Source organism: Sphingomonas sp. UNC305MFCol5.2 (assembly GCF_000712135.1).
Classification (GTDB): Bacteria; Pseudomonadota; Alphaproteobacteria; order Sphingomonadales; family Sphingomonadaceae; genus Sphingomonas.
This window is the reverse complement of sequence record NZ_JOOE01000002.1, coordinates 173,015-634,387: the sequence shown is the minus strand read 5'-3', so window position 1 is coordinate 634,387 and position 461,373 is coordinate 173,015. Positions and strand designations below refer to the sequence as shown.

397 protein-coding genes, 3 tRNA genes, 1 other RNA gene and 2 pseudogenes (2 of these 403 only partly in view) are annotated in these 461,373 nt (G+C 65.8%); 225 read left to right on the top strand and 178 right to left on the bottom strand.

Features of this window, described 5'->3' with window-relative positions; all coding sequences use genetic code 11:
* Together BR78_RS0110090 and BR78_RS0110085 are read right to left on the bottom strand one after the other, a co-directional pair.
* Positions 1-566, bottom strand: the 5' portion of a protein-coding gene (locus BR78_RS0110090; protein WP_029936388.1) for an SDR family NAD(P)-dependent oxidoreductase. 223 nt of this gene lie to the left of the window's left edge; the window shows 566 of its 789 coding nt (coding positions 1-566); it begins with the start codon at positions 564-566; the stop codon falls past the left edge of the window.
* A 29-nt stretch (positions 567-595) separates the two neighbouring features.
* Entirely contained in the window at positions 596-1,282 is a 687-nt protein-coding gene (locus tag BR78_RS0110085; protein WP_029936387.1) for an HAD-IA family hydrolase, read from the bottom strand.
* Between the two features lie 73 nt (positions 1,283-1,355).
* On the opposite strand from BR78_RS0110085, the gene glmU reads away from it, so the two are divergent.
* The 3 genes from glmU to glmS are packed head-to-tail and all read left to right on the top strand — an operon-like array spanning position 1,356 to position 4,864.
* Entirely contained in the window at positions 1,356-2,711 is a 1,356-nt protein-coding gene (gene glmU, locus BR78_RS0110080) for a bifunctional UDP-N-acetylglucosamine diphosphorylase/glucosamine-1-phosphate N-acetyltransferase GlmU (protein WP_029936386.1), read from the top strand.
* Complete coding sequence (locus BR78_RS0110075; protein WP_029936385.1) at positions 2,708-3,019, top strand: hypothetical protein; 312 nt, start codon at positions 2,708-2,710, stop codon at positions 3,017-3,019. The genes glmU and BR78_RS0110075 overlap by 4 nt, the downstream gene beginning before the upstream one ends.
* 21 nt (positions 3,020-3,040) lie before the next feature.
* Entirely contained in the window at positions 3,041-4,864 is a 1,824-nt protein-coding gene (gene glmS, locus BR78_RS0110070; protein WP_029936384.1) for a glutamine--fructose-6-phosphate transaminase (isomerizing), read from the top strand.
* Here glmS and BR78_RS0110065 read toward each other — a convergent pair whose 3' ends face one another.
* From BR78_RS0110065 to BR78_RS0110055, 3 genes are all read right to left on the bottom strand, one after another.
* Entirely contained in the window at positions 4,865-5,218 is a 354-nt protein-coding gene (locus BR78_RS0110065; RefSeq protein ID WP_029936383.1) for a response regulator, read from the bottom strand. It abuts the gene before it with no gap.
* Positions 5,215-7,359 carry a PAS domain-containing sensor histidine kinase gene (locus BR78_RS0110060; protein ID WP_029936382.1) on the bottom strand — a complete coding sequence of 715 codons (2,145 nt, stop codon included), beginning with the start codon at positions 7,357-7,359 and terminating at the stop codon, positions 5,215-5,217. The genes BR78_RS0110065 and BR78_RS0110060 overlap by 4 nt, the downstream gene beginning before the upstream one ends.
* A 72-nt stretch (positions 7,360-7,431) precedes the next feature.
* A complete protein-coding gene (locus BR78_RS0110055) occupies positions 7,432-8,304 on the bottom strand; it encodes an HpcH/HpaI aldolase/citrate lyase family protein (RefSeq protein WP_029936381.1) in 873 nt (290 codons plus the stop codon).
* 361 nt (positions 8,305-8,665) lie between these two features.
* Between BR78_RS0110055 and BR78_RS0110050 the strand changes: the two genes are divergently transcribed.
* Together BR78_RS0110050 and BR78_RS0110045 are read left to right on the top strand one after the other, a co-directional pair.
* Complete coding sequence (locus tag BR78_RS0110050; protein WP_029936380.1) at positions 8,666-10,537, top strand: putative bifunctional diguanylate cyclase/phosphodiesterase; 1,872 nt, start codon at positions 8,666-8,668, stop codon at positions 10,535-10,537.
* The gene (locus BR78_RS0110045) at positions 10,537-12,381 is read left to right on the top strand and encodes an ATP-binding protein (protein WP_029936379.1); all 1,845 of its coding nucleotides are present in this window, start codon (positions 10,537-10,539) and stop codon (positions 12,379-12,381) included. The genes BR78_RS0110050 and BR78_RS0110045 overlap by 1 nt, the downstream gene beginning before the upstream one ends.
* Positions 12,382-12,417: 36 nt before the next feature.
* Here BR78_RS0110045 and BR78_RS0110040 read toward each other — a convergent pair whose 3' ends face one another.
* From BR78_RS0110040 to cysD, 4 genes are all read right to left on the bottom strand, one after another.
* Complete coding sequence (locus BR78_RS0110040; RefSeq protein ID WP_037566444.1) at positions 12,418-13,551, bottom strand: SET domain-containing protein; 1,134 nt, start codon at positions 13,549-13,551, stop codon at positions 12,418-12,420.
* Between the two features lie 241 nt (positions 13,552-13,792).
* Complete coding sequence (locus BR78_RS0110035) at positions 13,793-14,512, bottom strand: 3'(2'),5'-bisphosphate nucleotidase CysQ (RefSeq protein WP_029936377.1); 720 nt, start codon at positions 14,510-14,512, stop codon at positions 13,793-13,795.
* Positions 14,509-16,422, bottom strand: a complete 1,914-nt coding sequence (gene cysN, locus BR78_RS0110030) for a sulfate adenylyltransferase subunit CysN (RefSeq protein WP_029936376.1) — start codon at positions 16,420-16,422, stop codon at positions 14,509-14,511. The genes BR78_RS0110035 and cysN overlap by 4 nt, the downstream gene beginning before the upstream one ends.
* Complete coding sequence (gene cysD / locus BR78_RS0110025; protein WP_029936375.1) at positions 16,419-17,324, bottom strand: sulfate adenylyltransferase subunit CysD; 906 nt, start codon at positions 17,322-17,324, stop codon at positions 16,419-16,421. Before cysD ends, cysN begins: the two co-directional genes overlap by 4 nt.
* 182 nt (positions 17,325-17,506) lie before the next feature.
* Here cysD and rfbA point away from each other — a divergent pair, with 182 nt between their 5' ends.
* Together rfbA and rfbB are read left to right on the top strand one after the other, a co-directional pair.
* Positions 17,507-18,388 carry a glucose-1-phosphate thymidylyltransferase RfbA gene (gene rfbA, locus BR78_RS0110020; protein ID WP_029936374.1) on the top strand — a complete coding sequence of 294 codons (882 nt, stop codon included), beginning with the start codon at positions 17,507-17,509 and terminating at the stop codon, positions 18,386-18,388.
* Positions 18,385-19,443: a dTDP-glucose 4,6-dehydratase gene (gene rfbB, locus BR78_RS0110015; protein ID WP_025560891.1), complete on the top strand. Its 1,059-nt coding sequence runs from the start codon at positions 18,385-18,387 to the stop codon at positions 19,441-19,443. Before rfbA ends, rfbB begins: the two co-directional genes overlap by 4 nt.
* Here the strand turns inward: rfbB and BR78_RS0110010 are convergent, their stop codons facing one another.
* Positions 19,444-20,760, bottom strand: a complete 1,317-nt coding sequence (locus BR78_RS0110010; RefSeq protein WP_025560890.1) for a UDP-glucose dehydrogenase family protein — start codon at positions 20,758-20,760, stop codon at positions 19,444-19,446.
* A gap of 499 nt (positions 20,761-21,259) precedes the next feature.
* Between BR78_RS0110010 and BR78_RS0110005 the strand changes: the two genes are divergently transcribed.
* From BR78_RS0110005 to BR78_RS0109995, 3 genes are all read left to right on the top strand, one after another.
* Entirely contained in the window at positions 21,260-22,642 is a 1,383-nt protein-coding gene (locus BR78_RS0110005; RefSeq protein ID WP_025560889.1) for a putative bifunctional diguanylate cyclase/phosphodiesterase, read from the top strand.
* Positions 22,642-25,089 carry a tetratricopeptide repeat-containing sensor histidine kinase gene (locus tag BR78_RS0110000; RefSeq protein WP_025560888.1) on the top strand — a complete coding sequence of 816 codons (2,448 nt, stop codon included), beginning with the start codon at positions 22,642-22,644 and terminating at the stop codon, positions 25,087-25,089. Before BR78_RS0110005 ends, BR78_RS0110000 begins: the two co-directional genes overlap by 1 nt.
* A gap of 68 nt (positions 25,090-25,157) precedes the next feature.
* Positions 25,158-25,544, top strand: a complete 387-nt coding sequence (locus BR78_RS0109995; protein WP_025560887.1) for a response regulator — start codon at positions 25,158-25,160, stop codon at positions 25,542-25,544.
* Here BR78_RS0109995 and BR78_RS0109990 read toward each other — a convergent pair.
* Complete coding sequence (locus tag BR78_RS0109990; RefSeq protein WP_025560886.1) at positions 25,541-26,815, bottom strand: MFS transporter; 1,275 nt, start codon at positions 26,813-26,815, stop codon at positions 25,541-25,543. The genes BR78_RS0109995 and BR78_RS0109990 overlap by 4 nt on opposite strands.
* A gap of 168 nt (positions 26,816-26,983) precedes the next feature.
* On the opposite strand from BR78_RS0109990, the gene BR78_RS0109985 reads away from it, so the two are divergent.
* Complete coding sequence (locus BR78_RS0109985; protein ID WP_025560885.1) at positions 26,984-29,233, top strand: glycosyl hydrolase family 28-related protein; 2,250 nt, start codon at positions 26,984-26,986, stop codon at positions 29,231-29,233.
* 310 nt (positions 29,234-29,543) lie between these two features.
* On the opposite strand, the gene BR78_RS0109980 is transcribed toward BR78_RS0109985, so the two are convergent.
* The 12 genes from BR78_RS0109980 to BR78_RS0109925 all read right to left on the bottom strand — a co-directional run bounded on the left by BR78_RS0109980 (position 29,544) and on the right by BR78_RS0109925 (position 46,154).
* Entirely contained in the window at positions 29,544-30,830 is a 1,287-nt protein-coding gene (locus tag BR78_RS0109980) for a hypothetical protein (RefSeq protein WP_025560884.1), read from the bottom strand.
* Positions 30,827-33,058, bottom strand: a complete 2,232-nt coding sequence (locus tag BR78_RS0109975; protein ID WP_231478230.1) for a GumC family protein — start codon at positions 33,056-33,058, stop codon at positions 30,827-30,829. The genes BR78_RS0109980 and BR78_RS0109975 overlap by 4 nt, the downstream gene beginning before the upstream one ends.
* 10 nt (positions 33,059-33,068) lie before the next feature.
* Positions 33,069-33,854, bottom strand: a complete 786-nt coding sequence (locus BR78_RS0109970) for a polysaccharide biosynthesis/export family protein (protein ID WP_231478229.1) — start codon at positions 33,852-33,854, stop codon at positions 33,069-33,071.
* Complete coding sequence (locus tag BR78_RS0109965) at positions 33,832-35,142, bottom strand: O-antigen ligase family protein (RefSeq protein WP_231478246.1); 1,311 nt, start codon at positions 35,140-35,142, stop codon at positions 33,832-33,834. The genes BR78_RS0109970 and BR78_RS0109965 overlap by 23 nt, the downstream gene beginning before the upstream one ends.
* 158 nt (positions 35,143-35,300) lie before the next feature.
* Positions 35,301-37,280, bottom strand: a complete 1,980-nt coding sequence (locus tag BR78_RS0109960; RefSeq protein ID WP_037566442.1) for a nucleoside-diphosphate sugar epimerase/dehydratase — start codon at positions 37,278-37,280, stop codon at positions 35,301-35,303.
* Positions 37,281-37,441: 161 nt separating this feature from the next.
* A complete protein-coding gene (locus tag BR78_RS0109955; RefSeq protein WP_025561099.1) occupies positions 37,442-38,650 on the bottom strand; it encodes a nucleotide sugar dehydrogenase in 1,209 nt (402 codons plus the stop codon).
* Positions 38,651-38,655: 5 nt separating this feature from the next.
* On the bottom strand, positions 38,656-39,570 hold the full coding sequence (locus BR78_RS0109950; protein WP_025561098.1) for an NAD-dependent epimerase/dehydratase family protein: 915 nt from the start codon (positions 39,568-39,570) through the stop codon (positions 38,656-38,658).
* An 83-nt stretch (positions 39,571-39,653) separates the two neighbouring features.
* The gene (wecB, locus tag BR78_RS0109945; protein ID WP_025561097.1) at positions 39,654-40,796 is read right to left on the bottom strand and encodes a non-hydrolyzing UDP-N-acetylglucosamine 2-epimerase; all 1,143 of its coding nucleotides are present in this window, start codon (positions 40,794-40,796) and stop codon (positions 39,654-39,656) included.
* Positions 40,797-40,960: 164 nt separating this feature from the next.
* Positions 40,961-41,974 (bottom strand): glycosyltransferase family 1 protein, encoded by a 1,014-nt coding sequence (locus BR78_RS0109940; protein ID WP_029936372.1) that lies wholly within the window; start codon positions 41,972-41,974, stop codon positions 40,961-40,963.
* A 1-nt stretch (position 41,975) separates the two neighbouring features.
* Positions 41,976-43,385, bottom strand: a complete 1,410-nt coding sequence (locus tag BR78_RS0109935) for a hypothetical protein (protein ID WP_029936371.1) — start codon at positions 43,383-43,385, stop codon at positions 41,976-41,978.
* Positions 43,382-44,833 carry a lipopolysaccharide biosynthesis protein gene (locus BR78_RS0109930; protein WP_029724404.1) on the bottom strand — a complete coding sequence of 484 codons (1,452 nt, stop codon included), beginning with the start codon at positions 44,831-44,833 and terminating at the stop codon, positions 43,382-43,384. Before BR78_RS0109930 ends, BR78_RS0109935 begins: the two co-directional genes overlap by 4 nt.
* Positions 44,834-44,987: 154 nt before the next feature.
* A complete protein-coding gene (locus tag BR78_RS0109925) occupies positions 44,988-46,154 on the bottom strand; it encodes a glycosyltransferase family 4 protein (protein ID WP_197021344.1) in 1,167 nt (388 codons plus the stop codon).
* A 255-nt stretch (positions 46,155-46,409) separates the two neighbouring features.
* On the opposite strand from BR78_RS0109925, the gene BR78_RS0109920 reads away from it, so the two are divergent.
* Genes BR78_RS0109920 through BR78_RS0109895 form a run of 6 tightly spaced genes read left to right on the top strand, consistent with a single transcriptional unit; the run spans position 46,410 to position 51,302 of the window.
* Positions 46,410-47,519 (top strand): DegT/DnrJ/EryC1/StrS family aminotransferase, encoded by a 1,110-nt coding sequence (locus BR78_RS0109920; RefSeq protein ID WP_029936369.1) that lies wholly within the window; start codon positions 46,410-46,412, stop codon positions 47,517-47,519.
* Positions 47,520-47,531: 12 nt separating this feature from the next.
* Positions 47,532-48,290, top strand: coding sequence for a class I SAM-dependent methyltransferase (locus tag BR78_RS0109915; protein WP_029724401.1), 759 nt, complete (start codon positions 47,532-47,534; stop codon positions 48,288-48,290).
* Positions 48,290-49,141 (top strand): transketolase, encoded by an 852-nt coding sequence (locus BR78_RS0109910; protein ID WP_029936368.1) that lies wholly within the window; start codon positions 48,290-48,292, stop codon positions 49,139-49,141. Before BR78_RS0109915 ends, BR78_RS0109910 begins: the two co-directional genes overlap by 1 nt.
* Positions 49,134-50,060 (top strand): transketolase family protein, encoded by a 927-nt coding sequence (locus BR78_RS0109905; protein ID WP_029936367.1) that lies wholly within the window; start codon positions 49,134-49,136, stop codon positions 50,058-50,060. Before BR78_RS0109910 ends, BR78_RS0109905 begins: the two co-directional genes overlap by 8 nt.
* Entirely contained in the window at positions 50,053-50,781 is a 729-nt protein-coding gene (locus BR78_RS0109900) for a sugar transferase (protein WP_029724398.1), read from the top strand. Before BR78_RS0109905 ends, BR78_RS0109900 begins: the two co-directional genes overlap by 8 nt.
* Positions 50,778-51,302, top strand: a complete 525-nt coding sequence (locus BR78_RS0109895) for a GNAT family N-acetyltransferase (RefSeq protein ID WP_029724397.1) — start codon at positions 50,778-50,780, stop codon at positions 51,300-51,302. Before BR78_RS0109900 ends, BR78_RS0109895 begins: the two co-directional genes overlap by 4 nt.
* A 66-nt stretch (positions 51,303-51,368) precedes the next feature.
* On the opposite strand, the gene BR78_RS0109890 is transcribed toward BR78_RS0109895, so the two are convergent.
* Entirely contained in the window at positions 51,369-51,770 is a 402-nt protein-coding gene (locus tag BR78_RS0109890; RefSeq protein ID WP_029724396.1) for a hypothetical protein, read from the bottom strand.
* A 580-nt stretch (positions 51,771-52,350) separates the two neighbouring features.
* Between BR78_RS0109890 and rpsU the strand changes: the two genes are divergently transcribed.
* Entirely contained in the window at positions 52,351-52,557 is a 207-nt protein-coding gene (rpsU, locus tag BR78_RS0109880; RefSeq protein WP_019368605.1) for a 30S ribosomal protein S21, read from the top strand.
* A gap of 88 nt (positions 52,558-52,645) precedes the next feature.
* Positions 52,646-53,269 carry an FKBP-type peptidyl-prolyl cis-trans isomerase gene (locus BR78_RS0109875; RefSeq protein ID WP_025561170.1) on the top strand — a complete coding sequence of 208 codons (624 nt, stop codon included), beginning with the start codon at positions 52,646-52,648 and terminating at the stop codon, positions 53,267-53,269.
* A 36-nt stretch (positions 53,270-53,305) separates the two neighbouring features.
* On the opposite strand, the gene BR78_RS0109870 is transcribed toward BR78_RS0109875, so the two are convergent.
* Both BR78_RS0109870 and BR78_RS21355 read right to left on the bottom strand, forming a co-directional pair.
* Positions 53,306-54,070: a metallophosphoesterase family protein gene (locus BR78_RS0109870; RefSeq protein ID WP_025561169.1), complete on the bottom strand. Its 765-nt coding sequence runs from the start codon at positions 54,068-54,070 to the stop codon at positions 53,306-53,308.
* Positions 54,071-54,294: 224 nt separating this feature from the next.
* Positions 54,295-54,516, bottom strand: coding sequence for a hypothetical protein (locus BR78_RS21355; RefSeq protein WP_081855748.1), 222 nt, complete (start codon positions 54,514-54,516; stop codon positions 54,295-54,297).
* A gap of 360 nt (positions 54,517-54,876) precedes the next feature.
* Between BR78_RS21355 and BR78_RS0109860 the strand changes: the two genes are divergently transcribed.
* Both BR78_RS0109860 and galU (BR78_RS0109855) read left to right on the top strand, forming a co-directional pair.
* Positions 54,877-55,938, top strand: a complete 1,062-nt coding sequence (locus BR78_RS0109860; RefSeq protein WP_025561167.1) for a M48 family metallopeptidase — start codon at positions 54,877-54,879, stop codon at positions 55,936-55,938.
* A gap of 78 nt (positions 55,939-56,016) precedes the next feature.
* Positions 56,017-56,892 (top strand): UTP--glucose-1-phosphate uridylyltransferase GalU, encoded by an 876-nt coding sequence (gene galU, locus BR78_RS0109855; RefSeq protein WP_025561166.1) that lies wholly within the window; start codon positions 56,017-56,019, stop codon positions 56,890-56,892.
* Between the two features lie 148 nt (positions 56,893-57,040).
* Here galU (BR78_RS0109855) and msrB read toward each other — a convergent pair whose 3' ends face one another.
* The gene (gene msrB / locus BR78_RS0109850) at positions 57,041-57,490 is read right to left on the bottom strand and encodes a peptide-methionine (R)-S-oxide reductase MsrB (RefSeq protein WP_025561093.1); all 450 of its coding nucleotides are present in this window, start codon (positions 57,488-57,490) and stop codon (positions 57,041-57,043) included.
* 82 nt (positions 57,491-57,572) lie between these two features.
* Between msrB and BR78_RS0109845 the strand changes: the two genes are divergently transcribed.
* The 3 genes from BR78_RS0109845 (at position 57,573) to BR78_RS0109835 (ending at position 62,959) form a co-directional block, all read left to right on the top strand.
* Positions 57,573-57,842: a hypothetical protein gene (locus tag BR78_RS0109845; protein WP_025561095.1), complete on the top strand. Its 270-nt coding sequence runs from the start codon at positions 57,573-57,575 to the stop codon at positions 57,840-57,842.
* 233 nt (positions 57,843-58,075) lie between these two features.
* Positions 58,076-61,666, top strand: coding sequence for a beta strand repeat-containing protein (locus BR78_RS0109840; protein ID WP_081855722.1), 3,591 nt, complete (start codon positions 58,076-58,078; stop codon positions 61,664-61,666).
* Positions 61,667-61,939: 273 nt separating this feature from the next.
* The gene (locus BR78_RS0109835; protein WP_051683283.1) at positions 61,940-62,959 is read left to right on the top strand and encodes a right-handed parallel beta-helix repeat-containing protein; all 1,020 of its coding nucleotides are present in this window, start codon (positions 61,940-61,942) and stop codon (positions 62,957-62,959) included.
* 344 nt (positions 62,960-63,303) lie between these two features.
* Here BR78_RS0109835 and BR78_RS0109830 read toward each other — a convergent pair whose 3' ends face one another.
* Together BR78_RS0109830 and BR78_RS0109825 are read right to left on the bottom strand one after the other, a co-directional pair.
* Complete coding sequence (locus BR78_RS0109830) at positions 63,304-64,650, bottom strand: nucleotide sugar dehydrogenase (protein WP_029936364.1); 1,347 nt, start codon at positions 64,648-64,650, stop codon at positions 63,304-63,306.
* A 56-nt stretch (positions 64,651-64,706) separates the two neighbouring features.
* The gene (locus BR78_RS0109825) at positions 64,707-65,717 is read right to left on the bottom strand and encodes an NAD-dependent epimerase/dehydratase family protein (protein ID WP_029936363.1); all 1,011 of its coding nucleotides are present in this window, start codon (positions 65,715-65,717) and stop codon (positions 64,707-64,709) included.
* A gap of 158 nt (positions 65,718-65,875) precedes the next feature.
* On the opposite strand from BR78_RS0109825, the gene BR78_RS21700 reads away from it, so the two are divergent.
* Complete coding sequence (locus BR78_RS21700) at positions 65,876-66,025, top strand: hypothetical protein (RefSeq protein ID WP_156022285.1); 150 nt, start codon at positions 65,876-65,878, stop codon at positions 66,023-66,025.
* Here BR78_RS21700 and BR78_RS0109815 read toward each other — a convergent pair.
* The 8 genes from BR78_RS0109815 to BR78_RS0109780 all read right to left on the bottom strand — a co-directional run bounded on the left by BR78_RS0109815 (position 65,974) and on the right by BR78_RS0109780 (position 73,031).
* A complete protein-coding gene (locus tag BR78_RS0109815) occupies positions 65,974-66,783 on the bottom strand; it encodes a HesA/MoeB/ThiF family protein (protein ID WP_051683310.1) in 810 nt (269 codons plus the stop codon). The two genes, BR78_RS21700 and BR78_RS0109815, sit on opposite strands and share 52 nt — an antisense overlap.
* The gene (locus tag BR78_RS0109810) at positions 66,780-67,145 is read right to left on the bottom strand and encodes a hypothetical protein (protein ID WP_029936361.1); all 366 of its coding nucleotides are present in this window, start codon (positions 67,143-67,145) and stop codon (positions 66,780-66,782) included. The genes BR78_RS0109815 and BR78_RS0109810 overlap by 4 nt, the downstream gene beginning before the upstream one ends.
* Complete coding sequence (gene dut, locus BR78_RS0109805; protein WP_029936360.1) at positions 67,142-67,588, bottom strand: dUTP diphosphatase; 447 nt, start codon at positions 67,586-67,588, stop codon at positions 67,142-67,144. Before dut ends, BR78_RS0109810 begins: the two co-directional genes overlap by 4 nt.
* A 1-nt stretch (position 67,589) precedes the next feature.
* Positions 67,590-68,384, bottom strand: coding sequence for an alpha/beta hydrolase (locus BR78_RS0109800; protein ID WP_029936359.1), 795 nt, complete (start codon positions 68,382-68,384; stop codon positions 67,590-67,592).
* A complete protein-coding gene (gene coaBC, locus BR78_RS0109795; protein WP_029936358.1) occupies positions 68,374-69,543 on the bottom strand; it encodes a bifunctional phosphopantothenoylcysteine decarboxylase/phosphopantothenate--cysteine ligase CoaBC in 1,170 nt (389 codons plus the stop codon). Before coaBC ends, BR78_RS0109800 begins: the two co-directional genes overlap by 11 nt.
* Positions 69,540-70,655, bottom strand: a complete 1,116-nt coding sequence (locus BR78_RS0109790; protein ID WP_029724759.1) for a hypothetical protein — start codon at positions 70,653-70,655, stop codon at positions 69,540-69,542. The genes coaBC and BR78_RS0109790 overlap by 4 nt, the downstream gene beginning before the upstream one ends.
* 101 nt (positions 70,656-70,756) lie before the next feature.
* On the bottom strand, positions 70,757-72,292 hold the full coding sequence (gene ubiB, locus BR78_RS0109785; RefSeq protein ID WP_029936357.1) for a 2-polyprenylphenol 6-hydroxylase: 1,536 nt from the start codon (positions 72,290-72,292) through the stop codon (positions 70,757-70,759).
* A 7-nt stretch (positions 72,293-72,299) separates the two neighbouring features.
* Complete coding sequence (locus BR78_RS0109780; RefSeq protein ID WP_029724757.1) at positions 72,300-73,031, bottom strand: class I SAM-dependent methyltransferase; 732 nt, start codon at positions 73,029-73,031, stop codon at positions 72,300-72,302.
* 45 nt (positions 73,032-73,076) lie between these two features.
* Between BR78_RS0109780 and mutM the strand changes: the two genes are divergently transcribed.
* From mutM to dnaA, 3 genes are all read left to right on the top strand, one after another.
* The gene (mutM, locus tag BR78_RS0109775; protein ID WP_029936356.1) at positions 73,077-73,886 is read left to right on the top strand and encodes a bifunctional DNA-formamidopyrimidine glycosylase/DNA-(apurinic or apyrimidinic site) lyase; all 810 of its coding nucleotides are present in this window, start codon (positions 73,077-73,079) and stop codon (positions 73,884-73,886) included.
* A 102-nt stretch (positions 73,887-73,988) separates the two neighbouring features.
* Positions 73,989-74,252 (top strand): 30S ribosomal protein S20, encoded by a 264-nt coding sequence (rpsT, locus tag BR78_RS0109770; RefSeq protein WP_029724298.1) that lies wholly within the window; start codon positions 73,989-73,991, stop codon positions 74,250-74,252.
* Between the two features lie 459 nt (positions 74,253-74,711).
* Positions 74,712-76,046, top strand: coding sequence for a chromosomal replication initiator protein DnaA (gene dnaA / locus BR78_RS0109765; RefSeq protein WP_029724297.1), 1,335 nt, complete (start codon positions 74,712-74,714; stop codon positions 76,044-76,046).
* A 143-nt stretch (positions 76,047-76,189) separates the two neighbouring features.
* Here the strand turns inward: dnaA and BR78_RS0109760 are convergent, their stop codons facing one another.
* From BR78_RS0109760 to secB, 5 genes are all read right to left on the bottom strand, one after another.
* Positions 76,190-77,221 carry a CAP domain-containing protein gene (locus BR78_RS0109760; protein WP_051683282.1) on the bottom strand — a complete coding sequence of 344 codons (1,032 nt, stop codon included), beginning with the start codon at positions 77,219-77,221 and terminating at the stop codon, positions 76,190-76,192.
* 86 nt (positions 77,222-77,307) lie between these two features.
* Entirely contained in the window at positions 77,308-78,120 is an 813-nt protein-coding gene (locus tag BR78_RS0109755) for a ThuA domain-containing protein (RefSeq protein WP_029936354.1), read from the bottom strand.
* 52 nt (positions 78,121-78,172) lie between these two features.
* On the bottom strand, positions 78,173-79,162 hold the full coding sequence (gene trpS, locus BR78_RS0109750) for a tryptophan--tRNA ligase (RefSeq protein WP_029936353.1): 990 nt from the start codon (positions 79,160-79,162) through the stop codon (positions 78,173-78,175).
* Positions 79,163-79,164: 2 nt separating this feature from the next.
* The gene (murJ, locus tag BR78_RS0109745) at positions 79,165-80,748 is read right to left on the bottom strand and encodes a murein biosynthesis integral membrane protein MurJ (RefSeq protein WP_029936352.1); all 1,584 of its coding nucleotides are present in this window, start codon (positions 80,746-80,748) and stop codon (positions 79,165-79,167) included.
* 55 nt (positions 80,749-80,803) lie between these two features.
* Positions 80,804-81,313 (bottom strand): protein-export chaperone SecB, encoded by a 510-nt coding sequence (gene secB / locus BR78_RS0109740; RefSeq protein ID WP_029724292.1) that lies wholly within the window; start codon positions 81,311-81,313, stop codon positions 80,804-80,806.
* Positions 81,314-81,506: 193 nt separating this feature from the next.
* On the opposite strand from secB, the gene BR78_RS0109735 reads away from it, so the two are divergent.
* From BR78_RS0109735 to BR78_RS0109720, 4 genes are read left to right on the top strand one after another with little or no spacing between them, the layout of a single operon-like run.
* The gene (locus BR78_RS0109735; RefSeq protein WP_029724291.1) at positions 81,507-82,127 is read left to right on the top strand and encodes a Tim44/TimA family putative adaptor protein; all 621 of its coding nucleotides are present in this window, start codon (positions 81,507-81,509) and stop codon (positions 82,125-82,127) included.
* Positions 82,128-82,140: 13 nt separating this feature from the next.
* Positions 82,141-83,439, top strand: coding sequence for a murein transglycosylase A (gene mltA, locus BR78_RS0109730; protein ID WP_049811659.1), 1,299 nt, complete (start codon positions 82,141-82,143; stop codon positions 83,437-83,439).
* A 44-nt stretch (positions 83,440-83,483) separates the two neighbouring features.
* Positions 83,484-84,071, top strand: coding sequence for a Smr/MutS family protein (locus tag BR78_RS0109725; protein WP_029936351.1), 588 nt, complete (start codon positions 83,484-83,486; stop codon positions 84,069-84,071).
* A 54-nt stretch (positions 84,072-84,125) separates the two neighbouring features.
* Positions 84,126-85,799, top strand: a complete 1,674-nt coding sequence (locus BR78_RS0109720) for a putative bifunctional diguanylate cyclase/phosphodiesterase (RefSeq protein WP_029724288.1) — start codon at positions 84,126-84,128, stop codon at positions 85,797-85,799.
* Here BR78_RS0109720 and dapE read toward each other — a convergent pair.
* Positions 85,796-86,947: a succinyl-diaminopimelate desuccinylase gene (gene dapE / locus BR78_RS0109715; RefSeq protein WP_051683281.1), complete on the bottom strand. Its 1,152-nt coding sequence runs from the start codon at positions 86,945-86,947 to the stop codon at positions 85,796-85,798. The two genes, BR78_RS0109720 and dapE, sit on opposite strands and share 4 nt — an antisense overlap.
* Between dapE and BR78_RS0109710 the strand changes: the two genes are divergently transcribed.
* Both BR78_RS0109710 and BR78_RS0109705 read left to right on the top strand, forming a co-directional pair.
* A complete protein-coding gene (locus BR78_RS0109710) occupies positions 86,947-87,393 on the top strand; it encodes a cupin domain-containing protein (protein ID WP_029724286.1) in 447 nt (148 codons plus the stop codon). The genes dapE and BR78_RS0109710 overlap by 1 nt on opposite strands.
* A gap of 55 nt (positions 87,394-87,448) precedes the next feature.
* Complete coding sequence (locus BR78_RS0109705) at positions 87,449-87,604, top strand: hypothetical protein (RefSeq protein ID WP_231478228.1); 156 nt, start codon at positions 87,449-87,451, stop codon at positions 87,602-87,604.
* A gap of 5 nt (positions 87,605-87,609) precedes the next feature.
* Here the strand turns inward: BR78_RS0109705 and BR78_RS0109700 are convergent, their stop codons facing one another.
* Positions 87,610-88,275, bottom strand: coding sequence for a glutathione S-transferase family protein (locus tag BR78_RS0109700; RefSeq protein WP_029724284.1), 666 nt, complete (start codon positions 88,273-88,275; stop codon positions 87,610-87,612).
* A gap of 81 nt (positions 88,276-88,356) precedes the next feature.
* Between BR78_RS0109700 and BR78_RS20460 the strand changes: the two genes are divergently transcribed.
* From BR78_RS20460 to BR78_RS0109685, 3 genes are all read left to right on the top strand, one after another.
* Entirely contained in the window at positions 88,357-88,809 is a 453-nt protein-coding gene (locus BR78_RS20460) for a MarR family winged helix-turn-helix transcriptional regulator (RefSeq protein ID WP_197021341.1), read from the top strand.
* Positions 88,806-90,086, top strand: coding sequence for an MFS transporter (locus BR78_RS0109690; protein ID WP_051683280.1), 1,281 nt, complete (start codon positions 88,806-88,808; stop codon positions 90,084-90,086). The genes BR78_RS20460 and BR78_RS0109690 overlap by 4 nt, the downstream gene beginning before the upstream one ends.
* Before the next feature lie 73 nt (positions 90,087-90,159).
* A complete protein-coding gene (locus tag BR78_RS0109685) occupies positions 90,160-92,124 on the top strand; it encodes an alpha/beta hydrolase family protein (RefSeq protein WP_029724281.1) in 1,965 nt (654 codons plus the stop codon).
* Between the two features lie 14 nt (positions 92,125-92,138).
* Here BR78_RS0109685 and BR78_RS0109680 read toward each other — a convergent pair whose 3' ends face one another.
* The 9 genes and pseudogenes from BR78_RS0109680 to BR78_RS0109640 all read right to left on the bottom strand — a co-directional run bounded on the left by BR78_RS0109680 (position 92,139) and on the right by BR78_RS0109640 (position 98,679).
* Positions 92,139-93,737 carry a methyl-accepting chemotaxis protein gene (locus BR78_RS0109680; protein ID WP_029936347.1) on the bottom strand — a complete coding sequence of 533 codons (1,599 nt, stop codon included), beginning with the start codon at positions 93,735-93,737 and terminating at the stop codon, positions 92,139-92,141.
* 71 nt (positions 93,738-93,808) lie between these two features.
* Positions 93,809-94,141 carry a gamma-glutamylcyclotransferase family protein gene (locus BR78_RS0109675; RefSeq protein WP_029936346.1) on the bottom strand — a complete coding sequence of 111 codons (333 nt, stop codon included), beginning with the start codon at positions 94,139-94,141 and terminating at the stop codon, positions 93,809-93,811.
* Entirely contained in the window at positions 94,138-95,271 is a 1,134-nt protein-coding gene (locus BR78_RS0109670; protein ID WP_029724278.1) for an acyltransferase family protein, read from the bottom strand. The genes BR78_RS0109675 and BR78_RS0109670 overlap by 4 nt, the downstream gene beginning before the upstream one ends.
* Positions 95,268-95,906, bottom strand: a complete 639-nt coding sequence (yihA, locus tag BR78_RS0109665; protein WP_029724277.1) for a ribosome biogenesis GTP-binding protein YihA/YsxC — start codon at positions 95,904-95,906, stop codon at positions 95,268-95,270. The genes BR78_RS0109670 and yihA overlap by 4 nt, the downstream gene beginning before the upstream one ends.
* A complete protein-coding gene (gene yidC, locus BR78_RS0109660) occupies positions 95,903-97,624 on the bottom strand; it encodes a membrane protein insertase YidC (RefSeq protein ID WP_029724276.1) in 1,722 nt (573 codons plus the stop codon). The genes yihA and yidC overlap by 4 nt, the downstream gene beginning before the upstream one ends.
* A gap of 22 nt (positions 97,625-97,646) precedes the next feature.
* Positions 97,647-97,859, bottom strand: coding sequence for a membrane protein insertion efficiency factor YidD (gene yidD, locus BR78_RS0109655; protein WP_029724275.1), 213 nt, complete (start codon positions 97,857-97,859; stop codon positions 97,647-97,649).
* Positions 97,856-98,167: pseudogene (rnpA, locus tag BR78_RS0109650) on the bottom strand (ribonuclease P protein component); the annotation flags it as partial. The pseudogene rnpA and the gene yidD, both read right to left, overlap by 4 nt.
* Before the next feature lie 26 nt (positions 98,168-98,193).
* A complete protein-coding gene (gene rpmH / locus BR78_RS0109645) occupies positions 98,194-98,328 on the bottom strand; it encodes a 50S ribosomal protein L34 (RefSeq protein ID WP_029724273.1) in 135 nt (44 codons plus the stop codon).
* A gap of 87 nt (positions 98,329-98,415) precedes the next feature.
* Positions 98,416-98,679 carry a hypothetical protein gene (locus tag BR78_RS0109640; protein WP_156022283.1) on the bottom strand — a complete coding sequence of 88 codons (264 nt, stop codon included), beginning with the start codon at positions 98,677-98,679 and terminating at the stop codon, positions 98,416-98,418.
* 228 nt (positions 98,680-98,907) lie between these two features.
* Here BR78_RS0109640 and BR78_RS0109635 point away from each other — a divergent pair, with 228 nt between their 5' ends.
* Both BR78_RS0109635 and BR78_RS0109630 read left to right on the top strand, forming a co-directional pair.
* Positions 98,908-100,416, top strand: a complete 1,509-nt coding sequence (locus BR78_RS0109635; RefSeq protein WP_029936345.1) for a YifB family Mg chelatase-like AAA ATPase — start codon at positions 98,908-98,910, stop codon at positions 100,414-100,416.
* A gap of 56 nt (positions 100,417-100,472) precedes the next feature.
* Positions 100,473-100,557: transfer RNA gene (locus BR78_RS0109630), tRNA-Leu, on the top strand.
* Positions 100,558-100,759: 202 nt separating this feature from the next.
* On the opposite strand, the gene BR78_RS0109625 is transcribed toward BR78_RS0109630, so the two are convergent.
* The 6 genes from BR78_RS0109625 to BR78_RS0109600 form a co-directional block, all read right to left on the bottom strand.
* Positions 100,760-101,605 carry an alpha/beta fold hydrolase gene (locus BR78_RS0109625; protein ID WP_029936344.1) on the bottom strand — a complete coding sequence of 282 codons (846 nt, stop codon included), beginning with the start codon at positions 101,603-101,605 and terminating at the stop codon, positions 100,760-100,762.
* An 86-nt stretch (positions 101,606-101,691) separates the two neighbouring features.
* A complete protein-coding gene (locus tag BR78_RS21695) occupies positions 101,692-101,847 on the bottom strand; it encodes a hypothetical protein (protein WP_156022282.1) in 156 nt (51 codons plus the stop codon).
* Entirely contained in the window at positions 101,844-102,278 is a 435-nt protein-coding gene (locus BR78_RS0109615; RefSeq protein ID WP_049811654.1) for a winged helix-turn-helix transcriptional regulator, read from the bottom strand. Before BR78_RS0109615 ends, BR78_RS21695 begins: the two co-directional genes overlap by 4 nt.
* Positions 102,275-105,382 carry an efflux RND transporter permease subunit gene (locus BR78_RS0109610; RefSeq protein ID WP_029936343.1) on the bottom strand — a complete coding sequence of 1,036 codons (3,108 nt, stop codon included), beginning with the start codon at positions 105,380-105,382 and terminating at the stop codon, positions 102,275-102,277. The genes BR78_RS0109615 and BR78_RS0109610 overlap by 4 nt, the downstream gene beginning before the upstream one ends.
* On the bottom strand, positions 105,379-106,461 hold the full coding sequence (locus BR78_RS0109605) for an efflux RND transporter periplasmic adaptor subunit (RefSeq protein ID WP_029724267.1): 1,083 nt from the start codon (positions 106,459-106,461) through the stop codon (positions 105,379-105,381). The genes BR78_RS0109610 and BR78_RS0109605 overlap by 4 nt, the downstream gene beginning before the upstream one ends.
* A 79-nt stretch (positions 106,462-106,540) precedes the next feature.
* The gene (locus BR78_RS0109600; RefSeq protein ID WP_029936342.1) at positions 106,541-107,158 is read right to left on the bottom strand and encodes a TetR/AcrR family transcriptional regulator; all 618 of its coding nucleotides are present in this window, start codon (positions 107,156-107,158) and stop codon (positions 106,541-106,543) included.
* A gap of 68 nt (positions 107,159-107,226) precedes the next feature.
* On the opposite strand from BR78_RS0109600, the gene BR78_RS0109595 reads away from it, so the two are divergent.
* Positions 107,227-108,831, top strand: a complete 1,605-nt coding sequence (locus BR78_RS0109595; protein WP_231478227.1) for an efflux transporter outer membrane subunit — start codon at positions 107,227-107,229, stop codon at positions 108,829-108,831.
* 128 nt (positions 108,832-108,959) lie between these two features.
* Complete coding sequence (locus tag BR78_RS0109590) at positions 108,960-109,472, top strand: hemerythrin domain-containing protein (RefSeq protein ID WP_029936340.1); 513 nt, start codon at positions 108,960-108,962, stop codon at positions 109,470-109,472.
* 80 nt (positions 109,473-109,552) lie between these two features.
* Here BR78_RS0109590 and BR78_RS0109585 read toward each other — a convergent pair whose 3' ends face one another.
* Positions 109,553-110,884 carry an MFS transporter gene (locus BR78_RS0109585; protein ID WP_029724263.1) on the bottom strand — a complete coding sequence of 444 codons (1,332 nt, stop codon included), beginning with the start codon at positions 110,882-110,884 and terminating at the stop codon, positions 109,553-109,555.
* Between the two features lie 133 nt (positions 110,885-111,017).
* Between BR78_RS0109585 and cyoA the strand changes: the two genes are divergently transcribed.
* From cyoA to BR78_RS0109465, 24 genes are all read left to right on the top strand, one after another.
* Complete coding sequence (gene cyoA, locus BR78_RS0109580; RefSeq protein ID WP_029936339.1) at positions 111,018-112,067, top strand: ubiquinol oxidase subunit II; 1,050 nt, start codon at positions 111,018-111,020, stop codon at positions 112,065-112,067.
* Positions 112,068-114,068 carry a cytochrome o ubiquinol oxidase subunit I gene (gene cyoB, locus BR78_RS0109575; protein WP_029936338.1) on the top strand — a complete coding sequence of 667 codons (2,001 nt, stop codon included), beginning with the start codon at positions 112,068-112,070 and terminating at the stop codon, positions 114,066-114,068.
* A gap of 1 nt (position 114,069) precedes the next feature.
* Positions 114,070-114,708 carry a cytochrome o ubiquinol oxidase subunit III gene (gene cyoC / locus BR78_RS0109570; protein WP_081855718.1) on the top strand — a complete coding sequence of 213 codons (639 nt, stop codon included), beginning with the start codon at positions 114,070-114,072 and terminating at the stop codon, positions 114,706-114,708.
* The gene (gene cyoD / locus BR78_RS0109565; protein ID WP_029936337.1) at positions 114,705-115,082 is read left to right on the top strand and encodes a cytochrome o ubiquinol oxidase subunit IV; all 378 of its coding nucleotides are present in this window, start codon (positions 114,705-114,707) and stop codon (positions 115,080-115,082) included. The genes cyoC and cyoD overlap by 4 nt, the downstream gene beginning before the upstream one ends.
* Positions 115,079-115,783, top strand: a complete 705-nt coding sequence (locus tag BR78_RS0109560) for an SURF1 family protein (protein ID WP_029936336.1) — start codon at positions 115,079-115,081, stop codon at positions 115,781-115,783. The genes cyoD and BR78_RS0109560 overlap by 4 nt, the downstream gene beginning before the upstream one ends.
* Positions 115,783-117,096 carry an ATP-binding protein gene (locus BR78_RS0109555; protein WP_156022281.1) on the top strand — a complete coding sequence of 438 codons (1,314 nt, stop codon included), beginning with the start codon at positions 115,783-115,785 and terminating at the stop codon, positions 117,094-117,096. Before BR78_RS0109560 ends, BR78_RS0109555 begins: the two co-directional genes overlap by 1 nt.
* Entirely contained in the window at positions 117,093-117,632 is a 540-nt protein-coding gene (locus BR78_RS0109550) for a response regulator transcription factor (RefSeq protein WP_443027673.1), read from the top strand. Before BR78_RS0109555 ends, BR78_RS0109550 begins: the two co-directional genes overlap by 4 nt.
* Positions 117,633-117,831: 199 nt before the next feature.
* On the top strand, positions 117,832-118,014 hold the full coding sequence (locus BR78_RS0109545; protein ID WP_029936331.1) for a hypothetical protein: 183 nt from the start codon (positions 117,832-117,834) through the stop codon (positions 118,012-118,014).
* Positions 118,015-118,282: 268 nt separating this feature from the next.
* Positions 118,283-119,674 (top strand): exopolysaccharide biosynthesis polyprenyl glycosylphosphotransferase, encoded by a 1,392-nt coding sequence (locus BR78_RS0109540; protein ID WP_029724434.1) that lies wholly within the window; start codon positions 118,283-118,285, stop codon positions 119,672-119,674.
* 181 nt (positions 119,675-119,855) lie between these two features.
* Entirely contained in the window at positions 119,856-119,984 is a 129-nt protein-coding gene (locus BR78_RS22315) for a hypothetical protein (RefSeq protein WP_269320208.1), read from the top strand.
* A 238-nt stretch (positions 119,985-120,222) separates the two neighbouring features.
* Positions 120,223-121,467, top strand: coding sequence for a hypothetical protein (locus BR78_RS0109530; RefSeq protein ID WP_231478226.1), 1,245 nt, complete (start codon positions 120,223-120,225; stop codon positions 121,465-121,467).
* A gap of 4 nt (positions 121,468-121,471) precedes the next feature.
* Positions 121,472-122,359, top strand: a complete 888-nt coding sequence (locus BR78_RS0109525; protein WP_081855717.1) for a polysaccharide biosynthesis/export family protein — start codon at positions 121,472-121,474, stop codon at positions 122,357-122,359.
* 26 nt (positions 122,360-122,385) lie between these two features.
* On the top strand, positions 122,386-123,729 hold the full coding sequence (locus tag BR78_RS0109520; protein WP_051683279.1) for an ATP-binding protein: 1,344 nt from the start codon (positions 122,386-122,388) through the stop codon (positions 123,727-123,729).
* Positions 123,726-125,087 carry a GNVR domain-containing protein gene (locus BR78_RS0109515; protein WP_029936325.1) on the top strand — a complete coding sequence of 454 codons (1,362 nt, stop codon included), beginning with the start codon at positions 123,726-123,728 and terminating at the stop codon, positions 125,085-125,087. Before BR78_RS0109520 ends, BR78_RS0109515 begins: the two co-directional genes overlap by 4 nt.
* Positions 125,084-125,836: a hypothetical protein gene (locus BR78_RS0109510; RefSeq protein WP_049811690.1), complete on the top strand. Its 753-nt coding sequence runs from the start codon at positions 125,084-125,086 to the stop codon at positions 125,834-125,836. The genes BR78_RS0109515 and BR78_RS0109510 overlap by 4 nt, the downstream gene beginning before the upstream one ends.
* A 10-nt stretch (positions 125,837-125,846) precedes the next feature.
* Positions 125,847-126,659, top strand: coding sequence for a WecB/TagA/CpsF family glycosyltransferase (locus BR78_RS0109505; RefSeq protein WP_081855716.1), 813 nt, complete (start codon positions 125,847-125,849; stop codon positions 126,657-126,659).
* Positions 126,652-127,932: a polysaccharide biosynthesis protein gene (locus BR78_RS0109500; RefSeq protein WP_029936321.1), complete on the top strand. Its 1,281-nt coding sequence runs from the start codon at positions 126,652-126,654 to the stop codon at positions 127,930-127,932. Before BR78_RS0109505 ends, BR78_RS0109500 begins: the two co-directional genes overlap by 8 nt.
* Entirely contained in the window at positions 127,929-129,302 is a 1,374-nt protein-coding gene (locus tag BR78_RS0109495; RefSeq protein ID WP_051683278.1) for an O-antigen ligase family protein, read from the top strand. The genes BR78_RS0109500 and BR78_RS0109495 overlap by 4 nt, the downstream gene beginning before the upstream one ends.
* Complete coding sequence (locus BR78_RS0109490) at positions 129,299-130,225, top strand: glycosyltransferase family 2 protein (protein WP_029724424.1); 927 nt, start codon at positions 129,299-129,301, stop codon at positions 130,223-130,225. Before BR78_RS0109495 ends, BR78_RS0109490 begins: the two co-directional genes overlap by 4 nt.
* On the top strand, positions 130,222-131,169 hold the full coding sequence (locus tag BR78_RS0109485; RefSeq protein WP_029724423.1) for a glycosyltransferase family 2 protein: 948 nt from the start codon (positions 130,222-130,224) through the stop codon (positions 131,167-131,169). Before BR78_RS0109490 ends, BR78_RS0109485 begins: the two co-directional genes overlap by 4 nt.
* Complete coding sequence (locus BR78_RS0109480) at positions 131,170-132,135, top strand: glycosyltransferase family 2 protein (RefSeq protein ID WP_049811688.1); 966 nt, start codon at positions 131,170-131,172, stop codon at positions 132,133-132,135.
* A complete protein-coding gene (locus tag BR78_RS0109475; RefSeq protein ID WP_029724421.1) occupies positions 132,132-133,292 on the top strand; it encodes an endo-1,4-beta-xylanase in 1,161 nt (386 codons plus the stop codon). The genes BR78_RS0109480 and BR78_RS0109475 overlap by 4 nt, the downstream gene beginning before the upstream one ends.
* Positions 133,289-134,377: an acyltransferase family protein gene (locus BR78_RS0109470; protein ID WP_029936315.1), complete on the top strand. Its 1,089-nt coding sequence runs from the start codon at positions 133,289-133,291 to the stop codon at positions 134,375-134,377. The genes BR78_RS0109475 and BR78_RS0109470 overlap by 4 nt, the downstream gene beginning before the upstream one ends.
* Before the next feature lie 2 nt (positions 134,378-134,379).
* Complete coding sequence (locus tag BR78_RS0109465) at positions 134,380-135,330, top strand: glycosyltransferase family 2 protein (protein WP_051683277.1); 951 nt, start codon at positions 134,380-134,382, stop codon at positions 135,328-135,330.
* On the opposite strand, the gene BR78_RS0109460 is transcribed toward BR78_RS0109465, so the two are convergent.
* The 4 genes from BR78_RS0109460 to BR78_RS0109445 form a co-directional block, all read right to left on the bottom strand.
* Complete coding sequence (locus tag BR78_RS0109460; protein WP_231478225.1) at positions 135,302-136,513, bottom strand: glycoside hydrolase family 16 protein; 1,212 nt, start codon at positions 136,511-136,513, stop codon at positions 135,302-135,304. The two genes, BR78_RS0109465 and BR78_RS0109460, sit on opposite strands and share 29 nt — an antisense overlap.
* A 289-nt stretch (positions 136,514-136,802) precedes the next feature.
* Positions 136,803-138,146, bottom strand: a complete 1,344-nt coding sequence (locus BR78_RS0109455; protein WP_029936312.1) for a UDP-glucose dehydrogenase family protein — start codon at positions 138,144-138,146, stop codon at positions 136,803-136,805.
* A gap of 20 nt (positions 138,147-138,166) precedes the next feature.
* Positions 138,167-139,060 carry a UTP--glucose-1-phosphate uridylyltransferase GalU gene (gene galU, locus BR78_RS0109450; RefSeq protein WP_029936310.1) on the bottom strand — a complete coding sequence of 298 codons (894 nt, stop codon included), beginning with the start codon at positions 139,058-139,060 and terminating at the stop codon, positions 138,167-138,169.
* A 118-nt stretch (positions 139,061-139,178) separates the two neighbouring features.
* Positions 139,179-140,210, bottom strand: coding sequence for a LacI family DNA-binding transcriptional regulator (locus BR78_RS0109445; protein ID WP_029724415.1), 1,032 nt, complete (start codon positions 140,208-140,210; stop codon positions 139,179-139,181).
* Between the two features lie 145 nt (positions 140,211-140,355).
* Between BR78_RS0109445 and BR78_RS0109440 the strand changes: the two genes are divergently transcribed.
* From BR78_RS0109440 to BR78_RS0109430, 3 genes are all read left to right on the top strand, one after another.
* Positions 140,356-141,792, top strand: coding sequence for a glycoside hydrolase family 28 protein (locus BR78_RS0109440; protein WP_029936308.1), 1,437 nt, complete (start codon positions 140,356-140,358; stop codon positions 141,790-141,792).
* A 6-nt stretch (positions 141,793-141,798) separates the two neighbouring features.
* Positions 141,799-143,109 (top strand): pectate lyase family protein, encoded by a 1,311-nt coding sequence (locus BR78_RS0109435; RefSeq protein WP_029936306.1) that lies wholly within the window; start codon positions 141,799-141,801, stop codon positions 143,107-143,109.
* Between the two features lie 395 nt (positions 143,110-143,504).
* On the top strand, positions 143,505-146,366 hold the full coding sequence (locus BR78_RS0109430) for a TonB-dependent receptor (RefSeq protein WP_029936303.1): 2,862 nt from the start codon (positions 143,505-143,507) through the stop codon (positions 146,364-146,366).
* Positions 146,367-146,562: 196 nt separating this feature from the next.
* On the opposite strand, the gene BR78_RS0109425 is transcribed toward BR78_RS0109430, so the two are convergent.
* Together BR78_RS0109425 and BR78_RS0109420 are read right to left on the bottom strand one after the other, a co-directional pair.
* Complete coding sequence (locus tag BR78_RS0109425) at positions 146,563-147,552, bottom strand: alpha/beta hydrolase (RefSeq protein WP_029936301.1); 990 nt, start codon at positions 147,550-147,552, stop codon at positions 146,563-146,565.
* 26 nt (positions 147,553-147,578) lie between these two features.
* Positions 147,579-149,123: a carboxylesterase/lipase family protein gene (locus BR78_RS0109420; protein WP_029936299.1), complete on the bottom strand. Its 1,545-nt coding sequence runs from the start codon at positions 149,121-149,123 to the stop codon at positions 147,579-147,581.
* 125 nt (positions 149,124-149,248) lie between these two features.
* On the opposite strand from BR78_RS0109420, the gene BR78_RS0109415 reads away from it, so the two are divergent.
* The 13 genes from BR78_RS0109415 to BR78_RS21350 all read left to right on the top strand — a co-directional run bounded on the left by BR78_RS0109415 (position 149,249) and on the right by BR78_RS21350 (position 168,335).
* Complete coding sequence (locus BR78_RS0109415) at positions 149,249-150,730, top strand: UxaA family hydrolase (RefSeq protein WP_029936297.1); 1,482 nt, start codon at positions 149,249-149,251, stop codon at positions 150,728-150,730.
* 169 nt (positions 150,731-150,899) lie between these two features.
* Positions 150,900-151,691 (top strand): 2-keto-4-pentenoate hydratase, encoded by a 792-nt coding sequence (locus tag BR78_RS0109410; RefSeq protein ID WP_051683276.1) that lies wholly within the window; start codon positions 150,900-150,902, stop codon positions 151,689-151,691.
* 96 nt (positions 151,692-151,787) lie between these two features.
* On the top strand, positions 151,788-155,552 hold the full coding sequence (locus tag BR78_RS0109405) for a LamG-like jellyroll fold domain-containing protein (RefSeq protein ID WP_331280239.1): 3,765 nt from the start codon (positions 151,788-151,790) through the stop codon (positions 155,550-155,552).
* The gene (locus BR78_RS0109400) at positions 155,549-156,943 is read left to right on the top strand and encodes a DUF885 family protein (RefSeq protein ID WP_051683275.1); all 1,395 of its coding nucleotides are present in this window, start codon (positions 155,549-155,551) and stop codon (positions 156,941-156,943) included. Before BR78_RS0109405 ends, BR78_RS0109400 begins: the two co-directional genes overlap by 4 nt.
* A complete protein-coding gene (locus BR78_RS0109395; protein ID WP_029936290.1) occupies positions 156,940-158,235 on the top strand; it encodes an MFS transporter in 1,296 nt (431 codons plus the stop codon). Before BR78_RS0109400 ends, BR78_RS0109395 begins: the two co-directional genes overlap by 4 nt.
* Positions 158,236-158,258: 23 nt before the next feature.
* Entirely contained in the window at positions 158,259-159,707 is a 1,449-nt protein-coding gene (gene uxaC / locus BR78_RS0109390; RefSeq protein WP_029936287.1) for a glucuronate isomerase, read from the top strand.
* A 17-nt stretch (positions 159,708-159,724) separates the two neighbouring features.
* Complete coding sequence (gene kduI / locus BR78_RS0109385) at positions 159,725-160,564, top strand: 5-dehydro-4-deoxy-D-glucuronate isomerase (RefSeq protein WP_029936285.1); 840 nt, start codon at positions 159,725-159,727, stop codon at positions 160,562-160,564.
* Between the two features lie 112 nt (positions 160,565-160,676).
* Positions 160,677-161,432 (top strand): 2-dehydro-3-deoxy-D-gluconate 5-dehydrogenase KduD, encoded by a 756-nt coding sequence (gene kduD, locus BR78_RS0109380; protein ID WP_029936284.1) that lies wholly within the window; start codon positions 160,677-160,679, stop codon positions 161,430-161,432.
* Entirely contained in the window at positions 161,429-162,436 is a 1,008-nt protein-coding gene (locus tag BR78_RS0109375) for a sugar kinase (protein ID WP_029936281.1), read from the top strand. Before kduD ends, BR78_RS0109375 begins: the two co-directional genes overlap by 4 nt.
* 33 nt (positions 162,437-162,469) lie before the next feature.
* Positions 162,470-163,801, top strand: coding sequence for a methyl-accepting chemotaxis protein (locus tag BR78_RS20910; protein WP_051683274.1), 1,332 nt, complete (start codon positions 162,470-162,472; stop codon positions 163,799-163,801).
* Positions 163,802-163,803: 2 nt separating this feature from the next.
* On the top strand, positions 163,804-164,754 hold the full coding sequence (locus tag BR78_RS0109365) for an alpha/beta hydrolase (RefSeq protein WP_029936277.1): 951 nt from the start codon (positions 163,804-163,806) through the stop codon (positions 164,752-164,754).
* Positions 164,755-164,827: 73 nt separating this feature from the next.
* Positions 164,828-167,893 (top strand): DUF4982 domain-containing protein, encoded by a 3,066-nt coding sequence (locus BR78_RS0109360; protein ID WP_029936275.1) that lies wholly within the window; start codon positions 164,828-164,830, stop codon positions 167,891-167,893.
* 37 nt (positions 167,894-167,930) lie between these two features.
* Positions 167,931-168,335 carry a YbaN family protein gene (locus tag BR78_RS21350; protein WP_081855745.1) on the top strand — a complete coding sequence of 135 codons (405 nt, stop codon included), beginning with the start codon at positions 167,931-167,933 and terminating at the stop codon, positions 168,333-168,335.
* Here the strand turns inward: BR78_RS21350 and BR78_RS0109355 are convergent.
* Entirely contained in the window at positions 168,224-169,978 is a 1,755-nt protein-coding gene (locus BR78_RS0109355) for an ArnT family glycosyltransferase (RefSeq protein ID WP_197021340.1), read from the bottom strand. The two genes, BR78_RS21350 and BR78_RS0109355, sit on opposite strands and share 112 nt — an antisense overlap.
* A gap of 28 nt (positions 169,979-170,006) precedes the next feature.
* Here BR78_RS0109355 and rfbF point away from each other — a divergent pair, with 28 nt between their 5' ends.
* Positions 170,007-170,780: a glucose-1-phosphate cytidylyltransferase gene (rfbF, locus tag BR78_RS0109350; RefSeq protein WP_029936272.1), complete on the top strand. Its 774-nt coding sequence runs from the start codon at positions 170,007-170,009 to the stop codon at positions 170,778-170,780.
* Positions 170,777-171,850: a CDP-glucose 4,6-dehydratase gene (gene rfbG, locus BR78_RS0109345; RefSeq protein WP_231478224.1), complete on the top strand. Its 1,074-nt coding sequence runs from the start codon at positions 170,777-170,779 to the stop codon at positions 171,848-171,850. Before rfbF ends, rfbG begins: the two co-directional genes overlap by 4 nt.
* Positions 171,851-171,891: 41 nt before the next feature.
* Here rfbG and BR78_RS0109340 read toward each other — a convergent pair whose 3' ends face one another.
* From BR78_RS0109340 to BR78_RS0109300, 9 genes are all read right to left on the bottom strand, one after another.
* Positions 171,892-172,293 (bottom strand): GtrA family protein, encoded by a 402-nt coding sequence (locus BR78_RS0109340; protein WP_029936267.1) that lies wholly within the window; start codon positions 172,291-172,293, stop codon positions 171,892-171,894.
* A complete protein-coding gene (locus BR78_RS0109335) occupies positions 172,293-174,113 on the bottom strand; it encodes a thiamine pyrophosphate-binding protein (RefSeq protein ID WP_231478223.1) in 1,821 nt (606 codons plus the stop codon). The genes BR78_RS0109340 and BR78_RS0109335 overlap by 1 nt, the downstream gene beginning before the upstream one ends.
* On the bottom strand, positions 174,110-175,120 hold the full coding sequence (locus BR78_RS0109330) for an NAD-dependent epimerase/dehydratase family protein (RefSeq protein ID WP_025560575.1): 1,011 nt from the start codon (positions 175,118-175,120) through the stop codon (positions 174,110-174,112). Before BR78_RS0109330 ends, BR78_RS0109335 begins: the two co-directional genes overlap by 4 nt.
* Entirely contained in the window at positions 175,117-176,349 is a 1,233-nt protein-coding gene (locus tag BR78_RS0109325) for a hypothetical protein (protein ID WP_231478222.1), read from the bottom strand. Before BR78_RS0109325 ends, BR78_RS0109330 begins: the two co-directional genes overlap by 4 nt.
* A gap of 236 nt (positions 176,350-176,585) precedes the next feature.
* Positions 176,586-177,554 (bottom strand): glycosyltransferase family 2 protein, encoded by a 969-nt coding sequence (locus tag BR78_RS0109320; protein WP_025560577.1) that lies wholly within the window; start codon positions 177,552-177,554, stop codon positions 176,586-176,588.
* Entirely contained in the window at positions 177,551-178,648 is a 1,098-nt protein-coding gene (locus BR78_RS0109315) for a hypothetical protein (RefSeq protein ID WP_025560578.1), read from the bottom strand. Before BR78_RS0109315 ends, BR78_RS0109320 begins: the two co-directional genes overlap by 4 nt.
* A complete protein-coding gene (locus tag BR78_RS0109310) occupies positions 178,645-180,510 on the bottom strand; it encodes an SLBB domain-containing protein (RefSeq protein WP_025560579.1) in 1,866 nt (621 codons plus the stop codon). Before BR78_RS0109310 ends, BR78_RS0109315 begins: the two co-directional genes overlap by 4 nt.
* On the bottom strand, positions 180,507-181,337 hold the full coding sequence (locus BR78_RS0109305) for an inositol monophosphatase family protein (RefSeq protein WP_025560580.1): 831 nt from the start codon (positions 181,335-181,337) through the stop codon (positions 180,507-180,509). Before BR78_RS0109305 ends, BR78_RS0109310 begins: the two co-directional genes overlap by 4 nt.
* A gap of 6 nt (positions 181,338-181,343) precedes the next feature.
* A complete protein-coding gene (locus BR78_RS0109300; RefSeq protein ID WP_025560582.1) occupies positions 181,344-182,156 on the bottom strand; it encodes an aldolase/citrate lyase family protein in 813 nt (270 codons plus the stop codon).
* A 150-nt stretch (positions 182,157-182,306) separates the two neighbouring features.
* Here BR78_RS0109300 and BR78_RS0109295 point away from each other — a divergent pair, with 150 nt between their 5' ends.
* The 14 genes from BR78_RS0109295 (at position 182,307) to BR78_RS0109230 (ending at position 198,427) form a co-directional block, all read left to right on the top strand.
* Positions 182,307-182,960 (top strand): M23 family metallopeptidase, encoded by a 654-nt coding sequence (locus BR78_RS0109295; protein ID WP_231478221.1) that lies wholly within the window; start codon positions 182,307-182,309, stop codon positions 182,958-182,960.
* A gap of 86 nt (positions 182,961-183,046) precedes the next feature.
* On the top strand, positions 183,047-183,562 hold the full coding sequence (locus BR78_RS0109290; RefSeq protein WP_025560584.1) for an RNA polymerase sigma factor: 516 nt from the start codon (positions 183,047-183,049) through the stop codon (positions 183,560-183,562).
* A 33-nt stretch (positions 183,563-183,595) separates the two neighbouring features.
* On the top strand, positions 183,596-184,537 hold the full coding sequence (locus BR78_RS0109285; RefSeq protein ID WP_029725331.1) for a FecR family protein: 942 nt from the start codon (positions 183,596-183,598) through the stop codon (positions 184,535-184,537).
* A complete protein-coding gene (locus BR78_RS0109280; protein WP_025560586.1) occupies positions 184,521-186,941 on the top strand; it encodes a TonB-dependent receptor domain-containing protein in 2,421 nt (806 codons plus the stop codon). The genes BR78_RS0109285 and BR78_RS0109280 overlap by 17 nt, the downstream gene beginning before the upstream one ends.
* Before the next feature lie 263 nt (positions 186,942-187,204).
* On the top strand, positions 187,205-189,652 hold the full coding sequence (locus BR78_RS0109275) for a TonB-dependent receptor domain-containing protein (RefSeq protein WP_231478220.1): 2,448 nt from the start codon (positions 187,205-187,207) through the stop codon (positions 189,650-189,652).
* Positions 189,653-189,853: 201 nt separating this feature from the next.
* Entirely contained in the window at positions 189,854-190,420 is a 567-nt protein-coding gene (locus BR78_RS0109270) for an RNA polymerase sigma factor (RefSeq protein ID WP_049811542.1), read from the top strand.
* Positions 190,410-191,375 (top strand): FecR family protein, encoded by a 966-nt coding sequence (locus tag BR78_RS0109265; RefSeq protein ID WP_029725337.1) that lies wholly within the window; start codon positions 190,410-190,412, stop codon positions 191,373-191,375. The genes BR78_RS0109270 and BR78_RS0109265 overlap by 11 nt, the downstream gene beginning before the upstream one ends.
* Entirely contained in the window at positions 191,362-193,722 is a 2,361-nt protein-coding gene (locus BR78_RS0109260) for a TonB-dependent receptor domain-containing protein (protein ID WP_025560590.1), read from the top strand. Before BR78_RS0109265 ends, BR78_RS0109260 begins: the two co-directional genes overlap by 14 nt.
* Positions 193,723-193,832: 110 nt before the next feature.
* Entirely contained in the window at positions 193,833-194,201 is a 369-nt protein-coding gene (locus tag BR78_RS0109255) for a hypothetical protein (RefSeq protein WP_025560591.1), read from the top strand.
* 33 nt (positions 194,202-194,234) lie between these two features.
* On the top strand, positions 194,235-195,065 hold the full coding sequence (locus BR78_RS0109250; protein WP_025560592.1) for a MipA/OmpV family protein: 831 nt from the start codon (positions 194,235-194,237) through the stop codon (positions 195,063-195,065).
* A gap of 106 nt (positions 195,066-195,171) precedes the next feature.
* Positions 195,172-195,363 (top strand): hypothetical protein, encoded by a 192-nt coding sequence (locus BR78_RS0109245; protein ID WP_025560593.1) that lies wholly within the window; start codon positions 195,172-195,174, stop codon positions 195,361-195,363.
* 75 nt (positions 195,364-195,438) lie between these two features.
* Positions 195,439-196,560 (top strand): 8-amino-7-oxononanoate synthase, encoded by a 1,122-nt coding sequence (locus BR78_RS0109240; protein ID WP_025560594.1) that lies wholly within the window; start codon positions 195,439-195,441, stop codon positions 196,558-196,560.
* Positions 196,557-197,180, top strand: a complete 624-nt coding sequence (gene bioD / locus BR78_RS0109235) for a dethiobiotin synthase (RefSeq protein WP_025560595.1) — start codon at positions 196,557-196,559, stop codon at positions 197,178-197,180. The genes BR78_RS0109240 and bioD overlap by 4 nt, the downstream gene beginning before the upstream one ends.
* Positions 197,177-198,427 carry an adenosylmethionine--8-amino-7-oxononanoate transaminase gene (locus BR78_RS0109230; RefSeq protein ID WP_025560596.1) on the top strand — a complete coding sequence of 417 codons (1,251 nt, stop codon included), beginning with the start codon at positions 197,177-197,179 and terminating at the stop codon, positions 198,425-198,427. The genes bioD and BR78_RS0109230 overlap by 4 nt, the downstream gene beginning before the upstream one ends.
* Positions 198,428-198,439: 12 nt before the next feature.
* Here BR78_RS0109230 and BR78_RS0109225 read toward each other — a convergent pair.
* The 5 genes from BR78_RS0109225 to BR78_RS0109205 all read right to left on the bottom strand — a co-directional run bounded on the left by BR78_RS0109225 (position 198,440) and on the right by BR78_RS0109205 (position 201,530).
* A tRNA-Thr gene (locus tag BR78_RS0109225) sits at positions 198,440-198,515 on the bottom strand.
* 17 nt (positions 198,516-198,532) lie between these two features.
* The gene (locus BR78_RS0109220) at positions 198,533-199,450 is read right to left on the bottom strand and encodes a hypothetical protein (RefSeq protein WP_231478219.1); all 918 of its coding nucleotides are present in this window, start codon (positions 199,448-199,450) and stop codon (positions 198,533-198,535) included.
* Positions 199,390-199,743 carry a hypothetical protein gene (locus tag BR78_RS0109215; protein WP_025560598.1) on the bottom strand — a complete coding sequence of 118 codons (354 nt, stop codon included), beginning with the start codon at positions 199,741-199,743 and terminating at the stop codon, positions 199,390-199,392. The genes BR78_RS0109220 and BR78_RS0109215 overlap by 61 nt, the downstream gene beginning before the upstream one ends.
* On the bottom strand, positions 199,740-200,087 hold the full coding sequence (locus tag BR78_RS0109210; RefSeq protein WP_025560600.1) for an MmcQ/YjbR family DNA-binding protein: 348 nt from the start codon (positions 200,085-200,087) through the stop codon (positions 199,740-199,742). Before BR78_RS0109210 ends, BR78_RS0109215 begins: the two co-directional genes overlap by 4 nt.
* 123 nt (positions 200,088-200,210) lie before the next feature.
* Positions 200,211-201,530: a replication-associated recombination protein A gene (locus BR78_RS0109205; RefSeq protein ID WP_025560601.1), complete on the bottom strand. Its 1,320-nt coding sequence runs from the start codon at positions 201,528-201,530 to the stop codon at positions 200,211-200,213.
* 117 nt (positions 201,531-201,647) lie between these two features.
* Between BR78_RS0109205 and BR78_RS0109200 the strand changes: the two genes are divergently transcribed.
* The 3 genes from BR78_RS0109200 (at position 201,648) to BR78_RS0109190 (ending at position 204,544) form a co-directional block, all read left to right on the top strand.
* Positions 201,648-202,238 carry a PadR family transcriptional regulator gene (locus tag BR78_RS0109200; protein ID WP_025560603.1) on the top strand — a complete coding sequence of 197 codons (591 nt, stop codon included), beginning with the start codon at positions 201,648-201,650 and terminating at the stop codon, positions 202,236-202,238.
* A 65-nt stretch (positions 202,239-202,303) separates the two neighbouring features.
* Complete coding sequence (locus BR78_RS0109195; protein ID WP_025560604.1) at positions 202,304-202,651, top strand: DUF2218 domain-containing protein; 348 nt, start codon at positions 202,304-202,306, stop codon at positions 202,649-202,651.
* Between the two features lie 360 nt (positions 202,652-203,011).
* On the top strand, positions 203,012-204,544 hold the full coding sequence (locus BR78_RS0109190; protein ID WP_029936254.1) for a tryptophan halogenase family protein: 1,533 nt from the start codon (positions 203,012-203,014) through the stop codon (positions 204,542-204,544).
* Between the two features lie 9 nt (positions 204,545-204,553).
* Here the strand turns inward: BR78_RS0109190 and BR78_RS0109185 are convergent, their stop codons facing one another.
* On the bottom strand, positions 204,554-205,450 hold the full coding sequence (locus BR78_RS0109185; RefSeq protein WP_025560606.1) for a LysR family transcriptional regulator: 897 nt from the start codon (positions 205,448-205,450) through the stop codon (positions 204,554-204,556).
* A gap of 104 nt (positions 205,451-205,554) precedes the next feature.
* Between BR78_RS0109185 and BR78_RS0109180 the strand changes: the two genes are divergently transcribed.
* Both BR78_RS0109180 and BR78_RS0109175 read left to right on the top strand, forming a co-directional pair.
* Positions 205,555-206,418, top strand: a complete 864-nt coding sequence (locus BR78_RS0109180) for an NmrA/HSCARG family protein (protein ID WP_025560607.1) — start codon at positions 205,555-205,557, stop codon at positions 206,416-206,418.
* A gap of 26 nt (positions 206,419-206,444) precedes the next feature.
* Complete coding sequence (locus BR78_RS0109175; RefSeq protein ID WP_025560608.1) at positions 206,445-206,918, top strand: AtaL-like protein; 474 nt, start codon at positions 206,445-206,447, stop codon at positions 206,916-206,918.
* A gap of 68 nt (positions 206,919-206,986) precedes the next feature.
* On the opposite strand, the gene BR78_RS0109170 is transcribed toward BR78_RS0109175, so the two are convergent.
* Positions 206,987-208,351: a cation:proton antiporter gene (locus BR78_RS0109170; RefSeq protein ID WP_025560609.1), complete on the bottom strand. Its 1,365-nt coding sequence runs from the start codon at positions 208,349-208,351 to the stop codon at positions 206,987-206,989.
* Positions 208,352-208,556: 205 nt separating this feature from the next.
* Here BR78_RS0109170 and BR78_RS0109165 point away from each other — a divergent pair, with 205 nt between their 5' ends.
* Genes BR78_RS0109165 through BR78_RS0109155 form a run of 3 tightly spaced genes read left to right on the top strand, consistent with a single transcriptional unit; the run spans position 208,557 to position 209,695 of the window.
* Complete coding sequence (locus tag BR78_RS0109165) at positions 208,557-208,796, top strand: type II toxin-antitoxin system Phd/YefM family antitoxin (RefSeq protein WP_025560610.1); 240 nt, start codon at positions 208,557-208,559, stop codon at positions 208,794-208,796.
* Positions 208,796-209,293: a PIN domain-containing protein gene (locus BR78_RS0109160; RefSeq protein WP_025560611.1), complete on the top strand. Its 498-nt coding sequence runs from the start codon at positions 208,796-208,798 to the stop codon at positions 209,291-209,293. The genes BR78_RS0109165 and BR78_RS0109160 overlap by 1 nt, the downstream gene beginning before the upstream one ends.
* Positions 209,294-209,347: 54 nt before the next feature.
* The gene (locus BR78_RS0109155; RefSeq protein WP_029936252.1) at positions 209,348-209,695 is read left to right on the top strand and encodes a PilZ domain-containing protein; all 348 of its coding nucleotides are present in this window, start codon (positions 209,348-209,350) and stop codon (positions 209,693-209,695) included.
* Positions 209,696-209,698: 3 nt separating this feature from the next.
* Here BR78_RS0109155 and BR78_RS0109150 read toward each other — a convergent pair whose 3' ends face one another.
* Both BR78_RS0109150 and BR78_RS0109145 read right to left on the bottom strand, forming a co-directional pair.
* Positions 209,699-210,853 carry a glycosyltransferase family 4 protein gene (locus tag BR78_RS0109150; RefSeq protein WP_025560613.1) on the bottom strand — a complete coding sequence of 385 codons (1,155 nt, stop codon included), beginning with the start codon at positions 210,851-210,853 and terminating at the stop codon, positions 209,699-209,701.
* Between the two features lie 230 nt (positions 210,854-211,083).
* Positions 211,084-212,382 carry an acetamidase/formamidase family protein gene (locus tag BR78_RS0109145; RefSeq protein ID WP_197021337.1) on the bottom strand — a complete coding sequence of 433 codons (1,299 nt, stop codon included), beginning with the start codon at positions 212,380-212,382 and terminating at the stop codon, positions 211,084-211,086.
* A gap of 112 nt (positions 212,383-212,494) precedes the next feature.
* Here BR78_RS0109145 and radA point away from each other — a divergent pair, with 112 nt between their 5' ends.
* Entirely contained in the window at positions 212,495-213,862 is a 1,368-nt protein-coding gene (gene radA, locus BR78_RS0109140; protein WP_025560430.1) for a DNA repair protein RadA, read from the top strand.
* Between the two features lie 231 nt (positions 213,863-214,093).
* Here the strand turns inward: radA and BR78_RS0109135 are convergent, their stop codons facing one another.
* Positions 214,094-214,525 carry an NIPSNAP family protein gene (locus BR78_RS0109135; protein WP_037566419.1) on the bottom strand — a complete coding sequence of 144 codons (432 nt, stop codon included), beginning with the start codon at positions 214,523-214,525 and terminating at the stop codon, positions 214,094-214,096.
* A 132-nt stretch (positions 214,526-214,657) separates the two neighbouring features.
* On the opposite strand from BR78_RS0109135, the gene BR78_RS0109130 reads away from it, so the two are divergent.
* The gene (locus BR78_RS0109130) at positions 214,658-215,278 is read left to right on the top strand and encodes a DJ-1/PfpI family protein (protein ID WP_025560428.1); all 621 of its coding nucleotides are present in this window, start codon (positions 214,658-214,660) and stop codon (positions 215,276-215,278) included.
* A 152-nt stretch (positions 215,279-215,430) separates the two neighbouring features.
* Here the strand turns inward: BR78_RS0109130 and BR78_RS0109125 are convergent, their stop codons facing one another.
* Entirely contained in the window at positions 215,431-219,189 is a 3,759-nt protein-coding gene (locus BR78_RS0109125; protein ID WP_231478218.1) for an autotransporter family protein, read from the bottom strand.
* A 239-nt stretch (positions 219,190-219,428) separates the two neighbouring features.
* On the opposite strand from BR78_RS0109125, the gene BR78_RS0109120 reads away from it, so the two are divergent.
* The 7 genes from BR78_RS0109120 to BR78_RS0109090 all read left to right on the top strand — a co-directional run bounded on the left by BR78_RS0109120 (position 219,429) and on the right by BR78_RS0109090 (position 224,740).
* Complete coding sequence (locus BR78_RS0109120; RefSeq protein ID WP_029725232.1) at positions 219,429-219,992, top strand: lipocalin family protein; 564 nt, start codon at positions 219,429-219,431, stop codon at positions 219,990-219,992.
* A 278-nt stretch (positions 219,993-220,270) separates the two neighbouring features.
* Positions 220,271-220,837, top strand: coding sequence for a CvpA family protein (locus BR78_RS0109115; RefSeq protein WP_025560425.1), 567 nt, complete (start codon positions 220,271-220,273; stop codon positions 220,835-220,837).
* A gap of 178 nt (positions 220,838-221,015) precedes the next feature.
* On the top strand, positions 221,016-221,441 hold the full coding sequence (locus BR78_RS0109110; RefSeq protein ID WP_025560424.1) for an iron-sulfur cluster assembly scaffold protein: 426 nt from the start codon (positions 221,016-221,018) through the stop codon (positions 221,439-221,441).
* Positions 221,441-223,222 (top strand): cation:proton antiporter domain-containing protein, encoded by a 1,782-nt coding sequence (locus BR78_RS0109105; RefSeq protein ID WP_025560423.1) that lies wholly within the window; start codon positions 221,441-221,443, stop codon positions 223,220-223,222. Before BR78_RS0109110 ends, BR78_RS0109105 begins: the two co-directional genes overlap by 1 nt.
* Positions 223,219-223,596 (top strand): diacylglycerol kinase, encoded by a 378-nt coding sequence (locus BR78_RS0109100; protein ID WP_025560422.1) that lies wholly within the window; start codon positions 223,219-223,221, stop codon positions 223,594-223,596. Before BR78_RS0109105 ends, BR78_RS0109100 begins: the two co-directional genes overlap by 4 nt.
* Positions 223,593-223,931 (top strand): DUF423 domain-containing protein, encoded by a 339-nt coding sequence (locus tag BR78_RS0109095; protein ID WP_025560421.1) that lies wholly within the window; start codon positions 223,593-223,595, stop codon positions 223,929-223,931. Before BR78_RS0109100 ends, BR78_RS0109095 begins: the two co-directional genes overlap by 4 nt.
* 65 nt (positions 223,932-223,996) lie before the next feature.
* Positions 223,997-224,740, top strand: a complete 744-nt coding sequence (locus BR78_RS0109090; protein ID WP_025560420.1) for a polysaccharide lyase — start codon at positions 223,997-223,999, stop codon at positions 224,738-224,740.
* A gap of 7 nt (positions 224,741-224,747) precedes the next feature.
* On the opposite strand, the gene BR78_RS0109085 is transcribed toward BR78_RS0109090, so the two are convergent.
* Together BR78_RS0109085 and BR78_RS0109080 are read right to left on the bottom strand one after the other, a co-directional pair.
* Positions 224,748-226,340: a serine hydrolase gene (locus BR78_RS0109085; RefSeq protein WP_029725230.1), complete on the bottom strand. Its 1,593-nt coding sequence runs from the start codon at positions 226,338-226,340 to the stop codon at positions 224,748-224,750.
* A 216-nt stretch (positions 226,341-226,556) separates the two neighbouring features.
* Positions 226,557-228,431 (bottom strand): M1 family metallopeptidase, encoded by a 1,875-nt coding sequence (locus BR78_RS0109080; protein ID WP_029936242.1) that lies wholly within the window; start codon positions 228,429-228,431, stop codon positions 226,557-226,559.
* Positions 228,432-228,598: 167 nt separating this feature from the next.
* Here BR78_RS0109080 and BR78_RS0109075 point away from each other — a divergent pair, with 167 nt between their 5' ends.
* Complete coding sequence (locus BR78_RS0109075) at positions 228,599-229,231, top strand: energy transducer TonB (protein ID WP_197021336.1); 633 nt, start codon at positions 228,599-228,601, stop codon at positions 229,229-229,231.
* 203 nt (positions 229,232-229,434) lie between these two features.
* On the opposite strand, the gene aroB is transcribed toward BR78_RS0109075, so the two are convergent.
* Positions 229,435-230,526: a 3-dehydroquinate synthase gene (aroB, locus tag BR78_RS0109070; protein WP_029936238.1), complete on the bottom strand. Its 1,092-nt coding sequence runs from the start codon at positions 230,524-230,526 to the stop codon at positions 229,435-229,437.
* Positions 230,523-231,062, bottom strand: coding sequence for a shikimate kinase (locus BR78_RS0109065; protein ID WP_029936236.1), 540 nt, complete (start codon positions 231,060-231,062; stop codon positions 230,523-230,525). The genes aroB and BR78_RS0109065 overlap by 4 nt, the downstream gene beginning before the upstream one ends.
* A gap of 191 nt (positions 231,063-231,253) precedes the next feature.
* Between BR78_RS0109065 and BR78_RS0109055 the strand changes: the two genes are divergently transcribed.
* Genes BR78_RS0109055 through BR78_RS0109045 form a run of 3 tightly spaced genes read left to right on the top strand, consistent with a single transcriptional unit; the run spans position 231,254 to position 234,935 of the window.
* Entirely contained in the window at positions 231,254-233,038 is a 1,785-nt protein-coding gene (locus tag BR78_RS0109055) for a hypothetical protein (RefSeq protein ID WP_231478217.1), read from the top strand.
* Positions 233,035-233,976 carry a tyrosine-type recombinase/integrase gene (locus BR78_RS0109050; protein ID WP_037566416.1) on the top strand — a complete coding sequence of 314 codons (942 nt, stop codon included), beginning with the start codon at positions 233,035-233,037 and terminating at the stop codon, positions 233,974-233,976. Before BR78_RS0109055 ends, BR78_RS0109050 begins: the two co-directional genes overlap by 4 nt.
* Positions 233,977-233,987: 11 nt before the next feature.
* A complete protein-coding gene (locus tag BR78_RS0109045) occupies positions 233,988-234,935 on the top strand; it encodes an acetyl-CoA carboxylase carboxyltransferase subunit alpha (RefSeq protein WP_029936231.1) in 948 nt (315 codons plus the stop codon).
* A gap of 83 nt (positions 234,936-235,018) precedes the next feature.
* Here the strand turns inward: BR78_RS0109045 and BR78_RS0109040 are convergent, their stop codons facing one another.
* The 3 genes from BR78_RS0109040 to BR78_RS0109030 all read right to left on the bottom strand — a co-directional run bounded on the left by BR78_RS0109040 (position 235,019) and on the right by BR78_RS0109030 (position 235,747).
* Positions 235,019-235,186, bottom strand: coding sequence for a Flp family type IVb pilin (locus tag BR78_RS0109040; RefSeq protein WP_029936229.1), 168 nt, complete (start codon positions 235,184-235,186; stop codon positions 235,019-235,021).
* A 78-nt stretch (positions 235,187-235,264) separates the two neighbouring features.
* Positions 235,265-235,432: a Flp family type IVb pilin gene (locus BR78_RS0109035; protein WP_029936228.1), complete on the bottom strand. Its 168-nt coding sequence runs from the start codon at positions 235,430-235,432 to the stop codon at positions 235,265-235,267.
* A 132-nt stretch (positions 235,433-235,564) separates the two neighbouring features.
* Positions 235,565-235,747 carry a Flp family type IVb pilin gene (locus BR78_RS0109030; RefSeq protein WP_029936226.1) on the bottom strand — a complete coding sequence of 61 codons (183 nt, stop codon included), beginning with the start codon at positions 235,745-235,747 and terminating at the stop codon, positions 235,565-235,567.
* A gap of 56 nt (positions 235,748-235,803) precedes the next feature.
* Between BR78_RS0109030 and BR78_RS0109025 the strand changes: the two genes are divergently transcribed.
* On the top strand, positions 235,804-236,217 hold the full coding sequence (locus tag BR78_RS0109025) for a (deoxy)nucleoside triphosphate pyrophosphohydrolase (protein WP_037566413.1): 414 nt from the start codon (positions 235,804-235,806) through the stop codon (positions 236,215-236,217).
* On the opposite strand, the gene BR78_RS0109020 is transcribed toward BR78_RS0109025, so the two are convergent.
* Positions 236,214-237,110 carry a class I SAM-dependent methyltransferase gene (locus BR78_RS0109020; protein ID WP_051683271.1) on the bottom strand — a complete coding sequence of 299 codons (897 nt, stop codon included), beginning with the start codon at positions 237,108-237,110 and terminating at the stop codon, positions 236,214-236,216. The two genes, BR78_RS0109025 and BR78_RS0109020, sit on opposite strands and share 4 nt — an antisense overlap.
* Between BR78_RS0109020 and BR78_RS0109015 the strand changes: the two genes are divergently transcribed.
* The 12 genes from BR78_RS0109015 to BR78_RS0108960 all read left to right on the top strand — a co-directional run bounded on the left by BR78_RS0109015 (position 237,109) and on the right by BR78_RS0108960 (position 254,801).
* Positions 237,109-237,840, top strand: coding sequence for a ComF family protein (locus BR78_RS0109015; RefSeq protein ID WP_025561270.1), 732 nt, complete (start codon positions 237,109-237,111; stop codon positions 237,838-237,840). The two genes, BR78_RS0109020 and BR78_RS0109015, sit on opposite strands and share 2 nt — an antisense overlap.
* Positions 237,841-237,874: 34 nt before the next feature.
* The gene (gene grxC / locus BR78_RS0109010; RefSeq protein ID WP_025561271.1) at positions 237,875-238,132 is read left to right on the top strand and encodes a glutaredoxin 3; all 258 of its coding nucleotides are present in this window, start codon (positions 237,875-237,877) and stop codon (positions 238,130-238,132) included.
* The gene (locus BR78_RS0109005; protein WP_029936220.1) at positions 238,129-238,974 is read left to right on the top strand and encodes a carbon-nitrogen hydrolase family protein; all 846 of its coding nucleotides are present in this window, start codon (positions 238,129-238,131) and stop codon (positions 238,972-238,974) included. Before grxC ends, BR78_RS0109005 begins: the two co-directional genes overlap by 4 nt.
* Positions 238,971-239,426, top strand: a complete 456-nt coding sequence (locus BR78_RS0109000) for a DUF1178 family protein (RefSeq protein ID WP_029936218.1) — start codon at positions 238,971-238,973, stop codon at positions 239,424-239,426. The genes BR78_RS0109005 and BR78_RS0109000 overlap by 4 nt, the downstream gene beginning before the upstream one ends.
* Positions 239,427-239,460: 34 nt before the next feature.
* Positions 239,461-239,537, top strand: a tRNA-Arg gene (locus tag BR78_RS0108995).
* A 440-nt stretch (positions 239,538-239,977) separates the two neighbouring features.
* Complete coding sequence (locus BR78_RS0108990; RefSeq protein WP_231478244.1) at positions 239,978-242,284, top strand: GH92 family glycosyl hydrolase; 2,307 nt, start codon at positions 239,978-239,980, stop codon at positions 242,282-242,284.
* A gap of 10 nt (positions 242,285-242,294) precedes the next feature.
* Positions 242,295-244,241, top strand: coding sequence for a glycoside hydrolase family 2 protein (locus BR78_RS0108985; RefSeq protein ID WP_025561118.1), 1,947 nt, complete (start codon positions 242,295-242,297; stop codon positions 244,239-244,241).
* A gap of 195 nt (positions 244,242-244,436) precedes the next feature.
* A complete protein-coding gene (locus BR78_RS0108980; protein ID WP_029936216.1) occupies positions 244,437-247,463 on the top strand; it encodes a TonB-dependent receptor in 3,027 nt (1,008 codons plus the stop codon).
* Positions 247,464-247,605: 142 nt separating this feature from the next.
* Positions 247,606-248,661 (top strand): glycoside hydrolase family 43 protein, encoded by a 1,056-nt coding sequence (locus BR78_RS0108975; RefSeq protein ID WP_231478215.1) that lies wholly within the window; start codon positions 247,606-247,608, stop codon positions 248,659-248,661.
* A 109-nt stretch (positions 248,662-248,770) separates the two neighbouring features.
* Positions 248,771-251,044, top strand: coding sequence for a GH92 family glycosyl hydrolase (locus BR78_RS0108970; protein WP_156022300.1), 2,274 nt, complete (start codon positions 248,771-248,773; stop codon positions 251,042-251,044).
* Positions 251,041-252,474 (top strand): glycoside hydrolase family 125 protein, encoded by a 1,434-nt coding sequence (locus tag BR78_RS0108965; RefSeq protein ID WP_029936210.1) that lies wholly within the window; start codon positions 251,041-251,043, stop codon positions 252,472-252,474. Before BR78_RS0108970 ends, BR78_RS0108965 begins: the two co-directional genes overlap by 4 nt.
* Before the next feature lie 5 nt (positions 252,475-252,479).
* Entirely contained in the window at positions 252,480-254,801 is a 2,322-nt protein-coding gene (locus tag BR78_RS0108960) for a GH92 family glycosyl hydrolase (protein ID WP_029936208.1), read from the top strand.
* Positions 254,802-254,813: 12 nt separating this feature from the next.
* Here BR78_RS0108960 and BR78_RS21690 read toward each other — a convergent pair whose 3' ends face one another.
* Positions 254,814-255,425, bottom strand: a complete 612-nt coding sequence (locus BR78_RS21690) for a hypothetical protein (RefSeq protein ID WP_156022277.1) — start codon at positions 255,423-255,425, stop codon at positions 254,814-254,816.
* Between the two features lie 213 nt (positions 255,426-255,638).
* On the opposite strand from BR78_RS21690, the gene BR78_RS0108955 reads away from it, so the two are divergent.
* The 3 genes from BR78_RS0108955 (at position 255,639) to BR78_RS21685 (ending at position 258,048) form a co-directional block, all read left to right on the top strand.
* The gene (locus BR78_RS0108955) at positions 255,639-256,595 is read left to right on the top strand and encodes a homocysteine S-methyltransferase family protein (RefSeq protein WP_029936206.1); all 957 of its coding nucleotides are present in this window, start codon (positions 255,639-255,641) and stop codon (positions 256,593-256,595) included.
* A 147-nt stretch (positions 256,596-256,742) separates the two neighbouring features.
* Complete coding sequence (locus BR78_RS0108950; protein ID WP_029936205.1) at positions 256,743-257,612, top strand: DUF7946 domain-containing protein; 870 nt, start codon at positions 256,743-256,745, stop codon at positions 257,610-257,612.
* Positions 257,613-257,706: 94 nt separating this feature from the next.
* On the top strand, positions 257,707-258,048 hold the full coding sequence (locus tag BR78_RS21685) for a hypothetical protein (RefSeq protein ID WP_156022276.1): 342 nt from the start codon (positions 257,707-257,709) through the stop codon (positions 258,046-258,048).
* A 555-nt stretch (positions 258,049-258,603) separates the two neighbouring features.
* Here the strand turns inward: BR78_RS21685 and BR78_RS0108940 are convergent.
* The 4 genes and pseudogenes from BR78_RS0108940 to BR78_RS0108930 all read right to left on the bottom strand — a co-directional run.
* Positions 258,604-259,422: pseudogene (locus BR78_RS0108940) on the bottom strand (IS1595 family transposase); the annotation flags it as partial.
* Positions 259,370-259,672 carry a hypothetical protein gene (locus BR78_RS22155; protein WP_231478214.1) on the bottom strand — a complete coding sequence of 101 codons (303 nt, stop codon included), beginning with the start codon at positions 259,670-259,672 and terminating at the stop codon, positions 259,370-259,372. The gene BR78_RS22155 and the pseudogene BR78_RS0108940, both read right to left, overlap by 53 nt.
* A 19-nt stretch (positions 259,673-259,691) precedes the next feature.
* Positions 259,692-260,879 carry an ROK family transcriptional regulator gene (locus BR78_RS0108935; protein ID WP_029936199.1) on the bottom strand — a complete coding sequence of 396 codons (1,188 nt, stop codon included), beginning with the start codon at positions 260,877-260,879 and terminating at the stop codon, positions 259,692-259,694.
* Between the two features lie 43 nt (positions 260,880-260,922).
* Positions 260,923-262,251, bottom strand: a complete 1,329-nt coding sequence (locus tag BR78_RS0108930) for a sugar porter family MFS transporter (protein ID WP_029936196.1) — start codon at positions 262,249-262,251, stop codon at positions 260,923-260,925.
* A 120-nt stretch (positions 262,252-262,371) separates the two neighbouring features.
* Between BR78_RS0108930 and BR78_RS0108925 the strand changes: the two genes are divergently transcribed.
* The 6 genes from BR78_RS0108925 (at position 262,372) to BR78_RS0108900 (ending at position 266,195) form a co-directional block, all read left to right on the top strand.
* Positions 262,372-263,316, top strand: coding sequence for an ROK family protein (locus BR78_RS0108925; protein ID WP_025561291.1), 945 nt, complete (start codon positions 262,372-262,374; stop codon positions 263,314-263,316).
* 88 nt (positions 263,317-263,404) lie between these two features.
* The gene (locus BR78_RS0108920) at positions 263,405-264,736 is read left to right on the top strand and encodes an MFS transporter (protein WP_051683269.1); all 1,332 of its coding nucleotides are present in this window, start codon (positions 263,405-263,407) and stop codon (positions 264,734-264,736) included.
* 68 nt (positions 264,737-264,804) lie between these two features.
* Complete coding sequence (locus BR78_RS0108915; protein ID WP_025560328.1) at positions 264,805-265,128, top strand: ArsR/SmtB family transcription factor; 324 nt, start codon at positions 264,805-264,807, stop codon at positions 265,126-265,128.
* Entirely contained in the window at positions 265,125-265,535 is a 411-nt protein-coding gene (locus BR78_RS0108910; protein WP_025560329.1) for an SRPBCC family protein, read from the top strand. Before BR78_RS0108915 ends, BR78_RS0108910 begins: the two co-directional genes overlap by 4 nt.
* Positions 265,536-265,558: 23 nt before the next feature.
* Positions 265,559-265,945 carry a DUF1801 domain-containing protein gene (locus BR78_RS0108905; protein ID WP_025560331.1) on the top strand — a complete coding sequence of 129 codons (387 nt, stop codon included), beginning with the start codon at positions 265,559-265,561 and terminating at the stop codon, positions 265,943-265,945.
* A gap of 28 nt (positions 265,946-265,973) precedes the next feature.
* The gene (locus BR78_RS0108900) at positions 265,974-266,195 is read left to right on the top strand and encodes a hypothetical protein (RefSeq protein WP_029725200.1); all 222 of its coding nucleotides are present in this window, start codon (positions 265,974-265,976) and stop codon (positions 266,193-266,195) included.
* A gap of 90 nt (positions 266,196-266,285) precedes the next feature.
* Here the strand turns inward: BR78_RS0108900 and BR78_RS0108895 are convergent, their stop codons facing one another.
* Genes BR78_RS0108895 through BR78_RS0108885 form a run of 3 tightly spaced genes read right to left on the bottom strand, consistent with a single transcriptional unit; the run spans position 266,286 to position 267,194 of the window.
* Positions 266,286-266,546 carry a DUF5985 family protein gene (locus BR78_RS0108895; protein ID WP_025560333.1) on the bottom strand — a complete coding sequence of 87 codons (261 nt, stop codon included), beginning with the start codon at positions 266,544-266,546 and terminating at the stop codon, positions 266,286-266,288.
* Positions 266,543-266,821: a DUF5985 family protein gene (locus BR78_RS0108890; protein WP_025560334.1), complete on the bottom strand. Its 279-nt coding sequence runs from the start codon at positions 266,819-266,821 to the stop codon at positions 266,543-266,545. The genes BR78_RS0108895 and BR78_RS0108890 overlap by 4 nt, the downstream gene beginning before the upstream one ends.
* Before the next feature lies 1 nt (position 266,822).
* Entirely contained in the window at positions 266,823-267,194 is a 372-nt protein-coding gene (locus tag BR78_RS0108885; RefSeq protein ID WP_025560335.1) for a hypothetical protein, read from the bottom strand.
* 194 nt (positions 267,195-267,388) lie between these two features.
* Between BR78_RS0108885 and BR78_RS0108880 the strand changes: the two genes are divergently transcribed.
* Complete coding sequence (locus BR78_RS0108880) at positions 267,389-272,773, top strand: HAMP domain-containing protein (RefSeq protein ID WP_025560336.1); 5,385 nt, start codon at positions 267,389-267,391, stop codon at positions 272,771-272,773.
* Positions 272,774-272,780: 7 nt separating this feature from the next.
* Positions 272,781-274,844 carry a response regulator gene (locus tag BR78_RS0108875; protein WP_025560337.1) on the top strand — a complete coding sequence of 688 codons (2,064 nt, stop codon included), beginning with the start codon at positions 272,781-272,783 and terminating at the stop codon, positions 274,842-274,844.
* Positions 274,845-274,871: 27 nt separating this feature from the next.
* Here the strand turns inward: BR78_RS0108875 and nagA are convergent, their stop codons facing one another.
* From nagA to BR78_RS0108860, 3 genes are read right to left on the bottom strand one after another with little or no spacing between them, the layout of a single operon-like run.
* Positions 274,872-276,044 (bottom strand): N-acetylglucosamine-6-phosphate deacetylase, encoded by a 1,173-nt coding sequence (gene nagA, locus BR78_RS0108870; RefSeq protein ID WP_025560338.1) that lies wholly within the window; start codon positions 276,042-276,044, stop codon positions 274,872-274,874.
* A complete protein-coding gene (locus BR78_RS0108865) occupies positions 276,044-277,114 on the bottom strand; it encodes an SIS domain-containing protein (RefSeq protein ID WP_197021335.1) in 1,071 nt (356 codons plus the stop codon). The genes nagA and BR78_RS0108865 overlap by 1 nt, the downstream gene beginning before the upstream one ends.
* Positions 277,080-277,823, bottom strand: a complete 744-nt coding sequence (locus BR78_RS0108860; protein ID WP_025560340.1) for a GntR family transcriptional regulator — start codon at positions 277,821-277,823, stop codon at positions 277,080-277,082. Before BR78_RS0108860 ends, BR78_RS0108865 begins: the two co-directional genes overlap by 35 nt.
* Positions 277,824-278,043: 220 nt before the next feature.
* On the opposite strand from BR78_RS0108860, the gene BR78_RS0108855 reads away from it, so the two are divergent.
* The 4 genes from BR78_RS0108855 (at position 278,044) to nagE (ending at position 287,301) form a co-directional block, all read left to right on the top strand.
* Positions 278,044-280,725: a TonB-dependent receptor gene (locus tag BR78_RS0108855; protein WP_025560341.1), complete on the top strand. Its 2,682-nt coding sequence runs from the start codon at positions 278,044-278,046 to the stop codon at positions 280,723-280,725.
* Positions 280,726-280,874: 149 nt separating this feature from the next.
* Positions 280,875-283,142 (top strand): beta-N-acetylhexosaminidase, encoded by a 2,268-nt coding sequence (locus BR78_RS0108850; RefSeq protein ID WP_051683268.1) that lies wholly within the window; start codon positions 280,875-280,877, stop codon positions 283,140-283,142.
* A 5-nt stretch (positions 283,143-283,147) separates the two neighbouring features.
* A complete protein-coding gene (gene ptsP / locus BR78_RS0108845) occupies positions 283,148-285,607 on the top strand; it encodes a phosphoenolpyruvate--protein phosphotransferase (protein WP_025560343.1) in 2,460 nt (819 codons plus the stop codon).
* Positions 285,604-287,301, top strand: a complete 1,698-nt coding sequence (nagE, locus tag BR78_RS0108840) for an N-acetylglucosamine-specific PTS transporter subunit IIBC (RefSeq protein ID WP_025560344.1) — start codon at positions 285,604-285,606, stop codon at positions 287,299-287,301. Before ptsP ends, nagE begins: the two co-directional genes overlap by 4 nt.
* 1 nt (position 287,302) lies before the next feature.
* Here nagE and BR78_RS0108835 read toward each other — a convergent pair whose 3' ends face one another.
* A complete protein-coding gene (locus tag BR78_RS0108835) occupies positions 287,303-287,560 on the bottom strand; it encodes a hypothetical protein (RefSeq protein WP_025560345.1) in 258 nt (85 codons plus the stop codon).
* Positions 287,561-287,782: 222 nt separating this feature from the next.
* Between BR78_RS0108835 and BR78_RS0108830 the strand changes: the two genes are divergently transcribed.
* Complete coding sequence (locus tag BR78_RS0108830) at positions 287,783-288,481, top strand: FadR/GntR family transcriptional regulator (protein ID WP_025560346.1); 699 nt, start codon at positions 287,783-287,785, stop codon at positions 288,479-288,481.
* A 2-nt stretch (positions 288,482-288,483) separates the two neighbouring features.
* On the opposite strand, the gene BR78_RS0108825 is transcribed toward BR78_RS0108830, so the two are convergent.
* From BR78_RS0108825 to BR78_RS0108800, 6 genes are all read right to left on the bottom strand, one after another.
* Entirely contained in the window at positions 288,484-289,881 is a 1,398-nt protein-coding gene (locus tag BR78_RS0108825; protein ID WP_029725207.1) for an efflux transporter outer membrane subunit, read from the bottom strand.
* A 5-nt stretch (positions 289,882-289,886) separates the two neighbouring features.
* Positions 289,887-290,990 carry an ABC transporter permease gene (locus tag BR78_RS0108820; RefSeq protein ID WP_025560348.1) on the bottom strand — a complete coding sequence of 368 codons (1,104 nt, stop codon included), beginning with the start codon at positions 290,988-290,990 and terminating at the stop codon, positions 289,887-289,889.
* Entirely contained in the window at positions 290,990-292,120 is a 1,131-nt protein-coding gene (locus tag BR78_RS0108815) for an ABC transporter permease (RefSeq protein ID WP_025560349.1), read from the bottom strand. Before BR78_RS0108815 ends, BR78_RS0108820 begins: the two co-directional genes overlap by 1 nt.
* Before the next feature lie 133 nt (positions 292,121-292,253).
* Positions 292,254-293,975: an ATP-binding cassette domain-containing protein gene (locus BR78_RS0108810; protein ID WP_025560350.1), complete on the bottom strand. Its 1,722-nt coding sequence runs from the start codon at positions 293,973-293,975 to the stop codon at positions 292,254-292,256.
* Positions 293,976-294,119: 144 nt separating this feature from the next.
* Positions 294,120-295,127 (bottom strand): secretion protein HlyD, encoded by a 1,008-nt coding sequence (gene hlyD / locus BR78_RS0108805; RefSeq protein ID WP_025560351.1) that lies wholly within the window; start codon positions 295,125-295,127, stop codon positions 294,120-294,122.
* Entirely contained in the window at positions 295,124-295,744 is a 621-nt protein-coding gene (locus tag BR78_RS0108800; RefSeq protein WP_025560352.1) for a CerR family C-terminal domain-containing protein, read from the bottom strand. The genes hlyD and BR78_RS0108800 overlap by 4 nt, the downstream gene beginning before the upstream one ends.
* 149 nt (positions 295,745-295,893) lie before the next feature.
* On the opposite strand from BR78_RS0108800, the gene BR78_RS0108795 reads away from it, so the two are divergent.
* Positions 295,894-296,505, top strand: coding sequence for a TetR/AcrR family transcriptional regulator (locus BR78_RS0108795; protein WP_025560353.1), 612 nt, complete (start codon positions 295,894-295,896; stop codon positions 296,503-296,505).
* A 126-nt stretch (positions 296,506-296,631) separates the two neighbouring features.
* Here BR78_RS0108795 and BR78_RS20905 read toward each other — a convergent pair whose 3' ends face one another.
* From BR78_RS20905 to BR78_RS0108770, 5 genes are all read right to left on the bottom strand, one after another.
* On the bottom strand, positions 296,632-299,514 hold the full coding sequence (locus BR78_RS20905) for a putative bifunctional diguanylate cyclase/phosphodiesterase (RefSeq protein ID WP_025560354.1): 2,883 nt from the start codon (positions 299,512-299,514) through the stop codon (positions 296,632-296,634).
* A 233-nt stretch (positions 299,515-299,747) separates the two neighbouring features.
* Positions 299,748-302,828: an alpha-L-rhamnosidase gene (locus BR78_RS0108785; protein ID WP_025560355.1), complete on the bottom strand. Its 3,081-nt coding sequence runs from the start codon at positions 302,826-302,828 to the stop codon at positions 299,748-299,750.
* 7 nt (positions 302,829-302,835) lie between these two features.
* A complete protein-coding gene (locus tag BR78_RS0108780; protein WP_025560356.1) occupies positions 302,836-304,941 on the bottom strand; it encodes a beta-galactosidase in 2,106 nt (701 codons plus the stop codon).
* 180 nt (positions 304,942-305,121) lie between these two features.
* A complete protein-coding gene (locus BR78_RS0108775; RefSeq protein WP_025560357.1) occupies positions 305,122-305,886 on the bottom strand; it encodes a FadR/GntR family transcriptional regulator in 765 nt (254 codons plus the stop codon).
* 284 nt (positions 305,887-306,170) lie between these two features.
* Entirely contained in the window at positions 306,171-309,023 is a 2,853-nt protein-coding gene (locus BR78_RS0108770) for a TonB-dependent receptor (RefSeq protein ID WP_025560358.1), read from the bottom strand.
* A gap of 906 nt (positions 309,024-309,929) precedes the next feature.
* Between BR78_RS0108770 and BR78_RS0108760 the strand changes: the two genes are divergently transcribed.
* The 4 genes from BR78_RS0108760 to BR78_RS0108745 all read left to right on the top strand — a co-directional run bounded on the left by BR78_RS0108760 (position 309,930) and on the right by BR78_RS0108745 (position 316,384).
* On the top strand, positions 309,930-310,304 hold the full coding sequence (locus BR78_RS0108760) for a hypothetical protein (RefSeq protein WP_231478213.1): 375 nt from the start codon (positions 309,930-309,932) through the stop codon (positions 310,302-310,304).
* A complete protein-coding gene (locus tag BR78_RS0108755; RefSeq protein ID WP_025560359.1) occupies positions 310,301-311,572 on the top strand; it encodes an efflux RND transporter periplasmic adaptor subunit in 1,272 nt (423 codons plus the stop codon). The genes BR78_RS0108760 and BR78_RS0108755 overlap by 4 nt, the downstream gene beginning before the upstream one ends.
* Before the next feature lie 177 nt (positions 311,573-311,749).
* Positions 311,750-314,932: an efflux RND transporter permease subunit gene (locus tag BR78_RS0108750; RefSeq protein WP_025560360.1), complete on the top strand. Its 3,183-nt coding sequence runs from the start codon at positions 311,750-311,752 to the stop codon at positions 314,930-314,932.
* Positions 314,933-314,983: 51 nt separating this feature from the next.
* Positions 314,984-316,384: an efflux transporter outer membrane subunit gene (locus tag BR78_RS0108745; protein ID WP_025560361.1), complete on the top strand. Its 1,401-nt coding sequence runs from the start codon at positions 314,984-314,986 to the stop codon at positions 316,382-316,384.
* A gap of 171 nt (positions 316,385-316,555) precedes the next feature.
* Here BR78_RS0108745 and BR78_RS0108740 read toward each other — a convergent pair whose 3' ends face one another.
* Positions 316,556-317,746: a dipeptidase gene (locus tag BR78_RS0108740; RefSeq protein ID WP_025561160.1), complete on the bottom strand. Its 1,191-nt coding sequence runs from the start codon at positions 317,744-317,746 to the stop codon at positions 316,556-316,558.
* A 294-nt stretch (positions 317,747-318,040) separates the two neighbouring features.
* Positions 318,041-319,357: an L-fuconate dehydratase gene (locus tag BR78_RS0108735; protein ID WP_025561159.1), complete on the bottom strand. Its 1,317-nt coding sequence runs from the start codon at positions 319,355-319,357 to the stop codon at positions 318,041-318,043.
* A gap of 232 nt (positions 319,358-319,589) precedes the next feature.
* Here BR78_RS0108735 and BR78_RS0108730 point away from each other — a divergent pair, with 232 nt between their 5' ends.
* Positions 319,590-319,919, top strand: a complete 330-nt coding sequence (locus BR78_RS0108730; protein WP_197021334.1) for an L-rhamnose mutarotase — start codon at positions 319,590-319,592, stop codon at positions 319,917-319,919.
* Positions 319,916-320,947: an aldo/keto reductase gene (locus BR78_RS0108725; RefSeq protein WP_025561157.1), complete on the top strand. Its 1,032-nt coding sequence runs from the start codon at positions 319,916-319,918 to the stop codon at positions 320,945-320,947. The genes BR78_RS0108730 and BR78_RS0108725 overlap by 4 nt, the downstream gene beginning before the upstream one ends.
* Positions 320,948-320,950: 3 nt before the next feature.
* On the opposite strand, the gene BR78_RS0108720 is transcribed toward BR78_RS0108725, so the two are convergent.
* Positions 320,951-321,742 (bottom strand): IclR family transcriptional regulator, encoded by a 792-nt coding sequence (locus BR78_RS0108720; protein ID WP_025561156.1) that lies wholly within the window; start codon positions 321,740-321,742, stop codon positions 320,951-320,953.
* A 161-nt stretch (positions 321,743-321,903) separates the two neighbouring features.
* Here BR78_RS0108720 and fucP point away from each other — a divergent pair, with 161 nt between their 5' ends.
* Positions 321,904-323,205 carry an L-fucose:H+ symporter permease gene (fucP, locus tag BR78_RS0108715; RefSeq protein ID WP_025587670.1) on the top strand — a complete coding sequence of 434 codons (1,302 nt, stop codon included), beginning with the start codon at positions 321,904-321,906 and terminating at the stop codon, positions 323,203-323,205.
* 610 nt (positions 323,206-323,815) lie between these two features.
* On the opposite strand, the gene BR78_RS0108710 is transcribed toward fucP, so the two are convergent.
* Together BR78_RS0108710 and lldD are read right to left on the bottom strand one after the other, a co-directional pair.
* On the bottom strand, positions 323,816-325,279 hold the full coding sequence (locus tag BR78_RS0108710; RefSeq protein ID WP_025587669.1) for a Gfo/Idh/MocA family oxidoreductase: 1,464 nt from the start codon (positions 325,277-325,279) through the stop codon (positions 323,816-323,818).
* 47 nt (positions 325,280-325,326) lie between these two features.
* Positions 325,327-326,484 (bottom strand): FMN-dependent L-lactate dehydrogenase LldD, encoded by a 1,158-nt coding sequence (lldD, locus tag BR78_RS0108705; protein ID WP_025587667.1) that lies wholly within the window; start codon positions 326,482-326,484, stop codon positions 325,327-325,329.
* 393 nt (positions 326,485-326,877) lie between these two features.
* On the opposite strand from lldD, the gene BR78_RS0108700 reads away from it, so the two are divergent.
* The 4 genes from BR78_RS0108700 (at position 326,878) to BR78_RS0108685 (ending at position 333,598) form a co-directional block, all read left to right on the top strand.
* On the top strand, positions 326,878-330,024 hold the full coding sequence (locus BR78_RS0108700) for a TonB-dependent receptor (protein ID WP_029936185.1): 3,147 nt from the start codon (positions 326,878-326,880) through the stop codon (positions 330,022-330,024).
* 324 nt (positions 330,025-330,348) lie between these two features.
* Positions 330,349-331,071 carry a SapC family protein gene (locus tag BR78_RS0108695; RefSeq protein ID WP_029724873.1) on the top strand — a complete coding sequence of 241 codons (723 nt, stop codon included), beginning with the start codon at positions 330,349-330,351 and terminating at the stop codon, positions 331,069-331,071.
* A gap of 5 nt (positions 331,072-331,076) precedes the next feature.
* Positions 331,077-332,108, top strand: a complete 1,032-nt coding sequence (locus BR78_RS0108690) for a cupin-like domain-containing protein (RefSeq protein WP_029936183.1) — start codon at positions 331,077-331,079, stop codon at positions 332,106-332,108.
* Positions 332,105-333,598 (top strand): tryptophan halogenase family protein, encoded by a 1,494-nt coding sequence (locus BR78_RS0108685; protein WP_029936181.1) that lies wholly within the window; start codon positions 332,105-332,107, stop codon positions 333,596-333,598. The genes BR78_RS0108690 and BR78_RS0108685 overlap by 4 nt, the downstream gene beginning before the upstream one ends.
* A gap of 19 nt (positions 333,599-333,617) precedes the next feature.
* Here BR78_RS0108685 and BR78_RS0108680 read toward each other — a convergent pair whose 3' ends face one another.
* Both BR78_RS0108680 and BR78_RS0108675 read right to left on the bottom strand, forming a co-directional pair.
* Positions 333,618-333,938, bottom strand: coding sequence for a hypothetical protein (locus BR78_RS0108680; RefSeq protein ID WP_051683267.1), 321 nt, complete (start codon positions 333,936-333,938; stop codon positions 333,618-333,620).
* Between the two features lie 17 nt (positions 333,939-333,955).
* On the bottom strand, positions 333,956-335,395 hold the full coding sequence (locus BR78_RS0108675) for a L,D-transpeptidase family protein (protein ID WP_029936177.1): 1,440 nt from the start codon (positions 335,393-335,395) through the stop codon (positions 333,956-333,958).
* Positions 335,396-335,738: 343 nt separating this feature from the next.
* Here BR78_RS0108675 and BR78_RS0108670 point away from each other — a divergent pair, with 343 nt between their 5' ends.
* The 5 genes from BR78_RS0108670 (at position 335,739) to BR78_RS21675 (ending at position 341,460) form a co-directional block, all read left to right on the top strand.
* A complete protein-coding gene (locus BR78_RS0108670) occupies positions 335,739-336,458 on the top strand; it encodes a GDSL-type esterase/lipase family protein (RefSeq protein WP_029936175.1) in 720 nt (239 codons plus the stop codon).
* Positions 336,455-338,404 (top strand): glycoside hydrolase family 97 protein, encoded by a 1,950-nt coding sequence (locus BR78_RS0108665; protein ID WP_029936173.1) that lies wholly within the window; start codon positions 336,455-336,457, stop codon positions 338,402-338,404. The genes BR78_RS0108670 and BR78_RS0108665 overlap by 4 nt, the downstream gene beginning before the upstream one ends.
* A 70-nt stretch (positions 338,405-338,474) precedes the next feature.
* Positions 338,475-338,921, top strand: a complete 447-nt coding sequence (locus BR78_RS0108660) for a cupin domain-containing protein (protein WP_029936170.1) — start codon at positions 338,475-338,477, stop codon at positions 338,919-338,921.
* Between the two features lie 10 nt (positions 338,922-338,931).
* Entirely contained in the window at positions 338,932-340,089 is a 1,158-nt protein-coding gene (locus BR78_RS21680; RefSeq protein ID WP_029936168.1) for a Gfo/Idh/MocA family protein, read from the top strand.
* Between the two features lie 12 nt (positions 340,090-340,101).
* Complete coding sequence (locus BR78_RS21675) at positions 340,102-341,460, top strand: Gfo/Idh/MocA family protein (RefSeq protein ID WP_029936166.1); 1,359 nt, start codon at positions 340,102-340,104, stop codon at positions 341,458-341,460.
* Between the two features lie 262 nt (positions 341,461-341,722).
* On the opposite strand, the gene BR78_RS0108645 is transcribed toward BR78_RS21675, so the two are convergent.
* On the bottom strand, positions 341,723-342,484 hold the full coding sequence (locus BR78_RS0108645; protein ID WP_051683266.1) for a winged helix-turn-helix domain-containing protein: 762 nt from the start codon (positions 342,482-342,484) through the stop codon (positions 341,723-341,725).
* 194 nt (positions 342,485-342,678) lie between these two features.
* Here BR78_RS0108645 and BR78_RS20900 point away from each other — a divergent pair, with 194 nt between their 5' ends.
* From BR78_RS20900 to BR78_RS0108630, 3 genes are all read left to right on the top strand, one after another.
* Entirely contained in the window at positions 342,679-343,497 is an 819-nt protein-coding gene (locus BR78_RS20900) for a hypothetical protein (RefSeq protein ID WP_051683265.1), read from the top strand.
* Between the two features lie 278 nt (positions 343,498-343,775).
* Complete coding sequence (locus BR78_RS0108635; protein ID WP_029936160.1) at positions 343,776-344,801, top strand: oxidoreductase; 1,026 nt, start codon at positions 343,776-343,778, stop codon at positions 344,799-344,801.
* A gap of 98 nt (positions 344,802-344,899) precedes the next feature.
* Complete coding sequence (locus BR78_RS0108630; protein WP_029936158.1) at positions 344,900-346,501, top strand: ATP-binding protein; 1,602 nt, start codon at positions 344,900-344,902, stop codon at positions 346,499-346,501.
* Here BR78_RS0108630 and BR78_RS0108625 read toward each other — a convergent pair.
* Complete coding sequence (locus tag BR78_RS0108625; RefSeq protein WP_029936157.1) at positions 346,498-348,549, bottom strand: NAD(+) synthase; 2,052 nt, start codon at positions 348,547-348,549, stop codon at positions 346,498-346,500. The two genes, BR78_RS0108630 and BR78_RS0108625, sit on opposite strands and share 4 nt — an antisense overlap.
* Complete coding sequence (locus BR78_RS0108620) at positions 348,549-349,052, bottom strand: CinA family protein (protein WP_029936155.1); 504 nt, start codon at positions 349,050-349,052, stop codon at positions 348,549-348,551. The genes BR78_RS0108625 and BR78_RS0108620 overlap by 1 nt, the downstream gene beginning before the upstream one ends.
* Before the next feature lie 306 nt (positions 349,053-349,358).
* Between BR78_RS0108620 and BR78_RS0108615 the strand changes: the two genes are divergently transcribed.
* Entirely contained in the window at positions 349,359-349,565 is a 207-nt protein-coding gene (locus BR78_RS0108615; RefSeq protein WP_029936153.1) for a cold-shock protein, read from the top strand.
* Positions 349,566-349,659: 94 nt separating this feature from the next.
* On the opposite strand, the gene BR78_RS0108610 is transcribed toward BR78_RS0108615, so the two are convergent.
* Both BR78_RS0108610 and BR78_RS0108605 read right to left on the bottom strand, forming a co-directional pair.
* Positions 349,660-351,390, bottom strand: coding sequence for a GH39 family glycosyl hydrolase (locus tag BR78_RS0108610; protein WP_029936151.1), 1,731 nt, complete (start codon positions 351,388-351,390; stop codon positions 349,660-349,662).
* A gap of 241 nt (positions 351,391-351,631) precedes the next feature.
* Positions 351,632-352,303, bottom strand: a complete 672-nt coding sequence (locus tag BR78_RS0108605; protein WP_049811462.1) for a murein L,D-transpeptidase catalytic domain family protein — start codon at positions 352,301-352,303, stop codon at positions 351,632-351,634.
* A 290-nt stretch (positions 352,304-352,593) separates the two neighbouring features.
* On the opposite strand from BR78_RS0108605, the gene BR78_RS0108600 reads away from it, so the two are divergent.
* Positions 352,594-353,361 (top strand): L,D-transpeptidase family protein, encoded by a 768-nt coding sequence (locus BR78_RS0108600; RefSeq protein WP_049811458.1) that lies wholly within the window; start codon positions 352,594-352,596, stop codon positions 353,359-353,361.
* Positions 353,362-353,414: 53 nt separating this feature from the next.
* Here BR78_RS0108600 and BR78_RS0108595 read toward each other — a convergent pair whose 3' ends face one another.
* Together BR78_RS0108595 and BR78_RS0108590 are read right to left on the bottom strand one after the other, a co-directional pair.
* Entirely contained in the window at positions 353,415-354,083 is a 669-nt protein-coding gene (locus tag BR78_RS0108595) for a hypothetical protein (RefSeq protein WP_025560051.1), read from the bottom strand.
* A 78-nt stretch (positions 354,084-354,161) separates the two neighbouring features.
* Positions 354,162-355,322, bottom strand: coding sequence for an aminotransferase (locus BR78_RS0108590; protein WP_025560052.1), 1,161 nt, complete (start codon positions 355,320-355,322; stop codon positions 354,162-354,164).
* A gap of 83 nt (positions 355,323-355,405) precedes the next feature.
* Here BR78_RS0108590 and BR78_RS0108585 point away from each other — a divergent pair, with 83 nt between their 5' ends.
* A complete protein-coding gene (locus BR78_RS0108585; protein ID WP_025560053.1) occupies positions 355,406-355,645 on the top strand; it encodes a hypothetical protein in 240 nt (79 codons plus the stop codon).
* A 24-nt stretch (positions 355,646-355,669) separates the two neighbouring features.
* Here the strand turns inward: BR78_RS0108585 and BR78_RS0108580 are convergent, their stop codons facing one another.
* Positions 355,670-355,840 carry a hypothetical protein gene (locus tag BR78_RS0108580; protein WP_156022275.1) on the bottom strand — a complete coding sequence of 57 codons (171 nt, stop codon included), beginning with the start codon at positions 355,838-355,840 and terminating at the stop codon, positions 355,670-355,672.
* Between the two features lie 262 nt (positions 355,841-356,102).
* Between BR78_RS0108580 and BR78_RS0108575 the strand changes: the two genes are divergently transcribed.
* On the top strand, positions 356,103-358,055 hold the full coding sequence (locus BR78_RS0108575) for a potassium transporter Kup (protein ID WP_081855742.1): 1,953 nt from the start codon (positions 356,103-356,105) through the stop codon (positions 358,053-358,055).
* Here the strand turns inward: BR78_RS0108575 and BR78_RS0108570 are convergent.
* The 6 genes from BR78_RS0108570 to kdpF are packed head-to-tail and all read right to left on the bottom strand — an operon-like array spanning position 358,052 to position 365,851.
* Positions 358,052-358,747: a response regulator gene (locus BR78_RS0108570; RefSeq protein WP_025560056.1), complete on the bottom strand. Its 696-nt coding sequence runs from the start codon at positions 358,745-358,747 to the stop codon at positions 358,052-358,054. The two genes, BR78_RS0108575 and BR78_RS0108570, sit on opposite strands and share 4 nt — an antisense overlap.
* Positions 358,744-361,404 carry a sensor histidine kinase gene (locus tag BR78_RS0108565; protein ID WP_025560057.1) on the bottom strand — a complete coding sequence of 887 codons (2,661 nt, stop codon included), beginning with the start codon at positions 361,402-361,404 and terminating at the stop codon, positions 358,744-358,746. Before BR78_RS0108565 ends, BR78_RS0108570 begins: the two co-directional genes overlap by 4 nt.
* The gene (gene kdpC, locus BR78_RS0108560; RefSeq protein ID WP_025560058.1) at positions 361,401-361,991 is read right to left on the bottom strand and encodes a potassium-transporting ATPase subunit KdpC; all 591 of its coding nucleotides are present in this window, start codon (positions 361,989-361,991) and stop codon (positions 361,401-361,403) included. Before kdpC ends, BR78_RS0108565 begins: the two co-directional genes overlap by 4 nt.
* Before the next feature lie 12 nt (positions 361,992-362,003).
* The gene (gene kdpB / locus BR78_RS0108555) at positions 362,004-364,034 is read right to left on the bottom strand and encodes a potassium-transporting ATPase subunit KdpB (RefSeq protein WP_029728546.1); all 2,031 of its coding nucleotides are present in this window, start codon (positions 364,032-364,034) and stop codon (positions 362,004-362,006) included.
* A gap of 13 nt (positions 364,035-364,047) precedes the next feature.
* Complete coding sequence (gene kdpA, locus BR78_RS0108550; RefSeq protein ID WP_025560060.1) at positions 364,048-365,751, bottom strand: potassium-transporting ATPase subunit KdpA; 1,704 nt, start codon at positions 365,749-365,751, stop codon at positions 364,048-364,050.
* A 10-nt stretch (positions 365,752-365,761) separates the two neighbouring features.
* Positions 365,762-365,851 (bottom strand): K(+)-transporting ATPase subunit F, encoded by a 90-nt coding sequence (gene kdpF, locus BR78_RS20450; protein WP_037566402.1) that lies wholly within the window; start codon positions 365,849-365,851, stop codon positions 365,762-365,764.
* A gap of 304 nt (positions 365,852-366,155) precedes the next feature.
* On the opposite strand from kdpF, the gene BR78_RS0108535 reads away from it, so the two are divergent.
* The 10 genes from BR78_RS0108535 (at position 366,156) to BR78_RS0108495 (ending at position 373,825) form a co-directional block, all read left to right on the top strand.
* Complete coding sequence (locus BR78_RS0108535; protein WP_025560061.1) at positions 366,156-368,474, top strand: chemotaxis protein CheA; 2,319 nt, start codon at positions 366,156-366,158, stop codon at positions 368,472-368,474.
* Positions 368,474-368,902, top strand: coding sequence for a chemotaxis protein CheW (locus BR78_RS0108530; protein ID WP_025560062.1), 429 nt, complete (start codon positions 368,474-368,476; stop codon positions 368,900-368,902). Before BR78_RS0108535 ends, BR78_RS0108530 begins: the two co-directional genes overlap by 1 nt.
* 82 nt (positions 368,903-368,984) lie before the next feature.
* Positions 368,985-369,350, top strand: coding sequence for a response regulator (locus tag BR78_RS0108525; protein WP_025560063.1), 366 nt, complete (start codon positions 368,985-368,987; stop codon positions 369,348-369,350).
* A gap of 126 nt (positions 369,351-369,476) precedes the next feature.
* Positions 369,477-370,445: a chemotaxis protein CheB gene (locus BR78_RS0108520; RefSeq protein WP_231478243.1), complete on the top strand. Its 969-nt coding sequence runs from the start codon at positions 369,477-369,479 to the stop codon at positions 370,443-370,445.
* Positions 370,445-371,308, top strand: a complete 864-nt coding sequence (locus BR78_RS0108515) for a CheR family methyltransferase (RefSeq protein ID WP_231478212.1) — start codon at positions 370,445-370,447, stop codon at positions 371,306-371,308. The genes BR78_RS0108520 and BR78_RS0108515 overlap by 1 nt, the downstream gene beginning before the upstream one ends.
* A gap of 42 nt (positions 371,309-371,350) precedes the next feature.
* Positions 371,351-372,052, top strand: a complete 702-nt coding sequence (locus tag BR78_RS0108510; protein ID WP_025560066.1) for an N-acetylmuramoyl-L-alanine amidase — start codon at positions 371,351-371,353, stop codon at positions 372,050-372,052.
* A gap of 97 nt (positions 372,053-372,149) precedes the next feature.
* Positions 372,150-372,476 carry a hypothetical protein gene (locus BR78_RS0108505; protein WP_025560067.1) on the top strand — a complete coding sequence of 109 codons (327 nt, stop codon included), beginning with the start codon at positions 372,150-372,152 and terminating at the stop codon, positions 372,474-372,476.
* A 40-nt stretch (positions 372,477-372,516) separates the two neighbouring features.
* Positions 372,517-372,896: RNase P RNA component class A (gene rnpB, locus BR78_RS20965), an RNA gene on the top strand.
* A 90-nt stretch (positions 372,897-372,986) separates the two neighbouring features.
* Positions 372,987-373,523 carry a J domain-containing protein gene (locus BR78_RS0108500; RefSeq protein WP_025560068.1) on the top strand — a complete coding sequence of 179 codons (537 nt, stop codon included), beginning with the start codon at positions 372,987-372,989 and terminating at the stop codon, positions 373,521-373,523.
* Positions 373,520-373,825: a hypothetical protein gene (locus tag BR78_RS0108495; RefSeq protein ID WP_025560069.1), complete on the top strand. Its 306-nt coding sequence runs from the start codon at positions 373,520-373,522 to the stop codon at positions 373,823-373,825. Before BR78_RS0108500 ends, BR78_RS0108495 begins: the two co-directional genes overlap by 4 nt.
* Here the strand turns inward: BR78_RS0108495 and BR78_RS0108490 are convergent.
* From BR78_RS0108490 to pspA, 10 genes are all read right to left on the bottom strand, one after another.
* The gene (locus BR78_RS0108490; RefSeq protein WP_025560070.1) at positions 373,816-374,220 is read right to left on the bottom strand and encodes a SufE family protein; all 405 of its coding nucleotides are present in this window, start codon (positions 374,218-374,220) and stop codon (positions 373,816-373,818) included. The two genes, BR78_RS0108495 and BR78_RS0108490, sit on opposite strands and share 10 nt — an antisense overlap.
* 133 nt (positions 374,221-374,353) lie before the next feature.
* Positions 374,354-374,605, bottom strand: a complete 252-nt coding sequence (locus tag BR78_RS0108485) for a hypothetical protein (protein ID WP_025560071.1) — start codon at positions 374,603-374,605, stop codon at positions 374,354-374,356.
* 15 nt (positions 374,606-374,620) lie between these two features.
* Positions 374,621-374,893, bottom strand: coding sequence for a hypothetical protein (locus BR78_RS0108480; RefSeq protein WP_025560072.1), 273 nt, complete (start codon positions 374,891-374,893; stop codon positions 374,621-374,623).
* A gap of 192 nt (positions 374,894-375,085) precedes the next feature.
* On the bottom strand, positions 375,086-375,358 hold the full coding sequence (locus BR78_RS0108475) for a hypothetical protein (protein ID WP_025560073.1): 273 nt from the start codon (positions 375,356-375,358) through the stop codon (positions 375,086-375,088).
* Positions 375,359-375,369: 11 nt separating this feature from the next.
* Positions 375,370-375,693, bottom strand: a complete 324-nt coding sequence (locus tag BR78_RS0108470) for a hypothetical protein (RefSeq protein WP_443027676.1) — start codon at positions 375,691-375,693, stop codon at positions 375,370-375,372.
* A 23-nt stretch (positions 375,694-375,716) separates the two neighbouring features.
* Entirely contained in the window at positions 375,717-376,013 is a 297-nt protein-coding gene (locus tag BR78_RS0108465) for a hypothetical protein (protein WP_029725073.1), read from the bottom strand.
* A gap of 27 nt (positions 376,014-376,040) precedes the next feature.
* On the bottom strand, positions 376,041-376,295 hold the full coding sequence (locus BR78_RS0108460; protein ID WP_025560076.1) for a hypothetical protein: 255 nt from the start codon (positions 376,293-376,295) through the stop codon (positions 376,041-376,043).
* Between the two features lie 29 nt (positions 376,296-376,324).
* Complete coding sequence (gene pspC / locus BR78_RS0108455) at positions 376,325-376,702, bottom strand: envelope stress response membrane protein PspC (protein ID WP_025560077.1); 378 nt, start codon at positions 376,700-376,702, stop codon at positions 376,325-376,327.
* Between the two features lies 1 nt (position 376,703).
* On the bottom strand, positions 376,704-376,976 hold the full coding sequence (pspB, locus tag BR78_RS0108450; RefSeq protein ID WP_025560079.1) for an envelope stress response membrane protein PspB: 273 nt from the start codon (positions 376,974-376,976) through the stop codon (positions 376,704-376,706).
* A 3-nt stretch (positions 376,977-376,979) separates the two neighbouring features.
* Positions 376,980-377,648: a phage shock protein PspA gene (pspA, locus tag BR78_RS0108445; RefSeq protein ID WP_025560080.1), complete on the bottom strand. Its 669-nt coding sequence runs from the start codon at positions 377,646-377,648 to the stop codon at positions 376,980-376,982.
* Between the two features lie 390 nt (positions 377,649-378,038).
* Here pspA and pspF point away from each other — a divergent pair, with 390 nt between their 5' ends.
* Positions 378,039-379,073, top strand: coding sequence for a phage shock protein operon transcriptional activator (gene pspF / locus BR78_RS0108435; protein ID WP_025560081.1), 1,035 nt, complete (start codon positions 378,039-378,041; stop codon positions 379,071-379,073).
* Between the two features lie 228 nt (positions 379,074-379,301).
* Here pspF and BR78_RS0108430 read toward each other — a convergent pair whose 3' ends face one another.
* Positions 379,302-379,865 (bottom strand): urate hydroxylase PuuD, encoded by a 564-nt coding sequence (locus BR78_RS0108430; protein WP_025560082.1) that lies wholly within the window; start codon positions 379,863-379,865, stop codon positions 379,302-379,304.
* 180 nt (positions 379,866-380,045) lie between these two features.
* Between BR78_RS0108430 and BR78_RS0108425 the strand changes: the two genes are divergently transcribed.
* Positions 380,046-380,666: a superoxide dismutase gene (locus BR78_RS0108425; RefSeq protein ID WP_025560083.1), complete on the top strand. Its 621-nt coding sequence runs from the start codon at positions 380,046-380,048 to the stop codon at positions 380,664-380,666.
* A 143-nt stretch (positions 380,667-380,809) separates the two neighbouring features.
* On the opposite strand, the gene ispZ is transcribed toward BR78_RS0108425, so the two are convergent.
* Genes ispZ through mtaB form a run of 3 tightly spaced genes read right to left on the bottom strand, consistent with a single transcriptional unit; the run spans position 380,810 to position 383,713 of the window.
* Entirely contained in the window at positions 380,810-381,427 is a 618-nt protein-coding gene (gene ispZ / locus BR78_RS0108420) for a septation protein IspZ (RefSeq protein ID WP_025560084.1), read from the bottom strand.
* Entirely contained in the window at positions 381,420-382,358 is a 939-nt protein-coding gene (gene ftsY, locus BR78_RS0108415) for a signal recognition particle-docking protein FtsY (RefSeq protein WP_025560085.1), read from the bottom strand. Before ftsY ends, ispZ begins: the two co-directional genes overlap by 8 nt.
* Positions 382,355-383,713: a tRNA (N(6)-L-threonylcarbamoyladenosine(37)-C(2))-methylthiotransferase MtaB gene (gene mtaB, locus BR78_RS0108410; RefSeq protein ID WP_025560086.1), complete on the bottom strand. Its 1,359-nt coding sequence runs from the start codon at positions 383,711-383,713 to the stop codon at positions 382,355-382,357. The genes ftsY and mtaB overlap by 4 nt, the downstream gene beginning before the upstream one ends.
* On the opposite strand from mtaB, the gene BR78_RS0108405 reads away from it, so the two are divergent.
* Positions 383,713-384,291 (top strand): DUF924 family protein, encoded by a 579-nt coding sequence (locus BR78_RS0108405; protein WP_025560088.1) that lies wholly within the window; start codon positions 383,713-383,715, stop codon positions 384,289-384,291. The two genes, mtaB and BR78_RS0108405, sit on opposite strands and share 1 nt — an antisense overlap.
* Here BR78_RS0108405 and BR78_RS0108400 read toward each other — a convergent pair.
* On the bottom strand, positions 384,266-385,867 hold the full coding sequence (locus BR78_RS0108400) for a putative bifunctional diguanylate cyclase/phosphodiesterase (protein ID WP_197021333.1): 1,602 nt from the start codon (positions 385,865-385,867) through the stop codon (positions 384,266-384,268). The two genes, BR78_RS0108405 and BR78_RS0108400, sit on opposite strands and share 26 nt — an antisense overlap.
* A 292-nt stretch (positions 385,868-386,159) precedes the next feature.
* Here BR78_RS0108400 and ffh point away from each other — a divergent pair, with 292 nt between their 5' ends.
* From ffh to BR78_RS21965, 7 genes are read left to right on the top strand one after another with little or no spacing between them, the layout of a single operon-like run.
* Positions 386,160-387,647, top strand: a complete 1,488-nt coding sequence (gene ffh / locus BR78_RS0108395) for a signal recognition particle protein (protein WP_025560090.1) — start codon at positions 386,160-386,162, stop codon at positions 387,645-387,647.
* 30 nt (positions 387,648-387,677) lie between these two features.
* Positions 387,678-388,274, top strand: a complete 597-nt coding sequence (gene rpsP, locus BR78_RS0108390; RefSeq protein WP_025560091.1) for a 30S ribosomal protein S16 — start codon at positions 387,678-387,680, stop codon at positions 388,272-388,274.
* 57 nt (positions 388,275-388,331) lie between these two features.
* Positions 388,332-388,481: a hypothetical protein gene (locus BR78_RS21670; protein ID WP_156022274.1), complete on the top strand. Its 150-nt coding sequence runs from the start codon at positions 388,332-388,334 to the stop codon at positions 388,479-388,481.
* A 30-nt stretch (positions 388,482-388,511) separates the two neighbouring features.
* On the top strand, positions 388,512-388,988 hold the full coding sequence (rimM, locus tag BR78_RS0108385; protein ID WP_025560092.1) for a ribosome maturation factor RimM: 477 nt from the start codon (positions 388,512-388,514) through the stop codon (positions 388,986-388,988).
* Positions 388,985-389,707, top strand: a complete 723-nt coding sequence (locus BR78_RS0108380; RefSeq protein WP_025560093.1) for a metallophosphoesterase family protein — start codon at positions 388,985-388,987, stop codon at positions 389,705-389,707. Before rimM ends, BR78_RS0108380 begins: the two co-directional genes overlap by 4 nt.
* 41 nt (positions 389,708-389,748) lie before the next feature.
* A complete protein-coding gene (locus BR78_RS0108375) occupies positions 389,749-390,324 on the top strand; it encodes a glycine-rich domain-containing protein (protein ID WP_025560094.1) in 576 nt (191 codons plus the stop codon).
* Between the two features lie 5 nt (positions 390,325-390,329).
* Positions 390,330-391,157: a TIGR04222 domain-containing membrane protein gene (locus BR78_RS21965; RefSeq protein ID WP_025560095.1), complete on the top strand. Its 828-nt coding sequence runs from the start codon at positions 390,330-390,332 to the stop codon at positions 391,155-391,157.
* On the opposite strand, the gene BR78_RS0108365 is transcribed toward BR78_RS21965, so the two are convergent.
* On the bottom strand, positions 391,158-392,063 hold the full coding sequence (locus tag BR78_RS0108365; protein WP_025560096.1) for an NAD(P)/FAD-dependent oxidoreductase: 906 nt from the start codon (positions 392,061-392,063) through the stop codon (positions 391,158-391,160).
* 93 nt (positions 392,064-392,156) lie between these two features.
* Between BR78_RS0108365 and BR78_RS0108360 the strand changes: the two genes are divergently transcribed.
* From BR78_RS0108360 to rplS, 4 genes are all read left to right on the top strand, one after another.
* A complete protein-coding gene (locus BR78_RS0108360; protein WP_025560097.1) occupies positions 392,157-392,474 on the top strand; it encodes a hypothetical protein in 318 nt (105 codons plus the stop codon).
* A 73-nt stretch (positions 392,475-392,547) separates the two neighbouring features.
* Entirely contained in the window at positions 392,548-392,949 is a 402-nt protein-coding gene (locus tag BR78_RS0108355; RefSeq protein WP_025560098.1) for an SRPBCC family protein, read from the top strand.
* A gap of 39 nt (positions 392,950-392,988) precedes the next feature.
* The gene (gene trmD, locus BR78_RS0108350) at positions 392,989-393,711 is read left to right on the top strand and encodes a tRNA (guanosine(37)-N1)-methyltransferase TrmD (protein WP_025560099.1); all 723 of its coding nucleotides are present in this window, start codon (positions 392,989-392,991) and stop codon (positions 393,709-393,711) included.
* A 10-nt stretch (positions 393,712-393,721) separates the two neighbouring features.
* Positions 393,722-394,114, top strand: coding sequence for a 50S ribosomal protein L19 (gene rplS / locus BR78_RS0108345; RefSeq protein WP_025560100.1), 393 nt, complete (start codon positions 393,722-393,724; stop codon positions 394,112-394,114).
* Between the two features lie 99 nt (positions 394,115-394,213).
* Here rplS and BR78_RS0108340 read toward each other — a convergent pair whose 3' ends face one another.
* Positions 394,214-394,591, bottom strand: coding sequence for a VOC family protein (locus BR78_RS0108340; protein ID WP_025560101.1), 378 nt, complete (start codon positions 394,589-394,591; stop codon positions 394,214-394,216).
* Positions 394,592-394,697: 106 nt separating this feature from the next.
* Here BR78_RS0108340 and soxR point away from each other — a divergent pair, with 106 nt between their 5' ends.
* From soxR to BR78_RS0108325, 3 genes are all read left to right on the top strand, one after another.
* Positions 394,698-395,150: a redox-sensitive transcriptional activator SoxR gene (soxR, locus tag BR78_RS0108335; RefSeq protein ID WP_231478211.1), complete on the top strand. Its 453-nt coding sequence runs from the start codon at positions 394,698-394,700 to the stop codon at positions 395,148-395,150.
* 132 nt (positions 395,151-395,282) lie between these two features.
* Positions 395,283-397,463: a S9 family peptidase gene (locus BR78_RS0108330; protein WP_231478210.1), complete on the top strand. Its 2,181-nt coding sequence runs from the start codon at positions 395,283-395,285 to the stop codon at positions 397,461-397,463.
* A gap of 250 nt (positions 397,464-397,713) precedes the next feature.
* On the top strand, positions 397,714-398,742 hold the full coding sequence (locus BR78_RS0108325) for an aspartate-semialdehyde dehydrogenase (protein WP_025560105.1): 1,029 nt from the start codon (positions 397,714-397,716) through the stop codon (positions 398,740-398,742).
* A 122-nt stretch (positions 398,743-398,864) separates the two neighbouring features.
* Here the strand turns inward: BR78_RS0108325 and BR78_RS0108320 are convergent, their stop codons facing one another.
* From BR78_RS0108320 to BR78_RS0108310, 3 genes are read right to left on the bottom strand one after another with little or no spacing between them, the layout of a single operon-like run.
* On the bottom strand, positions 398,865-400,448 hold the full coding sequence (locus tag BR78_RS0108320; protein ID WP_025560106.1) for a DHA2 family efflux MFS transporter permease subunit: 1,584 nt from the start codon (positions 400,446-400,448) through the stop codon (positions 398,865-398,867).
* A gap of 52 nt (positions 400,449-400,500) precedes the next feature.
* A complete protein-coding gene (locus BR78_RS0108315; RefSeq protein ID WP_025560107.1) occupies positions 400,501-401,610 on the bottom strand; it encodes an HlyD family secretion protein in 1,110 nt (369 codons plus the stop codon).
* The gene (locus tag BR78_RS0108310) at positions 401,603-402,061 is read right to left on the bottom strand and encodes a MarR family winged helix-turn-helix transcriptional regulator (protein WP_025560108.1); all 459 of its coding nucleotides are present in this window, start codon (positions 402,059-402,061) and stop codon (positions 401,603-401,605) included. Before BR78_RS0108310 ends, BR78_RS0108315 begins: the two co-directional genes overlap by 8 nt.
* Before the next feature lie 86 nt (positions 402,062-402,147).
* Between BR78_RS0108310 and BR78_RS0108305 the strand changes: the two genes are divergently transcribed.
* The 4 genes from BR78_RS0108305 to BR78_RS0108290 are packed head-to-tail and all read left to right on the top strand — an operon-like array spanning position 402,148 to position 405,976.
* Positions 402,148-402,591, top strand: coding sequence for a GFA family protein (locus BR78_RS0108305; protein WP_025560109.1), 444 nt, complete (start codon positions 402,148-402,150; stop codon positions 402,589-402,591).
* Positions 402,572-403,333 carry an alpha/beta fold hydrolase gene (locus BR78_RS0108300; RefSeq protein WP_025560110.1) on the top strand — a complete coding sequence of 254 codons (762 nt, stop codon included), beginning with the start codon at positions 402,572-402,574 and terminating at the stop codon, positions 403,331-403,333. Before BR78_RS0108305 ends, BR78_RS0108300 begins: the two co-directional genes overlap by 20 nt.
* 58 nt (positions 403,334-403,391) lie before the next feature.
* Complete coding sequence (locus BR78_RS0108295; RefSeq protein ID WP_029725086.1) at positions 403,392-405,215, top strand: M2 family metallopeptidase; 1,824 nt, start codon at positions 403,392-403,394, stop codon at positions 405,213-405,215.
* A gap of 23 nt (positions 405,216-405,238) precedes the next feature.
* Complete coding sequence (locus BR78_RS0108290) at positions 405,239-405,976, top strand: SIMPL domain-containing protein (RefSeq protein WP_025560112.1); 738 nt, start codon at positions 405,239-405,241, stop codon at positions 405,974-405,976.
* Positions 405,977-405,982: 6 nt separating this feature from the next.
* Here the strand turns inward: BR78_RS0108290 and BR78_RS21660 are convergent, their stop codons facing one another.
* The 4 genes from BR78_RS21660 to BR78_RS0108270 form a co-directional block, all read right to left on the bottom strand.
* On the bottom strand, positions 405,983-406,123 hold the full coding sequence (locus BR78_RS21660; RefSeq protein ID WP_156022273.1) for a hypothetical protein: 141 nt from the start codon (positions 406,121-406,123) through the stop codon (positions 405,983-405,985).
* A 535-nt stretch (positions 406,124-406,658) separates the two neighbouring features.
* Entirely contained in the window at positions 406,659-408,095 is a 1,437-nt protein-coding gene (locus BR78_RS0108280; RefSeq protein ID WP_025560113.1) for an AMP nucleosidase, read from the bottom strand.
* Between the two features lie 84 nt (positions 408,096-408,179).
* Positions 408,180-408,437, bottom strand: a complete 258-nt coding sequence (locus BR78_RS0108275; protein WP_025560114.1) for a hypothetical protein — start codon at positions 408,435-408,437, stop codon at positions 408,180-408,182.
* 73 nt (positions 408,438-408,510) lie between these two features.
* Positions 408,511-408,993 (bottom strand): peroxiredoxin, encoded by a 483-nt coding sequence (locus BR78_RS0108270; RefSeq protein WP_025560115.1) that lies wholly within the window; start codon positions 408,991-408,993, stop codon positions 408,511-408,513.
* Between the two features lie 96 nt (positions 408,994-409,089).
* Between BR78_RS0108270 and BR78_RS0108265 the strand changes: the two genes are divergently transcribed.
* Positions 409,090-409,650, top strand: a complete 561-nt coding sequence (locus BR78_RS0108265; RefSeq protein WP_025560116.1) for a YqgE/AlgH family protein — start codon at positions 409,090-409,092, stop codon at positions 409,648-409,650.
* A 221-nt stretch (positions 409,651-409,871) separates the two neighbouring features.
* On the opposite strand, the gene BR78_RS0108260 is transcribed toward BR78_RS0108265, so the two are convergent.
* Positions 409,872-410,549 carry a DNA alkylation repair protein gene (locus BR78_RS0108260; protein ID WP_025560117.1) on the bottom strand — a complete coding sequence of 226 codons (678 nt, stop codon included), beginning with the start codon at positions 410,547-410,549 and terminating at the stop codon, positions 409,872-409,874.
* 182 nt (positions 410,550-410,731) lie between these two features.
* Between BR78_RS0108260 and BR78_RS0108255 the strand changes: the two genes are divergently transcribed.
* The 12 genes from BR78_RS0108255 (at position 410,732) to trxA (ending at position 430,049) form a co-directional block, all read left to right on the top strand.
* Positions 410,732-412,252: a TolB family protein gene (locus BR78_RS0108255; RefSeq protein WP_025560118.1), complete on the top strand. Its 1,521-nt coding sequence runs from the start codon at positions 410,732-410,734 to the stop codon at positions 412,250-412,252.
* Positions 412,253-412,368: 116 nt separating this feature from the next.
* Entirely contained in the window at positions 412,369-413,097 is a 729-nt protein-coding gene (locus tag BR78_RS0108250) for a DUF6683 family protein (protein ID WP_025560119.1), read from the top strand.
* 123 nt (positions 413,098-413,220) lie between these two features.
* A complete protein-coding gene (gene ahcY, locus BR78_RS0108245; RefSeq protein WP_025560120.1) occupies positions 413,221-414,636 on the top strand; it encodes an adenosylhomocysteinase in 1,416 nt (471 codons plus the stop codon).
* 198 nt (positions 414,637-414,834) lie between these two features.
* On the top strand, positions 414,835-417,852 hold the full coding sequence (locus BR78_RS0108240) for a TonB-dependent receptor plug domain-containing protein (RefSeq protein WP_051683264.1): 3,018 nt from the start codon (positions 414,835-414,837) through the stop codon (positions 417,850-417,852).
* Positions 417,853-418,178: 326 nt separating this feature from the next.
* Positions 418,179-418,430 (top strand): hypothetical protein, encoded by a 252-nt coding sequence (locus BR78_RS0108235; protein WP_029936138.1) that lies wholly within the window; start codon positions 418,179-418,181, stop codon positions 418,428-418,430.
* Between the two features lie 85 nt (positions 418,431-418,515).
* Positions 418,516-420,852 (top strand): PAS domain-containing sensor histidine kinase, encoded by a 2,337-nt coding sequence (locus tag BR78_RS0108230; RefSeq protein WP_029936136.1) that lies wholly within the window; start codon positions 418,516-418,518, stop codon positions 420,850-420,852.
* Positions 420,853-420,868: 16 nt separating this feature from the next.
* Positions 420,869-421,312 (top strand): tRNA (adenosine(37)-N6)-threonylcarbamoyltransferase complex ATPase subunit type 1 TsaE, encoded by a 444-nt coding sequence (tsaE, locus tag BR78_RS0108225; protein ID WP_029936133.1) that lies wholly within the window; start codon positions 420,869-420,871, stop codon positions 421,310-421,312.
* Entirely contained in the window at positions 421,309-422,283 is a 975-nt protein-coding gene (locus BR78_RS0108220) for an aminoglycoside phosphotransferase family protein (protein ID WP_029936132.1), read from the top strand. The genes tsaE and BR78_RS0108220 overlap by 4 nt, the downstream gene beginning before the upstream one ends.
* Positions 422,280-423,035 (top strand): nucleotidyltransferase family protein, encoded by a 756-nt coding sequence (locus BR78_RS0108215; RefSeq protein ID WP_029936130.1) that lies wholly within the window; start codon positions 422,280-422,282, stop codon positions 423,033-423,035. The genes BR78_RS0108220 and BR78_RS0108215 overlap by 4 nt, the downstream gene beginning before the upstream one ends.
* Before the next feature lie 143 nt (positions 423,036-423,178).
* Positions 423,179-426,109 carry a double-strand break repair protein AddB gene (addB, locus tag BR78_RS0108210; RefSeq protein ID WP_029936128.1) on the top strand — a complete coding sequence of 977 codons (2,931 nt, stop codon included), beginning with the start codon at positions 423,179-423,181 and terminating at the stop codon, positions 426,107-426,109.
* 144 nt (positions 426,110-426,253) lie between these two features.
* Positions 426,254-429,673 (top strand): double-strand break repair helicase AddA, encoded by a 3,420-nt coding sequence (gene addA, locus BR78_RS0108205; protein ID WP_029936126.1) that lies wholly within the window; start codon positions 426,254-426,256, stop codon positions 429,671-429,673.
* Between the two features lie 55 nt (positions 429,674-429,728).
* Positions 429,729-430,049 carry a thioredoxin gene (gene trxA / locus BR78_RS0108200; protein ID WP_029936124.1) on the top strand — a complete coding sequence of 107 codons (321 nt, stop codon included), beginning with the start codon at positions 429,729-429,731 and terminating at the stop codon, positions 430,047-430,049.
* Between the two features lie 230 nt (positions 430,050-430,279).
* Here the strand turns inward: trxA and BR78_RS0108195 are convergent, their stop codons facing one another.
* The gene (locus tag BR78_RS0108195; RefSeq protein WP_029936122.1) at positions 430,280-432,655 is read right to left on the bottom strand and encodes a penicillin acylase family protein; all 2,376 of its coding nucleotides are present in this window, start codon (positions 432,653-432,655) and stop codon (positions 430,280-430,282) included.
* A gap of 308 nt (positions 432,656-432,963) precedes the next feature.
* Between BR78_RS0108195 and BR78_RS0108190 the strand changes: the two genes are divergently transcribed.
* From BR78_RS0108190 to BR78_RS0108165, 6 genes are all read left to right on the top strand, one after another.
* Positions 432,964-436,005, top strand: coding sequence for a TonB-dependent receptor plug domain-containing protein (locus tag BR78_RS0108190; RefSeq protein ID WP_037566392.1), 3,042 nt, complete (start codon positions 432,964-432,966; stop codon positions 436,003-436,005).
* Between the two features lie 182 nt (positions 436,006-436,187).
* Positions 436,188-436,862, top strand: coding sequence for a protein-L-isoaspartate(D-aspartate) O-methyltransferase (locus BR78_RS0108185; RefSeq protein WP_029936117.1), 675 nt, complete (start codon positions 436,188-436,190; stop codon positions 436,860-436,862).
* Positions 436,863-436,922: 60 nt separating this feature from the next.
* Positions 436,923-437,327, top strand: a complete 405-nt coding sequence (locus BR78_RS0108180) for a hypothetical protein (protein WP_029936115.1) — start codon at positions 436,923-436,925, stop codon at positions 437,325-437,327.
* 178 nt (positions 437,328-437,505) lie between these two features.
* Positions 437,506-438,213, top strand: a complete 708-nt coding sequence (otsB, locus tag BR78_RS0108175) for a trehalose-phosphatase (protein WP_231478209.1) — start codon at positions 437,506-437,508, stop codon at positions 438,211-438,213.
* Positions 438,210-440,006, top strand: coding sequence for a glycoside hydrolase family 15 protein (locus BR78_RS0108170; RefSeq protein ID WP_029936111.1), 1,797 nt, complete (start codon positions 438,210-438,212; stop codon positions 440,004-440,006). Before otsB ends, BR78_RS0108170 begins: the two co-directional genes overlap by 4 nt.
* Positions 440,003-441,409, top strand: coding sequence for an alpha,alpha-trehalose-phosphate synthase (UDP-forming) (locus BR78_RS0108165; RefSeq protein ID WP_037566512.1), 1,407 nt, complete (start codon positions 440,003-440,005; stop codon positions 441,407-441,409). Before BR78_RS0108170 ends, BR78_RS0108165 begins: the two co-directional genes overlap by 4 nt.
* An 18-nt stretch (positions 441,410-441,427) precedes the next feature.
* On the opposite strand, the gene BR78_RS0108160 is transcribed toward BR78_RS0108165, so the two are convergent.
* The 8 genes from BR78_RS0108160 to BR78_RS0108125 are packed head-to-tail and all read right to left on the bottom strand — an operon-like array spanning position 441,428 to position 449,072.
* Positions 441,428-443,104, bottom strand: a complete 1,677-nt coding sequence (locus BR78_RS0108160; RefSeq protein ID WP_029936107.1) for a GMC family oxidoreductase — start codon at positions 443,102-443,104, stop codon at positions 441,428-441,430.
* Positions 443,105-443,128: 24 nt separating this feature from the next.
* Entirely contained in the window at positions 443,129-443,968 is an 840-nt protein-coding gene (locus tag BR78_RS0108155; protein ID WP_029936105.1) for a sugar phosphate isomerase/epimerase family protein, read from the bottom strand.
* Entirely contained in the window at positions 443,965-444,522 is a 558-nt protein-coding gene (locus BR78_RS0108150) for a gluconate 2-dehydrogenase subunit 3 family protein (protein ID WP_037566511.1), read from the bottom strand. Before BR78_RS0108150 ends, BR78_RS0108155 begins: the two co-directional genes overlap by 4 nt.
* Positions 444,522-445,349, bottom strand: coding sequence for a 3-keto-disaccharide hydrolase (locus BR78_RS0108145; protein WP_231478208.1), 828 nt, complete (start codon positions 445,347-445,349; stop codon positions 444,522-444,524). The genes BR78_RS0108150 and BR78_RS0108145 overlap by 1 nt, the downstream gene beginning before the upstream one ends.
* Positions 445,350-445,360: 11 nt before the next feature.
* Positions 445,361-446,269 (bottom strand): hydroxypyruvate isomerase family protein, encoded by a 909-nt coding sequence (locus tag BR78_RS0108140; protein ID WP_029936099.1) that lies wholly within the window; start codon positions 446,267-446,269, stop codon positions 445,361-445,363.
* Complete coding sequence (locus BR78_RS0108135; RefSeq protein WP_037566389.1) at positions 446,266-447,567, bottom strand: MFS transporter; 1,302 nt, start codon at positions 447,565-447,567, stop codon at positions 446,266-446,268. Before BR78_RS0108135 ends, BR78_RS0108140 begins: the two co-directional genes overlap by 4 nt.
* A gap of 43 nt (positions 447,568-447,610) precedes the next feature.
* Positions 447,611-448,654, bottom strand: coding sequence for a sugar phosphate isomerase/epimerase family protein (locus BR78_RS0108130; protein WP_025560000.1), 1,044 nt, complete (start codon positions 448,652-448,654; stop codon positions 447,611-447,613).
* Positions 448,655-448,679: 25 nt separating this feature from the next.
* Entirely contained in the window at positions 448,680-449,072 is a 393-nt protein-coding gene (locus tag BR78_RS0108125) for a c-type cytochrome (RefSeq protein WP_025559999.1), read from the bottom strand.
* A 126-nt stretch (positions 449,073-449,198) separates the two neighbouring features.
* Here BR78_RS0108125 and BR78_RS0108120 point away from each other — a divergent pair, with 126 nt between their 5' ends.
* Together BR78_RS0108120 and BR78_RS0108115 are read left to right on the top strand one after the other, a co-directional pair.
* Entirely contained in the window at positions 449,199-450,398 is a 1,200-nt protein-coding gene (locus BR78_RS0108120) for a Gfo/Idh/MocA family protein (RefSeq protein ID WP_025559998.1), read from the top strand.
* 56 nt (positions 450,399-450,454) lie between these two features.
* Positions 450,455-451,231, top strand: coding sequence for a 3-keto-disaccharide hydrolase (locus tag BR78_RS0108115; RefSeq protein ID WP_025559997.1), 777 nt, complete (start codon positions 450,455-450,457; stop codon positions 451,229-451,231).
* Between the two features lie 9 nt (positions 451,232-451,240).
* Here the strand turns inward: BR78_RS0108115 and BR78_RS0108110 are convergent, their stop codons facing one another.
* The 4 genes from BR78_RS0108110 to BR78_RS0108095 form a co-directional block, all read right to left on the bottom strand.
* Positions 451,241-452,302, bottom strand: a complete 1,062-nt coding sequence (locus BR78_RS0108110) for a PepSY-associated TM helix domain-containing protein (RefSeq protein WP_025559996.1) — start codon at positions 452,300-452,302, stop codon at positions 451,241-451,243.
* Between the two features lie 13 nt (positions 452,303-452,315).
* Positions 452,316-454,535, bottom strand: a complete 2,220-nt coding sequence (locus BR78_RS0108105; RefSeq protein WP_025559995.1) for a TonB-dependent receptor — start codon at positions 454,533-454,535, stop codon at positions 452,316-452,318.
* 306 nt (positions 454,536-454,841) lie between these two features.
* Positions 454,842-455,795 carry an amidohydrolase family protein gene (locus BR78_RS0108100; RefSeq protein ID WP_025559994.1) on the bottom strand — a complete coding sequence of 318 codons (954 nt, stop codon included), beginning with the start codon at positions 455,793-455,795 and terminating at the stop codon, positions 454,842-454,844.
* A gap of 102 nt (positions 455,796-455,897) precedes the next feature.
* Positions 455,898-456,722, bottom strand: a complete 825-nt coding sequence (locus tag BR78_RS0108095; protein WP_025559993.1) for a helix-turn-helix domain-containing protein — start codon at positions 456,720-456,722, stop codon at positions 455,898-455,900.
* Positions 456,723-456,891: 169 nt separating this feature from the next.
* Between BR78_RS0108095 and BR78_RS22310 the strand changes: the two genes are divergently transcribed.
* On the top strand, positions 456,892-457,236 hold the full coding sequence (locus BR78_RS22310) for a hypothetical protein (RefSeq protein ID WP_029725033.1): 345 nt from the start codon (positions 456,892-456,894) through the stop codon (positions 457,234-457,236).
* Positions 457,237-457,516: 280 nt separating this feature from the next.
* Here the strand turns inward: BR78_RS22310 and BR78_RS0108080 are convergent, their stop codons facing one another.
* Positions 457,517-457,990 (bottom strand): Lrp/AsnC family transcriptional regulator, encoded by a 474-nt coding sequence (locus BR78_RS0108080; RefSeq protein WP_025559989.1) that lies wholly within the window; start codon positions 457,988-457,990, stop codon positions 457,517-457,519.
* A gap of 98 nt (positions 457,991-458,088) precedes the next feature.
* Here BR78_RS0108080 and putA point away from each other — a divergent pair, with 98 nt between their 5' ends.
* Positions 458,089-461,373: the 5' portion of a trifunctional transcriptional regulator/proline dehydrogenase/L-glutamate gamma-semialdehyde dehydrogenase gene (gene putA, locus BR78_RS0108075; protein WP_025559988.1), read on the top strand. The gene runs 333 nt beyond the window's last position; the window shows 3,285 of its 3,618 coding nt (coding positions 1-3,285); its start codon is at positions 458,089-458,091; its stop codon lies beyond the right edge, outside the window.

The window sequence follows — 461,373 nt, the reverse complement described above, 5'->3', positions numbered from 1 at the left end:
AAATCGGTGGCGATCACGCCGGGGACGAGCAGCTGGACGCGAACGCCGGTCCCCGCCGCTTCGATCTGCATGTGGCGCGTGAACGCCATCACATAATTCTTGGACGATCCGTAGCCGGCATTGCCCGGCACCTGCATGAACACGGTGCCCGAGGCGATGTTGATGATCGTGCCGCGCCCGGCGGCGGTCATCGCCTTCATCGCGGCGGCCGAAAGCCGGCTGAGCGCCAGCACATTGACGCGGAGCATGGCATCGAGCGCGTCGGGGTCGAGTTCGGCCACGCGCCCGCGCGCGGCGTACCCCGCATTGTTGACGAGCATGTCGATGCCGCCCGCCGCGATCCGATCGGCCACCGCCGCCGTGCCCACGTCGTCGCCGAGATCGGCTACCAGCACTTCGACATCGGCCTGCGTTGCAGCCCCCAGTTCCTCCGCCAGTGCGCGCAACCTGTCCTCGCGGCGGGCGACGATCACGAGGTCGTGGCCGGTGCGTGCCAGATGCTCGGCGAAGTTGCGGCCGATGCCGGCGGAGGCACCGGTGACCAAAGCGCGGGGTCGAGTCGTCATGTCTCAGTCTCCCGAAAAAGAGTGCAGGATCATAGTGTGCGTGCCACCCGCAGGTTCTCGAGCGCCGGCACCAGTTCGTCGAAATGGTCGATCACGGCGTCCGCCGCCAGTTCCTCGACCGGCTGCATCAGGAAGCCGAAGCTGACTGCGATCGAGGGGATACCGGCATTCTTCGCCGCCTGAATGTCGAAGATCGTATCGCCGACGAATGCCGCCGGCCCGCCGCCGCAGCGCCGGATCATCTCGCGGATTCCTTCGGGCGATGGTTTGCGGCCGTCGGGCCCCATCGTGTCGCCGCCGATCACGCAGGCGAAGCGGTGATCGAGCGCCAGCTCGGCGACGAGCTTGACTGCGAGGCTCTCCGATTTGTTGGTGACGATCGCGAGTTTCACGCGGCGCGCATCCAGTTGGTCCATCGCCTCGATGAGCCCCGGAAAGGCGTATGTGCCCCGGGTGAGGTTGTCCCCATAAAAAGCGAGCAGTTCGGGATAGATGCGCTCCAACACCTCGGGATCGCACCCGCCCGAAGCCTCGAGCCCTTGCTGGAGCATGTATTTCCCGCCGCGCCCGATCATCGGCTTCACCGTCTCTACGCTGAGCGCCGGCCGGCCGAGCAGGCCGAGCCCATGGTTGACCGCATCGGTCAGGTCCGCGCTGGTATCGAACAGCGTGCCGTCGAGATCGAATCCGACAATGTCGAAGGGGAAGTCGGCCATTGCCGCGCCTGCTGCCAGCAACGCTATGGAATTGGCAAGCTTCTCATGGCAGGGGGCTTCTCCGGAGGGTATCATGACAGCGCCGATAGCCGCGATCATTCTTGCTGCGGGCAAGGGCACGCGGATGAAATCCGATACGCACAAAGTGCTTCACCCGCTCGCCGGACGGCCGATGCTGCTGCATCTGATCGACAGCGTCGATGCGCTCGATCCGGCGCGCACCATCGTCGTGGTCGGCGCTGGACGCGAGCAGGTCGAGGCCGCGGTCCACCCGCTTGGCGCCGAGACGGTGCAGCAGACCGAGCAGCTCGGCACCGGCCATGCGGTGCGGATGGCGGAGGACGCGCTCGCCGGGTTCGAAGGCGACGTGCTGATCCTCTACGGCGACGTTCCGCTCGTCTCGACTGCGACGATGCGGCGGATGCTCGAGCGGCTGCACGGCGCCGATGCGCCAGCGGCCGTGGTGCTCGGCTTCCGTCCCTTCGATCCCGGCGCCTATGGCCGGGTGATCGCGGACGGGCAGGGGCACATCGTCAAGATGGTCGAGTTCAAGGACGCAAGCGCCGAGGAACGCGCCGAGACCCTGTGCAATTCGGGGCTGATGGCGGTCGGCGCGAAGGATCTGTTCGCGCTGCTCGCGCAGGTCACCAACGCCAATGCCGCGGGCGAATATTACCTCCCCGACATCGTCATGCTCGCCGCCGGCGCCGGCCGCCACTCGGCAGTGATCGAGACCGATGCGCACGAAGTCACCGGCGTGAACAGCCGCGGCGAACTCGCCGCGCTCGAGGCCGAATGGCAGCACGCGCGGCGCGCCCGCGCGATGGCCGACGGCGCGACTCTGGTCGCCCCCGAGACGGTGTGGTTCGCGCACGACACCAAGCTCGGCCGCGATGTGCTGGTCGAGCCGAACGTATTCTTCGGACCCGGAGTCGAGATCGCCGATCGCGTCACCATCCACGGCTTCAGCCACATCGAGGGCGCGTGCATCGCCAGCGGGGCGAGCGTAGGACCCTATGCACGGCTGCGGCCGGGCACGGTGCTCGGCGAGGGCGCCAAGGTCGGCAATTTCGTCGAGATCAAGAAGGTGGTGCTCGGCAAGGGCGCCAAGGCCAACCATCTGACCTATCTCGGCGATGCCGAAGTGGGGGCGGGCGCGAATATCGGCGCTGGCACGATCACCTGCAATTACGACGGCTTCTTCAAATATCGAACGAGCATCGGCGAAGGCGCGTTCATCGGCTCGAACAGCGCCTTGGTCGCGCCGGTCGCGATCGGCAAGGATGCCACGGTGGGCGCGGGATCGGTGGTGACGCAGGACGTCGAGGCCGGCGCGCTCGCCCTCGCCCGCGCCCGGCAGGAGGCGCGACCCGGCTGGGGCACGCGCTTCCGGGAGATGATGAAGGCCAGGAAGGCGGCGAAACCATGAGCGATCGCTACGCCGGAAAGCCGTTTCTCAGACTGCTCGAAAGCTATATCCTCGATGCGATCGGCCATCTTGATCCGGCAGCCGATGCGTCGTTACGTGCGATGGAGCCGCAATATCGCGAGATGTTCGGCGCCACGGGCAGCTGGCGTGAGATCGTCGTCGGGAGGATGCAGTTTCCGCAAGGGATGCAGGGCGCCGTCCGCGAGGTCTGGCAAGCGGGCCGCGTCCGGTTCCAGGCGGCGAACGGGCGCGAGCCCGATCCGATGGAATTCACTCGGGTTTTCGTGGACACCAAATTTCCGCACTGATCGCGGCAGGGGATAAGTTCGATGTGCGGAATTGTTGGAATCGTCGGCAAACAGGATGTGGCCCAGCGCCTGTTCGATGGGCTCAAGCGGCTCGAATATCGCGGCTATGATTCCGCCGGCATCGCCACCCTCCACGACAATGAGATCGAACGGCGCCGTGCCGAGGGCAAATTGGTCAACCTCGCCGCGCGGCTGGCCGAAAGCCCATTGCCCGGCACGATCGGCATCGCCCATACCCGCTGGGCCACCCATGGCGCGCCGACCGAGGACAACGCCCATCCGCATATCGTCGGCGACGTCTCGATCGTCCACAACGGCATCATCGAGAATTTCAAACCCCTGCGCGACGAACTCATCGCCGAGGGCCGCGAGTTCAAGAGCCAGACCGACACCGAAGTCGTCGCGCACCTCGTCAGCCGCGAGCTCGAACGCGGCAGCGGCCCGCGCGATGCGGTCGCCGCCGTCCTGCCGAGGCTCCACGGCGCGTTCGCGGTGGCCTTCCTGTTCCGCAACCAGCCCGATCTGCTGATCTGCGCCCGGCTCGGCGCGCCGCTCACCGTCGGCTATGGCGAGGGCGAGAATTATCTCGGCTCCGACGCGCACGCGCTCGCTTCGCTCACCCAGCGCATCGCCTATCTCGACGAAGGCGACTGGGCGGTGCTCACGCGCGACACGATCGAAGTCTTCGATCGCGACAACAATCCCGTCGAGCGTCCGATCGTCGCCTCGGGCGTGTCGGCGGCTTTGATCGACAAGGGCAATCACCGCCACTTCATGCTCAAGGAGATCTACGAGCAGCCGGTGGTCGTGGCGCAGACCTTGGCGTCGTACATCCGCCCGGTCGAGCAGAAGGTCGCATTGCCCGATATGAGCTTCGATCTGAGCAAGATCGAGCGCGTCGCGATCGTCGCCTGCGGCACCGCGTCTTATGTCGGGATGATCGGCAAATACTGGATCGAGCAGTTCGCGCGGCTGCCGGTCGAAGTCGATGTCGCTTCCGAGTTCCGTTACCGCGATCCGGTTCTCCTTCCGAATACGCTCGGCGTGGTGGTCAGCCAGTCGGGCGAGACCGCAGACACGCTCGCGGCGCTCCGCCACATGAAGGCGAACGGCGTGACCACCGCGGGCATCATCAACGTGCCGACCAGCTCGATGGCGCGCGAAGTCGATCTGCTGCTCTCGACCCACGCCGGGCCCGAGATCGGGGTCGCCTCGACCAAGGCGTTCACTTGCCAGCTTTCGGTAATGGCCGCGCTCGCGGTCAATCTCGCCCGCGCCAAGGGCAAGCTCGCCGAGGATACCGAGCGCGAGATCGTCCGCCACCTGATCGAGGCGCCCGCGGCGATCAACGCCGCGCTGGCGCATGATTCCGAGATCGAGGGCATGGCGCACACCATCGCCGCCGCGCGTGACGTGCTCTATCTCGGCCGCGGCCCCGATTATCCGCTGGCGCTCGAAGGTGCGCTCAAGCTCAAGGAAATCAGCTATATCCACGCCGAGGGCTATGCCTCGGGCGAGATGAAGCACGGGCCGATCGCATTGATCGACGACAGCGTGCCGCTGATCGTCCTCGCGCCCTCGGGACCGCTGTTCGACAAGACCGTCTCCAACATGCAGGAGGCCAAGGCGCGCGGCGCCAGAGTCGTGCTGATCTCGGATGCCGAAGGCTTGGCGCTGGCCGGCGACGACGCGCTGGCGACGATCGAGATGCCCAGTGTCCATCCGCTGATCGCGCCGCTCGTCTATGCGGTGCCGGTGCAGTTGCTGGCCTATCATGTCGCCGTGGCCAAGGGCACCGACGTCGATCAGCCGCGCAACCTCGCAAAGTCGGTCACGGTCGAATAGTTACCGGAGCAGGGCCTTCAGCGCGGCGTCGATATCCCTTTCGCGATAAGGCTTCTCGATCAGCGGGAGTGTCTCGAAACCTTCGGGCAGGGTGCCGTAGCCGCTCGCGAAGACGAAGGGCACGCCGCGCAGACGCAGCGCCTCGGCGATCGGGGTGCTGCGCTCGCCGCCCAGATTGATGTCGAGGATCGCCGCGCCGAGCGTTTCGCTCTCGGCCAAGGCAAGCCCGTCGGCCAATCTCCCCACCGGCCCCACCGTCTCACAGCCGAGGCCCGCCAATATGTCCTCGAGGCACATCGCCACCACCGGCTCGTCTTCGACGACGAGGACGCGCAGCGCGCCGTAACCGCTCATTCGGCACCTTCGGGCAATGGCGCGTCGACAGTGCAGACCAGGCCTTCCGGCCGGAAATCGATCTTGACCGCCCCGCCGAATTCGGCCGCGAGCCCGCGTTCGATCATCCGCGTGCCGAAACCGCGCCGGGCGGGGACTGCGACTTTCGGGCCGCCACGCTCCTCCCACAGCAGCGACAACCGTGCGGGATGGTCGCCCGTTCGCGCCCAGCGGATCGCCACGCGACCCTCCGGCCGCGACAGGGCGCCGTGCTTGACGGCGTTGGTGGCAAGCTCGTGGATCGCCAGCGCGAGGGTGATCGCGGTCTTGGGCAGGATCGGCAGATCGGGCCCTTCGAGCTCGAAGCACCCGGCATCGCCGCCATGCGGTGCGACCGCATCGCCGATGATCTGTGCCATCGACACCGCCCCCCAATGCTCGCGCGTGAGCAGATTGTGCGCCTCGGAGAGCGCGGCGAGCCGGCCCTCGAACGCGGCGCGCGCGGCCGTCGGGTCGGTACCGGCCTTGAAGGTCTGCTGGGCGATGCCCTGGACGATCGCCAGCGTGTTCTTCACGCGGTGGTTGAGTTCATCGACGAGCAGCCGGAGATGCGTCTCGGCACGCTTGGCCTCGGTCATGTCGCGGCCGATCGCATGGAGCGCGGTCGGCTTGCCCTCGGCATCGGTGGTCAGCTGCGAGTTGATCTCCCAGATCAGCGGCCGGCCGTCGCGTGCGCGCACGGTGACGGTCAATCGCGTGCTGCCGCCCTCACGCATTTTCTGGTTGAACGCTTCCATGCTCAACGCGAGCTGATCGGGGTCCATGAAGTCGCCGATCGAGGCCCCGATCACTTCGTCTTCGGCATAGCCCAGGGCCGCGAGCACGGCAGGATTCACCGAAGTGATCTTCTGATCCAGCGTGGTGGTGATCAGGAAGTCGTTCGCCTGCTCGAAGATCGTCCGAAAGCGCGCCTCGCTTTCGCGGAGTTCGGCTTCGGCGCGCTTGCGATAGGTGATGTCGAACGAAATGCCGACGAAGCGGCTCGGCCGCCTGTCCTCGTAGTCGATGCGGCTGCCGTGACTCTGGAGCCAGCGCTCTTGTCCATCGTCGGCGCGGCTGACGCGATACTCTATCGTATAGGGGGTGCCGGTGTCGAAGCAGTTCTGTGCTGCGGCGCGGACCATTTCCCGATCCTCGAAATGCACGCGTTCGAGCCATTCGTCGAAGCTGCCGCGGCTGCCCGTCCGCCGTTCCATCCCCAGCAGGTCGAAGCGATTGGGCGACCATTCGCCTTGCATCGTCTCGAGATCGAGCTCCCAGGCCGCCATCCCCGCGCTTTCGATGGCGAGGCGCAGGCTTTCCTCGCTCTTGCGCAACTGCGCCTCGGCCGCTCGGCGGCGGGTGACGTCGAGCGTCACCGCCAGCACGCCGAATGGCTGGCCATCGGCGCGACGGATCACCGAAACCGAATTGTTGACCCAGACGATTCCGCCGTCCTTGCGGATATAGCGTTTCTCGTGCGCATAGGGCGTGCCCTCGCGCACCGCCCGTTCGAACAGCGGTGCATTGGCGCCACGATCGTCGGGATGGGTGATGTCGAGCATCCCCATCTCCATCAGCTCGTCGCGGCTCCAGCCGGCGATCTCGCAGAAGCGATCATTCACGAGCGTGAACCGGCCTGCCATGTCGACCTGGCTGAAGCCGGCGGTCGACTGGTTGATGAAGGCGGAGAGCTGCGCCTCGCGTTCGCGTAGGGATAGCTCGGCTTCCTTCGCTTCGGTAATGTCATGCGCGACTCCGATGAAGCCGATATGCCGCCCCTGCGCGTCGCGGCGCGGCGAGGAGGTGGAGTGGAGCCAGCGCCATTCGCCTTTGACGTTGCGATAACGGCCTTCGAGATCGAAGGTCTCGAGGCTGGCCTCGCCGGCGATCGACTGCTGCACGATTTGCGCCGCGTCCTCGGGATGGATGATTGTGCGCCAGTCGAAGCGGAGCGCCTCGTCATAGGAGACGCCGAGGAACTCGACATAAGCGCGGTTGACGAAGCTGCGGGTGCGGTCGAGCCGGGTGACCCACACCGCCACCGGCGCGCTGTCCGCGATCAGGCGAAACTCGTCTTCCCCCACAGGAAGCGGCTCGAGCCCGAGTTCGGCTTCGGTCATTACCTGGTACGCACCCCCGAAAGCTGCGCTCGCAACCCTAATCGTAACGTCCGGGGAATCAACTGAAACACGTCAACCGCGCGGCATCGCCAGCACGGCCTGGGCGCGCTTCAGATGCGGCATGTCGAGCATCGCGCCGTCGAGTCCGATCGTGCCGGCGTCCGGGTTCGCGGCGAACGCCGCGACGATCCGCCCGGCGCGTTCCAGCTCCGCCTCGGATGGTGAGAAGGCGCGGTTGATCACCGGCACCTGATCGGGATGGATCGCCATCATGCCCCGGAAGCCGGCGCGCCGGGCCTTGGCGGCGATCTTGGCGAGGCCGTCGAGATCGCGGAAATCGCCATGGATCGTCTCGATCGGTGTCACGCCCGCTGCCGCGGCGCCTGCCAGCGCCAGCGCGCGGAAGAGTTGGTAGGGGAAGTCGTATTCGCCATTTTCGTCGCGATTGTCCGTCGCGCCGAGTGCGGTCGCGCTGTCCTCGGCGCCCCAGGTGAGCGCGGTGAGGCGGGGGCAGCCGGCATAGTCGCCGAGGCCGAACAGGGCAGGCGCGGTCTCGGCCGCGACGACGATCGTGCGGATTGCGCCGGGCGCGATGCCCGACGCGGCTTCGAGCGCGGTGAGGTAATGATGGAGGCGATCGGCTTCGGCGCGCGTCGCTTTGGGGAGCATGATCCCGTCGGGGGAAGCGGGGACGATCGCGGCGAGGTCGGCGAGCGCATGTTCGCTGTCGAGCGGGTTGATCCGCACCCATTGCGGCTGCGCTCGCGCGGCGGCGCGCAGATGCCCGGCGACCAGCCTGCGCGCTTCCGCCTTGTTTGCCGGCGCCACCGCGTCTTCGAGATCGAGCAGCACCAGGTCGGCGCCGCTTGCGCCGGCCTTGGTCAACTTCCGTTCGGAATCGCCTGGCGCGAAGAGCAGGGAGCGTGCGATCAGCGGTTCGGCCATGGATCCTCCAAATTCGGTCGACAGACCTAGAGCGCGGAGGAGCGCGGGTAAACCGTGCGGGGCCCAGCCGAAGCCGTGAGGGATTGGTGACGGCTTCGGCTTGCTCCCTGGGCAATGCCCCTCCGGTAAGGAGAGGCGGCACTCGGTACGGGCGAAGGCCTCAGGGAGGCAGAGGCATCCGCGAACAGACTTCTAGACCGCATATCGCGCGGAGTCCGCTCGGGAGTAATCCGTTATGGGTTTGTACCAGGGTCTTAACGACGTGCGGTCGCCGCCACCGCTGGGCCCGGACCGAATTTTACCCCGCGTTAACGCTGTTCGCTTACCTTGTTTCGGTGCGGAAAAAGGGGATTGGGGCATCGTGCGCATTCTGATCGTGGACGACGAACCGGGAATGCACGAATCCTATCGGCAGTGCTTCGCGGCGTCGCGCCAGAGCGATGGCGAAGCCGTGCTGGATGCGATGGCCGCCGAACTGTTCGGCGACGCCGTGCCCGCCGAACCCGAAGATCCGACGCCCCAATTCGTCTGCGATCACAAGATGCAGGGGCTCGACGCGGTCGCCGCTGTCGAGGAATCGCTCCGGTCGGGCGAGCGCTATGCCGTCGCATTCATCGACATCCGCATGCCCCCCGGGATCGACGGCAAGGAAACCGCGCGCCGCATCCGCCTGGTCGATCCCGACATCAATCTCGTCATCGTCACCGGCTTTTCCGATTTTTCGCCGATCGACATCAGCCGCGCCGCGGGACCGGCAGATAAGATCTTCTACATCGCCAAGCCCTTCCAGGCCGAGGAAGTCCTCCAGACCGCGACTGCGCTCGCCCATCGCTGGCAGGTCGATCTCGACCTCAAGGCGGCGATGGCGTTGCTCGAGGAACAGAAGCTCGAACTCGCCGCGAACGAATCGCGCGCCATCCATATGGCCAACCATGATTCGCTGACCGACGCGCCCAACCGGCTCGCCTTCCTTCATGCGCTGGGGCAGGCAGTGAGAGGCGAGCATTGCTTCGCGATGGCGATGATGGACCTCGATCGCTTCAAGCTGGTCAACGACACGCTGGGCCATCTCGCCGGCGACGAGCTGATCCGCATGATCTGCGAGGTCCTGCAGCAGAATGTGCCCGCGGGCGGCTTCGTCGCACGGCTGGGCGGCGACGAGTTCGCGATGCTGATGCAGGTGACCGGCGAAGACGAGGCGGTGATGCTGTGCGAGCGGCTGCTCAAGGCATGCAGCGCGAGCTTCAAGGTGTTCGGCCATTCGGTGCAGGGCGGCGCTTCGGTCGGGCTGATCGTCGTCGAGCCGGGCAGCATCGGCGATCCGGTCGACGTCATGCGCCGCGCCGATCTCGCGCTCAACGAGGCCAAGCGCCAGGGCCGCGGCTGCGTGCGGCTGTTCGCCGAGAGCATGGACGAATCGATCCGCTTCCGCCGCCAGATCGAGACCGGGCTTTCCGAAGCGATCGCCAAGGGCGAATTGAAGCTCGTCTTCCAGCCGATCGTCGGCCGCGGGCTGGAGATCACCGGCTTCGAGGCGCTGATCCGTTGGTGCAGCCCCGAATATGGCATGGTCCCGCCGGCGATGTTCATTCCGATCGCCGAGGAATCGAACCTGATCCACGAACTGGGCGATTGGGTGATCGATCGCGCGATCGAGGCGCTCGAGACCTGGCCGGGCCAATATGTCTCGGTCAATTTCAGCCCGCGCCAGTTCCGCAGGCACAATTTCGTGGCGCATGTCGTGGAGCGCGTCGCCAGCGCGGGCGTCGTGCCCGGACGCTTCCAGATCGAGATCACCGAGACCGCGATCTTCGACAATGTCGAGCGCGCCGCCGAAATCCTGTTCAAGCTCCGCCAGATGGGCTTTCGCATCGCGCTCGATGATTTCGGCACCGGCTATTCGTCGCTCTACAATATCCGCCGCTTCGCGCTCGATTGCCTCAAGATCGACCGCAGCTTTGTCGACGGCATGGGCCGCGAGCGCGAGAGCGCCGCGATCGTCCATTCGGTGATCCATCTCGGTCGCGCGCTGGGCCTGGAAGTCGTGGCCGAAGGCGTCGAGACCGAAACCCAGCTCCAGGCACTGCGCGTCGCCGGCTGCAGCCATATGCAGGGCTATCATCTCTCGCGCCCGGTCGATGCCGAGGATGCGCTGGCGCTCGCGCAGCGGGGCAGCCTTTCTGCCGAAGCGGGCCCGGAGATCGAGGCTGCGGGCGACGGGACGAACGGCTGATGCCGGATACGGAGCGCCTGCGCCCGCCGCGGTCGCTCGGCGCCCAGCTCGTCCTGATACTGACCGGTGTCGGGCTGCTCGGTGCGACGACGCTCACGCTCTTGCTCGCGACGGTCATCACGCCGAGCTTCAACCATCTCGAGCACACGGCCGAGGCGGCGCATGTCGCGCGCACGCAGGCGGTGATCGAAGATCTCGCGGTCAAGGTCGAGAATGCGGTTCGCGACTATGGCGACTGGAATTCCTCGTGGAACTATATGGCCGCGCCCAGCCGTGCGTTCGAAGAGGAGAGCTTCTCGACGCTGGCGATGGTCAATCTCGACGTCAACGGCATGGCCTATGTCCGCTCCGATCGCTCGATCGTGATCGCGCGCTGGATCGATGTCGCACACGAGGCCGATGTGCCGCCGATGCGCACCGCGCTCATCGGCGCGATCCGACGGCTTGATTTCGAGGGCGCGCTCCGGGGTCGAAATTCGGCCGGCTTCTATCTCCGCCTTGGCGACACGCTCGCCGCGGTCGGTATCGCGCGGGTGCGCCGCAGCGACGGCAGCGGGAGTCCGCGCGGCTATGTGCTGATGGCGCGGACAGTGACTTCGGCGCAGTTGAGCACCTTGCTCCAGCTCAAGGCGAGCTTCATTGCGCCGGTCGAAGAGGTGACCGTGACCCCGACATCCTCGCGCACTCGCATCGCCGTGCCGGTGCCGGGGCCCGACCGCCGCGCGATCGCCACTGCCGCCTACAGCGTGCCGCGCGATCTCTCGATGCTCGGCAAGCGGATGTTGGTCCTCGCGGTGCTCGCGTCGACGTTGCTGCTGGCGGTGCTGCTGCTGGTGTTGCGGCGGGTGATTACGCGGCTGGTGCTGCAGCCGCTCCATCGCGTCGAGCGCCATATGGGATTGGTCCGAAGCTCGGGCACGCTGAGCCTGCTCACCGGGCGCTCGCGCGACGACGAGATCGGCAGCCTCGTCACCAGCTTCAACTCGATGCTCCGGCAGCTCAAGGATCTGCGCGAGCAGCTCGAGGTGCAGAGCTTCACGCTCGGCCGGAGCGAAAGCGCGGTCGCGGTGATGCACAATGTCCGCAACGCGCTGAACCCGGTGACGACGGTGCTGAGCCAGGGGCTCGATCGCTCCGCCGCGATCAATCGCGCGACGATCGACAAGGCGCTGGCCGAGCTCGCCGACCACAGCGTGGCGCCGGATCGCCGCGCGAAACTGGTCGCTCTGCTCGCCGCCGCATTCGATGCGATCGAGCGTGAGCGTGAGGATCGTCGCGCGCAGCTCGGCGTCGGGCGCGATGCGTTGCGCCACGTGCTCCAGATCATCGGCGAGCAGCAGGAGGCGGCGCATGAGCGTCCGCCCCTCGCCACCTGCGACATCAGCGACATCGTCGCCCAGAACGCCACCATCGCGCGCTATTCGGGCGAGAACTCGGTTGCCTTCAGCTTCCCGGCCAAGCCGCACTGGGTGCTGGCGAACCGCGTGATCCTCAGCCAGGTGGTCGGAAACCTGTTCTCCAATGCGGCTGAGGCAATCGCGGCGACGGGCAAAGGCGGGGGAAGCATCGCCGTGTCGATCAAGGAAAAAGGCGACAAGGTCGAAATCGTCATCCGCGACGATGGCGAGGGCTTCGATCCCGCGCTGGCGCCGACGCTGTTCCAGCGCGGCTTCTCGACACGCCCGCACAAGTCCGGCGGGTTCGGGCTTCACTGGTGTGCCAATTCGATGCTTGCGATGGACGGCACGCTCGAGGTGTTGAGCGACGGCAAGGGGATGGGAGCGAGGGCGATCTTGAGACTGGGTGCCGCGCCCGTGGCCGATGCGGAGGAACTGGCGGCCTGACATTCGTGCTCTTGCTTTCGCAGGAGCACTGCAGAATCAGCCCGCCGCCCGTTTCTCCGTCACTTCGTCCCGCTGCAGATACGGCGCCACCAGATTGCGCGTGCGGAACCACTCCTGGCGTTCCGCATCCAGCGAATCGAAATTGCCGATCACGCGCCGGCAGCCGGGAGTCTTGCACTGACAGAGCATGTGCCAGTTCGATTCGCGCAACGTCGTCGAATAGTCCCAGCTGATCTCCTCGCCCGGCGCGATCGCGCAGATCGCCACCAGGAACACGCCGTCATCGCCGAAGCGCAGCCCCGCATTGGGCGCGCAGCTATGGTTGACCAGATCGTCGAGCCGGCCGGACGGCCCCATATAATGATCCGGCGTCACCTGGACGAAGCGATCGCCGCGCCCGCGCATCCGGCTCGGCACCTGGTCCGCGCGCAGCCGCTGGCCGGTGAATTCAAGCAGCACGTCTCCCTCGACGAAACCCGTCGCCGCGAACACGGCCTTGCCCAGATGGTTCTCGCCGACTCTGAAAAGATTGTTAGAGGGGCGATAGCGGTCGAAGAGGAAGAGCCCGCCGCGACGCACGCCGAACGATCGCAGCGGGTTGATTGTCGCCAGCCCGATCAGGAACCACACGCTGGCATGGCAGAGCAATTCGACCAGGATGTAGCCGAGCTCGGCCACCCCGAGCTCGGCGCCGCGCACCGCGATCAACAGGGTCGCGAGATCGCCGAACGTCCATAGCCCCCAGGCGGGCGATCGCTCGCGCGAACGATCGGTCCAGATGCTCGCCCAGGTCGGCCAGAAGCTCACCGGCACCGCGGCAACCACCAGCATGTGCGCCCAGAAGGCCTCTCGAAAAACCAGCCACAGCACCAAAGCGGTCAGGCAGGCGGCGATGCAGAAAGTGTCGGTGGGCGAGGGCGGCGACCAGGCGGAACGGTGCCAGATGCCGATCGTCACCAGAATACAAGCAGCGGCGGACAGCGCGAACACCCAGCTTTGCGGCGCGCCGGGGTTCACCGCGGCATAGGTCAGCGCCTCGAGCGTGGTCGCTGTCGCCCAGATCAGCCATGATGCGCGATTGGGGCGGATGGTCTGGCGGCGCAGCCCCAGCAGGTATGCGGCATAGCCCGCGAAGCTGAAGCCGATCGCCAGCAGGAACCAGATGCCCAAGAAACGCCCCTCCCCGAGACGGCGTTTACCATGTCCGTTGACTCTCGTCCACGCGCGACTCCGCGGAAATCCGCGAGTCGTGCTCCAATTCTCCCTCGCTTTATAGTCTGATGGCCACCTCACCCCGTTCGTTTCGAGCGAAGTCGAGAAACGGGTCCCGTGAACGCGTGAGGTTTCTCGACTTCGCTCGAAACGAACGGAAGGAGGATTTCAGCTTATGTCGTCTCTAGCGAGGGAGGATTCAGGCGGCGCAATCCTTCACCGCCGCCAGCACTGTCTCCGCCCATTCCTTCCGGCAGATCAGCAGATCCGGGATGCTCGTGTCGCGTTGGTTGTAGACGATCGGCGAGCCGTCGATCCGCGACGCGTGCAGCCCCGCTGCCAGCGCCACCGCGACGGGCGCGCAATTGTCCCATTGATGCTGCCCGCCGGTGTGGAGGTAGATCTCGGCCTCGCCGCGCACTACCGCCATCGCCTTGGCGCCGGCCGAGCCCATGCCGACCGGCTCGGCACCGATCCGGTCCGCCACGTCGATGCACAAGGCGCTCGGCCGTGTCCGGCTCACCAGCAACCGCGGCGGCGCCTGCGGCGCGGGGAGGGGGGGAGGGGCGTCGCTCGATAGCGTCAGGCCCAGTTTCGGCAGCGCCACCGCACCGCTCTCCGCGCGGCCGTCGACCGCCAGCGCGACATGCACCGCCCAGTCATCGCGCCGCTCGGCGAATTCGCGGGTGCCGTCCAGCGGATCGACGATCCACACGCGGCTTCGATCCAGCCGGGCGAGATCGTCGGCGGACTCCTCGGAAAGGATCGCATCGTCGGGCCGGGCCTCCCGCAGCCGCGCGAGGATCAGCGTATTGGCCTCGCGGTCGCCCCGATCGCCGCCCGCGCAGTCGCCCTGGATCCGCAGCAACAGCGCCCCCGCCTCGGCGGCGATGTCGCGTGCGAGTTCGGCGTCGGTCAAATCACCGGACTCCACGTTCCCATGATCGTCTCGACGATGCGCTCGGCGGCGGCCTCGGGGGTCTCCTTCGTCGTGTCGATCCGGATCTGCGGATTCTCCGGCGCTTCATAGGGGCTCGATATGCCCGTGAAGTTCGCGATCTCGCCTGCGCGTGCCTTGCGATACAGGCCTTTGGGATCGCGCTTCTCGGCTTCCGCGATCGGCGTGTCGATGAAGATCTCGAAGAAGTCGCCTTCGGGCAGCATCGCGCGCACCATCTCACGCTCGGCGCGGAAGGGCGAGATGAAAGCCGTCAGCACGATCAGCCCGGCATCGGTCATCAGCCTGGCCACTTCGCCGACGCGGCGGATATTCTCGACCCGGTCGGCGTCGGAGAAGCCGAGATCGCGGTTGAGCCCGTGGCGGATATTGTCGCCGTCCAGCAGGAAGCTGTGCTTGCCCATCGCGTGCAGCTTCTTCTCGACCAGATTGGCGATGGTCGACTTGCCCGAGCCCGAAAGCCCGGTGAACCAGAGCAGGCGCGCGCGCTGACCCTTTTGCGCGGCATGCGCCTCGCGCGTGATCTCCACTGCCTGCCAATGCACGTTCTGCGCGCGCCGCAGCGCATGGTGCAGCATGCCCGCCGCGACGGTCGCGTTCGACACCTTGTCGATCAGGATGAACCCGCCGAGATCGTGGCTGTCGGCATAGGGCTCGAAGACGATCCCGCGATCCGCGGCGATTTCCGCGACGCCGATGTCGTTGAGCTTGAGCGTGCGCGCCGAAACATGCGCGAGCGTGTTGACGTCGATCGCATGCTCGGGCTCGCGAACGGTCACGCTCACCGTCTGCGTGCCGAGCTTGAGCCAATAAGCGCGGCCGGGCAGCAGATCGGCCTGGTCCATCCAGACGATCGTCGCCTTGAACTGATCGGCCACCTGCGGCGGTGCATCGGCTGCCGCGATCACGTCGCCGCGCGAGCAATCGATTTCGTCGGCCAGCGTCAGCGTGACGGATTCGCCCGCACCGGCCTCGCTACGGTCGCCGCCCATCGCGACGATCCGCGAGACCGTGGTGGTCCGGCCTGACGGGAGTATCCGGACCGTGTCGCCCGGCTTCACGGAACCGCTCGCGATCAATCCGGCAAAGCCGCGAAAGTCGAGGTTCGGGCGGTTCACCCACTGCACCGGAAGTCGGAACGGCCGGGCGCGGTCGGTGTCAACTTCGACGTCCACTTGTTCCAGTTGTTCCAGCAACGCCGGCCCACCGAACCACGGCGTATTGGCCGACAATCCGGTAATATTGTCGCCCTTGAACCCCGAGATGGGAATCGGCGTGAAATCCTTGATTCCGATCGATTCCGCGAAGCTGCGATAGTCTTCGACGATCGCGTCATAGGCCGCCTGATCATAGCCGATCAGGTCCATCTTGTTCACCGCGAGCACGATGTGCCGGATGCCGAGCAAGTGCGCGAGGTAGCTGTGCCGCCGCGTCTGGGTAAGCACGCCTTTCCGGGCATCGATCAGGATGACGGCGAGGTCGGCGGTCGAGGCGCCGGTGACCATGTTGCGGGTGTATTGTTCGTGCCCAGGCGTATCCGCGACGATGAACTTGCGTTTCTCGGTCGCGAAGAAACGATAGGCGACATCGATCGTGATGCCCTGCTCGCGCTCGGCGGCGAGCCCGTCGACCAGCAATGCGAAGTCGATCTCCTGCCCTTGCGTGCCCAGCCGTTTGCTGTCGGCTTCGAGGCTTGCGAGCTGATCCTCGAAGATCATTTTCGAATCGTAGAGCAAGCGCCCGATGAGCGTGGATTTTCCGTCGTCGACCGAGCCGCAGGTGATGAAGCGAAGCAGCGACTTGTTCTGGTGCAGTGTCAGATATGCCGAGATGTCGGACGCGATCAGCGCGTCGGGGCGATAGGAGGTCAAAAGTAGCCCTCCTGCTTCTTCTTCTCCATGCTCGCCGCCTGATCGTGGTCGATCGCGCGGCCCTGGCGTTCGGAGGTCGTTGTGAGCAGCATCTCCTGGATCACGTCCTCCAGCGTCGCGGCCTCGCTCTCGACTGCGCCGGTCAGCGGATAGCAGCCAAGCGTGCGGAACCGCACCGATCGTTCCACCGGCGTCTCGCCGGGCTCGAGCCGGAAGCGTTCGTCGTCCACCATCAGGATCAGTCCGTCGCGCTCGACCGTCGGGCGCGGTGCGGCGAAATAGAGCGGCACGATCTCGATCCCCTCCGCGAGGATATATTGCCAGATGTCGAGCTCGGTCCAGTTCGAGATCGGGAACACCCGCATGCTCTCGCTCTTGTTTTTCCGGGCGTTGTAGAGGTGCCAGAGCTCGGGGCGCTGGTTCTTGGGGTCCCAGCGGTGGCTGGCCGTGCGGAACGAGAAGACGCGTTCCTTGGCGCGGCTCTTCTCCTCGTCGCGCCGTGCGCCGCCAAAGGCCGCGTCGAAACCATATTTGTCGAGCGCCTGCTTCAGACCCTCGGTCTTCCACAGGTCGGTGTGCAGGCTGCCGTGGTCGAACGGGTTGATCCCCTGCGCCAGCGCGTCGGGATTCTGGTGCACGATCAGCTGCATCCCGGCGGCTTCCGCCGCCTTGTCGCGCAAGTCGTACATCGCCCGGAATTTCCACGTCGTGTCGACATGGAGCAGCGGGAAGGGCGGCGGCGCCGGATAGAATGCCTTCTTCGCCAGATGCAGCATCACGGCGCTGTCCTTGCCGATCGAATAGAGCATCACCGGCCGCTCCGCCTCGGCGACCACTTCGCGCAGGATGTGGATGCTCTCGGCCTCGAGGCGCTGAAGATGAGTGAGGGGTGGAAGAGACAAGTCGAATCCCGATTGCACTATATTGCCCGGCTAAAGCTTCGTGAACCTTCTGCCGCTATTTGACAGCGTGGATCTAGGGGGGAGGGGGCCTCGATTGCGAGGCGTTCCTAATTCGGAGCGGAGAAGAAAAATTGTCAGGTCATTTCCGCCGCAGCGGTGATCGCAGGCCGGAGCCACACGGCGTGAAGGGCATCATCCTCGCCGGTGGATCGGGCACGCGGCTCTATCCGGCGACGCTGTCGATCTCGAAACAGCTCCTGCCCGTGTTCGACAAGCCGATGATCTATTACCCGCTCTCGGTACTGATGCTGGCGGGCATCCGCGACATCTTGATCATCTCCTCCCCGCGCGACCTGCCGATGTTCCAGGCGCTGCTGGGGACCGGTGTCGCGTTCGGGATCAACCTGAGCTATGCGGTGCAACCGGAGCCCGAGGGGCTCGCCCAGGCCTTCCTGATCGGCGAGGAATTCCTCGCCGGCGGCCCCGCGGCGCTGATCCTCGGCGACAATATCTTCCATGGCGACGCGATGGGCGCGAAAGGCCACATGGCCGCGACAGCGGCGGCGGCCGGCGGCGCGACGGTTTTCGCCTATCAGGTCGAGGATCCCGAGCGTTACGGGGTGGTCAGCTTCGATCCCGAGACCGGCCGCGCCACGAATATCGTCGAGAAGCCCGCCAACCCCGCATCGCGCTGGGCAGTCACCGGTCTCTATTTCTTCGACCGCGACGTGGCCGCGATCGCCCGCGCCCTGAAGCCCTCGCAACGCGGCGAGCTCGAGATCACCGATGTGATCCGCGCCTATCTCGATCGCGGCGATCTGACCGTGAATCGCCTCGGCCGCGGCTATGCCTGGCTCGATACCGGCACGCATGACAGTTTGCACGAGGCGGGCGCGTTCGTCCGCACGATCGAGCACCGTCAGGGCATCAAGATCGCCTGCCCCGAAGAGATCGCTTTCGACCTCGGCTATCTGGGCGCCGACGCGATGCTCGATCGCGCCGCGATGATGGGCAAGACCGGCTATGCCGACTATCTCCGCCGGTGCGTGCAGGACGCCGCATGATCCGGCGTGTGCTCGTCACCGGCGGGGCCGGGTTCATCGGCTCGGCAGTATGTCGCCTGCTGGTCGCGCGCGGCTATCATGTCGTCTGCTTGGACAAGCTGACATATGCCGGCAACCGCGCATCGCTCCGCGACGTGGAGGCGACGCCCAATTTCCGATTCGTCGAGGCTGATATCGCCGACACCGTGACCGTACTCCGCCTGCTGCGTGACGAGCAGCTGCAGGGCATCATGCACCTGGCGGCAGAGACGCACGTCGATCGCTCGATCGATTCCCCGGCAGCGTTCGTCGAAACCAATGTCGTCGGCACGGTGCGACTGCTCGATGCCGCGCTCGAATATTGGCGCACGCTGCCGGCGCGCGAGCGGGAAGGTTTCCGTTTCCACCATGTCTCCACCGACGAAGTGTTCGGCGACTTGCCCTTCGACAGCGGCGTCTTCACCGAAACGACGCCCTATGCGCCATCCTCGCCTTATTCGGCGTCCAAGGCGGCATCGGATCATTTCGTCCGCGCATGGCACGAGACCTATGGCCTGCCGGTGGTGCTGTCGAACTGCTCGAACAATTACGGGCCCTGGCACTTCCCCGAAAAACTGATCCCGCTGACCATCCTCAATGCGCTCGAGGGCAAGCCGCTGCCGGTATATGGCCGCGGCGAGAATGTCCGCGACTGGCTGCATGTCGAGGATCACGCCGAAGCGCTCGAACGCGTGCTGACGCGCGGCAGGCCGGGCGAGACCTATCTGATCGGCGGCCGCGCGGAGGCTTCCAATCTGAGCGTCGTGGAATCGATCTGCGACATTCTCGACGAGCGTCAGCCGCTGGCCGGAATGAGTCGCCGGTCGCTGATCAGCTTCGTGGCGGATCGTCCCGGCCACGATCGCCGCTATGCGATCGATCCTGCGAAGGTCGAGCGCGAACTGGGCTGGACGCGGCGGGAAAACTTCGCATCGGGGCTTGCCCGAACAGTCGATTGGTATCTTGGCAATCGCTGGTGGTGGGAGCCGATCCGCGCATCGAAATACGCCGGCGAACGGCTCGGAAAAGTCGCCTGATCAGCCCGCTTTGGGCTTGCCGACGCCCACCAGCCTCAACCCGGCGCGCGCCGCTTCGGCCGGCGGATAGATGTTGCGCAGGTCCACCAGAAGCGGCGTCTTCAGCGTCTTGGCCATCCGGCCGAGATCCAGCGCGCGGAATTCGTCCCATTCAGTGACGATCACCAGCGCGTCCGCACCTTCTGCCGCGACATAGGGGCTCGCGGAGAACTCTACTCCGGGAAGCATCGGCCGTGCCTGCTCGACACCTTCGGGATCGTAAGCGCGCACCGTGGCGCCGGCGTCCTGCAACGCCGCGATCACCGACAGGCTCGGGGCATCGCGCATGTCGTCGGTGTTCGGCTTGAAGGTGAGGCCGAGCACCGCGACGGTCTTGTCGTGCGCGTCGCCACCCATCGCCTTGATCACCTTGCGGCCCATCGCGCGCTTGCGGGCGTCGTTTACCTGTACTGTCGCCTCGACGATGCGTTGCGGCGTTTCGTTGTCGGCCGCGGTCTTGAGCAGCGCCAATGTGTCCTTGGGGAAGCACGAGCCGCCATAGCCGGGGCCGGCGTGGAGGAATTTGGCGCCGATGCGATTGTCCATGCCGATCCCGCGCGAAACTTCCTGCACGTCGGCGCCGACGGCTTCGCAGAGATCCGCGATCTCGTTGATGAAGGTGATCTTGACCGCGAGGAACGCGTTGGCGGCGTATTTGATCAGTTCGGAAGTGCGGCGGCCGGTGAAGACGATCGGTGCGTTCTGGTTGAGCGACAGCGGCCGATAGATTTCGCGCATCACCTGACGTGCGTCTTCGTCGTCGGTGCCGACGACGACGCGGTCGGGCCGCTTGAAGTCCTCGATCGCCGCACCCTCGCGCAGAAATTCGGGGTTCGAAACGACTTTGGCGCCGCTGTGGGGCGCCACTTCGGCGAGAATCCGCTCGACTTCGTCGCCGGTGCCCACCGGAACGGTCGATTTGGTCACGATCACGCTCGGCCCGGTCAGGTTCTCCGCGATTTCGCGCGCCGCGGCATAGACATAGGAAAGGTCGGCATGGCCGTCGCCGCGTCGGCTGGGGGTGCCTACCGCAATGAACACTGCGTCGGCGTCCTTGACGCCCGCGCCCAGGTCCGTGGTGAAGGTGAGGCGGCCGGCCTTGACGTTCGACGCGACGAGTTCAGCGAGGCCGGGCTCGTAGATCGGCATCACATTCTGATGGAGCAACTCGATCTTGCGCGCGTCCTTGTCGACGCAGACGACCTCATGGCCGAAGTCCGAGAAGCAGGCGCCAGAAACCAGCCCCACATATCCCGTGCCGATCATCGCGATGCGCAATGCCAATCCTCCAATATCGGAACGGTAGCGCCTTAACCAAGAGCGCGCGGAGGGCAAGGGGAGGGATAGGCGCTGGCCCCGCCAGCGCAGCTTCTGCGGGCAACAAAAAAGCGGCTGAGTCCCAGCCGCTTCCTAAAAGTCGTCCGGGCCGGTCAGCACGCCTTCACAGCTGAAGGCGCCTCACTGCCGGCCCGGAAGTGACGAGTAAGGTCAGAACGGACGAATGTCTTCGCCGGTGCCCTTTTCGCGGAAAAGAAGGTCAAACGCTAACATCATTGATCTCCCATCGGCGCGCAACAACGCGCAATTCGACTGGTTAAGGAGAGATTAACAACGAATCAATCAGGATTTCTGCGGAATAGCGAAGGTTGGAAAACGTCAATCGGCTTCGATTTAACCCTTCCTTCAAGGGTCTGATCGTAGTCCTGCAACCATGTCAGGCGGGTCTGAGCCCTCGGTGCCCATAGGGGATGTAGCGTCGCGCGCGACCGCTTCATCGATGGAAGCCAATGGAATCGCAGCGAAAAGCGATGCACGAAGTGCGTCCAGAGCATATGCGCGCGAAGCGCTTGACGCGCCGACGACCCTGCGCGCACCCACGTCCGCGAGCCTGGCCGAGGGTAAAAAGCCCGTCCGCCCCCAATCGGGTTATTGGCGGATTCTGTCCCAATGTGAGATTCTGAATTTCGCGGCTCTGCGTCGCCATCTCGGTCGGCCGCGCGCCGACGCGCTGGTTCTAGACGTTGCGGCGCGAGTCGCGGAGGTACTTCCCGACGTCCGGATCCTTACTGCCGGCCGCGCGCTGATCGAGATCGGCTTCGAACGCGAGGCGCCCGAAGAGGGCGCCGCTGACATCGATCGGCTGCGTAAGGCGCTGGCCCGATCGTTCGATCTCGACGGCGAAGCATATCAGCTTCAGATGCAGTTCGGCGTGGCGGCGGCACCGTGCGAGGATTGCGACGATGTCCGCCTTACCGAGGCCGCCGAATCGGCGCTCGATCAGGCGCGCAGCGAAAAGAAGGTCGTCATGCTCGATCTGTCGCGCACCGACCTCGCCTTCGATCGTCTGACGCTGATGCGCGAACTTCCTCGCGCGATCGCCAATGGCGAGATGTTTCTGCAATATCAGCCAAAGGTCCATATCCGGCGTCAGGAGATCGCCAGCGCCGAGGCGTTGGTCCGCTGGCAGCATCCGCAGCGCGGCCTGATCCTGCCAGGGGACTTCATCTCGGTCGCCGAAGAGGCTGGCGAGATCGGCTCACTGACGATGTGGACCTTGCATCAGGTGATCGCGGATCAGAAGCGCTTCGCCGCCGAAGGCCATGACATCACGCTGTTCCTCAACATCTCTGGCATGCTGCTCGCCGATGCGGACTTCGTGAAGGAAGCCTGCGCGATCGTCTCGATCAGCGGCGCCAAGCTCGGCTTCGAGATCACCGAGACGGCGGTGATCCGCGATCCCGACAGCGCGATCCAGCATCTCCAGTCGTTCGCCGATATCGGCGTCCAACTCGCGATCGACGACTATGGCGCGGGGCTTTCCTCGCTCGCGTATCTCAAGCGCCTGCCGGCGAACGAGCTCAAGATCGACAAGATGTTCGTGATGCAGCTGACCAGCAGCAATCGCGATCCGCTGATCGTCCGCTCGACCATCGATCTCGCCCACGCGCTCGAGATGGAAGTCACCGCCGAAGGCGTGGAGACGCCGTCGGCGCTTGCGCTGCTCAGCGTGATGGGCTGCGATATGGTCCAAGGGTACCTTCTCTCGCGCCCGCTCGGCTTCGACGCCTTCCGCAAATATCTTGCCGACGAGGCCCATCTCACCAGCGCGGCCAATGTGCAGTCCTTCATCCGGCCCGAAAGCTTCTGGAAGCGCGCGTGATGCGGGCGCTGTTTCGTTCGCTCGCGCTAACTCTGTTTCTGGTCTGGAGCCTGCCGGCCCTTGCTGACGAGGTGCCCTTTCCCAAGCCGCTCCAGGCGCAGATCCAGGCGGCCAAGGAAAGCATGATGACCGATCAGGCACAGGCGCTGCGCCATGTCGGTCTCATTGACGGAATGGCGCAGCGCCTTCCTGATCAACGCCAGCGCGCCCTTGCGCTCGCCACCGCGCGCTGGTTGGGCGCGGAAGCCCATTTGCGCAGCGATGCTGCCGAGCGCGCCGCGCCGCTGCTGATCGATGGGCTGAAGCTGATCAGCGGGATCAGCGAGCCGCTGAAGCTGCGTGGCGACCTGCTCATGTCGCAGGGCGCGTTGAATATGCAGCGCAACGATGCAGTCAAGGCACTGGCCAATTATCAGGAAGCTTTCCGCATCTTCTCTGCCACCAGAGAGCTCCGTAGCCAGGCAATGGCGCTTCAGAACATCGGGGCGCTCTACAGCGTCGCAACCGACAATAACCGCGCCGAACAATATTATCGTCAGGCCGCAGAGCTATATGACGGGGACCCGACACTTTCACTTTCACTTCGCAACCGTCGCGGGAATATTCTTGCCACATTGGGCCGAAGTGCCGAGGCTGAAAAGGAATATGAAGCGGCGCTCCTGATCGCGCGCCAGCTCGACAAGCCTCTGCTGGAGGCGCGCATTTTGGTGAATCTCGCGCGCAACCAGGTTGATCTCAAGCGCTTTGAAGCAGCCGATCGCACGCTGGCGCGGGGCTTCAAACTGGTCAGTGCCTCCGATGCCGACCTCTTGCGACGACACTTGCTTGCCACAAGTGCCAGATTGGCGGCGGACCGGGGTGACAAGGCCGCTGCCGTGCGACTCATCCGCGAATGCTTCAGTGGCGTGGATTTGACCACGACTACCGGCGATTTCCGTATTTCGCATTTCTACGCATATGAAATCTTGCGCGATGCAGGCGATATCCGATCCGCCTTGGCGCATCTCGAGGCTATGAAACGCCTCGACGAGGAAACCACCAAGGTCGCCACTTCGACCGGTGCCGCGCTGATGGCAGCACGGTTCAATTCGGCCCGCCAGGAGGCGGCCATCGAGAAGCTCAAGACCGACGAGGCTCGCCGCACCGCCGCGTTCCAGCGCACCCTGTTCCTCAGCATCGGCGGCGCCACGCTCGTCATCATCGCGCTGCTGAGCTTCGGCTTGATCACGCTTCGCCGCAGCCGCAACCAGATCCGCGCGACCAACGTCGTGCTGGGCGACACCAATGTCGCGCTCGAAAAGGCGCTCAGGGCCAAGACCGAGTTCCTCGCCACCACGAGCCACGAGATCCGCACGCCGCTCAACGGCATCCTCGGCATGACGCAGGTCATGCTCGCCGATCCGAAGCTCGAGGCCGAGACACGCGATCGCATCGGCATCGTCCACGGCGCCGGGATGACGATGCGCAGCCTCGTCGACGACATTCTCGACGTCGCCAAGATGGAGACCGGCAACCTCACCGTCGAGGCCGTACCGCTCGACCTCTGTGCGACGTTGCGCGAAGTGACGCGGCTTTGGGAGGAGCAGGCGCGCGGCAAGGGTCTCACCTTCCGGCTCGAACTCACCCACGCGCCGGGCTGGATCGTCAGCGACGCGGGGCGCCTCCGCCAGATCGTCTTCAATCTCCTGTCGAACGCCATCAAGTTCACCGAACGCGGTGGCGTCACCCTGCGCGCCGTCGCCGAGGGGGAAGGTGACGCACGCCGGCTGCGGCTCGTCGTTACCGACACCGGCATCGGCATCCCGACCGACAAGTTCGAGGAAGTCTTCGAATCCTTCCGCCAGGTCGATGCCGGCACCACGCGCCAGTTCGGCGGCACCGGCCTCGGCCTCACCATCTGCCGCAACCTCGCCCGTGCGCTGGGCGGCGAGATCGCAGTGGAGAGCGTCGAAGGGCAGGGGGCCACTTTTACCGTCGATCTGCCGCTGGTGGCCGCCGAGGCGCCTGCCGAGGCCGCATCCGATACGCGCGCCGGGGGCACGATGGTGATCCTCGATCGCAACCCGATCGCTCGCAGCATACTGCGCACCCTGCTAGAGCCGAAAACGGCCTCGCTGCGTTTCGCCGCCACCACCGAAGAGGCGCTGTCGATGATCCAGGAGGGAGGCGTGACCCATCTGCTGCTCGATGAAGCGACGCTCAAGGCAGGCGACGCCGCAGTGCTGGAGGCCGTGACCACGCTCGCTGCGGCGAGCGCGCCCGCAATATGCGCGGTCCTGTGGATGAAGCCCGACATCGAGCTGCGGTCGCAACTTCTCGCTACAGGTATCGGTCAGGTCATCGAAAAGCCGATCGCCGGCGCCGCCTTGGTCGCTGCGATCATTCCGGACACGGAAGAAAATTCTGGACCGGGCGCCCCTGACCCGCTTGTGTCGCAGGCGGCTTAGCGCGATAGCACACTTTATATGATAAAAATGGTCGCCCCCTTTCCCTCGCTCCGCTCCGGCGGCAGCCAATGAACATCCTCTTCATCGAGGACGATCCGATGAACCGTCGGGTCGTGAAGGACATGCTCGACGTCGCCGGGGCGACCATGGCTGAGGCGAGCTGGGCCGAAGAGGGGCTGGAGAGGATCGATGCCGAAAGCTTCGACGTCGTGCTGGTCGATCTGCGCATGCCGGGCACTGACGGCTTCGAGACGATCCGCCGTATCCGCGCGCGTGACGACGAGAAAGGCGAACTGCCGATCATCGTGGTCACCGCGGACACCGCAGTCGATCTGCGCGAGCGCTGCATGGGGCTCGGCGCCGACGACGTGCTGTTCAAGCCGGTGGCGATGGATGCGCTGTTCGATTCGATCGGCCGCGTGCTCGCCAGCCGCGACGGCGGGATCCTCGCTTAGTCCTCGACGATGCGGCTATGCTTCGCCGTATCGCGCATCCTGAGATAGGTTATCAGCGAAATCCCGATCATGGCGGTGACATACCAGTAGAAGCCGCGCTCCCAGCCCGCGTCCTTGAACCACAAGGCCACATAGGGCGCGGTGCCGCCGAAGATCGCGTTGGCGAGCGCATAGGGCAACGCGACGCCGAGCGTCCGGATATGCGCGGGAAAGAGCTCCGCCTTCACGACGGCGTTGATGGAGGTGTAGCCGGTGACGATCACCAGCGCTCCCGTCATCAGCCAGAATGCCTGCCACGCGGTCTCGACATTCTCGAGCGCCGTGAAGATCGGCCAGGTGAGCAGCACGCCCAACAAGCCGAATCCCACCATCAGCGGCTTGCGCCCGATCCGGTCCGACAATGCCCCCGCGAGCGGCTGGATCGCCATGAATACGAACAGCGCCGCCGCATTGACCTGCGTCGCCATCGCATCCGAGAAGCCGGCGGTCTTCTTGAGGAAGGCGATCGGGTAGATCGTATAGGCATAGAAAGCGAGCGTGCCGCCGGCGGTCATCAGCATCACCACCACGGCCTCGCGCGGATGCTCGAGGAACAATGCGCCGAAGCCGGATTTGCGCGCGGTATCCCGCTTTTCGAAGCTCTCCGTTTCGGCAAGCCGTCGGCGCAGCCAGAATACGATCACTGCCAATACGCCGCCGACGGCGAAGGGAATGCGCCAGCCCCATTGCTTGAGATCGCTCTCCGGCATCGAAGCTTGCAGCACGAGCAATACGAGCAGCGCGGTGAGTTGGCCCGAGATCAGCGTGACATATTGGAAGCTGGAGAAGAATCCGCGGTGCCGCTTGCCCGCCATTTCGGAGAGGTAGGTCGCGCTTGCGCCATATTCGCCGCCGAGCGACAAGCCCTGGATCAGCCGTGCGACGACCAGCGAGACCGTGGCCAGCGAGCCGATCGTCGCATAGTCGGGAGTAAGCGCGATCATCAGCGAGCCGATACACATCAGCGTAACTGAAAGCGTCAGTCCCGCCTTTCGGCCGTGGCGATCGCCATAGACTCCCATCAGCCAGCCGCCGATCGGCCGCATGAAGAAGCCCACGGCGAACACTGCCCAGGCGTTCAGGTCCTTCGACGCGTCGTCGGGGAAGAAATGCGGCGCCAGATAGGTGGCGAGCACCGCATAGGCATACCAGTCATACCATTCGACGAGATTGCCGGCCGAGCCGCCGAGGATCGATCGCAGGCGGTGCCGCGCAGGGGAAGGGGATGCCATCGCCGCGCACTATAACGGCGCTCCGCGCGCCGGGAAGTAGCGCAGAGGTCACACACCACGGCCCCGTTTCCGCGTCACCCCTTGCTTCCAACTCGTTACGCAGCTTTTTGGTGCCTTCGTGGTGGCGGCGCGGCTATCACACTCACGCGAACCACGGAGCGGCTCACGATGAAGATCCATCAACCCTCGCGCCGGCATCTGCTCGCGGCCCTCGCCGTGGGCGTACCGTCGGGAAACGCCATAGCCGCTGAGCTTCTCGCGGATCTGTCCCCCGCAACTTATCCCAACTCGTCCCCCTTAGCAGGTGCGAGATGGTATTTCTATGCGACCGCCACCACCAGTCCGCAACCGGTCTACACAACGGCGGCGCTGACGACGCTGCACGGCAATCCTGTCGTTGCGGACGCGAGCGGGCGGTTCCCGGAGATCTATTTCGATAGGTCGCTTCAATACCGCGGCGTTCTGCAAACCGCGGCGGGCGCGCTCCTGCGCGACATAGATCCGATCGATCCCGCGCTGCTCGCGCAACCGGGCGCGGGTGACGGTTCCGGCGAAGCGGTTTTCCATCAGGCGGGAGACACGGCGGTTCCGCGTACTTTACAGGACAAGAGCCGCGAGACGATTTCCGTCAAAGACTTCGGGGCCAAAGGCAACGGGTCCGCTGACGACACCGCAGCGATTCAGGCAGCGATAGATCATGCGAGTACCCTGAGTGACGAGGACACGGTTCAAATAATGCTGCCGGCGGGCACCTATACCGTCACGCCTGCCACGCTCGCCTCAAGCTATATCGGATCGTCCATTTTTGGACAGACCCTGAAATATGCACTCAGGATGAAGTCGAATGTCTGCCTCATCGGCAGCGGAGCTACGCTAAAAGTTGCCGACAATGTCTCGTCACGGTCGCGTCCCCAGAATTTTGCGGTATTTTATAGTGAAGAAGCGCTATCCAATGTAAAATTCGAAGGGGTAACCTTCGATATGAATGCCAGGAATAACTATTTTTCGCCCGATCCTTCCAATACACGTCTCACTCAAGAACAGCGATACAAGCGTTATCATCAGGCAGCGATTTTCTGGGAAGGAAACGCCGGACGTGCCGACGACGTCACTATCTCGGAATGTACCTTCAAGAATCAGGGAGGTGTCTCGGTCATCATCTGTGGGCGTGTCGGGTCCGCGGGGGTAGGTCGGCGCTGGCGCATCCTCGATTGCAACTTCCTGGAGCTTGGGCTCGACACCTACGACCATTCCAGTATCTTCCTGTGGTGCGACGATGCGCTGGTCGAGGGCTGTTTCTGGCGAAACGCGCTGATCTATGCGCCGACCCCGGCAAATCTCGGCGGCGTCAACTCGGCGATCGAGACGCATGGCTCCAACACGATCTTGCGCGGGAATCTGGTTGACGGGGCCAATCGCGGCTTCTTCGTTACCGAGAACGGCTACAGTCGGGTCGAGGCAGTGAAGGTCACCGGTAATATTCTTCGCCGCATCAAATATTGTGGCGTCGACATCGCGTTCGACGGTTCCGGCGGGAAGGGGCCGCCGCGGCTCGTCGAGATTGCCGACAACCTGATCGACATGTCCGCCGACGACACCAACGTAGCAAATCTGACTTTGCCGACCGGCATCCAGTATTTTGGCACCGACAGCACAGTCGCTCCGATCGAGAGCCTGATCGTCGCGCGCAACGAGATGAAGCGCGCCCCGTCGCGGAGCGGGCGGGCCAGTCAGGCCATCGGCATCAGCTTGCAAGCTGCCAATTTCGGCATGATCGACGTGATGGGCAACGGCGCAAGCGGCTTCACGCGCGGCGCCTATATCATCACGGACCGCACGACCACGTGTGAGGCGGTCACTTTCTCGCGCAACCGCTGGCGCAATCCCGACGGCGGTACGGTGCCGGCAGTCACGAAGGTCGGTTGGCTCATGCTAGCGCAAGGCGGACGCATCGGACGCCTGACAATCGACGACGAGATCAGCGATACGCGCAACACCAATAGCTGGGCGTTCGGCATCGTCGCGACCGAGAGCGCTCCGACGACCGTCCGTGAATTCCATGTCGCGCGCTCGATGGTATTCGATGACCGTTTTGCCATCGCCGCCCGGTGCAGCGGCATTACGGACCTGACACTTTCCCGCCTGACCGGCGTCCCGGTCACGGGCGTCTTCCCGGACACCAGCTATGCTTCACTGACCGGTGCCGTGCTCGCCGCCAGACCCTTGCCGGGCGTAAAGCCGACCGATGAGCTTGTTGTGGGCTACGAGAGCGAGGTCACCAATGCGGGTGGCTTCCTGCTGATGCCATTTTACAGCGGCACGGACGAAGTGAGTCTGGCGCTTCGGAACGTCACCAACGCCACCTTATTCACGACCCCCGGCTTCACGTTCCGCATTACCGCATATCCGGGTCGGTGATCTTTTGCCGCGCCTAATTGAGGACGCGCGGACTAGGGGCAAGCGCTAGGTGCGAGGGGGATGGGAAGGCGGCCCGGCGTCAGCGGGGATGAGACGCTCAAGCTGGTCAGGGAAGCTAAAAAGATCGAAACCGCAAACCTCGGCAGCAGTCCCGATCGGCACTGCGCATTTCAGGCAAGCCAGCAGGGTTTCCGAGGCGACGTCTTCACGGACCAGCACATGCGAAGGCCCGCAGTAACTGCACAATGCCGGAGCGCGCCCAAACTCGATCATATCCGCTCTCTCTGCGCGGTCCCCCGAGATGAAGGCCTCACTGAGTTGCGTCTATTGCGGGGCGCAATTGGACATATTCGAGCTGGCCGGTCAGGCCGCCCACGGCGTCCGAGCCGGGAGCGATAAACACCAGCATCTGCGCGGTACAGCCCGGCGGAACGGTGACATGTCCAACAAACCGGCCGGCATTCTCGGCTGAATTGGGCATGACGACCCGGCCGAGTTCGCGCCCATCGGCACGGCACGTCACAACCCAATAGGGGCGAGAACGTTCGGGCTGGTCGATGCCGACGCTTTGGCCTTCGAGGACGTAACGGCCTGCCGGCAGCATCTGCAGTTGCCAGACCAATGTTCCTCCCGCGCCTGCCGGCGCAGAAAAATCAAGCAACCCGCCGTCGCCACTCCGCTGAATCGAGGCAAACAGGCCTGCACCGTCCCCTGCCGTCACCCAGTCGAAATGGCTGGCGCGCGCGATCGAAGCGGTAAAGTTCGGATCGCGCGAGCGCGTGCGATCCGCACGGGGACGAATCCGGGAGAAATACGCCCATGCCTCCTCGACCTGGCCCTTCGTGATCAGGGCGTCGATGAGCGCGCCCGATGCAGCATCGGAAATCGGCACGCCGGCACGCCGCAATGCCAGAAACAGTCGCGCCGTGGCATTCGGCGCCGGCGTCTTGGAAGCCGCAAAAGCTATGAACTGCTCGCCCCAAAGCGGCTTTGCCGAAAGCGTCCGTACCAGCTCGGAGGCGATTTCCGGGTCGGTACTCGCCTGGGCCAGAACGGGGAAGAGCAGATCGGATGCACCGCGCTTTACGCGCAGCGCGATGTCATAATGGTGAAGTGCGTCGGCAACGTCTTCGCGCCCCACCGCGTCTTCGATCAACCACAGCTGCGTAGCGAGATCGCGCCGCGACAGCTGTTCGGAATATTTCATCCAACGCCGCGCTTTCGGCAAGTCGCCACGCAGCTGGGCCAGGGTGCCGAGCGTCGTCACTGCGGGAATCGCCATCGAATCCCGCTTCAGCGCCTGGTGGGCGAGGGCTTCGGCCTCGTTGAGCCGGGCTTGCGCCTCACCGTTCAATTTCGCTCCGGCGGAGATTTTTGCGAGCTCGTCGAGCGTCCGTGCGCGTGCTTCCTCCGCCAGCAGCCGGGCGTCATAGGGTGCAAGCCGCAATGCCAAGTGCGACTTGCGATCGGACAGCGAATTGGCGAGTGACTGCGTCACCGCTCCATAGCCGATCACGCCGACGATTGCCGTCAGCAGGATCCTCGCTCCCCACTCGGCGAGCGAACGCCGCCTGAGCTGGGCGACGAGCGGCCTCATCCCTGCTGCCGCGCGCTTTTGCTCTTGGCCAGCCCGTCACGGCCGTAGTTGTAGCCATATTCATAGCCATAGCCGTAGCCGTAATTGGATCGTTTGGTTTCGAATTTGGTGAGCACTGCGCCAAAGACACGGGCATTGGCGCTGAACAGCCGCGAGAGCGCGATCTTGACCTGGCTCACACGGATGCCGTGCGATTCGACGGCGTAGACGACCCCTTCAACATGGTTGGCGATGAGCGGAGCGTCGGCAAGTCCCATTACCGGCGGCGAGTCGATCACGACGTGGTCATAGGTTTCCAGAAGGCGCTCGATAAGCACCGACAGCCGGTTGCCGGTTAGAAGTTCGGCCGCATTCGGCGGCAACGGGCCCGAAGTCATCGCCGCAATGCCGAATTCCGTCATCGGGAAGGTGAGGGAGGTAATGTCCTCCTGCCCCGATAGGAAGTTGCTGAGACCGACATCGTGGCTGACATTGCCCAACAGATGTACCGAAGGCGAACGCATGTCGCCGTCGATCAGGATCACCTTGCGATGCGCGCGCGCCAACATGGTCGCGAGCGCAAGCGACGTGGTGGATTTGCCCTCGGCCGGCCGTGTCGAGGTGACGGCGAGTGAACGCGGCGCGCCGTGCTCCGTCACGAAGGCAAGGTTGGTCTGCACGCCGAGATAGGATTCGACCAGATCCGACTTGCGATCGAGCAGCACGGCCGCTGGATCGGCATCCTCGACCTTGGGTACGGCGCCAAGCAAGGGCAGGCCAAGCCGGCGCTCGAGTTCGGCCGGATCATCGATCGTTTCGGCCATCTGCTCAAGTGCGAGAGCCAGCAGGGCACCGAGGCCGAGACCTGCCACCAGCGCCAGCAACAGATTGAACATCAGCCTGGGGCTGGATGGGCGCTGCGGCACGTCCGCCGGATCTACGATTGAGATATTGTTGATGCCGACACCGCCGGCAACGCCTATTTCCTTATAACGCTGCAGCAGCGCGTCATAGAGGGCGCTGTTGGTGTCGACTTCCTGCTGGTACAAATTATACTGAATGCTGCGGTTGCGCAGGCCGAGATAGTCGGATTTCAGTTGCTCGACACGGGCGTTGAGCGCCTGCTCGCGGGCCTGCGCCTGGCGGTAGTCGGCGAGCAACGATCCCGAGACACGCGATTCTTCGCGCGCGATGCTGCGATCGAGCTGCTCGATTTGCGACTGGATGGCGCGGGCGGGCGGATAGCCGCTCTCGAATTGAGTCATCAGCCGCTGATACTCGGCCGCCAGTTCGGCCCGGCGCTGACGCAGCGTATTGATAGCCTGGTTACGCAGTGCTTCGGTCGATGCGCCCGCCCCCCCGAGCTGGCGATAGCGCGCCTCGGCCTGGATGCGGTCCGCGACAGCCTGCGACAGAGAGCTGTTCAGCGCTGCGAGATTGTCGGCGACGATCGAACGCTCCGCGGTCACTCCGGTGCCGGTAGACTGGGCCGGAAGATTGATGATGCGTTGCTGTGACGCATAGTTGACCAATTGGCGCTGCGACGCGTCGAGCCGTTCCTTTGCCTGGGCCAGCTGGCGTTCGAGCAGGTTGCGTCCATAGGAAGTCGCCTGGATTTTGCGATCCAGGTTGGTCTGGATGATATTCTCCGCCCAGGCATTGGTGACACGGGCCGCAAAAGCGGGGTCGGGAGCTGTGAACCGGATATTGACGAGGCGCGACAGGCGGACCGGCGAAATGGAGAAATTCTTGCGGAGAATTTCGCCTGCGATCCGCAAGCGCGTCGGGCGGCCCTGCGCGCGATACTGACCGCTGGTTTGTTCGAAAGCTGGATTGTCGGTCGATGCCCCGAACATGGCAAAGAAACTGGGGTCGTCGATCAGCTTCAGCTGGGTTGCCACGCGCTCGGACAGCGAGCGCGACTGCAACAGGCCGTATTGAGTCTGGTAGAATTCCTGGTCCGCGATGCTGGTTTCGCGCTCGACGCCTTGAAAATTCGTCACGCGCTCCGATTCACGTGCGATCTCAATCGTCGACTCCGCCGTATAACGCGGCGTCATCAGCAAGGTGACGATCAAGCTCAGCAGCACGCAGGCAGCAGTCACGCCGACGATAACGTATCGCCAGCGCAACACGATACGCAAATATTGCTGGATCAGGGGGACATGCCCCGGATCTGCGGTGCGTCCTTCGAAATCCACGGGTGCGCCAGGCGCCACATCTGGACGCAGGCTCGAAGCAAGATTCACCAGAAAATCCTTACTGCAGAACCGCGATCAATGGCGCGGCAATCACTGGCGAGAGCGCCACCAAATCGCGGAATAGGCGCCGCTGCGGAGAATCGCCAACGATAATCACATCGTTCGCGTAAATAGGCGGATCTTCGTACGCGCTCCGGCGAATGGCGGTGATGTTGTACAGGCCCGCCATTCGGCGGCCGTTTACCGTGCGCAAGATCACCACATCATCCTGGCGCGCGAATTCCGTGAGCCCCTTGGCCGAAGCGATCACGCGCATCAGCGTCATCTGGTTGGTGACGGGATACAGACCCGGTTCGACCACTTGACCATCGATGGTGGCAACCTGACTCACCGAGTTCTTGATATTGACCACCACCTCGGGGTCGCGGACATAATGCGCGCGCAACGCCGCTTCGATCGTCCGGGCGAGTTCTTCGGCAGTTTTGTCGCGCGCGTCGATAGTCCCCGCCAATGGCATGGCGATGCGGCCGCTGGCATCGACCTGGAGCTCGCGACTGAAGTCCGGAATGCTCACTACCTCGACGGCAATCGTGTCGAGTGGACCAATCAGTGCCGGACGGTCGGCTGCGATCAGGTCGCTGCGTACGGGCGCGGGCAGGTTGGTGGCGCCCGGCACCACCGTGAGATCAGCCGTCGACTGAAGCGGCGGGAGATTTCGGGCACATCCAGCCGTCGCGATCACGAGGCACAGGGCGAGGGGGATCTGACGCATGTGTGGAATAATCTTCTGGATGGACGAAGGGCCGTCTCTATAGATGCAGTCATAGCCGCGGTAAAGAAGCATCCCCCCGCCTCTCGTCACCCCAGCCGAGCCAGATTGCCGCAAGTACAATAACGGCCATTATCAATGGGGTGCGGGCGGGATAGTCGAATGCGCTGGCGATCATGACCAGCAGCAAAATCACCGAACCCGTCCGCGCGACCAGGACTCCCGAATTGGGCGGCGCCCGCCAAGCGCGCAGGCTGGCCCAGGCCCACCAGCCTATCCCCGCGATAAGCAGCGCGAGCCCGAACAGGCCGCCGTCCAGCACGATCTCGACGAAGTCATTATGCGCGTGATTGAAGTAGGTCGGCTTGAGCAGGTCGAAGGGCTCGTGCATCCGGAATATCGGATCAAAGCTGCCCATGCCGGTGCCGAACGGCAAATAGTCCTTCGTCATGGACAGCACCGTGGGCAATGTGCGCTGGCGCAGCTCGCCCGTGGCGTCGAGATCCAGTACGCGCCGAATGCTGACGGCGCGATCCGCCTCGATGCTGGCTGAGACAAGCACTCCGATCAGGAGCACGGTGGTGGGAAGCAGCATCCAGGTGATCCAACGCGGATATTTGCGCAATGCCACCAGGATCGGGCGTCGGACCAGGATCAAGGCCACAGCCAAGGCAATCCCCCCCGTCACCAGACCCGAGCGTGAACCGCTGGCGATGAGAATGAGCAGGAAAAGGGCCACCAGGGCGAACGCCACTACTCCGCGGATGCGCAAGCGCCTCTCGTCGAGCACCGCCCATACGGGCGCGATGAGGACGCCCATCGCAATGAACAAGGCAAAGTGATTGCGATTGGCGAAAAGCCCGCTCACTTCCCACTTCACGTTCTTGAGCAGCGGATGGTCGAAGCCGTTGCCGGAGAGCTGAATCAGGCCGACCAGCGCCGATAAGGCGATAAGGCCGAGCAGCCACTCCAGCAGGCGCCCGCGGTCGCTCGCCGCCAGTTGGCTCGCGATCAGCAGCATGGCCAGGGGGACGAGCAACGATGCCGCCGCATTGAGCGTCGCATCGGGAGCGATGGACCATGGCCGCCAAGGCTGCGGCTGGCCACTCAGGTCGGCCGCAGCCGCGAATATCTCGCGGCCTGAAAGGGATTGCCACCCAGCCGGTGGCAGCGGAATGAGCTGGATCAGCGGCAGCATGATCGTGACCAGCAAAAGAAAGAAGATCGGACGAAGCGGCGCGGGAAACGCAATGGGACGCACGCCGAACAGGAGCGCCACTGCGAGCGCCGCCATTGCCGCGCCACGCGCAATCGCCTGGCCCGCGGCGTCCGCCCGGGAAGCGCCGCCCGCCACCAGGAGCACGATCAACAATATCACTAGGAGGTACAGGATCGGCCGCGGACTTTGGTTTTGCCCCGATCGCCGCTGTGAAGTGCCGCCCACTCGGCGCGAGGAAGCAGGCATCCTCTCATTCTCCCCTTAAAAGACGGTGTTCTTCATCGCAGACAGTTGCGTCCGGCTCAGGATGACGCCGTCGAACTTTGATATGCGCCGGAACCGGGCTGGGCTTCAAGCGGAAGCGGAGCGGAGGTTCCCAGAGCGGCGATCCAGTCGACGATGTCGCTGCTCGGCATGTACTCCGCGACCAGAGTGCAGAGCAGGGCGCGTGCCCGGGTTACGTTCCCCGCCTCGATCAGCGCGTCGAGCTCCTCCAGGTTGGGCTTCAGATCCGACCAGGGGAGAAAGTGCTCGTTCGCCATCATGATGCGGGGCTGGGAAGTCTGGCAGGAGTTGTTGCCGATCAGCAGTTCCTCATACAGCTTCTCGCCCGGCCGCATGCCGACGATGGCGATTTCGATGTCACCATGTGGATTGTCTTCGGACCGCACCGACCGGCCCGAAAGCTCGATCATGTTGCGCGCGAGATCGATGATCCGCACGGGCTGGCCCATATCCAGCACGAACACTTCTCCGCCCGATGCCATCGCGCTTGCCTGAACCACGAGTTGCGCCGCCTCGGGGATCGTCATGAAGTAGCGCGTGATCTCCGGGTGCGTGATCGTTATCGGACCGCCTTGCCTGATCTGCTCGCGAAAGAGCGGGACAACCGAACCGCTGGATCCCAGGACGTTGCCGAATCGCACCATCGAGAAGCATGTCGCCGCCTGCTCGGCCGCGAGTGCCTGAAGCACGAGTTCGGCCAGGCGTTTGGTGGCGCCCATGATGTTCGTGGGACGTACCGCCTTGTCGGTGCTGATCAGCACGAAATTCTTCACGCCTTCCTGGACCGCGAGTTCGGCCATGCGCAGCGTGCCGATCGCATTGTTCCGCATGCCTTCCAGCGGATTATGCTCGACCAGGGGAACATGTTTATAGGCGGCGGCGTGAAAAATGGTGTCCGGACGCCAGGCCTGCAGGATCCGCTGCATCCGATCTTGATCGATCACCGAACCGAGCAGCGGCACAAGGTCGTGTTCCCTGCCGTCCTCGCGCGGGAAGCGGCTAAGGTCGCGATGTACCGAATAGAGGGCGAATTCACTGGAATCGACCAGGAGTAGCTTGGCCGGGCCGACTGCGAGGATCTGGCGGCACAATTCGCTGCCGATTGACCCGCCTGCTCCCGTGACCAGCACCGTTTTCCCGAGAATGTTCTTCTGGAGCAGCTGCTGGTCCAGGACCACCGGTTCGCGCCCGAGCAGATCCTCGATTTCAAGCGAGCGAACGTCGTTCACCGACACGCGTCCGTTTGCGATATCGAGCAATCCCGGCAGCGTACGTACCGCCACACCCAGCGAGCGAAGGTCCTGAAGGATCTGGTTGCGGCGGTGCTGGCTTGCTGAAGGAATGGCGAGATAGATCTCGGCGACCTCCAGCTGCTCGACGACGCTCATCATCGATCGCGGGCCCCACACGCGAATACCGGCGACCAGGCTGCCGATCAGGCCTGACGCGTCGTCGATAAAGCCGACGATCTTCGTGTCCGGACTCTCGGCGAAGGCCGCGGCAAGTTGACGCCCTGAGGCGCCCGCGCCGTAGATCAGCACATTCTTGCGGATCGACGGGTGGCGCGAACGGCGATTTCCGCTGAGCAGCCAATATCGGCCGAAGACACGCGTCGAGGCAACGGCGATCAGCAGCAGGGCAGGCTGCATGATGCCGATCGTGCGCGGAACGCCATTTATGCCCCAGGCGGTGAAGATCGACGCGTAGATCAGGCCGTAGAAGAACACTGCCTGCGCAATGAGCGTCAGCGCTTCCCAGGTGAGGTAGCGGAACACCGCGCGATAGAGGCCGAACGCCACGAAGATCGGAATTGCGATCAGCACGGCCCACAAGGCCGGCCAACCCAGGTCGGAGAGGGGGACCCATTCGTTGAGGCGGAGATAGAATGCCAGCCAGACCGCAAGGAGGCATAGTGACGCATCGATGCAGACCGCGATGACTTTCTTCACCGCGCGCGGCAATGCCACTACTGGCTCGATAATCCGCTCGATGATCATCTGATTGGCTCCGCCGGCTCCTGGCAACTTGGCCGTTCCATCGGCGCCTTTCCTCCCGTCGCTCTCGTTCCCGCCATGGAATTGATCTGAAGGCCCATCAGGGGAATTCTGCGGGAACGAGGTGCCTAGCTTGAGACTAAGCCACTCGCTTCGCAAGGCTTTTAGAAGCGGAGTACCGGCTTATCGCCGATGCCCTGCGCGAAGGCGCGCGTGAACTGTGTATGCTCCACGAGCACTACGAGAATATCCACTTTCGCAACGAAGTCCGTCAGATCCGCATAGTCACCGACATTCACGACCGGATCATAGACCTGAACATTGTACCCGTCAGCCTGCAGCAGATGGACGATTTCCCAGGCCGGGCTCTCGCGCTCGTCGTTCACGTCGGGCTTGTAGGTCACACCGTAGCAGCCGATGACAGCGTCGCGTTTCGCGGCGACCGCGCGACGCACCTCGGCCGCGATACGCTTCGGCTGTTCGTCGTTGATCCGCCGGGCCTCGGGGATCAGGCGCGTTTCCTCCGGTGCCATCTCGACGATGAACCAGGGATCGATCGGCAGGCAGTGACCGCCGACGCCGATGCCCGGCTTCAGCAGATTGACGCGCGGATGGCGGTTCGCGATGTCGATCGCGTTGTCGATGTCGGTGCCGAAGCGATGCGCCACTGTCCGCAGCTCGTTCGCCAGCGCGATGTTGACATCGCGATAGGTGTTCTCGATCAGCTTGCAGAACTCGGCGGTGACGTCGTCGGTGAGGACCAGTTCGCCCTTCACGAAGCCCTTGTAGAGCGCCGCTGCGCGCGTCGTGGCTTCCGCATTGTGGCCGCCGATGATGTGCTCGTTGTTGACGATCTCATAGGCGATGTTGCCCGGATAGAGACGCTCGGGGCAATAAGCGAGGTGGAAGTCCTCATCGACCTTTAGGCCGCTCTTCTCGAGGATCGGGATCGCAGTTTCGCGGCAGGTCATCACCGGACAGGTCGAGTTGATGACGACCAGATTGCCCTTGCGCAAATGCGGGACGATGCTCTCGAGCGCCGCGGTGAGCGCGGTGAGATCGGCCGTCTTGCGCTGCTCGCGAAGCGGCGTCGGCACCGCGATCAGGAAGGCGTCCGAAGGCGCCACCGCGTCGAGGAAGCGCATATCCTTGTTCTGGATGACGTCGTCGAAGATCGCGAGGAACTCCGGCTCGTCGATATGGCACTTCCCGTTGCCGAGCATGTCCATCTTGCGGCGGTCGACATCGAAGCCGGCCGCTCGCAGGCCCGAGCTCGCGAGCATGATCGCGATCGGCAGCCCGACATAGCCGAGGCCGAGCACCAGCACGTCGAACGGCTTGGCCGCGGTCTCCGCCGCGGGCGCTGCGACCATGGTGCTCACAGCGCGTACACCTTGCGCATCCAGTCGACCGTCCGCTCGATGCCTTCCTCGAACGGAACCTCGTCGAGATCGCCGAGTGCGTCGACCATCTTCTTGCGGTCGACGACCTTGTCGAGCGTCGTCATCGGCTCGGGATCCTTGTAGGTGACCAGGCTCTCGTCCTTGTTGGTCGCGCGCAGGATGATGTTCGAAATCGTCTCGATGTCCGTCCGCTCGGAACCCGCGATGTTGTAGACTTCGCCGGGAACGAAATTGTCGGCGATACGGCCAATCCAGGTCGCAGCGTCCTCGATATAGGTGTGGGTGCGAGTGTGGCCGCGATGCACGGTGTAGGGGATGTCGTTCAACGCCGAATAGACGAAGCGGCAGACGACCGAGCGATAGGTGCTGTAATATTCGCCCGGACCATAAGTGTTGAAGATACGGAAGCGGACGGACTCGGTGTTGTTCATCTTCTCCGAGTTCTGGATCTGCATCTCGTTGACCCACTTGGTCATCGCATAGTCGTTCATCTGCGGAATCGCAGTCTTGGAAGGCACGTCCTCGTACATGACGCCGTCATAGTCGCCATAGACTTCCGAGCTGCTCGCATGGATCAGGCGGAAGCCGAAGCGCTCCTGCAGCCGAATGATGTTCTTGGTGCCGACGGCGTTCGACATCCACAGCGTCTCGTAAAAGTCTTCGCCGTTCCAGCGGCCGAATTCCGCAGCGAGATTGAACACGTAATCGAACTTCTGCTGTTCGAAGATTGCCTCGAGCTGCCGGTAATGCGCGATATCGGCGCGAAAATACTCGATCGTGTGATGGTGCGCACGATCCAGCATCCAGACCTGATGGCCCTGGCCCCGCAGATAGTTGGTAAGATGGGTTCCAACGACGCCCAGCCCGCCCGTAACAAGAATTCGTGCCATCCCTTTAAATCTCCAACAACGCGCTTTCGTACGCGCGATAAGCAGTCAGCCTCTCCAGAAGCTATCCTCTGCGCTCTCCGAATCTAGAAGCGGGCCTCGCCCCCTCGGTAGGGCTTGGCGTCGCGGACTAGGACTTCGGCGATGCGGGCGCAACTATGGCCGTCCCCGAATGGGTTGGCGGCGGTAGCCATCCGCCGCCACACCACGTCATCGTCCAGCAGTTCGCTCACGGAAGCGACGATCCTTGCGGGATCGCTGCCGACCAGCACGGCAGTGCCCGCATCGATCGCTTCGGTGCGCTCCGTGTGATCCCGCATGACTACCGCCGGCGTGCCGAGGCCAGGCGCTTCTTCCTGTACGCCACCAGAATCCGTCAGTACCAGATGTGCCCGGTCCATCAGCCAAATGAAGTTCAGATAATCCTGCGGCTCGATCAGATGCACATTGGCAAGGCCGTCCAGCAGCGCCTTTACCGGCCCCTGGACATTGGGATTGAGGTGCACGGGATATACGATGTGCGTATCGGGATAGGCGCGGCCCAGTTCAGCTATCGCCTTGCAGATGTTCTCAAGTCCGCCTCCGAAATTCTCGCGGCGATGGCAGGTGACGAGCACCATGCGCGCCTCCTTTGGCAGGAAGGCAAAGCGCTCCTCAAATTCGGCCGCGTGGTCGCGCACTTCCTGCGCCTTGATCCGCAGTGCGTCGACGACGGTATTGCCGACGACATGGATCGCCGATTCCGGCACATTCTCCGCGCGCAGCGCCATCGCGCTGCGCTCCGTAGGAGCGAAATGCCAGTCGGACAGAACCGTGGCGACCCGCCGGTTGATTTCCTCGGGGAAGGGTGAATGCCGATGGCCGGTCCGCAGGCCCGCTTCGACATGCGCAACCTTGATCCGCCGATAAAAAGCCGTGAGGGCACAAGCGAGAGTTGTCGTCGTATCGCCCTGAACCACCACCACATCGGGTTGGGATCGGACAAGCACGTCGTCGAAATTGATCAGGATGCGACCTGCTATCTCTGCCAGCGTCTGATTCTGCCCCATCAGATTCAAGTCATAATCGGGAACGATACCAAAAAGGCCAAGCGCCTGATCAAGCATCGACCGATGCTGCGCGGTTACGCACACTTCAACATCGAACTCGGGATGGTTGACAAGCTCGTGTACCAAAGGTGCGAGCTTAATCGCCTCCGGGCGGGTGCCAATAGCTATGAGGATTTTCACTAGTCGACCAAGTCCCAATCGGCGGTTTAAGCCGCTTCGTCTGCCCCAGTTAGCGCTTACGCTTCTTTCTTCTTAGAAAGATTGGGCAATTGTGCCCGTCGCTGCGGAGCGCCTATGCGCGAAGTCTACTATTGCGTCAACCCGTCGTTCCGGCGAGCCATGCCTTAGCCGGACGCGCTTGGCATGTCGAGACGGCGGCACGGTGCGTCATCGTCCACGGGCGTCGGACAGTACAGGTCCATCGGATCAAACCGGTCGGTGCTCGACAATGAGGGCCGCGGCTCAGCGATGACTCGGCGAAGCGCGGCGGCGAGCCGCATATGGTCACCAAACGGATAAAGCTCCACCCCATGAGGGCGGGAGACCACATTGGTTGCGATCACCCTTGCACCGCAATACAGCCCTTCCTGGACGAACAGGGAATCTCCATCCGTCCGCGAGTTGCGCAATAGCCCGTTACTCAGGTGCCCGACTTCGATGACGGTCACATCGCCTTCGAAGATCATGACGTTCGGCAGACGGGCGCGCGCGCTTAGGACTCCGGCGTTGCAGCCGCACAGCACGATCAGCGCCCATCGCGGATTCTCTCCGAAAAAGTCGAGCAGGTCGTCGATCCCGTAGATGTCGCTATGCTGATAATTCGCATCGTACACATATGTGATGAAGACGGCGTCGAAGTCGGCTGAAACGCGGCGCAGCATTGCCTGAAGCCGCGTGGTATCCGCGCGCTTCGCCTCCCGCTCCGCGTTGCTCGGGGGCAGGAAGGCGGTCACCCTGGAGAAGGGCACGTCGTGATGGACCAGGAAATCGGCACTGCTCTGGTTCAAGACAAGAAGCTCAGCTCCTCCGCGTGCCGCTGCTAGAAATCCCTGTTGATCCCGCGTCGAAAGATCGACGAGGTTGGCGTGCACCGTCGCTATCACGCGTGCTCGCAGCGCCCGCGCCATAAGCGTCATCGCGCGTACCAACTGGCCGTTGCTGCTATGCAGATGGACCACGTCCGACGTCGCGGCCCAGACGGGAAAGAGCAGCGCTCCCCACTTCTTGGGATCAATGGTGCGTACCTGGATGCCGAGCGCTACCGCTTGCGCTCTCAGCCGTTCGACATGCGTCTTTACTCCGCCGACGCGCCTGCGCCGGAACGGCCCGACCAACAACAAACGAAGAGGATGCGCCATATCAGCCGCGACGCACAATCGTGACGACCGAGCGCTGTATTAGAAGCCACGCGAACACGAACGGAAATACCAGCACCAGACTCTTCAGCAGCGTCGCGAAATCGTATCGAAGCCAAAACAGCCACGCGAGAACGATGGCAGCTCGCCAGACAAGCGCCGAATTCGGCCGCATGCCCAGGCGAGACGCAAACAATGCAATCGCCGCCGGGATGACCACCGGTCCGAAGAAGCCGAGGTTGATCACCGTCTCCATCGGCAGGTTGTAGGCAAGGCCTCCGCCGATCCGGTACAGCTCCGGATAATAGGTCGCGACGAACCACTCGCCTGCAGGCATTGGGCGATTCGGCCAGATGCTCTGCGGGATCAACGTGCCGAAGGCGTCGAGCATAGTCGGTGCGTTGGATGTAGTCGGCGCCGAGTAATAGGTGTCCGCCACGATGGCGAAAGCGTAGTGCTCGGTGTTGCTGACGTCGAGATTCCCGAAATAGGTCGAGAAGTTGACGATGATGTCCATCCACTCGGAAAGTGGCGCTTGGCGAAGCCACGGCAAAACGGTGGTGAACCAGATCAGCACGCCGCCCACCGGAAGCATCCACAGCGGCAGACGCCGCATCCCCGCTGCGACTGCGGCCGCCACGAGAAACGACATGATCTCGCGGCGATTGCCGAGGACAATGAATTGCGTCACGGCGAGGATCAGGACGAGCACGGCCACCAGAACCACGGCAAGGTAGCGCGGGGGCAGGGCGGGTCGCTGCACGTTGCGAAAGCCGAGGACCTGGAAAATATCCTGCCGCAGTTCGGAGATGATGACGAGCAGGCCCGTGAATACGGCGAACAATACTGCCGCATAGCCGACCGAACTGCCCGCGAGCACTTCGACGCGCGAGTTCGCAGTCTGGTAGATCGACAATACATAGAAGAGGTAGGGCACCATCGTCGCGGTGACCAGGACGAGGATCGGCGCGATGGGCGCGCGTTCGCCCTGGCGAATGCTCTCGGCCTCCGCCTCGGGGCTGCCGCCGAGTGAAACGAGGCCGAAGACCATGAGAAAGGTGGTGGCTACCAATGTGTTCAATGCCCCGATATCTCTGCTGAACAATAGGACGTTGTTCCCGAACAGGATGTCGGTGGTTCCAACGAAGGCATAGAAACTGCCCGAAAAAACCAGCAGCGATCGATAGTCCAGCAGGCCCAGGCGTCGGGACATCTCGACGAGCAGCAGGACGATGCTCGTCAGGCACAGCATATAGGTCGGCACTGCCAGGCCCGATGCCTTCGCGGCTACCGCCACCGCCCATATCAGGACACATGCGAGCAACAGGAATGGCGTCGCCCCGTCGTCGCCGGTACCTGCGTCCCTGGTCGCGGACACGGCGGCCCTCGTCAATCTCGTCGCCACGCGATTCATTTAAGCTCACCGTCGTACTTCGAAGCCTCGCATTCCGCGTTGGCTGGCCTCAGCGAAGAAAGCAACCGCGCGAGCAGGACGCTCAGCAACAGCACGACTCCCGCGGCCTCGAGCGGCCGGCCCGCAAGAGCCAGGAACAGCGCGAGAAGATACACCGCAAGCGCTGCGCCGCACTGCCAATAGGCGACTTTGAGCCCGAGCCGGTTGAGCAGCAAGGCGATCAGCGCAGGATCCACAAACCGTGCCAGGACGACGGCCAGCGCAGCCCCTTCCAACCCGAAGCGCAGCACGAGTGGCACCAGCACGATGATGAAGCCCAGCGCACCCCATACGAAGACCTGTCGCTGAAGCCGGAACTCTCCGGTCGCCTGACACAGCACCGCACCGAAATAGCTTAGCGCGAAGAAAGGCAGCGTACCCACCAGCAGCCCGAAACTGGTCGCGCTGGCCCGGAAGGTCTCTCCGAGCGCGAACACGACCACCGTTTCGCTGAACGCAGCGGTCGTGATCGATACGAAACTCGTGAGCCAGAAGGTGACGAGCAGGAGCACCCACCACTGCCGTGTAAATGCGCGCGCTCCCCGATGTACGAGCTCCGGCAACGAAACCGTGGCCAGGACCCGGAAGATCGCGTTCGGGCGTACGGCCAGATCGTAAGGTCCCGCGTACAAGCCATAGGCCTTGACGCCGACCAGGGCGTTGACTGCGAGGCGATCCGCGACCCCGAGCACGACAGCGGCGAGATTGAACCCGAGTACATCGACGGTGGCGCGCGCGATTCTGACGATTTGGCCGATATCGCGCTCGGCCAAGCTCATGCTCACGTCGCTGCGTCTGCTGAGGCGATGCGAGTACAGGGTAATCAGCACCAGCTGAAACAGCACCAGCGCGCTCAGATAGGCCCATAGTCCGGTACCGCTCAGGGCAAGCCCCATGAAGATCGTATAAACAAGGCACCATCCCAGCGACCGTGTCGTGCCGGTGTACAGCGTATCCTTGAGCGCATCGAGGAAGCTTGCGATCCCGGAGGCCGGAAAATGCAGCATGCAGGCGCAGCCCAGAATGGCGGCCGTGCCGAAGCCGAAGCCCGAGTTCCACGCGATCAGCAGAGCGCCGACGCCGACCACGCCACCCATCGCCATCGAATAAAGGAGGACCGAGCCGAACAGATTGTGCTTCGGTTCGTCGGCGTCCGCCCAGCGCAGAATGATCACGGGCCGTATCCCGTCGAATGCTGCGATGCCGTTCATCAGAAGGACCGACAGCCCGATGGCGCCGAAAAGGACAAGGTCGACATGGTGGGCGAGCACGATCACGTTCGCGAGCCCGCTCACGGCGACTGCCGCGGTGGCGAGCACATTGGTATAAGCGCTGACCGCCCAGCGGCTCCTCAGGAACGCCAGTCGGTTAAGCTGCAGCAAGCGACCGAAGTCTGAGCCGTCCGTCATGGGACCCGTCGCGGCGTGAGTCTGGCCGCCCGGTCACTCGCCGCCGCGCGCGCCGACGCAAGCGGGCCGTCGGCGCGCTCGCCCGCACTGCGCACCACGGTCGAAGCCGCGCGAAGGCCGGGGCGTCGCCTGGCGATGTGCGGCCTGCTCGTCGTCATTGAAGTGCCGGGATGACGCGCGCGCGCTCGATGACGTCGAGCGTGGCGCGCATTCCGTGCTCGAACTCAAGTTCGCGAAGATAATAAGCGCGCCCGGCCTCGCCCGCTCGCCGGAGTTCGTCCGCCGACCAGCGCGCCATTCGCTCCATCGCCTCGGCGAGTTTCTGGACATCGGCCGGCGGCGTGACCAATGCAGCTCCGGATTCGATCAGGATCTCCGCCGCTTCGCCGCTGATCCCAGCGAGGATCGGCTGGCCGCTCGCAAGATAGAATTGGGTCTTGGACGGAATGGTGAAGGCGAGGTGCGGTTCGTCGGCCAGATGGATGACGAGCGCATCGGCCGCTGCCATGATGCGCCGGATCTCAGATTTCGGTACGCGCGGCAGGAAGCGGACATTGTCGGCGCCGATCTCGGCGGCCAGCGCGCGCAGTGCATCGGCATCAATGCCGTCGCCGATCAGCGCCAGATCGAGCTCCGCGCCGCGGTCGGCGGCCAGCTTGGCTGCCCTGATCACTGCGTCGAGCTCCTGCGCGCGCCCCAAATTGCCCGCGTAGAGGAAAGTGAAGCGATCGGAGAAGCCCACGGCCTTTCGGTCGGGAAGGGGAGGTGTCTCCAATGCCGCAGCGTCCGACCAATTGCGAACGGTGGCAAGCTTTTCCGCCGGGACGCCGCGTTCGATCAGCAGCCGTTTCATACCGTGCGACTGGAGGATGATCATCGCCGCGCGCCGATAGGTGAAATTGCAAAGTGCTGTGAGCAACGCTCCCATCCGGCCGGTCCCGTTCATCCCGCTCGACACCACAGTGTCGGGCCACAGATCCTGAATCTCAAGGATGAAACGACGTCGACGCGCCCAACCGAACAACGCCGCAGCGAGGCCGACGGTGATCGGCGGATGATATACGTAGACGAGGTCGTAGCGACCGACTCGAAACAGGCCGTACAGCAGGGCCGACAGGAAGAAGGACAGGAAGTTGAGCGCGCGGCCCGCCGACGAACGACTATGGCTGGGATAGAGTGCCAGCCGGCGTACGTCGCAACCAAGCAGCTGCTCGCGCTGGTACAGCCGGAAGCGGTAGCCGGGGAAGATCTTGCCCGTGGGGTAATTGGGAATGCCCGTTACGACGGTTACCTCATGGCCCTCCGCCTCTAGCCTGTGCACAAAGTCAGCGCCTTTAATAACGCCCGGCTCAGGGTCGAACCACTGCGTCAGATACATAATTCTCATGTGAACGTAGCGGCTCCAGCCTGCGTGCAAGCGGGGGCGCCATAGACGCCCGTATGCGGCCCGGCAAGCGGTACTCCCGGCCATTGCCTTGCCAAATCCCGTATGTTAGCGCCCGCCGCGCATCGGGGGGCCGTCCATGTTCGTGGCGCAACATCCCCTGCACGCCATTCTCTGTCGTGAGGCTTTACCGTGACCAGGAGCGTCCCCTTCTTCAATTATCCGGCGCTATTCGCTGAGCACCGTGAAGAATATCTGAGTACTTTCGAAGATGTCTTGAGCCGCGGCGCATATATCATGCAGCGCGATCTCGCCGAGTTCGAGCAGGCGCTCGGCGACTATCTCGGCGTCAAGCATGCGATCGGCGTGGCGGACGGGACGGTCGCGCTCAAGATGGCGCTGACGCTCGCCGGCATCGGCCACGGCGACGAAGTCATCGTCCCCAGCCACACCTTCATTGCTACCGCCTCGGCGGTGCATCAGGTCGGCGGCACCCCGGTGCTATGCGACTGCGGTCCCGACAGCATGATCGACGTCGAGAGCGCACGGCGCGTGGTGACGAGCAAGACCAAGGCGATCATGCCCGTCCAGCTCAACGGCCGTACCTGCGACATGGATGCCGTCGAGGCCTTCGCCGCCGAGCACAACCTCAAGATCGTCGAGGACAGCTGTCAGGCGATGGGTGCGAAATATCGCGGCCGCCAGGCGGGCACCTTCGGCGTCGCGGGCTCGTTCAGCTTCTTCCCCGCCAAGACGCTGGGTTGCTTCGGCGACGGCGGCGCGCTGATCGTCGACAGCGACGACCTTGCGGAGCAGGCGAAGGAATTGCGCGACCACGGTCGCGGCAGCGACGGCAAGGTCCATCGCTTCGGCATCAATGGCCGGCTCGACAATATCCAGGCGGCGATCCTGCACCTGAAGCTCAAGCGCTACGACGAATCGATCGCCAAGCGCCGCCACGCCGCCGCGTTGTACCAGGCGCGGCTCGCCGGGATCGAAGGGCTGCTGCTCCCGCCGGCGCCCGACAGTGACAACATCCGCTTCGACATCTTCCAGAATTACGAGATCCAGTCGGATCGCCGCGATGCGCTGCGCCAGCACCTCGCCGACAGGGGCGTCGGTACGATCATGCAATGGGGCGGCCACATGATCCACCAGTTCGAGGATCTAGGCCTGTGCGCCGACGCGCCCTATGCCGAGGAAATGTCAAAGCGGTACATGATGCTGCCGATGCATCACCTGCTGTCGGACGACGACGTCAACTATATCTGCGACCAGGTTGTCGCTTTCTACAAGAACTGAGCGGAGAGCATCTTGGACAAGCCGATCAACGTCTCGGGCGGGTTGCGCACCGAGGCCGAAGCCAATGAAGGCTCGCGCAATCGCGCCCTGTTCGACGCGAACCCCTCCACTTGGGAAACCAAGATGGAGAATTTCCCGAAATATGTCCGTCGCCAGAATCTCACGCGATTCATGGCGCTGTACGAGATCTTCAAGCGTCAGCTGCCCGTGAAGGGCTCCATCGTCGAGTGCGGCGTCAATCACGGCTTCGGGCTGATGAGCTGGGCCAAGTTCTCGGCTATCCTCGAGCCGGTGAATCTTACCCGCCGCATCTACGGCTTCGACACGTTCGAGGGCTTTCCCAGCGTCGCCGCGCAGGACCGTTCGGCGACCTCGCAACACGTCAAGGAAGGCGATCTCGCCGCCGACGTCCATGACGAGCTCTCGCAGCTGATCGACATCTACGACAGCACGCGCTTCATCGGCCATGTCGGCAAGGTGAAGATGGTCCGCGGCGACGCGATCCAGACCATCCCGCAGTTCGTCAAGGACAACCCGCACCTCGTGATCAGCCTGCTGTTCATGGATTTCGACCTCTACGAACCGACCAAGGTGGCGCTGGAGCATTTCCTGCCGCGTATGCCCAAGGGCGCGGTGCTGGCGTTCGACGAGCTCGACAACCCGCTCTGGCCGGGCGAGACGCTGGCGATGCTCGAGAAGCATGCGCAGCGCCCGCTTCGGCTCGAGCGGCTCGACTTCGATCCGTACATCTCGTTCGCGGTTCTCGACTGATGAGCGATGCCTCGCTGCCCAATATCGTAGATACCGAGGCATTCGCGCTGCGGCTGCGCAAGCACGCGCTGCGCATGGCGCAGTCGGGCGGCGGCTCGCACATCGGATCGGCACTTTCGATGGCCGACATCATGGGCGTGCTCTACGGACGCGTGCTCCGAGTCGATCCCAAGGACCCGAAATGGCCCGGCCGGGACCGGTTCATCCTGTCGAAGGGCCATGCCGGGGCGGGGGTCTATGCGTCGCTCGCCGAGCGCGGCTTCTTCCCCGCCGAGTTGCTGAGCCAGCATTACAAGAACGGCTCGATCTTCTCCGGGCACGTCTCGCACAAGGGCGTGCCCGGCGTGGAGTTCTCGACCGGTTCCTTGGGCCATGGCCTTGGCATCGGCGCCGGCATGGCGACTCAGCTCAAGCGCCTCGGCGGCGGCCAGCGCGTATTCGTGGTGATGAGCGACGGCGAATGCGACGAGGGATCGAACTGGGAAGCGATCATGTTCGCGGCGCACTACAAGCTCGATAACCTGATCGCCGTGGTCGACTACAACAAGCTCCAGAGCCTTGCGCCGGTCTCCGAGACGATGAATCTCGAGCCGTTCGCGGATAAGTGGCGGGCATTCGGCTGGTCGGTGCATCAGGTCGACGGCCATGATCACGGCGTGCTGCACGATCTGTTCGACCGGATCCCCTTCGAGACGGGCAAGCCGAGCGTGATCCTCGCGGACACCGTCAAGGGCAAAGGCATTTCGTTCATGGAGAACCAGGTGCTCTGGCACTATCGCTCACCGCAGGGCGCGGAATTCGACGCGGCCATGGCCGAGCTCGACGCGCTGGAGGCTGCCGCCAATGCGTGACGCGTTTATCCGCGCCTTGAGCGAGCTCGCAGATCAGGATCCCAGCATCGTCCTCGTCAACGGCGATCTCGGCTTCGGGGTCCTGAACGATTTCATCGCGAACCGGCCGACCCAGTATCTCAACGCCGGCGTCGCCGAGCAGAACATGACCGCGGTCGCCTGCGGCATGGCGCTGGAAGGCGCGCGCGCCTACACTTATTCGATCGCCAATTTCACGACGCTGCGCTGTCTCGAACAGCTTCGCAACGACGTGTGCTATCACGACGCGAACGTCACCGCGGTGTCGGTCGGCGGTGGCTTCTCCTACGGCCAGCTCGGCATGTCGCACTTCGCGACCGAGGATCTCGCGATCCTGCGCGCGCTGCCCAACATGACCGTGGTGGCGCCGTCCGACCCGTGGCAGGCGGCCGAGCTGACCAAGCAGCTACACAAGCGTGGCGGCCCGACCTATCTGCGCATCGACAAGGACAAGGCCGGGCTTCCCCCGGCACCCGAGGACGTGGTGCTCGGCAAGGTCCGAGTGGTCCGCGAAGGCGGCGACGTGGCGATCTTCGCGACCGGCGGCATCCTGGGCGAGGCGCTGAAGGCGGCCGACATGCTCGCGGAAGAGGGCATCGCGGCGCAGATCGTCGACGTCCATACGATCAAGCCTTTCGACGCCGAGGGCGTGACCGCGGCGGCGGGCCGCACAGGCGTGGTGATCACCGTCGAAGAGCATAATATCGTCGGCGGACTCGGCGCCGCCGTGGCCGAGGCGGTGCTGGAGGCGGGCGTTCCGGTGCGCTTCTTCCACCGGATCGGACTGAACGACGAATTCCCGTCGGTGGTCGGCGACCAGCGCTATCTGCGCAAGCGCTACGCGATGGATTCTGACGCGATCGTCGCGGCGGCGCGCAAGGGGCTCAACCGCAATGGCTAAGCGACTGTTCGACATCGTCTTCTCGGTGCTGGTGCTGCTCGCGAGCGCGCCGGTGATGCTGACCGCCTTGTTCCTGGTCTGGTGGCAGGACCGGCACTCGCCGCTCTACAAGGCGACGCGGGTCGCGCGGGGCAACGGCGATTTCGTGATGATCAAGATCCGCTCGATGCGGATCAACGCCGACAAGACCGGCGTCACCTCGACCTCGGCGACCGACAACCGCATCACGCGCGTCGGCCACTTCATCCGCCGCTTCAAGCTCGACGAGCTCTCGCAGTTCTGGAACGTGCTGATGGGCGACATGAGCGTAGTCGGCCCGCGCCCCAACACCCGCGCGCACGGCGTCGACCTCTACACGCCCGCTGAAATGCACCTGCTCTCGGTGCGTCCCGGCATCACCGATCTCGCGTCGATCGTCTTCTCCGACGAGGGGCAGATCCTCGCGGGCAGCGACGACGCCGACGGCCTGTACAATCGCATCATCCGGCCGTGGAAGAGCCGGCTTGGGCTAGTCTATATCGCCAATAGCTCGGTGCTGCTCGACATGCGGATCGTCTGGCTGACGGGGGTGGCGATTGTCTCGAAGCAGCGCGCGCTCGACGGGGTGATCGACATCCTCACGCGCCTGAACGTCGATCCGGAGCTGATCGAAGTGTGCCGCCGGCGGGCGCCCTTGCCCGAAGGTCAGCCTCCCGGAGCCGCGATCGCGGGCGCGGCTTGAGCCTCGAGCGCTTCTACCGGATCGACGCCGGCGCCCCGCTGCGCTGCGCGGCGTCACTGCCCGAGGGATATACGGTGCACACCTGGCGGCCCGCGCGCGACGGACGACCGGGCGCGCCGCTGACGGGCAGGGTCTTCAGCATCTGGTGGCTGTTCGATCGGTTGCGCCTGTTCGCCAATCGTAATGCCGGCGTGCTGATGATCCGCGAAGGGGAGCGCCTGGCGCATCGTTCGCTGGTGACGCCGCGCTGGTATCGGTTTCCGTTCATGCGGCGCACCGATCTGCAGATCGGCGACACCTGGACTGAAGAGGCGGATCGAGGGCGCGGTCTCGCCCGAGCGGCGATAGCCGCGATCCACGCCGAGTGGGCGGGGCAGTTCGAGCGGATGTGGTACGTCGTCGACGACGACAATACGGCGTCGATCAAAGTGATCGAGGCCTGCGGTTATGAATTGATCGGTCGAGGGGAGCGGACCCGGCCGTTGGGGCTTGGTTTGCTTGGCCGCTTCGTCCTCACCTGAGGCGCGGCGCTGTCGCTCCGCCGCGAACCTTCGAGGCTCCACTTGTTGTCACTGCTAGATTGGCCTTCAGGGCCTGCCCTGCGCATTTGACCGGCGCGCCGCGGATTGTGCCGCGGCGGAAGCGGCCGTGGCAGTGCCGATGCCACGAAAGTCGCGATCGATCCGGTTCTGGATGCGGTTCGGGATACGATTGGGAATGCGGTTGTTGATCCGCGCCATCGGTTCGATGCCCTCCACTGCGTCGCGCGCTTGCCGCTCGCCCGTCTTCTTGTCGTTCTTGTCGCTGATTTTCGGTGAGGTTACCGAAGCGGCGGGCTGCTCGGCATAGGGTGCCGCAATCTCATCGTCCTGGCCGCTGAGGTCCTGCGCCAGCGCGGGAGCTGCCACGCAGAGCGCCAGCGCGACAGCGCCGAAGCGCAACGTCGCGGCGACGGACGATCGGCAACGGAAGGCGGGGAGATTGCGCATGCCGACGCCTCTAGCGCGTTTGACAGTGCGGCAAAAGGGCCGCGACTGCACGGATGCCAGCCGCGGTTTTTTCAGCAAGCCCGCCGCCGTCCCAATCCTAGGCAGAACACCTTAGGGCAAAGCTCCGGATTGGCGCGCAACCGCAGATCGGGACAGGATGGCCTTCCTTCAAGGAGACCTCTCGTGTCGCTCAACTGGCTCCGCCTCCTTCGCCGCCAGCCGTCGCCTCGGCAGATACGTTCGCGCAAATATGCTTCGCACGCTCCGCTCCTCGAATATGATCCCGTCCGTGCAGCGTTCGAGGCTGAGTGCGGCTGACGCGGAGTTCCCGCGAAGCCGCGATTCGGCAAGAAATCCGCGGCCAGCTCGTGGATTCCAGGATCGTCGTCGCGATGTAAATGCGACGCGCTGTTGCCTAGGGGCCACACTTGCGAGGCGGTATCGGGCCCGGATTCACGCCGGGACGCCGCTTCGGACCTTGAAAAATTGGATTCGCGCTGTTAGGTGGCCCCGATAACGCCGCAGCCTGCGCTCCGGCGAACCCTATTCTATTGTATCGAGATCGGAGCTGTACGGCCTTATGCAAATCATCGTTCGCGACAATAACGTCGACCAGGCGCTGCGCGCGCTCAAGAAGAAGCTGCAGCGTGAGGGCGTCTATCGCGAGATGAAGCTCCGCCGTCACTATGAGAAGCCCAGCGAGAAGCGCGCTCGTGAGCGTGCCGCCGCTGTCCGCCGCGCGCGGAAGCTCGAGCGGAAGCGCGTGGAGCGCGACAGCGCACGGTAAGAATCCTGCGCTTCGGCGCAATTTTCTTTCACGATTCGCGGGAAAAATGCGAAGTTAAGCGGCGGAACGCCGATTTGGGGATGACTCGATGTCCGTGACCGCCGTTCCGCTCCAGCCCGTCAAGCGGGCTTATAAGGTCTGGCTGTGGATCGGCGTGTTGCTGGCGATTGCGCTGGCCGCCGGCCTCGCCTGGCTGGGCACGCGCGAGCAGGTCGCGGCCAAGCTGCCCAACGATCAGTTCCTCGCGTGGCACAAGGGCCAGACGGGCATCCAGACCACGGCGTCGGGGCTGCAATATCAGGTGCTCAAGGCGGGCGAGGGCCCGATCGCGAAGGAGCAGGACGGCGTCTCGCTGCAGATTCACGGCACGCTGCGCGACGGCAGCGAGTTCCAGCCTGCCGCGCCGATGCGCTTCCAGGTCGGCCAGCCGATGATCCCGGGCTTCACCGAAGGCGTGAAGCTGATGAACAAGGGGTCGAAGTTCCGCTTCTGGCTGCCGCCCAACCTTGGCTACGGCGCCGAGCCCGGCGCGCAGGGCCCCGGGGCCGAGTTGGCGGACAAGGTGCTGATCTTCGATGTAGAGATGAGCGAAGTCGTTCCTGCCGCGGTCATCCAGCAGATGATGATGCAGCAGATGATGCAGCAACAGCAGCAACAACAGCAGGGCGGCGCTCCCGGTGGTCCGCCCCCGCAGGGCGCTCCCGGCCAGTAAGTGCGCCTACCCCGGCTTCGGCCGGGGTTTTTCGTTTCAGCCGGCGGTGTCCAATACCCACCGCTCTGCACCCTCGAAGCCCATCGCGGTCAGCTTCCCGCTCGAATAGGCGCCTGTATCCAGGCCAATTCGATGCGATCGAACCTCGACTTGCTCGGTGATCGTGTGGCCGTGGACGATGATCTTTTCGAATCCGTCATTATGGTCGAGGAACTCGCGGCGGATCCAGCGGAGGTCGCTCGTGCGCTGATCCGCCAGCGCCTGTCCCGGCTTCACGCCGGCATGGACGAATGCGAAGTCGCCGACGACGATCAGGTCCTCGAAGCTGTTCAGAAAGGCGATGTGCGATTCGGGCACTCGTTCGACCAACAGCGCATGAAGTGCAGGATAGTCGGAGTCGCGATACTCAGTTTCCGAGATGCCGTAGCTCAGGATGGTTTCGCGTCCGCCGATGCGGACGAAGAAAGCGAGCGCCTTCAAATCGCCGGCCATCGCCTGGAGGAACACTTCCTCATGATTCCCGAGCAGGAACTGGCAGTTTCCCGGCCCGGCCGTGATTTCCATCGCGCGGTCGACGACTTGCGCGGAACTCGGGCCTCGATCGATTAGGTCGCCCAGGAAGATGATGCGCGACTGCGCAGGGCCGCGCCTCGCATCGTCGGCATGGATGCTGCCCAGCAGGGTGTCGAGAAGGTCGAGGCGGCCGTGCACGTCGCCGATGGCGTAGATGCGTTGGCCGGCGGGTATGCTCCCCTCGATTCTCGGCGGAGCGGAGCGACGGCGGAAGAGCTGTCCAATCATGATATCGCGTTTGCTAAAGCCACTCGCCGCGTCCTATTGCACTGCGCGAATGTATCCAAGCTTTATGGTCGCGCGGAGATCGTCGCGCGACGGAGGCAGGCGCTCCGCGGCAGGGAGAGGCTGCTCAGGTGGGCGCGCGAGAAGCGCTCCTCCGTTATAGCATGCACAAACAAAAGTGGCGGCCTTTTGGGCCGCCACTCGTAATTCCGGAAGATCCGAACGGCTTAGTTGCTGTCGGGATCGTCGTCGTTGTTGGCGAGCGCAATCGCGCCACCGATGATCGCGGCAGTGGCAAGCACGCCGATGATCACTGCAGGAGCCAGTTCGCTATCCTTTTCGCTCGCCGTCGAGGCGCGCGAAAGCGACAGCTTGGAGGCCGGAGCCGCCACAACCGGGGTGGCAGCCATGGTAACGACCGCAGCCGCCGTAAGAAGCTTTGACAACATCATTCTACTCCCTCTTCGAGCTCCGGTGCTCTCGTCGGGCAGTCCTATGGCATAGGAGCACACCGACGGCAACACCTCAAAATCCAAGCTCACGACAAACTTAGCTCTGCCGTTGCCTGAACGCAACACTGGTCCGGTTGACCCGAACTCTTTGCTCACAACCAGGACCCGTGCTGCGAGCGCGTGCATTTCTATAACGCGGCACAGCAATAGTGCCAAGGGGGTTAACGAAAAGTGAGCCAATTGCGGTGGCGATTTCTAGGGGAATACCACGAGTTACGGGCGATTCCTCGGCAGCGGCATCGCCGGCATGCAGGGATAACGCATTGTGATTGCAGAGCGGGCGCGGCTAAAGGAGTCATGGTTCACTTGCCTGGCCGCATTTTCCGGCGCCTCGTCCGAAGCCTTTTTTGGGCTGCCTCGGGCTTCCTTCTGCTCCCCGGGGCCCTCCCTGCATGGGCCGGTGCCAGCGAGAATCGCGAGACTTTCGAGGCCGTCAGGGCCGCGGACCTCAAGCTCGCGACGATCGGCTGGCGCCTGTCCGTGGCCAACGCTCCTCTCTGCGACCGGCTCGAGCCCGGGCTGGGGCTGCAGCTGCACACGCTCGATCAGTTCGATTCGGCCTCCCGCACTGCGGCGCAGGTGCATTTCGGATTCGCTACCCCGGTCGCGGTCGAAGGCGTCGTAGCCGGCAGTCCCGCCGACCGCGCAGGCATCCGCCAGGACGACTCGCTCGTGCGGGTGGGGCCGGTGGACCTTGCGGCGCTGCCCGGGAAACCGGAGACGACGCAGCGACTCGTCGCGGCGCAGCTCGCGATCGCGGACCTGCCTCCCGCCGCGGCGGTCGAGGTCGAGGCGATTCGGGCGGGGGCGCCGATCAAGCTTACGGTCCAGCCGGTGCCGGCCTGCCGCTCGCGTTTCGAGCTGCTGCTGAGCAGCGGTTACAATGCCCGGGCCGACGGTACGATGGTGCAGATCAGCTCGCAGTTCATCGAAGAATATACGCCCGACCAGGCCGCTGCGGCGGTCGCACACGAATTCTCGCACAATATATTGCACCACCGCGATCGGCTCGAGGCGCGAGGCGTGGATTTCGGCATGCTCTCGGGCTTCGGCGCCAATGTGAAGTATTTCCGCCAGACCGAACTTCAGGCCGATCTGCTGTCGGTCTATCTGCTCGCCAATGCGGGTTATCCGCCGCGCGCGGCGATCGACTTCTGGAATCGTTTCGGGCCGAGCAAGGCGGGCGGCATCTTCCGCAGCCGATCGCACCCCCATTGGCGCGATCGCGTCGCGACGCTGGAGGCGGAGATCGCAAAGCTCGAGACGGTTTCGGCACGGCCGATGGTCCCGGGTGTGATCGCCGAGCGGAGCCAGCCGCTCAGCGGCGACTGGCAGTCCTTGCTGATCCGGCACCGCTGAGGGCGTCGGCTTGATCGAGGCTTTCGGAACGGGCAAGGCGGCGCCGACGGCGGGGCGAGCCTTGCCAAGGAGAGCCGAATGATCAAGCCCCTGCGCAAGGCCGTATTCCCCGTCGGGGGCCTTGGCACCCGTTTCCTGCCCGCCACCAAGGCCATGCCCAAGGAGATGCTGCCGATCGTGGACCGGCCGCTGATCCAATATGCCGTGGACGAGGCGATGGAAGCGGGCATCGAGCAGATGATCTTCGTCACCGGGCGCGGCAAGAGCGCGATCGAGGATCATTTCGACATCGCCTTCGAGCTCGAAACGACGATGAGCGAGCGCGGCAAGTCGCTCGAAATCCTCGAGGCGACGCGGTTGAAGCCCGGCGCGGTCGCCTATGTCCGCCAGCAGGAGCCGATGGGACTCGGCCACGCCGTCTGGTGCGCGCGCGACATCGTCGGCGACGAGCCCTTCGCGGTGCTGCTCGCCGACGACTTCATGGTCGGCAAGCCCGGCTGCCTCAAGCAGATGGTCGAGGCGTACAACCGGATCGGCGGCAATCTGATTTGTGCCGAAGAGGTCCCTGACGACCAGACGCATCGCTACGGCATCATCACGCCTGGCGGCCGCGACGGATCGCTCACCGAGGTCAGGGGCCTGGTCGAAAAACCGGCGCCTGGCACCGCACCGTCGAACCTGTCGGTGATCGGCCGCTATATCCTTCAGCCCGAAGTGATGCGTGTGCTCGAAGGGCAGGGGAAGGGCGCGGGCGGCGAAATCCAGCTCACCGACGCGATGGCGCAAATGATCGGCGACCAGCCGTTCCACGGACTGACCTTCGCCGGCACGCGCTACGACTGCGGCGACAAGGCCGGGTTCATCCAGGCGAATATCGCGGTCGCGCTGGAGCGCGAGGACATCGCGCCGGCGGTGCGTGCGTTCATCGCGCGACGCTGCAGCGCGGAAGGTTAGTAAAGGTTAGGCGAAAACGCGTTTCGTTCGCGTGATCGCGCTCAGGTATTTCGTTCTGGTTGCTACGGCGATGTCAAAGAGCGGCCGGCAACGCCGACCGCCCGAGGCAAGCAGACGAAATCCTACATTGCAAGCGGCCCCTGACGGTTCAGACGGGCTGCTCGACCTGATCGAGATAGGCGCCATAGCCTTCCGCCTCCATCCGATCGCGGGGCACGAAGCGGAGCGATGCCGAATTGATGCAATAGCGCAGGCCGCCCCGGTCCGGCGGGCCGTCGTCGAAGACATGGCCGAGATGGCTGTCGCCGTTCGCCGAGCGGACTTCGGTGCGGACCATGCCGTGGCTGGCGTCGCGCAGCTCGGCGACATTGGCGGGCTCGATCGGCTTGGTGAAGCTCGGCCAGCCGCAGCCGGATTCATACTTGTCGGACGATGCGAACAGCGGCTCGCCCGAGACTATGTCGACATAGATGCCCGGTTCCTTGTTGTTGAGATATTTGCCGGTGCCGGGCCGCTCGGTGCCGCTCTGCTGGGTCACGCGATACTCTTCGGGGGAAAGGGCGGCGACGGCTTCTTCGGTCTTGCGATACTGGGTCATGCGGATCTCCATTTCGCGCCCCATGTGGGGATGCGGAACTGCGGCTTCCACGGGTGCCGCGCGATCGGCTATCGATTCGAACATGGCTAGGAAGAAGCGCATCCTCACGGCCACACTGTCCGACGGCTACGTCAAGACGATCGGGCCGACCGCGGCGCCGTTCACGCATTACTGGCGGATCGTCGCCCATCTGGGCGGTGGCAAGACGGAAGTGTTCTGGGGCCACGCCAAATCGCTGCGCGAAGCGAGCGGCAAGAAGGCCGCTACTGCCGAGGCGGCGAAACAGCGCGGCTGGGAACGGTATGATTTCGAGATCGTCGCGCTCGTCGAAACGCCTCCTGACGGAGTATAGCGCGAAAGATCATCAAAGGTCCGCGAACAAGCACCGACCTACCGCCCTATCGCAGCATCGGAGCCGGACGGTCTATTAAGCTCGACCATGCGCTCTCCAAATGCAGGCTGCACGTTTAGAAGCGTCCACAGATGGATAGCCACCATTCTTAATGCTAGTGGGCGATCTTGGTAGTCGACTTCGTGCCGGTCGCTTGATAGATTGAACCTTCAATTAGAATTCGGGGTGGGGCAGTGCCGATTATTACTGGAACCGAGCAGTCCGACACGCTTGTCGGCACAGCGAACGACGACGTGATCGAAGGTCTGGGCGGCACCGACAACCTGAAGGGCAGCGCCGGCAACGACGTGCTGCGTGGCGGCGCCGGCGACGACTGGCTCGACGGCGGCTCCGGGGACGACAAAGTCGAGGGCGGCGACGGCACCGACTATATTACCGAGAACGAGGGCGGCGACGACTGGATCGACGGCGGCGCTGGCGCCGACAACATCACCATCCAGCGCGACTACCGGGCAACGCCCGACCATATCCGGATTGACGGAGGCAGCGGAAACGACCGGATCGTCTATTCGAACTACGGTATCAACAGTGCATCCACCACAAAGATCGATGCCGGCGAGGGCGACGATTCCATCGTGCTCGGGATCGTGCCTTTTGGTGTGGAACTGACGCTCGGTCTCGGCCGGGACACCATCGTTCTGAACCAACTGAGCTTTCCCGCGCCGGTCGTCATCACCGACTTCGCCGTCGGCGCCGGCGGCGATCGCATCGATTGGCTCACAGCGCTCGGTCATGGGCTGACCGGCTGGAACCAGTCGCTCAATCCGTTCCAGACCGGTCATCTGAGCGTTCGCCAGGACAATGCCGATACAGTGCTGGCGCGCGACATCGACGGCGTCGGCGGATTGGCACCCGTTGACATCCTCGTCCTCAAGAACGTGCTGGCTTCGACGCTCACGCTCGAAAATCTAGATGGTTATGCGGCCAACGGTTCCTTGCCGGCCGGGCTGGTCCTGACCGGAACGAATGGGCGCGACGAGTTCACGGGCAATGGCGGCCATGATTTGCTCCAGGGCGGGGGCGGCGACGATGTGCTGAACGGCGGGGGTGGTGACGACACGCTCGAGGGCGGCGACGGCTCGGACAGCCTTCAAGGCGCCACGGGGAGCGACACGCTGGCCGGCGGCGACGGCAACGACACTCTCTACGACGGTGGCGGCGGCAGCGATACGCTAGATGGCGGCGCCGGCGACGATTCGCTGTATATCTATCGGCTGAACCAGAGCCTGAACGAGAGCGTGACGCTGCGCGGCGGCGACGGCAACGACAACGTCATCGACTGGAGCTATGCCGCCGGATCGGTGACGATCGATGGCGGCGCGGGCGATGACACCATCAACCTGCTCAGTTCGACGCACTCGAACGTCATCACACTCGGCACCGGGCGCGACACGCTAAATCTCCAATCGTTCCAGGCGTGGAATATTGGCGCGACTACGCGCACGGTGACCGATTTCGCAACCGGCGCCACGGGGGATGTCGTGCTACTGCACAATTTCCTCACCGGCAGCGCATCGTGGGATCCCTCCACCAATCCATTCACCGTGGGCAAGCTGCGGCTGGTGCAGCAGGGCGCCGATGCGGTCCTTCAGGTGAACGGGCTTCCCGGCTATGGCTGGATGAACCTTCTGGTGTTCCAGAACCGCGGCGTCGGCAGCTTCACCGGGGAGAATTTTGGCGGTCTGTCGCCGGACGGCACGCCGCCGCCGGGCGTGACGCTCACCGGAACCGCGAACAACGACACGCTCACCGGCGGATTCGGGAACGACACGATCGAGGGATTGGGCGGTGAGGATATCCTGAGCGGTGGCGCAGGCAACGACACGATACGCGGCGGAGACGGCCGGGATACCCTCTACGGCGGATTCGGCAACGACCTGATCGAAGGCGGCAACGGCAATGATTTCATCTGGCTGGCGGATGAGGGCGGGTCGGACACGATCAGCGGCGACGCGGGCGACGATATCATCAGCGTGTCCGGCAACTATCACGGGGTGGTCGAGAACGTCACGATCTCGGCGGGAGCGGATAACGACGTCGTCCACTATGGGAACTTCAATCCCGGCTCGGTGACGATCGATCTCGGGGATGGAGCGGACACGGTCGACCTGATGGGCAACCGGGGTTCGACGGTGGTGACTCTTGGCGCCGGCGGCGACCTGGTGGAGTTCGATAGCTTCTACGCGACCTTGATCGGTGAGTTCACGATCACGCTGACCGATTTCAACCCGGGGCAGGACCGTCTCCACTGGGGCAGCTATTTTGCGCGCGAACTGTTCAACTGGGACCAGCAGAGCAATCCTTTCGCCACGGGCCATCTCTCGCTCGTCCAGAGCGGGGACAGCACGTCGCTGTACATCGACCGGGACGGCGCGGCGTCTTATTACGGGCCGACCTTGTTCCTGACCTTCACGAACGTACCGAAGGCTGCCCTGACACGCGCCCATTTCGACGGTCTCCCGCCCGATGGCTCGGACCTCGACAGACGGCTTGGCGGTAGTGCCGATGCCGACACCATGATCGGCGGCGGCGGCCACGACACATTGCTGGGCAGTGCCGGCGCCGACATTCTCGACGGGCGCGGCGGCCTCGACACCGCCGATTACTCGGACGCATTCGGCGCGGTGATCGTCAATCTCGCGGCGGGGGGCGGCCTGTGGAACGATGCCGAAGGCGACGTCCTCATCAGTATCGAGGATGTCACCGGCTCCGCCTGGGGTGACTGGCTCTATGGTAATGCCCAGTTCAATGTCCTGAAAGGCAATGCCGGCGACGATGTGCTGGTCGGCGGCGGCGGTGCGGACAGCCTCCAGGGAGGCGCCGGGACGGACACCGCCGATTACAGCGCGACTTATGGCGCAGTGATCGTCGACCTCGCGGCTGGCGGTGGTCTGTGGAACGACGCCCAGGGCGACATGCTCGACAGCATCGAGAACGTCGCCGGAACGGCGTGGAGCGACTGGCTCTACGGCGATGGCCGGGCCAACGTCCTTAGAGGCAATGGCGGAGCCGACACGCTCGACGGCCGGGCCGGCACGGACACGGCGGATTACAGCGCCAGCGCCGGCGCGGTGATCGTCGATCTTGCGGCCGGGGGCGGCCTCTGGAACGACGCCCAGGGCGACGTGCTCGCCGGCATCGAGAATCTCAGCGGCTCCGCGTCCAACGACTGGCTCTATGGCGATGCCCAGAACAACATTCTGAAAGGCAATGCCGGGTCCGACGCGCTCGATGGCAGGGCCGGCACGGATACCGCCGACTATGGCGGCAATTTCGGCGCGGTGTGGGTCAGCCTGGCGGCGGGGCGCGGCTATTGGAACTACGCCGAGGGCGACAGCTATAGCGGGATCGAGAACGTCGCCGGAACCGGCTTCGGCGATCTGATCGAGGGGAACGGTCTGGCCAACTCACTGGATGGCGGTAGCGGCGCCGACTTGCTGACCGGCCTGGCCGGCAACGACACCTTCGCTTTCTCCACCGCGCTCGGCGGCGGGAATATCGACACCATCTCCGACATGACCGCCGGATCGGACAAGATCGCGCTCGACAACGCGATCTTCGCGGGCTTTGCCGAGGGTGCGCTGTACAGCGGCGCCTTCCGGATCGGCGCCGCGGCGCAGGATGCAGACGACAACATCATCTACAATTCGGCGACGGGCGCGCTCTATTTCGATGCCGACGGCAACGGTGCCGGAGCCGCGATCCAGTTCGCGACGCTGCAAACCGGCCTTGCCTTGTCGGCGGGGGATTTCTGGGTGTTCTGATCGTGGCCGCCTCGCCCAGGCGAGGCGGCCGTTGAAAGCAGAGCTGTGCCACCGCGTTCGTGTCGGCGGCTCCGACGGCGCTGTGCCGGGTCGAACGTCCGGAGGCGCTAAGATTCAGTTGACGACATCGGTTTGAACCTTCCAAATGATGAAGATTCTCGCCCGCTCGACTCGGTCGCGCCGGCGAGATGCTCGCCCGAGTCTGTTGCAGTCCGCGGGTAGGACGTGTGCGTATCCCAGAAGCGTTTACTCAGTTCATGCAGGGAGACTGCAATGAAGCTCATCAGATATGCCGCGCTGTCGGCCGTGTCGGCGTCGTCATTCGTCGCCGCACTGGCGCTCACCACTACGGCCGCCCATGCTCAGGCCACGCGCACATGGGTTTCGGGCGTCGGCGACGACGTCAATCCCTGCAGCCGCACGGCGCCGTGCAAGACCTTCGCCGGCGCGATCTCGAAGACCGCTGCCGGCGGCGAGATCAACTGCATCGACCAGGGCGCCTATGGCGCGGTGACGATCACCAAGTCGATTGCGCTGGTCTGCGTGGGCGTGACCGCGGGGGTGCTCCATTCGGCGACCAACGGAATCATCATCAATGCGGCCGCGACCGACATCGTGTTCCTGAAGGGGCTCGATATCAACGGCTCGCCGCCCGCCGCGCCGGGACTGAACGGCGTTCGCTTCCTCTCGGGCGCCTCGCTGACGATCGAGGACACGATCATCCGCGGCTCGACCGGTGCCGCGCCCAATGGTTTTGGTGTCGCGTTCACGCCGAGCGTCGGTGCCGAGCTGTTGATGAACAACGTCATCATCTCCAACAACGGCAGCACGGGCAGCGCCACCGGCGGCGGCATCCTGGTCCAGCCCACGGGCGTGGGCGGGAACGCCAAGGTCACGCTGAACAATGTCCGGGTCCAGAACAATGGCGGAACCGGACTGAAGGTCGATTCGACGGGCAACACCAATGCGAGCGGCATCACCGTCGCGGCGCTGGACAGTCATTTCGACGGCAATGGCGACGGCATCACCGCGATCAACGCCGGCGGAACCAACCCGGTCGCGATATTGATCGACGGATCGACGCTCAACAATAATTCGGGCGCCGGGCTCATCGCCAACGGCAGTTCGATGCTGGTCCGAGTGAACAATACCACCATCACCGGCAACGTCCTGGGGCTGATCGCATTCGGCGGATCGACGATCAGCACCTATGGAAACAATCGCGTAATCGGCAATCCGACGAATGGCGTGCCTAACAACGGGTCGTTCTCGAACGCGATTCCGTCTCAGTAGCGGGTATCGGAGACAATTGCCGGGTGGCCTGCGAGGCCATCCGGCAGCCACCGCGCAATCTCGCCACAGCAAGGCGCACCAACTCCGCAGTTCGACGAAAGCGCGGTTCGGCGATTTTAGCGCCAGAACTCAATTAGATTCACGGTCAACGCTTTAATCGCAGCCTAATCCCTCTCCCTTGATGGGAGAGGGAATGATTGGGCCGGTCATTCCCCCGGTATGGCCGACCCGGCGATCCCATCAAGGGGGAGGGCTTCGCAGGCCTGCTCGGCTAATTGAGTCGTGACCCTAGCATCGGCCGCCTCGCACATCGTGCGCCGAGCAGCGGCGGCACGTTGGCACGCTCAGGCCCGGACCACCTTGTCGCTGACGATCCCCGCTTTCCCGCACGCATTGCGCGTATCGATCACCAGTGCCGCGGCCTCAACCAGCGCGGCATAGTCGACCGCGTCGTGATCGGTGGCGATCAGCACCGCGTCGTACTTCGCGACCTCGGTCGGATCCCATGCCACGCCGTGGCGATAGTTGAGCGTCGGGTGCTCGCGCGTGCCGTTGATCTGGGCGACGTGGGGATCGTGGAAGTCGGCGGTGGCGCCGCGGGCCTCGATCATCTCCATCAGGCGAAGCGAGGGACTTTCGCGGATGTCGTCGACATTCTTCTTGTAGGCGACGCCGAGCACGAGGATGCGCGCGCCGCGCAGGCCCCGGCCGAGGCGCGCATCGAGCGTATCCGCCATCACCCGCACGACATGCTGCGGCATGTCCGCGTTGATCTGGCCCGCGAGCTCGATGAATTTGGTGTGCTGGTTATACTCGCGCGCCTTCCAGGTGAGATAGAAGGGGTCGATCGGGATGCAGTGTCCGCCGAGGCCGGGTCCCGGATAGAAGGGCATGAAGCCGAACGGCTTCGACTTGGCCGCGTCGATCACTTCCCAGACGTCGATGTCCATCGCAGTGAAGATCAGCTTGAGCTCGTTGACCAATGCGATGTTGACCGCGCGAAAGACGTTCTCGGTGATCTTGACGGCCTCGGCAGTCGCAGCGGAGGAGACGGCGATCGTCTTCGGGACGACGTGCTTGTAGAGCGCGAGCGCGAGATCGGCCGAGACCTGATCGTCGGCGCCGACCACCTTGGGGATCTGCGTGGTCGAATAGGTCGGGTTGCCGGGATCCTCGCGCTCGGGCGAGTAAGCGAGGAAGAAGTCCTTGCCCGCCACGAGCCCGCCGGCCTCGAGGATCGGCTGCATCACTTCGCGGGTGGTGCCGGGATAGGTGGTCGATTCGAGGATGACGAGCTGGCCCTTGCGCAGCGTCTTCGCGATCGCCTCTGTGGTCGCCTCGACATATTTGAGGTCGGGCTCGAGATGGCGCGACAGCGGCGTGGGGACGCAGATCAGCAGCACATCGGCCTCGCCGAGCCGATCGAGATCGGCGGTGGCATCCAGCCGCTTCGCCTCGACCTGCGGCGCGATGCGCGCGCCTTCGATGTGCTTGATGTAGCTCTCGCCGGCCTTGAGTGCGTCGATCTTGGCGTCATCGAGGTCGAAGGCGAGGACGGGACAATTCGCTTCGCAAAAGGCCACGGCGAGCGGCAGGCCGACATAGCCCATGCCGATGACGCCGATCTTCGCAGTGCCGCCTTCGATACGCGCCTGGAGCTTCAGTCCGTGCGCCGGCCATTCGATACTCATGCAATCCCCGTCAGCGAAGTGGAGCCTTCAGGACCCGCTATCGCTCAACGGAGGTTTCAAGATCGATAATGCTCCAGATACCAATCGACGAAGCGCGCGACGCCGACCGAGGGCGGAGTCGACGGCGCATAGCCGGTGAGGCGGCGGAGCAAGGCCGACGAGGCTTCGGTGGCGGGAACGTCGCCCTGTTGCATCGGCAGGAAGTTCTTGATCGCTTCGCGACCCAGTGCAGTCTCGAGCGCGCCGATATAGTCCATCAGCGGGGTCGGCTGGCCGTTGCCGATATTGACCGAGCGGAACGGCGCGACGGGGGAGAGGCTGTCGCCCTCGACCGGCTGGCGGCCGGGCACTGCGTCGGTGAGCTTCACGATCGATTCGGCGAGGTCGTCGATGTACGTGAAATCGCGCACCATGTTGCCGTTGTTGTAGACGTCGATCGGTTCGCCCGCGAGAATCGCCTTGGTGAACTTGAACAGCGCCATGTCGGGCCGGCCCCATGGGCCGTACACCGTGAAGAAGCGGAAGAAAGTCATCGGCGTGCCGAAGAGATGGCTGTAGCTATGGCCCATCAGCTCGGTCGCGCCCTTGGTGGCGGCATAGAGGCTGAGCGGTGTTTGGGTGCGCTGCGTCTCTTCGAACGGCATTTCGGTGTTGGCGCCGTAGACCGAGCTGGTCGAGGCGGCGAGCAGGTGCCGGACGGGATTATGTCGGGCGAGCTCGAGCACATTGTGCGTGCCGACGATGTTCGCGCCGATGTAGCTGCGCGGCTCGTCGATCGAATAGCGCACGCCTGCCTGGGCGGCGAGGTGGATCACGGTGTCTGGCTCGAACGCAGTCCAGGCGGCGGCGAACGCGTCATTGTCCTCGATCGATACGCGGGCGAGCGAGAATTCGGCATGGTTGCCGAGAATGTCGGTGCGCGCTTCCTTGAGGGCGACGTCGTAATATGCCGAGAAATTGTCGACGCCGAGCACGGTGGCGCCCTGCTGGAGCAATTTGCTGCAGGTGTGGAAGCCGATGAATCCCGCCGAGCCCGTGACCAGGACTCGCTTGCCGTTGCTCGTCATATGTTCCTGCCTGCTGAACCGGACCGTTTCGGCTTCGGCTAACCTCCAAAGGTTACCAGCGGGTCAGCGCGGGCGTGTCAAGGACCGCGCGGCGGCCCGGACTCCCAATATGGTGAAGCCTGGAGTAAATAGGCCCCGCGACTCAGGGAGTTAAGGTCGTGAAAGAATCGAAAAGGGACGAGGATGTCGTCGCCGAACAGCGTGCGGCGGAGCAGGAAGTCAGTCATTCGCAGGAAATGACGGTCGAGCCGAAGGCCTATGCGTTCGACGGCTGGGCGATGGTGCCGCTGGAATTCGATCCGGTCTGACCGCCCGAGCAGGCCGGGCAACCGGGATCCTTGGGCAGTGCGAGGCTGCGGAAGCGCAGCGACAGCGCGTCGACCAGCAGCAGCTTGCCGGCGCTGTCTTCGCCGAAGGGCGCGCAGGCGCGGATCGCTTCCAGCGCGGCGAGGCTGCCCATCACCCCGGTGAGCGCGCCGAGCACGCCCTGTTCGGCGCAGGTCGCCTCGGGTCGCTCGGGATCGGCGCCGACGAAGCAGCGGTAACAGGGCTTGTCGGCCTCCCAGCCGCGGAAGGTGCCGAGCTGACCTTCGAACTCGGCGACTGCGGCGGAGACCAGGGGAATGCGCAAGGCAAGCGCGGCGTCGGCGACCGCGAGCCGGGTGGCGAAATTGTCGGAGCCGTCGAGGATCGCGTCGGGCGCGTGCTCGTGGAGCAATGCCGTTGCATTGGCGGCGGTGATCCGGGTCTCGATCGCGTCGAAGCGGACATCGGGATTGAGCCGGGCGACGGCCTCTCGCGCGGCGGTCACCTTGGGCGTGCCGATCTGATCGGTGCCGTAGAGCGTCTGGCGCTGGAGATTGGAGAGTGCGACCGCGTCGTCGTCGATCAGGCTGATCCGGCCGACCCCGGCCGCCGCGAGATACTGGATCGCCGGCGAGCCGATGCCGCCGGCGCCGACCAGCAGGACATGGCTGGCGAGCAGCCGCATCTGCCCCGCGCCGCCCACTTCGCGCAGCACGATGTGGCGAGCGTAGCGATCGAGCTGGGTGTCGCTGAGACTCATGGCTTCCATGTAAAGGTCAGGCTGACGCGATACCATTGTTCGGCGGCATTGGTACGCGGCAGCAAATTGTTGCGCGCGAAGCCGGCGACCAAAGCGGCGGCATATTGCTCGACCGTGGGGCAGCGGATGGCGCGCGGCACGGCTGTGCGGATGCCGTTCGCTTCATCGACCAGCACCGCGACCTCGACCGTGATCGTGCCGGGTTTGGGCAGCGGGCATTTGCGCGAAACGGCCTGGCGCTGGACGAAGGCCTGCATCTCGGCAGTGAGGATCGGCGGGGCCCGATACGGAAGCGGGGCGAGCCCGTTCCAGTCGATCGCGGCGCTCTGCAGCGTCGCCGCCAAAGCGAGGAGCGCGATCACATGCCGGTGGAGCCGAAGCCGCCGGCTCCTCGCAGGGTTTCGTCAAGTGACGCGACTTCGTCGAGCGCTGCCCGCTGCACGACGGCGGGGACGAGCTGGGCGATCCGCTCGCCGCGCGCGATCGGAAAGGGCGCGCTGCCGAGATTGGCGAGGATCACCTTCACTTCGCCGCGATAATCGCTGTCGATCGTGCCGGGGGTGTTGAGACACGTGACGCCGTGCTTGAGCGCTAGCCCCGAGCGCGGACGGACCTGCACCTCATATCCGTCGGGAATAGCCATCGCGAAGCCGGTGGCGATCGCGTGGCGGGCGCCGGGCGCGAGGATGAGATCCTCCGCCGCGACCACGTCCATCCCCGCGGCGCCATGCGTCGCATAGGCCGGAAGCGGCAAGCCCTCGCCGTGGGGCAGGCGCTGGACGGCAATGCGGATCGGGAGGGGCATGTCAGCCTTTCCTGGGGAGCGCGGCGGCGAGGCGTTCGGCCGCGCTCAGCACTTCGGGGTCGTCGAGGATCTCGTGGCCCTTGCCGGGCAGCACGCGATAGTCGGTGGCGATCCCGCGCAGCGCCAGCGCCTCGGCATAAGCGCGCGAGAATTTGGGCGGAGTGATCGGGTCGTCGGCACCGACGACCAATGCGGCACGCAGCTCGAGCTGGGCACCGCCGACCGTCTGGAGCGGATCGAGGCTCTGGACGGGCTGATCGAACGGCGCGTTGGGGATGCGCGCCTTCATGTGGCGGCGCCATTCGGGAAGGCTGCACGGGCAGGCGGCGAGCAGCAGCCCGTCGAGTAGCTCGGGGCGGGTGCCGGCAAGATCGGCCGCCATCGCCGCACCGCCCGAATGGCCGATCAGGATGAGCCGGGCCTGGGGGTAACGCGCGCGGAGCTTGCGCAGCGAGGCGCTCACCGCCTCGAGCCGGTCGAGCGTGTAATTGTCGCCGGTGGTCAGGCCGCGCTCGCCGGGAGAGCGATTGCCTTGCGGATCCTCATAGCCGGGGCGCAGCAGCGCGACGACGCGCGAATTGGGGATATGCGCAGCGAGGTCCTCGGAGAAGGCGTACTGGTAGCCGGGTTTCTCGGTCGGGGCGTCGCCGTGGAGAACGACGAGGAGGGTCGCCGGGTGCGCCGCGCCGAAGCTGCGTGCATAAAGGGCGTCGCCCGCGTCGGCGGTTTGCAGCGCGGTCGAGGTTGCGGTGCAGGCGGCAAGGAGCAGGGGGAGGAGCGCGAGGCTAGAGCGCATCGGCGATCCGCTCCGCGAGCCGGCGCGCGACTTCGGCCTTGGGCAGGCGATCCCAATGTTCGACGCCGGCGGCGGTGACGAGATGCACGGTGTTGGCTTCACCCCCCATGACGTCGCCCGAAACGTCGTTGGCGACAATCCAGTCGGCGGCCTTGCGGGTCCTTTTTGCGGTGGCGTGTTCGATCACCCGCTCGGTTTCGGCGGCGAAGCCCACGACCAGCTTCGGGCGGCGCGGATCCTGCGCCAGCGACGCGAGGATGTCGGGGTTTTCGGAGAGCGCCAGCGACGGCGGCGCGTCGCCTTTCTTGAGCTTCTGCGCGGCCGCTTCGGCGCGCCAGTCGCCGACCGCGGCGACCATCACCGCGGCATCGGCGGGGAGGGCTGTCGCGACGGCCTCGGCCATTTCCCGGGCGGTCTCGACATCGATGCGGGTGACATCGGCGGGGGTGGGGAGCGTAACCGGACCGGACACCAGCGTGACGCGGGCGCCGAGGCGGGCGAGCGCCTCGGCGATCGCATAGCCCTGGCGGCCCGAGGAGCGGTTGGCGATGTAACGAACCGGATCGATCGGTTCGTGGGTGGGGCCGGCGGTGACGAGGATGTGCTTGCCGGTCAGCCGCTGGTCCATGCCCAGATGCGCCTGGATTGCGGCGAGGATCGCCTCAGGCTCGGGAAGGCGGCCGGGGCCATATTCGCCGCACGCCATCGGGCCCTCGTCAGGCTCGAGAATCGTGACGCCGTCGGCGCGCAGCCGGGCGACGTTGCGGACCGTCGCGGCGTGCTGCCACATCCGGACGTTCATCGCGGGGGCGGCGAGGACGGGCTTGTCGGTGGCGAGGAGCAGGGTCGTGGCGAGATCGTCGGCGAGGCCGGCGGCCATCTTCGCGAGCAGATCGGCGGTGGCGGGGGCAACGACGACCAGATCGGCCTCGCGGCTCAACTGGATATGCCCCATCTCGGCCTCGTCCTTGAGGTCCCAGAGCGTCGTATAGACCTGGTTCTCGGAGAGCGCGGCGAGCGTCATCGGCGTGACGAAGTGGCTGCCTCCCTCGGTCAGCACGACTTTCACGCCGATTCCGGCCTTGCGGCACAGCCGGACCAGCTCGCAAGCCTTGTATGCCGCGATGCCGCCGCCCACGATCAGCAAGATGCGCTTCATCGCGCCACCCTTGTCACCGTTATGCGTCGCCTGTCGAGGCTCGGGCGAAACAAGTCGCGCAATCCATCGGGCACGAAGACCAGCCCGACGAGGAATAGCGGCGCCACCATCAGCGCCCAATAAAAGGTGTCGAGGCGCGCAAAGACCCCGATCAGCGCCGCATAGCATGCGAAAACGACCAGCATGCGAAGCCCCAGCGGGTCGTTCCACGATGCCCAGCCGAACAGGCAGAGTCCGACGATCAATGCCGCTGCGGCGATCGGAACGAGCTGGAGCGCAGTGGCCAGCGCGATGGCCTTCACGAAAAAGCCGAAGCCGAGCAGTCCGCTCCAGCCGGGGGAGGCGGGATCGAGCGGGCCGGTGACGCCGGTGACGGCCCAGGCGTGCGCGGCAAGCGCGGCGGCAAACAGGGTCAGCGCGGCAATCCAGCCCAGCGCCTCGCGCCGCTCGCCTTCGAGCCATGCTATCGCCAGCATCACGACCGCATAGAGCGCTGCGGTCTCGCGGATCAGCATCGCGACGAGTCCGAACGCGACTGCTTCGACCCACCGGCCGGGCCGGCGCAGTCCGAGCGAGAGCGCGATCAGCAGCCCTGCCCAGATCTCGTGAAAGGCGGCGAGATCGGGCTGCAGGAAAGCGAGCATCGACCCGATCAGCAGCACGCCCGCGAAGATGCGCGGCACTGCGCGCGGCAGCGCCTCGCGGAGGCGAAGTACCCAGACCAGCCCGACATAAGCGGCGAGCAGATAGAGCAACGCTGCCGGCCCCCAGGCGGGCAGGGCCGCCTGCAGCACGGCGAGCGATGGCATGCGGACGGTGAAGAACGGACGCAGCGGATAGCCGCCGGCGCGCAGCGTGTCGGTCGCGACGGTGTAATAGTCGCCGCCGCCCTTCACTCCCGCGACGATCTTTTCATAGACCATCAGATCGGTCTGGTCTGACTGGCTGGCCCCGGACCCGCCCGAGACCGCTGCGGGATCGGGCACGGTGAGCGCGGTCAGGCAGGCGAGGAGCAGCAGCACCAGCAGCCCGATCGCGATCCGCGCGCGCGATTTGCGCAAGCCGGCGAAACGACTGGGGGCGGCGAGCCAAAGAGTGGCGGAACGGGCCATGCTGGCGCGGGACTACACGGACGGTGGAGCCGGTGTCGAGAGGCTCGCTTCGCTCGTCTCCGCCTCTCCTCTGCGGGGCGGAATTCTGCGGGGAGGGATTTCTACAGGAACGCTATCCACATCGCCGCGGCGCTCGCGGCCGCGGCGAGCACCGCCACCGCCGCATAGCGCCAGCCGCCGCCGACGCGGACCACTTCGATCTCGCGCAAGGGCGGGGCGGGAGGCGCGCCGCCGGGTGTCGGGTAGCGCAATTCGATGTTGCGGATGAGCTGGGGCAGGCGGGCGAGGGTGCGCAGATCGGTGATGATCCGGTCGGCCACCGCGGCCTCGGGGCCGAGTTCGGTGCGGATCCATTCGCGGACGAACGGGGCCGAGGTTTCCCACAGGTTGATCTCGGGATCGAGCCCGCGCGCGACGCCTTCGACCATCACCATCGTCTTCTGGAGGAGGAGGAGATGCGGCTGGGTCTGCATGTCGAAATCGCGCGTGATGTTGAACAGCCCGTCGAGCATCGCGCCGACCGACATGTCCTTGACCGGGAGACCGCGCATCGGCTCGCCGACGGCGCGCAAGGCAGTGGCGAACTCGGCGACATTGTGGTGCGGGGGAACGTATCCGGCCTCGAAATGGATTTCGGCGACGCGTTTATAATTGCCGGTGATCAGGCCGTAGAGAATCTCGGCGAGCCAGACGCGGGCGCGGCGATCGATCCGGCCCATGATGCCGAAGTCGATCGCGGCGATGCGGCCGTCGGGGAGCGCGAAGAGATTCCCCTGGTGCATGTCGGCGTGGAAGAAGCCTTCGGCGATCGCCTGGCGCAGGAACGCGCGGATCAGCTTGCCGGCGAGCGCGGTCGTGTCGTGCCCGGCGGCGACCAGAGCGGCGCGGTCCGACAGCTTGATGCCGTCGAGCCATTCGAGGACGAGCACCTTGCCGGTGGTGCGCTGCCAATCGATCGCGGGGACGTAGAAATCGGGCTCGGCGGTCATGCCCTCGGCGAGCTCGGAGGCCGAGGCGGCTTCGCGGCGCAAGTCGAGCTCGCGCGCGGTCCAGCGCTTGAAGGTCTCGATGATCAGACGGGGACGCAGCCGCGCGGCCTCGCCGCCCATGCCCTCGACCTGGGCGGCGGCCCATTCATAGGTTTCGATCGCCCTTGCGAATTCGGCCTCGACGCCGGGGCGCAGCACCTTGACCGCGACCTGCGCGCCCTCGGTGGTGACAGCGCGGTGGACCTGCGCGATCGAGGCGGCGCCGACCGGGGTTTCGTCGATCGAGGCGAAGAAGGTCTCGAGCGGGCGACCATAGGAGGATTCGATACGCTCGCGGATCACCGCGAAGGAGAGCGGCGGAAGCGCGTCCTGGAGGCGGAGCAGATCGTGCGCGGCTTCCTCGCCGACCAGATCCGGACGGGTGGCGAGCGTCTGGCCGAGCTTGATCGCGGCGGGACCGATCGCCTGGAAGGCGTCGGCGTAGCGCGGCGTCGTGGGGATGCGCGCGCCGAAGCGGGCGATGCGGGCGATGCGGCGAACCGGCTTCGGCGTGTTGGGATCGCGCTCAATGCCGCGCAGCGCGCCGTGACGCGCAAGGATGCGGCCCCATTTGAGCAGGCGGTAAAGGTGGACGGGCGGGGCGGTCACAGGCGGTTCAAATCTTCCAGCCGCTGTGGATCGCGACGAGGCCACCGAGCAGCGGCTCGACCTTGGTCTGGGTGAAGCCGGCGTCGCGGATCATCGCCTCGAACTCGGGCATCGGCGGGAAGCGGCGGATCGATTCGATTAGGTAGCGGTAGGAATCGGCATCGTTGGCGAGCAGCCTGCCGAGCCTAGGCACCAGATGGTGCGAATAGGCGTCATAGACCTGCGCGAAGCCCGGCCACTGCGTCGTCGAGAATTCGAGCACGTAGAAGCGGCCGCCGCGCTTCAGCACGCGGTGCGCCTCGCGGAGCGCCGCGGGGATGTCGGTCACGTTCCTTATGCCAAAGGCGATCGTGTAGGCATCGAAGAACTTGTCGGGGAATTGCAGCGTCTCGGCATTGGCCTCGGTCCAGACGAGGCCGTCGATCCCGCGCTGTGCGGCGCGCTCGACGCCTACGCCAAGCATCTCCGGATTGATGTCGGCGACGGTAATCGCTGCACCCGAGGGGACCATGCGGAAGGCGATGTCGCCGGTGCCGCCGGCCATGTCGAGGATGTGCTCGCCGGCGCGGGGCTTCACCCGCCGGACGAACAGATCCTTCCACAGACGGTGAAGGCCGCCCGACATGGCATCGTTCATCAGATCGTATTTCGACGCGACGCTGGAGAAGACTTCGCCGACGCGGGCGGTTTTGTCCTCGGGGGCGATGTCTTCGTAGCCGAAGGAGACGGTGTCGGGCATGGCTGCGCTCTAGCGGGGGGAGGGGAGCGCGGCTAGGGGGTTGGCATGCCAGAGCTCCCCGAAGTCGAGACGACCGTGCGTGGACTCGAGCCGGTGCTGCAAGGCGCGCGGATCGAACGGGTGACCTTGCGGCGCAGCGATTTGCGCCGGCCGTTCCCGCCCGATCTGGGGCAGAGGCTGACCGGCGCGACCGTAACCGGGCTGGGACGGCGCGCCAAATATGGGCTGATCGATACCGATCGCGGCGATACGCTCGTCTTCCATCTCGGCATGTCGGGGCGGTGGCGGATCGATCCCGAGGAATTGGGCAAGCACGACCATTTCGTGATCGAGACCGTCAGGCACCGGCTCGCGCTCAACGATGCGCGACGATTCGGATCGATCGACCTGGTGTCGACCGGGGAGCTGGCGGAATGGCCGGCATTCAAGGCGCTGGGCCCTGAGCCGCTGGGGCCGGACTTCGACGCGGCGCATCTGGCCAAGGCCTTCGAGGACCGGACCGCTCCGGTGAAGGCGCTGCTGCTCGATCAGCGGATCGTCGCGGGCCTGGGCAATATCTATGTGTGCGAGGCGCTGTATCTCGCGCGAATCGCCCCGACCCGGCCGGCCGGGACGATCAGCAGGGCGCGGCTGACGAAACTGGTCGAAGCGGTGCGCGAGGTACTGACCGCGGCGATTCGCGCGGGCGGTTCGACGCTCCGGGACTATGCGCGGCCCGACGGCGAGCTCGGCTATTTCGCCAAGGAATGGCGCGTCTATGGCCGCGAAGGCGAGCCTTGCGAATGCGGAGGGCTGGTGGAGCGGCGAGTCGATTCGGGACGATCGACCTTCTGGTGTCCGCGATGCCAGAAATGATGGGCCAGAAATGATTGACCCGAATCGCCTCAGACGTTAAGGGGCTCGCCTTTCCCGGCGTGGGCCTCCCGCGCCTCTCCAATTGAGCAGGAACGAGACGGCATGGCGAATACGCCGCAAGCGAAGAAGCGCATCCGGCGGAACGACCGCCGTGCGGAAATCAACGGCAACCGCGTGAGCCGTATCCGGACCTTCATCAAGAAGGTCGAGTCGGCGCTCGAATCGGGCGACAAGGCCGCGGCCACCGTCGCGCTCGCCGCCGCGCAGCCCGAGCTGCAGCGGGGCGTCGCCAAGGGCGTGCTGCACAAGAATACCGCCAGCCGGAAGTTCTCGCGCCTCAACAAGCGCGTCCAAGCGCTGGCATAAGCGTCACATTTCCGTAACGTTACCCCGTCGGAGCTGCTCCGGCGGGGTTTTTCGCGTGTGCAGCAAAGCACTTGGCGGCTGTTGCCGATTGGGACAGCATAAGTGGCGGAAAACCAACGATTCGCATCCTTCAATTTTATGAAGGTTGTCGTAAGTTGCTGATTTCTTAGGTAGAAAATTGTGACATGACGGAAAACCGTGGGTTCTTCCGAGTCAACAAAACTATTTCACTTTCTTTGCACATCGCCCCCTTGCTCGACTCGAATTTCGGTTCCTAAAACAGTCCTCCCGGTCGTGTTTCGTGCCGGGGTTGTGAAGCTCGACGCGCCAGCCTGGGGGCAAGATTCCGGCTGCAGTAGAGCCTTAGGTCGTAGCGGGTTTACGCGCGGAAAGGGTCTGCTTTCCGCGAAGGAGGGGTGCGTCGTTGTGACTCAAGTCCAGACACTGGAGCGGAATGACATGGAGGCAGTCAGCAAGGCGTGGAGCCATGTGCGCGGCAACCTGCGCCGTTCCGCGGGCCAGCGCCTGTTCGACCAGTGGCTGAAGCCGGTGGTGCTGATTCAGGGCTCGACCGACGAAGCCGTGCGTCTGGGCCTGCCTTCGGCGTTCATGACCCAGTGGGTGAAGAATCACTATTCCGAGCGGCTGCTGCTCGAATTCCGCGCGGTGCTGCCCGACGTGACCAGCGTCACGATCGAGACGATGGCCGACGAGCCCAAGCAGGTGCTCACGGCCGAGCCCGCGATCGCGCCGGTGGCGGCGCCCGGTGAGCGTCCGGCGTTCGATCCGCGTTTCAGCTTCGAGCGATTCGTCGTCGATTCGACCAATCGGGTGGCGTTCAACGCGGCAAAAGCCGTGGCGCAACCGGGCATGCCGCAATTCAGCCCGCTCTATCTCCATTCGGGCACCGGCCAGGGCAAGACGCACCTGATGCATGCGCTCGGCCATGCGTTCCTCGACGCCAATCCGGAAGCGACCGCGATCTACGTGACCGCCGAGCGCTTCATGTTCGAATTCGTCCAGGCGCTGCGCAACAAGGACACGCACGCATTCAAGACGCGGCTGCGTTCGGTCGACCTGCTGATGATCGACGATCTCCAGTTCATCGGCGGCAAGGATGCGACGCAGGAAGAGTTCTTCCACACCGTCAACGAGTTCATGTCGTCGGGGAAGCGGCTGGTGATCGCCGCCGATCGCGCGCCGCAGGCGCTCGAGGGCTTCGAGCCGCGGCTCGCGGGACGGCTCGGCTCGGGGCTGGTGGCGGACATCAAGCCTGCCGAGCTGGAGCTGCGCCGCGCGATCGTGGCGCGCAAGCTCGAGGATATGCCTGCGGTCGACATGCCCGACGAGGTGATCGACCTGCTGGCGGCGCGAATCACGTCGAACGTCCGCGAGCTCGAAGGCGCGCTCAATCGATTGCTGGCTTACGCCAACCTCTCGAATGAGACGATCACGATCGACTTCGCAGTGACCACGCTGGGCGAAGTGCTGCGCAGCGCGCAAAGACGCATCACGATCGACGAGATCCAGCGCGCGGTATCGAGCCATTTCGAGGTCAAGCAGATCGACTTGATTTCGGAGCGCCGCGCCGTGGCGATCGCGCGCCCGCGCCAGATCGCGATGTATCTCGCGAAGCGTCTCACCACGCGTTCGCTTCCCGAGATCGGACGGAAATTCGGCAATCGCGACCACTCGACCGTGATCCACGCGGTCAGGCGGATCGAGGAGTTGCGCGGCAAGGATGTCGAGATCGACGGCGCGGTCCGCGCGCTGATGCGCTCGCTGGAAGGCTGAGCGGCTTTGCCGCATGAAGGCTGAGCGCAAACCCGTTTCCGTCTCTCACGGGAGGCGGCTTCCCACCCTCGGGTGGGGGCGGGGTGGAGGAGACGAGAGCGGGGCAAACGCTATGGTCACGCCTCCACCCCGATTGTCCCGCCTCACGGGATGATCCGGAAGAAATAACTGTAGCTGCGCTGGGCGCCGCCGACCGCCACTCGATCGATCGTCACGTCGTAATAGATGTTGGGCTGGAGCCCGCTCACCGCGAACTGGATGTTGTTGGGCAGGCCATAGCCCAAGGTGTCGTACGACACGCGCGAGACCGTCAGCGTGGCCCCGCCACGCTGACGGACGGTGATCGCGGCGTTCGAGAAATCGACATTGTTGTTGGCCCATTTGTTGGTCTTGTTCGAGATCACGCCGAAGGACAGCAAGGCGCGCGCGTCGAACAGGCGCGCGGGATAGTCCTCGAAGGGCCAGGCGACGAAATCGGGTAGCGTGCCACTCGGCCCCGCGGCGCCGGCGGTGTTGAATACCTTCATCGCCGCAGCGTCGGCGCGGGTGCTGGTGGCATGGGCGCCGGCGACGCGGCCATAAGCGATCGAGCCGAGGAACGGATCGAGCAGCCAGCGGCGATGCCCGACATTCTCGGCGATGATGTTGTTCACTTCGGTCAGCCAGCCGGCGATGACTTGCTCATCGCTGATCAGGCTGAGCCCGGCGCCCATGCCGCCATAGAGATTGCTCGATCCCGAGGCGTCGGCGCCGGCGGCGGTGTAGCAGCGCCAGCTCGTCGGCGGCGTGTGGCTGAGCTGGCCGTTGGCGGCCTGCATCAGCGCGGATTGCTGGGTGCCCGGCTCGTCGGTGGGCGAATAGGTGGCGGGCGGCAGGCGGTGGAGCGCGCGCACGGCGTTGAGGGTCTGCAGGACCTGTTGAGTGACTGCAGGCTTGAGCAGCCCGGGCTGGCACCCGGCGATGTCGGGCGCGGTGGTGTAGAGCGCGGCGGCCGCGGTGAAGAAGTCCCCCGGGGCGGGTGTCGGCGTGGGGAAAGGGACTGGAGTCGGCGTGGGCGTCGGGCCCGGCGTGTCGATCGGGGGCGGGACGATCGTGCCGCCCCCATCGCTTCCCCCGCCGCCGCACCCGGCGAGGGCAAGAAGGGGAATCAACAGGATAGTCAGTTGTTTACGCATGACACGCCCTCGCGCAGTAGCGCTTCAGCGCGCTCCCCGGCGCAGAGGTAACGCCGGATCGGGCGTTACGTTTCCCTCAAGGCCGGTCAGCAGCCCTTGCCGGCCTTACGCGCGGCCCAGGCAATGGCGCCGTCGACCAGCGCGAGGTGCGTGGGATCGGACCAGCTTTCGGGTTTGTGGCCGAGCGCCGAATAGAAGATCCGCGCTTTGCCTTCGCAACGCCACCAGACCATGGCGTGATGATCGCCCATGGTATGTTTGGGCTCGAGCCGCATGCCGTGCTCGTCGAGCCGGGCGAGGATGTGGGCGTCGGCGCGGGGCGGGGCATCCCAGCCATAATATTCCTCGGTCCAGCTCCAGCGGGCGGGCAGATGGCGCGTGGCGGGATGGTTGCGGTCCTCGACGATCAAATTGCCCGTCTGGAACTGGTCCGCGCCGCCGGGATGGCCGGTATATTTGCCGCCGATGCCGATCATCGCCTGATACCAGTCGGGATGACTGCCGTCGCCGGCGGCGTGCAGGCCGACAAAGCCGTGGCCGGCGGCGATCCATGCCTGGAACGCGGCGCGCTGATCGGGCGTGAAGAGATCGCCGGTGGCGCTGGCAAAGACCACCGCATCGAACTTCGCGAGCTGGGCCGGGTTGAAGACCGCGGCATTTTCGGTCGCATAGGCGCTCCAGCCGCGCGCGCGGACGCGCTTCTCGACAGCGGCGACCGCGGCGGGAATCGAATCGTGGCGGTAGCTGTTGGTCTTGCTGAAGATCAGGATCGCCGGGCGTTTGAGCGCCGGGAGCCGCGGCGCGACCTTGTCCAATGTCGGATTGGGAAGATTGGGGTTTGGCGCGGTCTGGGGGACGGCCGCGAGCAGCGCCGTGAGCGCGACGATCGACTTGAGCATCTGTCTCTCCCTTTTTCGTCTCCCCACGGGCGCGGGGGTGACGGCTTTATGGTTAAACCTGCAATCCCACTGCTTCCTGCGCCGTTTTCAGCGTCGGGGCGGCGAGGGCATTGGCGCGGGCGGCACCCTTGGCGAGCTGCGCACCCACGGCGGCGCGATCATCGAGCAGGCGCGTGAGGCGATCGCGCACCGGCGCGAGCACCGACACTGCGAGATCCGCGAGCGCGGGCTTGAACGCGCCGAAGCCCTGGCCGGCGAATTCCTGGACCACCGATTGCGGCTCACGTCCGGCGAGCGCGGCATAGATCGTCACGAGGTTCTTCGCCTCGGGGCGCTCGGCCAGGCCGTCGAAGCTGTCGGGAAGGGGTTCCGGATCGGTCTTCGCCTTGCGGATCTTCGACGCGATCGTGTCGTCATCGTCGATCAGGTTGATCCGGCTCATGTCCGAGGGATCGGACTTGGACATCTTGGCGCTGCCGTCGCGCAGGCTCATGATCCGCGGCGCGGCCTTGCTGATCAGCGGCTCGGGCAGCGGGAAGAGATCAACATTGAAATCGGTGTTGAACTTGGTGGCGATGTCGCGGGCAAGCTCGAGATGCTGCTTCTGGTCCTCGCCGACGGGCACGTGCGTCGCCTTGTAGACGAGCACGTCGGCGGCCTGGAGCACGGGATAAGTGAACAGCCCGACGCTGGCGCCTTCGCGATTCTTGCCGGCCTTGTCCTTCCACTGGGTCATGCGGTTGAGCCAGCCCATCCGTGCTGTACCCTGCAGGATCCAGCAGAGCTCGGCATGCGCGGGGACACGGGCCTGGTTGAACAGGATCGCGCGATCGTCGATGCCCGAGGCCATCAGGGTAGCAGCCATCTCGATCGTCGAATTGGCGAGCTCCTGCGGGCTCACATTGCCGGTGAGCGCGTGGAGGTCCGCCAGGAAGAACAGGCACTCTCCCTGATCCTGCATCGCCACCCATTGCCGGATCGCCCCGAGATAGTTTCCGAGGTGGAGATTGCCGGTGGTCTGGATGCCGGAAACGACGCGCATGTTCACTCCTTGGGTGCCGCCTGGGCTTTGCGGCGGATCAGGGCCTTGATGTCGCTCAGGCGATACGCCCGCGTGACGAAGCAGGCGACGACATAGATCGCCCCGCCCGCGCCGACCAGCACGCTCAGCGCCGCGAAGCGCATCCAGATGCTGCCGGTGAGATACGGGTCGAGCACCCGCTCGCCCGCGAACAACACCGCTCCCATCAGGATCGCGGCGAGCGCGAGGCGGGGGATGCGGCGCCTCAATTGCGCGTCGGCGGCGAAATGGCCGCGCTTGCCGAGCGTGCGATAGAGCATCCAGACATTGACGGTCGACGCGATCGCAGTGGCGAGCGGCGGGCCGACATGCTTGATGAGCGGAATCAGCGCGAGGTTGAGCGCGAGGTTCACGCCGACCGAGATGGTGGCGAAGCGCATCGGGGTGCGCGTGTCCTCGCGGGCGAAGAAGCCTGGAGTGAGAACCTTGACCAGCACATAAGAGGGCAGGCCGATGGAGAAGGCCGAAAGCGCCCAGGCCGAGCGCATCGTATCCTCGGCAGTGAACTGGCCATGCTGGAAGAGGCCGCGTACGATCGGCTCGGCCGCGACGACGAAGGCGATGGTCGCGGGGAGCGTGAGGAACAGCGCCAGCTCGATGCCGCGATTCTGCGTTTCCATCGCTTCCGCCTCGCGCCCGGCGCCGAGCAGGCGCGAGATGGTGGGGAGCAGGATCGTGCCGAGCCCGATGCCGATCATCCCGAGCGGCAGCTGGTTCAGCCGATCGGCATAATAGATGTACGAGATCGAGCCCTCGGCGAGCAGGGCGCCGGCGAGCGCGGTCGAGACGATCAAATTGATCTGCACCGCCCCCGCGCCGGCGGCCGCGGGGAGGATGAGCTTCATCAGGCGGCGAATCTCGGGATCGAGCTGCGGCCGGCGGGGACGGAGCGAGACGCCGGCGGCGCGGCAGGCGATCCACAGCCAGAGCAATTGGAGCAGTCCGCCGACCGGCACTGCGATCGCCTGTGCCCTCGCAGTCTGCTCCGGGGTGCCGTGGAAGAACAGCAAAGCCGAGACCATTGCGATGTTGAGCAGGATCGGCGCGGCGGCGTTGACCCAGAATTTCTCGAGCGAATTGAGGATTCCGCCGAGCAGCGAGGCGAGGCTGATCAGCATCAGATAGGGGATGGTGATCCGCGACAATTCGACTGCGAAGGCGAATTGCTCGTGCGTCGGATGCTGCTTCGAGAAGCCCCCGGCCAGGCCCCAGGTGAGCGGCCAGGCGGCGGCGAGCATCACCGCGGTCATCACGGCGAGGAAGACGAACAGCACCGCGAGCGCCTGCTCGGCAAAAGCCAGCGCGGGGGCCAGCTCGCCATTGTTCTCGCCGACCTTGCGGTTGAACATCGGGATGAAGGCGGAAGCGAACGCTCCTTCGGCGAAGAAGGCGCGGAACATGTTGGGCAGGCGGAAGGCGACGAGGAACGCGTCCGACGCGAAGCTCGCGCCGACGAAAGTCGCCTGGAGCGAATCGCGGACGAGCGCCAGCACGCGGCTGGCCAAGGTGAGCCCGCCGATCGAGCCGAGGCTGCGGGCGAGCTTCATGGGCGGCCGCGGTGGCGGGGAGCAGGCATGGTGCGCGTTACCCCCCGCCCAGGCGTCAGGCGTTGCCTGCGATCTCGCCCTGCGCGACGTCGCCGGCCTGGGCGCGCTGCTGCAGGTAGATGCCGGTGAAGTCGATCGGCTCGAGCATCAGCGGCGGGAAGCCGCCGTCGCGCACGGCATCGGCGATCACGCGGCGTGCGAAGGGGAACAGGATGCGCGGCGCTTCGCCGAGCAGGAACGGTTCCATCTGCTCCTGCGGCACGTTTCGGATCGCGAACAGGCCGGCATAGGAAAGGTCGACCACGAATGCGGTCTGGTCCTCGGACTGCGCCTTGACGTCGATCTTGAGCACCACTTCATAGACGTCCTCGCCGACCTGGCCCGAACCGATGTTGAATTGGACGTCGATGGAGGGCGCGGTCTGCGACTGATAGACTTGCGGCGCGTTCGGATTCTCGAACGAGAAGTCCTTTACGTACTGCGACAGCACACCCGCGACGGGCGCCGTATCGGCCCCATTGGCTGCGGGCTCGCCGAACTCGGCGATCGTGTCGTTCTCTGCCATCGAAGATTCCTCTGTTTGCCGGAAAGTTTCACGCGCGTGGCGCGTTGTACAGCCAGCGCGCCTAGCAGGGGCGCGAAGGCAGTTCAATCGGGCCGCGTTCGGTCGAGATTTGTAACCCGCGACGCGAAGGCCTATGTACTGTCACAATGAGGTCGGAGGCCCAGTGTCACTTTTCTACGTAATCCTGTTCGCGATGATCGCCGGCTTTCTGGCGCTCCGGCTCTATTCTGTGCTCGGCAAACGCACCGGGCATGAGCAGGCGCTGACCAAGCCGGCCGAGGAGCGCGTCGGCGCGCCGCAGATGCCGCGCACCATCGACGTTACGCCCGAAGTTCGCGAAACTGCCGGCCGCCCGATTGAGGCCGGTGCCGAGACCGGGCTGCGCGCAGTCGTCTCCGCCGATTCGAGCTTCGACGTCGCCCAATTTGTCGAGGGCGCGAAATCGGCCTATCGGATGATCCTCGAGGCTTTCTGGAAGGGCGACGAAGAGACGCTCGGCTGGCTGGTCGAGGACGAGATTCGCGGCGGATTCGCCGAGGCGATCGCCGAGCGCAAGGCCGCGGGCCATGTGCTCGACAACCGGTTGGTCGTGATCGAACGCGCAGTGATTTCCGACGCGGCGGTCGAAGGCAAGACCGCGCGAATCACGGTACGCTTCGATGCGGACATCGCTGCGGTTACACGCGATCAGGAAGGCAATGTCGTCGCCGGCTCGCTCACCGACGCCGTCGAGACGCACGACGTCTGGACCTTCGCGCGGAACCTCCGCAGCGACGATCCCAACTGGAAGCTCGTCGAAACCGACGAAGCATAAGAGGGCCGAAAATATGCGTCTGTGGGGGGCAGTCGCGCTTGCGGCTCTGTTGAGCGCCTGTTCGGGCGGAATCGTGCCGCCCGAGGCGGGCCCGGGCCGGGCACCGGCTCCGGCTCCGGCGCGTGAGCCTTCGCGGCCGAGCAGCCTTCCCGAAACGCCTGTCCATCTGCCCGCGCGGCAGCCGACTCCGGCTACTCCGCTCGCTGCGATGCCAGCGCTCGCGGCACCGGCGAGCGCCGCCACGGCTGCGGCCTCCGGCGTTGTCGCGGGGCCGGCGCTGAGCACGCTGCCGATGACGCAAGAGAGCGCCGAACGCGCGCTCACCGCCTATCGGCTCAGCTGTTCGGCGCTCCAGCGGCGCACCGACGCCACCGGGCTGACTCAAGGGGCCGACTGGGCCGAATCCTGCCGCGCCGCCGCGACCTGGCCGGCCCGCGACGCGCGCGCCTTCTTCGTCCGCTATTTCGAGACGGTGCAGATAGGCGACGGCAAGGCCTTCGCCACCGGCTATTACGAGCCCGAGATCCATGGCTGCCGCGAGCGGCGGCCGGGCTGCGAAGTGCCTATCTACGGAATCCCGAGCGACCTGATCGATGTCGATCTCGGGCTCTTCTCGGACGATCTGAAGGGCAAGAAGATCCGCGGGCGCGTCGAGGGCAAGAATTTCGTGCCTTATTACGACCGGACCGCGATCGAGGAAGGCAGGCTGCAGGGCCGCGCGCCGGTGATCGCTTATGCCAATGATCCGGTCGAGATCTTCTTCCTCCAGGTCCAGGGCTCGGGACGGCTGCGGCTGCCCGACGGCGGCGTGATGCGGATCGGCTATGCCGGGCAGAATGGCCGCGATTACACGGGCATCGGCAAGTTGATGCGCGATCGGGGACTGCTCGGCCCGGGTCAGGCTTCGATGCAGGGCATCATGGGTTATCTGCGTGAACATCCTGAAGAAGGCCGCGCGATCATGCGCGAGAACAAGAGCTTCGTCTTCTTCAAGGAACTGACCGGCGCGGGGCCGCTGGGTGCGATGGGGCTACCGGTGACCGGTTGGACCAGCGCGGCGGTCGATCCGAAATTCGTGCCGCTCGGCGCGCCGGCCTTCCTGTCGATGGACCGCACCGACGCCACCGGATTGTGGGTGGCGCAGGACACCGGCGGCGCGATCAAGGGCGCCAATCGCTTCGACACTTTCTGGGGCGCGGGCGACGATGCGCGCGCGATCGCCGGGGGCATGTCGGCGCGCGGGACGGCGTGGCTGCTGCTGCCCAAGGGTGTGCTCGCGCGGCTGACCGCGGCAACGCCGATCGCGCCGTGAAACGGACGCTGGCGCCCGAGGAAGCGGCGCTGTGGAAACGCGTGATCGCGACGGTGACGCCGCTCAAGGCGGCGAAGGCTCCCGTACCGGCGAAGGCGGCCCCTTCTGCTCCCCTCCCTGTCAAGGGAGGGGCTGGGGGTGGGTCCGCCGAAGGGGCGGGCTCGACGCCCGTTCCTTCGGCTTTGCTGCGCGCCGCGAAGGAGTCTTCCAGGCGCGCAGACGCGCGCACCCACCCCCGGCCCCTCCCTGCAAGCAGGGAAGGGAGCACCAACACTCTCGACGGTTCGTGGGATCGCCGCCTCTCGCGTGGACTCATTTCGCCCGAATCCAGCATCGACTTGCACGGGCATAATCTCGCTTCGGCCTATGACCGGCTCGATGGCGGGATCGATCAGGCGATCCGGCGGGGCGACCGGGTGCTGCTGTTGATCACCGGCAAGCCGCCGCGGCCCGAATCCGAACGGCCGCATGCGCGCGGGGCGATCCGTGCGGCAGTTGGGGACTGGCTGGCATCGTCGCGGCATGCCGATCGGATCGCCGCGGTGCGCGCCGCGCATCCTCGCCACGGCGGCAGCGGCGCGCTCTACATCATACTCCGCCGGCCCAAGGCGCCGCCGCCACGAAATTCTTAACTTATGTCTGCAAGGGTGCTCCCCGGGGTATATAACGGGGGTTGAGCGGCCGAAGTGGAAGGGTTTTCGCTAAAGAGCCGGGCGATCGCATTTGCGATGTGCGCCGGGGCGGTGGCGTTCATCCTTGCCGTGGCCGCCGCGTCGGAAGGCGTCATCACGGTCGAATCGGCCGGTCGTGCACTGATCGCCGCGATCATCTGCGGCGTGATGTGCTGGGCCTCGGCCGAGCGCAGCATCGCCTCGACCGCGGGCGCGATCGACGCAGCGATCGAGCGTCTGGCAGCCGCCGCCAATGGCGATCTCCAGAGCAAAATACCCGAGGAAGTCGAACGCTGTGTACCGCCGCTGGCCAAGGCGATGGACGGGCTGTTTCACCAGCTCCACGAGAATCTCGAAAGCGTCCAGCGGCTCGCCATGTTCGATCCGGTGACCGCGCTCGCCAACCGCACCAACTTCCGCCGCACCGCCGAGCGGATGCTCGCCGAGCTGCCGCAGGGCGAGAATGCGGTGCTCTATTTCATCGATCTCGATCGCTTCAAGGCGGTCAACGACACGTTGGGCCATGCGACCGGTGACATGCTGCTGGCCATGGTCGCCAATCGGCTGCGCGCCGTGGGCGATCGGTTCGCTGCCGAGGGCGCGATCCGGGCGCCGCTGATCGGCCGGCTGGCGGGCGACGAGTTCACGATGTTCTTCCCCGAAATCGGCAGCCTGCGCGATGCCGACCGGATCGGGCGCGGCGTGCTGTTCGCGCTCTCGGAACCATTCGACCTGGCCGATCAGGAGATTTCTATCGGCGCCTCGATCGGCGTGGCGATGCGTCCCGATCACGGGACGACCCTGCACGATCTGATGCGTGCGGCCGATGCGGCGATGTATCACGCCAAGTCGCTAGGCCGCGGGCGAGTCGAGCATTTCACCGAGTTCCTCGCCGCGCAGATCGCCGACCGGACGCAACTCGAGAGCGATTTGCGCGCCGCGATCGACAAGGATCAGTTCACGCTCGTCTTCCAGCCGCAGGTGAGCGCCGCCGACGGGCGGATCGTCGGTGCCGAGGCTTTGCTGCGCTGGCGGCATCCCGACGGGCTAAAGTTGCCGGGCGCGTTCATCCAGCGCGCCGAGGAGACCGGACTGATCGTCGAGATCGGCGAATGGGTGGTCACCAATGTCGCCGAGACGATCTCGCGCTGGGGCAAGCTCGGCATCGAGCAGCGGCTGGCGGTCAACATCAGCCAGCGCCAGATCGATCATGCCGAGTTCTTCCGGCGGCTGCGCGCGGCGATGCACGCGGCGCGCGCGCCCGCCAGCCTGCTCGAGCTCGAGATCACCGAGACGCTCGCGATGCATTGCTCGAGCGAAGTGCTCGATGCGATCGCAGCGCTTCGCGCTGACGGGGCCAGCGTCGCGATCGACGATTTCGGCACCGGCTATTCGAACCTCGCGCGGCTGCGGCAATTGCCGGTCGACCGGGTCAAGCTCGATCGCAGCCTGATCGAATATGTCGCCGAACAGCCCGAGGCGCGGACGATCGCGCAGGCAGTGATCGGCCTCGTCCACGGCCTCGGCTGCGAAGCGGTGGCCGAGGGGATCGAGAGCGAGGCGCAGGCCGCGGTGCTGCGCGTGATCGGCTGCGACGTCCTGCAAGGCTATGCCGTGGCGACGCCGATGCCCGAGGAAGCGTTCCTCGCCTGGGTCCGCGACGTCGAGCCGCGGCGGATAGCGGGTTAGGCGTCCACCCGCCGCAAGATTTCCTCGTACACGTCCGCAAGCGCGACCAGATCGGCGATCGCCACGGCTTCGTCGAGCTTGTGCATCGTCGCATTGAGCAGGCCGAACTCGACCACCGGGCATAGCTTGACCAGGTAGCGTGCGTCCGAAGTGCCGCCGCTGGTCGACAGTTCGGGGGTGACGCCGAGCTTGGCCTCGATCGCGCCGGCGACGAGCGTCGAAAGTTCGCCGGGCTGCGTGAGGAAGGCCTCGCCATAGACGGTGCCCTTGACCTGCGCACCGGGTGCGTGGCGCTGCACGATTTCATCGATGCGAGCGATCAAAGCGGGCCCGTTCTGCATGTCGTTGAAGCGAATCGAGAGTCGCGCCCGCGCATTGCCGGGGATGACATTGGTCGCGGGGTTGCCGGTGTGGATGTCGGTGATTTCGATGTTCGAGGCCTGGAACCAGTCATTGCCCGAATCGAGCGTGATCGCGTCGATCTCGGCGAGCGCGGTGATCAGCCGGGGGATCGGATTGTCGGAGAGATGGGGATAAGCGACATGGCCCTGACGCCCGGGCACGTCGATCCAGATGACGGTCGAGCCGCGCCGGCCGATCTTGATCGTGTCGCCGAGTCGCTGGGCGGAAGTGGGCTCGCCGACGAGGCAGAGATCGGGTTTCACGCCGCGCTCGGCCATGCGCTCGATCAGCCGGGGGGTGCCGAAGGTGGCCGGCCCCTCCTCGTCGCCGGTGATGATCAGGCTTAGCTTCCTGTTCGCGGAGACGCGGGCGGCGGCGGCGACGACGAAAGCGGCGATCGCGCCCTTCATGTCGACTGCACCGCGGCCGTAGAGCAGCCCGCCGCGGACTTCGGGGACGAAGGCATCGCCGGTCCAGCCGGGCCCGGCGGGGACGACGTCGAGATGTCCGGCAAAGGCGAAGTGCGGGCCGGTGTCGCCGCGGGTGGCGAGGAGGTTCTCGACCGGGCCGTCGGGCGCCTCGCCCTCGACGAAGCGCTCCACCGCGAAACCCAGCGGGACCAAAGCCGCCTCGAGCACGTCGAAGACGGCGCCGCGGGCCGGGGTGACACTCTCGGCGGCAATCAGCGCCTTGGTGAGTTCGATGACGTCGGGCAAAAGGCTCTCCAAATCCAGTGGAGGTGGCATTGCCCAAGCTCGATCTCGATACAATCCCGCAGACCAATGCGACCGGCTATCCGAAACCATATTCGGACGTCGTGCAGGGGCGCTGGTACCGGCGACTGGCACCGGCGAGCGGGATCAGCGATTTCGGTTTCAGCCATGTCACGCTGAAGCCCGGCGCCTGGTCGTCGCAGCGGCACTGGCACGAGGGCGAGGACGAGTTCGTCGTGATGCTGAGCGGCGAGGCGGTACTGGTCGACGATGGGGGCGAGACGATAATGCGCCCCGGCGACGTCGCGGCGTTCCCCAAGGGCGACGGCAACGGCCATGTCCTGCAGAACCGCAGCGATATGGATTGCGTATTCATCGCGGTCGGTCGGCCGGCCGAAACCGACTGCCATTATCCCGACATCGACATGCACCTGGCCGCGGGGGAAGGGTTTCGACGCAAGGATGGCGGAACCCTGTAGTTTTCCATAACGCGCGATTCAGCGGAGCTTCATGGATGCCCTTTATCATGGCCGCATGCGTTGGATGCTCCTCTTGTCCGTGGTCGCGCTGAGCGTCGCCGACGTGGCGGCCTTTTCGGGCCGGCATCTCGTTGGCATCGGCCATATTGCGCGAGATCAGATCGAGAGCATCCGCAACCGGGCCGACGAATATACCCGCATCCCGGTCTGACGCCGTCAGCCGCTCGCCGGCTTCTCGAACTGCTCGATCACCCAATCTTCTTCCTGCGCCGCCGCGATCCAGTCCTGCATGAAGGGATGCTGGAGCACCGCGAGCATATAGCTCTGCGCGAAGCGGGGGACGGGGAGCGAATAGGTCACGATCCGCGTCACCACCGGCGCGAACATGATGTCGACTGCGCCGAACGCGCCGAACAGGAAATCGCCGTCGCCGCCGAAGCGGGCACGGGCCTGCGCCCATAATTCCATGATCCGGCCCAATTCGTCGATCACGTCGGGATCGGGCGTGCTCGGGGGATAGACCTGGCGGATGTTCATGCCGTGCTTGCGGCGGAGCGACGCGAAGCCCGAATGCATCTCGGCCGCCATCGAGCGCGCCATCGCGCGCGCGACCGGATCCTCGGGCCAGAATTTGGTGCCGCCGGTCTTGTCGTTGAGATATTCGACGATCGCGAGGCTGTCCCACACCACTGCCTCGCCGTCCCACAGGATCGGCACCTTGCCCGAGGACGGCGCGAACTCGTCGCCCTGGCGGCGCTTGTCCCAATCCGAGTCGTAGAGCGGCACCACCACCTCTTCGAACGGCAGCCCGGACTGCTTGCAGGCGAGCCAGCCGCGGAGCGACCAGGATGAATAGGCCTTGTTGCCGATGATGAGCTTCATGGGCAGGCGGGATAGCGGCGTGACCGAGCCGGGGCAATGGACACGCTTGAACAACTAGAATGATGCATATACATCATGCATATGCATCATGATTCTCCGGCTACTTCCTCCGCTTGTGCCTGCACCACGCTCCGCAAGGCATCGCGTGCAGTGGCGCGTGTCTATGACGACGCGCTTGCCGCCAACGGGATGACCACCGCGCAATTCGCGATCCTGCGGCATATCAGGCGCGGCGAGCCGCTGCCGCTGAGCCGGCTCGCCGAGCAGCTCGTGATGGACCGCAGCTCGCTCTATCGCGCGCTGGCGCCGATCGAGGCCAAGGGCTGGGTGACCGTTTCCGCCGGCGCGGGGCGGACCAAGCTGGCGTCGCTCACCGCTGCCGGGCGGGGGGCGGTCGAGGGCGCGGAGGCGGATTGGGACGCGGTGCAGGAGCGCTTCGTCGGCGCGATGGGGGAGGAGAAGTGGATGGAACTCGAAGCGGCGTTGCGCGCAGTGACGGAATTGGCCGAGGGCACGCCGGGAGCGAACGCATGACGGCGCTGCTTCGGCAGCTGCCGGTGTCGACGCGCGGCTATGCCAGCATCGTCGTCGGCATGACGTTCCTCGCCTTGCTCGTCTCCGCAGGGCTGCGATCGGCACCCGGCGTGATGATGCTGCCGCTCGAACAGCATTTCGGCTGGGATCGCGCGACGATCTCGGCGTCGGCGGCGATCGGCATATTGCTCTACGGGCTGGTAGGCCCCTTCGCGGCGGCGCTGATGCTGTCGATCGGCATCAAGCGGACGATGCTCGGCGGGCTGGTGCTGATGGCATCGGCGACCTTAGCCAGCCTGTGGATGACCGAGCCGTGGCAATATGTGCTGAGCTGGGGCGTGATCTCGGGCGTGGGCAGCGGCGCGGTGGCGTCGGTGCTGGGCGCGGCGGTGGTCAATCGCTGGTTCGCGACGCGGCAGGGGCTGGTGATGGGGATGCTCACTGCGAGCACCGCGACCGGTGCCCTGGTGTTCCTGCCGGTGCTGGCATGGCTCGCCGAGGGCGGGGCGTGGCGGCCGGTGGCGCTGGCCGTGTCGATCGCGAGCGCGGCGATGCTGCCGCTCGTATTCCTGTTCGTTCCCGAACATCCGCAGGACGTGGGCGTGCGGCGCTTCGGCGAGACCGAAGACAGCGCGCCGCCACCGCCGCTCAAGCAGGCCGCGACCGCGAGCTTGGCCTTCACCGCGCTGTTCCGCGCGGCACGGTCGCCGATGTTCTGGTTGCTTTTCGGCACCTTTTTCGTCTGCGGGCTGACCACCAATGGGCTGGTCGGCACGCACATGATCGCGTTCTGCGGCGATCACGGCATCGCGCCGGTCCAGGCGGCGGGTTTGCTCTCGCTGATGGGGCTGTTCGACCTGATCGGAACGACTGCGTCGGGCTGGCTGACCGATCGCTACGATCCGCGGAAGCTACTCTTCGTCTATTACGGCCTGCGCGGGCTCTCGCTGCTGGCACTGCCCTTCCTCGATTTCGGCGCGGGCAGCCTGTTCCTGTTCGCGGTCTTCTATGGCCTCGACTGGATCGCGACGGTGCCGCCGACGGTGAAGCTCGCCAACCTGACGTTCGGCGAGCGCGATGCGCCGATCGTGTTCGGCTGGGTGATGGTCGGGCACCAGTTGGGCGCGGCGACCGCGGCGTTCGGCGCGGGCGCGATCCGCGCCTGGACCGGCACCTACACGCCCGCTTTCCTGATCGCAGGGGCGTTCGGACTCGCGGCGGCGGTGGCGATCCTGAGCGGGCGGACCGAGGCCCGCACGCTTCGGCCGGCGACCTGACCGTAACGGCTTGCGGCGGGAGGAAAAAGACGACAGCATCGACCCCGGGGCACGTGAAATCGAAGGGGGACTGATGTCGCGTTGGGGGTGGAGCCTGCTGGTTGCGGGCGGACTGGTCGCGATCGCCGCGACGGCAGGGGCGCAGACGGCGGACAAGCCGGCGGAGAAAGCGGCCGAGAAAGAGGCGGAAAAGAAGACCGGGCCGCTGGAGACTTCGGTCTTCGCCGAGATCCCGTCCTTCGAGGGGCCCGAGCTTTCCCCCGGCGGCAACGCGATCGCCGCCAAGGTCGCAGTGAACGGCACCCAATATTTCGCGATCATCCCACTCGACGGCAGCAAGATGCGGCTGGTCGGGCTGGGGGAAGCCGATCTTAACTGGTGGCAATGGGTCAATGACGAATGGCTGGTGCTCGGCATCGGCCAGCTCATGCCTTTCGAAGGCGACGAGATGTATGTGAGCCGCGCCGTGAGCGTGAATGCCACCGGCACGAAGATCAACAAGCTCGCCAGCCGCGAAGCCGCACAGGACGCTGACGACCTGGTCTGGACCGCGACCGACGGCACGCCGCGCATCCTGATGGCGTCGCAGATGTCGGTCTATGCCAACCAGGCCGGCTTCTGGCCTCAGGTCGACGAAATCGACGTTTCGACCGGCAAGCGCAAGCTCGTGCTCCACGGCCGCGAAGGAATCTGGAACTGGTATGCCGACGGCAACGGTACGGTTCGGATGGGCATCGGCTCGTCGCTGGACGGGCGCACCCGGCGCGCAGTCTATCGCGAAAGCGACAAGGACAGTTTCAAGACGATCGATAAGGCACGCACGCACAAGGATACGCTCACCGTCCCTTCGCTGTTTCTGAAGGCGCCCGGCAAGGGCCTGATGATCTCGGACGACGAAGGCGGCTATTCGGCGTTGTACGAGCTCGATCTCACGACGTTGACGCGGGGCAAACAGCTCTTCGCGACCAAGGGCTATGATATCGGCGGGCTGATGCCCGACCGGACCGGCTTCAACTATGTCGGCGTCTATGTGAACGAGGACAAACCGGGCATCCGCTGGACCGATTCGGCACTGGAGGCGATGCAGAAGACGATCGCGGACAGGATCAAGGGCGGCGAGCCGCGGATCGTCTCGCTCAATCGTGATCGTACCATGGCGATTGTCCATGTCGGCGGCGCCAACGCGCCCGGCGCCTATTTCCTGTACCGCGCCGCCGACGATTCGATGCAGTTCCTCAATACCAACAACAGCGCGATCGGCATGAAGCGGATGCATCCGGTGCGCACGATCCGCTACAAGGCGCGCGACGGGCTGGAGATCGCCGCGGTGCTGACGCTGCCGTTCGGCAAGAAGACCAATTTGCCGCTGATCGTGATGCCGCATGGCGGGCCCTTCGCGCGCGACACCGAGGAATGGGACTGGTGGACCCAGTTCCTCGCCGAGCGCGGCTATGCAGTGATCCAGCCCAATTACCGCGGCTCTTCCGGCTACGGCACGCCGTTCACCGAAAAGGGGCTCGGCCAATGGGGCCTGGCGATGCAGGACGATCTCAACGACGCGGTCGCCGAGCTCGCCAAATTGGGGATCGCTGATCCGAAGCGGGTCTGTATGGTCGGCGCTTCCTATGGCGGCTATGCCGCGATGCGCGCGGCACAACGCGACGGCAAGCTGTACCGCTGCGCAGTGGCCTATGCCGGCGTCTCCGATCTCAATCGGATGATCAACCATAACAGCAACTTCCTCGGCGCGGGCGCGCGGAAGGACTGGCTCAAGATGCAGGCGCCGGACCTGAAGAGCGTCTCGCCGGTCAATCTCGCCGATCAGTTCTCGATCCCGATCCTGCTGGTACACGGCAAGAAGGACCGGGTGGTGCCGCTCGTTCAGTCGCGGGTGATGGCGCAGAAGCTCAGGGCGGCGGGCAAGGACGTGACGTGGATCGAGCAGCCCGAGGCCGACCACCATTTTTCGCGCAGCGAGGACCGGCTGGAGTTCCTGAAGGCGCTGGAGGCGTTCCTGGCCAAGCACAACCCGGCCTGAAGCGGGGCAGGCGGTCAGGCGGCGAGCGACGCGACGAAGCTGCGCATCTCGCGCATCAGCAGCTCGGTCTTGCCGACCAGATCGCCCGTCACCGCGCCCAGTTCCCCGGTTACGTCGGCGGCGGCGTCGGCGGCATGTTCGGCGATCGCCGCGCTGTCATGGAGGCTCGAAGTGAGTGCGGCCGCGGAGCCGGCATAGCGTTGGATCGAGCGGATGACGTCACCTTGCCGCGCCATCGCCTGCTCGACCGCGCCGGCGCCTTCGGTGATGCGACCGAAGCTCGTGCGCATGTCGCTGACGATGCTGGCGGTGGAGGTGACCGCTTCGGTGATCCGCGTGAGCTGGCGGCGGATATCCTTGGTCGCGAGCGAGGTCTGCGAGGCGAGCGCCTTCACTTCCTGCGCGACGACCGCGAAGCCGCGGCCTGCCTCACCGGCGCGCGCGGCCTCGATCGAAGCATTGAGCGCGAGCAGATTGGTCCGCGCGGCGACGTCGCCGATCAGATCCGCGATGGTGCCGGCGTTGCCGGCATAGCCAACCAGAGTGGCGAAGCGATCGTCGGCGGCGAGCGAGAGTGTATGGAGATGCGCGGTCGTCGTTTCCTGCGCGGCGATGCTGGCCTCGACCGCGGCGCGCGCATGGCCGAGATTCTCGGATTCGCCGAGCAGCACCGTGGCCCCGTCGTCGGCCTTGCTGATATGGCCGACGATGCCGTGAACCTGATCCTGCGAAGTGCGGGCGCTCAGCACCAGCAATTCGGCGGATTGGCGCGTCCGATCGGCGGCGGCGGCGAGATCGGTGACGTTGCGCACGAAGATCTGTTCGAACTGGCCGGCGATGCGCCGCACTTCGTCGTCGCGGGCGCAGCGGCTCGCGGCCTCCATGCGGGTACGCGCCTCGGCGGCGGTGGCCTGGCGCTGCCATTCCTCGCGCTGTGCCTCGGCACGGAGCAGATCGCGCTCGTGCTCGGCGGCGGCGCGCGCCTGGCCCAGCTCATATTGCCGCGCGACGAGCTTGGACTGTTCGAGTACGAAGCGGCCGAGCAGTAGCGTGTACGCGCCGAGGAACACCGACATGCCGGCCGGCATCTCCCACAGGATCGCGAAGAAGAGGCTGACGAGATTGGCGGTGACGAGAAAGGCGAGGCTGGCGGGGGGCAGCGCGGCGTAGCGGAGCGCGCCGACCGCGGTGACGCCGGCGATTACCGCGACCACGACGATGAGCTGGTGATCGGTCGCGCCCATCCCGCACGCGCCGAGGAACACCATCCAGCCGAACGCGGCGAGGCAACCCTGCAGGACCGCCATGAGAATCGCGCCCCGCGAATCCGCGATGCGCCAGTCGCGCTTCCGATGGCGAATATAGCGGACCAGAAACCCGCTGAGGATGCCGAGATGGAGCACGAGCGCGGCGCTGCGGATCAGCAAATGATCGGCGTCGTGGGACATTGCGAGCATGCCGATGCTCACGATCACCGACATCGCGAAGGTGAACGGGAAGCCGCCCGATATCGACATGATCTGGGTGCGCACCAGCTCCTCGGGCAGCGCCACCCAGCGACCATACAGGGCATGGACGAGGCGAAAGGCGAGAGGGCGGAGCGACCGGATCACCGATACATTTTAGACGGGAATGGCAAGTCTACGTGGTTTTGCGTGTAAGCATAAGTAGTTGGACGTAGGTTTCAGGCCTTCACATAGACCCAGGCAGCGGTGCCGGAGGCGAGGACGACCTGTTCGCGGCGGTAATTCTCGCTCTCATAGGTGTCGGCGGCGGCGAGTTCTGCCGCGGTCAAGCGGAAGACCTTGCCGGGGATCGGCGGGGCATCGGCATCGGGGACGAGCGCGCGATGGGTCTCGATCCCGCTGGCGTCGAGCACTGCCGGATCGCGGATCTGGATCTCGATCACGCCATAGCCGGTGAGCACATCGTCGGTGCCTTCGAGCAGACGGCCGAATTGCGAGCGCTGGACGCTCTCGAGCTGGAGCGTGCCGTAGGAGAAGAGGTGCTCGGTCACAGCCTGAGATGGATCCCGCGGCGGTGGAAGGGGACGAGCGCGGCCAAGACGAGCGCGAGTGCGATCAGTGCGTAGGCGAAGGAGGCGGCATGGGGGTCTGGGATCAGGCTGCTCAGGCGCGCGAAGCCCCAGTCCTGCACGCTCGCATCGCCGATGAACAGGCGGAAGCCCGCTATGCCGATCAGTACCGAGAGAACGTAGCCGAGGATCGCGTTCATGCCGAGCATGTGGAGCGGCGCGAGCAAGCGGGGCACGCCGCTCCGGGTCGCGGCCATGCAGAGCGCGAGGAGCAGCGCCGAGCTGCCCGAGGTAAAGATCGCGAAGCTGCTGGTCCACAGCTTCTTGTTGATCGGCAGGACCGGGTGGAGCAGCAGGCCGATCGCGATCAACAGCACGCCCGCGAGCGCGATCCGAAGCGTGGCGCGCGATGGATCGCGCTGCCAGACGATCGCCGCGAGCATCCCGAACAGGACGTTCGCGAGCGCCGACATCGTCGAGAGCAGGCCTTCGGGGTCGTAGACGATATTGCCCGCGGCATCGGTGCCGCCGCGCCAGATATGCGCGGTCGTGAACACTGCGCGATCGATGAAGCCGGTGAGATTGCCTTCGGGGCTGAGCTGGCCCGCACCGTATCCGGGAACCGGAACGAATGCGAGTAACGCCCAATATAGCAGCAGTGCGACAACGGTCATGGCGAGAATCGGGGCGGGGCGCAGGCTGCGTCGGCCGTCCCCCAGCGTCGACGCAGTGAGGATCGCGAAGCTCGCCGCGAGCGCATAGCAGAGCGCGATGCGCTGGAGCACGCCGGGGAAGCGGAAGCTCGCGAGCTCCGGGCGGGCGATAAGCTGGAGCCCCCAACCGATCGCGATCAGCAACAGCGTGCGCCGTGCGATCTTGCGCCACGTGCCGCCGTCGACTTTGCGCGGAAAGGAGAGGGCAAGCGCCACGCCGACCGCGAACAGGAAAGCGGGAAAGACGAGATCGGTCGGCGTCCAGCCATGCCATTCGGCGTGATCGAGCGGCCACCACAAATGCGACCAGCTGCCCGGCGTATTGACGAGGATCATGCCGGCAACGGCGAGCCCGCGGAAAATGTCGAGACCGGCGAGACGCGGCCTCGCCGCGCTCAACCCACGGCCTCCAGCACCGCGGCGCGCAGTTCGGGGAGGCCCATGCCCTTCTCGCTCGAGGTGGCGATGATGTCGGGGTGGGCGGCCGGACGTTTCCGGGCTTCGGTTTCGGTGCGGGCGCGGACTTCGGCGAGTTCGGTCGCCTTGATCTTGTCGGTCTTGGTGAGGACGATCCGGTAGCTGACCGCGGCATTATCGAGCATGTCGAGGATCTCGTTGTCGACGTCCTTGATGCCGTGGCGCGAATCGATCAGCACCAAGGCGCGCTTGAGCACGTCGCGGCCGCGCAGGAAGTCGTTCACCAGGTAGCGCCACTGGCGCTGCATGTCCTTGGGCGCCTTGGCGAAGCCATAGCCGGGCATGTCGACGAGGCGGAATTTGAGCGGATCGCCGACGTCGAAGAAATTGAGCTCCTGCGTGCGGCCGGGCGTGTTCGAAGTGCGTGCGAGGCCGTTGCGGTTGGCGAGCGCGTTGAGCAGCGACGATTTGCCCACGTTCGAGCGGCCGGCGAACGCAACTTCGGGCACCGCCGGATCAGGCAGATGCCGAAGCTCGGGCGCCGACTTCAGGAAGGTGATCGGGCCGGCGAAGATCTTTCGCGCGGCCTCGATCTGATCGTCGTCGAAGCCGCTCATTTGCTCGCCTTGGCTTCCTTCTTGATCGGCTCCTTCAGTCCCGGATGCTTCTTGTAGAGCAGCCATTGCTGGGCGATCGTCAGCACGTTCGAAGTGATCCAGTAGACCTGCAGGCCCACCGCGAAGGGCGCCATCAGGAACATCATCATCCACGGCATTATGGAGAAGATCTGCTTCTGCATATCGTCCATCGGTGCCGGGTTGAGCTTGAACTGGAAGTACATCGAGATGCCGAGCAGGATAGGGATCACGCCGATCGCGATGAAGTGCGGCGGCGTGAAGGCGAGCAGCCCGAACAGGTTGAGCGGCGTCAGCGGATCGGGCGCCGAGAGATCGCGGATCCAGCCGACGAACGGCTGGTGCCGCATTTCGATCGTGAGCAACAGCACCTTGTACAATGCGAACATGATCGGGATCTGGATCAAGATGGGGAGGCAGCCCGCGAGCGGATTGACCTTCTCTTCCTTGTACAGCTTCATGATCTCCTGCTGCTGGCGCTGCTTGTCGTCCTTGTAGCGTTCCTGCAGCGCCTTCATCTTGGGCTGCACCGCGCGCATCGCCGCCATCGAGGCGAACTGGCGCTGGGCGATCGGGAAGAGCAAAAGGCGGATCGTGATCGTGAGCAAGATGATCGCGACGCCGAAATTTTTAGCGATGCGGAACAGCCAGTCGAGATAATAGAAGATCGGCTGCTCGATGATGCCGTACCAGCCCCAGTCGATCGCGCGATCGAACTGCACGATGCCTTGTTCGTCCTGATATTTGTCGAGGAGCTTCACTTCCTTCGCGCCGGCGAAGAAGCGGCTGTTGTAGGTGACCTTCTTGCCGGGTGCGAGGTTGAGCGGATCGGCAAGGCGGTAATCGGCCTGATAGGCCTTGCCCATCTCGCCGCGGTGCTGGAGCTGGACGGGCACGCGCTGATCGGGGACCAATGCGGTCAGCCAGTAATGATCGGTATAGCCGACCCAGCCGCCGGTGGTGCTGAATTGCTGCGGCGTGCCTTCGACGTCCTTCCAGTTGACGTAGTTCGCCGCGCCCTGGGAAATCGCGATCGGACCGACATGCGCCGCCCATTGATCGGGGTCGAGCGAGCGCTCCGCGCGCGAGACGAGCGCGAAGGGCGTGACCGCGACCGGCGTGGCGCCGGCGTTGGCCACTGTCTGGCGGATGTTGAACATGTAATTGTCATCGACCGACAGCTCGATGCGGAACACCTGGCCCGTGGGACTCCGCGAAGTGAGCGTGACGGGCGTTGTCGGAGTCAGCTTCGTGCCGCTGGCCTGCCAGATCGTGTCGGGACCCGGAGCCTCGACGCCGGCTCCCTGCCAGCCGAACTGCGCGAAATAGGCACCTTTGGCGCCCCCCGGCGAGAGCAGGCGGATCGGCGGCGAATCCTTGGCGACGGTCTCGGCATATTGGCTGAGCACGAGGTCGTCGATCCGCGCGCCCTTGAGGTTGATCGAGCCGCGCAGCTTGGGCGTTTCGATCGCCACCCGCGGGGTTTCGGCGAGCACTATCTGGCGATCGCGCAAAGCCTTGGGCGAATCATAGGCCGGATCGGCGCCGGGATTGCCGACCGGCTTGGTCTTGCCGCCCTCGATCTTGACCGATGCCGGCTGCTGCTGCGGGAAGATCCAGTGGGTGATCTGCGGCCAGCCGAACAGGATGAGCGCGGCCAGCAGCGCAAAGATCACGAAATTCTTTTGGTCGTGTTTCACCGAATAGTCCCCGGAAAGTCCGTCATGGCACGGGATCGTAGCCGTGCCCGCCCCATGGATGGCAGCGCAGGATGCGCCTTGCGGCCAGCCAGCCGCCCTTGAGCGCTCCATAGCGGCGGAGCGCCTCGATTGCATAGGCCGAACAGCTGGGCGCGTAGCGGCAGCTGGGCGGCAGAATCAGTGAGGGGCCGAGTTGCCAGCCCCGTGCTATTAGGATGAGAAGGCGCGCGATCATCGGGCGAGCTTCGCGCATGCCTTGGCCAGTTCGGCCTTGAGATCGGCATAGTCCCGCTCGATCCCGCTGTTGCGGCCGATCAGGACATGGTCGGCGCCCGGAATACCCGATTCGGGCAAGACCTCGCGCGCGAGTGCACGGAAGCGGCGCTTCATGCGATTGCGCACGACCGCATTGCCGACCTTTTTGGAAACGGTAATGCCGATTCGCATCGTCGAATCGGCATCGTCGCGCGCACGCACCAGCAGAACGAAGCCGGGCATGGGTGCCCGCTTCCCCGCATTGGCGGCGAGATAGTGCTTGCGCTCGGTGAGCCGCGCGAGCGGTACGGCGGTTAGGCCGACAGCTTCTTGCGGCCGCGGGCGCGGCGGGCACGGATCACGTTGCGGCCGCCGACGGTCGCCATCCGGCTGCGGAAGCCGTGCCGGCGCGCACGCACCAGGTTGCTCGGCTGAAAGGTCCGCTTCATCGCTCATCCTCGGTAATCTAGAACGTAAAAGGGCCGCTACAGGAGCGGCCGCGTGTCGGGTGCCCATACGGAGGTGAGTCGCCAAAGTCAACGCGGGTCTGCGGGAAAACCGAGCAATGCGGCTTCGGCTTCGGCCGTGGCGACGTCCTTGGCACGTTGCTGCCGCCGACGGAAGCTCCGGCGGCGCAGCGCCATGTCGCTATAATGGCCGAAGCGCGGCCAGCGGCGCTTGAGCCGTGCGAAGTGGCGCCGCGCCCAGGTCGCGTTCCTGAGCACGAGCACCAGCCCGCCCGCAAAGACGATGATTCCGCCGGGGCCGGGGATGACCCCGACCAGCGGCGAGGCGGCCATGATCGCGAATCCTAGCACGACGAGGGCCGTGCGGAGGAGGTGCGGGCGGGTGTGTGAGTCCGGCATTACACCGGATGTGGGCACGCGCTCCCCCGCTGCCAAGTATCCCCTGCCGGAATCTGCAGGTCTTCGTCGCGTCGCCGCCGCGGATCGCCGATTTCCCCGATTCGGATCAGTTCTGTTCCATCCTGGACGAAAGCCGGTAAGAACAAGGCAGGGGGAAGCGGCATGATCGCGAGCGTTTCGACAGTGGCCTATCTGGGGCTCGAGGCGCGCGCGGTCGAAGTGCAGTGCAATCTCGTCGCCGGCCTGCCCAGCTTCGTGGTGGTCGGGTTGCCCGACAAGGCGGTGGCGGAAAGCCGCGAGCGGGTGCGGGCCGCTATCGCGGCGATCGGGCTGGCGCTGCCGCCCAAGCGGATCATCCTCAATCTCTCGCCCGCCGACCTGCCGAAGGAAGGCGCGCATTTCGACTTGCCGATTGCGCTCGCGCTGCTCGCGGCGATGGGCGTGGCCGACGCCGAGACCCTGTCGGGCTATGTCGTGGTGGGCGAACTGGGGCTTGACGGGCGAGTTGCGCCGTCGCCGGGGGTGCTGCTCGCGGCGCTGCATGCGTCGGAAGACAACAAGGGGTTGGTCTGCCCCGCGTCGCAGGGCCCCGAAGCCGCCTGGGCCGGCTCGATCGAAGTGATCGCGGCGCCCGACCTGATCGGGCTGCTCAACCATTTCAAGGGCAACCAGTTGCTGCCCGCCGCCCCTGCGGGCGAGATGGACCAGCCCGGCTACGGCCCCGATCTCGCACAGGTGAAGGGGCAGGAAACCGCCAGGCGCGCGCTCGAGATCGCGGCGGCGGGCGGGCACAACATGATCATGGTCGGGCCGCCCGGCGCGGGCAAGTCGCTGCTCGCCTCGTGCCTGCCGGGGATATTGCCGCCGCTCGATGCCGCCGAGGCGCTCGAAGTCTCGATGGTGGCATCGGTCGCCGGGACGCTCTCGGGCGGGCGGCTGACCCGGACACGACCGTTCCGCAGCCCGCATCACTCGGCATCGATGGCGGCGCTCACCGGCGGCGGGCTCAAGGTAAAGCCGGGCGAAGTGAGCCTTGCACATCTGGGCGTATTGTTCCTCGACGAGTTACCCGAATTCCAGCGCGCGGTGCTCGATTCGCTGCGCCAGCCGCTCGAGGCAGGGGTGGTCAGCGTCGCGCGGGCCAATGCGCATGTCACCTTCCCGGCCCGGGTCCAGCTGATCGCGGCGATGAATCCGTGCCGGTGCGGGCATCTCGGCGATCCGGCGCTCGCCTGCGCCCGGGCGCCCAAATGCGCCGCCGACTATCAGGCCAAGGTGTCGGGGCCTTTGCTCGACCGGATCGACCTGCACGTCGAGGTGCAGCCGGTCACTGCCGCCGATCTGGTGCTGCCGCCGCCGGCGGAAGGATCCGCCGAAGTGGGCGCGCGCGTTGCCGGCGCACGTGCGGTCCAGACCGAGCGCTACCGCGACGTGGCGGTGCGCACCAATGCGGAGGCCGAAGGTGAGGTGCTGGCTGCGTTCGCGACGCCGGACGAGCCCGGGCGCAAGCTGCTGGCGCAGGCGGCCGAAGCGATGCGGCTGTCGGCGCGCGGCTATACTCGGGTGCTCCGCGTGGCGCGAACCATCGCCGACCTCGCCGGTGCCGGGGGCGTCAGCCGCATCCACGTCGCCGAGGCGTTGAGCTATCGGCGGCAGGCGCCGCGGAACTAAGCGTCACGCGCCATCTTGCGGCCGACGCGCCCTTCGTCTAGCCACACGCGCTCGCTGCCCCTGTGGCGAAATTGGTAGACGCGACCGACTCAAAATCGGTTGCCGCAAGGCATGCTGGTTCGAGTCCGGCCAGGGGCACCAGCACCGCCGTGGCTACTACGCCACGGCACGGAAGAGCTGATTTCAGCCGTTTAGGAAAATCTGTGCGATTTCAGAATGGTAGAGCGGCGACCAATTTCGATAGGCAGCTTTGCGCCCTCTTTCCGACCGTTCAGCCCATCCATTAACGATCCTGAAAACCCCCGCCGGCGATCCAGCCCGCGTTGCGTTGATCCGGAGATGCTCATCCTCCGAGCACGATATGTGCCAGCTCCGGCGGATTCTCGAGTGCCGAGAAGTGTCCGGTATCTTCGAGCGTGATCATCCGCGTGTTAAGCAGCGCCCGGGTTCGCTCGCGTTCGTCGGGACGCGACCAGTCGCTGTCTCCATAGATTAGGGTGACCGGCGCCGAGACGTGCGGATACAGGTCCCGTGCCTCGCCCCAGGATCGCCAGCCGGCCAGGACTTTCCGCGCCGCCTGCTTGTATCCGGGGCGGCGTGCCACCCGGGCGAACTCGGCAAGAAGGTCGGGCGGAAGCTTGCGCCGGTCGTGAAAACCGCCGCCCATGATCTTGCCGAGCACCATTTCATTTTCCAGCGCGGCGTTGACGGCGCCCAGCACGGGAACTTGGAGGCTTCCGATGATCACATTGGCGAAGGTGTTGCCGCGCCGGATGCCATCGCCGTAACGGATGTCGTAGTCATAAGGGTTGATGGCGAAGACGCGCGCGATCCGCTGCGGAAGGGCCGCCGCGACGGTGAGGGCCAAGGCGCCACCGATCGATTCGCCAATGATCGTGACGCCGTTGAGGTCGAGCTTCTCGATGAACCCGATGACTGCTTCTCTGAAATAGGGTTCGTCGAACGGCGCGCGCCGATCTATCGGCGAATGACCGTGTCCGGGAAGGTCGATCGCGTATACGGTGTACCCTTGGGCGAGAAGCGGCGCCAGCTCGCGAAAATATTCGATCTGGGTGCGTATCGTGTGCAGCAACAGCAACGGCGCCCCGTGACCCGATTTTTCATAGCGCAAGGTGATGGCTTCCGAGATTTTCAGGCGCGCCGTTTCGGCGTGTGGCGGGGTGGGCATTTCGGTTTCCTATGATCGCTGCGGCACAAGTATCTGCGCACGTGGGAGATGGGGCGGTTCAGCGGACACGCCCGGATCGACGGGCTTCAGGCGGAATTTTCCGGGGCCGTGCCGATATTGGCAACCGCGCGTTCCAGCCGCTCGACTCGCTGCGCGATTTCGGCGAGCGGATCATAGTCGGCCGCCTCGGCGATCGCCTCGAAATTGCGCCAGATCCGGCGCGCGATTTCCTTCAGCTTCATCGCGATTTCTCCTTTCCAAGACGACGCGAGGGGGTGGACTTGTCGGATTGCGAGGCTCGCCAGCCGGCGAGCGCGTCCAGCATCGGTCCGAGGCCTGTGGCGACTTCGGTCAGCGCGTAGACATGGCTGGCGTGCAGAGGCGGAAGGTAGCGCCGCTCGACAAGCCCCGCACATTCCAGCGCACGGAGCCGGTCGGTGAGGATGTTCGCGCTGACACGCGGGATCGCCGACCTCAGATCCGCGAACCGATGCTCGCCGGCATGGAGGCAGACCAGGATCCGCAGCGTCCAACGCCCCTCGAGGGGCTCGATCAGGTCCCCCTCCGGAACGGCGCGATCGACAGCTGGGCTCGGGGTGTCCAGGCACCCGAGCGCCGTCCAGGTCCCGCGCTCGTGGCAGGACCTCGCACCGTCCGTGGGGACCGCGCTCATGCTAGCGCCCCCGCTGGCTGCGGTTGGCCTTCCGGAGCAGGTTTGATCCGATACCAGAGCGCATAGAGCGCCGGCAGGAAGACGAGCGTCAGGATCGTTCCAACGAGTGTGCCGCCGATCAGCGTGAAGGCCATCGCACCCCAGAACACCGAATGGGTGAGTGGCACGAAGGCGAGCACCGCTGCCAGTGCCGTCAGGATCACGGGCCGGGAGCGCTGGACGGTCGCCTCGACCACGGCGTCGAACGCCGTGCGGCCGTGCTCGCGATTCTCCTGGATCTGGCCGATCAGGATCAGCGTGTTGCGCATCAATATGCCCGCCAGCGAGATCAGCCCGAGGATGGCGTTGAAGCCGAAGGGCTGGCCGGTCAGCAGCAGCGTCGGCACCACGCCGATCAGCCCCAGCGGCGCGGTCAGCAGGACGATCGTCATCGCCGAGAAGCTGCGGACCTGCAGCATGATGACGATCATCATCAGCAGGATCATGATCGGGAAGATCGGCGCCAGCGCGGCATTGGCCTTGCCGGCTTCCTCGATCGAGCCGCCCATGACGACGTGGTATCCGGAGGGCAGGGCGCTGATGACCGGCGCGAGCTTCTTGAACATGGCGGTCGAGACATCGGGCGGTTGCAGATGGTTGGCGATGTCGCCGCGCACGGTGATGGTCGGCACGCGATCGCGGCGAAGCAGGATCGGATTCTCCATCCGCAGCTCGAGCTTGCCGATCTGGCTGACCGGGATGCGCTCGCCGTTCGCGGCGGTCAGGGTGAAATCCCCGATGCGCGCCGGATCGAGCCGCGTCTCGCCTGCGGAACGCACGACCACATCGACCGTGCGGATATCCTCGCGGACCTGCGAGACCGTCACGCCGGAGAGCAGGAACTGAAGCTGCTCGCCGACATCGCCCGAGGTCAGGCCCATAGCACGAAGCCGGTCCTGATCGAGCGCGAAGTGCAGCGTCGGCACGCGCTCGCCCCAGTCGGTGTTGACCGTGCGCATCATCGGGTCGTTGACCATGATCGCGCGGACCTGCTCGGCGATGCCGCGCAGCTTCTCGACGTCGGGACCGCTGACGCGGAACGCGACGGGATAGGGGGAGGGGGGCCCGAAGACGAGCTGCGTCACGCGCACCCGCGCCGCGGGGGCGAGGCCGTCGGCCACAGCCTGCCGCAAGCGTTCCTTCAATGCATCGCGCGCCTCTTCGTCCGGCGTGCGCACGATGACCTTGGCGAAGGACGGGTCGGGCAATTCGGGCGAGAGCGACATGAAGAAGCGCGGCGCGCCCTGGCCGACATAGGCCGTGACGACCTTCGCTTCGGACTGCTTGCGCAGCCAGGCTTCGACCTGTTCCGTCGCCGCGCTGGTCTGTTCGATCGACGTGCCCTTGGGCATCTGGACCTCGACCAGCACCTCGGGCCGGTCGGAGGTGGGGAAGAACTGCTTCTTCACAAGCACCATGCCCGCGCCGGCGACGAGGAACGCGACCAACGTTGCGATCGTCACCACCCGGTTGCGCTTCACCGCCCAGCGGATCAGCTGGCGCACCTTCTGGTAGCGCGGGGTTTGGTAGATCGCATCATGCCCGCCCGCGACCGGCTTGATCGCCGGCAGCAGCTTGACCCCCATGTACGGCGTGAAGATCACCGCCACGACCCAGGACGCGAGCAGGGCGAAGCCGACGACCCAGAAGATGTTGCCGGCATATTCACCGGCCGTGGACTTCGCGAAGCCGACCGGCATCAGGCCGATCACGGTCACCAGCGTGCCCGCCAGCATCGGCGCCGCGGTGTGGCTCCAGGCATAGGCCGACGCCTTGATGCGGTCGAAGCCCTCCTCCATCTTCACGACCATCATCTCGATCGCGATGATCGCGTCGTCGACCAGCAGCCCGAGCGCAAGAACCAGCGAGCCGAGCGTGATGCGGTCCAGCACCCTGCCGGTCGCCCACATGATGACCAGCACGATCGCGAGCGTCAGCGGCACCGCCCCCGCCACGACGATGCCAACCCGCCAGCCGAGCGCGACGAGGCTGACGATCATCACGATCGCCAGCGCCTCGAGGAAGGTGCGCATGAACTGATCGACGGCCGCCGAGATGTTCTCCGACTGGTCGGTCACGGGAGCGAGGACCATTCCGAGCGGCAGCCCCGACGAGATCGCCTGGACTTCGGCCTTCAGCGACTTGCCGAGCTCGAGCCCGTTCCAGCCTTCGCGCATGACGACGCCGAGCAGCAGGGTCGGCTCGCCTTGGTTGCGGATCAGGAAGGTCGCCGGATCCTCATAGCCGCGCCGGACCTCGGCGATGTCCGCCAGGCGCAGGGTCTTGCCATTGGCGACGATCGGCAGATCGCGGATCTTTTCGAGATCGTCGAACGCGCCATCGAGCCGGACCTGCACCTGCGGCCCGTTCGCCTCGATCGCCCCCGCCGGGGTGACCAGGTTCTGCTGCGCGAGCGCCGCGAAGATCGCGCGCGGCGCGATCCCCAGCGTCGCCAGCCGATCCTGCGCGAACTCGACGAAGATGCGCTCGGGCCGTTCGCCGACGATGTTGATCTTCTTCACGCCGGGCACGTGGAGCAGCCGCTGGCGCAGCACCTCGGCCTGACGGGCGAGGTCGCGCTGCGGCTCGCCCTTTGCCTTCAGTGCATACAGCGCGAACGTCACATCGCCATATTCGTCGTTGACGAACGGACCGGCGACCCCGCGGGGCAGCCGAGGCGCCTCGTCCTGCAGCTTCTTGCGCGCCTGGTAGAATTGCTCCTGCACTTCGGACGGGGGCGTCTGGTCGCGCAGGAGCAGCGTAGTGAAGGCGAGGCCGGGGCGCGTGAACGTCTCCGCGCGGTCGTACCAGCGCAGCTCCTGCAGCCGTTTTTCCAGCGGCTCGGCGACCTGGTCCTGCATTTCCTGCGCGGTGGCGCCGGGCCATGCGGTGACCACGGTCATCTGCTTGATGGTGAAGCTCGGATCCTCGGCGCGGCCGAGGCTCAGGAAGGCTACGATTCCGGCGGCGGTGATCGCGATGATGAAGAACAATGTGACTGCCCGTTCGCGCACAGCGAGGGCGGACAGGTTGAACCTGCCCTTGGGTTCGGACGTCTCGCTCAACGGACCGCTCCCGCGGCGATGCGGACCGGCTGGCCCTGGTGGAGCATGTGCGCGCCCAGCGCGACGAAGCGCTCGCCGGGACGCAAGCCCGCGGCCACGACTGCCTTCTCGTCGCCGATCGTGGCGAGCCGTACCGGACGCCAGGTGACGCTGGGACTATTTCCGCTTTCGACGATCCAGACTCCCGGCCCCTGCCCGCGGTCGTAGATCGCGGCGAGCGGGACGGCGATCGCCGCCGGCTGGCCGGGAGCGCCGACCCGGATCGTTATCGTCGATCCCAGAGGCGCAGCGACGGGAGCACCGGAGAGGACGAACCGCGCTTCGAAAGTCCGCGTCGTCGGATCAGCGGCGTCGCTCAGTTGCCGCAATCGCGCCCGCCCATCGAGCCCGCTATAGGTCCGGGCCTCCGCTTCCGTGCCCAGTGCAGGGCGAAGCGTCTCGGGCAGTGCAACCACGGCTTCGCGCGGACCGGAGCGGGCCAGCCGGACGACGGTCTGACCGGCCGCGACCACTTGCCCGGGCTCGGCCAGCGTCTCGGCGACCACGCCGTCGGCGTCGGCAACCAGCAACGTATAGCCGGTATCGTTGCGACTGACCCGTGCCTGGGCCTCGGCGGCGGAAAGCTGCGCGCGCGCCGAAAGCGCCGCGGCCTTTGCCTGGTCGTAGGCGGAGGCGGAGACCGCACCCGCAGACACCAGATCGCGGTAGCGCTGTTCATCGGCGCTGGCCTGAACCGCGCGGGCGCGGGCGGCCGCGACCGTGCCGGCCGCCGCCTGCGCCGCGAGCGCATAGTCGGCCGCATCGATGCGCATGAGAGGCTGGCCGCGGCGGACGGTCTGACCGGCATCGACCAGCCGCGCCACCACCTTGCCGCCGACACGGAAGCCGAGATCGCTCTGCACGCGGGCGCCGACGATGCCCGTGAACGCCTGCGCGGATCCTTCGGCCGCGCCGGCTTGCGCGATTCGCACCAGCGGCGGCGCGGTACGCGGATCGGCGTCCGATTTGCCGCATCCGGCCAGCGCTCCGGCTGCCAGCCCAAGAATCCCGACCGTTCGGGCGCAAGACGATATCGACACGCAGGTTCCTCCTGTTCAGTCGGAACCAGATGTCATCAAGTGACCATTATGTCAACTAGTCACATGCAACTATTCGATCTCATGGTGCGAGGCTGCGCAGCACCAGTCCGGTCACCTCGGTCTGCGCATCGGGCAGGAGGTCGAGGCTGCGCTCGAGGAAAACGGGGTCGATGAAGGGCTTGAGGGCATAGAAGATCGACCGGCGGGTTTCGTCGAGCGGGGTCTTGCGCTCGAACTCGCCATTCTCGCGGCCTTCCTTGAGGATCTCTTCGAGCAGGCCCTGCAGGCGCTCGGTATAGGCCCGCACGACCTCCCAGTTTTCGGACGACGCATGGACCGCGATCTCATAGAGCTTGCGATCGGTGAAGAGCAGCTCGACGGTTGCGGTGGTGGCGGTTCTCGCAAATCTGCGCAGCTTGTCGGTCGCGTCCTCCCCTTGGTCCACTGCCTCCCGGACCTGGTCGAATAGCGCGCCTACACACTCGGCGCAGATCGCCTCGCCGATCGCCTGCTTCGATTCGAAAAAGCGGTAGATATAGGCCTTGGAGAAGCCGATCTCGCGCGCGAGATCCGACACCGTCGTCTTGCCATAGCCGTAATGGGCGAAGCATTCGCGTGCAGCCTTGACGATCTGGTCCCGCACCGAATGCTCCGCCGGTCCGCGCGTGGCGGCCTTGCTTGTGCTCTGATTTTTCATGGCCGCACCCATAGCGCCAAAAGTCCGGATTGACAAATTGTGACCAAACACGTTATCGGTCACAAGCCATGAAATGGTTCATGGAGTTGCTGGCGAACGGACGCATGCGCATTTCATCTTCGATCCTGACGGTGGCCGGGACGGCTGCGCTACTCGGCGGCTGCGCCGTCGGCCCGGCCTATGTCGCACCCCAAGTGACAGCACCACCGGCGTTCATGGGCGGCCCAGCCGTCGAGGCCGCCACCGGTCAGGCCGCGAAGGTCGATCTGGTGAATTGGTGGCGATCGTTCGACGATCCGCTGCTGGCGAGCATGGTCGAACGCGCGCTGGCGCAGAATCTCGACCTGCAGCAGGCGAGCGCCCGTGTCGTGCAGGCGCGCGCCGCGCTGCGCCACGCCAAAGCCGCCCTCCTCCCGTCCGGGCAGGTCAGCGGCCAGGCGAGCGAGAATTATCAGTCGCTCGAGACGCCGCAGGGCCGCATCGCCAGCGCCTTGCCAGGCTTCGACCGCGAGGCGCAAAGCTACGACTTGAACCTCGGCGCGAGCTGGGAGCTCGATCTCTTCGGCGGCAAGGACGCGGCGCGCGATGCCGCACGGGCCGACTGGCAGGCATCCGCGGCTGGCGCCGTCGCCGCGCGGCTCGCCGTCGCGGCGCAGACGGCCGACACCTATGTCGCGATCCGCAGCCTTCAGGCGCGGCTCGAGGTGGCGCGCAACCAGCAGCAGGTCCAGCAGCAGCTGGTCGATCTGGTCGGGCTCCAGTATCGCAAGGGCGTGGCGGCCGAATTGCAGCTGCGCCAGGCCGAGGGGGCCCTGGCGCAAGTGAAAGCCGGTGTTCCGGAACTCGAGCAGAATCTCGACATCGCCCTGAACGCGCTGGATGTCCTGCTCGGCCTCCAGCCCGGCTCGACCCGGCCCGAACTTGCGGCCGTCGCGCCGATCCCCGACGTTCCCGCGGTCTCGGACGCAGGCGGTCCTGCCGCGCTGCTGCGCCGCCGCCCGGATATCATCGCGGCCGAACGAACGCTTGCCGCGTCGAACGCCCGGATCGGCGTGGCCATGGCCGAATATTATCCGAAATTCTCGCTCAGCGGGTTGCTCGGCACCGCGACCATGGGCGTCGGCGGACTGTTCGGCGGCAACGCCACCCAAGCCAGCGGCGTTCTCGGGCTGCGCTGGCGGCTGTTCGACTTCGGCCGCATCGATGCCGAGATCGCCGCAGCGCGGGGCCGCAACGCCGAGGCGCTGGCCGCCTATCGCCTGGCGGTCCTCAGGGCCTCGGAGGATGTGGAGAACGCCTTCTCGGCGCTCGTCAAGCAGCAGGCCCGCGGCCAGATCCTCGACCAGGGCGTCGCGTCGCTCACCAAGGCCCGCGCATCCTCGCTCGCGGCCTACAAGGGCGGCGTCTCCAGCTTGCTCGACGTGCTCGACGCCGACCAGCGCCTTCTCGCCAGCCGGGATGCCGAAATTCAGTCGAAGGCGGCTGCCGCCCGCGCCGCCATCGCTTCTTTCCGGGCACTGGGCGGTGGGTGGGATGGCCGTCCGCCATACGAGCCGGAACGCGATGATGCTGCGCGATGCTCGAACTGTGTGCGCATGCCTGCGAGGCGTGCGCCGGAGAATGCGAGAAGCATGCGCGTGACCATTGCCGGCTTTGCGCGAGGATGTGCGTGAATGTGCACAGGATTGCCGCAAGGGGCTGGCCAGCATCCAGTGAAGCCCGGCGCCTGCGATTGATTCGCAGCAGGAACCTCCAGGCTCCTCAACGCTTTGCTACGCTCGAATCGATAGGGAGAATTTCCGTGGCAGATCAGGAATATACCGATGCGATTGCGCTGCTGAAGGCGGACCATCGCAAGGTCGAGGAATTGTTCGAACGCTATGAGGGCGCGAGCGGATCGGCGGCGAAGAAGAAGCTCGCGCACCAGATCTGCGTCGAGCTCAAGATCCACACCGCGATCGAGGAGGAGATCTTCTACCCCGCCTTCAAGGGCAAGATCGAGGATGACACGCTCGACGAAGCCTATGTCGAGCATGACGGTGCCAAGATCCTGATCAACGATATCGAGGCGGGAAGCCCCGGTGACGAATTTTACGACGCCAAGGTGAAGGTGCTCTCCGAAGAGATCCTGCACCACGTCCATGAGGAAGAAATGCGCGGCGAAGGCATGTTCGCCCAGTGCCGCAAGACCGATGTCGATCTGGTCGCGCTGCGCGACGCGATGCTGGCGCGGAAGCAGGAATTGATGATGCGGGAAGAGAGCTCCGGCCTGCCTCCTGCCGAACCGCGCGCGGTGAATCTGCAGCCTGCCTGAGCCGGGCAGTCGCAGCTCCCCGGCGTGACGGCCCAGCCGCGCTCAAACTGGGAAATAACCGCTTTGGTGCCGGCCGATGGTCAGTCGGCCTTGCGGCCCCATTCCTTGTTGATGCCCAAGGCTGCGAGCGTGCAGATCGCGCCGGAGAGCAGATAGGCGCCGACCGACCATAATCCGAATTGGCTGGCGAGCGTGAGCGCGACGAGCGGCGCGAAGCCCGCGCCGATCAGCCAGGCGAGGTTCGAAGTGAGCGCCGCGCCGGTGTAGCGCCGCTGGCTCGAGAAACTGCCGTTCACTGCCCCCGAAGACTGGCCGAAGGCGAGGCCGAGCAACGCGAAGCCTGCGATCATATAGACCGTCTCGCCCGCGCCGCCGGCGCCGAGCAGCTGCGGTGCGAAGCCGCTATAGGCACCGATCAGCACCGCCGACACGCCGAGCACTGCGCGCCGCCCGACCCGATCGGCGATCACGCCCGAAGCCATGATCGCGAGCACGCCGACCACCGCGCCGACCATCTCGATGACCAGGAAGCGGACGGGAGGCTCGCCGGTGTAGAGCGCCACCCAGGAGAGCGGGAACACCGTGACGAGGTGGAACATCGCAAAGCTGGCGAGCGGGGCGAAGGCGCCGAGGATCACGGTGCGGCCTTCTTCGCGCAGCGTCTCCACGACCGGCGCGGGCTGAAGCTCGCGCGATTCGAACAGCTTCTCGAACTCGGGAGTCGCCACCAGCCGCAGTCGGGCGAACAGCGCGACGACGTTGATCGCGAAGGCGACGAAGAACGGATAGCGCCAGCCCCAGGAGAGGAAATCCTCCGTCGACAATGTCGACATGAAGAAGGCGAACAGGCCGCAGGCGACCAGCAATCCGAGCGGCGCGCCGAGCTGCGGGATCATCGCGTACCAGCCACGCCGCTCGTGCGGCACGTTGAGCGCGAGCAGCGAGGGCAGGCCGTCCCACGCACCGCCCAGGGCCGCGCCCTGGCCGAGCCGGAACAAGGCGAGCAGCCACACCGCGGCCATGCCGATCTGCGCGTAACCGGGCAGGAAGGCGATCGACATGGTCGATCCGCCGAGCAGGAACAATGCGATGGTGAGCTTCACGCCACGTCCGTGATTGCGGTCGACCCACATGAATATCAGCGAACCGATCGGCCGCGCGATGAAGGCGAGCGCGAACAGGCCGAAGGAATAAAGCGTGCCCGTGAGCGCATCGACGAACGGGAAGACCAGCGACGGGAACACCAGCACCGAGGCGATGGCATAGACGAAGAAGTCGAAGAACTCGCTGGTTCGCCCGACGATCACGCCGATCGCGATTTCGCCGGGGGCGACGCGGTGGTCACGCGCGTTCACGATGCGCGCGTCGCGCTCGAGGGGCGTCGATGTGGACGCGGCGATCGGTGCACTCATTCGCTTTCTGCTCCGGCGGCCTGATTCGGTGTTATTGCGTTTCAACGCCCGTTGCACCAGAAAAGCGCACGGGTGGGGATAGGACAAAATGTCCAATGTCGGCGCACAGGCGCGTCGGGATAGGCGAGGTCCCATGCGCGAATATCTGACCCTGTCCACTGCTCGACGCGCCCTGGGCGCGCTGTGCCTCGCGGCGCTGCTCGCGGGCTGCGGCAGCAATGAAGTGCTCGATCCCGCCGGCGACATCGCACTCCAGCAGCGCGACATCATCTATATCTCGACCGCGCTGATGCTGCTGATCATCGTGCCGGTGATGGCGCTGATCGTCGTCTTCGCGTGGCGCTATCGCGAATCGAACAAGGAAGCGACCTACGACCCCGATTTCGACCATTCGACGTCGCTCGAGCTCGTCATCTGGTCGGCGCCGCTGCTGATCATCATCTGTTTGGGCGCGCTCACCTGGTGGAGCACCCATCTGCTCGATCCGTTTCGCCCGCTCGATCGCGTCGCGGCGGGTCGTCCGGTCGATCCCAAGATCAAGCCGATGGTCGTGCAGGTTGTCTCGCTCGACTGGAAATGGCTGTTCATCTACCCCGAGCAGGGCATCGCGACGGTCAACGAACTGGCGCTGCCGGTCGATCGCCAGGTGCGCTTCGAGATTACGTCGACCAACATGATGAACACCTTCTACGCACCGACGCTGGCCGGAATGATCTATGCCATGCCCGGGATGCGGAGCACGCTTCACGCGGTGCTCAACCGACAGGGTCGGTTCGAGGGCATGTCGGCCAATTACAGCGGCGCCGGCTTCTCCGACATGCGCTTCAAGCTTTACGGCGTCGATCAGGCGGGCTTCGACGCCTGGGTGGCGCGGGTGAAGGCCAGCGGCCCGGCGCTCGACACCAAAGGCTTCCTCGCGCTCGAAAAGCCGAGTGAGAGGGTGCCCGCAATGTATTTCGCGGGTGCCGAAAGCGATCTGTTCGACCGCGTCTACAAGCGTTGTGTGCGCCCCGGCACGCCCTGCATGAACGGCATGCACGGCGGCCACGGATCGATCCCCGAGACCGGCAAGCCCGAAGGCGCGCTGTTCAAGGGCGGCGAAGAGAAAGGCCGGGGCGAGAGCCTTACTCCGCCGCCGGGCGCGCAAGCCAGCCCAGCACCGCATTCGCACCAGGAGCGCTAAATGTTCAACGAAAGCCTGGCGCGCACGGTCTTCGGCCGCCTCACTTTTGAATCCTTCCCGATCCACGAGCCGATCCTGCTCGTCACTTTCATCGTCGTCGTCCTGCTCGGGCTCGGCATCGTCGGGGCGGTCACCAAATACCGGCTCTGGGGCTGGCTGTGGCGCGAGTGGCTCACCACCGTCGATCACAAGAAGATCGGGGTCATGTACATGATCCTCGGCATTATCATGCTGCTGCGTGGCTTTTCCGACGCACTGATGATGCGCGCGCAACAGGCGATCGCCTTCGGGGACAGCCAGGGCTATCTGCCTGCGCACCATTACGATCAGGTCTTCACTGCGCACGGCACGATCATGATCTTCTTCGTCGCGATCCCGCTGGTCGTGGGGCTGATCAACTTCGTCATGCCGCTCCAGATCGGCGCGCGTGACGTGGCCTTTCCCTTCCTCAACAATCTGAGCTTCTGGCTCACGGTCGCCGGCGCCTTGCTGGTGATGATCTCGCTGTTCGTCGGCGAGTTCTCGCGCGCGGGCTGGCTCGGCTATGTGCCCGTCTCCAATCTGCAGAACAGCCCGGACACCGGGCCTGATTATTATCTATGGGCGCTGCAGATCGCGGGTATCGGCACGACGCTCTCGGGCATCAACATGGTCGTCACGATCATCAAGATGCGCGCGCCGGGCATGACGATGATGAAGATGCCGATCTTCTGCTGGACCGCTCTGTGCAGCAACGTCCTCGTCATCGCGATCTTCCCGGTGCTCACCGCCGCCTTCGCGATGCTGATGCTCGATCGCTATGTCGGCACCAACTTCTTCACCAACGATCTCGGCGGCAACCCGATGATGTACTGGAACCTGGTGTGGATCTGGGGCCACCCCGAGGTGTACGTCCTCATCCTGCCGGTGTTCGGCATCTATTCCGAGATCACCTCGACCTTCACCGGCAAGCGGCTGTTCGGCTATTCGTCGATGGTCTACGCGACCGTGGTCATCACGATCCTGAGCTATCTCGTCTGGCTCCACCACTTCTTCACCATGGGATCGGGCGCGAGCGTCAACAGCTTCTTCGGCATTGCGACCATGGTGATCTCGATCCCGACCGGCGCGAAGATCTTCAACTGGCTCTTCACGATGTATCGCGGCCGCATCCGCTACGAGCTGCCGATGATGTGGGTGGTGGCGTTCATGCTCACCTTCGTGGTGGGCGGTATGACCGGCGTGCTGCTCGCCGTGCCGCCGGCGGACTTCGTGCTCCACAACTCGCTGTTCCTCGTCGCGCACTTCCACAACGTGATCATCGGCGGCGTGGTGTTCGGGCTGTTCGCGGGGATGGACTATTGGTTCCCCAAGGCCTTCGGCTTCCGGCTCGATCGCTTCTGGGGGAAGGTGACCTTCTGGGGCTGGGTGATCGGCTATTGGGTCGCCTGGACGCCGATCTACATAGTCGGGCTGATGGGAACGACGCGGCGCGTGCGCCACTTCGACGATCCGAGCCTGCAGATCTGGTTCATCATCGCGATGATCGGGGCGGTGATCATCCTGATCGGCATCCTCGCCTTCGTCATCCAGATCGCGGTGAGCATCAAGAACCGCGAGAAGCTGCGCGACACCACCGGCGATCCGTGGAACGGCCGCACGCTCGAATGGGCGACCTCGTCGCCGCCGCCGGGCTACAACTTCGCCTTCACGCCGAAGGTCCATGATCTCGACGCCTGGTACGACATGAAGCAGCGCGGGCATGAAGTGCCGACGAGCGGCTTTCGCCCGATCCACATGCCGCGCAACACCGGCGCGGGGGTGATCCTCTCGTTCCTGGCGCTCGCGCTCGGCTTCGCGATGGTCTGGTACATCTGGTGGCTCGCGGCGGTCGCCGCGGTCGGCCTGTTCGTCGTCGCGATCGGCCACACCTTCAACTACAACCGCGACTATTACATCCCGGCGGAGGAAGTCGCGAACGACGAAAGCGAGCGCCTGAAGCTGCTCGGCGCAGGAGCCTGACATGGCGAGCGACGCAATGACCGCCGAAGGCGCGGCGAACCCGACCTTCTACCTCGTCGAGGAAGAGGATCACCACCACGAGACCGGCGGCAGCACCGCCTTGGGTTTCTGGATCTATCTGATGAGCGACGCGCTCATCTTCGCGACTTTGTTCGCCACCTTTGGCGTGCTGAGCAGCAGCTTTGCCGGCGGGCCGACCCCGGCCGACATCTTCGAGCTGCCGCTGGTCGCAGTGAACACGGCTTTGCTGCTGATTTCGTCGATCACCTACGGCTTCGCGATGATCGCGATGCAGGAAAGCAGGCTGAACGGCACACGGCTCTGGCTGGTGATCACCGGATTGCTCGGCGCCGGGTTCGTCGGGATCGAGCTGTTCGAGTTCGCCAGCCTGATCCACGAAGGCGCCACGCCGCAGACCAGCGCCTTCCTTTCGGCCTTCTTCACTCTGGTCGCGACGCACGGGCTGCACGTCACCTTCGGGATCATCTGGCTCTGCGTGATGCTGGTCCAGCTCGGCCAGCGCGGGCTACATCCCGAGAACCGGCGGCGGCTGATGTGCCTCAGCATGTTCTGGCATTTCCTCGACGTTGTCTGGATCGGCGTCTTCACCTTCGTCTATCTGCTCGGAGTCCTGCGATGAGCGCGTCCCATAGCACCCACGATGCCGCGCATGGGCACGGCGAAGGGCACGGCCATTTCTCGCGCCGTGGCTATTTGCTGGGTTTCCTGCTCTCGGCGGTGCTCACGGCGATCCCGTTCTGGCTGGTGATGACCGGCGCGCTGGCCGACAAGCAGGCGACGGTGCTGATCGTGATCGCGCTGGCGGTGGTTCAGATACTGGTGCACACCGTGGCCTTCCTCCATCTCAACACGCGCTCGGAAGGCGGCTGGACGCTGATGGCCTATATCTTCACGGCAGTGATCGTGCTGATCGTGATCTCGGGCTCGCTGTGGATCATGTACCATCTCAACAGCAACATGATGCCCGTGACGGCGGGAGGCTTCGGCTCCTGACACCCGGCGCCAAGCGCGGCCTCTTCCTGACGTTCGCGCTGCTCGCCTGCGCGGGCTTCGCGGCTTTGGGGGTGTGGCAGATCCAGCGCCGGGCATGGAAGCTCGACTTGATCGCGCAGGTCGATGCGCGCATCCACGCGCCCGCCGCGCCTCCGCCCGCGCGCGCCGATTGGGCAGGGGTCAATGCGCGCGACGATGCCTATCGCCATGTCCGCGCAACCGGCAGCTTTCTCCACGATCGCGAGACTTTGGTTCAGGCGGTCACCGAACGCGGCGCGGGCTTCTGGGTGCTGACGCCGCTCAGTACCGATCAGGGCACGGTGCTGGTCAACCGCGGCTTCGTGCCGCCCGAGCGCCGCGATCCGGCGAGCCGGCGCGCAGGGCGGGGGCCTGTGACGGTCACAGGCCTGCTCCGCGTCAGCGAGCCGGGCGGCGCCTTCCTACGCGCCAACGATTCCGCTGCCGGGCGCTGGTATTCGCGCGACGTCGCGGCGATCGCCAAAGCGCGGGCGCTGGGCGAAGTCGCGCCTTTCTTCATCGACGCCGATGCGGCGCCCAATCCCGGCGGCTACCCCGTCGGCGGGCTGACGGTCGTGGCTTTTCCCAACAGCCATCTGGTCTATGCTTTGACCTGGTTCGGACTCGCGGCGCTTTCGGCCTGGGGCGCGGCGCTGATCCTGCGCAAGGCAAGGCGAGACTGATGGACGCGCCGCTTCTGGCACTCACCCGCAAGCGCGCCGGCGCGCCGAGCGGTCCGTCGCCCGAAAGCGTGGCGGCAGACAATATGCGCCAGCTCATCCAGCTGCGCTGGATCGCGGTGGCGGGGCAGGTGGTGACGATCCTCGCGGTGCATTTCGGGCTCGGCGTAACTCTGCCGCTCGGGCCGATGCTGGGCGTGGCCGCCGCGCTCGCCGCCGCCAACCTCGCCGCCACGCTCGCGCTGCCGCACCACCGGGTGCATAATGCCGAGATCATGGTGGCGCTGCTCGTCGACATGACCGCGCTGACGCTCCAGCTCTATTTCAGCGGCGGCGCGACCAATCCCTTCATCTCGCTCTATCTGCTCCAGGTCGTGCTCGGCGCGATCCTGCTTCCGCGCGGATCGATCTGGGTGCTCGTGGCCGCGACCTGCTTCTGCTACGCGCTCCTCAGCGTCCGCCACATTCCGCTCGTGTTGCCTTCGTCGCTGCTGGCCGAGAGCGCCGATCTCTTCCGGATCGGCAACTGGATCGGCTTCGCGATGGTCGGCACTCTGCTCGTGCCGTTCGTCACCCGGATCAGCCACAATCTGAGCGCGCGCGACGCCTATCTTGCCGGGCTGCGGCAGCAGGCGGTGGAGGAGGACGGCATCATCCGCATGGGCCTGTTCGCATCGGGCGCGGCGCATGAGCTCGGCACGCCGCTCTCGTCGATTTCGGTGATCCTCGCCGACTGGCGCCGCATGCCGCGGATCGCCGCGGATCCCGAACTCGCGGCCGAAGTCGCCGAGATGCAGTCCGAGGTGCAGCGCTGCAAGGTCATAGTCTCCGACATCCTTCATTCGGCGGGCGAACCGCGCGGCGAGGCGATGGCGAGCACGCCCGCGCGACCCTTCCTCGAGGTGCTGGCCGAGGAATGGCAGGTCGCGCATCCGGAGGTTCCGCTCACCTGTCGCGTGGCGCTTCCCCAGGCGACGATGATCCCCGCCGATCCCTCGCTCCGGCAGGCGATCTGGAACCTGCTCGACAATGCCGGCGAGGCCTCGCCCGGCTATGTAGCGCTCGATGCGGGAATCGAAGGCGAGGCGCTGGCGATTGGCATCTCCGATCACGGGCCCGGTTTCCCGCCAGATCAGCTTGCGAGCATCGGCAAGCTCTACCAGTCGAGCAAAGGCGCGGGCCATGGCCTGGGGCTGTTCCTCGCGGTCAACGTCGCACGGCGGTTGGGCGGGCAGCTGGAGGCGAGGAATCGCGATACCGGGGCGCAGATCCGGCTGGTGCTGCCATTGCTCGCGCCGGTGCAAGGGATGGGATGAAATTGGAACCTTCCCGGAAACTCGTGCTCGTCGAGGACGACGAGACCTTCGCGCGGACGCTCCTGCGTTCGCTCGAGCGGCGTGGGTATCAGGTCGCGCTCGCGCGGAGCCCGGGCGAGCTCGATACGCTGCTGGAGACACATGGCTTCGAGTTTGCGGTGGTCGATCTCAAGCTCGGTCCCGCGTCGGGCCTGCCCTGCGTCGCGAAGCTCCACGCGCACGATCCGGCGATGCAGATCGTCGTGCTGACCGGCTTTGCGAGCATCGCCACCGCCGTCGAGGCTATCAAGCTCGGCGCGCGCCACTATCTCGCCAAGCCCTCGAACGCCGATGATATCGAGGCGGCATTCGGGAAGACGGAGGGCAATGCCGACGAGCCGATCGGCGCGCGTCCGACTTCGATCAAGACGCTCGAATGGGAGCGGATCAACGAGACGCTGGCCGCGACCGGCTTCAATATCTCGGAAACCGCACGCCAGCTGGGGATGCACCGTCGCACATTGGCGCGGAAGCTGGGCAAGCGGCCGGTGAAGTAGGCCGGACGATGGGCGGTTCGCGGGCGTCCAGCAACGTGACAGCGCGCCTTGCCGGCATCCGCCGATTGCGCTCGAAAGATGGTCTGCAATGCTATACAGTCCGCAGGGGCAGGATCGAGGCCAAGGCGCCCGTATCTTGCGACGAGAGGATGCAATGTCGGAAGGATCAGGCGGGCCGTGGACCTCGTCGGGAGCGCATATGTCGGCGCCACCGCAGGAGACCGTACATGCCGCCGCCGCGGAGCCGATCGAAAGCGGCGGGCGCTTCCCCGCTTTCCCCACCGAACGCGCCGAGCGCGGCATCCAGCTGCTGTCGCGACTCGCCGGACCGGTGGTTTTTTTCCTCGCGCTCGGTGGAATCGCGTGGTTATTGCTCAAGTAACTGATCGGGCGTGATTTTGCCCCGGTTCGGGCTACGTTCGCATTAATCGGCGTCCGGTTGCCGGATAAAACCTACCGAATTGCCAACATATCGGCGAATCTCTCTCCCAGCACGGGTCGTCCCGAAAAGGCCCGGTTTTCCCCGCCCCCCGCTTGCCTTCGCGCCGAGCGTGTGCCTCTGCTGCATTGCAGCAAGCTCCTTGCCGATGTGCGGCGGGGAAATTGCTGGCCCTTTGGGTGTGTAGTGTCAGGGAGTTTCGGGGTGTCGCATGTCAAAGATTGACCTGGCGATCCACGGTTATCCGAATCGTACGCCGTTCGCGTCGGCGGCGCGGCGAAGTGCCAAGGTCTGGTTGTCGCTGACCTTGATCGGCGCCGATACGCTGGCACTGATCATCAGCTTCGCGATCGGGCTCCGGGTCGAGCAGCCCGGCACCATCTCCGGCGACGTATGGACCTCGCTGCTGGGCGTGATCCTCGTTCATGTCGGCATTTCCTTCCAGAACCAGGCCTATGCCACCAAATGCCTGACCAACGCGACGTGCAGCACGCGCCAGGCGCTGCTGTCGATCGCCGGCACGCTGCTGCTGTTCCTGCTGGTGGTGTTTTCGCTCAAGGTGACGGGGCATCTGCCGCGCCTCGCGCTGTCGGTGGGTATCGTCTCCACCACTATCCTGATCGTCAGCCAGCGATTGCTGCTCTGTCACTTCGTTCGCCGCGCTTATGGCGATCGGCTGCACACCGAATTGGTGATCGTGGACGGCGGAAATGTACCGGATGCGTGCCTCGGCAGCGACATCATCGACGCCGGCGCCGCGGCGTTGCGCTCGGATCTCGATGATCCGTACATGCTCAACCGGCTCGGCACGCTGTTGCGCCATTATGACCGCGTCGTCATCAGTTGCACGCCCGAGCGCAAGGTCGAATGGGCGCAGGTGCTGAAGGGCGCCAACATCCAGGGCGAGATCATCGTTCCCGAGATCGGCGAGCTCGGGCCGTTGGCAGTGCATCAGCTGAGCGGCGTCACTACCGTCGTCGTTTCGCGCGGACCGCTCAATCTCCCGAATCGCGCCAAAAAGCGCGCGCTCGATATCGCGCTCACCGTGCCGGTGTTGATCGCATTGCTGCCGCTGATGATCACGGTCGCGATCCTGATCCGGCTCGATTCGCCGGGGCCGGTCTTCTTCCGGCAGGAGCGGATGGGGCGGGGCAACCGCATCTTCCACATCCTCAAGTTCCGCAGCATGCGAGTCGAGACGAGCGACTCCGACGGAACGCGCTCGGCGAGCCGCGACGACGATCGGATAACCCGGGTCGGCCGCTTCATTCGCCGGACGAGCATCGACGAGCTGCCGCAGCTGATCAACGTGTTGCTGGGCGAGATGAGCCTCGTGGGCCCGCGCCCGCACGCGCTCGGCTCGCTCGCCGGCGACGAGCTTTTTTGGCGCGTCGATCGCCAATATTGGCATCGCCATGCGCTCAAGCCGGGAATCACCGGCCTCGCGCAGGTCCGCGGCTTTCGCGGTGCGACCGAGCATCGTCGCGATATCGTCAACCGGCTGGAGGCCGATCTCGAGTATCTCCACGGCTGGAGCCTGATGCGCGATCTCGGCATTCTCGCCAAGACCGCGCAGGTGCTGGCGCATAAGAACGCATATTGAAGAACGAATATTGAACGGGAGAGGCTGGGCGAGCGCGGATTAACCATCGCCACCAAGCTTCCATAAAGGACTTTCGGCCATAGCCGCTGCTGGGCAATAAAGGTCTCAGGCAGTGGCGGAAAATTTGATAATGGCGAGGGACGCCGATGCGGGCTCTGCCGATAATGCGCAGGCGGAACCGATGTGGCTGATGCCCGCGGACCTTCGCGAGCCGATCGCGGAACGCCTGATCCAGGCCGGCTCGCGCTGGGCGGGAATCGCCAGTTTCGTCGTCGCCCTGGGCGCGGTCGGGCTCTGGCTGCTGGGCTGATCGCCCGGATCTGACCCGCCGACGGCAGGTGATGCCGTCCAGAAACAAACAAGCCGTGCCGTTGGCGCGACCAATTGCATTTGCCCCGGTGGGCACCGGCGCTTGAACGCTCTAGCATGATCAAATTGCTGCACTGCAATGAGGTCGAGAGCGCGTGCTTAGCTCTGACGGAAGAGTATCTGAACGAAAAACTTTCGCATCTGCGAAGGGTTGTTGGCGTGCGCGACAACGCGTTGCCGTGTTGCGGCGAACGCCGCTGCTGGCGGTCGGGGGCGCGCTGTTCGGCGTGCTGTCCGGCATGCCGGCATATGCCCAGCAAGCCGAGGCGCCGGAACGCGCTCAGCAAGCCGAGGTGCCGGAACGTGCCCAGGAAGCGCCACGGCCTAAGCCGCAGACGGAGGCGAGGCAAGGCCTGCGAATCGAGCCTTCGCTGACCACGGTCTATGACGGTAACGTCTATAGGGTCGACTCGCGAACCGAGGATCCGGTTGCCGATGTGATCGTCACTCCCGCTATCGAGATCGGCTATGATCGCGATATCGGCATCGCCGCTTTCAGCCTTCGTGCGTTCGCGGGCTATGACCGGTTCATCTCCGAAACCCAGCGGAGCAAGCCGCGTCTCGAGCTTGAAGGTTCGGGCAAATACGTCATCGCCGGGCGATGCTGGGTGCGGCCGTCCGCTAGCTATCGCCAGCAGCGCGCCGATTACGGCGACATCAACAGCGCCAGCGAGAATCTCCAGAAATTCTCGATGCTCGGCGTCGCGGCCGATTGCGAGCGCCCCGCCGGCCTTTATCCGGTCGTCGCATGGCAGCGCGATACCACGCGCAACGGCGACGGCTTCGAATATGCCGATCAGACCAGCAATCTATACCGCGCCGGCATCGGCTATTCACGGCCGAGCCTCGGCAAGCTGACCGCTTATTACGAGCATGTCACCAGTGAGCGGCCCCAACTCGCGGTGGAGAACCGCAGCGACGCTTATGGGCTGTCCTTTTCGCGGTCTGTCTCGCCGCTCACTTCGATCGACGCCGATATCCGCTGGATGCACGTCACCAGCACCGCCGCTGCGGTGAGCAGCTATAACGGGCCGGGCTGGAACTTCCGCATCTCGAGCATGGTGATTCCGCGCGTGAAGCTCACGGGCGCCACCGAGCGCACCATCGTCAACGATAGCCTGATCGCCACGGGGTTCGCGGTGCGCACCGCGTGGCGGCTCTCTGCCGATGTTGCACTGAGCGAACTGACGTCAGTCGGCGTGTTCGGCGAGCTGGTGCGGCGCGATTTCCGCCAGGATGCGGCGATCCGGCCATTCAGCTATACGCACGATAGAACGAACCAGTTCGGTTTGATTGCGCGCCGCAAGATCACCGAGGCTCTGGCCCTGGATCTTTCGGTCACGCATCTCGATCGAGCCACCAACAGCGACGTCTCGAACTATCGCGCCAATCGCGTGTCGCTTGGCGCAACCATGAGGTTTTGAACCTATGAGGAATATTCTTCTGACCCAGAGCCGGCTCTTCACCGCGGCGTTCGCCGCATCGACCGCCCTCGCTTTGCCGGTAGTGGCGCAGACCACCGGCGCAGGCGTTGCTGCCGCACCGGCAGCGCCTGTCGCCACGGCTTCCGCACCTGCCGCCGCGCCGGCGACGCCCGCTACACCGCCCCGCGCCGCCGCGGCCGAAGGCTATCGGCTCGGTCCCGACGACGAGGTCAAAGTCTTCATCTATGGCCAGCCGGATCTGTCGGTCACCACGCGCGTGAAGGCCGACGGCACGATCCGGCTGGCGATGCTCGGCGCAGTCGACGTGCGCGGCAAGACCACCGCGGAGTTGGCCGATGCGATCGCCGCGGGATACGCCCAGGGCGGCTACCTCGAGCGGCCTTCGGTCAATGTCGAAGTGTCGCAGTTCGTCAGCCGCTTCGTGACGGTCCTCGGCAACGTGCCCCAGGCGGGCAATTACCCGCTCGATCGGCCGTACACCGTCGCCGGGATGCTCGCCCGGGCGGGCGGCGCGACCGCCACCGGCGCCAACGCCGTCATCCTGACGCCCGCCGACGGCAGCGGCCCGGTTCGCATCTCGCTCGCCGAGATGAATGCCGGCGCCAGCAGGCCGCTAGCGCCCGGCGACATCCTGTTCATCCCGCCTGCGGAGAAGGTCTACGTTTACGGCCAGGTGCAGGCACCCGGCGCGTTCACCTTCGTTCCCGGCCAGACTTTCCGTCAGGCGCTCGCGCTCGCCGGCGGACCCACGCTCGCGGGCTCGACCAAGCGGATCAAGGTGCGCCGCGCGGGCAAGGAAGTCGAAGGGCTCAATCTCGACGATCCCGTCAAGCCCGAAGACGTGCTGGTCATCCGCGAGAAGCTGTTTTGAGCGCGACGCAGAATTGGAGTTACGGCATGAGCTGGAACGAGCGATTGCGGCATTGGCTGCGGGGGCTGCTTGGCGGGGACGCCGGCGGCAGACGCATTCCCGAGCGGCTCGACTATGACGCGGGGCCGCCGGACGAAGAGGTCGCGGTGCCGATCTCGGGCGGTCGCGCATCGACCGCGGGACCCAGCATCGCGTTCCGGCGCAACGCCGTGTTCGCGGCGTTCAACACCGCGGTGCCGGTGAGCGATCGTCATGGGCTGGCCGGGCGCAAGAAGGAACTGGCGCGGCTGATCGACGCAGTGGTCAAGCAGCGCAAGCACGCGCTGATCTATGGCGCGCGCGGATCGGGCAAGACTTCGCTGGCGCGCGTGTTCGGCGATCTCGCCGACGAGGCGGGATGCGTCGCGCTTTATGGCTCGGCGAGCGAAGGCGCGGGCGTCGACGGGCTGTTCCGCCCGTTCCTCGACGAGCTGCCGCTTCAGCGCGGGATCGCCGCGACGATCCCGGCGGACCGGCCGCTGAGCGTCCAGCAGGTCGCCAATCTGTTCGTCCAGGGCGTCAACCAGCGCACCTTGCTGATCGTCGACGAATTCGATCGCGTCGCCGCCGAGCGCACCCGGCACGAAGTCGCGACGTTGCTCAAGCTGCTCACCGACATGCACTCCATGGTGCAGATCGTGCTGGTCGGGATTGCCGGGAATGTCGACGGCCTGCTCGCCGCGCATCCCTCGCTGCGCCGCCATTTGTTCGCCCAGCCGGTGTCGCCGATCGAGCGCGACGAGCTTGCCGGCCTGCTGCGACTCTGTGCGCAGCAAGCCGGGCTGTCGTTCGAGGAAGAGGCGGTCCAGACGATCGTCTCAGCGGCGATCGGGTCGCCATATCATGCGCGGTTGTTCGGGATGCATGCCGCGCTCGCGGCGGAGGGAGCGGGGCGCGATCGCGTCACGCTCGCCGATGCGCAAAAGGGACTTGCCGAAGCGCTCGCCGAATGGAGCGATCTGACCCCCGACGTCTACGCGATCTTCGCGCGTGCGCTCGGCCAGGCGGGATCGTTGCGGGGGATGGTCGCACTGGCGGGCGTGCTTGCGGCGCATGCGCCGGTGCTCACCTTCGAGCGGATGACCGCGGCGGGCACCGATCTGTTCGGCGAGGAGCTGGGCGGGCCGACCACGGTCGATCGCACCATCGGGCTGATCGCTCCGGCGCTCAGCGAGGACGGCATGCCCGGCGAGCTTCAGTTCGCCGATTCCTTGTCGCCGCAATTCCTCGTGCTGATGGCGAACGGCGCCGCATCGCGGCCACGCGAGACCGCATCGCTGGATCGCGAGACGCTCGACGCACGTGAGCTTCTCCAGGGAGTCGGGCTATGACGATCAAGGCAGCCGATCTGATCGAGGCGCTCAAGGCGCGCTGGCTACTGGTCGCGGCGATCACCGGCGTATTGTTCGCGCTCATCGCGGGTATCGCGCTGGTGCAGCCGCGCCAATATCTGGGGGCGTCGTCGCTGCTTCTCGATCTCTCGCAGACCGATCCTACCGACAGTACCCAGCAACAGCAGGGGCGGATCGAGACCGATTCGATCATCGCGACGCAGGTGGACCTGATCAAGAGCGCCAAGGTGACCGACGCAGTTGCCAAGGCCGCGGGCTTCGTCGACCAGGTTCCCGCCGATCTTCCTCCCGATGCACGCCTTCAGCAGGCCGCGGCCCGGGTACGTGCCGGTCTCACGGTCGCGACCGGGCGGCAGAGCAATGTCCTGCAGATCCAGTTCCTCGATCCCGATCCGGCGGTTGCCGCGCGGGTCGCGAACCTCGCCGCACAGATCTACATGCGCGAGCAGGTGAGCCTGCGCGCTTCGGCGGCGCAGGGTTCGGCGGAATGGTTCGAAGCGCGCACCGCCGATGTCCGGCGCCGCTACGAAATCGCGCAGAAGAAGCTCTCCGACTTTCAGCGCGCGCACGACATCATCGGCATGAACCGCATGGATCTGGAAGCGGAGAAGCTCAAGAATCTCTCGGCCTATCTCGTCCAGGCGCAGGCCGACGCCGCCGCCGCACATTCCAAATCGGGGTCGGCCGCGGTGCCCGAGGTCGCGACGTCGCTGGTCGTCCAGAACATCCAGGAAGCGATTGCCACGCAGGCGGCGAAGGTGGCGGAACTCGGCAAGTCGCTGGGGCCTAACCACCCGGAGATGATCGCCGCCAAGGCACAATTGGGCGAGCTTCAGGGCCATCTCCGCGACGCGCGCGGGGTTCAGGCGTCGTCGATGACCGCCAACAGCAGCGCGGCGAGCCGCCGCGAGGGCGAGCTGCGCGCCGAAATGGCGGCGCAGGAGGATCGCATGATCCGGATGTCGGGCGTGCAGGACCAGCTGATGGTCATGCAGCGCGACGTCGAGGCGGCGCGGCAGACCTATGACACGGTCCGCCAGCGCTTCAACGAAGCCGCGCTCAAGAGCCAGATCTCGCAGCCCAATGCGAGCCTGCTCGATCAGGCGACGGTGCCGCTGTTACCCGCCCGCCCGAGCCTACCCTTGTGGTTCGCCGCCGGGATCGCGCTGGGGCTGCTCGCCGGTATCGCCGCAGTGGTGCTGAGCGAAATTCTGCGCCCGCGCGTCCGCACCGTGAATGGGTTGGCGGCTTCGACCGAAGTCGAGGTCATCGCCGATCTCTCTCCCAAATCACGGCCCGTCGAGGGCCTGTTCATGCCACGTCAGGAGGCTGCATGAGGCTCCGTTCCACTGCGGGCGCAAACCCGCTCTTCGCCGAGACTGCGGTCCATCCGGTCAGTGAGGCCGAGACATCGGGGCAGGGCGGTCTCGCATTGCTCGACAGGAGTGACGAGCGTATCGATCCGCTGGTGACCGCGGCGTTCGACGCCGATGATCCCTATGTCGCCAAGGTCCGCAAGGTCCGCGCCAAGCTGCTCGCCACCGCGCGCGAGGCGAGCGGGGCGGACGGCAGGCTGCGGCTCGCGATCCTGTCGCTGCAGGGCGGCGACGAGGCGTCGATCCTCGCCGCCAATCTCGCGACGGTGATGGCGCAGATGGACGGGCCGACGATCGTCGTCGATGCCGATGTGGATCGGCCCTCGCTCGATCGGCTGCTCCGTTTGCCCAACCGTATCGGGCTCGCCGAGCAACTGGCCGGTCAGGCGTTGCGGCTGCCGGTGCTCCAGACCGCGATCGACCGGCTGTGGCTGATGCCCGCCGGCCAGGCCGCTGGTGGCGCGGCGACGTTGGTCGAGAAGGGCTCGCTGGCCGAGGCGGCGGAACGCTGGAACCTTCCCGATGCCAATCTGCTCGCGTTTCTCGCCGAGCGACCGCGCGGAGGAACCGCTTTCGGCAACGTGCTCGAAAAGTTCGATGCGGTTGTGGTCGTCGCGCGGCGGGGCGTCACGCCCGTCGCCGAGATCCGCCGCGTCATCGACGATCTCGACCGGCATCGCATCCCGATCGCCGGTTCGGTGGTGAGCTGAAGGGCGCGAGATGCACGGAAACGCCACCCTCGAATTACCCTTGAGCGGGAGCGGCGCGGGCGGCAGCGGACATTCGGAGACCGCCTGGGTGGGCGGTGTGCCGGTGTCGACGCTGTCGCTCCGCGCGCTGATCGAACGCATGCTCCGCGACGCGCCCCTGCGGCTCGCGGCGGGCGAGCGGCCGCTGCTCGTGTTCGACTGCAACGGTCATGGCCTGTCGCTCAACGCGACCGACAAGGGCTTCGCCAGGGACCTGGCGCAGGCGGATCTGATCCACGCCGACGGGCAGGTGATCGTCAAGGCATCGCATTGGCTGGGCGGTCCGCAGATCGCCGATCGCTCGAGCACCACCGACATGTTTATCGATAGCCTTCCCGGCGCTGCGGAAGGCAAAGTGCGTTATTACCTTCTCGGCGGCACCGAGCAGGTGAACCGGGATTGCGCCGACAAGATCTGCGCGGACACGCCGGGCCTGGAACTGGCGGGGCGCCGCAACGGCTTCTGGAAGCCGGACGAGGAAAACGCGGTGATCGACGCGATCAACGCCGCCGCGCCCGACGTCCTCTGGGTCGGCACCGGCAAGCCGCGCGAACAGGCGTTTTGCGTGCGCAACCGCGACAGGATCAAGGCCGGGTGGATCGTCACTTGCGGCGGCCTGTTCAACTACATCACCGGCGATTATCCGCGCGCGCCGATGTGGATGCAGAAGGCGGGGCTCGAATGGCTCCACCGCATGGCGACCAACCCGCGGCATTTGGCGTGGCGCTATCTCACCACCAATCCGCATGCGCTGTACCTGATCTGGAAGCACCGGAATGGCTGAGGCACCGGCTTTGCCTCTCGAAAAGAAACCGATCCGCGCGACGCTCGCGCGGTTCGGACTGGCGAGCATGTCATCCGCGGCGGTGTCGGTCAGCCATCTGCTCGTCCAGCTCGTGTCGGTGCGGCGGCTGGGGGCGAGTGAGATTGGCACACTGGCTTTCCTGCTGGTGATCATCCAGTTCGGCTACGGACTGTCCAATGCGCTCGTTTCGACGCCTTATGCGATCGCCGTGAACCAGCGCGAGGACGGCGAGGACGAAGGTTTTGACTTCTTCTTCCCGATGAACCTGCTGCTCGCGCTGTCGCAGGGGCTGCTCTGCGCCGCAATCGGCTGGATCATGGCGGGCCCCTGGGCCGCGGCGGCGTTCGGGCTGGCGGGCACGTTCTCGCTGCTCCGCTGGTTCGGCCGTGCCACTTCCTATGCGCATCATACGCCAAGCGGCGCCGCGGTCTCGGACCTGGTCTATGCAGTGCTCGTCGTAGCGGGCGTGGGCGCTACGCTCGCGATCGGGGCGCGGCTCGAGCTGTTCGGGGCAGTGATCGCCGGCGCAGGACTGCTCGCTTTGATCCCCTTCGGCGCGGGCTTTCTGTTCCGCCACCGGCCGGTCGGCCTCGGGCGCGCCTTTGCAGCGTATCGCCCGGTGTGGAAGCGGCAATCGGCATGGACGCTGATCGGCGTAATCACCACCGAGGCGACGTCGAACGCGCACAGCTATATCGTCACACTGTTCGCCGGCCCCGCAGCGTTCGCGCCGATAGCGGTGGGGATGCTCTTCTTCCGTCCGGTCAATGTCTGCATCACTGCACTCACCCAGCTCGAACGCCCGCGCATGGCGCGCGCGGTGGGCAAGGGCGACGAGCGTTCAGCCCGCGGATCGGTACGGGCCTTTCTCGCGGCTCTGCTGGTGATCTGGATCGCCACGGCAGTCACCGCGGCGCTCATCCTGTTCGTCTTTCCGCACGTGATCATCAAGCCGACTTTGTCGGTGGAAACGGTGATGATCGCAGTCGCGCTCTGCGCCGCTTTGTCGCTGGTCCAGTGCCTCCAGGCGCCGATGAGCGTGCTCACCCAGGCGCGCGGCGCGTTCAGGCCGCTCGCGGCGACCAGCGTGCGGAGCTGCTTCGTCGGCGTCGCCGCAGTGGTCGCGATCACGCTGTTCGCACCCTCGGTCTACACGATCGCCGGGGTAGTGCTGGCACAGCTCGTGATGATGCTCGGCATCTGGCGGCTGGACCATGTTTGGCGGCGTACCCAGCGCGAGACGGCGGAATGAGCCTCGCGCTTCCCTGGTATCGCGGCCGCGCACCGCTCCGCGCCGGCGGTGCCGCGCCGGCACGTGCCGAGGCGCTGATCCCGATCGCACAGGCCGTTTACTACATCTTCCTGATGCTGATCTTCATCGGCCAGCAGCCCTTCTCGTCGCGCAACCAGGAGCAGCTGGTGGCGATGGCGGCGAACAATGACGGATCTGACCCGTTCAAACAGGCATTCTTCATCGGCTTCGCGATGGTGCTGACGCTGCTCGAGCTCGTGCGGCGCTACAAGCCGCAATATCGCTTCACCTATTGGCCGATGCTGCTGATGCTCGGCTGGTTCCTGATCAGCTGCGCGTGGGGCGTCGATCCCTTCGTCTCGTTCAAGCGCGTGATGCAGCAGGTGATCGTGATCTACATCACCTTCCTCGCGCTTGCCTTGCTCGGGCCCGAGCGGATCTATCGCACGCTGATGGCCGCGCTCGTCACCTCGCTGCTGATCTGCTGGATATCGCTGCCGCTCACCCCCAATGCGGTCCACCCGCCGACCGAGAGCGACAAGGCGCTGATCGGCGCGTGGCGCGGCTTCTTCTTCCACAAGAATATCGCCGGCGCCGTGATGGCGCTCACCTTCGTGGTCACCGCGCACGCCTATTTCACTTCCAGGAAGTGGTATTATGCGCTGTTCTCGGTGATGGCGTTCGTCTTCGTGGTCGGCACGAAGAGCAAGACCTCGCTCGCTTTGTGCTTCGCGATCCTCGCGGTGAGCTCGGTCTATCGGTTGCTCAGCCAGTCGGTCGCCAAACGGGCGGTGCTGCTGCTGCTCGTCGGCCTCGGCATGCTGCTGTTCCTTGCGCTCTACATCGCCTTCCAGCCCGTGATCGAGCGCTGGTTCGCCGATCCGACCGCCTTCACCGGGCGCGTCTCGATCTGGAAGGTCGCGATCGATTATCTCGGCGATCATCCCTGGCTCGGCGCGGGCTTCGGCGGTTTCTGGCAGGTGGGCGATCTCTCGCCCGCGCACGATTATCTCAACCAGAAATTCCAGCTGCTCACGGCGCATTCGCACAACGGCTATCTCGAGATCCTCGTCACCACCGGTCCGGTCGGGCTGGTGCTGCTGCTGCTCTCGTTCGTGGTGCTGCCTGCCTATTGGTTCCTGACCGGGACTACCCGCCAGAACGCCACGCTGATGGCCAGCGCCTTCGCGATCTGGAGCTTCGTGCTCTACCAAAACCTGCTCGAGACCTCGTTCTTCGACAAGGATCGTCAGGTCTGGGTGATCTTCCTCTCGTCGCTCGCCATCGCGCACGCCTCATTCAAGGCGGTCGAGCGGCCCCGCTGGCACCGCCAGCGGGCGCGCATCCCAGTTACCGGAGTTCCTGCATGACCGAAATCGCCGTCTGCATTGCCACACGCCAGCGGCCGAAGGGGATAACCCGTACGCTCCGCTCGCTCACCGCGCTGCAGACCGAGCGCGCGGTCACGGTGATTGTTGCGGATAACGACGCCGAGAAGCAGGAAGGGATCGCCGCAGCCAAGGCGCTGCAGGCGGAGGGCTATCGCTGGCCGCTCAAGCTGCTGACGGTTGCCGAGCCCGGCATCCCGCAAGTCCGCAACGCCCTTGTCGCCGCGGCGCTGCGGCTGCCCGACATCCGCTTCGTCGCCATGCTCGACGACGACGAGGCAGCTGATCCGCACTGGCTCCACGCGATGCTGGCATGTCAGGCCGCAACGCGCGCCGATGTGGTCGGCGGCGCGGTGCTGCGCGAGATGGAAGGCGACGTGCCGTCGTGGATGCTGGAGCACCCGATCCTGCGACCGAAGCTGCGCGGCGCCTCGGGCGTGGTCGACCTGGTCGACAGCACGGCCAATGTGCTGATCGCGGCTGAGGCGCTGCGTGCGCTGGGTGATACGCCGTTCGACGAGGCGATGGCGCTCACCGGCGGCTCCGACAAGGAGCTCTTCACTCGGATGCAGCGCGGTGGGCGTCGCTTCGCCTGGGCCGACGATGCGCGCGTCACCGAGCTGATTCCGGCGAGCCGCATCACGACCAAATGGCTGCTGATGCGCGGCTACCGGATCGGGATGACCGATACGATCACTGCGCTGACCCACAGCACGCCGATCAAGGTGGCGACCGCCGAGGTGCCGCGCATCGTCGGCGGCTTCGTGCTCGGCTCGCTCGGCGCGCTGACGTTCGATCCCGGCAAACGGATCGAGCGGCTCGGCAAGCTCTATCGCGCGGCGGGCAAGATCGCCGCGCTCACCGGCAATCACTACGAAGAATATCGCAAGGTGCACGGCGCATGAGGAACGACACCGGCCAGCCCACCTTCTCGGTGGTGATCCCGCTCTACAATCGGGCGGAGATCGTGACGAAGACGATCCGTTCGGTGCTCGACCAGGATTTCGGCGATTTCGAGATCATCGTCGTCGACGATGGATCGAAGGACGATCCCGAGCCGGTGGTGGCCGCGATCGGCGATCCGCGCATCCGCTATGTCCGCCAGGACAATGCCGGCGGCGGGGCGGCGCGCAATCGCGGGATCGAGGAGGCGCGCGGGCGCTATATCGCCTTCCTCGATTCCGACGACCAGTTCCTGCCCGGCAAGCTCTCGATCATGGCGGCGGCCTTGCCCGACGAGGGGGATACCGTCCTCTATTCGCAGATGAACGTCGACCGCGGAGTCGACCGTTACTGGGTCCGGCCGGAGCGGGGCATTCGCGAGGATGAGGATGTCGGCGAGTATCTGTTCTGCGCCAACCAGTTCATGCAGACCTCGACGCTCGTCGTGCCCACCGCGCTGGCGAAGCGCGTGCGCTTCGATCCCGCGCTCAAGAAAGGACAGGACCTGGATTTCGCCGTGCGGCTGCAAGTCGCCGGCGCGCGCTTCCGGATGATCGAGCAGCCGCTCACCATCTGGCTCGACGCGACCGAAGTGGGGCGGACTTCCTATGTCCGCGGCTACGAGACCTCGCTCGACTGGCTCGATCGCTGCGGGCATCTGCTCACCAGCCGGGCGCGGCACGGCTATCGCGCGACGGTGCTCGCCTACCACATGGCGCCGGTCCGCCCGCTCGCGACGATCCCCGAGCTGGTCCGCGGCCTGTTCTACGGACGCGTGCCGGCACGCATCCTCGCGCGCCAGTTGCTGCGCTCCTACCTCCCCAAGTCCTTCTACCGCTCGCTCGTGAACCAGTTCGTCCATCGCTTCGGCAAGCCCGAGGCGCTGGCTGGCAAGGCGGGCAAGTGAATGGACGCGGCTAGCCAGCTTCAGCCAGTCGGGGCGAATGCGGCGGAGGGACCGTTGTTCACGGTCGTGATCCCCACCTACAATCGGCGCGACGCCGTGGTCGAGGCGGTGCAATCCGCGCTCGACCAGAATGTGCGCGACATCGAAGTCATCGTCGTCGACGACGGCTCGACCGACGGCACCGCCAGCGCCGTCGCCGCGATCGGTGACGAGCGCCTCCATATCATCGTCCAGCCCAATGCCGGGGCGGCGGCGGCGCGCAATCGCGGCATCGATTATGCGCGCGGGCGCTATGTCGCCTTCCTCGATTCGGACGATCGCTTCTTCCCCGATCATCTCGCCGATCTGCTGCCGCTGCTCGCACAGGGCGACGATATCGTGGCCTATTGCCGGGTGGTGGTCGATCGCGGCTCGGGACGGCACTTTCTCAAGCCCTATCGCGAGATATTGAGCGGCGAGACCGTCGATCGCTATCTGATGTGCGAGCGCGGCTTCATCCAGACCAGCAGTCTCGCGCTGCGGCGGACGCTGGCGAACACGGTGCGTTATCGCGAGGATGTCGGCTTCGGCGACGATACCGATTTCGCGGTGCGGCTGTCGCTGGCCGGCGCGAGGTTCCTGATGGCGCCCCGCGCGACGGTTTTGTGGGCCGATCGCAAGACCGAGAACCGCCTGTCGCAGGTCCGCGCCAATATCGGCAATCTCGCCTGGCTCAAGGATCTGCGCCCGCACATCTCGGCGCGCGCTTATTCCGCCTATATGGGCTGGCACGCCGCGAAGAGCGTCTGGCCGACCAGCCGGCGCACGGCGCTGTTTTATTATTTCGATGCCCTGCGCCACGGTGCCTTCCGCCCGCGCATCGCCGCCATTGTGCTGTTGCAAATCATTATCCCTGACAATGTTTATCGAAAAGCGGCGGATCGATGGATCGCATTGACCAGCCGGGTGCGGGGCGCCCGGATATGAAGCGTCGTACCTTCCTCGCCGGCGCCGCGGCAGCGTGCAGCGTCCCGCTCACCACCAGCGCGGTGCCGTTCGTGCCGCCGGAGCCCGATACCAGCGGGCCCGGGCTCGACGCCCGTGCCCGCAAGAGCGGGCGGCATTTCGGCTGCGCGATCAAGTCGAGCCAGATCGCCAAGGATCCGGATTTCACCGCCGCGGTGCTGCGCGAGGCGGGCGTGATCGTCGAGGAATATGAGCTCAAGCGCCATGTCACCCAGGCGAAGCCCGGCAAATACGACTTCAGCGGCGCCGACAAATTGATCGACTTCGCCCAGAAACACGGCCTCGGCGCGCGCGGGCATACTTTGGTCTGGTACGCGGCGAACCCGCCCTGGCTCGAGGCGGCGCTGCCCGGCGCCAGTCCGCGCGACCGCGAGGAACTGCTCGGCGGCTATATCCAGACGGCGATGCGGCGCTATGCCGGGCGCATCACTGAATGGGACGTGGTCAACGAGCCCGTCGAGCCCAATCAGGGCCGCCGCGACGGGATGCGTGCCAAGAACATCTGGGAACAGGCGTTCGGCGACCGCTATATCGACCTGGCTTTCCAGATCGCCCGCGAATCCGATCCCAGGGCCAAGCTGTTCCTCACCGATTTCGGACTCGAGCATAACTCGCGCCGCTGTGCCGCGCGACGCGACGCGATTCTGGAGCTGCTGGAAGGTGCCCTGTCGCGCGGCGTGCCGATTGACGCTCTGGGTGTCCAGGGGCACCTCAAGCCGTTCCGCGAGCCGTTTGACGAGCGAATCTTCGCCGACTTCCTCGATCGCGTGCGCGGGATGGGGCTGGGAATCGCGATCACCGAATTCGACATCGCCGATCGCGGCGGTCCCGCCGACGTCACTGCCCGCGACGCGCAGGTCGCCGCGGTCGGCCGGGCATTCCTCGATGTCGCGCTCGACAATCCGGCCATGGGCTCGGTGCTGAGCTGGGGTCTGTCGGACCGCTATTCATGGTTGTCGACCTATCCCGACTATCGCTGGCCCGACGGGCAGAAATCGCGCGGGCTGCCTCTCGACGCGGACCTCAAACGCAAGCGGCTCTGGGCGGAGATGGCGGCGGCGTTCGATGCCGCACCGCCGCGCCGGGCAAGTATCGGACCGCAGGGAGTGCCGGCATGAGAATCGCGTCGTTGACCGGCCTGCGGGGCCTCGCCGCCGTCGCGGTTCTGCTTTACCACATCCCGCATTCGCCGGCCTTTCAGAACTTTGCGATCGGGCTGTTCTCGCGCGCCTATCTCGCGGTCGACCTGTTCTTCGTGCTCAGCGGCTTCGTCATCTCGATCGGCTATTACGAACGCGTCGTGAAGCGCCCCAGCGCCGCCAGCTATGGCGATTTCCTGCTCAACCGGATGGCGCGTGTCTGGCCGCTCCATTTCGTCGTCGCTTTGGTGTTCCTTGTCCGCATCCTCGTCAACGTGTCGGGCGACCAGCCCGTGGCGCTGACGCCTGCCAACATCGTCACCAATTTGCTGATGATCCAGAGCTGGGGGTGGGGGACACAGGCACTTGCCGGGAATAGCTGGTCAGTGAGCACCGAGCTCGTCGCCTATCTGCTGTTCCCGCTCATTGCGATATTCGCTTTCTCGCGCGCGGTCTGGCTGCAGGTCGCGGGCGCGGTGGCGCTGCTGATCCTCGTTGCGCTGCTCGGCCACGGTTCGCGCGGGCCGCTCGACGTCAATGACGGCAATTCGATCCTGCCCGTGCTGCGCTGCCTCGCCGGCTTCGCGCTGGGCGTCGTCGCTTTCCGCGTCGCGCGGGACCCGCGATGCGAACGCTTGCTGGGTGGCGAGCGCGGCTTCCTCGCGAGCTGCGCGCTGCTCGTCGTGGCGTTGCTGATCCCCGGCGGCGACGTCGTGGTCGCTTTGTGCTTCCCGCTGCTGGTGATCGCCTGTTACTATGACGGCCGCGCGTCGCGGGCGCTGCTCGCGAACCCGGTGGTGTTCCATCTCGGGCTGATCAGCTATTCGATTTATCTCTGGCATCCTCTGGTCCGCGACGTCTTCGCGCGCGGCATGGGAATCGCCCATCGTCATGGATTTTCCGGGTTCGACTGGGTGTTCTACGCCGGCATCCTGGTGGCCACCTGGCTGGTCTGCTGGGCGAGCTATCTGCTGATCGAAGTGCCCGGCCATCGTGCGATCAAGAAGCTCGAGCGTCACGTCGTGCCCCGGCCGCCGCTGCCGTTCCAGCAGGCCGCCGAATAGACATGCACGCCGCGACGATCATCGCGATCCCCACCTTCCGGCGCCCGGACCGGCTGCGTCACCTGATCGAGGCGATCGCGAAGCTCGACCGGCTGGAGGACACCGCTTTGCTGGTCGCGGACAATGATGCCGGCGGGGAGGGGGCGGCGGTGGCGATCGCGATGGCGGAGGAGGGCCTGCCGATCCCGGTCGAGGTCATCCGCGTGCCCGAACCCGGCCTGTGTCATGTCCGCAACGCGATCGTCGCGCATGCGCTGACCATCCGGACGATGCAGCGGCTGGTGATGATCGACGACGACGAGTGGCCCGAGCCGCAATGGCTGGCGGCGTTGCGCACCGTCCAGCAGCGCACCGACGCGGCGGTGGTCGGCGGGCCGGTCATTCCGGTCTTCCCCGAAGGCACGCCCGACTGGGCCGAGCAGACGCTCGTCTTCCGCCCCGAGCAGCGCCCCGAGGGCCCCGCCGAGATGCTCTATGCGAGCAACAATCTGCTGGTGATGCGGCCCGCTCTGGAAGCATTGGGCGCGCCATGGTTCGATCCCGCCTTCAATCGTAGCGGCGGCGAGGATCTCGATTTCCTCACCCGGCTCAAGGCGATCGGCTTCACCTTCGCCTGGGCGCCGGGAGCGCGGGTCTCCGAATGGGTCGGCGCGGATCGTGCGCGCAAGGCCTGGGTGCTGCGGCGGATGTGGCGGATCGGCGTCACCGATACGCGCGTCGCCCGCAAGCAGCGCGGGCTGATCGGACGCGTCGGCCTGGGCGTGCGTTCGCTCGCATTGCTCGGCCTGCGTACCGCCGCGCTGCCGGCGCTGGCGTGGCAGCGCCACCGCCGCCTCGACATCGCCGGCCAATGGGTCAAGGCGCTTGCCCGCCTGTATGCGCTGGCGGGCGGGAGCGACGCGCTCTACGCCGCTCCCACACCGCTCAGTTCTCCCAGGCGCGGAAGCTCTTGACCACCATGTCGCCCGAGCCGTCGTCGTAGCTGCCGGTCGTCTTCACCGCGACATCCATGATCGGGTAGAAGCGGAAGCCGCGGAACGGATTGACGCTCTGATAGGTCTCCAGCCCGTCGACGAACCAGGTGATGTACTCGGGCCCGATGTCGACGGCATAGCGATGAAAGCCCTCCGAGAAGCCCGACAGCCCGTAAGCCTGCTCGGCCTGGATGTTGGTTCCACGCTGGAACGAACGCCAGCCGCCGCTGCCGCCATGGATCGTCGCCGAGATGTGCCGGTCGAAGTCCCAGTAGCTCTGATAGCCGAAGCCTTCGTAGACATCGATTTCCGGCGGCCAGCCCGAAGTCGAGATCAGCCAGAAGGCCGGCCATGACCCGCGCCGCGTGGGCATCTTCGCTACCCACTCATACTGGCCATATCCGATCTGGGTGGCGGGCGTATTGTGCCCGCTCAGCACGACCGACCCGTAATTGTACGCTGTGCCGTTATAGGTGATCGGCGACCACAGCTTCTGGGTGTGGAATACCAGCCCCTCGTCGGTGTAGCGCAGCGGTGCTTCGACCCACGGATAGAGTTCTTCGTCCAGATAGAGACCCGTCTCGCCGTTCGCGGGCTGGGCGCGGCCATGCGAGAGCTTGGTCGACCAGGCCCCCGACCAGCCGGCGTCCGACCAGCGCATCGTGTCTTTGGTCATCTCATATTGGAGCGTGCCATAGGTACGAAAGGTCCGCGGGTTGCGGAAGCCCCACGTGGCCGCGGCCGTCGGGGTGGCGTCTGCGTCGGCCGTGACGGTGTTGGTAGCGGTGCCCTGGTTCGCACCCCACGGCGCCTCGCGCAGCTTGAGCGAGAATTGCTGCCCGTCGGCCGCGTCGAGGATCGGCACCGACACCGTCTGGCGCAACGGATCGCCGGGACGGAAGATCACGACATCCTCGGTCGTCTTGTATTGATAGCCCGAGATCGCCTTGTTGGCGTCCGATCCGTTGACGGTGATCACGCGGGCGATCACCGTGTTGGGCGTCGGCTGGTTGAGCGTCACGGGCACATAAGCGACCGACGCGCCCGGATTGAATACCGCCGCGCCGATCGACAAGGTCGCCTTGGCGGGAAACCTGGTGCCGTTGGCGAAGTCGAAGGTCGCGAAGCTGTTGGTGCCGGCTGCAGTGTCCTCGACTTGCACTGGCCCCGCGACGGCGGTGGTCGTCTGGGTTGCAGGAACAACAATCGTTCCTGCCTGTTTCTGGGAAGAATTGGCGTCGCCCCCTGAGCACGCCGTGAGCGCGCACAGAGAGAAGGCGCCCGCAAGCGGGCGCAGAGAAGGGATACGCATGTAAAACACCCCCCGGTGTCGGCGACCGACAACTGTGCCGCCTCGAAGGGTAATTTAGGATGGTTTGGGCGAATAACCTAGGTTACTCGCCCGATTTGCGACAAGTTGAAGTCGAAAAGCTACCAGGTGGATTTTTGATTTACTCGGCTGCAATCGCAAGTGCTTGGGGTGCATCTGCAAGCCCGCGTCCGACGCCGGTATAGGTGAAGCCTGCGGCTTCCACTGCCTCGGGACGATAGATGTTGCGCAGGTCGACCAGCACGTCGCCTTCCATCCGCGCATGCAGCGCTTCCAGGTCGAGCGCACGGAAGGCGTTCCACTCGGTGACGATCACCAGAGCCGCGGCGCCGTCGGCCGCTTCATAAGGCGAAGTCGCGAATTCGACATTGGGCAGCAACGGCCGCGCCGCCGCCATGCCCTCGGGGTCGAACGCACTGACGTTCGCGCCATTGTCCTCGAGCGCCTGGATGATCGCGAGGCTCGGAGCGTCGCGCATGTCGTCGGTGTTCGGCTTGAAGGTCAGGCCGAGCACGGCGATCTTCTTGCCGCGCACCGATCCGCCGCACGCCGCGATGATCTTGCGGCCCATCGCCCGCTTGCGCGTGTCGTTGACCGCCACCGTCGCCTCGACGATGCGGACGGGCGTACCCGAATCCTCGGCGGTCTTGACCAGAGCCAGCGTGTCCTTGGGGAAGCACGAGCCGCCATAGCCGGGGCCGGCATGGAGGAACTTGCTGCCGATCCGGTTGTCGAGCCCGATCCCGCGCGCGACTTGCTGGACGTCGGCACCCACTGCCTCGCAGAGATCGGCGATCTCGTTGATGAAGGTGATCTTGACCGCGAGGAAGGCGTTGGCGGCATATTTGATCAGCTCGCTCGTGCGCCGGCCGGTGAACAGGATCGGCGCCTGGTTGAGATAGAGCGGGCGATACACTTCCTCCATCACCGGGCGGGCACGCTCGTCCTCGATGCCGATGACGATGCGGTCGGGCCGCTTGAAGTCCTCGATCGCGGCGCCTTCGCGCAGGAATTCGGGGTTGGAAGCGACTGCGAACTGCGCCTCCGGATTGGTCTCGCCGATGATCCGCTCGACTTCGTCGCCGGTGCCCACCGGCACGGTCGACTTGGTCACCACCACAGTGAAACCCTTGAGGCACGGCGCCATCTCGGCCGCCGCCGCATAGACATAGGACAGGTCCGCATGCCCGTCACCGCGGCGCGACGGCGTGCCGACCGCGATGAACACCACATCGGCCTGCTCGACCGCGCCGGCAAGCTCGGTCGTGAAGGCGAGGCGGCTCGCCGCGGCGTTGCGCGCGACGAGATCGTCGAGCCCTGGCTCGTAGATCGGGATCTGCCCGGCGTTCAGCCGTGCGATCTTGCTCTCGTCCTTGTCGACACAAGTCACCTGGTGCCCGAAATCGGCGAAGCACGCCCCCGAGACGAGCCCCACATAGCCAGATCCGATCATCACGATACGCATTGCCGATACTCCTTACTGGTTCACGCCGCGCTGCGCAGCTGGCGCGCTGCGAGCAGGTTGCTGGCGAACAATTCGACTTCGTCGGCGAGGTCCTCGCGCTCCAGCGCCATCGCCAGATTGGCGTGGAGGAAGCCGGCCTTGTCGCCGCAATCATAGCGGGTGCCGGCGAAGGTCAGCCCGTGGAACGGCTGTTCGCCGATCATCCGCGACATCGCGTCGGTGAGCTGGATCTCGCCACCCGCGCCTTTCTCCTGCCCCGCCAGCACGCCCATCACTTCGGGCTGAAGGATATAGCGGCCGATCACCGACAGGTTCGACGGCGCGGTGCCGGGAGCCGGCTTCTCGACCAGGCCCTTCACTTCGGTGAGCGAACCATCGCGGGTGCCGGGGGTGATGATGCCATAACGATGCGTATGCTCGTCGGGCACGGTCTCGGCGCAGATCACGTTGCCGCCGACCTGCTCATAGGCATCGATCATCTGCTTGAGGCAGCCGGGCCGCCCGACCATGAAATCGTCGGCGAGCAGCACCGCGAACGGCTCGTCGCCCACCACGTCGCGCGCGCACCACACCGCATGGCCGAGCCCCATCGGCTCCTGCTGGCGGACATAGGCGACCGCGCCGGGCCGCAATCGCGTGCGCCCGAGGATGTCGAGCGACTTGCCGCGCCCGCTCATCGTGGTCTCGAGCTCGAAGGCGATGTCGAAATGGTCCTCGATCGCGGCCTTGCCGCGGCCGGTGACGAAGATCATCTGCTCGATGCCGGCCTCGATCGCTTCCTCGACGGCATATTGGATCAGGGGTCGATCGACGACCGGCAGCATCTCCTTGGGGATCGCCTTGGTTGCCGGGAGAAAGCGGGTCCCAAGCCCGCCGACGGGAAACACAGCCTTACGCACTCGCTTCGGGGTCATATACGCCACCTCCTTCGCTGCGTCGCAGCATAGAGGCGGCATCCGGACGCGGCAATTTCGCCTCGCCTTCCCATAGGCACCGGTGATCGAGATTTCGTCGCTTTGTTGCGGTGCAGCGTCAGCTTGCGGCGGGAGCCACCGACGCGCGGCGGATCAGCGTCGATACGAACAGGGACATCTCGCCGTCCTCGCCCGTCGGACCTCCGCCTTCGCCGCTGACCAGTTTCAGCGCGGCGGCGCGCGCCATCGTCGCGATCGGCCAGCGCACCGTGGTGAGCGGCGGCCAGAGGTGCGAGGCGATCGGAGTATCGTCGAAGCCGATGATCGACAGGTCCTGCGGCACGTTGAGCCCGCGCTGGCGCGCGACATGGAGCACGCCTGCCGCCATCTCGTCGTTCGAGGCGAACACCGCGGTGGGGCGGGGCGACAAATCGAGCAACTGCTCGGCGGCGCGCATCCCCGATTCGAACTTGTAGTCGCCCTGGACGATCAGCGTGCGCTGGAGCGGCAGTCCCGCGTGCTCGATCGCCTCCTCATAGCCCTTTTGCCGCTCGAGCGCCGAGCGGAAGCCGTGCGGCCCGAGCACCAGCCCGATCCTGCGATGCCCCGATTCGATCAGATGCTCGACTGCGCCGCGCACGGCCTCGCGATCGTTCGATGCGACCATGTGCGGCGCTTCGTCGAGCGTCGCCGATCCCATCCGGACATAGCGCACGCCCAATTCGGCGCAGAGCCCGGCGAGCTGGTCGTTCTCCGAAATCGGCGGCAGGATCATCACGCCGAACGGCCGCTGGCGCTCGAGGAAATGGCCGATATCCTCGAGCATCGTCGGCGAACCGCGATCGACCGGGTGGACGATCAGCTCGAACTCGGTGTCGCGCAGCACCTCGAGCATGCCCTGCTGGACGTTGAGCACCATCTGCGCGTTGGGATTGTCGTGGATCAGCCCGATCAGGAAGTTGCGCCGCAGCGCCAGCGCGCGCGCCTGCGGATTGGGGACGTAGCCCAGATCGGCGATGACTTCCTCGACGCGGCGGCGCGTGTCGCCGTTCAGCAGCGGCGACTGGTTGATCACCCGGCTGACGGTCTTCTTGGAGACGCCGGCGATGCGGGCGACGTCGTTGATCGTGGGCTGGCTGCTGCGCTTCATTGCGGGGGGCATAACCCGGCTGCGCGATTGCGCCAAATGCAGTTGCGAAGGTGCCGCTGCGCGATGGTTGTTGCCAATGCCACTCCCTCTTTGATACCGGTGTCATAAATCGGCCGCGCAGAACCGGAAAGGCTAGAGGATGTCGATGCTGTTTCAACCCACACGGCGCGATCTGCTGCGCCACGGCTCCCTCGCCGGAGCGGGCGCGCTGCTGCCCGGCAACGCGCTGGCGGCGGCAGATCCGTGGCGACGGGCTGCGGACATCGCACGCACGGTCCGCGCGCCGGTCTTCCCGGCCCGCGTTTTCGACATCGCCCAATTCGGCGCCAAGGGTGACGGGACCACGCTCAACACCAGCGCCATCGCCGACGCGATCGCCGCATGCGCGGTGGCAGGCGGGGGAAGGGTGCTGGTCCCCGCCGGGACCTTCCTCACCGGCGCGGTGCACCTCAAGTCGAACGTCGAATTGCATGTCGTCGCCGGCGCTACCCTGCGCTTCAGCACCGATCCCGCGCACTATCCGATGGTCTTCACGCGCTGGGAAGGCGTGGAGCTCATCAACTATTCGCCGCTGGTTTATGCGTACAAGGCAAGGAATATCGCAGTCACCGGCGCCGGTACGCTCGACGGGCAGGGCAGCCCCGAGCACTGGTGGGCGTGGAAAGGGCCTTGGGGCGGCACGCAGGAACATGGCTGGCGCGAAGGGATGCCCGACCAGCGCAAGAGCCGCGCGGTGCTGTTCCAGATGGCGGAGGACCGCGTGCCGGTGGAGAAGCGGGTATTCGGCGACGGCCATTATCTGCGCCCGCCCTTCATCCAGCCCTATCTGTGCGAGAATGTCCTGATCGAGGGCGTGCGGATCCGCAACTCGCCCTTCTGGAATGTCCATCCGGTGCTCTGCCGCAACGTGACCCTGCGCGGGCTCGACATCTTCGGCCACGGGCCGAACAATGACGGCACCGATCCGGAATCGGTCGACATGATGCTGATCGAGGATTGCACCTTCGACACCGGCGACGATTGCATCGCCGTCAATTCGGGCCGCAACGAGGATGGCCGGCGTTTGGGCGTGCCGTCGCAGAACATCCTGATCCGCAATTGCCGGATGAAGGAAGGTCATGGCGGCATCACCGTCGGCTCGCAGATATCGGGTGGTGCGCGCTGGGTGTTCGCCGAGAAGTGCACGCTCGACAGCCCCGATCTCTGGTATGCGATCCGCTTCAAGAACAATGCCTTGCGCGGCGGGCTTCTCGAGAACTTTCACTATCGCGACATCGATGTGGGGCAGGTGGGCCGCGCCGCGATCGCCTGCGACTTCAACTATGAGGAAGGCGCCAACGGCCGCTTCACGCCGATCCTGCGGCACATCAACATCGAACGCCTGCGCGCGCGCAACGCGACCTGCGTGCTCGACAGCCAAGGCCTGCCCGGCGCGCCGGTGACCGATATCGCGCTCAAGGATTGTACCTTCGACGGCGTCACCCAGCCCAGCGTGATCCGCCACACCGAGCGCGTCACGCTCGCGAATGTCCATGTGAACGGCAAGATCGTTCGGGCGCTCGATCAACTCTCGGCATCCTGAGGTTCCATGCTCGCACTCGCTCTCGCTTTGTCCGCGCCCGATGCCGGGCAGCTCGCCTTTCCCGGCGCCGAGGGGGCGGGGCGGTTCGCGCTAGGGGGGCGTGGCGGGCAAGTGCTGTTCGTCACCAATCTCGAAGATGGCGGCCCCGGCAGCCTGCGCGCCGCGGTCGAGGCCAAGGGGCCGCGCACGATCCTGTTCCGTGTCTCCGGCACCATCAAGCTCGCAAAGCCGCTGGTGATCCGCGAGGGCCGCGTGACGATCGCGGGCCAGTCGGCGCCGGGCGACGGCATCACGCTGCGCGACCATCGCCTCGAAGTCGCGGCCGACGATGTCGTGATCCGCTACATCCGTTCGCGCCTCGGCGACGAGTCGAAGACCGAGTCCGATGCGGTGTGGATCGATCGCGGCCGCCGGATCATCCTCGACCATGTCTCGGCGAGCTGGTCGGTCGACGAAACGCTCTCCGCCTCGGCACGCTATACCGATCCGGAGCAGGGCTTTTACGACCTGACCGTGCAATGGTCGATCATCTCGGAGTCGCTCACGCATTCGCTGCATGCCAAGGGCGAGCATGGCTATGGTAGCCTGATCCGGGGCGGGCGCGGATCGAGGATCAGCTTCCACCACAATCTCTGGGCGAACCACTCGGCGCGCATGCCGCGTCCCGGCAATTACGACGGTCCGGACGTCGATCCGCTCGGGCCCGTCTTCGATTTCCGCTCGAACGTCTTCTACAATTGGGGCGGCGACCGATCGGGCTACAATGCCGACAAGGCCACGCTCGCCCGATATAATTTCGTCGACAATGCCTATGTCGCGGGCCCGCAATCGGGCAGGCCGATCGCGTTCAACGAATCCAACATGCTCGCCAAGGCCTATTTCGCCGGCAACAGCATGAACGGCGCGATCCCCGCCGATCCGTGGAGCCTCGTCACCGGCGTCTCACCCGAAGGCTATCGTCTCGCCGCGCCGGTGGACGTGGCGCCGGTCGCGCCCGATCCCGCCGCCAGCGCTTATGAACGCGTGCTGACCTCTGCGGGCGCCTCGAAAACCCGCGACCCGGTCGATGCGCGCGTCGTCGCCGGCGTGCGGAGCCGTACCGGCATCCAGATCGACAGCCAGCGCGACCTCGGCGGCTGGCCGGAGCTCAAGAGCGCGCCGCCACCGCGCGACACCGATAATGACGGCATGCCCGACATTTGGGAACACAAGCACGGCCTCGACCCGAAGATCGCCGACGGCAATGGCGACATCGATCGCGACGGCTTCACCAATATCGAGCAATGGTTGGCCGACGCCGCGGAGGGCAGGGGTTAGGACGATCGGGAACTGCCGCCGCGCCCGGCTCTTAGGCATTCCGGCCGGGGCGACGGTTGCGGGGGCGCCCAAGCGCATCCCCCCGAACATGTGCCTGCTTCGTGACACCGGTAACCCATCAGCTCTTCTTCCCGATTCGACAATTTCCCATATGATGGGAGAGCGTACCTGTTTTTTGGCGCTGTTGCTGATCTACAACAGCTGTTGACGGGAAAGGGTCCGAGGGGCCGCGAGATCATTGACACCGGTTTCCAATCGCCGGTAGCTATGCCCTGCACTCCGCCGTGACGCCCAGTCGCGCACGGCAACGGTGCGGGTGTGCCGGCACAGGACGGCGCGCAATTTCCGGAACCGCCAGCAGAGCGGGCCCGGCAGGATCACGCAAGGAGGATGTCATGAAGGCGCGCGTTTCCGGATCTCACTGGCGTAACACCGTATCCGCGACGGTCGTCGCGCTCGCGCTCGGCACGGCCGCGAATGCAGCGGCGCAGACTACCGACCCGGCGCCGGCCCCCGCCGATGCGCAGGAAGCGCCCGCCGACGAGCAGACCGGCGACGAGATCGTCGTCACCGGCTTCCGCCAGTCGCTCGAGGCCGCGCTCAACGTGAAGCGCGCTTCGGTGTCGGCGGTCGACGCGATCGTCGCAGAGGACATCGCCAAATTCCCCGATCAGAATCTCGCCGAATCGCTTCAGCGCATCCCCGGCATCTCGATCCAGCGCGACGGCGGCGAAGGCCGGGCGATCACGGTTCGCGGTCTCGGCGCGCAGTTCACGCGCGTGCGCGTCAACGGGCTCGAGACGATCACCACCACGGCCGACGGCGCCAGCGCCAATCGCGAACGCGCATTCGACTTCAATGTCTTCGCTTCCGAACTGTTCAGCTCGCTGGTCGTTCACAAGACCGCCGAAGCCTCGCTCGACGAAGGCTCGCTCGGCGCCGTGGTCGACCTCAACACGGGCAATCCGCTCGGCGGCAAATACGGGCTCACCTTCGTCGCATCGGCGCAGGGCAGCTATAACGATCTCTCGAAGAACTGGGGCCCTCGCGTCGCCGGCCTGCTGTCGTGGAAGTCGCCCGACGGTACGATCGGCGCCTCGATCTCCGCCGCCTGGCAGAAGAGCGATACGCTCGAGCTCGGCAACAACACGGTGCGCTGGGCGCAGGCGCGGTTCGACAGTGTCGACGGGACCAATTGCTGGACCACTGCAAACTCCGGTGGAACTTACCTCCCGAGCGCGGCGTGCAACCAGGCCGCGCTCGCCTTCCATCCACGTATCCCGCGCTATGGCGAGGTCGGCCACGATCGCGAGCGGCTGGGCCTGACCGGCAGCGTGCAATGGGCGCCGAGCGATGCCACCAAGATCTCGATCGACGGCCTCTATTCGCGCTTCAAGGAGATCCGCGAAGAGAAATGGGGCGAAGTGCTGCTCCGCTCCAACGAGCGCTCGATCAACGTCGTCAACCCGGTCTATGACGAAAACAACAACATGATCTCGGCGACACTCAACGATGCCTGGGTGCGTACCGAGCATTATCGGCGCGAATCGACCACCGAATTCTACCAGGTCGGTGCCAGCTGGGATCAGGATCTCGGCGAGAATTTCCGCTTCACGCTGCTCGGCGGCATCTCCAAGTCCGATGCCGACATCCCCGTCGAGACCACTCTCATCTTCGACGATCGCGACGCGCAGGGCTATCAATACGACTATACCAACAGCCGCTCGCCCCGGCTGACCTTCGGCACCAGCGTCACCGATCCGGCCAATTTCCAGCTCGCCGAGATCCGCGATCGCCCGTCCAACACCACCAACAAGTTCAGGACCGCTCAGCTGCGCACCGAATGGGACGTGACCGAGGGGTTCACGCTCAAGCTCGGCGGCGTCTACCGCCGTTTCGACTATGATCTGACTGCCTATCAGCGCGACACGGCAGTGTGCGGCAATGGCGGGCTCGATCTGGTCCTGCGCCAGATCACCTGCTCGCCCAGCTCGCTGTTCGGCCCGACTGCGGTCTATGGTTTCCGGGCCACGTCTGCATTGTCCGAGCTGGTCAATCTCGGCAATGCCGGCCAGCCCTCGGGCAACACCAACAGCTGGCTCATTCCCAATATCGACGCGGCCGCGGACTATACCGGGCTCTACAACCGGCCTCTGCTGCTCGACGCGGGCAACAACCGCAGCGTGACCGAGCAGGTCAAGGGCGGCTATTTCCAGGTCGATCTCAACGGATCGGTGCTCGGCATCGATGTCCGCGCCAATGCCGGCATGCGCTATGTTCGCACCGAACAGTCGTCGACCGGGCTCAACAGCGGCACCCAGGTGACCGTCGAGCGCGACTATGAGGACTGGCTGCCCTCCGCCAACATCGCCGCCGATCTCACCCCCAATCTGGTGCTGCGCGCCGCGGTGGCCAAGGTGATGACTCGGCCGCTGCTCGCCAATCTCACGCCCGGCGGATCGGCCGACGGGTTCAACTTCCGGGTCAATTTCGGCAACCCCGATCTCCAGCCGTATCGCGCCACCGCGTACGACGCCGCGCTCGAATGGTATTTCGCGCCGCAATCGGTGTTCTCGGTCGCGTTCTTCAAGAAGGAGATCGACAGCTTCCCCGTGGCCAGCTCACGCGTCGACACCTTCACCTCGACCGGGCTGCCCGCCTCGGTGCTCACCACGTCTTCGCCGGGCTTCCTCAACCCCGCGCTGCAGGCGCAGCCGATCTGGACGATCCAGACCACGGTCAACGGCACCGGCGCGGACCTGAAGGGTGTCGAGCTTTCGCTGCAGGCGCCGTTCCGCTTCCTGCCCGGGTTCCTCAGCAACTTCGGCGGCATCGTCAATGCGAGCTTCATCGACTCGAACGCCGTCTACGCCCAGGGCGTGCCGGCGACCGTGCCGGGCGGCGGCAGCGTCAACCAGCCGTTCGAGACGACTTTGTACCAGCTCTCCAAGCGCGCCTTCAACGCGACGCTATACTATGAAGACAGCAGGTTCAGCGCCCGCGCCTCGGTCGCCTATCGCGGTGGCTTCAACGATCAGGGTTCGGCGACGGGCAACGTCTTCGAAGGCTATAACGCGATCACCAATGTCGATGCGTCGATCCGCTACAAGATCACCGACAATGTCGAATTGTCGCTGGAAGGCACGAACCTCACCGACGCCTATCGCGATCGCTGGGTCGATCAGGACGCGAACCGGCCCTACGAGTACAACCATTTCGGCCGCACCTTCCTGGTCGGCGCGCGCTTCAAGATGTGAGGCAAGAAGGGGCGGCGCGAACAATTAAGCACCGCCTCCGCGGGGGTGACGGTCAAGGGTCAGCACTCGATTATCCGCCGTGAGGCGCGTATCCAGCGGAGACGTGGATCCCGGACTGAAGGCTTTCCGGCGTAAACCTGCGGTTTTCCGGGAAAGCCTAACATCCGGGATGACGCAAAAGGAATTAAGTCCGGAGTTAGCCCAGTCCCTGGCTGCGCGCCCAGGTCAGGAACAGCTCCGGCCACACCCCCGCGGGCTTGCCCACCGCGCGGGTCATGCCGAAGCCGTGCCCTCCATGGGTGAAGAGGTGGGTTTCCACCGGCACGCCCGCCGCCTTGAGCGCGGCGCGCAGCAACAGGCTGTTCTCCACCGGCACCGTGGCGTCGTCCTCCGAATGGACGAGGAAGCAAGGCGGCGTGGCTTTGGTCACGTTGAGATGCGGCGAATGCGCCGCCTCCAGCGCGGGGCTCGCATTCTCGCCGATCAGCTGCTTGCGCGATCCCATATGGGCATCCGGTGCAGTCATCGATATCACCGGATAGATCGGCGCCGCGAGGAACGGCCGTGCGCTGAGCTTGTCGGCCTCGTCGATCGGATCATAGGTTTTCGCTGCATGCCGCGTCGCAAGGTCGGCGCAAAGGTGCCCGCCCGCCGAAAAGCCGATCGTCGCCACGCGTTCGGCATCGAGGCCGTCGCGGATTGCCCGCGCGCGGATCAGCCGCATCGCGCGCTGCGCGTCTGAGAGCGCGACATCGGCGCCCGCCGCCCAGCCGTCGCCCGGCAGGCGATAGAAGAGCACATAGGCAGTGAAGCCCTGCGCGGCGAGCCAGCGCGCGAGGATATAGCCCTCATGATCCAGCACGATCCGGACATAGCCGCCGCCGGGCGTGATCAGCACCGAAGCGCCATTGGCGATCCGCGGGCGGAACACCGCCATTCTCGGATTGGCGACTCCGCTCACCGCGCGATCGGCGAGGGCGCCATCGGTGCTGCGCTCGACCACCTTCTCCACGGGCAGCGTCGCCGGCTTGCCCGGCACGCCTTTTGGCCACAGGTCGATTGTCTCGGTCGGGTCGGTCAGCCCCGCCGGCAGCGGCTTGTCGCTCTTCGGCGGTGCGGTCTGGGCCTTGACCGCAAGCGGCGCGGCGAGCCCGGCGAGCAACGCGGAACGGCGATCGAACTTCATCCGGCAAACTCCTGAACGCCCCGGCTTCAGGTGCCGGGCTGGATATAGGGCACGCGCGCGAACAGCTCGCGCTGCCATTTGCGCGGGTCGTTCTCGATGCCGCTGCGCACATCGAAGAGCATCGTCGCGCGCTTGTCGAGGTCGTAGCGCGGCCAGCGCGGCAGGCCGGCATGGTTGGGGTCGCCGGTGCGCGTGAAGGCGACGAAGCTGTCCTGCATCGCTTTGGACGCCGCGCGCGCGTCGGCGCCGGTCCCGGTCTGCGAACCTTCGGCATCGAGCGTGCCGAACACCAGCGGGATATCCATCGTGTGGAAAGCGCCGCGCCGCGGATCGGTGCGCGATCCGAAGTCGAGCTGATACACCCATCCCGGCGCGCCTGACTTCGCGCGCTCCTCGGCCTCGATCACCTGCCCGCGCCAGCTCCGCCCCGCAGTGGTCGCGTCGTAGAAGACCTGTTCGGGCGTCCATCCGGGAAAGTGCGCGCGATATTCGGAGACGACCCATTCGGGCAGGATGTCGATGCGTAGCTCGGGGGCGATCCGCTCGGCCAGATTGCCCCAATTGAGATCGCGCATCTTCGCCGAATCCGGCGCGATGAACGCACGGGTTTCGTCATGCGTGTTGCCGAGGATCATCGGGATGTGGAGCGACTGCGGGTTGGCGTCGGGCCAGAAGGGGTGGCGGGTCAGCCATTTCATGTCGAGCACCGGCCCGAAATAGACGCCGCCGCCCAGCACCGGATCGGTCGCCGAGAGCCCCTCGACCAGCTTCTCCTGCGGCATCGCCAGCAGCGCGCCGATGTCGTTTTCCTTGATCCCCAGCCTGGCGAGATACGCCCGCGTCCGCGCGGTTGCGTTGAGCGGGCCCGAAGCGGTGACCTGTTGCCCGCTCATCGTCGCGGCGCGGTGGAACAGCCCCTTGGCGGCGGGCATGCCCATCATCGTCGCGATCTTGGCACCGCCGCCGGACTGGCCGAACACCATCACCTTGTCCGGGTCGCCCCCGAACGCGGCGATATTGTCGCGCACCCATTGCAGCGCGAGGATCAGGTCGAGCTGGCCGCAATTGCCGCTGTCGGCGAAGCGCGGGTCGAGCCGGGCGAGATACAGATAGCCGAACGCGTTGAGCCGGTGGTTGACCGTCACCACCACTACATCGCCTCGCGCTGCCAGCGCGTGCCCGTCGTTGAGCGGATCGGTGACGCTGCCGCCCGAATAGGCGCCGCCATGGATGTAGAGCATCACCGGCTTGCGCGCAGTGGGGCGGGCGTCGGCGGTCCAGATGTTGAGGAACAGGCTGTCCTCCGACTGCGGGCCGTAACGGCTGCCGGATTGCGGTGAGACCGGGCCGAATTTGTCGGCCGGCTCCACGCCGAATGCGACGACGGGCACCGGCGCGCGGAACCGTTCGGCGCGGCCGTAGCGGATGCCGCGGAAAACGCGGACGCCGTCTTCGACTGTTCCCTGGAACGCTCCTGCCGCAGTGCGGACCGGCCCGGCGGACTGGGCCCAGGCGCGGCCGGCGATCAGGGTTGCGGAGACAGCACCGATCAGCGTGCGGCGGTCGATCATTGCTCTCTCCCGGACATTTGTTTGCGCAAACCGGTAACCGGTGTCAGATGGGTTGGCAACGATGGTTGCGTCTGCGGCCGTTTCGACCCACATAGCCATCGGCGCACGGGCGCCCCGGAACGCGCATGACCACTGCTCTCAAGATCCATTCGAGCGACGATGTCGCAACCCTGCTCGAAGCCGCCACCGCAGGCGAGGTGGTCGATGTCGGCGGCTCCCCCGTGGTCGCCCGCGCCGACATCCCCAAGGGCCACAAGATCGCGCTGCGTGATATCGCCATAAGCGAAAACATCGCAAAATTCGGTTTCCCCATCGGCCGCGCTACCGCGCCGATCCGCGTGGGCGACCATGTCCACAGCCATAATCTCGCGACCGGCCTCTCGGGCACGCTCGATTATCGCTACGATCCGCACGCCGATCCGCGTGCCGTCGCGCCGGGCGCGCGCACCTTCCTGGGCTATGTCCGCGAGGATGGAAGGGTCGGGACGCGCAACGAAATCTGGATCCTGCCCACCGTCGGCTGCGTCGGCCGCACCGCCGAACGCATCGCTGCCGAAGCCGGCCGCCGGCATGCCGGGCAAGTCGACGGCGTCCACGCCTTCGCGCACCCTTATGGCTGCTCGCAGCTCGGCGATGACCTCGCCGCCACCCGCCGCATGCTCGCCGCGCTTGCCGCGCATCCCAATGCCGGCGGTGTCCTCCTGATCGGGCTCGGCTGCGAATCGAACCAGCTTTCGCGGCTGCTCGAGGACGTTCCCGAAAGCTACAAGCCGCGCATCCGCACCGTGATCGCGCAGAACTCGACCGACGAGTTCGAAGACGGCCTGGCCGCGGTCGCCGAACTCGCCGCCGAGGCCGCGAAGACCAAGCGCGAGCCCGTCGGGCTCGACAAGCTCGTGCTCGGGGTGAAGTGCGGTGGGTCGGACGGCTTTTCCGGTCTCACCGCCAATCCGCTGGTTGGGCGGATGAGCGACGTCGTCACTGCCGCCGGCGGCAGCGCGATCGTCACCGAGATCCCCGAGATCTTCGGCGCCGAACAGATGCTGATGGATCGCGCCGAGAACCGTGCGGTGTTCGAAGGCGTGGTTGATGTGGTCAACGACTTCAAGAACTACTTCCTCAGCCACGGCGAGCCGGTTTCCGAAAATCCGTCGCCGGGCAATGTCGCCGGGGGCATCACGACGCTGGAAGAAAAGTCGCTCGGCGCCGTCCAGAAAGCGGGCCACGCGACGCTCACCGACGTCAAGCGCTATGGCGAACGCATCGAGCGCACCGGCCTGACCTTGCTCGAAGCCCCGGGCAACGACGCCGTCTCCTCGACCGCGCTCGCCGCCGCCGGGGCGACGGTGATCCTCTTCACTACCGGCCGCGGCACGCCGCTCGGCTTCCCCGTGCCGACGGTCAAGATCGCCTCGAACAGCGATCTCGCCGCCCGGAAACCCGGCTGGATCGATTTCGACGCGGGGCAGGTGCTCACACAAGGCTTCGAAGCCGCCGAAGAAGCGCTGATCGACCACATCGTCGCGATCGCATCGGGCGCGGAGACTTGCGCCGAGCGCAACGGCGAACGCGAAATCGCCTTCTGGAAACGCGGCGTCACGCTTTGATCCCTCATCCCTTCGAAAGCCTGGATCGCATGCAACATGCCGCTCGCTGAAATCCCGGCTTTCGCCGGGATGGCGGTTCACCAGCAAAAGCCGCACCGCGTATCTCCCGTTGCTAATGACACCGGTTTCCTCTAATCCACCGCGAACAGAGTATGAGAGGAAGGGCCTGGTGGGATTCGTACAGTTTGCCGATGAAGCGCGTAGGATCGCCGAGACGTTCGTCGAGGCGCGCCGCGAGAGCCGCGGGCTGCCCGAATTTCCCGGCGCCATCCCCGCTGGGCTCGACCAGGCCTATTCCGTGCAGGACCATGCGATCGCTTTCGATGGTCGCCCGATCGGCGGCTGGAAGGTTGGTCGTATCAATCCGCCGCGTGATGGAGTCGACCGGCTCGCCGGACCGATCTTCACCGACACCATCGTCGATGCGCGCGAGGACCTCGAGATGCCGATCTTCGGCGAGGGCTTCGGTGCCGCAGAGGCCGAGTTCCTCCTCCGCCTCCGCGCCGCCCCACCGGCGGGCAAGACCGGCTTCACTGAGGAAGAGGCCGCAGATCTGATCGACGCGGTCCATGTCGGGATCGAGATCGCCAGCTCACCTTTCCCGGGGATCAACGATCATGGCCCGACCGTGACCATCTCCGATTACGGCAATAATAACGGCCTTGTCATCGGTCCCGAGATCAAGGATTGGCGCAGCGCGGACATCAAGGCATGGCCTGTCACGCTCGACATCAACGGTGAGCGGATCGGCGCCGCTACCGCCGAGACGATGCTTGACGGCCCCGTGGGCGCGGCGCGCTTCCTGCTAGAGCTGATGGCGGCGCGCGGCATCGCGCTGCAGGCGGGGCAATGGGTTTCGAGCGGCGCGGTTACCGGCGTCCATCCGGTAAAAGCCGGCGATCGGGTCCTGTGCCGGTTCGGCGACGGTTTCGAAGTGACGTGCACGATAACCGCCTCGTAAGAAGGTGGAAGCCCAAATGGAGAGAGCATGGTTGAGGCGCGCGCAGGGGCAATAGCCGCTGCCGACTCCCGGGTTTGCATGGGGAAAGGTGCGCGCGTGCTGCTGGCCTTCGCGGCCGCGACGGCATTGATGCCGCCTGCCGCGGCGCAGGAGCTGCTGTTCCGCGCGAGCGGCGACAAGGATTTCGCCGCCGAGGTCGCGAAAGGCGATGCCCGGCCCAATTTCCAGAGCGGCATGACGATCGTCTCCGACGGTGCGAGAGGCGGTGCGATGCGCTGGCCCGACGATGGTTATCTGACCTGGTCCGCGCCGGGCAACATGCAGGCGCAGCGCGGTACGCTGTCCTTTTTCTGGCGTTCGCGCGAACCCGTCGGCGAAGCGCCGTTCGTGATCTTCCGCGCCGGGTTCGCCGATCATTCGAGTTGGGACATGGCGTTCCTCCGGATCGACTATAACGGCCACGGCTTCGATGCCTTCGTCACCGACGCCAATCTCTCGCGTGTCCGCGTCTCGTGGCGGATGGACCCGCTGCCCGCGCCCGATGCGTGGCACCACATCGCCTTCGGCTGGGACGAGACGCAGGGCGTCCGCCTGTTCGTCGACGGCAAGCTCGTCGCGAAGAACACCACGCGCGCCGATCTCGATGCCGGCCTCGATCAGTTCGGCCTCGCCGCGCGGGTACTCTCGCCGCACCAGGTCCAGAGCCGCTACAATTTCACGCGCGGCAGCGATTTCGACGAAGTCCGCGTCTACGACCGGTTGCTCGCCCCCGATGCCGTGGCCGCGCTCGCTGCCGGCGCCGAACCTGCGGCCCGATCCACCGAAAAGCTCGATCGCGCCGCCTGGCTCCACCGCTTCGGCTGGGACCGCGGCGCACCGCCGCTCCTCACCGCGCAATCCACTCGCGTCCGCAAGGTCGAGTTCGCCGACGCGAAGGACCTCAAGGAATGGATGTGGAAGGGCGTCGACGGCATCGCCGAGACAACCTGGCCCGGCGTCTACAACCGCTCGCGGCTCCCCGGGCGCAGCGACTATTTCGATCTGCCAGACTGGAACGTCTATGTCGACGGCGGCAAAGCCTACACGCTGCGCGTCCCGGAAGGCGAGGCGTTCAATCGAATCGAGATCCGCGGCGCGGCTTATGGCGGCCTTGCGTGGAGTACAGACGGCGATCGTTTCGCCATGCTGGCGCAGCGTCCGAAGGGCGTGGTCCGCAGCGTCGACGAACTTACGCCCCGCACCGGCGGCATCCTCCGCTTCACCAACAGCGAGCAGGAGCAGCCGATCCAGGAGATCTGGGCGTATAATGTCTCCGAAGGCGCCGAGCCCAAGGGCACGTACAAGCTCGCTTATACCGTGGATTCCTCAGCCGCGGCCGATCTCGCGGGCTTGCGCGACCTCAATGCCTTCATCGCCGGCCGCTATCCCGCCGACGAGCGCGGCACCGTCATCGCACTGCCGGCAGGCGCGCGCAGCGCTGCCCCGGCTGCCGGCAGCGCGGCTGCTACCGGCGCCGCCATGCGCGGCGGCGACGAGGCGCCGATCGTCCACGTCCTGATCCCCTCGGGCTTCGGTGCCGCTGATCCTGGCAAGCCGATCGCTCGCGCCTGGAATTATGGCTGGGAGAACAGCCATGACGGCCTCGACGGCGTGGCCCTCGACATTCCCGCGCTGAAGGCCACGCCCGACGCGACCGGCAGAATCGCGCTCAACATTCGCGTCAAGGATCCGATCTGGCCGGGCCGCGACATGATCGACGTCTCGGTCTCGGTGAAGCCGGGCGAGGCGCGGACGCTCTGGCTCGATCTGCGCGATCGTATCCTCACCAATGATAGCTTGTATCTGACGATCGCTTCCGCCGCGCCCGATTTCACTGCGCAATCGCTCGACGGCATGAACGTCCGCCTGGTCTTCAAGGACCGCGAAGCGGCGAAGGCCGAGCATGTCGCCGATCGCTTCAACCAGGTGAAGGACAATTGGGCCTTCCTCGTCGAGGAGCACACAGCTTCGCAGCGCGAAGGGCTCTATCGCCGTCTCTATGCCGACATCGGCGATCTGCTCCGCGTCGATCCCGATCACCTCGAAGGCCGTCGCTATTGGGCCGATATCGGCTACGCGCCCGAGAAGATGCCGCGCGTCACCGTTGCGCCGGCGCCTGCGGGCGTGCCCGAATGGGCGTGGCTCCAGCTTCAGGATCTCGGCCGCGTCCGCGAATTCGTCACTTGGTGGATCGACAATCGGCAGGTGGCGTTCGGCGATTTCGGCGGCGGGCTCTCGGACGATGTCGATCTCGTCCAGCAATGGCCCGGGCTCGCGCTGATGGGAGTCGAACCCGACAAGATCAACGCCTCGCTCCGCGCGCTGACCGAGGCGGTCTACAAGCATGGCATGATGGAGAACGGCCTCGGGGTGCTCACCACCGACGAGCTCCATGCCTACGAGGAGGGGATGAACGCCGATGCCGCGCGGCTCTACCTCAACTGGGGCGAGCCGCGTTCGGTCGAGCGGATGCTCGCGACCGTGAAGGGCCTGCAGAGCGTCATTCTGCCCAACGCCGCCGGCCATATGCACTTCGCCAGCAACTGGTACGGCGCACACAAGATGTACCGCGAGGGGACGTGGGAATGGCAGAAGCCCTATAGCTGGGTCGTCACGCACACGCCGATCCTGATGGGCGTGTACAATGCCAATCCCTCGGCGAAGCGGCTGATCACCGGCCTCGTCGACGGGCTGCTCGCGCACGGCAAGCAGGATGCGACGGGCAAGTGGAGCTTCCCCAACGAGATCAACTGGCGCAGCGATGCCGAGCGCAAGGGCGACGGCGGCGGTGCGAGCGTACCGCTTCAGTCCGCCTGGGCGGCGTGGCGCCTCACCGGCGATACGAAATATCTGGCGCCGGTCACTTCGCGCATCGCCGCGTCGCCGGCGCTCGTCGCCGAGGTCAACGAGAATGCGCCGGCCGCGCTGCCCGAGGGCAACCAATGGAGCGCCGCGCTCAAGGGCCGCGGTGATCTCGGCCGATACGTCCAGTGGCAGGAGAGCGGCGATACCGCGCCGCTCGCCGATCTTCACCGCGAAGCGATCGCCCAGAAGATCAACCGCATGTACATGATGACCGAGGGGCATTGGTGGTCCGATCGCGTCTCGATGCCGCAGGAAATGCTCCAGCGCGAGCGGCTCGGCGGTATCGCGCTGGCACGCAACCAGAGCTGGCCCGGGCACACCGTCAGCTGGCGCTTCGCCGAGCCGGGCGCCGCCGAGCAAGTCGCGATCCTCGTTCCCGGTGCCACCCGCGAGCATTTTCGCGTGATCGCGTACAATATCAGCGATCGGCCCCAGCGCGCCGAGATGAGCAGCTGGAACGTCGCCGCCGGCCGCTGGCGAATGCGCACGGGGACGAAGGCCGATGGCTCCGATCTCGGCGCCGGCAGTCCGCTCCAGCTCGAGCGCAGCGCCGCCACCGATCTCAGCTTCGCGCCGCGGGCGACTACCGTCTTCGACTTCACGCTCGAAACACCGAGCGACGAACCGGCAACCCGTCCCGATCTGGGCATCGGCGTCGACGATGTCTCCTTGAAGGGCCGCGGACTCACCGTCATCGTGCACAGCCTGGGCTCGGCGGCAGCGCCGGGCGGCATGCTTTTCCTGGAGGATTCCTCGGGTCGCACCGTGGCCTCCACGAAGATCGCGGCGCTCGCCGCACCGGCGGACCTGACGCCCAAAACGGCGCGGGTGCGGCTCACGGTGCCGGCGGGCGTCGCGATCGAAACGCTGCGGCTCCGCCTTTCGCTCGGCGGTGGCGGCCGCGAGGTCACGATGCGCAACAACATGCTTCCGCTCGCAACGGTGATTCGCCGGTGACCGCGCTGGGCCGTCGCGATTTTCTGGGCAGTCTCGCCGCTTGCGCGACGCTTCACGCGCTTCCGGCGCGTGCCGGTTCCAGCGGCGACACGAAGCTGCGCGAGGTGCTCGACGGCCTGAATGCGATCCCCGGCTACGATGCCCGGCTGGCCCGTCTCGAAGCCTTCGATGTCGGCGCATTGTCGCAATCGGCAAGCCTCGACCTGCGAACCATTCGCAACGCTCTTGCGATAGATTCGCAGCTGATGCGCTTCATTCCCGGCGGCAAGTCGGAAGGGCCGTATCGCCTCCCGCCCGCCTCGGAGCCCGGGCTCTGGCGCCGTGCCAACGGTCCGCTCGCATATCGGCTGCTGCTCGAACGCCATGTCGGCGAACGCGTCGATCCCGAGGCAGCGCATCGCCGCTTCGAGCGCGAGGTCGCGGCGCTCGGCAAGCGTGCCGACCGGCTGATGCGCGATGCCGGGTTCGCACAAGGCGGCGTCGGCAGTCGTTTCAAGGCAATGTTCGGCGATCCACGCTGGCTCTATCCGGACGACGATGCCGGCCGCGACGCCGCGGTCGCCGATATGAACCGTTGGCTCGATCACGCGCGCAGGATCACGCCCACGCTCGTCGGTTCGATCCCACCCTCCAGCCTCGACGTCAGCGTCCGCCGCATGAGCCGCGCCGACGAGGCGGCGGGGAAGCAGGGCTATCGCCAGATCCCGTCGGAGCACCAATCGGGCGTCTATGTCGTCGACCTCAAGCAAATCCGCCGCCGTCCGCGCTGGAGCCTGCACAGTGTCGTCCATCACGAGTTGCTGCCGGGGCATATGGTCCAGCTGCCGATCGAGGCCGAGGCGAACGTGCATCCGCTGCGCATCGCCTATCTGCCCGCATTCTCCGAAGGCTGGGCAGTCCACGCCGAGCAGTTGATGGCTGATCGCGGCGCATATCGTGGCGCGCCGCTCGAAGAGCTCGGCCATGTCCATTGGCTGTTGTTCCGCGCGGTGCGCGGGCTGATCGATACCGGCATCCACCACCGGCGTTGGAGTCTCGACAAGGCGCGCGCCGAGTTCGACCGGCTGCAGGGCGTGCCGGCCTATTTCGCGCCGTTCGAGACCGATCTCGTACGAATCGCAGGCGAGCCTGCCGTCCGCGCCGCCGAGGCGCTGATCTGGCTCAGCCTCGCTGGCCTGACACCACGCGGCAATAGCCGCTTGCTGTGTCAGGCCAATTCGCGAATATTGGCCAGCGGCCGCAAACCCCTGCAAACCATCCCGAATATTGGGAGTGATTCGCAAAATGCGAAATTTATGCTCCAAAGCTTCCCACGGCAGGGGGTTGCAGCTAACCAACCAGGCCGCGAGCGGGAAATCCGGCGGCAAATGACAGCGGGAGAGACTGGATGAGCGATACGCGGGAAGCGACATTATCCGGCGCGGCGGAACGCGCTGGGCGCTATCGCTGGATGATCGTGGCATTGCTGTTCGCGGCGACGGTGATCAACTATGTCGATCGCCAGATGATCGGCGTGCTTAAGCCGACGCTGATGACCGATCTCGGCTGGACCGAGAAGGACTTTGCCGGCGTCATCATCTGGTTCCAGTTCGCTTATGCGATCGGTTATATCGCCTTCGGCAAGATCGTCGACAGTGCCGGCGCGCGTGTCGGTTATACGATCGCTTTCGTGATCTGGCAGGTTGCGCATATCGCCCATGGCGCCGCTTCCACCATGACCCAGTTCGCGATGGCGCGCTTCGGCCTCGGCATTGGCGAATCGGGCAATTTCCCTGCGGGTATCAAGGCGGTGACCGAATGGTTCCCGGCCAAGGAACGTGCTTTCGCGATCGGTGTGTTCAATGCCGGATCGAACATCGGCGCGATCCTTACGCCGTTGATCATACCGCTGATGGTGGTTGCCTGGGGTTGGCGCTCGGCGTTCGTGATCACCGGCGTGGTCAGCTTCGTCTGGCTGATCGCCTGGTGGATCATGTACCGCCGCCCGCGCGAGCACAGCAAGGTCGGCGCGGCCGAGCTCGCCTGGATCGAGCAGGACCCCGCCGATCCCACCACCCCGCTCGGCTACGGCGCGGTATTCACGCGCCGCGAGACCTGGGCCTTCGCACTCGGCAAGTTCTTCATCGATCCGATCTGGTGGTTCTTCCTGTTCTGGCTGCCGGGCTATCTGTTCGAGCGTTACGACCTCAATCTGATGACCTTCGGCCTGCCGCTCGCCGCGATCTACCTGATCTCGGATTTCGGCAGCGTCGCGGGCGGGTGGATGTCGTCGCGGCTGATGAAGGCCGGCTGGACCGCCAATCGCGCCCGCAAGCTGACGATGTTCATCTGCGCCTGCCTGGTGGTGCCGGTAGTGTTCGCGGAGTCGATCTCCAGCGTGTGGGTGGCCGTGCTGATCATCGGCATCGCGACCGCCGCGCACCAGGCCTTTTCGGCGAACCTCTATGCAGTGCCGGCCGATATCTTTCCCCGCGCGGCAGTGGGATCGGTGATCGGCATCGGCGGCACCGCCGGCGCGGTGGGGGGCATGCTGATGTCCTTCTATGCCGGCGAGGTGCTCGAGCGGCTGGGGACCTATTGGCCGTTGTTCATGGTGGCGGCGGGCGCCTATTTCCTCGCCTTGCTTTGCATCCACTTGCTCTCGCCGCGGTTCGAGCGAGTCGATATGGCCTCGCGGGCCTGACAGTAGCGTAACGGAGAAGATCGATGGCCCGGCCACTCACGCTAGACCCCGACAGGCTGTTTCCCTCCGACGACCGTACGCGGAGCATCGCGCGTGCGCTTTACGCGGAGGTCTCCGGGTTGCCGATCATCAGTCCGCACGGCCATACCGATCCGAAATGGTTTGCGACGGACGAGAACTGGTCGAACGCGACCGAGCTGCTGCTCTCGCCCGATCACTACCTTTATCGCATGCTCTATTCGCAGGGTGTCGCGCTCGACGATCTCTGCGTGCCGAGCAAGGCGGGCCTGCCCTCGACCGATCCGCGGAAGGCGTGGCGGACGTTCGCGGAGAATTTCCACCTGTTCCGCGGCACGCCGTCCAGCATGTGGCTCGGCCATGTCTTTGCCGAGGTGTTCGGCTTCGACGTCGCGCTCGATGCCTCTACGGCCGACCTCTATTACGACCGCGTCAACGAGAAGCTCGCGAGCGACGCCTTCCGCCCACGCGCGCTGTTCGATCGCTTCGGCATCGAGTTTCTCGCCACCACCGAAGGGCCTCAGGACGATCTCTCGCCGCACCACGCGATCCACAAATCGGGATGGAAGGGCAGGGTGGTCACTACCTATCGTCCCGACGCGGTGATCGATGTCGAGCACGAGCAGTTCGCCGGCGCGATGCGAACCTTCGCCGATCTGACCGGCGAGGACGTCTGGTCATGGGACGGCTATCTCGCCGCGCACCGCAAGCGCCGCGCCGATTTTCGCGCGGCCGGCGCCACTGCGACCGATCACGGCCACCCCACGGCCCGCACCGCGAACCTGCCCTATGACGAGGCAGAGCGGCTATTCCGCACGATCCTGTCGGACAGTTGGACGCCGCAGGACGCCGAGCTGTTCCGCGCGCAGATGCTCACCGAAATGGCGGCGATGAGCATCGAGGACGGGATGGTGATGCAGATCCACCCGGGATCTTTCCGCAACCATAATGGCGGGCTGTTCGCGAGCCATGGCCGCGACAAGGGCGCAGACATTCCGATGCGCACCGATTACGTCCACGCATTGAAGCCTCTGCTCGATCGCTTCGGCACCTCGACATCGCTGTCGATCATCCTCTTCACGCTCGACGAGACGGTGTATGCGCGCGAGCTGGCGCCGTTGGCGGGGCATTATCCGTGCCTCAAGTTGGGGCCGAGCTGGTGGTTCCACGACAGTCCCGAGGGGATGCGCCGTTTCCGCGAGCAGGTCACCGAGACTGCGGGCTTCTACAACACCGTCGGCTTCAACGACGATACCCGCGCCTTCCTGTCGATCCCCGCGCGGCATGATGTCGCTCGGCGGATCGACTGCGGCTTCCTCGGCCAGCTGGTCGCCGAAGGGCGGCTGCTCGACTGGGAAGCCTTTGAACTCGCGCACGAGCTGACTAACGGGCTCGTCCGCAAGGCCTACAAACTCGACCAATCCGCGCCGGCGCCCGTCGCCGCAGCAGCCTGAACCAAACGGAGTATCCTATGTTTGACCGCACCTATTACGCTACGCACCCCGATATGATGGAGTGCGTCTCGAACGAGGAGCTTCGCGACCGCTATCTGATCGACGGCCTGTTCCGCGAAGGCGAGTGCGTGCTTAACTATACGCACGCCGATCGCTTCGTGATCGGCGGCGTTGCGGTTGGATCGGGCGCGGTGAAGCTGCCCGACCAGACCGAGCCGCCGTCCGCGGCGGGCCACCCGTTCCTCGAGCGTCGCGAACTGGCGGTGGTCAACGTGTCGTCCGTCGAAGGTACCGTCACCGTCGACGGTGAGAGCTTCACGCTGGGCAACAAGGACTGCCTCTACGTCACGATGGGCGCGAAGGAGGTCCAGTTCTCGGGCGATGGCGCGCGCTTCTATCTGGCCTCGTGCCCCGCGCATAAAGGCTTCCAGACCCGGAAACTCTCGATCGCCGACGCCAACGCGCTCGAGCGCGGCAGCCTCGAGGAATCGAACGAGCGGACGATCTTCCAGCTCGTCATCCCCGGCGTGTGCGACAGCGCGCAGCTCGTCATGGGCCTGACCGTGCTCAAGCCGGGCAGCGTGTGGAACACCATGCCTCCGCATATCCACGAGCGCCGCAGCGAGATTTATTTCTACTTCGAGCTCGACGGCTCCAACGATCGCGTCTTCCATTACATGGGCGAAGGCGAGGCGATGCGGCATATCGTCGTCGCCAACGAGGAAGCGGTGATCTCGCCGCCCTGGTCGATCCACATGGGCTCGGGCACCAAGGCCTATGCTTTCATCTGGGCGATGGCGGGCGAGAACCAGGATTATACCGACATGAACGTGCTGGACATCTGCCAGCTGGCGTAACGCGCGCGGCGGGGCGCTCCTTTTCCGTTCGTGTCGAGCGAAGTCGAGACACGGCCGCAAGTGCCCCGCCACGGTTTCTCGACTTCGCTCGAAACGAACGGTTCCTTTTGACATGACCAATCCCTTCGACCTGACCGGCAAGGTCGCAATCGTCACCGGGGCGAACACCGGCATCGGGCAGGGTATCGCGCTCGCGCTCGCCGGCGCCGGCGCCAGCATCGCGGCCGTCGGCCGCTCGGCCGCCACCGAGACCGTCGAGAAGGCCCGCGCGCTCGGCGTGCGGGCCGAGATTATCTCCGCGGATCTCTCGACGATCGAGCCTGTGGGCAGGATTGTGGACGAAACTGTGGATAAACTCGGCGGGCTCGATATCCTCGTCAACAATGCGGGGATCATCCGCCGCAACGACAGCCTCGATTTCTCGGAGGAGGATTGGGATGCGGTGATCGACACCAATCTCAAATCCACGTTCTTCCTCTGCCAGGCCGCCGGCCGTCACATGGTCAAGCAAGGCCGCGGCAAGATCATCAACATCGCCTCGATGCTGAGCTTCCAGGGCGGCATTCGCGTGCCGTCCTACACTGCATCCAAATCCGGCGTCGCGGGGCTCACCAAGCTCCTCGCCTGCGAATGGGCATCGAAGGGCATCAACGTCAACGCGATCGCCCCCGGCTATATCGCCACCAACAACACCACCGCGCTTCAGGCCGACGAGACCCGCAACCGCCAGATCGTCGAGCGTATCCCCGCGGGCCGCTGGGGCGATCCGGGCGACCTCGGCGGTGCCGCGGTGTTCCTCGCCTCTTCGGCCTCGGACTATGTCCAGGGCCATGTCCTCGCGGTTGACGGCGGGTGGCTGGCGCGATGACCATCGCATTCTTCGGCGAAGTGATGCTGCGGCTCTCGCCGCCGGGGCGCGAGTTGCTGCTGCAGACGCCCAAGCTCGAAGTGAATGTCGGCGGTGCCGAGGCGAATGTCGCCACGGGGCTCGCCTGTCTCGGTCACGCCACGCGCATGATTAGTGCCGTCGCGGACAATCCGCTGGGCGGCGCAGTGATCGGCGAGCTGCGCCGGCGCGGCGTCGATACGTCGACCGTGGCGAGCGAGGAGGGGCGTCTCGGCCTCTATTTCCTCACTCCAGGGGCGGGGCTGCGGGCTTCCGAAGTCGTCTATGACCGGGCGCATTCGGTGTTCGCCACGCGCCCGGCCGACAGCTGGGACTGGGACCGGCTGCTCGAAGGCGCGACCCGACTGCATCTGTCGGGGATCACCCCGGCGCTCGGCCACAACACCGCGGAGGCGGCGATCGCCGCCGCCGAGGCTGCGTCCGCCAGGGGCGTCCCGGTTTCGTTCGACGGCAATTACCGTGCGAAGCTTTGGGAAGCCTGGGACAGTGACCCGCGCGCGGTGCTCAACCAGCTGATCGGCCATGCCGACATATTGTTCGGCAATCACCGCGACGTCTCGCTGCTGCTCGGCAAGCCCTTTTCGGGCGAAGGCTCGGATCGGCGGCGCGAGGCGGCGGAGGCGGCCTTCGCGCATTTCCCCAGGCTCCAGACGATCGCCTCGACTGCGCGGCATGTCGACGATGCCGACAGCCACCGCGTCTCGGCGCGCGTCGATACGCGCGGCGGCGCGCACCAGACCGATGAAGTGCTGATCGCCGGCATCGTCGATCGGATCGGCGCGGGCGACGCCTTTGCGGCGGGCGTTCTGCATGGCCTGATCGAGAGCGACGGCGATGCGCGTGCCGCCGCGAAGTCGGGACTGGCGCTGACTGCGCTCAAGCACTCCCTGCCCGGCGATGCCAGCCTGTTCACGCGTGCCGATCTCGCGGCCTTCGAAGCTGGAGGACTGGACGTTCGTCGATGACAGAGAGGCGCAGCGGCGCCCGTGGGAGGGTGTATGTCGAGGGATATCGTCGCGGATGAGGCGGCATTGCCGCGCCCGGGCGCAGTAGCGTTCAGGCAGATCTACGGTATCGATGACGGCTTCGAGACGGAGCTGCGCGAGGCCTGGACCTTCATCGAGCCGCATATTGCAGGCATTGCGCGCGACTTGCTCGAGCGACGCGCGGGCGGGGCCGTTTCCGGCGAACTCGTGGCGTCACGCGTCGAATATGCCCGCGAGAAGCTGTCGCGACCCATCGACCAGCGCTGGCTCGACACAGTCGTCGTCGAGGCGGACCGGATCGCTCAGCGCGATCTCGATTTTTCGGTCGTGGCGACGTCGATGCTGGTCGCGCAGATGCGCATCCACGCGTTGTTCTTCGAACTCACCCGGGATCCCGACCAGCTCGAACGACTTACGCGCTCGACCCAGAAGCTCGCCGGGATCGAGTTCGAGATCATTGCCAGCCGGTTGCGGGCGATCGCCCGGGCGCGCAACCAGACCGCAGTGCGCGCGGAGGCAGCGGCGGTGGGGCAACAATTGGGCGAGGCGATCACCATCAGCGCCCGCGCCAGCCGCGACGTCGCCGGCTTCACCGAACGTACCGCAGCCGAGATGGAGTCGCTGAGCAAGCCCGCCGCCGAAGTCGCGAGCGCCGCCGATCAGTCGGCGACGGCGATGGGGCAATCGGCGGAGAGCGCCGCGGTGCTGATCTCGGCCTTCGATCGCGCGCGCGCGGAGGCGCTGGCGGCAACCGAAGTCGCTGCGCGAGCCGATGCCATCGCGATGCAGGGTGCCGAGAACGCCGCGAATCTCGCTTCCCACACTGCGCAGATCGAATCGGTGCTGACGCTGATCGCCGGTATCGCCCAGCAGACCAAGCTGCTCGCGCTCAACGCCAGCATCGAGGCCGCGCGCGCGGGCGAGAGCGGGCATGGCTTCGCCGTGGTCGCGCAGGAGGTGCGCAGCCTCGCCGATCAGGCGGCCGATGCCACCGGCGGCGTCACCGTCACGATCCGCCAGGCGCAGAATGCCAGCGAAGTCATGGCGCACACCAATCAGGCGATCCTCGCGGTCGTGAGCGAGCTGATGGAGCGGGTGCGCGGCCTTTCGTCCGAGATGGAGGCGCAGGTGAGCACGGTCGGTGCGATCCTAGCCTCGATCGACGAGACCGCGATGTCGTCGCGCGAGATCGCGGGGCTGATCGCGCAGATCAGCGGGCGCGTCTCGGAGCTTGCCGCCGCCGCGCAGGATGCCGGGCGGCAGGCTGCGCAGGCAGGGGATGCGCTGCGCCGGGTCGAGGAGACCGTCGGCCAGTTCATGTCCGAAGTGTCGCGTCAGGAGTGATCATGGATCGTCGCACTGTCCTCGCCTCCGGGCTCGCGCTGGGCATTGCCGGCGCCGCGCGTGCATCGGCGCCCGCCGAAATCGAGCGGGTACCGCTGTGGCCGGGAACGCCGCCGGGCGGAGAGGGGCTGGGAGTCGCGGACGTGACGGTCCCGCGCTCGCCGAAACCCGACGACATCGCTTGGACGCATATCGGCACGCCGGCGATAACAGTCGCGCGCGCCGCGAAGCCCAATGGCGCGGCGGTGCTGCTCATTCCCGGCGGGGGCTATGCGCGAGTCGCGGTGGGCCGTGGGCCGGGCAAGATCGCGCAGATGTTCGCCGCGCAGGGGATCACGGCGTTCGAATTGCTCTACCGCCTGCCGCACGACGGCTGGCGTGCCGGCCCGGTGACGCCGCTCCAGGACGCGCAGCGCGCGATGCGGCTGATCCGCGCGGGTGCCGCCAAATGGGGGATCGATCCCGCGCGCGTCGCCGCAATGGGTTTTTCCGCGGGCGGGCACGTGGTGGGCTCGCTCGGCACGCGTGCCGACAAGGTCATTTATGATCCGATCGACGCCGCCGACCGGCTGCCTGCGCGGCCGATTGCGGTCGCGATGTTCTTCCCGGTGGTATCGATGCTGCCGCCGATCGCGCACGACCAGTCGCGCCGCGAGTTGCTCGGCGCCGATCCTGCCGAGGCGCTGGCCCGCGCATGGTCGCTCGAGCTCGACGTTCCCGCCGCGACGCCGCCCACCCTCGTCTGTCACGCCGCCGACGACAAGACCGTCAAGCCGGCGAATAGCCTCGCGATGTTCGCAGGGCTGCAGGCGGCGCGCATCCCGTCCGAACTGATGATCGCTGAGAAGGGCGGGCACGGCATCCCGCTGTTCGATGCCGACGGCAAGCCGTACGTCTGGTTCGATCTCTTCCGCCTCTTTGCCGCCCGCCACGGCTGGCTTCCCAATTTGTGAGACGCTTTTCCACATTGGCTTGACAGGCGTAATGCCGATAAGACAGGTTGGCCTGACCAATTGGGAGGGTGCCTTGTCCAGATCCGTCGGTGCCGTGCTCGGCATGTTGCTATCGACTGTCGCAGCCTCCGCGATCGCGCACGATGCGTCGACCGTGGTCGCCTCTCCGCGCGCGACGTACAATCTCAATCCCGGCTGGCGCATGGCCACCGGCGAGCAAGCAGGTGCCCAGCAGGCGGGCTTCGACGACGGCGGCTGGCATCAGGTCACGCTCCCCAACGCCTTCAACGAGAAAGAAGCCTTCGCCCGCGACATCAAGGATCTCTCGACAGGCATCATCTGGTACCGCAAGCGCATCACGCTCCCCACGCAAGGCTCCGTCGCGCGCGCGTTCCTCGAGTTCGAAGGCGTGCGTCAGGCCGCGGAGGTCTGGGTCAACGGCCAGTCGGTCGCCTTGTCCGAGAACGGCGCGATGGCGTTCGGCGCCGACATCACTGCGGCGCTCCGGCCCGGCGAAAACGTCATCGCGGTCCGCGTCGACAATGACTGGAAATACAAGGAGCGCGCGACCGGCAGCGGCTTCCAGTGGAACAACAACAATTTCAATGTCAATTACGGCGGCATCACCAAGAATGTCCGGCTGCACCTGACCGGTCCGGTCTATCAGACCCTCCCGCTCTATGCCGGGCTCGGCACCACAGGCCAATATGTCTGGGCCGACGGCTTCGACGTGAAGGCCCGCCGCGCGACGATCCACGCCCAGACCCAGATCCGCAACGCCGGTGCGACTCCGCGCAAGATCGGCTACCGCGCCGAGATCCGCGACCGCGACGGCCGCGTCGTCCGCCGTCTCGACGGCGGCAACGCGACGCTGGCCCCCGGCGAAACCCGCCTGCTGACTGCCGCCGGCACCGCAGAAAACCTCCATTTCTGGAGCTGGGGTTATGGCTATCTCTACACCGTCACCACGATCCTGACCGAGAACGGCAAGGTGATCGACAGCGTCGATACCAGAACCGGTTTCCGCCAGACGAAGTTCGCGGACGGCATGGTCACCCTCAATGGCCGTGTCATCCAGATGCACGGCTATGCCCAGCGCACCTCGAACGAATGGCCCGCAGTCGGCGTCTCGATCCCGCCCTGGCTCAGCGATTTCTCCAATGGCCTGATGGTCGAAAGCGGCGGCAATCTCGTCCGCTGGATGCACATCGCGCCGTCGAAGCAGGACGTCGAGAGCGCCGATCGCGTCGGCCTCATCCAGGCGATGCCCGCCGGCGATGCCGAGAGCGACGTCATCGGCCGCCGCTGGGACCAGCGCAAGGAAGTGATGCGCGACGCGATCGTCTATAATCGCAACAACCCCTCGATCCTGTTCTACGAGGGCGGCAATGAGAATATCAGCGACGCGCACATGGCCGAACTCAAGGCGATCCGCGACCAATATGATCCGCATGGCGGCCGCGCCGTCGGCTCGCGCGAGATGCTCGACAGCAGGGTCGCCGAATATGGCGGCGAGATGCTCTACATCAACAAGAGCGCCACGAAGCCGGTCTGGGCAATGGAATATTCGCGCGACGAGGGCGCCCGGCTCTACCAGGACGAATTGACCCCGCCGTTCCACAAGGATTCGCCCGATTACAACCGCAACCAGGACAGCCACGCGATCGAGGACGTCAAGCGCTGGTGGGATTACTACCGCGTGCGTCCGGGGACCGGGAAACGCGTCAGCTCGGGCGGCGTCAACATCATCTTCTCGGATTCGAACACGCATTATCGCGGCGACAATAATTACCGTCGCTCGGGCGAAGTCGATGCGGTGCGCCTGCCCAAGGAGGGCTTTTACGCGCATCAGGTGATGTGGAGCGACTGGGTCGACAGCGTCACCCCGCGCACGCACGTCATCGGTCACTGGAACTACGCGCCGGGCATCTCCAAGGACGTCACCGTCGTCTCGAACGGCGACAGTGTCGAGCTGTTCCTGAACGGCCGTTCGCTGGGCAAGGGTGCGCGCAGCAACGGCTTCCTGTTCGGCTGGAAGCAGGTCCCATGGGCGCCTGGGACGCTCCGCGCGGTCGCTACCTATGCCGATGGCCGCAAGTCCGAGCATAGCGTCGAGACTGTGGGCGCCCCCGTGGCCCTGCGCCTCACGCCGCACGTCTCGCCGCGCGGCTTCGTGATGGATGGCGCCGACATCGCGCTGGTCGATGTCGAAGTAGTCGATGCGAAAGGCCGGCGCGTTCCGACTGCGCACGACATGGTCAAATTCACGCTCGACGGTCCCGCCGAATGGCGGGGCGGGATCGCGCAGGGCGATTCCTCAGGCAAACCGCGTGCGGCAATCGCCACGGGTCCGGCCGAGCCGGCCAAACCCGCTGGCGCCGACCAGACTACCCAATATGCCGGCACGGCACGGACCGAGGATAATTTCATCCTCTCGCCGAACCTCCCCGTCGAGGCCGGAGTGAACCGTGTGTTGCTCCGTGCAGGCACGCAAGGCGGCACGGTACGCATCGCTGCGACGGCAGCGGGGCTGGAAGGCGCGACGCTGACGATGCCGACAAAAGCGGTGAAGCCCGTAGCCGGTGGGCTATCGTCCGATTTCCCCGAGGATCACCAGCCCGGCTTGCTCACGCGTGGGGCGACGCCTTCGGGCCCCTCGTTCACGCCGAGCCGGACGACCGTCACCGCCGCATCGATCGTCGCAGGTTCTAACCAGCCCGACGCGGCAAACAGCGCCGACGACAATGAGCTTTCGCGCTGGACCAGCGACGGCCAGCCGGGCTCGGCCTGGATCGAATATCGCTTCGCCGCGCCCGCGACGCTGAGCGAGATCGACCTGAAGCTCGTCGGCTGGCGCTCGCGCAGCTACAATTTGCGGATCACGCTCGACGGCAAGACGGTGTGGGAAGGCGAGACCGAGCGCCAGCTCGGCTACGCCAATGTGAAGTTCGCCGCCGCTACCGGCAGCATGCTGCGTATCACCCAGATCGGTCCGGTCGTCGATCGCGACGCCTTCGGCAAGGTCATCGAGCTCGATACCTCGCGCAAGGCAGGTGACACCGGCGCCGACGCGGTACCGCCGGGCTGGCGGCTGGGCGTGGTCGAGGTCGATTTCCATGGACCCGTCGCGCGGAAATAGTGTTCCCGATCCAGCGGTGATGGTACCGACGCTCGCGATGACGTGGCGGCGAGACAACAAGCCTGAAGGCAACGCGAACTCGTCGCGCGCGCTTTGGCTGGCGCTGGGCTGGTTCTTCGTCTTGCTGGGCTTCGTGGGCGCGCTTCTGCCGTTGATGCCGACGACGATCTTTCTGATCCTGGCAGTCGGCTGCTTCGCGCGCTCGTCACCGCGGCTCGAGGCCTGGCTCCTCGATCATCCGCGGTTCGGACCGTCGCTCCGTGCGTGGCGCGAAAACGGCGCGATCACGAAGAAGGGGAAGCTTCTCGCCTGTACGGGAATGGCGCTGGGTTACGCCATCTTCTGGTTCACGGCGCGCCCCGGCTTGACGGCGGACGTTGTCGTGGCGCTCGCATTGGCAGGGTGCGCCGCGTTCGTGCTGAGCCGGCCTACCGCGCGGTGACGTGGGGCTAGTTCGAAGATATAGACGGCGGGGCCCGCGCGCTCACCGTCGGCGGGCGTGATGGTGGCGCGAAGCGTGCTCCGGCGGGTGAGCGCCGCATATCGGCGCCATTCGGCTGCGAAGTCGGCCTGCGCGTCGCGATAACGGTCATAATGGGTCAGCACCGCATAGCGCGCGTGGCAGCTTTCGAGGCGAGGCGAGGGGACGCTGGCGAGATCGACGATCGGACTGCCCGACCGTAGCGTTTCGACTTCGGCATAGCGAATGCGCCCCGTGAGCATCGCCCGCGCATCGACGCATCCCGCGCTGCCAAGGGGAAAGAGCAATTTCCACGGACCATCGATCAGATCGAGCGCGGCGTGCTCGACGACGATCGACGCGTCGGACGGAACATGCGCGCGGATCCATGCCGAAGCTAGCTGGCGCGTATCGTTCGCACGCGCGACCGCGCGATCCTGCACCGGTGGAAGCATCGGCAGGATCAGGAGCAGGCCGGCCAAAGGCTCGACGAGGCGCAACGAGCGCCCCGTCCAGGCGCGTGCCATATCTGAAAGTGCATGGACGGCGTATCCCGTCATTATCGCGACGAAGGGCAATAGCGGCACCAGCCAGCGCTCCCAGCGCAGCGTCTGGATTGAGATCAGCACGGCGAAGGCACCCGCGCCCGGCAGCAGTGCGATCGCCGGGCCGCGGTTGCGCAGCGGCAGCAGGATCGTACCGAAGGTGGCTAGCGCGATGTTGATTGCGCCGAATGATCCGAACAACGAACGCAGATACCATCCGAAATTGTCGAGCAGCCCGCCCCCCGTGGATCCCGGATGGATCGGTCGCGCTTCGCCGGTCAGATTTCGAACGACTGCCGGATAATCGAGCAGCAGATAGGGCGAGGCGAGGAACAACGTCGCCACTGCCGCGCCGGCGAACGCGAGGAGGTTCCGTGCTTCGCGCTTTCCTTGAGCCACGCGCCAAATCCCGGCGGCGATGGGGCTCAGGGCGAACGTCGCGGCCGGCCATTTGGTGGCGCAGCCGAGTCCGACGAAGATTCCGGCCAGCAAATAGGCACGCAGCCTGCCACTTTCGGCGATCGAGAGCGCGGAAGACAGGCAGAGCAACATGAATACGCTGGCCTGGATGTCAGTCCGGATAAGCTGCGAATACTCGATATGCACCGCGTTGACCGCCAGAAAGGCCGCGGCGAGCAAACCGGTGCGCGTGCCGCCGATCCGCCGGCCCAGCCGCCACGTCAGATAGACGCACACGACTCCGAAGGTTGCGATGAGAATCCTGGCTGGAAGGAACAGGATCCCCGGATCGGCATAGGCCGCGCGCACAAAGGCATCGGCATCGGCATAGCGGCCGGTGGCGATGCCGATACTCCCGACGATCAGATCGGTCAGTGCAAGGCAATAAAGCGTAATCGTGCCCGGGTGACCGAACCAGCCGGGGTTCAGGCTGTTGTTCCGCAGCATCTCGATCGCGGTCATCATGAACAGCGGCTCATCGGGATCGTAGAGCGCGGGAAGCCCGAAGCCGATCCCGCGTATCCGCAGGCCCGCCGCCGCCAACAGGATCAACAGCAACAGGCTGTGCTGCGTCCAGGAATCGCGGCCGGCGTTACGGGCTGGGGGGGTGGGTTCCGTCATCGTGCTGAAGTGATGACGTGGAGTGACGATGCGAACCGTAATCCTGGCCGGCGGTCTGGGCACCCGGCTCGGCGAAGAGACGTCGGTGCGGCCGAAACCGATGGTCGAGATCGGCGGCATGCCGATCCTCTGGCATATCATGAAGATCTATTCGTCGAGCGGCTTCAACGACTTCGTCGTGTGCCTTGGCTATAAGGGCTATCTGATCAAGGAGTTCTTCGCGAACTATTTCCTCCACACCTCCGACGTGACGATCGATCTGCGCGGCGGCAACGGCATGGAAGTCCATTACGCCCGCAGCGAGCCGTGGCGGATCACGCTCGTCGAGACCGGCGCCTCGACGATGACCGGTGGGCGGCTGGCGGCGATCCGGCCCTATCTCGATCCCGACGAGCCGTTCTGCCTCACCTATGGCGACGGCGTCGCCGACATCGACGTCGGCGCCCTGGTCGATTTTCACAAAGCCCATGGCCACCGCGCGACGATCACCTCGGTCTCGCCCCCCGGCCGTTTCGGGGCGCTCGAATTCGAGGCGGGCAAGGTCGTCGATTTCAAGGAAAAGCCGGCTGGTGACGGCGGCCAGATCAATGGCGGGTTCTTCGTCGCCGATCCCTCGGTGCTCGACCTGATCGATGGCCCGGACACAATATGGGAAGCGGGGCCGCTCGAACGCCTCGCGCGCGGCGGCGAGCTGATGGGTTATCGCCATGACGGTTTCTGGCAGCCGATGGATACGCTGCGCGACAAGATGTACCTCGACGAATTGTGGAAGGCGGGCAACGCACCGTGGAAGCGCTGGTGAACGATTGGCGCGGACGCCGGGTGCTCGTCACCGGCCATACCGGCTTCAAGGGCAGCTGGCTGAGCCTGTGGCTGCATGCGCTCGGTGCCGAAGTCACCGGCTTCGCACTGCCGCCGCTGAGCGAGCCGAGCCTGTTCGCTGCGGCGCGGATAGACGAACTGATCGCGCACCATGAAGGTGACGTCCGCGATCTGACCACGGTCCGCGCCGTCGTCGAGGCCTCGCGGCCGGAGGTGATCTTCCACCTCGCCGCGCAGCCGCTGGTGCGCTTGTCCTATCGCGAGCCGGTGGAAACCTATGCGACCAACGTGATGGGGACGGTACACCTGCTCGAGGCGGCCCGGCGTACACCGGATGTCGCCGCGATCGTCTGCGTCACCAGCGACAAATGCTACGAGAATCGCGAATGGGTCTGGCCCTATCGCGAGAACGACCCAATGGGTGGGCACGACCCGTATAGCAGCAGCAAGGGGTGCGCAGAGTTGGTGGCGGCCGCGTATCGCAGCTCGTTTTTCGCCCAGGGTCCGGCGCTGGCAACGGTGCGTGCCGGCAACGTCATCGGCGGCGGCGACTGGGCGACCGACCGGCTGATACCCGACCTGATCCGCGCCTTCGAAGCTGGCGCATCGCCGCTGATCCGCTCGCCGGACTCGGTTCGCCCGTGGCAGCACGTGCTGGAGGCGTTGGGGGGGTATCTTAAGATTGCCGAGCGATTGCTGATTGGGGAGAGGGAATTCGCCGATGCGTGGAATTTCGGACCCTCGGATGACGATACCCGGCCGGTTTCGTGGATCGTCGAGCGGATGCGAGCGGCTTGGGGCGGTGCGCCGCACCCACAGGCCGATCACGGTCCGCGGGTCCACGAGGCGGGGCTGTTGCGGCTCGACTGCTCGAAGGCACGGACGGCTTTGGGTTGGCAGCCGACGCTCAACCTCGAAACGACGCTCGATTGGATCGTCGCCTGGCACAAGGCGACCGGCCGGGGCGAGGATGCGCGAGAGGTGACGCTCGCCCAGATCGCGAACTATTCGGCGGCTTCGAGCCGGGGTTCGTTACGCGTCGCCGCCTGAGCCGGTGCCGCAGGCCGGACAGGCGCGGTGGAGGAATTCGCTCATACAGGACCTCCCGCGGACCGGAAGGTGACGCGGCTGTGCCAAAACCAGCTGCCGAGGACCAGAAGCGCAGTGAAGCCGAGCTGGGCGAGGATCGGAGGCACGCCGCCGAGCTCGACGAGCAGCGGCAGCGCAGCCCAATTGGCGGCATAATTGAACAGATAGAAGCTGGAGAAGGTGCCGAACTCGCGCGCGATATTGCCGCGGGTGCGGAACACGCCGATCTTGTAGGTCGCGAAGGCGAAACAGAGGCTGATCGCCTGCGCGACGCCGAGCGCGATCAGATAGTGCATGTGGAACGTCGGCACGCTCCACAGCAGCAGCGGATAGATCGCCAGCCCGAACGCGGTGTTCGCCGCGCCGGCCAGCATGAAGCGGAGCGGACGCTCGGCGCGCGCCATCACTCCTCCTCCAGCAATGCGATGCGCATGTTCTCGCGCAGCGTTTCGCGCGGGAGGAAGGGCGAGAGATCCTCGAGCGGCGGCGAGGTTATCCGGCCGTCGGGATGCGCCTTCGCGCTGAGCTTGGGGGCGAAGGCGACATGCTCGTCGATGAAGATCTCGCAGATCACCGGGCCTTCGGCGGCGAGCGCGGCTTCGATCGCGCCGGGAAGCTGGTTGTGCGATTCCGCGCGGAAATAGGCGAAGCCGAATGCCGCCGCGACCTTGGAGAAATCGGGGAAGGTGACGTCGCTCTTCGGCCCGCCGCCGACTTCGACGCCGTTGAAGAAGTTACGATGCGTCTGGAAGATCGAGACGTAACCATTGTTGTTTATGAGGAAAACCTTCACCGGCAGGCCGTAGCCGGCGATGGTCTGCATCTCCTGCAGGTTCATCATGATGCTGCCGTCGCCGGCGATCGCGACGACGCGCTGCTTGTTGCCTGTCGCGGCGCACACCCCGATCGCGGCGGGAAGGTCATAGCCCATCGTCGCGCAGCCCGAATTGGTCCACAGCCGCTGGCCGCGCTTGATCTCGGCGACCTGGAAGCTGACCACGCAGGCGCTGCCGTTGCCGGTGACCACGACATCGTCCTCGCCGAGTTGCGCGAACAATGCGTCCATTGCCGCATAGGGATGGATGGTCGGGCCGTGGTCGCGATATTCGGGGAGCATCGCGGGGAAGCGCCGGACGCGCTCGCGCGACCATTCCAGCCATTCCCGATGCTCCGGCGTCGGCCCGGCATAGGGTGCTTCGAGCAATGCGGGGATCAGGTCGGCAAGGTCTGCGACGACGGGCATGTCGGGCGATACGGTCGGCTTGCGCAGCTCTACGGGATCGATGTCGACCCAGATCTTGTATGCCTCGCGCGCGAAGGTCCTCCAATTGTAGCTGACCTGGCGGATGTTGAGCCGGCTGCCGAGGATCAGCAGCAGGTCGGCGCTCTGCGCCACCATGTTGCCGCCGCGATCGCCGACCGTGCCGGGGCGCCCGGCATAGAGCGGATGCGCGTTCCACAGCACGTCATGCGCGTTCCAGCCGGTGACCACCGGCACGCCGAGCTTTTCGATCAGCCGCAGGAAATCCGCGTGTGCGCCGCTCAGCCGCACCCCGCTGCCGGCGAAGACCACCGGGCGCTCGGCCGCGCTGAGCTTCTCCAGAATGGCAGTGGCCGCCGCGCCGAGATCGGTCGCCTTCCACGGCTCGTCGAGCTCGGCTGGATCGAAGCCGGCGAGCTGGTCCGGGTCGATCTTCGCGGCCTGCACGTCGAGCGGGATGTCGAGCCACACCGGCCCCGGTCGGCCGCTGGTCGCAAGATAGAGTGCCTTTTCGAGATGGTAGCGAATGCTGGGCGGGTCGGTGACCATCGTGACATATTTGGTGATCGGGCGAACCAGCTCTTCGATATCGAGCTCCTGATCGCCGAACTGGCGCAGCGGCAGCCCGGTGGCGCGCACCGTGGTCTCGGTCTTCACCTGGCCCGAGATGACCAGCATGCCGATCGAATCGACATAAGCGCCGTAGACGCCGGTGATCGCATTGGTGCCGCCAGGTCCCGACGTGACGTTGACCACCGCGAGGCGGTTGGTCAGCCGGTAATAGGCCTCCGCCGCCATCGACAATGCCTGCTCGTGATGGGTGAAGGTGGTGGCGAGTTTCGGATGGGTCCCCAGCGCATGGTTGAGGTGCATCGCCCCCCCGCCAGTGAGCATGAAGACATGGTCGATGCCGTGCGCGGCGAGCCGATCGGCCACCCAGTCGGCGAGCTTTACTTGAGTCATGGTTTCCATCCGTTGGAGAGCGCGGTGCGGCGGATCGCATCGTCGAGGCCGGTGGTCGCGGTGACGCCGAGTTCGGCGCGTATGCGCGCGGTAGAGGGGACGTAGCGGCCGGGGTTCCAGCCGGGATCGGGCTTGCCGAGGATCTCGACGCCCGGACCGCCGAGCAGTGACGCGGTTCGGCGAGCCAGGTCGGCGATCGAGACGGCCTCTTCCGAGCCGATGTTGTAGACCGCGCCGGGCTCGCCCTCGATCAGCAGCGCCCACAGCCAGACGGCGAGATCGGCGGCATAGAGATAGGAGCGGACGGCCTCGCCCGATCCGGCGACGTGGATCGTACGGCCCGCCATCGCGTCGCGGATGAAATTGCCCGCGGCGAAGTGCACATCAAGCGACAGCAGGGGGCCGAGCAGCGCGAAGATGCGTGCATTGATCACGCCGAGCCCGAACTGCTTGGCGTAGATCGCGCACAGCGTTTCGGCGGCACGCTTGCCTTCGCTATAGGCGGAGACCGGGTCGCACGGGTCCGGGCCACCGCGCCAGTCTTCGGCGACATGCGTCACTTCCCAAGGCTGCGGACCGTAGACCGCGCCCGAGCTGAGGAAGAAGAAGCGCGCCTCGCTGTCGGCTGCCAGGTCGAGCGCGCGCCGCGTTCCATGGACGATCGTCTCGAACATGCGCCGGGGGTCGTTGGCGTTGAGCGCGGCGCGCGCATCGATCGCGGCGTGGATGACATGGGTGTAATCGGTCGCGGGCGCCACGAAGCTAGCGGTGTCCCCCTTCACCAGACCGAAGCGCGTGGCGAGATGGGGTGCGCGCGTCGCGAACGCGTCGGGGTCGCGGCTCAGCAGCGTGACTTCGACGTTGATCCCCGAGCGGGCGAGCGCTTCGAGCATCCAGCGACCGATGAAGCCGGTGCCGCCGGTCATGAAGATCCGCGCTCCTGAGAGCCGCGGCCAGAGCGGGGCGAGCGCTTTGTCGATCGCCGCCAGATCCTGCTCGAAGATCATGCCGGCAAGAGACCGAGCGAGGGGCGGTGGGTGCGGTGCGCGCGGATCACCCGAACGATGCTGTCGAGCGCGAGCGCCCAGAGGATCAGCGCCACCAGCCCCGGCCGGACGAAATGGCCGACGGCCAACCCGAAGCTCGGCGTCACCGGCTGGCCGCTCAGCCAGCTGTTGGTGGAGAGTTCGAGCACCGTCGACAGCGGCCAATCGGTGACGAGGCATAGTAGATAAGCGCAGACGATCGCGACGATCGGGCCCACGCCCTTCCATGGCTCAAGCAACACGAGGAAGAGCAGGAAGGTCTGGGTGTAGCCGCCCGGCGACTGAGTCACGAGATACGCTGCGAGCAGGATGATCGACACACGGTGGAGCGGCAAAGCCCTGGGCTGAAGCCATGCACCTGCCAGTGCCAGCAGCGCTATCGCCTGGCTGGCGCGGATCACGATGGGCACGAGGAACTCGATGGTCTCGACGGTGCGCGAAGGCACGAACTGGAGTATCGGAATCTGCGAGCCGCGGACCAGCAGCAGGGGGGCGTAGCTGGTCGAATAATGGATCTCGTTCCACACCTGGCCGCTCTGGAACACGACCCAGTTGGCGGTATTGGCGACCAGCTCGACCGGCGTGCCGGCACCGACGATCGCCAGCGTGACGAGATAGAGGAAGATCGTCGCGATCCCGGCGAGCTCGAGCATGCGCCATTCGCGTTTCACGGCGTGGGCGAGAACGGGCAGCAGCAGATAGGGCTTGAAGTTGATCGTCGCCGCTTCGGCCAGCCAGCGCCACGGGCCGCGCGTGACCAGCGGGCCGTGGGCGATCACGAAACAGGCGAAAGCGACGAGGATGAGGTTGCCGCGCTCGAGCGTGAAGAGGAGCGGCAGGCCGAGCCCGAAGGCGATCGTGCGCATCGGCGCGGTGCGCGGATCGGCGCGGCGGAAGCTCAGCCAGACGAGCAGCCCGTCGAGCAGGTAGAAGCCCAGGATCGTCGCAGTGCCGAGCCAGTCGCAGTCGCGGGCATGAAAGGGCGATTGGAGATAGCAGCCGGGCAGGCTGAACAGGTCGAGGAACACGAAGGACAATGGCGGGTAGATGCTCCGCCACACGTCGTAGGCGCCGGGGCGGTTCGCCCAGAAGGCGGTGTTGAACCAGTCCATGAACGTGTCGTTGGTGTCGAACACGAAGGGCTGCGGCAGATAGCCCGTCGCATGGAAGGCTATCGCGGTGGAGACCACGCTCGCCACAACAGCGAGCGCGAGAAGGAATTCGGCGAAGAGGGCGAACCGGCTTCTCGAACTCCCCTCCCTGAAAGGGAGGGGTAGGGGGTGGGTAGGCGACGGGCGGGGCTCGATGCCCCGGCCGGCGCCTTCCGCCGCGAGGTCGATTGAATCTTTTGGGCGCGCAGACGCGCGCACCCACCCCCAGCCCCTCCCTTGCAGGGAGGGGAGTCTCGGGAGGCGCGGCCAAGCCTTCACGGGCGGCGAACGAGCACCCGCGCTGCCGGGCGCGCGCGGTCGGCGGGGAAGTTGACTCGTTCGGCCTCGATCACCAGCGGCACGTTGCGGCCGCGCTCGGCGAGCAGGCGGACCTGTTCGCCGATCAGGCCGAGGAACAGCAGCACCACTGCGAACATGCCGAAGCCGAGCGCAAAGCCGAGCAATGCGAGGGCCGGTCCGCCGAGCAGCGTGGCGGCGGTCGCGGCGAGCAACGTCAGCAAAGCGATACCAGCGGCGAGAAAGGCCAGAAGGATCGGCAGGCGGAGCAACGACTTGGCCGAGCCGGCGAGACCCGAGAGGGCGAAGGAGGCGAGCGCGGCGAAATCGTTCTTGCTCGCCCCTGCGGCGCGTTCGGGCCGATCGACGGGGACCACCGCGAGCCGGAAGCCGCTTTCGACGAGCATGCCGCGGAAAAAGGGCTCGGGCTCGTTCCACGCCGCGAGCGTGTCCACGACCACGCGGTCGAACAGGCCGAAGCCCGTCGCGCCCGGGATCACCGGATAGTCGCCGAATTTGCGGAGGAGTGCATAGCCCAGCCGGCGGGTGACGCCGAGCAACGGCGACGTGTGTTCGGAGCGCCGCTGGCCGAGCACGACCTGCGCACCCGCGCGCCACTGGCGGACGAATTCGCCGATCATCGCGGGCGGGTCCTGGAAATCGGCGCACATGCCGATCACCGCCGCGCCCTCCGCCTGGTAGATGCCATAGGTCGGCGAGCGCATCTGGCCATAATTGCGGTTGTTGAAGATCGCGCGGATGCGGGGGTCCTCGGCGCAGAGCGCGCGCATCAGATCGCGGGTGCCGTCGGTCGAGTTGTTGTCGATCAGCAATATCTCGTGCGAGCGCACGTGCCGCGCCGCCTCGGCGGTCACCGCGGCGCAGATCGCGCGGACATTCTCCTGCTCGTTGAAGCAGGGGATGACGATCGACAGTTCCGGCGTCATTGCGCGGCCCGGGGACGCAAACGCAGGTCGATGCCGGTCGCGGGGGCATAGACTTCGGTGAATAAAGCGAGGGCGATCAGCAGCGCGAGCAGCGCCATCGCGGGTATGTTGTATTTCCGGTCGGAATCGAGCCGCGGTGCTTCGATCAGCTGGACGTCCGACGCTGTCTCGGCCGCGAGCGTCTCCACCGCGACTTCTTCCGACGAACGCGCGTAAACCTCGTACAGCGCCTGCGCGAAGCGATAATCGCGGTAGCGGTCGAGATATTCGCCCGAGATTTCGGAAAGGCCGGCGACGTTGGGCCCCGCCGCCTCGGTGCCCGGGCTGGTCGTCCGGGCGATCTGGCCGCGCAGCGACGCGACTTCGGACTGGACCGCCTGAAGCTGAGGATTCTCCTCTCCCTGAAAGCGCTGGAGCGTCTGCAATTCGACGAGCTTGGCCTGTAGCTGCGCCTCGAGCCCGGCGCGCACCGCCAAGGCCGAGCCGAGCTGGGCCTCGGGCTCGGCGAGCCGGTTGCGCCGCCGGAAGGCGGTGAGCGCGGCTTCGCTCGTGACCACGCGGTCGGCGGCTTCCTTGAAGCGCTGCTGCACCACGTCGCGCTTGCGGTGGACGCGGTCGCGGCCCAGCGCGATGATGCGGTCGCTGATCGCCTGCACATAGGCGCGCGTCATCGCTTCGGCCTGGCGCGGATCATGGGTGCGGACTTCGACTTCGACGATCCCGCCGGTCAGAGAGTGGATATCGGCCTTCTTCGCCAGCGCGACGCGGGCGCGGTCCTGGCTGGCATAGCCGCCTGGCCCCACCAGCTTGAGCTTCTGGATCACCGCGTCGGTGACTTCGGTGCCGCGCGCGATCGCAAGGTACATGTCGATCGGCTGCTTGGCGCCGCCGAACAGGGCCGCGAAGCCCTGGAGCTGCCCGCCCAGCGCATTCATCATCGAGCCCAGCCCGATGCTGTTATTGTCCTGCGGCACCATTTTGGCGCGCGCGACATAAGGCTGGGGGAAGACGCAGAGCAACGCGAGGAGCGCCGCGAGCGCCGCGTAGCCGATCCGCCGGCGGCGCGGCTCCTGCACGAACGCGATCGGACTCAATTTGCCAGCCCCTTGATCGTGGCGGCACCGACCAGCCCGCCGAACAGCGTGCCGGTGATGTCGCGCAGCCGCGCCCAGAATTCGCCACGGTTGGCGTCGATCGGCACATAGACGAGATCGCCGGGAAGGGCGGTGGCACGCAGCACGCGCTTGCCGTCGGCCAGCACGGTGCCGTTGGCGCGCACGACGAAGACTTCGCCCTTGTCGCCCATCTTCTGCACGCCGCCCGCCAGCCGGATGAAGTCGCCGATCGTGGCGCCATCGCGATATGCGAAGGAGGCAGGCGTCGGCACCGCGCCGAACACGCCGACCGTCACCGGGCGCGGGGGCACGTAGATCGTGTCGTTATTCTCGAGGATCAGGTCGCCCGGAAGCGCATCTGCGGTCACCGGCAGGTCGAAGACGAGGCGACCGCTGGGTCTACGCTCGCGCAGCTGATCGACGATCGAGCGGATCAATGTGAGATTGGCCGGCTGGACCAGCTGGGCGCGATTGGCCGAAGTCACCGGCTGCGAAGTCAGCAGCAGCTCGACATCCTCGACGGCGCGTTCGAAGCTCTCCTGTTGCTGCGCCTTGACGCTCTCGCGCGTGATGATGCTGGCATAAGGGAAGGCCTGTGCGGTCAGCCCGCCGGCCTGCGTCACCACGTCGGCAAGGTGTGTGCCGGGCTTGAAATAATAGCGGCCGGGCTTCGACACCTCGCCGCTGATCGTGACGAGGACCGCCTGTTGCTCGAGCGGCCGGGCGATGCCGATATTGGAGAGCACGCGGACGATGTCGCCGCGGCGGGCCTTGCGGGTCGCCGCTTCCGCAGCGCTCAGTTCCTCCCAGCCGGTCTGTCCGCGGCCGAGCGAATCGAACACCATCAGCCGGCTGGCGTCCGCCACGGTGTTGACGCCGCCCGCATAGAGGATCGCGTCGTTGAGCGTCTCGCCGGGCGCGAGTTCGAAGATCGCCTCGCGATTGACGCTGCCGATCACGGCAACCTGCTCACCCGCCGGCGCGACGTAGAGCACGTCGCCGTTCTGAAGCACGGCATCGCCGCTGCGATCGCCCGTGAGCAGCAGATCGTAGAGATCGAAATCCGAGACCAGCCGGCCGCCGCGGCGCAGCTGGATCGAGCGGAAACTGCCGCCCGCGGCCGGCCCCCCCGATGCCAGCACCGCGTTGACGAGAGTCGACAGGCTGCCGACCGTGTACGAGCCCGGCGACGCGGCGAAGCCGGTGACATAGACCGTCAGGCCGTGCAGGCGCCCGACCGCGACCTCCAGCTGGAAGCCGCGATATTGCCGCGAAACCCGGCGCGCGATGACGTCGTGCACGTCGCCATAGCGCACGCCGCCGACGGTGATCGCGCCGATGCGAGGGACGAAGATGCGCCCCTCGCTGTCGATCGTCAGCCGGAGATTGGCCGCCTGTACCGAGCCCGTGAGGCCGAGCAGCAATTCGTCGCCGGGGTTGAGGCGATAGTCGGGGGGCACGGTCGCGCTCGGGCCTGCAGTGAAATCGCGCGCGCCGGGGACGAGCAGATCGGCTCCGAAGCGACGCAGCGGGGTGCTCGCAGCGGCCGAGACGAAGCTTTCGAACTCGCTCGGGCGGGTCTGCGGCACCTGCCTCGGCGGTGCCTCTTGCGCGTGTTCGGTGGCACCGCCGCGGGAATCGGTAACCGGCGGCTCGATCACCGTCGGCTGATACGGGGCGGCCTCGGCAGGGGGAACCGCGACCTGTGCCGCGCCAGCACGGCGGGCGAGCGGATCGCCCTGTTGCTGTCCGGTGGCGACGGGCGCGGCGAGTTGCGCTGCCGCCGGCACGGGCGCGAGCGCCAGCGCGCCGCCAGCGAGAAGCTTCCATCGGGCAATCATGAGACGAGGCAATCCAGTTCAATGAGGCCCGCCGCGGGGCTGAGCAGGACATCGGCAGCCTGTTCCCAGAGGCCGGGGCTTGCAGCGGCGAGCACGCCAATGCCGCGCCCGCCAACGCGATAGCGCGTGCCGTCCCAATGCGTGATGCGACCGCCGGCTTCGGTGAGGAACAATGCGCCTGCGGCATGATCCCAGGGCAGGATGCGCTGGAACAATGCGACGTCGTCGCTGCCGAATACGAGCCGCGGATAGCTTTCGGCGGCGCAGCGCGGGACGGGGACGACGGCGAGGTGCCGATCGGCATGCGCGTGTACGCGCTCGCGCAGCCCGGGGTTGAGGAAATGGGTTCCCAGCGCCGCGCGCAATCGCTCCGCGCCGGTCGGTCGAGCCCGGACGACTGCGCCGTCGCAGGTCGCGCCCAGCCCTCGCGCAGCGTGGCAAAGCCGACCGCTCAGCGGATCGAACATCCATCCCGCGACCGGGCTGCCATCCTCGACCAGTGCGATCATCATTCCGAACGGCGCGCGCCCCGCGGCGAAATTGGCCGTGCCGTCCAGAGGATCGATCAGCCAGACGAGGCCCTCGCCGACGTCGTCGAGCAGAGCCGGATCGCGCTCCGTCGCTTCCTCGCCGACGATCCGCGCACCGAGACCGAGCGTCGCGAGCCCGTCATGCAGGCGGAACTCGGCTTCGCGATCGGCGATCGTGACGATCTCACCCGCGGACTTGACCGTCACCTCATGCCCCGCGAGCGCGCGGAACCGCGGGACCACCACCTGCGCGGCGACAGTGCGCAGCAGCGCCGAAACCTCCTCGTGCAACGACATGAGTGATCAGGCAGCCACGCTCGCCAGGCGTCCGATCGCGGCCCCGCCGCCGCGTTCCTGGATCATCCGGATGCGCGACAGATCCTCGTCGGCGATCGCGCGATAATAATCACGCTTGTTCTCGAGCCAGGCGAGCTCGAATGCCACCGCATTGGCGATGCCTGCCTCGAACGATGGCGACATGGCCGCCGCGCCGTCGAAAATCACTTTCCGGGTCTCGAACCTGTCGAGCCGCACGCTGCGGATTTCGCGCAGGGCAGGGCCCGCCTCGACTGCGACCGAGCCGCCGACCACCAGAGTCAAATCGTGATCGGCACAGGCCTGTGCGACCCGCAATACGGCTTCGGTGATCTGGCGTTCGTTGATCGCCTTGCGCGGAAGCCCGCGCGAAAGAGTGAAGTCGACTCGCCCGAAGACGATGCCGTCAAGCCTGGCCTTGGCGATTGGCAGCATCGCGTCGAGATTGCGCAGCGTCGCCTCGGTCTCGAGGTTGAACAGGAACTGGGTGCCCTCGGAATTGTCGCCATAGGTCTTTGCCTTGGCCTCGGCGAACTTGGTGAGGGCGTACGGCGTCTCGACCATCGGGGCGATGACGTGATCGACGCCATACAGCTTCGAAGCGAGCAGGTCCGACACCGCCTCGCAGCCGCCGATCTTGAGCGCGACCTTGAGATCGGCGCGATGCGCGAGCTCGAGCAAGCGCAGGAACTCGTCGGGTCGCGTGCCCTCGGCCTCGAATTCCGCCTTGACCGCGACGACGCCGTAGCGGTCGCGACCCATTTTGAGCATGTCGAGCATGCGGCGTTCGGTGGGGTTCATCCTCGCCTCCCTGGCTGAAAAAAGCATGTACTGGCGGGAAGTGAGACGGAGCTTGGCCCGGCTTCCCGCAACATTCCGGCGGGCGGAATTTTTTTCTTTTCGGGCTTACGGGTCGCCCCGATCGGCTACGTCAGAACGATGATGCCCGGCATGTTACCCCTCCACCTGGTTCTGTCGCTCTTGTCCTCCCCGGACCGCGAGCCGGTGGCGCCGGGCATCACCGAGCTCCCCGGCGGCAACCGCGCGGCTTTCCGTGGCGGCGACGCGGATATGCCGGCGCCCGTCCCGAAGCCGCAGATCGAGGCGGTAGCCCGGGATGCGCCCGAATTGGGCGTGCCTTTTCCCCGTCTGTCTTCGCGTTTCGGACGGCGGGGTGATCCGTTCCGGCGGGTGGCCGCCATGCATTACGGCGTCGACATACCCGGCCGCATGGGAACTCCTGTGCTCGCATCCGCGGCCGGCGTGGTGCGCTTCGCCGGCGCCGCGGGGAGTTATGGCGAAATGGTCGAGATCGATCATGACGGGGCACTGGCCACGCGCTATGCGCATCTGTCGCGGATCCTCGTGCGCCCGGGCACCCGCGTCGAGCAGGGACAGCCCGTCGCCCTGATGGGATCGACGGGACGCTCGACCGGCAGCCATCTCCATTTCGAAGTGCGGATCGGTGGTCGCGCAGTCGATCCGCTGGCGTATCTGGGCGCCGCGACCCCGCAACCGGTCAAGGCTTGGATCAAAGCCGACACGCCCCATATCTCGGCCTTCGCCCGGGCGCGCGCCGAACAATCGCAGGGACGCGCCTTCTGAACCGTTATGGAATCTCGTTTGCAGCAGGTCGGTCTTCGCGTCCCGAACATTTCAGGCCGTCGGCAGCCCAGGCTTTGCCGCGCCCGATGAACCGCGACGAAGATATCAGTGGGCTCCAGCGCGTGATCCTGAACGAGCGCAGCCGGCTGCTTCGCTTTCTCGCTGCGCGCGGGCTGGCGGATGAGGCCGAGGACGCGCTCCACGATCTGTGGCAGCGAGTGGCGGCCGCGCCGTCTCAGCCGATCGCGGATCCGCTTTCCTATCTGTTCCGCGCCGCCGAGAACCTGGTCCGGGACCGGCGCCGCTCGACCGTGAGCCGCGATCGGCGGCATCACGACTGGCACGAGACCAGTGTGCCGGGCGAGGAGCAGCCGACCGGCGAGCGCGCGCTGATCGCGCGCGAACGGCTCCGCGAAGTTCAGTCGACTTTGGCTGCCTTGGGGCCGCGCGTGGAGCTGGTGTTCCGCAAATGCCGGCTAGACGGACTTGGCCAGGCGGCGATCGCGCGCGAGCTCGGGGTCAGCCTGAGCTCGGTCGAGAAGGATCTGCAAAAGGCGTATCGGGCCCTTGCGCAGCTCAGGGCGAAATTCGATGCGGAATGATCGCCCCGGCTCCGTCATAGGGATGTTATGGCGATGAGCGCACAGGATCTGGAGCTTCGGGAGGCCGCCCGTTCATGGGCGATACGCGTCCAGGAGACGGCGTTCGACGATTGGGACGGCTTCACGTCCTGGCTCGAGCGCGATCCGTCGCATCTTCCTGCCTATGAGGCGGCGCTCGCCGACGAAGCCTGGGCAATCGACTTGCTGTCGTCGGCACCCGCGGTTCCTGCGCCAGAGGCGCAGCCGCGGCGGCGCTGGTGGGTTGCCGGCAGTGCGGCGGCCGCGGCGGCTGTTGCGGTGATCGGCGGCTGGGCAGTGCTCGACCGCGATGCTCCGGCCCAGCAGATCGCGACCGTGCCGGGCGAGCACCGCACGATCGATCTCGCCGATGGGACCAGGCTGGCGCTAAACGGGTCGACGCGGGTGACGATCGATCCCGATACGCCACGGCAAGTGGTGCTGGAGCGGGGCGAGGCCCGGTTCGAGGTCCGGCACGACGCAAGCGATCCCTTCGTCGTGCTGTCGGGTGGAACCCGGCTCGTCGATGCGGGGACGATCTTCAACGTGGTGCAGGACGGCGACACGATCGAAGTCGGCGTTGCGGAAGGCGCGGTGATCTACCAGCCCGGCACAGGCGAAGTGCGGCTTGCCCCTGGTGATACGCTGCGGCGTTCGGGCAAGGACGCGAAGCCGGTGCTCGGGCGCGCGAACCCGCAGACGATCGGCAGCTGGGCATCGGGCGAGTTGCAATATGACGAGCCTTCGCTGGACGAGGTAGCGCGCGATCTGACGCGCAGCCTGGGCAGGCCGGTGCGGACCACGCGGGGCGCGGAGCGGATTTCCTTCACGGGGACGCTGATGCTGCGGGGCACGCCGGAGGAAGTGCTGGCGCGCGCGGAGCCGCTGCTCGGCGTGAAATTCACTGCAAATGGGGAAGGATGGACGATGTCCCCGGCCCATGGTCCGCCCCGCTAGCCCGCTCGCCCTGATTTGCCTGATAGTGACGTCTCCCGCGCTTGCGCAGGAGCGAGCGGCCGAAATCGACATCGGCACATCGCGGCTCGATGCCGCGATCAAACGGCTGAGCCGCCAGACGGGAGCCAGCATCGGCTTTCGCGATGCGAAGCTGGCCAGCACCCCGGTACGCCCGGTGCGAGGGCGGTTCACTGCCTCGCAGGCGCTCGAGCGGATGCTGCTCGGGACGACCGTTCGCGCGCGTCGTGTCGCGCCGGCAACCTATCTGGTCGAACGCTTCGTCGCGCCCAAGGTCGCCAGCCGCCCACGTCCGACGCCGAGACCGGTGGCACAGGCGGAAAGCCCGCCCTCGACGGAAGACATCGTAGTTACCGCGACCAAGCGTGACATTCCGCTCGGATCCTATCCGGGCGGGGTCCAGATCGTCGACGGTTCCGCGCTTTCCGCGGCGGAGGGGCTGCGTGGCACCGAAGCCATCGAGGCGCGGATCGCCAGCGTGGCTTCGACTCATCTCGGCCCCGGCCGCAACAAGCTCTTCATCCGCGGCATCGCCGATTCGAGCTTTGTCGGTCCGACCCAATCGACCGTCGGCCAATATTGGGGAAACAGCCGGATCACCTATAGCGCACCCGATCCCAATCTCCGGCTCTACGACGTGCAGAGCATCGAGGTGCTGGAAGGGCCGCAAGGCACGCTCTACGGCGCCGGATCGCTGGGCGGCGTGGTGCGCGTCGTGCCGCGTTCGCCCGATCTGCGAAACTTCGAGGGCGCGGCGTGGGGCGGCGCGATGGCGGTCCAGCACGGCCAGCCCGGCATCGATGGCGGCGCCATTCTCAACATCCCGCTGAAGGAGGACGTGATTGGCCTGCGCGCGCTCGCCTTCGGATCGGTGGAGGGCGGCTATATCGACGATGTCTATCGCGGGCTCAGGGACGTCAACCGGGTTCGCACCTTGGGCGGGCGCGCGGGCCTGCGCGTCGATCCGGGCGACGACTGGACGATCGACCTCAACGCAGTGGGACAGCGTATCGACGGCGACGACAGCCAATATGCCGAGCGCGCCGTCGGCGAGCTCGACCGGGCGAGCGGCATCGCCCAGCCGTTCCGCAACGACTATTGGCTGACCGATCTGGTCACGCGGAAGAACTGGGGATCGCTCGAACTGACCGCGTCGCTGGGCTATGCTGGCCAATATGTGTTCGAGCGATTCGAGGGGCCGGTGCTCGCCGATCCCGGCAATCCCGCTGTGGGGCCCACGTTGAATGCGAGCGTCGCCGCTGCGGCCTACACGCAAGCCAATCGCATTTCGATGGTCACCGGCGAGGTGCGGCTCGCCCGTCGCGGGGAGAATGGGACCGGGTGGCTGATCGCCGCCAGCCTGCTGCACAACCGCGCCGAGACGAACCGCCGCATGGAGGCCTTGCCCTTCGGCACGCCGCTCACCGGCGTCAACAACCAGGTCGAGGAGGCGACGCTTTACGGCGAGGGCACCGTCGAACCGCTCGATCGCTTCACGCTGACTCTGGGCGGCAGGCTGACGCATGCCCGGCTGTCGGGCAGCTCGGAGGATGTCGCCGAGGCGCTCGCCTTCCGCGTCGATCCCGGTGCACGTGCCTCGCGCTCCGAGACGCGCCTCTTGCCTTCGCTCGCCGCGGCATATCGCGCGACGGACCGGCTGACATTGTTCGCGCGCTACCAGCAGGGTTTTCGGCCCGGCGGCATCGCCGTTCGCCGCGAGTTCATTCAGCGCTTCGCCGGCGATCGCGTCTCGACGCTGGAGGCGGGCGCGCGCTATCGCAGTCCGACACTCGATCTCTCGGTCAGCGCATCCGCGACGCACTGGACCGACATCCAGGCCGATCTGGTCGATGGCTTCGGTTTCCCGACCACAGCCAATGCCGGCGATGGCCGCGTCTTCTCGATCGGTATGGTCTCGCGTTGGCGCCCGGTCGTGGGGCTGGAGCTGGACGCTGCGCTCTATCTCAACGACAGCAGGGTCACGGAACGCACCCTGGTGGCGCTGCCGCTAGAAGATGTCGCCGCGGCAACAGAGATGGAACGCCTGCCCAACGTGGCGGATGCTACCGGCAGGGTCGGCATCGCCTATACGCGATCGCTCGGGGACGGGGTCGATCTCGTTGCCAACGGCTATGCCCGCTATGTCGGCAAGTCGACGCTCGGGATCGGTCCGATCCTCGGGCGGCTGCAGGGCGACTATGTCGATACAGGCTTCGAAGTGCGCGTCGGCGAGGCGCACCGCGGTGTGAGCCTGGCGCTTACCAATCTGCTCGACGCGCGCGGCAATCGCTTCGCGCTCGGCTCCCCTTTTCTGGTTCGGGATCGCGACCAGACCACGCCGCTGCGGCCGCGCAGCATAAGGCTTGGCTTCGACCTGGGATTCTGACGCCGGGCGGGGTGATACGCCTGCAAACGCCCGCTCGACACGTGATCCGCAGCCGACCCTGGCGTTCACGCCATCCGAGTGCCCGGGAGTTGCTGCGACGTTGCAGCCGCATGTCTGAAATATTTCCGGGAAACAAGCCGCCCCACCTTCTCCCCCCTATAATTTGAAAACGAGTGGGATCTTAAAGAAGCGATGGGGGTGAAATCGTGAAATTGCGTTATTCTTTGCTGGCTTTCTCGGCAATCGTAAGCGTGCAGCCGGCCGTGGCTCAAATATCCGGCGAAACCTTGCCCGCGGCGAATAGTGAAGATTCCGCGCAACGCGATTCCGATACGACGTCGAAGGCGGCTCCCGCGCAGGAAGTTTTCTCGACCGGTGTCGCCAAGGGCCGGGACCGGCTGGACAGCGCGACTTCGACCAGCGCGCTCAAGGGCAGCGAGGCCGAAAAGCTCGGGCCTCGGCCGCTAGCCGATATCTTGCGGGCGATGCCGGGCCTCCGCGTCGAATCCGGCATCGGTGAAGGCAATGCGAACTACACCGTTCGGGGTCTGCCGCTTGCGGCGGGCGGCTCCAAATATATGCAGATCCAGGAGGACGGTCTCCCCGTCGTCGAATTCGGCGATTTCTTCAATTTCGCCGCCGACGTGTTCTCGCGCGCTGATTTCAATCTGGCGCAGATCGAGACGATCCGCGGCGGCTCGGCTTCGACTTTCGCGTCGAACTCGCCCGGCGGCCTCATCAACCTCATCTCGAAGACCGGAGAGGTCGAGGGCGGCGCTGCCCAGTTCACCAAGGGCCTCGATTATGGCGAGAACCGCTTCGACATGGATTACGGCGCGAAACTGAGCGACAGCTTGCGGTTCCATGTCGGCGGCTTCTATCGTTGGGGTGAAGGCCCGCGCGATATCGGCTTCACCGGCTATCGGGGTGGCCAGATCAAGCTGAACATCACGAAGCAGTTCGCGAACGGATATATCCGTCTGCACGGCAAATATCTGAACGATCGTTCGCCGACTTTCGCGCCCTATTTCTTCAGCCTGACCGGCACCAACGACGATCCGGTGATCGCCAACCTGCCGAACTTCGACATCCGCAAGGATTCGGTGCTTTCGCCGAATATCGGCCCGGTCGTGACGCTCGACGGGAAGAACCAACTGGCGCGCTTCGCACTCGCGAACGGTATGCATCCGGTCTCGAAGTCCGTGGGGGTCGAGGCGCAGTTCGAGTTCGGCGGCTGGACCTTCACCGACCGTGCGCGCTATTCGGCAAATTCGGGCGATTTCCTTCGCGTATTCCCCAACACCGCCGACACCGTTGCGGCCTTTTCCGCCTCGCTTGCAGGTGCCGGCGCGCGGGCAACTTATGCGACGGGCCCCAATGCCGGACAGATCGTTCCCGCGAACGCCAATGGCAACGGCCTGCTCGCGCTCTTCTATATGGCCGAGACCCGGGCGCGTAATCTCGACAACTTCACCAATGATTTCCGCGCGACTCGCATTGCCCGGATCGGAGACGGCAACCTCACCGTCACCGGCGGCCTCTACAAGGCGATTCAGAAGCTGCGTTCCGAATGGCTGCACTCGTCCTTCGTCGCCGATGTCGCCGGTGACGCTGGGACCGCGATGGTGGACCTGACGAGCGCCGCGGGCGCTCCCCAGACCAATGGCGGCTATTATGCCTATGGGCGTGGCCGTACCAGCAAGTTCCGGCGCATTTTCGACGTCAAGTACGACATCACCGCGCCTTATGGCTCGATCAACTATCATGTCGGCAAGATCGCGATCGGCGGCAGCCTGCGCTACGATGTCGGCCGCGTGCGCGGCTCGCTCTTCGGCGCGGACCTGGGTGGTGGCCGTGTCGGCCTGATCTCTTACGATATCACTGGCGACGGCGTCTTGACTGCGCCCGAGCGCAGCGTCGCCTATCTGCCGCTCTCCCAGCCGGCACCGGTGCATTATGATTACGCCTATCTCAGCTATTCGGCGGGCGTGAACTATCGCATCGCCGAGCCGCTCTCGTTCTTCGCCCGCTATAGCCGCGGTGCGCGTGCCAACGCGGACAAGATCCTGTTCACGCCGGTGGTCAGCACCGCGGACGGCGGTGTCACCAACGACGAGGACAAGTATGACGAGGTGCGTCAGCTCGAAGGCGGCATGAAGTTCCGCAAGGCAGGCGCCACGCTGAATGCCACCGCCTTCCTCGCTTTTGCAGACGATCACAACGTGCTCAACGGCTCGGCGAACCAGACCATCCGGGCTTATCGCGCCCATGGTCTCGAGCTGGAGGGCGGTTACCGCCAAGGGCCATTCAGCCTTACTGCCGGCGCCACCTACACCAAGGCGAAGATAACCGAGGACAAGCTCGACCCGACCCTGACCGGGAAGGAACCGCGTCACCAGCCTTCCTGGACGTGGCAAGCAACGCCGCAGTTCGAAACCGGCCAATTCACGGTCGGTGCCAACGTGATCGGCATCACCAGCAGCTATGCGCAAGACAGCAACCTGTTGAAGATGCCGGGCTTCACTGTGGTGAATGGCTTCGTCCAGTTCCGCCCCGCCGACCGCGTGCAGCTCATGGTGAACGCGGCCAACCTGTTCAACACCACCGGCTTCTTCGAGATCTCGCAGAGCTCGGTGCCGGCGAACGGTCTCGGTTCGGGCCGCGCCGTCAACGGCCGGACCGTCTCGGCTTCGCTACGATACAATTTCTGACCTGACCCGCGGCGCGTGTTCCGAAAGGAGCACGCGCCGTCGTCATGGGAGGGGGAGACTCTGAGAGACGGCGGTGTTGTTCGGGGCGTGCCGTTGACGTTGTTGCGACGGCGATGCAATAGGTTTCGCCGTGACGCCCTCATGGAAGGCCAGTCCGGGCGTCTTCGACTATCGCTGCCGAAAGCCGAATGTGCGCATGAAATGTTGAATGGCGGCGGCCTCATTCCACTGTTCACGGAACTGCGCCCGGCTTTGTCGCGCTTTCTCCAGACTCGCGGGGCCTCGCCCGACGAAGCGGAGGACATTCTCCAGGACGTGTACATCAAGCTGCTGGCCGAGCGCCCCGGACCCGTCGCGCAGCCGCGCGCCTATCTCTACAAGATGGCCAACAATCACTTCCTGCTGCATCGCCGTACCGCCGGCCGGCGCGAGCGTCGCGAGGAGGATTGGGCAGGCGTGCATGGCGGCAGCGGAGAGATCGACGATCAGCCTTCGGTCGAGACCGAGCTCATCGCGCGGGAGCAGCTCGCGATCCTGCAGCGGATTCTGGACGGCCTGCCGGAACGGACGCGAATCATCTTTCGCCGCTTCCGGATCGACGGGGAGCCGCAGCGCGTGATCGCCGGCGAACTCGGCATCAGCATCAGCGCAGTCGAGAAGCATCTCGCGCGCGCCTATCAGGCAATCGCTGCCGCGAAGCTTCGGCTGAATGAGGATCATGCCGATCGGCGGAGTCTCACAGGGGAAAGAGGCCGCCATGCCAGCTGAGACGCCGGACAGCATCGATGCGCGCGCCATCGAGTGGCACATAAGGCTGCGCGACGGCGACGACGCAATTTGGGAGGGATTCGCCGAATGGCTCGCGGAGGATCCGCGCCACGCTGCCGCCTATGGCGCGATCGAGCAGGCCGATCTCGCGCTCGAACCGCTGCTGCCGCATGTGATCGTCCGTGAGGCGGCCAACGATGCCGAGGAGCAGCCGGCGGCACCGGCGCGCCGCGCTTGGCGCTGGGCCGCAGCCGGCGGCGCAGTCGCCGCCTCGGCCGTCGCGGCCGTGCTGATGCTGCCGCGGGCGGAATCGAGCCGCTACGAAGTCGCCACGCGACCCGGCCAGCGGCAGGTGGTCCAGCTCGATCCGGCGACGCAGGTTACGCTGAACGGGGCGACGCGCATGACCTTTGATCGCAAGGACCCGCGCTTCGCTTCGCTGGCCAAAGGGGAGGCGCTCTTCCTGGTCCGGCACGATAGCGCCCGGCCCTTCCGCCTCGAAGTCGGCGGCAATATCGTCGAGGACGTGGGGACGGTGTTCAATGTCGTCCGCGAGACCGGCGAAGTCCGGGTCGCGGTTGCCGAAGGGAAGATCGTCTACAATCCCGGCCGGAATGCAGTTTCCCTGAACGCCGGTCAGGCATTGGTGGATCGGGACGCCTCGGACGTCGTCGACGTAACGCGCATTCCGGCCGAGCGGGTCGGCTCTTGGAAGAGCGGATCGCTCGTCTATTCGGCCGCCCCCCTGTCGCAGGTCGCGGCGGATCTGAGCCGCGCGATGGACGTGCCCGTCATTGCAGCGTCCGGCATTGCCGATCGACCGTTTTCGGGAACGATCGCGTTGGATGGCAGCGGCCCCGATCAGTTGCAGCGGCTGCAGCTTGCGCTGAACGTGCGCCTCGAGAAAGAAGCGGGCGGGTGGATCATGAAACCGGTCGGCGGTGCGGGGCGATAAGCGGGCGGCGGCTGTCGTCGCGATCGCGTTCGGCCTCGGCGCGGCCGATGTCGCCCAGGCCGAGATGTTCAACATCGCGCCGGGTCCACTCGGCGAAGTCGCGGCCGCCATCGGAGCGAAAGCGGGGATCACCGTCGCCGTCACCGATCCGGAACTCGCGGGCCGCCTTTCGCCGGGAGTGCGCGGCAAGTTTTCCGCCCGCGCCGCGCTCGACCGGGCGTTGCAGGGAACGGGCGCCGAGGCCGTGTTCTACGACAAGGTCACCGTCAGGATCATACGGGCGCGGGTGAAGCTCCGTCCGGTCCGGCAGAAGCCGGCCATCGTCGAAACGCCCGATCCGCCCGCCGAGCCGGAAGAGATCGTCGTTACCGCTAGCAAGCAGAACATGCTGATCGACAATTATCCGGGGTCGGCCAAGATAATCGATTTCGAGCGGGCCTGGCTTTCGCGCAACGGATCGCGAGGAACGGCCGCGCTCACCGATACGCTGCCGACGCTCAGCTCGACCAATCTCGGCCGCGGGCGCAACAAGCTCTATGTGCGCGGAATCTCCGACAGCAGCTTCAATGGCCCCACCCAGGCGACCGTGGGGCAATATTGGGGTGACGCGCGGCTCAACTACAATGCGCCGGATCCCGACCTCAATCTCTATGACCTGAAGCGCGTGGAGATACTCGCCGGCCCGCAGGGCACACTGTACGGCGCCGGCTCGCTGGGAGGGGTGGTGCGGCTCGTCCCCAACCTCCCCGACAGCACGGAGACTTATGCGACTGCGTCCATCGGGGCCAGCGCGACGCGCTTCGGCGGAACAGGGGGAGACGTCGCCGCGATGCTCAATCTGCCGCTCGCCAAGGGCCGGATGGCGCTGCGTCTCGTCGTCTACGGCACGCGCGAGCCCGGCTATATCGACGATCCCTCGCGCAATCTGCGCGACATCAACGACAGCCTGAGCTTCGGCCAGCGTCTGACGTTCCGCGTGGAAGATCTGGCGGGATGGACAGTCGATCTCGGGTCGGTGGTCCAGAATATCGGGACTGCGGACGGGCAATATACGTTGCGCGGCGATCCGCCGCTCGAACGCAGCAATGCCCTCGCGCAGCCGTTCCGCAACGATTACCGCCTCGCTTATGTCACCGCGCGGCGCCCGGTGTTCGGAAGCAGCGAACTCGTCACCACGACATCGTTCGTCTGGCACGATCTGGTAACGGTGTTCGATGCGACCGGCTCCGACGGCACGGCATCGCCCCGGCGCTTCGAAGAGAAGAACAATATCGCGCTCCTTTCGAACGAGACGCGGCTTTCGGGCGGCGGGCGGCGAACCCCTTGGGTAGCCGGCATGTCGGGGATCTACAGCGTGAGCCGTCTCTCGCGCTTCCTGGGGTCTCCCGACAATCCCGGCCAGATCGCGGGCGTACGCAATCGGCAAGTGGAGTTCTCCGTCTTCGGACAAGCCTCTTATCCGATTGCTTCGTCATTGACGGTGACCGGCGGGGGGCGACTGACCGTCTCGGATGGCGCGGGGAAGCTGCTCGACGACGTTCGCGGCGGAGGCGAGGAATCGTCGCGCCCGCGGATGCGCTTTGCGTGGAGCGCCGCGCTCGATTGGCACATGAACTCTTCGCTGTCGGCCTTCCTCCATTATCAGCCGGGGTTTCGTCCCGGCGGCTTTGCGGTGGCATCCGGATCGGCCACGCGAAGCCAGCAGTTCGAGGCCGATGATCTGAGTGAAGTTGAGCTCGGCATTCGCTGGCGAGATACTGCCAGGGACCGATTGTCCGTCCGCGCCGCCGCCTTCGCGGTGGATTGGAATCATGTTCAGGCAGATCTCGTGGACCGCTCCGGCCTTCCCGTCACCGCCAATATCGGCAACGGCAGAATCTATGGGCTCGACCTCGATGTCACGTGGCGCGCCTCGCCGGTCTGGACGCTGACGACTTCCGGCTTCTTCAACTACAGCAACTTGACTGGAGCGGATTCGGCGGCCGCGAACGCAGCTGCGATCACGCTGCCGAACATCCCGAGGGACGGAGTGCGGATCGGCAGCCAGTGGCGGTTCGAGCTGGCGCACGAAGTCACGCTGACGGGCGAGGCTTCGGCGCATTATGTCGGCCAATCGCATCTGGGCGCGACTCCGCCTCTGGACGTGAGACAAGGGCAGTATGTCACCGGCGCGATCGGCGCCCGGCTCGATTTCGCCCGCTTCGGCATCTCGCTGGACATTTCCAACATCGGTGACGCGCGCGCGAACACCTTCGCGTTCGGAAATCCCTTTGGGCTGAGCCGCCAGAACCAGGTTACGCCCTTGCGGCCCCGGACGGTCCGGCTGGGATTCGACGCGCGCTTCTGAGCGCGCACAAGGTGTAAGCGCCTTTCGCATTTCGGCACCACGCCTTCTCATTTTTTTGGTGAGGGTCCTCCAACCTGTCGGTGTCTCAGGGCAGGAAGGAGAAAGCCCTGATGTCCGAAGAATTGACGCCGCTCGAAAGGGCGGTGATCGCCTTGTCGCGCAAGGATCCGGTCTCGAGCCTGCGGTCCGGAAGCCGCAAGCGTGGCTGGATCCTCGGATTGCCGACCGGCCCCCTGCCGCTCGCCAATCCGCGGCTCGAGGCGTTGCGCCGCTATGCGATCCTCTGCCGGGTCCACGGAGCTGCCCGGGTCGAGGCCGAGCGTGAGCGGCTCGGCGAAGCCGGCTTCGGCTCCCGGAAAATCGAGGAGATCGACGATCTCGTCGATCCGTCGCGGCAGCACCGGCGCGCCCGGCCCAGGGCCGAGAGGAATCACTTCATCTTCGACGGAAGCTGCTTCCCGGCGATTCGCTGGAACTGAACTCATAGAAACACTCAATTGGTGGGATTATCCATGAACTTTACAAAGATGATGTGCGGTGGCGTTGCGGCGATCATGGCCGTGCCGCTGTTCTTCTGGTCCGACGCGGCGTTGGCGCAAGCGACGATTCCGGCCGAGGCGGAGGCCGCGGTGCCGGTCCAATTCGAAGGGGCCGGGAACGGGGAAGGCGGCGATCATATCTCGATCGGCATCGGCGGGGCCTATATGCCGGCATATCAGGGAGCGAAGAAATACCGCTTCCAGCCGCTACCGGCGATCGACATCCAGTTCGACCGCTTCTTCGTCAATTTTCAGGACGGCATCGGCGCCAACCTCTTCGACAGCGAGAGCGTGACGGTGGGCGTCGGCCTCACGCCCGCAGTCGGGTATCGTGCGAAGGATGCGCCGCCGGGCATCGGCAAGCTTTCGCTGGGGCTCGGCGCGCGCGGGTTCGTGAAGCTTCGCCAGTTCGGGTTCGAGGCCACGCTCGGCACCACCAAGATTTTCGCCGGCAGCACCAAGGGCTTCCTCGTCGACGCGAGCCTGTCCCACCCGGTGATGATCAGCGAGAAGCTGACGCTCAATCCGTCGATCGGGACGACCTATGGCGACCGGAAGCACAACAACCGCTATTTCGGGGTGACCGCGCAACAATCGCTGGCATCGGGGCTCCCGCAATTTCGCGCGGGCAGCGGCTTCATCGATGCGAAGGCGGATCTCGGCCTGCAATATCGCCTGACCGATCGGATCGGCGTGGGCGTCGTCGGTGGTGTCACCAGGCTGTTGGGCGACGTCAAGGATAGCCCGATCGTCAAGCGGAAGACGCAGCCCTACGGCATCGCCTTCGTCAGCTACAACTTCTGAAGCGGCTGCCGGAGCGCCTCCGTTCTCCCTCGCGGGGGCGCCCCAGTCGTCGGTTGAGCGCCCCCGCATTCGCGAAGCATCGCCTCCAGACAGGAAGACCACGAACTTGGCTGCCAAAGGCGGAGTGCTGCTTTTTTGCCGGGCGCTGCTCTGGTTCGCCGCGCTGATCGTGCTCATCAAGATCGCGATGTCGGTCGCACGCGAACTGCGCTCCGCGGGGCTTGGTGTGATGGCGGCAGGCCTGACATTGCTCCTCGCCATTGCGTTCTGGAGTTCGCTCCCTTCGCGACGACGGTGAAGGGGCTCCAGCGCTTGCCGCCGTTTCGCCGCAGGCGCTGGTCTTGGTCGGGATTATCGTTACAGGTCCCGCGCAATGTCGCGGCTCGGCCAGCATCTCGAAGATCTTGAACGGCTGGAAGCGCTCGGGCGCCTCCGGACCCTCCGGCCGCGTCTGGGCGTGGATTTCGCCTCGAACGATTATCTGGCGCTCGGCACCGCTTCGCGCCTCGCGGAAGCGGTGCAAGACGCGATCGCGCGCGGCGTGCCCGTCGGCTCGGGGGGATCCCGGCTGCTGCGCGGCAACGACCCCGAGCACGCAATGCTCGAGGCCGAGGCCGCGGCGTTCTTGGGGGCGGAGGCGGCGTTGTTCTTCTCGAGCGGCTATGCGGCAAATGTCGCGGCCTTCGCCGCGCTTCCGCAACGCGGCGACCTCCTGGTCTACGACGCGCTCATTCATGCGAGCGCCCATGACGGCATGCGGCTTGGACGCGCTGAAACGATCGGCGTCGCGCATAACGATGCCGGTGCGTTCGAGGATGCGATAGCGGACTGGCGCCGGCGCGGCGGAACGGGGCGGGCGTGGATCGCGGTGGAGAGCCTCTACTCGATGGACGGCGATCGCGCGCCGCTCGCCGATCTCGTCGGCATCGCCGGACGGCATGACGCTTTCCTGCTCATCGACGAGGCGCATGCGACCGGGGTGTTCGGCCAGGACGGTTCGGGGCTCGCCGGTGACCTCCACGGGGCGGACAACATCGTCACGCTCCATACCTGCGGCAAGGCGCTGGGGTGCGAGGGCGCCTTGCTTTGCCTGCCGGCGACGTTGCGCGACTTCATGGTCAATCGCGCACGTCCATTCATCTTCTCGACCGCGCCTTCACCCTTGATGGCGGCCGCGGTCCGCGAGGCATTGCGTTGCCTTGTCGACGAGCCCGGGCGCCGCGCCGCGCTCCGCGCGCTTGTCGCGCACGCCGAGCGCGCCCTGGCCGTCTGCGGCGTCCGGCCGACAGGCAGCCAGATCCTGCCCCTGATCGTCGGCGACGACGCGCCCGCCATGGCGCTCGCCGCTGCGCTGCAGGGCCAGGGTTTCGACGTTCGTGGCATTCGCCCACCGACAGTGCCGGCTGGCACCGCGCGGCTGCGCATCTCGCTGACGCTCAATGCGACCCTTGCGGATGTCGATGCGCTCGCCGCGGCCATCGCAGCGGTGCAATGACGGGCCGGCGCGATCTCGTCGTCACCGGCACCGATACCGATGTCGGCAAGACCGTGTTCGCGGCCGGCCTCGCCGCCGCGACGGGAGCGACTTACTGGAAACCGATCCAGGCCGGGCTCGACGATGGCGGCGACAGCGCCCGCGTGGCCGCGCTCGGCGTGAAATCGGTGCTGCCCGAAGCCTATCGCCTGAGTACGCCTTGCTCGCCGCATCGTGCGGCATCGCTCGATGGTGTTTGCATCGATGCAGAGAGACTGGCGCTCCCTTTACTCGATGGACCGCTCGTGGTCGAAGGGGCGGGGGGCGTTCTCGTCCCCATCCGCGACGACTTGCTCTATGCGGATCTGTTCGCGCGGTGGCGGGCTCCCGTGGTGCTCGTCGCGCGCACCGCGCTCGGGACGATCAACCATAGCCTCCTCTCGATCGAAGCGCTGCGCGCACGCCACGTCCCGATCCTCGGAGTCGCCTTTGTGGGGCCATCGGTGCCCGACAGCGAGGAGACGATCGCGCGCATCGGGCGCGTGCGGCGGCTGGGCCGCCTGCCATGGCTGGATCCGCTCGATGCCGCGACGTTGGCGGCGGCATTTGCCGGCGCCTTCGATATCGAGGAATTCGTGTGAGCGATTCCGCCATCTGGCATCCGTTCACCCAGCATGGTCTCGGCGAACCGATCCCCGAAGTGGTGCGCGCCGAGGGTGCGGTGCTCCATACCGCGGACGGACGGCGGATCGTCGATGCCATTTCCTCCTGGTGGGTCACGACGCATGGCCATTGTCACCCCGCCATCATGGCGGCGATCCGGGAAGCCGCGGGGCAGCTCGACCAGATCATCTTCGCGGGCTGGACGCACGCACCTGCCGAGGCAGTCGCGGCGGGATTGCGGGCGCTGATGCCGCCGGTGCTGACACGCGTGTTCTTTTCCGATTCCGGATCGACCAGCGTCGAGGTCGCGCTCAAGATGGCGCTCGGCTACTGGCGGAATCGCGACGAGCCCCGGCATCGCATCGTGGTGATGGCGCACAGCTATCACGGCGACACGATCGGCGCGATGTCGGTCGGCGCGCGCGGCGTGTTCAACCAGGCCTATTCCCCCTTGCTGTTCGACGTGGCGACCATCCCGTTTCCCGCGGCCGGTGCGGAGCAGGAGACGCTGGACGTGCTCGAGGCGTTCTGCCGGGAGAAACCAGCAGCGCTGATCGTCGAGCCCCTGGTGCTGGGCGCCGGCGGGATGCTGGTCTATTCGGCCCGCGCGCTCGCGGAGATGCGCAGCATCTGTTCGCGCTACGGCGTGCTGTTCATCGCCGATGAAGTGATGACCGGCTGGGGGAGGACCGGGACCTTGCTCGCCTGCGAGCAGGCCAGTGTGGTTCCGGACATTCTTTGCCTGTCCAAGGGGCTGACCGGCGGCGCGGTGCCGCTGGCGGTGACGATGGCGACCGAACCCATCTACGCCGCGCATTATGCCGACGACCGCGCGCGGATGTTCTTCCACTCGTCGAGCTACACCGCCAATCCGATCGCCTGCGCCGCGGCCGCCGCGAACATCGCGATCTGGCGCGAGGAGCCGGTGCTCGGGCGAGTCGCCGCGCTGGCCAGGGCGCAGGCCGTCCGGCTTGAGCGGCTGGCGGGTGTTCCGGGCGTGCACAATGCGCGGACCCTGGGCACGATTGCGGCGGTCGAGCTCGGTGTGGGGGAGGGGGCCTATCTCTCGGCGCTGGGGCCGCGGCTGTTGCGATTCTTCGCGGATCGCGGCCTGCTGCTGCGGCCGCTGGGCAACACCGTCTATGTGATGCCGCCTTATTGCATCGGCGATGCGGATCTCGATGCGGTCTGGGACGCGATCGGGGAAGCGGCGCGGTTTGCCTGAACCTGCCACAAATGGTGCCGGATGCAGGAATCGAACCCGCGACCTTCGGTTTACAAAACCGCTGCTCTACCAGCTGAGCTAATCCGGCATTCGCGCTCCTTTGCTTCAGGGAACGCCGAAGGTCCAGCCCTCCGTTCGTGCCAGATCGGGCGTCAGGCCGGAAGGAGCCCAAAGTTCGGGCTGCGACGCGGCGACGCGAAGCCAGGCAGCGGAGAGGATCGCGTCGGTGGCATGGTCGTCATAGCGGGGAAGCGGGGCGTGCGGCCCGGATCCGAACGCGGCGAGCATCAGGTCGAGTGTCTCGGCGTCGCGTATCTTGGAAATGCCCTTGCGCATCCCCGCGAGCCGCGCGGCTAGCGACGTGTAGATCTCCACCAGCACTGGTCCGCTTTCGGGCAGCGGATCGAACGGCCATAGCCCGATCGTGCCGCGCAGGCGGTGGAGCACGCGCATGCCCGTCAGGCTCGATTTGCCGACCTGGCTCGCTCCGACGAGGTTGAAGCAGCTGTACGGCGAGAGCCGCATCGCTTCCTGCCCGTGCTCGCACACCCGGAAGCGCCCGCGGCCGGGCGGGAACAGATCGCCGCAGTCGCCGCGCTGGCGGAAATGGCGGCGCGCGTGCGCGTGGCCGACGAAGCTGGTCGCGGCGAGATGCGGGTCCCTGGCGCTCAGATCGTCCACCAGTTTCCAGAGCGCGGGGCCGTCCGGCGGCGAAGCATCCCAACCGGGGAAATAGGCGCCCTCATCGTGGAAGGGGAAAGCGGGGGAGAGGTCGAGACCGATCAGCGCGCGGGTGCCGGCGGCGGCGAGCTGTTCGAGCCATTCGAGGATGTCCTGCCGCGACCAGCGCCGGTCGATCAGCTCGGGCGCCGCGGTGCCCGCAGCGGCATGGGCGACCGCTAGACCCCTGGGGCGCTCGACCGCCTGGCCCGACCAATCGATCGCGATGAAGCTGGTGAAGTTCAGGGCCGCTCTACTTTTCCAGCGGCGACGCGCTGCGCTCCGCTCGCCCGATCCCACCATGTCCGCGCGATCAGCAGCTTCATTCGCTCGGGCTCCGCGCTTGCGGCGTTGACCAGCACGGTCGGCCAGCCCTGATATTGCGGCGTCTGCCAGAAGGTTCCCGGATCGGTTTCCTTGAGTATCTCGATTTCCTCACGAGTGGCGCGAAGGAGGTAGGTGCCGGTTGCACGCCCCTGCGAGATGATCTGACGGCCGCGGATCTGCGGCGAGACCGAACCCTTGGCGCCCGCGCCCATCGTCACGCCCGGAAAGCCGAGCGTATAGGCGACCGCTTCCTCCCAGCCGAAGCTCACGGCCGCTCCGCCATGCCCGCGGCGACGCGCTGCGGCTTCTTCGCGCGATCCCACCAGGCGCGCTGGATGTAGAGCTCGATCCGTTCGCGGCTCACGGTGCCGTAGCGGACGAGAAGCATCGGATAATTGGCATAGTGATCGGTCTGCCAGAAGGTCTCGGGATCGGTCTCGAACAGCATCTCCTTTTCGGGATGGGTGACCATCAGCGCGAAGCTGTTTTTCTCCCGGCCAGGCGACAGGAAGCCCTTGCCGTTGATCTTCGGGCAGAGCGTGCCCCACCACGACGCCATCTCGACATCGGGGAGCGTGCGGGCGAAGGCGCAGGCGTCGTCCCAGTCCTTCACGTCTCGGCCTCCTTGTTCCCCGGCGAAGGCCGGGGCCCAGCTGCGATGTCCTTCGCGAGGTGCGTCGACCCCATTAGCCGCTCCGATACTGGGCCCCGGCCTCCGCCGGGATACAGGAGCGCGCTATCCATCGCGGCGCTTCTCGCGCATCTCGTTCCACCATGCCATGCGCTCGGCGATGCGTTTTTCCATGCCGCGATCGGTGGGGGCGTAGAAGGTCTGGGGCGTCATCTCCCCGGGCCAGTAATTGTCGCCCGAAAAGCCGTCCTCGGCGTCGTGATCGTAGGTATAGCCCTTGCCGTAGCCGATCTGCTTCATCAGCTTGGTGGGGGCGTTGAGGATGTTGGCCGGCGGCATCAGCGAGCCGGTCTCCTTCGCCGAGCGCCATGCCGCCTTTTGCGCGGCATAGGCTGCATTCGATTTGGGCGCGGTGGCGAGATAGAGGCACGCCTGCGCGATCGCGAGCTCGCCCTCGGGAGAGCCGAGAAAGTCGTACGTGTCCTTGGCGGCGATGCACTGGACCAGCGCATTCGGATCGGCGAGGCCGATATCCTCGACCGCCGCGCGCGTGAGGCGGCGCAGCACATAGAGCGGCTCCTCGCCGGCGGTGAGCATGCGGGCGAGGTAATAAAGCGCGGCCTGCGGATCGCTGCCGCGGATCGATTTGTGGAGCGCCGAGATGAGGTTGTAATGCCCCTCGCGGTCCTTGTCGTAGACCGCGACGCGGCGCTGGAGAAAGTCGCCCAGCGCGGACGGATCGAGCGGCGTCTCGAAGCTGACCGAAAAGAGCGTCTCGGCCTGGTTGAGCAGGAAGCGCCCGTCGCCATCGGCGCTGGCGACCAGCGCGTCGCGCGCCTCGGGCGTGAGGGGGAGGGGGCGTTCCTCGAGCTCCTCGGCGCGATCGAGCAGCTTGCAGAGCGCCTTGTGATCCAGCCGGTGGAGGATGAGGACCTGCGCGCGGCTGAGCAACGCGGCGTTCAATTCGAATGACGGGTTCTCGGTGGTGGCGCCGACGAGGGTGACGGTGCCGTCCTCGACATAAGGCAGGAAGCCGTCCTGCTGGGCGCGGTTGAAGCGGTGGATCTCGTCCACGAAGAGCAGGGTCTTGCGGCCGATCCGGGCATATTCGCGGGCCTCGGCGAAGACCTTCTTCAAATCGGCTACGCCCGAGAAGACCGCCGAGATCGCGACGAAGCGGAGGCCCACCGCGTCGGCGAGGAGGCGGGCGATCGTGGTCTTGCCGGTGCCGGGCGGGCCCCAGAGGATGATCGAGCTGAGCTTGCCCGCGGCGACCATCCGTCCGATCGCGCCTTCGGGGCCGGTCAGGTGCTCCTGGCCGACGACCTGATCGAGCGCCTGGGGGCGCAGGCGATCGGCCAGGGGCCCGGTGGTGGGGGCCTCGGCGGGAGCGGCTTGTTCGTCGGTGGCGAAGAGGTCGGCCATAGCTCTCAGAGATAGGCGGCCCGACGAAAGGTTACAAAAGGTTAGGCGAAAGGGCTTGCGCGGATGCTTTCAAGATATATCTTAGACGCATCACGACTCGCTAAAAAAGGATTTGAGATGCGATTTGGATTTCACCACGGCCGCGAGCGCGGCCATGAATGCGGCGGCCGGCATGGCGGACCGCGCGGCTGGGGCCGCGGCTTCGGCGGTGGCTGGGGCGGCATGCACCCGGGCCGTGAAGGCGGCCGCGGACGGCGGATGTTCGACGGGAGCGAGCTTCGGCTCGTCCTGCTCAAGCTGATCGAGGAACAGCCGCGCCACGGCTATGATCTGATCCGCGAGATCGAGGAACGCTCGGGCGGCGCTTATGCCCCGAGCCCCGGCGTGATCTATCCGACGCTGACCATGCTCGACGACATGGGGCTGGTCGAGGCGAAGGCCGAGGGCACGCGCAAGGCGTTCGCGATCACCGAGGCGGGGACCGCGGAACTCAAGGAGAAGGCGGCCGAGGTCGAGGCGCTGTTCCAGCGGCTCGCCGCGCTCGGCGAACACCAGGCGCGGACCAGCGGCGGCCCGATTCGCCGTGCGATGGGCAATTTGCGCGCCGTGTTGCAGGAGCGACTGGGCGGCTCGGAAGTTGATCCCGAGACGTTGCATGCCGTCGCCGACATTCTCGACGAGGCGGCGCGGAAGATCGAGCGGCTCTGAAAATGCCGCGACTGGAGATGCTGCGGCGCCGGCTGGGGCTGGCGCCGCAAGGGAAGGAACGGGACATGACGATCACGACTTCGAGCGCAACGGCCTTGGTGCCGACGTCGAGTGCGAGCAAATATCTCCAGCAATTGTGCAAGCACTGGTCGCACAACCTGCAGGTGGAGTTCACGCCCGAGAACGGGACGGTGATCTTCCCCCGGGACGCCCGCGGCGCCAACCATCCGGGCGACGCCGTCGCGACCTTCAACGTCGCCGAGACGGGGCTCGAGGTGCGCATCGACGCGTCCTCGGAGGAGCAGCTCGAAGGGCTGAAGGGCGCAGTGGCCCGCCACCTCGACCGCTTCGCGTTCCGCGAGGCTCCGCTCGCCTTCGACTGGCGTCATCCGGTGCATTCCTCTCCGGCGTAGTGGGGAGGGCCGCGCGCGAGTGGCGGCAGGGGCTTGGTCGTCAGGCCGTTCCGACATTCAGATTCCCCTCCCTGCAAGGGAGGGGTTAGGGGTGGGTAAGGAAAGCCGGGCTCGACGCCCGGCCTTTCTTTCTTTTTCCGAGCCGCTCGATGGGCTCCCCCGGCCTTCGCCGGAGTCGCACCCACCCCCAGCCCCTCCCTTGCAGGGAGGGGAGTCAGTTTGTTGAATGTCGATACGTGCTAGCGACCCGCTTGCGGTTAGCCCCCCTCCGTCATGCTTCGCATGCCACCTCCCCCGCTTCGCGAGGAGGATTGATGGGCCGCCTATCCACGCTCGCCACCCGCTGCTAGCAAGTCGGATATGCCGGAGAAGCGGGGGATCATCGTTGTCGGGGGAGGTACGGCGGGTTGGTTGACCGCGGCCTATCTCGCGCGCTTCTTCGAGGGGCGGATCGAGATCACGTTGCTCGAATCGCCCGAGATCGGCATCATCGGGGTGGGCGAGGGCGCGTTTCCGACGATCCGCTCGACGCTGCAGTTCCTCGGCATCGACGAGACGCATTTCATCCGCGCGGCATCGGCGACGTTCAAGCAGGGCATCCGCTTCGACGACTGGCTGCACGCGCCCGGGCCGGACGGCGCGCGCCATCATTACCTCCATCCGTTCGAGGCGCCCTTCTACACCGAAGGCGCCAGCCTCGTGCCCTATTGGCTGCTCCAGAACGAGGCGACGCGGCCGCCCTTCGCCGAGGCAGTGACGATCCAGAACCGGGTGGCCGAGGCGCGGCGCGCGCCCAAACGCGCGGGGGAAGGCGATTATGCCGGCCCGCTCAACTATGCCTATCATTTCGACGCGCGGCGGCTTGCCGAGGTGCTCGAGGCGCGTGCGGTCGCGCTAGGCGTCCGCCATCTCCGGGGGCTGCTGACCGGCGTCGAGCTGGCCGAGGACGGCAGCATCGCGCGCATCCATGCCGACGCGCACGGCGCGCTCGAGGCGGACCTCTTTGTCGATTGCTCGGGCTTCCGGGCCGAGCTGATCGGCAAGGCGCTGGGTTCGCCGTTCAAATCGGTGAAGCACCAATTGTTCACCGATCGCGCACTGGCCTGCAAGATTCCCTATGACCGGCCCGACGCGCCGATCGAGAGCTTCACCATCGCCACCGCGCACGGAGCGGGCTGGACCTGGGACATCGGCCTCGAAGGCGCGCGCGGGATCGGCTGCGTCTATTCGTCGGCGCATATGTCGGACGCGGAGGCGGCCGGCGTGCTGCGCGATTATATCGGCCATGACGATTACAAGGCGCGGATCATCCCGTTCGAGCCCGGCTATCGCGAGGCGCAATGGCTGAAGAACTGCGTCGCGGTGGGGCTTTCGGGAGGTTTTCTCGAGCCGCTGGAATCAACCGGGGTGGTGTTGATCGAGGCCGCGGTCGGCATGATCGCCGAGCTGTTCCCGCATAACGGCCCGGTCGATGCGCCGGCCGAACGCTTCAACCGGCTGATGGCCGCGCGCTACGAGAACATCATCAACTTCCTGAAGCTCCATTATTGCCTGAGCCGGCGCGAGGAGCCGTTCTGGCGCGACAATGCGGATCCTGCCTCGATTCCCGAGGCACTGCAGGCTTTGCTGCGGCAATGGCGCTGGCGTCCGCCGAGCCGCTTCGACTTCATCCTCGATCTCGAGAGCTTCGCCTTCTTCAATTATCAGTACATCCTCTACGGAATGGAATTCCGCACCGATCTCTCGTCGGGACGCAGCGATTTCCCGAATGTGGAGGCGGCGGAGAAATTGTTCGCGCGGATCCGCACGTTCAGCGAGCGGGCGATCGAGGACCTGCCGCTGCATCGCGCGGCGATCCGCGAGATCAACGACGGCGTGCCGTCCGGCGTCTAATCGACGCCTTCATTTATCGGCGAGAAAGGCGGCCAGTTCGTCGGGTTCTCCGGTCGGGAAGGCCGATTTGAGATAGTCGAGGAACGCCGATACGCGGGCGCTCAGCAAGCGGCGCGAAGGATAGAGCGCCCACAGGGCGATTTCCGGACCGTCGATGTCGCCCCAATGCACCAGGGTTCCGGCAGCCAGATCGTGGCTGACGAGCGACACGGGAAGCCGTCCGACACCGGCCCCCGCGCGAACCGCGTCGCGGTTCATGACCATCGACGACACGCTGAGAACCGGCTCGACTACGATGCGCAGCTCTCCGTCCGGAGTCTTCACTTTCCAGTCCCCGGCCTGATCGAGCGATCCGCGAACCACCGCGGGCGCTGCCATGCCCTCCGTCGGCCGGGCGACGGAAGGGCTCGCCACCACCACCAGCCGATCGCGCAGGAAGGCGCGACCGACAAGGCTCTGGTCCGGCGCCGGATTGACGCGGATCACGAGGTCATAGCCTTCCTCGATCATGTCAACTGGCCGATCCTCGGTCGTCACTTCGAGCCGGATTTCGGGGAAGCGCGCGGCGAAACCCGCGGCGATCTTTCCCATCGCGATCTGCGAGAACAGCAAGGGCGCGCTGATCCGCAGTCGCCCGCGCGGCGTGTGCCCGCCGGAAGCGATGGCAGCCGCGGTCTCGTTGATCTCGGTGAGCAACGCGCCCGTCCGCTGATGGAGCGTGCGGCCCTCCTCGGTCAGCTTGAGCATGCGCGCCCCGCGCTCGAACAGCCGCACGTCGAGGCTGGCCTCCAGCTCCGCGACCCGGCGGGACAAGGTGGCCTTGGGCCGCCCGGCGGCGCGCGCAGCGCGTCCAAATCCGCCGTGCCGGGCGACAAGATTGAAATCGGCGAGGGCGAGCAGGTCCATGTGTTCCACCAGTGAGACGGTATGTCCAGATATAGCGTCTATTGGCGCGCATGTGGATCACTAATTTCCGGGAATGCCATTTGGCATCAACCAGGAGTTATCCCATGACCATCCTCGTTACCGGCGCTACCGGCCAAATCGGGCGCCACGTCGTCGATCAGCTCATCCATCGCGGCGCCGATGTGCGCGCGCTCGTCCGCGATCCCGCGAAGGCGAGCCTGCCGGCGGGCGTCACCGTCGTTCAGGGCGACCTGCTCGACATCGACTCGCTGCGCGGCGCCTTCGCGGGCGTCTCGACGCTGTTCCTGCTCAACGCAGTGGTGGCCGACGAATTCACCCAGGCGCTGATCGCGCTCAATCTCGCCCGCGAAGCCGGCATTCAGCGGATCGTCTATCTCTCGGTGATCCACAGCGATCTTTACGTGAACGTGCCGCATTTCGCGGGCAAGTTCGGCGTCGAGCGGATGATCGAGCAGATGGGCTTCAACGCCACGATCCTGCGCCCCGCTTATTTCATCCAGAACGACGCCACCATCAAGGACGTGGTGACCGGTTACGGCGTGTATCCGATGCCGATCGGCGGCAAGGGGCTCGCGATGATCGACGCGCGCGACCTGGGGGAGATCGCGGCGATCGAGCTTATCCGCCGCGAGCAGGCCAGCGCGCCGCTTCCGCTCGAGCGGATCACGATCGTCGGCCCCGATACGCTGACGGGTGCTGACATCGCCGCGATCTGGACCGAGGTCCTTGGTCGCCCGATCGCTTATCCAGGCGACGATACCGCCGGCTTCGAGCAGAACCTGCGACAGTTCGCGCCTCATTGGATGGCGTACGACATGCGCCTGATGGCCGATCGCTTCCAGACCGAGGGGATGGTCCCCGCCGCCGGCGATGTCGAGCGCCTCACTGCGCTGCTGGGCCGCCCCTTGCGCACCTATCGCGAATTCGCCGCCGAAATCGGGGCCTGAAGCAGCGCGCGACAAGGAGAATCGCCATGATCTATTCGACCGCCACCGTTCCGGTGAACCCCGAGGGCGAAACCAGGCTGACCCGCGGGCAGGCCTGGGCCGGGCTCGAGCTGAAGGCCCGTGACGCGCGCCTGTTCCTTCCGCCCGGCCTCTGCACCCGTTGCGAGGTCGTGGAGGAAAGCGCGACGCATTTCATCCGCGAAGCCACGATCGGCGGCGCCGAGCTGCGCGAGATCGTCGTGCTGGAGCCGGAACGCAAGGCCAGCTTCTTCCAGGCGGCCGGCCTGCGCGAAGGCGTGATCGTCAACGAGCTCTACGAGGACGAGGACGGCGCGCTTCAATTGCGCTTCTATTGCTATCTCGGCCTGCGCGGCAAAGCGCCGAACAGCCCCGAGGAGCAGGCGGACCAAGCCCAACTCGACGGCGACAACGGGTATAAGGCTGCCCTGCTGTCGACACTGAAGCGCACCCGCGAGTTGCTCGCGGAGGGCAAGCTCTGATCCTGTCGGATACTCGTCCCGAAAAAAGCCCGCTCCGCGATGCGCACGGAGCGGGCACAGGGGGAACTTCAGGCAGTGGCGAGGCGGCCGTCGATCTGGTCGAGCTCGCCGCTCTCGCGGGCTTTCCTGCCATAGACGATCTCGAACACCGGGGTGGCCATCACGGTGGTGACGATCGCCATCAGCACCAGCATCGAGAACAAAGTGGGGCCGATGATGCCCTTTTGCAGGCCGATATTGATGATGATCAGCTCCATCAGCCCCCGCGAGTTCATCAGCGCGCCGATGCCGAGTGCCGTGCGGTTGTCCTCGCCCGAGAAGCGCGCCGCGGCATAGCAGGCGCCGAACTTGGCGAGCACCGACACCGCCAGGATACCCAATGCGATCAGCAGCAGCGATACGGAGTTGACCATGTCCATCCGGGTGTTGAGTCCCGAATAAGTGAAGAACATCGGCAGCAGGAGGACGACTGCGAGCGGCTCGACCTTGCGCTTGAGTTCCTCGACGAACAGCCCGCGCGGCATGCAGGCGCCGATCAGGAAGCCGCCGAAGATCGCGTGGATGCCGATCGCGTCCATCAGGAAGGCCGAGAGACAGAAGAGCAGCATGGTGATCGCGAGCACCTGGCTGCTCATCTCGCCGCGTGCCTCGACGGCGCGGCCCAGCGGGGCAAGCAGCTTGCGGCCGTAGAGGATCATGAAGCCGGCGTAGAGGACGGCGCCGCCGATCGCGATCACTGCGACGCCGGGGCCCGCGCCGAACGTGGCGAGCACCACGGCGAGCACGCACCACGATGCCGCGTCGTCGAACGCGCCGGCGGTGAGCGAGAGCGTGCCGAGCGAGGAATTGGCGAGGCCGCGCTCGTTGATGATGCGTGCCAGCATCGGGAAGGCGGTCAGCGCGATGCACGCGCCCATGAACAAGGTGGCATTGGACTGGCTGATGCCCGGCGTGAACAGTCCCGGTACGCTCAGCAGGAACGGCGTGATCAGCGCGGCGAGCAGGAACGGCGCGGCGATGCCGGCGGCCGATACGGTCGCGGCGCTCTTCGCCTTGGACTGGAAATGGTCGAGACGCAGCGTGAGGCCGACCATGAACATGTACAGGCCGACGCCCAATTGCGCGCCGACATAGAGGACGTTGCGCGTCTCCTTGGGGAAGATCGCGAGCTGGAGATCGGGGAAGAACAGCCCGAGCAGCGAGGGCCCGAGGACGACGCCGGCGATCATCTCGCCGACGACCTGCGGTTGGTGCAAGAATTTCTGGCCCAGCCAGCCGACGACGCGGCAGGCGAGGATGATCACTGCGAGCTGCAGGAAGAAATGGACGCTGAAGTCCGCCGGCGAATAGGTTTTCGCGGCATGGACGGCCGGGCCGTGCGGACTGAGCACGTCGGTCAGCGTGAACCAGGCATTTTCCAGTATTTCGAGCATATAGCCTCCCCAAAACATCCCCTCGCGCGGCAGCTTCGTGCCCGTCGCGTCGCCTCAGGGAGCGCGGCCGGCGGGCCCGGCGCAACTGCAATTCCTGCAGGCGAATGCATTTTTCCGGCCAGGCGGATGTTTCTGTTGCGTGTCGCGCACACAGTAGTAACGTACCTACATGACAACGCGGACAATATAGGTACGTAGGCACGTTATGAAGGTGATCAGCAGCCGCGAATTCAACCAGGACGTGAGCGCCGCGAAGCGACTCGCGCGGCTCGAACCCGTATTCGTCACCGATCGCGGACGGCCCACGCATGTGCTGATGAGCATCCAGGCGTTTCGGCAGATGAGCGGCCAGCGCGAGAGCATCGTCGACCTGCTGGCGATGCCCGGCGCGGACGATGCCGAGCCCGGTCCCGCCGCGGGCTGGGACCGGCGCGAGGACTGGTGATGTATCTGCTCGACACTCCGATCGTCTTCGAACTGCGCAAGGCACGCGCGGGCGATGCCGATCCGGGGCTTGCCGGCTGGGCCGCGGGCGTGGCGCGCGAACGGCTGTTCGTCTCGGCGATCACGCTGGTCGAGCTGGAGGCGGTGGCCCAGCGGACCGCACGCAGCGACAAGGCGGCGGGCGCGGCGCTGCGCGGCTGGATCGACCAGCAGGTGGTGCCGGCGTTCGAAGGCCATATCCTGCCGCTCGACGCCGCGGTGGCGCGCCGCCGCGGGCAAGTTCCGCTCGCCGATACGCGCGACGCTTTGTTCGCCGCCACGGCGCTGGAGCATGGCCTGACCCTGGTCACGCGCAATTCCGCGGCGTTCAGGGGGGCGCGGCTCAAGCTGCTCGATCCCAAGGGCTACCAACCCGACAATATCGACGAAGATGGCGACTGGCGGGCGGCGGCGCGCAACGGGCCTTTATGGCTGCGCAACTTGTTCGTACGGGGCTGAGATATGCTTTCTTAACGCATGATAAGTAACCCTGATTTCCTAGGGGTGAACAGCATGTTCCAGGCAGTCGTGGAATTGGTACCGGGCACGCGGGGCGCTTCGCTGCCGTCGCGGATTTCGCAAGGCGAGCGCCGGGCGAACGACCGCAAGCCGGCCGATATCCAGGCGAGCGTGCGCGCGCGCGGGAGCAAGCTTCGCGTCCGCGCCGAGGTCGTCGATGTCTCCACCGACGGCTGCAGGATCATGGCGACCGATTATGTCGTGGGCGACGAAGTGCTCATCGCGCTGGCGCATCTCGCGCCGATCGGTGGACGGATCTGCTGGGTGCGTGACGGTGCGGCAGGCGTCAAGTTCGGAACGCGGCTCCATCCTTCGATCGTGAGCCATCTCGCCGCGCTCTGACGCTCAGGCTTTCGCGCGCCGATCCATCACTTCGAGATAGGTATCGATCACCTTCTGGTTGATCGCGTCCCATTGATAGGTCTGCGCCTTCGCGTGGCCGGCGGCGCCCTGCGCCTTGTGCAGCGCGGGATCGGCGACGAGGCGGGCGATCGCGTCGGCATAAGCGGTCACGTCGCGCGGGGGGACGAGATAGCCGTTGACCCCGTCCTCGATCAGATCGACCGCGCCGGTCGCGCGTGCGGCGACGACGGGGACGCCGCAGGCCATCGCCTCGAGCGTGACGTTGCCGAAGGTCTCGGTGACCGAAGGATTGAACAGCACGTCCATCGAGGCGACCGCACGGGCGAGATCGTCGCCGCGCTGGAAGCCGGCGAACACGGCTTCGGGCGCGCGCTCGGCGAACCAGTTGCGCGCAGGGCCGTCGCCGATGACGAGGACGCGGTGAGGCACGTCGCGCTCGCGCAAGGCGGCGCAGACGTCGGCGAAGATGTCGAGGCCCTTTTCCAGCACGAGGCGGCCGAGAAAGCCGACCGCGAATTCGTCGTCGGCGATGCCGAGGCCGCGGCGCCACTCGAGGTCGCGGCGGGTGGGGCGGAAGCGCTGATGGTCGACGCCGCGCGACCAGATGCGGACCGGAGTGGTGACGCCCCACGAGCGGATCAGCTCGGCCATGGACTCGCCCGGCGTCACGACCTGATCGACGCGATTGTAGAAGCGGGTCAGCCCCTTGATCATCAGCGGCGCGAGGAAGCCGATGCCGTAATAGGCCGGATAGGTCTCGAAACGGGTGTGGAGCGAGGCGACGGTGGCGATGCCGCGGTCGCGCGCCCAGCTCACTGCGCGGTGGCCGAGTATTTCGGGCGCCGAGACATGGACGAGGTTGGGCTTGAAGGCGGCGAGGTCCTCGCGCGTGGTGCGCGGCAGATGCCACGCGAACTTATATTCGGCGCGGCCGCCCGGGACCGGCAGCGCGGGCACACTCACCAGATCGCCCGTGGGCGGGAATGCAGGCGTGTCGGTGGTCGGCGAATAGACCCGCAGCGTCACGCCCTGGCGCAGCAGATAATCGGCGAGCTTGTTGAGCGCCTGGTTCGCACCGTCGCGTACGTAATTATAATTGCCGCTGAACAGGGCGACGCGGAGGTCGGACGCTTGCATCGCGGGGGCGATAGCGGGGGCCGGGGTGAGGGGCAAGTTCGGGGCCTTTGGGTGGATTGCCATTCACGATCAGACTCCCCTCCCTGCAAGGGAGGGGCAGGGGGTGGGTGCGAGCGTAGCGAGCCCTTCGAGATGCGTGGAAGAAAAGGCCGGGCATCGAGCCCGGCCTTTTCTTACCCACCCCTGACCCCTCCCTTGCAGGGAGGGGGAAGAGTTTAGGGTCGATCCCCCTATCGTCCGGCCCGGGCCGGCAGCAGCGCCTTGTCGATCCGCGCCGCCACGCCGACGCTCCGGCCCGCGAGATTGGGGACAGTGAAGCGGACCGCACTGCCCATCACCTGTGCCGCCTCGGAAAGCGACAACCCGTAATCCTGGCGGAGCCACTGGATCAGCCCGGTGCTCGCCTGCTTGAGCGCCTCGTCGAGCGAGCCGGCCTGGCCGAGCACCATCAATTCGGTGGGGGATTCGACGCGCGGCATCGGCACCGCCTTGCGCTTGACGAGCTCGACGGTGAACTCGACGTCCATCGAAGTCTCCAGCGCATATTGCGATGTCTCGCCGTCGCCCTGGCGGGCATGCGCGTCGCCGAGATAGAGCAGCCCGCCCGGCTGCTGCACCGGCAGCCAGACGCTGTTGCCCTCGACGACCTCCGGGAAGTCCATATTGCCTCCGGCCCGGCCGGTGTCGCCGGTCGACAAAGGCGGCGCGCCGAAGCCGCTCGCCAGCGCCAGCCCGCCGAGCATCGGGCGGACCGGCACGCGGAAATCGCGCAGCGCGCCGCTGGCGCCGTCGGGCGTGGCGTAGCCGGCGTCGCGGTCCAGCCGCCAGCGGACCGGCTTGCCGAGCTTCCCGGCCTCGGGGACCAGCGATGAACCCAGTGCGCGGCCGACGATCGTGTCGAGGCTGTCGGCCCAGTCGCGGTTCAGCCGAAGGCGCTTGATATGCACGATCACCGTGTCGCCCTGCGCCGCGCCGGCGATGAAGAAGGGGCCGGTCTGCGGGTTGCCGAACAATGCGCGGGTGACGCCCTGCGCGTCCATTCCGCCGGAGTCGATCGTCGTGGTGCGCACCGTATCGCCGGGCCAGATCGTCAGGACGGGCGGGCGATCGGGCGAGAAGCTGTTCGAATAGTCGCTCGGGCGGAAATCATGGACCCGCGGACCGCCCGGCGGCCGATCGGGCACGCGGCTGGCAGTGAACGGGTGCCGGACGCGCGCCGAGGGATCGTTGTTGTCGGGAAAGTCGGCGGTGCCTTCGATGCGCTCGCCGCGGACCTCGCCTTCGAAGAGGTACGATGCCCCACGTCCGTCCTTCACCGCGAAGCTGAGACGGCGCCCGCGAACCGTGCCCGCGGCCGCGTCGCCGTCCCAATCGCCGGTCAGGGTCTTGCCGTCGGCGGCGAGGTTCAGCGTCGAATATTCCTTGTTGCCCCAGCGATCGGTGGCGAGGATCCATTGGCCGGTCTGCGCCCGTGCGGCGACCGGGAAGAGCGCGGACATCAGCAACGCAGCGACGAGCAATCGGATCATTTCGGCCTCCCTTTGGACGATTACATCTGTAATCGACAAGTTCCGGGACGCAAGGGCGGTGCGTTGGCGAAATGCAGTTGTTCCCTTCCTGTTCCTACGCTAGCGTGGCGGCATGGCAAAGCCGAAGAAGCGTTATGTGTGCCAGGCCTGCGGGTCGGTGTCCTCGCAATGGGCGGGGCAATGCGGCGATTGCGGCGACTGGAATACTTTGGTGGAGGATGCCGGCGGCGTCGTCACGCCGTTCCAGGCGAAGCATAACCTCCAGTCGGGCGGGCGGGCGATCCAGCTCGTCGGGCTCGACACCGACATCGCGCTGCCCGAGCGGACGGGCACCGGCATCGCCGAGCTCGATCGCGCGCTGGGCGGCGGCTTCGTCGAGGGGAGCGCGACGCTGATCGGCGGCGATCCGGGGATCGGCAAGTCGACTCTGCTGCTCCAGGCGGCGGCGAAGATCGCCAGCCGCGGGCTGAGCGTCGCTTATGTCTCGGGCGAGGAGGCGGCGGACCAGGTGCGGCTGCGCGCGCGGCGGCTGGGGCTGGGCAACGCGCCGGTGCAGCTCGCCGCGGCGACGTCGGTGCGCGATATCCTGACCACGCTCGGCGAAGGCCCGGCGCCGGCGTTGCTCGTGATCGATTCGATCCAGACGATGCACTCGGACCTGATCGAGGGCGCGCCGGGAACGGTGAGCCAGGTGCGCGCAAGTGCGGGCGAGCTGATCCGCTTCGCCAAGGAGCGCGGGACGGCGCTGGTGCTGGTCGGCCATGTCACCAAGGACGGCAGCATCGCGGGGCCGCGCGTGCTCGAGCATATGGTCGATACCGTGCTCGCGTTCGAGGGCGAGCGCAGCCACCAATATCGCATCCTGCGCGCGGTCAAGAACCGGTTCGGCGGCACCGACGAGATCGGCGTGTTCGCGATGCAGAGCGAAGGGCTGGCCGAGATCGGCAATCCCTCGTCGCTGTTCCTGACGCACCGCGACGAGAGCGTGACGGGAACGATCGTCTTCCCCGCGCTGGAGGGCACGCGGCCGGTGCTCGTCGAAGTGCAGGCGCTGACCGTGCGGCTGGCGAGCGGTGCCACGCCGCGGCGCGCGGTGGTCGGCTGGGACAGCGGCCGGCTGGCGATGATCCTCGCGGTGCTCGAGGCGCGCTGCGGGCTGAGCTTCTCGTCGTGCGAGGTCTATCTCAATGTCTCGGGCGGCTACCGGGTACAGGATCCCGCGGCGGATCTCGCGGTGGCGGCGGCCCTGGTCTCGGCGCTGGCGGAGCGGCCGGTGCCCGCCGACGCGATCGCGTTCGGCGAAGTCGCCTTGTCAGGCGAGGTGCGGCCGGTGGCGCATGGCGCATTGCGCTGTCGCGAGGCGGCCAAGCTCGGCTTCGGCCGCGCGATGGCCCCGGCGGCGCAGGCCGATACCGGCGGGCTGCAACTGGCGGGGTTCAAGTCGCTCGGGGCGTTCGTGGATCACTTGCTGGGGCGGTGAAGCTGCTCCCCTCCCTGCAAGGGAGGGGCTGGGGGTGGGTGCGAGCGCCAGCGAGCCCAGCGATGTGCCTGGAAGAAAGAAAAGACCGGGCATCGAGCCCGCTCTTTTCTACCCACCCCTGACCCCTCCCTTGCAGGGAGGGGAGGACCGAACGGCCGCCCTCACCAATCTCGGAGCATGCGCGCCGCTCAACACAGTCCGCAATCACCGGTCGCGAGACCCCCAAGTCCCTCAGCGCGGCAGCGTGATGGGCGGCGAGTAATCGGCCATCGTCATGAACACGCTGTCGACCTTCGTCACCAGCTTGCCGGCGGCCTCGGATGCGGCGACCACTGCGCGCCACTCGGGATCCGCGCCGAACGCCTTCCAGTCCGCCTCGCGTGCCTCGCGGCTGGGATAAGCGAGCACATAGACCACGCGTCCCTCGGGCGCGTCCTTGGTCGGCTGCTCGTTCCAGTAAGCGACGTTGCGCATGCCGTGTTTCTCGAAAAGCTTGAGCGTATGCTCGCGAAACCGGGCGTTGAGCGCGGCGAGCTTGCCGGGCGCGGGATAATAGATGCGCAATTCGTAGACGGCGGTCTGCGGATCGAGCGCCGCGCGCTGGGCAAATGCCGGGGTCGCGGTCGTGGCCAGAGCGAGGCAGGCGAAGAAGACAGGGCGCATTGGCGAACTCCGGAGGAACGGGCTCCGCCACCATATCATCAGGGCTGGCCGAGTGAAGAAGTCCGCAATGCTCCCATGCGAACATTTGCCCGGGCTGGCCGCGATGGTAGGGAGCCTCGACAGGAGGTCGCCATGCAGATTGCCGTTCTGACGTTCGACGGTTTCAACGAGCTGGACTCGTTCGTCGCCGCCGCGATCCTCAACCGGATGAAGGCGAAGGGGTGGCGCGCGCAGATCGCTTCGCCGACGCCCGAAGTCACGTCGATGAACGGCGTGACCGTCCGGCGGCAGCAACCGCTCGAATTCGCGGCCGAAGCCGATGCAGTGATCATCGGCAGCGGCATCAAGACGCGCGAGATCGCCGCCGACCCGGCGCTGCTGGCGCGGCTGACGCTCGATCCCGCCCGCCAGCTGATCGGCGCGCAATGCTCGGGGACGTTGCTGCTCGCGAAGCTCGGGCTGGTGGGGGATCTTCCCGCCTGCACCGACCTGACGACCAAGCCCTGGGTGATCGAGGCCGGCGTGACCGTGCTCGACACGCCGTTCGTGGCGCACGGCAATGTCGCGACGGCGGGCGGGTGCCTGTCGTCGCAATATCTCGCAGCGTGGATCATCGCCCGGCTTGCAAGCGTCCGCGATGCCGAGGAGGCGATCCATTACGTCGCGCCGGTGGGCGAGAAGCAGGCCTATGTCGCGCAGGCGATGGCCGCGGTTGCGCCGTTCCTGCCGGTGACGACCCCGATCGCGGCCTGAGCCATAAACCGTCAGCCCTTAGAGCCTAATGGCTTAACCTTTCCCCGTTCGTTTCGAGCGAAGTCGAGAAACCTGGTCCGCGCTCAAAACCTGTTTCTCGACTACGCTCGAAACGAACGGAGGGGGAATATGTATCTCGCTCTCTACCGACCTCAGAAGCGGAACGTCAGCGCCGCGCTGGCGGTCTGGTCGAGGTTGCGGCGCGAGACGGCGGCGCGATAATCGAGGCTCACCTCCAGCCGCTCGCCGATCGCCGCTGCGATGCCCAGCCCGCCGGCGAAGCCGTCCTCCGCGATCGGCAGGCCGACGCTCTCGAACCGGGCGCCGTCCAGCAGCATCGTGACGCCGGGCACTCTGTCCCCGAACACATGCTGCCAGCCCGCCGTGCCGTGCAGCGAGAGCTTGCCGCCGCCGATCGGGAGCATGGTCTCGCCGCGCAGGCCCAAAGTGGCATAGTTGGTGGCCATGGTGCCGTGCGCCAGCGCGAGCGCCGCGGTGCCGCCGCGTTCCTGTCCCTGTTCGACGTCGAGCGCGACATGGGCGATGTTCGCGAAGGGTTCGAGCGCGGCGCCGCCCAGCTCGAGGCGCCAGGCGAGCTCGGCGAAGGCCTGTGCGGTCGAGGCGCCGTACTCGGCGCGGAGCTGTTCGCCGAGCCCGGCGATCGCGCGCCGGGTCGCGACGTCCTGCCAGCTGAACACCACGCCGGTGCGCGCGGCGAAAGCGCCGAACCGCGCGCCGGCATAGAGGCCGGTGTGATAGCTATCCACATCGGCGTCGCCGCTGCCGCGCAGATCGGCGTGGTGATAGCCGCCGAACACGCCGAGCCGGACGTCATGGTCGGGGATTTGCGCCTCGATCCCGGCAAGCCCGCCCGCCGCCGATCGCTCGAGCCGCGCGGCGTTGCCGTCGCTGCCATAATGGCCCCAGCCGCCGATCGCCTGACCCCAGGCCGATATGCCGGGCTGCGCGAGCGGCGCCCGCATCCGCGCGAGCGCAGTGTCGCGCGTCAGGCGGCTGTCCTCGACCAGGGCAGTGCGCAGCGAGGCGTGGAAATCGCCCGAGACGCTGTCGAAGGCGAGCCGGGCATTTTCCGCGTCGGCGACGACGACCGCGTCGTATAGCGGCCCCGCGACCATGGTCTGCAGCGCCGTGCCCACTGCGCGCTGGTTCTCGCTCAAGGCGACATCCTGGAACTGCACGTCGTTACGGTCGAGCGTCAACCTGACCGCCGACAGCGTGTAGTCGAGCCGCGGGGTAAGGAAGGCGTAGGACGAGGCGACGCTGTCGAACCGGCCCTCGATCCCGCCGTCGGCGATCAGGATCGTATAGGTGGCGGAGGGTCGATAGGTGCCGCTGCTGCCGATGTGAAAGACCGAACCGGCGAGATGCGCGACGCCCTCGACATAGACCATGTCGCTGAGCACGCCCTGGGGATCGACATCGACTTCGAAGCGCGCGCCGGGTTCGAACGTGAGATCGCCGAGAACCCGCATCGACGTGACCGATCCCGCATCGGGTGACCCGGGGCTCGGCCGCGGCGAGAGCGTTCCGCCGCGCTTCACGAACAGCGAACCCACCCAGCCATCACCCGAGAGCATTGCCTTGTCTTCGACGACGACATGGCCGGCCAGCGTACCGTCGACCAGCAACTCGCCGCCGGCGACTCGGGTGGTGCCTTCGAAGGTCCGCGAATGGCCGGTCAGCACCAGCATGCCGCTGCCGGTCTTGGTGAGGCGGCCATCGCCGCGGAACAAGGTGGCCATCGAAACATCGGCAGGCGTATCCAGCTGGAGCTCGCCGCCGCCGAGCAACGTCGTGACTTCGCTCTTGTAGCGATCGGCCTGCGCGACCAGCCGGCCTTCCTCGACGGTCCAGTCGAGCCGGCTTTCCTTGGCGAGGGTGAGCACACCGCTGCCGCGCTTGATCATGTCGCCCGATCGTCCGTTCAGGCCGACGATCATATGGCCGAAAGTGGCGTTCTCGCGTTGATCGAACACGGTGGTGCCGGCGTTGAGCAGGGTGTTGCGGATCGAACCGGTGTTGCCGATCAGCGTCCCGCCCTCGACCTCGGTCGGGCCGGTATAGCTGTTGGCGCCGGAGAGGATCAGCGTGCCGGCATCGGCCTTGACGAGGCGCGTGAAGCCGGAGATCGGCGCGGAAATCTCGGCGACCATAGTGGACGCCCATTCGCTGCCGTCGCCCACGCGGAAGATCGTGCGCTCGTTGCCGGCGAGACGAAGGCCGCTGCCGGAGAGCGTATAGCCGGTGACGGCGAACTGCATCCCGCCGGTCTGGATCGCGCCTGCATTGCCGGCGTCGATCACCACTTGCCCACCGCGCCCCTCGAATACCGAGAAGGCGGTCCCGATGCTGGTCCGGTTCTTCTTGCCGCCGCTATCGGTCCAGCCGGCGAGGTCGCGGCGCCACACGCCGGGGCCGCCATCGACGATTCCGTTGTTGAAGCGCGTCGGATCGCTGCCGTCCCAAAACTGCATCGGGCTGCCGCCGATCTCGGAAACGAGATCGACCGACCACGGGACCGACGTGCGGATCGAGACCAAGGAGCGCTCCTGCCCCGCGGGCAGGCTGCCGATGGCGAGGCCGTTATCGGTGAGCGCGCCCGAATAGGAGATCAGGCGATAGATGCCCGCGCCGATCGGACCGGTTCCGGCGACGTTGAGCGTGCCGTCGAGCGTCAGGTCGCCATTGACCTGGAACAGCTGCGGCGTGCCGACCGTGCCCAGCCGCGCGTCGATGATCGCGCCGGAGTCGAGCGCGAGCGATGCGAGCTTCAGCGTCTCGTCGGGCGCGCCGATCAGCCGCCCGCCCGCACCGACCGTGACGTCGCCGACCGTGCCGGTGCCGCCCAGCCGTCCGCCCGCGCCGACATGCAGCGAACCGCCCAGCGTCCCCTCGACGCGCAGCGCGGTGTCCTGCACTTCGCTATGGCCGGTAAAGCCGCCCGAATTGGCAGCCAGGACGAGCAGACCCTTGCCCGCGGCGTCGAACCGGCCGGCGCCCGACAGGGCGTAGCGATAGGTCGAAGTGACGCCGGCGGTATCGCCCGAGCTGAGTGTCAGCCGTGCGCCATCGGACACCTGGATATTGCCGCCGAACCCTTCGCCCTGGGCGATCAGGCCGCCTTGCTCGACATTCCAGTCGAGCTGGTTGCCGCCGGTCAGCGTCAGGGTGCCCGCGCCACGTTTGGTCATCAGCCCCCATGTGCTGAACAACCCGCTGATATTGCCCTGGAACGTATCGTCGAAGGCCTGGTCGAAGACGACGCTGCCGCCGTTCTCCAGTTCGCCGCGGATCGAATGCGTGTTGCCGATCAGCGTACCGCCGTCGACGCGCGTGCCGCCGGTATAGCTGTTGTTTCCGGTGAGGATCAGCGTGCCCAGCGCGTTGTAGAGCAAGCCGCTGTCGCCGATCAGGCTGCTGTCGATCTGCGCGGTCGCGCCGTCGGCGGTACGGATCGACGTGAAGGCGCCGCCATCCAGCCGGAGCTGGCCGCCGGTCAGGCGATAGCCGCTGACGCCGAACAGCATCGAGCTGATCGCCGGAATGCCTTGGCTGTCGTCGATCGTCACCGTGCCTGGAGCGCCCCGGAACTCCGCAAAGGCCGGTACCGGCTGCATCGGGCCGTTGATCGCGCCGGCGGCATCGGTCCAGTTCGGCGCGGTCGCGCTCCAGATGCCGGAGCCGCCGTCGATCGCATTGTTCTGGTGCAGCGCGGGATTGCCGCCGTCCCAGAAGCGCAGCGTCGGCGCCGCGGCTGTGACCTGACCCGCAGTGGTGGAGGGAGCTGATTCGGGCGAAGGCGGTGGTGCGGGGACAATCGGTGGAGGCGGCGGCGCCACCTGCGCCTGCGCCGCCCCCGATGCCAGCACGGCTCCGACGCTGCAGAGCAACACCGCGCGATAGGTGAAAAAGACTCTTGCCCGCCGCGCAAACGCTCCGTGTCGACCGCCTAGCCGCACAAGCGCCTCCCTTTTTACGCAATACTATAGCGGCATTCCCTCAGGACTGAGCAGGCTTGGCAATGGTTTTGCGCCAACACGTGAAGACGACGCGGGGAGACGATTCCGCGGCATCCGCCGTCGGCGCGGAAGGGCTATCAATCCGCCGTGCGGCATCGCACTATGGCGCCATGAAGCAATCGACTGCGATCAAGATCGCCACCGGCGTCGCCGCCGCTGCCATTGGCGGCCTGTTCCTCTATTCGCGTGCGACGCGGCCGCCGGTGATCAATCCGCAAGTGCCCGAGCCCGCAAAGCCGGTCGAGCTGGCGCGCTATCTCGGCAAATGGTTCGAGCTCGCCCGGCACGAGAACCGCTTCCAGAAGGGGCTCGACGGCGTGACGGCGGAATATGCGCTGGACGAGGACGGTCGGATCAGCATCGTCAACAGCGGCGTACAGGGCGGACCCCGCGGCGAGCGCGGCTATATCGAGGGCCATGCGATCGTCGCCGACGATGCGACCAACGCCAAGCTCAAGGTGTCGTTCTTCGGACCGCTCTACACCGGCGATTATTGGGTGCTCGATCATGGCGATGATTATGAATGGTCGATCGTCGGCGAGCCGAGCGGACGCTATCTCTGGCTGCTGAGCCGCGAGGCGAAACCCGCTCCTGCCGTGGCCGAAGCTTTGCTCAAGCGCGTCGAGGCGCTGGGCTATGACCGCTGGGCGCTCAGGATCACGCGGCAGGGGTGAGCGGGCCGGTCAGCCGTCTGCTTTCGACCTGGCAATGTAGGATTTGCTATGTCAGCATCCCGCCACGCTCTTTGAAATTGTCGAGATCAGCGCAAATCGTCACGTAACAATCTTACATTTTCGCGCAACGAACGTTCACGATTCGCGGGAAAAGTGCGAAGTTAAGCCGCTCGAATCCTATTCTTGCGATTCGCCGGCGAGCCTGCGTCGAAAGCGGATTTGGTGCCTTTCGCCGTGCCCGGCAGGCGATTATCAGGGCGGCGGGAGGGACGCGTTTCATGGCTTTGACCGGACTCGATATCGTCGTGCTGCTCGCGATCGGCGGGGCGGCGGTGCTGGGCTTCATCCGCGGGTTCGTGACCGAGGTGCTGGCGCTGGGCGCGTGGCTGATGGTCGTGCTGGTGCTCAAGCTGTTCCATGCGCCTTTTGCCGAATTGTTGTCGGGCGCAGTGGGCACCGCGCAGGGCGGGGCGGTGCTCGCCTTCGCGATCCTCGCGGGCGCGACCTATCTGGGTGGGCGGCTGATCGCCAACACGATCGGCTCGCGGATGCGCGACAGCATCCTCGGACCGATCGACCGGGCGCTGGGCTTCGGTTTCGGAGCACTCAAGGGACTGGTGCTGGTGAGCATCGGCTTCCTGCTGCTGGTGCTCGTGTTCGACACCGTCGGCGGCGGACCGACCGGACGGCCCGACTGGATCACGCATTCGATGACCTATCCCTTGCTCGACAAATCGAGCGCGACGGTGGCGGACTTCGTCGATCGGCGGCGCAAGGGCGAGCCGGTGTTCGGCGGAGATGACGACAACGCCGCGACGGAGAATTCCAGCAGCGCGGCGAAGTAGATTATCCTTCCCCGCAAGGGGGAGGTGGCATGCGAAGCATGACGGAGGGGGAGGAAGCACGTCGTTACGTTGGTGCTTCCTCCCCCTCCGTCGCCTTCGGCGACACCTCCCCCTTGCGGGGGAGGATTTTTATTGTGGGGGTCGCATCCTCGGCCCGGGTCCCTTAAGTCGAAGGGACATGAACGCGCCGCTATACAACACTCAGATCCTTCGGCTCGCCGCCGAGATTCCCTTTCACGAACGGCTGGCGAACCCGGCCGGCAGCGTCGAGAAGCGCTCGCCGGTGTGCGGAAGCCGGGTTACCGTCGATGTGGATCTCGACGGCGAGGGCCGCGTCGGCGCAGTGGGGATGCTGGTCCGGGCCTGCGCGCTGGGACAGGCATCGGCATCGCTGATGGGCGCGCATGTCGTGGGGCGCAGCCCTGAGGAGATCGCTGCGGCGCGCGACGAACTGGCCGCGTGGCTGGCCGCCGCGCGAAGCGATCCGCCAGACTGGCCGGGGCTCGACATCCTCGCGCCGGCAATCGCGCATCGCGGGCGCCATGCGGCGATCCGGCTGGCGTTCGAGGCGGCAGCCGAGGCTGCGCTGCAGGCGCGCGGCTGATGGAGGATCATTCCGGCCTTTCGCTGCTTCGTGACGGCGTGCCGTTGCTCGGCTTCGCGCTCGTCTTCGTCCTGATCTTCCGCCGGCTCGGGCTCGGCGCGACCCTGGGCTTCCTCGTCGCCGGTGCGGTGGTCGGGCCGCAATTGCTGGGGCTGGTGGGCGACGCCGAGGGCAAATTGGGCATCGCCGAGCTCGGCATCGCCTTGCTGCTGTTCCTCGTCGGGCTCGAGTTGAGCCCGTCGCGGCTCTGGCGGATGCGGCGCGACATTTTCGGGCTCGGACTGATGCAGGTGAGCCTGTGCGGGCTCGCGGTCGCCGGGATCGTCTGGTTTGCCGCCGAGCCGACGCCGGCCGCCGCGCTGGCGCTGGGCCTGCCGCTCGCGCTCTCCTCGACCGCGCAGGTGCTGCCGCTGCTGCAATCGGCGGGACGGTTGCGCACGCCGCTGGGCGAGCGCGCCTTCGCGATCCTGCTGTTCCAGGATCTGTCGATCGTGCCGCTGATCACCATCGTCGCGGCGATGTCGCGCAACCCCGCGGACCTGCACGGGCCGCCGGGCTGGCTGCTCGGGATCTACACCGTCGCCGCGATCGTCGGGCTGGTCCTTGTCGGGCGCTATGTGCTGCGCCCGGCCTTCCGGCTGATCGGCAATCTCGGCGAGCGCGAGATGTTCGTGTTCGCGGGGCTGTTCACCGTGATCGCCAGCGCGGCGGTGATGGAGATGCTCGGGCTGTCGGCGGCTCTGGGCGCGTTCATCGCAGGCGTGATGCTGGCGGACTCGCCGTATCGCCACGAGCTCGAGGCCGATGTCGAGCCGTTCCGCGCGATCCTGCTGGGACTGTTCTTCCTCGCGGTGGGGATGACGCTCAATCTGCACGCGATCGCCGAGCGGCCGCTGTTCGTCGCGGGGATGGCGCTGGCGCTGATCGCGACCAAGGCCGCGATGATCATGGGGCTGGGCATACTGTTCGGAATGAAGCGGCGGCCGGCTTTCGCGCTGGGCGTGCTGCTGAGCCAGGGCGGCGAGTTCGGCTTCGTGCTGTTCGCGCAGGCGCAATCGGCGATGCTGATCACCGGCGAGGCGGCGAGCATCTTCGGGGCGATCGTGACGCTGTCGATGGCGACGACGCCGTTCCTGATGATGGCGACGAAGAAGCTGCGCACCGAGCCCGAGCGGAGTGCCGACGGGATGGAGACGCCGCAGCATGAGGGGTCGAACGCGGTGGTGGTCGGCTATGGCCGCTTCGGGCAAACGGTGGCGCAGATGCTGATCGGGCAGGGCATCCCGGTGACTCTGGTCGATACCGATGTGGAGATGATCGAGACCGCGGGCACCTTCGGGATGAAGGTCTATTATGGCGACGGCACGCGGACCGACATTCTCCGCCAGGCGGGCGCTGCCGATGCCGAATTGCTGCTGTTCTGCCAGGACGGGGACGGGCTCGATACCGAGGCGCTGGAGGGGATCCACCATGCCTTTCCGAAGGCGACGATCTTCGTGCGCGCCTATGACCGGCGGTCGGTAATGAAGATGAAGGGCGCGCCGATCGCGGGCGCGGTGCGCGAATTGCTGGAGAGCGCGATCGTGATGGCGCGGCGCGCGATGGACGCAGTGGGCGTCGACGGCGCCGAGATCGACAAGACCGAGGCCGAATATCGCCGCCGCGATTACGAGCGGCTGAAGCTCCAGCGTGAGACCGGCGACATCTATGCCGCGCGCGATTCGATGTTCAGTCAGGCTGGCCAGGCCGCTGCCGCCGAGGCCGATCTGGAACCGCGATGAAGAACCGGCCCTTCCGCGAGCGGATGGGATTCGCGCTGGAGGGCATTCGCACCGGCTGGGCGCGCGAGGCGAGCTTTCGTACCCAGACCGCGCTGGCGGGCAGCGCGCTGCTGGCCCTGATCGTGCTGCGGCCGGCGCCGGTCTGGTGGGGGCTGGTGGCGGTGACCTGCGCGCTGGTGCTGGCGCTCGAACTGCTCAACTCGGCGATGGAGGCAGTGATCGACTTGCTCCACCCGGGCATCCATCCCTCGATCAAGGTCGCCAAGGACATGCTGGCGGGAGCGGTGCTGTCGATCAGCATCGCTGCGGTGATCGTGGGTATCGCGATGGTGGTGGCGACGGCGCCGAAGTTTCTGGCGGAGATCGGGTGGTGAGACTGCTGACGGTGCTCGCGGCGCTTTCGGGGGCGCTGGCGGTGGCGGCCGGGGCGTTCGGGGCGCACGGCGTCACGGGCCAGGCGGCGGAATGGCTGCGGACCGGCGGGCAGTATCAGCTCGTCCACGCCGTCGCGGCGCTGGTGGCGGTGCGGATGGGCGCGCGTGTTTCTCCGTGGCTGTTCGTCGGCGGGGCGGGGATATTCGCGGGGACGCTGTATCTGATGGCGCTGGGGCTGCCGCGCTGGCTGGGCGCAATCACGCCGATCGGAGGCACAGCGCTGATCGCGGGTTGGATCTGCCTCGCGGTGACGGCGGCGCGGGCGAAGACATGAAAAGACGGGCAGCATTCGCGTTGGCGGTCGCGGCCCTGGACGCGTCGAACGGGGCAGCGCACACTATGCCGCCGACACCAGTGCTCGCCGAGGATTTCGAATCCGATCAAGGCGCGGTCTACCGGCTTCTCGCGCAGGACTCGCGGCTCGTCGCGGTGGCAGGTGAGGGTGTCGGTGGCGGCCGGGCGCTTCGGACGACCTATGTCGGCGGGCCGACCGGCAGCGGCGTGATGGTGCGCGTGATCCCGCTCGGACAGGCGGGCAGCGACTATACGCTGAACTATGACGTGCGGTTCGATCGCGACTTCCAGTTCGTGCTGGGCGGGAAGATGCACGGGCTGGGCCCGGCCCGCCCGATTGCCGGCGGCAAGGCGCTGCGTCCCGATGGCTGGAGCGCGCGGGTGATGTGGCGCGAGAACGGCCGGGCGGTGACGTACACCTACCACCAGGACCAAGGCGACCAATATGGCGAGGATGGCCGCGCCGTGCGGTCCTTCGCCTTCGCGGTCGACAGATATTACGCGGTCTCGCTCCATGTGCGCGTGAACGATGCAGCGGACCGGGCGAGCGGTTTCGTCCGCCTCTATGTCGACGGCACCCTGGTCTCGGCGCAGGAGGGGGTTCGCCTTCGCGGCACGTCGGACGCGGAGGGACTGATCAGCACATTCCTGTTCAGCACCTTCCACGGCGGCGGTGATCCGAGCTGGGCACCGCGCAATGCGGCCGGCGACTATGCCGACGTGCACGCGTATTTCGACAATCTCGCGGTCTATCCGGGCGAGCGAATCCGCAAGCGGCCCGGCGCCTGATCCGCGCTCAGCCCACCGGCACGAAGGCGAGGTGCTGGAAGTCGTAGCTGAAATCGGCGAGCGGCGAGAGCGGCTTCATCGTGATGCCGGTGACCTTGCCGTTCGCAACGGCGAAAGTGACCGTGGCGTCTTCGCCCGCGCCCTTGGGGAAACGCGTACGGAAAGTGTCCGTGCCCCACGGCTCGAGCATGCTCTTGAAAACGGGGGTGGGCAGGAAATCGATATGGAGACCCTTGCCGCGCGTGGTGACGACGATGTCGCCGTACCAGGGATCGCGGTAGCGCCCGGCATAAGCGGAGAGCGGCAGGCTGGGGTCACCCGCCGGGGCCTTGTCGACGCCACCGCTGCCCAACTCGGCAAGACCCTCGGCCTCCTGCTTCTTCACTCGTGCCTGCACCGCTGCGACCCAGTCGAAGGCGGGGGCGCCGATGATCAGGTCGAGCAGTGCATTGCGGATGCCACCGGAGACCGCGTCCTCGGTGTTCGAGAGCACGACCACCGCGGCCTTGCGGCCGGGGAGCATCGCGGTCTGGGTGACCTGACCCGAGAGACCGCCCGAATGGTGGACCAGCCGCTCGCCGCGGAAATCCTGGATGAACCAGCCGAGCGCATAGGTCTGGGTGACGCCGCGGGCGGGCCAGGCGTCGCTCGGGCCATCGGACGAGGCGACGATCGTCTGCGGCTTCCACATCTCGGCCTGCTGCGCGGGACTCCACAAAGCGCGGCCATCGGGGAGCTTGCCGCCGGCGAGCTGGAGCTGGAGCCATTTGGCGACATCGCTGACGCTGGCGTTGATGCCGCCGGCCGCGTCGGTCATGATCCCCTCGTCCGGGGCGATGACTTCCATCGGCCCCATACCGCGCACCGGCGGACCGAGCCGGGCATGGCGGCCGGCGACGTCGGAGGTGGTGAGGAAGCGGAGCGCAGGCACCGCGTCGGTCATGCCGATGGGCCCAAGCAGCCGTTCGGAGACGAAGGCGTGCCACGGCTTGCCCGAGAGCTTCTCGATCAGCAGGCCGGCGACGACATAGAGGATGTTGTCATAGGCATAGCCGGTGCGGAAGCCGCGCTCGGCGGCGAGGAAGGGCAGGGCTTTCAGCGCGTCGCTGGCGGGGCGTTCGGTGGCGGGGAATTGCATCAGGTCGCCGGCGCCGAGCGCGAGCCCGCTATTGTGGACGAGCAGGTCGCGCACCGTGAGCAATTCGGTGACGCGCGGATCGTGCATGCGGAAGTCGGGAAGGTAATCCTTGACCGGCTTGTCCCACGCGACCTTGCCTTCCTCGACCAGCATCGCGAGCGACGCGGCGGTGAACGCCTTGGAGTTCGAGGCGATGCCGAAGCGGGTATGGATACCGACCGGTGCGGGCTTACCGAGCGTGCGGACGCCATAGCCTTTGAGATAGACGGGCTGGCCGGGGCGGATCACCGCGACGGCGATGCCGGGCGTCTCGAATACGGTCATGAAGCGCGCGACAATGCCGTCGATCGCGGGATCGGCGAGAACGTCCTGCGCGAAGGCAAAGCTCGGCAGCGCGGCGGCGCCGAGACTGGTGAGCGACAGGGCAAGCGCCTGGCGTCGATTGACTTGCAGGCCGGCCATAGTGATCCCCCAAGGTTGTGGACGGAGCTTAAGGCGAAACGTGCCCCAAACAACTCCCCTCCCTGCAAGGGAGGGGTCGGGGGTGGGTGCGACCCCGGCGCAGGCCGGGGGAGCCCACCGAGCTGCCTGGAATGAAGAAAAGGCCGGGCATCGAGCCCGACCTTTTCTAACCCACCCCTAGCCCCTCCCTTGCACGGAAAGGGAATAACTGGGGGCTTACTTGCCGACGATTTTCTCGATCTGCGCGGCAGTCACCGGATGGTAGCTCGCGCGGGCTTCCTCGAAGAAGCGCCTGGCGATCGGCTGGCCCCATTCGCCCTGCTTCATCAGCCCTTCGTAGATCGGGCGGATCAGCAGCCCGCGGCCGACGCTGTTCACGAAGACCTGGATCGAGTTGAGCGCGGGATCATAACGGTTGGCGATCGCCAGCTCGGCCCAGGCCGAGCGGACATAGGCGTTGGTCGAGCCCGACAGGAGGAGCGCCTCGTCGAGTTCCTTGAGACGCGCAGGCGTTTGCTGGCGCGGCAGGCCGTTGAGGAAGCGCAGCCATTGCTGGGTCGCCCAGCCTTTTGGATCGACCGCCGAGACCGGGCCGCCCGCCTTGACCGCGGCGAGCTGGGCATCGACCTTCGCCAAGGTCGCCGACTGGACGTGGACCGCGTTCTCGGGAAGGCCGGGCTGATATGCCCAGCGATCGAGCTGGAGCTTGTCCTCGAGCGCCTTGTCGCCCTTGATCAGGTTCTTGCGGATATCGGCGAGGAAGCCCGCGGTGGTCTGCGGCTGGAAGGCGTGGCGATCGAAATAGGAACGGAGATACGCATCGAAGCGCTCGCGGCCGACCGCGCGCTCGATCGTGCGCAGGAAGGTCGAGCCCTTGAAATAATCGAGCTGCCCGGCGGTGGCGCCGGGCTCGCCGTGGAGGCGCGTGGTCGGCGCGGATTGGCCGCCGGCATCGGTAATGTCGCTCTGCAGGCCGTCCCAATCGAGATCGGCGTACATCGCGGCGCGCTCCTTGCCGTAGACCGCCTCCATGATGCGGTTTTCGAAATAGGTGGTGAAGCCCTCGTTGAGCCACGAATCGGACCAAGTCGCGTTGGTGACGAGGTTGCCCGACCAGCTGTGCGCGAGCTCGTGCGCGACGACGTCGGTGTTCGAGCGGTCGCCGGTGATGATCGTCGGCGTGAGGAAAGTGAGCGTGGGATTCTCCATCCCGCCGAACGGGAAGCTGGGCGGCAATACCAGCATGTCGTAGCGGCCCCAGCGATAGGGACCGTAGAGCGCTTCCGCGGCGTCGATCATCTTTTCGACGTCGCCCACTTCATACGCGGCGCCCTCGACCATAGAGGGCTCGCTCCACACGCCCGAACGCGGGCCGGTGGCCTTGAAGGCGAGATCGCCGACCGCCATCGCGATGAGATAGGGCGGAACGGGCTTGTCCATCCTGAAACGGAAGCGGCGCTTCTGGTGGGGGACCAGCTCGCCCTTCGCGCCGTCAAGCCGCTCGCCGCTCATCACTGCGACGAAGCCGTCGGGCACGATGAGCGTCGCCGACCAGGTCTGGCGGATGCCGGGGCTGTCCTGCGTCGGGATCCAGCTGCGGTTGTTGATCGGCTGACCCTGGCTGAAGAGGTACGGCACCTTCTTGCCCGCGGTCAGCTCGGGCGCGAGCCATTGCAGCGCGCTGGCGCCCGGCCTGGTCGAGTAGCGGATCGCAATCTGGTTGCCGCTGGTGGGCAAGTCGATGGTGAGCGCCGAGCCGAGTTCCTTGTCGCGCGGGCCGACGGTGTAATGCAGCGGCTTGCGGTCTGCGCCGGTGACTTCGGTGATGTCGAGATCGTCGATATCGAGGACGATCTGCTTCGCGCCGCGCGCGGGCAGGATGTCGAGCAAGGCGCGGCCGGACAGCGTCTTGCTCTCGAAACTCACGTCGAGGTCGAGATCGACATGCGTGACGCGGGCGACCTGCGGCTCGGCATGAGTCCACACGTCCTTTGCCTCGGGCGTTGTGAGGATCGGCGCTGGGCCGGCTTGCTGGGCCATAGCGGGGGCAGTGATCACGAGCGCGGCGAGTGCGGGTAGGAGAATACGCATGGCGCGTTGCTATGCGGATCGGCGATGAACGGCAACTGAGCGGTGAACCGGGGGCCGTGCGGCTGGGCTTCCCAATGTGCCGGATCACCTTCTAGGCTGGTACAAAAGGGAGAAGACCGATGCGGGCGATTGGGGCGACTTTACTGGGCGCGAGCATGCCGTTCCTGTTGGCGGCGGCCGATCCTGAACCTTTGATTATCGATGCTGGGTCTGCACTCTATCCGGCAGAGGCGCTTGAGCAAAAGCTTCACGGCGACGTTCCGATCACGCTGAAGATCAGCGAGACCGGCGAACTGCGCTGCTCGGTGGCACCGAACGAGGCGCTGGCGGTGCTCAGGCGGCCGAGTTGTGCGTTGGTGGCGGCGCGAAACATCTTCGAGCCGCCAGTGAAGGACGGAAAGCCAATCGCGCAGGAGTATAGCTTCATCATCCGCTGGAACCCCGCACGGGACGACGGCCAGTTTGGCGGCGCGATCCCGATGGGGCGGGCGCATTGGATCACCTTTGCGGATTATCCGGCGATTGCGGGGCATCACATGATGACCGGCAAGATCGAGCTCAGCTTCGACATCACGGCCTTTGGTCGCGCGCAGAATTGCAGGATCACGCGCACCGGCACGACCAATGCGTTGGCGGGAGGGATGTGCCCGTTGATTCTCAAGCGTGCGATGTTCCTGCCCGCGCTAGGAGCCGATGGCCGGCCGCAAGCTACCAAGGGAACACTCAAGCTCGATTGGAAATGGTGCGAAGCCACCGGCGAGGCCCGGAGGCACTGCCCTGGTCCGGATGCGGGGGCTTGAACGGCCCAGGCTAGATCGCGCGGAACTCTGACGCGCGTTGGCGAGGGGCGACGATCTTACGCGTATCTGCCCGTTCCCGGCAGAGTCCGGTGCCCGCATCGGGGTGGCCAATTGGGTGGGGATGCTCTCACCCGGGATTGCAGCTGGCTCCCGGCCGTCGCCGGGGTACAGTTTGTGAGTCGGTGTCAGGGGGAGGAAATGCCCTAGCGCGGCTGTGCGTCGAGAAAGTCTTCGACGTCCTTCAGGTCCACAGTCTTGTCGAGGAAAGTCTGGCCGATCCCGCGGGCAAGCAGGAAAGGCAGCGTGCCGGCCGCCATCTTCTTGTCGTGTAGCATATGCTCGACGAGACGCGCGCCCGAGGCAGTGATCCCCGCGGCGGCGAGGCCGTCCGGCAGTCCGATCGCGCGGAGGTGGGCGGCGACGCGTTCGGCTTCCTGACCCGGGCAGAGCCCCAGTCGCGCCGAATAAGCGAAGGCGAGCGCCATGCCCGCGGCGACGCCTTCGCCGTGGAGCAGCGCGTCGGAGAATCCAGTCTCGGCCTCCAATGCGTGGCCGAAGGTGTGGCCGAGATTAAGAAGCGCGCGCTTGCCGGTTGTCTCGCGCTCGTCTTCGGCAACGATCCGTGCCTTGGCGGCTACCGAATGCGAAATTGCAATTTCTCGCGCTTGCGGATCGCCTGCCAGCAAGGCTGCGGCGTTGGCTTCGCACCACTCGAAGAACGCAAAATCGTCGATCAGGCCGTACTTCACTACCTCGGCGTAGCCGGCACGGAGCTCGCGCGGCGGGAGCGTGTCGAGCACTTGCGGATCGATCAGCACGATGCTCGGCTGGTGGAAGGCGCCGATCAGATTCTTGCCGGCGCGGCTGTTGATCGCGGTCTTGCCGCCGACCGAGCTGTCGACCTGCGCTAGCAAGGTGGTGGGGATCTGGATGAAGTTGCAACCGCGCTTGAGGATCGAGGTGGCGAAGCCGACCAGATCGCCGATCACGCCGCCGCCGAGCGCGATGACATGGTCGCTGCGCTCTATCCCCAATTCGAGCAGCCGATCGGTGAGTGCCTCGAGCTGGCTCCAGCTCTTGGTCGATTCGCCCGGCGGGAGGATGACCGCCTCGCTGGGCGTGCCGAGGCTGGCCTGCAGCGTTTCGAGCTGCGCGCGCACATTCTCGTCGGTGACGATGACGAAGCGGCGTCCCTTGGCGAAAGGCGCCAGCGCCTCGCCGGCGCGGGCGAGCAGCCCGGCTTCGATGCGGACGTCGTAGCTGCGGTCGCCCAACGCGACGGGAACGGTATTCAAGTACAGATCGCCTTCAGAATTTCGTCGACGGTGGTGTCGTGCGGAGCCGCTATGCTCTGCACGCGGATTGGCGCGAGCGCATAGAAAGGATTTCTTACCGCCGCCAATTCGGTGAGGATCTCCTCGGGATCGCGGCCGCGCAGCAGCGGGCGGGTGTCGCGGCGGCGGACGCGGTCGGCGAGTACCGTGGGCTCGGCGTCGAGCCAGATCGCGATCGCCTGATCGAGAATCAGGCCACGGGTATCGTCGTTGATAAAGGCGCCGCCGCCGGTGGCGATCACCTTGGGCGTGCCGTCGATCAGCCGGGCGATGACGCGGCGTTCGCCGGCGCGGAAATAGGGTTCGCCGAACTTCTCGAAGATGTCCGATATCGTCATGCCCGCCGCGGCCTCGATCTCGTGATCGGCGTCGACGAAGGGCAGCCGCATGCGCTGCGCGAGGCGCCGGCCGACCGTGGTCTTGCCGGCACCCATCAGCCCGACGAGCACGATCGGCTTGCCCTTCCAGGGGCAGTCAGGAGCGGGCGCTTGCAACATCGTCGGGGGGCTATACAGCGAGGGCGGGTCTCGGGCAAAAGGCCCGCGCAATTCTCAATTTACGGACCTTTCCATGTCCCGTTTCCTCGTTGTGCTCATTGTCCTCCTCCTCGTGCTGATCGGAGGAATCGTCTTCCTCTCGACGCGCAGCACCGAGCAGGAACCGGTTCGCATGGAGAAGGTGGTCCCGCTTGATAACCTCACGAAATAAGGTTTCGCGGATCGGCTTTGCGGCGCTGCTGCTCGCCGGCGTGGGGATGCCCGCGCTGGGGCAGGATACGCCCGAATCGCTGCTGCCGCCGGGCTTCGACGATCCCGCACCGACGCCCGCGCCGGCGCCTGGGCCGGCCCCTGCGCCGACACGAGCCGCCGCACCGGTCGCGCCGGTAGAGGGTGTGACGCTGCCCCTCGACAATAGCTTGGGGAACGTGGCCGAGGGCGAGGTGCCGCAAGCGGCCACGGTCGATCTGTCGCGATACGAGCTTCCCGAATTCGCGCGACATTCGCTCGATCGGGTGGGCGTGCTTGCCGCGGGCAACACCGCGTTCCCCGCCGATTCGTTCGGGCGGAGCGACGGGCGCTGGCTGCAGGTGTTGATGCGTCGGATGAATGCGCCGATCGCCTCGCGATGGGCGTCGATCGTGCTCCGGCGTGCGCTGATGTCGCCGCTCGATACGCCGGCTAACGTCAACGGCGCCGATTTCGCGGCCGACCGCGCCTGGGCGTTGCTGCGCATGGGCGAAGCCAATGCCGCACGCGCCGTGATCGACGACATCGACGCAGAGAACTACACGACCTGGCTCTATCAGGTGGCGATGCAGACTGCGCTGGCCACCGGTGATCCGGCGGCGCTCTGCCCGCTCACCGGCAAGGGTGCGGCGGCGATCCAGCAGCGCGGCTGGGCGCTGGCGCAGGCGATGTGCGCCGGGCTCGCCGGCAAGCCCAATGAGGCGGGCCAGTTGTTCGACCGTGCGCGTTCGGGGACGAGCCCATCGGACATCGATAATCTGCTCGCCGAGAAGGTGCTCGGCACCGGCGCGCAGGGGCGCCGCGCGGTGACGATCGAATGGAATTCGGTGCCCCAGCTGACCGCGTGGCGCTGGGGACTGGCGACCGCGACGGGTGTCGAGGTGCCGGCCGAGCTCTACCAGACCGCGGGCCCACAGGTCCGTTACTGGCAGGCGCTCGCGCCCAATATCGATCCGGCGGCGCGTGCGGCGGCGGCCGAGCTCGCAGCTACGGCGGGCGTGTTTTCCAACGCGGGGCTGGTCGATCTCTATTCGGAGATCGAACAAAGCGGCGATTCGGGTCCCGGCCAGACGATCGCGCGCGACCTGCGCACTGCCTATACCGACGGCGATGTGAGCAACCGCGTCAAGGCGCTGCGGACCTTGTGGGACGGCGCAGACAGCCCGCGCGCGCGCTATGCCCGGCTGATCCTGACCGCGCGTGCAGCTTCGTGGATCCCGGCAAACGACAAGGTCGAGGATCCCGACCGGCTGATCGCGGCGATGCTGTCGTCGGGATATGAGAACGCGGCGCTCGAATGGCGGGGCGTGGTCAAGCCTCGCAGCGAGGGCTGGGCCTTGCTCGCGCTCGCCGATCCGGGCGAGTCGCGGATGGCCGTGGGCGATGTCACGGGCTTTGCGGACACCGGATCGCGGCGCAAGGCGCAGATGCTGGCCGCGGGGCTGGCCGGTCTCGGCCGGTTGAGCGCGGGCGATGCGCAGAGCGTGGCGGCGACGCTCGACGTGCCGATCGGCGGGGTCAATGCCTGGACGCAGGCGATCGACGCCGCCGGGCAGCGCGGCGACGCGGCGACGGTGGCATTGCTCGCCGGCGTGGGCATGCAATCGGTGAGCTGGGACCATGTCGCCCCCGAGGCGCTGTTCCACATCGTCGCGGCGATGCGCGCGGCGGGGATGGTCAATTATGCGCGGATGATCGCCGTCGAGGCGGTGACGCGGTCGGCTTGACCGGATTTGCCGATCACGCGCTGATCGAGCGCTTCCTCGAAATGATGCGAGCCGAAGCGGGTGCTGCTGGGAATACCATCGCTGCCTATGGCACGGATCTGCGGCTGGCCTCCGAAGTGCTGGAGGGGCGGCTGGGCGAAGCGGGCGTCCAGGAACTCGAACGACTGGCGGGCGAATGGCAGGCGCTGGCGCGCTCGACCGTAGCGCGCAAGGCGGCGGCGCTGCGGCGCTTCTATGCGTTCCTGGCGGACGAGGGCCTTCGAGCCGACGATCCGAGCGCGGCGCTGCCACGGCCGGGTACGTCGCGGGCGCTTCCGAAAGTGCTGAGCATCGAGGATGTCGACGCGATGTTCGCGGTGATCGCGGCGCGGCAGGCGCGGGTGCCCGCCGATCCGCTAGACCTGCGGCTCGCGGCATTGATCGAATTGCTCTACGGATCGGGACTGCGTGCCACCGAATTGGTGTCGCTGCCGCGCAACGCAGTGGCGCCCGACCGGCCCTATCTGATCCTCAAGGGAAAAGGCGGGCGTGAGCGGTTGGTGCCGATCTCGGACCGGGCGCGGGCGGCAGTGGCGGTGTGGCACGCGCATGTCGCGGTGGGGCGGCCCTGGCTGTTTCCCTCGGGTAAGGCGCACCTCTCGCGGGTGCGGCTCTATCAGCTCGTCCGCGCGCTGGCGGCGGAGGCGGGGATCCCGCCCGATCGCGTGAGCCCGCACGTGCTGCGCCACGCCTTCGCGACGCATCTGCTGGAGGGCGGCGCGGACCTGCGCGCGCTGCAGGCGATGCTGGGGCATGCGGATATCGCAACGACCGAGATCTACACGCATGTCGACAGCAAAAGACTGGTCGATCTGGTCAATCAGCGGCATCCGCTGGGCGAGGCCTTGGCCAAGGCACCGGGTGCCGCGCGCGTTGACGCGAAGCCCGGCGCGTCCTAACCGCCGAGGCGATGGCAACCTTCCTCGACTTCGAGAAACCGATCGCCGAGCTGCAGAGCCGGATCGACGAGCTGCGCCGCACCGCCGAGGGCGGCGCGGTGGATATCCAGGCGGAGATCGCGCCGCTCCAGGCCAAGGCCGAGCGCCTGCTCCACGACACCTATGCCAGGCTCACGCCGTGGCAGAAGACGCAAGTCGCGCGGCATCCCGAGCGGCCGCATTTCAAGCATTATGTCGCGGGGCTGATCGAGGACTTCATGCCGCTGGGCGGCGACCGCGCCTTTGCCGACGACAATGCGATCATCGGCGGGCTGGGGCGCTTCCGTGGCCGCAGGGTAATGGTGATTGGCCACGAAAAGGGCGACGATACCGCGAGCCGGCTCAAGCATAATTTCGGCATGGGCAAGCCGGAGGGCTATCGCAAGGCGATCCGCCTGATGCAGCTCGCCGACAAGTTCCGGCTGCCGGTGATCACCCTTGTCGACACATCGGGCGCGTTTCCCGGCGTGCAGGCCGAGGAGCGCGGTCAGGCCGAGGCGATCGCCCGCTCGACCGAGCAATGCCTCAATCTCGGCGTGCCGCTGGTCGCGACGATCCTCGGCGAGGGGGGGTCGGGCGGCGCGGTGGCGCTCGCGGCGGGCAATACCGTGCTGATGATGGAACACGCAGTCTATTCGGTGATCTCGCCGGAAGGCTGCGCCTCGATCCTGTGGCGCACGGCCGACAAGGCCGCCGACGCCGCCGAGGCGATGAAGGTGACCGCGCAGCACCTGAAGGACCTCAAAGTGATCGACGGGATCATCGGCGAGCCGCTGGGCGGTGCGCATCGCGATCCGGGTGCGGCGGTGCTGGCGCTGGGCGACGCAGTGGAAAAGGCGCTGGACGCGCTCGACGGCATGTCGCCCGAGTCGCTGCGTCAGGCGCGGCGCGGCAAGTTCCTCGCAATGGGCCGTGTCTGACCCCGGTCTTTGGTGCGACAAACGAAAGGGGCGGCGGAACCTGTGTTCCGCCGCCCCTTTCGTTTGCTTCAGTCGGACAAGGCTTACGAAGCCTTCATGTTCGACGTGACGTTGCTGAAGGTCGTCGTGAGCTGATTGCCCAGGCCCTGCATCGCAGCGATGGCGGCGACGGCGATGAGCGCGGCGATCAGGCCATATTCGATGGCCGTGGCGCCGCGGGTATTGCGAACGAAATTGCGGATCTTAAGCATGGTCAGAACCCCCTTTTGCAATAGGGCGGCGGAACCTGCGTTCCGCCGCCCTTTCCGTTTGCTTTCGTCGAGAAAGGCTTAGGTAGCCTTCATGTTCGACGTGACGTTGCTGAAGGTCGTCTTGAGCTGATTGCCCAGACCCTGCATCGCTGCGATGGCGGCGACGGCGATGAGAGCGGCGATCAGGCCGTACTCGATCGCGGTGGCGCCCTTGGAATTCTTAACGAAGTTGCGAATCTTCTGCATAACCGGTCTCCAACGTTCTAGAACTACTTCATTCACCCGGCCGGCCCGGAAATCCGGTACGGCATCAACTGATCTAACGGAGGGAAGTAAAGAAACGTATAAATCGGGCCGTTTCCAAGTTGTTAACCATGTTCAGCCTGCGGTCTGGACCTTGGTGCTGACATTATCCCACATTTCGCTGGTGACTGTTCCGAGCGCGAGCAAGGCCGCCATGATGGCAAGCACGATCAGCGCGCAGATCAGGCCGTATTCGATTGCCGTCGCCGCTTTGGAATCACGGATCAGGCGAAGGATAGACTTGGTAAGGGCTCGCATAATGCCCGCTTCTCCCCCAGAGGACCGGCGAAAATTAGCGAAAGAGAATTAACGAAGTGTCGAGAAAGACTTCTGGACTGTTGCTGGTCGTGGCGATCGCGCTGGTTGACGGCGAGGGGCGCGTGCTCGTGCAGCAGCGCCCGCCGGGCAAACCGATGGCCGGGCTGTGGGAATTCCCGGGCGGCAAGGTCGAGCCGGGCGAAATCCCGGAGGCGGCGCTGGTGCGCGAGCTGACCGAGGAACTGGGCATCGAAATCGCGATCGAGGCGCTGGCCCCGATCGCCTTCGCCAGCGAGGGGCTAGGCGAGCGGCATCTAGTGTTGCTGCTTTACGTTGCGCACACATGGGAGGGAGCGCCCGAGCCGCGGCACGCAAGCGCGCTGCGATGGGTCCGCCCCGCCGAGATGCGTGGGCTGGCGATGCCTCCGGCGGATGTCCCGCTGGTCGATGCGCTGGAGCGCCTGCTCTAGTCCGGCCGCTTCGGCTTGAGCGCGTCGGCCAGCGAAGTGGTGGCGCTGCCGCGGCGGGCGGGCTTGGGCTGCGAGGGGTCGGGCGCCCAGCCAGTCAGATAGATGATCTCGAAACGCTCAGGCGTACGGCCGTCAGGCTCGGCACGGTCGGCGAAGGCGGCCGAGGCCCGGACAAGGGCGTCGCGCGTGAGCGGCGCGGGGTCCGGGAGCAGATTGGTCGCCGCCATGCCGCGCAGGTCGCGTAGCAAATTGGGTAGGCCGGCATAGCGCACCAGCAGGGTCTCGACATCGGCGACCGGCAGCGCGAAGCCGGCGCGGGCCAGCAGGTCGCCCGCCGCGCGCACGTCGATCTGCGGATGGAAGCGCGCCGCCGGGCGGTCGGCCTCGGCCTCTTTCATGCAGCCGCGCAGCGTCGACAATGTGCCGGCACCGGCGAAGGCACCGAGAAACAGCCCGTCGGGGCGCAGCACGCGGCGCGCGAGCACGAGCGCGCCGGGAACATCGTTGACCTGATCGAGCACGCCGACCGACACCACCAGATCGAAGGACGCATCGGCGAAGGGCAGGCGATCTTCGTCACCCTGCACGCCGCCGGAGGCCTTGGCGAAGCCGAAGCCAGCGTCGAGGTGGGCGATGCGTGCGCCGGGGATATCGAGGTCGCCGGCGAAGCTGCCCAGATCGAGAACGTCGCGGAACTCGCGCCGCACTGCATCGAGCCGCTCGAGCAACCCTTCCAGCATATGCTCGCGCAGAAAGGCGAAGCCGGCAAAGCCCGGAGCGGCGCGGTCGCGGCGGCGGCGGCGGGCGGCGCGCGAGAAGATTTCGGATGCGTTTTCAGAGTCGGACACGCGCGGCTTGTGCAGCGGCGCGGCGCCCGCGACAAGGAGCGGCATGGCTGCGCTCGCTTCCCTTGCACGGCTCGCCGACCTCGCGCTGCCGCCGCGCTGCCCGGGCTGCGGCGAAATGACTGCCGCCGATCACCGCTTCTGCGCCCGGTGCTGGGGTAGCCTGCGCTTCCTCGGACCGCCTTGGTGCGCGCGCTGCCAATTACCCTTCGAATTCGATCGCGGCGAGGGCGCGCATTGCGCAGAATGCCTGGCCGAACCGCCCCCGCATGACGGCGTGCGCGCGGCAGTGGCCTATGGCGAGGTCGCGCGCGAAGTGGCGCTCAAGCTCAAATATTCGGGGCGGCTGGCCTGCGCGGGCACGATGGCGCGGGCGATGGCGCGGCTGATGCCCGAGGGCGCCGAATTATTGGTGCCGGTGCCGCTCCACCGCTGGCGGATCTGGTCGCGCGGGTTCAACCAGGCGGCATTGATCGCCGCGGCGCTCTCGAAGACGAGCGGTGTGCCCGTCGAGGATGCAATATTGCGGCGGACGAAGGCGACGCCGGTGCTGCGCGGGCTGGGCGTGCGGGGACGGGCAAAGGCCGTGGCAGGGGCGTTTGCGCTGGCAAATGGCGCGAAGGCGCGGCTCGCGGGCAAGACCGTGGTGCTGATCGACGACGTGCACACCAGCGGCGCGACCGCGGCGGTCTGCGCGCGTGTGCTCAAGCGTGGCGGCGCCGACAAAGTGATCCTTCTTTGCTGGGCACGCGTTCTGGGAGAGGAAGCGCCGGATTGACAAGCGCGGTCGCCGATCACAACTCGGGAGAGACATGGCCAAGATCGAAATCTACACCACCGCCTTCTGCGGATATTGCTATCGCGCCAAGGCGCTGCTCGATTCGAAGGGAGTCGAGTATGAAGAGATCGACATCAGCATGGGCGGGCCGCGGCGCGCCGAGATGATCCAGCGCGCCGATGGCCGCACCAGCGTCCCGCAGATATTTATCGACGGCAAACATATCGGCGGATCGGACGATCTCGCCGCGCTCGACCGTCAGGGCGGACTGGACCCGCTTTTGGCCGCATGAATCCCGTCTCGAGCTCCGTCGAGAGAGCAGCCCTGCTCCAAATGACCAGCGGGATCGATCCCGCCGAGAACGCCCGTACCCTCGTCGAGGGCGTCGAACAGGCCAAGGCGGGCGGGGCTGCGATGCTGTTCACGCCGGAAATGTCGGGACTGCTCGATCGGGACCGGGATCGCGCGGCGGGATCGCTGGTGCGCGAGGAGGACGACCGCGTGCTCGCGGCGGTGCGCGAGGCGGCGGCGAAGCATGGGCTGTGGGTGCACCTGGGCAGCCTCGCGGTGCTGCGCGACGACGGCAGGCTCGCCAATCGTGGCTTCGTGATCGACGACACGGGCGCGATTCGGGCGCGCTATGACAAGATGCATCTGTTCGACGTCGACTTGCCGAGCGGCGAGAGCTGGCGCGAATCGAGCAGCTATGCGCCGGGCGAGCGTGCGGTGACGGTGGCCACGCCGCTGGGCGTGCTGGGGCTGGCGATTTGCTACGATCTGCGCTTCCCGGATCTGTTCCGCGCGCTGAGCGACGCCGGCGCGACCTTGCTGGCGGTGCCGGCAGCGTTCACCCGGCCGACCGGTGCGGCGCATTGGCACGTGCTGATGCGCGCCCGCGCGATCGAGGCGGCGGCCTTCGTGATCGCGGCGGCGCAGGCCGGCATGCACGCCGACGGGCGCGCGACGTACGGCCATTCGCTGGTCGCCGACCCCTGGGGCGAATTGCTGCTCGACATGGGCGAGGCGGCGGGTGTCGGTTTCGCCGAGATCGATCCGGCGCGTATCGAGGCGGCGCGAGCCCGGGTGCCGGTGCTCAAGCATCGCCGCGCGATCCCGCCGGTGGAGGCGCTATGATCGTCTTCGATCTCAAATGCGGCGGCGGCCACGTCTTCGAGGCATGGTTCGGATCGAGCGCGGCGTGGGAAGAGCAGCGTGCGGCGGGGCTGGTCGCGTGCCCGATCTGCGGCGACGGCGAGGTCGCCAAGGCAGTGATGGCGCCCAATGTCGGTGCCAAGGGCAATCGCGCGGCCGGGCCGATTCCGGCGCCGTCGGGCGATGCGCCGCCCGCTGAGGTGGTGAAGGCCGCGATGGAGATGATTGCGGCGGCGCAGGCGAAGATGCTCGAGACATCGCAATGGGTGGGCACCGCCTTCGCCGACAAGGCGCGTGCGATGCATCTCGGCGACGAGCCGACCGCGCAAATCCACGGCCAGGCGACCGCCGAGCAGGCGCAGGAACTGGCCGAGGAGGGCGTGCCGGTCGCGCCGTTGCTCGTGCCGGTGGTGCCGCCCGAGCGGCGCAATTGATTCCTGTCGCCCCGCTGGCTACCAGCGGCGGCGTGGCCCGGTAGCTCAGCAGGATAGAGCAAGCGATTCCTAATCGAGAGGTCGGAGGTTCGAATCCTCTCCGGGTCACCACTCGCCTGAGATTGATCCTGCTGCGAAGCACTTGCAACTCCCCTCCCTGCAAGGGAGGGGCGGGGGGTGGGTGCGAGCGCAGCGAACCCATCGAGCGGCTCAGGAAAAGAAGGAAAGACCGGGCATCGAGCCCGGCTTTCCGTACCCACCCCTAACCCTTCCCTAAAAGGGAGGGGAATCTGAAGGTCGTTACAGCCCTGGCGCGCGAATGTGTTCTTCGGCAAGCCGCGCGCCGACTGGTTTTTGAAACCAATTGACAAAATGATTTATTTAATCGCATTTTGATCGGGACGACGATGGCGGGCCCGAAAGGGACTCGCTGCGGATGGAACGGGCACGCAGAGGCCCACATGGAGGAGGCCCCCGAAATGCTGGCAGTCGTGCGCTCTCGCGAGTCCCGCAGCCTCCGCTCGGCCGGTGCAGGACTCCTGTTGGCCACGGTGTGCAGCTTCGCGTTGGGCAGCGCCGTCCATGCCCAGAGCGATCGCCGGGCGCGCGAGCCGGTCGACGAGGCAAATCCGCTGGTCGGCACCGCGCCGCTCGATAGGCCCGAACTGATCGGCAACGCGCCGCCCGCGGGTGAGCCGCTATATTCGGGGATCACTTCGCCGGGCGCGCGGCTGCCGCACAGCGCGGTCGAGGCGGCGCCGGTCAACTTCAACGTCGAGCTGAGCTACCCCACCGGAGTCGCGACGCCCTATTACTATACCAGCCCGACGATGATCGGCTTCACCGGCGGCGGTGGCCCGACCTATGGCGCACGGGCGACGCCGATGCTGATGCCGGTGGTCGGCGACTGGACCGTGCCGCCGGTCTACAGCCAGGCCTATTACGACAAAGCGCGCGAGAAGGCGGCGCCGGGTTATTATTCGGTGTTTCTCGACAGCTTCAAGACGAAGGTCGAACTCACCGCGACGCAGGCGACCGCGCTGATGCGCTTCACCTTCCCGGCGACCGAGCGCGCGCATGTGATCCTCAATCTGCAGGGGCGCGGCGGCGAGGTCGAGATCGTCGGCGACCATAGCGTGCGCGGTATCGTGGCCGCGCAAAGGGATAACGAAGCGCGCGACGGGCGCTATTTCGTCGCGGAGTTCTCGAAGCCGTTCAAGAGCTTCGGTACCTTCCGCAAGTCGCCGGGCAACCAGCGTGGCTACGGCATCGGCGACAAGGATGTTCTGCCCGGCGCGCGGACGATCGAGGGCGGTTTCGCCGGCTCCTATCTCGACTTCACTACCGCGCAGGGCGAGCCGGTGCTCGTCAAGATCGCGCACGGCGCCAGTTACGAAGCGGCCGAACAGCGGCTGCGCACCGAGAGCCCCGGCTGGGATTTCGACGACGTGCATGGCAAGGCGCGCGCCGAATGGGCGAAATTGCTCAATCGGGTGCAAGTGACCGGTGGCACGCCGAAGCAGCGGATGCTCTTCTATTCGGCCCTGTTCCAGTCCTTCGCCAGCCCGCGACTGGTGGCGCGCAAGGGCGAGCAGTTCACCGACAGCCATGGAAAGACGCAGTCCGTGGCGTATGACCGTTACGGGCCGGTGCCTTTCTGGGATACCGGGCGCAACCAGATCGTGCTGCTCGAGCTGATGGAGCCCGAAGTGGTGCGCGACATCATGCAGTCCGAGCTCGACATGGCGCGCGAGCGGGGCTTCATGAACAGCTCGTTCCACGGCGACAATGCGGTGTTCCTGTATCTCGGTGCGATGCGGCGCGGGATCCCGTTCGATTATGCCGCGGCGTACGAATTCCTTCGGAAAAATGCCGTGGATCCAAAGGGGCCGCGTGATTTTCTGAGCGAGTATCAGAAGCAGGGCTGGGTCTCGGACGAGATCCCCGAAGGCAATCCCAGCCCGCCTCATGCCGGTGGCAAGGCGGGGGCGGCCAAGACGCTCGAATATGCCTGGGACGATCATGCGCTCGCCGAGTTCGCCGATCGGCTGGGCAAGCGCAACGATGCGCGGCTGTTCCGCAAGCGCGCGGCCAATTGGCGCAACGTGTTCGACCCGTCGATCGGCTTCGTCCGCGGGCGCACCGCCGACGGCAAGTGGATCAGCCCGTTCGATCCGGCCGAGCCCTATTACAACTTCATGATGAAGGAGGCGTCGGGCTGGTCGACGCTCTGGCTCGTGCCGCACGACGTGCAAGGGTTGATCGACGCGCTCGGCGGCCGCGCGGGCTTCAACGCCAAGCTCGATGCATTCTTCTCGAAGCCGTACAATCCCAAGGGCATCTGCCGCGACTGCACCGGCATGATCGGCCAGTTCGTGCAGGGCAATCAGCCCGATCAGCACGCGCCCTATCTCTATGCGTGGAGCGGCCAGCCGTGGAAGACGCAGGAGCTGACCCGGCGCGTCCTCGCCGATCTCTATGGCAGCGACGAGAGCGGCTATGGCTATCCGGGGATGGACGATCAGGGCGCGACTTCGTCCTGGTACGCGCTGAGCGCGCTCGGCTTCTACCCGGTCGATCCGTCGAGCGACGAATATATCCTCGGCAGCCCGATCTTCGATCGCTCGGTGCTTCAGATGGTCAACGGCAAGACGCTCGAGATCGTGGCGCGCAACAATTCGGCGAAGAACCTCTACATCCAGTCGGCCACGCTCAACGGCCGGGCATGGAGCAAACCGTGGTTCCGCCATTCCGACATCGCCAACGGCGCGAAGCTGGTGCTGGTCATGGGGCCGAAGCCGAACCCCGCCTGGGGCAGCGCTCCCGGCGACGCGCCGCCTTCGTTGACGCGGCACTGAGGAGAGAGACATGCGATCATTGACTCTCGCTTCAATGCTGGCGCTGCTTCCCACCACGGCCCTCGCCCAGCAGGCCCCGCGCGGCGACGCCGTCTATACCGGCGCGATCTCGACGCGCTGGGGCAGGGCGGTGACGCCCGAGAACGCCTGGCGCAGCTATCCGCGGCCGCAGCTCCAGCGTGACCAGTGGCAGAACCTCAACGGGCTGTGGGACTATGCGATCGCCAAGGCCGGCGCGTCGCAGCCGCAGGCGATGGACGGCAAGATCCTCGTGCCGTTCGCGGTGGAGTCCCACCTGTCGGGAGTCGCTCGCAAAGTGCTGCCCGAGGACCGGATCTGGTATCGCCGCGAGTTCACGATCCCCGCTGACTGGGCCGGGCAGAACGTCATGCTCAATTTCGGTGCAGTCGATTATTCGGCGATCGTCTGGGTCAACGGTGCCCCGGTCGGCGCACACAAGGGCGGATCCGACAGCTTCGGCTTCGACATCACCGCGGCGCTGAAGCCGGGGGCCAACGAGATCGTCGTGCAGGTCGCCGATCCCACCAGCGCCGGCAGCCAGCCGCGCGGCAAGCAGATCCTGAACCCCGAAGGCATCTGGTACACCGCGTCGAGCGGAATCTGGCAGACGGTGTGGCTCGAGCCGGTGCCCAGGCTCCACATCGCCGATGTCCGCGCGACGCCGAACGTGGATACCGGCAAGGTCGAAGTCGATGTCGCGCTGAGCGCCTGGGCGAGCGACACCGACGCGGTGCGCCTCAGCGTCAAATCGGGCAACAGGACGATCGCCTCGACGATCCTGCGCGCCAATCGCCACGCCAGCATCGCGATCCCCGACGCGCATCTCTGGTCGCCCGAAGATCCGTTCCTCTACGATCTGGTCGCCGAGCTGGTGACGGTGAAGGATCCCTGGGCCGGCAAGCCCGAGCGCGACCGCGCCGCTTATGATGCGCGCTTCACGCGTGGCGAGGCGGACACCTATGCCGCGGCGCAGGTGGCCGGCGCCCCGCGCGATCGGGTGAAGGCCTATTTCGCGATGCGCAAGATCTCGGTCGGCCCGGGAACGGTGACCGGCCAGCCGATGCTGCTGCTCAACAACAAGCCCTATTTCCAGAACGGCACGCTCGATCAGGGCTGGTGGCCCGACGGTCTGCTCACCCCGCCCTCCGAAGCGGCGATGCGCTACGATCTCGAATTCCTCAAGAAAGCTGGATTCAACATGGTCCGGAAGCACATCAAGGTGGAGCCGGCGCGCTATTATTACGACGCCGATCACATGGGCATGCTGATCTGGCAGGACATGCCGTCGGGCGGCGGCGAGGACCAGTTCCTCGCGGGCACCAGCCAGAGCCAGGCCGTGCTCTCGTCGGACGTGATGAGCGACCAGCAGACCGAGCTCTCGCAGATGATCGGCGATCTGCGCGCCTTCCCCTCGATCGTGACATGGGTGGTCAACAACGAGGGCTGGGGCCAGTACGACTCCGCCACGCTCGCGCGCTTCGTGAAAGGCATGGACCCGAGCCGGCTGGTCAATGCCGATAGCGGCTGGCTCGACGTCGCGCCCGGCGCGTCGGACATGTTCGACATCCACACCTATGAGGACGTGCCCAAGGTACCGACCCGGCAGGCCGAGCGCGCGATCGTGATCGGCGAATATGGCGGGGTCGGCTGGCCGATCGAGGGCCATTTGTGGCGCAACGACAAGCGCTGGAGCTATCAGGTGACAACCGATGCCAAGGACTATCTCGCGCGCTATCGGCGCAAGTTCGAGGAGATCGTCCGGCAAGCCAGGGTCCATGGCCTGAGCGCGTCGGTCTATACCCAGACCACCGATGTCGAAGGCGAGATCAACGGCCTGCTGACCTATGACCGCGAGGTCGCCAAGGCACCAGCCGAAGCCTTCGCCCGCATGGCAAAGCCCCTGTGGGAGCCCGTCGCGGCGCCCGCAACACCCTAGTTTTCAACGGCAAACCGCAGGCAGCGGCGATCTCTTCAACGGATCGTCGGGGGCCGCACACATACCAACTCGATCCAATTGACAAATTGCTTTTAATATTCAGGATGGACGCCGAGCGCAAAGGCCGAAGGCCGGCGCGGGGACACACAAAAGGCCGGAGGCGAGGACGTCGCGGCGAATCGGGAGGAGAGTAAAATGAATTTCGGGCAGATCGAACGGTCTCGCGGATCCTCGCACAAGCGAGTCGCGCGCTACCTGATGCTTTCGGCGAGCGTGCTCGTTGCGCTTGCCGGTACGGCGCATGCGCAGGACGCGACGGGCACGCCGGATGCCGCGACCACGCAGGGTGCAGGCACCGCGCAGGACGCGCCGGCTCAGGACGCCGCGCCCGCGGCTGAAGGTCAGGAAGGCGATATCGTCGTCACCGGCTTTCGCGCCTCGATCGAGCAGAGCCTGTCGCAGAAGCGCAACGCCAACGCATTCGTCGACGTGATCACCGCGGAGGACGTCGGCAAGTTCCCCGACAAGAACGTGGCGGATTCGCTGCAGCGCGTGCCCGGCATCATCATCGACCGTGACGGCGGCGAAGGCAGCCGGGTCAGCATCCGCGGCCTCAGCTCGGACCTGACGCTGACCGAGCTCAACGGCAACTTCATCGCCTCCGCCGACAGCGGCGATCCCTCGCGCTCGTTCAACTATCTGCTGCTGCCCTCGAGCCTGATCGGCAGCGTCGAAGTGTTCAAGTCGCCCGAAGCGCGCCTCGATGAAGGCGGCGTCGGCGGCATCATCATCAACCACACGCGCAAGCCCTTCGAACTCGAGCCCTGGTCGGGCAGCGTGTCGGCCGAAGGTACCACGTCGGACGTCACCAAGAAGATCGAGCCGAACGTCTCGGGGCTGCTCTCCTGGCGCAACGAAGACAAGACCTTGGGCTTCCTGGTCGGCGCCACCTATCAGGTGCGCACCAATCGCTCGCTCAGCGCGTCCGGCGACAGCTGGCATTGGTGGACCGACGACAAGGCCACCAACCCCGCGACCGACGTCAACGGCAAAACCTTCGCCAATGATTCCGCGATCGACTATTGGAACAGCGGCGACGATGCCGGGCAGACCACGCAAAGCGGCACGCACTACAGCGGCTATTGGGCTCCCCAATCGGTCGCCGAAACGATCATGGAGCAGAAGCGCAAGCGCCTCGGCATCCAGGCGACGATGCAGACCAGGCCGTTCGACAATCTGGAGATCTCCGCGAACTATTTCCGGTTCCAGCTCAACGGTGATTATACGCGCAGCACCATCAAGGTCCCCGAATGGGGCTATGGCAATTTCTTCACCGACGCGACGTTCGACAAGAGCGGCACGGTCCTGACCGGCGCGACATTCCAGGTTCCGGCCGAAGGCACCGGCTGCCGCGTGCCCGGTAACATGTGCACGATGGAAACCCCGGCACCGCAGGACACCTATGTCCGCGAGAAGAGCGTCTCCAACACCTATGACGTGCGCGGCAATTGGGAGCTCGGCCACCTCAACGTCGATTTCGTGTTCGGCAAGACAAAGGCCACTGGCGGTCCGTCGTTCCAGTTCTACGCCCAGGCCAAGCCGCGCGCAGGCACCGTCAACGGCAATTCGCTCAGCGCGTGGAACTTCACCGATCAGTCGATCGCGATGGAATTCTCGCCCAACGTGATCCAGAACATGCTGAACGGCGTCGCCCAGATCGATCTTGGTTCGACGGGCTCGGGCTTCACCAACAGCTCGATTTCTCAGCGCTACGCGCAGGTCGACGTGACCCGGAAGTTCGACGCGTCGTTCATCGACTCGATCCAGGTCGGTGCGAAGTGGCGCGACGGCCGCATCCATCGCGAGACCGGCAAGTTCGAATGGTATTCGGACGCCGCCAATACGCTGCGCTTCCAGGATACGCCGGGCGGCGCATTGGCATTGCCGGAAATCTTCTACCCGGATTCGCTCGGCAACATCGCCGGCGGGTTCCAGACGTCCGCTTTCCCGGCGATCAACATCCAGAACTATATCGGCTATCTGAACAAGACCTATAACGGGCCGGTTCGCGTTCCCGAGCCGCAGAACGTGTACAACATCCGCGAGAAGATCTGGGCCGGCTATGCCCAGGCAAACTTCAAAACGGACAATATCCGCGGCAATATCGGCCTGCGCGTGGTCAATACGAAACAGGACGGCACGTCGACCGACCGGATCACCTACGAGAACGAATATTGCGTGAACGGGCCTGGCGGGCCGTTCGACCCGAACAAGCCGGTAGGCGCCGACGGCAATTGTACGGTGATCCCGGAATCGCAGCGCCAGGTGAAGGTGTTCAGCCCCAATTCGGAGAGCAAGAGCTACACCGACTTCCTGCCGAGCTTCAACATCTCGTGGGAGGCGATGCCCAACCTGCTGCTGCGTGCGGCAGCGTCGAAGGTCATTGCCCGGCCAGGCTATGGCGATCTCGCGGGCTCGCGCGGTCTGACGTTCAACTCGGATGCGTTCGTCTTCGATCGCGCCCAGTTCGGCGCGCTGCCGGGCTGGTTCGGCGACGGCGGCAATTTCAATCTGAAGCCGTTCAACGCCTGGCAGTATGACGCCGGCGTGGAATGGTATTTCCACCGCGGCTCGGTGCTGGGTTTCACGCTGTTCCGCAAGGACGTGAAGGACTTCATCGTGCCGGTCGTGATCGATCTTCCGCAGGAGGTCGCCGGCCAGACCGTGACGGTCCAGCAATATTCGACTCAGGCAAACGGCACGAGCGCGGTGTCGCAGGGTATCGAAGTCTATGCCCAGCACACGCTGGACTTCGGCCTCGGCGCGCAGGTGAACTTCACCTATAACGACACCTCGCAGGCCGACGTCACGCTGAACGGGACCAAGCTGGGTGAATCGGCGCTGGTCGGCAGCGCGAAGACCCAGCTCAACGCCTCGGTCTTCTACGAACACGGCCCGGTCCTGCTGCGTGCTTCGTACAATCGCCGTGGCGAGGTCGTGCGCGGACTGTCCTCGGGCCTCAACGTCTATGACGATCCGTACGATCAGGTCGATCTCAACGCGGCGTTCGACGTGTACAAGAACCTCCAGATCACCGGCTCGGTCATCAACCTCACCAAGTCCGAACAGCGCCAGCATCTGGGCAACGACACGAAGGACCGCTTCATCTCGAACGTCTATTCGGGCCGCCGCTTCTATCTGGGCATGGCATTCAAGTTCTGACGCGTCGTCCCTGACGCACACGTAATCGCCCCCCAAGGCGCCTAGGAGGTGATCCGTTCCCCCCGGATCACCTCCATCTTTGTACCGCGGGGGCCTTGCGTGCCACATGGGATGCACGGTTGATTCTGCAGGAAGAAGCGGCATGCGGCGAATGATGCAAACCGGTCTGGCGGCAGCGGCGGTGCTGCTCGTCACGGCTTCGGCGCCCGCGCCCAATCCGATCGTGCCGGGCTGGTATGCCGATCCGGAGATCCATGCCTTCGGGGACCGCTATTGGATTTATCCGACCTATTCGGATCACGGCGCGGTGCCCGATGTTTCGCCGGGCTTCACGCCCGCGCAAATCGAACTGCGCAAGCAGAAGATGGTCCGCCCGTCCTACGGTATCCAGACCTTCTTCAATGCCTTCTCCTCGCCCGATCTCGTCCATTGGACGAAGCACGAGCATGTGTTCGACGTGAAGAATGCCGGCTGGGCGGCCTTCGCGATCTGGGCGCCTTCGGTGATCGCGGCGAACGGCAAATATTACATGTTCTTCAGCGCCAATGACATCCAGAAGGATGGCGAGTTGGGCGGGATCGGGCTGGCGATGAGCGACACGCCCGGCGGGCCGTTCAAGGACGCGATCGGCAAGCCGCTGATCGGCAAGTTCCACAATGGCGCCCAGCCGATCGACCCGTTCGCGTTTCGCGACAAGGACGGGCAGGTCTATCTCTATTATGGCGGCTGGCAGCACTGCAACGTCGTCAAGTTGAGTAAGGATCTCAAGACCATCGTCCCGCATGCCGACGGCTCCACGTTCAAGGAGATCACGCCCCCCGGCTATGTCGAGGGCTCGTTCGTGATCCAGCGCAAGGGCGTCTATTACCTGATGTGGTCCGAGGGCGGCTGGACCGGCCCTGATTACAGCGTCGCATACGCGATGGGGCCGAGCCCGGTCGGACCGTTCAAGCCGATGGGCAAGATCCTGCAACAGGACTTCAAGATCGCGCGCGGCGCTGGGCACCATTCGGTGGTCAACGTGCCCGGCACCGACGAATGGGTGATCGCCTATCACCGCCGCCCGCTCGGCGAAGAGCGCGGCGAACATCGCCAGCTCGCGCTCGACCGCATGGAGTTCAACGCCGACGGCACGATCAAGCCGGTGGTGATGACCAACGAAGGCGTCGCGCCGCGTCCGATCGGCCGCGCAAAATGAAAATCTCAGGGGGAGACCTGCGTTGAAGACCTTCGCTCGATCACTGCGCGGTGCGATCGCGCTGCTGGCCACCACCGGCCTGTGCCTGCCCGCGCCGCTGCTCGTGCCAATGGCGCACGCCCAGACCGCGCAGGAGGAAGCGCTGTCCGATCTCGTCAACCCGCTGATGGGCACCGATTCGAGCCATGGGCTCTCCTACGGCAACACCTATCCCGCGGTGGCGGTGCCATGGGGGATGAACTTCTGGACCCCGGTCACCGGCAAGATGGGCAATGGCTGGGGCTACACATACGACGCCGAGAAGATCAACGGCATCAAGCAGACCCACCAGCCGAGCCCGTGGATGAACGATTACGCCGCATTCGCGCTGTTCGCGGAAACGGGGGCGCTCAAGATCGATCAGGACGAGCGCGCAAGCTGGTACAGCCACAAGGCCGAGGAGAGCCGGCCCTACAAATACAAGGTCTATCTCGCCGATTACGACGTGACTGCCGAAGTCGCGCCGACCAACCGCGCCGCGCAGTTCCGCTTCACCTTCCCGAAGAGCGATGACGCGCACATCATCCTCGACGGCCAGACCGGCGGATCGATGGTGGCGATCGATCCGGCCCGGCGGCGGATCACCGGCTATGTCCGCAACAATCACGGCGGCGTACCCGACAATTTCCATAACTGGTTCGTCGCCGAATTCGATCACGACTTCACCGTCACGCGGACGTGGGACGATAATGGCCAGCTCTCCGCCGATCTGAAGCGCAAGGGCGGGCATGTCGGCGCGGTGGTCAGCTTCAAGACCCGCGACGGCGAGCAGGTGGGGGTGAAGGTCGCCTCTTCCTTCATCAGCCCCGAACAGGCCGAACGCAATTTGACGCGCGAGATCGGGCGCGACAGCTTCGACCAGACCGAGGCCAAGGCCAAGGCGGCATGGGAGCGCGAGCTCGGCCGGATCGAAGTCAGCGATCCGAACATCGACAATCGCCGTACCTTCTATTCGGCGATGTACCGCATCCTGCTGTTCCCGAGGATGTTCCACGAGATCGACGCGCAGGGGAAGACCGTCCATTACAGCCCTTATGACGGCAAGGTGCACGATGGCCCGCTGTTCACCGACAACGGCTTCTGGGACACGTGGCGCGCGGTCTTTCCCTATTTCGCGCTCGTCTATCCCGATCTCGACAGCCAGATCATGCAGGGACTGGTCAACACCTACAAAGAATCGGGCTGGCTTCCCGAGTGGATGAGCCCCGGCCACCGCGACGTGATGATCGGCTCGAACTCGGCCAACATCATCGCCGACGCGTATCTCAACGGCGTCCGCGGCTTCGACGTCGAGACCCTGTACGAGGCGATGGTCAAGAACGCGACCACGTCGCAAGGCCGCCCGAAGGACAAGAAGGGCAATGTCCTGACTGCTGTCGGTCGCGAGGGCGTCGAGCTGTACAACCAGCTCGGCTATGTCCCCTATGACGCCGGCATCAACGAGAATGCCGCGCGCACGCTCGAATATGCCACTGCCGATTTCTCGCTGTCGCGCCTCGCCGCAGCGCTCGGCAAGACCGAGGAGGCGAAGAAATACGCCGCGCAGGCGCAGAACTACCGCAAGCTCTACGATCCGGAATCGGGCTGGATGCGCGGCCGCAACAAGGACGGCAGCTGGATGACGCCGTTCAATCCCTATGCCTGGGGCGACGCCTTCACCGAGGGCAATTCGATGCATTACAGCTGGTCGGTGATGCAGGACGTGCAGGGTCTGATCGACTTGATGGGCGGCGACCGGGAGTTCACCGACCGGCTCGATTCGATCTTCACGCTGCCGCCGATCTTCGAGAACAGCTATTACGGCTCGGTCATCCATGAGACGCGCGAGATGCAGATCGTCAACATGGGCCAATACGCCCATGGCAACCAGCCGATCCAGCACATGATCTACCTCTACGACTGGGCCGGCCAGCCGTGGAAGGCGCAGGCGCATGTCCGCGACGTGATGGCGAAACTCTATTCGGCGACGCCCGATGGCTATCCGGGCGACGAGGACAATGGCCAGACCTCGGCCTGGTACGTCTTCTCGGCTCTGGGCTTCTATCCGGTGACGCCGACCGTCGGCGAATATGCGATCGGCAGCCCGCTCTTCCAGAAGGTCAAGCTCACCATGCCCTCCGGCAAGGCGCTGACGATCGAGGCGGCGAACAACGGCCCGAAGAACGTCTACATCCAGTCGGTGACGTTCAACGGCCAGCGCCACGACAAGACGTTCCTCACGCGCGAGGCCCTGCAAGGCGGCGGAACCCTGCGCTTCGTGATGGGCCCGACGCCCAACAAGACCTGGGGCGCGAGCAAGGCCGCCGCGCCCTTCTCGATGAGCGCACCGGGAGCGCGTAAATGAACCGCCGTGACGTGATCGCGGGCGCCGGGGCGCTCGCGGCCGCAACCGCGCTGCCGGCGCGCGCGCTGGCAGCGGACGGCTTCGTCTCGCAACGCCCGCCGGTCAGCGCGCGGCGCTTCGTCAGCAAGGCGGTCGAGGCCGAGATCAAGGCCGTGAAGGCCAGGATCGCCGATCCCGAAATCGCTTGGCTGTTCGAGAATTGCTACCCGAACACGCTCGACACCACGGTCGCGCAGCTCGGCACCGTCGACGGCAAGCCCGACGCGGTCGTCATCACCGGCGACATCAACGCGCTCTGGCTGCGCGACAGCTCGGCGCAGCTCCAGACCTATGTCCACCTCGCGCCGAAGGATGCCGGGCTGCGTCGGCTGTTCCACGGGCTGATCCAGCGCCAGTCGCGCTGCATCCTGATCGATTCCTACGCCAACGCCTTCATGGAAGACCTGTCCGCGAAGACCAATCTCGAATGGTCGCAGACCGACAAGACCGACATGAAGCCGGGGGTCGCCGAACGGAAGTGGGAGATCGACTCGCTCTGCTATCCGATGCGCCTCGCCCACGGCTATTGGACCGCGACGCGCGACAAGGCCCCGTTCGACGCGCTCTGGTCGCAGGCGATGGCGCGCGCCGTCGCTACCTTCCGCGAGCAGCAGCGCAAGGACGGCCCGGGCCCCTATCATTTCCAGCGCGTCGACAAATCCCCGACCGAGACGGTGATGCTCGGCGGCTATGGCGCGCCGACCCGGAAAGTCGGGCTGATCCATTCGATGTTCCGCCCGTCGGACGATTCGACGGTGCTGCCGTTCCTGATCCCCTCGAACCTGTTCGCGGTGTCGGCGCTCAAGATGCTCGCCCAGGTGCACCGCGAAGCGCGTGGCGATGCCGCGGCGGCGCAGGACTGCCTCGCGCTCGCCGCCGAAGTGCAGGCCGCGCTCGACGCGCACGGCAAGATGGCGGACGGGCAGGGCGGCGAGGTCTGGGCCTATGAAGTCGACGGCTATGGCAATGCGATCTTCATGGACGACGCCAATGTGCCGAGCCTGAGCGGACTCGCGCTGCTCGGTGCCGCGGACCGCGACGACCCGCTGTTCCGCCGCTCGGCGGCGCTCGCGTGGAGCAAGCGCAACCCCTGGTTCTTCGAGGGCAAAGCGGGGCAGGGCATCGGCGGACCCCATGTGGGGATGGACATGATCTGGCCGATGTCGATCATCGTCCATGCGCGCAACAGCGACGACGATACGACGATCCTCCAATGCCTGCGCTGGCTCAAGGCGACCCATGCCGGCACCGGCTTCATGCACGAGAGCTTCCACAAGGACGACCCGACCAACTTCACGCGCAAATGGTTCGCCTGGGCCAACGGGCTGTTCGGCGAGCTGATCCTCGATATCGCGAAGCGCAAGCCTTCGCTTCTTGCCAACCGGATTTGATGACCATGATCACTGCAAATCGCCGCCAATTGCTCGCCGGCACCGGGCTCGCCGCTTTGACCAGAGCGGCGCCGGCGCTCGCCCGCGTGCAGAAGGCCACCGCCGGCAAGCCCGACCTGTTCATCGGCACCGGCGGGCACGGCCACACCTTTCCCGGTGCCTCTTTGCCCTTCGGCATGGTGCAGCTCAGCCCCGATACCGACAATAGCCGCTGGGACGCATGCTCGGGCTATCACCGTACCGACACGTCGATCATGGGCTTCTCGCACACCCATCTCTCGGGCACCGGCATCGGCGACATGCTCGACGTGCTGGTGGTGCCGACGCGTGGGCCGCTCGAGCTCGATCCGGGCAAGCTCGACGATCCCGACAAGGGCTATCGCCAGCGTTTCTCCGAAGAGCATGCCGAGCCCGGCTATTACCGCGTCAAACTCGAATCCGGCGTGCTCGCCGAGCTGACCGCGACCGAGCGCACCGGCCTGCACCGCTACCATTTCCCCGCCGGCGCCGGGCATATCCTGATCGACTTCGCCCACATGATCATCGACGTGTGGGACAAGGGCATCATCGTCGACCAGGCCTCGCTCGCGATCGACGCGAACGGCATGCTCACCGGCAGCCGGCGGGTACATCGCTGGGCCAAGGGCCGGCACATTCATTTCGCGATGCAGCTCTCGCGCAAGCCGAGCCGGGTTCAGTTCTTCGGCGACGACAACAAGCCCGCACCGGCGGGCGCGAAAGTCGTCGCCGGCAACAAGCTCAAGGTCGCCTTGTTCTTCGACGAGGCGGGCGGCGAGCCGATCCTCGTCAAGACCGGCATCTCGGCGGTCGATGTCGCGGGGGCCAAGGCCGCGCTCGCCGCCGAGGCGCCGGGCTGGGACTTCGACCGCGCCGCCACCGCCGCGCGCCGCGCCTGGGCGAAGGAGCTCGATGCCGTCCGCGTCGAGGGCGGCACGCCCGCCCAGCGCACGATCATGGCGAGCGCGCTCTACCATTGCTTCCTCGCGCCGACGCTCTTCACCGATCGCGACGGCCGCTATGTCGGTATGGACCGAGAGGTACATCAGGCGCCCGCCGACACGGCCGCGTTCAGCACCTATTCCTTGTGGGACACCTATCGCGCGCTCCATCCCCTGCTCACCCTCGTCCAGCCCGAGCGCGCGGCGATGTTCACCCGCGACCTGATCCGCCAAACGCAGCAAAGTCCCTATGGCCCGCCGGTCTGGCAGCTCCAGGGCGTCGAGACCGGCTGCATGATCGGCTGGCACTCGGTGTCGGTGCTCGCCGAAGCACACGCCAAGGGCATCAAGGCCGATTATGCCGCGGCATGGCCCAATATCCGCCGCCGCGCCTTCGATCGCGATTTCAAGGACAGCGACGGCTCGCTCGGCCGCGGCTATTATTACGACCTCGGCTACATCCCTGCCGACAAGATCTGGGAATCGGTCAGCCGCACCCAGGAATATGCCTATGACGATTGGGCGATGGCGGTGCTCGCCGACGCCGCGGGCGCGAAGGACGACGCCGAGAAGCTGCGCGAGCGCAGCCGCAACTATCGCAACGTGCTCGATCCGCAGGCGCGCTTCGCCAAGCCAAAATTCTCAGACGGCAGCTGGTGGGCGAATTACGATCCGGTCCAGCTCGGCCACGACGTCAAGAAGCACCGCGACTATACCGAAGCAAATGGCTGGCAGGCGACCTTCCTCAACCAGCACGACGTCCATGGCCTGATCGCGCATTTCGGCGGCGATGCGGCGTTCGAGAAGCAGCTCGATGCCTTGTTCAATGCGCCGTCGACCTTGCCCGAGAACGCGCCGCCCGACATTTCGGGGCTGGTCGGCCAATATGCGCACGGCAACGAGCCCAACCACCACGTCGCTTATCTCTATGCCTTTGCCGGCGCGCCGTGGAAGACGCAGGCGATGATCCGCCGTCTGTGCACCGAGATGTACAAGGCCGATCCCGACGGCGAAATCGGCAACGACGATTGCGGCCAAATGAGCGCATGGTTCGTGCTGAGCGCCCTGGGCTTCTACCCCGTCGATCCGGTGAGCGCGGTGTATGTATTCGGCTCGCCGCTGTTCGACGCGGCAGAGGTGCGGCTGGGGCAGGGCAGGACGCTACGCATCGTTGCCCGCAACAACGCCCCCGATGCCCCGTACATCCAGTCGGTGCGCTGGAACGGCAAGCCCTGGACGCGCAACTGGATCAGCCACGCCGATCTGGCGAAGGGCGGCGAGCTGGTCTTCGAAATGGGCAAGCAGCCCTCGCGCTTCGGCACCGCCAAGGCGGATCGCCCACCCTCGTTCGGGCGGCCTCCAGCCTAACAAGCCGACGCATCACACCAAATCTTTGAAATATTCTACCACCCGCGCTGCTTCAACAGTCGCGCTTCCGGCGATCGGTATCCGCAGATGCCCATTATACCGCGCGCTTTGATGGGTTGAGCCTGCACCTCTGATTGTCAGTCGCATCGAGAACTCGATAGAAGAGACTGCATCAGTCTCGATCCGAGCATTGGCAAAGCGCGACATTCCTTTTGTGGCAAGGCGAAACCAGGTATTCCCGACAAGCACGGATCGCCGCGTGAATATCACCTCGAGTCCTTCCGGCCAGTTGCCGCGAGGCAGGCGCCAATTATTTTTACGCTTCTTTCGCCTGAGTTCATTGTCGCGAAATATTGCAAATGCATCAGGCGCGACGGTCCATCTGCCTATGACGTCGTCGCCTCGCCGCATCTTGTTGATGAGCGACTGGGCGTAGAGATAATTGGCCGCCATCAGCAGCGCGATTACCAGAACGACTATACCCAACGTCTTTGCGGTCGAGGCCTCCTGCAATGCAGGATCAGGGGATTGCAGGCCCCAGAGCAATGCGATTGCTCCGCTCAGGGCAAATGCCCCCGCCACCCAAGCCTTCGTTCTCGGACTAGAGATTCCTCGATCACGCATGATGGCCCCTCCGGCTCGCGTAAAGTCGAACCTCATCAGCCAAATGAGAATTTGTCGAGAATTACGATTGGCTGGTTCTGGAAAAAGCCTTGGCGCTACGCTGAGTCCGCAAGGTCGGCGTTGGCTGCCATTCGCTTCATGCGTTCACGAACTGGTCTAATCTCGCCCGCATGATAAAAGCGCGGCTGGATCGTCGCGGGGGAGAAACGGACGATGGCCCGATACAGAGACGCATTGCCGCAGCTTGGCGGCGATCTTTTCCTGACCGATGCGGGTCTGGAAACCGATCTGATCTTCAACCACGGGATCGAGATCCGCGAGTTCGCCGCGCACACGCTGCTGCCCGAAGCCGCGGGCAGGGCGGCGGTGGAGCGTTATTTCGAAGGCTTTCTGAACCTTGCCCGCGAGACCGGCGCGGGCTTCGTTCTCGATACCACGACGTGGAAGGCGCATCGGCACTGGGCGGCTGACCTCGGCCAGAGTCCCGGTGAGCTGCGCGCAGTGAACGAAGACGCGGTCGCGCTGGCGAGCGGCATGCGCGCGCGTTTCGAGGGCGGCCCTCCGATCGTCCTCAGCGCGACGATCGGCCCGCGCGGAGACGCCTATCGGCCCGAGCGCAAGATTTCGGCGGAGGATGCAGCGGCCTATTATGCCGAGCAGCTCGGCTGGCTGGCGCCGACCGAGATCGACATGGTCACCGGCCTCACCTTCAACCAGGCGAGCGAAGCGGCCGGGCTGGTGCAGGCCGCGACGAAGCTGGGCTTGCCGGTCGTCATCTCCTTCACCGTCGAAACCGACGGCCGGCTTCCCGACGGCCAGTCGCTCGCCGACGCGATCCGCGCGGTCGATGCGCAGACCGGCGGCGCGACTGCGTATTTCATGGTCAATTGCGCGCATCCCGATCATTTCTCCGGCGTGCTGCACGACGCGGACTGGACACGGCGAATTCGTGGCCTTCGCGCCAACGCCTCGCGCCGCAGCCATGCCGAGCTCGATGAAGCGCCCGAACTGGATGCGGGCGATCCGAAGGAGCTGGGCCAGCTTTACGCGGAGCTTGCCGCTCGGATGCCCTGGCTCAACATATTCGGCGCCTGTTGCGGCGGCGATCTGCGGCACGTCACGGAGATTGCGCAGGCGCTGAACGCGCGGCCGGCCCGAAACTTAGGATAGCGCTGGCAATGTAGGGCGTCTATCCCCTCCGCATACGTGAATCGGAATCGCAGGGGGTGGTATGGCCTTCGGCCATGACCCGCCAAATCGCCTCTTTTGACTTAATGGGGGACAATGACTTAGCCTTCCCGATGGGGGAGAGCTTGGATGTCAGACGGCTTTCAGATTACGTTCGAGGGCGGCGACGCGGACGGCCATCGCATCGACATGCGGTTCTTTGGCGAATCTCTTCAAGGCTTCGACCGAATAATTTCGGACATGCTGGTTGCGCTCACGCAAAAGCGTCTGCCCAAGCGGGGGGAACGCGCCTTCCTTGTGTTGAAGGCTGGCGAGCCAGTCGCGGGAAGCGTGACGGTCGCCGCTCTCCTTCAGGAGAGCGCCGCAGTTCTCCAACTGGGCATTCAGGTATTCGGGCCAAACGGCGCGGAGATGCTGTCGAACTGGGTGCAGGCCGTCTTCTCATACTACAGCGGTCGGCAGACCGAAGCGCAGAAGGCAGTCGAGAAAATGGCTGACCTTATGCTTGCTCAAATTGCGGCCAGCGATCGGACGGACGAACGCCGCCACGAAGAGGCGATGGGCTTACAGCAGCTTCTGGGTGCGGTTTTGGAGAAGCTGGGTCCAGCAGCCGCTCAGGCGGTTGCGCCAGTCGGCCGCACCGCCAAGAGGGTGAAGTTTGAGACTGACAAGCAGAAAGCAATCACCGTTGATAATGATGACGCGGACAAGATTCGATCAGGCGTCGCCCAGGAGTTCGGCCCTCTGCAAGAATTCGTTCTTCGCACCGATGGGTTCACATTCCATACGCGCAAATTGAGCGTGGAACACCCGGAGCGAAGCGGGTACTTGCTGGCCGAAGTCGATGATCCGGTGGCCGAAGAAGAGAACAATCCTTACGCCAACGCTGTGAACCGCAAAGCGACGATCCGCGTTCAAGGCAAGGCAGGATATAAGAACGGGCAGATCGTGCGGCTCGTCATCATGGATTTCGGAGGGGAGATTGAAGATGCTGCGTGAGCCCGTTGCGGGCACTTGAGCAAGACCCTTAAGGGTTGCCTCCTCTCACGTACCCAAATTGACTCCGTAGGAAGCCTATTGCTAACCAACGCCCATGGGGACCGAGGACGATAAAACAAAAGGGCAGGCATCAAATGTGCCAGCAGTCACCGAGATTAAACTCTCGAAGGACGAAGTAAACGAAATAACCGCTCACATTAACCGCAAGGCGCGCGACCCCAACGATGGCTGTCCTGTCTGCGGAAGCCCGCTGAGTTATGTGCTAGAGAATACCTATCGCGTTGAGGTTCTGACAAACATACCGGCTTTTGGCGGCACCTATCAGCCGCTCACCGCAACGACATGTGAGGAGTGCGGTTTCGTCCGCTTCTTTAACCTGAATATCGTAAAAGCGAGAATAGCCGACGCTGAAACGGACGGCTCAGATGGCGGTTGAACAACCCGCTAGCGGTAGCGTTATGCAGATGCCTTCAGGCGCTCAAACGACAGAGGTCACTCTTTCGCCGCAAGCGCTATGCCACTATATCACGGACGACGAATTGGAGAAGTTGGGCGAGATGCGAAAAGAGCCGGTCATGGAGATTTTCCTATGCACGGTGGGGGCCTTTCTGGGCGCCTTGGTTCCCGCCTTACAGGTCCTCAGCCAGTTTCGAGCCGACCCGACAAAGGTAGATATGTGGGGTCTTCTCACACTCATGATTGCGGTTGGGACTTTGGCCGTAGCAATCACCTCCGGCTTGTTGTGGCACCAGCGTTCAAAGACCCATAGGTCGATGGTCGTATCAATCCGGGAGCGCCCACGTACCCCGGTGAGGCTAGCCTATGACAACGCTGCGTGAGGCCCGTGAGGCCGGGAAACTGGATGAGTTCGCGAAGGATCGCGAAACCGAAACCGGCGACGAAGCTGCGTTCAACCGCACTTTGAACTCAATGGCCGGAAAGTCGAAAGAAGCTCCGGAAGCATCGAAGCCGGATCGTTGCGACGATTGAAGCGGTATTCGAATTCCTTGGCATAGCGGCCAAGGTACTTCGGGCTAACGCTGATGTGGGTGCCAGCGATCGAGCATTTCAGGTGCCGCCAGAAACCCTCGATCGAGTTGACGCTTGAGCCCTTGGCCGAGACGTACTGTCCGGCGCCGTGGTTCACCGTTTCGTGAAAGAAGCCCTCCGCAGCGATCGTGAGATAGGCGGTATGTTCATCGGTGTGGACGATGCTGTGAGCTTTCACGTTGCCCTTGAGAAGCGGGAGCAGCGTACCGCGCTTACGGTTCGCCACCACCTCAGCGATAACCTTGCCGCCGCGCTCCATCATGCCGAACAGGATGGTCTTCCCCTCTGCCGGATCACCGCCGCGAGTGCCGCGCTGGAACGTCCCGCCCACGAAGGTCTCGTCAACTTCAACCTGCTTCGTGAAGCCGCCTAGCGGCTCGTTGCCATCAACATCCGCCATATGCTCGCGGATCAGCTTCGCCATGCGCCAAGCGGTCTTGTAGGTCACGCCCAACTGGCGCTCCAGCTCCTTGCCGCTGACACCGTGGCGCGTCGTCGTGAACAGGTGGATGGCGTAGAACCAAAGCTGCAGCGGCGTGCGGGTCTGCTCGAAGGGGGTGCCCACAGTCGGGTGCAGGTGATGACCGCACCACTGGCACGAATAGGCGCGCTCAGCCTTGATCCGGAACCACTTCGACGGGCGCTCGCACGAGGGGCAAGCGAAGCCCTGACCGAACCGCACATCGAACAGGTGCTGAAGGCAGACTTCATCGTTCGGGAAGAGCCGGAAGAACTGCGCGGTGGTGATCTGCTTTGCCATGCACAAGCATATACCCGAAACGTTCTACGTATGCAAGGGGGATAGGCGCCCAATGTAGGATTTGTTCTGCTTCCGTTCGCGCATGGCCGAGCAGCACGATTCCCGCAATGCGCACTCCATTCTTGGCGATTGCCTCGCGCGCACGCGAAGGAATTGTAAACTTCGTAAACCGCCAAGCGTCAGGAACGCCGGAAAAATCGGCGGGAATGCGCGTTTTTCTGATCCAACCGGAAGGTTGGATGTCGCGCATCGCCAACCTTTTGGTTGGTTCAGGCCGATGCCTTCCACAAGGCCGCCTGCTTGGGCAGCAGGAAATGGCTGAACGGCAGGATCGCCGCGCCCACCGCCGGCGCGTCCTCCGAGAGCGCCGCGCGGATCACCGGGGCAACGGTCGGCAGGAGGTTCGCGCGTTCGCGCATCAATTCGTTGGCGCGCTCGGCCAGCCGTTCGAGGATCGCGGTCGGGAGCCTTCCCCCGACCAGCACCGCCGCGGGATTGATCAGGCAGTTGATCGCGTCGAGCGGCACGGTGAGCTGGCGTGCGGCGTCCTCGATCCACGCGGCGACGCACGCATTGGTCGCCTCGTCAGGATCGGCGGCACCCATCACGTCGGCGAGGTGGCACCCGTTGCGCTCGAGATGCCGCGCGAGGCCCGACAGCGAGACCATCCGCTGGATCTCCTCGCCCGCAGCCGCGCGCATGAAACCCAGTTCGCCGCTGCGCCCGTCGGCGCCGCGCAGATAGGAGCCGTCCACCACCAGTCCGCCGCCGAGGCCCGACGAGATCAGGACGTAGAAGAAGCTGTTGTTGGTATGTCCGAGCCCCAATTGCATCTCGCCCATCGCCGCGGCGGCGGCGTCGTTCTCGACGAAGACCGGCAAGTTCAGCGGCTCGCGGAACAGATCGACCATGTTGGTCTTGTCCCATGCGGCATACTCGGCCGGGCGACCGGGCAGATCGACGAGCCCGAGATCGTCGGGGACCGCGACACCGACGCCGACGACCTTGGAAACGTCGACCTTCGCCTTGCGCAGCATGTTCCTGATCGAGCGGCGGTAGAGCCCGCGGACATGGTCGGGCAGCGCGAAATTCACTTCCTCGGAGACGCGGGTCAGCGTCTCGCCGGAGAAATCGACGAGCACCATCGTGATATGATCGCGATCGATGTTTACGCCGATCGAGTAGCAGGCGTCGGCACGCACCACGAGCTTGGTCGGCGGCTGGCCACGACCGCCGCGGCGCTGGCCGGCTTCGTCGATCAATCCGTCCTGGAGCAGGCGCTTGGTGATGTTGGCGATCGCCGGGCCGGTCAGCCCGGTGATGCCGGCGAGCTCGACGCGCGTGAGCGGACCCAGCACGCGGATGGCGTGGAGAGTCACCCGCTGGTTGTGATCGGCGGCGCGCTCCAGATTGGTGCCGGAAAGGCGGGGGCGGGTTTTGGGGGCGGCGGCCGTCATGCGGTAGCGCTATCAGTCATCGAAGCCGTCGTCTTCAAGCGTATCATTCCCGACCCTCGACTGTCCGTCCCATGGTTTCCAGCGACAGTCCCCGGGTTTCGGGGAAGTACCGCCAGATCACTACAGCCTGCACCAGCATCGCGCCCGCGAACAGCCAGAATGGCAGTGCCTGAGTATATTGCGCCACTACGGGAAAGCCGAAGGCGATCAGCGCGTTCATGCCCCAATGCGTCGCGCTGCCGAGCGATTGGCCGCGCGCGCGCACCGCGGTGGGGAAGATTTCGGACAGATAGACCCAGATCACCGCGCCTTGCGAGATCGCGAAGAACAGGATGAAGCCGATCAATGCGGGCAACAGCAGGGCCTGGCCATGGCCCGTCGAATAGATCGTGGCGACGCAGGTCAGCGCGATGGCGGTGCCCATGGCACCGATCAGCAGCAACGGCTTGCGCCCGACCCGATCGATGATCGCCATGCCGAGCATGGTCGCGAGGAGATTCGCCACGCCGATCGCGACTGCCTGCAGATCGGCGGAGACGGCGTCGAAGCCTGCGGCGGCGAAGATGTCGCCCAGATAATAGAGGATCGCATTGATGCCCGAGAGCTGGTTGAACATCGCAAGGCCAATTGCGAGCAGGATCGGGCGGCGGTGCAGGCGCCAGCGCAGCCGGTCGTCGCCCGGCGCGGTGGCGCCCTCGGCGAACTGCCCCAGCAGCGTGTCGGGATCGCCCATGGACAAGGCCTCGATTGCCTTCCTGGCCTCCGCGGTCCGCCCATGATGGAAGAGCCAGCGCGGGCTCTGCGGAACCCGAAGCATCAGGACGAAGAAGAGGAGGGCCGGTACCGCCGCGACCCCGAGCTTCAGCCGCCACGCCAGCTCGCCGCCGACTGCCTGCGCGATCAGGAAGTTGCTGACATAGGCGCCGAGGATCCCGAGCACGATGCTCAGCTGGAAGAAGCCCACCAGCATGCCGCGCCGCTCGGGCGGGGCGACCTCTGTGATATAGACCGGTGCGAGCACCGACGATCCGCCGATCGCGAGGCCGCCGAGAAAGCGGAAGGCGACGAGCATCGTCAGGCCGCTGCTCAGCGCGGACCCGAGCGCCGAAACGATATAAGCGATGGCGATCCACAACAGGATCGTGCGGCTGCCATAGCGATCGCCGGGTTTGCCCGCTCCGAGCGCCCCCACCAAAGTGCCGACCAAAGCAGCGGATACTGCGGCTCCCAATTGGGCGGCCGAGAGGCCGAAAGTGCCGCGCAGCGCGTCGGTCACACCCGCGATCACTGCGGTGTCGAATCCGAACAACAGCCCCGCCAGGCTCGCGGCTATGATCGCCGAGGGGTTCAGCTTGCCCGTGGATGCACTCATCGCAATCCTCTCCTCGGCCGTTGTTCGACCGTTGAATTATGTAATTTGGATTATTAATGCGAAGGTTGGGTTGCACAAGCCCAAGGATTCATGGGCGGTACAGCCGCGAAGGGAGGGGGAATGTCGAAGGGTTTGCCGTCGTCCGTGCGTATTTCGGGCGGCGCTTCGGCGGGGAGCCTCCCCTATGCCGGCGTCGAGCTGGGGGGCACCAAATGCGTGTGCACCCTGGCGTTCGGGCCGGGCAGGGTTCTCGATCAGCAGATCGTGCCGACGACCAGTGCGGCGGAGACCCTGCCGGCGATCCTCGAGATACTGCAGGACTGGTACGAGCACCCGGGTTTCCGCGGGCTGGGCATCGCGTCGTTCGGGCCGATCGATCTCGATGCGCGCTCGCCGTCGCACGGCCATATCCTCGCCACCACCAAGGCCGGCTGGCCCGGCACCGATGTGCGCGGCACCTTGTCTGCGCCGTTCGCGGTGCCGGTTGGATTCGACACCGACGTCAACGGCGCCGCACTTGCCGAGATCGCCTGGGGCAGCGGCCAGGGCATGACGGACTTCGCTTATGTCACTGTCGGCACTGGAGTCGGCGTGGGACTGGTCGTCCATGGACGCCCCACACGCGGCTTCGCGCACAGCGAATGGGGCCATGTGCGGGTGCCGCGACTGCCCGGCGACGATCATCCGAGCGTGTGCGGGTTTCACGAGGATTGCGTCGAGGGGCTCGCCTCGGGCTCGGCCCTGGTGTCGCGCCTTGGCGGGCGGGCCGTACGGGACGTAGCCGAGGACGATCCTGTCTGGGAGCCGATCGTCCGCACCCTCGCGGCGATGGCGCACGCGCTGGTCTGTGGCGCAGGGCCGGAGCGAATCGCGATCGGCGGCGGCGTGCTCACCGCGCAGCCGCATCTCGTCGCACGGATCGAGAAGGCGCTGGTGGAGAGCCTCCAGGGCTATATGCGGCTGCCCCGGAACGAAGGCTTCATCACGCGTCCGGGCCTGGGCGACATGGCGGGGCCCATGGGCTCGATAACGCTCGCTGCCCAAGCCTGCGCAACGCCTGCCTAGCCAAGCGCGGCGGGCTGTGCGAATTGGCAAATCAAACATAATAATTGCACGCGCCGCCGGGGCGTGCATCGACAGGAAGGATAACGCCTTGGCCCGTTCGAGTTCCACGAGCGCCACATTGGCATTCGCCGCGGTCACTACCCTGTTCTTCGCATGGGGTTTCATCACCTCGCTGATCGATCCGCTGGTCGCCTCGGTGAAGGGCATCTTCACGCTGACCAATCTCCAAGCGCAAGCGGCGGCATTCGCCTTTTTCATCGCTTATGGCCTGATGTCCTTCCCGGCGGCGGCATTCCTTTCCCGGGCCAAGTCCATTCCGACGATCCTCACGGCGCTCGGGCTGATGATCATGGGCTGCCTGGTGATGCTGCTGGCGGCGAACCTCGCGCTGTTCACTTTGGTGCTTCTCGGTCTGTTCATCCTCGCCAGCGGGATCACTGTCCTTCAGGTCGCCGCCAATCCGCTCGCCGCGGCGCTGGGCAATCCGAAATACAGCCATCTTCGCCTGACGCTCAGCCAGACCTTCAATTCGTTCGGTACCTTTCTCGGGCCGCTGCTCGGCGCGCACCTCTTCCTCAAGGGCGTGGAGGTCAAGGAGGGGTCGGTGATCACCGAGGCGGTGCGCGCCGAAGCGCTCGCCGGAATCGATTCGGCCTATTTGTGGATTTGCGGACTGATCGCCGCACTGGCGGTGTTCTTCTGGCTGAGCCGCCGCGTCGTCACCGAGGCCGCGCCGCCAGCCGCCTCGACCGCGGGCCTGTTCTCCTCGCTCAATTCGCGCTGGGCGCTGTTCGGCGCCGCCGCGATCTTCCTCTATGTCGGCGCGGAAGTCTCGATCGGCACCCAGATGGCGCTGCTGCTCAACGGGAACAGTGTGTGGGGGCAATCGGACGCTGCGTTCAGTGTTCCGGTGCTCGGCTATCTGATGGGGAGCGACGGCGTGCCCGGCGTGTCGCTGCAGGAGGCCGGCAAGGCTGTCGCGCTCTATTGGCTCGGCGCGATGGTGGGCCGGGCGATCGGCTCGGCGCTGCTCGGAGTGGTTCGCGCACACATCCTGCTTGCCGTGTTCACGGCGATCGCGGCGGCGATGTGCTTCTATGTCTTCGCGATCGGCGGCGTGACCGCGGGCTTCGTCGCGCTGTCGATCGGCCTGTTCAATTCGATCATGTTTCCGGTGATCTTCACGCTCACGCTGGAGCGCTCGACCGGCACCACCGAATCGACTTCGGGGCTGCTCTGCACTGCGATCGTAGGGGGCGCATTGCTGCCGCTGCTCGTGGGCGCGGTCTCTGACCAGACCAGCTATGCGACCGCGCTGATCGTGCCCGCCGCATGCTATTTGATCCTCTGCCTGTTCGCGGTGCTCGCGGGCCGGGCGGTTGTCGTACGCAAGGATGCGGAGACGCTGACGGTCCACTGACCAGCGCCTTGACTAACCGATAACTCGTTGGTTATGGGAAAACCATAGCCAGTGAGTTATTGATTGAAATGCAGAACGCCCATGACATGCTCTTCAGGACGCTCGCCGATCCGACCCGGCGGGCGATCTTCGAGCGTCTGTGCCGCGGCGGCGAACAGACCGTCGGCGCGCTGACCGCGCGCGCCGGAGTCTCGCAACCGGCGGTCTCCAAGCATCTCGGGGTGCTCAAGCAGGCCGGACTCGTGCTCGATCGCCACGAAGGCCGGCAGACCCATTATAGCGCGCAGCTCAAGGCGCTCGCCCCGTTGATCGACTGGACCAGCGAGATGACGGGCTTCTGGCAAAGCCGCTTCGACGATCTCGAGGAACTGCTCAAGAGGATGGACCAATGACCGATACTAGGACCGAAACGCGCTCCGTCGTCGTCGAGCGCGAGATCGCCCACCCGCCGGAAAAGATCTGGCGCGCGCTCACCCAGCCGCATCTGATCGAGGAATGGCTGATGAAGAACGATTTCGTCCCCACCGTCGATCACCGCTTCAATCTGAGCGCCGAATGGGGCGTGCTCGATTGCCAGGTGCTGGAGGTCGAGCCCAACAAGACTTTGGCGTACACTTGGAACGGTCTGGGCCTCGAAAGCACCGTCACCTGGACGCTTAGCGCGGTTGGCGCGGGAACTTTGCTGCGCATGGAGCAGGTCGGCTTCAAGCCCGACCAGCAGCTCGCTTACCACGGTGCCAAGGCCGGCTGGCCGCGCTTCTTCGGCAAGCTGGAAGAAGTGCTCGCGCGGCTCGACTGACCTTCGGACAAGGAGAAATCGACATGCCGAAAACCGAGACGCAAGACGCATCTCCTTCGCAGCTGATCGACAAGCGGATCGAGGAGCTGGGGGGCTGGCGCGGCGAGATGCTCGGCCGGCTTCGCAATTTGGTCAAGCAGGCCATTCCCGATGTGATCGAGGAATGGAAGTGGCGGGGCGTTCCGACCTGGTATTGCGACGGTATGATCTGCACCGGCGAGACCTACAAGGCCGTGGTCAAGATGACCTTCGCTAAGGGCGCCGCATTCGACGATCCGAAAGGGCTCTTCAACTCCAGCCTTGAGGGCAACGCCCGACGCGCGATCGACTTCCATGAGGGCGAGGAGATCGACGAGGAAGCGTTGAAGAACCTGCTTCGCGCCGCAGTGGCGCTGAACCGTTCCAAATAATCCGGCCAGTCGCCGAAAGGAGATCGCCATGAACCTGTGGATACGCCAGATTCACCGCTGGCTCTCGATGGCCTTCACGGCCGGTGTCCTCGTCTACGTCGTCGCGATGGGGCAGGGGCAGCCGCCGGCGTGGCTGGGGTTGTTCGCGCTGCTTCCGCTCATTCTGCTGCTGGTAACCGGCTTGTATCTGTTCATCCTGCCGCACGCCATTCGCTGGCGCGGCGGCGGGCGCACCAGCGCGGCGGAGTGACAGGATGGCCGGGAACAAGCAGGCTGCCGCCAGGCCGGTCTTTCTGGGGCCGGCAGGCGGCCGCGCTGCCCGGCTGGACCCCCTAATCGCTCACCGCGCCCTGTTCTTGCGCAGGATCGCGAAGAGGATCGTCAGGAAGGCGACGAGCCGGACCAGATAGACCCAGCTGCGTTGTTCGTCGGGGACCCCGCCGAGCGCGAGGATCGCCTGGCCGATGCCGAGCAGGAAAAAGGCCGCGGCGAAGGCGAGGAACAGCTCGTCATGCGTATCGCGCCAGAAGCGCAGGAAGAACAAGGCCGCCGCCGCGAAGCCGAGCGTGACCGCGCCGGAGAGGAAGGCGAGCAAGGTCACGCGTCTTCCTCCATGTCCCAGATGAAGCCGAACAGCAGCACCGCCACCGCCGCCAGCGCCAGCAGCAGCCGGAGGAGACTGAAGTCGATGTCATGGATCAGCAGCAGGTCGACGATCACGAACAAATTGTTCACCGCGAGCAGCGCGAAGCACGATGCGCTCCACAGCAGCAGCCGCATGCCGCTGCGGCGATAGCTGCGCGCGAGCAGCAGCGCGCAGGCAGTGCTCGTCGCGAAGCAGAGCAGATAGACGATAGATGGAAACCAGGAGGTCATCTCAATCCCTCCACAGCTTGAAGGCGTCCGCGAAGCTGCTGAGACCGGAGGCGGCGGGGGCGACGATCATCCGCCGCACCGCGTCCGGCCGGGTGGCGTAGAGCGATTCGGCAGCCCCCGCGAGCTTCTCCACTGCGTCCGAGGTCGGCTGATAGCGAACCAGCTGTCCGGGCTCGCTCACGACGAGCCCGGCGGCGAGCAGCGACTCGACGCTCTGCGATACGACCAGATCGCTCCCGCGCAGTGCGATGACCAACTCCCGCTGCGGCCAGGCCCGATCGCGATGCTTCTTCAGGAAGCACAACAATTCGAGCGCCCAGACCGAGCGAAAGGTCGAACGAATGAAGCTGGAAACCTCTTGTTTGGCCGGCATCCCGGGCGCCGTCTGCCATGTGCGTGTTTCCCCCGAGTGTCGGGGCCTTTCCTAATGCTTCGGAAAAATGCCGCAACCCGACGCAAATCCGTGCGCGCGTTCACTTTTCCTGAAGCACAGCTGTGCTATGCAGGTTCCTGGCCGGGGGGCCGTGGTGCATTTCGGGGTGGGGGGATTCATACCAGGAGTGCCAGGTGAACGCCGAACTTACCCGCGACACGCTCGATCGCCGTCAACTCGTCGCCGCGCTCCGTAGCTTCCGGCGGGGTGACTTCACCGTCCGCCTTCCGGACGATCTCCCGGGTACCGATGGCGAGATAGCCGCATTGTTCAACGAGGTCGTCGCCATCGAAGAGGCGATGACGATCGAATTCGAGCGCCTGTCGCGCGTCGTCGGCAAGGAAGGCAAGATCACCCAGCGCGGCCATGTCCGCGGCGCCACCGGCGGCTGGGAGGCCAAGCTCCGCTCGGTCAACGAACTGATCGAAGACATGGTCCAGCCGACTGCCGAAGTCGCGCGCGTCATCGGCGCGGTGGCGAAGGGCGACCTCTCGCAATCGATGACCGTCGAGATCGACGGCCGCCCTCTGCGCGGCGAATTCCTGCGCATCGGCAAGGTCGTGAACACGATGGTCGAGCAGCTCGCCTCGTTCGCGTCGGAAGTGACGCGCGTGGCGCGCGAAGTGGGCACCGAAGGCAAGCTCGGCGGACAGGCCAAGGTGAAGGGCGTCGCCGGCACCTGGAAGGACCTCACCGACAACGTCAATGCGATGGCGACCAATTTGACGGGTCAGGTGCGCAACATCGCCGAAGTGACCACGGCGGTGGCCTCGGGCGATCTTTCCAAGAAAATCACCGTCGAAGTGAAGGGCGAGATCCTCGAATTGAAGAACACCATCAACACGATGGTGGACCAGCTCAATTCGTTCGCGTCGGAAGTGACGCGCGTGGCGCGCGAGGTCGGCACCGAAGGAAAGCTCGGCGGACAGGCGCGCGTGGAAGGCGTCGCCGGCACGTGGAAGGATCTCACCGACAACGTCAACCTGATGGCCGACAACCTCACCGGCCAGGTGCGCAACATCGCCGAAGTGACCACGGCGGTGGCCTCGGGCGACTTGTCGAAGAAGATCACCGTCGACGTGAAGGGCGAGATCCTCGAGCTCAAGAACACCATCAACGTGATGGTGGACCAGCTCAACGGCTTCGCATCGGAAGTGACGCGCGTGGCGCGCGAAGTGGGCACCGAAGGAAAACTGGGCGGACAGGCACAGGTGCCAGGCGTCGCCGGCACGTGGAAGGATCTCACCGACAACGTCAATCTGATGGCCGACAACCTCACCGGTCAGGTGCGCAACATTGCTGAAGTGACCACCGCCGTGGCGTCGGGCGACCTTTCCAAGAAGATCACCGTCGACGTGAAGGGCGAGATCCTCGAGCTGAAGAACACCATCAACGTGATGGTGGACCAGCTCAACGGCTTCGCCTCGGAAGTGACCCGCGTGGCGCGCGAAGTGGGTACCGAGGGCAAATTGGGTGGCCAGGCGCAGGTGCCCGGCGTGGGCGGCACGTGGAAGGACCTTACCGACAACGTCAACCTGATGGCGGCGAACCTGACCGGCCAGGTGCGCAATATCGCCGACGTGACGACCGCGGTGGCAAAGGGCGACCTTTCGCGGAAGATCACCGTCGAGGTGCGCGGCGAGATCCTCGAGCTCAAGAACACCATCAACGTGATGGTCGATCAGCTCAACGGCTTCGCCTCGGAAGTGACGCGCGTGGCGCGCGAAGTGGGTTCGGAAGGCAAGCTCGGCGGGCAGGCGCAGGTCGAGGGCGTCGCTGGCACGTGGAAGGATCTCACCGACAATGTGAATCTGATGGCCGGCAATCTCACTGGCCAGGTGCGCAACATCGCCGAAGTGACCACCGCGGTGGCGAAGGGCGACCTTTCCAAGAAGATCACCGTCGACGTGAAGGGCGAAATCCTCGAGCTGAAGAACACCATCAACACGATGGTCGATCAGCTCAATTCCTTCGCCTCGGAAGTGACGCGCGTGGCGCGCGAGGTGGGTTCGGAAGGCAAGCTCGGCGGACAGGCCAAGGTCGAGGGCGTCGGCGGCACATGGAAGGACTTGACCGACAACGTCAACGACCTCGCCGCAAACCTCACCGGCCAGGTGCGCAACATCGCCGAGGTCACCACGGCGGTGGCGCTGGGCGACTTGTCCAAGAAGATCACCGTCGACGTGAAGGGCGAGATTCTGGAGCTGAAGAACACCATCAATACGATGGTGGACCAGCTCAACGGCTTCGCGTCGGAAGTGACGCGCGTGGCGCGCGAAGTGGGCACCGAGGGCAAATTGGGCGGTCAGGCGCAGGTGCGCGGCGTCGCCGGTACCTGGGCCGACTTGACCGATAATGTGAACCTGATGGCGGCGAACCTGACCGGTCAGGTTCGCAACATCGCCGACGTGACTACCGCCGTGGCGAAGGGCGATCTTTCCAAGAAGATCACCGTCGACGTGAAGGGCGAGATCCTCGAATTGAAGGACACCATCAACACGATGGTGGACCAGCTCAACGGCTTCGCCTCGGAAGTGACGCGTGTGGCGCGCGAGGTGGGTACCGAGGGCAAGCTTGGCGGCCAGGCGCAGGTGCCGGGCGTTGGCGGCACGTGGAAGGATCTGACCGACAACGTCAATCTGATGGCGACCAACCTCACCAATCAGGTGCGCGGCATCGCCGACGTGGTCACCGCGGTGGCGCAGGGGAACCTGAAACGGAAACTGACCGTGGACGCCAAGGGCGAGATCGCCGCGTTGGCCGAGACGATCAACTTCATGATCGACACGCTCTCGACCTTCGGCGATCAGGTGACCAACATGGCCCGCGAAGTGGGCATCGAGGGCCGGCTGGGCGGGCAGGCGCGCGTGCCGGGCGCCGCGGGCCTGTGGCGCGATCTCACCGACAACGTCAACCAGCTCGCGGCGAACCTGACCAATCAGGTGCGCTCGATCGCCGATGTGGCGACCGCAGTGACCAAGGGCGATCTCACCCGCTCGATCGCAGTGGAAGCGTCGGGCGAGATGGCCGCGCTCAAGGACAACATCAACGAGATGATCCGCAACCTCAAGGACCAGACCTTGAAGAATGCGGAGCAGGACTGGCTGAAGACCAACCTCGCGCGGTTCAGCCGCATGCTGCAGGGCGAGCGCGATCTCACTACCGTCTCGAACCTGATCATGTCCGAGCTCGCGCCGCTGGTGAACGCGCAATATGGCGTGTTCTACGTCACCACGCGAGACGGCGACGATACCGTGCTCGAGCTCGCGGCCAGCTACGGCGCCGAGAGCAAGGAACAGCTCAAGCCCAAATTCGCATTGCGCGAAGGTCTGGTGGGACAGGCGGCGGCCGACAAGCGCCCGATCCTGCTGGAACATGTCCCCGCGGACTTCCTGCGCATCGGATCGGGTCTGGGCGCGGCGGCACCGGCCAACGTCACCATCCTGCCGGCATTGTTCGAGGATGAAGTGAAGGCCGTGATCGAGCTGGCCTCGTTCGGCGACTTCAACGAGACTCACCAGAGCTTCCTCGACCAGCTGATGGAATCGGTCGGCATCGTGCTCAACACGATCGCCGCGACGATGCGTACCGAGGGCCTGCTCAAACAGTCGCAGCTGCTGACGCAGGAACTGCAGGCGCGCCAGACCGAACTGACCACCAAGCAGGAAGAGCTGCACAACACCAACGAGGAGCTGCAGGAAAAGGCGCAGCTGCTCGAGAACGAAAAGCGCCAGGTCGAGGCCAAGAATCTCGAGATCGAAATGGCCCGGCGCGCGCTGGAGGAGAAGGCCGAGCAGCTCGCGCTCACCTCCAAGTACAAGTCCGAATTCCTCGCCAACATGTCGCACGAGCTGCGCACGCCGCTCAATTCGCTGCTGATCCTCTCGAAGCTGCTGTCGGATAATCCGCAGGGCAACCTCAATGAGAAGCAAGTCGAATTCGCGCGGACGATCAACTCTGCCGGATCGGACCTGCTCAACCTGATCAACGACATTCTCGATCTTTCGAAGATCGAATCGGGCACGGTGTCGATCGAGGTCGGCGAGATGCCGATGCAGACGCTGCGCCAGCACATGGACCGTACCTTCCGCCAGCTCGCCGCGGACAAGAGCCTTGCCTTCAATGTCGAGTTCGACGCCGAGCTGCCCGCGACGATACGCACCGACGAGAAGCGCCTCCAGCAGGTCGTGCTCAACCTGCTTTCGAACGCCTTCAAGTTCACTGCGCACGGCAGCGTCACACTCGCGGTACGGTCGGCGACCAAGGGGTGGAGCACCAACCACCCTGTGCTGCGCAGTGTCGATACCGCGATCGAGATCGCCGTCACCGATACCGGAATCGGCATTCCGGAGGACAAGCAGAAACTGATCTTCGAGGCGTTCCAGCAGGCCGACGGTACCACCAGCCGCAAATATGGCGGCACCGGCCTCGGCCTCTCGATCAGCCGCGAGATCGCACGGCTGCTGGGCGGCGAGCTGCAGGTTCGCTCGACTCCCGGCGAAGGCTCGACCTTCACCTTGTTCGTGCCGCTGCAGGCGATCGCTCCGGCGACTACCGGACAACCCGGCACCACGGCGCGTTACGACAATAGCGGCGCGATGGTGCCCACCGCACTGCCGGGCTCGTTCGATCTCAGCGACGATCGCGACAGCCTGAGCGGCGATCCGTTCGTGCTGATCGTCGAGGACGATCCCACCTTCGCCTCGATCCTGCTCGACATCGCGCGTGGCGCGGGGCTCAAGGGCGTGATCTCAAGCGCGGGTGCGGGGACGCTGACGATGGTGCGGAAGCTCCAGCCGCACGCGATCACTCTCGATCTGGGCCTGTCTGACATCGATGGCTTCGTGCTGCTCGACTTGCTCAAGCACGATCCGCAGACGCGGCATGTGCCGATCCATGTTATTTCGGGAGCGGACAAGGTCGCCAAGGCGATTGATCTCGGCGCGTTCGGAGTCACCGAGAAACCCGCTGAGAAGGAGGCTTTGGTCGCGGTGTTCCGCGATCTCGCCGAGCGCATCGAGAAACAGCCACCGGTGGTCGAGCTCGTGCCCGAGCATACCGAGCAGGTCGTGCAGGCCAGCCGTGGGGTACCCGAGCTCGCCGACGCCAAGATCCTCATCGTCGACGACGACATCCGCAACATCTACTCGCTGACCAGCGTGCTCGAGAGCTATGGCGTCGAGGTGCTCCACGCCGAGGGCGGCAGAGAGGGCATCGTCATCCTCGAGCAGACTCCCGGCATCGACATCGCGTTGATCGACATCATGATGCCCGAGATGGACGGCTATGAGACGATGCAGCAGATCCGCCAGCGCGCCGAGCTGGCCGATCTTCCGCTCATCGCCGTGACGGCCAAGGCGATGAAGGGCGATCGCCAGAAATGCCTCGATGCGGGCGCTTCGGACTATATCGCCAAGCCGGTCGACATCGATTTGCTGCTGGCGCTGCTGCGCGTCTGGATCGGCCGATCGCGTGAGGCGTCGCATTCGGGCGACGTGATCGTGGCAGAGCCGAGCTGAGGTGCGGATGCGCTCCCGGATCCCGCCGACCCGAACCGCGACGATCGCCGAGGCCCCGCTTGTGACAGACCCCGAAGCCATCGAAGATCGCGCCCGGGTGCTCGTCGTCGATGACGACGAGCGCAATTTGCTCGCGATCCGGACGGTGCTCGAAGACGTGGCTGACGTCGTCGTCGCCAATTCGGGGGAAGAGGCGCTGCGCCAACTGCTCAAGGGCGAGTTCGCAGTGATCCTGCTCGACGTCTACATGCCCGGCATCGACGGGTACGAGACCGCGCAGATCATCCGATCGCGCGAGCAGACCAAGCGCGTGCCGATCGTCTTCCTTTCCGCGGTGAACAAGGAGAGCCAGCATTTGCTGCGCGGATATTCGATGGGCGCGGTGGACTATGTGTTCAAGCCGGTCGATGCGGTGGTGTTGCAGTCGAAGGTCGCGGTGTTCGTCGATCTCTTCACGATGACCAAGGAGATCCAGCGCAAGGCCCGGCAGGAGCAGGCGCTGCTCGACGCAAATCTGCGCGCCAATGCCGAGCGGCTGCGGATCGAACAGGAACTCCGCCTCGCCGAGCAGCGCCAGGCGGCGATCATCCAGTCATTGCCGATCATCCTCTATCTCGAGGAAGTCGACGCCGAGCCGCGTATTCCCAAGTTCGTCAGCGGCAACTTCCAGGCGCTTACCGGCTATGTCTTCGAAGAGATCCAGCGGACCCCGACTCTGTGGGTGGACCGTCTCCACCCGGAAGATCGAGAGCGCGTGGTCGAGGCGATGGCGGGGCGCAGTTCGGGACAGTCGCTGTCGGTCGAGTATCGCTGGCAATGCGCCGATGGCCAGTACAAGCATTTCCTCGATCAGGCGGCGCTGCTGCGTGATGCCTTCGGCAACCCCGTCGAGTTCGCCGGCACCTTGCTCGACGTCACCGACCGCAAAGAACTGGAGAGCCAGCTCACCCAGGCGCGGAAAATGGATGCGATCGGGCAATTGACCGGCGGCATCGCGCACGACTTCAACAATCTGCTCGCCGCGGTGCTCGGCGGGCTGGGCATGATCGAGCGGCGGGTGGAGCTGGATGGGGAGCAGGGGAAGATTGTCGCAATGACTCGCCATGCCGCTGAGCAGGGCGCCGAGCTGGTCAAGCATTTGCTCGCATTCGCGCGCCGCCAGAAGCTCGAACCCGCGTCGGTGCGGATCCCCCGCCTCGCGCAATCAGTCAGCAATCTCCTAGCGCACACACTAGGCGGCCTCGTCGAGCTCGAGTGGAAGCTCTCGGACCCATTGTCGCCGGTCTATGCCGACGCCGCCCAGCTGGAGCTCGCCTTGATGAACCTGATCATCAATGCGCGCGACGCGATGCCCGAGGGCGGCGTGGTCACCGTGGCCGCCGAAGATCGCGAGATCGTCGAGCAGGTCGGCCGCACCGGCCTGAAGCCGGGCCATTATGTCGTGATCGGCGTGGGCGACACGGGCTGCGGCATCGCGCCCGAGATGATCGAACAGGTGCTCGAGCCTTTCTTCACCACCAAGCCGGTGGGCAAGGGCACCGGCCTGGGTCTCAGCATGGTCTATGGCTTCGCCCAGCAATCGGGCGGCGAGGTCCGGGTCGACAGCGCGCTCGGCCAGGGCACCTGCGTCGAGATATGGCTTCCGCGGGCGCCTGAGACCGAAACGGAGGTCGAAGCGGACACCACGAAGGAGGAGGTGCTCAACGGCGTCACACCCGCGATGCGGATCCTGCTGGTCGACGATCATGACGGCGTCCGCACGACTACCGCCGCGCTGCTCGAGGATCTTGGTCACAGCGTGATGCACCTCACCGAGGGCGCACAGGCGCTCGAGCTGTTCCGCAACGATCCGGCGGCGTTCGACCTGTTGATCACCGATTATGCGATGCCGCGCATGTCGGGCGCCGAACTGGTGCGGCAGGTGCGCAACACCCGAGCGGACCTGCCGGCGCTGATCATCACCGGCTATGCCGAACCCGACATGCGCGCCGCCGAACATGAGGACGTGCGCGTTCTCGACAAGCCGTTCACGCCCGAACAGCTCAAGGCGGCACTGCGCGACCACCGCTGATGCCCCGGCCCCTCTCGGACAGAAGCCTCAGTTTGCGGCTGCGGGGACTCGTCCGGCCGCGACGCCTGTATGCGCCCCGCCGATCCACGTGCCGGTGACTTCGAACGAATCGTCCAGCGCCACCAGATCGGCGCGATAGCCGGGCGCGACCGTGCCGAGGCTGTCGGCCAGACCGAGGAGCGCCGCAGGCGCGCGCGCGGCCATGCAGGCAGCTGCCTCGATGGAGGCCCCGAGCATCTTCACGGCGTTGGCGAGCGCCGAGGCCATGTCGAGATGCGAGCCCGCGATGGTACCCTCCATGTCCCGGCAGATCCCGTCGACGACTCGGATCCGGCGTCCCTGAAGCATGAATTCGTCCGAATCGCTTCCTACCGACGGCATCGCATCGGTGACCAGCATGAGCTGCTCCGGCGGCTTGCAGCGCAATGCGATCTTGAGCGTCGTCGGGCTGACATGATGCCCGTCGACGATGATCCCGCAGATCAGCTCTGGCCGCTCGAGCGAAGCACCGGTCAGCCCGGGCGCGCGCGAGGCGAGCGGCGACATCGCGTTGAACAAATGCGTGATGCCGGTCGCGCCGGCTTCGACCGCGGCGATCGATTGCTCATAGGTGGCATTGCTGTGTCCGGCCGCCACGATCACTCCGGCGCTCGTCAGGCGACGGATCGTCGCGGGCGTGGTCCGTTCGGGCGCGAGTGTCACCAGCGTGCGGCCGCGCTTGAGCGAGGTCAGCACCGCAACGCCTTCTTCGTCGAGTGCCCGGATCTTGTCGGAGCGATGGATGCCTCGGCGTTCGACGTTCAGGAACGGCCCCTCGATATGGATGCCGAGCACGCCGGGCACCCCTTGCGCGATCGCAGCATCGACCGCGACGACCGCGCGGCGGATCACGTCGAGATCGTCGCTGATCAGCGTCGGCAGGAAGCCGGTGGTGCCGAAGCGGCGATGTGCCGCACCGATCGCGGCGATCCCCTCGACCGTCGGTGATTCGTTGAACAGCACGCCGCCGCCGCCATTCACCTGGGTGTCGATGAACCCGGGGAGCAGCATCGCGCCCTGAAGATCATGCCGCGCCGCGTCGGCGGGGACTTCGCGCGCGGGTACGATCGCGGCGATACGATCGCCATCCAGAAGCACGGCTTCGCCGTCGCGAAAGGCATCCGCGCGAAGCACGCGACCATTGACCAGAGCAGTGACCATCAGACGGTTTCGGTAACCTTGGCGAGCAGGGGAGGGCGATCGGGGTCCAGCCCGCGACGCAGCGATAGCGCGTTTACCGCGCGGTAAAAGGCCTGGATCTGCAGCATCGGCTCGATCGCGGGATGCGCCGCCGGATGCGGCAGCTGGACCGCGCCAGGCACGTCGCCGCCGCTCACCAGCACGTCGCCGCCGCGCGCAAGCACATCGGCGACGAGTTCGTCGACGCCGTCGGCAGTCTCGTCACCCTGGCGGAAAACGAGCAAAGGAAAGTCGGGGCCGACCAGCGCCATCGGGCCGTGGCGGACCTCGGCGGCGCTGAACGCCTCGGCATGGAGCCCGCAGGTCTCCTTGAACTTGAGCGCAGCCTCCTGCGCGATGCCGAAGCCGAGTCCGCGGCCGATGACGTACAGGCCCTGCGCGCGCTCCAGCCGATCGACCATCGGCGACCAATCGGACACCCAGGCCTGTTCGAGCAGCGCAGGGGCGCCGAACAAAGCTTCGAGCAATTCGCCGTCGCCGGCCCATTCGCCGACGAGGTGGAGCAAGCCGGCGAGGCTGGCGATGTACGATTTGGTCGCGGCGACACTGAGTTCCGCGCCGGCATGAAGCGGCAGGAAGGTATCGACATCGTCCGCCAGCGGCGAATCGGCGGTGTTGACCAATGCGACCGTGCGCGCGCCGCCTTGCTTCGCCGCCCGCATCGCCGAGAGGATGTCGGGGCTCTTGCCCGATTGCGAAATGCCGATCGCCAGCATGTCGGTCAGATTCGCCGAGGCGCCGTAAACCGACGAGATCGATGGCGCGGCGGAAGTGGTCAGCACGCCCAGCCGCGTCTCGATCAGATATTTGCCGAATGTCGCGGCATGGTCCGAACTGCCGCGGGCGCAGGTGAGCACGCCGCGCGGGGCATGGGCACGCAGGTCGGCGGCGAGCGCAGTCACTGCGGTCTGATTGGCGCCGAGCTGGCGGCGCACCACCACCGCAGCCTCGCCGGCCTCATGGAACATCTTGGTCGTCTCGGGACTCGTCACTGCATCAACCCCGCGTGTCGAGTTCAGCGACGAAATCATAGGCATCGCCGCGATACCAGCTCCGCGTCGCCTCGATGACTCGACCATCGGCGAGGAAACCCCGGCGCTCGATATAAAGTCCCGGAGCGCCTGCTTCGATCCCGAGCAATTTGGCCTGCCCGGCGTTGAACAACACTGCACGGAGCCGCTGGAGCGCGCGGACCGGGCGGTTGCGCGTGACTTCGAGCGCGGCATAGAGCGACGCGCCGACGACTTCCTCGCTGTCGAGGCCAAAGCCGGGGATCGTCGAATATTCCAGTGCCATCGGCGTATCGTCGGCGAAACGGATACGGTTGAAGCGATAGACGGGCGTGCCCGGGCTCAGTCCCAGGGTCAGCGCCTCGTCCGGAGTCACCGCGCCCGACGATCGGCCGAGCCATTCGCTGCGCACCGTACGCCCGCGCGCCGCCATGTCTTCGGAGAAGGACGAGAGCTTGGCGAACTGCTTCTCGACGCGGCCGGCAACGAAGGTGCCCGCGCCCTGGCGGCGGATCAGCAGGCCCTCGTTGACCAGAGTATCGAGCGCCTTGCGCAGCGTGATCCGCGATACCGAGAGATCGGCGGCGAGATCGCGTTCTGCCGGCAGCGCCTCATTGGGCTTGAGCACCTGATCGCGGAGCGCATCGCGCAGGGCATCTTCCAGCCGCCGGTAAAGCGGGCCGCCACCGGTTCCATCGAGGGGTCGTATCTTTTCGGCCAGAAGCGGCATGTGGGCCCCACCATTGAGCGTGCGTGCGTTGGAAGCAACACTAATACCAATATCATACCACATGCTAGTCATAAAATGCATCTCCCCAGCACACCTGCTCGTCATATTTGTGAAAGATTCCCTCTTGACGACCGTAGTGGTCTGACGGATGGTCTGCTCATTGGTATGCAAATGGTATAAAAAAGACATGCCATAAAAAACAACCTTAAGGGGAAGAGAGATGGGGATTCGGACTTTTCTCGTCGGCACCGCCAGTGCGATCGCGCTGCTTTCAGGCGCCGCATACGCACAGACAGCAGAGGAAACGCCGGCGTCAGCCGACGTGCAGGATGGCGGAGAAATCGTCGTCACCGGCTATCGCGCCTCGTTGGCGCAATCGATCGAGACCAAGCGCAATGCCAATTCGATCGTCGACTCGATCTCGGCCGAGGATGTCGGCAAATTTCCCAATACCAATGTCGCCGAAGCGCTGACATTGGTTCCCGGCGTCACTGTCGACCGTCAGTTCGGCCAGGGCGAGAAGGTTTCCATCCTCGGCACCGATCCGGCGCTCAATCGGACGCTCCTCAACGGCCAGACGGTCGCATCGGCCGACTGGTTCATCCTCGATTCGCCGGGCCGCACGTTCAACTACGCGTTGCTCGCGCCGCAGCTGGTCAGCCGCGTCGACGTATACAAGTCGGCCGAGTCCCGTATCGACGAAGGCTCGATCGGCGGCACGGTCAACGTCGTCACGCGCAAGCCGCTCGACCTCAAGCCGCTCACGGTCGCCGGCACGCTCGGCTATCTTTACAATGATCGCTCGGAAAAGGGCGACCTGCAGGGTTCGGCGTTGGTCAGCTGGCACAATGAATCCGGCACGCTCGGCTTCCTCGCGTCGTTCCAGCGCGCCAAGGATCAGCTCCGCCGCGAGGGTCTGGAAGCCTATGGCACGATCACCGCGGACTTCTGGAACGGCCGCAACGATGCCGGTGCCAGCTCGATCACCACGGGCAATTGCACCGGCACCTGCGCGACCACGCTCGCAGCCAATCCCAAGGCGGTAGCCCCCAACGCATTCGGCACGTCCTATTTCGAGCAAGGCCGCGAGCGCCTGACCTATTCGGCGGCGGCGCAGTGGCGGCCGGTGCCGGAGCTGACGATTGGTGTCGACTATCTTCGTATCGACGCGACCTACGACAATCTCAATCAGTCGATGTACACGTTCGGGGGCAACACCTGGAACAGCGCCGGCGCGCTCAATTCGCTCCAGGTGCAGGACGGAATCGTCACCAAGGCGTCGTTCACCAACGCGCTTTCGGTGCTCGACGCGCAATATCGCACCGCCGAGATGCATTCCGAGACCTGGCACGGCCAGATCGGCTGGAACAGCGATAAGCTGGCGGTCAATGTCGAGGGCGGCATGTCCGATGCCGATGGCGGCACCAAAAAGCAGGTGTTCCTCGAATTCCTCAACTGGGCCAACTACACCGTCGACATCAGCGGCGCGCCCAAGAGCCCCGGGTCGATCAGCTACTCGACCGACGTGCTCGGCAATCCCGCGGCATTCCGGACCGATCCCGGCTGGAGCGGCAACCTTGTCGAGAAGCCGACCAGCGACAAGGAGCGCTATGGCCAGGCCGATTTGACCTTCAAGTTCGACGGTTCGCTGAAGAGCCTGCAGCTGGGCTACAAATATCGTCGGCATGAGACCGGCCAGCGCTATGCGGGCGTCACGGTCGCGGGGGTCAACGTGCCCGCCTCGCAGTTCAATACGAGCCAGGTCAGCGACAACTATCTGCGCGGCTTCAACGGTGTAAACGACCAGATGACCGGCCGTTTCAAGATCGACGGCAATTCGATGGTCGACTATGTCGAGGGCGGCAGCTGGGTGCCGGGGGGCGGGGCGGTCCCGACGCCGTCGCAATTCGCCGCCGTCGAATTCGCTGCCGGCAACTGGGATGTGACCGAAGACATCCACGCCGCCTACGCGCAGATCAATTTCGAGCAGGGCGCGCTGCGCGGCAATATCGGCGCGCGCTACGTGAATACCTCGAGCGAGAGCGCCGGCTTCGTCTGCACCACGGGAAATTGCGCCGCGGCGACGGACTGGGTTTGGCAGGCCACCCACAAGACCTATGAAAACGTCCTGCCGTCGATCAACATCGCGATCGACCTCAAGCGCGATCTGATCTTCCGCGCGGCGGCGACACAGGTGATCGCACGCCCCAATTATTCGGATATGACCAACTCGTTCTGGCTAGCGGATTCGATCCACACCGGCGGCGGCGGCAATCCCGATCTCGAGCCGTACGAATCGGACAATTTCAACGCGTCGCTTGAATGGTATCTCGCGCCGCGCGCAATCCTTTCCGCGGAGGTCTTCTACAAGAATATCTCTAACTACATCCTGACCCGGACGGTGAGCGAGCCGCATTTCGACACGTCTCACGGCGTGATCGCCAACTATGATGTCAGCCGGCCGTTCAACGCGGGTTCGGCGCAGGTGAAGGGCTTCGCGATCGCTTATCAGCAGAACCTGCCCTACGGTTTCGGTCTGCTCGCCAACTACACCTACTCCGACGGCGAGGCGAAGAACGGCGCGGACCTGCCGTTTAACTCGCGGCACCAGGCGAGCTTCAGCCCGTTCTTCGAGAGTGGACCGGTGTCGATCCGCGGGACATACACGTGGCGGTCGAAATACTTCACCGGGATCGACCGCGGCGACCAGATGTTCGTCCGCGACACGGCGAATGTCGATGTTTCCGCGACCTACAACGTCACCGAGAATATCGGTCTGACGATCTCGGGCATGAACCTGACCGACAGCGAATATTATGCCTATGCCAACACGCAACGCCTGCCGCGCGGCGTGTATCGCACCGGGCGCAGGGCACTCGCTTCCGTCAACGTCAACTTCTGAGATGACGGCACATGCATGACAGGGCGGCGGAGATTCGAGAGATCGTCTCTCCGTCGCCCATTTTTTCGCCTCGTCGAAATGGCGGGCAGCCGATTGAGCGGGGCGCGAAACCGCCTAAGCTCGTCGCGCATCATCGTCGGGAGCCGTGCTTGATTTCCTTTGCTCGATCGTTGGTGGCGTTCGGCGCCGTGCTGGCCGGGACGCCTGCGCTGGCACAGGTGCCGAAGCTGCTACCCGTGCCAGTGGAGCTGCATGCCGGGCAAGGCAGTTTCGCAATCAATGGAAAGACGATGCTGGTGGTGCCGGCGGGGGATGCCGGTGCGCGCATCGCCGCCGAACGGCTCGCCGCGCTGGCTGGTGAATCGCGCGGACTCGCGCTTCCCATCGGATCGCGCGGTTCGGCGCCTTCGATCCGCTTCGTCCGCGCCGCCACCGGCAAGGCGGAAAGCTATCGCCTCGATGTTACGCCGCGCGGCGCGGTCATCACCGCCGGCGACGATGCCGGGCTGCTCTACGGCGCGGTCACCTTGTGGCAGGCGATGACGCAGGTGCCGGGGAGGGGCGCAGTCGAGGTTCCAGCGTTCGGAGCTGTGGACGCCCCGCGGTTCGGCTGGCGCGGGCTGATGCTCGACAGCGCGCGGCATTTCCAGTCGCCCGCTTATGTGCGGAAGCTGATCGACTGGATGGCGGTCAACAAGCTCAACACGCTGCATTGGCATCTGGTCGACGATCAGGGCTGGCGCGTGGAGATCAGGAAGTTTCCGAAGCTTACGCAAATCGCAGGCTGGCGGCGTCCGGCGACTGCTCCGGGCGCGCCCCAATTGCCGCGGGTCGGGGGCTATTATTCGCAGGACGAGATCCGCAGCATCGTCGCTTATGCTGCGCAGCGAAACATCACGATCATCCCCGAGATCGAGATGCCCGGCCATGCGCTATCGGCGATCCGCGCCTATCCCGAACTCGGCACGGGCGTGCCGATCCCGCCGGGCACCGAGAGCGACTGGGGTGTCTTCCCCTGGCTCTACAATATCGACGACAAGACATTCAGATTCCTTGAAGATGTGATCGACGAGGTTATCGCTTTGTTCCCCTCCAAATACATTCATGTCGGCGGCGACGAGGCGGTGAAGGACCAGTGGAAGGGCTCGGCCGCAATCCAGGCGCGGATGAAAGCGCTCGGCATCAAGGACGAGACCGCGCTGCAGGCCTGGTTCATGCACCGGATCGGCGCGCATCTGACGAAGCGCGGGCGCAAGCTGATCGGCTGGGACGAGATTCTCGAAGGCGGCGAAGTCCCGCCCGACGCGACGATCACATCGTGGCGCGGCATCGAAGGCGCGATCACCGCCGCCAAGGCAGGCCATGATGCAGTGCTCAGTCCCTCGCCGACGCTCTATTTCGATCACCGCCAAGGTGCCGGCGACAGCGAGCCGCCGGGCCGCCTCGGCGTGATGGACCTGAAGACGATCTACGACTTCGATCCGGTGCCGGCGGAAATCCCGACGGCGCAGCAGCATCACGTCCTCGGCCTGCAGGCCAATCTGTGGACCGAGCATGTCCGGACCGAGGAACGCGCGGCATGGATGACCTTCCCGCGGGCCTCGGCAGTCGCCGAGATCGGCTGGTCGACGAAGGGCGCGAGCGATTTTAACGGCTTCGTCGATCGCGTGATCCCGCAGATGGCACGGATGCACGATCTCGGGTTGAACGCAGCTACCAGCGCGTTCGAGGTCAAACCCGATGTCGATTACACGCCGGGCAGCGACAGCGTCACCGTCTCGCTCGCCAATCAGGCGGGGCTGAAGATGCGCTATACCGTCGACGGAAGCGCGGTCGGTGCGAAATCGCCAGTCTATGCCGGCCCGTTCGCGGCGAAGCTCCCCTTCGAGCTGAAAGCGGAGGCCATGCATGACGGCCGCGGGCTTCCCGGCGCGATCGCACAGAAACTCACGCAGCAGAGTGTTCGCCGGCGCAGCGACGAAGCACTCAAGACCTGCACCAACCGAGTCGTGCTCGCGCTAGAGGACGATTATCCGGCCACCGGCAAACGCGCGGTCTTCGTCTCCGACATCTTCAATCCGTGCTGGCTGTGGGAGAAGGCGCCGGTGCGCGATGCGAAGGGGATCGCAATCACCGTCGGGCAGATCCCGTTCAACTTTCAGGTCGGCAAGGATCGCGACGGCATCAAGTTCGCGGCTCCGACGACGCCCGAAGGCGAGTTCGTGGTGTATGCGGACAAGTGCGAGGGTCCCCGCCTCGCCGTGCTTCCGCTCGCGCCGGCGGCCGGCAATCCGGGGCTGACCCGGCTGGTCGCGCCCCTCGCGCCGCGCGCCGGGAGCGAAACCTTGTGCATCACCTACACCGCCAAGGGCGTTGATCCGATCTGGGCGATCGATGCCGTCGAGCTGATTCCGTGAGTAATATGAGCGCCGATACGATCACCCTCATCGCCCCCTTCGCCGGCTGGCTCGCGCCGCTGGAGGACGTGCCCGACGCGGTCTTCGCCGAACGGATGATGGGCGACGGCTTTGCGATCGATCCAGTCGAGAGCGTGCTCCGGTCGCCGGCAGCGGCCGAGGTCATCTCGGTCCCGGCGACAGCGCATGCCGTGACGCTGCGGCTCGATAACGGCGCAGAGCTGCTGCTGCATATCGGGCTCGAAACGGTCGCGCTGGGTGGCAAGGGCTTCACGGCAAAGGTCTCGGCGGGACAGCGCGTCGCCGCCGGCGATCCGCTGATCGGCTTCGACCTCGATGCAGTCGCGGAAGGCGCGAAGGCATTGATCACGCCCGTGGTGCTCGCCAGCGACGGCTATGTCCTGACGCTGGAGCCGACCGGCCGGCTGGTCGAGGCCGGCACGCCAGTCGCGCGGATCGCCGGCGGGCAGCCGCGCGAGACCATTCGCGCTGCAACGATCGAAGAGCATTTCGAGCGCGAAGTGACCGTCGCCGCGGCGCACGGCATTCATGCGCGCCCGGCTGCCCGTATCGCCGCGGCATTGCGGCCGTTCGTCGCGGAGGTCGCGCTGGCGGCGGACGACAAGACCGCGAACGCACGCAGCACCGTGGCGCTGCTCGGCCTGGGCATCGGCTCGGGAGCGACCGTGCGGATCGTCGGCACCGGCGCCGACGCGCGCGCCGCAGTCGATGCCGTGGCCGATCTGATCCTGTCGGGGCTGGGTGAGGCGGAGGCGGCAGCGCCGGTGTCACCCGTCATTCGCACGCACGGGCCGGTCACCGCCTCGCCGGGGCTCGCCATCGGGCAGGCGCTGCAACTCGAAGCCGTCGATCAGGACGTGCCGCAAAACGGCGCGGGTGCGGCGGCGGAACGCGCATCGCTGGATGCCGCGCTTGCCGAGATCACCGGCCGGCTCACCGGCGCGAGCGGGGCCGCCGCCGAGATCGCCGAGGCGCATCGCGCGCTGCTCGCCGATCCCGAATTGCTGCGCGTCGCCGACGAGCAGATCGTCATGGGCCGCAGCGCCGCCTTCGCCTGGCGCGCCGCCACCGCTCAGGCTTCCGCCGCGATCCGTGCGACCGGCGATGCATTGCTGATGGAGCGCGTTGCCGATCTGGTCGATCTGGAACGCCAGCTGGTTGCGGTGCTGCTGGGGACTTCGGGCGCGAGCGTCCCGGCGCTGCGGCCCGGCACGATCCTGATCGCCGAAGACCTGCTGCCGTCGCAATTCCTCGCCCTCGATATCGCCAATCTGGCCGGGATCTGTACCGCCGCGGGCGGGCCGACTTCGCATGTCGCGATCCTTGCCGCTTCGGCGGGCGTGCCGATGCTCGTTGCGGCGGGCGAAAGCGTGCTGACGATCGCCGAAGGGACGCCGCTGATCCTCGACGCCGATGCCGCCGCGATCACGGTGGACCCGAGCCCCGATGCGTTGTCCGAGGCCAGCGAACGCCTGTTCGCCACCCGCGAACGTCGCGCGCGCGAGGCTGCCGAGGCGCACGAACCGTGCCGCATGGCCGACGGCACGCGGATCGAGATATTCGCCAATCTCGGCTCGGTCACCGATGCCGCCGCCGCGGTCGCGGCGGGCGCCGAAGGGTGCGGATTGCTGCGCACCGAATTCCTGTTCCTCGAGCGCGAGACTGCGCCCGACGAGGAAGAGCAGCGCGAGACCTATTCGCGGATCGCCGCGACACTCGGCGATCGCCCATTGATCGTCCGCACGCTCGATATCGGCGGCGACAAGCCCGTACCGTACCTGCCGATGGGGGGCGAGGAGAACCCGGCGCTCGGCCTGCGCGGCGTGCGTCTCAGCCTTGCCCGGCCTGATCTGATGCGGCTTCAGCTGCGCGCAATCCTGCGTGGCGTGCCGGCGGGCCAGTGCAGGATCATGTTGCCGATGGTCGCCGATCTGGGGGATTATCGCCCCGTCCGCGCGATCCTCGACGAAGTGCGCGCGGAGCTGGGCGTCGCCGATCCGGTGCAGCTCGGCGTGATGATCGAGACCCCGGCCGCTGCGATGCTCGCCGGGCAGATCGCGCGCGAGGCCGACTTCCTTTCGATCGGGACCAACGACCTGACCCAATATACGCTTGCCGCGGATCGCGGGAACGCCGCGGTATCGCAGCGGATCGACGCGATGCACCCTGCAGTGCTCCGGCTGGTCCGCGAAGTGGGCCGCGGTGCGAAAGTGGCCGGCCGGTGGGCCGGCATGTGCGGCGGGCTCGCCTCCGATCCGCTCGCCGCGCCCATCCTGATCGGGCTCGGCATCACCGAACTCTCGGCGACCCCTGCCGCCATTCCCGGACTCAAGGCAGTGGTTCGCAAACTCGACATGAACGCGTGCGTAAAGCTGGCGGAGAAGGCGTGCGACGCCGCGTCTCCCGCCGAGGTTCGCGCGCTTGCCCGCGAGGCACAGGCATGAGCTTTCGACCCGCAACCCTTCTCGCCAAGGCGCAGCCGCTCGGCCGCGCACTGATGCTGCCGATCGCAGTGCTGCCGATTGCTGCGCTTTTGTTGCGGCTCGGCCAGGCCGACATGCTCGGCATTCCGTTCGTCGCGGCGGCGGGTGAGGCGATCTTCTCGAACCTCGGGCTGCTGTTCGCGGCGGGTGTCGCGGTGGGCCTCGCGCGCGAGAACCATGGCGCTGCCTCGCTGGCCGGCGTGGTCGCCTATCTGGTCGCAGTCGAGGGCGCCAAGGTGCTGCTCCACTTGCCGCCAGACATCGCCGCGGCGTCCGCGATGGAACAGGCGGCGTGGCGGGCCAAGGAGATCGGCAAATTGAGCGTCGCCGCCGGCATTTGCGCGGGCATCGTCGCGGGTGTGCTCTACAACCGCTTCTCGGACATCAAGCTGCCCGACTATCTCGCTTTCTTCGCCGGTCGCCGCTTCGTGCCGATCGTCGCGGGGCTGGCGGGCCTTGTCGGCGCAGTGCTGTTCGGCTTCGGCTTCCCCTGGTTCGAGGCGGGCGTGGACACGCTCAGCCGCTGGGTGCTGGGGGCGGGGCCGATCGGGCTGTTTCTCTACGGCCTGCTCAACCGTCTGCTGCTGATCACCGGACTCCACCACATCCTGAACAACATCCCGTGGTTCCTGCTCGGCGACTTCAACGGCGCGACCGGCGACATCAAGCGCTTCTTCGCCGGCGACCCCAGTGCAGGCGCATTCATGTCGGGCTTCTTCCCGGTGATGATGTTCGGGCTGCCCGCGGCGTGCCTCGCGATGTATCGCAACGCGCTGCCCGAGCGGCGCAAGGCGGTCGGCGGCCTGCTGCTCAGCCTCGCGCTCACGTCGTTCCTCACCGGCGTCACCGAGCCGATCGAGTTCACCTTCATCTTCCTCGCCCCCGTGCTGTTCGTCGTCCATGCCGTGCTCACCGGCATCGCGATGGTGGTGATGGACTTGCTGGGCGTGAAGCTCGGCTTCGGCTTCTCGGCCGGCATGATCGATTATGTGCTCAACTTCGGCCTCGCCACGAGGCCGCTGCTGCTGCTGCCAGTCGGCGCGGTCTATTTCGTGATCTATTATGCCGCGTTCAGCTGGTGCATCCGGCGCTGGGATCTGAAGACCCCCGGCCGCGAGGATGAGCCTGTTCCAGGGGCGCAGAAAGCGGCATCCGGCGCGCGCGGACCCGCGATTCTCGCCGCACTGGGCGGCACCGCCAATGTCCGCAATGTCGACGCATGCACCACACGGCTGAGGCTGGTGGTGGCAGACGTCGCGGCAGTGGACGAAGGTGGGCTGCGGGCGTTGGGCGCGCGCGGCGTGCTCAAGCTCGACAATGGTGGCTTGCAAGTGGTGTTCGGTCCGATGGCGGACCAGATCGCCGGCGAAGTGCGTCAGGCGATCGCTTCGGGGCCGGTGGCGGCGCCGGCTGTTCCCCAGTTCGATGCGGTGGCGGTTGCCCGTGCGCTGGGAGAGGGAAATGTCCTTGGCGTGCGTGCCCGCGGCACCCGCCTGCTCGTCGATTTGAAGGATCCGGCCAGAGTCGATCAGGCGGCGCTCAAGCGCGGCGGCATCCTCGCGGCGATAATTCCAGGCGACGCGAAGCAGCCGGTCCACCTGATCGCCGGCGACGCGACCGCGCAACTGGCGGCCGCGCTTCAGCCGGCAAGCTAGATCAGGTCGCGCGCCGGATCAGTCCGGCGCGGTCAGCCTCGAGCAGGTCGGCATAGGAAACCCGGCCGGTCGCGCTTTCGATCCAGCATTCGGCGTCGCCATAACCGCCCTCGCGGACCAGCACGAAGGCGCAGTCGCCGAACGGGCCGAACAATGCCGCCACCGGCCCGCCGCGTGCGGAAGGACGGTGTACATAGACTTCGGCAAAGGCGTTCATCGGCGGCAGATTCACGGCAGCATTGCTGCAGATCGTGTCCATAACCCCTCCCAGGTTTCCGTCCCTGAGCCCTGACCGATCCCCGCGGCTCTTACGGCCGGGTCCTTGAATCGGTCGGACAGGTTTGGAGTATGGCGCCCCAGATCAGCGCGTCAATGACAATCGGGCGCAAAATGGGAGCAACTTGTCCAACCAATCTGTTTGACCCAAGCTTGGCAACGCAATCGTGATGTGGCTAGTTCGCGTCAGGGAAGGGGGTGCTGATTGGCACAGGGACTTGCGCATCCGGGCGAGGGACGGCTTGCGGACCGCGCTTATTCGCAGATCGTCGAGATCATCAACGGCGGCGATCTGGGCATCGGCGACCGGTTGCCATCGGAGCCGCGGCTGGCGGAGATGTTCGGCATGTCGCGGACCGTGGTGCGCGAGGCGCTGGTCCGGCTCGCGGCCGACGGCATCACCGAATCGCGCCGCGGCGCCGGATCCTATGTCATGCGGCGTCCGTCCGAACGGCTCGGCGCGCACATGCCGATGGCCGAATTGTCGGCGACGCTCGGCACCTATGAAGTGCGCTTCGTGCTCGAGGCCGAGGCGTGCCGGCTGGCGGCGATGCGCCGCTCGCCCGAGCAAATGGAAGTGATCCAGGCGGCGATGGAACAACTCCGCGCGGCGTTGCTTTCCAACGGTCCCGCGCATGAAGAGGATTGGGTGCTGCATCGCTCGATCTTCGAGGCGACCGCGAACCCCGCTTTCGTCGCGGCGTTCGATCATCTCGAGGAAGGCATCTACCGGATCCTTCGCGCCGGCGTCGACATCTCGCGCGATCGGCCGCCCGAGGCGATCGGCGCGATGATCACCGAGCACGAGATGGTCGTCGAGGCGATCCGCGCGCAGGATGCCGACGGCGCCGCGCTGGCGATGCGCTGGCATCTGTCGCAGGGGCGGAAAAGGCTGATGCCGTAGGACTAGCGCCAGCCGCCGCCGAGCGACTTGTAGAGCGCCACCGCCGCCTGGCCCTTCGCGGCCTTGGCCTGATCCGAGCGCCGCTCGGCCGCCAACAGCGATTCCCGTGCGCGGAGCAGAGTCAGCCGGTCGTCCTCGCCGCTCGTCGCGCGCTTGTCCGCCAGCGCAAAGGCGGAACGTTCGCGCTCCAGCGCGGCGCTCGCCTCCGTCTCGGCGGTGCGCGCGTTGAGGAAGCGGTTGATCGCCGCCTCGCTGTCCGAGAGTGCGCCGAGCACGGCCTTCTCGTAACGCGCGGCGGCGCCCTGCGCGCGGGCGTCGGCGGCACGGATCTGGGCGCGGATCGTGCCGCCCGAAAAGATCGGCCACGAGAAGCTCGGGCCGATCTGGAGGCGCGTGCTGTCACCCGAGAAAAGATCGCCCGGCGTGCGCGCCTGCTGGCCGAGGCTGCCGAACAGGCTGAAGCGCGGGAACAGATCGGCAGTGGCGACGCCGATATCCGCGGTCGCCGCGGCGAGCTCGCGTTCGGCGCGGCGGATGTCGGGACGGCGTTCGAGCAGCTCGGAGCGGACGCCGACGAGGATCCGGTCGGGGCTGGCGGGAAGGGGGGCCGCCTTGCGCAAATCGGGTGCGACATCCTCGGGCGCCGCGCCGACCAGCGCCGCGATCCGGTACGCCGCCGCCGCTGCCCGCGCCTCGGCATCGGGAACCGCGGCAGCGCTGGCCCGGGCGGCGCCTTCGGCACGTTCGAGTTCGAGCCGCGATGCTTCGCCGGCGTTGAAGCGCAGCCGGGTCAGCCGGGCCAGTTCGGTGTCGGAGGCAACGAGCGCCTCCGCGGTGGCCGCCTCCGCTTGCGCGGCGCGCAGATCGAAATAGCTTCGTGCGACTTCGCCGATCAGCGTCAGCATCACGTCGCGCTGGCCGAACAGGGCGGCATCGGCGCGCGCGTTCGCGGCTTCGGTCTGGCGGGTGCGCCGGCCCCAGAAATCGAGTTCCCAGCTCGCGTCGAAGCCGAGGTCGAAGAGCCGGAACTCGCGGTCGACTCCCGGAATGTTGCCGATCGGAAGCTGGCCGTTCTCGCTCAACCGGTTCTCGGTGGCCGAGCCGGTCGCCTGCACGGTCGGCAGCCGTCCGCCCACCACGGCGTCGCGGTTGGCGCGCGCTTCGGCGAGGCGCGCCTCGGCTTCCTTGAGATCGGGCGCGCTCGCCAGCGCGCGGTTGACCAGCGCCGAGAGCTGCGGGTCGCCGAAGCTGTCCCACCACGCGAGATCGACTGCGCCGGGCGTGCCGGATTCGAGCCACGGCGCCTGCGCAGCGGCGCTCGGCGCCGGGCGCTGATAGTCCGGGCCCACGGTGCAGCCGGCGAGCAGGAGGGGCAGAGCGAGGAAAAGCAGGCGGGGCATCGGGGTCACTCCATGCGCGCGCGGAACAGCCAGGCCGATGCAGAGAGCGTCGCGCAGGCGATCAGCGCGAGCGGCCAGAGCTGGTGGAACACGGCGGCGGCGGGCATCGCCTTGAGGAACAATCCCTGGACGATGACGAGGAAATAGCGGGCGGGATCGAGATAGGTCACGACCTGCAGCCAGCCCGGCATGTTGTCGATCGGGCTGGCATAGCCCGAGAGCAGGATGAGCGGCGTGGTGATGAGGAACACGCCGAGAAACGCCTGTTGCTGCGTCTTCGCGAGCGCCGAGACCAGCATGCCCAGCCCGATCAGCGCGAGCATGTACATGGCGAGGCTGAGGAAGAAGAGCAGCAGCGAGCCGGTGAACGGCACGCCGAACACGAGCGGCGCGATGATCAGGTACATGCTGCCGTTGATGACCCCGATGCAGAAGGGCGGGACCATTTTGCCGATCAGTATCTCATGCACGCGCAAGGGCGAGACCATCAATTGGTCGAACGTCCCAAGCTCGCGCTCGCGCGCCACCGATTGCGACGTGATCGCCAGCCCCGCGACCGAAGTGATGATCGCGACCAGCGAGGGCAGGGTGAACCAGATATAATCGAGCGACGGATTGTACCAGTTGGTGACCACGCTTCCCGGCGGCGCCTGCGGGCCTGGCCGCATCATTGTGTCGGCGCCGACGCCCGCGACGATCCGGGTGAGGTAGCCGTTGACGATCTGCGCCGCGTTCGAGCGCCGCCCGTCGAGCACCACGCCCACCGTCGCCGGCCTGCCCGCGGCGACGTTGCGGTCGAAATCCTCGTCGATCACCAGGGCGGCGATCACCTTCTGGTTGTCGATCGCGTCGCGCAGCTCCTTCGGGCTCCGGAGCGGTACGATCTCGCGGAAATTGGGGCTGCCGGCGATTCGGCTGACGATCTCGGCCGAATGCACGCCCGAACTGCGGTCGAGGATCGCGACATCCACATTCTTGACGTCCAGCGTCGTCGCGAAGGTGAAGATGAACAGCTGCATCAGCGGCGGCACGAACAGCACGATGCGCGACTTGGGATCGCGCAGCACCGCCCACATCTCCTTGACGATCATGGCGACCAGCCGGCGCATCAGTCGAGGCTCCGGCGCGTGACGCGGAACGAGAGCAGGAAGAACACCATGCCGAAGCCGAGCATGATGCCGATGTTCGGGAGCAGCAGCGCCCATTGATCGCCGGCCAGGAACACCGATTGCAGGCTTGGTATCAGATAGCGGGCGGGCACAAGGTAGGTGAGCGCCTGGATCGGCCAAGGCATCGAGCTGATCTCGTAGATGAAGCCGGAAAGCAGGAACGTCGGCAGGAATGCCGAAAGCAAGGCGATCTGGCTGGCGACGAACTGGTTCTTGGTCGCCGAGGAAATGAACAGCCCGAGGCCCAATGCGGGCATCAGGAACGCCGATCCGACCACGAACAACGCGAAGACCGATCCGCGGAACGGGACGCCGAACACGAACACGCCGATCACTGTGCACAAGGCCATCGATGCGAGTGCGAGCAGGTAATAGGGGATCACCTTGCTCGCGATGAACTCGGCCATCGAGATGGGCGTGGCCATCATCGCCTCCATCGTGCCACGCTCCCATTCGCGCGCGACGACCAGCGCGGTGAGCAACGTGCCGATCATCGTCATCACATTGGCGATCGACCCGGGGACGAGGAAATAGCGGCTCTTCAGCTCGGGATTGTACCAGAAGCGCGATGACAGGCCGACGGGTGGTTCCGATGCCCCCGGGTTGCGTTCGAGCCCCTCTGCCGCCGCCCATTGCGCGCGCACGCCTTCGCCATAGGCCGCGGCGAAATTGGCGGTGTTGGGCTGCGATCCGTCAGCGATGATCTGGATCGAGGGCGCGCGCCCCTGTTTGACGCCTTCGCCGAAATCCGGGGGGATGACGATGATCGCGCGCAGGTCTCCCGAGACCATCTTCTCGCGCATCGGCTGGATCGTCCGCGCCATGCTGACCTCGAAATAGCGCGAGGTCTGATAGGCCTGCGCCAGCCGCAGCGCGGGCGCGCTCGAATCCTGCAGCACCACGCCGATCCGCGTCCGGCTGCTGTCGAGCGACACGGCATAGCCGAACAGGAACAACAGGATCATCGGCAGCACGAAGGCGATCAGGAAGGTGGAAGGATCGCGCAGGATCTGCGCGCCTTCCTTGCGGACGAGTGCGAGAAGGCGGCGAAGGGAGAAGCGGACGGTCATATGCGCCCACCTTCGTCATCCCCGCGAAAGCGGGGACCCATCTCGTGCAGATGCCAGCCGGAACCACAGCTGTCGTGAAGCGGGAGAGTGCAGGAGATGGGCCCCCGCTTTCGCGGGGGTGACGGGTGGAGATTCACGCCGCCTCCCTTTCGCCGCGCTTGCGGTCGAATTCCTCGATCAGCGCGATGAAGGCGTCTTCCATCGTGGGATCGGCGAGGTCGGCGAGCTTGCCCGCCTGTTCCTTGAGATCATCGGGCGTGCCGGTGGCGATCTGCTCGGCGCGGTAGATCAGGGTGACGCGGTCGCAATATTCGGCTTCGTCCATGAAGTGCGTGGTGACGAGCACGGTCACGCCCTTTTCGACCAGCCCGTTGATGTGCGTCCAGAATTCGCGCCGCGTCACTGGATCGACGCCCGAGGTCGGCTCGTCGAGGAACAATACCGGCGGTTCGTGCATCACTGCGCAGGCGAGCGCGAGCCGCTGCTTGAAGCCGAGCGGCAGCGTGCCGGCATTGACGTCGAGCTTGCCCTTCAATTCGAAGATGTGGATCATCGCCTCGATCGCGCGCTTGGCGGCTTCGCGATCGAGATCATAGGCGCCGGCGAAGAAATCGAGATTCTGGCGGACGCTGAGATCGCCATAGAGCGAGAATTTCTGCGCCATATAGCCGAGCGAGGCGCGGGCATCGGCACGCGATCGGCGGAGGTCATGCCCCGCCACGGCGCCGCTGCCGCTGGTCGGGGTGAGCAGGCCGCACAGCATCTTGAACGTCGTCGACTTGCCCGCGCCGTTGGGACCGAGCAGTCCGAAGATCTGCCCGCGCGGGATTTCGAAATGCATGTCGCTCGCCGCGACGAAGTCGCCGAAGCGCTTGGTGAGGCCCTTTGCCTCGATCGCGCACGCACTGCTTTCGGGGATCGTTCGATAGCGTTCGGCGAGCGCGCTGGTCCCTTTGGGGCCGCCGCCCAGTCGCTGGATGAAGCCGTCCTCGAAGCGGGGCGGGGCGGGCTCGACCGCGCCGCCCTCGGCATCGAGCGATTTGGGAGTGGGAGCGGCCGCGCCTTCAGCCATCAGCAGCCGCACCGATCGGCCCTGTATGGTGCCGTCGATCACTTCGTCGCGATCGAGCGTGCGAGTCAGGAAATGCCGGCGGCGGTCCTTGAAGCCGGTGACGCGGAACACGCGGTCGGCGACCTTGCCGGTCAGATCGGCCGGTGGCCCGTCGAACAGCAACTTGCCTTCATTGAGCAGATAGACGGTATCGCACTTCTCGGCCTCGTCGAGATAGGCAGTGGACCACAGCACGCCGATCCCCTGATCGGTCAGGTCGCCGACCATCGCCCAGAGCTCGCGCCGCGAGATCGGGTCGACGCCGACGCCCGGCTCGTCGAGCAGCAGCACTTTGGGCGTCTTGACCAATGCACAGGCGAGCCCGAGCTTCTGCTTCATGCCGCCAGAGAGCTTGCCCGCCAGCCGGTCCTGGAAGCGCGCGAGATCGGTGAAGTCGAGCAGCCGGTCGAAACTCTCCTTGTGCTCGGCCTTGGGGAGCCCGCGTACCTCCGCATAGAGCGTGAGGTTCTCGATCACCGAGAGATCCTCGTAGAGCCCGAACCGCTGGGGCATGTAGCCGAGATCGTCGAGCTTCTGTCCCGGCGGGCCGCCCAGCATTTCGACCTCGCCCTCGCTCGGCGCCATCAGTCCGGCGAGGATGCGGATCAGCGTGGTCTTGCCTGCGCCGTCCGGGCCGACGAGGCCGGTGACCTTGCCGGGTTCGATGGCCATGCTGACGCCGTCCAGCGCGGTGAGCGCGTCGAAGCGTTTTACCAGGTCGGTGGTGCGGGCGACCTCGCTCACACGCTTCCACCCGAAATCATCAACGTCACCCCCGCGAAAGCGGGGGCCCATCTCCTGCAAGTGCAGCGAGCGCCACCGCCGTTATCGCGCCGGGAGGGTAGCGGAGATGGGCCCCCGCTTTCGCGGGGGTGACGGAATTGGGGCTCAATCCTCATGCCGCGGCCTCGCGCCGACGACGCGGACGGTCACCGGCTGGCCCTGGCGCAGCGCGTCGTCGGGATCGTCGACGATCACCCGGACCTGATAGACGAGGTCGGTCCGCAGATTCTCGGTCTCGACCGACTTGGGCGTGAACTCCGCGCGCGGCGCGATATAGCCGATGGTGCCGCGATAGGTCTTGGCGTTGCCGTCGGCGGTCACCTGCACCTTCATTCCCGGGCTGATCCGGCTGAGATCGGTCTCGGCGACATAGGCGCGGACGCGCATCGGCCGGTCGATCGACAGCGTCAGCACCGTCTCACCCGGCTGGACGATCGCGCCCGGCTCGCGGGCGCGCGTGACGACGGTACCGGCGGTCGCCGCGACGAGACGCGTGTCCGAACGATCGGTGGCGACGCCCGCGCGTGCGGCCTGCGCCGTCCGCACTTCGGCAGCGGCCGCGGCGATCTCTTCGGGCCGGCTGCCCGCCTGCAACAGCGACAGCCCCTGCTTCGCTTCGGCAAGCTGCGCCGCGGCACGGTCGCGGTCGGCGCGGGTCTGTTCCCAGATATCGCGGCTGATCGCGCCGGGCTCGACCAGCGCCTGGCGCCGGGCAAAATCGCGCTGGGCATTGGCATATACTGCCTGCGCCGCGGCCACCCGGGCGCGCGCCTGCGCCACGTCCTGTGCCCGTGCGCCATTGCGCGCCTTGTCGTAATTGGCCTGCGCCTGTGCCACCCGCGCGTCGGCCTCGGCGATACGGTTGTCGAGCGTTGCGGTATCGAGCGTCGCGAGCAACTGGCCCTGCGTCACCTTGGCACCTTCGTCGACTCCGATCCCCGCGATCCGTCCGCCGACGCGGAAACCCATGTCGACTTCGCGGATGTCGACATTGCCGTAGAGCGTCAGCTCGGTTTCGGCGCGATGCGGGATCAGCCCGAAGCCGCGCGTGGCGAATGCCGCCACTGCGAGCACCACGACCAGAGCGACCACGATCAGGCGGCGTCGGTTCATTGCGGCTTCTCCGAAAGAATGCAGAGCACGTTCGCGCGCAGCCTGGCGCGCAGCAGAAAGGCAGTCTCGTCGTCGATCTGGTCGACCTGCAGCGCCCGGCACACCGCAGCCCGCCCCGCCCGCAATACCATCGCCTGGCCGAACAGCAGGATCGCCATCGCGACCGCCTCGCGACGGGGGAGGTCGGTGCGCGCGCGTCCGATCAGCTCGATGAATGCATCGAGGATCGGCTGCATCGCCTTGGCGAACAGCAGGTCGAACGCTTCGGTGGGGAATTGCTGCTCGCGGATGATGAAGCGCGACCAGGATTCGGTTTCGGGACGAAGCATCATCTGGGCGAGCCCGTCGAGGATCGTCGCGAGCGCCTCCATCGCGGCTTCGCGCGATTCGTGCCCGGCGGCGACGGCACGGGCGACATTCTCACCCTGCAGAGCGCGGATCGAGGCGGCGATATGCTCCGCGGCGGCAAGATAGAGTCCCTGCTTGCCGCCGAAATGATAGGTGATCGAGGACATGGCCGTGCCCGATGCGCGGGCGATGTCGCGCGTGCTCGCGCCTTCGAAGCCGAGTCGGCCAAACTGGTCGATCGCCGTGTCGAGGAGCGTGGTAGAGACCATGAGCGCCCTTTGTTCGTTCGAACGAACAGTGCATATGCTTGCATCTTTGCCTTGGCAAGGCCCTTGTGCGGGCAAATTTGCACCCCGATCTCCGACTACGCGTTAATACTAGTGTTTTTTCCACGCTTTGCGATTATGTACCGATCATTATGGAAACTGCCACCTGCACCACCGCCAAAGGGCGCCCGCGCGAATTTTGCGTAGACGAAGCGCTCGCCCAGGCGCTCCGCGTTTTCTGGAGCAAGGGGTACGAGGGCGCCTCGCTTACCGACCTGACCGACGCGATGGGGATCACGCGCCCCAGCCTCTATGCCGCGTTCGGCAACAAGGAGGCGCTGTTCCGCAAGGCGCTCGACCTCTATGAGCGCGAGAAGCTCTGCTACATGTCTCAGGCGCTCGATGCGCCGACTGCGCGCGGCGTCGCCGAACGATTGCTACGCGGTGCGCTCGAGATGCAGGCGAGCGATTGCGAGCCGCGCGGATGCCTGCGCGTGATCAGCTCGGTCGCGTGTGGCGTCGAAGCCGAATCGATCCGCGAGGAGGTCATCGCCCGGCGCAAATCTTCGTCGGACGCGCTGATCGCGCGCTTCGAAAGGGCCGAGGCGGCCGGCGAACTGCCCGAGCATATGAACGCCCAGGCGCTTGCCGGCTATCTCGTCGCGCTGCTTCAGGGCCTCGCGCTGCAGGCCGGGGCCGGGGCCAGCTTCGAGGAACTCGAGCGGCTGGTCGAAACCAGCCTCGCGGTGTGGCCTACGCCCTGAACCCAGCATTTCCGGAGCCGCGTCGATTCATCCAGCGTAGCGACAGCCTGATTTCCGGCGACGGGCTGGATCCGCCGGCGCCGCGACGGTCGACACCATCTTGCCGCTCGCAAAATCCAAACAATCTCATGCGACGGCTGCAGCGCTGCCTCTCCCTCCAAGCAACAGGGTGGGGACGTCGTGGGCCGGCACGGCGGGACTGTAGAGATAGCCTTGGCCATATTGGCAGCGCAGACGGAGCAGCGACTTCTCCTGGGCGGGCGTTTCGATGCCCTCAGCCACGACATCGATGCCGAGACTGCGGCCGAGGATAATCACCGCTGCGACGATGGCATGATTGCCGCCACCGCCGCCCGTCAGGCCCTTTACGAAGGACTGGTCGATCTTGATCGTATCGACGGGGAACTGCTTCAAGTGAGAAAGCGAAGCATAGCCGGTGCCGAAATCGTCCAGTGCGATCTTTATCCCTGCGGCGCTCAAGGTCTTCAGTGCCCGCTCCACGCATTCGGCGCCACGTCCGAGGAACACTGACTCCGTCACTTCGATCTGGATGCGATCCGCGGGTATGGCGGCTGCCTCGAGCCGCTCGAGCAGCGATTCGGCGAGATTCCCGCGACGGAACTCGGCAGCCGACGCATTGATCGCCACGTGCCCGAAAGCCACGTCGTGATCCTGCCAGCGCCGCACGTCTTCGATCACCTTGTCGATCATGCGGTCGCTGATCTCCGCGGCGACATTTGCGTCCTCGAATGCGGCAGATATGGTCGACGGCGGCTGAATGCCGTGACGAGGGTCGCGCCAGCGCAGCAGGCTCTCGAAACCGATCACCGCTCCCGTAGAGAGATCCACCTTCGGCTGGTAAAACGGCACGATCCGGGAATCCCGCAGTGCCGTGCGCGCTAGGCGCAGCATCGATCGGCGCCGGGCGAGCTCCTCGCTCATCTCGGGCGCGAATACCTTCAACATCCTCCGCCCGGCAGCCTTGGCGGCATAGAGCGCGATGTCGGCATTCTTCATCAATTCCGATCGGTTCACGCCGTGATCGGGAAACAGCGCGACACCGATGCTCGCATGCAGATCGAGAATGCGCCCGGCATAGACACAGGGTTCGCGCAGCCTGCCGAACAGCAACTCACCGAAAGCATCGATTTCAGCGGGCGAGCCGATGCCGGCGAGGATCACCGCGAATTCGTCGCCGCCGAGCCGGAAAACCGAATCGTTGGACCGCACCGCTCCCTTTAGCCGTTCGGCGAATGCACACAGCAAGGCATCGCCGCCGTCGTGCCCGATCGTGTCATTGACGCGCTTGAACTCGTCGATATCGAGGAGAAGCAGCGCGAATTTGCCGCTCGTCCCGGATGCGTCCGCCACTGCGCGATCCACCATCTGCTGCATGAGGTTCCGGTTCGGCAGCCCGGTCAATGCATCGTGGTTGGCCGCCCAATAGACTTGTTCTTCGGCTTGCTTCTGTTCGCTGATGTCCCGCGAGATCGAGACGAGCTGCACCGGCTGCCGGGCCGGATCCCTGAGCGGCGCCACGAGCACGTCCCACCATTTGCCGGTGCCGCCCGCATTCGGGTCCTTGAGCGTGAATCGGCCGATCTGCCCGGCCCGCGCCGTGGCGAGAGCGGCTCTGGCGGCTTCGGCCTCTTCGGATCGCGCCCGCTGGCTTTCCAGCCACCCATGCGGCGTTGCCTCCGGATATTGCTCGGCGGCCTCGTTGCAGTCGAGGACCTGACCATCGAGATTCATCAGCGTGATGCAGTCGGGGCTGGCTTCCAATATGCCGCGCGTGAGCGTCTCGCTCTCGTGAAGGGCTTGCTGTGCCAGGATGCGCTCGTGCACATCCGTACACGTGCCGTACCAGCACATGATGCGTCCGTCCGTGTCGCGGCGGGGAACCGCTCTTGCGAGGAACCAGCGATGCTCGCCGTCCTTGTGGAGCAAACGGTATTCGGTGTCGAAAGGCGTGCCGCCGGAAATGCTCTCGCGCCACAGCGCGCTCATGGACCGTCGATCGTCGGGATGGATGCAACCCGTCCATACCGTTCTCGGATCGGCGCCCGAGCGAATACCGGTGAACGCATACCATTGCGGACTGAGATAGGTGTACACGCCGTCCGAATCCGACTCCCAGATGATCTGGGGAATCGAATCGAGCATGGCATAAGCGCGGCTATTGCTGCGACGGAGCGCGTCTTCCGCGCGCCGGCTTTCCGCCACGCGGCGTTTCCATTCCAGCTTCTGTCGCGTGATCCGCCAGCCGAGCAGCATGAGCAGCACCACACCCCAGGCGCCGAGCAATGCCAGGTAGAATTGCTCGCGTGTCACCACGTTCCTGACGAAGCGGATGCTCTGGATCTGGAAGCGATAGTCCCCGGGTGGCGCATTGGGGCCGGTCTGGATCGACAGCGAGGTGATGTTGTCGAATTGCGGCTGGCCGAGTTCGGGCGAGACGTGGTTGGCGGTGAGCCACCATTCGGCGACACGGAACCGGCCGAGAGCCAGCTCTGCCGCAATGGAGCCGGAGGACGCCGGAAAATCCATCCGGTTGAATTTGTTGGTCTCCCCCCGTCCGGCGATGCTGTAGCGGGGATCGTGGTTCTTGAGATAGATGCTGAACTGGTCGCCAGGGCCGCTATAGGTGATGCGCACCGTCACCTTGTCGAATTGTGACAGGTCGAGGCCGCGCGCGTAACTGGCCGGATCGATCAGCAACTCCAGGCCGCAATAACGATTCGGCGCTCGTGAGGTGAGACGGCAGGACCAGCCGAACGGCCGGTGTGAATCCGCTAGTGCCGAAGAGGAACCTCCGACGTCCTTGTCCGCATAGGCATAGGTGACCAGCGACGCCGTGTTGGCCGGCGTGAACGCGATCGTTCGGGTGAGTAGCCGATCCTGGCACCACACCGCGGCGGCGCTGAGCGCCAGCAGGAAAAGCAGCGCGATTTCCTGCCCATAGCGGAATAGCCAACTGGGTATCCCCTGCCGCCATTCCGTACCCAACATAGCGCCCGCACCTCTCTAAAGCTCATAATAGGCCCGATGCGGGATCCTCGGCATATTTCACCCGAGAAAGGGCACCATATTCCGCGACTCAAGCATCTGAGAGACGAGCAATAAATTATGGGTTAGGGCGCGCCTGCGTAATCGCCCGGAGGGATCGGCGTCCGCTTTGACGGACCCCTATCCTCACAGCAGCCATTCCGCGTCCGCCCTTTCCGGAGCCACGAGGGTCGGGATCAGCCGCGAGAGGTCAGTTCGTGCCGACCGGGGTGGCAGATCCGACGGAGGCCAGGCAGCATTAGCTCGGCGGTCGTGTTCGCGGGCACTTCCAACCGGGTAGCGATGCGGCTCCCATCGCGGCCCCACTTCAGCCGAATGGGACCTGAAGCGCTATCGAGCGACACGCTCGCGGAGCCGATGCGCGGATCGAATGCGGGGGCGATCCGGAAGCGGCGGAAGCCGGGCTCGATGGGTTCGACACCGCCCACCCGACGATATAGGAACGAGCAGACCGCGCCGAAGGCATAATGGTTGAACGAGTTCATCGAGACGTCGCCGACGTCGCTGTTCCAGCGTTCCCAGGTCGTCGTCGCGCCGCCGCGGCGCACCATATAGCCCCAGGAAGGATAATCGGTGCGCAGCAACAGGTCGAAGGCGAGGGCGCGCTCGCCGATGTCGACGAGGGCGTCGAGCGCGAGCGGCGTGCCGAGAAACCCTGTCGACAGCAACGTGCCGCGTCGCCGGATGTCCGCGGCAAGCCTCGCTCCCGCGGCGCCGCGGAGGGTCTTCGGCACCAGGTCGAGACGCAATGCGAGAATGTAGCCGGTGTGGCTGCCGTTGCCGACAATGCCGTCGGCCGTGACGAAGGCCCGGGCAAAGGCCGATCGCGTGGCCTCGGCGCGCCGCCGCCAGGTGGAGGCATCCATTTTCCGGCCGGTCCACGCCGCCATGCGCGCCATCTGGTCGAGCGAGCGCGCGAGCATCGCGGTCGCGATCAAGGGCTTGGGGGTCGTCTCGTCGCCGGGCTGTTTGGCGTCGAGCGCCAGCCAGTCGCCCAGATCGGCGCCGCGTCCTTCCTTCCAGAGTCCGTCCGGATTGGCCGCGAGGATGCCCTCGAGATACGCGGTCATCGCCGCCCAATTGTCGTCGACCACGCTCGCGCCGCCCGTGTGCAGGAAGCTGACATAGGGCAGCATCACCCCCGCATCCGCCCAGCCCGGGGTCGGGGTGGACGTTCCCCATCCCAATCCCTTGGGCGAGGGCGACCACATCGGATAGGCGCCGTTGGCGGCCTGATCGTCGCGCAGCATGCGCGTGAAGGAGCGCGTGAAGCCGCCCACGTCCATGTTGAACGCGGCGGTATCCCAGAAGACCTGGGCATCGCCGGTCCAGCCGAGGCGCTCGTCGCGCTGCGGGCAATCGGTGGGGTTGCCACGGAAGTTCGACCGCTGGCTCCACAAGGTGTTGAGCCACAGCTTCTGGATGGTGGGTTCCGCGATCGTGAAGGTGCCGATCTCGGGCAGGTCGCTGGAGAGGACCACGCCCTCGACCATATCGGCACGCAACTCGGCAAGGCCGTCGACTTGTGCGTAGCGAAAGCCCTGGAAGGTGAAGACGGGCTCCAGCGTCTCCTTCGGGTCGCCGGACAGGATGTAGCGATCCTCCGCGCGTGCCGCGCGCAGGTTGCGGCGGTCGAGCATCCCGTCGGCGGTCAGGATCTCGGCGTGCTCGACGGTCACCAGGTTCCCGCGCCCGCCCGCCACGGTCAGGCGCACGCGGCCCGCGAAATTCTGCCCGAAATCGACGAGGTGCGTGCGCGGCCCGATCCGGCGGATCGTGAGCGGCGGCACGATGCGCGTGGCCCGGATCGGCTGCGCCAGCGGGGAAACCAGTTGCGCGGCGGGGACGGGCGCCGGCCATGCGCGTTCCCAGGTGCCGTCGTCGAAGCCAAAGGCGGACCAGTCCTGCGGCCATTCGCGGCGATCGTGATCCTCGCCGGCATAGATTTCCGAGAGGGTGATCGGCGATTGCCGGTGGCGCCATTCGGAATTGGTCGCGATCCGCTCCACGGCGCCATCCGCCGTCCGCGCCTCGATCATCAGCTTCAGCCGGCGCGGCGCGGGGCCATAGGCCCAGCGGCCGTCGGGTGCCTGATAGCTGGCGTAGAAGCCGTCGCCGGCCAGCACGCCGACGACATTGTCGCCCGCCCGCAGCAGCGGTGCAACGTCATAGGTGCGATACGGAATGTGCTTGCGATACTCGGCGGGTTCGCATTGGAGCTCGTCGTCGCCGACCCGTTGGCCGTTGATCCAGATCCGGTAGCCTCCAAGCGCCGCCACGTAGAGCCGCGCCGTGCGTGGAGCGGCGCCCAGCCGAAATGCCCGGCGCAACAGCCGGGCGGGCGTAGGCGGCCAGGGGAAATGCCTCCGATTTGCGCGCATCGTCGCTGGCGTCCAACTGTCGTCGGGCCCCGCGACACGCCAGCCTTCGACCAGGCGCAGGACCGAGCCGTCGGCCTGCGGCACCCGGATCTGCGCGGCGAGCGTTGCGAGCGCCTTGCCGCCCTCGCGACGTGCGGCCACCTCCGCCGTCAGCACATGCTCGCCCGCCATCAGCGCGAGGGGGAAACTCGCCGCAGGCGGTCCGCCATAGGCGTCCGGATGCCAGGACGGCACTTCGATCGGCCGTCCGTCGAGCATCAACCCGACGAGCTTGCTCGCTGTATGGAGGATCAGCCGGCCTTCGCCGGCACCGCTGCGGAAGGAAAGGCGGAACCGGCCAGGTTGCCGCTCGTCCGGCGTCTGCGCCTTGGCCCAGCGCGGTTCGGCCAGCCGGTCGTCGCGCTCGGCCGCGCTTTCGATCGCCAGCCATTCGCCCGACCAGTCCGCCGGCAGCAGCAAACCCATTTCCCAGACCGCCGGCGCGCTCCAGCCGGATTCCCCGTCCGGGCTCCAGAGCTTGACCTGCCAGTGACAGCGCTGCCGCGATTCCAGCACCCGGCCGGCATAGGGCACACCCGTCGAGATGCCGCTTTCGACGCGCCCGCTGTCCCAAAGATCGGCTTTCCCCGACGCAAGCATCGCCGGATCGCTCGCGACGCGAATGCGATAGGCGGCCTGTGCCGTGCCCGCCGGCCCGATCACTTGCCAGGACAGCATGGGCCGCGCGTCGCCGATACCCAGCGGGTCCTGCAATGCGGCGGCGCGCAGATTGTCGGCTCCGAGCCGCGTCGCCGTCCAGGCGTGTGCCCCGGGCGCCGCCAGCCAGCCGGCGCCGAGCCCGCCGGCCAACAAGGTACGGCGATCGATCAGGGGCATGGGCCGGTCAGTCCTCTTCAACCACGGCGACGCCCCATGGCGACAACGCGAGTGCATCGCCGCTGCCCAGCCTGCGCCCGGTGATAAGCTCGGTTCCCGGCGCGACGCCTGCCGCCAGCGTCGCTGGGCGGGCCGAATAGTTCAGGACATAGCGTACCCGGTGGCCGTTCTTCAGCGTCCCGCCCCGCACGATCAGCGGGAAGCGCGTCGTGCCGACCGGCACTTCGGCCCGGTGCGCGGCGTCGGCGAGCAACTCCTCGATCAAGGCGTCGCTCGGCATGAACCCGACATAGGTGACCTCGCCCTTGCCGTAGCGGTTGCGCGTGATCGCGGCATCGGGGGGCCAGGAGGGGTGGTGGTACCGCGCCAGCACCGTCGCCGTGGTGGGCTTCAGCATCTCCATCCACCAGCGCACCTTCAACGCATCTGGGGTGGCCGGCGGGCCTGCGCGGAACGGGTCCACATCGAGCGTCACGTCGCGCGGAGGCGTGTACATTTGATAGGTGACCCCCGCCGCCTCGGCGATCCCGCCGGGCTGGGCTGTGTAGCGGACCTTGGTGTTCTCGTCGGAAAAGCCGCTCTTGAAGGTGTAGACGACGTGGCCCCCGGCGCGGGCAAAGGCGTTGAGCCGCTCGAGTTCGGCGTCGCTCGCGGCATAGAGTGCGGGTACGATGATCAGCTTGTAGCGATCGAGCGAGATCTTCGAATCGGGCGAAAGGATGTCGGCTTCGATATTCTGCCGGTAGAGCGCGTCATAGAAGGGGCGGAGCACTTCGTTGTAGCTGATGCTCTGCCCGTCGGCGTTGATCCGAAACGAATCGAAGGCGCTTTGCGCACGGTTACTGACATAGACCGCGACCTGGTTTCGCTTGGTCATGTCGACCAGTTTGGGCCCGAGCCGCTTGAAGTCCGCGCCGATGCCCCTGGCTTCGTCATAGAGCGCGTTGGGCTTGTAGTCCTGCCCCAGCAGCCCGCGCCAATAAGTCTCCACGGCGTTTGCGGTCGTCGCCCAGTGCCAATATTCGACCAGATGGGCGCCGGAGGCGAGGTGGCTGAACGCCTGCAGCCGCAGCTGGCCGGGGAAGGGCGTCCATTCGGGGAAGCCCTGCGCCTGCGTCTCGAGCACCAGATAATTCTGGCCGTCGCGCATCGAGCGGGTCAGATCGCCGCCAAAGGCGATCTCGGCGCCGGTCAGCCGTTCCTGGCTAGGGTGGTAGATGTCGATACCCGCGACATCGAGGGGGCGGGCGGCGAGCCAATGGTTCACTTCGGGCTGCACGCCATAGGAATGGCCACGCCAGCCCAGATCGAAATTCTGCGTGATGAACTGATCGGGCCGGGCATGGGCGCGGACGAGACCTGCCTGCCAGGTCAGGAATTCGGTGACGAGGCCGCGCTGGAACTCGGCGAAGGCATTGGCGACGCTCGCGTTCATCGTGCCGTTGGTGGAGGGGAAATCCTCCCAGCGATTGATCCGGTTGCTCCAGTAATCGAGCCCCCATGCCTTGTTCAGCGCGTCGAGGCTCGGCCATTTCGCCTTCACCGCAGCGACGAAAGCCGCCTGCACATTGGGGCCGCTGGTGCCATAGGCCTTGGTCTCGTTGTCGACCTGATAACCGATGACGGCCGGATGGTCCTTCACATGATCGATCAGCGCGATGATCACGCGCTCGGCCGCGGCGCGATAGTCGGGGTCGGTGATGTCCATGTTCTGGCGGTAGCCGAATTCGGCGCGGCCGTTGGGCCGGGTGACGAGCACGTTCGGATGCGCGCGCGCGAGCCAGGTCGGAATGGCATAAGTGGGCGTGCCGACGATCACCTTGATGCCGTGACGGTGCATCGCCGCCAGCATCCGGTCGACATGGCTGAAATCGAACACGCCGGGTTGCCGTTCGAGCGTTCCCCAGGTCGATTCGGCGATCCGGACGACACTGATGTTGGCCGCCTTCATCAGCCGCGCATCTTCTTCGACACGGTCGACCGGCGTGTACTCGTCATAATAAGCGACGCCGTACAGGATCGTGCCTGGAAGCTTCGTGGCCGGGGGCGCCGCGACGCCGGGTTCCGCCAGAACCAGGGCCGATGCGAGCAACGCGCGCGTGATCTTCTTCACCGATTGGCCTCCCGGTTCGACGAGAGCGTCCGGGTTCACAGCCCCAGATCGATGGCGCGGCGGCCGGTGCCGTCGCCGCCAACGCTTCCCCTCCATTATTAAGTAAGACAATAAAGCCAGGGAGGTGTCGGTCAAGCCCGCCGGGTCGCCGAAAGCGGCGCAGGCGCCGGCGCTTGCCGCCTAGCCGCGAGGTGCCGCGTGCCCGTTCTCTTTCGGTCCCGAGGCAGCACGATGCGTTTCCTCCTCGATTGCCACTTCGGTATCGATCTGGGCCTGGCGAACCAGCACGATGGTCGCCTCGCGCGCGGCGGCCGCGTCGCTATTGGCGATCGCCTCGAACAACGCCTGGTGCGGAGGCATCGGATCGATGGGCTTCCTGTTGCTGCGATACTTGAAGAAGGTGGTCCAATGAACCGCGGCGGAGATGCTGGCGGAGAGGCTGACCAGCAGTTCGTTCCCGGTTGCTTCGAGGATGAGGGCGTGGAAGCGCTGATCGGCGGCGCGGCCTATCTCGTTCTCGAGTCCGTGCTTGGCCATCTCCTCGAGCGCGTGGCCCATGCGCGACAGCTGGCGCGCGCTTCGCCCCAGCGCTGCCAGCTCCGCTGCCGAGGGCTCGACGATCATGCGCAACTGGAAGAGGCTGTGCACGAAGGGGAGCGGAGGCGCCCCCTCGAACATCCAGCCGAGCAGCTCTGGATCGAGCATGTTCCAGAAATGACGGTCGCGGACTTTGGTGCCGGCCTTCGGCTTGCTCTCGACGAGCCCCTTGGCAGACAGCATCCGCAGCGATTCGCGTATCACGCTGCGCGACACGCCGAACTTCTCGGCCAGATCGATCTCGCCGGGGAGGATGGTGCCGGGCGCGTTGCGCCCGGTGACGATCGAAACGCCGAGCTGCTGTGCCAGAGAAATATGGGCAGGTCGCCCGCGCTTGCCCGCCGTCATGTTATCCCTCCGAGGGGTGAGCTTAGGCTCGCGGGCGCCGCGGCGGCAACCCCGCCGTTACGGAATGCGTGTTTTTGTCAGGCAATAGAAGCGGGCTTGGCAGCAACGACGCGGCACGCTCGTCTTGTCTGACAATAATGGAGAACAAGCGGGCCGGGTTGATGATCGGTGGCGCGTGCATCGCGCGCATTCAGTCGACCCGATCGAGGCGTAGCGACGCCCCGCGTTTTGCTGAAGGACTCGTCGAAGGAGCGGGCGCGCCGCCCCTTCGACGAGACAATCCATTAGAAGCGGAATCGCGCGCCTAGACCAAAATAGCGGCCCTCGTCGCGAATGTCGCGCGGATAGTAGCGGTCCTCCGCATATTGGGCATAGTTGTTGAAAGGTTTCGCAAGGATGTTTGCGACATCCAGCGTAAAGGTTATTTCCGGTATCGGTGTATAGTTGAACGAGAAATCCAGACGGTTGATGTTCTCGGTTCCTTCACCCAGGTAGACGCCCTGCGCGTTGACGAAATTCCCATTCAGGAAGGACGCACGATTGTTCAAGGAAAGGCGCGAAGATATTTTGCCCTTCTCGAAGAACAGAGCCGCATTGTATGTCCACTTCGACAGGCCCGGGATCTTCACGAACGGCGGTTCTGCGTTGCTGCCCGTCACGCTGGCAAACAGGTTCGCGGGATATTGCTGCTCGCCATCGAGATAGGTCACGTTCGCCTGCACGCCGAAGCCACTGAGGATTCCGGGCAGGAAGTCGAGGAAGGTCTGACCGCCCACCTCGACGCCCTTGATCCTGCCCGCGCCGGCATTCTCGGGGCGGTTGATCTCGATGAGGCCATATACGGGATCGATCGTACGATTGGTATAATTCGCGATGAAGCCGTTCAGATCGCGATAGAATACCGCTGCGCTCAGCGAGGCGGTCGGCGAGAAGTAATATTCGACCGTGGCGTCGTAGTTCGTCGAGGTCAGCGGCTGCAGATCCGGGTTGCCGCCGCTGCCATAGGCATTGGGGCGCCCCTGGAGACCGGGCCCGAAGCGCGTGTCCGGCACCACGCCGCCGGGCGGAATGGTGGAGGTGTTCTGCGAGATGGACAGTGCCGGATTGAGCTGTCCGAATTCGGGCTTGGTCCGGGTCTTCGTCACGCCGAAGCGGATCTGCAGCTTGTCGTCCGGGCGGATGCGGAGGCTGAAGTTCGGAAGCACGTCGACATAGTTCGCCTTCGTCACACGCGGTTCGCTGGTCGTGACGCCATTGAAGGTGACGTTCGAATTGCCGCTGTACCGTCCCACGGTATTGACCACGCGCGCGCCGATCAGACCGTCGATGCGGAAATTGCCCAAATTGAATTCGTATTTGGTCTGGCCATAGAACGCATAGGTCTGCTCTTCCGCGAAGAAGGCGGCGCGGGGATCGAGCTGGACGGTGGGGGTCGAGAAGCGGGCGAGCGCATCGCGGTAGCCCGCATCATTGGGGTTCGCCGCAACGATCTGCTGCAGAGCCTTGTAGGCGAATTGCCGCAACGCGGGCGCATTGCCGGCAATGCCCTCACGCGAAGGCATGAGCCAGCTGGTGAAGCCCTGATTGCCGCGGAACGCATCCTGCGTCAGCTCGAGCTCGCCTGCCGGAGTGTTCGCGAGGGGGATGTTGAGCGTGTCGGTATAAGCGTAGCGGTTCCCGCGCCGGAGCGAGGCGTCGCGATCGGTCCACCGTACGCCGAACTGGAATTTCGGCAGGAACGAGATGTCCGTCTCGAGGTCGAGATCGCCCCGCCATTGCCATCCCTTGCCCTGCACGCGGTAGATGCTCTCGTAATAGCCGCGCCAGCGATAATTGGCCGGATTTTTGACATCGAAGCCTTCGAAATCCCATGACACGCCGTTGTCGACGAAGAAGTCGACATTGGCCGTCGGCGAGCTGAACAGCGAGGAGTCGAAGCTCCATTCGTCCGAGCCATATTCGCTTCGCGTATAAGCGAGATCGGTCGACAATTTGGCGCGGCCGACATTCCACTTGATGCCGCCTGCCGCCTGATAGGTGTTGGTGTAGCCGGCGTTGGTGCTGCGATAGGCTTCCGGACGGAAACCGCCAACCTTGGTCAGGCTCTCCACCTGATCCGGCTTGTCTTCGCGCAGGACGACATTGGTCAGCGTCGGATTGCCGTCGATCAGCGGCGTGCGCCACCAGTCGTTGGCGCCGCGTCCGCGATAGCCCTGGTAGAGGAAGTCGTAGTAAATCTCGAGATCGGGGTTCGGCTTCCACTGAACGCTGGCATTGAGCGCCGGGCGCCAGCGCTTGCCGCTGTCATTATATACGCCGACCGCTCCGGGGATGCGGAAATCCCGGCCGACGGACGCAGGCTGGACCGTCGTTCCCGCGCTCGGGCCGGTGATCCAGCCGTCCCCCCAGCGCACCGCGTTCCGATATTGCGCCTGGCTGTAGGAGGCATTCACCAGAATGCCGATCTCGCCAATGGAGCTATCGGCGCGAGCGCTGATCAGAATGTTCCCGAGGGGGTCGTACTTGCCGCTCTGGTCATTGTAGGTGCCGCGAATGCCGCCGGCGACGACGAAATTCTCGGTGAAGTCGAACGGACGGCGTGAGCGAACGTTGATGAGGCCGGCAAGGCCGGGCTCGAGCAAGTCCGCCGTGCCGGACTTGTAGACTTCCAGGCCGGCCAACGCGCCTGCAGGGAAATCCTGCAGCTGGGAACGTCGAAGCTCGGCAGTGAAGATGTCGCGGCCGTTGAACGTGGTTGCGACGTCGGGGAGGCCGCGAACCAGAACCTGGCTCACTTCGTCGCTGAAGCGATTCACTTGCACGCCGGTAACGCGGGCGAGCGATTCTGCAGCCGTGTTGTCGGGAAGCTTGCCGATGTCCTGCGCGACGATCGCGTCCAGAATCGCATCGGAATTGCGCTTGATCGCCTGCGCGGTCCCGAGGCTGGCGCGATAGCCCGTCACCACAATGTCCCGGGGGTCTGCCTCGGTGCCGGATTCGCCGGCGGGAGCCTTTTCCTTTTGCTCATCTGCGGCAGGCGCATCCTGGGTCGCTGCCGTGACCGTGGTCTGGGAATATGCAGGAAATGCCATCAGCGCGAACGGCGCAACCGAAACGTAAAGCGCAAACCGCTTCATAAAAGTCCCCTCTCCTGAGCCGCGCCATTGTGGCGTCTGCTAAATCTTATTTGTCTGACAAACATTGGGCTCGTCAAGGGCATTTCTGAGAAAAGCCGGAACCCCGGGTATAATTCCTCTCATTGCCCGTTAAATTGTCAGGCAAATCTCCGCGACTGCGCCGTTTGCGCGCTAACGCGATCCCATGACTGCGGGGAGGATTTGTAGCGCATGCCGGCGATAGCGGTTGAGGCCGGCGGCTTGGCTGTTGGATGATCGTAGGTTGGAAAGCCCAGGAGCGGGGCGGCTGACGGGGTCCGTGTTCCGCCGCTCCGTGCCTGGATCTCAGCCACGCCGGAAGGAGGTGACGGCAGTCCGGGTTCGCCAGCTCGAGAAACATCGAAATCCCGGGAGAGACCAATGTCCTATGCCGATGCCCTCGACGATCTCGTTCGAGCGGCCGCCGAGGTCGATATTGCCGTCACGCTGGACCATCACGCTTGAAAAGCCGCAGGGCGCTTGCCTAGTTTCGCACATGGCTCCCTTTTTTGCGGCCCGACCCTCTCGACAATAAAAATACCGGCCAGTATAGAAAGCCCTTGACGCGGCGCAGCACGATTTCTATACCAGTCGGTATGGAAGTGATCCGTCACCTTCGCAACCGGGACCAGACGAAGGAGCTGCCTATGCGTCAGCCTTGCAAACAGCGAGATCGGGCTACGGCCTGAACCATCGGCGCCCCGCGCGCCGATCCACATTTCAGGCTCGGCCTGCCTGCCGCGCGAACGGGATTCGCGGGGAGGGAGTTTGCGCCTTCGCGACAACAATCGCCGGTGATCCGTGGCCTAGGTGCCGCGGGCAGGGGAGCGGTGCGTCCGCCGCCGGCCAGAAGGGAGAAGACCCATCGCGTATCTGAACTTTTCCGCATTGCAGGGCAGCCCCGTCGCGGCTCCCGTCGACGTCGTCGCCGCGCCGCGCACCCAGACGGGCTTTTCCGCGCTCGAATGGCAAGTGGTGGCGATCGCCCAGCACGATCGGCTCTCCTCGCTCGAAAAGCCGGGGAAGCTCGCCACTGCCCTCACCATGATCTTCGGCGGGCAGCGGCCCAACCCCGAACTCGCCGACTCCCGTCTGGAGGCGCTTCGCCGTCTCGCCGTGCATGCCTGGCATCGCGGCTACACGGTTCCGCGCGCCGCGATCCGCGCCTTCCACGAGGCGGGCTTCACCATCGAACAATATGAAACGCTGCTCGCCAGTATCAGCCGGGGCCGGGCAGCTCTCAATCAGGGAAAACGTGCATGAACATGATCACGCGTATCGATCCGGTCGAGCCCAACGAGGCGGAGCCGGGTCCGCTCGACCGCAAGCGCCGGCCGCTCTGGCAGAAAGGCGCGTTCGTCGCGCTGCCGGTGCTGCTCGTGGCTGGCGGGGTGAGCGTCTTCAATCGTGAATCGCCGGCGGTCGCCGCGCCGCCGCCGCCCACGGTTACCGTCGCCCAGCCGCTGGTTCGCCAGGTCAATGAATGGGACGATTATGTCGGTCGCTTCGAGGCGAGCCGCAGCGTCGAGGTGCGGCCGCGTGTCTCGGGGCAGGTCGTCGGCATTCACTTCACCGACGGCGCGATCGTCCAGAAGGGGCAATTGCTCTTCACGATCGACTCGCGCCCGTTCGCTGCGGCGCTTGCCGAGGCTCGGGCCGGTCTCGCCACCGCGCAGAGCGATCTGGCGCTGGCCCAGTCCGATCTAAGCCGCGCCGAGCGACTGGTCGCGGCGGAAGCGGTGTCGAAGAGCGATGTCGAGCGGCTCCAGGCGCGGGTCCGTGCGGCGCGTGCCTCGGTTGCTGCGGCGGAGGCCCGGGTTCGTGCCCGTGGGCTGGACGTCGAATTCACCCAGGTCCGCGCCCCGATCGCCGGCCGCATCTCGGACCGCAAGGTCGATGCCGGCAATCTGGTCGCGGCCGGAGAGGGGGCGGGCGGTTCGCTGCTCACCACGATCAATGCGCTCGATCCGATCTACTTCACCTTCGACGGCTCCGAGGCGTTGTTCCTCAAGACCAAGCGCGCGCAGGCGGCGGGGAGTGCCCAGTCGCCGGTCGAGATCCGACTTCAGGACGAAGCCGATTATCGCTGGAAGGGCGGGCTCGACTTCACCGACAACGGGCTCGATCCGCGGTCGGGAACGATCCGCGGCCGCGCCGTGCTGCGCAATCCCGACATGTTCCTCACTCCGGGCATGTTCGGCAACATGCGGCTCTCGGCGGGCGGCACCGCACAGGCACTGCTGATCCCCGATTCGGCCGTATCGACCGATCAGGCTCGCAAGATCGTGATGACGGTGGGCAAGGACGGCACGCTCCAGCCGAAGCCGGTCACGGTCGGACCCGTCGTCGACGGGCTGCGCATCGTCCGCTCGGGCCTCACTCCGCAGGACCGCGTGGTCCTGGCCGGCGCGCAGGTGGTGCCGCCGGGAGGCAAGGTTCAGGTCAAGCCGGGCAAGATCGAACCCCAGGCTGTGGCCACGGCACCAGTCGTATCGGCTCCGGTCACGGGCGAAGCCACTTTCGCCCGCTGACCGACCTGCCGCCGGGCGGTCCCCAAGGCCCGGCGGCAGGACCCATTGCTAGTATTTCCCGTTCGCCCTGAGCTTGTCGAAGGGCAGCCCGCCACGCGCGCATCGCATGCGGTCAGCGGGCCTTCGACAAGCTCAGGCCGAACGGACACTTGAAACCCTCTTACGAGGAGTAGGCCCATGCGCCTCTCGCGTTTCTTCATCACCCGCCCGATCTTCGCGGCGGTCATCGCGATCGTGATCACGATCATCGGCGCGATCGCCTATCTGGCGCTGCCGATTTCGCAATATCCCGACATCGTCCCGCCGACGGTTACGGTCACCGCCGCCTATCCCGGCGCCTCGGCCGAGACCGTCGCCGAGACGGTCGCCGCGCCGATCGAGCAGGAAATCAACGGCGTCGACGACATGCTCTACCAGTCGTCCCAGTCGACCGGCGACGGCAGCGTCACGATCACTGTGACGTTCAAGTCGGGCACCAATCTCGATGCCGCGCAGGTGCTGGTGCAGAACCGCGTGGCCGTTGCCATACCTCGCCTGCCCGAGGAAGTGCAGCGACTCGGCGTCGTGACGCGCAAGACGACTCCTGACTTCCTGATGGTGGTCAACCTGATCTCGCCCGACAATTCGATCGATCGCAGCTACATCTCCAACTACGCTCTGACGCAGGTGAAGGACCGCCTCGCCCGCATCAACGGCGTGGGCGATGTCCGGATGTTCGGGGCGCGCGACTATGCGATGCGCGTCTGGATCGATCCGGGCCGTGCCGCGGCGCTCGACCTCACCGCGGGCGATATCGTCCAGGCGCTGCGGGGGCAGAATATTCAGGTTGCAGCGGGTTCGCTCGGTCAGCCGGGTTCGACGCCCAGCGGCAACGCCTTCCAGCTCAACGTCGAGACGCAAGGCCGCCTCAAGGATCCTGCCGAGTTCGGACAGGTCGTGATCCGCACCGACAGTGACGGGCGTCAGGTCCGCGTCAGCGACGTGGCCCGCGTCGAACTGGGCGCGGCGGACTATAACGCCAATACCTATCTCTCGAACCAGCCGACCGTGATCCTCGCCGCCTATCAGCGGCCGGGCTCGAACGCGCTCGCCGCCGCGCAGGCGATCGAGCACGAGATGAAGGAGATTTCGAAGAACTTCCCCAAGGGCCTCGAATATCGCGTCATCTACAACCCGACCGAGTTCATCGCCCAGTCGATCGACGCGGTCTATCACACGCTGGGCGAGGCGATCCTGCTCGTCGTGCTCGTCGTCATCGTCTTCCTCCAAAAGTGGCGCGCGGCGATCATCCCGGTCGTGGCGATCCCGGTCTCGCTGATCGGCACGATGGCGGTGCTGTTGCCGCTGGGCTATTCGCTCAACAACCTCTCGCTGTTCGGCCTCGTGCTGGCGATCGGCATCGTCGTCGACGACGCCATCGTCGTGGTCGAGAATGTCGAGCGCAACCTCGCACGGGGCATGTCCTCGCTCGAGGCGGCGAAGACCTCGATGGACGAAGTGTCGGGCGCGCTCGTCGCGATTGTCCTCGTGCTGCTCGCGGTGTTCCTGCCGACCCTGTTCCTCAATGGTCTGTCGGGCGCCTTCTACAAGCAGTTCGCAGTAACGATCTCCGTCGCGACTGCGATTTCGCTGCTCGTCTCGCTCACACTGTCACCCGCGCTCGCTGCCGTGCTGCTGAAAGGGCATGAGGGCGAACCGAAGGGGCCGATTTCACGCGTGCTGCGTCGCGGGGCGGACCTGTTCAACCATGGTTTCGACCGGATGAGCGAGGGCTATTCGAGGCTCACCCGCGCACTGGTGACGCGGCCCAAGCGGATGATGGTGACCTATGCCGGATTGATCGCGGCGACGATCGGCTTGTTCTGGGTGACGCCGGTCGGCTTCATCCCCGCGCAGGACCAGGGCTACTTCCTCACGGTCATCCAGCTGCCCCCCGGCTCGTCGCTCGAACGTACCGACGAAGTGATGCGCAAGGTCGTCGCGCGCATCCTGCCGATCAAGGGCGTCAAGGGCTCGGTGATGCTCGCGGGCTTCGACGGTCCGTCGCAGACGCTCGCTCCGAACAGCGCCGCTGCTTATGTGCCTCTGCTTTCGTTCGAGGAGCGCAAGAAGCTCGGCGTCAGCTATGCCGAGATCATGAACGAGGCGCGCAAGCGCACCGCCGACATCAACGAGGCGATGCTGCTCGTCGTCCCACCGCCGCTCATCCAGGGCATCGGCTCGGCCGGCGGTTATCGGATGATGATCGAGGATCGCGGCGAGCATGGCTATGAGGCACTCGGCAAGACCGCGTTCGGGCTGATCGGCCAGGCCAACCAGACCGAAGGCCTCAAGCAGGTCTACTCGTTCTTCAACACCGCTACGCCGCGCGTCTTCGCCGATATCGACCGGCGCAAGGCCAATCTGCTCGGCGTTCCGCCGGAACGCGTGTTCGAGGCGCTCAACGTCTATCTCGGCTCGACCTTCGTGAACGACTTCAACATGCTCGGCCGCACCTATCGCGTCACCGCACAGGCCGACGCGCCGTTCCGTGCTACCGAAGCCGACATCGCCAATCTCAAGACTCGCTCGAATTCCGGCCAGATGGTGCCGATCGGTTCGGTGTCGACTTTCGAGAACAAGACCGGGCCGTATCGCGTCACGCGCTATAATCTGTTCCCGGCGGTGGAAGTCGATGGCGATACCGCACCGGGTTATAGCTCGGGCGCTTCGCTCGACTCGATGGAGAAGCTCGCGAGCCAATTGCCTCCCGGCTACGGCGCGGAATGGACGGGCATCGCCTTCCAGCAGAAGATGGCGGGAAGCACCGCAGGCCTCGTGTTCGGGCTGGCCGTGCTGTTCGTCTTCCTCGTGCTGGCGGCGCAATATGAGAGCCTGACGTTGCCGCTGGCGATCGTCCTGATCGTGCCGATGTGCCTGCTCGCGGCCATGGCCGGCGTGAACCTGCGGGGAATGGACAACAACGTCCTCACCCAGATCGGGCTGGTCGTGCTGATCGCGCTTGCCGCCAAGAACGCGATCCTCGTGGTCGAGTTCGCGCAGCAGGCCGAGGCGCGGGACGGGTTGTCGCCGGTGGAAGCCGCGGTGCGTGCCGCGCGCGATCGCCTGCGGCCGATCCTGATGACTTCGTTCGCCTTCATCCTCGGCGCGGTGCCGCTGCTGATCGCGAGCGGGGCAGGGGCCGAGCTCCGTCAGGCGCTGGGCACTGCGGTGTTCTTCGGGATGATGGGCGTGACCGGTTTCGGCCTGCTCTTCACCCCAACTTTCTACGTCGTCTGCCGCGGGCTTGGACAGCGTCTCGCGCGCAGACGGCGTGGATCGGGAGAGGCGCCCGCCGCCGAGCTCCAGCCGGCCGAATAATCACCAGCCGTCACCCCGGCGAAAGCCGGGGGACGCGCAGGAGGAAATGAAATGACTTATCGCGTTATTCTTGCCACTGCCTCTGCGCTCGCCCTCGCGGCCTGTGCTGCCGGCCCCGATTATGTCGCTCCGGTTCACCCGCAGACTGCCGCCGGCAATTTCGTCACGACCAGCCCCGCGGTCACTCCGGAACCCGTCAAGGGCGATTGGTGGCGGCTCTACAACGATCCGGTGCTCGATCAGCTCGTCACCGACGCACTCGCCGCGAACACCGATGTCCGCGTGGCGGTGGCCCGGATCGCGCGGGCGCGTGCGGCATTGCGCGGGGCCCGCGCCGACCGGCTCCCGCAAGCGGGCGTGAGCGCCGGCGCCAATTACGGCCGCCTGCCCGCGGGCCAGCGTCCGCCCGGCGCCGCGCGCGAGGACTGGCAGATCGACGCCGGGCTCGACGTCTCGTACGAAGTCGACCTGTTCGGCCGCGTGTCGCGCAACGTCGAGGCCAGCCGCGGCGACGTCGCCGCCGCCGAGGCGGATGCCGACGCGGTTCGCGTGATCGTCGCCGCCGAAACCGCGCGCGCTTATGCCGATGCCGCCTCCGCCGCCGAGCGGCTCGCGGTGGCCGAGCGTATCGTCAAGCTGCTCGACCAGTCGATCGACCTGACCGAGCGCCGCCGCAATGTCGGCCTTGCCACAAGGCTGGACACCGCCCGGATCGGCGCGCTGCGCAACCAGCGCCGGGCCGAAGTTCCTGCACTAGCCGCCGAGCGCGATGCGGCACTGTTCCGACTCGCCACGCTCACCGGCCGCACGCCCGCCGATCTCCCCGACACCGCCCGGGCGCGCACCGAGACGCTGCGCCTCGACCAGCCGATCCCGGTCGGCGACGGCGCGGCCTTGCTCGCGCGCCGTCCCGACATTCGCGCCGCGGAGCGCCGCCTCGCCGCCAACACTGCGCGGATCGGCGTGGCGACGGCTGATCTCTATCCCAAGATCAGCCTGGGCGGTTCGGTCGGCTCGACCGGCAACAATGTGGGCGACATCTTCACCGGGGGGCCGCTGCGCTGGCTGCTCGGCGGATTGATCAACTGGGCAGTGAATCCGGAACCGGCGCGCGCGCGCGTCGCCGCGGCGGAGGCCGACACCCAGGCGTCGCTCGCGACGTTCGACGGCGTCGTACTCGGCGCGCTGCAGGAGACCGAGACCGCTCTATCGGCTTATGCCCATGCGCTCGAACGGCGCAGCGCGCTGCAGGCGGCGCAGACCGAGGCGCGGGCCGCGGTCAACATCGCCCGCGCGCGCCAGCGCGAAGGCGATATCGATTCGCTGGCATTGCTCGACGCCGAGCGCACTTTCGCCGATGCCGAAGCGGCGCTCGCCACCGCCGACGCGCAGATCGCCGATACGCAAGTCGATCTGTTCAAGGCGCTCGGCGGAGGCTGGCAAACAACGTAGCCACATAATTCCCCTCCCTTCTAGGGAGGGGTTAGGGGTGGGTAGCGGCGGGCGAGGCTCGATGCCTCGTCCGGCGCTTTGTGCTGCGGTGCCAGAGAGAGTCTTTTAGGCGCGCAGACGCGCACACCCACCCCCCAGCCCCTCCCTGCGAGCAGGGAGGGGAGCTTTGACTCATCGCCCCTTGCGCGCGTCCGCGATGCGCACCAGCCGCAGCACGTTGCCGCTCCACATCTTCTCGATGTCGGTCCTCGAATACCCCGCCTGCTGCAGCCGCGCGGTAACCTTGGGCAGCGCGTCGATATCCTCGAAGCCGGGGACGCCGCCGCCGCCGTCCCAATCGGCGCCGAAGCAGACATGGTCGACACCCGCCACGTCGATCAGATGGAGCACCAGCCGCATATAGGTTTCGAAATCGGCCTGCTGCGACGGCGCCGTCGCCTCGATCGCGCGCAGGCGCCGGGTAAGCGCGGCAACCTCCCCGGTGGTCAGCCCCAGCTTGGCGGCGTCCTCGAGCTTGTCGGCGATCTCCGAGCGTTCGGCATTGGGGTTCGATTTGCCGAGATAGGCGGCGTTGGCGCAGATCGCCCCGCCCGAGGCGGCAAGCTTGCGCAGGCGCGCATCGTCGAGGTTGCGCGCATGATCGAAGATCGCCTTCGATCCGCTGTGCGAAAGGATCACCGGTGTCTTCGACAATTCGATCATCTGGTCGAGCACCGCGTCCGAGGCGTGGCTGGCATCGAGCACCATGCCCAGCCGGTTCATCTCGGCGACCCATTGCCTGCCCAGCGGGCTGAGGCCGTTCCATTTCGGCGTGTCGGTCGCCGAATCCGCGAACTGGTTGTTCCGGAAATGCACCGGTGACGCCATCCGTACGCCGCGCTTGTAGAACTCGCCGAGCAGCGACAGATCCTCGCCCAGCGGATAGCTGTTCTCGATGCTGATGAAGCCGAAGCGCTTGCCTGCCTTGTCGAGCCGCACCGCGTCGCTCGCCTTGGTTGCCAATCCGATCCGGTCCGGGAATTTGGCGAACGTCGCGTGGATCTCGTCCGAGCGCTTGAGCGCGAAGGCCTTTGCGGCGGCATAGCCCTCGGGCGTCAGCGGGCCCGACGCAGTGTAGATCACGAAGAACCCGCCATCGAGGTCGCCGGCGTCCATCCGGCCGAGATCGACCTGCACCGGATCGGTCGCATGATCGTGCCGGTCGCCGAAACTCCAGCCGGGGCGGGTGAAATGCGCCGGCGTGTCGAGATGCGTATCGAGCGTCAGCAGCTTCTTGTGCAGGTCCTTGTCGTCCCCGGGCGCCGCGTACGAGGCCGCGGAAGCCGTGGCGGCGAGCAGGGCAAGCAGGACGAGCTTTTTCATCGGGAACCTCGGGGCAGCGACAATTACCCATAGCTATGGCGCGGTGGATGGCGACCGTACAGCCTGTCGGATAAGCGAACGCCATAGCCCCCCGGCATAGTGTTAATCCGTATTTGGGTCGGGATACGGCGCGTGAAGAAGAGCCGGCGCGGTCGAGCCTGGCCCAAACCAGCGGGGCTTTCGGTATGTCCGCTATCGGAGCGTTAGCAGCCAGGTCACACACGCATGCCAGGGCGCTTTCAACGAGGCTTTCCAAGCCCCGCCGCCAGCCGCTTACTTCATCGATATCTTCCCTTATTCGGCTGCGTCCGCCGCCATCGGCGCCCGCGCCGCTTGCTTGCGATGGTCGAAAGTCGCGAGGCTCGACGCCTTCATCTCGATCGAGAAGCCTGGTGCGGTCGGCGCGCGATAGGCGCCGTTTTCCACTATGCACGGATGCAGGAAATGTTCGTGGAGGTGGTCGACAAATTCGATCACGCGCCCGTCCGTCGTGCCCGCGAAGCAGAGATAGTCGATCATCGCGAGGTGCTGGACATATTCGCACAGCCCGACGCCGCCGGCATGCGGGCACACCGGCAGATCGTATTTCGCAGCCATCAGCAGAACGGCCAGTACTTCGTTGACGCCGCCCAGCCGGCACGCGTCGATCTGCACCACGTCGATCGCGCCGCGCATGATGAACTGCTTGAAGACCACCCGGTTCTGGCACATCTCGCCGGTCGCGACGCGGAGCGGCGCCACTGCCTCGCGAATCGCGCGATGCCCCTCGACATCGTCGGGGCTGGTCGGCTCTTCGATGAACCAGGGATTGGCGAAAGCGAGGGCGCCGAGATGCCGGATCGCCTGGTCGACTTCCCAGACCTGGTTCGCGTCGATCATCAGCTTTCGCTCGGGGCCCAGCACCCGGCGCGCGATCGCCACGCGGCGGATATCGTCCTCGACCGATTGCCCGACCTTCAACTTCACATGATCGAAGCCCTCTGCCACTGCCTCGCGGCACAGCCGTTCGAGCTTGGCGTCCGAATAGCCCAGCCAGCCCGCCGAAGTGGTGTAGGCCGGATAGCCTTTGTCGCGCAGCGCCGCGACGCGCTCCGCCTTGCCCGCCGCGCGCGTCTCCAGCAGCGCCAGTCCTTCCTCGGGAGTGATGCAGTCGGTGATGTAGCGAAAGTCGATCAGCCCGATCAGCTCGGCCGGGGACATCTCGCCGATCAGCTGCCACAGCGGCTTGCCCGCCGCCTTGGCGAGCAGGTCCCACACCGCATTGACCACCGCACCGGTGGCGAGATGGATCACGCCCTTTTCGGGGCCGATCCAGCGCAATTGGCTGTCGCCCGTGATGTGCCGCCAAAAACGCGCGCCGTTTTCGCGGATCCAGTCGAGCTCGAGCCCTTCGATCAGCGGGGCCAGCGCCTCGATCGCCGCGCAGACCACGTCGTTGCCGCGCCCGATCGTGAAGGTCAGGCCATGGCCTTCGAGAGCGGGATCGTCGGTCTCGAGGATGCAATAGGCCGCCGAATAGTCCGGATCGGGGTTCATCGCGTCCGACCCGTCGAGCATCTGCGACGTCGGGAAGCGGACGTCGAGCACGCGCAATCTACGAATGCTGGTCATCGCGCGGAAACCGGTTCCCGCGGCGTCTGCCGGCTCGTCGTGCGTGCCCTCTCGATCATCGGTTTTGCTGCCTTTCCTGCGCGGCCCGATCGTCCGAGCGACGCCACTGCGTGTTTGCAGATGAGTATGATTTTCATAGGTGGGAATTGTGTGTGGCGCAAGTTTCCTGTTGTGTTAAGGGACATGGAGACGAAACCGAACACTGAAATCGGCGAATGGGAGGATAAGGATAATGCGGCACTGTTTCGCGCTCGATCTGATCGACGACGCAGCGCTGATCGCCGACTACGAGGCGCGCCATGCCCCGGGCGCGGTCTGGCCGGTGGTCCTCGATCATATCCGTGCGCAAGGCATCGAGTCGATGGAGATCTGGCGGACCGGCGATCGCATGGTGATGATCACCGAAGTCGCCGACGACTATCCCCGCGCAGTCGAGGCCCCCGCCGAGATCGCCGAATGGGAGACGCTGATGTGGCGCTTTCAGCGGGCATTGCCGCACGCCGCGCCGGGCGAGAAATGGGTGCCGATGCAACGCATCTTCGAATTCGGCGATACACAATGATCGCGACCCGGCGCCTGCCGGGCAGCGGCATGCAGCTTTCCGAGCTGGGGTTCGGCACCGCGACGCTCGGCAACCTGTATCGCGCGGTCTCCGACGAGGATGCCGCCGCCACCGTCGCTGCGGCGCTCGCGGCCGGCATGCGTTATGCCGATACGGCGCCCTATTACGGCTTCGGTCTCGCCGAGAAGCGGCTGGGGACAGCGCTTCGCGCAGCCGACGGGGTGGTCGTCTCGACCAAGGTCGGCCGGTTGCTCGTACCGGCGGACGGGCCGCTCCCGGAGGAGCGCCACGGCTTTCGCTCCGCCGAACCCTATGAGCCGGTCTATGACTATTCGTACGACGGCGTCTTGCGCTCGCACGAGGCAAGCCTTGCCCGGCTCGGCATGGACCGGGTCGACATTCTGCTCGTCCATGACATCGGCCGACTGACCCACGGCGATCGTCACGCGGATCGGATGGCCGAGTTGGCCGGCGGCGGGTTGCGCGCGCTCGAACGGCTGCGCGTGGAAGGCACGATCACCGCGTTCGGGATCGGCGTCAACGAATGCGAAGTCGCACTCGAGTTGCTCGACCGCGGCCCGCTCGATCTGATCCTCCTCGCCGGTCGCTACACGTTGCTCGAACAAGGCGCGCTCGATGTGTTGTTGCCGCGATGCGCGGCCTCCGGCACCGGCGTGGTCGTCGGTGGTCCCTATAATAGCGGCATTCTGGCGGGTCAGACTCCGCGCGCCGGCACGCGTTACGACTATGCGGCGGCCCCGGCGCTGGTGCTCGAAAAGGCCCGCCGGATCGAAGCGGTCTGCGCGCGCCATCAAGTCGCGCTCGGTGCCGCGGCGCTCCAGTTCGTGCTCGCGCACCCGGCGGTTACGAGCGTGGTACCCGGGCTGGCGAGCCTGACCGAGGTCGCCGAAACCGTCGCGCGTTACGGCGCGCCGATACCCGCGCAGCTCTGGGCCGAACTCAAGCAGGAGGGGCTGCTGCGCATGGACGCACCGGTCCCGTCCGAAACTCGCGGCGGGACCGCCTGACCCTCAGACCCGGCTGTCGCCTTCGACGAGCTGCTCGGAGATTTGGGCCGCGGCCACCCGGACCAGCTCGCCGGTCTCCTTCGGCGAAATCGAAGGCTGGAGCTTCTTGAGATAGGGCACGGTGAGCGCCGCCGCCGCCATCCCGCCGCGCATCACCGGAGCCGAGATGTCGGTGACTCCCGCGACGAACTTGCTCGGCGTGAGCTCGACCTCGCGCTCGCGGATCTCGTCGGCATGCGCGCGGAACGCCGCCAGCTCCGTTTCCGGAAGCTGCGGGTTGAGCAGGCTCTCCCAGCGGCGGCGCACATCCTCGGGCTGGAAGGCATAGAGCACCATCCCCGACGCCGCCTGGACCAGCGGCCGACGATAGCCGACGCGCACCGAGAAGCCGAGCTGCTCGCTCGACTCCATCCGTGCCACCACCACCATCTCGCCCTGCGTATGCAGCGCCAGATGGCACGATTGGCCCACGCTCGACGCGAGCTGGCGCATCACCGGCAGCGCCGCCTCGATCAGGTTGCGCGTGCGCGGCTGTTGCATGCCGAGCGAGAAGAGCCGGTCGGTCAGCCGATAGCCCTCGTTCGACGGATCCTGCTCGATATAGCCGCGGAATTCGAGCACCTGGACCATGCGGAACAGCTCGCCGTGCGAGCGCTCGAGCCGGTTGACGATCGCCGTCAGGGTCATCGGCCGCGCCTCGGTCGCGAGCAGCTCGAGAACGTCGATCCCTTTTTCGAGCGCGGGGGCCCGATAACGCGAGTCGATCTCGCTTTTCTCTTCAGCGACCTTCTTCACGGCACCCCCTCATGGCGTTCTTGCCCGCACCGTGTATCTGTTGCGGGCTCCGGAATGAAGACGGAGCGCACAGGCGGCGCGTTGGAAAGTTGCATTCGTCTGCGAAAGCGTTTTTATATGTGCAAGCTCCGGAGAGAGCCCTGCAGGAGAGAATGCGCCACATGGAAGCCCAAGCTCCACTTACTGCGTCGGCGGAACTCCCGCTCGGCGGCCGCACCGTCGCCAGGCTGCTCCCGGTGATATTGATCGTCGCCTTGTTCTTCCTCTGGGGCGTCGCGAACAACCTGAACGATGTGCTGATCGCGCACTTCAAGAAGCTGTTCACGCTGAGCGACCTGCAGGCGGGGCTCGTCCAGTCCGCTTTCTATCTCGGCTATTTCTGCCTCGCGATTCCCGCCGCCTTGTTCATGCGCGCCAAGGGGTATCGCGCCGCCGTGCTGACCGGGCTGGGACTCTACGCGCTCGGCGCTTTCCTGTTCTGGCCGGCCGCCGGCGCACAAAGCTATCCCTTCTTCCTCGCCGCATTGTTCGTGATCGCCAGCGGGCTCGCCTTTCTGGAGACCTCGGCCAACCCGCTGATCGCGCGGCTCGGGCGGGAAGAGACCGCGTCACGGCGTCTCAATCTGGCTCAGGCCTTCAATCCGCTGGGGTCGATCACCGGCGTCGTGCTCGGCAGCCAGTTCATCCTGTCGGGCGTCACGGTCTCCCCCGAGCAGCAGCAGGCGATGGCGCCGGCCGCGCTGGCGGCCTGGCGTGCGAGCGAGGCGTCCTCGGTACAGGTTCCCTATCTCATCATCGGCCTCATCGTGATCGGTTGGGCGATATTGATTCGTGTCGTCCGATTTCCCCCCGTGGCGACCGAAAGCGACGTCGACGAGGGCGTCGGCGCACTCGAGGATTTCCGTTCGCTGCTGCGCGAACGCCGGCTGCTGTTCGGGGTCGTCGCGCAATTCTTCTATGTGGGCGCGCAGGTCGGGGTCTGGAGCTATCTGATCCGCTATGCGCAGGTCGCGGTGCCGGGGACCCACGAGCACCTCGCCGCCAGCTATCTCACAATCTCGCTGGCGCTGTTCATGCTCGGGCGCTTCACCGGTGTCATGCTGATGGGCCGGATCGCGGCGCTGCCGTTGCTCGCGGGCTTTGCCGGCATTTCGGCATTTTTGTGCGTCGTCGCCACTGCGCTGGGCGGTACCGTCGGGACCATGGCGCTCGTCGCGACCAGCTTCTTCATGTCGATCATGTTTCCGACGATCTTCGCCGAATCGGTGGCGGGGCTGGGGCCGCGCACCAAATCGGCGGCGGCCTTGCTCGTGATGGCGATCATCGGAGGGGCGGTCCTGACCGCGGCGATGGGCTATGTCTCGGATACGAGCGGTTCGATCCTATGGGCGATGCTGGTGCCGGCCACCTGCTTCCTCGTCGTCATGGCGTTCGCATTGCGGGCGAGGACGCTGCGGATGTGATCCGTCATGCGCCAAGGCCCGACTGGGATCATTTCGACTCGCAGAAACGGGCGATCGACTCGACAGCGCCTTACTGATGTTCGAGGCGAATTACCGAAACTGTGATGATCGCCGATGCATGGGCGAGCGTTCGGGCGGAGTCGACTGGTCGACCGTTGATCTTGCCGCAAGCTACGGCGAATGGCTGGAAATCGCACGACCGCGCGCCGGTGAAGTGTCCGGGACGCGGAGTTTCATGCCAATGCGGGACGGGCTTGTCGGCTGCCGAAGGACGGCCGGGCGGCGGAAAAGGGAGTTAAACGCCGCCCGACCGCACCCCTTAGGGGGGAACCCTCCGGAGCCTAACCTGCATACTCCTGAATGCGTCTCGCGGCCAGTACGGAGAATCCCCGTAACGGGACAATCTAGGGCAGCGGGCGGATTCCTTGGCGCGGACTTTCCAGCCTCGGCGGGGAAATCCCGGTGTGGTTCCAGACGATCCTTCCCACCCTGAGGCCATCGGCTGCGCCGGGCCGGGGAGGTGATGGCGGCTGCCATATGAAGAACCGTCACCTCCCCTCCGCCTTCGCGGGTGACGACATATGCGCAGGCTGGTCAGCCCAAGCCTAACCTAGGCCCGTTGCATCCGTGGCGGCTGCGCCACGGGATCCTTGTGCCCCGGCATCTTCGGATAATCCGGCCAGTCGAGCCCCGTCACCAGCTCGCCGATTTTCACCGGCTTGCCCGTCTCGAAACAGCGATTGGCGGCGATTCCGATCAGGATCGACGCGGCGCCGCCGCGCTCGTCCGCCGAGCGCAGCAGCGGGTCCTTCGGTGCGTTCGGATCGAAGATATCGGCGAGCATCACCGCGTCGCCGCCGCCATGTCCGCCCGCGCCGGTCGCGGGGACGATGTCGCGGGGATTGCCGCGCATCGGCACGATTCGAGTCTTGATCCGGTCGCCTTCGTCCTGATTGCTCGCGCCGGCGACTCCCGCCTGTTCGACCAGGCTGTGCTCGAGGCGGCCTTTCGTGCCGTTGAAGGCGATGTGATAGCCCTCCCACGCATTGAACGCATTGAGGCTGTAGCTGAGCGTCGTCCCGCCCGAATAGCCGACGATCACGTTCATCGTGTCCTCGATGTTGATCTCGGGGCGCCAGACGCACTGGTCGCGGAAATAGCCGTCATATTTCTCGTTATCGAGATAGAGCGCCTTCAATCCCGGATCGGCGGCCATGTCGAAGAAGAAGCTGCATTCGGCCTTTTCCGGACAGGTGTGGCAGCGCTGGTGCGGCCCATCCAGCCCGAAACGGCGCGCCATTTCGGGGGTGTAGAATTCGCGCTTGCCGGTGGCGTCGACGCTCACCGGCAGGTCCGAGAGCCACCAGTTGACCAGATCGAAATGGTGCGTCGCCTTGTGCACCATCAGCCCGCCCGAAATGGCCTTGTTCGAATGCCAGCGCCGGAAATAATCGGCGCCGTGGACGGTGTTGAGCAGCCACTGGAAATCGACCGACAGCACATCGCCGATCTCGCCCGACATCAACAGCTCCTTCACCTGGCTGCGGAACGGCGAGTAGCGATAATTGAAGGTCACCCGGATGTGCCGGCCGCTGCGTTTGACCGCATCGAGGATGCGTTGTGCCTTTTCGGCCGTGGTGGTCATAGGCTTTTCGGTGATGACGTCGCAGCCGGCATCGAGCGTGCGGACGACATAATCGTCGTGGAAGGCGTCGGGGGTGGTGACGATCACCGCGTCGGGCTTGAGCTCGCGCAGCATCTTGTCGAAATCGGCGGCGAGGTACGGCTTGGGCGGCTTGGCGCCGGCCCTGATCGCCTGTTGCGCGACATAATCGAGGCGCCCGGGATTGGTGTCGCAGGCGGCGATCAGCTCGCCATGCGCCTTGTGCGGCCCCCACAAGGCTTCCTGGTACATGCGATTGCGACTGCCGACACCCACCGAGACATAGCGCTTGCGCTTGTCCGCGGCGACGCCTGCCGCATTGGCGTCGAGTGCGGTCGCGAGCGCGGTACCCGCAGCAAGTCCGCCGAGAACGTCACGCCGCCGGACGGCGGGTCCTTCGCTACGATCCATCCTAAATCCTCTCCTGCCGGGCGGTTCTTTCGCCCTGTTTTCGAATTTCAGCGGCGAGTCGTCTCCACCAGCGCGTCGCGGGTGATCTGGTCCACGCCGGTGCAGCCGGTCAGCGCCATCGCGACGCGCATCTCGGCCTCGACCAGCTTGAGCATGTGGCTGACGCCCGCTTCGCCGCGCGCCGCCAGCGCGAACGCCCAGGCGCGGCCGAGCAGCACGCCCTTCGCGCCCAAAGCGAGCATGCGGACCACGTCGAGCCCCGATCGCACACCGCCATCGGCCAGCACCGTCAGCTTGTCGCCGACCGCGTCGGCGATCGCCGGCAGCGCGTGCGCGGTCGAGGGCACACCGTCGAGCTGGCGCCCGCCATGGTTCGAGACGACGATCCCATCCGCCCCCAGTTCCGCGGCCGCGCGCGCGTCCTCGGCGTCGAGGATGCCCTTGATGATCAGCGGCCCGTTCCAGCGCTCGCGGATGAAGTCGAGATCGCGCCAGCTCACCGTGGGGTCGAAATTGTTGCGCATCCACGCGAAGAAATCCTCGAGCCCGGTATTCTTGCCGAGCACCGGCGCGACGTTGCCGAGCTGGTGCGGCCGCCCGTGCACGCCGACGTCCCACGCCCAGGCGGGGCGCTTCACGGCCTGCCACATCCGCCGCAGGCCGCCGGACATGCCGCTCGCGCCGGCGAGTCCCGAGCGATAGTCGCGGTAGCGCGAGCCGGGTACCGGCATGTCGACGGTGAACACCAGTGCATTGCAGCCCGCCGCCGTCGCGGCGTCGAGCAGTTCGCGCATGAACCCGCGATCGCGAATCATGTAGAGCTGGAACCAGAAGGGGGCAGTGGTGCCGCGCGCGACTTCGTCCAGCGGGCACGCGGAGACGGTGGAAAGGCAAAAGGGAATGCCTGCCTTTTCGGCAGCCCGCGCCGCCTGCACTTCGCCGCGCCGTGCGTTCATTCCGGCAAGTCCGATCGGCGCCAATGCGACCGGCATTGCCAGCTTTTGTCCGAACAACTCGGCCGAGAGGTCAAGCGACGAGACGTCGCGCAAAATGCGCTGGCGCAGCGCGATCCGGGCGAGATCGTCGACGTTCCGCTTGAGCGTCACCTCGGCATAAGAGCCGCCGTCGATATATTCGAACAGGAAATGCGGCAGGCGCCGCCGAGCGAGCTCGCGATAATCGAGGGTGGAAGCTGCTTGTCTCATCGCGTGATATGCTGTGCCATAAGGTGGAACCCGCTGTCGAGCCAGCTTCGGCTCTCGGCACGATGCGCGCAAGGCGTAACGGATACGAGTTCGGAATGATTGCGATCACGTATCAACGAAGCGGTCCTCCCCCGAGGTGTTCCGGACGATTGGACCGACAAAACGGTTACCGACGATGCTGTGCTATTTTTGTCGCAGGCGCCAAGTTTTGTTCGACTCGGGAGAGTTGATCGACATAAATATCTAATAATAAAGCATAATTCATTCCGCCATCTTATGGCTGACAGATGTTGACAACGTAGGACAACTTGGTAGCGTTAACATCGGGCGGTAACATGGCCGCTCACATAAAAACCATGTGGTGCGCCCTGCGCGCCGACAAGGAGGGGACAGATGAACAGCATTCGGCTTTCGCCGGCGCTCGCGCGCTCGGCTTCCGCACTCGCCATCACGGCTTGCCTGATGATGCCGGGCCTGGCGTATGCGCAGGAGGCGGCCGCTCCGGCCGCCGCCGCGAGCGATCCCGCCGCGCAGGACGAGAACACCAGCGAGGACATCGTCGTCACCGGCATCCGCGCCTCGCTCGATCAGGCGATTGCGATCAAGCGCAATTCCGCCGGCGTCGTCGATGCGATCTCTGCCGAAGACATCGGCAAGTTCCCCGACACGAACCTCGCCGAGTCGCTGCAGCGGATCACCGGCGTCTCGATCACCCGCGCCAACGGTGAAGGTTCGCAGGTCGCGGTCCGCGGCTTCAGCGGCGGCTTTAATCTGGTGACGGTGAACGGCCGCCAGCTGCCGGCTACCAGCATCGACACGAGCACCGGCAACGCCTTTGCGCGCGGCACCGGCCGCTCGTTCGACTTCCAGAATCTGGCGTCGGAAGGCGTCGCCACGCTGGAGGTCTACAAGACCGGCCGCGCCAACATCCCGTCGGGCGGCATCGGCGCATCGATCAATATCGTGACTCGCCGGCCTCTCGATGCTCGGGAAGATGGCCTGTCCGGCTCGATCGGCGCCAAGGCGCTCTATGACACCACGGTCGAGGATGCCGAGGCCGATCTGAGCAAGATCACGCCCGAAGTGTCCGGCCTGATCAACTGGAAGAATAACAGCGGCACCTTCGGCGTCACTCTGTTCGGCAGCTATCAGCTGCGCGAATCGACGTCGATCCAGTCGAACCCGAATTATTGGAACATCGTGCCGCTGGCGTCCTTCCTCAGCACGGCAGGACCATATATCAGCCCGACCACGAACATCACCAACCGGCCGACCACGCCGTACGTCCAGATCCCGAACGACAGCCGTTATCAATTCTCCGAGAATCGCCGCGAGCGCATTAACGGCCAGGCCGTCGTCCAGTTCAAGCCGTCGGATGCTATCGAGATCACGGTCGACGGCCTCTATGCCCGGAACAAGCTGAGCGACGAGCGCAGCGAGCAGACCAACTGGTTCCAGCGCCCGTTCACCGACGTCACCTTCGACGACAACAAGCACATGCAGAGCGCCGTCATCCTGGCCGAGGCCGTCCAGGCGGACAAGGGCTACGAGCAGCAGCGATACGCCACCGACACCGAATTGTACTCGATCGGCGGCAATTTGAAATGGAACTTCACCGACAACCTCTCGCTGACGCTCGACGCCAACCATTCGAAGTCGACGACCAATCCGGATAACGCAAACGGTTCCTCGGCGACGACGATCTCGATCGGCGCGCCGGTCCGTGCGACGCACCGCGTCGACTACACCACCGGCTTCCCGCAGCAGTCGGAAACGATCAACGACTGCCCCGCTACGAACGGCGGCCGTGGCGGCAACTGCAACAACCAGCTCGACATCGGCGATATGGGAACCCAGATCGCGCGCACGATCACTTCGGAGCAGGAAGCCCGGATCAACCAGTACGGGGCGGAATTCGCCTGGGACCTGGGCGAGGGGAGCCGCTTCAACTTCGGTGGCGACTATGTCGATTCGAAGATGCGGTCGGCGACTTCCAACACCCAGCAGATGCTGGGCGACTGGGGCATCACCGACACCGGGCTGGTCAAGCAGATGGCCGGCGATCTCGTCAAAACCTTCTGCATGACCTGCAAATTCGACAAATATAATCCAAATTCGACCGGGTCGGCGCTGGTTGCGTTCCGTGGGAACGCAGTCGATCTGCTCGACATCTTCTCGCCTTATTACGTGAACCAGCCCGGCAGAAATATCGCGCTGCAAGGGTCGGCGGACGACACGGTGAGCGAGAAGACCTGGGCGGTCTATGGTCAGCTGACCTGGGCCGGCGAGATCGCCGGACGCAAGGCGAACGCACTGATCGGCGTTCGCTACGAAAAGACCAAGGTCAATTCGATCGCGCTCCAGTCGGTGCCGCAGGCAATTCGCTGGGCGGCAGACAACGATCTTTACGTCGATGGCGGGCCTGCCGGTGGTGCCGTGACCGTAAAGGGGGAATACGACAACCTGCTGCCGTCGATGGATTTCAACATCGAAGTGCTCGACAACGTGGTTGCACGTGCCTCGTTCAGCCAGACGCTGGCTCGTGCGGACTATGGCAATCTGTTCGCGTCGGTGACTGCAGGGGCGCCGAACCGCCCGACGGCCCTCGGCGCAGCGGCTGCGGCCGCAACCGTGCAGGACCCGGGTCTGTTGCCGCTCGAATCGGACAATTTCGACGTATCGCTGGAGTGGTATTACAAGCCTTCGAGCTTCGTCTCGATCGGCTTCTTCAACAAGAACGTGCGCAACTTCATCGGCACCCAGGTGACCAACGGCAATTTGTTCGGCCTGCGGGATCCGAGCTCGGGCGCCCCGGGTACGCGTTCGGGCATCGCGCTCGACTATCTCAGGACCAACAACATTCCCCTGAGCGACATCAACCTGTTCGCCTACACTGCGCTTCTGGTGCAGAATAACGGGAACCAGGCAGCTGCGACGGCACAGTTCCAGGCCAATTACACGCCGGGCACGGGGCTGGGCACGGCATTCTACAATGCCCTTGCCACCGCGGTCGATATCATCCCCAACGCGAGCGACCCGCTGTTCAACTTCGCGATCAGCGGTCCGGTCAACAACCGTGAAGGCAATATCCACGGCTTCGAAGTCGCATGGACTCACTTCTTCGGGCAGACCGGCTTCGGTTTCTCGGCGTCGTACACCAAGGTCGATGGCGACGTGAACGTGGACCCCTATGCCGATCCGAACGTCAACATCTTCGCGCTGACGGGTCTGGGTGACAGCGCCAACTTCACGGCTATCTACGACAAGGGCGGTCTTTCGGCCCGCGTCGCATACAACTGGCGTGACAAGTATCTGTCGGGAACGAACCAGGGCGGCAATCGCAACCCGCTGTTCACCGACACCTTCGGCACGCTGGACGCGAACATCAGCTACGACATCACGCAGAATTTCTCTGTGTCGCTCGAGGCGGTCAACCTGACGAGCGAGCCGTTCCGTCAATATGCCCGCACCGAGACCAACCTGGTGTATGTGCAGGAGCTCAAGCCGCGCTTCTATCTCGGCGGACGTTTCCGCTTCTGACCCAATTCGGGGGTGGGCCTCGGCCTGCCCCCGATAGAAGGGGGAGAAAGGCCGCCGCGCTGTGCAGCGGCCTTTTTCTTTTGTCGGTCGCTATCGCGCTGCTAGACTGAATGGACATTCGGCCGCGAAACTCCCCTCCCTGCAAGGGAGGGGCAGGGGGTGGGTGCGAGCGAAGCGAGCCCTTCGAGCTGCATGGACATAAAGAAAAGGCCGGGCATCGAGCCCAACCTCTTCTTATCCACCCCTAACCCCTCCCTTGCAGGGTGGGGGAAAGAGTTGAATGTCGACACAGCCTAGACCTGAGCGGAAACAGGACCGGAGCGGATGAACCCCGTACAGATCAACAATATCGACCATGCAAATCTGCGCGTCAGCCCGAAGGCGGGCGCCGAATTCGGCGACGCCGCCAATCAGGCGCTGGTGTTCCCCGCCGAGTTCGAGGAGTTGCAGCGCGAGTTCGCGATCATCTTCCGTCGTCGCGAGACCGGGCTCCAGGCCTATGCGCTGCTGGGGCTGGACCGCGACGAAAACCTGTTCCTGTCCGGCGATCGCTGGGCCAGCCGCTATGTGCCCGCCAGCCACCGGCGCGGGCCGTTCTCCATCGGCATCGCGCGGGATTCCACCGACGCGGCGCCGGGCGAGCCGATGATCCATGTCGACATGGACGACCCCCGCGTCGGGGATGGCGAGGGTCTGCCGCTGTTCCTCGAGCATGGCGGCAATGCGCCCTATCTCAACCATATTTCCGGCGTGCTGCGGCTGCTTTACCAGGAAATGGAAAGCGCTCCGGCCGCGTATGCCGCACTTGACGAGGCTGGGCTGCTCACGCCGGTCACGCTCAGCATCGATGTGAGCGAAGATCGCCGATACACCGTGCCGGACGTGCTCGTCGTGGACATCGAGCGGCTTGCCGCCATGGCGGGCGAACCGCTGGAGCGGCTGCACCGCTCGGGCGTCCTGCGGCTTGCCATCCTGGTCGCGGCATCGCTCGGCAACATCCAGCAGCTGATTGCGCGCAAGCAAATGCTGCTGGACGCAACCGGCTGATCGCGATGCCTGCCATCACTCGCCGCACGCGCGTGATCGAAGGGGCCCAGGCAAGCACCCTGCCGGTGGCCGATCTGATCGCCGATGGCCGCCCCGCGATCCTGCGCGGGATTGCGCGCGACGTGCCGCTGGTCGCTGCCGGGCTGGAAGGCGCGGAGTCGGCAATTGCCTGGCTCAAGCAGTTCGACGGCGGTCGTCCCGTCACGGCCTATGTCGGCGATCCGGCGATCGGGGGCCGCTTTGGCTATACCCAGGATTGCACTGCGCTCAATTTCGCAAGGGAGCGCGGATCGCTGTCGGGCTATCTCGACCAGCTCCTCGCCGGTCTGGGCGATCCCGATGCGCCGGCCATCTATATCGGCTCCACAGATATCGACCAGTATCTGCCGGGGCTTCGTGCACAAGCGGCGCTGCCTTTCGGCGATCCGCAGCTCGCGGAGCATCCGCCGCTGGTCAGCATCTGGATCGGCAACCGGACCATAGCTTCCGCGCATTTCGACATGTCGAACAACATCGCCGTCACGCTGGTAGGGCATCGGCGCTTCACGTTGTTCCCGCCCGATCAGGCCGCCAATCTCTATCCTGGTCCGTTCGATCCGACGCCTGCGGGTCAGGTGGTCTCGATGGTCGATTTCGACGCACCCGACATGACCCGCCATCCCCGCTTCGCCGAAGCGCTTGCGGCGGCCGAGGTGGCGGAGATGGAGCCGGGCGATGCGCTGATCTATCCCGCCTTGTGGTGGCATCAGGTGGAGGCGTTGGATCCGTTCAACGCGATGATCAATTATTGGTGGAACGCTTCGCCCGCCTTCATGGACACGCCGCAGAACACCTTGCTCCACGCGCTGCTCAGCCTGCGCGATCGACCTGAGCATGAGAAGCGCGGGTGGCAGGCGCTGTTCGACTATTATGTCTTCGGCCCGGCCGATCGCGCGGGTGCGCATCTTCCTGACCATGCGCGCGGGCTCCTCGGCGCGCTGGACGAAACCGCGGCGCGTCGGCTCCGCGCCCAACTCCTGAACAGGCTGAATCGATGAACGAACAAGTCGTGAAGCGCGTCGTCATTGCCGGCGGCGGCACCGCCGGCTGGGTCGCCGCGGCGGCTTTGGTGAAGCAGCTCGGGCCGTTGATCGAGATCACTTTGGTCGAGTCCGACGAGATCGGCACCGTCGGGGTGGGGGAGTCGACCATCCCGACGTCGCGCACCTTTCACCAGCTCCTCGGGATAGACGAGCAGGCGTTCATGCGTGCCACCCAGGCGACCTTCAAGCTCGGCATTTCGTTCGAGAATTGGGGGCAGGTCGGCGATCGCTACATCCACAGCTTCGGTGAGATCGGCAGGCGATCGACATGGATGGCCGATTTCCACCATTTCTGGATGGAAGCGCGCGCGCAGGGCTTCGGCGGCAGCCTCGCCGACTATTGCTTCGAGCTGCAGGCGTCCGACGCAGGCAAGTTCGCCAAGGCCGAGGGCCAGGACATCAACTATGCCTATCACCTCGACGCGACGCTCTATGCGCGCTTCCTGCGCGGGCTGGCCGAGCCGGCCGGAGTCAAGCGCGTCGAGGGCAAGATCGCACAGGTTCTCCAGGATCCGCAAACCGGCTTCATAACGGCACTGGTGCTCGAGTCCGGTGTCAACATCGAAGGTGACTTGTTCCTCGATTGCACTGGCTTCCGCGCATTGCTGATCGAGAAAACACTTCACACCGGTTATGAAGATTGGACGCGATACCTCACAACCAACAGCGCTTTTGCCGTGCAGACGCGATCGACCGGGCCCGCGATCCCGCTCACCCGCGCAATCGCCCACGGAACAGGTTGGCGCTGGCGCATCCCCCTCCAGCACCGCGTCGGCAACGGCATCGTCTTTTGCAGTGAGTTCATGTCCGACGAGGACGCACGGGCCAAGCTTCTCAATGAGATAGAAGGGGAGGTTCTAACAGAACCTCGGCTGATCCGTTACCAGACCGGCGCCCGCAAGAAAGTGTGGAACAAGAATTGCGTCGCGCTCGGCCTCGCCAGCGGCTTCATCGAGCCGCTCGAATCGACGAGCATCCATCTCGTCAAGGTCGCGGTGACGCGGCTGATCCAGGAATTCCCCTTCGGCGGCTGCCAGGAGGCGATCGCCAATCGTTTCAACGATCAGTCACGCCATGAGATCGAGGGCATCCGCGACTTCATCACGCTCCATTACCATCTCACCCGGCGCGACGATTCGCCGTTCTGGGATCGTTGCCGGACGATGGAGATACCGGACAGCCTCGCGCAGCGCATGGCGCTGTTCCGCGATGAGGCTTACGCCTATCAGGAAGCGAACGACCTGTTCCGGGTCGATAGCTGGGTTCAGGTGCTGCTCGGGCAGGGGCTCGCGCCGACGAGCTATCATCGGCTGGCAAAGATGATGAATTCCGAGGAACTGCGAAAGGCGCTCGCGGCGCTCAAATCGAACATCGGCAACGCGGTCGCGCGCATGCCGTCACATCAGGAATTCCTCGCGCGATATTGCCCCGCCGGCGACGCCTGACGTCGCCGGCGGGAAAAGCTTATTGCGCCGGCTGGGCTTCGTTGCCGCCCTCGTCGCGCGAGACGCGTGCGGTCATGCCCGTGGCATCGGCATCGTCCTGGGTCTGCTCGTCCGCGCTGAGATCGGACGGCACCGTCTCGGCATGCGGGGTAGCGACATTGTCGATCTGCGTCGCGGGCGGGGCATCGACCGGCACCGTGGCGGTGTTCTCGACCACGATCGGCGTCATGTTCTCGACATTGCTGGTCGGCGCTTCCGGCTCGTCCTTGCCGCCCGAGCAGGCGCCGAGCGCCAGTGCGCCGGCCACCGATGCCAACAGGGCGATACGCTTGATGTTCATCTATAATTCCCCTTTTTTCAACGTGTGGCGACGGCAGTGATGGCCGAGCGCCTCTCGATCTTCGCCGCCAACGTCTTGTCCCAGCCATAGGGATCGCCGCGGAAGTTCATCTGCCCGTTCGCGCTCGCGAAGGCGGTCCAGTAGAGCAGGTAAACATGAACCTGGTCCTGCGGCTGCAACTGGACGCGCTGGGTCTTGCCCGTGGCGAGCGCGGCCTGGATTTCGTCGGGCTGCCAGGCCGGATCGTTGCGCAGCAGCAGTTGGGCGAGGGGCCCCGGCTTCTCCAGCCGCACGCAGCCATGGCTATCCAGTCGATCGAAACTCGCGAACTTCGACTGCGACGGCGTATCGTGCAGATACACCGCATAGGGATTGTCGAAATCGAACTTGTAAAGGCCGAGAGCGCTCTTCGGCCCCGGCTGTTGCTGAATGCGGCGGCTCGCGCCGGTGCCGATGATTTTGTAGTTGTTGCGCGCCAGATAGGCCGCCCCCTTGGGGAACAGCTCTTTGGCGGCGATCCCGGCGGGCACGTTCCACGGCGGATTGAGCACGATGGAGTGGATGCGCGACTGGAGCATCGGCGTCTCGTTGCCGGGACGCCCGGTGACTGCCTTCATCGAGGCGATCGGCGCGTCGCCCTCGAACACAGTGAGGACCGCCGCGGCGATGTTGACCTGGATGCGCTTGGCCGGGAGCTCTGCCGGCAGCCAGCGCCAGCGCTCCATATTCGCCATGATCTGGCGCACGCGATCGCCCGCCGGCACGTTGAGCGCGCCCAGCGTGCCCTTCGAAACCAGGCCGGTCGGATTGAGCCCGTAACGGCGCTGGGCACGGACGACGGCTTCCTTGAGCGCTGCGTCGAACTTGTCGCCGGTGGCCACTACGTCGCTGTCTTCGACTGCGAGCCGCTTACGCAGCGCAGCGACACGCGGACCGCTGGAGCCGACTGCCATGTCGGGACCCGCGGGTAACGTGGTCCAGCCGCCATTCGCTTCGATCTTGCGATAGGCGGCGAGCCCCTTCTGCAGCCCGTCATAGCCCGAATAAGGCGGTGGCAGTGCGCGGAACCAGGCCGCGATGCGATCGCGCTTCACTGCATCGGCAAAGGCGGGCATGGGATCATAGGCGGCCGGCCGCAGGCCCCAGTCCTGCTGGAAGTCGCTGGCATCGAGCCGGCCCGAATGGACCGCTCGGGCATAATCGAGCGCGGCGCGGACCACCGCGTCATTGCCCTCAAGGCGTGGCTGCGCGCTGCCGTCGTGACGCAGGCCGTGCGCGAAGCCGGCATCGTCAAGGAGCTGGGCCAGTTGCGTGATTTGCGCGGCGCTGAGAACCGGCGGCGGAATTACCTGCACGGGGACGACGGGCGGCACGACCTGCACCTGCGGCACGGCGACGGGCGGGGGCTGCTGCTGCGCGAATCCCGGGCCGGCCAGCAGCGCGGTGACGCTCGCCATCGCGGTGCCCAGCCGCAGGGTTCGACCCAAAATCGCTCGCGATATCACACTCAATACTCCTGCCCGGCTGTTTCGCCCCCCGGCAATTCGGCTGAATCGAGGTGCTAATAGGCGAATTTCGGGTGCGAGTGCGAGCAACTATTAGCCCGCGGCCGAGATAAGGCGGCCGCGGGCTAAACAGGGGCGCGCGATGCTGTCCGAACGGGAGCCCGGAATCCGCACCCAGAACGGGCTCAATTCTCCAAACGACCGCTTCCGGCCAAGCTTGCCTGCATTCTTGCGGCCGCTAAGCTTGCCGAAACGCGGGAGGGGGTGCCCGACCGCTGAGACAGGAGAGATCAACATGTCGATCGTCCGTCGCGGCTTTCTGGCCGGCGCGCTTGCGCTGCCCTTCGCTGCGCACGCCCAGGCGCAGGAAAGCTGGGAGGAGAAGCGCCAGCGCCAGCTCAAGGAGGATTGGCCTTGGCTCGGCCGCTATGCGGAGGAGAACCGCAAGCTGCTCGCTTCGGGCGCGAAGACCAACATCGTCTTCATGGGCGATTCGATCACCGAAGGATGGCGTGGCAAGCGTCCGGACTTCTTCAAGGCCGGTCGTGTGGGCCGCGGCATCAGCGGCCAGACCACGCCGCAAATGGTGCTGCGGATGATGGCCGACGTGGTCGCGCTCAAACCGCGCTACGTCCATATCATGGCGGCCACCAACGATGTCGCCGGGAATACCGGCCCGATGACGCTCGCGCAGACCTTCGACAATTTCCGGATGATGACTGCGATCGCCCAGGCCAACCGCATCGCAGTGCTGATCGCTTCGGTGCCGCCCGCCGATCATTTTCCGTGGCGGCCGGGGCTCGAGACAGTGAAGCCGATCCGCGAAATCAATGCGTGGCTGAAGAACCATGCGAAGAACGCTGGCGCCATTTGGGTCGATTACTGGCCGGTGCTTGCAGATGAAAAGGGCGCGATGAAGCCCGGCATGGCGACCGACGGCGTCCACCCGACCGAGCAGGGCTATGATATGATGGCGACCGTGCTCGAGCCGTTCCTGAGGGCACGTAAAATATGAAGGGGATCGCCGCGGCGGTCCTGATGCTGTCTTCGTTTCCGGCCATGGCGCAGCGGCTGGAGCTGACTTCGCCCGACGGTTCCAACCGGATCACGATGCAGGCCAGCGCGACCGGAACACCGGTCTACACGGTCGCCCGCCGCGGCGCGCCGGTGCTGGCGCCGTCGCCGATCCTGCTCGATCTCGATACGGACACCTTGGGCTCAGGCCTGATGATCATCGGTTCGGAACCGGCGAGCGGCGATGCCCGCTATCCGATCTTCGCAGGCAAGGCCGCCGAGGGGCATGACCGCTACAACCAGCTCATTGTCCATTTCCAGGAGAAAGGCGGGGCGAAGCGCAAGCTCGACGTGATGCTGCGCGCCTATGACGACGGTGTCGCGTTCCGCAGCGTAATCCCGGTTCAGCCCACGACCGCGGCGGCGATCATCCGCTATGAGCGCACCGGCTTCTATTTCCCGCAGACCTACAAATGCTGGGGGTTCAATGTCGGCAAGTTCGGATCGAGCCATGAAGGCGAGTTCGATCCGGTCGACACCAGCCGGATGCGCGATCACAACTTGTTCGATCTGCCCTTTGTCTGCGAGACCGGAAGCGCCGCCTTTGCGCTGGCCGAGGCCGATTTGATCGACTTCGCCGGAATGTATCTGACCGGTCGCGGCGATGGCGGACCTGGGCTGCAGCTCAAATTGTCGCCTTCGCTCGATGATCCGCGGATCGCGGTGCACACGCGGATCGGCAGCCCGATCGTGACGCCCTGGCGCGTGGTGATGCTGGCGGATCAGACGGGGAAGATCAGCGAATCCAATCTGCTCACCAGCCTCTCCAGCCCGAGCCGGATCGAGGATACTGGCTGGATCAAGCCTGGTCTCGCCAGCTGGGACTGGTGGAACGGTCCGGTGATTGCGAACCTGCCGGGGCAGCGAACCAGCACGGCGGTGGCCAAGGCGTTCATCGACTTCTCCGCTGCCAACGGGCTTCCTTACGCGATGATCGACGAGGGCTGGTATGCCGGCGCCGGCGGCGGCGGGGTGCGGCGGCCGGGCGTCGACGTCACCAAATGGTCAGATGCGATCAACCTGCAGGAAGTGGTCGACTATGCCAAAGCGAAGAACGTCCGGCTGTGGCTGTGGACGCACTGGCAGGCGCTTGACGAGCAGATGGAGGATGCGCTGGCATTCTACGAGAAGCTCGGCATCGCGGGGATCAAGGTCGATTTCATGGACCGCGACGATCAGTGGATGGTCAACTGGTACACCAAATTGCTGGGCGCGGCGGCGCGGCACCATCTGATGGTCGATCTGCACGGTGCGTATCCGCCGCGCGGGACGACGCGGACCTGGCCCAATTTCATGACGCAGGAAGGCGTTCTAGGCGCCGAATACAATAAATGGAGCCGCCGGGTGACCGCGCGCCACAACGTGATGCTCGCTTTCACGCGGGGATTGCTGGGGCCGATGGACTATACTCCCGGCGGCTTCCGCAACCTGACCCCGGCGGAATTCAGAATCCGCAACGACCTGCCGTTCGTACAGACGACGCGCGCGCATGGGCTCTCGATGTATGTCGTCTTTCTCAGCCCGCTGGGAAGCGTTGCCGACAGCCCCGATACCTATGCGGCCAGCCCGGCGGGGTTCGATTTCATCCGGCAGGTACCCGCAACATGGGATGAGACGCGGTTTCTCGGCGGCGAGACTGGTGAGTTCATTGTGCTCGCCCGCCGCAAGGGCAAGCGCTGGTATCTCGGCGCGATGAACGGCGAGACCGCCCGGACGGTGAGCGTGCCGCTTGATTTCCTCGCCAACAAGGCCGTCGCGCGGATCTGGACCGATGGCGACAAGGCCGACGCAGTTACGCTGGAAACGCGCAAGGTCACTACCACTGATACGATCGAACTTCCGCTCGCGGCCAGCGGCGGGGCTGTGGCAATATTCTCAGACAAATAGGGTTCACAGTTCCGGCATTTGCGGTACGTTTCGGCATCGTGGCGAAGACCACGCTTTGAGGAGGGCTGAGATGGGGATCACGCGCCGGGACATAATGGTGGCGCTGAGCGCGGTTCTGGCGACCTGTGCGGCCGGTGCCGTAGCCCAGGCCGTACCGGCAAAGCTCGGTCCGGCGGTGTTCGATTGGGCGAAGATGGACGCGAAGAAGACCGATGTCGGCGCGATCCGCAATCTCGTCCGCCAGCCCACCGCCACGCTCGACGAGCTCGAGATGCACGTCACTACGCTCAATCCCGGCCTCGCCTCGCACCCGCCGCACACCCATCCCAATGAGGAACTGGTGATTGTCCGCGAAGGCACGGTCGAGGCACTCAACGGAGGAATTTGGAAACGCCTCGGGCCCGGCTCGGTGATCTTCAACGCGTCCAATTCGCCGCATGCGCTGCGCAACATCGGCGACACACCGGCCACCTATCACGTGATCAACTGGAAGACGGCGGCAACGCCTGCGAACTGAGGAGAACTGCATGCACCGCCGCACGATGCTCACTGGCGCCGGAATGGCCGGCATCGCCGCTTCCTTGCCGGCCGAACTGCTCGCGCAATCACAGACCCAGGGGAATGCCGTCTCCGCCGATGCGGCGCCCACCGGGCCCGAGCCGACCGCGAAACACCGCATCAAGTTCGGCGTGATCGGGCTGGACCATGCGCACATCTATGGCATGACCGACGCGATGATCCGCGGCGGCGGCACTCCGGTCGCCTTCTTCGCCACTGATCCCAAGCATATCGAGGCTTTCCAGAAGCGGTACGGCAACGGCGTCAAGCTCGCGCGCAGTGAGGACGAGATCCTCAGCGACAAGGCGGTCCAGCTGATCATCGGCGCGCCGATTCCTGATCTGCGTGCGCCGCTCGGCATCCGGGCGATGCGTGCGGGCAAGGATTTTCTCGGCGACAAGCCGGCGATCACCAGCCTCGAGCAACTTGCCGACGTCCGCCGCGCGGTGAAGGAGACGGGGCGGAAGTTTGCGATCATGTATTCCGAGCGGCTCGAGGTCCGTGCCGCGGTCCATGCCGGCGATCTGGTCGCGCAGGGCGCCATCGGCAAGGTGATCCAAACGGTCAACCTCGCACCGCACCGAGTGAGCGCGCCGAGCCGCCCCGACTGGTTCTGGGACAAGGCCAGATACGGCGGTATCCTTACCGATATCGGCAGCCATCAGGCCGATCAGTTCCTGTTCTACACGGGCTCGACCTCGGCGCAGGTCGTCGCTTCGCAGACCGGCAATTTCCACTGGCCCGACAAGCCGAAATTCGAGGATTTCGGCGATATGATCGCCACGGGCAACGGAGGCACCGGCTATATCCGCGTCGACTGGTTCACGCCCGACGGCCTGCCGACCTGGGGCGACGGCCGCCTATTCCTCGTCGGCACCGAAGGCTCCATCGAGCTGCGTAAATATGTCGACGTCGCGGGGCGGCCGGGCGGCAATCACCTCTTCCTCACCGACAAGAAGGGCGTGCGCTATATCGACTGCTCGAAGGTGGCGCTGCCCTTCGGCCCGCAATTCGTGACCGACGTCGTCGAGCGCTCGTCGATCGCGCAGGACCAGGACCAGGCGCTGCTTGCCGCCGAGCTGGTGCTCACGGCCCAGAAGAACGCCACGCGGCCCAAATTGGCCTGAGGGAGACGGAGCATGCACGTGTCCAGACGCGGTGTCCTGAAGACCGGCGCGATGATCGCGGCGCCGACAATCGTCCCGTCCAGCGTGTTCGGCCAGAACGCGCCCTCCAACCGGGTGGTCATCGGCGCCATCGGCGTCGGGCGCATCTCGCGCATCCACGACATGAAGGAAGTCCACAAGCACGCCGATGCCCAGATCGTCGCCGTCTGCGACGTGGACACCGTCCGCCTCGGCGCGGGCAAGGAACTGGTCGACGCGCGCTACACCGCCAGCACGGGCAAGCCCTATTCGGGCACGCGGATGTATCACGACTATCGCGAGCTGCTCGCCGACAAGGAGATCGATGCGGTCCTGATCTCCACGCCCGATCACCAGCACGCCCCGCAAGCCGTCCACGCGGTCCGCGCCGGCAAGCACGTCTATCTCCAGAAGCCCGCTGCGCTGACCATCTCCGAAGGCCGCGCGATGGCCGATGCAGTGAAAGCGAGCGGGCGCATCGTCCAGATCGGCTCACAGCAGCGTGCGCAGGATCCCTGGCCGCAATTCCACCGCGCCTGCGAACTGGTGCGCAACGGCCGCATCGGCAAGATTCGCCACGTCGAAGTGGGCCTGCCCGGCGATCCGTCCGGGCCCGAGGCGCCGCCGATGCCGGTGCCGAGCAACCTCAATTACGATGCCTGGCTCGGTACCACGCCGGAGGTGCCGTACACCGAGATCGGCGTGCACCCGCAGGATTCGTTCGAGAACCGGCCCGGCTGGCTGCGCATCGAGCAATATGGCGCGGGGATGATCACCGGCTGGGGCTCACACCATATCGACACCGCCCATTGGGGCATGGACATGGAGCATTCGGGGCCCGTCGATATCTGGGGCAAGGCCGAATTCCCCAAGAGCGGGCTGTGGAACGTCCACGGCGCATTCGAGACGCATGCGCGTTACGCCAATGGCGTGACGATGACCGTGTCGGGCGCCTTGCCCAACGGCGTGAAGTTCATCGGCGACAAGGGCTGGATCTTCGTGACGCGCAGCGGTGCCGTCACCACCAGTGATCCGAGCGCGGGCGCGAAGCAAGTCGAGCCGCTCCAGGCCAGCGATCCCAAGATCCTGACCAGCGTGATCGGCCCGAACGAAGTGCATCTGCTCAAGGTGCCCGAGCAGCACCGCAACTGGCTCGACGCGATCCTGACCGGGGTGCCGGTCAGCGCGCCGGCGGAGATCGGGCATCGCGCCTGCTCGACCTGCCTGCTCCACTGGACCGCGATGAAGACCGGACGCCGCCTCAAATGGGATCCCAAAGCCGAGCGTTTCATCGGCGACGACGAAGCCAACGCGATGCTCAGCCGCCCGCAGCGGGCGAAATACGCGATCTGAAAGTTGACACTAGCTTGACACTATGCCGGGTTTTTCGCGCGGCGTCGATGCGTTGCAATGTTGATATTCAACGATAAAATTCGCGGCGTGGTTGACGTGGATGCGCCGGACGCCTGTGACGCGGCACCAAGGTTACAGGTACGTTGACCAAGATCTTGCGAGTTCGATCGAGCCGACTGTGCCAAAGAGCAAGACGGCAGGGCCGACCGCCCGAGCAAGCAGACGAAATCCTACATTGCAAGGGAGGGAGTGACTGCGAGCCTTATCTAGCTGCATTGTGCCGAAGCCGTTCGCCAAGGCTTTGCATCTGACGCGCTATCTCATTCGGGATGCGCCGCTCGCCCCCGGTCGTTATTCCTGTCCATAATACGGAGCCGTCAGGTCGTTGCGCAGACATCATGAGCGTCAGGCGACCATTCCAGATGAAAAGCCATGATTCCAGCCTGATCGCATCCTTGCGAGGGCTGGCGCCGCGGAAGATCTGGACACCGTCAAGCTGCTCGGCCTGTGCCATCAGCATGGCGCTGCTGGCATTGACGAGCGGCTGATAGGCGGGGTTGTCCGTGGCATTTTGAACGGGCCTGACAATGAGCGCCGGCAAGTCTGCCGCACTCCCGAACATAGCCCAGGCCAGTGCGGTTACCGCGAGCGCCAGCGCCCCGAGTGCGAGGATCATGGGGCGAAGCCGGTTGGGGCGGTACGCAGCCGCCGGTTCGGCCGGCGGCTCCACCATGAGGCGATAGCCGCGCTTGGCGACCGTTTCGATATAGCGTGGACGCCGGGCATCGTCTTCCAGCGCCTGACGCAGATCGCTGATGACCACCGGTACACTGTTCGCGCTGATCGCGCGGCCTTTCCAGACTCGCGCCAATATGTCGTCGGGGGTGATCACCTCGCCCGCCCGGCTGCAAAGGAGCTCGAGCGTGCGGGCAGCGCGATGTTCCAGGCGGCGGCGCTCATCGCCACGGCGCAATTCGTTGGCCTCCGGCTCGAACGACCAATCTCCTATGCTGTGGCTCGTCATCTGGATTCGCGATGTCCTTTTGCCCCCCTGCTCTCGCACCTTGGCCGCGGAAAAGGAAAGCGGGTCGAGGGTCCGGATCGGGCTGATTAGAACAAATTCAGCATTTCTTTATTCGCATTCCTCTCCGTGCCCCGCGCATCCACGGCGAGGCCGCGCCACGAATTGGCGTCGGCGGACGAAAAGGAAAACGTGCGATGCAGGTGCAAAAGATATGGCAGCGGCTGGATGAGGCCGCCCTGGGTACCGCGTTCCTGGGAGTGGCGGCCATCCTGTACGGGATCGCCTGCATCCTACAGGGCGAGTTTCATGACTTCTGGCAGCCGGTGCCCGGGAACCTGCCCTTGCGGCGGCCGCTCGCTTATCTCGCGGCTGGACTGTTGGTGATGGGCGGATCGGGCCTGCTGGCGCCACGCACCGTCCGCCCTGCAGCGATGCTCCTGCTCCTGATATTCGCGCTTTACGACGCCTGTTATCTGCGGCTCCTGATCGGGCCACCTCTCAACGCGAACGCCCTTCTGGGGCTCGCGGAGCAGCTGGCGGTGGTCGTCGGCGCGTGGGCAATCCTGCTGCTGGCACGCGGGGACCGATCGGTCGGAGCGACCGTCGCCAGAATCACATTCGGCGCCTGTTCGCTCGTCTTCGGTCTCGCGCATTTCATGGCGCCGGTGCAGACCGGGAATATGGTGCCCGAGTGGCTCCCTGGCGGCCAGATGTTCTGGGCGATCGCGACGGGCGCGGGGCATGCCGCCGTTGGCCTTGGCCTGATCGCAAATCGATTTGCGGTCCCGGCGACACGGTTCGGTGCATTGATGTATATGTGCTTCGTCCTGCTCGCCTGGCTGCCCGGAGCGTTCACGCATCCGACACAATGGCTTCGCTGGGAAGGTGCCGCGATCAGCCTGTGCATGGGGGCGGCGCTGTGGCTGGTTGGGGATTTGCTGGCCTCATCCCAATGCCGGGCAGGATCGGAAAGGCCGAAAGTCGGCAGAGTTGGTGGTGAAGCGTCGGCGTAACCAAGGGGCAGTGGCCCTGACGTCCTTGGCAACGCCGTGGCTGGCCGCAGCGTGCCGGGCCGGCGAGGGACGGCGGGCCCGGCATGTCGCGCCTGCGCGAACGGAGGGGCGTTCCAGTGGTGCCGCTATCCTCTCCACAGCCCCCAAAATGCAAACCGGCTCGCTTCGGAGAGACCCGCTACGGCGCCGCAACGAATTGAACCGCGGCCGCACGACCCCGGTTGGAAAGTCCTTCCACAGCGCATAGAGCGGCGGCGCGACCGGCAAGAGGAGCTCGCATGATCCGTACCGGACTGATCGGCTTCGGCCTTGGCGGCACGGCTTTCCACGCGCCGCTGGTCGATGCCGCCCCCGAACTCGATCTCGCGGCGATCGTCACTTCGCGGCCCGACGCGGTGCACGAACGCTATCCGAAGGTGGAGGTTGTTCCCGAAGTCGCCGCCTTGCTCGCCGATCCGGCCATCGAGCTCGTGGTGGTCTGCACCCCCAACGACACGCATTTCCCGCTCGCCAGAGCGGCGCTCGAAGCGGGCAAGCATGTCGTGATCGACAAGCCTTTCGCGAACAGCGTCGCCGAGGCGGAAACGCTGCTCGCGCTGGCGGACACGCAGGGGAAGGTGCTCAGCATATTCCACAATCGCCGCTGGGACAGCGACTTCCTGACGCTGAAGAAGCTGCTGGACGAAGGTGCCCTGGGCGATATCACGCTCTACGAGGCGCGCTGGGACCGCTTCCGTCCCGCGCTGCGCGGCAATTGGCACGAAACGGCGGGTCCCGGCGGGGGCGTGCTGATCGACCTGGGCCCGCATCTGATCGATCAGGCGCTGGCGCTGTTTGGCCCACCGGAAAGCGTGACCGCCGATATGGTTGCCCAGCGGGAAGGTTCGCTGGTCGACGATTATTTCGAATTGACCCTGCATTATGGCCGGATGCGCGCGGTGCTCTCCTCCGCATCGATCGTCCCCGCGCCGCGACCGCGTTTCGCCGTGCACGGCACCAAAGCGAGCTTCGTCAAGCACGGTCTCGATCCGCAGGAAATGCAATTGCGGAGCGGCGGGCGTGCCGACGATCCGGGCCACGGCGTCGAGGATCCCGCCAATCACGGCGTTCTGACGAACGGCGACGGGACGCAGCGATCGATTGCGTCCGAACGGGGCGATTACCGGCTTTTTTATTCCGGCGTGGCGCGGGCAATCGCCGGACACGCGCCGCCGCCGGTGTCGCCCTCCGACGCGCTTGCCGGCCTCAGGCTCATCGAAATTGCCCGCCAAAGCGCCGCCGAGCGCCGTTCGTTACTCTTGTGATACGATCGGGCTCGGGCATTTCCCTTAGGTTCTGGCCCTTATGGTCCTCACTATATCAAGCTGTTTCCACAGTGGCCTCCGCAGGGTAGGGATCGTGCATGCTTAGCCTCTTGGCTGCGTTGTCGAACGGAAGCTATGCGCCGCGTGGAGCATCCACGGCGTTGCGCGCGGACCTGTTCTGGGCGAACGCCGTTGCCGATTCCGTTCTGGCGCTCGCCTATTTCTCGATAGCGATAGGGCTGGCGTTGCTGATACACCGCCGGCGCGATTTCGCCTTTCGCTGGATATTCTGGTGCTTCGCCGCCTTCCTGATGGCGGACGGGGTCGTGCACGTGATGAGCGTGACGGCCTTGTGGCGTCCGCTCGGCGGCGCGGCGTCGATATTCAAGGGGCTGACCGCGGCGGGCTCCATCGCGACGGCGGTGGCGCTCTGGCCCCTGCTTTCCAAGGTGGTGTCGATGCCCTCGCGCGCCCAGCTCTCTGACCAAAACGCCGAATTGGAGGCCTTGATCGCGGAGCGCGATGCCGCGCTCGAGGACCTGCGCCAGCACGTGGCGCAGCGGCAGGAGCTCGAAGCCGCGCTGCTCCAGTCGCAGAAGCTCGAGGCCGTTGGCCAGCTTACCGGCGGTATCGCGCACGATTTCAACAATCTGCTCCAGGCAGTGGCAGGCAATCTCGAACTGATCGCGCGCAAGCCCGGCGATATCGACCGGGTAGTCGGCTGGAGCGCGAGTGCGCTGAACGCCGTCGAGCGTGGACGTTCGCTGACCGGCCAGCTGCTCGCTTTTTCGAGCAAGCAGCGCTTCGATCTCAATTCGGTGCGGCTCGGCGAACTGATCGGCGGCGTGAAAGACCTGATCGAGCGCGCTGTGGCCCCGCTTGGGCAATTGCGCGTCGAGCGGATCGATCCTGCTCTCAACGTCGAAGTCGATCCGCTCCAGCTCGAGCTCGTGCTGCTCAACCTGGCCTTCAATGCGCGCGATGCGATGCCCGAGGGCGGCACGCTGACGATTGCCGTCGATCGCGCAAGCGACGCCGCCACCCGCGATCTTCCGGACGGCGATTATGTGGCGCTCACCCTGTCGGATACCGGCATCGGCATGTCGGAGGACGTACGCGTGCGCGCCACCGAGCCATTCTTCACCACAAAGGGCCCCGGCAAGGGCACCGGCATGGGACTGGCCATGGCCTCGGCCGTGGTGCGCCAGTCCGGTGGAGTGCTGGCCATCGAGAGCCGGGAAGCGGAGGGCACCTCGATAAAGCTGTTCCTGCGGGTCGCGACCAGTCAGCCGCGGCGCGTCATCGGCGATGATGCCCGCTCCGATGCGCGCGTCGATCTGTCGGGCTTCACGATCGCGCTGGTCGACGACGATGCCCAGGTTCGCGGTTCGCTGCTCGATACCCTGCTATCGGCAGGGGCGACGGTCGAGGAAGCGGCCGAGGGCGGAGCGGGGATCGACCTGGTCCGGCGGCTGCGGCCCGACCTGCTCGTGGTCGACTTCGCGATGCCCGGGATGACCGGTGCCGATGTCGTACGGAAGGTCCGCGAAGACCATCCCGATCTGCCTGTCGTGCTGGTCACCGGCTTCGCCGATTTCGTGAAGCTCGACGCGGTTGGCGGTCCACAGGTCGCGGTGTTGTGGAAGCCTTTCGAGGCGCAGGAACTGCTCCGTAAAGTCGCCGGGCTGCTGCGCCCCTAGGGCAGCGCGCGGCGAAGCTCCTCGATCCATGCAGTCGCCACGCTGTCCGACGGCGCGCGCCAGTCGCCGCGCGGGCTGAGCGCGCCGCCGGCGGAGACCTTGGGGCCGTTGGGCATCGCCGAACGCTTGAACTGGCTGGTCTGGAAGAAGCGGAACAGGAACGCCTCCAGCAATCTCGCGATCGTGGCCAGGTCATATTCGTTGCGACTGCCCTCGGGGAAGCCGATCGGCCAGAGCCCGGCGTCGCGGTCGCGCCAGGCGTGCCAGGCGAGGAAGGCGATCTTCGAGGGACGCAGGCCGTGGCGAACGACATAATGGAGGAAGAAATCGTGGAGCTCATAGGGACCGATGCGATCCTGCGTGCTCTGTATCCTGCCCTCGGCGTCGGCGGGGACGAGTTCGGGGGATATCTCGGTGTTCAGTATCTGGTCCAGCGTCGACGCGGCCTGACCCTCGAACTGTCCGGTCTGCAGGGTCCAGCGGATAAGATACTGAATTAGTGTCTTCGGCACCCCCGCGTTGACGCCATAATGGCTCATCTGATCGCCTACGCCATAGGTGCACCAGCCGAGCGCGAGTTCGGACAGGTCGCCGGTGCCGACGACGAAGCCCTGGCGCTGATTGGCGAGGCGGAAGAGATAGTCGGTGCGCAGCCCCGCCTGGACGTTCTCGAAGGTCACGTCATAGACCGGCTCCCCCGAGGCGAAGGGATGGCCGAGATCGGCGAGCATCTGGCGCGCAGTGGGGCGGATGTCGATTTCCTCGCCGGTGACGCCGAGCGCGCGCATCAGCTCCCAGGCGTTCGCCTTCGTCGCTTCCCCGGTCGCGAAGCCGGGCATGGTGAAGCCGAGGATATCCGAGCGCGGGCGACCGAGTCGATCCATCGCCTTGCACGCCACGATCAGCGCATGGGTCGAATCGAGCCCGCCCGAGACGCCGATGACGAGATGCTTGCTGCCGGTCGATTGGAGCCGTTTCCGAAGGCCTTCGACCTGGATGTTGAAGGCTTCGTAGCAATCCTCCTCGAGCCGCGCGGGCGTGTTGGGCACGAACGGGAAACGGCGGAGCGGGCGGACCAGCCCGCGATCGGCCATATCGGGCTGGTGCTCGAACGCGATGCGGCGGAAACGCGTCTCGGGATGATCGGCGTAGCGGGTGCTGTCGTTGAACGTACCGTCGCGCATCCGCTCGAGGCGGAGGCGTTCGAGATCGAGGTCGGCGCAGACGACCTCGGTTGTCAGCTCGAAGCGTTCGGAGCGGGCGAGCAGTTCGCCGAATTCGTAGATCAGCCCCTGGCCGTCCCAGGCGAGATCGGTGGTGCTCTCGCCAGGCCCCGAGGCCGAATAGAGATAGGCCGAGAGCGTCCGCGCCGATTGCGACGCGCAGAGCAGCTCGCGCTCGCGGCCCTTGCCGATGACGATGTTCGAGGCGGACAGGTTGCACAGCACCAGCGCGCCGGCCAGCGCGCCGTCGGTGGAGGGCGGCGTCGGCGCCCAATAATCCTCGCAGATCTCGACGTGGAAGACGAAATCCTCGAGATCCGAAGCGGCAAAGATCAGATCGGCGCCGAATGGCACGGTCTGCCCCGCGACGGTGACATCGAGGCCGGTGAGGCCCAGCCCCGAGGCGAACCAGCGCTTCTCGTAATATTCGCGATAATTGGGCAGGAATTGCTTGGGCACCACGCCGAGGATGCGTCCGCGGGCGATCGCCACCGCGCAATTGTAGAGCCGGCCGTTGCGGCGGAGCGCCGCGCCGATCAGCAGCACCGGCCTGAGCTTTGCACTCGCTTCGACGATCGCGGCGATCCCCGCCTCGGTCGCGTCGAGGATCGCGTCCTGCAGGTGCAAGTCGTCGATCGCGTAGGTGGTGACGTTGAGCTCGGGGAAGACGAGCAGGTCGGCGCCTCTGGCATCGCCCTCCTGCGCCAGCGCGATCGTCGACGCTGCGTTGGCGGCGGGATCGCCGACCATGACCGACGGCGTGCACACGCCCGCGCGGATCATCCCCTGGCGGTGGAGGGCGTAAAAGGGGTGGGTCTTCGCCATCACAGCGCCTCCGATAGCATTTCCAGCCCCACGCGCAGGCATTCGATCCGCACCGGCCCGCGACCGATATCGCCGAAATGCTCCTCGCGGTGCGCCGTGGGGCGGCCATCGCGCGCGCAAGCGAAGTGGACGAGGCCCGGTTCGTCACCCGGCGCGCCGGCGCCGGCGAAGCCGGTCACCGCCAGTGCAACCTGCGCCTTGCTGTAGCGCAGCGCCCCTTCGGCCATGCGCCGCGCGACTGCCTCGCTGACCGCGGTTTCGGCTTCGATCAGTTCGGGAGGGATGCCCAGCATTTCGGCCTTGGCCTCGTTGGTGTACACGACGAAGCCGCGCTCGAAGGCATGGCTCGCCCCCTCGACGTCGGTGAAGAGCGAGGCCAGCAGCCCGCCGGTGCAGCTTTCCGCGGTAGCGATCGACAGATCCCTGTCGCACGCACGCTCGAGCAGCCTGCGCACGGCGGCGTCCACCTCATCGGGGAGGACCGGCGAGAGCGTTTCGGTCATGTAAGGGTCCTAGTGCGGCGCGTGGGCGAATGCCAACCCACGCCGGCGCGATTGGTTGCCTTTTTGGGAGATTGCGGTTCGCCCGATCGCCTTGAAGTGCCTAAATACGCAGACGATATGCCATGGCGGGCCGGGACTATAAAAGCATTGCGTTGCTTTATTCGCGTCTCGCTGCTAGAGGGAATGCGCTAATCGTCGCCTGCGACGGAAATTGACGCCTTTGGGCGAGATATCCTTTTCAAGATTATTGGCTCCCGCTGCACAGTTTTTCGTGCGGTTTTTCCATGTTCTGGAAAGGAACATCCCATGCCGATCGGCAAAGTAAAATTCTTCAACGCCGACAAGGGCTATGGCTTCATTGCGCCAGAGGATGGCGGCAATGACAGCTTCGTCCACATCAGCGCCGTCGAGCGTGCAGGCATGACGACGCTGCAGTCCGACCAGCGCGTCTCGTACGACATCGAGAACGATCAGCGCGGCAAGGCTTCGGCGGTCAACCTCCAGGCCCTCTGACGCACTCTGCGTAAGCGATTGCGGGGCGGCGCGGCTAGAGCCGTTGCCGCCCCGTTTTCATCTGGCCGTGAGGCTGGCCGCATCTCGAGCCAGGTCAACGGCCTTTGTCTTCGAAGACCAGCAGCGTCACTCCCTGCCGCGGCACCATGACCTCAACGTTCGCGCGGCCCGATCGAACGGCGACGTCGCGTACGGGCTCGGGCAGCAATTGCGACGCCTTTTCGAGCTGCGTGTATTGGGTCTCGTCGGGAGACTGCGGTGAGCCCATCGCCTGCCACGCGGCGTAAGCGTTGGCATGGCGTTGATCGACGCGCCACTCGGTGAGCTGCCGGATCTTGCCCCGGCCGAGGCCCGACAGGTTCAGCTTGATGGCGGCGGTGGGTCCCGGGACATCGTCGTCGTGATAGTTCCACACCAGCACGGCAACCTTGCCGTCGCGCGCGATCGTGGCAATCGTGCCCACGTCCGGCGCGCCGCGGACGCCCTGGGCGGTGATCGTCTCGAGCGTTAGCTGGCCGCTGCTCGCCGCCGCGACGCGAGTCTCGCCCAGCTTCGAGAACATGCGGAACACGTTCAGCACTGGCAGGTCCACGCCGTTGCTGGCGAGCTGGCGATAGCCGGCGAACCAGGGCTGGTCCTCGAAGGTGAAGGCCCAGGTGAGCACCCCTTCCAGATTGACCTTGTGCTTGTCCGCCAGCTCCCAGATGCGGGCGAAGCTTGCGGCGGTGTAACTCGAATACATCGTGCCGTTGCGATAGCCGTTCTGCGGCCCCGGGCAGGCGGCGCATCCTTCGGGATCGCTCTCGCCGATGACGATCGGCCGGCTCGCGAGCTCGGGCACGGCGGCGATCTTGCCGAAGCCCGCGCTGACGCCCTTGAGATGCGTCGAGATGCCCATCCGGACATGGCCATCGACGAACTCGGGCCGTCCCTTGGCATGGAAGGCGAGGAAGTCGGTCGGCGTGCCCTTCAGGCCGGTGGCGTGATTGGTGCCGCGCGCGACATGCGCGAGGAACTGGTCCATGAACGCGCCGCCTGCGCCCGCGACGTCCGGCCCGCCCACGCGCGCAGTGGGGAGGGCGCGGCGCACCGCGTCGATGGCGTAATCGTGGAGCTTGTCGAACTCCTCAGGCGTGCCTTTCCAATAGGATTCGCCATTGGGTTCGTTCCAGACCTCGAAATACCAGCTCTCGACTTCTGCCTTGCCGTAACGCTGCACATTGTGGAGCGTCCATTGGTAGATCAGCTCCGCCCATTTCTTGTAATCTTTAGGCGGGGCGTTCCATCGGCCTTCGATCAATTTGTAGGCGAAGCCCGGGCGCCAGAGATGCTGGTATTGCTGTTCGGCGGGGGCGGAGGAAAGCGCCTCGGGCATGAAGCCGAGCTGCAGGTAGGGCCGCACGCCGCGCGCCAGATAGGTGTCGATCAGGTGATCGACGACTTTCCAGTCGTAGATCGGGTTGCCCGCTTTGTCCTCGGTATAGATGTTGGTGCTGCCCCATTTGAACGCCGGGGTGCCGTCGCCGGTGTTGAGCAGATTGTGCGCGCGGAAGTAGATCGCGCCCGGCTTGAGATCGCCCAGATGCCCGATCAGCTTGCGCCCGTCCTTCATCGTCGCATAATTGGGTTCGTCCGCGCCGAAGAAGCGCCAGACCGGCTTGAGCGGCCCTTCCGCTTTGCCGGCATCCACGTCGATCTTGACGTTGATCACGGGCTCGGCCTGCGGGGGAGTCTGCCGTGCGGTGGACGGCTGGGCGAGGGACAGAAATGCGCATCCCGCGAGCATCGCAGCCGATCGCAACGAGCCGGAAAAACGTCCGCGCATATTATCCTCTCCTCAGCTCGTACTCATCGCGTCACTTTTGCGACCTGTGTCTGGCTGAGGTTGGTGGTGCCATAATGTGGCACAAGATGCCACAGATTGACGTGCATCGACGAAAATCGGCCGGACAACCGACCTTTGCACTCGCTTGTGCCATGTGCGGACGGCGCATGGCCATGGGCCGATGTTGCTGGCGGGCGCCGAAATCATCGCGCTGCCGCGCAAGGATCCAGACGGGCCGGGATCAGACCTTGGCGGAATAGATCATCCGGCCGGGGCCGAGGCGCTCGAACACCTTGGCGAGTTCGTTCTCGCCCACTGCGAAACAGCCCTGGCTGCGACCAAGCTTGCCATGCTTCGCGATCATGTCGGCGTTCGAATACCAGGCCGAATGGACCACGATCGCGCGATCGAATGCATTGTTGTTGGTGGGATCGAGCCCGAGCAGGCGCTGCGAATCGCCATGCTTGCCGACATAATAATCCGCAGTGAGGAACGCGCCTTCGCTGGTCGCTTCCGAATCGATTGCGTTCGAGAAGGTGTGGAGCAAGCCGGTATGCTCGGGGTCCGAGCCGATGCCGTGCGCGACGAGATAGCTTTGCACTTCGCCACTGCCGACGTTCACAATGTGGAAGCGCGGACGATAAGACGGCGTCGCGAAATCGGCGATGGCGATGCGATCGTGCGAGGGAATCCGCATCGAGTGCCGATCGAGCGCCGCGATGGCACGCTTGAACAGCTCAGGGCGGATGTTGCCGGGTACTTTCGGTGTGGCCTTCGCCACCACCGGCGCGGCCGGAATCGGCTGCACGGGAGCAGGAACGGGCACCGGAAGCGGCGCGGCTGCGATGCTCATGGTCCGCGTCGCGCAGGCTGAAACCACCGCGCCGCTGGCCATGACAAGCGCCGATCTCATCAGCGCACGGCGCGTTTGCGCCGAATTCAGATTCTCGATCACTCTTTACCCACTACCCGCTTCTTATGCCCTGAGTGTATATCAGAGCTCCTTTCATATGGGATTAACATCGAGCCCGGCGCGTGCGACTCACCGCATCTGTTGCCCGCTTCGCCGAGTTAAGTGCCGGATGTGGCAACAAAATCGCGCTTGGGGGATGCCCGTATCCGTGATTCGCCTGCCGGCACGATTCAGGTTAATTAGAGTTTAAGAAAAGCGGGCCGCGAAGCTTTCGCGGCTTCAGAAAGGCTATGACGATGAAGTCTGGCGCACGCGGCGCATTGTTCCTGGCGGCATGGGCACTTGTCCCGGCCACGCCCGCCGCCGCGCAGGCGCGCGAGGAAATGGCCCAGCCCGCCATTCCGAAGCTCAAGGCCGGACAATCGGTCTGGTTCGAGACTCCCGAACTGATCAAGACGAGCAATGCGGCGAGCGCCGTCCGCATCGTCATCGCGATCCAGCAGCAGCAAGCGCTCGTCTATCGCGGCGATCGGCTGATCGGAGTCAGCACTGTCTCCACCGGCGCGCCGGGCTACGAGACGCCGCTGGGCGAGTTCACCATTCTCGAGAAGAAGGTGTTCCACCGCTCCAACCTCTACAGCAATGCGCCGATGCCTTATATGCAGCGGCTCACCTGGGGCGGGATCGCGCTCCATGCCGGGCAGCTGCCGGGCTATCCCGCTTCGCATGGTTGCATCCGGTTTCCCAAGGGATTCGCGCGGCAGCTATACGAGCTGACGGCGATGGGCGGCACAGTGATAGTGGTCGACGATGTGATGGACGCGCCGCTGTATCTGCCGCTCGAGCCAGTGCTGACCGCCGACACACGCGGGCTGACCACGCCGGCGACGAGCTACACGGCGCCGCTGTTGACCGTGGATACGTCCAATCTCGGCGGTGCCGCCTATGAGGTACTGACGCTGGGCGGGGATTCACCGGCGGATGCGGCGCGGCGGCCTGCGTCGTGGGCGACGGGGCCGGCGGTGGAAGCGCAACCGGGCCAGCGCGGCTCGCGCTAGCCCGGCGCGACACTCGCCCGGGGATCGATCGGATCACCGGGCGGGCGTGACGATCAGTTGTTTTTGGTCTCGACCGTAGTGGTGGTCGTAGTGGTCGCGGCCGGAGCGGCCTTGCGCGTGGTCTTGCGGACCGTGGTCTTCTTCCGCGCGCTCGAATAGCTGCGGACCGGGCTGGTCGAGCGTTCGACAGTCGTCACGGTCGTCGTCGGCTGCGCGGCGGCGGCGCGGACTGCCGCGGCGTCGGCGGCGGCGTTCGCGGCGGCCTGCTGCGCCTGTTCCGCGCGCGCCTGCGCCGCTGCAGCATCGGACTGCGCGACTGCAGCCGCATCCTGCGCGGCTGCCCGCTGGTTGGCCTCGGCCGCGACCTGTGCTTCGGCGTTCAGCCGGGCGTCGCGCTCGGCCGAGGCGGCCTCGGTCTTGTTGCGCTCGGCTTCTTCGAGCGCCTGGTCGGCCAGCCCGGAAGCGCGGCGCGCTTCGTTGATCGTCGAATCGCGGTGGTCGCGGGCGAGCTGGTCGCGCGCGACGCGCAGCGATTCCTGGGCGCGGGCCATTGTCTCGGCTGCGTGGGTGGTGGCGCCGGCCTTTTCCGCGGCTTCGACCTTGGCGGTCGCTTCGGCGACGGCGGTGCGCGCGCGGTCGATCCGGCTCTGGGCCAGCGACGGCGTCGCTATCAGCAGCGCCGAAATTCCGACGCCGCGCATGATGACTCCCATATATCGCATGTCTGCAACTCCTTGGTTGCCCCACCTTGCGAACGGACGCGATATGCGTGGGGTTGCTGCCGCGGCGGCGAAGCGAGCTTATGCGCCGATCAAGCGAGCTTTTGCGGCGATAATCCGTGCGATCGCCGTATCGAGCGTGGCGTCATCCTTGACGAAACAGAAGCGCACGATGCTGGTCACCGGAGCTTCGGCGTAGAGAGCCGAGATCGGTATCGCGACCACGCCGGCAGCGTCGATCAGCCGGTCGCAAAAGCTGACATCGTCGAGCGGGATACCCGAGGCAGTAAGATCGACCGAGAGGAAATAGGTTGCGGCGCTCGGCAGGACGGCCAAGCCCGCGTCCGCGAGGCCTGCAGCGAGCCGGTCGCGGCCGCGCTGGAAGCGGTGCCGTGCTCCCTGCACCCAGGCATCCTGCGTCGCGAGCCCCTCCGCGACGGCCCATTGCAGATTTGGCGGCGTAGTGAAGGTGAGGAACTGGTGTGCCCGGGCGATAACGCGCGCGAGCGGGGGCGCGGCGCATGTCCAACCGACCTTGAAGCCGGTCAGCGCGAAGATCTTGCCCGCGCTGCCGATCTTGACGGTGCGCTCGCGCATGCCCGGGAAACCGATCAGCGGGAGGTGCCGCGCGCCGTCGAAAGTGACATGCTCCCAGACCTCGTCGCAGACTGCGATCAGATCGTGCGTGACGCAGAAATCGGCGATCGCGGCGAGCTCGGCGGCGCTGCACATCGTCGCGGCGGGATTGAGCGGGTTGTTGAGAACGAGAATCCGGGTGCGCGGCGTGACCGCGGCCTCCAGCGCTGCCGCGTCGATCCGCCAGTGCGGCGGTTCGAGCCGGACGAAGCGGGGGACGCCGCCCGCCTGACGGACCAGCGGGACATAGGCGTCGTAGAGTGGTTGGAAGACTATGACCTCGTCACCCGGCTCGATCAGCGCGAACAGGGATGCCGCCAGCGCCTCGGTTGCGCCCGAAGTGACGATCACTTCCTCGGGCGCGAGATCGAGGCCTTGATGGCGGAGATAATGATCGGCGACCGCCTGGCGTAGCTCGGGCAGTCCGGGCATCGGCGGATATTGATTGGATTTTTCGAGCAATGCGCGGGCGGCGGCTTCGAGCACCGCCTCGGGCCCGCGCCCGTCGGCAAAGCCCTGGCCGAGGTTGATCGCACCGGTTTCGCGGGCACGCGCCGACATCGCCTCGAAGATCGTAGTGCCCATCTGCGCGTAGAGTGGGTTCATCACCGAATTCTGGCGGCTTGCAACCAGGCACGCAACCGCCGCATTAGCAGGTCGTTGAAGCATGGCGCATCAGAAGGAAGACCATGACCACCAAGCCGCCGGTACCCGCAGAGAACCAGCCTCCTTATCCGATCGAGGAGCCGCCGCACGATCACAGCCACGACAACGAGACCGTGGCGGCAGTGCGTGAGATCGCCGCGGCAAGGGCACGCCGCTCGCCGAGTGCGCGCCAGCTCGGCATCGGTGCCGCGGTAGGCATCGGATCGGCCGCGATCGTGGCCGGGCTGCTGTTCTGGCGAGGGAACCGCAAGGACGGAAAATAGGCCGGGCCGAAAGGGTCGTTCCGTTCAATCGTCGCGGCGGCGCCAGCGTTTGGCGATCTTCACGGGATCGAACAAGTGCGGGCCGACGAACAGGAACGCAGCGCCGGCGCTGCCGCACAGGAAGGCGATCGGGGCGAGCAGCCAGGCAGTCGGGTCATAGTCGATCGGACCTGCTATCGCCCGCGCGCGCAACATGCGCGCCGCAAGAGAGGCGAGTAGGAGCAGCGCGAGCCCTCCCAGCCGCAAGAGCAATCCAACTGGCTTTCGTTCGTACCAGGGCATTGAGCGTCTCGAATAATCCTCGAGCCGCGGAACTATCGGCGCGCGCATAAGCAAGCGAGACGGGAAAGGGCGCCGCCGCATTGGATTTGCATAGGGAACGCATCCGCATTCGACCCTGAACCGGCCCGCATATGGAAAACAAATGCGTCATTATGCCAATCCCGCTCGAAAGCATATGCGCGGTACGGCACCTGCCCCACAGCCCGATGCGGCTCCCGGAAGGACACAAGTGAACGCCTCGACTCATCAGGATGCGGGGCAGCCGCATCATCCGCAGGAACGGCTGTCGACTCTCACGCTCGGCGCGATCGGCGTGGTGTTCGGCGATATCGGCACTTCGCCGCTGTATGCGCTCAAGGAAAGCTTCATCGGCCCGCATCCACTGGCGGTCGATCGGGCACATATCTTCGGCGTGCTGTCGCTGATCTTCTGGACGATGATGCTGGTCGTCACGATCAAATATGTCTTCGTCATCCTGCGCGCCGACAACAAGGGCGAGGGGGGAAGTCTGGCGCTGCTCGCGCTCATCATGCGCAAGCTTGGGGAGAGACGGCTGACACCGGTGATCGTGACGCTCGGCGTGCTCGCGACTGCGCTCTTCTACGGCGACGCGATCATCACGCCGGCCATCTCGGTACTTTCGGCCGTCGAAGGGTTGACCGTGGTGCACGACGGAATGGCGCCGCTCGTCCTGCCGATCACGATCACGATCCTGGTCGGACTGTTCGCGATCCAGGCGCGGGGTACCGCGGCTGTCGGCAAGCTGTTCGGCCCTGTGATCCTCGTCTATTTCGCCGTGCTCGCCGTGCTCGGCGTCATGGGCATCGCGGCGGCTCCGGAGATCCTCTGGGCGCTCAATCCTGTCTATGCGCTGGATTTCTTCCTGATCGATCCCAAGCTTGCCTTCCTCGCACTGGGTTCGGTGGTGCTCGCGGTGACGGGAGCCGAGGCGCTCTATGCCGATATGGGCCATTTCGGCCGTCGCGCGATCATGATCTCGTGGCTCTACGCGGCATTTCCCTGCCTCATGCTCAATTATCTCGGCCAGTCGGCGCTGCTGCTCCGCGATCCCGCGGCGGTTTCGAACCCCTTCTATCTGATGGCGCCCGACGCGTTTCGGCTGCCGCTGGTGATTCTCGCCACCGCGGCGACGATCATCGCGAGCCAGGCGGTCATCTCCGCGGCCTTTTCCGTCACGCAGCAGGCGGTCCAGCTCGGCTTCCTGCCGCGGCTCCGGATCATGCACACCAGCGAGAAGGCGGCGGGGCAGATCTATGTGCCCCAGGTCAACTGGACGCTGTTGGCGCTGGTCGTCCTGCTTGCAGTGAGTTTCGGCAGCTCCGGCAATCTCGCCGCGGCTTATGGCATCGCCGTCACGGGGACCATGCTGATCACCACCTGCATGCTCGCTGTCCTGGTCTTCGCGGTATGGAAATGGCCGCGGCCACTGGCGGCGATCGTGATCGGCGTGTTCCTGCTGGTCGACGGCCTCTATTTCGCGTCGAACATCACGAAAATTCCGGACGGCGGCTGGTTTCCGCTGCTCGTCGCGACGGTGGTGTTCACTGTGCTCACGACTTGGCGCACGGGCCGTCGGCTCGTGCTCGAACGACTGCACGAAGGCGCGATGCCGATCGAGTTGTTCATCCAGTCGGCCGCGCATTCGCTCGAGCGGGTATCGGGAACCGCTGTCTTCCTTGCCTCGCGCCCGGACGACATTCCCCCCGCACTGCTCCATAACGTGAAGCACAACCGCGTGCTGCACGAACGCGTGCTCGTGCTCACCGTGATGACCGAGCAGGTTCCCCATATCGTGACGGGAGCCCGCAGCACGATCGAGGCGCTGGGCGAGGGTTTCTATCGCGTCGTCATTCGCCACGGCTTCATGGAGGATGTGGATATCCCCGCGACGCTCGCCTCGCTCGAAGGCTGTGGCGGACCATTCAAGCCGATGGACACGAGCTATTTCCTCGCGCGGCAGACGCTGATCGCGTCGAGCCGCCCGGGCATGGCCCTCTGGCGCGAGAAATTGTTCGCCTGGATGGTGCGCAACGCCGAGAGCGCGATGGAATTCTTCAAGCTGCCGACCAACCGGGTAGTCGAACTCGGCAGCCAGCTCGAAATCTAGCCCTCGGCGCCCATCAGGCGATAGCCGACGCCGAGCTCGTTGACGATGATCTCGGGCCGCGCGGGATCGGTCTCGAGCTTCTGGCGGATATTGCGAATCACGACGCGCAGATATTCGATGTGGCGCTCGTAATCCTGCGCCCACACGGCGGTCAGCAACTGCTGGTGCGTGATCACCCGACCGGGGAACCGCGCCAGCTCGGCGATCACGGCAAATTCCTTCGGGGTGAGGTGAATCTCCTCGGTGCCGCGCGCCACCCGGCGATCGAGCAGGTCGAACGTCACGCCGCCGGCGGTCAGGCTCGTGCGTCCGCCGTCGACGCTGATCCGCCCCCGCAGCGCGGCGCGCACCCGGGCGAGCAATTCCTCGGTGTCGAACGGCTTGGTCACATAGTCGACTGCGCCGAGGTCGAGTGCAGTGACCTTTTCCTCGGTCGCGTCGCGCGCCGATACGATGAGAATGGCCGCCTTGGACTGCTTGCGGATTGCGGGGATCAACTCGATGCCGTCGCGATCGGGGAGGCCGAGATCGAGCAGCACCACGTCCGGCTGCGTATCGCTCAACACTTCGATCGCCTGCCGACCCGAGGCGGCCACGGCGATCCGATATCCCGCGCGTTCGAGCGTTCCCGTCAGCAGCCGTCGGATCTGCGGCTCGTCGTCGACGATGAGGATGGTGGACGCGTTGCTCATGCGGACTCGGGTTCCTCGAGGTCGTGGATCAGCAGGTCTTCGGGAATGCGCAAGGTGAATATTGCGCCCTTCGGTGCCCCCCGATTGGAAGCTTCGACGTGCAGCCCCATCGCCTCGGCAAACCCCTTGACGATCGCGAGGCCAAGGCCGGTTCCCGTCTTGGAACGGTCGGAGCCTTCGAGGCGGCGGAAGGTTTCGAATACTTCGTGTTCGCGCCCCGTCGGCAGGCCCGGCCCCTCGTCGAGGATCGACAACGCGAGCGAACCCACGGAGCGCTCGGCCGCGACGGTGATAGCCGTGCCGGGATCGGCGTAGCGGCCGGCATTGTCGAGCAGGTTGATCAGGCAATGATGGAAGAGCTGCGGATCGACCCGCACGAGCGGCAGGTTCGGCGACACGTCGAGTTCGATCGCATGACCCTCCAGCGTCGCGCGCGTGTCATGGACCGCGCTGGCCACTGCGTCGGTCAGGTCTACCGGTTCGACCCTGAGCTTGATCGCGCCGGCCTCGACCCTCGCCATGTCCAGCAGATTGGCGACGAAGCGGTTGAGGCGCTGCGATTCCGCGTCGATCGTCTCGATCAGGCCCGGTGCGGGCGCATGCTTCAGCTCGCGCACCGCCGCCTGGATCGATGTGAGCGGTGTACGCAGATCATGGCTTACCGACGAGAGCAAAGCGGCGCGCAGCCGATCGCGCTCGCGCAGTTCGGCGACGCCGCGCATTTCCTCGCCCAGCCGCATCCGCTCGAGCGCGAGCGTGGCCTGGTCGAGCAGGCTCATCAGCAGCGGAATCTGGTCCGAGCGTACCGTGTCGCGGGCATCGTCGCGCGCGAGCCCGATCGCCGCAATCGTCCGCTCGCTGGTCTTGAGTGGATAAAACAGCCAGTCCGAGGCCGTCAGCGTATCCGAGCCGCGTCCCGCCGGCATGCCGCGTTCGAGCGTCCACTGCGCCGCGGCGCGCTCCATCGTCTCGAACCGGTCCTCGGGCGGATAGGCGGCGCGCAGCTGCGGACCATCCGGCGACATGGTGAGCATGGTCGTGCGTACGTCGAGCAGTCGGGCGATCTCGGCGCAGACCGCCTGCATCAGCTCCTCCTCGTTCGATGCGTCGCCAAGCTGGCGCAGGAACCCGGCGAGCGCGGCGTTCTGCCGCGCGCTTCCTGCGGCCAGATCGGCCTGGGCACGCACGCGCGCCGACAGGTGGCTGGTCACCACCGCGACGCCGAGCAGGACGATGATGGTGATGACGTTTTCGGGGTTCTGGACCGTCAGCGTGCCGGTGGGCGGCAGGAAGAAGAAGTTGTAGGCGAGCGACGACAATGCACCGGCGAACAGCGCCGGCCAGCGCCCGAACAGGCTCGCAGCCACCATCACCGGCAGCAGATAGAGCAACGCGACATTGGCGAGGTTGAGGATGTGGGACAGCGCCGATCCCGCGCCGGTGACGGCCGCCACCATCAGCGCGGTCCAGCCATAGCTCGATGGCGCACCGAAAACGCGCTTCGGCTTTTGCGCGGGCGCCGGTGTCGCGCCTGCGGTCGGCAGGACATGGACCGCGAGGCCCGGCGTTTCCCGAACGAGGCGATCGACCACCGAGCCGTGCCGCAGTTCGAACCATCGCGAGCGCATCGACTTGCCGACGATCAGCTGCGTCGCGCGGCTTTCCGCGACATAGGCCTTGATCCCCTCGACCGCAGAATCCGCCGGCACCGAGACCACCGCTGCGCCGAGCTGGCTGGCGAGATTGAGCGCGGCGGCGAGGCGGCGGCGCTCGTCCTCGCCGAAATGCTCCTCGCGGGGCGTCTCGACATGCAATGCGGTCCACGGCGCGCGCAGGGCATCAGCGGTGCGCTTGGCGGCGCGCACCAGCTCCTCCGAACTCGGCAGCTCGCTCACCGCCACCACTAGTCGCTCGCCGACCGCCCAGTTGCCGGCAAGTGCATGGCTCTTGAGATAATCGAGCATCTGCACGTCGACTGCCTGCGCCGCGCGCCGCAACGCGAGCTCGCGCAGTGCCGACAGGTTCGATTTGGAGAAGAAATGCGCCAGCGCGCGGGTTGCCTCCTCGGGGACATAGACCTTGCCGGCGCGCAGGCGCTCGATCAGTTCATCGGGCGGCAGATCGACCACTTCGATCTCGGCGAGCTCGAGGATGCGATCGGGAACGGTTTCGCGCACGCGGACATGGGTGAACGACGCGACGACGTCGTTCAGGCTTTCGATGTGCTGGATGTTGATCGTCGAGAAGACGTGGATGCCGGCGGCGAGCAGTTCCTCGACATCCTGATAGCGTTTGGGATGGCGGCTGCCCGGCGCATTGGTGTGGGCGAGCTCGTCGACCAGCACCAGTTGCGGATGACGGGCGAGGATCGCATCGATATCCATTTCGCGCAGCACATGGCCCTGGTGCGCGATGTCCTTCCGCGGAATCACCTCATAACCGCGCGTCAGCGCCTCGGTCTCGGCACGGCCATGGGTCTCGACGACGCCGACCACGACATCGGTGCCGACACGCATCCGCTCGGCGCCGCGGAGCAGCATCTCATAGGTCTTGCCCACCCCCGGCGCGGCGCCGAGGAACACCTTCAAACGACCGCGGCCTTCCTGTGCGGCGGCGCGCAGAAAGGCCTCGGGATCGGGACGTTCGGGCTGATTCACGGCACCGATTGTGCGCTCTCCGCGTCGAGCTGTCGATTGAGGAGGAGAACGTTGACGCGCTCCTCGCCCAGGAAACCGAGCAGCGGATGTTCGGTCGCGTGCGTGATCATCGTGCGGACCCGCGCCACGGGCCAGCCGCGGGCCTTCGCCACGCGCGCCGCCTGGAAAAAGGCCGCCTCGGGGCTGATATGGGGGTCGAGCCCGGAGGCGGAGGCAGTCACCAGATCGGCGGGGACCGACTGTCCTGGTGCAGGGGAGGCCGCCGCGACATCTGCCTTGACGCGGTCGGCGAGCGCCTGGCTGGCGGGGCCGAGATTGGAGCCCGCGGAGGCCAGCGCGTCATAGCCCTTGCCGGCCGCCGACGGGCGCGGATGGAAATAGCGCTCGCTGCTGAAGCCTTGGGCGAGCAGGCTCGATCCGACGATCTCGCCTCTGGCATCGCGGATCAGGCTGCCATTGGCCTGGGAGGGGAACAGCAACTGGCCGATGCCGGTGAGGGCGAGCGGATAGGCGATGCCGAGCAACAGCGCGAACAGCAAAGTGAGGACGAGCGCCGGACGCAGCGCGGAAGTGATGTCTTTGCCCATGATTGCAAATCCTCAGGCGAGGCCGAAGGCGTTGACCGCCAGGTCGATCGCCTTGATGCCGATGAAGGGAACGATGACGCCGCCGAGCCCGTAGACGAGCAGGTTGCGCCGCAGCAGCGGACCGGCGCCGATCGGGCGGTATTTGACCCCCTTGAGCGCGAGCGGGACGAGCGCGGGGATGATCAACGCGTTGAAGATGATCGCCGACAGGATCGCCGATTGCGGCGTTCCCAGCCCCATGACGTTGAGCACCGCGAGCCCGGGATAGAGCGTCGCGAACATCGCGGGGATGATCGCGAAATATTTCGCGATGTCGTTGGCGACCGAAAAGGTCGTGAGGCTGCCGCGCGTCATCAGCAGCTGCTTGCCGAGCCCGACGACTTCGATGAGCTTGGTCGGATCGCTGTCGAGATCGACCATGTTGCCGGCTTCGCGCGCGGCCTGCGTTCCGGTGTTCATCGCGACGCCGACATCGGCCTGGGCGAGCGCTGGGGCGTCGTTGGTGCCGTCGCCGCACATCGCCACCAGCCGCCCGCCGGCCTGCTCCTTGCGGATGAGCTCGAGCTTGTCCTCGGGTGTGGCCTGGGCGAGGAAGTCGTCGACGCCTGCCTCGGCGGCGATCGCGGCGGCGGTGAGCGGATTGTCGCCGGTGATCATCACCGTGCGGATGCCCATCCGGCGAAGTTCGCCGAAGCGCTCGCGGATGCCTGCCTTGACCACGTCCTTGAGCGCGACCGCGCCGAGGATGCGCCCGTCCTTCGCCACAGCGAGCGGCGTCATGCCGGCGCGTGCGATCTCGTCGGTGGCGCGGCGCAACTCGATGGCGGCGGGCGTTTCGTGCATGTCCGGATTGGCCCTGAGCACTGAATCGACCGCGCCCTTCTGGATCAGCGTGCTGCCGATCTTCACGCCCGAGATGCGGGTTTGAGCCGTGAAGGGAATCACTTCTGCCTCATGCGGCAGGGCCTGGTGCTTCACGTCGAACCGCTCACGCGCCAGGGTGACGATCGAGCGGCCCTCAGGCGTCTCGTCGGCGAGGCTCGCGAGCAGCGCCGCTTCGGCCAGCTCGGAGACCTGGACGCCGGCCACCGGCCGGAACTCGCTCGCCTGGCGATCGCCGACGGTGATCGTGCCCGTCTTGTCGAGCAGCAGCACGTCGACATCGCCTGCCGCCTCGACCGCGCGGCCGGACTTGGCGAGCACGTTGAAGCGCACCAGCCGATCCATCCCCGCGATGCCGATCGCGGAGAGCAATGCGGCGATCGTGGTCGGAATCAGCGTGATCAGCAGCGCCGCGAGGATCGCGACCGGGATCGCCCCGCCGGCATAGCTGGCGAAGGCGGGGATCGTGCCCACTGCGATCAGGAAGATGATCGTGAGCCCGACCAGCAGGATCGTCAGCGCGATCTCGTTGGGCGTCTTCTGCCGTTCGGCGCCTTCGACCAGCGCGATCATCCGGTCGAGGAAGCCCTGGCCCGGATTGACCGTGACGCGGACCTTGATCTGATCCGAAATGACGCGCGTGCCCGCGGTCACCGCCGAGCGGTCGCCACCCGCTTCACGGATCACCGGCGCGCTCTCGCCGGTGATGGCGGCTTCGTTGACCGAGGCGACGCCTTCCACGACTTCGCCGTCGGCCGGGATCAGATCCCCGGTCCCGACGAGCACAATGTCGCCGGCGCGAAGCTCGCTCGCCGCGACTTGCTGGATGCGGCTGCCGTTGACACGCCTCGCAGTGAGCTCGGCCTTGGTCGCGCGCAGCGAGGCTGCCTGCGCCTTGCCGCGGCCTTCGGCGATCGCCTCGGCGAACGTGCCGAACAGCACCGTCAGCCACAGCCAGATGACGAGCTGTCCTTTGAAGCCGAACCCGAGCGTGTCCTGGCCGAATAGGAGCAGGAACGTCAGCAGCGCCGCCACGCAGGCAGTTACGAACAGCACGGGGTTACGGATCAATTGGCGCGGAGCGAGCTTGCGGAAGGCGTCGGCCAGGGCGGGGAGGATCAATTCCGCCGTAAAAAGCGACTTGTTTGCGGTGCGTGCCATGTGGGCGCTCCGGTTACGAGAGGTGGCCGCTGATCATCGCGAGATGATCGGCGATGGGGCCGAGTGCGAGGCTCGGCAGGAAAGTGAGGCCGCCGAGGATGAGGATGGTCCCGACGAGCAATCCGACCCACAAGGGCCCGGTGGTCGGAAACGAGCCCGCGGTCTCCGGCGTGTACTTCTTGGCGGCGAGGCTGCCGGCGATGGCGAGCATCGGCACGATCACGAAGAACCGCCCCAGCCACATCGCAATGCCGAGCGCAATGTTGTAGAAGGGCGTGCCCGCGGTCAGTCCGGCGAACGCCGAGCCGTTGTTCCCGACCGCGCTGGTGAAGCCGTAGAGTATCTCCGAGAAACCGTGCGGCCCCTTGTTGAGCGGCCCGGCCAATCCCTCGGGCAGCACGGAGGCGAGCGCGGTTCCGCCGAGGATCACCAGCGGCAGCACAGCGATCGCCAGTACGGCGAGCTTGACCTCGCGCGCCTCGATCTTCTTGCCGACATATTCGGGCGTGCGCCCGACCATCAGTCCCGCGACGAACACGGCTAGGATCGCGAACAGGAGGAAGCCGTAGATCCCCGCGCCGACACCGCCGATCACGACTTCGCCCAACTGGATGTTGAACAGCGGGACGAGACCGCCCAGCGCCGTGAAGCTGTCGTGCATCGCATTGACCGCGCCGCACGAGGCGGCGGTGGTGACCGTGGCGAACAGCGCCGAGGCGGCGATGCCGAAGCGGACTTCCTTGCCCTCCATATTGCCCCCGGCCACGCCGAGCTGGTGGAGGACCGGGTTACCTGCGGCCTCCTGCGAATAGGCGACCGTCGTGCCGATCAGGAACAGCACCAGCATGGCGGAAAGGATCGCCCAGCCTTGCCTGGTATTGCCCACCGCCTTGCCGAAGCACCAGGTCAGGCCGAAGCCGATCACGAAGATCGACAGCATCTGGACGAGGTTGGTGAGCGCGTCGGGGTTCTCGAACGGATGCGCCGAGTTGGCGTTGAAGAAGCCGCCGCCGTTGGTGCCGAGCATCTTGATCGCTTCCTGCGAAGCGACCGGGCCCAAAGCGATCGTCTGTTTGGCGCCCTCCATCGTGGTGGCGACGACCTGTTGGTCGAGCGTCTGCGGTACGCCGGCGGCGATCAGGTAGATCGCATAGACCACGCAGATCGGCAGCAGCACGTACAAGGTGACTCGCGTGCAATCCGCCCAGAAATTGCCGATGCTCCCCGCCTCGCGCCGCGCGAAACCGCGGAAGAAGGCGAAAGCGAGTGCGATGCCGGTGGCGGCGGAGAGGAAGTTGTGGATCGTCAGCCCGAGCATCTGGCTCAGGTTCGAAAGCGCCGCTTCGCCCGAATACCATTGCCAGTTGGTGTTGGTGGTGAAGCTGACCGCGGTGTTGAACGCGCCGTCGGGTCCGACATTGACCATGCCCGGCGCGTTGAGCGGCAGGAATGCCTGCAGCCGCAGGATGGCGTAAGTGAAGAGCAGCAGCGCCGTGTTGAACAGCAGCATGTGCACGGCGTAGCGCCGCCAGCCCATCTCGGCGTTCGGGTCGATGCCCGCCAGCTTGTAGAAGCCGCGCTCGACCGGGCCGAGCACGCGATGCAGCGGCGTGCGCCGGCCTTCGTAGACGGCGAACAGCCACATCCCCATCGGCTTGGTGAGCGCGAGCAGGATCGCGATGAATATGGCGATCAGGGTCCATCCTTGCCAGGTCATCGGACGTTCCTCAGAAACGCTCGGGCCGCAGCAGCACTGCGACCAGATAAGCGAGAAGGCCGAGCGCGGCCGCGCCGGCGAGCCAGAGATCGAGAGTCATTTCAGGCCTCGTCGCACAAACGGGCATAGCCGAGCGTGAGCGCCAGCAGCCCGAGGACGAGGCCGATCCAGAGAAGGTCTTGCACCTGTGCATCTCCATGGGTCCGGGAGATGCGGGATTAGGTGCCGTCGCCATTTGGAAGCGAGACGGGAAACCGGCCGCGGCATATGAATCGCGTTTGCTTGGGCTGCTCCCGTTCCGGAGCCAGGTCTACCGGTGGATAATCGGGTTGGACGATCGGACCTAAACGCCCTTTTAACCACCACTGGCCCACAACGGCCCCGCAAATTTGCTCCGGGGCCCCATGGACGACCTCATTCAGGAATTCATCGCCGAGACGCGCGAGACGCTCGAGGCGCTTTCGGGCGAAATCGTCGCCTGGGAAGCGCAGCCCGCGGATCGCGCGCGGCTCGATGCGATCTTCCGCTTCGTGCACACCGTCAAGGGAAGCTGCGGCTTCCTCGATCTCCCGCGTCTGGGCCGGTTGAGCCACGCCGCCGAGGACGTGCTCGCGCAGGTCCGCGAGGGCGCGCGCACGCCGGATCGCCCGCTGGTCAATGCCGTGCTCGCCGTGGTCGACCGGATCGGCGAACTGGTCGAGGCGATCGATTCGGGGACGAGCCTGCCCGATCATGGCGACGAGCTGCTGATCGCCGCACTGGTCGAGGGTGCCGAGGAAATCGTACAGGCGAGCCTGCCGGGCGTGCAGCGCGCGCCGGCGCGAAGCGTGCGGCTCAACGTAGACCTGCTCGACCGGATGATGTCGGGCATGTCCGACATGGTGCTGGCGCGTAACGAGTTGGCGCGGCGGCTGCGCGGCGGCGATATCGATCCGACGATCGAGGCGGCGCTCGAACGGCTGTCGCTCACCGTCGGCGAGATGCGCGACACCGTGACGCGGACGCGCATGCAGAAGATCGACGCATTGTTCTCGGCATTGCCGCGGATGGTGCGGGATACCGCTGCCGGGCTCGGCAAGTCGGTGTCGCTGCACGTCGAGGGATCGGACGTCGAGCTCGATCGCGAGATGATCGAGATGATGCGCGACCCTTTGGTTCACATCATCCGCAATTCGATCGACCACGGCATCGAGACGCCGGCGGAGCGCCGCGCGGGAGGTAAGCGCGAAAACGGGCGGCTTGTCGTCTCCGCGCGTCAGTCGGGCAACCAGATCATCATCGAAATTACCGATGACGGCCGCGGAATCGACACCGAAAAGCTGATCCGCAAGCTCGTTGCCAATGGTCGCGACGAAGCGAAGCTGCGCGCGCTTTCGGAGCGGGCGAAGCTCGAACTGGTGTTCGAGCCGGGGCTTTCGAGCAAGGACGAGGTCAGCGAAGTCTCGGGTCGCGGGGTGGGGATGGACATCGTCCGCGCCTCGATCGAGCAGATCGGCGGGCGAGTCGATCTCGACAGCACGCCGGGCAAGGGGCTGCGGCTCGCGATCCATGTGCCGCTGACCCTGTCGATCATCTCGGCGATCGTGGTCGGCGCGGGCGGGCAACGTTTCGCGATCTCGCGGCAGGCGATCGAGGAGATCGTCACCGACCATGGCGACGCCATCCGGATCGACACGATCGGCGGCGCGCAAGTGCTCAGCGTGCGCGGGCGGCGGATGCCGTTGCTCAATCTGTGCGAAGTGCTTGGGCTGACACGCGTCGCGCATAACGGGCCGCGGATGATCTCGATCGTCAACATCGGCGAAGGCAGCTACGCGCTCGCCGCCGACATGGTGCTCGACAATGAGGAGCTGGTGATCAAGCCGGCATCGCCGGCGGTGATGTCGACCGGAGTCTATGCGGGGCAGACCTTGCCCGATTCGGGCCTGCCGATGCTGCTGCTCGACTGCACCGGTATCGCCAATGTCGCACGGCTCGATTTCGGCCGTGACGACGATCAGGTTCAGGACGACGAGGAAATGGCCGACGCGGAAGCGGGCGTCCCGGCCTTGCTGTTCATCGACCTCGACGGCGCACGTCGCGCGGTGCCGCTGGCGGCGGTCGATCGCGTCGAGCAGGTTGAGGGCGACAGCGTGCGCTTCGCCGCGGGCCGTTTCCGGGTGACGATCGACGAGCGCATCCTCCCGCTCGCATCGCAGGGCGAGGTCGAAGGGCGCGCCAAGCTCAACGTGCTGCGCCTGAAGGACGGCGCCAACGAAGTCAGCTATGCGATCGAAGAAGCCCTCGACATCATCCGCCTGCCCGACGATCTGGTCCCCGCGCGCGAGCCCGGGCCGATCGCGGCGGTGGCGCTGATCGACGGTGAACAGGTCGAATTGCTCGATATCCTCTGGGTATTCGACGAACATGCCGATCGGGACAGCGAGGCGCATGCCCCGCTCTGCCTGATCGCCGGCGACAAGGACGGCTGGATGGCATCGTTCGTGCGGCCGCTGCTCGAGACTGCAGGCTACCGCGTCGTCGCGCAGCTTGGCCAGGGCGAGATCCCGGCAGTGGTGCTCTCCACGGATGAAGCGTCGGCGGAACTCGCCGCCAAGGCGCCGGTGGTGCGGCTGCGCAGCCGCCGCGCCGCGGCCGGCGCGGGCGACGACAGCGTCTATCGTTATGATCGCGCGGGACTGCTCTCCGCGCTCGAGGCCCGTGTGGCCGGGAAGAGCCGCTGATGACTCATCTCTATCTCATCGCGCAGGTGGCCGGACGCGCCGTGGCGATCGATTCCGATCAGGTCGAATCGGTGGTCGACATCGGCGAAGTGACGCAGGTGCCGCTGGCATCGCAGCATATACGCGGACTCGCGGCCTTGCGCAGCCGGGTGGTGACCGTGGTCGACACGCACACCGCATTGGGGCTCGACAGCGCCAGTCAGGCGAAGCGGGCGGTGATCACGCTGGTCGAAGGGCATCATTACGCGCTGCTGGTCGACGCGCTCGACGACGTCGCGCCATTCGAACTGCTGCCGCTCGCAGGGGGCGTCGCGCTGGATACCGCATGGCGGCGCGCCGGTCGCGGTATCGTCGAACGCGACGGCGAACCGATCCTCGCGATCGATCTCGCGTCGCTGGTCCCAGGCTATTCCGGAGCGCTAAACTGAATTTTATCCGATTAACGCGACGCTTACGCCTCTTGCCGCACTATGATGGAACAGACGCCTGACTATCGGGGAACAGGGTAATATGAAAACTTGTCTTGTCGTCGACGACTCCAAGGTGATCCGCAAAGTCGCGCGGCATATCCTCGAGACGCTCGACTTTGAAGTTCGCGAGGCCGGTGACGGCCGTGAGGCGCTGGATTCGTGCATGGCGACGCCGCCGGACGTGGTTCTGCTCGACTGGAACATGCCGGTGATGAGCGGGATGGATTTCCTGCGCGCGCTCAAGGATTCGGGGCTTCCGCAGCGCCCCAAGGTGGTGTTCTGCACCACCGAGAACGGCATGGCCTATATCCGTGCGGCGATCGAAGCAGGTGCCGACGAATATGTCATGAAGCCGTTCGATCGCGAGACGCTGGAGAGCAAGCTGCAGATCGTCGGCGTCGCGTAAACGCGGGAAGCCGGAGACGTGGCCGTCGCACTCAGTCCAATCCTGCCGGATTCACGCGCGCCCGTTCCTCCGGCGCAGGTGCTGATCGTCGACGATTCGGTCGTCGCGCGATCGGTGCTCGGCCGGATGGTGGACGGCACGCGTCGCTTCCGCGTGGCGGCGGCGCTGAGCGACGTGCGCGCGGCGCTCGACTATCTCGAGACTCACCGCGTCGACATCATCCTGCTCGACATCGACATGCCCGGCATCGACGGGCTGACGGCGCTGCCCGACATGATCGCTGCGGGCAAGGGCGCGCGGGTCCTGATCGTTTCCTCCTCGGCGGACGAAGGTGCGGCAGTGACGGTGCAGGCGCTCGCATTAGGCGCGGCCGACACGCTGGTGAAACCCGGCATCGGCGCGTTCGGCGGACGCTTCGCCGAGGTGCTCGAGGAGCGACTGTCGCGGCTGGTGGAAGTGCACACCGATCTTTCGCCCGTTCCGAATTCGACCACCAGCTTTGGGCCGGTGACCACGACGAATGATTTCGACGTTGTCGCGATCGGCGCCTCTACCGGCGGCATTCATGCGCTCAGCCAGTTCCTGCGCGCGATCCCGACCAGCTTCCAGATCCCGATCCTGGTGACGCAGCATCTGCCGAGCTCGTTCATGGGCTATTTTGCCGCGCAGCTCGCGGTACTGGGCAGCCGACCCTGCGAAGTGGCGAGCGATCGCATGCGGATACGGCCCGGCCGGATCATCGTCGCGCCCGGCGACGCGCATATGCGCGTGGCGAAGATGTCCGACGGCTGGTCGGTACGGCTGAGCGACGAGAAATCGCTGAGCGGCTGCATGCCCTCGGTCGACCCCATGTTCGAATCGATCGCCGAAATATTCGGCAAGCGCGCGCTGGGCGTGGTGCTGAGCGGAATGGGCCGTGACGGCGCGGAGGGCGCGAAACGGCTCGTCGAAACCGGCGCGCGGATATTCGTGCAGGATCGCGCAAGTTCGGTGATCTGGGGAATGCCGGGCGCAGTGGCCAATGCGGGGCACGCGAGCGCGGTGTTGCCGCCCGACGAGCTTGGACGGCTCGTGGCGTGGCAGGGGAGGGCATGATGCACTTCCCGACATCGACGCCACCGGGTTCGTCGGAGTCGATGAACCTGATCTCGGCGCTGCTCGAACAGCGCACGGGACAGCAGATCGCAGCGAATCGTGCGTGGCGGATCGAGACCGCGCTCAAGCCGCTGCTGCGCGAGAAGGGACTCGCGTCGCTGGACCAGCTGGTCGCCCAGCTCGTCGCGACGCGGACAGGGGATTTGGGGGATCAAGTCGTGGATGCGCTGTTGAACCAGGAGACGAGCTTCTTCCGCGATGCGGCGGTGCTCGACATGATCGCTGACGCGACCAAGGCGATCCAGGACGAGGCGCCCGATCGCAAGGTCCGCATCTGGTCTTCAGGCTGCTCGACCGGGCAGGAGCCGCTGAGCCTGGCGATGCTGTTCGACGAGCGCGGAATGGGCGAAGGCAAGGCTGCGCCCGAGATCGTCGCGACCGACGTGTCGCCCGCGGCACTCGCCCGCGCGCGCGCCGGCCGCTATTCGCAATTCGAGATCCAGCGCGGCCTGCCGGTGCGGCGGATGATGACGTGGTTCGACAGCGCCGGAGTCGATTGGGCGGCGAAGCCCGAGCTGCTGCGGCGCATCCAGTTCCGCCAGCAGAATTTGACTGCCGATGCGCCGCCGCCGGGCAAGTTCGACGTGGTGCTTTGCCGCAACGTGCTCCTCTATTTCTCGCAGGAAGTCCGTCGCGACGTCTTCGGCATCCTCGCCTCCGCGGTGCGCCCCGGCGGCGTGCTCGTGCTCGGCGCGGGCGAAACCGTGATCGGACTGACCGACCGGTTCCGGCCCTGCGAGCGGTTCCGCGGATTCTACCGTGCCATCGACGCCACGCCGGTGAAGCAGGCCGCTTTCGGCTGACCCCTTGCCGCGAGTGCATCCGCGCTCGTACGGTCGGCGGCGATGACCAGCGGCCTCTCCATCATCGACGCACCGTCGCCCAATTTCGATGCGCGCGAATTGCCCGTGTCGATGATCGTGCTCCATTATACCGGGATGGAGAGCGCGCAGGCGGCGATCGATCGGTTGCGCGACCCCGAAGCCAAGGTCTCGGCGCATTATCTGGTCGACGAGGACGGCAGGATCCTGCAGCTCGTGGATGAGCGCCACCGCGCCTGGCATGCCGGGCGCTCGCACTGGCGCGGGGTGACCGACGTCAATTCGGCCTCGATCGGCATCGAGATCGTCAATCCTGGGCACGAATTCGGCTATCGGCCGTTCCCCGAAGCGCAGATGAGTTCGCTGATCCCGCTCGTTGCCGACATCAAGGAGCGCCACGCCATCACCCGCGGCAATGTCGTGGGGCATTCCGACGTCGCGCCTGCGCGCAAGCAGGATCCCGGCGAACTGTTCAACTGGCACGCGCTGGCCCGGCTCCGGCTGGCGCTGCCGCGGCCGACGCGGAACCTCGTCGATCCCGGCTGGCCCGATGCCGGGTTCATGCTCGCACTCGAGCGCTTCGGCTATGACGTGAACGACGCCGAGGCGGCGGTGACCGCGTTCCAGCGGCGTTTCCGTCCCGAACTGGTCGACGGCGAGATCGACATGGAATGCCGCTGCATCCTGCTGGCGCTATTGCTGCCCAAGCCGCAGGGGGATGATTGAGACCTGTGCGAAAAAGAAGGTTCCCGGGGCATTCACTCTCTTCGGACATTCCGTGGCAGCCAACGCGCCCTTACCGTGCAAGGTCGGAGGCAAATCGATGCTCAATGGTAACGCGATGACGCGGATGGGTCCGGTGCAGGTGCGGCTCAGCGGCGTGATCAAGGTCGACGAGGGCGACAAGGAAATCCCGTCGGTCAATGCGCCGACCGTCGCCGAGGCGACGGCGTTGCTCGACCGTACGGCACGCGTGAACGGCGCGGATGGCGTGATCGGCGTAGGCTCGGACTATCGCCGCATTGCGATCGGGCGCGGGCCGCTGTCGACCCAGACATTGGTCGCGGTGCAGGCCTGGGGCACCGCCGTGAAGAATTCCGTCGTCGTGGAGGTTTCCGACGCCGCCGAAGAGCAGACCGACGAAGCATAAGTCCTTGCGCGCGGCCGGCGCTACGCTACATCGGGCGCCGCCAGAGGGTCGGGCGGCCGCGTCGATGCTTGCATCGCCGAGGAAAGTCCGGGCTCCACGGAACCACGGTGCCGGGTAACGCCCGGCGGGCCAGCTTGCTGGTTCAGGGAAAGTGCCACAGAGAGCAGACCGCCCACTGGTCCTTCGGACTAAGGGCAAGGGTGAAAGGGTGCGGCAAGAGCGCACCGCGCGACGGGCAACCGAAGCGGCATGGCAAACCCCACCGGGAGCAAGACCGAATAGGGGCGGCACATGGGCCTGGTTCCGGCCCGTCGCCCGGGTTGGTTGCTTGAGCGGCGGAGCGATCCGTCGCCTAGAGGAATGGCCGCACATCGCGCTTCGGCGCGAGGACAGAACCCGGCTTATAGACCCTCTGGCATTTTTCTTCTCAGAGCTCCCCTCCCTGCAGGGAGGGGAGAATTGCAGCTTCCGCCTAGCCTTCTCAGCGTCGTGACCCTATCTGGCAGCCATATGGCACGGGCAACGCGATCCTCCGACTGGGGCTTTCCACGCTGGCGCGCTTATGGCGCCGAGCGCGAGGCCGTGCAGGTGCGGCTGTGCGACCGGCACGGTTGCGAGGAACCCGGCGACCGGCCCGCGCCCAAATCGCCCAACAGCCCCGAACGCTGGTATTTCTGCGAAACGCACGCCGGCGAATACAACCGCAACTGGAACTACTTCGAGGGCCTGACGGCTGAGGAAGCGGCCAAACGGGAGGCCGAGGAGCGGCGCGATGCCGGCGGTTTCGCCGAATCGAAGCACAACAGCTGGGCCGGCCCCGGCGACGGCACTCGCTCGCGCGACGAGATCCGTGCGCTCGAAGTGCTGGATCTCGAAGTCGACAGCGATTTCGAGGCAGTACGCATGGCGTGGCGCCGACTGGCCAAGTCGAACCATCCCGACGTGAAGCCGGGCGATGCCGAGGCGGCCAAGCGCTTCCAGGCGATTCAGGCGGCCTATGAAGTGCTCAAGGTCGCCGAAGACCGCCGGACGTGGAAGCCCGATTGAAGACGGGTGTTCGTTCCAATTGGTCGAACACCGTTCTGGTTTGCGCGAAATGCTCGAAGAGGCTTGGCGGAGGCTTTGGGCCGAGAGGCAGGACCCCGCTCGCCAAGGCGCTCCGCAAGCAGCTCGGGCTGAAGAAGGGGCGCAAGGCGGCCAGCGGGATCGTCGAGGTCAAGTGCCTCGGCGTGTGCCCGCGTGGGGCAGTGACGGTGGTCAACGGCGCGGCGTCGCGCGAATGGTTGCTCGTGCCGGAAGGGGCTGATCTCGACGCGGTGGCGGGGGAGCTGGGGCTCGATCAGGCGTAGCGCGTTGCCGTCTCGCGGATCAGCGCGATCATGTTGGGGATGCCCTGCGTGCGGTTCGAGCTGAGCTGGTTGCGCAAATCGAACGGCGCGAGCGCGGCCTCGATATCGGTGGCGAGGATCTCGGCGGGGCCGCGGTCCTGGACGGTCAGCAATATCAGCGCGATGATGCCCTTGGTGATCGCCGCGTTGGAATCGGCGAGGAAGTGGAGCGTGCCGTTCTCGCTGCGGGTGGGATAGACCCACACCGCAGCGGAGCAGCCGCGGACGAGGGTGGCGTCGGTCTTGAGCGGTTCGGGCATCGGCTCGAGCGCGCGGCCCAGATCGATCAGCAATCTGTAGCGATCGTCGGCGTCGAGGAATTCATATTCGTCGCGAAGTTCGGCGAGGCTGGTCATGACTGGCGCTATAGCGCTGGCTCGCCGCTCGGATAGCCCCCTTCGGGGGTAGGTGGGGCGTGGCCGCGAGCAACGCGCTCTGAGAGACCTCCCTGCCTCGCTACCCCTCCCCCTCAGGGGAGGGGCTTTGAAGTTACAGGTCCACCCCGGCGGCGATCGCCTCGAGCTTGCGAATGCGCTCCTTGAGGTCGGCGATCTCGATCCGCGACGCCGCGGAGGGCATTGTCGGCTCCGCCTGCGATGCGGATGCGCGGTGCTCGACGAGCTCCTGGCGCTTCAGCGCCAGCCAGCCGCGCCAGCCCGAGAGCCCCGCCGCCGTGACCATCGCTAGGCCGGCGAGGCCCGAGACGGAGAGCGTGATGTAGAGATTGGGATCGATGGTCATGTCATGCCTCCCTGATCAGGGGTTTTGCTTGTCCCGCAGCGCTTCGATCTCGCGGTCGAGTCGCAGGCTGCTGGCTTCACTGTCGGTGATGACCCGTTCGAGGACCTGGACGCGGTCCTTGAGGGCGCGGACCTCGTCGCGGAGCTTCGCGGCATCGGAGGATGCCATGTCGCCGCCGCGGAAGATCTCGTTGCCGTGCTTGTCCTTGTGGATGCCGTAGCGCGCCTTGAGGACGCTGCCGATCGTGACGATGACGATGATCGCGACAACCATTTCGAACGGGTTCATTCCCTGTACTCCCTTGGTGACGCCTCAGGCGCCCTGTTGCTGTTCCCGGGCCAGCTTTTCCGCGCGGCGGACAGGGCGGTCCCGAGCTTCGGCAAGGGCAATAGCTCCCCCGCACAGTGCCGTCAGCACTGCGAACACTACGATAATCATTTTACTGGTCCTCAGATTTGGCTGCGCCTGGCGCAGCGGGGATTAGTTGAGCGGCGCTTCGCGCAGCTTTTCGATTTCATCCGCGACGGCGATGCCGCGGTCGGTGACGATCCTTTCTAGAACCCGGACCCTCTGTTCGAGCCGCTCGACATGGGCCGCATATTGGGCGGCCTGCTCGGCGGTCTGGGCGGCGATGACCTGCACCATGGCTTCCTTGTGCTTGAGCCAGCGCTTGAACATGTCGTTGGCGACGCCGAACACGATCGCGACCATGCCGCAGGCGATGCCTAGAATGGGGATGAGGATCGGGTTCATCTCAAGTCCTCCTAGTTGCTCTTGGTGCCGCGCAGCTGCTCGATCTCGCGATCGAGGCTGTGGGCGCTGTCGGTGACGATCCGTTCGACGTTGGCCAGCCGGTCCTTGACCGAGCCGAGTTCGGCGCGGAGCTGGGCGTTCTCCTGGCTGATCAGCCGGATGCGTTCGACCATCTCGTCGTTCTTCTGCGGGTAGATCGCCTTGCCCCAGCTGTTTTCGAGCGGGTAGCCGTTCTTGATCCGCAGCCAGGTGGTGAAGATCCACCCCCCGATTCCGAAAGCTCCGAGCAACAGCGCGCCGCCGACGATCCAGGGAAGGTTGTTCATGACGATCATCTCATTCATGTCGTGTTCCTTCCTCAGCGCAGCGAGTCGATTTCGCGGGCGACGCGCTCGGCGGGATCGGTGGCGATCCGCTCGAGGACGGCGATCCGCTCTTCGAGCCGGCTGATCTGGCCGGTCAGCCGCTCATTCTCGGTGGAGAGCAGAGCGATCTTGCGCTCGGCCTCCAGATCGCTCGCAGGCTGGCCGCGGCGGCTTCGGCGGTTCTCCTCCATCGGGTAGCCGTGCTTCGCGCGGACCCAGGTCTGGAAAGCCTTGGATGCCATGATCGCCGTGACGATCAGCACCGGTACCAGCCAACTCAATTCCCTCATCGTCTTGCTCCCTGTGGGCGGCCGCGCTCAGCGCAGGCTGTCGATCTCTGCGTGCAGCCGGTGCGGCTGATCGGTGACGATCTTTTCCAGCACGGCGAGGCGGCGATGCATCTCGAGCGTCTCACGGCGCTGCTGGCGATTTTCCTCGTTTTCCACTGCCGGGGCGGTGCGGGCGATCTGTGCCAGCGCCCGCTTGACCTTGCGGTTGGCGAAGAACTGGATGGCCAGCGTGAACGCCGTCCCGGTCAGCATCCCCATGATGAAATATGGCGTCGGATCCATGTCTCGTCCCCTTTTTTGCAGCCCCCGCCTCAGCGGAGGCTGTCGATCTCGTCGGCGAGCCGGGTGTTGCGGCTCGTATAGTACATCTCGATGTCGGCGAGCCGGCGATCGATGTCGCGGAAGGTCGAGCGGACCTGGGCGGTCGAGCGGCTCGGGTTCGAGCGCACGCCCTGCCAGAACTTCTCTTCCTCGGGGCCCTGATAGAGGCCGGCCGGCTTGCTCGGCGCGAGCCACGCGATCAGGAAGTAGAACAGGATCGACGTGCCGCTGGTCGCGAAGGCGAGGAAGACCATTCCCACCCGGAGCCAGATCGCCTCGATGCCGGTGTAATCGGCGAGGCCCGAGCAGACTCCGCAAACCTTGCCATTCTGCTTGTCGAGATAGAATTTGGTGCGTGTACCGGACATCTCAGTTCCTCCGCGAGATATCGAAGGGGCTCGGTTCCTGGCGCGAGGCCGAGACCGGGCGGAAATCGGGGTTGTCGGCGGCGATGATGCGTTCGACGGTGAGCAGGCGCTCCTCGAGCTGGCGAGCGGTGTAGTAGAGCTCGTCGAGGAGCTTCTCGTCCTCGCCGGTGATCGTGGCTGCCGTCTTCCACCGGGTGATATAGTGCATGATCACCCAGGGAAGACCGACGAACAGGATCCCGACGATGACGATGGGCAGGAAAACCTCTTCCATCGCTTACGCTCCCTTGGCCAGGCGAGCCTTCAGCGCTTCGAGCTCGGCATCGACCTTCTCGGACGAGCGCAACTCGGCGATTTCCTCCTCGAGCGTCTTGGGGACGCCGCCCAGGCCTGCCGCATCGGCGCGGCCCTCGGCGAAGTCGACCCGGCGTTCGAGGACGTCGAAGCGCGAGAACGCATCCTGCATCTTCGAGCCGTTGGTGATCTCGCGCAGGCGCGTCCGGTTGTTGGCGCTCTCCAGCCGGGCGACGATCGAGTTCTGGCGAACCCGCGCCTCGCGCAGCTTGTTCTGGAGCTTGGTGATGTCCTCTTCCGAACCCTTGAGGGCCTCGTCGAGCACGCCGATCTCGGTGGAGAGCTGCTCGACCATGTCGGAAGCTTTCTGCTTCTCGACCAGAGCGGCCTTGGCGAGATCCTCACGGCCCTTGGAGAGCGCCAGCTCGGCCTTCTCGGTCCAGCTCTCCTGGAGCTTTTCGAGCTTGGCGATGTGGCGGCGCATTTCCTTCTGGTCGGCGATGGTGCGGGCTGCGGAGGCACGAACCTCGACCAGCGTCTCTTCCATCTCGAGGATGATCATGCGGATCATCTTGGCCGGGTCTTCAGCCTTGTCGAGAAGGTCGGTGACGTTGGCGGCGATGATATCGCGGGTCCGTGAGAAAATACCCATTCTAACACTCCTTCGTATTGGGACCGCCGGGAGAAACCTAGGGGGAGACCCTCCCGGCGGGGTTTCCGCTCACCAGGGCAGGCGAGCGGGGAGACTAAGTGGTGCCTCAGGCGATCGCCGGACCCACCGCGCCGGCCATCAGGACGGCGCTGGCGAGGAAGGCGATGGCGACTGCGACAAAGGCGTTGCGGACATTGGCTGCTTCGTAAGTCATGATCTTGTTCCCTGAACCTGGTGTTTTCGTGGCTCGTTGCTGAGCTTGCCGACATCTCTGCAGGAGGCGTGCCAATTGGCGAAAACCGCAGAAATCCGCGGTTTATGACGTTCATATGGCGTTCAGCCCCAACTTAGGACTTGCCAAGTATTGGGAAAATTCGCCAAAGGTTTGGCATGGAGCGCGCAACCCAGGTAATCGGCCAATCCGGGGCCTTTCTCGACGCACTCGAGCGCGCCAGCCGTGCGGCCGCGCTCGATCGTCCGGTGCTCGTCATCGGCGAGCGCGGGACGGGCAAGGAGCTGGTCGCCGAACGCCTTCACCGGCTGAGTCCGCGCTGGGATCAGCCGCTGATCGTGATGAACTGCGCGGCGCTCCCGGAGACGCTGATCGAAGCCGAATTGTTCGGACACGAATCCGGCGCGTTCACCGGCGCGACCAAGGCGCGCGCGGGCCGTTTCGAGGAGGCGCACCGCGGCACCCTGTTTCTCGACGAGCTCGGCACGCTGTCGATGGCGGCGCAGGAGCGGCTGCTGCGCGCAGTGGAATATGGCGAAGTGACGCGGATCGGATCGTCGCGGCCGCTCAACGTCGATGTCCGCATCGTCGCGGCGACCAACGAGCATTTGCCCGACAAGGTCGACAAAGGCACCTTCCGCGCCGACTTGCTCGACCGGCTCTCGTTCGAAGTGGTGACGCTGCCGCCCTTGCGGGCCCGGCGGGGCGACATCGAAGTGCTCGCCGAGTTTTTCGGCCGGCGCATGGCGTCGGAGATCGGGCTGGTCGACTGGCCCGGCTGGGGCCCGAACGCGCTCGATGCGTTGCTGACCTATGACTGGCCGGGCAATGTCCGCGAACTGCGCAACGTGGTCGAGCGCGCAGTCTATCGCTGGGAGCGCGACGGACCGGTGGATTCGATCGAGATCGATCCGTTCAAGTCGCCGTTCCGGCCGCGGACCGCGGCTCAGGCGCCGGCTGCGGCGCCGATCGAGGCGGCACCTGCGCCGGTTGCCGAAGCCGTGCCGGTGGCGACGTTCGACGGCGGAACCGACTTCAAATCGCGCGTGAACGCCTTCGAGCGCCAGGTGCTCTCGCGGGCGCTGGCCGAGCATCGCTACAACCAGCGCTCGACCGCCGAAGCGCTGGGACTGACCTATGACCAGCTCCGGCACGCCCTGAAGCGGCACGAGTTGCTGGGGGCAGGGGGATAGTGCCCTCTCCCGCTTGCGGGAGAGGGTTGGGTGAGGGTGAGTCGGGCGAGACCAGGTTGAGGACTCATATTATTTTTCGTCACCCCGGCCTTGAGCCGGGGTCCCGCTGCCTTCAGACCGGGCAGAAGAAGCGGGATCCCGGCTCGAGGCCGGGATGACTGAAATTTACAACAACTTGTATGAGCCCTCACCCCAACCCTCTCCCGCAAGCGGGAGAGGGAGATGCCCTCAATGATAGTTGGTCATCGCCAGCAGCATCGGCAGCGACAGCAACACGTTGAGGCGCGAGGCGATCATCGCGGCCTTGGCTGCCTTTGCCTTGGTGGCATCGTCGGCCTCGACCAGGCCGAGCGCCTTTTTCTGGTTGGGCCAGATGATGAACCAGACATTCGCCGCCATCACCAGCGCCAGCCACATGCCGATGCCGATCAGCCGGGCATTCTCGCGCAGCAGCAGTGCATCCTCGAGCTCGTTGTAGAGCCAGGCGAGGGTCAGGCCGGTGATCACGGTGAGCAACGCCGCGTAGCGGAAGAAGAACAGGGCCTTGGGCGCGATGAACTTCGATATGCCGGGTTTCAGCTCGGCCGGGATCTTCGGCATGGTCGGGATCTGGACGAAGTTGAAATAGTAAAGGAGCCCGATCCAGGTGATCCCGAAGAAGACGTGGAGCCACTGGAACACTCCGTTCCACAGGCCCAGCGGCGGATTGAAATAGGGTGCGAACATCAGCCCGACCGCCAGCACGAGGCTGACCGCGAGCACCGCGTGCAGATTGCCGAAAAACTTGTCCATGTGGCTGCTCCCCTGTGTTTGCAGCGCCGATTGCCCGCGGCGCACGTATGCCAGCTTATGATCGGAATTTTCGTTTGTCACACGCAATGAAATTTGCGGGACAGGAGGGGTTTTTCGGGGCTAGGGGACCGCTTCCCGCCGCGGATCGTTGGGCGGGTGAACCGAACACGGAGTATCCCCATGGCTTTCGAACTTCCCGCGCTGCCCTATGCCAAGGATGCGCTCGCACCGCACATGTCGGCGGAGACGCTCGAATTCCATCACGGCAAGCATCACAAGGCCTATGTCGACAAGACCAACGGCTTCGTGACCGAGAAGGGTCTCGAGGGCCTGAAGCTGTCCGAGGTCATCACCAAGGCCAAGGAAACCGGCGACAAGGGCCTGTTCAACAACTCGGCCCAGATCTGGAACCACAGCTTCTTCTGGCAGTGCCTCTCGCCTGAGAAGCAGGTGCCGACCGGCAAGCTGGCGGACCTGATCAACGACGGCTTCGGCTCCGCCGAAGCGCTGGTGAAGCAGTTGGTGACCGAATCGACCAACCATTTCGCGAGCGGCTGGGGCTGGCTGGTGCTCGACGGCGGCAAGCTCAAGGTAACCTCGCTGCACGATGCCGACACCCCGGTGGTGTATGAAGGCATGCTGCCGCTGCTGACGATCGACGTGTGGGAGCACGCTTATTACGTCGATTACCGCAATGCGCGCCCGGCCTATCTCGATGCCGTCTCGGCGAACCTGATCAACTGGGAATTCGTCGCGCAGAATCTGGATGGGGCCGGCGTGGGCCGCGCGGATCAGGGTTGAGAGGACTGCAGAAATGAAAAGGGGCGTCGGACGCGAGTCCGGCGCCCTTCTTCATACCGTCATCCCGGCGAAAGCCGGGATCTCGCGCGACGGCGCCAAGCGGATTGCGATCCCGGCTTTCGCCGGGACGACGGCTATGGACGTTATCCCTCCGGCGGTAGCGGTGTATCCTCGGGCTTCTCGAGCTGGAGGCCGTGCTTGAGCAGCATGGGAATGTTGAGCATCGCGAAGACCAGGGTCATCGGGATCACCGCCCAGGTCTTGAAGGTGACCCATTGGTCCCAGCTCAGCACATGGCGCATGACTTCGTTGAGCGCCGCCATCGCGATGAAGAAGCCGGTCCAGTTGATCGTGAGCAGCCGCCAGCCCTTGGCCGAGAGGCCCGGATAGGCGGTCTGGAGCAGCATCTGGAGCAGCGGTTTGCCGGAGATCAGGCCATAGCCGAGGATCACCGCGAACATCGTATAGACGATCGTCGGTTTCATCTGGATGAAGCTCTGGTCGTGATAATAGATGGTCAGCGCGCCGAACGGCAGCACCAGAGCGGCGGTGATCCACAGCATCGGCGAGATGTGCTTCGCCTTCCACCATGACAGCAGCATCGCGGCGACCATCGCGACCATGAAGGCCGCGGTCGCGGCGATGATGCGCTGAATCTGAAGGCCGGGCGCATAGGCATTGACGAGGAAGAACACGGCGAGCGGACCGAAATCGATCAGCATACGAAGGCCCGGTGAAGGAGCGGGTCTGGAATCAGCCATTGGTCAGTTCTTCCACGCCAGCAATGATCCTGGCAACTTCGTTGGCGTCAAACGGGCGCAGATCGTCGACCTTCTCGCCCACACCGATCGCGTGGATCGGCAGGCCGTATTTCTCGGCGGCGGCCACCAGGACACCCCCTCGGGCAGTGCCGTCGAGCTTGGTCATGACGAGGCCGGTGACGCCGGCGACTTCCTTGAACACTTCGATCTGGCCGAGTGCGTTCTGCCCGGTGGTGGCATCGAGGACGAGAACCACGTCGTGCGGCGCAGCGGGATTGAGCCGGCCGAGGACGCGGCGGATCTTGGCGAGCTCGTCCATCAGCTCGCGCTTGTTCTGGAGCCGCCCGGCGGTATCGACGATGAGGACGTCGATGCCGGTGGCAGTGGCCTGCTTGACCGCCTCGAAGACGATGCCCGCGGCGTCGCCGCCTTCGGGGCCGGTGACGATCGGCACGCCGATGCGCTCGGCCCACGTCTTGAGCTGGCCGATCGCGGCGGCGCGGAAGGTGTCGCCCGCGGCGAGCATGACGCCGTAATCCTGTTCGATCAGCAGATTGGCGAGCTTGGCGATGGTGGTGGTCTTGCCGCTGCCGTTGACGCCGATGACGAGAATGACCTGCGGGCGCGGGAACGCCTCGATCTCGAGATGCTTCGCGACCGGGGCGAGCGCCTTCTCGATCTCCTCGGCGACGACGAGACGGATGCCGAGCTCCTCCATGTTGCGCTCATATTGACCCTCGGCGAGGCGCGCACGGACCTTGGCCGCGGTACCGGGGCCGAGATCCGAGGCGATCAGCGCCTCTTCGATATCGTCGAGCGTGGCGTCGTCGAGCCGCGCGCCGGAGAGGCCGGCGAGGTTGCCGAGAAGCTTGTCCGAGGTTTTCTTGAAGCCGCCAAGCAGCTTGTTGTGCCACGAGGGATTGGTGCTCATTCAGTTAGCCCCAGATCCGTCACCCCGGCCTTGTGCCGGGGTCCACTATGCGGCGAAGGTGAAGCGAGAGGCTCGAAGCCGCCGTCCCGCCGCGCGGTGGACCCCGGCACGAGGCCGGGGTGACGCATGGGGACGGCGGTGAGCCCGTATTTCGAAACGCCGGTAATCGTCACTTGCACGATCGAACCTATCTCCTGAGCGGGAAAACGCACTTCGGCGAAATTGCCGGCATGGCCGCGGTCGCCTGGGCGCTCTACCAGCACTTGTTGTTCGCTGCCTATCAGGCTTTGCAGCCAGCGCGAACGGCGGGCGGTGGCCGCCTCGCGCAGGCGGGCGGCGCGGGCCTTCACGATTGCGGGCGAGACCTGCGGCATGCGCGCGGCGGGAGTGCCGGCGCGGGGGCTGTAAGGGAAGATATGGGTGTGGACCAAGTCACAATCGTCGATCAGCGCGAGGGTGTTGGCGAACATCGCTTCGTCTTCGGTGGGGAAGCCGGCGATCAGATCGGCGCCGATCGCGATATCAGAGCGTGCCTGCTTCAGGCGCTCGACCAATGCGATGCTCTCGGCGCGGCTGTGGCGGCGCTTCATGCGCTTGAGCACCATGTCGTCGCCCGCCTGAAGCGAGAGGTGGATATGCGGCTGAAGGCGCAGCTCCTGGGTGAGCAGGGCGAACAGGCGATCGTCGATCTCGACGCCGTCGAGCGAGGAAAGGCGGAGGCGCTGGAGGCGCGGTACGTGCGCGAGGATGCGCTCGACGAGCTGGCCGAGGCTGGGCGCGCCGGGGAGGTCGGGGCCGTAGCTGGTCAGATCGACCCCGGTGAGGACGATCTCGGCATGGTTTTCGGCGAGTGCGGCGATCCGGTCGATCACTGCCCCTGCGGGCACCGAGCGACTATTGCCGCGGCCATAGGGAATCGCGCAGAAGGTGCAGCGATGATCGCAGCCGTTCTGGACCTCGACGAACGCGCGGGCGTGGGTGGAGAAGCTCGCGGCAAGATGCGGCGCGGTCTCGCGGACGGCCATGATGTCCTGGACGAGAACCTCGTCATAAGTTTCCCAAGCTTCCGCTCTGAGCTTATCGGCATTGCCGATCACCCGGTTCACTTCAGGCATCGCGGCGAAGCTGGCGGGATCGATTTGCGCCGCGCAACCCGTGACGACAAGCTCGGCCTCGGGGCGTTCGCGGCGGGCGCGGCGGATTGCTTGACGCGTTTGCTTGATGGCTTCGTTGGTGACCGCGCAGCTGTTCACCACGATCGTGTCACGCCCCGCCAGCAGCGCACGGATCGACTCGCCCTCGGCAAGGTTGAGTCGGCAACCCATGTTGATGATCTGAGGAGAGGAGATCGGCATTGGCGAGCGATCTAGGGTCGGCGGCGTCGGAAGTCCACGCGAAGGCCGAGGAAGTGCTCGGCTTCTGGTTCGACGGGCTGATGCCCGAGCAGTGGTTCGCGAAGTCCGAGGAGATCGACCGCGAGATCGGCGATCTCTTCGAGGCGCTCCGGCTGGCGGTGCTCGAGAGCAAGGCGTCCGGATGGCGCGACGATCCGCGGACACTGCTCGCCGCGGTGATCCTGCTCGACCAGTTCAGTCGCAACATTCACCGCGGCACGGCCGAGGCTTTCGCCGCCGACCCGTTGGCACAAGAGCTCGCGGGCCTGGCCGTCGAGCGCGGCTGGGACCGCGACATGACGCCCGAGCAGCGCCAGTTTCTCTATCTGCCGTTCGAGCATGCCGAGAGCCGCGAGCTGCAGTCGGTGAGCCTCCGTTGCTTCGCGGCGCTGGAGCAGGAGGAAGCGCTCGAATATGCGCAGCAGCACGCCGAGGTGATCGCCCGCTACGGCCGGTTTCCCAGTCGCAACGCGGCATTGGGGCGCGAGTCGACGCCCGAGGAAGAGGAATATCTTAGCCGGCCAGGCGCTGGCTGGTGACGGGTGTCGGGCCTTCCGCAGCGGGAGAATAGCGGAGCAATCGGCGCTCTGCGAGCAGGCGGCGGACTCCCGCGATCGACAGCGGCTTGCCGTAGTGCCAGCCCTGCGCCTTGGTGCAGCCGAGCGCGCGCAGCCGCTCCTCGATCCCAGCATCCTCGACCCCCTCGGCGGTGATCGGCAGGTTGAGGCTCTCGCCCAGGCTGATGATCGCATTGACGATCGCGGCCGAATCGGCGCTCTCGTTCAGCGACATGATGAAGCTCTTGTCGATCTTGATCCGGTCGAAAGGCAATGCGCGCAGATGTGCCAGCGACGAATAGCCGGTGCCGAAATCGTCGAGCGCGAGCTGCACCCCCTGATTCTTGAGGCTGCCGACGATCGATTGCGCCAGCGCGAGATTGTCGAACAATGCGCTCTCGGTGATCTCCACCTCGAGCCGGTTGGCGGGGAAGCCGGTCTCGGTGAGCACCTTGATGATCTTTTGCGCCAGCCATGCGTCACGCAGCTGCCACGGCGAGATATTGATCGACAGGTTGAGCGAGGGATCCCAATCGCGCGCGGCGAGGAATGCCTGCTGCATGATCGAAAGCGACAGATCGCCGATCATGCCGGTTTCCTCGGCGATCGGGATGAACAATTCAGGGCTGATCGTGCCGCGCTGCGGATGCTCCCAGCGCGCGAGCACTTCGAAGCCGTGGAGGCGGCCGGTCGCGAGATCGATCTGCTGCTCGAAATAGGGAACGACTTCCTGCCGCGGGATCGCGAGGCGAAGGCCGGATTCGAGATCGTTGCGGGTCTGCAACTCGCGCTCCATCGACTGATCGAACCAGGCGAAGCGGTTCCGGCCGCCCTTCTTGGCCTGATACATCGCGATGTCGGCGGCGCGCATCAGCGCGTCGATGCCGGTGCAATCGAAGTCCGAGCGGGCGATGCCGAGCGAACAGCTGATGTGGAGACGCAGGCCCTCGGCCTCGAAAGGCTGCGCCATGCGGCTGATCAGTTTTTCGGCGATGCGTTCGACCATGCCCGGCTCGTCTGCATCGAACAGGAAGCCGCAGGCGAATTCGTCACCGCCCAGCCGCGCCGTGAGCGCGATCGGCGGCATGAGATGCGCGATCTCGTCGGCGACGGCGCGGAGCAATGCGTCGCCCACGGCATGGCCGTGCATGTCGTTGATCGTCTTGAAATGATCGAGGTCGAGCATCGCCAGCGCCATCGCCTTGCGGCGGCGCTGCGCGCGAACGAACATCGCCGCGCCTTCTTCGGCGAGGCTGCGGCGGTTGAGGAAGCCGGTCAGCGGATCGCGGCTGGCGAGCTGCTGGGCACGTTCCTCGGCGGCTGCGCGGATCTGGAGTTCGTGGCTGAGCGCAGCATGGCGGCGCCAGCCGAACAGGATCAGTGCGACGTTCAGCAGCAGCGCAATTACCAGCGGCTGGGCGGGCGGTTCGGCGCCCTGGAGATAGTGCTGCAGCGATTGGGACAGCACCGCGCTGCCGATGCCCACGAATAGAAGGATCGCAGCTACGCTGATCGCGCCCGTAATCACGCTCGTGCGCGGAGCGTTGTCTTGCGTCATGTCTTCTTCGAAATCCCGCGACATGGCCGATGCACGCCCCCTAAACGATAATGCGCGTTTTGCCGGTTGAGGGTGTATATCGAGTTAAATACGGAGCTTTCCGAAACCTTACCGGCGCCTGCGGTCCAAAAGGTTGCGCAATCCGGGATACGCCGCTATGTGCGCCTCCGACCGTTCCCGTGGAACGCGAACATTGTGCGCCCCAAGGGGTGACGCCGGCCGACGAGGTTTCGTCCGCCGGCGTGTTTTGCGTTTGGCGGGCCGGTCGTGATTTTGGAGTGATCTTGGTCCCATGTTCGACAGTCTGAGCGATCGGCTAGGCGGCGTCTTCGAGCGTCTGCGCGGGCGTGGTGCGCTGGGCGAAGCCGACGTCCGCACCGCGATGCGCGAAGTGCGGATCGCGCTGCTGGAGGCCGATGTCGCGCTTCCCGTGGCGCGCGACTTCGTCGAGAAGGTGACCGAGCAGGCGGTCGGCCAGAACGTGCTGCGTTCGGTCACGCCGGGGCAGCAGGTCGTCAAGATCGTCCACGACGCGCTGGTCGACATGCTCGGCAGCGACACCGCCGAGCTCGAGATCGGCGTCACTCCGCCGGCCGTCATCATGCTCGTCGGCCTTCAGGGCTCGGGCAAGACCACCACGACCGCCAAGCTGGCGAAGCTGCTGAGCAGGACGCAGGGCAAGAAGGTGATGATGGCGTCGCTCGACGTCAATCGCCCGGCCGCACAGGAACAGCTCGCGGTACTCGGCACGCAGACCGAAGTGGCGACGCTGCCGATCGTCGCGGGCCAGACACCGGTAGAGATCGCGAAGCGGGCGCTGAGCTCGGCGAAGCTGCAGGGCTTCGACGTGCTGATGCTCGATACCGCGGGCCGCCTCCACGTCGATCAGGCGCTGATGGACGAGATGAAGGCGGTGGCGGACATCGCCAACCCGGCCGAGATCCTGCTCGTCGTCGACAGCCTCACCGGCCAGGACGCAGTCAACGTCGCCAAGAGCTTCTCCGAGCAGGTGCCGCTCACCGGCGTGATCCTCACGCGCATGGACGGCGACGCCCGCGGCGGCGCGGCGCTTTCGATGCGCGCGGTCACCGGCAAGCCGATCAAGTTCGCGGGCATGGGCGAGAAGCTCGACGCGATCGAGCCCTTCCATCCCAAGCGGGTCGCGGGCCGTATCCTCGGCATGGGCGACGTGGTGTCGCTGGTCGAGCGCGCCGCCGAGTCGATCCAGCAGGAAGACGCCGAGCGGATGGCGGGGCGGCTCGCCAAGGGCCAGTTCGACATGAACGACCTGCGCAGCCAGCTGGCGCAGATGCGCCGGATGGGCGGGCTGGGCGCGCTTGCCGGGATGATCCCCGGCATGAAGAAGGCGCAGGCGGCGATGGCATCGGGCGCGGTCGACGAGAAGATCCTGCTCCGCATGGACGCAATGATCGGATCGATGACGCTCAAGGAGCGTGCCAAGCCCGAACTGCTCAACGCAAAGCGCAAGATCCGCGTCGCCAAGGGCAGCGGCACCACCGTCCAGGACGTCAACAAACTCCTGAAGATGCATCAGGAGATGCAGACGGCGATGAAGCGGCTGAAGAAGATGGGCGGCCTGAAAGGTATGCTGGGCATGCTCGGCAAGGGCGGTCCCGGCGGCGGGATGGGCGGTGTCGGCAACGCGCTCGGCGGGCCCGAAATGGGCGAGATGATGGGCAAGATGGGCGGCAGTCTCCCGGGGCTTCCCGGCGGCGCCAATCTCCCGCCCGGTTTTGAAAATTTCCTGAAAAAGAAGTAATTTAACTCAAGATTGTAAGAAGGAATAATAATGGCTCTCTCTATGCGTCTTTCGCGCGGCGGTTCGAAGAAGCGCCCCTATTACCGGATCGTGATCGCCGACGCGCGCAGCCCGCGCGACGGCAAGTTCATCGAGAAGATCGGCACCTACAACCCGCTGCTCGCCAAGGATTCGCCCGAGCGCATCAAGCTCGACGGTGACCGCGCCAAGCATTGGCTGAGCGTCGGCGCGCAGCCGACCGACCGCGTCGCCCGCTTCCTCGACGCGATCGGCGTCAAGGAGCGCGCCGCCAAGAACAATCCGAACAAGGGCAAGCCGGGCGAGAAGGCCGTCGAGCGCGCCGAGGAGCGTGCCGAGAAGGCCAAGGCGGCCGAGGAAGCCGCTGCCGAGGCAGCCGCAGCGCCCGCTCCCGAGCCGGTTGCTGAAGAAGCTCCCGCCGAGGCCGTGACTGAGGAAGCTGCTCCGGCCGTTGAGGAAGCCGTTGCTGAGGAGGCTCCGGCCGCTGAGGAAGCCGCTCCGGTCGCCGAAGAGGCGCCTGCTGCCGAAGCGACCGCCGAGGAAGCCCCGGTTGAGGAAGCCGCTGCCGAGGCTCCGGCCGAAGCCGCCGAAGAAAAGTCGGAAGGCTGAGGCACTTGCCGGCCATCGTGCGTTTGTCCGGGCAAACCATGCCCCGTGGAGCGCAGGATGGCCAGCAAACCCGAAACCGGTCCGGATACCGAGGATCGTGAGAACCCCGGCAGCACCCGGACCAACCCCGCAGGCGCGTCCGCCGATGCGCCAGCGGAAGGCGGCGACGATACGCCGCCGGAGCAGCCGGGCTCCCCTGAGGGGTGATGCCCGCGGCGCACTGACGGGGAGGGCGGCATGAGTGCCGACCGCCCCGTCACGCTCGCCGTGATCATCGGCGCGCACGGCATCGCCGGCGAGGTCCGCCTGAAGGTCTTCGCCGACGATCTCGCCAGCTACAAGGTGTTCAACAGCGGCGCGCTGACGCTCAAGAGCGTGCGCACCGGCTCGAACGGCGCGATCGCGCGCTTCGCCGAAGTGGCTGACCGCAACGCCGCCGAGGCGCTGCGCGGCACCCAGCTGACCGTCCCCCGCTCGGCGCTGCCACCGCTCGCGGATGGCGAATATTATCATGTCGATCTGCTCGGGCTTCCCGCGGTCTCCGATGCCGGGGATGCGCTGGGCATGGTCGTCGCGATCGACAATTATGGCGCGGGCGACGTGCTGGAGATCGAGCGACCCGACGGCAAGCGCTTCATGGTGCCGATGCAGCCCGACGCGGTTCCCGAATGGGATTCCGAGCGGCTGGTGATCCACGCCGGGTTCGCCGAATGAGCCGCATCGCGGTTCTCTCCGACATCCACGGAAATCTGCTCGCCCTGGAGGCGGTCGTTGCCGATGCGGAAGCGCGGGGCTGCGCGCGTTTTCTCAATCTGGGCGATATCTTGTCGGGGCCGCTCTGGCCGGCCGAAACTGCCGATTTCCTCATGGCGCGCGACTGGCCGACGATTGCGGGCAACCATGAGCGGCAGGTCCTGACGCTCGCCCCGGATCGGCTGAACGCCACCGACGCTTTCACTCGGCCGCTGCTGTCTGAGACGCAACTGGGCTGGATGGCGGCACTCCCGGCGACGCTGGCGCTGGATAGCCTGTTCCTGTGCCATGGGACGCCGGCAAACGACATCGAGACTTTCCTCGAGACGATCGAGCCCGAGGGGATTCGTCCCGCCACCGATGCCGAAGTCGTGGCGCGGCTGGGCGCTCGGCCCGAACGGCTCACTTTGTGCGGCCATTCGCATCTTCCCGGCGAGCGGCTGCTCGGCGACGGGCGGCGCGTGGCGAACCCGGGCAGTGTCGGACTGCAGGCGTTCGACGACGATCATCCCTTTCCTCACATCGTCGAAAACGGTGACTCCAAAGCGCGCTATGCCATCGTCGAGAGCGAGCGGATCGCGTTCCACGCGGTGACCTATGATCACGCTTCCGCCGCGGCGAAGGCGGCGCGCGAGGGGCGCGAGGATTGGGCGCGGGCGCTCGCCACCGGAAGGGTTTGAATGCTTGCGGATGAATATCCATCATGATAATGGATATTCGAATGCGAAAGGCCCCTGGTCTTACCGCTGAAGCCCTGGACCACCCCATCTGGTCCGCGCTCTCCCATTACACCATTGGTCCGGAAGAGGCGGCGCTGAGCTTTGCCGAGCGGCTGGCGCGCGAAAATGGCTGGCGCCTCGCCGAGGCCGAGCGCGTGATCGAGGAGTATAAGCGCTTCTGCTTCCTCGCGGCCACGGTCGATCATCCGGTGACGCCTTCGGATCAGGTCGATCAGGCGTGGCACCTGCACCTCACCTATAGCCGCGACTATTGGGAGCGCTTCTGCCCCGTGCTCGGGCGGCCGCTGCATCATGGCCCGACCGCCGGCGGCGCGGACGAGCAGCATCGCTATTTCACGCAATATGCCGAGACGCTGCGCAGTTACGAGCGCGTCTTCGGCTCCCCGCCCGCGGATCTGTGGCCCGACGCGGCGCGGCGGCTGAACGAGGACCACAAAGCGCGCCGCGTGCACCCGCGCGACGCGATCATCGTACCCCGAAAGGCGATCCGGACGGTACTGCTGCTTGCGGCAGTGCTGACGGTACTGGCTTTGGGGGTTCTCTTGCTGAGGAGCTAGACTTTATGCCACTCGGACCCTTCGATCTCACCGGCGGGCCGTTTCTATTGCTCTACGGCGCGCTGCTGGTCTTCACTATCGTCGTGGGGATCGCCATTCCGCGCTGGCTCCGGCCCGAGGGCAGGGCGCCGCGCAACCCCGATATCGATCATCTCGCCTTCCTCGCCGGCGGCACCTCGCGGTTCGCCGAGGCAGTGACGACCCGGCTGCTCGCGACCAGGCAGCTGGTGATGGACGAAAAGAAATTCCTCGCCGGCGAACTCGGCGGTGCCACGGCCGCCGAACGCAGCGTGCTCGCATTGCCGCAGCCGGCCAGTTGGGAGGCGGTGGCGGGCGCGATCGGGCGCCATGCCGATCCGATCCGCGAGCGGCTGGTGACGGACGGGCTGCTGATGGACGGCTGGACCGCGCTCCAGCTGCGTTTCTGGCAGACCACGCCCTATCTCCTGCTGTTCGCCTTCGGCTGGACCAAGGTCCAGATCGGCGAGGCGCGCGGGAAGCCGGTCGGCTTCCTCATCGCGCTGCTGGTGATCACGGTGGTGTTCGCGCTGCTCCGCTTCGCCGTGCTCGACCGACGAACGCGCGCCGGAAAGGAAGTGATCGAGGAGGCGCGCGAGCGATCGGAACGGCTCCGCCGCGCCCCGGCGGAAGGCGAGACGGGCCTTGCAGTGGCGCTGTTCGGCACTGCGGTGCTGGCCGGCTCGGCCTGGGGCGACTTTCACCGGATGCGCGCGGCGAGCGGTGACGGCGGCTCGGGCGGTGGCGGCGACGGTGGAAGCGGCTGCGGCGGCGGAGGCTGCGGCGGTGGTGGCTGCGGCGGTTGCGGCGGCTGATCAACGCCGCAGGGGGCGCTGCTCGGCGAGCATGTTGCGGATCGTCGTAGCAGCGACCCCGGCCTCGCCCATCGCGTGGCTGATCTGGTCGAGCCCCTTGGTGACGTCGCCGGCAGCGAACAGCCCGGGCACCGAAGTGCGCTGGTGATCGTCGACTTCGAGACACCCGTCCTCGGCTGCCCGCGCACCCGCCTGGATCGCAAGGCCTGATCGGATACGCGAGCCCAAAGCCGGATAGACGCTGTCGAAGGCGAGGCGCCCCTGCGCGGTGTCGAAGGCCAATCGATCGCCTTCGATCGCATAGTTGCCGCAGGGGCCGTCGATCCGCTTCACGCCGGCTTCGTCCAGTTCGGCCGCGAGCTCGTCCGGCAGATCGTGCTCCGCCTCGGGCGCGATCAGCGTCATGTCGGCGGTGTAGCCGCGCAGGAAGATCGCCTCGTTCGTGCCTCTGTCGCCGGTGCCGATCACCCCGACGCGTCTGTCGGTGACTTCATAGCCGTCGCAGATCGGGCAATAGCGGAGCAGCCCGCGTGCCAGCGCCTCTGCGTGGAGCGTCTCGCTCATTTCCGGCCGGTGATTGACCACGCCGGTGGCGAGCAGGATCGCGCGTGCCGGATAGTCGCGCTCGCCGACCCGCGCGACGAAGCCGGTCTCGGCGGCGCGCAGTCCGGTGACTTCGGCGAGTTCGCGGACCGCGCCGTATCTCTCCGCCTGAGCGAGCATGCGCGCGAGCAGATCCTTGCCCGAAATGCCCTCGGGATAGCCGGCATGATTGTGCGTGCACGCGATCAGCGCCGCCCGGCTGGTGCCGCAATCGAACAGTCGAATCCTGAGGTGGAAGCGCGCGAGATAGATTGCGGCGGTGAGGCCAGCGGGGCCTGCGCCGATGATGATGCAATCGTCCATCGCGCCCTAAGCGTCCCGCGATGCAATGAGTTCCTTTTCCCCGGAATCGTCGGTATCCTGATGTCCCGGAATTCTGCTTGGGGAACTGGCCGCATGTCAGCGCTTCTATCGGCGGTGTTAGTCTGCTCGATCTCCGCGATCGGACTAAGCTTCGCGGTGCGCTGGCGCCGGCCGGTTTGGAGTCGATTGCGGGCCAGCCTGATCGGCGCGGCCATCTTGCCGGGCATCACTATCGCCTTGTGCATTGCCCTGTTCGTCAATGCGGCGACGTCCTCTCCGGAGGATTGCGGGGTCGATGCCTGCGGAATGACGATGATGGCGGCGACATATCTCGCGGCGGCTGCCGTGATCGGTTTCTTTCTCAGTTGGGTTGCGGCCTTTGGTGCGCAGTCTCTTTGGGGGCGCCGGTGACTACGTCCGAATGCTGCCAGCGGACGGCCTAGGCGACGCTAATCTTGCGCGAACGCCGACAAGGAGAGGCTCCATGGCATCCATCCATCACGATATCTTCATCGCTGCGGCGCCCGAAGCGATATGGCGGGCCGCCCGCGCGGTCGATCGGCTGCACGATCTGCTCGTGCCCGGCTTCGTCACCGCCACCGAGATGCTGGAGGGGGAGGGCGCGCCGGTCCGTCGCGTCACCTTCGCCAACGGCCATGTCGTGGACGAGGCGATCGTATCGGTCGACGATGATCGCCGCCGCCTGGTCTGGACCGTCATGCAGTTCGAGCATCACAATGGCGTGCTGACGGTGGCGGAAGCGGAAGGTGGCGCGCGCGTGCACTGGACCGCCGATCTGCTGCCCGATGCGCTCGCTGCGACGGTCTCGCCGATGATGGCGCAGGGACTGGCGATCATGAAGGCGCATTTCGAGGGTCAGGCCTGAGCACTTGCCAAGTCGGAGCGGTGCGGGCCATGGGATCGCATGCCGTTCGCCGCCACCATCCTCACGCTCTACCCCGAGATGTTCCCCGGGCCGCTGGGCGTGTCGCTCGCCGGGCGGGCGCTGCGCGAGGGACTCTGGAGCCTCGAGGCGGTGCAGATCCGCGACTTCGCGACCGACAGGCACCGGTCGGTCGACGATACGCCGGCCGGCGGCGGGGCGGGGATGGTGATGCGCGCCGATGTGCTGGCGAGCGCGTTGGACAGCGTTGCGCCCGGGCGTCCGGTGCTCGCGATGACGCCGCGCGGTGCGCCGCTCACCCAGGAGCGCGTGCGGGCGCTGGCGGAGGGCGAGGGCGTGACGATCCTGTGCGGGCGTTTCGAGGGGATAGACGAGCGGCTGTTCGAGGCCCGCGACATCGAACAGGTCTCGATCGGCGACTATATCCTCTCAGGCGGCGAGATGGCGGCGCTGACGCTGCTCGACGCTTGCATTCGGCTGCTTCCCGGAGTAATGGGCGCGCCTTCCAGCGGCATGGACGAGAGCTTCGAAACGGGGCTGCTCGAATATCCACAATATACCCGACCTGCTATCTGGGAAGGGCGCACGATCCCCGAAGTGCTGCGATCGGGGGATCATGCGAGGATCGAAGCCTGGCGAAGAGCACAGGCCGAGACCGATACACGGCTAAGGAGGCCGGACCTTTGGGAGCGCCATGAGGGCGCTCGGGTCCATCCTCCCTCTGGCGCGCGGCGACGTAAATAGGACGAAGAAAATGAACGTCATCCAGACGCTCGAAGCCGAGCAGATCGCCAAGTTCAACGAGACCAAGAAGATTCCGGAATTCCGCCCGGGCGACACCCTTCGCGTCGGTGTGAAGGTCGTCGAAGGCGAGCGCACCCGCGTGCAGAACTATGAAGGCGTGTGCATCGCCCGTGCCAACCGCGGCATGGGTTCGAGCTTCACCGTCCGCAAGATTTCGTTCGGCGAGGGCGTCGAGCGCGTCTTCCCGCTTTATTCGCCGAACATCGATTCGATCGAGGTGGTCCGCAAGGGCATCGTCCGTCGCGCCAAGCTCTATTATCTGCGCGGCCGCACCGGCAAGTCGGCACGTATCGCCGAGCGCCGCGACGTGCGCCCGACCGACGAGGTCGCCGCAGCCGAATAAGCTTTCGAGCAGGGCAATGAAGAGGGCGCGGTGGCGATGGTCACCGCGCCCTTTTCGCGTTCGGTACCGACCATCCTCCCCTTGGCGGGGGAGGATGTGTCACGCGTAGCTGACGATCTCGAACTCGGTGCCGTCGTAATCGAGAAAGTAGAAGCGGCGGCCGGGGTCGTAATCGGCGTGTGCGAAGGGGACGAGCCCAGCGTCGATTACGCGGCGCTCGATATCATCGAGATCGTCGACGAGGATGCCGACATGGTTGAGCGGGCGGCCCTTTTCGAAATCATCGGCCTGCGGGCCACCGGGCGGCGTATAGACCGCGAGATAGGTGCGCTCGTCGCCGACATGGATGACACGGCCATTGTCGCGCGCGGCGCCCTGCCAACGGACGTGCCAGTCGAACAGGCGGTTGAGCAGTTCCGCCATGCGCTCGGGATCGCTGACGGTGAGGTTGACGTGTTCGATATAAGGCTGCGGCATGGGGTCCCTTTCCTGTTTGGAAGCCATGCCGCAAGCAGCTACAACCTCAACCTAAGTTGAGGTCAAGTGCAAATCGGAGAGTGTTGTGGGGCGCGGAAACGAGCTTTTGACGATTGGTGAGCTGGCGGCGCGGACGGGGCTGACTGTGTCGGCCGTGCGCTTCTACGAGGCCAAGGGGCTGGTTCATCCGATCCGCACGAGCGGCAACCAGCGGCGCTTCCTGCGCGCCGACATCCGCCGCGTCTCGTTCGCGCTGATCGCGCAGCAACTGGGATTCACTTTGCCGCAGATCGCCGCCGAACTGGCCAAGCTGCCCGAGGGCCACGCGCCGAGCGCCGCCGACTGGAAGCGGATCAGCCGCGGCTTCCGCCAGGTGATCGAAACGCGCGTGGCACAGCTCCAGCGTACGCTCGACGATCTCGACGGCTGCATCGGCTGCGGCTGCCTGAGCCTCCGCAAATGCGCGCTCTACAATCCCGACGATCGCGCCGCGAAGAACGGCGCAGGGCCGCGCTTCATCCTCGTCTCTCGCAAGGTCGCGCTCAATCTGCAGGACTAGCAAGCCTTTACCCAAAGGCCGGGCGCCGCAATAAGACGCATTCGCCCGCGCTCGCGGTGCGCGAACTCCGGAGAGTCGGGAATGCATGAATGGTTGCTGGGATTGGCCTTTGTCGCGCTGGGAGCACCGTTGATGACCAGTGAAGCGGCCGCGCGGGGCAAGGATCTCACCCTCGAGCGCGTCTTCGCCAGCCCCGATCTCGCCGGCAGCGCGCCGCTCCAGCCCAAGCTGTCGGCGGACGGCAAATACCTGACGCTGCTCCGCAACCGCGCCGACGAGAAGGAGCGCTACGACCTGTGGGCGATGGACACCGCCTCGCGCGAGTGGCGGATGCTGGTCGATTCGAAGAAGGTGGGGACGGGCGCCGAGCTTTCCGAAGCCGAGAAGATGCAGCGCGAACGCGATCGCACGATCGTGGGCAAGACCGGCATCCTGGGCTACGATTGGGCGCCCGACGGCAAGGCGATCCTCGTGCCGCTGGACGGCGAACTCTATCTCGCCACGCTCGACGGCAAGATCACCCGGTTGACGCAGGAAAAGGGCTCGAAGCTCAACCCGGTGATCAGTCCCGCGGGCGGCTATGTCAGCTATGTGAACGACCAGAACCTCGTGGTCGGCAAGCTGGCGGGTGGTACCCCGGCGAAGATCACGCAGGACGGCACCGGTACGGTCCATTGGGGCGAGGCAGAGTTCGTCGCGCAGGAGGAAATGAACCGCTTCACCGGCTATTGGTGGTCGCCGGGCGACCGCTACATCGCGGTCGAGCGCTTCGATGAAGCGCCGGTAGGCGTGGTCACCCGCACTGCGATCGGCGCTTCGGGCACCAGCACCTTCGACCAGCGCTATCCCAAGGCGGGCACGCCCAACGTGCTGGTCGATCTCTACGTGATGGACCCGGCGGGAACGAACAAGGTCAAGGTCGATCTCGGCAAGGAGACCGACATCTATCTCACCCGGGTCGACTGGGCGCCCGATGCGAGCGCGCTCTACGTCCAGCGGATGAACCGCGATCAGACCGAGCTCGACATGCTCAAGGTCGATCCCGCGACCGGCAAGTCGACGCTGCTGTTCAGCGAGAAGTCGGGGCCGAAGAGCTGGGTCAACCTGTCCGATGCGTTCCACGCGCTTGACGACGGCAGCCTGATCTGGTGGTCCGAGCGCGACGGCCACGGCCATCTCTATCGCTGGAAGGCGGGCAAATGGACCCAGCTGACCAAGGGCGATTGGGAAGTCGCTTCCGAGCTCGCCGGGATCGACGAGACCAGTGGCCGCATCTTCTTCCTCGGCAACAAGGACGGCGTGCTCGAGCGGCACCTCTATTCGGTCGACATCAAAAAGCCGGGTGCAGTGGCGCGGCTGACCGAGGCGGGCTGGTGGAACAAGGCAGTGATGGACGGTGCGGCGACGCGCGCGATCATCACGCGTTCGAACACCAATCAGCCGTCGCAGGTCTATCTCGCCGATGCCGCAGGCAAGCGGATCGCGTGGGTGCAGGAGAACGCCGTCACCAGCGCGGACCATCCCTATAACCCCTATCTCGCCAGCCATCGCGAGCGGAAGTTCGGGACCATCAAGGGCCCCGATGGCACCGAGCTTAACTGGGAGATGATCACCCCGGTGCTTGAGCCGGGCAAGCGCTACCCGGTATTCTTCCAGCATTATGGCGGGCCGCATAACCAGTCGGTCAGCAAGGCATGGGGCGGCGCGCTTCAGCAATATCTGGTCGATCGCGGCTATATCTGGTTCCAGATCGACAATCGCGGGGGCGCCAATCGCGGCAAGGCGTTCGAGGACGCGATCTTCCACGCAATGGGCTCGGTCGAGGTCGAGGATCAGGTCGCCGGGGCGAACTATCTGAAGACGCTGGATTATGTCGACCCGGCCAAGATCGTGACTTATGGCTGGTCGTACGGCGGCTATATGACGCTCAAGATGCTCGAAGGCGCGCCGGGCGTGTTCGCCGCGGGAGTGGCAGGTGCGCCGGTGACGAAGTGGGGCCTTTACGACACCTTCTACACCGAGCGGTACATGGGCGATCCGACCAAGGTGCCCGAGGCCTATGCGGCATCGGACGCGATCGGCAATGCGGCGAAGATCAGCGATCCGCTGCTGATCCTGCACGGCATGTCCGACGATAATGTCGTGCTCGACAACACTACTGCGATGGCGGCGACGCTGCAGAAGCAGAAGGTGCCGTTCGAGATGATGCTCTATCCGGGTCAGACCCACCGCGTCGGCGGGCCGGGAATCAGCGAGCATCTGTGGACGACGATCCTCAACTTCCTCGATCGCCACACAGCGACCAAGCCCTGAACGCGGTACGGCGAGGCTTTCGTATTTTTTCAAAAGAGAGCCTCGCCACGCAGCTTTCGTTCTGATATCGGGCGCCCATGCTTCGAAAACCGCGAACTACCACGCGAATTACCAAACGCGCCTGATCTTCAGGCGCGCGCGAAGCTGAGCTTTGCGTCGAAGCAACTGGAATGCACTGGCATTCCGCCACATCTATCACCAATGAACCGTTCGTCGGCGCAAGTGCGACGATCCTGATGGAAGGACGAAAATGGGCTACCGTGTCGTGGTCGCAGGCGCCACCGGCAATGTCGGGCGTGAAATGCTGAACATCCTCGCCGAGCGGGAATTCCCGATCGACGAGCTCGCCGTGCTCGCCTCCGCGCGCAGCCAGGGCGACGAGATCGATTTTGGCGAGACCGGCAAGAAGTACAAGGTCCAGAACATCGAGCATTTCGACCCCAAGGGCTGGGACATGGCATTGTTCGCGATCGGATCGGAAGGCTCGAAGCTGCACGCCCCGCGCTTCGCCGCCGCCGGCTGCACGGTGATCGACAATGCCTCGCTCTACCGGATGGACCCGGACGTGCCGCTGATCGTGCCGGAAGTGAACCCCGAGGCGATCGACGGCTACACAAAGCGCAACATCATCGCGAACCCGAATTGCTCGACTGCGCAGATGGTGGTGGCATTGAAGCCGCTCCACGATGCCGCGAAGATCAAGCGCGTCGTCGTCGCGACCTATCAGTCGGTCTCGGGCGCGGGCAAGGCGGGGATGGACGAGCTGTTCGAGCAGAGCCGCAACATCTTCGTGGGCGACCAGGCCGAGCCGAAGAAGTTCACCAAGCAGATCGCGTTCAACGTGATCCCGCACATCGACAGCTTCCTCGATGACGGCTCGACCAAGGAAGAGTGGAAGATGGTGGTCGAAACCAAGAAGATCCTCGATGCCAGGATCAAGGTGACCGCGACCTGCGTGCGCGTCCCCGTGTTCGTAGGCCATTCGGAAGCGATCAACATCGAGTTCGAGGACGAGATCTCGGCGGCCAAGGCCAAGAGCATCCTCCGCGAGGCGCCTGGCGTGATGCTCGTCGACAAGCATGAGGACGGCGGATACGTCACGCCGATCGAATGCGTCGGCGAATATGCCACCTATGTCAGCCGCGTCCGCGAGGATTCGACCGTCGACAATGGGTTGAGCCTCTGGTGCGTGAGCGACAATCTGCGCAAGGGCGCGGCGCTCAACGCCGTGCAGATCGCCGAGCTGCTCGGCCGGCGGCACCTGAAGAAGGCGGCCTGAATCAAACCGTCACCCCAACCTTGTGCCGGAGTCCACCGCGCAACCGAGTGAGACGCCGGAGCATCTTTCTTCTCGCGCGCGGATGAGTGGACCCGGCACGAGGCCGGGGTGACGGAGACTTTCTAGTGCCCCGCCGCCGCTGGGTCCGGCTTCTCGACCGGGCCCTTGGGGCGGCGGAGGAAGATCACCAGCGGGATCGACAGCGCCGTGACGATCGCCATGCCCCAGAAATCATTGAGATAACCGATCATCATCGCCTGGCGGTTGATCTCGGCATTGGCCATTGCGTACGCCGTCTCGCCGACACCGCCTAGCGCCTGGAGGAAGCTCGGATCCAGCCCGTCGAGCGCCTGCGCCGAGATATGCGGCGCCAGTGCGGCGTGGCTGGTCTGGATGCTGCGCGAGAGCATCGTCGTCACCAGCGAGATGCCGACCGAGGCGCCGATGTTGCGCGTCAGGTTCATCAGGCTCGATCCCTCGGTGCGGTATTGCGGGGGCAGCGTTGCGAAAGCCATGCCCTGCAGCGGCATGAAGATCATCCCCATGCCCAGCCCCTGGACGAACCCCGAGATGATCACCGGCGTCGAATCCATTTCGAGCGACCAATGCGTCATTTCCCACAGCGAATAGGCTGCGATGACGAAGCCGATACCGACCAGCCACCGGGCGTCTACGCCGCGCTGCACGAGCTGCGCCGAGATCGCCATCGTGAGCACCACGCCGAAGCCGCGCGGCATCAGCAGCACGCCGGTGTCGAACACCGAGTGGCCGTAGAGCGTCTGAAGCATCGGCGGCAGCAGCGCCATCGTCGCCATCATCACCACCCCGATCACCAGCATGAACAGCACGGCAGTGACGAGGTTGCGGTTCTTCCACAGATCGCGGTCGAACATCGGATGCTTCGCCGTGAACATGTGCACGGTGAACATCCAGAACGCGATCACCGCGACGAGCATCTCGACCCAGACTTCGGTTGACTGGAACCAGTCCTCGGTCTGGCCGCGGTCGAGCATCAGCTGGAGTCCGGCGATGCCGAGAGAGAGCATCGAGAAGCCGAAAATGTCGAACTGGCGCTTGCGCACCGGCCGCGAGGGAAGCAGCCACCACAGGATCGCGACGCAGATCACGCCCAGCGGCAGGTTGACGTAGAACACCCAGCGCCAGTTGAAATTGTCGGTCAGCCAGCCGCCGATCACCGGCCCCATGATCGGGCCGACCATGATCCCCATGCCCCAGATCGACATGGCCTTGGCCTGGCGCTCGGGCGGATTGATGTCGAGCATCACCGTCTGGCTCAGCGGGTTCATGAAGGCGGCGGTCACGCCCTGGAGCAGGCGGAAGGCCACCATCTCCTCGAGGCTCTGCGCCGTGCCGCACAGGGCCGAGGCGATGATGAAACCCATGGTGGAGATCAGGAACAGATTGCGCGAGCCGATCCGGTCCGAAAGCCAGCCGGTGATCGGGATCGCGATCGCCGAGGCGACGATGTAGCTGGTCAGCACCCAGGTGACGGTGTCGGCGGTCGCGCCCAGCGAAGTCTGCATATGGGGGAGGGCGACGTTGGCGATCGTCGTGTCGAGGATCTGCATGATCGTCGCCAGCATGACGCCGAAGGTCAGCAGCCCGCGATTGGTGACGGGGAGCGCAGCCAGGCCGGGCTGCGGCGCGGGGACAGCGGCGGGCTGGGTTGGGCGGGCAGTGGCCATGGATTTCGTCTCTTTTACACGTCGTCCCGGCGATAGCCGGGACGACGTTTGGTCACTTGCACTGGTTCCGCAGATCGACCTCGACGTCCGACGACAGGCCGGCGATCAGCGCGCGCGGGCTCTTCTCGTCGATCGCGATGCGAACCGGCACGCGCTGGGTGACCTTCACCCAATTGCCGTTGGCGTTCTGCGCCGGCAGCACCGAGAATTCGGAGCCCGTGCCCGCACCGATCGACCAGACATGGCCCTTCAGCTTCAGCCCCGGATAAGCGTCGAAGCGCACTTCGGCGCACTGGCCGACGCGCATCTTGTTGAGATCGGTTTCCTTGAAATTCGCCTCGACCCACGAAAGATCGCTGGTGACGATGGTGACCGCGGGCAAGCCGGTCATCATCTGCTGGCCCACCTGCAGGCGATCGGCCTGGCTGACGATCCCGTCGGCAGGGGCGTAGACCTTCGTGCGGCTGAGGTTGAGCAATGCCTGCTCGCGCTGGACGCGCGCGGCGGCGATCGCCGGGTTCTCACCGGGCACCGCCGCGCCGGTGGCGAGCTTCGAGCGCGCCTCGGCGGCGTCGGCGTTGGCGCGCTGGAGCGTGGCGCGTGCCTGCTCGAGCGAATGCTGCGACTGTTCGAGGCGCGCACGTGTCGTGAAACCGCGCTTCATCAGTTCGGACTGGCGGGCATAGTCTTCCTGCGCCGCCTGGATCGTGTCGCGCGCCGCCTGGATGTCGGCGCCGGTGCCGACATAGCTGGTCTGCAGCGTCTGCAGCTCGACCTGGGCGTTGGCGATCGCCGCATCGGCCTGCGCCACTGCGATGCGATAGGGAGCGGGATCGATCTCGAAGAGCAGATCCCCCTTCTTGACGCGCTGATTCTCGCGGACCGCGACCTTGACGATGCGCCCGGCAACTTCGGCGGAGACCGAGACCTTGTCCTGCTGGACATAGGCGTTGTCGGTCGAGGCGAAGCGACCCGAGGTCAGCCAGAAAAAACCGACGATTGCGAGGATGATCACCGGCACGCCGAACAGCAGCAGCGGACGCAGCCAGCTGCGTTTCGTGCTGGGTTCGCCGGTTTCCTGCGCTGGCTCCGCTTTTGCGGCGGGTTCGATGACGATCGCCTCTGCGGGCGTCTTTTCGATCTTGGGATCGGCGTCAGCCATTGGCGGCCTCTTTGGTCTCGGGTTTGGTTTCGGCGGTCTGGGTCATGTTGGATCGGATGACGTTGAGCGAGGCGATCAGCGCGTCGCGTTCAGCAGCACCCAACCCTCGAAGCGCCGTTTCGATCATCGCGCCGGCGATCTCGTGGAGTTCGGCGAGCACCGGGCGGGCCTTTTCGGTCAGGTAGATGCGCCATGCGCGGCGGTCGGCGGGATCGCGGCGGCGCTCGACCAGCCCCGCCTCTTCGAGCCGGTCGATCATCCGGCAGCAGGTGATCGGTTCGACTTCGAGCAACTCGGCGAGCTGTCCCTGGTTTAGTCCCTCATGCCGTTCGAGGATCTTGAGCGTCCGCCATTGCGGTCCGGTCGCGCCGCTCTTTCGTGCGCGCTCGTCGAAGCGGCGGCGCATCAGGCGCGAGACGTCGCTCATGAGAAAACCAATATTCTCGGGCATAGCACAGTTATAGTAAGTACGCTTATCAATTGCAATCGAGGACTGGGTTGCGTTGTGCGACGCAGCAATTGCACGGAGGACAATTCATGGCGGGTGAAATGACCGGCGGATGCCAGTGCGGCCGGGTGCGCTATCGCGCGACGGTGCACGACGACGAGGCATATCTCTGCCATTGCCGGATGTGCCAGCGCGCGACCGGCGGGGTGTCGATCGCGTTCAAGAACCTGTTCAAGAGCGACGTGCATTGGGAGACAGAGCCCGATCGCTACGATTCGTCACCGATCGCGCGGCGGGGATTCTGCGCCGCCTGCGGAACGCCGCTCACTTATGAGGCGCATGATCACGACCGGATGGATCTCACCGTGGGCAGCTTCGACGATCCCTGGGGGTTCACGCCCACCGAGCATTCGGGTTGCGAGAGCTGGCACCGCGCCTGGCTTGACACCAGCCACTTGCCCGCCTCACGGACCGACCAGAACCCGAGCCTCGTGCAACGCTGGATGAGAACCGTTGGCAAACTTCCCGACTGAGACGCACCGCTTCCAGAGCTTCGACGGAGTCGAGCTCGCCTGGACCGAAATGGGTGAGGGGCGGCCGGTGGTGCTGATCCACGGCTATTTCTCCACCGCGCATGTCAACTGGATCAAATACGGCCATGCCGAGAAGCTCGCTGCGCGCGGCTTCCGGGTAATCATGCCCGATCTGCGCGGACATGGCTTCAGTGACCGGCCGCACGATCCCGCCGCCTATCCGCCCGACGTATTGATGCGCGACGGCTTCGCGCTGATCGAGCATCTCGGGCTGAGCGACTATGATCTCGGCGGCTATTCGCTGGGCGGGCGCACGACTTTGCGGATGCTGGTCCACGGCGCGAAGCCGCGGCGGGCGGTGCTGTGCGGCATGGGACTGGACGGGCTGACCGACACGCATGGGCGGGGCACCTATTTCAGGCGGGTGCTCACCAATCTCGGCACCTTTGAGCGCGGCAGCTCGGAATGGATGACCGAGGCGTTCCTCAAGACCACCAAGGGCGATCCGGAGGCGCTGCTGCTGATCCTCCAGACCTTCGTCGATACCTCGAAGGAGGAAATCACGGCGATCGACCTTCCGACCCTGGTGGTCACCGGCGCCGAGGATTTCGACAACGGTTCGGCGCAGCAGGTGGCGGATCTGCTGCCGCAAGGGCGCTTCGTCGAGATTCCGGGCAATCACATGAGCGCGGTGACTCGGTCCGAGCTGGGCGATGCGATCGTGGAGTTCCTCGCCGCTTGACGACCGCGGGGCGGCGCGCGACTGTCGCGCCATCCTAAGATCCTCAGGGGCCTCTCACATGATCCGTACCGGCATCTCGATGCTCGCGCTCGTCTCGTTCCTGGCCGCTCCCGCGGTCTCGCAGACCGCGCCGGCGACACCCGCTCCAACTGCTGCAGACGCGCAGGCGTTCATCGATCGCGTCCAGAAGGAATATACCGAGTTCAACCTCATCGCGTCGCGCGTCTCATGGGTCAACGCGACCTACATCACCGACGACACCGACGCGCTCGCCGCCGAATATGGCGCGCGCGGCACCGAGATGGCGGTACGTTATGCCCTCGAAGCGGCCAAGTATCAGAACGCGTCGGGGCTCAGCGCCGAGCAGAAGCGCCAGCTCACGATGTTGCGCAGCGCGATCACGCTTCCCGCGCCTACCACGCCGGGCGCGGCGCAGCAGCTGTCCGACATCTCGACGAAGCTCGGTTCGATGTACGCCAAGGGCAAGGGCACGCTGAACGGCAAGCCGATCAACGGCAGCGACATCGAGGCGGCGATGGGCGAGAGCCGCAATCCGGACGAGCTCAAGGAGATGTGGGTCAGCTGGAATGACAATGTCGGCGCGCCGATGCGCGGCGATTATGCCAAAATGACCGGCATCGCCAATCAGGGTGCTACCGAGCTCGGTTTCCCCGACACCGGCACGATGTGGCGTTCTGCCTATGACATGCCGCCGGAAGAGTTCGCCAAGCTCACCGACAAGCTCTGGACCGACGTCAAGCCGCTCTACGTGGCGCTTCACACCTATGTCCGCCGCAAGCTCAACGAGAAATATGGCGACGCGGTCCAGTCGAAGACCGGCCCGATCCGCGCCGATCTGCTCGGCAATATGTGGGCGCAGGAATGGGGCAATATCTACGACGTGGTCGCGCCCGCGGGCGCCGGCGATGTCGGCTATGACGTCGGCGAGCTGCTCAAGGCCAAGAGTTACGACTGGAAGAAGATGGTCCAGACCGGCGAGGGCTTCTATTCCTCGCTCGGCTTCACGCCGCTTCCCGAGAGCTTCTGGCAGCGTTCGCTGTTCCTCAAGCCCGCCGATCGCGAAGTGCTGTGCCATGCCTCGGCCTGGGATGTGGACGAGAAGGACGATCTGCGCATCAAGATGTGCATCAAGGTCAATTCGGACGATTTCGTCACGATCCATCACGAGCTCGGCCACAATTATTATCAGCGCGCGTACAAAGCGCTGCCCCAGCTCTATCGCAACGGCGCGAATGACGGCTTCCACGAGGCGATCGGCGATTTCGTCGCGCTTTCGATCACGCCCGAATATCTCGTGCAGATCGGCCTGCTCGACAAGAGCGCAGTGCCGGGTGCCGACAAGGATACCGGACTGCTGCTCCGCCAGGCGATGGACAAGGTCGCGTTCCTGCCGTTCGGGCTGCTGGTCGACAAATATCGCTGGCAGATCTTTTCGGGCGAGATCAAGCCCGACGGCTATCAGGCCGGTTGGGACAGGCTGCGCCTGCAATATCAGGGGCTCAAGCCGCCTGTCGCCCGCGACGAGACGCGCTTCGACGCGGGGGCGAAATATCACGTCGCCGGCAGCGTGCCCTACACGCGCTACTTCCTCGCGCGACTGCTCCAGTTCCAGTTCTTCAAGGCGGCGTGCGACCAGGCGGGCTGGAAGGGGCCGCTGCATCGCTGCTCGTTCTACGGGAACAAGGAAGTCGGCGCGCGGCTCAACAGGATGCTCGAGATGGGGGCGTCAAAGCCCTGGCCCGACGCGCTGCAGGCCTTCACCGGCACCCGTGAAATATCGGGCAAGCCGATGATGGAATATTTCGCGCCGCTCAAGAAGTGGCTCGATCAGCAAAACAAGGGCCAGCCGCAGGGCTGGTGAGCGCTTCAAAAAGGGGAAACAAGATGATCAAGTACATGATGGCGCTCGGGCTGGCGGCATCGCCGCTGGCGGCCGAGGCGCAGACGGCGGGACCCGTTTCGGTGGAGATCGTCACGACCGGGCAGGTTAGCGTGCCTGCGCAACGCTATCGCATGTCGGTGACGCTCACTGCCAAGGGCAAGGACGAGACAGCAGCAGGCGCGACGCTCGCGGCCAATCGTGCGAAGGTGATGCAGGCACTCGCAGCGCTCAATATTCGCGAGGGCCAGGGCGAGATCGGCACGACCAACTCGCTGATGGGCCTGATCTCGTCCTTCGCCGGCATGAAGTCGAAACCGAGCTTCAGCCTCGAGACTCTCGACGAGGACAGCAAGGAGACGCCGCAAGCCACCGCCACCGAGACGCTGCACTTCGACGCGCCGACGCGCGCCGCGATCGAGAGCGCCAAGGCGCCGATCGAGGCGAATGGCGGCAAGCTCGACGAGGACGTGCTGCCGCTGCTCGCCGACTATGTCGCGCCGACGCGGGCGGCCAAGGCCGCGGCGATCAAGAAGGCGCAGGGCGAGGCGGACGCCTATGCCGCGACGCTGGGGCTCAAGCGCAGCGCGATCACCAGGGTCAGCGAGAAGCAGGACCCGACCGCCGGCGCGCTCGCGCTGATCGGCGAACTGGTGACGATCGTGGCGCCGAAAAAGGATGGCGCCGCCGACCAGGTCACCGTCAACGCCAGCTTAGTGGTGGAATTCCAGCTCAGCCGCTGAGACGACTCATTCGGGCAATTCGTCGGGGATCGTGTTCTCGTCCGCGATCCCCGCAGCGAATTCGGCAGAACTGTCGGTGCCGTCGGGCTGATGCGCGTGCGGGGTTTCCGGCGTTTCGAGCGGCGGCTGGTTCTCAGGGTCGGTCATCGCGTGCTCCTTTCGGAGTTCAACGCTCTGCCGAAGCGTCCTATCCACTCGCCGCCGCCGCGTTCGCAGGTGCGGAAGGTTAGTAAAGGTTAGGCGAAAACGCATATTCGTGATCGCGCGCGTGGCTCCGCGCCTGTCTTCGGATCGACGAGTCAAAGAGCGGCGGGCCGCGAGGCCGCCGCTCGATGCAAGCACCTGAAATCCTACATTGCAAGCCTAGGCCGATATCCTAAGCAAGCTTTTGATAAATTTAAATTATCCTCGGCGCGAACGCAGCGGGACCCCGGCTCGAGGCCGGGGTGACGAAGAAGGATGTGATTCCTCCGCCTAGGACGGATCGACATTTACCGCTGGGGAATGCGGTTGGCCCTACCCGCAACCGTCACCCCGGCCGAAGTGCCGGGTTCCACCGGGAGGCAAGGGCTGCGCAAGAGCCTTGAGCACTGCCGGCGAGGCTGAGTGGACCCCGGCTCAAGGCCGGGGTGACGGCGGGATTCTGGAGAAATCGCTTCAAAATCCTGAATGTCGATCTGCCCTAGCGGAACGGCGGTTCGTTGAATGCGCGGAGTTTCCGGGAGTGGAGCTTGGCGCCCTCGCGGCGGAGCTCCTCGACGGTCTCGATACCGATGCGAAGATGCTCGTTGATCGCGCGTTCGTAGAAGCGGTTGGCCTGGCCGGGGAGCTTGAGCTCGCCGTGGAGGGGCTTGTCCGATACGCAGAGCAAGGTGCCGTAGGGCACCCGGAAGCGATAGCCCTGCGCGGCGAGCGTGGCCGATTCCATGTCGACACCGACTGCGCGGCTGAGCGAGAAGCGCAGGGCAGTCGCCGAATAACGGAGCTCCCAGTTTCGATCGTCGGTGGTGACGATCGTGCCGGTGCGCAGGCGCTGCTTGAGTTCGTCGCCCGACTGGCCCGAAACGGTTTCGGCGGCACGAGCAAGTGCCAATTGGACCTCGGCGATCGCGGGTATCGGGATTTCCGGGGGCAGCACGTCGTCCATGATGTGATCGTCGCGCAGATAAGCGTGGGCGAGGACATAGTCGCCGATGCGCTGGCTGGGGCGCAGACCACCGCAATGGCCGATCATCAGCCATGCCTCGGGACGGAGCACCGCGAGGTGATCGGCGATCGTCTTGGCGTTGGACGGGCCGACGCCGATATTGACCAGCGTGATGCCGGTCCGGCCCGGCGCCATCAGGTGATAGGCCGGCATCTGGTGGCGACGCCAAGCGCTGTCCGAGATCAGGCGATCGGCCTCCTCGGCGCTTTCCACCACGATCCCGCCCGCGCCGGAGACGCCGGTGAAGCGGCTGCCCTCGCCGAGCTGCGAGCAGGCCCAGCGGACGAACTCGTCGACATAGCGGTGATAGTTGGTGAACAGGATGTACTGCTGGACATGCTCGGTCGGCGTGCCGGTGTAGTGGCGCAGGCGAGCGAGGCTGAAATCGGTGCGCAGCCCGTCGAACAAGGCCAGCGGGCGGATCCCGTCGGGTGACACCCACAGGCCGTCGGCGATCTCGTCACCGATATGCGCGAGATCGGTCGCGGGGAAGTGACGGGCGAGCTCGGTCGCCGAGACTTCGTCGAGGCTCAGCGCGTGGCCGGGATCGAGCACATAGGCGAAGGGGATCTCCTGACGCCCGGTCGTCGCATCGACCTCGACGTCGTAATCCTCGATCAGGAAAGTGAGCTGCTCGATCAGATAGTCGGAGAACATCGCCGGCTTGGTGACGCTGATGCGATATTCGCCGGGATCGACCAGCCGGCCGAACGATCGTGGCGGGGCCGGGCGATCATTGCCGCCGCGATAGGTGAGCCGGATCTCGGGATAGGCGAAGGAGCCGTCGGTGCGGCTCGTCGGGGCCGGCGGCGTGCCGTCTTCGAGATAGCGCGTGAGGGCAGCCTGGAGGCGTTCGACCGAGGCGCGATAGAGGCGGTCCAGCTCGGCGACGATGTCTGATGCTTGAGTCATCTTCGATCGCTAATGCGCGAAGATGACTCTGGCAAGACTGCCGGACATATCGTCGGCTCCCGCCCTGAGCGGGAGCCGATCGGATCATTTCTTCGCGGGTTCCTTTTCGCCGCCCAGCTGCGTGGCGGCATAGACGGCGCCGCCCACCGCCGCGGCGGCACCCGCGGCTACCGCGGCTGCGGCGACCGGGTGATCCTTCACTGCCTGCACCGTCGCATCGACTGCCCCGGCAACGGTTTCCTGCGCCGAAGCGAGGAAGGACTTTTCGGAACCCTGGCTCTGGTTCTGGCTCGCGCTCTCGCCGGCGGAACCGCTCGTGCTATTGCTGTTGCTGTTGGCCATGACGCTTCCCTTTCACAGAAGTACCCTGGATCAACTCCCGCAGCGGCACGGCAGTTCCGTTACGGGTGCGGCGTTACAGCTGGCCGAGCAGATAATCGGCCGAACTGACTTCGAACGCGCCGGGCGCCTCGACATGGAGCTGCTCGACGACGCCGTCATTGACCAGCATCGAATAGCGCTTGCCGCGCGTGCCGAGGCCGAAGCCGCTGCCGTCCATCTCGAGGTCCACGGCCTTGGCGAAGGTGCCGTTGCCGTCGGCGAGCATCGTCACCTTGCCGTCGACGCCGCTGGCCTTCGCCCAGGCGCCCATCACGAACGCGTCGTTGACCGCGGTGCAGGCGATCTCGTCGACACCCTTCGCCTTGATCTCGTCGGCCTTCTCGACGAAGCCGGGAAGGTGCTTGGCCGAGCAGGTGGGCGTGAAGGCGCCGGGCACCGAGAAGAGCGCGACCTTGCGGCCGGCGAAATATTCGTCCGAGCCGATCTGCTCGGGCCCCGCTTCGGTCACCTTGACGAGCTGGGTGCTGGGGATGCGGTCGCCAACCTGGATGGTCATTTCACTCTCCTTTTTGAGGTCAATGCTCCAATCGGCGCGGTCGATGACATTTTCAAGCGTGACGGACCCGAAACCGAAGCGATAAGTTGTCGAGGCATGGATTCGACGCCCTATCTCACCGGCCAGTTCCTCCTCGCGATGCCGGGGATCGGCGATCCGCGCTTCGAACGCGCGGTGATCGCGATGTGCGCGCACGACGATGAAGGCGCGCTCGGCATCGGCATTGGCGAGACGATCGAGGGGCTGGGACTCCATGAATTGCTCAAGCAGTTCGAAATCGATCCCGGCGAGGTTCCCGACGCGCCGGTGCACTTCGGCGGGCCGGTAGAGCCGCGGCGGGGCTTCGTACTCCACTCGACCGATTGGGACGGGCAGGACACGATCGATGTTGGCGGGCGCTGGGCGCTTTCCGGCACGATCGACGTGCTCAAGGCGATCGCCGAGGGCAAGGGGCCGAGCCGCTGGCTGGTGGCGCTCGGCTATGCCGGCTGGGGCGAGGGGCAACTCGACGAGGAGATGACTCGCCACGGCTGGTTCAGCACCAGCGGCGACACGAAGCTGCTCTACGATGTGGATGCCGGGCGGCGCTGGGTGAAGGGCTTCGAGATCGCGGGCATCGATCCGCGGCTGCTGGCGAACAGCACCGGGACGGCGTGAGTCGCGTGCGTCGGCGATGTCGATCAAGCGCCGCTTTGTAGGATTTGCGGCGCTTAACTTCGCACTTTTCCCGCGAATCGTGAAATTCCGTTGCGCGTCGGCGTAAGTAAATTTCCAACAAGCGCGGGGTGCCCTTGTCCGTGGCGCGACGGACGATGCTCGAGTGCGGGCCGGGAACATAAAGTGAACATAACAGATGCCCGTGGTGTAGGAAAGACCGATCAATCCCCGGCATCGGCCTTCGCGAATGCGCGCAGTGCGTCCTTGCCGATCCAGCGCCGGGTTCTGTCGGGTGAGGCGGCGAGAGTGGCGGCGAGATCGCGGGCGGCGGTGCGCAGGGCGGGGCTCTTTCTGCCGCCGATCGCACGCAGTGCCCAATTGACGCCCTTCTTGACGAAATTGCGCTCGTCGGTCGCCGCGGCATGGATCAGGGGCAATCGGGCGAGATAATCGGCGTCCGCGCCCTTGCGGTGCAGCGCGCAACTGGCGAGCAGGACGAACGCCGCACGTCGGCCGAACTCGCCTTCGAGCGTCGCCCAGCGATCGATCATCGCGAAGGCGTGCGGGGTGCGGTCCCACAGCTTGAAGCACAAAGTGTCGGTGACTGCCCAATTGTCGAAATCGGCGCGCCAGCGGTCCATGCGTTCGGTCGTCACCGTGGCGGGATCGTCGACCATGCAGGCGAGCATGCGTGCCTCGTAGACGCCGGTTTGCCACAGCGCCTCGGCGAACTCGGGGTCGCGGCCGAGCGGTTTGGCGACGGCGTGGATCTTCGCCATCGGCACGCCCAGCACGCGGTCCGCCGTGACGATGCCGTAGCGCGGACCCATCGTGTCGCGAAACGCGGGGTCGGCATGCGTTTCGAGGGCGCGGAGAATGGAGGCGATGTCGGGCGGCACGGGGCGCAGGATAGGGCGGGAAGTGGTGATGCGAAATGGTTTCGCTTGCGGCTTGGTTAACGCTAACATGTCCACCAGATCACCGTGCTCCTGCGTAGGCAGGAGCCCAGGGCGGCGGCGTACTCAACTATCCTTGGCTCCTGCCTGCGCAGGAGCACTGAGGGGTGAGAGGAGAGGGGCAGATGATCAGGCTTTCGGCTGCGGCGTGCGCGCTGGCACTTTGGGCGAACCCGGCGACCTCACAGACCGTCGGCATCTTCGCGAACCACGCCGATATCGGCGATACCGCCACGCCGGGCAGCGTCAGCCACGATGCCGGCCGCTATCGGATAACCGCGAGCGGCGCGAACATCTGGGGCGAGAAGGACGCTTTCCATTACGCCTGGATGCAGCGTTCGGGCGATTTCCACATCGCCGCCGACATCGCATGGGAAGGCAAGGGCAAGGACCCGCACCGCAAGGCCGGGCTGATGATCCGGCAGAACCGGACGCCCGGATCGCCTTATGCCGATGTGATGGTGCACGGCGACGGGATGGTCTCGCTGCAATATCGCGCCGAGCAGGAGGGGCCGACGCGGCAGATCGTCTCCGCCGTCTGGCATCCGCGGCGTGTCCGGCTCGAGCGCGAGGGGAATTTCGTCTATTTCTCGGTCGCGGGCGCAGACGGCAAATTGCTGCACGCCGGCGGGAGCTATCGGATCGCGTTCCAGGCGCCGGTTCTGGTCGGACTGGCGGTATCGGCGCACGACAACAGCGTCACCGAGACCGCGACCTTTTCCAATGTCGAGATCGCGGTGCCGAGCCTCGCCTATGTGCCCGACACCGGATACGCCGCGAAGGTCGAGAGCACGCTCGAGGTGATCGAAGTGGTGGGGGTGCAGAGCCGCCGCGTCGTCCGTCATTTCCCAAGCAAGATCGAGGCGCCCAACTGGACCCGCGACGGCAAGGCGCTGGTCTACAATGCCGACGGGCGGATCTGGCGGATACCGGTTGAAGGCGGCGAGCCGGTCGCGATCGCGACGGGGCGCAATATCCGGAACAACAACGATCACGGCATCTCGCCCGACGGGACGCAATTGGTAATCTCGGATCAGTCCGAACCCGACAATCTCTCGCGCATCTTCGTGCTGCCGCTCGTGGGTTCGGGGGCGCCGCGCGAAATGGTGAGCGATCCGAAGGCGCGATCCTATTGGCATGGCTGGAGCCCGGACGGGAAGACATTGGCCTATGTCCGGGTCGGCACCGACGACGACGGCTACGATATCTGGGCGAAGGATCTGGCTGGCGGATCGGCGCGGCCGCTGATCGTCGGGCCGGGGGTGGACGACGGACCCGAATATTCGCCCGACGGCAAATATCTGTACTTCAACTCGACCCGGAGCGGCGCGATGGCGATCTGGCGCGCTTATGCCGACGGCAGCGATCCGGTGCAGCTCACGCGCGATCCCGAGCGGCGCGACTGGTTTCCGCACGTCTCGCCCGACGGCAAGTGGATCGTCTTCGTGTCGTTCGGACTCGACGTGGCAGTGACCGACCATCCCCCCAATCGCGAGGACGTGGCGCTCAAGATCATGCCCGCCGACGGCAGCGCGCCGCCCCAGGTGCTGACGCGGCTGTTCGGCGGGCAGGGCACGATCAATGTGCCGAGCTGGTCGCCCGACGGAAAGCAAATCGCGTTCGTGAGCTACCGGCTGGTGCGCTGAACGCGGGATGCGGCGCGGCGCCGCTTTTGCGGGACGAGGCGCGGACGGCGGCGGCTGGTGCCGGGACCTTTCCCGCGTAATCATTCAGCGGTTGTCAGCCGATCGGAGCGTTGGGGATGCGTTACCGCCTTGCCGCCATGTGCGTCGCCCTTCTCGCCGCGGGGCCGGCGGCAGGGCAGGATTTCCCGGCGATCGGGAGCCAGTATGTGGATTTCGGCGCGTCGATGGCGTCGGTCGGGCAATTGAACAATGTCCTCGGCGCGACGGTCCGGAGCGGTGGCGGGGAGCGCCCGACGCGCGCGCCGACCCGTTCGAACGCCGCCGCCGGCACGCGTTATCGGAGTTCTCCCGAGGTCTCCAGCAAGGTCCGCGCGCAGTTTGCCGACTTCGTCGCGCGCGCGGACCCGGGCAATGCCGATCGCTTGCGCAAGGCCGTCCAGCAGAACGATCTGTTGGGGCTGTGGGAAAAGCATGTCGCGGTGGACGGGCTGCGGCGCGGCGACGTGGCCGACGCGATGACGAGCTATTGGGTGCAGAACTGGCAGATTGCCAACAAGGTACCGTTCGCCAGCCGCGCGCAAGTGCAGGCGGTGCGCGGGCAGGTGGTGCGGGCGCTCGGCACGAGCCCGGCCTTTGCGAGGATGGGCGATGCCGAGCGGCAGGCGCTGGCCGAGACGTTCATGCTCAATTTCGTGGCGCAGGGCTGGGCTTATTCGGATGCGGCGAGCCGGCGCGACGCCGCCGCGGTAGCCCGGCTCTCCGACGCGGCGGCCGCGCGCTTCCGCAAGGACATGAACCTTGACCTGCGCCGGCTGAAGCTGACCGGGGCGGGGCTCGTCGGCTGAGCGGGTACATATAAAGATATCTTTATATCCGACTTGCGCATTCCCATCTGACGCGGTAGGGCGCGCCAATCGCGGCCGGCGGGTCCGGCGCGCCGACCCTTTATACCTGCTGGAGATCAGCCCGTGGCTACCGTGCTCGACAAGAACGACTACGTCATCAAGGACATCGAACTCGCCGCTTTCGGCCGCAAGGAAATCGAAATCGCCGAGACCGAGATGCCCGGCCTGATGAGCCTGCGCGAGGAATTCGGCCCGTCGCAGCCCTTGAAGGGCGCGCGGATCACCGGTTCGCTGCACATGACGATCCAGACCGCGGTGCTGATCGAGACGCTCACCGCGCTCGGCGCCGAGGTCCGCTGGGCGACCTGCAACATCTTCTCGACGCAGGACCACGCCGCCGCCGCGATCGCCGCTGCGGGCATCCCCGTGTTCGCCGTGAAGGGCGAGAGCCTCGCCGAATATTGGGACTATGTCGGCGACATCTTCAACTGGGGCGCCGACGGTGACGGCACGACCGCCAACATCATCCTCGACGATGGCGGCGACGCGACGATGTTCGCGCTCTGGGGTGCCAAGCTCGAAGCCGGCGCGACGTTGGGCGAACCGGAGAATGACGAGGAAGTCGAGTTCCAGCGCGCGCTGAAGGCGTTCATCGCCAAGTATCCGGGTTACCTGACCGAGACGGTCAAGAACCTGAAGGGCGTCTCGGAAGAGACCACCACCGGCGTCCACCGCCTGTACGAGATCGCCAAGAAGGGCGAGCTGCCGTTCCCTGCGATCAACGTCAACGACAGCGTCACCAAGTCGAAGTTCGACAATCTCTATGGCTGCAAGGAATCGCTGGTCGACGCGATCCGCCGCGCCACCGACGTGATGCTCGCCGGCAAGGTCGCCGTGGTCGCCGGCTTCGGCGACGTCGGCAAGGGCTCGGCCCAGTCGCTCCGCAACGGCGGCGCGCGCGTTCTCGTCACCGAGATCGACCCGATCTGCGCGCTGCAGGCGGCGATGGAAGGCTTCGAGGTCGTGACGATGGAAGAGGCCGTGCGGCGCGCCGACATTTTCGTGACCGCGACCGGCAATGCCGACGTGATCACCGCCGATCACATGCGTGCGATGAAGCCGATGTCGATCGTCTGCAACATCGGCCACTTCGACAGCGAGATCCAGATCGCCGCGCTGTCGAACTACGAGTGGGACGAAGTGAAGCCGGGCACCGACCTGGTGAAGTTCCCCGACGGCAAGCAGATCATCATCCTCGCCAAGGGCCGCCTCGTGAACCTCGGCTGCGCCACCGGCCACCCGAGCTTCGTGATGTCGTCGTCGTTCACCAACCAGACGCTCGCGCAGATCGAGCTGTGGACCAAAGGCGAGAACTACAAGAACGAAGTCTATGTGCTCCCGAAGCATCTCGACGAGAAGGTCGCGGCGCTGCACCTTGAGAAGCTGGGCGTGAAGCTTTCGAAGCTCAGCCAGAAGCAGGCCGACTATATCGGCGTGCCGGTGGAAGGGCCGTTCAAGCCGGATCACTACCGCTACTGAGCCTTTTCGGCATCGGCTGAAAACGGGCCGCGTCTCCACCAGGAGGCGCGGCTCTTTTCGTTTCGGCTGCTGTTCGTGTGTTGCAACAATGATACACTGTGGCAATAACTGTCACTTGGTGTTGCGGCGCAGCGGGAACGGAAACACTGTAGAAACATAGTACGGAAAAGTCGGGCACTTGTTTAAAGGGGAGTTGTAATGGCGTTTTTCCTTGTTCGCTCGCGTCGGCCGGCTAGCCGCGCGCGCCTCGCTCTGGCCTCGTCGCTGCTGGCCATGACGATCGCCACGCCGGCATTCGCGCAGGACACGCCGGATCCGGCGCAGACCGACGCGACTACGGCCACCCAGGACCAGGCGCCCGAGACCGAGATCGTGGTCACCGGTTCGCGCATCGCGCGCCCCGAACTGTCGCTGCCCAATCCGGTGCAGATCGTCACGGCCCAAACCATCGAACAATCGGGCAAGACCAACCTCACCGAGTTTCTGATCGACAACCCCGCGTTGCTGGGATCGCAGAGCAATGTGGACGTCGCCGGATCGGCACTCACCGGCGGCGCGCAGAATGTCGGCGTGAACTTGCTCGATCTGCGCAACCTGGGCGCCAACCGCACGCTGGTGCTGGTCGACGGTCGCCGGCATGTCGCGGGCTATCCCGGCATCGCCTCTGTCGACATCAACACCATTCCGACCGATCTGGTCCAAAGCGTGGAAATTCTGACCGGCGGCGCGTCGGCGGTCTATGGCGCGGACGGCGTGACCGGCGTGGTCAACTTCATCCTCAAGAAGGATTTCGAGGGTCTGCGCCTGCGCGCGCAGAACAACATTTCGGAGCGTGGCGATGCGGGCTCGCGCTTCTTCGCGGTGACCGCCGGCAAAAACTTCGCCGGGGGCCGGGGCAATATCACGGCGACCTACGAATTCCAGGAAACGGATCGGTTCAGCCAGCTCAAGCGCCTGAATTATGGCCGGACCGGGCCGAGCTACTCCTTCCAGCGCAATCCGGCCGACGGCGCGCCTGGCAGCGCGGGCGATAATCCCAACGTTCCCGACCGCGTCCTGCTCACCGGTCTGTTATGGGCCGACAGCTCGCTTGGCGGCGCGGTCGACCTCGACCAGGACTTCGCGCCCGATTTCACCGGCGAAGGCGGCGTCTATGATCCGGGCACCTATGTTCCCGGCACGGCGTTCACGATCGGCGGATCGAGCACTCCGCGCGAAAGCTATTATGGCGACTTCACGCCGTACAGCCGCCGCCACGTCGCGCAGGCTTTCGGCCGGTTCGAGTTCAGCCCGGCGTTCGAGGTCTATGCCGAGGCCAAGTATGTGCGGTCCAAGGCGGTCACCCAGGGGCAGCCGTCCTACGACCTCTACACGACGCTGTTCGCCGACAATTACTTCCTGGCTCAGCGCTACGGTGCGGCCGCGATCACCGGCGATGCGTGGTTCAGTCGCGACAATTTCGACTTCGGCATTCGCCAGTACGAGATGGAACGCGAACTGTGGCGCACCGTCGTTGGTTTCAAGGGCGACCTGGGGTCGAACCTGAAATACGATGTGTCCTATGTGTTCGGTCAATCGACCCAGCGCGGCACCAATCGCAACGATCGCATCGCGGACCGCTATTATGCGGCACTGGATTCGGTGTCGGACGGCGCCGGCGGCGTCACTTGCCGCATCAACCTGCCGGGGCAGACCACCATCAACGGCGAAAGCCTTGGCAATCCGGTCGTCTACACCGGCGCGCCGGTCAGCTTCCGGCCGGGCCAGTGCGTGCCGCTCAACATCCTGGGCAACGGCACGCCGTCGCAGGCGGCGCTCGACTTCGTGACGGTCGATCACACCAGCTGGGCGCGCATTCGCCAGCACGTCGCGTCGGCAGTGCTGTCGGGCGACACCGGAACGTTCTTCAACCTGCCGGGCGGCGCGCCGGGCTTCGCCATCGGTGCGGAATACCGCAAAGAGGAAAGCCGCTTCGTTCCTTCGGCGGAGTCGCAGGCAGGTTGGCTGATCGACGATTCCCAGGCTTCGGTCGACACGGGTTCGTTCGACGTCAAGGAAGTGTTCGGCGAAATCAACCTGCCGATCCTTTCCGACATGGCGTTCGCGCAGAACCTGTCGCTCGGTGGCGCGATCCGCTACTCGGATTACTCGTCGATCGGCAACACCCTGACATGGAACGTCAACGGCAGCTACTCGCCGGTGCGTGACATCACGTTCCGCGCCACTTACTCGCAGGCGGTGCGCGCGCCGAACATCAGCGAGCTCTATGCGCAGCAGAGCGGCACCTTCGAGTTCATCACCGATCCGTGCGGTATCGATCGTTTGACGGAAGGCACGACGTATCGTGCAGCGAACTGCACCGCGGCACTGACGGCGCTGGGCATCAACCCCGCGACGTTCGATCCCGCGAACAGTTCGTTCTCGCCGCAGAACAGCAGCCTTGCCGGCTTCAGCGGCGGCAACCCCGATCTGACCGAAGAGACGGCCAAGACCTGGACCGCGGGCATCGTCCTTCGGCCGAGCTTCGTTCCGGGGCTGTCGGTCACGGCGGACTGGTACGATATCAGGCTGACGCAGGCGGTGCAGTATTCCACTGCACAGGATATCGTCGACCTGTGCTATGATCAGCCGACCACGACCAACGTATATTGCCAGTTGCTGACGCGCAGCCCGACGACCGGGTTCGTCTCGTCGTACCAGGTGATCCCGCAGAACGTGGCTTCGTTCAAAACCGCGGGTCTCGACGTGACGCTGGACTACCGGTTCGAGCCGTTCAACAACGCTGGTACGTTCAACCTGCGCTTCAGGGGCAATTACCTGCATCGGCTCAATTTCGTGCCGAGCCTGGGAGCGGATCCCGAGAACCAGCTCGACTCGGCCACTTACCCGGCGCCCAAGTACAGCGCGACGTTCGACCTCGGCTGGACCAAGGGACCGCTGTCGATCAATTACGGTATCAACTGGTGGAGCAAAACGCGTCGCGTTACGCGCGAACAGGAGGCGGCAAACCCGGATTACCTGCCCGCCGAGTTCATCTGGTACAAGGAGAAGTGGGATCACGAGCTGTTCGCCAGCTATGACGTGGACGAGCGCTTCAACATCTATGCCGGCATCAACAACCTGTTCGACAGCAAGCCGGATGTCGGTGCCGTGGCCTATCCTATCAGCGCCGTCGGTCGCTCTTTCTTCGTGGGCGTCAAGGCCAATTTCTTCTGATGCCAGACGTGGCTGCTGCGTCTCGCCTGAGGCGCGGCGGCCGGCACACACGCGAATTGCGAGGGGCTCGGCAACGCCGGGCCCCTTTGCTTTTGCCCGGCGCAATTGCGAGGCTGGCGCCGGGATGCATTGCGGCAGCGTGGCGGGCTTGGGCCTCCGGTTTGTTCGAATCCTATAAGCAGCAGCGGATTTCGCAGTGGCAGCCCGAGCTTCCGCTGCAACCGGCGGTGCTTCAGTCGACCGATCCGGCATTTGCGTCGGATCGTCCCGGCGAACCGGCCGGTGTTGCGACCGATGGGAGGTTCGCTTCGTTAGACCCTTGAATTGTGAGGGATAGCGAAGCGCATCTCGATGCCGAGCCCGCGCGCGAACGGATCGCCGAGATCCTGCGGCTGGCTATGGGCGCGCCCGAGGAAGAGGCGCTGGAGGACGAGACCCGGCGGCTGATGCTGCAGCTCTCGATCGAGCCACTCGACAACGCGACTCCGGAATTCGCCTCGGTCGCGCCGCCCCGTCAAACCCGGCGACCGCTTCTCAACCGGCTTCTCGGCAAGACCATATACGAGCCCCGCGCATAGCGACGCGCGCAAGCCGCTTTCCGATCGGCGGCGCTTTGCCTAATGGTTGGGCCATGATGTTGCAGCGAAGCCGCGGAGAGGCGGCTTGATCGAGATTCCGCAGTCGGCGGCGATAGTGGCGGGGGCGGTGCTCGCCCTGCTGCTGTTCGGTGGCACCTGGCTGCTCTTCACCGGCCTGAGGATCCGCGCGGATGTACGCGAAACCGCCAACCGGGATGCACGGCTGGCCGCGCTGGTCGCCGGATCGCCGGCGCAGGCAATGGTGGTGCGTGCCGACGGGCGGGTCGAGGTACCGCGGCGGCTGGCCGACTGGCTGGGACTGGACCTCCTGCCGCGCGAGCTCTCCGATCTTGCCGGGATCGAGGGCGGACTGGTGGCTGACGACGCCGCCGTGCTTTCCGAGCATGTCCTCGCCGCGCAAAAGGCCGGGCAGTCCTTCAGCATGTCGGTTCGCGCGCAGGGATCCGAACGCGCATTGCTGGTGATCGGGGAGCGGGCCAGCGATTCGATGCACCTGCCCGGCGGGGTGGTGCTGTGGTTCCTCGACGCGACCGAGAGCCAGAGCGAGATCAACCGGCTCCAGCGCGAGGGCGTTCGGCTTCGGACGGCCTTCGACGCGCTGACCGCGCTGATCGAGGCGGCGCCGATGCCGATGTGGTATCGCGGGCCCGATCTCAGATTGTTGATGGTAAATTCGGCCTATGTCCGCGCAGTCGAGGGTGGCGACAGCGAGGACGTGGTCGCGCGTGGGCTCGAATTGGTCGAGGGCGCCGGGCTGGGCGGGCCGCTCGCCAACGCCGCGATCGCGCGCGACACCGGCGAGCCGCAGATCACGGCGATGCCGGCGACGATCGACGGCGCGCGGCGGATGCTGCGGCTGCACGACGTGCCGCTGCCCACCGGCGGCGTCGCCGGCTTTGCGATCGACATCGAGGAATTCGAGCAACTCCGCGGCGGGCTCAAACGGTTCGGCGAGGCGCAGCGGGCGATGCTCGATCGCCTGTCCGCGGGCGTGGCGCAATTCGCGCCCGATCGGGCCATGGCGTTCTGCAACCAGCCCTTCCGCCGCATGTTCGCGATGAAGACCGAATGGCTGGCCGATCGGCCCGAGTTCGATCGGGTGCTCGATCGGATGCGCGAGGCCAATCGCATTCCCGAAGTGCGCGACTATCCGGCGTGGAAGGCCGAGCGCCGCGAATGGTTCACTGCGCCGGAGGCGGTCGAAGAAACGTGGAGCGTCGCGGGCGCGCATCTGCGCGTGGTCGCGCAGCCTTTGCCGGAGGGCGGGCTGTTGCTCATCTTCGAGGATCGCACCCAGCAATTCGAGCTGCAGCGCGAGCATGGCGAAATGCAACAGGTGCGTACCGCGACGCTGGAAAGCCTGGCCGAAGCGGTCGCGGTGTTCGGCAAGGGGCGGCTGCAATTGTGGAACCGGAAGTTCCGCCAGGTCTGGGGTTTCGAGGACAGCTTCCTCGACGGGCATCCGCAGATCGGCCAGCTGGTCAAGGCGGCGGGGCCCAAACTCACCAATCCGGGCCGCGCCGATGTGCTGGGCGATCTGATCGGGATGGCCGCCAAGGACCGGCAGACGCGCGGCAGCAGCGTGGCGTTCGCCGACGGGAGGCATTTCGAGGTCACCGCGGTGCCGCTGCCCGACGGCAACGCGCTGGTGACGATGCTCGACACCACCGATCATCACCGCGCGGAAAGCGCGCTGCGCGATCGCAACGAGGCGCTGGTGGCGGCGGATCGCGTCAAGACCGCGTTCGTCGCGAACATGAGCTACGAGCTGCGCACGCCGCTGACGTCGATCAAGGGCTTCACCGAGATGCTGCACGGTGGTTTTGCGGGGAAGCTCACCAAGGGTGCAGTCGAATATACCGAGGCGATCCTCGTCTCGGTCGATCGGCTGAGTGCGCTGGTCGACGATGTGCTCGATCTGACGCAGAGCGAGGGCGCGCCGCTGGAGAAGATGCCGGTCGATCTCGAACTGGCGGCCAATGCCGCCGCCGAAGCGGTCGCACCGCTGGCAAAGAACAAGAAGATCGAGCTGGTGGTCGAGGATGCGGGGACGGCGGGCACCGTCACCGGGGACCTGCGCCGGCTGCGGCAAGTGATCGAGCATCTGCTGCGGCATGCAGTGGCCTGCACCCCGGAGAATGGGCGCGTGCTGCTGCATCTCGACGGCAACAAGAAAGTCGCGCGGGTGATCGTCTCCGACAATGGGCCGGGGATGAGCGCGGAAGCGGTGTCCAAGGCGTTCGACAGCTTCGCCCAACATGGTTTCTCGCGCAACGGCGAGCGCGCGCTGGGGCTCGGCATGCCGCTCGCCAAGCAGTTCGTCGAGGCGCATGGTGGACGGATCGAACTGATCTCCGAACCTGGCGAAGGCACGCTGGTGACGGTGGAGCTGCCGCGATGAAGCAAGTCGGATTTTGATGCGGCTTTCCTCCCCAGAAGATTCGCTGGCGCTTGGCGAAAGGCTCGCTGCCGTCGTTCGGCCGGGCGACGTGATCGCGCTCTCGGGGCCGCTCGGGGCGGGCAAGACGAGTATCGCGCGGGGGCTGCTCGCCGCACTCGGACTGGAAGAGGAAGCGCCGAGCCCGAGCTTCGCGATCGTCCAACCCTATGACCCGCCGCACGTGCGCTTCCCGGTGCTGCACGTCGATCTCTATCGAATCGAGGAGCCCGAGGAGGCCGAGGAATTGGGGCTCGACGAGGCACGCGAAGATTCGCTGCTGATCGTCGAATGGCCCGAGCGGCTGGGCGAAGATTATTGGCACGACGCGCTGTGGCTCAGCCTGGAACTGACGCCGGATGGCGCGCGTGCCTTGACAGCGAAGGTACCCGCGGCATGGAGGGATCGATGGCTCCTGACATGAATCCGCCCGCCGCGGCGCCCGACTTCCTGATTGCCGCCGGATGGGAGGGAGCCGAGATCCGGCCGCTCGCCGGCGACGCTTCGTTCCGGCGCTATTTCCGCGTCGTCCATCACGACCGCAGCGCGATCCTGATGGACGCGCCGCCGCCGCACGAGGACCCGCGCCCGTTCATATCGATCGCGCGCTGGCTGACCGGACGCGGCTTCGCGGCGCCGTCGATCCTCGCGGAGAATCTCGTACACGGTCTCGTCCTGCTCGAGGATTTCGGAGATGCGCGGCTGCGCGAGACGGTGGACGCCGCACCTGAGAGCGAGCTGCGGCTCTACGAGGAAGCAGTCGATCTGCTGATCCGGTTGGGCCAGCACGAGGCGGCGGACATCCGCGCTTATGACCTTGCCGAATATCAGCGCGAGGCGGGACTGCTGCCCGAATGGTACACCCCCGCGGTGGGTCTCGAAGTCGACATGCAGGGCTATGTCGATGCGTGGGATGCGGTACTCGCGCCGCTGCTCGCGGGTCACACGCCCGTCACGGTGCTGCGCGATTACCATGCCGAGAACATCATGCTGATCGAGGGCAGCGAGAGTTTGGGCTTGCTCGATTTCCAGGACGCGTTGGCGGGGCATCCAGCCTATGACCTCGTCTCGCTGCTGCAGGACGCGCGGCGCGACGTGGCGCCCGAGCTCGAGACCGCGATGCTCGACCGCTACAAGAGGATCACAGGCGCGGGCGACGCTTTCGACGTGGCCTATCACGTGCTCGGCGCGCAGCGGAACGCCAAGATCGTCGGCATCTTCACGCGGCTGTGGAAGCGCGACGGCAAGCCGCGTTATCCGGGGCTGTGCCCGCGCGTCTGGGGCTATCTGGAGCGCGACCTGAAGCATCCGGCGCTCAAGCCCGTGGCCGACTGGTTCGACGCCAATGTTCCCGTCGAGCTGCGCGGCGACCCCCTCGCCATCGTCGGCGAATGACCGCGATCTATTCGCTGCGGCCGCAGCCCGAGGCGGCAGTGCCCGAAACCGCGATGGTGATGGCGGCCGGGCTCGGCAAAAGGATGCGCCCGCTGACCGCGACGCGGCCCAAGCCTCTGGTCGAAGTGGCGGGCAAGGCACTGATCGATCACAGCATCGATCACCTGCGCGCCGCGGGCGTGAAGCGCGCGATCGTCAACGTCCATTATCTCGCCGACCAGATGGAGGCGCATCTCAAGGCGCGGGTGAAGGACATCGAGGTCCTGATCTCCGACGAACGCAAGCAGCTGATGGAGACCGGCGGCGGGATCGTCCAGGCGCGCGAGATGATCGGCGACAAGCCGTTCCTATGCGTCAACAGCGACAATCTGTGGATCGATGGGCCAATCGACGCGATCCGCGCGCTCGCGGCGCAGTGGGACGACGATCGGATGGACGCATTGCTGCTGCTGATCCCGCTCGCGCGCGCCAATTGCCATGGGGGACAGGGCGATTTCCGGCTCGACGCGATGGGGCGGATCACCGAGCGGCGCAAGCCCGGCCGGCTGGCACCGTTCGTGTTCATCGGCGTCTCGATCCTCTCGCCGCGGCTGATCCGCGACTGGCCCGAGGGGCCGTTCTCGACGAACCTGTTCTTCAACCGCGCGCTCGAGGCGGGACGGTTGTGGGGCGTGGTGCACCAGGGGCTGTGGTTCGATGTCGGCACGCCCGTGGCGGTCGGCGCGGCGGAGGCAGTGCTGGCGGAGATGTGATTCCCTTGTTCCCCTCCCTGCAAGGGAGGGGCTAGGGGTGGGTGCGCCGCGACGAGCGGCGCTCTTGCCCAGCATCGACAAGGCTCGCTACGCTCGCCACCCACCCCCGACCCCTCCCTTGCAGGGAGGGGAGTGAGAAGAGTTTGCCCGAACGCCTCCATCTCTACACGATCCCGCCGCATCGCGCCTTTGCCGATACGCTGGCGATCGGGCTGGTGCGGCGCTTCGGGAGCGATCCGATGCGGCTTGCGCGGGGGCTGGTGCTGCTCCCCAACAACCGCGCCAAGCGGGCGATCCAGGATGCGTTCGTCCGCGCCAGTGAAGGCGGGTTGCTGCTGCCGCGGCTGGTCGCGGTGGGGGATCCCGAGCTCGACGAGGCGGTGTTCGATACTGCCGACGACGCGGAGCCGATTCCGCCCGCAGTCGATCCGCTCCAACGGCGGATGATCCTCGCGCGGCTGATCCAGGAGGCGGGCTCTCCGGTCGATGCGGCCGAGGCGGTGCGGCTGGCCGGCGATCTCGCCACCACGCTCGACCAGCTGCTGATCGAGGAAGTCGCCCCGCGCGCGCTCAAGGAGATCGAGCTCAGCCAGGAGCTGTCGGCGCATTGGGAGCGCTCGCTGGCTTTGTTCGAGATCGTATTGACCCGCTGGCCGAAGGAACTCGACCGGCTCGGGCGGATCGATCTTGCGGAGCGGCGCCGGCGGCTGATCGACAAGATGGCGAAGCGGTGGCGGAGCGCTCCGCCCGAGGGGTTCGTCTGCGCCGCGGGTATCACCGCGTCCGCGCCGGCTTTTGCGCGGCTGCTGCGCACCGTCGCGGGGCTGCCGCAGGGGATGGTGGTGCTGCCCGGGCTCGCCACCGGGATCAGCGAAGCCGAATGGGATGCGCTCGGTCCACACAAGCCCGATCCGGTCACCGGTCGGCGGCGGCGGAACCTCGAGAGCCATCCGCAATTCCACCTGAAGCTGCTGCTCGACCGGATGGGCGTGCATCGCAGCGAGTTCGACCCGTGGCGCGTGGTCAGCGAGCATGACGCTCCGCCCGCGCGCAGCAAGGCGATCGCATCGGCGATGGCGCCGCCCGAGCTGACGCACGGCTGGACGTCGCTCCCCGCCGCCGAGCGCCGCCTCGACGGTGTCCGCGTGCTCGACGTGGCCACGCCCGCCGAGGAAGCGCAGGGCATCGCGCTGGCGCTGCGCGAAGTGCTGGAGACGCCGGGGCGGACCGCGGCCCTGGTCACGCCCGATCGCGCGCTGGCCCGGCGGGTCGCGGCGCATTGCGCGCGCTGGGGCATAGCGGTCGACGATTCGGCGGGCCAGCCGCTGTCGATCCTGCCGCCGGGCACGTTGCTGCTCGCGCTCGCCGATGCCGCCGCACAGGGTTTCGCGCCCTTGCCGTTGCTGACCTTGCTCAAACATCCGCTGACGATGACGGAACGCCGCGCCGAATGGCTGGAGGGCGTGCGTCTGCTCGATCGGGCGATGCGCGGGCCGCGCCCCGCACCGGGGCTCGCCGGGATCGACCGGCATCTGGCCGAGCAGGACGGGCGCGACGGGCATTTGCGCCAAGCGGCGGAGCGCTGGTGGCCGGAGGCTCGGGCGCTACTCGCGCCGCTGGAGGCGCTGTTCGCGGGCGGGCCGCAGCCGGTGCCGGCGCTGCTCGCGGCGCTGCGTGAGACGGCGCAGGCGCTCGGCGGCGACGCGCTCTGGGCACGCGCCGAGGGACGCGAGGCTGCCGGCCTGCTCGATGCCGCCGAGCGCGAGGCGGCGAACGGCCCGCCGCGTGCCGAACCCGAGACGCTCGCGCCGATGCTGCGCACGCTGATGGAGGAAGTCGCGGTGCGGCCGCCGCAGGGCGGGCATCCGCGGCTGGCGATCCTCGGCCTGATCGAGGCGCGGCTGCAGACCGCCGATCTGATGATCCTCGGCGGATTGAACGAAGGCGTATGGCCGGGGTTGCCCGCACCCGATCCGTGGCTTGCGCCGCGGATCCGGGCGGAATTGGGACTGCCGGGGCTGGAGCGCCGCATCGGGCTTTCGGCGCATGATCTGGCGGGGGCGCTGGGGGCGCCGCAAGTGTTGCTCACGCGGGCGCGGCGCGATGCCAGCGCGCCGACCATCGCCTCGCGCTTCTGGCTGCGGCTCGAGGCGCTGTCGGGCGGGCTTGAGCGAGCAGGGGAGATCGCGGCCTGGCTGCGCGGGATCGACGATCCGGGCAAGCATCTGCCCGCCGATCGTCCGGCGCCGCAACCTCCCGTGGAACTGCGGCCCAAGGCTTTGTCGGTGACCGAAGTCGATCGCCTCAAGGCCGATCCCTACGCCTTCTACGCGCGGCGGATGCTGCGGCTGATGCCGCTCGATCCGGTCGACGCCGATCCCAGCGCGGCGTGGCGGGGGACTGCAGTGCACGCGGTGCTCGAACGCTGGTTCGAGGAAGACGATTGCGCGCCCGACAAGTTGCGTGCGCGCGCCGAGGCGATGCTGGCCGACGAGCGAACCCATCCGATGATGCGCGCTTTGTGGGCGCCGCGGCTGATGGAAGCGATCGACTGGATCGCGGGCGCGATCGCCGCCGATCCGTCGCGAAAGGTGATAGCAGTCGAGAAGCGCGGGGTGATCCCGTTCGCGGGTGTCGAACTCAGCGGCACCTTCGACCGGATCGACCGGATGGGCGACGGCAGCCTCGCGATCGTCGACTACAAGACCGGCAAGCCGCCGAGTCTCGCCGCGGTGCGCGAGGGGTTCAGCCTGCAGCTCGGATTGCTCGGGCTGATCGCCGAGCGCGGCGGGTTCGAGGGGATAGAGGGGCGGGCGAAGCAATTCGAATATTGGTCGCTGTCGAAGAACAGCCGGGGGACCTTCGGCTATGTCGAGAGCCCGTGCGATCCGAAGCGCCGCGATTACCTGCCCGCTGACGAGTTCATCGACCGCGCGGTGGCGCAATTCGAGGGCGCGGCGGCGATGTGGCTGACCGGCGACGAGCCGTTCACCGCGAAGCTGCACCCGGATTACGCGCCGTACGCCGAGTATGACCAGCTGATGCGGCGCGATGAATGGTATGGGCGTGACTGAAATCCGCCTCCTTCTTGCTCCCCTCCCTGAAAAGGAGGGGCTGGGGGTGGGTGCCGCCGCGCAGACGGCGGCCGTCTCGCGCGCTCTAAGCTCGCTTCGCTCGCTACCCACCCCCGACTCCTCCCTTTCAGGGAGGGGAGTCCGGTGAGTGTTCGTCCCCTCCACCCGCTCAAGGGCAACCAGCGCCGGGCCAGCGACCCGGCACGGCACGTCTGGCTCTCCGCCTCGGCGGGGACCGGCAAGACGCAGGTGCTCGCCGCGCGCGTCTGGAGGCTATTGCTCGCCGGGGTGGATCCCGGCGCGATCCTGTGCCTGACCTTCACCAAGGCGGGCGCGGCCGAGATGTCCGAGCGGATCACCAGCCGGCTCGCGCGCTGGGTGCGCGCCAGCGACAAGGAGCTGGTCGACGATCTCGATGCGCTGGGGGAGAGCATCTCGCCCGAAGGCCGCGCCCGCGCACGCACCCTGTTCGCCAAGGTGCTCGACGCGCCCGGCGGCGGGATCCGCATCCAGACGATCCACAGCTTCTGCCAGTCTTTGCTTTCGGCCTTTCCGGTCGAGGCGGGGCTGGTCCCGGGCTTCCGGCCGCTCGACCAGCGCGAGGAAGCGGTGCTCGTGCGCGAGGCATTGGCGGAGATGCTGATCGATGCCGGGCGCGAGGGGCGCACCGGGCTGATCGACGCGGTCGGCGCGCTCAGCCTCAGGCTCGGCGAGGGCAAGGCCGAGGCGTTCCTCAAAATGTGCGCGTCGAATGCCGAGGCCATGGACGCGCTGCCGAGCGGCATCCAGCCGTTCCTGCGCCGCGCGATGGGTTTGCCTTCGGGCGATATCGGCGCCGAGATCGAGCGAAGCTGCGGCGACGACGCATTCGATCTCGCGGGGCTGCGCGAGATCGCTGCGATGAACGCGAGCTGGGGCACCAAATCGGGGCTCGCGCGCGCCGAAGAGATCGCGATGTGGGTGACGCTGCCGCCGGGCAAGCGCGCGCTGCGGCTGGCGGACCTCCATTCGGTCTGGGCAACTGCCAAGGGCGAGCCGCGCTCGTTCGGCAAGGGGCAGGCGCCGCAGGATGCGGGCTATGCCGATCTCGCAATGCGGCTGCACGGGCGATGCGCCGAATTGCTGGGAATGAAGGTCCAGGCCGAGTTCGCCGATCTGCTCGCGCGCGGACTCGAGGCGGGGCGCGCCTATGCCGACACCTATGCGCGGGCCAAGCGACGGGTGGGCGCGGTCGACTTCAACGATCTGATTCGCCGCACCGTCGAGCTGCTCGGCCAGCCGGGCATGGGCGAATGGGTGCGCTACAAGCTCGATCAGGTGACCGAGCATGTCCTGATCGACGAGGCGCAGGACACCAACCCGCAGCAATGGGCGATCGTCAGCAAGATCGTCGACGAGTTCTTCGTCGGCGAGGGCACGCGCGCCGAAACGCTACGCACGCTGTTCACCGTCGGCGACTACAAGCAGGCGATCTTCGGCTTTCAGGGCACCGACCCGATCTATTTCCGCGCGGCGTTCGAGCGGTTCCGCGCGCTTTCGAACTACCAGCCCGATGCCGGGTTCGACGTGGAACCGCGCCCGGTCGAGGAATTGTCGCTGACGCACAGCTTCCGCTCGACCGCACCGGTGCTCGAGTTCGTCGACGCGGCGATCGGCGAGTTGCCCGAGCCGGGCATGGGCACCGACGGCGAATTGCATGCCAGCGAAGTGCCCGGCCCCGGCACCGTGACGCTCTGGGCACCGACGATCGAGGGCGGAACCGAAGCCGAGGAAGAGGAATGGGTTCGCGACGCGACCCGCGAGCATGCCAAACGGATCGCCCGGGCGATAAAGGGCTGGCTCGACGACGGGCTGATGCTGGAGAGCAAAGGCAGGGCGCTGCGCCCCGAGGACGTGATGATCCTCGTCAAGCGCCGCGGCGAGCTCGCTTCGCTGATCGTCGCGCGGCTCTATGCCGAGGGGGTGCCGGTGGCGGGAGTCGACCGGTTGCGGCTCAATGCGCCGCTGGCGGTGCAGGACCTGCTGGCGGCGGTGCGCTTCGTGCTCCAGCCCGAGGACGATCTGTCGCTGGCGTCGCTTTTGGTCTCGCCGCTGATCGGGTGGAGCCAGGACGATCTCATGAAGGCTGCGCTGCGGCCGAGGCACGCATCGCTGTGGCGACATTTGCGCGACACCGCCAAGGACCGGATCGCACCGCTGGAGGCGCTGCTCAATCGCGCCGATTTCACCACGCCCTATCGCTTCCTCGAAGAGATCCTCTCCGGGCCGCTCGACGGGCGTCGGAAATTGCTGCTGCGGCTGGGCGAAGAGGCGCGCGATCCGATCGAGGAACTGCTCAACGCCGCGCTCAACTTCGAGAATGTGGCGACGCCCTCGCTCCAGCGCTTCCTCGACTGGTTCGATCGCGGCGATGTCGAGATCGTTCGCGATGCCGCGCAGCCGGCGGGCGCGGTGCGGGTGATGACCGCGCACGGCGCCAAGGGGCTGCAGGCGCCGTTGGTGATCCTCGCCGATGCGACGGTGGATCCGACGCGGAGCCCGCGCGATTTCCTGCTCTGGGCGCCGGAGGATTACGAAAATGCGCCGTTCCCGATCTTCCGGCCGCGCGCGGCGGAGCGGGGCGGGGCGCTCGATGCGGTGGTGAGCCAGGTCGATGCGCGCGAGCTTCAGGAGCATTGGCGACTATTCTATGTCGCGGCGACGCGCGCCGAGGAGCGACTGTTGATCACCGGCGCGCTCGGCCCGCAGGCGAAGGGCGAGCCGCCGGCCGCAAGCTGGTACGCCACCTGCGTGCGCGCTTTCGATGCGCTGGAAGTGGCGGCAGGCGATGTCCGGGAGTTCCGCGGTCTGGCGCCCCCTGCGCCTGTCGCGGCGGTTGCGCGCACCGTGGAGGTTGCGGCTGCCGATCCGGCGCTGCCCGAATGGATCGCGCGTCCGGCGCCCGAGGAAGCGCGTCCGCCGCGGCCGCTCGCGCCGTCGGCACTGGGCGACGACAGCGTCGCCGATCCGCCGCCCGGCCCCGCAATGCGCGTCGCTGCCGAGCGCGGGCGCCTGCTCCACGCGTTGTTCGAGCGATTGCCTGCCCTCGCGCCCGACATGCGCGAAGCGGCGGCCGAGCGCTGGCTGGCCGGGCCGGGTGGAGTTGCGGATGCCGAGGCGCGCTCGGAGATTGCAGGCGCCGCGCTGGCAGTGATCGGCGATCCGGGCTTTTCTGCCTTGTTCGCGCCCGATGCGCTCGCCGAGGCGCCTATCGCGGCGGTGGTGGAGGGGCTGGTCGTGTCGGGCACGGTCGACCGGCTGGTGGTCGGCCCCGACGGCGTCCGTGTCGTCGATTTCAAGACCGGGAGGCGGGCGCCGGGCAGCGTCGAGGAGATCCCGCCTTATCATCTTCGGCAGATGGCGGCCTATAGCGCGGCATTGGCGGTGATCTTCCCGGGGCGCCGGATCGAAGCCGCCTTGCTCTATACCGCGGGGCCGACGCTGCATGTGCTGCCCGATGACCTGCTCGCCGCGCACAAGGCGGACTTGGTCGCCACGGAGCAAAGCTTGGCGCCGCGCGCTTGAGCCGGAGCGGCTGGACACATAGATATACGCCCAAGACTTTATCAGGAGACCGTTCATGGCCACGCAGGCTACCACCGACGCCAGCTTCGATGCCGATGTCCTCCAGGCGGACAAGCCTGTGCTCGTGGATTTCTGGGCCGAGTGGTGCGGGCCGTGCCGGATAATCGCCCCGGCGCTCGAGGAACTGGCGAGCGAGCTCGGCGACAAGGTCAACATCGTCAAGCTCGACATCGACGCGAACCCCGATGCGCCCACCAAATATGGCGTGCGCGGCATCCCGACGATGATCCTGTTCAAGAACGGCCAGCAGGCCGCGACGCAGGTCGGCGCGATGCCGAAGAGCGCGATCAAGCAGTGGATCGAGCGCGAGCTCTGATCGGCGCCTGAGCTCCCCTCCCTGCAAGGGAGGGGCCGGGGGTGGGTGCGAGCGTAGCGAGCCCATCGAGCGGGTGGGGAAAGAAGGAAAGACCGGGCATCGAGCCGGCTTTCCTAACCCACCCAGTGATCAGATGAACCGCGTCCCACGCGGTTCAGAAATGCGCGGGGCGCATTTCGATCTGATCACTCCCTCCCTAAGAGGGAGGGGAGTTCGAATGTCGGTGCGCTCTAGCGCCTATCCGGTTTCAGCCTAGTGCGGCCGGCGGCCTGGCCGTCGACCGCATTGCGGCTGAACAGCATCGGCCGCATCCTGCCTTCGATCCATGGCGCATATTGGTCGCGATAATGCGGCGAGCGCGGATCGTTCGACTGGCCGGGCAGGTTGAGCATCAGCGAATTGTCCCATGCGCCGACATCGATGACCTGCAGATAGCTCGCGCCGCCGCCGACGCGCCAGCCGGGGCCGCCGCCGAGCCAGCGCGCCATCACCGTGTACGAATCGCCGCCCGTTCCTCTGCCCTCGATGGCGGGGAAAGCCGCGGCGATCGCCGGAATGCGTGACAAGGGATGCTGGATGCGGACCTGATGGAGCGTATCCCAACGCCACGCGGCCGGATCGGGGCCGAGCAATTCGCGCGCCGAAGCCCAGGCGGCGGTGAGCGCGGCATCCAGCATCGCATCGCGCGTCGCCTGCGGATCGCTGCCCAGCCGCGAATCCGGTTTTGCGAGCAGGCCGAGCAGCACCGACGGGGCGATCTCCGTGACGAGATGCTTGGCCCGGTCGGGCACGATCGCGGCGAGCATCCGCTTGCCGAGATCGCGCCACAATATCTCGAAGAGCGCCGCGGCACCGCTATTGGCATCGAGCCGCGCATCCCATCGGCGCAGCAGCGCGACCGCCGGCTGCGCGGCGGGCGAGGGGCGTTCGGGCAGAAGCGCGAGCAACTGCTTCGCGGGCGTCGACAGCGTATCGTGGTGGAGCGTGACGCTGTCGGCGAGGCTGTGGCGGTCCTGGTGCGAGAGGATTTCGGCGATGCGCTCGTAGCGATAGGGGTCGCGGAACGAGAAAGCGGGAATGCGGTCGCGTGGCCAATCGGCGGGCAGGTTGTTCTGGTTGGCCGACGCGAACCAGCCTTTCGAGGGATTATATTCGTTGGGCAGCGCCTTGAAATCGCGCACGCCGGTCCAGTCGTAGCGCCCGTCGCCCGGAACCGGGAGCAGCCCGTCGCCCTTCTTGCGCACCGGCGCATAGCCGATCACCTGCCAGCCGGTGTTTCCGTCCACATCGGCATAATGGAGGTTGGTCGGCGAAGGATGGAGGCGGAAGGCCGATTTGCGCAGGCTCTCCCAGTCCTTTGCGAGGTTGATCGCGATCATCGCGAACGCGCCACAGGCGCCCGGCTGCATCCCGATCGAGGCGACCGCGGTCGCGCGCCGCCGCGCCGGATCGTGCGACACCACCGGCCCCTGGACCGAATAGCGCAGCGTCACGTTCCGCGGCGATCCGCCGCGCACCGGGATCACGACTTCGACCCGGCGGAACCGCTTCCAGCCGCCGTCGTGGCGATAGCGTTCGGGGTTTTCGGGATCGAGCTCGAGGACGAACAGGTCGAGCTGGTCGATGTGAAAATTGGTGCGCCCGAACGCGAAGCGATCGGTATGGCCCTGCATGATCCCCGGCAGCCCGGGCGAGCCGCCGCCGATCACGTCGAGCCCGGGTGCGCTCAGATGTGCGACATGGCGGGGGCCGAAACCGCCGATGCCGAGATGCGGATCGTTGGCGAGTATCGGGCGCCCGGTGGCGGTGCGCGAGGGCGCGACGGTCCAGGCATTGCTGCCGGCATTGGCGCGCTCGGCGGGACCCGCGGCCGGATCGGCGACCGGCGTCTCGGCGCTGAAGGGGAGGCTGCCGAGCTGGAGCATTCCCAGATCCGCCGCCGAAACCGCCGCCACATCCAGCCCCTCGGGAACCGTCATCGTCCATGCCGGACGCAGCGGCGCGATGATCGCGTCGAGATCGAGCAGCCCGAGCGCGGCGAGCTGCGCGCGGCGAACCTCGTCATCGGCATTGTCGATCGAGGCGCCACGCGCGAGCACCAGGTCGCGCAGCTCCCAGCGGAGCGGAGCCACGTCGAGGATCCTGTATTCGAGCGGCAGCAGCGCGCGATCGGCCATCACTTCGTCGATGCGCGCGTTGATCCCCGCGACATAGGCACGCGCGCAGGCGAGCACATCGTCGGGCACGTCGCGCAGCTCGGCGTCGAGATCGCCGCGATAATGGAACAGGCGCGCGGTCGCGTCGTGTCTGGCGAAGCCCGGCCCAAAAGCTTCGGCGAGGCGGCCGAATTCGCGGCGGTGCGAGAGATCGAGCTGGAACAACCGATCACGCGCGACGACATAGCCCTGGCCGAAAAAAGCATCGGGGATCGAAGCCGCGCGGATGTGCGGAACGCCATAGACGTCGTCGACGATCTCGATCGGCGCCTTGGCCCCGCGCACGACGATCTCGCGCGCCTGGGTCGATCCTATGCGAGCCAGCGATATCGTTGGCGTCAATGCGAGCGTCGCGGACGAACCAAGCAAGAAGGAACGACGGTCGAACACGGCAATCTTCCCGCTATGGCAATTCGGGCGCGACGCTAGCGCCGCCCGCGCCGAGCCGTCTCATGGCGAGGGCTTCCCCACCCATAGGGTCCGGTTATGGCCGCGACCCATAGTCTGCGGCTATGGTGCGGTGAAGCCTAAGAACCCCGTGGCCGGTTGACGCTTTGCGCGGCCACGGCGCACCTTCGTCCGGCATGATCGCATGTGACCCGATAGAGGTTGCAGGACCATGCGGTGCGTTGCCGCGGAGGGCATGCGCGCGGGCCGGTCCATCGGTCGCAATAACTTATCCCACAGGGGGGTCGATAATGACGAATCCACGCCGGCAATCGGATCTTGCCAGTTTCTCGAGCATGGCCGCGCTGGCCCTCGCTTCTCTGATGGCATTGCCCGCCGCTGCGCAGACCGCCGGTGCAGGCACGGCGACCGTACAGGAGACGCCACCACCCCAGCCCGAAGCCGAAGAAGACGAACTGGTCGTCACCGGCACGCGCATCATCCGCGATGGCTTCCAGGCACCTACGCCGCTGACCGTGCTGACGCGCGACGATATCAACAACACCTCGCCGACCAACAACATCGCCGATTTCGTCAATCAGTTGCCGCAGCTCGCGGGCTCGACCAAGCCTGGCAATTCGCGCCTCAATTTGTCGAACGGCTCGGCGGGCATCAACGCGCTCAACTTGCGCAACCTCGGCGAGGGTCGCACGCTGGTCTTGCTCGATGGCCGCCGCTCGGTCGGCTCGACCATCTACGGCTGGGTCGACGTCAACACGATCCCGCAGGGCCTGGTCGATCGCGTCGAAGTGGTGACCGGCGGTGCTTCGGCGGCCTATGGCTCGGACGCAGTCGGCGGCGTGGTCAACTTCGTGCTCAACAAGAAGCTAGAGGGCCTGCGCGTCACCGCCGAGTCCGGCGTCACCACTTATGGCGACGGCTTCAACTATTCGGGTAGCATCAGCGGCGGCAAGTCATTCGCCGGCGGCCGCGGTCATATCCTGGTCAACGCCGAGATTGCGCACCAGGACGGCATCTTCGACATCAACGCAGTCGATCGCGGATGGAACCATACCGGCTATGTGCGGGTCGAGGATCCGACCTGGACGGCAACCAGCACCGACCGGCCGCGCTACATCACGACGCTGCGCCAGGTCGGCGCGTCGAACTCTACGCCTGGCGGCCTGATCACCGCATCGGCCGGCACCTCGCCGAATGCGCTGCGCGGCCTGTATTTCGGCCAGAGCGGCTCGGTGAACGTCTTCGACTATGGCGTGCTCCAGTCCCCCACCTTCAGCCGCGTGAACGGCACCTCGCATCCGGGCGTCGTCCAGGGCGGATCGTGGCAGGTCAATGACTCCGGCCGTCGCATCGGCCTGATGCCGAAGGACGACCGTTGGGGCATATTCGGCCGGCTGAGCTACGAAGTCGCTGACGGTGTCGAAGCCTTTGTCGAGGGATCGTACAACCACCAGAAGATATACTTCAACGCCGGCCCGAACCTGTCGACCGGCATCACCTACAACACCACCGGCTGTACCACGGTGCCGGTGCCGGTGACCTGCAACGCCTATGCGCTCCAAACGCTCGGCGCTGCGCGCCTGGCCGGCGTGACCAGCGTCACCGTGGCGACCACCGCCGCTGACCTGCCGTTCCGCGCGATCGACAACGAGCGCAAGGTCCAGCGCTATGTTGCCGGCCTCGAAGGTACGTTCGATGCGTTCGGCAATCCCGGCCATTGGGACGTCTATGCCCAATATGGCCGTTCGGACGTGCGCGAGCAGCTGCGGAACATCATGCACACGGCGCGGATGAACAATGCGACCGCGGCGGCCTTCGCGCCGGCCGGCAATGCGCGCGGCTATGCGGTCGGCTCGATCCAGTGCCTGATCAACGTCAACGCCGTCACGACCGACGACGATCCCAACTGTGTGCCGCTCAACCGTCTCGGCGTCGGCGTCGCGAGTGCGGCCGCAATCGACTACGTGCTGGGCGATCCGTATCGCGATCAGGTGCTGGAGCAATATGTCGTCGGCACAAACTGGGCCGTCACGCCGTTCGCCACTTGGGCGGGCGATGTCAGTGTCTCATTCGGCGGCGAGGCGCGCAAGGAGAAGATCCGCGGCAGCGTACCGACCGAGTTCCAGCCGACCATCACCATAGGTTCGAACGGCCGCCCCACCACCTCGAACGCCTGGTCGGTCGGCAACTATCTGCCCTTCACCGGCGAATACAGCGTCAAGGAGGCCTATCTCGAAACCGTGGTTCCGCTAGGCCTCGGCCTCGAGTTCAACGGGGCGATACGCGCCACCGACTATTCGAACTCGGGTTACGTCACCACTTGGAAGCTGGGTGCGACCTGGGCGCCGATCGAGGATATCCGCTTCCGCGTGACGCGCTCGCGCGACATCCGCGCGCCCAACCTCAACGAGCTCTACCAGGCCGGCACCGCGAACAGCGATTCGGTGTCCAATCCGATCTTCACGCAGGATGGCGCAAACGGCCCGCGCACCTACAGCTATTCGGGCCTGACCACGGGTAACCCGAACCTGCGTCCCGAAGAGGCCAATTCGTGGAACATCGGCGCCGTGATCTCGCCGCGCTTCCTGCCGGGCTTCACGGCATCGGTCGATTATTTCCGCATTGACCTCGAAGATGCGATCGACTCGATCACGGCGCAGGAGACCGTCAACCGTTGCTATGCCGACAAGAATCAGGACTTCTGCGATGCGATCACCACCGATCCGGCACGCTCGCAGCCAAATGCACCCTATCTGCTGATCCGAACCCAGCCGTTCAACTATGTCCGCAGGCTGGTGCGCGGCATCGACTTCGACGCTGCCTATCGCATCCCGTTCGGCGGCGACACTCTCACGCTGCGCGGCGTCGCGACCCGCTACATCGAGAACCTCGCGGTGACCGGCATCGCGGGTTCGGCGCCGGTCAATACCGTGGGCGCCAATGGCGGCCAAGCCAGCACGCCGACCTGGATTTTCCGCGGCAGCGTCGCCTATGAGACGCCGACCTTCTCGGCGACCTTCACCGGCCGGGGCATCAGTGCAGGCAAATATGTCGCGAACGGCATCGAGTGCAGCACCAGCTGCCCCGTCTCGACCACGAACTTCCCCACCTACAACAACAATCATGTGTCGGGCCTGTTCTACGCGGACCTCAATCTCACCCAGAAGATTGCGGTCAGCGGCACTTCGGACGCCGAGATGTTCTTCAACGTGACGAACCTGTTCAACCGCTGGCCGCTGTTGGTTCCGGAGACCGGCAACGCCTCGAACACCACTTATTCGGACATGCTCGGCCGGCAGTTCCGCGTCGGCATTCGCTTCAGCTTGCGCTGAGGGGGAGGGCGCCGGGGCCGATGCGGCTCCGGCGCCCCGTTGCTGGTTCTTGCGGGCGCGCCCGGCGGCATCGAGGACGAGCTGATGGATTCGCTGCTCAACCTGCACGGCTGACGCTTTCGAGTGTTGCCAGCGACTAGGTCGTGCGTTCATCTGTCCGGGATCCATCGAGGCAGACCGTCATGAAGCCGCTCACCGAAGCGCATCTCGCGATCCTTCGACGCCACATGGTCGAAGTGATCGACATCGAGTTCGACCTGCTCAGCGAGGAGATCGGGCGACCGGCGCCGGGTGCGCGCGTCCGCGCGGCGTTCCTCGCGGTGCCGCGTCATCTGTTCGTGCCGGCGCAATTCGCGGCCCTCGCTTATCAGAACAGCCCGCTGCCGATCGGCTTCGACAAGACGATCTCGCAGCCGTTCATGGCGGCGCTGATGACCGAATTGCTCGATCTGGATGAAGGGGACTCGGTGCTCGAGGTGGGGACGGGGCTCGGCTATCAGACCGCGATCCTCGCCCGGCTGGCGGCGCAGGTGTGGAGCGTCGAGATCGTCGAGGAGTTCGCGGGCGTCGCGGATGCCCGATTGGTCGAACTCGGGCACCGGAATGTCGCGATCCGGATCGGTGACGGATCGCGCGGCTGGGCGGAGGCGGCGCCGTTCGATGCGATCCTCGTCAGCGCAGCGGCGAAGGAGCTGCCCGAAGCGTTGGTGGGCCAACTCAAGCCAGAGGGCGGACGGCTGGTGATGCCCTTGGGCGAGACCGGCGCGCAGCGGCTGGTAAAAGTGACCCGCGACGGTAATGAACTGACCGTCCGCGAAGTGATGGCCGTGCAATTCACCGAGCTGGAGACCGTTTAGCCGCGCGCGGCCAACTCATCGCTTGACACCGGGCGCGTGGACGGGCGTGGAGGCGCGGCTATGGCAAAATCGGCAACCGACCTGATGCAGGAGATCCTGTTCTCCACCGTCCTCGATTCGATCGTGGCGCTGAAGGACGCCGCCAACGGGCTTCCCAACCCGTTGCTGCGCGAGTTGAACAGCATCCACCCGAACACGACCTATGCCGATCTGCCCAAGGAAGTGCAGGCCGCGATCGCGACCAACGTCCGATCGGCATTCACCCGGCTGCTCAAGGAAGGTTATTCGGTCGCGCAAGGCGTCGAGCAGCGCCGCGCGCCGCCGGCGGCTTCCGCACCGACGCATCGCCCGAGAGGCGGGCCGGGAGAGCGCCCGCGCGGAGGATCGGGCGATCGCAGGCCGCCGCGTGACGGGCAGGGCCCCAAGCGTGGACCCGGACCGGGAAACAAGCCGCGCCGGCCTTAGCCCGCGACGGCGCACTGCGCCCGCCTCCTGCTTGGCGACGGAAGAAGCGGAACCCCACCGCCTTCCGCCCGTTCCCTGAAAGGGCGCGCGGGCGGTACTCGCGCTGCGCCTCGTGCTTTGGAAGGGGCGTAACATCTCGATCGGTCGGACCAGGACACTATTGCCACCTCCAGCGTCGTTGCTGGCTAATGCGAGTCTCTTTCTCGATTTCGACGGGACATTGGTCGATCTGGCGGACCGGCCCGACGACGTCGTCGCCGACGCGGAGTTGCGCGCGCTCCTCGCCCGGCTGAACCTCAGGCTCGGCGGACGAGTGGCAGTGATCAGCGGTCGCTCGATCGCACAGCTCGACGCGATACTGGGACCGGTCGCGCAGGAAATTGCATTGTCGGGGAGCCATGGCTGCGAGCATCGCTGGCAGGGCATTTCCGCCCAGCCGCACCGTCCGCCGACGCTCGATCAGGCGGCTGAACGCATGCGCGCGTTCGCCGATCGCTTTGCCGGAGCACTCGTCGAGGAGAAGAGCTACGGCGTGGCGCTGCATTACCGCCTGTGTCCCGAAGCGGAGAAGGAGGCGGTCGAGCTGGCATGGCACGTCGCGCGCGATCTCGGACTCGAATTGCAGGAGGGCAAGATGATGATCGAGCTGCGGGTGGCCGGGGGCGACAAGGGCGTGGCGGTGCGGCGCATGATGCGGCTCGCACCGATGAAGGGGACGATGCCCGTCTTCATCGGTGACGATCGCACCGACGAGAACGGCTTCGAGGCCGTCACCGAGCTGGGCGGCGCCGGCATCTTCGTCGGCAAACCCGGCGAGACCGGCGCGCATTATCTGCTGGAGAGCCCGGCGGCGGTGCGCGCCTGGCTGGAGCAAATGTCAGCATGACCGCGACGCTGGACCTCTGGCCGATCGGCAATTGCCAGGTTTCCGCGCTGGTCGACCGTAACGGGCGCTTCGTCTGGGGCTGCGTGCCGCGCGTCGACGGCGATCCTGCTTTCTCGTCGTTGCTCGACGCGGCGCCTCGCGCGGCGGAAGGCGCACGCGGCTTCTGGGAAATCGACCTCGAGGACTGCGTCGACACGGCGCAGCATTATCTGGACAACACGCCGATCCTGGTGACGCGCCATACCGACCGCGACGGCAATGCCGTGGAAGTGATTGATTTCTGCCCGCGCTTCCGGCGCAGCGGGCGCACGTACCGGCCGGTGGCGTTCGCGCGCATCGTCCGTCCCGTGATCGGCTCGCCGCGGATCCGCGTCCGCCTGCGCCCGGCGCGCGACTGGGGTGCGAGCGACGCGGCGACGACGCGCGGATCGAACCATATCCGCTATCTGCTCGCCGACACCGTCCTGCGGCTGAGCACCACCGCGCCGATTGGCTGGATCGAGCACGAACGGCTGTTCCGCGTCGAGCGCCCCCTCCATTTCTTCCTCGGGCCGGACGAGAGCTTCGCCGATGACATTCGTGTCGCAGTCGAGACGATGCTCGATCGCACCGCGCAGGAATGGCGCGAATGGGTGCGCGGGCTCGCGACTCCGCTGGAATGGCAGGAGGCAGTGATCCGCAGTGCGATCACGCTCAAGTTGTGCCAGCACGAGGAGACCGGGGCGATCGTTGCCGCGCTCACCACCTCGATCCCCGAGCATGCCGGTTCGCAGCGCAATTGGGACTATCGCTACTGCTGGATCCGCGACGCGTATTACACCGTCCAGGCGCTCAACCGGCTGGGCGCGCTCGACGTGCTGGAAACCTATCTCGAATATCTGCGCAACATCGTCGACAATGCCCGAGGCGGGCATATCCAGCCGCTCTACGGCGTCGGCGGCGAGGCGCATATCGAGGAGCGCGAGGCGCCCGGGCTCAGCGGCTATCGCGGCATGGGACCGGTGCGGGTCGGCAACCAGGCCTATGCGCAGATCCAGCACGATGCCTATGGCCAGATCGTGCTGTCGAACACCCAGAGCTTCTTCGATCAGCGGCTGTTCCGGATGGGCGGCATTTCCGATTTCGAGGCGCTGGAGGCGATCGGCGACCGTGCCTGGGAAGTCCATGACAAGCCCGATGCGGGATTGTGGGAACTGCGTACCAAGAGCAACGTCCACACCTATTCGGTCGCGATGTGCTGGGCGGCGTGTGATCGGCTGGCCAATGCCGCGGCGAAGCTCGGGCTCGCCGAACGCGCCGCCTTCTGGCAGGACCGCGCCGATCGCATCCGCGTCCGCATCGAGCAATCCGCGTGGCGCGAGGACACCTCGCGGCTCTCGGCGACCTTCGGCGGCGACGATCTCGACGCCAGCCTGATCCAGCTGCTCGATCTTCGTTTCCTGCCGCCCGACGATCCGCGCTTCCGCGGGACGCTGCTCGCGGTCGAGGAGGGGCTCAGGCGCGGCAGCCACATGCTGCGCTATGCGACCGAGGACGATTTCGGGCTGCCCGAGACGGCGTTCAACGTCTGCACCTTCTGGCTGATCGAAGCGTTGCACGCGACCGGCCGGATCGCGGACGCGAGGGAATTGTTCGAGGAAATGCTCTCGCGCCGGACCGCGGCGGGTTTGCTGTCCGAGGATATCGATCCGTTGACCGGCGAGCTCTGGGGCAATTATCCGCAGACCTATTCGCTGGTCGGCATGATCAACTGCGCGGTGCTGCTGAGTCGGCCGTGGAGCTCGATCCGATGAGCCGGCTGATCGTGATATCCAACCGCGTCTCGCCGCCAAATGGCGGCAACGTCAATCAGGGCGGGCTCGCGGTGGCGCTGGCCGCGGCGCTGCGCGAAAGCGACGGGATCTGGTTCGGCTGGTCGGGCGAGGAAGTCGAGCGCTTCACCGGCGCGATCGACTATCAGCGCAACGAAGGCGTCACGACGGCGACGATCGACCTCGAGCCGCAGGATACTGACGAATATTATAACGGCTATGCCAACCGCACGCTGTGGCCGCTTTTCCATTACCGCATCGACCTGGCGGAATATGAGCGCAGCTTCGCGGGCGGCTATGCCCGGGTGAATGCACGGTTCGCCGATACGCTACGGCCGCTGATCGACCTGGACGATCTGATCTGGGTGCACGACTATCATCTGATTCCGCTGGGGCTGGCGCTCAGGCGGCGCGAATGCCGCAACCGGATGGGCTTCTTCCTGCACATCCCGTGGCCGCCCCGCCGGCTGCTGCTGACGCTTCCGAGCCACGCGGCTTTGGTCAAGTCGCTGTTCGCGTATGACGTGATCGGTTTCCAGACCGCGGACTCGCTCGAGGCATTCGTCGATTATGTCCAAAGCGAGCTCGGGATGTTCGTCGGATCGGACGGCATCATCCACGTCGCCGGCCGCGTGGTGAAGCTGATCGCCTGTCCGATCGGGATCGACGCCGCCGGCTTCCGCCGCGCCGCCGACGATCCCGCCGCGCGCGCCGCGCACGAGGCGATGCTGGAAAGCGCCAACGGGCGCGCGATGCTGATCGGAGTCGACAGGCTCGATTATTCGAAGGGCCTTCAGGAGCGCTTCCTCGCTTACGAGCGCTTTCTCGCCGCGCATCCCGAGAAGCACGAACAGGTATTCCTGCTCCAGATCGCCCCGCCGTCACGCGTCGAGGTCAACAGCTATCAGGAGATCCGCGCCTCGCTCGAAGCGGTGTCGGGCCGCATCAACGGCGCCTATGCGAGCGCGGAGTGGGTTCCCATCCGCTACGTCAATCAGGGATATCCGCGCGACGAACTGGCGGCGATGTACCGCGCTGCGCGCGTCGGGCTGGTGACGCCGCTGCGCGACGGGATGAACCTCGTCGCCAAGGAATATGTCGCCGCGCAGGATCCCGACGATCCGGGCGTGCTGATCCTTTCGCGCTTCGCGGGGGCAGCGGAGCAGCTTCGAGAGGCGTTGCTCGTCAATCCCTACAGCGCCGAAGACGTGGCCGATGCGATCGCTGCGGCGCTGGCGATGCCAAACGAAGAGCGCATCGCGCGATGGTTGCCGTTGATGCGGAACGTCGAGCGCGAGGATGTGACGTGGTGGATGCGCCGCTTCATCGCCGAGCTCGCCGAATACGCGCCGCAGCCTGAACGCGCGGCAGTCGCCCCCGTCTAGGACGGGGGCGACTCCGGCCTAGATCGCGCCCGCCTTCAGCTGCTTGACCGCATAGTCCGCGGCGCGCGCGGTGAACGCCATGAAGGTCAGCGAGGGGTTCACGCACGAGATCGACGCCATCTGCGCGCCGTCGGTGACGAACAGATTGGCCGCGTCGTGCGCCTGGCTCCATTTGTTGAGCACCGATTGCCGCGGATCGTTCGCCATGCGGGCGCCGCCCATCTCGTGGATGGCGTCGCCGGGAACGTGCTCACCGTGATAGCTCGTCACGTTGAGCAGGCCGGCCGCCTTGAGCATCTTCTCGCCCTCGGTCCGCGCATCGTCCATCATCTTGATCTCGTTGTCGCGGAAGGTGACGTCGAAGCGCATCAACGGAATGCCGAACCGGTCGACCTTGTCGGGGTGAAGGCTGACGCGATTGTCTTCATAGGGCAGGCATTCGCCGAACGCGCCCATGCCGAACTTCCATCCGCCATATTGGCGCATGCCCTGCTTCATCGACGCGCCGAAGCCCTGCGGATAGGCCGGATCGCGCCGCGCGCCGCCCTGATAGCCATAACCGCGGCGGAAGCCCACGCCTTCCTCGCCGCCGACGTTGCGGAAGCGCGGGACATAGACGCCGCTCGGGCGCCGGCCATATTCGATATATTCGGTCATGCCGGGGATGTCGCCCGAGACGCCGACACGGAAGATATGGTCCATCACGTAGCGGCCCAGCGTGCCGCTGGTGTCGAAATGGCTCTTGCCGGTGCCCGGGATCCGCGAGTTCATCAGGATCTGGGTCGACGCCATCGCCGAGGCGCAGAGGAACACGAGGCGGGCGGGGATGATTTCGGCCTGCTTCGTCTTCGTATCGACCACGCGGACGCCGGTGACCTTCTTGGTCTTGGGATCATATTCGAGGTTGGAGACCACCGCGTCGGAGCGGAGCGTCAGCCGCCCGGTGGCACGGGCGGCGGGGAGAGTGACCGCCTGGGTCGAGAAATAGGCACCGAACGAGCAGCCGCGCCCGCACTGGTTGCGGAACTGGCATTTGGTGCGGCCCTGCGCCTCCTTGTCCTCGGTCATGTTGGACATGCGGCTGTTGATCAGCTTGCGGCCGGGCGAAGTCGCCTCGAGCCGCTCCTTCACCCATTTCTCGGCGATGTTCATCTGAATCGGCGGCTGGAACTGGCTGTCGGGCAGCTGCGGCAGATTCTCGCGCGAGCCCGACACGCCGATATACTTCTCGACATAGTCGTACCACGGCGCCAGGTCTTCATAGCGGATCGGCCAGTCGATCCCGACATTTTCGCGCTTGTTGGCTTCGAAATCCTCAGGCGACCAGCGGAAGCTCCAGCGCCCCCAGATCAGCGACTTGCCACCGACCGCGCCGGGGCGGATCCAGTAGAATTTCTCGCCCTCGTCATAGGCGTACGGATTGAGCCGGTCGTTGTTGTAATATTTCCGGCTACCGGGCGAGACATAGCCGTATTTGGCGATGAAATAATCGCTGTCGAGCAGCGCCTTGGGCATCATGTCGCGGGCGGGGATCTCATATGCCGGCTTGCCGTCATAATCATAATCCTCGCCATGCTCGACCATGACGCCACGGTCGAGCATCAGGACCTTGAGGCCCTTTTCGGTCAATTCCTTCGCCGCCCATCCACCGCTCACTCCGGAGCCGATGACGATCGCATCGAACTTGTCGGCCATGTCTAATGATCCTCGAATACTGGGTTACGCGCGCAGACGGCTGAGCGTCGCGAAGCTGGTCTGGATGTCGGGAAGATACGGCGCGGGCGATTGATCGTTCTCGACGTAGAAATGCTTCACGCCGGCCGTGCCGTTGAGCGTGAAGATGTCGGCGAAATCGATCACGCCCTTGCCGACGCTGGTCATCTTGCCGTCGGCGGTGCGATCCTTGACGTGATAGGCATAGATGCGGCCTGGGTTCCGCTTGATGATCGCCTTGGGGTCCTCGCCGGCGGCGATTACCCAGAACAGGTCGAGCTCGAGCTTGACCAGGGCAGGGTCGGCATCGGCGAGCAGCATGTCGTACAGGCTGCGGCCATCGGGTTTGGTCGTGAACTCGAAATCGTGATTGTGATAGGCGAAGTCGAGCCCGGCCTTTTTGAGCTGTTCGGCCCAGCGGTTGAAATTGGCGACCGCGGCCTTCCAGCTCTCGGCATTGCGCTGCTCGGCGGTCATGTACGGCAGGATCACCGTATCGGCGCCCAGCGTTTTCGCCATCTTCACCGAGCCGGCGAAATCGCCGCTCAGCGCCTCGTAGCCGATGTGCAGCGAGGGCGATTTGAGCCCCAGCCGGTCCATCGTCTTGCGGAGCGCGGCATGATCCATCTTGTCATAGCCGCCACCGCCATATTCGACTTCGCGATAGCCGATCTTCGCCACCTTCTCGAGCGTGCCCATCGGGTCCTTCGAGAAGAGTTCGCGCACGGTGTAGAGCTGAAGCCCGACCGGCTTGGGCTTGAGGCCCTTCGCCACCAGCGGTGCGGCCGCCAGCGTCGTCGCGAGCGCGGCACCGCCCGCCATCCATTGCCGTCGGCTGATCATCATGACGAAAACACCTTGTTGACCTTCGAATAGGGATAGGCGCCGTCATACCGCCCGGGCACGGGCAGATATTCGCGCTCCTGGGTGATGCCGACTTCCGAGGTGAAATAGCCGGTGATGACGAGCTGACGGAACTTCTCGAAGAAATCCTTGCCGCCGGGAATCTTGTCTTCCATCGCCAGCGTCAGCAGTGCGTCCTGCTGCGCGGGTGTCGCCTTGTCGGCCGCGACCTTGTAATCGGCCTGGCTGCGCGTCTCGATCGCGTCGAGCCCGGCGAGGATCGGCTTGCGATCGCCGGGCGCCGCCCAGTCGGCGAGCAATTTCTCGATAAAGGCGGGCACCCCGGCGGTGATCGCCCCGGGCGTGTCGGTGGTCGGCATCACCCGCTCGCTGAGCGCGGTCATCAGCGCGCGCTGCTGTGCGGTGAACACGGGCGCGCTGGGCGGCCCGTCGCTGATCGGCGTCATCTGCGCACCCGCTGCGCGCGCGATCGGCGCGAACAGGCTTGCACCGAACATCGCGACAATTCCGGCCAGCGCGTCTCTGCGATCGATAATCATTTCACGGTACCCTCAAAGTCGTAGCTCGCCGCCGCTTCGGGCAGCGGGCGCACCCAGATGTTACGGAACGAAACCGGTGAATTATGGTCCTGGAGCTGGATCGGCGCGGCGTCGGCATGCGCTTGGTAGGTGCCGAGCTTGCGCCAGATCGTGCCGCCCAGCCAAGGCTGGCGGTTCTGCACCAGCACGCCGTTCAGGAACGCGGTGATATAGGCCGGGCGCAGCAATTTGCCGTCGGCACCGAAATGCGGGCGCTCGAAGACCACATCGTAGCTCTGCCATTCGCCGGGCTTGCGCGACGCGTTCACCAGCGGCGGCTTCCAGCCATAGATCGCGCCGACGGTGCCGTCGGCATAGGTCGGGTTCTGATAGCCGTCGAGGATCTGGATCTCGTAGCGCTGCATGAACCAGATGCCACTGTTGCCGCGATCCTGCGAGGTCTTGGTCGGCGGGTTTGGCGAGCGGAACTCCAGATGGAGCTGGACGTCGCCGAAGCTCTGCTTGCTGACCAGCGCATTCTCGCCGCCGCCGCCGGCGCGCGGCTGCGAAGTCACCACGCCGTCCTTGAGGATCCACGGCGTCGCCTGGGGCTGCCATGCGTCGAGCGTCTTGCCGTCGAACAGCACTACTGCGTCCGAGGGCGCCCCCCCCGGCACTGCAGCCGGCGTGACCACATCGGGGTAGGGCCGGTCGGAATCATGAACGTGCCACTTGCCGCCGGGCAGCATCGGCGTGTCCTTGAAGCCCGGCTTCTCCTGCGCGACGGCGGGATTTCCCGCTGCCACGGCTACCGCAATCGCGGCGCCCCATGCGATACGCTTCACTCGTTCCTCCCTCATGCCGCGTCAATCTCGCGATAAGCGGCGATCAGCCGCTCTTCGCCAGCGCGTCCCTCTATCGAATTTCCATGCTCCATGCCGATCACGCCGGCATATTTCTTCGCGCGCAACCAGCGGACCACGTTGCGATAATTGACCTCGCCGGTGCTCGGCTCCTTGCGGCCGGGATTGTCGCCGAACTGGATATAGGCGATCTCGTCCCAGCAGCTCTGCAGCGTGTTGATCAGATTCCCGGCCTGGATCTGCGCGTGATAGAGATCCGCCAGCACCTTCACGGCCGGGCTGTTGACGCCCGTCGACACCGCGAAGCCTTGCGGGATGGTCTGCATGAATACGTTTGGATGATCCACCAGCGTGTTCAGCGGCTCCATCACCATGACGAGGCCATGCGGCTCGACGATCTCGGCGGCGCGGCGCATCGTATCGATGATCCGGGCGGTCTGGATCTCGACCGGCAGCTTGCGATCGAGGAAGCCGGTGACGACCGTCATCCATTTGACGTTCAATCGCTTGGCGACGTCGATCGAGGCGCGAATGTCGGCCAGGAAAGCCTGACGCTCGGCATCGTCGTTGCCGCCGAGCAACGGGCGGAATTCGCCCCATTTGGGCATGCTCGCGACGAAGACGCCCATCGTCATGCCGCGCTGCTGAAGCGCGCGGGCCATCGCGGTCTGCTCGGCGACGGGCCGGCTTGCCGCCTCATTGTCTTCCCACGCAGTGAAGCCCTGATCGGCGGCAAAGGCGATCTGCTCGAGCCGGCTGCCCCGGCTCTTGAAGCTGCCTTCGTGCGGCGCGAAGCCGAGCGAGAAGCGCGCCGCGTTCTGGCCGGGCGCGGCGCGACTCATCGTCGCCGCACCCGCGGTGGCGGCACTCGCGGCCAGCACGGAACGCCGGGTCAGCCTCACGCCGCTTCGCCCGCGAGGACGGCACGCGACTTGCCGCGCTCACGCAGCCAGATGAAGCCGAACACCGCCAGCAGGACGACCGGCAGGACCGCCAGCCGCTGGAACGATACCGACGCCGCCGCATCCTCGACCGCCAGTTTCGCCGCGCCGGCCAGCTTCGCGAACGCTTCGGGCCCGCCGGCGAACTCGATCTTGGCCTTGTCGAACATCGCGCCCAGCAGCGGGAGCACGAAGAAGCTGGAGAGCGCCCCCGCCGATCCGACCAGCCCCATCGCCCACGATCCGCCGCGCGGATAGCGTTCGGCGACCGAAGCGAGCATCGTCGGCCACATCACGCAGACGCCGAGCCCCCACACCGTCGAGGCGAGGACCGCCGCCACCGGCGACTGCGCCTGGCTCAGCATGAACAGCCCGATCGCGGCGAGCAGGCTCGATACCCAGAGCAATCCGGGATTCGAGATCTTGCTCGCCAGCCGGCCCGCGAAATGGCGGAACACGAACATCAGCGCGTTGACATAGACGAGCAGCAGGATGCCGCGCATGCCGACGCGGTTCGACAGAGCGACGTCGATCCACTGGCCGGGGGCCAGTTCGGACGCAGCGGTGAGGAACATCGCGCCGAACCAGATGAAGAAACTGGGGCGGCGGAACACTTCGCTCACCATCTCGCCGAAGCTCACGCCGGTTTCGCTGCGCAAAGGCGGTGGGAAAGTGGTGGTCGCCGCGATCACGACGGTCGCGACGGCGGGGATCATCACCAGCGCCATGATGCCCTGCCACGGCAAGGTCGCCGAGAGGAAGAAGCCGACCAGCCCGCCGACGATGATGCCGCCGGGGAACCAGGCGTGCAGCACGTTGAGCCGGTGCGTGGTGTCCTCGGGATAGAGCTGCGCGGTCAGCGGATTGATCGCCGCCTCGGTCAGCCCCCAGCCGATGCCGCTGAGCAGCATGCCGAGCCAGACGATCGTATAGACCGTCATGCCCGTCGCGAGATGGCCCGCAGTGACGATCAGCAGCGGGCCGAAGATGAAGCAGAAGCCCGCGCCCAGCAGGCACCTTTTCATGCCGATCTGATCGAGCAGCGCGCTGGCGACGAACAACGTGATCGCGAAGCTGAGGAACGCCGCGCCCAATGCGGCGGCGAGCAGTTCGCCGGCCTGCAGCGGAGCGATCGGATCGATCCATTCGGCCTTGAGCCCGCTGGCGATCGCGCCGCGGATCGCAAGGCTCGACGCGGCGGTGAACAGGGCCAGCACGCCCAGCCAGAACAGCCGTCCCTTGTTCAATGTCGTGGCCATTTCTTGGCTCCCCTCCCTTATCGTTCTTGCCCGCGTCGTGTCGTCAGGTCAGCCCCAGCAACTTGCGATTGAGCCCCGGATCGTTGCCGCCCGCGAAATCGTCGAAAGCCTTGTCCGCGCGGCGGATCATGTGCGCTTCGATGAAAGGCGCGCCCTCACGCGCCCCGTCTTCGGGATGCTTGAGGCAGCATTCCCATTCGAGCACTGCCCAGCCTTCGTATCCGTACTGTGTCAGCTTCGAGAAAATCCCGCCGAAATCGACCTGGCCGTCGCCGAGTGAGCGGAAGCGGCCGGGGCGGTCGACCCAGTCCTGGAAGCCGCCATAGACGCCCGAGCGCCCGGTCGGGTTGAGCTCCGCGTCCTTGACGTGGAACATCTTGATCCGCTCGTGATAGATGTCGATGAACGCCAGATAATCGAGCGCCTGCAGCACGTAATGGCTGGGATCATAGAGGATGTTGGCACGGCGGTGGTTGTCCACGCCCGCCAGGAACCGCTCGAAGGTCACGCCGTCGTGCAGGTCCTCGCCGGGGTGGATCTCATAGGCGACGTCGACGCCCTGTTCCTCGAAGGCGTCGAGGATCGGACGCCAGCGCTTTGCCAGTTCCCCGAATGCCTCCTCGACCAGCCCAGCCGGGCGCTGCGGCCACGGATAGAGATAGGGCCAGGCGAGCGCCCCCGAGAAGGTCGCGTGCGCGTTCAGCCCCAGCCGCCGGCTCGCTTTGGCGGCGAGATGGAGTTGCTCGACTGCCCAGGCCTGGCGCTCGGCGGGCTTGCCGCGCAAGGCCTCGGGTGCGAACCCATCGAACGCTACGTCATAGGCCGGATGCACTGCGACCAGTTGGCCCTGCAGGTGCGTCGAAAGCTCGGTGATCTCGACTCCCGCCTCGCGGCACGTGCCGGCGAGTTCGTCGCAATAATCCTGGCTCTCGGCCGCCTTGGCGAGATCGATGCAACGGCTGTCCCATGTCGGAATCTGGACGCCGACATAACCCGCGTCGGCCATCCAGCGCGCGGCCGAGGGCAGAGTGTCGAATGGCGCGGAATCGCCCATGAACTGGGCGAGGAAAACCGCCGGACCCTTCATGCCACCGCCCTCCCTGATTCGATCGTCACTTCGCGGTTTCGGCCTTGAGATAGGCGATCAGCGCGGCCCGCTTGGCGGGATCGGTGACCTTCATCGGCATGCGCGTGCCCGGCACCTTCTGGGCCGGCGCGGCAAGAAACTGGTCGAGCGTCTGCGCGTTCCAGACGATGTTCGATGCCTTGAGTGCCGGGCTGTAGTTGAAGCCCGGAACGGAGCCCGCCTTGCGGCCGAACAGGCCGTGGAGGTTGGGACCCATAAGGCTTTTTCCGCCCGCCGGAAGCGTATGGCACGCCCGGCAGGCGGCGAACGCCTGCTCGCCCGCGTTCTGAACGGGAGGGGCCGCCACGGACGGCAACGTTGTCAGTGTCAACGCGCACAATGTTGCTGCAACGGGCAGCAGTGCGATCACAGATTTCATTTTCCTCTCCGGTCTTGCAACGATCGGTGGCTATCCTCTAACCGGTTGTTCGCACGCGTGGCAACCATTTATCAGATATAAAATCGACAGGCCGTTCGCCGTCGTTAGCGCTAACAAGGAGAGACGATGGAGACGGGCACGCAGCCGCGGATACGCTACGGCATGGTTGGGGGAGGCGAGGGCGCGTTCATCGGCGCGGTGCATCGCATGGCGGCGGCGCTGGACGGCGAGTATGAATTGGTCTGCGGCGCGTTCAGCAGCGATTCGGGACGCAACCAGCGCAGCGCCGCGGGGCTGGGCCTCGATTCCGCGCGGGCTTACGCGACGCTCGACGCGCTGCTCGCCGGCGAGGCTGCACTGCCCGCGGACCAGCGGATGCAGGTGCTGGCGATCGTCACGCCGAATCATCTCCACGCCCCGGCGGCGATCGCCGCGCTCGACGCGGGTTTCCACGTGATGTCGGAAAAGCCGATGGCACTGGACCTTGCCGAGGCACTGGCGATCGAGGCGGCGGTCGCGCGCAGCGGCAAACTGTACGGGCTCGCCTTCACGTATAGCGGCTATCCGCTCGTCGAAGAGGCAAGGGTTCGCGTCGCGCGCGGCGATCTGGGCGCGATTCGGCTGGTGCAGGTCGAATATTCGCAGGGCTGGCTGAGCCAGCCGATCGACCGCGACGGCCAGAAACAGGCCGAATGGCGCACCGATCCGGCACGGGCGGGGTTGGGGGGGTGTCTGGGGGACATCGGCACGCATGCTTTCCAACTCGCTGAGCATGTCTCGGGACTCGCGGTCGAGGAACTCAATGCGGAGCTGACCACGCACGTGCCGGGACGCCGTCTCGACGACGACGTGGCGGCATTGCTGCGGTTCGAAGGCGGCGCGCGCGGCGTGCTCAAGGCCAGCCAGATCGCGGCGGGCGACGAGAACGGGCTGCGGCTGCGCGTGCACGGCGAGAAAGGCGGGCTCGACTGGTCGCAGATGGAGCCCAACACGCTGACCCTGCGCTGGCTCGACCGCCCCGCCGAGATCGTCCGCGCGGCAGGACCGGGGCTCGATCCGCTGACGACGGCGCGGCTGCGCACACCGGCGGGCCATCCCGAAGGCTATGTCGAGGCGTTCGCCAACCTCTATCGCAGCTTCGCCCAGGCAGTGCGCAACGGAGCGGCCGCGCCGCCGCCGCCAGGCGCGGCGGACTGGTTTCCCGGCATCGCCGACGGGCTGCGGACGATGACCTTCGTCGAGGCGATGATCGCGAATAACGAGGGCGCGGCGAAATGGACTTCGCTCGCGCGCCTTCTCGACGAACGTCGCGCCGGCATCCGATGATCGCCGACCGAACCATCGATCAAACCGACAAGCCTGCAACGGGAGCCGTTCGACCTATGAAACTCTTCCTTCTTCCCATGCTGGCGCTGCTCGGCGCCGCCTCCGCCCCCGATCCGGCGCCCGAGCCGAAGTGGCAACGCATCTTCGACGGCAAGACGCTTGCCGGCTGGACGCCCAAGATCACCGGCCGCGCCGCGGGCGAGGATCCGCTGCACATGTTCATCGTGAAGGACGGCGCGATCCGCGTCTCGCACGCCAATTACACCAAGTTCGCGGGCGAGTTCGGCCACCTCTTCTGGAAGATGCCGCTCAAGGCCTATCGCGTCCGCTTCGAGTATCGGCTGTTCGGCGAATCGCTGCCGGGCATCCAGAGCTGGCAGGCGAGCAATTCGGGGCTGATGTTCCATGCGCAGGCGCCGGAGACGATGCGGCGCGATCAGGACTTTCCGGTGAGCCTCGAGTTCCAGATTCTCGGCGTTCCGCGCCCGACGCGGGAGCCAACCGGGAATGTGTGCACGCCCGGCACCACCGTAGTGTTCGAAGGCAAGCGCGATCCGCGCCACTGCATCCTCTCCACCTCGCCACTGGAGCCGGTGGGCCGCTGGGTGCGGGCAGAAGTAGAGGTGCTGCCCAATGGCGAGATCACCCATTTCATCGACGGCAAGGCCGTGCTGCATTATTCCGCGGTCGAGCTCGATCCCCAGGACAAGGATGCGCAGCCGCTGATCGCGGCACAGGGCGGCAAGCTGCCGCTGCAGCAGGGCTATATCGCGCTGCAGAGCGAGGGCCATCAGATCGAGTTCCGCAATATCGAGCTGCAGAAGCTCGATTGAGGAAGCCGATCAGCGGGGACGTTTCGGCCGGGGCCGTCTGAACCAGAAGGTCCAGACGGTCAGGCTGCCGAGCAGCATCAGCGCGAGGCCGGAGACCGTCGTCACCAGCCGCCAGGCGAGGCCGCCGATCCTGGCCGCGTGGAGCGGATAGGCGCCGTTGAAGACCTGCGTCCCCGCAGGCAGCGCCAGCGCGTCGGTCGCGGCGAGCAGACGGCCGTCGGCGGCGTCGAAGGCGAGCGTCGAGCGGCCGTTGGGCAGCCATTCGGCGGCGCGCTTCATCCGGATCGCGATCGGATCGCCGGGCTTGCGGGGCAATGCGAGGAGGCGGATCTGCGCATCGGGGAACCGGGCGTGCGCCGCGGCGATGATCGCGCGCCAGTCCAGGTGCGCGGCGAGCGGACCGCCTTTCACCTTGGCCGGCGCATTCGCCGCGAGCGCCGCGCCGGGCGCGCCAAAGGGCGCGATCACGATGGCCGCGAACGGCTTGAAGATCAGCATCGTGCCGGTGACCGCCGATAGCAGCAGCAATGGCGCCATGACGATGCCGAAATCGCGGTGCTGCATCACGATCGCCGGCCGGCTCAGCCTTCTGGGCCAGAGCCTGAAACTGAATGTCCGCCGCGTCCGCCACCACAGAACCGAACCCGTGACGACGAACAATATCGCCGCGAGCCCGGCGATGCCGATGATCGTCTCGCCGACGTCGCCGCTGAAGAGATGGTGATGGAGATCGAAGATCCAGAGCTCGGGCCGTTCCCACTGGCTCTGCCAGCGCGTGACCACATTGCCGGCCTGATCGGCATAGGCGCCCGCGCCCTTGGGCAGGCGCAGCTGGTGCAGCCCGAAGCGATCATTGGCGTAGATGATCGACTGGGCCCTGGGCTCGGCGGCGAGCAGCTTCTCGGTCACGGCGCCGATGACCGCCGGATCGGCGATCCGCGCATCGCCGGCGTGGGGCAGCAGCAGCCAGCTCTCCTTGTGGACGAGAATCGCGCCGGTCAGGCCCATGACCGCCAGCACCAGGCCGAGGATTCCCCCCGTCCAGCGGTGGATCAGATCGAGCAGCTTCATCGGTGCCCTCTGCTCAAAACCGATAGTCCCAGCCGAGCGTGAACGCGCGGCCGCGCCCGGCGAAGTAGCTGAGATTGTCGGTCGGCAGGCGGGTGTCCGAGCTGTAATCGATATAGTGCTTGTCGAAGAGGTTCGACACGCTGAACGTCAGCCCGCCCAAAGCAGTCTGATAGCGCAGATACGCATCGGTGAGCGTGTAGCCGCCGAAATCGTTCATGAAGAGCTTCTGCGGGTGCGCCGGATTGGCGTCGTCGATCGCGCGGGCTCCGCCGTCGAAGCGGCGCGACAGGAAGAACTGCGTCTGCACCCGCGCGCTGAACGGCCCGCTGGAATAATCGGCGGCGAGATTGACCCGGTCGGGCGAGATGTTGGTCCCGTCGAGATCGGTATCGACCTTGCCGTCGGGCACGATGTCGCTGTCGTAGCGGCCGTCGAGATGGGCATAGCCGACATTCACGCGCAGCCCGTCGATCGGCAGCCTGACGCCGAGATTGACCTCCAGCCCCTGGATTTCGACGCGCAGGCGCTGGACGTCGAAGATCCCGCCCGGATTGGCGATGAGCAATTGGCCCTTGTCGCTCGACGACCAGAAATAGGTGACCGAGCCGTCGAGCGGCCCGCGTTTCACTTCGAGGCCGATCTCGCGGTTGTTCGAAACGATCGGGGCGATATCGAGGAAATTGTCGATATCGACGCCGGCGGTGCCCACGGCGCGGGTGATCCGGCCGATATCGGGGACGGTGAAGCCCTCGGCATAGCTCGCATACGCGCGCATGCCCGGGATCGGCTCGAGGATCACGCCGCCATTCAGCAGGGCGTCGGAGAAGGTCGGCGAACCGCCCGCCACCGATACGCCGCCATAGGTCGCGGGATTGTTGTTGCGGAACGTGGTCGACGCCAGCGTGTGGTAATCGTCGACGGTGATCTTCACATTCTCGTAGCGCACGCCGCCGGCGAGGCGCAGCTTCTTGTCGAACAAGGCGAGATTGGCCTGGACGAAGGGCGCGAGGCTGCGGAAATCGGTGGGCGGCACCCAGACGCGATTGGTGGCGATCAGCCGCTGCTCTGTGCTGTCGGTCAGCGCATCGAAGCCGAGCGTGGTGGTGAGCGCCTCGAAGCCGGGCACGGCGCGCTCGTAGCTGAGCTTGCCGCCCAGCTTGCGCGAGCGGTTCTCGGACTGGTCGAACAAGGTGCCGGCCGGCGCGATCGTCGGATCCTGGAAAGTCGCGATCGGCGCGATTTCGCCGCCGAACGTGTCGTGCGTCCGGTTGAAGAAGATCTGGCTGACGAGATTGCCGCCCCAGAGCGCAGTGTCGGTATAGGAAAGCGCGACGCTCTCGGTGCGGCTCCTGGCGGGGATGCCCGGCGGATCGCCGCGCACGGCGCTGGTGGTCACGCCGGTCGCGCGGTTGCCGGGAACCGCGATATAATCGCCGTCGCCCTTGAGCTCGAAACGGCTGGCGATCAGATCGAACCGGCCGGTTTCGCCGACCTGATAGCCGAGCCGGGCGAACAGCGAGAGCGTGTTCGAATCCTGCGTCTCGCCCTGGGTGAGGTTGAGGCCGACACGGCGGCCGTCGCCGTCGTAGAACACGCCGCGCTTCTCGTACGCCGCGCCCACCGTCGCATCGAAGCGACCGGCCTTGTACTGGACGAGACCCGCCGCCTTGCCGCCGAGCCCGTCGCCGCGGAAATCATTGTCGGCGGTACCCTGGAGGAGGACGCGGCCGCCAAACCCCTCCTGCGCGGGTGCGCCGACCGTCACTTGATTGACGATGCCGCCGGTGCCGCCGATGCCCTGCAGCGCGTTCGAACCGTAGATCAGCTCGACTCGATCGACGAAGAAGCCGTCGATGGTGAAGCCGTCGCGGCTGCCGTCGCGCAAGGGAGTCGATTGGGGAATTCCGTTGATCGCGTAGAGCGGCGAGCGGCCGCGCAGCGTCTCGCCTGCGCCCGACAGCTTCTGGCGGGTAGGGGAGAAGGACGGAGTGAGGTTCGCCACGGCATCGGTGACCGAGCCCGAGATCGCGATCTGCTGATCGAGCGTCTTCTTGTCGATCACGTCGATGGTGAGCGGCAATGCATTGGGCGGGAGGATCGTGCGCGCCGCGGTGACGACGATTTCGTCGCCATCGGCCGGCGTATCGGGGGCCGCATCCTGCGCGAACGCCGCGCAGGGCATGGTTGCGACCAGCGCAAACAGGGGCAGCGAAAAATGTGAGCGACGCGACATGGTGTTCCCCCGCCTGCTCGGCCGCATGCCGACAGGTGTGTTGCGGGGCGCCTAGCAGCGGCGATTATATACTGCAAGTCAGTCGCAATAAGAGGCGATCGTGTCAGGTCGAGGCTTCATATTCAAAAAATGAAGCGCGTCATCCCCCGCGAAAGCGGGGACCCATCTCCTGAGCGAGCGGCAAAACGCACCGGTGCGCTTGTGGAAACTGTGGGAGATGGGTCCCCGCTTTCGCGGGGATGACGAAAGAGGGCAGCCTGTTAGCCAAGAATCAAGAGTTTAGATGGGCTCTCAACCAGGCGCTGCTCACACGTCCTTCAGTTTGTAGAAGCGGACGGCATTGTTGTAGAAAATGTCGCGCTTCTGCTCCTCGGTCAGGAACGCAGCGGACTCGATCCCCTCGATGGCGAGGCCGATCCCGTCCGGCCAGTACATGTGGTCCGAGCCGAACATGATGCGCTTTCCGAAACCCGCTTCCACCAGCTTGCGCAGATAATCGTGGAAATGCGCGCGGGGCAGGAGCCAGTCGGTGGCTCCGGTATCGACGTTCACATTGGGATAGAGCATCAACATGGCCATGGTGTCGTCGAGATACGGCCAGCCGCAATGCATCAGGTTCAGCCGCAATTTCGGGTGACGATTCAGCGCCTCCTCGACATTTTCCGGATTGCCGAAGCGCGCCCGGGCGGGCCGGCAGCAGGGATCGAAGGTGGTGCCTTCGGGCATCGTGCCGGTGTGGAGCGCCACCGGTATGTCGAGTTCCTCCGCCATCGCCAGATACGGATCATATTTCGGATCGCTCAGCGACAGGCCCGCATATTGCGAAGTGACTTCGCCGAGCACTTGCAGCTTTCCTTCGACAAAGGCCTTCCGGAGCGATTCGAGGGGCGGCAACGGGATTTCGTCGGATCCGCGAATGCCCGCGCCCACGACGAAGCGGCCCGGGTCCCGATCGTGCCAGTCGATGGCGGCCTGCAGCCGATCGCCGTCGCCGCCGCTGACGATGCCCTTCACGACATTGTGCCGCTTCATCTCGGCGATGCAGGCCGACAGATGGTCGGCGCCGTTGCGGATCGGGCTCTTCACGCCGCTGATCGGATTGACGATCGGATTGGGAAACGGCGTCGCCGCCGGATAGGCGTGCATATGGACGTCGATGATCGGCCGGCCCTGCGCGGACGCGAACCCTGCGCCCGGCAAGGTGATGACGGCGGCGGCGCTCGCGCCGACCTTCAGCAAGTCTCTTCGGCCGAAATGCATTCCCGTCCCTCCAACTACCGGTGCTCGGACATCGACTATCGCGACTGTTGCGTTCGCGAAATTACCTGGAAGGTCGTTGGCGCATTGCGGCTGCGGAAGCGGCTAGAGCATCTCGCCGGCCGCGAGCCGGATGCAGACCGAGGCGGTCCGTTCGTCGGCCGGAAAGGCGCAGTCGATCTGGAGCTCGTCCAGCGTCACGTCGAACGGGGCGGCGAAGGTCGTGATCGTCTCGAAGAAGCGCAGCGGCCCCGCCGGACTGCGGAAATCGAGCGTGAGCACCGGTTCGATCTCGCTGCCGATCCCGCGGAAACGCCATTCCTGCGGCACGTCGGGATAGCCGAGCAGTTCGTTCAGCAGCGCGTGTCCGTAGTCATCGCCGGGCGTGATCGCGAGATGATCGTGCAGCCGCCGCAGGAAGCCCGAGGCGACCGCGGGCCAGTTGAGGATCACCGGGCGGAAATCCTCGGGATCGAAGATCTGGCGCAGCAGATTGGCGTGACGGCTCTCCCGCCCCTGCATCACGAAGCGGTTGATGTTCATTGCGCCGTCATTCCCGCCCAGCACGTCGAAATGGCGGTTCAGGACGAAGGCCGGATAGGGATTCTGATGGCGCAGGATCAGGTCGACCGCGTCACGCATCCGCTCCAGCGCGGGCGTCGCCAGTTCGCGCTCGGCATATTGCGGCGCGTAGCCGGCGGCGAGCAGCAATACGTTGCGCTCGCGCAAGGGCAGCGAAAGCGCATCGGCGAAGCGGCCGATCGCGTCGCGCGACGGCTGCGCCTTGCCCGTCTCGACGAAGCCGAGATGGCGGGCGGACATGCCGCATTCGAGCGCCATGTCGAGCTGGCTCATGCGCCGCGCGGCGCGCCATTCGCGCAGCAACAGGCCGACCGGGGGATAAGGAGTCTTGTCGCGGGTTTCCGGCATGATGATTCCTGGTGCGGGCAGAGGGCGATGAGCGCCTCGGCGGCCGCGCCGTCAAGACCCTGCCGTATCTCCTGCCCTGACCGGGAGGGATGGGGAGCATTAGGCGCCCTGCTGCGTTGACGATCCGGACGCGCGCGCCGCGTTCGGAAACCGTGTCAGGAGAAGCCCGATGAAGCGCATCGCATTGGCGGCCATCCTCGCCGCAACCGGTGGCGTCGCCGTCGCCCAGGATATGCCGCAGCAGACTCCGCCCGCGACGACGACGGCTCCGGAAACGCCGTCGCCGGCGACGACCACGCCCGACCCGAACACGCCCCCGGCCGATCCCAAGACGGGAACCACCGGTTCGGGCACGACCAGCCTGGCGTCCGATCCGGAGCCCGCGGCTCCGGCGGCCGCGGCACCCGCGGCACCCGCACCCGCGACCGCTGTCCCCGCACCGGCCGCAGCGCGCGACTATCCGCCCTGCTCCCGGACCGTGAAGGACCAGTGCCGCCAGCGGGGTGGCCGCTAGGCGCGGCCATGGCTTAGTGGACGGGCAACGGTTCGTGACCCACCGGCAGGTGGTGCATGACCGCGTAGATATCGCGTCGGTCGACCGCCTGGCCGCACATCGGACACAGCTCGAAATGGACGAGCTCGCTGTCCCGGGAAACAGTATCCCGGCCCTGGCCGAGACCCACCGATCGTAAAATAGTCGCGTTAATCACCGGACCACCTTCGCATTAGCGTATTGTTTACCATTATAGGGGATGGCGGCGGGGCGTGTTCGCGCGATGCGAATTTTTCTTCACCTAGCCGCGGACCGCGTCGCGGATGGTTTCCATCGAGATGTAGGTCGAAGTGCTCGCGACGTGCGGCAGGCTGGATATGCGCTCGCCGAGCACGATGCGATATTTGCGGATGTCGGCGGTGCGGACCTTGAGCAGATAATCGAAGCTGCTCGCGATCATGTGGCATTCCTCGACCTCGGGAATGCGCCGGACCGCCGCGTTGAATTCCTCCAGCGCCTTTTCGCGCGTATCGGACAGCTTGACTTCGGCGAAGGCGACATGATCGAGCGCCAGCTTGGCGGGATCGATCAGCGCGGCGAAGCCGGTAATCACGCGGGTGTCGATCAGCCGCTTGAGCCGCTGCTGGCAGGGAGTCTTCGACAGGCCGATCCGCTGGGCCAACTCGGTGACGGTGATGCGCCCCTCCTCGCGCAGGATATCGAGGATCTTGCGGTCATAATCGTCCAGATCGACCGGCTTGGTGGTATTTTTCATGCAAATCGTCTTTTGAAGGCGGGAATGCTCGCCACAAGGATATCAGAAAGAGGCAAACTAAGACAGATCGTCTTCGTGGTGCATATTATATCCGCAGCATGCCGAACCGCCCAGTCTTTGCCGCCTTCGCGCCGCCGAGCCTTCCCCAGACGCCGCTACGTGTGGCGATCACCCAGGCGTATCGCCGCGCGGAGCCGGAGTGCATCGCTCCGCTGCTCGAGGTGGCGACGCTGCCCGAACCGGTGCGCGCCGATGCCGAGAGCACCGCGCGCGCGTTGATCGCGGCGCTGCGCAGGGAAGGCACCAAAAGCGGCGTCGAGGCGCTGGTGCAGGAATATACGCTGTCGAGCGAGGAGGGCGTCGCGTTGATGTGCCTCGCCGAGGCGCTGCTGCGCATCCCCGACGACGCCACGCGCGACGCGCTGATCCGCGACAAAATCGCCGATGGCGACTGGCGCGCGCATCTCGGCGGCAGCCGCTCGCTGTTCGTCAATGCGGCGACCTGGGGTCTGGTGGTCACCGGCAAGCTGGTCGACAGCGCCGACGACAAGGGGTTGGGCGCCGCGCTCACCCGGCTGATCGCGCGTGCCGGCGAACCGGTCATCCGCCGCGGCGTCGATCTGGCGATGCGGATGATGGGCGAGCAATTCATCACCGGCGAGACGATCGAGGAGGCGCTCAAGCGCGCGCGCAAGGAAGAGGCGCGGGGCTTCGGCTACAGCTACGACATGCTCGGAGAGGCGGCGGCGACCGCTGCCGATGCGGCGAACTATTTCGACGACTACGCCCGCGCCATCCATGCGATCGGCAAGGCGGCGGGCGGGCGCGGGATCTATGAAGGACCCGGCATCTCGATCAAGCTCTCGGCGCTTCATCCGCGCTACTCGCGCGCGCAGGCCGATCGAGTGATGGGAGAGCTGCTGCCGCGCGTGCAGGCGCTGGCGGCGCTGGCGAAGTCCTATGACATCGGGTTCAATATCGATGCCGAGGAAGCCGACCGGCTCGAACTCTCGCTCGATCTGCTCGAATCACTGGCGCTCGATCCGGCGCTCGCCGGCTGGAACGGGCTCGGCTTCGTGGTGCAGGCCTATGGCAAGCGTTGCCCGTTCGTGATCGACTGGATCACCGACCTTGCCCGACGCGCCGGCCGCCGGATAATGGTGCGGCTGGTCAAGGGCGCTTACTGGGACGCCGAGATCAAACGCGCGCAGGTCGACGGGCTTGCCGACTTCCCGGTCTATACCAAGAAGCTCCACACCGACGTGGCCTATATCGCCTGCGCGCGGAAACTGCTCGCGGCGAAGGACGTGATCTTCCCGCAATTCGCGACGCACAACGCGCTGACGCTGGCGACGATCTACCAGATGGCGGGACCCGGGTTCGCGGTGGGAGATTATGAATTCCAGTGCCTTCACGGAATGGGCGAGCCGCTCTATCGCCAGGTGGTGGGCGCCGAAGGGCTCGGACGTCCGTGCCGCATCTATGCGCCGGTGGGCACGCACGAGAAATTGCTGGCCTATCTGGTCCGCCGCCTGCTCGAGAACGGCGCCAATTCGTCGTTCGTCAATCGCGTCGCCGATCCGGCGGTGTCGATCGACGAACTTGTCGCCGATCCGGTCGTCGCGGTGCGCAATGCAGTCCGGCCGGGGGCGAAGCACGAAGCGATCGCACTGCCCGGCGATCTCTATCCCGACCGCCGCAATTCGACCGGGATCGACTTGTCGAACGAGAGTGCGCTCGCGGCGCTGACGCGCGAGCTGCAGGCGAGCGCTGCGACGCAATGGCGCGCCGCTCCCGAAACCGGGGAGGGGATCGAGCGCCCGGTGCGCAACCCGGCCGATCATCGCGACATCGTGGGCAGGGTAATCGAAGCCGACGCCGATGCGGCGCGTGCGGCGGCGACACGGGCCGCGGCATCTGCCTGGTCTTCGGTGCCGGTCGGCGAGCGCGCGGCGATGCTCGAGCGTGCGGCCAACGCGATGGAGGCGCGGATGCCGCTGCTGATGGGGCTGGCGATCCGCGAGGCCGGCAAATCGGCGGCGAATGCGGTCGCCGAAGTGCGCGAGGCAGTGGATTTCCTGCGCTATTATGCCGTGCAGGCGCGCGCGCTCGGCGCCGGCGCCCGGCCGCTGGGGCCGGTGGTCTGCATCAGCCCGTGGAACTTCCCGCTGGCGATCTTCACCGGACAGGTCGCCGCGGCGCTGGTCGCGGGCAATCCGGTGCTCGCCAAGCCGGCCGAGGAGACGCCGCTGATCGCCGCCGAAGCGGTGCGGCTGCTGCACGCGGCGGGAATACCCGCTGACGCGCTCCAGCTCCTGCCCGGCGATGGCGCGATCGGTGCGGCGTTGGTCGGGGCTCCCGAAACGGCGGGCGTGATGTTCACCGGTTCGACCGAAGTCGCCCGGCTGATCCAGAAGCAACTCGCCGAACGACTGTCGGCCGACGGCAAGCCCATCCCATTGATCGCCGAGACGGGCGGGCAGAATGCGATGATCGTCGATTCATCGGCGCTCGCCGAGCAGGTGGTGGCCGATGTCGTCGCTTCGGCCTTCGACAGCGCGGGGCAGCGTTGCTCGGCGTTGCGCATCCTGTGCCTACAGGAGGAAATCGCCGATCGAACGCTGACGATGCTCAAGGGGGCGCTCGCCGAGCTGCGCATCGGCAATACCGAACGGCTGGCGATCGATATCGGTCCGGTGATCACCGCCGAGGCCAAGGCCGGTATCGAGAAGCATATCGAGGCGATGCGCGCACGCGGGCACCGCGTGGAGCAGCAGGCGCTGCCGCCCGAGACCGCGCACGGCACCTTCGTCGCTCCGACGATCATCGAGCTCGCCGGCATCGCCGATCTGGAGCGCGAGGTGTTCGGCCCGGTGCTCCATGTGATCCGCTATGCCCGGGAAGATCTCGACGCACTGATCGATGCGATCAATGCCACCGGCTATGGACTCACTTTCGGGCTGCATACCCGGCTCGACGAGACGATCGCCGAAGTGACGTCGCGGATCGCGGCGGGCAATCTCTACATCAACCGCAACGTCATCGGCGCGATCGTGGGAGTCCAGCCGTTTGGCGGGCGCGGGCTTTCGGGCACCGGCCCCAAGGCCGGCGGGCCGCTGTATCTGCCGCGGCTGACCCGTGACCTCCCGCCGCCGACGCCGCAAGCGGATGCTATGCTCGATCCTGCCCTGGCCGATCTTGCCGATTGGCTCGACGCCAAAGGCGAGCAGCGCTCAGCGGCGCTCGCGCGGGGGATCGGCGCGGCATCGCCGCTCGGGCGCGAAATCGAGCTTCCGGGACCTGTCGGCGAGCGCAACCTCTATGCGCTGCACCCGCGCGGCACGATCCTGCTCGCGCCGAGGAGCCGCGAAGGATTGTTCCAC

Excerpts from the sequence above, each read along its gene's own strand:
- kduI (WP_029936285.1), top strand. The coding sequence starts at position 159,725 with ATGTTTGACCGCACCTATTACGCTACGCACCCCGATATGATGGAGTGC.
- BR78_RS0108960 (WP_029936208.1), top strand. The coding sequence starts at position 252,480 with ATGATCACTGCAAATCGCCGCCAATTGCTCGCCGGCACCGGGCTCGCC.
- BR78_RS21675 (WP_029936166.1), top strand. The coding sequence starts at position 340,102 with ATGCACGTGTCCAGACGCGGTGTCCTGAAGACCGGCGCGATGATCGCG.
- BR78_RS0108470 (WP_443027676.1), bottom strand. The coding sequence starts at position 375,693 with ATGATCGTCATGAACAACCTTCCCTGGATCGTCGGCGGCGCGCTGTTG.
- BR78_RS22310 (WP_029725033.1), top strand. The coding sequence starts at position 456,892 with ATGAAGCGCATCGCATTGGCGGCCATCCTCGCCGCAACCGGTGGCGTC.
- BR78_RS21350 (WP_081855745.1), top strand. The coding sequence starts at position 167,931 with ATGACGTGGCGGCGAGACAACAAGCCTGAAGGCAACGCGAACTCGTCG.
- BR78_RS0108815 (WP_025560349.1), bottom strand. The coding sequence starts at position 292,120 with ATGACCGTCCGCTTCTCCCTTCGCCGCCTTCTCGCACTCGTCCGCAAG.
- BR78_RS22315 (WP_269320208.1), top strand. The coding sequence starts at position 119,856 with ATGTGGCTGATGCCCGCGGACCTTCGCGAGCCGATCGCGGAACGCCTG.
- BR78_RS0108590 (WP_025560052.1), bottom strand. The coding sequence starts at position 355,322 with ATGAACCCACTCTACGCGCAGATGGGCACTACGATCTTCGAGGCGATG.
- BR78_RS0109020 (WP_051683271.1), bottom strand. The coding sequence starts at position 237,110 with ATGCCGCTCCTTGTCGCGGGCGCCGCGCCGCTGCACAAGCCGCGCGTG.
- BR78_RS0109525 (WP_081855717.1), top strand. The coding sequence starts at position 121,472 with ATGAGGAATATTCTTCTGACCCAGAGCCGGCTCTTCACCGCGGCGTTC.
- BR78_RS0109340 (WP_029936267.1), bottom strand. The coding sequence starts at position 172,293 with ATGGCGCGCGCCGAGCGTCCGCTCCGCTTCATGCTGGCCGGCGCGGCG.
- BR78_RS0108155 (WP_029936105.1), bottom strand. The coding sequence starts at position 443,968 with ATGATGATCAGCCGACGGCAATGGATGGCGGGCGGTGCCGCGCTCGCG.
- BR78_RS0108575 (WP_081855742.1), top strand. The coding sequence starts at position 356,103 with ATGCGCGGTACGGCACCTGCCCCACAGCCCGATGCGGCTCCCGGAAGG.
- BR78_RS0108855 (WP_025560341.1), top strand. The coding sequence starts at position 278,044 with ATGGGGATTCGGACTTTTCTCGTCGGCACCGCCAGTGCGATCGCGCTG.
- bioD (WP_025560595.1), top strand. The coding sequence starts at position 196,557 with ATGACGGGCCGGCGCGATCTCGTCGTCACCGGCACCGATACCGATGTC.
- BR78_RS0109930 (WP_029724404.1), bottom strand. The coding sequence starts at position 44,833 with ATGACGGACGGCTCAGACTTCGGTCGCTTGCTGCAGCTTAACCGACTG.
- BR78_RS0109130 (WP_025560428.1), top strand. The coding sequence starts at position 214,658 with ATGCAGATTGCCGTTCTGACGTTCGACGGTTTCAACGAGCTGGACTCG.
- pspB (WP_025560079.1), bottom strand. The coding sequence starts at position 376,976 with ATGGAAGAGGTTTTCCTGCCCATCGTCATCGTCGGGATCCTGTTCGTC.
- BR78_RS0108400 (WP_197021333.1), bottom strand. The coding sequence starts at position 385,867 with ATGACGCAAGACAACGCTCCGCGCACGAGCGTGATTACGGGCGCGATC.
- BR78_RS0108485 (WP_025560071.1), bottom strand. The coding sequence starts at position 374,605 with ATGACCATCGATCCCAATCTCTACATCACGCTCTCCGTCTCGGGCCTC.
- BR78_RS0109615 (WP_049811654.1), bottom strand. The coding sequence starts at position 102,278 with ATGAGCGCGGTCCCCACGGACGGTGCGAGGTCCTGCCACGAGCGCGGG.
- BR78_RS0109330 (WP_025560575.1), bottom strand. The coding sequence starts at position 175,120 with ATGATCTTCGAGCAGGATCTGGCGGCGATCGACAAAGCGCTCGCCCCG.
- BR78_RS0109825 (WP_029936363.1), bottom strand. The coding sequence starts at position 65,717 with ATGACGAGCAACGGCAAGCGAGTCCTGGTCACGGGCTCGGCGGGATTC.
- BR78_RS0109435 (WP_029936306.1), top strand. The coding sequence starts at position 141,799 with ATGCTCGCACTCGCTCTCGCTTTGTCCGCGCCCGATGCCGGGCAGCTC.
- BR78_RS0109860 (WP_025561167.1), top strand. The coding sequence starts at position 54,877 with ATGGTTCACTTGCCTGGCCGCATTTTCCGGCGCCTCGTCCGAAGCCTT.
- BR78_RS0109875 (WP_025561170.1), top strand. The coding sequence starts at position 52,646 with ATGTCCGTGACCGCCGTTCCGCTCCAGCCCGTCAAGCGGGCTTATAAG.
- BR78_RS21680 (WP_029936168.1), top strand. The coding sequence starts at position 338,932 with ATGCACCGCCGCACGATGCTCACTGGCGCCGGAATGGCCGGCATCGCC.
- BR78_RS0108160 (WP_029936107.1), bottom strand. The coding sequence starts at position 443,104 with ATGGCCGACAAGTTCGATGCGATCGTCATCGGCTCCGGAGTGAGCGGT.
- BR78_RS0108270 (WP_025560115.1), bottom strand. The coding sequence starts at position 408,993 with ATGACCATCCAGGTTGGCGACCGCATCCCCAGCACCCAGCTCGTCAAG.
- BR78_RS0108795 (WP_025560353.1), top strand. The coding sequence starts at position 295,894 with ATGGAAACTGCCACCTGCACCACCGCCAAAGGGCGCCCGCGCGAATTT.
- BR78_RS0108785 (WP_025560355.1), bottom strand. The coding sequence starts at position 302,828 with ATGCCCCTGATCGATCGCCGTACCTTGTTGGCCGGCGGGCTCGGCGCC.
- dapE (WP_051683281.1), bottom strand. The coding sequence starts at position 86,947 with ATGCCACCTCCACTGGATTTGGAGAGCCTTTTGCCCGACGTCATCGAA.
- BR78_RS0108825 (WP_029725207.1), bottom strand. The coding sequence starts at position 289,881 with ATGCCCCGCCTGCTTTTCCTCGCTCTGCCCCTCCTGCTCGCCGGCTGC.
- BR78_RS0109510 (WP_049811690.1), top strand. The coding sequence starts at position 125,084 with ATGAGGCTCCGTTCCACTGCGGGCGCAAACCCGCTCTTCGCCGAGACT.
- glmS (WP_029936384.1), top strand. The coding sequence starts at position 3,041 with ATGTGCGGAATTGTTGGAATCGTCGGCAAACAGGATGTGGCCCAGCGC.
- BR78_RS0108950 (WP_029936205.1), top strand. The coding sequence starts at position 256,743 with ATGTCAGACGGCTTTCAGATTACGTTCGAGGGCGGCGACGCGGACGGC.
- BR78_RS21690 (WP_156022277.1), bottom strand. The coding sequence starts at position 255,425 with ATGCGTGATCGAGGAATCTCTAGTCCGAGAACGAAGGCTTGGGTGGCG.
- BR78_RS0109000 (WP_029936218.1), top strand. The coding sequence starts at position 238,971 with ATGATCGTCTTCGATCTCAAATGCGGCGGCGGCCACGTCTTCGAGGCA.
- dnaA (WP_029724297.1), top strand. The coding sequence starts at position 74,712 with ATGGAGGCAGTCAGCAAGGCGTGGAGCCATGTGCGCGGCAACCTGCGC.
- BR78_RS0109415 (WP_029936297.1), top strand. The coding sequence starts at position 149,249 with ATGACCACTGCTCTCAAGATCCATTCGAGCGACGATGTCGCAACCCTG.
- BR78_RS0108325 (WP_025560105.1), top strand. The coding sequence starts at position 397,714 with ATGGGCTACCGTGTCGTGGTCGCAGGCGCCACCGGCAATGTCGGGCGT.
- BR78_RS0108490 (WP_025560070.1), bottom strand. The coding sequence starts at position 374,220 with ATGACCAGCCTCGCCGAACTTCGCGACGAATATGAATTCCTCGACGCC.
- BR78_RS0108690 (WP_029936183.1), top strand. The coding sequence starts at position 331,077 with ATGCCTGCCATCACTCGCCGCACGCGCGTGATCGAAGGGGCCCAGGCA.
- BR78_RS0108240 (WP_051683264.1), top strand. The coding sequence starts at position 414,835 with ATGGCGTTTTTCCTTGTTCGCTCGCGTCGGCCGGCTAGCCGCGCGCGC.
- BR78_RS0109080 (WP_029936242.1), bottom strand. The coding sequence starts at position 228,431 with ATGCGTATTCTCCTACCCGCACTCGCCGCGCTCGTGATCACTGCCCCC.
- BR78_RS0109295 (WP_231478221.1), top strand. The coding sequence starts at position 182,307 with ATGTTACCCCTCCACCTGGTTCTGTCGCTCTTGTCCTCCCCGGACCGC.
- BR78_RS0109110 (WP_025560424.1), top strand. The coding sequence starts at position 221,016 with ATGAACGCGCCGCTATACAACACTCAGATCCTTCGGCTCGCCGCCGAG.
- BR78_RS0108095 (WP_025559993.1), bottom strand. The coding sequence starts at position 456,722 with ATGCCGGAAACCCGCGACAAGACTCCTTATCCCCCGGTCGGCCTGTTG.
- pspA (WP_025560080.1), bottom strand. The coding sequence starts at position 377,648 with ATGGGTATTTTCTCACGGACCCGCGATATCATCGCCGCCAACGTCACC.
- BR78_RS0108600 (WP_049811458.1), top strand. The coding sequence starts at position 352,594 with ATGACGATGAAGTCTGGCGCACGCGGCGCATTGTTCCTGGCGGCATGG.
- BR78_RS0108475 (WP_025560073.1), bottom strand. The coding sequence starts at position 375,358 with ATGAACCCGATCCTCATCCCCATTCTAGGCATCGCCTGCGGCATGGTC.
- BR78_RS0109265 (WP_029725337.1), top strand. The coding sequence starts at position 190,410 with ATGCCAGCTGAGACGCCGGACAGCATCGATGCGCGCGCCATCGAGTGG.
- BR78_RS0109445 (WP_029724415.1), bottom strand. The coding sequence starts at position 140,210 with ATGAAGCGCAGCAGCCAGCCCACGATCAACGACGTCGCCCGCATCGCC.
- BR78_RS0109905 (WP_029936367.1), top strand. The coding sequence starts at position 49,134 with ATGCGTGACGCGTTTATCCGCGCCTTGAGCGAGCTCGCAGATCAGGAT.
- BR78_RS0109700 (WP_029724284.1), bottom strand. The coding sequence starts at position 88,275 with ATGAAGCTCATCATCGGCAACAAGGCCTATTCATCCTGGTCGCTCCGC.
- BR78_RS0108800 (WP_025560352.1), bottom strand. The coding sequence starts at position 295,744 with ATGGTCTCTACCACGCTCCTCGACACGGCGATCGACCAGTTTGGCCGA.
- BR78_RS0109555 (WP_156022281.1), top strand. The coding sequence starts at position 115,783 with ATGGACGCGCCGCTTCTGGCACTCACCCGCAAGCGCGCCGGCGCGCCG.
- BR78_RS0108580 (WP_156022275.1), bottom strand. The coding sequence starts at position 355,840 with ATGTTGCGCGCGCGGGCGATAGCAGGTCCGATCGACTATGACCCGACT.
- BR78_RS0108670 (WP_029936175.1), top strand. The coding sequence starts at position 335,739 with ATGTCGATCGTCCGTCGCGGCTTTCTGGCCGGCGCGCTTGCGCTGCCC.
- BR78_RS0108980 (WP_029936216.1), top strand. The coding sequence starts at position 244,437 with ATGAATTTCGGGCAGATCGAACGGTCTCGCGGATCCTCGCACAAGCGA.
- BR78_RS0109220 (WP_231478219.1), bottom strand. The coding sequence starts at position 199,450 with ATGGTGGGATCGGGCGAGCGGAGCGCAGCGCGTCGCCGCTGGAAAAGT.
- BR78_RS0108130 (WP_025560000.1), bottom strand. The coding sequence starts at position 448,654 with ATGAAGGGTCCGGCGGTTTTCCTCGCCCAGTTCATGGGCGATTCCGCG.
- BR78_RS0108955 (WP_029936206.1), top strand. The coding sequence starts at position 255,639 with ATGGCCCGATACAGAGACGCATTGCCGCAGCTTGGCGGCGATCTTTTC.
- BR78_RS0108480 (WP_025560072.1), bottom strand. The coding sequence starts at position 374,893 with ATGAACCCGTTCGAAATGGTTGTCGCGATCATCGTCATCGTCACGATC.
- BR78_RS0109200 (WP_025560603.1), top strand. The coding sequence starts at position 201,648 with ATGCGATTTGGATTTCACCACGGCCGCGAGCGCGGCCATGAATGCGGC.
- ispZ (WP_025560084.1), bottom strand. The coding sequence starts at position 381,427 with ATGGCTGATTCCAGACCCGCTCCTTCACCGGGCCTTCGTATGCTGATC.
- BR78_RS0109685 (WP_029724281.1), top strand. The coding sequence starts at position 90,160 with ATGTCGCGTTGGGGGTGGAGCCTGCTGGTTGCGGGCGGACTGGTCGCG.
- BR78_RS0108890 (WP_025560334.1), bottom strand. The coding sequence starts at position 266,821 with ATGACCTCCTGGTTTCCATCTATCGTCTATCTGCTCTGCTTCGCGACG.
- nagA (WP_025560338.1), bottom strand. The coding sequence starts at position 276,044 with ATGGTCACTGCTCTGGTCAATGGTCGCGTGCTTCGCGCGGATGCCTTT.
- BR78_RS20460 (WP_197021341.1), top strand. The coding sequence starts at position 88,357 with ATGCATCATGATTCTCCGGCTACTTCCTCCGCTTGTGCCTGCACCACG.
- BR78_RS0109425 (WP_029936301.1), bottom strand. The coding sequence starts at position 147,552 with ATGAAGTTCGATCGCCGTTCCGCGTTGCTCGCCGGGCTCGCCGCGCCG.
- BR78_RS0108135 (WP_037566389.1), bottom strand. The coding sequence starts at position 447,567 with ATGGCCACGACATTGAACAAGGGACGGCTGTTCTGGCTGGGCGTGCTG.
- BR78_RS0108515 (WP_231478212.1), top strand. The coding sequence starts at position 370,445 with ATGCACTTCCCGACATCGACGCCACCGGGTTCGTCGGAGTCGATGAAC.
- BR78_RS0108165 (WP_037566512.1), top strand. The coding sequence starts at position 440,003 with ATGAGCCGGCTGATCGTGATATCCAACCGCGTCTCGCCGCCAAATGGC.
- BR78_RS0110005 (WP_025560889.1), top strand. The coding sequence starts at position 21,260 with ATGGAAGCCAATGGAATCGCAGCGAAAAGCGATGCACGAAGTGCGTCC.
- coaBC (WP_029936358.1), bottom strand. The coding sequence starts at position 69,543 with ATGAAGCGCATCTTGCTGATCGTGGGCGGCGGCATCGCGGCATACAAG.
- BR78_RS0110075 (WP_029936385.1), top strand. The coding sequence starts at position 2,708 with ATGAGCGATCGCTACGCCGGAAAGCCGTTTCTCAGACTGCTCGAAAGC.
- galU (WP_029936310.1), bottom strand. The coding sequence starts at position 139,060 with ATGACCCCGAAGCGAGTGCGTAAGGCTGTGTTTCCCGTCGGCGGGCTT.
- trpS (WP_029936353.1), bottom strand. The coding sequence starts at position 79,162 with ATGCGCGTCGTTTCCGGCATCCAGACCACCGGCAATCTCCACCTCGGA.
- BR78_RS0108900 (WP_029725200.1), top strand. The coding sequence starts at position 265,974 with ATGAACCTGTGGATACGCCAGATTCACCGCTGGCTCTCGATGGCCTTC.
- BR78_RS20900 (WP_051683265.1), top strand. The coding sequence starts at position 342,679 with ATGCAGGTGCAAAAGATATGGCAGCGGCTGGATGAGGCCGCCCTGGGT.
- BR78_RS0109155 (WP_029936252.1), top strand. The coding sequence starts at position 209,348 with ATGTTCCAGGCAGTCGTGGAATTGGTACCGGGCACGCGGGGCGCTTCG.
- radA (WP_025560430.1), top strand. The coding sequence starts at position 212,495 with ATGGCAAAGCCGAAGAAGCGTTATGTGTGCCAGGCCTGCGGGTCGGTG.
- BR78_RS0109085 (WP_029725230.1), bottom strand. The coding sequence starts at position 226,340 with ATGGCCGGCCTGCAAGTCAATCGACGCCAGGCGCTTGCCCTGTCGCTC.
- BR78_RS0109830 (WP_029936364.1), bottom strand. The coding sequence starts at position 64,650 with ATGAGTATCGAATGGCCGGCGCACGGACTGAAGCTCCAGGCGCGTATC.
- BR78_RS21685 (WP_156022276.1), top strand. The coding sequence starts at position 257,707 with ATGGGGACCGAGGACGATAAAACAAAAGGGCAGGCATCAAATGTGCCA.
- BR78_RS0109935 (WP_029936371.1), bottom strand. The coding sequence starts at position 43,385 with ATGAATCGCGTGGCGACGAGATTGACGAGGGCCGCCGTGTCCGCGACC.
- secB (WP_029724292.1), bottom strand. The coding sequence starts at position 81,313 with ATGGCAGAGAACGACACGATCGCCGAGTTCGGCGAGCCCGCAGCCAAT.
- ftsY (WP_025560085.1), bottom strand. The coding sequence starts at position 382,358 with ATGAGCACCAATCCCTCGTGGCACAACAAGCTGCTTGGCGGCTTCAAG.
- BR78_RS0109475 (WP_029724421.1), top strand. The coding sequence starts at position 132,132 with ATGAAGCGTCGTACCTTCCTCGCCGGCGCCGCGGCAGCGTGCAGCGTC.
- BR78_RS0109595 (WP_231478227.1), top strand. The coding sequence starts at position 107,227 with ATGAAATGGTTCATGGAGTTGCTGGCGAACGGACGCATGCGCATTTCA.
- BR78_RS0108665 (WP_029936173.1), top strand. The coding sequence starts at position 336,455 with ATGAAGGGGATCGCCGCGGCGGTCCTGATGCTGTCTTCGTTTCCGGCC.
- cyoD (WP_029936337.1), top strand. The coding sequence starts at position 114,705 with ATGAGCGCGTCCCATAGCACCCACGATGCCGCGCATGGGCACGGCGAA.
- kduD (WP_029936284.1), top strand. The coding sequence starts at position 160,677 with ATGACCAATCCCTTCGACCTGACCGGCAAGGTCGCAATCGTCACCGGG.
- BR78_RS0109160 (WP_025560611.1), top strand. The coding sequence starts at position 208,796 with ATGTATCTGCTCGACACTCCGATCGTCTTCGAACTGCGCAAGGCACGC.
- kdpF (WP_037566402.1), bottom strand. The coding sequence starts at position 365,851 with ATGACTCTCGATCTCTGGCTCGCCGGCGCGGCCGCGCTCGGCCTTCTC.
- BR78_RS20905 (WP_025560354.1), bottom strand. The coding sequence starts at position 299,514 with ATGTTGGGTACGGAATGGCGGCAGGGGATACCCAGTTGGCTATTCCGC.
- BR78_RS0109255 (WP_025560591.1), top strand. The coding sequence starts at position 193,833 with ATGTCCGAAGAATTGACGCCGCTCGAAAGGGCGGTGATCGCCTTGTCG.
- BR78_RS0109040 (WP_029936229.1), bottom strand. The coding sequence starts at position 235,186 with ATGCTTAAGATCCGCAATTTCGTTCGCAATACCCGCGGCGCCACGGCC.
- kdpA (WP_025560060.1), bottom strand. The coding sequence starts at position 365,751 with ATGACCTGGCAAGGATGGACCCTGATCGCCATATTCATCGCGATCCTG.
- BR78_RS0108375 (WP_025560094.1), top strand. The coding sequence starts at position 389,749 with ATGCGAAAGGCCCCTGGTCTTACCGCTGAAGCCCTGGACCACCCCATC.
- BR78_RS0109135 (WP_037566419.1), bottom strand. The coding sequence starts at position 214,525 with ATGCGCCCTGTCTTCTTCGCCTGCCTCGCTCTGGCCACGACCGCGACC.
- BR78_RS0108865 (WP_197021335.1), bottom strand. The coding sequence starts at position 277,114 with ATGATTTCGTCGCTGAACTCGACACGCGGGGTTGATGCAGTGACGAGT.
- trmD (WP_025560099.1), top strand. The coding sequence starts at position 392,989 with ATGCCGTTCGCCGCCACCATCCTCACGCTCTACCCCGAGATGTTCCCC.
- BR78_RS0108525 (WP_025560063.1), top strand. The coding sequence starts at position 368,985 with ATGAAAACTTGTCTTGTCGTCGACGACTCCAAGGTGATCCGCAAAGTC.
- BR78_RS0109470 (WP_029936315.1), top strand. The coding sequence starts at position 133,289 with ATGAGAATCGCGTCGTTGACCGGCCTGCGGGGCCTCGCCGCCGTCGCG.
- BR78_RS0109970 (WP_231478229.1), bottom strand. The coding sequence starts at position 33,854 with ATGCTTCTTTACCGCGGCTATGACTGCATCTATAGAGACGGCCCTTCG.
- BR78_RS0108915 (WP_025560328.1), top strand. The coding sequence starts at position 264,805 with ATGCAGAACGCCCATGACATGCTCTTCAGGACGCTCGCCGATCCGACC.
- BR78_RS0109600 (WP_029936342.1), bottom strand. The coding sequence starts at position 107,158 with ATGAAAAATCAGAGCACAAGCAAGGCCGCCACGCGCGGACCGGCGGAG.
- BR78_RS0109550 (WP_443027673.1), top strand. The coding sequence starts at position 117,093 with ATGAAATTGGAACCTTCCCGGAAACTCGTGCTCGTCGAGGACGACGAG.
- BR78_RS0109195 (WP_025560604.1), top strand. The coding sequence starts at position 202,304 with ATGACGATCACGACTTCGAGCGCAACGGCCTTGGTGCCGACGTCGAGT.
- BR78_RS0108700 (WP_029936185.1), top strand. The coding sequence starts at position 326,878 with ATGAACAGCATTCGGCTTTCGCCGGCGCTCGCGCGCTCGGCTTCCGCA.
- BR78_RS0109760 (WP_051683282.1), bottom strand. The coding sequence starts at position 77,221 with ATGCGTAAACAACTGACTATCCTGTTGATTCCCCTTCTTGCCCTCGCC.
- BR78_RS0108645 (WP_051683266.1), bottom strand. The coding sequence starts at position 342,484 with ATGACGAGCCACAGCATAGGAGATTGGTCGTTCGAGCCGGAGGCCAAC.
- BR78_RS0108635 (WP_029936160.1), top strand. The coding sequence starts at position 343,776 with ATGATCCGTACCGGACTGATCGGCTTCGGCCTTGGCGGCACGGCTTTC.
- BR78_RS0108100 (WP_025559994.1), bottom strand. The coding sequence starts at position 455,795 with ATGCATTTCGGCCGAAGAGACTTGCTGAAGGTCGGCGCGAGCGCCGCC.
- BR78_RS0108425 (WP_025560083.1), top strand. The coding sequence starts at position 380,046 with ATGGCTTTCGAACTTCCCGCGCTGCCCTATGCCAAGGATGCGCTCGCA.
- BR78_RS0109065 (WP_029936236.1), bottom strand. The coding sequence starts at position 231,062 with ATGTTGCAAGCGCCCGCTCCTGACTGCCCCTGGAAGGGCAAGCCGATC.
- BR78_RS0108080 (WP_025559989.1), bottom strand. The coding sequence starts at position 457,990 with ATGAAAAATACCACCAAGCCGGTCGATCTGGACGATTATGACCGCAAG.
- BR78_RS0108660 (WP_029936170.1), top strand. The coding sequence starts at position 338,475 with ATGGGGATCACGCGCCGGGACATAATGGTGGCGCTGAGCGCGGTTCTG.
- BR78_RS0108975 (WP_231478215.1), top strand. The coding sequence starts at position 247,606 with ATGCGGCGAATGATGCAAACCGGTCTGGCGGCAGCGGCGGTGCTGCTC.
- BR78_RS0109165 (WP_025560610.1), top strand. The coding sequence starts at position 208,557 with ATGAAGGTGATCAGCAGCCGCGAATTCAACCAGGACGTGAGCGCCGCG.
- BR78_RS0109185 (WP_025560606.1), bottom strand. The coding sequence starts at position 205,450 with ATGGACCTGCTCGCCCTCGCCGATTTCAATCTTGTCGCCCGGCACGGC.
- ptsP (WP_025560343.1), top strand. The coding sequence starts at position 283,148 with ATGAGCGCCGATACGATCACCCTCATCGCCCCCTTCGCCGGCTGGCTC.
- BR78_RS0109365 (WP_029936277.1), top strand. The coding sequence starts at position 163,804 with ATGGATCGTCGCACTGTCCTCGCCTCCGGGCTCGCGCTGGGCATTGCC.
- BR78_RS0109990 (WP_025560886.1), bottom strand. The coding sequence starts at position 26,815 with ATGGCATCCCCTTCCCCTGCGCGGCACCGCCTGCGATCGATCCTCGGC.
- BR78_RS0108315 (WP_025560107.1), bottom strand. The coding sequence starts at position 401,610 with ATGGCTGACGCCGATCCCAAGATCGAAAAGACGCCCGCAGAGGCGATC.
- BR78_RS0108460 (WP_025560076.1), bottom strand. The coding sequence starts at position 376,295 with ATGGATCCGACGCCATATTTCATCATGGGGATGCTGACCGGGACGGCG.
- BR78_RS0108615 (WP_029936153.1), top strand. The coding sequence starts at position 349,359 with ATGCCGATCGGCAAAGTAAAATTCTTCAACGCCGACAAGGGCTATGGC.
- BR78_RS21965 (WP_025560095.1), top strand. The coding sequence starts at position 390,330 with ATGCCACTCGGACCCTTCGATCTCACCGGCGGGCCGTTTCTATTGCTC.
- BR78_RS21695 (WP_156022282.1), bottom strand. The coding sequence starts at position 101,847 with ATGAAGCTGAAGGAAATCGCGCGCCGGATCTGGCGCAATTTCGAGGCG.
- BR78_RS0109355 (WP_197021340.1), bottom strand. The coding sequence starts at position 169,978 with ATGACGGAACCCACCCCCCCAGCCCGTAACGCCGGCCGCGATTCCTGG.
- BR78_RS0109035 (WP_029936228.1), bottom strand. The coding sequence starts at position 235,432 with ATGCAGAAGATTCGCAACTTCGTTAAGAATTCCAAGGGCGCCACCGCG.
- BR78_RS0109995 (WP_025560887.1), top strand. The coding sequence starts at position 25,158 with ATGAACATCCTCTTCATCGAGGACGATCCGATGAACCGTCGGGTCGTG.
- BR78_RS0109755 (WP_029936354.1), bottom strand. The coding sequence starts at position 78,120 with ATGCTCAAGTCGATCGTCGCGCTCACGGCGCTGCTCGCGGCCGTCCCC.
- BR78_RS0108695 (WP_029724873.1), top strand. The coding sequence starts at position 330,349 with ATGAACCCCGTACAGATCAACAATATCGACCATGCAAATCTGCGCGTC.
- BR78_RS0110000 (WP_025560888.1), top strand. The coding sequence starts at position 22,642 with ATGCGGGCGCTGTTTCGTTCGCTCGCGCTAACTCTGTTTCTGGTCTGG.
- BR78_RS0109835 (WP_051683283.1), top strand. The coding sequence starts at position 61,940 with ATGAAGCTCATCAGATATGCCGCGCTGTCGGCCGTGTCGGCGTCGTCA.
- BR78_RS22155 (WP_231478214.1), bottom strand. The coding sequence starts at position 259,672 with ATGCGCGACATCCAACCTTCCGGTTGGATCAGAAAAACGCGCATTCCC.
- BR78_RS0109420 (WP_029936299.1), bottom strand. The coding sequence starts at position 149,123 with ATGATCGACCGCCGCACGCTGATCGGTGCTGTCTCCGCAACCCTGATC.
- pspC (WP_025560077.1), bottom strand. The coding sequence starts at position 376,702 with ATGTCCGGTACACGCACCAAATTCTATCTCGACAAGCAGAATGGCAAG.
- BR78_RS0108510 (WP_025560066.1), top strand. The coding sequence starts at position 371,351 with ATGACCAGCGGCCTCTCCATCATCGACGCACCGTCGCCCAATTTCGAT.
- yihA (WP_029724277.1), bottom strand. The coding sequence starts at position 95,906 with ATGAGCGGCTTCGACGACGATCAGATCGAGGCCGCGCGAAAGATCTTC.
- BR78_RS0109485 (WP_029724423.1), top strand. The coding sequence starts at position 130,222 with ATGAGGAACGACACCGGCCAGCCCACCTTCTCGGTGGTGATCCCGCTC.
- BR78_RS0109180 (WP_025560607.1), top strand. The coding sequence starts at position 205,555 with ATGACCATCCTCGTTACCGGCGCTACCGGCCAAATCGGGCGCCACGTC.
- BR78_RS0109955 (WP_025561099.1), bottom strand. The coding sequence starts at position 38,650 with ATGGTCGCAGCGCCCGCGGCGGAGACCGCGGCCAAGCCGTTCGACGTG.
- BR78_RS0109640 (WP_156022283.1), bottom strand. The coding sequence starts at position 98,679 with ATGGCCGCCTCGCCGCTGGTCGGGGTCATCCCCGGCCCCGGCGGAATC.
- BR78_RS0108250 (WP_025560119.1), top strand. The coding sequence starts at position 412,369 with ATGCGTTACCGCCTTGCCGCCATGTGCGTCGCCCTTCTCGCCGCGGGG.
- lldD (WP_025587667.1), bottom strand. The coding sequence starts at position 326,484 with ATGAGACAAGCAGCTTCCACCCTCGATTATCGCGAGCTCGCTCGGCGG.
- BR78_RS0110060 (WP_029936382.1), bottom strand. The coding sequence starts at position 7,359 with ATGACCGAAGCCGAACTCGGGCTCGAGCCGCTTCCTGTGGGGGAAGAC.
- BR78_RS0108740 (WP_025561160.1), bottom strand. The coding sequence starts at position 317,746 with ATGAAAAAGCTCGTCCTGCTTGCCCTGCTCGCCGCCACGGCTTCCGCG.
- BR78_RS0109870 (WP_025561169.1), bottom strand. The coding sequence starts at position 54,070 with ATGATTGGACAGCTCTTCCGCCGTCGCTCCGCTCCGCCGAGAATCGAG.
- BR78_RS0109940 (WP_029936372.1), bottom strand. The coding sequence starts at position 41,974 with ATGGCGCATCCTCTTCGTTTGTTGTTGGTCGGGCCGTTCCGGCGCAGG.
- BR78_RS0109395 (WP_029936290.1), top strand. The coding sequence starts at position 156,940 with ATGAGCGATACGCGGGAAGCGACATTATCCGGCGCGGCGGAACGCGCT.
- BR78_RS0108745 (WP_025560361.1), top strand. The coding sequence starts at position 314,984 with ATGACTTATCGCGTTATTCTTGCCACTGCCTCTGCGCTCGCCCTCGCG.
- BR78_RS0109305 (WP_025560580.1), bottom strand. The coding sequence starts at position 181,337 with ATGTCGTTGCACGAGGAGGTTTCGGCGCTGCTGCGCACTGTCGCCGCG.
- rfbB (WP_025560891.1), top strand. The coding sequence starts at position 18,385 with ATGATCCGGCGTGTGCTCGTCACCGGCGGGGCCGGGTTCATCGGCTCG.
- BR78_RS0109800 (WP_029936359.1), bottom strand. The coding sequence starts at position 68,384 with ATGCGCTCTAGCCTCGCGCTCCTCCCCCTGCTCCTTGCCGCCTGCACC.
- BR78_RS0109690 (WP_051683280.1), top strand. The coding sequence starts at position 88,806 with ATGACGGCGCTGCTTCGGCAGCTGCCGGTGTCGACGCGCGGCTATGCC.
- BR78_RS0109240 (WP_025560594.1), top strand. The coding sequence starts at position 195,439 with ATGTCGCGGCTCGGCCAGCATCTCGAAGATCTTGAACGGCTGGAAGCG.
- BR78_RS21355 (WP_081855748.1), bottom strand. The coding sequence starts at position 54,516 with ATGTTGTCAAAGCTTCTTACGGCGGCTGCGGTCGTTACCATGGCTGCC.
- BR78_RS0108380 (WP_025560093.1), top strand. The coding sequence starts at position 388,985 with ATGAGCCGCATCGCGGTTCTCTCCGACATCCACGGAAATCTGCTCGCC.
- BR78_RS0109150 (WP_025560613.1), bottom strand. The coding sequence starts at position 210,853 with ATGCAAGCGTCCGACCTCCGCGTCGCCCTGTTCAGCGGCAATTATAAT.
- BR78_RS0108295 (WP_029725086.1), top strand. The coding sequence starts at position 403,392 with ATGATCCGTACCGGCATCTCGATGCTCGCGCTCGTCTCGTTCCTGGCC.
- BR78_RS21660 (WP_156022273.1), bottom strand. The coding sequence starts at position 406,123 with ATGACCGACCCTGAGAACCAGCCGCCGCTCGAAACGCCGGAAACCCCG.
- BR78_RS0108220 (WP_029936132.1), top strand. The coding sequence starts at position 421,309 with ATGAATCCGCCCGCCGCGGCGCCCGACTTCCTGATTGCCGCCGGATGG.
- BR78_RS0108280 (WP_025560113.1), bottom strand. The coding sequence starts at position 408,095 with ATGACTCAAGCATCAGACATCGTCGCCGAGCTGGACCGCCTCTATCGC.
- BR78_RS21670 (WP_156022274.1), top strand. The coding sequence starts at position 388,332 with ATGGCCAGCAAACCCGAAACCGGTCCGGATACCGAGGATCGTGAGAAC.
- BR78_RS0109545 (WP_029936331.1), top strand. The coding sequence starts at position 117,832 with ATGTCGGCGCCACCGCAGGAGACCGTACATGCCGCCGCCGCGGAGCCG.
- dut (WP_029936360.1), bottom strand. The coding sequence starts at position 67,588 with ATGCCCCTCCCGATCCGCATTGCCGTCCAGCGCCTGCCCCACGGCGAG.
- BR78_RS0109900 (WP_029724398.1), top strand. The coding sequence starts at position 50,053 with ATGGCTAAGCGACTGTTCGACATCGTCTTCTCGGTGCTGGTGCTGCTC.
- BR78_RS0108910 (WP_025560329.1), top strand. The coding sequence starts at position 265,125 with ATGACCGATACTAGGACCGAAACGCGCTCCGTCGTCGTCGAGCGCGAG.
- galU (WP_025561166.1), top strand. The coding sequence starts at position 56,017 with ATGATCAAGCCCCTGCGCAAGGCCGTATTCCCCGTCGGGGGCCTTGGC.
- hlyD (WP_025560351.1), bottom strand. The coding sequence starts at position 295,127 with ATGAACCGACGCCGCCTGATCGTGGTCGCTCTGGTCGTGGTGCTCGCA.
- cyoB (WP_029936338.1), top strand. The coding sequence starts at position 112,068 with ATGTTCAACGAAAGCCTGGCGCGCACGGTCTTCGGCCGCCTCACTTTT.
- BR78_RS0108595 (WP_025560051.1), bottom strand. The coding sequence starts at position 354,083 with ATGCGATATATGGGAGTCATCATGCGCGGCGTCGGAATTTCGGCGCTG.
- BR78_RS0109520 (WP_051683279.1), top strand. The coding sequence starts at position 122,386 with ATGAGCTGGAACGAGCGATTGCGGCATTGGCTGCGGGGGCTGCTTGGC.
- BR78_RS0108835 (WP_025560345.1), bottom strand. The coding sequence starts at position 287,560 with ATGGACACGATCTGCAGCAATGCTGCCGTGAATCTGCCGCCGATGAAC.
- BR78_RS0109285 (WP_029725331.1), top strand. The coding sequence starts at position 183,596 with ATGAGCGCACAGGATCTGGAGCTTCGGGAGGCCGCCCGTTCATGGGCG.
- trxA (WP_029936124.1), top strand. The coding sequence starts at position 429,729 with ATGGCCACGCAGGCTACCACCGACGCCAGCTTCGATGCCGATGTCCTC.
- BR78_RS0109980 (WP_025560884.1), bottom strand. The coding sequence starts at position 30,830 with ATGAGGCCGCTCGTCGCCCAGCTCAGGCGGCGTTCGCTCGCCGAGTGG.
- rimM (WP_025560092.1), top strand. The coding sequence starts at position 388,512 with ATGAGTGCCGACCGCCCCGTCACGCTCGCCGTGATCATCGGCGCGCAC.
- BR78_RS0108750 (WP_025560360.1), top strand. The coding sequence starts at position 311,750 with ATGCGCCTCTCGCGTTTCTTCATCACCCGCCCGATCTTCGCGGCGGTC.
- BR78_RS20910 (WP_051683274.1), top strand. The coding sequence starts at position 162,470 with ATGTCGAGGGATATCGTCGCGGATGAGGCGGCATTGCCGCGCCCGGGC.
- grxC (WP_025561271.1), top strand. The coding sequence starts at position 237,875 with ATGGCCAAGATCGAAATCTACACCACCGCCTTCTGCGGATATTGCTAT.
- BR78_RS0108755 (WP_025560359.1), top strand. The coding sequence starts at position 310,301 with ATGAACATGATCACGCGTATCGATCCGGTCGAGCCCAACGAGGCGGAG.
- BR78_RS0109430 (WP_029936303.1), top strand. The coding sequence starts at position 143,505 with ATGAAGGCGCGCGTTTCCGGATCTCACTGGCGTAACACCGTATCCGCG.
- BR78_RS0109780 (WP_029724757.1), bottom strand. The coding sequence starts at position 73,031 with ATGCCCGACACCGTCTCCTTCGGCTACGAAGACATCGCCCCCGAGGAC.
- BR78_RS0109735 (WP_029724291.1), top strand. The coding sequence starts at position 81,507 with ATGATCGCCGGCTTTCTGGCGCTCCGGCTCTATTCTGTGCTCGGCAAA.
- BR78_RS0109515 (WP_029936325.1), top strand. The coding sequence starts at position 123,726 with ATGACGATCAAGGCAGCCGATCTGATCGAGGCGCTCAAGGCGCGCTGG.
- BR78_RS0110065 (WP_029936383.1), bottom strand. The coding sequence starts at position 5,218 with ATGAGCGGTTACGGCGCGCTGCGCGTCCTCGTCGTCGAAGACGAGCCG.
- BR78_RS0108275 (WP_025560114.1), bottom strand. The coding sequence starts at position 408,437 with ATGGCCAACAGCAACAGCAATAGCACGAGCGGTTCCGCCGGCGAGAGC.
- BR78_RS0109175 (WP_025560608.1), top strand. The coding sequence starts at position 206,445 with ATGATCTATTCGACCGCCACCGTTCCGGTGAACCCCGAGGGCGAAACC.
- BR78_RS0109705 (WP_231478228.1), top strand. The coding sequence starts at position 87,449 with ATGCGTTGGATGCTCCTCTTGTCCGTGGTCGCGCTGAGCGTCGCCGAC.
- BR78_RS0108430 (WP_025560082.1), bottom strand. The coding sequence starts at position 379,865 with ATGGACAAGTTTTTCGGCAATCTGCACGCGGTGCTCGCGGTCAGCCTC.
- cyoC (WP_081855718.1), top strand. The coding sequence starts at position 114,070 with ATGGCGAGCGACGCAATGACCGCCGAAGGCGCGGCGAACCCGACCTTC.
- BR78_RS0108625 (WP_029936157.1), bottom strand. The coding sequence starts at position 348,549 with ATGGCGAAGACCCACCCCTTTTACGCCCTCCACCGCCAGGGGATGATC.
- BR78_RS0108500 (WP_025560068.1), top strand. The coding sequence starts at position 372,987 with ATGGCACGGGCAACGCGATCCTCCGACTGGGGCTTTCCACGCTGGCGC.
- BR78_RS0109490 (WP_029724424.1), top strand. The coding sequence starts at position 129,299 with ATGACCGAAATCGCCGTCTGCATTGCCACACGCCAGCGGCCGAAGGGG.
- BR78_RS0108360 (WP_025560097.1), top strand. The coding sequence starts at position 392,157 with ATGTCAGCGCTTCTATCGGCGGTGTTAGTCTGCTCGATCTCCGCGATC.
- BR78_RS0109280 (WP_025560586.1), top strand. The coding sequence starts at position 184,521 with ATGGTCCGCCCCGCTAGCCCGCTCGCCCTGATTTGCCTGATAGTGACG.
- BR78_RS0109115 (WP_025560425.1), top strand. The coding sequence starts at position 220,271 with ATGGCTTTGACCGGACTCGATATCGTCGTGCTGCTCGCGATCGGCGGG.
- BR78_RS0109585 (WP_029724263.1), bottom strand. The coding sequence starts at position 110,884 with ATGAGTGCACCGATCGCCGCGTCCACATCGACGCCCCTCGAGCGCGAC.
- BR78_RS0109105 (WP_025560423.1), top strand. The coding sequence starts at position 221,441 with ATGGAGGATCATTCCGGCCTTTCGCTGCTTCGTGACGGCGTGCCGTTG.
- BR78_RS0109205 (WP_025560601.1), bottom strand. The coding sequence starts at position 201,530 with ATGGCCGACCTCTTCGCCACCGACGAACAAGCCGCTCCCGCCGAGGCC.
- BR78_RS0110045 (WP_029936379.1), top strand. The coding sequence starts at position 10,537 with ATGCCGGATACGGAGCGCCTGCGCCCGCCGCGGTCGCTCGGCGCCCAG.
- BR78_RS0108685 (WP_029936181.1), top strand. The coding sequence starts at position 332,105 with ATGAACGAACAAGTCGTGAAGCGCGTCGTCATTGCCGGCGGCGGCACC.
- BR78_RS0108630 (WP_029936158.1), top strand. The coding sequence starts at position 344,900 with ATGCTTAGCCTCTTGGCTGCGTTGTCGAACGGAAGCTATGCGCCGCGT.
- BR78_RS0109625 (WP_029936344.1), bottom strand. The coding sequence starts at position 101,605 with ATGCCCACCCCGCCACACGCCGAAACGGCGCGCCTGAAAATCTCGGAA.
- BR78_RS0108885 (WP_025560335.1), bottom strand. The coding sequence starts at position 267,194 with ATGCCGGCCAAACAAGAGGTTTCCAGCTTCATTCGTTCGACCTTTCGC.
- BR78_RS0109250 (WP_025560592.1), top strand. The coding sequence starts at position 194,235 with ATGAACTTTACAAAGATGATGTGCGGTGGCGTTGCGGCGATCATGGCC.
- BR78_RS0108710 (WP_025587669.1), bottom strand. The coding sequence starts at position 325,279 with ATGGATCGTAGCGAAGGACCCGCCGTCCGGCGGCGTGACGTTCTCGGC.
- BR78_RS0108265 (WP_025560116.1), top strand. The coding sequence starts at position 409,090 with ATGGATTCGACGCCCTATCTCACCGGCCAGTTCCTCCTCGCGATGCCG.
- BR78_RS0109335 (WP_231478223.1), bottom strand. The coding sequence starts at position 174,113 with ATGACTCAAGTAAAGCTCGCCGACTGGGTGGCCGATCGGCTCGCCGCG.
- BR78_RS0109480 (WP_049811688.1), top strand. The coding sequence starts at position 131,170 with ATGGACGCGGCTAGCCAGCTTCAGCCAGTCGGGGCGAATGCGGCGGAG.
- BR78_RS0109320 (WP_025560577.1), bottom strand. The coding sequence starts at position 177,554 with ATGACGCCGGAACTGTCGATCGTCATCCCCTGCTTCAACGAGCAGGAG.
- BR78_RS0110085 (WP_029936387.1), bottom strand. The coding sequence starts at position 1,282 with ATGGCCGACTTCCCCTTCGACATTGTCGGATTCGATCTCGACGGCACG.
- BR78_RS0108520 (WP_231478243.1), top strand. The coding sequence starts at position 369,477 with ATGGTGGACGGCACGCGTCGCTTCCGCGTGGCGGCGGCGCTGAGCGAC.
- BR78_RS0109910 (WP_029936368.1), top strand. The coding sequence starts at position 48,290 with ATGAGCGATGCCTCGCTGCCCAATATCGTAGATACCGAGGCATTCGCG.
- BR78_RS0108620 (WP_029936155.1), bottom strand. The coding sequence starts at position 349,052 with ATGACCGAAACGCTCTCGCCGGTCCTCCCCGATGAGGTGGACGCCGCC.
- BR78_RS0109045 (WP_029936231.1), top strand. The coding sequence starts at position 233,988 with ATGGCAACCTTCCTCGACTTCGAGAAACCGATCGCCGAGCTGCAGAGC.
- BR78_RS0109815 (WP_051683310.1), bottom strand. The coding sequence starts at position 66,783 with ATGAGTCTCAGCGACACCCAGCTCGATCGCTACGCTCGCCACATCGTG.
- fucP (WP_025587670.1), top strand. The coding sequence starts at position 321,904 with ATGGAAGCCCAAGCTCCACTTACTGCGTCGGCGGAACTCCCGCTCGGC.
- BR78_RS0109540 (WP_029724434.1), top strand. The coding sequence starts at position 118,283 with ATGTCAAAGATTGACCTGGCGATCCACGGTTATCCGAATCGTACGCCG.
- BR78_RS0108970 (WP_156022300.1), top strand. The coding sequence starts at position 248,771 with ATGGCGCACGCCCAGACCGCGCAGGAGGAAGCGCTGTCCGATCTCGTC.
- BR78_RS0108185 (WP_029936117.1), top strand. The coding sequence starts at position 436,188 with ATGAAGCCGCTCACCGAAGCGCATCTCGCGATCCTTCGACGCCACATG.
- BR78_RS0108985 (WP_025561118.1), top strand. The coding sequence starts at position 242,295 with ATGCGATCATTGACTCTCGCTTCAATGCTGGCGCTGCTTCCCACCACG.
- BR78_RS0109090 (WP_025560420.1), top strand. The coding sequence starts at position 223,997 with ATGCCGCCGACACCAGTGCTCGCCGAGGATTTCGAATCCGATCAAGGC.
- BR78_RS0108860 (WP_025560340.1), bottom strand. The coding sequence starts at position 277,823 with ATGCCGCTTCTGGCCGAAAAGATACGACCCCTCGATGGAACCGGTGGC.
- rpsT (WP_029724298.1), top strand. The coding sequence starts at position 73,989 with ATGGCGAATACGCCGCAAGCGAAGAAGCGCATCCGGCGGAACGACCGC.
- BR78_RS0108875 (WP_025560337.1), top strand. The coding sequence starts at position 272,781 with ATGCGCTCCCGGATCCCGCCGACCCGAACCGCGACGATCGCCGAGGCC.
- BR78_RS0108570 (WP_025560056.1), bottom strand. The coding sequence starts at position 358,747 with ATGAGCAACGCGTCCACCATCCTCATCGTCGACGACGAGCCGCAGATC.
- BR78_RS0108305 (WP_025560109.1), top strand. The coding sequence starts at position 402,148 with ATGGCGGGTGAAATGACCGGCGGATGCCAGTGCGGCCGGGTGCGCTAT.
- BR78_RS0108610 (WP_029936151.1), bottom strand. The coding sequence starts at position 351,390 with ATGCGCGGACGTTTTTCCGGCTCGTTGCGATCGGCTGCGATGCTCGCG.
- cyoA (WP_029936339.1), top strand. The coding sequence starts at position 111,018 with ATGCGCGAATATCTGACCCTGTCCACTGCTCGACGCGCCCTGGGCGCG.
- BR78_RS0109310 (WP_025560579.1), bottom strand. The coding sequence starts at position 180,510 with ATGATTGCCCGATGGAAGCTTCTCGCTGGCGGCGCGCTGGCGCTCGCG.
- BR78_RS0109635 (WP_029936345.1), top strand. The coding sequence starts at position 98,908 with ATGATCGCGAGCGTTTCGACAGTGGCCTATCTGGGGCTCGAGGCGCGC.
- kdpC (WP_025560058.1), bottom strand. The coding sequence starts at position 361,991 with ATGGGCAAAGACATCACTTCCGCGCTGCGTCCGGCGCTCGTCCTCACT.
- BR78_RS0109005 (WP_029936220.1), top strand. The coding sequence starts at position 238,129 with ATGAATCCCGTCTCGAGCTCCGTCGAGAGAGCAGCCCTGCTCCAAATG.
- BR78_RS0109170 (WP_025560609.1), bottom strand. The coding sequence starts at position 208,351 with ATGCTCGAAATACTGGAAAATGCCTGGTTCACGCTGACCGACGTGCTC.
- murJ (WP_029936352.1), bottom strand. The coding sequence starts at position 80,748 with ATGAAGCTCGCCCGCAGCCTCGGCTCGATCGGCGGGCTCACCTTGGCC.
- BR78_RS0109960 (WP_037566442.1), bottom strand. The coding sequence starts at position 37,280 with ATGATCATCGAGCGGATTATCGAGCCAGTAGTGGCATTGCCGCGCGCG.
- BR78_RS0109890 (WP_029724396.1), bottom strand. The coding sequence starts at position 51,770 with ATGCGCAATCTCCCCGCCTTCCGTTGCCGATCGTCCGTCGCCGCGACG.
- rplS (WP_025560100.1), top strand. The coding sequence starts at position 393,722 with ATGAACGTCATCCAGACGCTCGAAGCCGAGCAGATCGCCAAGTTCAAC.
- BR78_RS0109300 (WP_025560582.1), bottom strand. The coding sequence starts at position 182,156 with ATGAACCCCACCGAACGCCGCATGCTCGACATGCTCAAAATGGGTCGC.
- BR78_RS0108775 (WP_025560357.1), bottom strand. The coding sequence starts at position 305,886 with ATGACGGCGGGCAAGCGCGGGCGACCTGCCCATATTTCTCTGGCACAG.
- BR78_RS0109190 (WP_029936254.1), top strand. The coding sequence starts at position 203,012 with ATGCCGGAGAAGCGGGGGATCATCGTTGTCGGGGGAGGTACGGCGGGT.
- BR78_RS0108120 (WP_025559998.1), top strand. The coding sequence starts at position 449,199 with ATGGAGACGGGCACGCAGCCGCGGATACGCTACGGCATGGTTGGGGGA.
- BR78_RS0109375 (WP_029936281.1), top strand. The coding sequence starts at position 161,429 with ATGACCATCGCATTCTTCGGCGAAGTGATGCTGCGGCTCTCGCCGCCG.
- BR78_RS0108365 (WP_025560096.1), bottom strand. The coding sequence starts at position 392,063 with ATGGACGATTGCATCATCATCGGCGCAGGCCCCGCTGGCCTCACCGCC.
- BR78_RS0109985 (WP_025560885.1), top strand. The coding sequence starts at position 26,984 with ATGAAGATCCATCAACCCTCGCGCCGGCATCTGCTCGCGGCCCTCGCC.
- BR78_RS0108735 (WP_025561159.1), bottom strand. The coding sequence starts at position 319,357 with ATGACCAGCATTCGTAGATTGCGCGTGCTCGACGTCCGCTTCCCGACG.
- BR78_RS0108505 (WP_025560067.1), top strand. The coding sequence starts at position 372,150 with ATGCTCAATGGTAACGCGATGACGCGGATGGGTCCGGTGCAGGTGCGG.
- BR78_RS0109455 (WP_029936312.1), bottom strand. The coding sequence starts at position 138,146 with ATGCGTATCGTGATGATCGGATCTGGCTATGTGGGGCTCGTCTCGGGG.
- BR78_RS0110055 (WP_029936381.1), bottom strand. The coding sequence starts at position 8,304 with ATGGCCGAACCGCTGATCGCACGCTCCCTGCTCTTCGCGCCAGGCGAT.
- BR78_RS0108190 (WP_037566392.1), top strand. The coding sequence starts at position 432,964 with ATGACGAATCCACGCCGGCAATCGGATCTTGCCAGTTTCTCGAGCATG.
- BR78_RS0109270 (WP_049811542.1), top strand. The coding sequence starts at position 189,854 with ATGTTGAATGGCGGCGGCCTCATTCCACTGTTCACGGAACTGCGCCCG.
- BR78_RS0108935 (WP_029936199.1), bottom strand. The coding sequence starts at position 260,879 with ATGACGGCCGCCGCCCCCAAAACCCGCCCCCGCCTTTCCGGCACCAAT.
- BR78_RS0108675 (WP_029936177.1), bottom strand. The coding sequence starts at position 335,395 with ATGGCGAGCGTCACCGCGCTGCTGGCCGGCCCGGGATTCGCGCAGCAG.
- BR78_RS0108290 (WP_025560112.1), top strand. The coding sequence starts at position 405,239 with ATGATCAAGTACATGATGGCGCTCGGGCTGGCGGCATCGCCGCTGGCG.
- BR78_RS0108965 (WP_029936210.1), top strand. The coding sequence starts at position 251,041 with ATGAACCGCCGTGACGTGATCGCGGGCGCCGGGGCGCTCGCGGCCGCA.
- BR78_RS0109505 (WP_081855716.1), top strand. The coding sequence starts at position 125,847 with ATGCACGGAAACGCCACCCTCGAATTACCCTTGAGCGGGAGCGGCGCG.
- BR78_RS0109440 (WP_029936308.1), top strand. The coding sequence starts at position 140,356 with ATGCTGTTTCAACCCACACGGCGCGATCTGCTGCGCCACGGCTCCCTC.
- BR78_RS0108585 (WP_025560053.1), top strand. The coding sequence starts at position 355,406 with ATGACCACCAAGCCGCCGGTACCCGCAGAGAACCAGCCTCCTTATCCG.
- BR78_RS0109950 (WP_025561098.1), bottom strand. The coding sequence starts at position 39,570 with ATGGCACGAATTCTTGTTACGGGCGGGCTGGGCGTCGTTGGAACCCAT.
- BR78_RS0108925 (WP_025561291.1), top strand. The coding sequence starts at position 262,372 with ATGTCGAAGGGTTTGCCGTCGTCCGTGCGTATTTCGGGCGGCGCTTCG.
- BR78_RS0109145 (WP_197021337.1), bottom strand. The coding sequence starts at position 212,382 with ATGATCCGATTGCTCGTCGCTGCGTTGCTGATGTCCGCGCTCTTCCCG.
- BR78_RS0108330 (WP_231478210.1), top strand. The coding sequence starts at position 395,283 with ATGACCAGTGAAGCGGCCGCGCGGGGCAAGGATCTCACCCTCGAGCGC.
- BR78_RS0109465 (WP_051683277.1), top strand. The coding sequence starts at position 134,380 with ATGCACGCCGCGACGATCATCGCGATCCCCACCTTCCGGCGCCCGGAC.
- mltA (WP_049811659.1), top strand. The coding sequence starts at position 82,141 with ATGCGTCTGTGGGGGGCAGTCGCGCTTGCGGCTCTGTTGAGCGCCTGT.
- BR78_RS0108115 (WP_025559997.1), top strand. The coding sequence starts at position 450,455 with ATGAAACTCTTCCTTCTTCCCATGCTGGCGCTGCTCGGCGCCGCCTCC.
- uxaC (WP_029936287.1), top strand. The coding sequence starts at position 158,259 with ATGGCCCGGCCACTCACGCTAGACCCCGACAGGCTGTTTCCCTCCGAC.
- BR78_RS0109120 (WP_029725232.1), top strand. The coding sequence starts at position 219,429 with ATGAAGCAATCGACTGCGATCAAGATCGCCACCGGCGTCGCCGCCGCT.
- BR78_RS0108180 (WP_029936115.1), top strand. The coding sequence starts at position 436,923 with ATGGCAAAATCGGCAACCGACCTGATGCAGGAGATCCTGTTCTCCACC.
- BR78_RS0108770 (WP_025560358.1), bottom strand. The coding sequence starts at position 309,023 with ATGAAGCGGTTTGCGCTTTACGTTTCGGTTGCGCCGTTCGCGCTGATG.
- BR78_RS0109500 (WP_029936321.1), top strand. The coding sequence starts at position 126,652 with ATGGCTGAGGCACCGGCTTTGCCTCTCGAAAAGAAACCGATCCGCGCG.
- mutM (WP_029936356.1), top strand. The coding sequence starts at position 73,077 with ATGCCAGAGCTCCCCGAAGTCGAGACGACCGTGCGTGGACTCGAGCCG.
- BR78_RS0109845 (WP_025561095.1), top strand. The coding sequence starts at position 57,573 with ATGGCTAGGAAGAAGCGCATCCTCACGGCCACACTGTCCGACGGCTAC.
- BR78_RS0108105 (WP_025559995.1), bottom strand. The coding sequence starts at position 454,535 with ATGTCGCGTCGCTCACATTTTTCGCTGCCCCTGTTTGCGCTGGTCGCA.
- BR78_RS0108820 (WP_025560348.1), bottom strand. The coding sequence starts at position 290,990 with ATGCGCCGGCTGGTCGCCATGATCGTCAAGGAGATGTGGGCGGTGCTG.
- BR78_RS0109790 (WP_029724759.1), bottom strand. The coding sequence starts at position 70,655 with ATGGCCCGTTCCGCCACTCTTTGGCTCGCCGCCCCCAGTCGTTTCGCC.
- BR78_RS0109015 (WP_025561270.1), top strand. The coding sequence starts at position 237,109 with ATGGCTGCGCTCGCTTCCCTTGCACGGCTCGCCGACCTCGCGCTGCCG.
- BR78_RS0109030 (WP_029936226.1), bottom strand. The coding sequence starts at position 235,747 with ATGCGAGCCCTTACCAAGTCTATCCTTCGCCTGATCCGTGATTCCAAA.
- BR78_RS0109100 (WP_025560422.1), top strand. The coding sequence starts at position 223,219 with ATGAAGAACCGGCCCTTCCGCGAGCGGATGGGATTCGCGCTGGAGGGC.
- rfbF (WP_029936272.1), top strand. The coding sequence starts at position 170,007 with ATGCGAACCGTAATCCTGGCCGGCGGTCTGGGCACCCGGCTCGGCGAA.
- BR78_RS0108215 (WP_029936130.1), top strand. The coding sequence starts at position 422,280 with ATGACCGCGATCTATTCGCTGCGGCCGCAGCCCGAGGCGGCAGTGCCC.
- rpsU (WP_019368605.1), top strand. The coding sequence starts at position 52,351 with ATGCAAATCATCGTTCGCGACAATAACGTCGACCAGGCGCTGCGCGCG.
- BR78_RS0108125 (WP_025559999.1), bottom strand. The coding sequence starts at position 449,072 with ATGAAATCTGTGATCGCACTGCTGCCCGTTGCAGCAACATTGTGCGCG.
- BR78_RS0108170 (WP_029936111.1), top strand. The coding sequence starts at position 438,210 with ATGACCGCGACGCTGGACCTCTGGCCGATCGGCAATTGCCAGGTTTCC.
- pspF (WP_025560081.1), top strand. The coding sequence starts at position 378,039 with ATGGAGCGCGCAACCCAGGTAATCGGCCAATCCGGGGCCTTTCTCGAC.
- BR78_RS0109495 (WP_051683278.1), top strand. The coding sequence starts at position 127,929 with ATGAGCCTCGCGCTTCCCTGGTATCGCGGCCGCGCACCGCTCCGCGCC.
- yidD (WP_029724275.1), bottom strand. The coding sequence starts at position 97,859 with ATGATCGCGCGCCTTCTCATCCTAATAGCACGGGGCTGGCAACTCGGC.
- BR78_RS0108530 (WP_025560062.1), top strand. The coding sequence starts at position 368,474 with ATGACTCATCTCTATCTCATCGCGCAGGTGGCCGGACGCGCCGTGGCG.
- BR78_RS0108905 (WP_025560331.1), top strand. The coding sequence starts at position 265,559 with ATGCCGAAAACCGAGACGCAAGACGCATCTCCTTCGCAGCTGATCGAC.
- ffh (WP_025560090.1), top strand. The coding sequence starts at position 386,160 with ATGTTCGACAGTCTGAGCGATCGGCTAGGCGGCGTCTTCGAGCGTCTG.
- BR78_RS0108320 (WP_025560106.1), bottom strand. The coding sequence starts at position 400,448 with ATGGCCACTGCCCGCCCAACCCAGCCCGCCGCTGTCCCCGCGCCGCAG.
- BR78_RS0108355 (WP_025560098.1), top strand. The coding sequence starts at position 392,548 with ATGGCATCCATCCATCACGATATCTTCATCGCTGCGGCGCCCGAAGCG.
- BR78_RS0108465 (WP_029725073.1), bottom strand. The coding sequence starts at position 376,013 with ATGAGGGAATTGAGTTGGCTGGTACCGGTGCTGATCGTCACGGCGATC.
- mtaB (WP_025560086.1), bottom strand. The coding sequence starts at position 383,713 with ATGCCGATCTCCTCTCCTCAGATCATCAACATGGGTTGCCGACTCAAC.
- BR78_RS0108680 (WP_051683267.1), bottom strand. The coding sequence starts at position 333,938 with ATGAACATCAAGCGTATCGCCCTGTTGGCATCGGTGGCCGGCGCACTG.
- BR78_RS0108725 (WP_025561157.1), top strand. The coding sequence starts at position 319,916 with ATGATCGCGACCCGGCGCCTGCCGGGCAGCGGCATGCAGCTTTCCGAG.
- nagE (WP_025560344.1), top strand. The coding sequence starts at position 285,604 with ATGAGCTTTCGACCCGCAACCCTTCTCGCCAAGGCGCAGCCGCTCGGC.
- BR78_RS0108930 (WP_029936196.1), bottom strand. The coding sequence starts at position 262,251 with ATGAGTGCATCCACGGGCAAGCTGAACCCCTCGGCGATCATAGCCGCG.
- BR78_RS0108605 (WP_049811462.1), bottom strand. The coding sequence starts at position 352,303 with ATGAGATCGGCGCTTGTCATGGCCAGCGGCGCGGTGGTTTCAGCCTGC.
- BR78_RS0108730 (WP_197021334.1), top strand. The coding sequence starts at position 319,590 with ATGCGGCACTGTTTCGCGCTCGATCTGATCGACGACGCAGCGCTGATC.
- BR78_RS0109290 (WP_025560584.1), top strand. The coding sequence starts at position 183,047 with ATGAACCGCGACGAAGATATCAGTGGGCTCCAGCGCGTGATCCTGAAC.
- BR78_RS0108255 (WP_025560118.1), top strand. The coding sequence starts at position 410,732 with ATGATCAGGCTTTCGGCTGCGGCGTGCGCGCTGGCACTTTGGGCGAAC.
- BR78_RS0108340 (WP_025560101.1), bottom strand. The coding sequence starts at position 394,591 with ATGCCGCAGCCTTATATCGAACACGTCAACCTCACCGTCAGCGATCCC.
- glmU (WP_029936386.1), top strand. The coding sequence starts at position 1,356 with ATGACAGCGCCGATAGCCGCGATCATTCTTGCTGCGGGCAAGGGCACG.
- BR78_RS0108310 (WP_025560108.1), bottom strand. The coding sequence starts at position 402,061 with ATGCCCGAGAATATTGGTTTTCTCATGAGCGACGTCTCGCGCCTGATG.
- kdpB (WP_029728546.1), bottom strand. The coding sequence starts at position 364,034 with ATGGCACGCACCGCAAACAAGTCGCTTTTTACGGCGGAATTGATCCTC.
- rpsP (WP_025560091.1), top strand. The coding sequence starts at position 387,678 with ATGGCTCTCTCTATGCGTCTTTCGCGCGGCGGTTCGAAGAAGCGCCCC.
- BR78_RS0108535 (WP_025560061.1), top strand. The coding sequence starts at position 366,156 with ATGGACGACCTCATTCAGGAATTCATCGCCGAGACGCGCGAGACGCTC.
- msrB (WP_025561093.1), bottom strand. The coding sequence starts at position 57,490 with ATGACCCAGTATCGCAAGACCGAAGAAGCCGTCGCCGCCCTTTCCCCC.
- tsaE (WP_029936133.1), top strand. The coding sequence starts at position 420,869 with ATGCGGCTTTCCTCCCCAGAAGATTCGCTGGCGCTTGGCGAAAGGCTC.
- rpmH (WP_029724273.1), bottom strand. The coding sequence starts at position 98,328 with ATGAAGCGGACCTTTCAGCCGAGCAACCTGGTGCGTGCGCGCCGGCAC.
- BR78_RS0108110 (WP_025559996.1), bottom strand. The coding sequence starts at position 452,302 with ATGAAGCTGCTCGATCTGATCCACCGCTGGACGGGGGGAATCCTCGGC.